Raw genomic sequence first — 461,373 nt, forward strand, 5'->3', positions numbered from 1 at the left:
ATTAAAAATGCGTTAAAAAAACGCAAAAAAATGGAGGAAACTATATGAAAAAACTAATTTCCATGTTATTGTCCCTTGTTTTAGTAATGGGGCTATTTACAGGTTGTGGAACTGATACTAGTTCTGTTGAAAGCGGAAATGCAGAACCAAGCACAGAGTTGAATATTTATATGTGGCAGCAATATATATCCGATGATTTGATAGCTGAATTTGAGGAAGAAAACAACGCAAAGGTAAATCTGTCATATATGAGTGATAACGCTGATGCAATTACCAAACTTACAGCAGGTGGAGGACAGGAGTATGACCTTATAATGACATGTGATGCTTATATGGAATCTCTTGTAGAAGGTGAATATATTGAGAAGATAAACTTTGAGAATATACCAAATGCATCAAATATTAATGAGTCATATTGGACTGCTAAAGAATATTGTGTACCTTATCTTATGAACTATATTTATGTAGTTTATAACAAGGATACAAGTCCTGTTGAAATTAAAAGTTACAATGATCTTATAAATCCTGCATTAAAGGGACAAATAGCTACAATAGATGGAGCTAGAAACCTGTTTCCTATAGCATTGGTTGCTCTTGGATATGATCCAAATTCAACAAATGAAAATGAAATAGCTGAAGCATATGAGTGGCTTGTAAAGTATAACGAAAATGTAGTAGCATATGGAAATGCTGAGCAAAACCTTACAAATGGAACTGCATCTGTTGCATTTACATATGATGGAAATGCTTCTTGGGCTATGGCAGAGCTTGGAGAAAAAAATAATCTTGTAATTGCTGATTTTGAAGAAGATTCAGTACAGCTAGGTTTTGACCTTTATGTAATACCAAAGGGCGCTAAGCATGTAGACCTTGCAGAAAAATTCCTTAACTATATCACTGATCCTCAAGTTATGGCAGAAAATCTTGTAGAATATCCATATTCTTGTCCAAATGATGCAGCAGTGGAAGCAGCTTCAGATGCTTACAAAAATGACCCTGCAAGAGATTTTGATTACAAGGAAAATGTGTTTTTCCAAAAGGATGTAGGGGAAGCTATTACAATATACAATGATTATTATCAAAAATTAAAGGTTGGAGAATGAAAAAGTTATTTAGGAGAACAAAATAAATGTTAAAATTTGATGAGCAGAAGCAATTGGACAGCGTAAACGGAGCGTTGGCGCTTAGAGGTGAAATAGAATCTGTTGTAGATAGTATATGTAAAAAAGGATATAAAAATATTTGCTGGCTTGGTATAGGTGGTACATATGCATCTTGTCTACAGGCTGAAGTGCATATGAAGGAAAGGTCAGCAATAAATTTCTTTGTTGAAAATGCAGCAGAATACATTCTTACCGGAAACAAAAAAGTAGGAGAAGGCACAATAGTAGTGATATCTTCTGTTACAGGAAGTACAACAGAAATGGTTGATGGAGTAAAAAAAGCTCAGGAAGCTGGCGCCAAAGTAATTGGTTTTGTTGATTACCCGGACACAAAACTGGCTAAAATGGTAGACTATCTTATTTCATATCCCCAAAATGAGCAGCTTAAACTTTTCATGGTAGCTGACAGATTTATGTATAATGCAAGAGAATTTGATGAGTATTATGAGCTTTATTCTGAGCTTGATGAACATCTTGCTCGTGGACTTGTAGAGGTTGAAAAAGCATCTGATGAACTTGGTGAAAGCATAGCAAGAAAGCATATGAACGACAGTATACATTATTTTGTTGGAGCAGGAAATCAATATGGTGCAACATACTCCTATGCAATGTGTTACTGGGAAGAACAACATTGGATAAGGACAAAATCTATTCACAGTGCAGAATTTTTTCACGGGATGTTTGAAATTATAGACCGAGATACTGCAGTTACAGTATTTATTGGAGAAGATTCTCAAAGGGCACTTAGTGAAAGAGTTGCAAGGTTTTTGCCAAGAATATGTGCAAACTATAATATAATTGATACAAAAGATTATAAACTGAAGGGGATAAGTGAAAAGTTCAGAGGACATCTTTCTCATCTTTTAATGAGAGTAATAACTTCAAGGATAGATGTTCACTTAGAAAAACTAAACTGTCATCCTATGGAAATAAGGCGATATTATAGACAGCTTGATTATTAATAGCTGGCTAATATGTAAGATGCAGGCTGCTTTTAAATTCTGAGGCAGTCTGTTTTACATAAAAATGAAGGGAGTCTTTATGAAGGTTGGAATGTTTACGTCTGGATATCAGCGTAGTGATATGGAGGATATCTTTAGTGATGCTAAAAGATTTGGATATGATTATATTGAGCTATGGGGAGGACGTCCTCATGCATATGCATATGACCTTAAGAGAGGACAAATAGATAGTTTGTTGAATCTTAGAGACAAATATGAAATTCCTATAAAAGTGTACACACCGGAGCACAATGCATACCCATATAATTATATGGTTGGTGATGAATATCAAAGAAAAGATTCTATAGAATATCTTAAAACAGCAATTGACATGGGGAAGGTCCTTGGAGCTGAGTATACTGTAATATCAGCTGGTCATGCCGGATACGAAGCCACTAGGAAAGAAATATGGGAAAGATTGTGCAAGAGTATAAGAGAGCTAGTGGATTATGCGGAGAAAAAGGAGCATGTACTTCTTATTGAAGCTCTTACTTTATATGAATCTAATGTATGCACTACAGCCAATGATCTTTGTGATATAATTGAATACATTGATTCTCCATATTTTGGAGCAATGTGTGATATTGTTCCTCCTTATGTGCAACATGAAAGTATAATGAGTTATTTTAAGAAACTTGGGGAAAATCTTAAGCATCTACATATAGTAGATAGTGATGGAAGTAGCGACACTCATATTCTGCCAGGAGATGGAAACATTCCTCTTGAGGAGCTTATAAAGGAAATATCAGATTTTGGGTATAACGAAGGTGCAACTATAGAGCTTGTTACAGCATATATTAATGAGCCATCACTTTATGCAAGAAAAGCAATAGACAGATTTAAGAAAATAACAGAGCAATGAGGATATTATGGATAAGAAAATAAGGATAGCTGCAGTTGGTGATAACTGCATAGATTATTATGACATTACAGGTGAAGCTTTTCCAGGTGGAAATCCGGTTAACGTAGCTGTGTATATCAAAAGGATGAATGGGGATTCATCATATACAGGTGTTGTGGGCACAGATGATTATGGAAAATTTATGATTGAATCTTTAAATAATAAGGGAGTAGATACATCGCATATAAAAATACTAGAGGGTAAGACTGCAGTTACACATGTTGAAATTAACAATGGTGATAGAATCTTAGGTGATTATGAAGAAGGTGTCATGGCAGATTTCAAACTTACAAAAGAGGATATAGATTTTTTGTGCAGCCATGATCTCGTTGTAACTGGGATATGGGGAATGATAGAAGATGAATTGTATAAAATTAAAGAAAGAGATGTGAATATTGCTTTTGATTTTGCAGATAAGCATAATCATGAGATAACTTATAAGGCTTTACCATACGTAGATTACGCATTTTTCTCCTGTGACAACAAAAGTGATGCAGAATTGCATGGATTTATGAAATTCATCAAATCTAAAGGCCCAAGTGTGGTAGTTGTTACTAGAGGGGAAAAAGGTAGTATTGCTTATGATGGCAATGAGTTTACTAAGTTTGGAATAATTGAGTGCGAAGTAATAGATAGCATGGGAGCAGGAGACAGTTATATAGCTGGATTTCTTATGGGCATACTTGAAAGAAAGCCAATTGTAGAGTGTATGAGAAAAGGTGCACTGAGCAGCAGTGAAACAATAGGATATTATGGTGCTTGGTAAATGAGAAACTAATCGAAAGCTAGTAGCTGAAAAATCCATTGTAGAGGACGCATTATATGCGTACCGCGGTATGCATACAATGCATACCTTACAATTAATGTTGATCTGAAAATGAATTAAAAAAACAGACTAATAATGTAATTAATAGTAAGTCAATATATAAAGAACAAGAACTCTTCATTGTGTAATGATGAGTTTTTTGTTTTGCTATTTTTTCTTTTAAGATACTAAAAGATATATATCAGATTATGTTAAAATTTTACTTTTTATTTACTGACAGTATATTTATTTTTTATTTTAGTGATGCATACTTGTTTTAGAAATAAAATACAAAACAGGAGAGGAATTTATGAACTTTAAAAAGAAATTAATTGTGATTGCTATGTTAACTTTAATTATGTCAGCTTTTTTATTCGGTTGTAATGCAGTTGCTTCTGGTAATGGTGTAAAGGAAACTAATGATTGGCCTGAAAAGTTAGTATTTGCCTATTTACCTAATGAAGAGTCTGCTGATGACAACAGAAAAGGTGCAAGAAAAATGTTGATGGAAGACATGACAGAATATCTAGGTATCTCTGTGGAGGTAATAATATGCGATGATTACAATGCAGTTATTGAAACAATGAGGAATGGAAATGCTCAAATTGCTTCATTTGGCCCCTTTTCTTATATAATTGCAAATGAAAGAAGCAATGCAGAAGCGATAGTTGTAACAGCGAAGGATGAAACTGATGCTTTTTACAACAGTTTATTGATTACTCATAAGGATACAGGTATTAAGACAATGGAAGATATAAGAGGAAAATCAATGTCATTTGTTGACCCTGCGTCAACATCAGGAAATCTAGTTCCTAGAGCAACAATTGTTAGAATTCTTGGAGTTAGTCCTGAGGATATTGATACTAAAGTATTTTCAAGCGTCCAATATGCTGGTAACCATCAAAATTCATTTATGGCGGCTGCAAATAAATCTGTCGAAGTTGCTGCAGTACAAATTAGCACTTATGAAAAAGCTATAAAGGAAGGATTAGTAAAAAAAGAAGATATACATGTTATTTTTCAATCGGATCCAATTCCATCATCACCGATTGCTATTCATGGAGCTCTTCCAAAAGACTTAAAATTAAAACTTACAGAATTTTTTACAACTTATGAAAATGCTGAATATTTCACATTGAGCGGTTCAGAAGGGAAAAAGTTTATAGCTATTGAAGATTCTAAGTATGATGGCATTAGGGATATAGCTGAATCAATGAATTTATCACCTGAAGAATTACTGAAATAATATGAAAATTTGCTGTATTGTGACTCTTTGCTTTGTAAAATTATATAATTATTAAATAAATGAAAGGGGAAATAACAATGAATAAAATTCTTAGCGTAAATAATGTAAAGAAAGTATATGGAAATGATACTCAAGCTCTGAAAGGAGTTTCATTTGATATTTATGAAGGTGAATTTGTAGTTATTATTGGCCTATCAGGTTCAGGTAAATCTACATTGCTCAGATGTATTAATAGATTGATTGCTCAATCAGAAGGAAGTATTGAATTTAAAGGTATAAAATTGGAAAGCTCCAATAAAAAGGAACTAAGAAATGTGAGACGTGAGATAGGAATGATATTTCAACATTATAATTTAATTGACAGGCTCACTGTAATGCAGAATGTTCTCCACGGAAGATTAGGTTATATGAATAATTTTTGTGGTATATTTGACCTTTACAGTCAAGAGGATAGAATCAGGACACTGGAAATATTAAAAAGGGTAGGTCTAGAAAATGAAGTGTTAAAAAGATCAGATCAGCTTAGTGGAGGACAAAAACAAAGGGTTGCTATTTCTAGGGCTATGGCACAAAATCCTTCTCTAATGCTTGCAGATGAACCTATCGCAAGTCTAGATCCTATATCTTCAGGTGTTGTAATGGATTATTTGCATAACATTTGTACAGAAGATGGAATATCGGCTATTGTTAGTCTTCATCAGGTAGATTTTGCATTGAAATATGCTACAAGAATTATTGGAATTAGAGAAGGTCTGATTGTATATGACGGAAAACCAGAAAATTTATCTGAAGAAATGATTAATGAAATTTATAAAAAGAATGGAAGTCAAAGTTTTGCCGATGATAAGGATGAACCTGTATATAAGAATGCAATTGCAGTTTAAAAAGAAAAGGAGAGTTTTTTAATGCAATTTCAATTAAAACATACTAAAGAGCTTATACCTCTAAAAAAAGATAGTAATTTACGTACATGGTTATTTTGGATTGTTATAATTTTTATTACTCTTGCAACAGGATATACAACTGAATTTGATGTAAGAAAGGCAATTTTAGCCATGCCGGGAATATTCAGTTTTATCGCCGAGGATTTTTTACCTCCCGATATAACAGTTGTTCCAAAATTTATGGAATCCTTAATGGATACATTTTATATGGCATTCATTTCAACAACAACGGGGGCGGTTATAAGTGTGGTTTTAGCATTGTTGTGTGCATCTCCCACTTCACCATACAGGGTAGTTGAGTTTACTATAAGAATAATTGCTTCGGCTCTTAGAAATATCCCATCTCTGGCATGGACAATCATGTTAGTTCCTGCTTTTGGAATAGGAAAAACTGTAGGTTTGATGGCGCTTCTGATTGGAGCTATAGGAAGTATGACAAGATTTTTTACAGAAACTATTGAAGAGATAGATATGGGAAACATAGAAGCAATACGCTCTGTAGGTGGTTCTTATTGGCAGGTTTTAAAATGCGGTGTTTTACCTCAATGTTATCCTGGACTTATTGCATGGACATTATACAATTTTGAATTAGGCATACGTGCTTCAACAATTATCGGAATGGTTGGCGGAGGAGGTATAGGATTTTATATTCAGTCCACCATCAAGTTGTTTCAATATGATCAGGCTATGATGGCTGTACTTGTTGTAGCTATTGTTGTATTAATTGTAGAAGCTGCATCAAAAAAGATAAGGGAGCTAATAATGTGATTAAAAATACTGTAACTAAAAATATAGATATTACATCAAAGAAACAAAAGAATTTTTTAAGAATAACAATTCTAATTGTATTTATTATATATGTAATAAGTATAGTAAACCTTGATTTAAAATTAAACCTTGGACTTGAATATTTCTTAAAAGCTGTTGATATTATGTTTAGAATGATTCATTTTGATTTAAGTGAATGGAACGATGTTATATCAGCTGCATTAACTTCTTTATCTGTAGCAGTATTGGCAACTATTATTTCAGCTGTATTTGCCTTCTTTATGAGTTTCATTGCTGCTAGCAATGTTTCAAATAGTTTCGTTTCAAAAGTATGCAAAGGAGTGGCAGCATGGATAAGGGCTGTTCCTACTATAATATGGACATTGATATTTGTAGCTTATTTAGGTCTTGGACCATTTCCTGGTGTCTTAGGACTCAGTCTTCATAGTTTTGCATATTTGTTAAAGGCGTTTTCTCAATCTATCGAAGAAGTTAAAAAAGAAAATATTGAAGCTCTGCGGGCAACAGGTGCATCATGGGTTCTCGTTATGACAAAAGCAATTTTGCCTTCTATTGTGACATCTCTTATTTCATGGATTGCACTTAGATTTGAAATCAATGTGGCAGAATCCTCTATTCTAGGTTTTGTAGGAGCAGGAGGTATTGGTCATGAGGTAAGTTCAAATATGAGGGGATTTCAATTTGAAAAGGCAGGATTTGTAGTATTGGTTGTTTTTCTTATGAGTTTTGGAATTGAAATGATTTTCCATAGGTTCAAGCTAAATGTTGATAAGAATCAATTTAAATAATAAAGTAAAAAAGAGGTAATTATGAACAAAAGTATAATGTTTAAAATATTAGCCAAAAGTTCAAGAAAAGAAATTATTGAATTATCAGAAAATATTCAAAGAAATCATGAGGTTTTAGTAATAAAGGAACCAGCAAAGACTTTAGTAATGGTTAAGATGCATGAGCCTGTAGCAAATTCTAAATTTTATTTAGGTGAAGTTATAGCGTGTGAATCATTGGTCAAAATAGATGGTAAGTCAGGAATGGCAGTTACGGCAGGAGATGATTTTGACAAGGTACTGGCCATGGCGATAATTGATGCTGCATATAATGCTAAGGTTCCTGAAATAGACTGGCTTACGGAAAAATTAAATGAGATGAATAAAATAATTGATGATAAAGAAAAAAGAGAGTCAGCAATACATCTTAAAACTAAAGTTAATTTTAGAAATATGGGGGGTAATGATTATGGTACAAAATAGCATTACTTTTGATTATGTGCATGACTGCCAGGAAACATTTAGACTTATGCTTCATGCAATATCTAATCCAGGAGAAATAGTGAATATTAAAAATCATTCGGATAAATTAAAGGATGATTTTAGTCACATGCTATTACTGGCGGTTACATTGCTTGATAAGGAAACTAGTTATTGTGTTTTAGATAATGAAGAGCTGGACAAGTTGATAGCTCAATTGACTTATGCGTATTATAAAGATGAAAATGCTGATTATATATTTGTTAGTGAAAAATATTCTTATGAAAAAATGATTGATATTTTAATAAAGTCATCTCCGGGTACATTAGTTAATCCTCATGCAAATACTACATTGATAATATGTGATGATATGCTGGGAAATCCGATTTCATTATGTCTTGAGGGGCCTGGAATTAAAGATTCAAAAACAATTGAAGTATCTGATTATATTAAGCAATGGATTTCAACAAGGGATTTAATGGAATATGAATATCCTCTAGGCGTTGATTTATTCTTTATAACCAAGGAAGGTGAATTATTGTCAATACCAAGAAAAGTTAAAATGAAAGGGTGATGTAAAATGGCATATGTAGCAGTCGCAGGCGGACAAGAAGCAATAGAAGAGTCAATTAAACTTCTTAAATATTATCGAACAGAAGGAAATAACGAGTTAGAAATAGATACCATAAAAGATAAAATGAAACTATTAGTAGATAGGGTGATGTCTGAAGCTGGTTTTTATGCTCCTGATTATGCTGCGTTGGCTTTAAAGCAATGTGAAGGAAGTTTAGAGGAAGCGGTATTTTTAATAAGGGCATATAGATCAACGTTGAGCAGAAACTATTATTCAAACACGGTATATACTGAAAACATGAGAATAATTAGAAGAATCAGTGCTGCATTTAAGGATATACCTGGGGGACAAATTTTAGGACCAACTTATGATTATACTCACAGATTATTGAATTTTGACATAATTAATGAAACAAAAGAAGAAAAGGAACAATTGCGAAAAAGTTATGATGATGTTGAATATGAAGATATAACATTTACCAGGGTTTCTGATTTACTTAGAAATGAGAATTTATTGGAAGATACAGAAGATATTTTAAGTAAACCCTTTGATGTTACGTTGAACAATCTTACTTTTCCTGCACCAAGAAGTGCAATCCTGCAAACTATGGCTCGTGCTGATACCGGTTATATATCAGGATTAGCTTATAGCTCATTGAGAGGCTTTGGGTCGGTTCATCCTACAGTAGGTGAATTAAGAACAGGCTGGGTTTCTGTTGAAGTGCCATATATGCTGTCTGAAGGTGAAAGCATTTATGTCGGAGAGATATTAGTAACAGAAGTTGAATCCTTTGTATCTGCTTCTAAAAAGACTAATAATGAACATGATGAAATAAAAGTTGGCATTGGATATGGATGTGTGTTTGGAAGAAATGAAACAAAAGCAATATCAATGTCTATTCTTGACAGAGCTTTAAAGATTGAGGGAGATTCTCCGGTCAATGATGAAGAATTTGTTTTACTTCATGGTGACAGTTTAGAAATGAATGGCTTTTTATCACATCTAAAGCTTCCGCATTATGTAACATTTCAATCTAAACTGGATCAATTAAGAAAAAAGAAAGGGGAATAATAATGACAGAGTATAATCAACATTATAATTTTGCTTTTCTTGATGAAAATTCGAAAAGGGAAATTAGAAGAGCGGTTTTAAAGGCGGTTTCAATACCAGGTTATCAAGTACCCTTTGGATCAAGAGAGTTGCCGATAGGACGAGGTTGGGGTACAGGGGGATTGCAAATTACACTTTCATTAATAGGAAGAACTGACTGTTTAAAAGTTATAGATCAAGGCAGTGACGATAGTGTTAATGCTGTAAGTATTAAAAAATTAGTGGCTATCACAACTGGTGTTGAAACAACTACTGACAGTGAATATGCAACACTTATTCAATCAAGACATAGGATACCTGAAGAAAGATTAAGAAATAATCAAATTATGATTTTACAAGTACCTAATCCTGAACCATTAAGAAGTGTTTCTCCTAGCAATAAAATAAGTAAGAAATTACATTCAGAAGCAGAATATTCAGGCATATGGTTAAATTTTTATGAAGAAATTTTAAAGTACGGACATACAGTAACAGGTGCTGATCACCCGGTTATGGTATCTGGAAGATACGTCATGAATCCAAGTCCTATTCCAAGGTTTGATAATCCTAAGATTCATCAGTCAGATTGTCTTATACTGTTTGGAGCAGGAAGAGAAAAAAGAATTTATGCGGTGCCACCATATACTAACACATCATCTCTTGCGTTTGAAGATTATCCATTTGAAATTGAAAATGTAGAAGGTAGGTCGTGTAAATTTTGTAATGCCACAGGTGTTTATTTTGATGAGGTATTTGACAGTGAAACTAATGAACATTATTTTCAGTGTTCAGATTCCGGCTATTGCAATAAAAGACGCAATAAAAAGGAGGATGTTTAGTTGAATAATCCTAAGGAAATATTAAAAGTAAAAGATTTGGAAGTTAAATTTGGAGATGGATGTGTTTATTGTTTAAACGGAGGTGTTTTGGATAAAGGGCATTGTCCTCATTGCCATACTGTATGGGCATTAAATAAGGTGTCCTTTGATTTGTATGAAGGGGAGATACTGGGAATTGTAGGTGAATCAGGTTCTGGAAAAAGCACATTGCTTAGAGCTGTGTATTTTGACAGAAAGATAAACGGAGGAGAAGCATATATATCAGATTATGGTAATGGAAAAGTAAATATATTTGATATTTCTAGTCAGAAAAAAAGGTACATTAGAAATAGTTTAATGGGTATGGTTTATCAAAACCCTATAATGGGACTTAGAATGAATTTTTCAAACGGAGGCAATATATCTGAAAAGTTAATTGCTGCAGGAAGTAGGAAAGCAGATTCTATGACTAAACGAGCTAAATATTTATTAAGTCATGTAGAAGTTCCTGTAAGTAGGATTAAGGAAGAGCCAAGGAACTTTTCAGGAGGTATGCAACAAAGGGTTCAAATATCAAAAGCTCTTGCAAATAACCCACCTATATTGTTATTAGACGAAGTCACAACAGGACTGGATCTTAGCGTTCAGGCAAGGGTTTTAGACTTGATTAAAGGAATACAACAAGAACTTGGTATAGCAATGATTGTTGTAAGTCATGATTTATCTGTTATAAGAATGATGGCAGACAGAACATTAGTAATGTTAGAGGGAAGAATTATTGAAGAGGGTTTAACTGATCAAATACTTGAAGATCCAGCTGAAGAATTTACTCAGACACTTGTTCATTCACTTTTATAGATGGGAGAATTTTATGAAAAAACAGTTACAATATATACTAAATGTAAATATTATTGCACCTGAAACAGTATTAAATAATTATGGAATTATTATTAAAGATGATCGAATTTTAGAGGTGTTGCCAATGGATAATTTGGTAGTTTCTGAAATTAACAACAATAGTAATATTTATTATGGTGAAGGAGCTTACGTTTCGGCGGGGTTTATTGATATTCATTCTGACAATATTGAAACAGTGGTTCAACCAAGACCTACAAGTGTAATAGATTTTAGATTAGCTTTAAGTGAACATGAGAAACAACTTGTAAATCAGGGTATTACTACTATGTATCATTCATTGTCTTTTTTAAGGGCTGAGGGAGCTACAATGAGAGACAAAGAAGTCAGGAAGCCAAAAAAAATGAGAGAGATGGCAGAATTGATTAAAACACTTCATGAGGAAAATCATCTAATACGCCACAGATTTCATTGTAGATATGATATAAGAAACTGTGAGGGATATGATACGTTAATGGACTATATTGATAATGACTATGTTCATTTGCTTTCTTTTATAGATCATACGCCGGGGCAAGGACAGTATAGGAACTTGATAGGTTATAGGGAAAACCTATTGAATCACCAGCCAAATTTGGGAGAAAAACAAATAGATTCTTTGATTGAGAAAAGGATGGCTGTACCAAAGTTAAGTCAAGATAAAATTGAAAAAACAGCAACCCTTGCATATAATAAAGGAATTCCAATAGCTTCACATGATGATGATAGTGAAGCCAAAGTAGAATTTGTCAATTCTATATTGAAAGCTTATATTAGTGAATTCCCTGTTGAATTAAGCATTGCTAGAAAAGCAAAAGAAGAAGGTATGTATATTGTTGTGGGAGCTCCAAATGTCTTGATAGGCAAATCACATTCAGGAAATTTAACTGCTATTGAAGCAATTTTGGATGGCTCTGCAGATATTATGGTCTCTGACTATTATCCATCTGCAATGCTTCATGCTGTATTTAAGCTTTATTTACAGTATAATGTACCTCTTTGGAAAAGTATGAACATGGTTACTTTAAATCCTTCTAAGGCGGTAGGTATTGACAAGGATTTTGGTTCTGTTGAAAAGGGTAAAAAGGCGGATTTATTACTAATTAAATTAATAGATGAAAAACCTGCAATTACAAAGGTGTTTGTAGATGGACAATTAGTTTCTGAATTGAATTACAGGAGGTTAAAATATGCTTAAAGTAAATAAGTTAACAAAAGAGTTCAAAATGCATATTAGGGACGGCCTTGTTATTGAAGGATTCAATGATGTGACATTTACAGCACATGAAGGTAAACTGTTGGCTATAACAGGTGCTAGTGGTATTGGAAAGTCAACTCTTATTAAATGTATTTATAGAACATATAGACCTACTCAAGGTTCAGTTATTTATACAAAGAGTGATGGAACTGAGGTTAATTTGGCAAAGGCTGATGATCAGACTATATTAAAGCTAAGAAAGTCTGAAATAGGATATATTTCACAATTCTTAAATGTTATTCCTAGAGTTTCTGCACTGGATATTTTGACTAGTAGACTTTCTTCTAAATTATTTATAGAAACAGAAGCAAGAAGAATGGCTGAGTACTATCTGACAAAAGTAGGAATAAGCAAGACACTTTGGAATATGTACCCATCAACTTTTAGTGGTGGTGAAAAACAAAGGCTTAATATCCTTTTGGCTCTTGCAGCTAAACCTAAATTATTATTGTTAGATGAACCAACAGCATCCTTAGATATTAATTCTAAGGAAATTATTTTTGAGCTTATCTCAGATGCGAAAAAATCAGGAACAATAATGATTGGTGTTTTTCATGACAAGGATGCTATAAAAGCTTTGGCAGATAGCAGGTTTGACATGCTTGAGAATAAATTAGTTGCAGTTTCATAATAGTGATGAATGAAGGTGATTATATGAAAGTAGATTTGCATATTCACACAAATATATCAGACAGTGATTATTCAATAGAAGAAACTATTCGTATTGCCAAAGAAAATAAATTGAAATATATTGGTATAGTGAATCATGATACAGTAAAAGGATTAAAAGAAGCTATAGAAATAGGCAAGAAAAAGGAAGTTTGTATAATTCCAGGAATAGAAATTTCCGCGTATGACTTTAAAAGAAATAAAAAGGTTCATATATTAGGTTATAACTTTAATTTAAAGGCCGAAAATATTAAAGCATTGTGTAATCCGATAATTGAACGAAGAAATATCAACAGCATACGACAAATCAATATTTTAAGGAAAAATAATTATGATATAAGTATTGAAGAAGTACAGGATAAAGCAAAGTTCAGTACGTGTATATACAAACAACATATTATGGCAGTACTGATGGACAAAGGATACTGTTCTGAAATTTATTCTAATTTATATTGTAAGCTGTTTAAAAATGGTGGTATATGTTCAGGTGACATCGAATATGTTGATGCCTTTAAGGCTGTCGAAGCTATTAAAAATGATGAAGGCAAGGCAATTCTTGCTCATCCAGGACAACTAGATTCATATGAAATAATGGATGAACTGTGGAAGAGAGGTTTAGATGGTATAGAGCTGTATCACGAGGATCATAGTGCTGAAGATCTTATTAAAATACTAGAATATTCAGTAAATCACTCGGTTATATTAACTGGAGGAAGTGATTTTCACGGTACATATAGCGAAAATCATTCTTGTATAGGTAATATTACAGTTCCAGTCAACTTTGTGAGTCAGTTATTATAACCGGTAATTCAAATCTATTAGAAATTTTAGAAAGCATATCATTGAACTAGTAGTCACATTATGATATAATTACATACTAGAAAAGTATTTATGGAAGTAATTACAATGTAGGGGACGCATTGTATGCGTACCGCGAGATGCATACAATGTATCCCCTACATTTATTTTAAATTATGAACTGATATAGTAAGAGGCTGTTGTTAGGATATAGATTTTTGATGATAGAGAGATAAAAAAAGGAGATTAAATTAATGGCATATTTATTAAAACCATTTAACAATGGAAAAATTAATTTAAAAAACAGGCTGGTAATGCCGCCAATGGCTACTGCAAAGGCATACAATGATGGAAGGATTAGCCAAGACATACTAAATTATTATGATGAAAAATCAAAGGGTGGATACATTTCATTGATTATAATTGAACATAGCTTTATTTCAGAAGATGGCAAAGCATCCCTAAATCAGCTTTCTATTGCTGATGACAGTTTAATTAATGATTTAAAAAAGTTATCTAAAATTATACATAAGAATGGTTCTAAAGCAGTAATGCAAATTAATCATGCTGGAAGTTTAGCAAGAAATGAGGTCAACGAAAACCCTGTCGGACCGTCAGCAATATTAAATCCGAGAAAGTTGACAGGTATAATGCCAAGAGAACTTACAAAAGATGAAATTAAAGAGATTATCAATAGTTTTAAAAAGTCTGCAAGTCGTGTAAAAGAAGCCGGCTTTGATGGTGTAGAGATACATTCAGCTCATAGTTATCTTTTGAATCAGTTCATATCTCCTATGACAAACAAGAGAAATGATGAATATGGTGGCAATATACAAGGAAGAATTAAAATTCATTTAGAAGTTATTAAGGCAGTAAGAGAGGCTGTTGGAGAAGAGTTTCCTGTAGTGATTCGTCTTGGTGCTACAGATGACAATACTGTAGGATTAACATTGGATGATGCTGTTGAAGCCGCACTTAGTTTTGAAAAAGCTGGAGTGGATATGGTTGACATTTCAGGTGGAATGTGTGGTTATATACTTCAAAACAGCAATGAACAAGGATATTTTTCAACTCAATCTTATGAGATTAAGAAAGCCGTTAAAATTCCTGTAATATTAACAGGGGGAGTAACAGACCCTGTTAGTGCAGAAAGACTGCTTGAGGATGAAAAGGCAGATTTTATTGGTGTAGGCAGGGCTATATTGAAAGATTCTCTTTGGGCAAAAAATGCAGTAGAAAAATTACGAAATTAATGCTTTTCTGAATTTGGTTAGGAGCAATATGATGAAAGAAGACATATTTTTCAATGAAAACATGCCATTTTTTGTTAAGATACAGGCGATAAAAAGATATCCAATACATTGGCATGAAGATGTTACGGAAATATTGATTCCAATTAAAGGTACCATAAACGTTGTAGCAAATCATGAACGAGTATTAGTAAAAGAAAATGATTTTATTTTTATAAACAACAATTCTTTTCATTCTATACAAAGTAAAGAAGAAGCAATAGTTGCCAGTATTCATATAGACTTAAATTTTTTTGAAACAAAATATGAATTTATTAAATACATGTATTTCAGAAACAACATGTATTCTAAATACTATGCAAAAATTGAAAGTGACAATTTTGATTTTAGCAAAAAAGCTTCTAAAAAAATGTTTATGAATAAACTTATAGGAGTAATAATAGATACTGTTTCTAATAATGAATCATTAGCTAAAATTTCATATTTTTATATAGAGCAAATAGTTGAATCAATGGTAAAAGACTTCAACTGGCTTCAATTTCTTAAATCAGATAAAATTAAAAAAGAAAACCTTGATAGGTATTACAGGATTGTTAGATTCATTAGAGATAATATTAACAAAAAAATTTCGCTAAATGACATTATATCAATGGAATACATATCGAAAAACTATTTTTCTCATTTTTGGAAGGACCTTTGCGATTTTAGCTTTAGTGAAAGAGTAAATTTTGAGAAGGTTTTTGAATCTGAATTTATGTTACTTACCACAGACATGAACATCGCTTCCATTGCAGAAGAACTTAATTTTTCAGACGCAAAATATTACTACAATCATTTTAAAAAATGGTATGGTTGTACTCCATTAATGCACAGAAGGCGTTGTTTTTCTTATATGAAATCGGATATGGAATATTATAAACTGCCAAATGATAGGGCAGCTGAGCTTATTGTCGATTATATAAATTATCATTCTTTGTCATCATACGAAGATTTATCTAGATTTAGCTATGATAAATATACAATAATTGAAAGAATATTCTCATTAGATATAGATTTTTTCTCTAATGAAAATATGAGCATAGTATTAGACCTGTTTAAATATGTAAGAGTAGAAAATGATAATATAAAAATAAATTGGTATATTATATTTCAAACTATATTGATTTCTTATGCCAAAAATTTAGACATGACAGTAAAAATAGATTTTACTTATACAGATGAAATAGACTTTTTATCCGTAATAAGTGAATTTTTTAAGTTCAGTTTGTTTCATTTTGATAAAAGCATAATTAATAAGTGGGATTACTTCATTAAATATGATGAAAGTATTACTACAGATTATATTAAGAATATAAAGACAATAATTAAGAGCAACGTTGACAAGGCAACATTTAAATATTATTTTGAAATTTAATGCTAAAGATGTTGCAATTATAGATTTGTTGTATTAATAGATGTAGATAAAAAAACAGTATTCGACTTGTCGAATACTGTTTTTAAAATCACGTTGTATTTTCACCAAAAAGAGAAAATACACAAAATTATTACATGGCGTACTATTTTGACAACAATGATTCTGCTGCACTGTAACCAGCGAATCTTCCTGAATTTACAGACCAACCTAACATGCATCCAGGCATTGCTTCAATACCGTTTGCTCCGCCAACAACTTCTCCTGCTGCAAATAAGTTTGGAATAATTCCATCTGAATTACTTTTAACTTCTAAATCAGTATTTACATCAACACCACCAAGTGTAGTAGCAAAACGTAATCTTTGTTCTACTATATAGAATTTACTGTCTGTATCCAAAGTAAATAATTCTTCTCTACCAAATTCTGCATCTTCGCCAGCTTCAACCATTCCATTCCAATTAGAAACTGTATCTGCTAACACTGCTGAGTCAATACCTGCAAGCTCAGCTGCTTCCTCTAAAGTTCCACGAGTAAATATTGGTTTCCCACCTTCTTTACTAAACCATTCTTCCTGCTCTTCATAAGTTACGCGACCTGCAGGAGAAGGATAATCATTAACAAGTTCACTCCACATATCAAATGCCGTTTGATCCATTACCAAATATATCATTTGATCTGTTTGGGGAATCGTAGCTTTCTTAATAGAAACAAAATCTAAATTTTCATCCACAACACGCTGACCTTCTTTATTAACATAAATAGCACCTGTATTATTTGTAGTTGTTAAACAAGATGTAGGGTCAGCTCGTCCAGCATTTGTGCCTTCCATTGATATACCTTGCGGATACATTTTAGCATAATCCATAAGTACTAATTTAGCGCCAATTGCTTCTGCCATTTTGTGGCCATCTCCTGTAGATGAAGCAACACCGTAAAATACCGCATTAGCTATGTCATCAGTTAACATATCTAAATTATTTCCAAAGCCACCTGAAGCAAGAATAGTCTTTTTAGCTTTAATTGTTATTTCATTTCCATGCTTATCTTCAGCCTTAACTCCAGCTACAGCATCATCATCCATGATGAATTCAGTAGCTTTTGTTTCTAACAAAAGATTACCGCCAGCTTTTTCAAATTCATCTGCTAAAGTATTAGTTAACCCTGTAGAACCACCTTCTACAATAAAAAATCTTTGTACTGTATGTTCTGGAAAATCACTTGGGTATCTGTCATATATTGGCACATTTAGATCATTGATTAACCAATCCAAAGTTTCACCCATATTGTTAGCCATTAATCTTACTAACTCAGGATTATTTGTGTTTTCTCCACCTCTCATAATATCTTTATATATTAAATCTGGTGAATCACCTGTTAATCCAAGAGATTTTTGAAGTTCAGAGCCACCACCAACAAAACCACCAGCTTGAGCTGTAGCCCCTCCAACAAATGGCATCTTTTCTATAACAATAATATCCTTGATACCTTTTTCTTGTGCTGCATTAGCTGCAGTTAAACCAGCTCCACCAGCTCCAATAACAAGTATATCGGTTTCGTATTCAGTTTGAACTTCAACATTGCTAACTTCTACTTTTGCTAAATCATTAATAGTCAATCCGCTTGTTTCTAACGCAAGAGCTGCTGCTTCTAATACTGCGTCACTTGTTATCGTTGCGCCTGTGAATGCATCGACTTGAATAGAATTTTTATCCACAATATCTTTTGCTATGCTTTCTAGTGCTTTTCCACCTATAGCAGGAGTTTCTTTTTCACCTTCAGCTTTTACATTGATGATTTTATCACCATCTATGGTGAGAGTTACTTTTACTTCACCACCGAAACCTTTAGCTGTTCCTGTAAAGTCTCCAGAAATGCCACTGTCAACAGTAGAATCTACTGGCTGGTCAGCAGGGCTACTCTGACAAGCTGTTAACATAATTGTTAAAATAACAACAATCATAGTCAGAATTGAACGTCTTTTTTGATTCATAACCTTTTCTCCTTTTGTGTAAGTACGTAAATTTTTTAGTCAAAATTTGTACCCATATTTTTTTATGTACCATAACATACCGTAGTATGTTATGTGGTATGTTATACATTATAGTAACAATTTAATTGTTTGTCAAGTAACAAACAATTAAACTTTACAAACTTGACTTTGATATTTAATAGCGGTATTATTATTAGTATAAAATAAAAATAGAGGTAAAAAAATGGCAATAAGTATAACAGATCAGGAAAACAAATCAGCACAAACAAGACAAATGTTGTTGGATTCTGCTATAATGCTTTTCACAAAATACGGTGTTAAAAAGGTTACCATAGATGATATATGTAATAATTGCAATTTAACCAAAGGTTCATTTTATTACCATTTTCCAACTAAGGACCATATTGTAACCTTATCAATTAATTCTGGATTAGATATATATATTAAAAATAACTATTCAATCAATAATAGTTTAAATTTGAGTCAACAAATAACAAATTTAAATGTATGTGCTTTTAAGTACTTTAAAAGCATAGGAAAGGAAATGGCAAGAGCGTCATATGTAAGTATGATTAATTCTTCTGTAGAAGTCCGAATTCAAGGTCGTGTATATGTAGATTATTTAACTTACATCATTACAAAAGCCAATGAAGCAAACGCGTTTTTAACTAATTTCACTTTTAAGGAAGCATATATGCATTCAATTTCAGTTTTTACCGGAATAATAATGAAATGGAGCACTAGCATTGATGCATCTTATGATGATATAAATTGGGAGAATTTAATAAAGGAACAGTTTAAAATAATGTTTAAATAACCATTTACATCATTATTCTTAACGTTAATTTAAGAGTAACGTTGACAAGGCAACATTTAAATATTATTTTGAAATTTAATGCTAAAGATGTGCTTACAGCTTCTTGCACTTCAACATTTATGTCAATTGAATTACGCATATGTTAATTATATAATTAACAACAGGCGAAAAATTACATAAATAGCGAGACAGAACTAATAAACTTTTGAAAGAGGTGCAAATATGAGCAGTACAGTTATGAAGGGTTGGGAATTTAGAAAAACACACGAACCGCTAACTTTAGTGGAAAAAGAAATACCAAAAGCAAAACCAGGATATGTTGTTATTGAAGTTAAAAGTTGTGGACTTTGTCACACTGATGTATCCACTATTGACGATCCTGGTTGGATGAACATCCTTGGGAAGATTCCATGTATTTTAGGTCATGAAATCTCTGGTGTTATTATTGAAGTTGGTGAAGGTGTTAAAGGATATAAAATAGGAGACCGTGTAGCGATTTGTCCGATGGCTGGCAAGGATGGTACAGGAGCTGGAAATGGAAGAGATGGTGGTTATGCAACTCATACTACTGCACCGGTTGAAATGTTAATACCTATTCCAGTTGAAGTAGATTTTATGCAAGCTGCAGCAGCTACTGATGCAGGAATGACATCTTATCACGCTGTTGTAGGTCGTGGTGGAGTTAAAGAAGGTACAAAAGTTGGTATAATAGGTATTGGCGGACTAGGAAGTGTTGGCTCTGCAATTGCAGTCCAAAAAGGTGCTGAAGTTTATGTTGCTTCCAGAAAAGCTTCAGCTCGTGAAGGTGCTTTAAAGAACGGTGCGTATAAGGCAGCTGAAAATATTTTAGATTTTAAAGACGAAGGACTTGAGGTAATAGTAGATTTTGCCGGTTCTGGGAAAACAACTGCTGAAGCTCTTGAAGCTGTTGCCCCAGGAGGAAAAGTTGTAATAGTTGGCATGAATAGTTTAGAAAGCACTGTAAATACTGGAAGCATGATTCTTAAAGAATTGGATCTTGTCGGGTCTGTTGGAGGAAGTGCACAAGACATTAGCGATGTTATTGAAATGATGAGACAGGGTAAGTTAAAAATAGATGTTGTTGAGACTACTTTGGACAAGGTACCAGAAGGACTTGAGCTTTTAAGAGATGGAAAAGTTTCCGGTCGACTTATTATGAATAACTAAACTGATAGTGAGTGCGTGCCTAGCATGTTTTATTGTATATATTCTAATTTTAAACACACAAATATGATGAAATTATATTTGTGTGTTTTTTAGTTAATTATTATATATCTAAATCTTGTAAAAGGCTCGGCTAATGTCGAGCTATAATATTGTAATTTTTAGCAACCAAAAAATACAATTTTTGTTTACTTTGGCATTAATTTATGTTATTATGTTACAATTCGTTGAAAAGTGTAATTATAATATATTAAATCATAACGGAGGAATTTTATGCAAAAAAAATCTAATATCTTTATATCACGAATTTCTTTTTTATTGTTATTATTTATACTAGCAATCAATTTAGTCGGATGTACAAGCTTGGAAGAAAAAGCCACAAAGGCATCTGCTTTAGTTGATGAAGAAGAATATGATGAAGCTATAAAGCTCTATAATGAAATATTAGAGAAAGAGCCTAATGATTCTAACACATATCTTGAACTTGTTAAAATTTATAGAATTCTTGATGAAAGGGAGCTTGAAAGACAAGTTTTGGAAGATGGAATAGAAATGGTAGAAGATAAATTATCATTACAATTTGCTCTTGCTGATTTCTATATAGATGATGTAGATTATGAAAACGGTGAAAAAATATTATTGGAAATACTTGAAAATAATAAAACTAATCGTAGAGCTTACGAAGCATTGCTTGATATTTACAATAATAACCAGCAGAATGAAAAAATAATGGATATTTATAAAGATAAAATGGATGTAATTAATAGTAAAAGGGCAACTATATTTGCTATTAATAGCGCTATGAACATGGGAGATATTGAACAAGCTAAAGTATGGCTTAATAGTATTGATGTTGATAAAATAAATGAACCTCAAGCGTTGGAAAGTTTAACAGAGACTTACCTAAGATTAGGTGATAAGGATAATGCTATATTAGCAGCTAATAGAGGTATGGATAGTGGCAATCCATCGTTATTCCATGGATATGTTTTTGGTTTAACTAACGAAAGATTGAATTTGATTTCCATGGAAAAATGCGATGTAAATGGAGATGGGATAGATGAAAATATAATATTAATGGCAGATGGAGGTCAAGGGAATTACTCAGAAATAATAGAATTATTCATTCAGAATAGTACTAATGGAGAAATAATAGATGTTATTTCATTATCAGATATATTTACAGGTTATGTAAGTGGAGTTAGTCTTACTGATATAAACAACGATGGTATATTAGATATTTTGGGTAGTATTCATAGTGGAGGTTCAAGTGGTATGCAAGTTCACTATGGCTATAGCTTTAAGGATAACAATAAAGTTAATCTCTTAGAAGGTTTTAATTATAGTACAGATTTTATGTTCATGGATGGGTTTAAGGCAGAAGTGTTTTCTGATGAATTAGAGAAGTCATTTATGGTAGAATTCGACAAAGAACGTAGAGATATGTATATAGAAATAGGATGTTATGGTGAAAATGGCATTATGTTAGAGAGGGACTATGGTTATTTTAATGGTGACGTTTTAGAAGCTGTATATGTCGAATCTTTAAATCAATATGGCTTAAAGCACAGTACATATGTTGTTGGACCTGCATCTAACAGTGATACAGTTGCAACAGTTGAAACGGTGTATATAATGAAGGATCAAAAATGGACAGCTTATGAATTAAATGTACTTAGTAACGATGATAGCAAGGTTAACTCTGTTCCTTATAATGCCGATAGACACGAATCCATTATAACAAAGGATTTAAAAAGACTAGATAAATATTTTGAAATGACTATTGATGAAGTAATTAGTGAGTATGGTGAACCAAAAGAGACAGGGTTTTTAGATGGTGGAGAATACTTTGCCTATGACGATATTGCATTTTTTAGAGCTCCGTTTTCTGAAGATGAAAACAAAGTATCGGCTTTAGCATTTCTTCAAGGAGCTAAAATATTCGGCTTAGAAATGTTTCCAAATAAGCAAGACATTATAGATGTATTAGGTGATGATGGTTTAATAGAAGGGGAATTCGATTCGTTATATTATTCAATAGGAGGATATGAGTTGTATTTTTCACCTTCTATTGATGGTCTGTATAGCGTTATTATAAAATAAATAAGCTATTGCTTAAAACAAAAACTGTAGGGTCGCATTGAATGCGATCCGTGATATGAATTAAATACATACCCTACAAATTATGACAAATTTTTAAGTTTCCCCATTTTTTCAAGACCATGATTAAAATAAAAGAATGAAAATAATATTAGTTATCCACAATTTAAAAAAAAAAATAAAATGTTAAACACAGATTTGTTGATTTTACAATAAAAAATGCAAAAATGCTCACCTATATGTTATAATTAATGTGCAACCAAAAACTAAACAAAGGAGCATTCTTGCATGATTAATTATAACAGATTAGCTTATGAATTAAAACGGGATATTTCAAATTTTTCAAATAAAATTTCTACTGGTTTAAAACGTCCTAAAATAAAGTTCTTAACACAGATGATTTACGGTTTACTCGAAGGAAATAAAACTCATTTAAGTGAAATTGCACGTTCTTTAAAAGAATCTATAACTCTTAAAAAAACTATTGAACGTTTGTCAAGAAATCTTCATGATTTTGATGATGGTGATCAGGTTATGGAAAATTATGTTGATATAGTTAAACAAAATATTAAAGATGATTATTCTGTAATTGTCGTTGATAATTCAGACATAGCAAAACCATGCAGTAAAAAGTTAGAAGCTTTAGCTGACGTACGTGACGGTAGTACCGGTAAAATAGTAAAGGGGTACCAAACAATCGAAGCTGCTGTATTAACTTCTAATAGAAAAATGCCTCTTCCCGTTTATGAAAAAGTATTTTCAGCAGAAGAAAAGGGATTTATCAGTGAAACTCATGAAAATATTAAATGTTTAAAGTCACTTAGCGAAAATTTTGGAAACAAATGCATAAGGACATTAGATAGAGGCTTTGATGCAAATGAATATTTTAGATATTTTATTAAGAATAAAGAACGTTTTGTAATACGTATAAAAATGAATCGTAATGTTATCTATAATGATAAAACTCAAAATGTTCTTGATGTAGTTAGTAAGTATAAAGGTAATTATTGTTTAAAATTCAAGGGAAAAAATAAAAAAAATATTGACTGTAAAATTAGTTATATCCCTGTTAGTTTATGCGAATTTCCAAAACAAGAATTAACCTTAATAGTAGTTTACGGTTTTGGACAGATTCCTATGATGTTACTTACAAATTTAAAATCATCTGAAAAGAAAAAGATATCGCTTATAGTAACTAAAGTGTATTTAACGAGATGGCGTATTGAAGAATATTTTAAGTTCAAAAAACAGCAGTTTGATTTTGAAGATATTAGAGTTTGGTCTTTAAAATCTATACGTAATTTTAATCTATTTGCAACTATTACTGTTGGGTACATTGGTATAATGACATCTGAAAAAGCTGATAGTATATTTTTTAAAGAACTTAAGGAATGTTCAAAGAGAATTTATGACATTCCTAAGTTTATTTACTATGCCATTGGCTATGCTATAGAAAGTATTTTAGTTAAAACTAAAGTTGGAATTCAAAGCTTTATACCTAAAAACATTAAATCACAACAATTTGATATCTTCAACTACTTTAAATTAGTGGCTTCATAAGTTTTTAAAAATTGAAAATGGGGAAACTTAAAGACAAATTATATTGATATAATTTTCTGTTTTTGATATAATATTCTTTGTAATAAAATCGTAATAAAAATTTAATATATTGTTAAGGGGCAAAAGATGATCGAAAACCAAAATAACGTACAATGCTATGAAGACGAAATTGACTTAAGAGAAGTTATTATGGCTTTGTGGAAGAGAAAAAAGATGATAATATGCTTGACATTGGTTGCTGCAATAATAGCCGGCATGTTCAGCATGTTTGTTTTAACACCTGTCTTTAATACTAAGTTAAGTATAGTTATAAGTATGCCTGAAAAATATAATACTAGATATGGCGCATATACTTTGCCTATATCAACAAATCAGCAATACATAAATCTTATAAAAAGTAATGATGTTTTAATTAACACAATTAATGATATGGGATATAATCAAGAAGAAGTAAGGATAGAAAGTTTACAAAAGAGAATTTCAGTTTCAGAAAGTGATACGAAGACAGGCAATATAAATACTTATGAAGTTACTGTTTCAGCAGATAATCCTGAGGAATCATTGGAATTAGCACAAACATTATACAGCAATTATTTGAATTTTATGGATGCTATGACTAAAGAAAGAGCTGTTAATTATTATATAAGTTTATTTAATGTTGAGTTAAAATCTTTAGAAAATTCTTTAGATAAAATAAAAGAAACATTGAGAAGAAATGAAGAGCTATTGATTCAAACATCACAGTTTATAAATACTGGACAAGCTAATATAGAAATTCAAACTCAATTAAACAGTGGCAGCGACTATGTTGTACCTGTTGATACTGTAAATCCTAATTATATAAAAATTGAAAATGATATTATTGGAAATAAGCAATCTATTAATAATATTGAAAATTCGATTAATAAGTATAATAAATATTTAAAAGAGCTTGATGATGAAATGGTAGCAATTAATAAATATTATAGGACAGGTGAAGCAGAGAGGTTAGAATCAAGTGTTATTGGATTAGTTGAAAATTATATTTATTTACCATCACCACCTGTAGCACCTACTCAAAAGACAAGCCCGAGTAATGCTTTAAATACTGTTATCGGTGCAGTTCTTGGTGGTATGTTAGCTGTTATGGTTGCTTTGTTTCAGGAATATTGGTTTAAAGAATCAAAACAATAATATGAAAATTGTATTTAATAACTAACAAAATTGGGATGAGCCTTTCATTATAAGGTTCATCCCATATTAATTTATAATACAATTTATAGTTTTAGATTATGAAAAGAATTGAAACACCTATAACTGATATTATGGCACCTATCATCTCTTTAGGCGATACCTTCTCTTTTAAAATAAATATAGATAATGGAATAATTAGTACGGGAACTATTGATGTTATGGTGGAAGATATACCGGTTGTAGTATTTTGAATAGCTAAAAGGTTGAAAGATACCCCTAAAAATGGACCAAATAATGACCCTATCAGTAAATACTTTATTACATCCTTAGTTTTGATTGCTTCTTTTAACTTGTCCCATTTTTTCCAGAAAAAGAATACAATTGTAAAGCCTATAATACCGGATAATATACGTATTTGAGTAGCTGCAAAAGGGTCATAGTCTCCCATGCCTATTTTACTGAATATCAATCCAAATGATTGACCAAGGGCACCTATAAAAGCATATGTTAGTCCTTTGATTGATTTAGAGAACTTAAAATTGTTGTTTTCGGGATTTTTCACTAACACTACAACAAAAATACCTATAATTGTTACCAACATCCCTAAAAACCCTGATAATGATATCATTTCTTTCATTGTTATAAAACCCAACAATGCTGTAACTGGAGGAACCAGTGCCATAATAAGCATGGATATTCGAGAACCAATTTCTAAATATGCTTGAAATAGGAATAAATCTCCTACAACAAAACCTATAAGGCCTGAAATACTTAACCATATCCATGTATCTATAGTTGCATCTACTGGTAGAAACATACCTCTTGAAAAGGTAGTAAACAAGCTTATAAAAACGAATGCTATAACTAATCTAATATAATTTACAGATAAAGAACCTATTTTTTTACCTGCTAATTCAAAACAAACAGCAGTAATTGTCCAAAAAACTGCTGTTATAAGCGCATAAATTTCACCTAAATGTGATTGAATCATTTTATCCTCCATACTGGGCATGTCAATACTTTCACCAATAAGTTTATTATACTAAATTAGTAAAAATAATGCAATGTAGAAAAAATTTTAAGTTTCCCCATTTTCAATTTTTAAAAACTTATGAAGCCACTAATTTAAAGTAGTTGAAGATATCAAATTGTTGTGATTTAATGTTTTTAGGTATAAAGCTTTGAATTCCAACTTTAGTTTTAACTAAAATGCTTTCTATAGCATAGCCAATGGCATAGTAAATAAACTTAGGAATGTCATAAATTCTCTTTGAACATTCCTTAAGTTCTTTAAAAAATATACTATCAGCTTTTTCAGATGTCATTATACCAATGTACCCAACAGTAATAGTTGCAAATAGATTAAAATTACGTATAGATTTTAAAGACCAAACTCTAATATCTTCAAAATCAAACTGCTGTTTTTTGAACTTAAAATATTCTTCAATACGCCATCTCGTTAAATACACTTTAGTTACTATAAGCGATATCTTTTTCTTTTCAGATGATTTTAAATTTGTAAGTAACATCATAGGAATCTGTCCAAAACCGTAAACTACTATTAAGGTTAATTCTTGTTTTGGAAATTCGCATAAACTAACAGGGATATAACTAATTTTACAGTCAATATTTTTTTTATTTTTTCCCTTGAATTTTAAACAATAATTACCTTTATACTTACTAACTACATCAAGAACATTTTGAGTTTTATCATTATAGATAACATTACGATTCATTTTTATACGTATTACAAAACGTTCTTTATTCTTAATAAAATATCTAAAATATTCATTTGCATCAAAGCCTCTATCTAATGTCCTTATGCATTTGTTTCCAAAATTTTCGCTAAGTGACTTTAAACATTTAATATTTTCATGAGTTTCACTGATAAATCCCTTTTCTTCTGCTGAAAATACTTTTTCATAAACGGGAAGAGGCATTTTTCTATTAGAAGTTAATACAGCAGCTTCGATTGTTTGGTACCCCTTTACTATTTTACCGGTACTACCGTCACGTACGTCAGCTAAAGCTTCTAACTTTTTACTGCATGGTTTTGCTATGTCTGAATTATCAACGACAATCACAGAATAATCATCTTTAATATTTTGTTTAACTATATCAACATAATTTTCCATAACCTGATCACCATCATCAAAATCATGAAGATTTCTTGACAAACGTTCAATAGTTTTTTTAAGAGTTATAGATTCTTTTAAAGAACGTGCAATTTCACTTAAATGAGTTTTATTTCCTTCGAGTAAACCGTAAATCATCTGTGTTAAGAACTTTATTTTAGGACGTTTTAAACCAGTAGAAATTTTATTTGAAAAATTTGAAATATCCCGTTTTAATTCATAAGCTAATCTGTTATAATTAATCATGCAAGAATGCTCCTTTGTTTAGTTTTTGGTTGCACATTAATTATAACATATAGGTGAGCATTTTTGCATTTTTTATTGTAAAATCAACAAATCTGTGTTTAACATTTTATTTTTTTTCTTAAATTGTGGATAACTAATATTATTTTCATTCTTTTATTTTAATCATGGTCTTGAAAAAATGGGGAAACTTAAAAGAAAAAATATATTTACTAAAAAAAATGTAGGGGACGCATTGGGTACTGTGAATCGTGAATGTTGATATAAACAAAAATTATTTTCATTGATTAATTTTTGTTAAACGATTGACAATCATTGAATTTTATTATATTATTATTTTAATTGAATAACAATCTTCAGGGCAGGGTGTGATTCCCTACCGGTGGTAAAGCCCACGAGCCGTAAGGTTGATTCGGTGAAACTCCGAAGCCGACAGTATAGTCTGGATGAAAGAAGATAAATCAGTATACGCAATTATATGCGTTTTGTTGCACTATCGCTCTGAAATGAATTATCATTTCAGAGTTTTTATTTTACGGTGTATTGTATTATTATTTGACTAAAAATGCCTTGAATTTTGAATTCAAGGTATTTTTCTTTTTATGGAGGTGTTTATGGAAGATACAAAATATATGCATTTAGCTTTGCAGTTAGCAAAAAAAGGGTACGGTTATGTAAACCCTAATCCTATGGTTGGCGCTGTACTGGTAAAGAATGGACGTATTATAGGTCAGGGTTATCATGAAAAATATGGGGGACACCATGCAGAATTAAATGCTATAGAAAGTTGCTCAGAATCACCGATAGGTTCTACTCTTTATGTTACTTTGGAGCCCTGTTGTCATATTGGGAAAAATCCTCCATGTACAGATGCGATTTTGAAAAGCGGAATAGAGAAAGTAGTAATTGGCAGTGGGGACCCAAATCCATTAGTTGCCGGCAAGGGGATTGAGTTGCTTTGCAAAAAGGGAGTTAAAGTAGTTGAAGGCGTGCTAAAAGCCGAATGTGATAAATTGAATGAAGTGTTTTTCCACTATATACAAACAGGAAATCCTTTTGTGGTGATGAAATATGCTATGACATTGGATGGAAAAACTGCTGCATATACGGGAAAATCTAAGTGGATTACCGGAGAGATTGCACGCCATAGAGTACATCAAGACCGACATCGTTACAGCGCTATAATGACAGGCATAGGAACTGTATTGGCTGACAATTCTCTTCTAACTTGCCGCATTGAAAATGGTAGAAATCCTATTCGTATCATTTGCGATACTCATTTGCGTACACAATTGGATTTTAAAGTAGTAACTACAGCAAAAGATGTTCCCACTATAATTGCCACTTCTTGTGATGATTTAGAGAAACATAAGCCTTATCAGGATGCAGGTTGTTGTATCATGCATATTTCACAAAAGGATGGTCACTTGGATTTAGGAGAGTTGATGAAAAAGTTAGGTGAAAAAAAGATTGACAGTATTTTGTTGGAGGGTGGTAGCACTTTGAATTGGTCTGCGTTGCAAGCAGGGATTGTAAAAAAGGTTCAAGCTTACATTGCACCTAAAATTCTTGGTGGTATTAATAGCAAAACACCAGTTGCAGGAATGGGAGTTGAAAGTCCTAATGAAGCTTTTTTCTTAACAAATAGTATTATCACGAATTTAGGTGAGGATATTTTAATAGAAAGTGAGGTGGCAAGAAATGTTCACTGGAATTATTGAAGAAGTAGGAATGATAAAGGAAGTGAAAAAAGGTGTTAACTCATATGCTCTTAATATACAAGGAGATATAATATTTGATAATCTTCGTGTAGGGGATAGTGTTGCAGTAAATGGTGTATGTCTAACTGTTTCAAATCTTTTACCGAAAACTTTCGCAGCAGATATAATGCATGAAACATTAAATCGTTCTTCTCTTGGAAGCTTAAAATCAGGGTCATTTGTTAACTTGGAACGAGCTATGTCAGCAATGGGACGTTTTGGTGGTCATATGGTTTCAGGGCATATTGACGGTCTGGGTAGGATTATATCAATTAAAAGAGATGACAATGCCATTTGGTATACAATTGCTGCTGAGGAGAAGATTTTACGTTATATAATTGAAAAGGGCTCTATTGCGGTAGATGGCATAAGCTTAACAGTAGCCACAGTTACATCGTCAGATTTTAGTTTTTCAGCAATTCCACATACGGTAAAGGCTACAATTCTTACTAATAAAAAGGTAGGAAGTTTTGTAAATTTGGAAAATGACTTGGTTGGAAAGTATATAGAGAAATTTTTGGGGATATCTTCAGCTGATACACCGTCAAAGGGTATTACAAAAGAATTTTTAGGTAAATTTGGATATTAGGAGGAATAAAATGTTTCAATATAACACTATTGAAGAGGCTTTAGATTCTCTTCGAAAAGGAGAAATTATTCTCGTGACAGATGATGAAAACAGAGAAAATGAGGGAGATTTCATTTGTGCTGCAGAATATGCTACTACGGAAAAAATTAATTTTATGGCAACTTATGGTAAAGGGTTGGTTTGTATGCCAATGAGTGAAGAAATATGTAAGCAATTGCATTTTCCTCAGATGGTGACGGAAAATACAGATAATCATGCAACAGCATTTACTGTATCGGTGGATCATGTGAGCACTACCACAGGTATATCTGCAGCAGAACGTTCTGTTACTGCAATGAAGTGTGTGGATGAAAATGCAAGACCGGAAGACTTTCGCCGACCAGGACATATGTTTCCTCTTCTTTCGAAAAAAAACGGAGTTTTGGAGCGAAACGGCCATACAGAAGCTACAGTAGATTTGATGAAACTAGCTGGATTGAAGGAATGTGGAATTTGTTGTGAAATAATGCGTGAGGACGGTGCGATGATGCGTATGTTGGAGCTCATTGAACTTGCAAAAAAATGGGACATTAAATTTATTACAATTTCTGCATTGCAGGAATATCGCAAGAAAAAGGAACGACTGATAGATTTGACTTCTATCAGCGAAATGCCTACAAAGTATGGTAATTTTAAGGCTTATTGTTATGTAAATAAACTTAATGGTGAACATCATGTTGCTCTTGTAAAAGGTGATGTGGGTGATGGGAAAGACCTGTTGTGTCGTGTTCATTCTGAATGTTTGACTGGTGATGCTTTCGGCTCTGTACGTTGTGACTGTGGAGAGCAGCTATCATCTGCTATGAAGCAGATTGAAAAGAAAGGCCGAGGAATACTTCTATATATGCGACAGGAAGGTCGCGGAATCGGTTTAGTAAATAAACTACGAGCATATAAATTTCAAGATGAAGGTATGGATACATTGGAAGCAAATATTGCTCTCGGTTTTGATGGAGATTTAAGAGAGTATTATATAGGAGCTCAGATTCTTCGGGATTTGGGGGTTAAAACATTACGACTTCTCACAAATAATCCGGATAAAGTATATGGTTTGTCAGGATTCGGCATGGAAATTATTGAAAGAGTTCCTATACAAATGCCTGCAAATGACCATGATTTGTTTTATTTGAAAACTAAGCAGAAAAAAATGGGTCATATATTGAATTATTAATAATAAAGGAGAGAATTATAATGAAAATTTATGAAGGTAATTTAGTATCAAAGAATATTAAAGTAGGTATTGTTGCTGCTCGTTTTAACGAATTTATCACGTCAAAGCTACTGAGTGGTGCCTTGGATTGTTTAAAACGACATGAAGTTTACGATGATGACATTGAAATTGCTTGGGTTCCTGGTGCGTTTGAAATTCCTCTCGTTGCCTCTAAGATGGCATCTTGTGGAAAGTATGATGCTGTGATTTGCCTTGGCGCAGTAATAAGAGGAAGTACAACTCACTATGATTATGTGTGTAGTGAAGTATCTAAGGGAATTGCTCATGTAGCTCTTAATAGCGGTATTCCGGTTATGTTTGGCGTACTTACTACAGAGAATATTGAGCAGGCAATTGAACGTGCTGGCTCAAAGGTAGGGAATAAGGGCTATGATAGTGCTGCAAGTGCCATAGAAATGGTCAATCTTATACGCAAAATACAGGTGTAAAATGAATTTGATTTTTGATTATGACGGTACCATTCATAATAGTATTACAATATATCGTCCAGCATTTGAGCGGGCTTATGAGTACTTAACTTCACTAGGTCTTGCAAAAGAGCGAAGTTGGAATGAGCTAGAAATAGCTCGCTGGTTGGGTTACAGTAGCAAAGAAATGTGGGATATTTTTATGCCTAGTTTGTCGAAATATCATAAGGAAAAATGTAGTCAAATAATTGGAGAAACAATGTTGAAACTTATAGATGAGGGTAGGGCTCAGCTTTACACCCACTCAACAGAGGTATTGCAACAATTAAAACAATCTGGTTACCGTCTTGTTTTTCTCAGTAACTGTAAACGAAGTTATATGAATGCCCATATGAAGTATTTTGATTTAGAGAAATATTTCTCTTCCTTTTATTGTACAGAAGATTTCGACTTTAAACCTAAGTATATTATTTTTGATAAAATTAAGAAAGACCATGATGGTGAATTTATTGTAATTGGAGACCGTTATCAGGATATGGAAATTGCACTAAAGCACAATCTTAAAGCGATTGGATGCATATATGGATATGGAAATTCGCAAGAGCTTGCATTTGCAGATATGCTTGTATCTGAAGTAAAGGAAATATTAGCATTGCTGTAGTCCGAGCATTTCTTTAATAACGGAATAAAAAACTGCATATTATAGGATGCAGTTTTTTATAATAGTTTAATTTTTATATCATTATTAATTATTATTTTATATCATTGTGATATTCTTGCAAAGATTTTTTATTGTGAATTGACTTGCCATTTTGTATAAATGCAGCTATTCCTTTAGCGCTGGCTAATGCTGCTGTCATTGTTGTTATATAATGAATATTGTTTTTAATAGCTATTTTTCTAATAAAAGAATCATCGAATTCGCTTAATTTTGTCAGAGGTGTGTTGATGATGATGTCAATTTCTTTTTTGGCAATTCCATCGGCTATATTAGGTCTTCCTTCTGTTATTTTCTTAATTAGTTCACAATCGATTTTATTTTCTTTTAAGAATTTTCGTGTTCCTACGGTAGCTTTTATTTTAAAACCAATTCTGGAAAATTCCCTTGCAGCTTCTAAAACGTCCTCTTTGTCTGTATCATTCACGCTTATTAATACAGTTCCTGATGAAGGAAGAGGTGTGTTTGCTGCCTCCTGTGCTTTATAATAGGCTAATTCGTAAGAATCCTCCATACCTAATACTTCTCCTGTTGAACGCATTTCAGGTCCTAATATTGGATCAACTTCAGGAAACATATTGAATGGAAGTACTGCTTCTTTTACTCCGTAATGAGGGATTTTTTTATTGACTAATTTGCTCATGTCAAACTTCTTTCCTTTATAATTTGCCATTATTATTTCTGTAGCAATTCTAACCATTGGAATATTGCATACCTTTGATACTAAAGGCACTGTCCTGGATGCTCTGGGATTTGCTTCAAGTACATATACTTTATCGTCAGCTATCGCATATTGCATGTTCATGAGTCCTATTACGTTCATTTCTTTTGAAATTTTCTTTGTATAATCAATTATGGTGTCAATATGTTTTTTAGAAATACCAACAGGAGGAATTACACAGGCTGAATCTCCTGAATGTGTACCTGCATATTCAATATGTTCCATAACTGTAGGTACGAATGTGTCATTTCCGTCAGATATTGCATCTGCCTCTGTTTCTATAGCATGACCTAAGAATTTGTCTATTAATATTGGTCTGTCTGGAGTTACACCAACTGCTGCGCTCATATATTTTTTCAGCATATTATCATCATGCACTATCTCCATTCCTCTTCCGCCTAAAACATATGATGGTCTAACCATTAAAGGATAACCTATTTTGTCTGCAATTTTAATTGCATCATCAACAGTAACAGCCATTCCTGATTCTGGCATTGGAATATTTAATTTATTCATTATATGATCGAAACGGTCTCTATCTTCTGCAAGGTCTATAGTGTCTTGAGAAGTGCCAAGAATTCTTACTCCTGATTTTTCTAACTCTCTTGCAATATTTAAAGGAGTCTGACCGCCAAACTGAACTATGACACCTAATGGTTTTTCTTTTTCATAAATACTTAGTACATCTTCAACTGTTAATGGCTCAAAATACAATTTGTCTGATGTATCATAATCAGTAGATACTGTTTCAGGATTGCAGTTAACCATGACTGTTTCATATCCTAAATCCTTTAGTGCAAAGGCAGTATGTACACAGCAATAATCAAATTCAATTCCTTGTCCAATTCTGTTGGGTCCGCCTCCTAAAATCATAACCTTAGGTTTGCTACTGACTGTAGTTTTATCTAAAGCATTGTATGTTGAAAAATAATATGATGCATTTACTACGCCACTTACAGGAACAGCTTCCCATCCTTCCACAATTCCCAATTTAGTTCTTTGTTTTCGAATTTCGGTTTCAGATTTGTTTAACAATTGTGCAAGATAAAGGTCTGCAAATCCATCCTTTTTTGCTGTAATCAATAATTCGTCTGGCAATTTTTTATTTTTATATTTTAATATTTCTTCTTCTAATAAAACTAATTCTTTCATTTGTTCAATGAAATATGGTTTTATATATGTTATTTTGTGTAATTGTTCTATATCTGCACCTTTTCTTAGTGCTTCATACATAATGAATTGACGCTCGCTTGTGGGTTCTGTCAGCATTGAAAGAAGTTCGTCCAAAGAATAATTATTGAAATCTTTTGCGAATCCCAATCCATAGCGATCTATTTCCAATGAGCGGATTGCTTTTTGTATTGCTTCTTTGTAATTCTTGCCTATACTCATTACTTCACCAACTGCACGCATTTGAGTTCCTAATTTATCCTGTGATCCATGGAATTTTTCAAATGCCCAACGAGCAAATTTAATTACAACATAGTCACCAGTCGGCGTATATTTATCTAATGTTCCTTCTTTCCAATATGGTATTTCATCAAGAGTGAGTCCAGCAGCAAGCATTGCTGAAATTAATGCGATGGGAAAACCTGTGGCCTTTGATGCTAGTGCTGATGAGCGTGATGTACGAGGGTTTATTTCAATTATAACTATTCTACCAGTTTTAGGGTCATGTGCAAATTGAACGTTGGTTCCACCAATAACTTCAATAGCCTCTACAACTGAATATGCATATTTTTGAAGTTTTTCTTGAAGTTCATTGCTAATTGTAAGCATTGGTGCTGAACAGAATGAATCTCCTGTATGCACTCCAACTGCATCTATATTTTCTATAAAACATACTGTAATCATTTGATTTTTGCTGTCTCTGACAACTTCGAGTTCAAGCTCTTCCCAGCCTAAAACGGATTCTTCTACAAGAACTTGACCTACCATGCTGGCAGCAATTCCACGGTTTGCTATTGTTCTGAGTTCATCAACATTGTAAACAAGTCCTCCACCAGTGCCACCCATTGTATAAGCAGGTCTGATAACAACTGGATACCCAAGTTCCTGTGCTATTTTTTCGGCTTCTGCAACACTGTATGCAGCGTGGCTTCTGGGCATTTCAATACCTAATTTATCCATTGTTTCTTTAAATTCAATTCGGTCTTCACCACGTTCAATAGCATCTATCTGAACACCTATTACTTTAACTTTAAATTCATCAAGAATTCCGCTTTTACTAAGTTCGGAACAAAGATTTAATGCAGTTTGTCCACCTAAATTAGGCAATACCGCATCTGGTCTTTCTTTTTTGATTATTTCAGTTAAACTTTTTACATTCAATGGTTCTATGTAAGTTGAATCGGCTATACCTGCATCAGTCATTATAGTGGCAGGATTAGAGTTAACCAGAACAATTTCATAACCTAATTTTCTTAATGCTTTGCAGGCTTGGGTTCCAGAGTAATCAAATTCACATGCTTGACCTATGATGATGGGACCAGATCCGATTATTAGGATTTTATTAATGTCAGTTCGTTTAGGCATATTATAATATCTCCTTGTAAATAAATATTTTAGTTTCGTAATAAATATTATTTGAAACTTATTAATAATGTTTGAATTCCAATGCTTTTAAAAATAGCTCCTAGTAATATTTTTATTATTATACATTTTGATTTACTAAAAGTCAATATGTAATTTTGATATTTATAAAAAAATCGCTTAATAATGTTTAAATGTAGGGTATGCATTGCATGCATACCGCGGGACGCATGCAATGCGTCCCCTACAATACAAAAAGGGAATTAAATCGAACAAATGTTTGACAACTCTTTTTCTTTGTTATATAATTAGTTATCTTAAAAAATTTGGTGAGATTATGGATGATAATATATTTGAAAAGCTTAGAATTTTATCTGATGCGGCAAAGTATGATGTTTCATGTGTTTCAAGTGGTGTTGAAAGAAAGAATAATTCTGTGGGTGGAGTAGGAAACTCTTCTGCTGCAGGAATATGCCATTCATGGTCGACGGATGGCAGGTGTATTTCCCTTCTTAAAATTTTACTTTCAAATGATTGTATTTATGACTGTAAATATTGTTTGAATAAAGTAACTAATCCTACTAAGAGGGCAACATTTACTCCAGAAGAGGTGGCAGAACTCACTATACAGTTTTATAGAAGAAATTATATAGAAGGGTTATTTTTAAGCTCAGCAGTAGTAAAAAGTCCTGACCATACTATGGAAAATATTTATAGAGTCCTTGAGCTGTTAAGATATAAGTATAATTTTTGGGGATATGTTCATGTAAAGGTAATTCCAGGAGCAAATTCTCTTTTAATTCAAAAGACAGGTATGTTAGCAGACAGGGTAAGTGTTAATATTGAGCTTCCTACTAAAGAAAGTCTGCAAATATTAGCACCTCAAAAAAAGGTAGCAAATATTTTACAGCCGATGTCATTAATACATAATGAAATTTCAAGGACTATTGAGGATAAAAATTATTTTAAAAATGTTCAGAGATTTGTTCCGGGAGGACAGTCAACGCAAATGATAATCGGAGCCACTTCGGATAGCGATAAAACTATACTTAATGTATCTCAAAATTTATATGACAAATTTAGAATGAAAAGAGTGTTTTTTTCTGCATATATTCCTGTTATGTCATCACCGAATTTGCCTGCAGTAAGCACCATGCCTCCTCTTTTAAGGGAACATAGGCTGTATCAGGCAGACTGGCTTATGCGCTTTTATTATTTTAACTCTGAAGAGTTGTTTACCGAAATAGAGCCAAATCTTGATTTGGAATTCGACCCTAAAATGATGTATGCATTGAGGCATTTAGATAGATTTCCCATAGAAATCAACAAAGCTTCTTATGAGGAATTATTAAGAGTTCCTGGGCTTGGAGTAACTAGCGCACAGAGAATAATTAGAGAAAGAAAGAATGCTGAATTATCATATGATTCTCTTAAAAAAATAAGAACAGTTTTAAAAAGAGCAAAATATTTCATAACTGTAAAGGGAAAATACTACGGTAATGTTAAACTTGAACCTGATGCTATAAAAGATGAAATAAGAATGAAGGAAGTACAAAAGCAAATAAGTATTTTTGAATTGTTATAAGAGGTAAATATGGATTATTTATATGATGGTACTTTTGAAGGTTTAATGACAAGCGTTTTTTATCATTACAAAAAAGAAAAAGCAAATGGAATATATGAATTGGATAGTTATCAGCAGTCAATTGTATTTCAGTCAGAAATAGTGAAAACAGATGTAACGAAGGCAAAAATTGTTTCTGATGCAATTAATAAATTGATTTCTAGGGAAGCTTATATTCATATTTATTATTGTTATCTTTCAAATACTGTTGACAAAAATAATATAATTTTAGATTTTTTAATATTTGCATTTAAATATGGTAAAAGAACTATGAACTTCTATACTCATGAAAAAGTCCTTCCAATTAATGAAATATACACAAAGGTTGCTAAGGAAGTACATAGAGTGCTTGGAATACTCAGATTTTCAGATATAGGAGGAGTTTTGTATGCTAAATATTCTCCTGATAATGACATAAGTATTTTAATAGCAGATCATTTTGCAGACAGATATAAGTATGAAAGGTTTATTATATTTGATGAAAAAAGAAATAAAGTAGTAGTTTATGCGGATGATAAGTGGGAAATTAAAGAAAATGTCAAAATTGACAATATTGAATTTTCATTAGATGAAAAAATGATACATAAATTGTGGAAACAATATTTTACTGATTTGGCAATCAAAGAAAGAGAAAATATTAACCTCCAGTTTCAATTTGTGCCAGCAAGATATAGAAAAAATATGGCTGAATTCAATTAATCGAGGGGATATTTCATCTGATGTTTTTTGTTGTTTTCATTGACAGATGATAATAAATAAGTATATTATTAATTGTCTTAAATATGGAATAAAATTGTATTATAATAATCGAGGTATATATGGAAAATAACTGGAAAAACAACACTATTCTTTTTATATTAAGTCAGACATTATCATTGTTTGGTTCTGCGTTGGTTCAATATGCGATAATGTGGCACATTACATTAGAGACTCAGTCAGGAGTTATGATGACTGTATATATTATATGCGGATTTTTGCCAACTTTTTTTCTTTCACCATTTGCAGGTGTGTGGGCTGACCGTTACGACAGGAAGAAAATTATCATTTTGGCAGACTCGTTGATTGCAATCACAACATTAATTTTGGCAATAACTTTCTATAGTGGTTATAATTCAATGTGGATGCTCTTTGCTGCTGCTACAATCCGTTCTCTAGGTGGAGGTATTCAATCTCCTGCAGTTAATGCAATTATTCCGCAGATAGTTCCCATGGAAAAGCTTACTAAAGTAAATGCAACAAATAGTAGTATACAGTCAATGGTATCATTATTGTCACCGATGCTAAGCGGTGCACTGTTATCAGTGACTACTATTGAAGTAATATTCATGATAGATGTTGTTACTGCATTTATAGCTGTAGTGATATTGCTTTTATTTTTAAGGGTTCCATTACATGCTAAAGCTTTAGAAAAACAAGATATTAGCTATTTCGCCGATATGAAGGAAGGCTTAATTTATATTAATAAACATAGCTTTTTAAAAACAATGTTTTTTTTCCTGGCAATTTTTTATATTTTGGCTGCACCATCTGCGTTTTTAACACCTTTACAGGTAACTCGAAGTTTTGGTGATGATGTATGGCGGTTGACTGCAATTGAAATCACATTTTCAATAGGAATGATGTTTGGAGGACTTATTATGGCTACCTGGGGTGGATTTAGAAACAAGATTCATTCAATGAGCATTTCGGTTTTTGTCATGGGAATAAGTGCTATAGCATTAGGGTTAGTTCCTAACTTTTGGTTATTCATAATTTTTATGGGTACATTTGGAATAGCAATGCCTATATTTAATACACCGGCAATGGTACTATTTCAGGAAAAGGTTGAAGGTGATTTTTTAGGAAGGGTATTCAGTGTTTTAGGAATGATAACAAGTGTTATGATGCCTTTGGGAATGCTTGTGTTCGGTCCGATGGCTGATTACATTAGAATCGAATGGCTGATGATTGGAACTGGTACCTTAATAGTAATATTGACTTTTTTTATGAGAGTTAACAAGATTCTTATTGAAGCAGGTAAACCTGTAGAAAAAAATGAATGAGGTACGAAGAGGACGGATTATTTTAAAATAAACCATAATAGTTTTAAAATATCCATCCCTAAAGTTTTTCAACTCCAAGGCTCTTATAGTTAAAAGTACCAAAGTGGAGAAGTATAATACTCGGTCTTTGATGGAGTTCTTATATATTCACGTATAGGAGTTGGAGATGTAATTAGGTTCATTTCGACATTGTATATAGTCTTAATTTCTTCATAAATAGGTATGTTTACTATGGTAATACTATAGTATCCAAAAACATCTATAAGTGCAAAGTATCGATTATTAGGCCATTCAATTAATGGTAATTCTAATATAGGAATTGTACCATTTTCATCTGTAGAATATCTTTCAATTAATTGCGAGATACCCTTTTCAGCATAATTACCCGATATAGTTAATATAAACACTTCAATATCTACATCCTTTATAGGCATACCAGTTTGAGCATCTATAACCGTTATTTCTAAATATCCTGCTCTTTCGTTAGAATAATCATTTTTATCAAATTTATTTATATTCATACACTTAAATTTATAAGGATTTGAATAATATTTCATTAACTAAAATACCCCCTTCATTATTAAAATAAAATGCAATATGTTATATTATATGTAATAATGTCTTTAAGTTGCCTGCGAATTGACTTAGTAGGGTAAAAGGATTCAACCTGTAACTTCTCCATCTCCATAATTGTTCTTCGGTAAATGCTGGAGTACAACCTGCAGTAGGTGTTTTAGTAGCTTCAGTTAATTCAGCAAGAACGTTATCACCTTCATGAAATTGTTTTTCAATGCAATCTTGTGCTGAAAATTCAAGAAAAAGGCTATTGACTGTATAGCCAATAGCCTAATCTCTCAACTTTTTATTTTTAAGTTGGATTATAATATTAATATTTGCAATTATTTACTGTAGTGAAAATTCCACGGCATTTTGTGCTGCTATTTTGCCCCATACAACACATATTGTGTTAGCCAATCCACCTACTGATGCTGCACCTCCAATGTTTGCTCCTCCTACTAGCTCGCCGCATTGGTAAAGTCCAGAAATAGGTTGATTATCCTCGTTAAGTATTTGAGCTTTGTCATTCATTTTTGGGCCACCTTTAGTTAACAATACATAAGGAACGGTTTTAACTGCATAGTATGGTCCAGTTTCAAGTTTTTCAAGATAATTTTCTCTTCCAAAATCTTTATCTTCACCAGCTTCTGCGAATCCATTATATTTTTCGATTGTTTCTGCAAGGATTGATGGATTAATACCAGCTTTTTCACCTAACTCTTCAATTGTATCTGCTTTAAATACTACTTCACCTTTTTCTAGTTCTTCTTCAAATCTTGTCCATCCTTCATCTGATTGAGAATTCACTGTAAGGATTGGTTCATTTGCTTGTTTCATAGTTTCATCAAATACTATATAAACTATGTTATCAGGTGCAGTAGCCCATGTATTTTGTATAGGACCAGGCGTGCTATCTATTTCATCAATCATCCTAGCTCCATCTTTATTAACCCAAATAGCTCCTGGATATTTAGAGGTATTAGCAGTTATGCTTAATTTGAATCCTGTATCTGATACTGGCACACCGCCTGCATATGCAGGAAGGTATTCCATATTTGAGAATACAGCTCCAGCTTTTTCGGCAAAATCATATCCTGATCCTGTAGCATGTGCAGGTGCCATTGAAAGTACATTTTTAAAGTTATAGCGGTTTATCCATTCTTCATTATGTGCATAACCACCTGTTGCTAGTATAGTTGATTTAGCATTATAAGTAACATCTTCGCCATCTTTTGATTTTGCTATAACACCAGTTACTGCTCCATCTTCAATAACTATGTCTTTAACTTCTGTTTCCATTAGAAGTATTATATTTCCATCTTCTATATGTTTTTCAAGTAGGGGTTTCACTGTTTCTAAATATACAGTTCCTTTTTCTACTCTATGTTCACGTGGAATTCCAAAAGCTTCATAAGTTGCTGGCTGCTTAGGTAATCTATCACCAAAATCAGCTCCTAGTGAATCCATCCAATCTACAGCAGCAGCAGAACTTTCAACATGTTTTTTAGTTAATTCTGGAATGAAAATATCTCCACCTAAACGTTCGATATCCTCATAGAAAAGTTCAGGAGTATCTTCTACATCTGCATCTTTTTGCATCTTTGTTCCAGCTCCAGAAAGGGTTCCTCCTGCATAATTTATTGATCCGCCAATTATACTGTTTTGCTCGAAAATTATAACTTTTGCTCCGAGGTCAGCAGCTTCTATAGCAGCATTTACGCCTGCAAAACCAGCACCTACAACCAATACATCAGGGTCTGTAAATGCCATTTCTTCATTTTCTTCAATAGCGACTTTTTCTCCTGATGCTTCAGCGAGTGCAGTTTTTACTGCTTCTAAAATAGCATTGGATGTCATTGTTGCACCAGATATTACGTCAACTTCTATTGACTGTGCTTCAATTATTTTCTCTGGAAGGTCATTAATAGCAGGGTCTGAAATTCCAGCAGTTTCCTCATGTTCAGTTACAGTAACTTCTTTAATATTGTTTTCATCTACTGTGATAGAAACAACTACATCACCATTTATCCCCTTACCAATACCTGTATAAGTACCAGGTGTATACTTGCCTGCTTCAACTTCTTGTTTAACATCTTGCTCTCCTTGACACCCTACAAACATAAATGTCATAGAAAGTACTAATAGTAATGCTAATGAGCGTTTAAATAAGTTTGTTTTTTTCATAAATCGTCACGTCCTCCTCTTGGTTTAAATGTTAATAATAGTAAAATACATTTACTATTTCCAATATTGTATTATAATAACCAATAAGTCGTCAATGTTAATTTTTTACCAATATACTCCTTTTAATATTAGAGTTGAACATACATGATATCTTATATGGTATTAATTTGGTTAAATCCAATTTCTCTGGAGAAAGATTCTATAAAGAAATTCATTTTTTCGTTTATCCATTTTTCTTCGACGATTATTTTAATATTTATTTTATTAAATTTCATATTTCTATATAAAAAAGATATGAAGTCTGTTGATTTGGAATCCAGAAAGTGAAAATTCCAAATTCTAATTATTATATCTGTTTTCATGTATACATCAAGAATTTGTGTAACATTGTTAAATAAATAATAGTCTATAGTACTTGAACTCTTTACTGATGAAACTAAATCATCATATTCCAATTTTCTTGAAGTATCGTAATTCTCAAAATATTCTTGTACTTCATCTAATATTTCAAATATACCTTCGTAATTTATTCTTTTGCCAGGGCTTTGGCAAATATCAATATGATATTCTTTATCTGTTTTTGTTTGTTTTGCAATTTCCTGGTGAAATTTCTTTAGACAAATTGAATCAGCTGATATGAAAAAGGTGATTTTCTTTTTTTTAGATTCTTTTGAAGTTTTTTTAGTGTTTTTCTCTGGTATATATGTGTTTTCAACTTCTTCTTTGAATTCATCTTTCAAAATATGATGATAAAATTCTTGTATTTTATCGCTAGGGCTAATGTTTAATTCTTTTCTCAGTAAAAGCTTCAGTTTTCTGTATGTATTAACAGCAGCAACCTTATTACCTGACTGGTATTGGAACTTAATAATAGCATAATAGACAGATTCATTAAGTGGGTCAATTTTGATGAGCTTGTTTAATTGGTTTATTGATTCTCGAATTTGATTATTGTCTGAATATACTTTAGCTAAATCCATTTGCACTTCAAAATATAATCTTTGAAGTTTTTCTTTCATATTAAATACCCAATCGTTAAACTCAAGATTATCATAAATATAGAAGTCTTTTAAAAAATCTCCTTCATAAGTGTTTGATATTTCCATTAATATATCTAGAGAGGTATTTTTTTCAATTCTATAAGTTTCGGTTAATCTTTGCCATTCTCTTAGGTCAATATGTACATTTTTTTCTTCGATTTCAATAACATTTTTTCCACGAGAATGAATGATGATATCATTCTCATGTTCATGAAAAATTTTTCTTAAATGCCAAATTGTGTAGCGAAGATTACTGTATGCAGATTCTCTTTTATAATTATCCCAAAACATATTAGCAAGCATATCTCTATTAAATATATATTGATTGTTTGCCAATATATAGCAAATTAATCCTTTATCTTTTAATGAAAATTTATGTGTTATATCAACATCATTGCTTATTATTTTATATGTTCCAAGAAATTTAAATTCAATCATACTTTAATCCTCCAAGAGAATTATACAATATTTTTCCTGATTTCATTGTTAGAAGAATTTTTATATCTTTCAAGTATTCCTTTTTTGTTATTATTGGGTCAGAAGAAAGTACTACTATATCTGCTAATTTGCTTTTTTCTAAAGTTCCTTTAATATTTTCTTGGAAAATTCCATAAGCTCCATTTATTGTATACATTTTAAGTGCTTCATAGGTAGAAATTCTTGAATTTTCGTTAATATGATTTGTAGCAGCATGTACACCAAGCATTGTATCGATTGGGAGAACATCACTGTCTGAACAACCCGCAACAGTAATATCTTTATCTATAATATTTTTAAATGGATTTGTTAATCTTGTTCTTTCATAACCTATACGTTTATCGTACATATCATCTTTTCCTCGAAAATAAAGTTCATATGTTGGATGCATTGCTAATACAAGATTTAATTCTTTAGCTCTCAGTATTTGTTTTTCGGTAGGTAGTTCAAAATGTTCTATACGATGTCTTTGATTACTTGTATTATTCTCTTTTATTGCTTGTTCATAGCAATCTAAAAGCATATCTATTGCTCTTGGACCTACTGCATGTATTGCAATTTGTAGTCGCAGATTGTCAGATTGGGATATAAATTCAAATAATTCATCACGGTTAAAAAATAAAAACCCAGTTGAATTTTTGTTATCGCTATATGGTTCATATAAGGCTGCATTTTGTGAGCGAAATGAGCCATCTAAAAAAATATCTCCACCTATTCTAGGTAAGCCTGCACTTAATACTTTAGATGTATTTGTAGTTGAATAAAATAATTCAATATCAATAGGAAATATATTTTTATTATTTAAAATGAATTCTGCATGATTATTATGAAATAAGGAGCCTCCTTCTACAGTAATAGCTGTTGTTATGCCTTGCTTTACAATTTGAGACATTGTTTTATCTAAATTATCTAGATAAATTTTATCGCTTATCATTTCAAACATTTTTTTTCTTGCTATATAGCTTCCTCTATTGCTTATTTTTCCAGTAAATCTATTTTCTGAATCTTTTTCGAAAGAGTTAGTAGTGAATGGAATGTTAAATAAATGCATTGCATAAGAATTCACAATAACAGTATGAAATTCTATACTGCTAAGGATTACAGGAATATTAGGAGCCACGAGGTCTATTTCTCTTCGTGTAGGAAATCTTTTTTCTTTTAACGTAAAATTTGAAATTCCCTTACCATAGATTAATGGCATATTGCCCATGTTATTTTTTTTAGCTTCAATTAAATCTAATATTTCAGAAATAGATTTTGCTTCAAAACAGTTTATGGCTATGTTGCTTAGAATGGTTGATACTAAATGAATGTGAGAATCGAAAAAACCGGGGAGTACTGTTTTTTTATCAAGATTAATTAGTTCTGTATTAGAAGATCTTATTTCTAATATCTCGCAGTTTTTTCCTACAGCAACAATTTTATCATCAGATATCGCTATAGCTTCAGCCCTTTCAGATTCTTTTCTCATAGTTATAATATTTCCATTATATAAGATTTTATCTATGTTCAAAATTAGCCTCCTTGTTTTATATCATAACTTATTATACAACAAAGTTAATTAAAATAGATATAAAAAATGCTATTTAAACGATTTTCAAACGATTTATATAATCTTTATCAAACGGATAGTTGATATAATGTCAATAATACTATCACTTAAGTGAATGAAAGTCTTGGAGGTGTAATATTGAAAGAAAGTAATAACATAATAGATATGCTAAAATTTTTTGTTTCTATTCAAAGTGACACTCACACAGAAATGGAAATTGATATGGAAAATTCAATTTGTAATTTCATCTCTAGCATACCATATTTTGATACAACTGGAAACTACGGTATAGAAATGATTCCATCGGATGATTTAGGACGGAGTAATGTATGGGCACTAAAAAAGGGTAAAAGTGACAAAACTATTATTTTATTAAATCATCATGATGTAGTAGATGTAAATGATTATGGAAGTTTAAAGAACATAGCACATAATACAGAAAGCATTGAAAAAGAATTAAAAAAGATAAAATTAAATAAAGAAATTACGGATGATTTATTTTCGCAGGAATGGATATTTGGTCGTGGAACAGCAGATATGAAGGCTGGAATGTGTATTCAGCTTAAAATACTTGAGGATTTTTCTAAAGATACTAAATGTGATGCAAGTATATTATTCTTATCTGTACCTGATGAAGAAACGATTTCCGCAGGAATGCGCCATGCAAGTATATTACTCAAAAAATTAGAGAAAAAATTCCAACTAAAATACTCATTGATAATTAATTCTGAACCTCATAGTAGAGATGATAAAAATATACCTGTAATCTACGAAGGTTCAGTCGGTAAAACAATGATTACTGTTTATGTAAAAGGTATTAAAAGTCATATTGGAGAAATTTTTAATGGCTTTAATCCTAGTTTAATTCTTTCTAAAATAATAAACAATACAGAAATAAACAGTGAATTATGTGATAGAGACTTAGGGGAAATAGCGCCACCGCCTTCTTGGGGTTTTGCAAGGGATTTTAAGGAGTGTTATGATGCCTCAATACCAGAATCTGCAGGTGGATTTTTAAGTTTTCTAACATTAACCAAAACACCTAAAGATATTCTATCGATAATGAAGAAGATATGTGTTGATTCATTAATTGAATCTTTAGAAAATTATAATAAAAACGCAAATATCTATTATGGAGATTCTGAGCATAGGCTTTCCTTTCCTATAAATGTAAAGCTTTACGATGAATTTTTATTGGATGCTATTAAAAACAACAAAGATGAAGTTGAAAATGTACTTGAAAAAACTTATACAAGAATTACAGATAGTATAAAAAAAGGAAAAATATCTATGCCTGAAAGCAATTTTGAAATAATAAAAGAAGTTATGAAACTAACACAATATAGTGGTCCAGTTGTTGTAATTGCAATTTCACCGCCATATTATCCTCACATATCAAATAACAAATTTGAACATTTAGATTCAAAGCTTAGAGAAATATCAAAAAGCTTAAATGAAATTAATTTGTCCCTATATGGAAATAAGATTCATAAAAAGCATTACTTTATGGGGATTTCAGATTTAAGTTACACTTCGTTGCAAAACTATGAGGCAACAGTGCCTTATATTAAAAGTAATATGCCACTTTGGAGAGATGAATTATATTCAATACCATTTGAGACAATTAAATCTTTATCAATTCCAGTTGTAAATATTGGACCTTGGGGTAAGGATTTACATAAATTTACAGAGAGAGTATACATCAAAGATTTAGTTACAAACACATATACATTGATTAGTGAATTTATCAAGAAATTATATTCATAAATCTATAATAAAAAAGGAGGAATTTATGAAGGATGTAATTGTAAATTTTATTAACACTGCTACTGGAATGCTTTGGGGACCTTTTATGCTAATACTTTTACTTGGAGGCGGTATTTTTCTTTCGTTCAGATTAAAGTTTTTGCAAGTCACACATTTTAGTTATATTTGGTCACAGACATTAGGTTCGCTGTTTAATAAGAAAAATGATTCTGAAGAAGAGGATATGGAAGGTAGTCTCACGCCGTTTCAGGCAATGACTACAGCGCTGGCTTCTACTGTTGGTGCAGCAAATATTGTAGGTGTACCTGTAGCAATTTATTTTGGAGGACCAGGGGCTGTATTTTGGATGTGGATTACTGCAATTTTAGGAATGATCACTATGTATGCTGAAGTAGTGCTTGGTATTATATTTAGAGAAAAAAATTCTAAGGGTGATTATGTAGGTGGACCTATGTATTATCTTAAAAATGGTTTGAAGTCTAAATTTCTTGGTAATACTTATGCTTTTTTATTCATGTTTACGATTGTATCAGGAATCATGGTTCAGGCAAATTCAGCTGCCGGCTCTGCAGCATCTTTAGGGTTAGATAAAAATATTTCAGGTATTATTATTACCGTAATTGTTGGTTTGATTGTTGTAGGGGGTGTTTCTAGAATTGGTAAAATATCTGAAAAATTCGTACCGTTTATGGCTTCTCTTTATATGATAGGTTGCTTGATTATAATAATTGCTAACATTACATCAATTCCTTCTGTATTACTTGAAATCGTTAAGGGTTCTTTTGCACCTCGTGCAGCAATTGGTGGGTTTGCAGGTAGTACAATAGCTTTGGCGATGAGATGGGGTATAGCAAGAGGTGCTTATTCCAATGAAGCAGGAATGGGAAGTGCTCCTATTGCACATTCAGCTGCTAAAACAGACCATGCAGTTCGTCAAGGATTCTGGGGAATGATTACTGTATTTGTAGATACAATTTTGATTTGTACTATGACTGCATTGGTTATTTTAAGCACAGATATATGGAAGGCTCCTAATATTGAAGCTTCAGCAATGTCTGCCCAAGCATTTAATAATTTTTATGGACCAATTGGTGGAATATTAGTTAGTTTTTCAATTCTCTTGTTTGTTATATCCACTATTTATGTCATTCTATTTTATGGGGAAAAGCTGGCAGAATATCTTTTTGGTAAGAACTTTTCACTTGTTATGCGATACGTTTATCTTGGTGCATGCTTTGCAGGGGCAATTGGTGGATTGCAGTTTCTGTGGATTTTTCTAGACTTTTTGTTTGGATTATCGGTTATACCAAATATGATTGGTGTAATTGGGTTATCGGGGGTTGTAGTTGCGAAAACAAAAGAATTTTTCACATCAGAAGATTATTACTTAAAAGATATAAATAGAAACATGAACACTTTATCTAAAAAGTAGAACAATCAAAAAGAGTTGCTGACTGTGAGTAGTTAGCAACTCTTTTGGTTTGTTTTTTATTAGAATCTTAATTTTTTTATAGACATCTACTTTTATAATAGACATATAAACTTGACTTTATACATTAACAAGAATAATATTTAGATACTTATATAAAATTTTAAGGAGGACTTTAATGGATAATTTTAGAGAGATTAAGCCAGAGTATTTGGATAAGAATGTTTTTCATTTAATAAATGATGAATGGATGCTGATTACAGCTGAAAAAGATAATAAGGTTAATACTATGACTGCATCATGGGGTGGGTTCGGTATCATGTGGAACAAAAAAGTTACTAATATAGTAGTGAGACCTCAAAGATATACAAAAGAATTTATTGACAGTTCAGAAACCTATTCATTATGTTTTTTTGATAAAGAATATAAAAAAACTATGGCGTATCTAGGTTCAGTTTCAGGAAGAGATGAAGAAAAAATAGAAAAAAGTAATTTGACAGTAAATTACATTGATGACACTCCATATTTTAAAGAAGCTAACATGGTTATTATCTGTAAGAAATTGTACGCTCAGAAAATGAAACCAGAATGTTTTATAATGACAGAATTAGATAATATAAATTATCCAATTAAAGATTATCATACTTTGTATATTTCCGAAATAGATAAAATTTATGTAAAAGAAGAAAACAATTAAAACAATAATAGTACTAATACCTGTTTTAGCAAGCATTACAATACTTTGTAGAAACATGTATCATTATTCATAAACCGTTATATAATAAATGAAGCCATATATGGGATAATGCAAGCCTCTAGTAAATTTGATAAAAAGGTGGCAATCATATTTATTCTTCATAATATATTGTAAAATATAAAGTTTGAAGGAGGATATGATGTATACAAGAATGGATTTTGTCCGTCAATCATTAGAATTGCATCTTTTTTTTGCAAGAATTATGAAGGAACACTCGTTTTTTCTGGAAGTATCATTTACACCAAGAGATAGCGGGTATGTACAAAAGGCAGACGAGTTAAGAAGGGAATTTGACAGATTTTTAGGTGAGGTTGTATCGCTTTCCAATGGTGTTGTCAGTAAAGGTGTGCTTCAATCAGGTGAGGTTATTACCCCATATACACAAAATGCGGAAATAGCGACCTCATATTTTACAGGAATAAGAATTCCTACTGAACTTACACAAATGGAGGCTAATTTAATGGGTGATGACATGATTAATGTCAATCCTATGATGGAAGAACAGGTGTTTTTATTGAATCAAAGAGCCATAGGCTTAGTAACCGAATTAATACAGTTCAAATCTAATATATTAAGTAATGTTTTATCTTGTAAGATGTTTACTGTAAATTATCCATTATTAATAGATCATATTATGCGAGAAGCAAGGTTATACTTAGCTACGATTCAAAGACTTCAAAATAGAGAAATGGTTAATATGCATCAAGAGGCAGTTCAACAAGAAATATTCTGGAACAAAATAATGGCGGAACATGCTAAGTTTATCAGAGGACTTCTTGACCCTAGCGAAGATCAGCTATTTGAAGCAGCTAATAATTTTGGTAAAGAGTTTGATGAACTTACAAGAGAGGCGCTAATGGCTATGAATTCAAATATGCCATTGAAGCGAGTTACTGAAGATAGCCTTGCGGCAACTCAGGCAATTAGAGATTTCAAGGTCCAAGGAACACAAGGAATACTTGATTGCCAGATAAAGTCAGTCATCATTCCGCTGCTGGGTGACCATACAATCCGTGAAGCAAATCACTTTTTAAGATTATTGAATATGTTTAATAATTAATTAGAATATTATCATATGGCTCGACTTTGAAAGACGCGGGGACGTTTCCTGTGTCTTTAATTAATAGACTACATTTCACAATGTAATTTTGTTTTTCCAGTTAGTTACACTAAAATCAATATGCTGTAGGAATAACTTTTACCTCCTTAAACTTTACTGAGGATAAGCCGTTATCTTATGCATATGCCTATGAATGCACTTGTAATAAAAGAAAAAATCTTTAATTTTTTAAATCTCAGCCTGTTATAGCAATTCAATCCTTATTGAAAATGGTAAAATTTTGTAGTATACTACCATTAAAAAAACGTGCGAAAGTACGTCCCTGGAATTACTATAATTTATTGTTTAAAGGAGGACAAAATGAAATACACAGTAGATAAATCTGTTTTTGAATTAAATCCTGATATGAAATTTGGGATATTAATAGGAAATAATATTAAAAATTCAAAAACTACACTAGAGGATGAAGAAAGATTAAGAAAAGCAGAGATTAAAATGAGAGATGAAATAAAGGTGGAGGAGATAAGGAATTTGCGCAATGTGTCATTATACAGAGAAGTCATGCGAAAATCCGGTATCAATCCAAATAAGTATCCTCCTTCTGTAGAAGCTATGTTTAAAAGAATAATAAAAGGTGGACAACTGCCTGTTATTAACTCTTTGGTTGATTTGTGTAATGCTATATCAATAGAAAGAGGAATTTCACTTGGAGGACATGATTTAATAGATATTAATGAGGATTTGGAAGTTCGCTACAGCAAAAAAAGAGATGTTTTTTTGCCATTCGGCTCAGAAAATTACGAAGAAGTCCAAGAAGGGGAACTTATATTTACAAGCGGTAATATAGTACAAACATTGAAATGGGTTTGGAGACAAAGCGAATTGGGCAAGGTTACTTTAGACAGCAGCGATGTATTTTTCCAGCTCGTTGGATTTGGGTATGAGCAATGCTCTTCTTTATATGAAGCAATGAACGATATAGAAGATTTGATAAAAAACAGGTTCCAAGGAAGTTGCAGGAGATACTTGGTAGATATTAATAATCCGTCTATTGAGTTTTAAGGTCACTTCAGTCCATCCCCGAAAATATACTGAGAAGTTATAGGTGAGTCGGTATGAAAAAAGATAATGATATTTTTAATTTATTTGAAGACACGGGGAATTATCAAAAATGAGGAGAAAAAAATGAGATATACATTTATTTGTTATTCAAAATGAGGTACATGCAAAAAAGCTAAGTTATGGCTAAAAGATAATAATATTGAATTTGATGAAAGACCTATAAAGGAAGAAAATCCAACTGAAAATGAATTGAAGGGTTGGATAAAAAAAAGTAGTTATCCCATAAAGAAGTTTTTTAATACAAGTGGAGTTTTGTATAAAGATTTAAAGCTTAAAGAAAAACTTGGCGAAATGTCAGAAGAAGAAAAAATTAAGTTGTTATCAACTGATGGCATGCTTGTTAAAAGACCTTTAATTGTAGGTGAAGATGTTATATTGGTTGGATTTAAAGAGAATGAGTGGAAAGAAAAATTATTATAGATGGGCAGATAAAAGGAGAATATTATATGGCTAATGTAATTATTAACAAAGAAACATGTATTGGATGTGGAATGTGCGTTAAGGATTGCTCGAGAAAAGCAATTGAGTTGGTAAATAAAAAAGCACAAGTTGATTTAGATTTATGTAATGAATGTGGTCATTGTGTGGCGATATGTCCGCAAGCTTCAATTTCAATGCCGAAGTACGATAAGTATGAAATAATAGAAGTAGATGAGGATAGATTAAATTTAGATCCTGATGATTTTTTATATTTTCAAAAATGCAGGAGAAGTATACGTCAATTTAAAAATAAGGATATAGAAACTGATAAATTAAATAAAATAATAGAAGCTGGTCGTTATTCTCCTACAGCTAGCAATAGGCAATTGAATCGTTATATAGTAGTTAGAGAGAAAATAGATGAAGTTAGGGATTTGGCTATAAGGACTTTATATGATGCAGCAAATGATCCTAATTTTGACACTAAAGGCGGACCTGATTATAGAAATTCATGGATACAGATGTATAATAATTATAAAGAAAAGAATATTGACAGCCTATTTTTTAACGCTCCTGAAATTATAGTTATTGTAAGTGAAGATAAGGCAGGATTTGCTGAAGTTAATGGCGGAATTGCAGCTTCAAGAATGGAATTGCAGGCTAATTCTTTAGGATTAGGAGTTTGTTATATTGGATTTTTAGGAAGAGCCGTTAAATTCAACAATAAAATCAAAGAATTAATAGGCATGAAAGATAATGAGGAATTTATACTTTCATTTGTTATTGGCTATCCTAATGTAAAATACAAAAGAAGTGTAAATAGAACGCCATCTGATGTAAGGTTTATTTAATAAAAAGGTGAGAAAAATGAGCAGTCCTTGGGAAAGAATTCCTCTAGATGATTATGAGAATCACATGAAATTATCGACGGTACAGCAATTACAGAAATTAAATGAAATTATGAAATCGCAGATAGATAAATACAATATTGAAACAGTTGCCATTTTAGGGGTAGCAGGTGGAAATGGGTTAGAGCATATTGATTGTTCAAAGATTAAGGTTGTTTATGGTATTGATATAAATCAAGATTATTTAGATGTCTGCAAGGAAAAATATAAGAATTTAGACGATTATCTTGTGCTTAAAAAATTAGATTTAGCAGATATAGCAAATGATCTACCAGTGGCAGATATTATAATAGCAAACTTGTTTATTGAATATATTGGCATTGATATGTTTATAAAACAATTGTCAAAAAAAGTTCCACCATTTGTATCTTGTGTAATTCAAAAAAATCTTGATATTAATTTTGTATCAGATTCACCATATACAGAAGTATTTGAAGAAATTTCATTATTGCATAGAAATATAGATAAAAATTCCCTTGTTAATGCTATGAGTACAATAGGTTACAGCTTGATTATTTTTGAGGAACATTTATTACCGAATATGAAAGAATTTATTAGATTGGATTTTACCAATAACAAGATTGTGGTGCGGCATAGCAATGTCGTATAATTTAACAGGTGGAAATCCTGTCTGGTAAGGTTTAAGCTGAACTGCCAGTAGCGAGTCATGGATATATATTAGTAATAATATGTGTTAAGCGTTGACAGTCAGGCTGTAGGGCTGAAAGTGATTGAGCCTCGAAATTGTTTGTAAATCCAAGTGCTCATGCTGTCGCAGTAGCAGAAAGCAATATACTGGCATGCGTTAATAAGCAAGTATACCAGTAACTTGGCGGGGTCTTTAAAGCCAGTCATGCAGTACAATGATTATACGGTAACTATGGAGACCCTATTACCTCTCGTTAGAGTATGAGACATCAACTATAAAATGAAGATAATCAAATGGGTAATAGGGAGTCGGATAGGTGCATATTACCTGAGAATATGAGTAATGTCATTGGAGGAAAGGCACCTACATAATATAACTCTCTGTAAGGAAACATTATCTATACACAGGGATAGGAGAAATAATGGAAACAAAATTACAAAGAATAGCCGAAATGTCAAGAAAAGACGCAAAGATTGAATTTACATCATTATATCATCTACTTAACAAAGAACTGTTGTTTCAATGTCACAAAGAATTAGACAAAAATAAAGCAGTAGGGATAGACGGTATAAGCAAAAAGATATATGGAGAAAATCTAAATCAAAACTTGATTAAATTAGTGGAAAGATTAAAGAAAAAATCATATAAACCACAGCCATCTCTAAGAATACAAATTCCTAAAGATAATGGTAAAACAAGACCTTTAGGAATAGCTGTATATGAAGATAAAATTGTTCAGCTTGCACTAAAGAAGATTGTTGAAGCAATATATGAACCAAGGTTATTAGACTGTATGTATGGATTTCGTCCGAACAGGAGCTGTCACGATGCAATAAAAGCTTTAAATATAGCTATAGAGAAAAGGAAAACAAATTGGATATTAGATGCTGATATAAAGGGCTTTTTCGACCATTTAGACCATGAATGGGTAATGAAAGTAATAGGAGTGCATATAAAAGACCCTAACATTAATAAGCTTATAAACAAATTTCTTAAAGCGGGAATTGTAGAAAACAATGTGTACTACGATACGGATGAAGGTGCAGCCCAAGGTTCTAATCTAAGTCCAACAATAGCAAATATATATATGCATTATATGTTGGCATTGTGGTTTGAAAGGGTAGTTAAACCATTATGTGAAGGAGACTGTTCAATAACAATATATGCCGATGATTTCGTAGCATGTTTTCAGTACAAAAACGAAGCAGAAATGGTTCATAAATTAATACAGGAAAGAATGAAACTATTTAAACTGTAGCTTGAGCCAAACAAAACAAGGTTAATTGAGTTTGGCAGTTTTGCTGAAATAAACTGTTATAGACGAAATAAAAGTAAACCAGAGACATTTGATTTCTTGGGCTTTACTCATTATTGTAGTAAAAGCCGAGGAGGGCGATTCAGGGTTAAAAGAAAGACCAGTAAAAAGAAGTTTAAAATAAAAGTAAGTAATTTCAAGAAATGGATTATTGAAAACAGAATCTTACCGCTAAAAGAGATAATTGAGAAAGTTAATTTAAAGTTAAAAGGACACTATCATTATTATGGAATTACAGATAATACAAAAATGATTAGAAGGTACTACTATGAAGTCGAGAAACTCTTATACAAATGGCTAAATAGAAGAAGCCAACGTAATAGTTACAATTATGATAAATTTAAAATGATGCTTAGATATTATCCATTAGAACAACCAAAGATTTTTGTAAGTGTCTATGACATATGACGTGAAATATATTATGAGGAGCCGTGTGCAGTAACTCTGCAAGCACGGTTCTGGGAGGAGCATGCACCGTGAGGTGCATGTTTATTCGACAGGACAGAATGAAAATAGTTTGTTTGGGAGACAATTTAGATAGTTTAACATATGGTTATATGATAAGAAGGTCTAAGATATGGACTAATTTATAACTGAGAGCGTATCAGCAAATCCAGGCAAATATTGAAATATTCGACAAAGTAATTACGGGATTTCATGAAAAAACCCTTGGACTAAAGTTCAAGGGTTTTTATGATTAAGTGAATTCTCAAAATGTAAAATGAAAGACTGTCTCTAAAATTAATTGTATGTATTGCTTAACATCTTCTGAATCTAAAATTGGAATTTTCCAATAATTTATATAATCTTTAGGAACTATCAAAGATATAATTGCAGCTGTATTAGGCACAATACCTGCTGACCTGACCACATCATTAAGCTCATTTGACATAAAGCTAATACCTCCGGCATCTTCGCTTATTAATTTAGCAATATCAGCAATTATTGATACCTTGTCTGTGGATGTTTCAGCAGTCATCAGACTTTCTCCAAGTTTAACTATAATTTCTGCAAAATTAACCGTTGCTTTTTTTAGTTGTCCTTTTACTATGGGCATAGAATCAGTTTTAATAATATAGGGAATATCATATTTAACAGCTGTATTTACCAATGCTTTAGCAACTACAATATTATCAATTCCTTCTTGTGCGCGAAATAAATATGTATTGCTAATAATATTTTTTGATAAATCAGGTATATATGCCTTACTTTCAACTATCATATTAGGGACTAAATCTATTCCCAATGATTTCATAATATCTGCCTTATCTCCAATTGCTGTATTTCCTTCATTATCTTCATTAGGACCGATTCCGCCTTCTGAACCGTTAACATTTAAAAGCAATGAAACGGGAATACCGTTAATATCAACAACAGTACCAGCCATCTTATCTATGCAGCCTTCATATTTATGAGAAGTTACATAAACTTTATCAGGAGATTTTTTATAAAATGAATCCATTACAGCTAAAGCTATAGCTCCTTGAAGTGCAACAGGTGTCTCCATTACACCTTGTCCATACATTCTGCCGAATGTTTTAATAGCAACAGATTGTGTATAAATACCATCTTCATTTACAGCTCTATTTAACAACTCAATTTCATAAGGAGTTAAGCCGCGTCGTGAATAAGATTTACCTATTCCGCCTTCATAAGTTTCGACAGTTATGACACCTGTTACACAGTCACCTGATACACTTTTTATTTTGGTATCAGTTTTAAGAGCGTGATTCATAATGGCTGCGACAACTGCAAAACCGGCTGAATCATCTTGAACAAAGGAGCTGTGGCTGTGAACATGTCCTACACCTACATGACCTAATACAGCTATAACACCATGATTTTTATTTGAGATAGAAATAGTATAATTTTTCATAATATTACTCCAATAATTTACTATGCTTCATAAACCTTTTTACCATCTAAATATGTTGCAACTACTTTTGTTTCGAGAATTTCTTCGTCATTTTGCAAGTTAAATAAATCTTTGTTAAGTACTATGAAATCTGCTAGTTTATCAACTGATATTGAGCCTTTGATTTTTTCTTCCCTTGAAGCATATGCTCCTTCGATTGTATATGCTTTTATTGCTTCATTCATACTTATTTTTTCTTCAGGAAGATATATCTTTTTATCATCATTAGTTATATTCTTTCTAGCAACAGCAGAATAAATATTAGGCATTGTATTAAAAGTTTCTACAGGACAATCTGTGCCGAAAGAAGCGTGAATACCCTTATCAATCATGGTTTTCCATGCATATGATGTTTCAGCAAGTTCATTTCCAACTCTTTCTCTTACTATATTCATGTCATAATCTATGAAAATTGGTTGAATAAGTGCTAATACATTAAGTTCTTTTAATCTATCTAATAACTTTTCATCAGTTATTTGACAGTGAACAATACCATGTCGAGGATTATGCTTTGGTGCCATTTTCTGTGCGTATTCTATTGAATTAAGTGACATTTCAATTGCTTTGTCACCAATTCCATGTATTGCCACAGGACAATCATTTTTATGAGCAAGAAGTACCAACTCATTTAATTCATCCTGTGTAAATGTTTCAATGCCTTTTGTTGAAGGGTCGTCGTTATAAGGTTTTCTTAAAGCTGCTGTTCTAGCTCCTAAGGAACCATCGCTTAGAAGTTTAATACAATTTACACGATACTTATCATTACCACATCCGAATTTGTATCCTTCATCAAAAAATTTCTGAATCTCTGATGTTTTTTGCAACAAACACTGTTCACCAATTCGTATGTTTAAATTATCTGACTCATTTAGCTCGCGAAATGCCTTGAATAAAGTATTATAATCGCTGTTTTGAATATATCCTATGTCATCTGATTGTACAGATGTCAAGCCCTGTGACAAAGCCTTATATTGAGCATCATAAATTATATTTTTAAGTACATCTAAGTTTAATGTAGAAATATTAGCTTTAATAGTATCTAATAAATTTTCCTTGATTACACCGTTTGGTTCACCATTAGGCAATGTTTCAGCAAGATTTCCGTACTTTGCAGCTGTTTCTTTATTAAGACCTACTAATTTTAGAGCTGCTGAGTTTAAAACTCCAATGTGAAAACAAGCACGCATTATTAATGTGGGAATATTACCTGTTATGTCATCTAAGTCAAATTTATTAGGGAATCTTTTTTCATCAGTAAAATAATCATGATTCCAGCCTTCGCCTTCAATCCAGGATTTATCATCAGATTCACGCTTTGACAAGCTCTCCTTAAGACGCTTTTTAATTTCTGCAATACTTTTTGTACCGACTAAATTTACACTTCTCATGCTTTTTGCGAAATGAATGAAATGCATATGAGAATCATTAAACCCAGGTAATACTAAATGTCCTTTTAAATCAACTTCGTTATAATTGCTGTTAATTTGTTTTAAATAATTCTTTGCTTCTAATTCAGCTCCAACATAAATAAATTTATTATCATTAACTATAAAAGCATCTGCTGTAGAAACATTTTCATCCATTGTATGAATTTTTCCGTTTTTATATAAAGTTTTCAAAATCTCCTCCTAATATATTTAAATTATTCTGCTGTTTCTTTCTTTAGTTTTTTATCAAAGTATAAGTAAACAAAACAGCCGATGGCAGGAACAACAAGGCCTATCAATGCAGTAATAGGGTCTTCAATTAATGTGTTAAGCATTAAGCCTATAAAAATTAAAACTGTGATAATTACTGTTGTAGGGTATCCCCAAATTTTATAAGGTTTATCCAATTTAGGATACTTTTTGCGATAAATAATAACGGCAGCAATAACCAATACATTAAATAGCATACCTGAGAATACAACCATTGAAGTTAGCTGGTCGAGGTTTCTGAACAATACCAGTGCAATAGATATGATACACTGACTGATAATTGATATATGAGGAACTTTATAAACAGGATGAGTTTTTCCATAACTTTTAAAGAAATGACCTTCCTTTGCCATAGCATAGTAATTTCTTGGGAAAGCAAGAATCATACCGTTCAATGAACCAAACATTGATATTAACATTCCCGCTAAAACTATTGTGCCGCCAATATTGCCAAAAATTCGTTTAGCAACTTCGGTTCCCAAATAGTAATTGCCGTCATTAATCATTGTTACAATTTCATTATGGGGTATAACTTTAAAAATTGCAAAATTAAATAAAGCATAGATTAATGTGATTGCAGTTATTGTAATAATAATTGCAAGGGGTAAATTTTTCTTAGGGTTTTTTATTTCTTCTGCAACATTATTTAAGTTAGTCCAACCTTCGTATGCCCATAGAGTTGCAACAGTTGCAAATGCTATCATTCCTATTATTTCTGAAAGACCTACATTGCTTCCATCAGCTGGAGCTAAGCTTAAATCAGGTGTTTGACTTCCAAATGCAAAGGCACCAATCATTATAATAGCAATAGGTATTAGCTTAGCCACCATCGATATATTCTGCAATATAGAAGCTTTTTTTACACCAAAGTAATTATAGATAGATAAACCAATAATTAATCCAATAGCAATAATTTTTATTGCAATGTCACTTAAACCAACAAAAGCTCTCAGCGCAGTAGGCAAAGCAATAGCCACTGCAGCAATTGAACCTGCACCGCTTATTAGCCAGCTTGTAAATCCGAATAAAAAGCCTGCTATTGGATGATATGCTTCATTTAAATAGACTACCATACCTCCTGCTACAGGTCTTGAAGCACCTAATTCGGCAAAACAAAGACCACCAAGCAAGGAAACGATTCCTCCGATAATCCAACACAATAGTGATAGTCCCATGCTCATACCGGTTCTCATCAATACATAGGATCCAAGATAAAATATTCCTGAACCTATCATGATGCCACCAATAATGCTTGCACCACCGAACACGCCAATTTCTTGCTTAAATTCAGACTTGTTCGGCTCAGTTGTACTAGTTTCGTTTTTTCTCATTTTTCATTTCTCCTTCATTATAGATTGATATTTTAAATAACAAAATAAGTTTAAGCAAATTTTATGCCAATAATATTTAAAGTTTAAATGATTAGAAAGGCTTAAGTTTAAATCAACTATTTTTGTATTCGAAGATTAATAAGACAAAAGAATAAATAATCCTTATATAATCCTATTAAATAAATTATTAGCCTATTAATTTATTAAAAATATGTTATAATAGGACGTGTTAATTCATATTAGTAATCTTTGGAGGACAGAATTTTTATGAAGACAGTATTAATGATTTACAATAACAGGGAAAATTGGACTGTAATTGAGTATTTAAAAGGCTGTATAGAATCTATTTTTGAAAATTATGTACAGGTTAACAATGTGTTTTTAAATGAACTTGGTGAATATGAAAAGATTGTAGGCGATATATATTTGGCTTTATATGAACAAATGGTATATCCTCTAAAAAAACATATTACTAATTTTAACAATGTTATTGTTATGACCAGGGGCATTAATAAGAAATATGTTAACGAAATTCGAAAGATGCCATGTAATACAGATATTTTGGTAATAAATGATTCATATGAAAGCACCATACAAACAACAAATACTTTTTATGAGCTTGGCATAAGTAATATTAATTTTATACCATATGAAAAAAGGTTAGATGTGAACAATTATTATAATAAAATTGATATTGCTGTTACAACAGGTGAAGTTGACTTGGTCCCAAAGTATATAAAAAAAACCATTAATATAGGATATCGGGAAATTGGCTGTGACACTATTATTAAGATAATGCAGAAACTGAGTTTGAGTCATAAACTAATAAACAGAAATATAATTAAGAATTTGAACGATATTGTTGAGCCGAATTTTAATTTTAAAAGAAATTATCTAAATAGCTATTTAAAAGGTGAAATGCTAAATGAAATGATTTCCAATTCATACGAAGGTATTATGTTGACAGACAATAATTATAATTTAGTTTATTCTAATAATAAATTGAATAATATTTTTAGTATTGAAGATAACTCTAATGATAAGAGTATAAAAAATTTTATGGATCATGAAATTTATAATTTAATAACAGGAGGTGAGTTTAAAAGTAAACTTATCAAAATAAATGAAGAAAACTATACAATTGAGAAGTCTCACGTTATGCTTATGAATCAAACCATAGGATATAATTTTATATTAAGAAATGAAAAGGATATAAGAAATTTAGAAATTGAATTAAATAACAATCTAATTAAAAAGGGCTTTTTTGCAAAATACAAATTTGAAGAAATAGTTTATAAATCAGACGTAATGATGCAATGCATCAGTATTTCAAAAAAAGCAGCTCTTTCTGATTATACCATAAATATTCATGGAGAAAGCGGCACTGGAAAGGAATTGATAGCCCAATCAATACATAATTTTTCAAATAGAAAAGCAATGCCATTCGTAGCAATCAATTGTGCTTCATTGCCTGAGTCCCTTTTAGAAAGTCAATTGTTTGGCTATGAAAGAGGAGCATTTACAGGAGCGAGTAAAAACGGGAAAGTAGGATTATTTGAACAGGCCGATACAGGAACTTTGTTTTTAGATGAAATAGGGGATATATCTCAAAATGTTCAAAGTCGGCTACTAAGAGCAATTCAGGAAAAGCAGATAATGCGCATAGGCAGTGATAGATTTATTAATATTGATGTAAGAATTATTGTAGCAACAAATAAAAATTTAGAAGAAGAAGTACGTAAAGGAAAATTCAGAAGTGATTTGTTTTACAGACTTAATGTGATTTCAATTGAAATACCTCCTCTTAGAGAACGAAAAAATGATATATTGCTACTTTTAAAAAAATTCTTAGGAACATCATATTTCAACGTGACAGACGAAGAAAAAAACGCAATTTTAGAATATAGTTGGCCAGGTAATGTAAGGGAATTGGAAAGTGCTGCAAGTTATTATATGACCCTAAATGAATTTCCTAAATGTATTTTTAAGACACAAAACAATAAATTAAAAAGTGATAATTTAAAAGACAATGAATTAGAAATATTAAAAATCATAAATGATAATACTAGTAGTTTTCATGGAATAGGAAGAACAAGCATTATATACGAATTAAAACAAAATAACATAAATATAAGTGATGTTAAAGTAAGAGCCATTTTGAAATCTTTAAACAAAAAAGGATATATAGAAACACTAAAAGGAAGATCCGGCAATAGAATTATGCAGCAAGGTAAAGATTATTTAATTTTTGGAACAAAAATTGCAAAAGAATAATTAATAAATTCATACTATTAGGAGGAAAAAATGGCTAAATTATCAGAAAAAGTAATTAAAACAATTGAAAATGAAATGAAATATTGGAGAATACCCGGTGTGTCCATAGCAGTTATAAAACATGGAAAATTGTGGGATTCGATGGGATTTGGATATCGAAATTTTGAAGAGAAGTTACAAGTAACTGCTGATACGCAGTTTGGAATTGCATCATGTTCAAAATCTATGACATCAGCACTTATTGCAATTCTTGTTGATAAAGGAATTCTAAAATATGATGAACCAGTAACAACGTATGCGCCTAAGCTTGTAATGTATGATCCTGAAGCAAAGTCAATGAATTTGAGGGATATTCTTTCACACAAAACAGGATTCGGAGCTCATGATGCTATTTGGCCAGGTGAAAGAAGCAGGGATGAGTTGGCAGTAAGTCTCAGATTCATTAAGCCATGCTCGAATTTCAGAGGTAAAGCAATTTACAGCAATGTTATGTATGCAATGGCAGGTTATGTTGCTGAATGTGCAACAGGAGAAACTTGGGAAAATTTATTGCAAAAATATATATTTAATTCCCTTAACATGAAGCGTACAAATTGTTCGGTTGATATTATGAAAAGAGATTTAAATTATTCTATACCTTATCGATACCGTAACGGCAAGGTAAATCCTCTAAAAATGTGGAATGTTGACTTGGCAGGTCCTGCAGCATCAGTTAATTCAACAGCAAATGACATGGCAAAGTGGCTTATGATGCAAATTAAAGGGGGAAAAGCAGAGGATGGCACTGCTTTAATTCAGACGGAGACATTTAAAGAAATGCATTCTGTTCAATCTCAATTTGAAGACTCAATTGGAATGGGAGAGGGTTTTTTCGAGTGCAATGATTATTCAATGGGATGGAAAAGAGGAAAATATAAAGATCATGCATTTTATAAGCATACTGGAAAGATAGAAGGATACAGCTCGATACAGGCATTTTTGCCAGAGGATGAAGTAGGAGTTGTAATACTTACAAATTTTCATTCACCGACAGTGCCATTCATGTATGGTGTATTATATACAATACTGGACGAGGTTTTAGGAGAAGAGTCTGAAAATTGGATTAAAAAATTCCATGGAGAAGAATTACCTAAAGAAGAAGAATATCTTGATTGTGACCTTAATTATATAAAGGAAGAACAAGTTTTTGGAACTCATCTATCTCTTTTGTTAAACGAGTATGTAGGCATATATTATGATAATGGGTATGGCAAAGTTAACATAGTTTTGGAAGATAATGTTCTTTACATGAGATACAGAGACATGAATCTTCCACTGAAGCATTATCATTATGATGTTTTTTATGTAGATGATATTTTAGCAGATACTATGACCATTACAGCGCCTGTAAGCTTTATAATAAAAAATGGAAAAGTAGAAGCGATAGCTGTTCGATTTGAGCCTATGGTACCTGATATAGTTTTCAATAGACGATAGATATTCTAAGAACAGTTAAAGTGAAAGGCTCCTCAAAGTAGGCTATATTTTCAAGGTATTTGTTTTTTATGTGTTGCAATTATTACCGTTAGATATGTACATAGTAGCCGCTGCCGCTAACGGCAGCTGACTATTTTTATGAGCTTCAAACCTAATTTATATTTGCCGTATTTATTTTTTTCTACATAATTTCTCGCATATAGTGAAGATAAGATTCTATGTACTGTTGTTTTGTGCAAATTAGTTTTTTCCGATATTTCAGAAACGACCTATTCCATTTTGTTGTGTAGATAGAAGTTCGATTATATCCAGAGTTCTTTCAATAACTTGGATACTGTTATTGTTATCTTTTATAACCATATTTCACAACTCCTCATTAATCGTCATATTTAGACTAAGTAAGCATTTTTTTATGTAATAAGCAATAATTTGTGGGTATTCAGGAAAAATTATGAACTTTACTATTTCAGGAAGTTCCTGGCAAATTTTATATTGGACAACACTATGGTGTGTGATATACTAATCTTATAGATTCTAAAGATAAAGAGTTTTTTATTAGATTGGATTTTACCAATAACAAGATTGTGAGGACAGAATGAAAATAGTTTGTTTGGGAGATAGTTTAACATATGGTTATATGATAAGAAGGTCTAAGATATGGACTAATTTATCACAGGATAAAACAGGGTTTGAAATTATCAACGAAGGAATATCTGGCGACACTTCTGGTGGGATGTTATGCAGAATCAAGCATTCAGTTTATGATAAAAATCCACAAGTAGTATTTATTATGGGAGGAATTAATGATTTAATAGCAGGAGCTGATTTGGGAGTTGTGACATCTAATATTATGTCTATGACACATCAGTCTTTAGCGAAAGCTATTTTACCAATCATAGGAATTCCACCAAAAATTAATATCGATAATATTCAAAAAAACTGGGCAGAATTTACAGATTTTAATAAGATAGCAGAAGAACATAATAAATATCATGATTGGGTTTTGGAATTCTGTAAATGTTTTAAAGTTAAATATATAGATTTTTACACAGAATTTGAAAAGGAAGCAGGAACTAATTTTAAGAATTTATTTTTGGATGGTCTTCATCCAAATGAGGAAGGCCATGAAATTATGGCGGAAATATTTTGTCGTCATATAACAGAGGAGTAATTGCACTCAGACATTTATTATAAATGATAAAAATTATAACTAGAGCACAATCAATAGAGTTTTTTTAAAAAGGTGTTAACTAATAGCAAAAAAGAAAATGAGCATTGAATGTGTCTTGCACTTCAATGCTCATTTTTAGTTATACGGTTTGGCACCAATATATACGTAATATAATTATTACATTTATTACATAATTAATCAAGAGGTAAATTTAATTGGTACCTGGTACAACTTAACTTTAATACACTAATAGAATAGAAATATTAGGGGATGAAAGATGGAAAACAACAATAAAAAGCTAGCAGCAATAGGTGTTCATTAGGAATCACTAAATATCTTGCAATTAACCAAAATTTGCCGTATTATCAAATATATAAACGAGAATGGAGTGGTGTGGTGAAATTATTAATTCATGATTTAAGGGAAGAAGATTCAAAAGAATTGATTGGTAGTAATGAAGATGTAAAAGTTATTTATGATAATAATACAATTCATAGTTGCATAGGGTGCTTTGGTTGCTGGATAAAGACGCCTGGTGAATGTGTTATTGATGATGATTACAATAATATGGGTGAATATCTGTCAAAATGCAATGAAGTGATTATAATTAGTAAATGTTTTTATGGAGGATATAGTCCTTTCATTAAAAATATCATGGATAGGAGCATTTCTTATGTGCATCCGTATTTTGAAGCAAGAAATAACGAACTGCACCATAGACGAAGATATGATAATCATTTTGATTTGAGTGTATATTTTTATGGCGAGAATATTACAGAAAAAGAAAAAGCAACAGCAGAAAAATTAGTTAAAGCAAATGCAGTAAATCTTATGTGCAATATCAAAGATGTAGTATTTTTAAAAGATATTAATTCTATCAAAGAATTAGAAGGAGTGACATTATGAAAATAGCTCTAATAAACGGAAGTCCAAAATTTAAACATAGTGCATCTGGAATTATTCTAAATTCAATAAAACCAAAATTGCAAGATAATAATATTATAGAAGAATATAATTTTAGAACAAATGAAATAAACAATGACGACTTAGAGCAGATATCAAAATGTAATGTAATTCTTTTTACTTTTCCTTTATATGTTGATGGAATACCTTCTCATTTATTAAGATGTTTATATCAAATGGAAAAATATTTTAGTTCTAATAAAAACAATGATATATATGTATATACTATTGTTAATATTGGATTTTATGAAGGAAAACAAGCTGCTATTGCAATAGAAATGATGAAAAATTGGGCTGAAAAAGCAAAATTAAAATGGAGTCAGGGAATTGGTATTGGTGGCGGAGGAATGATGTCAATGATTAGTAATTCAACTGACATCAAAGGAACTATGAAAGATGTACATATTGCATTGACACATTTAGCAAAAAATGTCTTAGCATGTAAAACGGCAGATGAAATATATACTTCGCCCGGGATACCAAGAATAGTATATAAAATTGGCGGTGAAATTGGCTGGCGTAAATCTGTTAAAAAGAAAGGTTTAAAAACGAAGGATTTATTTATAAAGAAATAGGAATTGCATATATTTTCTTTCTTATTTTTTATAAAAATTATAATTAAATTAATTGGAGGTATCATGAAATTTAAAAGTCCTTTATTGGTTGTAACTAACATTGAAAAATCAAAAGAATTCTATAAAGATGTTTTAGGATTAAAGGTTGTTATGGATTTTGGAGCTAATGTTACATTAACTGGTGGTGTTGCTCTGCAGACGATAGACAGCTGGAAGAATTTTATTCAGAAGGACAATGAAATTGTTTTTAGCGGAAATGACACTGAATTATATTTTGAAGAAGATGATTTTGATAACTTTATTGAAAAATTAAATAATCTTAAATTTATTGAATATGTGCATCCTGTTATAGAACATAGTTGGGGACAAAGAGTAGTTCGTTTCTATGATTTGGACAAACATATTATAGAAGTTGGGGAAAATTTGGATGCAGTGTGCAAGCGGTTTTTAAAGAGTGGACTTACAGCAGAAGAAACAGCTAAGAGAATGGATGTTCCTATTGACTTTGTTGAAGAAAGCATCGTAAAAAAATAATCATATACATAAATATATATGATAAATAATTTGATAAAGTTTTCAAAGATGATGGTGGCTTAATACATTTTACGACAAAGTTTATATAATTATTGTTATAAAATTGCATTAAAAAGCATGTAAAGGGGAGTAGATATGGAAAATATAATTAAAACTGCCAATGTAGCAATGTATTTCAAGAAAATTGTTTCATTACTGCTTGCATTGTTATTTATAACCTCATCATTATTAACACCATTTAACTTAGTGTATGCCGATGACAATGGTGAATTGATTATTAAGTCAATGACTCATTCGAAAGCTAAAAATATTGTAATTGATGGAACCAAGGTAAAAATAACACTACCATATGGATATGAAGCTGAAAGTGTTGAATTAAAAGACATTAAATATACGAATGACTCAAAATTCAAGTTAGTTGAATTGTCATTTCCATCAGACTCCGGCTCTAAAGCTTTAGTTGACGGACCATCTGTGATAATGGATGTTTCTTATTCTTATGTTGACAGAGCAGATGCAAAAAGATACAACACCCAGTATTATATTTATGTTAAAAGAGGAAGTGCACCTACTTTTTCCGGAAACATATCTAAGACAATAAACATTCCAAAGAAAATTGTCTTTGATGATGTAGATTTTACAAACATATATAAAACTAATGATGGAAAAGATATAGGATGGATTTCCATAGGCAAAGCATCAAATAGTTCTTTGGGAACTTTAATATTTGGAGGAAATAATTATACATCAAATACTAAAATAAGCATTCGTGATATTGATTTAGGCAAATTAGTTTTTGAACCATTGTTAAAGGGAACAACAGAATATACTGTTACAGCTTATGACAAGGATGAAAGAAAATATGGCAGTGTAAAATTAAGTATTAAAATTGATACTCCTGGAGCAGAAGTTACTAAATATAGTTTAGTACAGGATGAATTGTTTGAATTTAATTTAAATGATTTTGTAAATGCTTGTACAAAAACAGTAGGTGGAAAATTGGATTATATTATTTTCCCAAACATTCCTTCATCCTCAACAGGCAAACTTTATATAGATTATACATCGCCTGATATTTATGGTACTTTGATTGTTGCCGGAAAAGGTTACAATAAAACAAATATTCCTAAAATGTCCTTTGTCCCATATTCTAATTATTACGGAACATTCAGTATTGCATATGAGGGTTATAATGAGGCTGGAAATCTATTTACCGGCAAAATTGAAATAACGTATACTCAAAAACCAATAGATGCAGATTTGATAAAATATTCTACTTATGAAAATGTTCCTGTAAATTTTATTTCAGATAATTTTGCTTTAGAATGCAAAGAAACTACATGGAAAACTTTGGATTATGTTAAATTTAAGCTTCCGTCCAAATCAAGGGGAAGACTTTATATAAACTATGGTTCTTCTTCAGAATCAAGGGTTTCTGAATCTACTAAATATTACAGAAGGGATTTAGATAAAATTACTTTTGTTCCATATACAGATTATAGAGGTACCATAACAATTTCTTATGTTGGTTATAATGACGATGGGAAGTCATATACAGGAGAGGTTGAAATAAATGTAACTAGGCTTGTTACAGATGCTGATGATATTAATTATGAAACCGGGTCATATACTCCTTTGAATTTTGATGCAGATGATTTTGTCGATGAATGCTGGGAACATACGAGAAATGATCTTAATTATATCAAGTTTGCAATCCCTTCTTCTACATATGGAGTAATGTATGAAAATTATTCATCAGATACAAGATACAGTTCAAAAGTAACCAGTAGTGCAAAATATTATGAACGTGACTTAGATGATATCACATTTGTTCCGAATACGGATTACGAAGGTACATTTAAAATATTATATACAGGTTATAACAGTAGGGATAAGTTCTATACAGGTGCAGTTGAAATTACCGTTGACGAAGAAATTCCGGTTGCAAGTGCAATTAAAATTTCCACAAAAGAAGATACAAATATTACTTTTGACGATGAAGATTTTAATAAAGCAAGCAAAAATGCAACTGGCAAAAAATTAGACTATGTTAGGTTTTCTTTGCCTTCTACTAAAAATGGCAAATTATATTATAAATATATAACAGCAAATAAATATGACTCAGCAGTAGCCACAAGAACAAAATATTATTATGACCGTAAACCTTATTTAATGAATGTAACATTTGTACCTTATAGGGATTATCATGGTACTGTTAACATTGATTATACCGGTTATAACGTTTATGGTGATTCATTTACAGGAACTGTGAAGCTAAAAGTTATATCAATGCCTGAAACAGAAGGCTCATTGTATTTCAAGGACGTAACTAAGGATTATGCTTGGGCAGCTTCTCAAATTGATTATTTATTCGAACAAAGCATAGTAAATGGTACCGGAAATAGTAATTACAGACCTGAACAAAATATGACTAGGGGAGATTTTATGTTGATGTTGTACAGAGCATTGGATTTAAGTGCTAATACTAGAGGCAACTTTAGTGACGTACCTAAAGACAGCTACTATTATAAAGCAATAGCAACTGCAAAGTCCCTAGGCATCGCTAAAGGTTATGACAATTTATTCATGCCTAAGGAGGGAATAACAAGGGAAGATGCAATGGTTCTTGTAGATAGAGCATTGAAAACTCAAGGTAAAAAATTATCTACAGGAAAAGACGGCGACCTAAAAGCTTTTAAAGACAGAAATTCAGTATCAGATTATGCTGTTACTTCAGTTGCAACATTGGTTAAGGCAGGTATAATACAAGGAAATAATTCGAATCTTAACCCTGAATCATACATTTCAAGATCTGAAATGGCAGTAATACTATACAGAGTATTAGAACTATAAACCAACCAAATGGAGACTGTCCTTTTTCGGCCGAATTCGACTAATCGGGGACAGCTCTTTTTTATTGGTTATTATTTGAAGTATTTCTATATAGATGATATAATTTTAAAAAATATGATAAAAATATCAATAAAAGTTACTTAATTGAAGTGCAGAAAATGTGCCTTCATGGAAAAGTCACTGAATATTTTTATCATTTCGTTGGGGAGATTGTAATGGATAAATATGAAAGGCTATTCGATTCAAAGCCAGATAATAACAGAATTCGAAAGGAATTAGATACATATGAAGTTTTACAAAAATTAGAAATACCATTTTTAGGTATAGACCACGAAGAAGCAATGACAATGGAGGATTTGCAAGCGGTGGAAAAGGCACTAGATGTAAAGGTGAGTAAAAACCTGTTACTTTGCAATGCACAAAAAACAAAATTTTATATGCTTATAATGCCAGCAGATAAAAAATTTCTTACTAAAAATTTATCTAAGCAAGTAAATAGCTCCAGACTTTCCTTCGCAGATAGCGTATATATGGAGCGATTTTTGAATATAACACCGGGTTCACTAAGTATATTTGGATTGATGTATGATATGGACAATAATGTTCAATTAGTAATAGACAAGACTGTTTTAGAAGATGAATATTTTGCATGTCATCCATGCATTAATACATCCACATTAAAAATCAAAACATCAGATATAATGAATATATTTCTTCCTTTAACTAATCACGAACCAATAATAGTAGAACTATAATGATGGATGTCCACGTTTTACTCAACTTGATGAAGAAGGAAAAATTATATAAAGGAGAAGTAATGAAATTTCTGAAACCAATTACAGATGTAATTAAAATGAGAACATCCTGCAGGACATACGATACGCGGGGTATTGAAGAAGAGATTATTCAAAAATTAAATAAGTATATTGAAGAAATTAATTTAGAATCAAAAGACAAGGCTAGATTTATAATAATAAATTTAATAATTCAACTCAAAAACTCGGTACATATGGAGTTATTTCTGGGGTAAATTCGTTTATTGTGGGAATTATTAATAATGATAATCAGGATGTAGTTGCATTTGGGTATTTGTTTGAGAAGATAATTTTATTTGCAACTGATTTAGGTATTCAGACTTGTTGGTTAGGTGGCACATTTAAACGAGAAGATTTTTTATTGCGTATAAATCTACAAGATAATGAATATATCACTATAGTCTCACCTGTTGGCTACAAGAAAGGTAAACTTAGAATCTTTGAATCTGCAATGAGGTCAGTCGTTGGTGCTAACAATAGAAAACCATGGAGAATTATAAGAGATGATAATTTATATCATTTTTATCTTTGTAGAACAAAGGGTTATGGAGTAGCCAATTATGATATACAAAAAAATGATATTGGGATTGCAATGTGTCATTTTGAGCTTACTGCTAATGAGTTGGGGTTAGATGGAAATTGGCAGGAAATAAAAAATATTAATTTACCAGATGAATGGGAATATGTTATTACCTGGTCTGCAATAATGTAAATATTACGAATGGTCTTTGAGTGCTAAAATATATTGATGAGTAAGATTTCAGGTAAGGTATGATATTGACGAAGCTAATCCTTGGGTTAATAAATCTCAAGGATTTGTTGTTTTAAAATTATTAATTGAATAAGATTGTAATATTTGGTAATATAAGTATATTGAATTGAAATTAGGAGCGGTATGAATGAAAAAATATTCTATAGAGGTTGCAGGAGTAAAAAGAGAACTTCCTATTATTCGAATTAATGACAAGTTAAGTATAGCTAGCTTTGTTATAATAGGAGATACAGAAATTATATGTGCTTGTGCAAAGGAAATTGTCAAAATAATGCCTGATGTTGATATTTTAATAACTGCAGAGGCAAAAGGAATTTCATTGACATTTGAAATGTCAAGATTATTAAATATGAAAAAATATATAGTTGCTCGTAAAAGCATAAAACCATATATGGAGTCGCCAATTATTGATGAAGTAGTATCAATAACCACACAAAAGAAACAAGTATTAGTACTAGATAAAAAAGATGCTTTAGAGTTGAAAGGTAAAAGGGTAGCAATTATAGATGATGTTATAAGTACAGGCGAATCCTTATTAGCGATTGAAAGATTGGTTAAAGCCGCAGGGGGAATTGTTACTGCAAAGGCTGCAATACTTGCAGAAGGAAAAGCATCTAAGCGAAATGATATAATATTTTTAGAATCTTTGCCAATTTTTGAAGAATGAAGAATTAAGTGAAGTATGTAAACAATTTGATTAAATTGTTTACAATTTCTTTATACTTAAATAAAAGAAAGTAGCTGTTAACAAAAATGAAAAAAAATCCGCGAAAGGAGCAGCATATAGAAGTCCTTCTAAGCCCCATAATTTTGGGAATATTATAATTGCTGGTATTAATAGAATCAATTGTCTTGTTAGTGTTAAAAACATAGAGGACTTTGGTCTACCTATTGCCTGAAAAAAGTTTGCAGCAATAATTTGAAAGCCTACAACTGGGAAGCATAAGAACCAAGCAAATATTGCCGAGCGTCCGAATTTAATTAAATCCAGGTCTCTATTAAACAATGAAATTAACTGAACAGGGAACAATCTGGTAATTAAAAATCCAAAAGTTACAACTATGGTTGCAGCTTTTATGGCTAATTTTATTGCTTCCTTAACTCTATCATATTTTTGGGCTCCGTAATTAAAGCTTACAATCGGCTGAACACCTTGATTCAAGCCAATAATAGGCATAATAAGCAATGTTTGTATGCTGTTTATTACGCCCATTCCTGAAACGGCTATATCTCCGCCATATATAAATAAGCTTTTATTCAATGTCGCATTTAAAAGACTTGATGCTAATTGTAGCAAAAACCCTGGGAGTCCCAATACAGTAATTTTGCTTACTAAATTGAACTTAAGCTTCATGTATTTAGGTTTTAATTTATTTCTGCTTTGTTTACCAATGAAATATGAAACAACCCATAAAAATGAAAGTAGTTGTGAAATAATAGTTGCTAATGCAGCTCCTTTCATACCCATTCTAAAACCATAAATAAATACAGGGTCTAAAATAATATTAGTTCCTGCTCCTAAAAACATTGTGTACATTGCTAATTTTGGATTTCCATCAGCACGTATTAAATGATTCATACCGATGCTGACAATATGGAAGGGTGCTCCTAAACTAATAATCCTCATGTATTCCATTGAATAGGGAAGAATTGCTTCGCTGGCTCCAAATAAAAGAAGTATAGGTTTTAAATTTATCTGCACTATTGCCATGAGTAAAAATCCGGTTGAAATAAGCATTACAAAGGTATTGCCAAGAGTATTTTCAGCTTCTTCATAATTTTTTCTTCCTAAATTCATAGAGAAGTTGGTGGCACCTCCGACACCGAATAAAACTCCCATTGCTAGAAATATTATCATAATTGGAAAACCTATAGTTATTCCTGCTATTCCGTCAGTACCAAGTTCGGGGCTATTTCCTATAAATATTCTATCAACAACATTATATAAAGCATTAATCATCATGCCAACTATTGCAGGCACAGAAAATTTAATTAAAAGCTTTGAAATTTTTTCTTCTCCCAATGGATTGATGTAGTTCAATTTAGTCCTCCGTTTATGTAAATAATAACCACATTATACTATAAAATCTGACATATTAAAACAGGCAATTTAATTTTTAATTTCACCTACAACAAGACTGACCTTTTTCGAACAGTACTGTTTGAAAAAGGTCAGTCTTTGGTTTAAATGTTTCGTTTGTAAATTTTTTTTAAATATTACAGTAGTACAACAGCCATGAAGGTCGCAGCTAAAGTAACAATTAAAGGTATTAATACACTACATGCTAATACATGTTTATAAGCACTTTTATGGTTAAGACCAAGTACTGCAAACATTAAGAACAATCCTGGTGAATGAGGTAGTGTATCTAATGCTCCTGCTGAGAGACTTGTCAGTCTGTGAAGTACTTCGAAATTTGCACCAGAGTTTAGGAAAACCTCTGATAATGAACTGTACATAATTTTAAGACCACCTGACGAAGAACCTGTAACTGCAGAAACAACCATGGTAGCTACTATACCTTGTACATATGTATTAAGGTTGAGACTTAATACCCATTCTACAATCTTAACATATGCAACAGAGTTTTGAACAACAGTACCAAATGCAACAACGCCAGCTAAGCCGCCAATGCCACTAATACCACCTTCTAATCCTTTTGTTATGAGTGCTTTTATGTCCTTATCTTTAAACCTGTCAATATTTATTATAAAAGTAAGAAAAGCACCTATTAGCATGGCAAGAGTAGCAAGCATGGTTGAGTTCTTAACAAAACGACTTCCTATTATAATAATAAGTACGAGAGAAATCATAGGAATAAATGATTTCCATATAGATGGTAATAAATTTCGATCCTTAATCTCGTATTTATTAGAATCTCCTGATAAAGCAAATTCAGGAGATGACCAATGCTCTCCATTTTTTCTTGCTTTTTTTTCTGAATAGTTCATATAAAGCATAGCTAATGAAAATAAAGCTAACGTACAGATAATTCCCATAATAGGTGCAGCTGTGAGAGTTGTACCAAGATATTGAGTTGGTATTACATTTGTTAGAGCAGTTGATCCTGGCATAGTAGTCATTGTATAAGTAGCTGAACCTGTAATCAAACAAGCCATAGTTAGGTGACGTGGTATATCAGCTTCTTTGAACAATAAAAACATAATAGGAGCAACAGCGTAAACTACAACAAATAAGCTAACACCTCCATAGGTAAGTGCACTTATTATTAATGTACATACTAGAAGAACTTTCTTTTTACCAAACCAATCGATAAACTGGTAACCGATAGAAGTAGCACAACCAGAAACATTCATTAACTCTGCATATAAACTAGAACTAGCAAATAGTAAAAAATAACTTAAGTAAGCTCCAGTGTAACCTTGCATATAGTGAGTGGCAAAGCCTTCCCACACATCGATTCCATTAGAAATTATTACAACAAGTGAAGCAAGCAAAGTAAGGGGCAATGCTCCAAGACCTTTATACGCACCTATAATTAGAACAACTACAGATAGAATAAGGCCAATAACAGCAATAGTATTCATATATTTTCTCCTTTTTTTTGAATGATATTTTTAACTTCTCTTGTTAATTTAAAATTTAGGTATTTCGAAGAATCTAAGATTTTCCATACTTAATGGAAGTTCCTTGTTTTCTATTCCTTTAATTACTTTTACTACAATATCATTGAAAGGGGTTGGTATTCCAAGTTTTTTGCCTTGCTCAACAACAAATCCGTTTATCATATCAACTTCAGTCTTTTTCCCTTTCTCTAAATCTTGTAGCATGCTAGCTTTAGCTGTTCTTTTGTCTGCGTAGAATTTTTTGAAGCATTCTTGTGATTTTATAAAATCTTCCTCAGTATTAACTATACCAAAATCTCTCATATCCATACCCATTGAAGGTTCGAATTTAATACTTGACTTATCACAGATTTCTACTATTTCTTTTGCAATATAGCTTAAACAAGCACTTGCTTTTGGATTGTCAAGCACATCTCCAAAAATTGAACCTGTAACTGCTGACATTCCGCTCATACAACTGTTATAAATTAATTTAGACCAACGTGCACCCATTAAATTTTCTACTATGGTTACGGGACCCATATGCTCAAGTACTTTAGATACCTTTTTTATTCTGTCCGTTATTTTTCCATCAATTTCTCCAATATCAAATAATATATCTCCACAAGAAACATTTTGAGTAACTTCAGAAACACCAGGACCTACAAAAGTAGCTCCCCACAGGACTGTTCCACCAACAGTTCTGTTACCACCAATATAATCGGACACGCTATATTCTGGAACTCCATTTTGTAATGTACAAACTACGCTGTCATCTTTAAGAAATTCTTTAAGATGTGGAAGTGATTCAGCATTTGATGTCTGTTTTGTAAATAAGTATACTATATCATATTTTCCTTCCATTTGATTAGGTGTTATGGCTTTTACTGGAACAGTGAGCTTTTCACAACCAACAATTTGTGCTCCATTTTTATTCAGTGCATTAACATGATCAACATAACTGTCAATCAAATCAACTTCCTGTCCATTTTTTGTTAAGAATGCGCCTAAAACAGTTCCCATAGCGCCGCAACCGTAAATTGCTACTTTCATTATTAAATACCTCCAATATAATTTAATTTAATTCACGATATATTAAAAAGCAATTAACATGCCAAATTAAAAAAGTTGACTATTAGCTAAGCTTATAATTTTTTCAGCAAAAAAGTGTAGATAATTTAATCTATTTAATCTACAAAATTGATTAAATTATCTACAGTATCATAATGTTTTGAAAAGAACAAATCATTAATTGTTGTGAATCTGCAAGTTAACAAATCTGGCATAAATATTGCTTAAGTATAAATATAGACTTTAAAAAAGTTATAAATATTGAAATATTGGAGGAAAACATAATGAGTGATTTGCGTAACAAAAGAGTTATATCTGTAGCTATTACAGGTTCTTGGCCAACTAGAAAGGAGAATCCTAATTTATCAATTACACCACAGGAAATTGCAGATGATGTTTATGAATCATGGAAGGCTGGTGCAGCAATAGCACATATACATGTAAGAAATGACGATGGAACACCTTCTACAGATTTTAATAAATATAAGGAAACAGTGGAGTTAATAAGAGCAAAAAAAGACTGTGACATTTGCATAAATATAACAAGTTCAGGCAGTGTAGGTTTTGAAGATGATGAAAGAATGTACCCTCTTCAGCAGCTACTTCCAGAAATGGCTTCTTATGATTGTGGTACATTAAATTGGCAGCACAGGACAATATTTGAAAACAGTCCACAATTTTTAGAAAAACTAGGTTTAACATTACAAGAACATAAAATTAAACCTGAAATAGAAATTTTTCACGCAGGAATGGTTTATGAAGCATTATATTATTTAAAAAAAGGCATATTAAAAGCTCCACTTCATTTTCAATTTGTACTTGGATGTCCGGGAGGAATGACTAGTACTATAGAGAATCTTGTTTATTTAAAAAGTATAATACCAGAAGGTTCAACGTGGGCAGCTTGTGGTATAGCAAGCGGTCACATGCCAATAATGATGACTACTATTGCAATGGGGGGACATCTTCGTGTAGGAATGGAAGACAATGTAATGTATCATAAAGGCGTTCCAGCAAAATCAAACGCACAATTTGTTGCTAGAGCAAAAAGATTGCTTGAAGAAGCAGGGCTTGAAGCAGCAACGCCTGATGAAGCAAGAGAAATTTTAGGCCTTGTAAGGAAAGTTTACTAATAAATGATAGAGGTAAATAATTATGGTTGGATTAAAAATAGATGATTTGATAGTGGGGCAAAAAGCATTATATTCAAAGACAATTACAGAAACAGATGTATATTTATTTGCAGGAATAAGCGGCGATATAAATCCTGCTCATGTTAATAATGAATATGCTAAAGACACATTTTTTAAGGAAAGAATTGCTCATGGAATATTATCAGCATCCTTAATATCTGCTGTTATAGGCATGCAATTACCGGGTCCAGGAACAATATATGTATCACAAACACTAAAGTTTTTGTCACCAGTGCATTTTGGAGATACTATATCGGCAAGTGTTGAAGTGAAAGAGATATTAAAAGATAAAAATAGAGTTTTATTAAATACAAGTTGTAAAAATCAAAATAATGTTGAAGTTTTAGTCGGAGAAGCTATAGTTCTACCTCCAAAGTAACAAATTTTCCAAAATAAAATGACAAAAATATAAAAATTAGTCAAATTAATGTTTTATCAAAATATTTATAATACTGACCTCTAAGCTGACATTTTCGCAGATTGGAGGTTTATTATCTATACAAGCAATATAGATAATAAAAAAATGATATATAAAAAGAATGCAAAATGTGTTATAATTATTCTGCTACCAATTGATAAGGAGTATATTATGAGATATAACAAGAAGTTGCCATATTACGCTATAAAATCAATGTATTATACCATTGTCACAGATGAAAAAGGTTTGATAATGTTTTTAAGCAAAAATTATCAAGAACTATTAAACTTAGAGGAGGATGATTTCCTCGGAAAACATGTACAAGACATCATAGATAACTCAGAAATTCCTCGTGTTCTAAGAACCAAGAAAGAAGAGATTGGTAAATTGTTCACGATGAAAAATGGTGAAACTGTAGTATGCAATAGAATTCCAATTTTTGAAAATGATATACTTTTGGGAGTAATCAGTTCAGCAACATTCTATAATTTAAATGAAGTATCTAAATTGCATAAACAAATAGAAAATCTCAATAAGGAAAATATGGAGTATAAGAAAAAGTTATGTGAATTATACTCTAAACAAAAATTTTCTATAGATCAGGTAATTGGAAATTCTGCTAAGATTATGGATGTTAAAAGAACTGTTCAAAGATTTGCGAATTCAAATTTAACAGTTTTAATTACAGGCGAAACAGGTACTGGAAAGGAAGTATTTGCAAATGCCATTCATAAATTGAGTAGCAGAAGAAATGAAAATTTTGTAAAAATAAATTGTGCCGCTATTCCTAAAGATCTTCTTGAATCAGAGCTGTTTGGTTATGAACCGGGCTCATTTTCAGGGGCTAATAAAAATGGCAAGATGGGTAAATTTGAACTAGCTAAAAACGGTACGCTATTGTTAGATGAAATTGGTGAAATGCCACTTGCATTGCAATCAAAGCTTTTGAGAGTATTGCAGGAAGGTGAGATAGAAAGAATAGGTGGATTAAAAACTATTAAACTTGATGTGCGAGTTATTTGTAGTACTAATCAAAATATAGAGGAACAAGTTGAAAAGGGATTGTTTAGAAGAGACTTGTATTATAGAATAAATGTAATAGAAATTAAACTACCGCCATTAAGAGAACGTTTGGCAGATATTCAATTACTTAGTAAATTCTTTATAGAAAAAATAAATAATTCTTATGGATTAGGTATAACAGAAATAAAAAAAGATGTTTATGCACTTTTTAATGAATATGAATGGGTAGGAAATGTCAGAGAATTACAACATGTGTTAGAGCGCGCTTGTATTATGGCAGGAACAGGGCCATTAGAACTAGAACATTTTGATTTCTTATTATCTAAAATATATAAAAAATATGAAACTGAAGAGGAGCAATTAGCAAATAAAAGTGTATCTTTAAATAGTATTACTTCAGAGGTAGAAAAAGAAAACATTATCAAAGCACTAGTAGAAACAAATGGAAATAAAACATCTGCAGCTAAACTTTTAAATATAGACCGAAGCAGTTTGTATAATAAATTAAAAAAATACAGTATTGATTTTTAATTTGCGAACAAAAAATATTATATGTATTCTTATGGCGAACCATTACAATTCAGGCTTTAGTTGCCCTTTCTAAGTTATAAAGCCAGATATCAAGATTTATTATGCTTGAAATTACAAAATAGATATGTTACAATTCTATCTGTTAATTATTTAATTAACATACATTATATTTTGCATAATAATTTGAGAGGAAGGTATTTATGACATCATTATTAAAGTTATCACCAGTATTCCTAATGGCTGGATTAATGATAGCAAGCAACTTGGGAACGTTAGGACTTGATATTTTACAAATAGCACCGATTTCTGTTGTTTATGCAGCAATTATTGCTGCTATAACAGAAAAGATCAAATTTAATGATCTAGTTGATTCTGCAGTTAACAATGTAAAAGAAATGCAATTAGTATTTTTTATCTTAATGTTAGCTTATGCTATGGCAGAAGCTTTTATGTCAACAGGTGTAGGAGCTGCAATAATCAATTTAGCTTTAGGACTTGGAATATCTGCAAAAACGGTTGCAGTAACGGCTTTTATTATTGCTTCAATTCTTTCGGTTGCAACAGGAACTTCTTGGGGTACTTTTGCAGCTTGCGCTCCGATTTTTTTATGGCTAAATCATATAGTAGGTGGAAGCCCTGTTATTACAGTTTGTGCTATAGCTGCAGGAGCTTGTTTTGGAGATAATATTGGTTTAATATCTGACACTACTGTTGTTAGTTCAGGAATACAAGGTGTACAAGTAATAGATAGAATTAGAACTCAAGGTCCATGGGCACTTATATGTTTGGTTATTGCTGCAATATGCTTTTTATTAGTAAGCTTAGGTTTTCCAGCTGATGTTGGTAATGCAACTGATGCAATTAATGAGATTCCTCAGGAAGTTTTTGATAATTTGTTAGTAGAAAGACCTTCAGCAGTTGAATTGTTAAATCAGGTAAAAAGCGGAGTACCTATTTTTATGGTAATCCCTTTACTATTAGTATTAATTACTGCTATAAAGGGTATTCCAACTTTAGCTTGTTTAGGAGTTGGTCTTATTTCCTCATTGCTATTTGGTTTATTTGCAGGTACAGTTACATCAATTCGTGAATTTTTAGATTATATGATGACTGGTTTTGCAGATGCAGGATCATGGGTAATAGTTATGATGATGTGGGTAGGTGCTTTCGGAGGTATTATGTCAAAAATGCACGCCTTTAAACCATTGTCAGACTTTATAGCGAAAACTGCTAGAAATGTAAGACAATTAATGTTTGCAAATGGTATCTTATCAATAGTAGGAAATGCCGCATTAGCAGATGAGATGGCTCAAATTGTTACAATAGGTCCAATAATAAAAGACCTAACTGATGAAAATGTTGAAGCTAGTGAAGAAGATATGTATAAGTTGAGGTTGAGAAATGCAACTTTTTCAGATGCATTAGGTGTTTTTGGTTCTCAACTTATTCCGTGGCATGTATATATTGGATTTTATGTAGGAATAGCAAATGCTGTGTATCCATTATATAATTTTGTTACTTTTGATATTATTAAATATAATTTTATGGCTATAATAGCTGTAGTTTCAATTTTAATATTGACACTTACTGGATGGGACAGATTTATTCCATTATTTAAATTACCATCAGAACCTAATGTAACTTTGAAAAAAAGGGCATAGTTAAAGAACTTCACTGTCCCCAAAAAAAATGTTTTAAATTTTTTGGGGACTTTTTAATTCTAATAATGATATTTCTGTTTCTTTATCAAATATGTGTATTTTTTCAGGATTGAATGTGATTTTTAGGTTATCATTCATAGAGGAACTAGCCTCTGAATTAAATCTGGCAATAATTTTCTGATTACTATAGTCCATATATGCATAAATTTCTGAACCCATATGCTCATAGACCTCAACTGTTGTATTCAGAACGTCACTTCGGGTGCTATCGTCTTTAACTTCAATGATATTTTCAGAACGTATTCCCAGAACTATCTTTTTTCCAATATATTCATCTAAAATATTACTTTTGTATTTTACCTCAGATAATGCAAACCTACTATTATCAACCAGTGCATAATATCCTGTTTCATTTTTTTCTAATATAGCATCAATAAAGTTCATTTGAGGGGTACCAATAAAGCCTGCTACAAACATGTTACATGGAGATTCATATAGCTCTTGTGGTTTGCCTATTTGATGAATACTACCATCTTTCATTACAACAATTCTGTCAGCCATAGTCATGGCTTCTGTCTGATCATGGGTTACATAGACAAAGGTAGTTCCTACTTTTTTGTGAAGTTTTGCAATTTCAGTTCTTGTAGAAGCACGTAGTTTCGCATCAAGATTTGATAAAGGTTCATCTAATAGAAAAGCTTTTGGTTCCCGTACCATTGCGCGACCCAAGGCTACACGTTGTCTTTGACCGCCAGATAAAGCTTTTGGTTTTCTATTAAGCAAATGTTCAATTTCAAGTAATTTCGCTGTTTCCTTAACTTTTTTATCAATAACATTTTTAGGTTCTTTTCTTAAAGATAAAGAAAAAGCTAAATTTTTATAAATTGTCATATGTGGATATAAAGCATAATTTTGAAAAACCATAGCTATATCTCTATCCTTGGGAGCAATATCATTAATCAACTGTCCATCTATATATAATTCACCGTTAGTAACTTCTTCTAGACCTGCAATCATTCTTAGCACCGTTGATTTACCGCATCCTGATGGTCCAACCAAAACCATAAATTCCTTGTCTTCAATTTCTAGATTAAAGTTATTGACAGCTATAACACCTCCAGGATAAATTTTTTTGATATCTTTTAAAATAATGCCGCTCATAATCATTCCTCCTGAATTTACATAATAAATAGTATTTCATTAATTTCTTTTAACTGATTTGCTAAAATATAATTGGTTTTCAGTTTAATATTATTTAAATAAACTTCCTTGTATACGCATTCCTTGCCATTGTTTTCAATTTTAATAATAAGTTTTTTTCCTCTAAAGATTTTTTCGATTTTAACATTTTTCCAATGGCTGGGAATTGAAGGTTCTATCAGTAATCCATTAATATCAGGACGTAAGCCTAAGATTCCTTCTAAGCAGCCTACCATTACAGTAGAGGCTGTACCTGTTAGCCAGTGAACATGTGAGCGTCCCTCAAATGGACTTTCAACGCTTTCTGTAAATTGACCATATACATAAGGTTCCATTTCTCTTATTTCTGCTATATCATTTTGATAAGCTGGAGAGCTTTCTTTATAATATTCAAAAGCTCTATTTCCATGACCAGCCAACGCTTCAGCAAGTATTAGCCATCCTTGAGGCTGTAAAAATATGCTTCCATTTTCTTTTGTTGAAGGATTATATACAATTGACAATGCTCCTGGGAAACCATGTTTTTTGTATGGAGGAGTCATAAGTTTTGCACCAAAAGGAGTATTAAGATTCGTATAAACATTATCCAATATTATTTTTGTCTTGTTTTTGTCTGCTAAACCTGAGATTACAGCCCAACTTTGCGGGTTAAGCCACATACTTGCTTCCTTATTATTTTTGGAGCCTATCCTTAAATTGTTTTCGGTGATTCCCCTGATATATCTATCTTCTTCAAAACAAAGGTTATCAATTTTACTTGATAAATTTATCTTTTGCTCTGATAAATATTTGGCATAAATATAATCCCTTTTTATATTAGCAAATTCCTTTATTATATTTAATGCATAGAACAATTGCATAGATACAAAGGTGGATTCTCCGTTTTCTCCTAATCTTAGACAGTCATTCCAATCAGCATATAATCCAGCAGGAAGGCCATTTGTTCCTAATCTGTTCATGGAAAAATCAATTGCCTTTTTTAGATGGTTATAAACTGTGTCTTCTCCTTTGTTTGCATAAGGAACAATCTCATCTAAAAATTTCAAATCACCTGTTTCAGCAATGAATTTTCTAACAGTGGGAAATAGCCACAACGCATCATCAGCTCGGTAAGAGAAATTATCAGGAGTATCTTCATAACCGGGAGCATGATTGTATTTTACAAGTGGAAGACATCCACCGTTATCAACCTGAGCTGAAATCATAAATATAAGCTGCTTTTTTGCCATTTTAGGTGCGAGGTGAATGACTCCTTGAATATCTTGAACTGTATCTCTGTATCCAAATCCATTTCTGTGGCCACAATAAATGAATGATGCTGCTCTTGACCATGTAAAGGTAATGAGACATTGATATGCATTCCATATATTAATCATGTTGTTGAAATTTTCGTCAGGAGTTTCAACCTTGAATCTTTTTAGTATATTATGCCAATACTTTTTGATTTCTTTTAGGTCAATATCTTTCTGTAATGCAAAATTATTATATTTTGAAATAATTATATCAGCTTCATTTTCATTTTGCATTCCCAATATGAATAGAATTTCCTTTTCTTCCCCTGGATTGAGGTGTAATTGTGTATGTAGAGCGCCACAACTGTTTATATTGTAATTTAGTGTATTTTCACATTTCCCCTCAACTACAGACTTAGGATTTGAATATGAGCCGTAATTGCCAATAAAACTTCTTTTGTCACCAGTATAAGATACTACAGGTGAACCAACAAGACTAAAGGATTTAAACTGACAACCCTTTGAATTTTCATTTATTGATTGCACAATTTTATTTGTTTTAAAATATGTTTTTGAAATAAATTGAGAATATTGAAGATTTACACTATCCTGCTCATAATCACTGTCATTGGTAAACTCTGCATATCCAAATATTGAAATATTCTTTTCTTTAGTTGTAATATTTTTAATTCTGTGTTTCCAAATTTCATAGTTTTGATTTAAAGGAACAAAGTAAGTGGTTTCAGAGAGGATACCTTGATACTCAGATTCTATTGAAGTATAGCCTAATCCATGTCTGCAGCAACTTTTATATCCTTCGTTTTTTCCTACGGGTTGCCAACTTGCTGACCAATAATCACCTGTAGAATCTTCTCGCATATAAATATATCTTCCTGGTTTATCGTCGTTATTAAATCTATATCGTAGGATACGTCCTTTTGCTCCACTTTTTGCAAAACTATAGCCTCCGGCATTATTGGAGATAATTGCACCATATAGGGGAGAGCCTAGATAATTTACCCAAGGTTTTGGCGTATCTGGCCTTGTAATAACATATTCTTTGTTTTCTTTGTCAAAGTATCCGTATTTCATAAATTATCATTCCTTTACACTTCCAACAGCTACACCTCGAACAATGTACTTGGAAAGGATTATATATATTATGATTATTGGTATAATAGCTAGAAAAACCAACATATATACCTGACCCATATCAAATTTCAGATAGTCTGCACTTCTGAGTTGAGCAACAAGTATGGGTAGTGTTTTATTTTCTGCAGATCTTATTATCAGTGATGGGATAAAATAATTATTCCAAGCACTGACAAAGGTAAATATTGCTTGTACAGCAATGGCTGGCTTCATTATCGGTATTACAATCTGATTAAAAGTTCTGAATTCACTTGCACCATCCATTCTGGCCGCCTCTACAACAGCTTTTGGAAGATTGCTTTGCATATAAGATAACATAAAATAAAATACAATAGGGGAGGCAACAGAAGGTAAAAACAATGGTATTAGTGAATCCATAAGATTTAATTTTCCCATCCATCGTACAAATCCTAATGCATATACTTGAGGTGGTATCATCATTATCATCATAATAAAGGTAAAAGCAAGTTTTTTGTATTTAAAATCATAGGTATGAATACTAAAGGCTGTTAACACAGAAAAATATGTAGCTAACGCTGCAGTAGCAGCTGAAACTATTAAGCTGTTTATAATACCTTTAATAACGGGTAAATCCTTATTATTCAATACATTATTTAGATTTGCTTTAAAATTACCGCCTAATAAAAAAGAAAAACCCTTTTGTATTTGAGAATGCACCCTTGTTGAATTTACTATTAATAAATAAAATGAAAAGAGACACAGGATGGAAAGTAAAATCAATATAGTGTAGCATACAATTTTGTTTAATTTTTGAATTGACATTATTTTGCACCCCCTTTTGTTTTGATGCTTGTATTACTAAGATTAGAATCCTTTTCTGTAAGATTATTATAGATGATAACGCTTAATATGGCTGTTACTATAAACAAAATAACAGATAAAGCACCTGCCATACCATAATTTTTACTAAAAAGATGTTTATTCAAAAACATAATCATGGTCATTGATGTCCTGTTCGGTCCACCACTTCCGTTAGTCAAAATTTGAGGAACATCAAACATTTGAATGCCACCTATTAATGATGTAAGGAATACATAGACTAATATTGGTTTTATTGATGGAATAGTGACATGCCAGAAGGTTTGCCAAGCGTTGGCACCATCAATTTGAGCTGCTTCAAATATGGAAGAATCAATTCCCATTATACCAGCCATCAATAAAATCGTAGTATTACCAAACCACATAAGAAAATTCATTAATGCAATAAGGCCTCTAGTTCCTTTAATTTCTAACATAAAACTATAAGGCTCATAGCCAAGTGCAATTAATAGATTATTAATAGGTCCAATATCTGAAAATAATGCCCAAAATAACATTGCAAAAGCAGCAGCCATAATTAAATTTGGCATATATATAACAGTTTTAAAAAAACTTGTAAATTTCAATTTCAATCTCATATTTGTAAACCATATAGCTAAGGTCATAGATACTACAATCTGTGGAATGAATCCTATTATCCAAATAAAGAGAGTGTTAAAGGCGTATTTTGGCAAATCTGATTCGAAAAGAATTGATTTATAATTTTCTAGACCTATAAAACTTGGCCCGATTTGTTTGAGTCCACTCATATAATTTTCAAAAAAACTATAGTAAATGGTTGAAACGATAGGAACTAATGAGAAAACAATATATATGGTAAAAAAAGGTATTAAAAAAATATAACCCCATTTTGCATAACTTATTGATTTGTTATTTTTCTTTGTTAAGGTCTTCATATATATAACCTCCATATTATTAAAGGGGAGTGATAAACCACATCCCCTTTATTTAATACTACTCAGGTCTTTTTAATTCAGGATATTTTTCTATAACTGCAGTATAGAAGTTGTCAAGTGCAGTGTCATAATCAACAGTGTCATTGAAATAATCTCTGAAGGCAGTTTGAATTTCTTCGTTCATTCCTTGATCATAAGGTGAAATATTGCTCATATCTATACCTTTGGCAGATTCTGCAAATAGATTAATATGGTTTTGTCCGCCAAGAAATGCTGATGCAAAACTATCATCTGTTGCAAGTGCTTCCATTGCTTCAATATTATTTGTGAAATCCTGTGTATCTTTAGTAATAGTAGTTAATGTATCTTTATCACATGTCATTGTTTTCATTATTTCCTTAACTAAATCCAAATTATCTGATCCTGCTGCTGCACATAGCCAGCTACCGCCCCAGTAATAGTTTTGTGGACCATAACATACTGCATAATCACCAAATATACCGTTACCAGTTGTTGCTGCTTCAAATGCTGCTGGATCTCCTGTTGCAGAAACACCTTCAGGAAGAGGTGTGTCCAATGCATTACCTAGCAATGTAAAGTTTATTCCCCATGTAGAGTAGAAGAAACCAAAAACTTTTCCTGCAGGGCCTTGATCAGATGCCCATTGATCATCCCATAATGATGTTTTGTTATTATATCCTTTATCTGTGAATGATTTTGTTTGTTCAATCCAATTTAATATATTATCATCAATTATAATAGTATTATCGCTGTCTACCCATGGTGCGGACACGTTGTTTGAGAAGGTACGATAAGAATCATCGAAACCTGAAAGCATTTTATATCCTTTTGCAGAAGACATTTCAGCTATATTATAAAACTCATCCCATGTAGATAATGCTTCTTGAACTTCAGTAGGGTCATCAGTGCCCAATACATCCTTTGCAATGGATCTTCTGTATGCAAATAAACCAGGTGTTGCTTGCCAAGAGGTGGCTTTGATTGAACCGTTGCTGTCAGTTACAATCTCTTGAGTATATTTGTATTGTCCTGATATATCCTCAGATGTTAATCCTACATCATTTACAATATCAAGGGTATAATCAGTGTCAACATATTTTAAAGCATAATCTGCTTCAATTAAAAATAAATCAATTTTCTCATCATCTGATGCATTTTCTTGACTAAGCAAAGCTTCATCAAGTGCATTTTGGTAAGCGTTATCATCGTTAGGTACTATAGTGAATTTTACCTCAACACCTTCAGGAACTAATCCTTTTCCTTCAAAATATGTCTCAAATAAGCCTTGGAATTCATTGTTCCAACCCCAAATATTTAACACTTTTCCTGCTTCTGTTTCAACCTCAGGTTCAGCTTCAGGTTCTGATTCTGGCACTTCTTCAGTTGAATCCTCAGGTTCAGGTTCGGTTACAACTTCATTGCTTTCACAAGCAATAAGTGAAAGTGTCATAATAAGTACAAGAGTTAAAGCAATAATACTTTTAAATTTTTTCACAATTTCCTCCTTATTTTTTTATTGCTCACAATTTAAATATAAGCAAAATATTTAGAAATCGATTTTTTTAATCGATTTTCCAGTCAATAATTCTCCTTCAATCCAAATTTGCTTAGGAATGTATGTCTTTTTTTCTGTAATTGCCATGACTATATTATTTGCTGCTTCTTTTCCTAATGCTTCTGTATTTTGTTTGAAGGTGCAAAGTTTTGGCCTCAATACTTGCGAAAGATAAATTCCATCATATCCAGCAACGCTTATATCATCAGGTATTTTTAGACCTTGCTTTTCAATTTCATTCATGCCTCCTATAAATGAAAAGTCATCAGGATACATAATACAACTAGGAGGGTCTGAAAGTTGTAAGAGTTCCCTTGTTGCTAGCCCGCTTGATTTTGGATCATGATATCTTGCTTCTTTTATGTAATTGTTAGGAATTTCAAGTCCCATCTCCTTACAAGTTTTATAGAAACCGGAAAGACGTCTTTGGGTTACAGAGGTATTTTCGCCATGAATATAGGCGATTTTTCGGTGTCCATTATCATATATATATTTTACTAAATCTGTTACACCGCTAATATTATCTGACAGTATGGCAGTGCAATCATTAAAGATATGGTCAATAGTTACAGTAGGAATTTCGCTTTGGATAAGTTCTACTACTTCTGGATCATTAAAATCGACACAAGCGATAACAACACCATCACAGTTGCGGTATTTACAGTGATTATAATAACTCATATGCATTTTTCCAATGTTTCGGCTTATAAAAGTAATGTCATATCCCAAATGTTCTGCTTCATCTTTAACGCTGTTCAAAACAGCTGAAAAATATTCATGAGCAAGACCGCTTTGCATTTCATCGATAAACAATACTCCAATATTATTAGAGTGATTTGTTTTAAGTAGTCTAGCAGCAGCATTTGGAAAATAGCCCATTTCATTAGCTACTTTTCTAATGAAAGAAGATGTATTTTCGCCAATTTCTGATGAGCCGTTTAAAGCTTTACTTACTGTAGAAGTGGAATATCCACTTTTTTTTGAAATATCTTTAATGGTTACCAACTTTTCGCTCCTTATATCCAATAACTTTTTACGAAAACGATTACATTGTCTTTAACACATTATAAGACTAAAAATTGACTATGTCAATCATTGATTTTTCTAATATTATACAATTTTTAGTCAAAATATTAGAATTTCCATTGATTTTTATTAGAAAATGGATTAAAATAGTAAATAGTTACGAAAACGTTATAGTTCGGAGGCAAGAAAATGAAATATGGTTATTTTGATGACACTAAAAAGGAATACGTTATCACAACACCTATGACACCTCTTCCATGGATTAATTATTTAGGAAGCCAGAATTTTTTTGGTTTAATTTCTAATACTCTAGGAGGATACTGCTTTTATGGAGATGCAAGGCTGCAACGTTTGACGCGTTTTCGCTATAATAATGTCCCAGCTGATATTGGTGGGAGGTATTATTATATAAAAGAAGAAAATAAAGCAGCTTGGAATCCAGGCTTTCTTCCTTGCAGAACTCCTCTTGATAAATATGTCTGCCGTCATGGGCTTGGATATACGATTATTGAAAGCGAAAAAGAAGGTATTAAAAGTAAATTGACGTGCTTTGTTCCCTTAGGTGAAAATTGTGAAATACATAGTATGACGTTAACTAATAAGTCTTTATTACACAAAAAAGTTAAACTTCATAGCTTTGTAGAGTGGTGCTTATGGGATGCAGTAGATGATAGTCAAAACTTTCAGCGTAATTTAAATATTGGCGAAGTAGAAGTAGATGGTGAAGTGATTTATCATAAAAGTGAGTATAGGGAACGGAGAAATCATTATGCATATTTTGGAGTAAATAAGGAAGTGTCTGGATTTGACACTAGCAGAGATTATTTCCTAGGCAATTTAAGAGGATTTGATAATCCTATAGTGGTTGAAGAAGGTAACAGTAAAAATTCTATAGCACATGGTTGGCATCCTATCGGAAGCCATCAGATTAATATATTACTAGAACCTGGAGAAAGAAAGAATTTAATATTTGTTTTGGGCTATGCACAGAATGGTTGGGATAATAAATGGGAAGGTAAAAATATCATTAATAAAACTGAAGCTAAAAGGGTATTAGAAAAATTCAAAACAGAATATTCAATTAATAGTGAATTAGTTAAACTAAAAGGATATTGGGATAAGCTTCTTTCCAGATTTCAGATTGAAAGCTCTAATGAAAAAATTAATAGGATGGTAAATATATGGAATCAATATCAATGCATGGTCACATTTAATTTAAGCAGAAGTGCAAGTTATTTTGAAAGTGGCACTGGAAGAGGAATGGGTTTTAGAGACAGTTGCCAAGATATATTAGGTTTTGTTCACATGATACCAGAAAGAGCTCGTGAGAGAATTCTGGATATTGCTTCAATTCAATTTGAAGATGGAAGTACATATCATCAATATCAGCCACTTACCAAGTTGGGAAATAATAATATAGGCTCAGGATTTAATGATGATCCTCTATGGTTGATTGCTTGTACTGTTGCTTATATAAAAGAAACAGGGGACAGTGATATACTAAATGAAATGGTTCCCTTTGATAATAAATTAGGCAGTGAAAAATCATTGTTTGTTCATTTGAGAAGAAGTATTCAATACACAATTAAACATTTAGGACCTCATGGTCTTCCTCTAATAGGAAGGGCCGATTGGAATGACTGTCTTAATTTAAATACTTTCTCCATTGAACCGGGAGAAAGTTTCCAAACAACTTCAAACCATGAAAGTAATATTGCAGAAAGTGTTTTTATTGCAGGAATGTTTGTTAAGTATGGCAAAGAATACGCAGAGTTATGCAGGCTCTTTGGAGATTCAGAAGAAGCTTTAGAAATAATTGACTATGTTAAGTCTATGGAAGAGTCAATTTACAAGAGTGGTTGGGACGAAAATTGGTTTTTAAGAGCATATGATGCCTTTGGTGAAAAGGTAGGCAGTAAAGAGTGTAACGAGGGCAAAATATATATAGAGCCACAGGGAATGTGTGTAATGGCTGGAATAGGTATTGAAAATGGATATGCTGAAAAAGCTCTTAATTCAGTTCGAGATATTCTACTTAATGATTTCGGTGTTGAATTACTTTATCCCTGCTATACAAAATATCATAAGGAACTTGGCGAAATCACTAGTTATCCGCCAGGATATAAGGAAAATGGTTCGGTTTTCTGCCATAATAATCCTTGGATAAGTATAGCGGAAACAATACTTGGGAGAGGTAATAATGCATTTGATATCTATCGTCGAATATGTCCTTCATATACTGAAAATTTTAGCGAAATACACAAAACTGAACCTTATGTATACAGCCAAACTATCGGAGGACGGGGAGGATTTTCATTGGGTGAGGCAAAAAACAGCTGGCTTACAGGGACTGCTGCATGGTCTTTTGTAAACATTAGTCAGGCTATACTCGGCATATATCCTGATTATGATGGACTTATGATAAAACCTTGTCTTCCTGATGAAATTAAATCATATAAAATCCAAAGGTTATTCAGAGGTTGTATGTATATTATTGATGTGGAAAATGCATGTACGGGTAATACTGAAATAATAATAGATGGTAAGAGTATTAAAGGAAATTTAATTCCCACACAATACTACAAAAAAACATGCAATGTAATAGTAAGAATATAATTTGAATAGATAGAAAGAAGGTGTGAAATTCTTATGAAATATTTAATAGGAATTGATGCAGGTGGTACTAAAACTGAGATTATAGCATATGGATTGGATTATAATCCTATTTACAGAAAGATAGGAGGATTTGGTAATCCTGCAGTAAATTTAGATAAAACCTTAAAAACTATTGTAACATTAATAGATGACTGTACCAGTGAATTTGGTAGAAATAATTGTCAGCTCATCGTTATTGGTATGGCGGCTGTTGAAACAGGTAATTATGTAAAGAAAATTAAAAAGGAAGTTGAAAGTATTTTTACTATTGAAACAATAGTGTTAAACGATGCTGAATTAGCATGTAAAGCATATTTAGGGAGTAAAGATGGAATGCTTGTTATAGCAGGTACAGGATCATCTTGTTTTGTTCAGAAATCTGGGGAAGGTGAAATTGTAGGAGGATGGAGCCATATATTAGGCGATGAAGGTAGTGGATATTATACTGTAATAGAGGTTTTTAAGAACATAGTAAATAAGTATGACAGAAATATTTCTTATGATAGTTTAAGCAAAGCTATGCTTGAAAAAATAGGAGGATCTTCGCGCTCGGATATAATGAATTTTATATATAGTAATGAAAAAAACACAATAGCAGGAATGTTCCCAATAATTGTAGATTTTTCATTAAAAGGAGATTTATACGCAATCAATTTACTTGAGAATGCCGGAAAGTATCTTGCAGATTTGACTTGCGTTGCATACAGGAAGAAGGATTTTAGAGGAAAAGTAACCATTGGAATAAAAGGTGGGGTTTTTCAACATAGCACCTACATGGTTTCTGCATATATGAATGAAATTCAGAAACATTTATGTAATTTTGATATTATAAATGAAGATATTTCTGCAACAAAAGGTGTATGTGAAATTTATGATGAGTTTCAAAAATAATATCAGAATAAAATGAAGCTGTCTCTTATAGAATGTATTTCTATTTTGAGACAGCTTAAGTTTTATTTAAGTTTAGTTCCACATTCTGTACAAAAATCCATATCTTCAGAGACTTCAGTCTGACAATTAGGACATGTGGCTTTATCTTGCGTGTCTTGCTGCTCATCTTCAATTTGTGAGCATTGTATATTTTCTTTTAAACTAGAACCACATTCTGTGCAAAAATCCATTTCTTCAGATATTTCAGTTTGACAATTAGGACATTTCGGCGTATTTAATGTTTTAGATTTTTGTTCTTCTATATAACCTTTTACGTTAGTTCCACATTTGCTACAGAAAGAAGATTCGTTTGACAATTCTTCACCACAGTTGGGACATGGAATTATACCCTTTATTTCAATGATTTGTGCCTCATATGCTTCGATTTTTTCGTAAGAATCATCTACTTCATTACAAAAAGGCAATAGATTTTGTAGAGCAGTATCCTTATATTCATTATAATAAATTTTGCCAATTTGCAAATGAATTTCTTCTATTTTTTTTTGTTCTGAATTAATTAAAGAATTAAGTTTAGCAGTTTCTGTTAAATCTTTAGTTTTTTTAGCAACATCTTTACTTGTACTAGTTATAGTTTTACTTATTTTATCAAAAATAGCCATTTTACACCTTCCCTATAATGTTATAATGATTAGTTATTAATATAAATTTTATTATAATTGTTTAGTTTTGTCAATATATAGAATAAATAATATAAATTTATAGAATATTGACAATAATGGTGCTACATGCTAAAATTTAATGGATTTTACTAAGACAAAGGAGAGGATCATAATGAGTGGGGAAAAAAGTAAAAAAGAATTAAAATGTAGTAACTGCAATGCAGAAATAAAAGAGACCATAAAATTTTGCAGTAAGTGTGGTTCTAAAAACGAATTTTACAAAGAAAAAGAAATTGAAGAAAAAACTGAATCTGCAAAAAAGAAAGTTAAGATTCCGAAATTTGTTATTATAATTGCTATAATAGCATTTATCGGATTATTTTCTTTTAATGTACTTGCTAAAACAATATTTCCTGATAAGTATGCAAAAAGTGCAATTATAAATTCTTATCAAGCTATAAGTAATGACAGTAAAGAATACAATGAAATTCCTGGAATCGTTTCTTTATTATTAAATGGTGACAATGCATCAGAAAAGGAATTATCGTTAAATATTACTGATTTTTCAGATGATTATGTTAGCAGTATGTTATCGGGATATGGAGTTAAATTTAACTTACAAAATGACATGAAAGAAAATATTATGAATCTTAGCATGAATATTTCAGAAGATGAGTTTGATATTTTAAAGGTTGATTTTAATGCTTCGAAAGATGGTTATATTATTAATTTGCCTTCATTGCATGATAATCCAATTGGAGTTGATTCCAATGCTGAAATTAATTATGATGATGTGGATAGTTATTATTATTATATAAGAGTTGGTAGTATTTTACAATCTAAAATGTTAAAAGCATCAATAGAAAGTAAGTCAGTTATTGAAGATACATATAAGAAATTTTCAAAAGATGTTATAAACTTATTAAATTTTGAGAAATCAAAAAATTCTAATTCTTCAAATGATACTTTTACTGCTACTATAAAAGGTGATGATTTATATGATGCATTCAGTAATAGAGCTGTAGTACTTCTTGATGATGAAAATATAAAAAACTTAATAACTTATTCTATATATTTAGATGAAATGTATTATTTAACTTTTGAAGAAGCTGAAGAAAATGCACAACTGATAATTGATGAATATAAAGAAGTGTTAAATAATTCTGGAAATTCAGATAATTACGTTGAAATTAATGATATAGATGTTACTATATCTGTTAATGACGGAAAAAAAGTTGAAAAAATGCTTATAGAATCAACATTATCAAATCCATATGAAACTATTGGAATAAATTTAACGAGTCAATATGGTTATGAAAAGGATTATGTCAACTCAGATTATAATTTGAAATTATCCTCAAATAATGAGATTATCATGATTAGTTATGATATAAATAATTCAAATGATGGAAAAATAAATAAAAGGAATACCAATTTCAGAGTTGTTGAATCTCAGGATAGACAAATTACAGTTGGCTTAAATGAAGAATATGATAAATCCACAAAAGAATACATTGGAGCTATTAAATTTACACCATATTACGAAGATGAAGGATTTAACATTAAATTGCGAGGAAATTACAATGGCAAGGATACTCTAAATTTTGATAATTTAAGCTTTGGTTTTTATAACTATGATTTTTACGAAATTAATCTCGCAGGATATTTAAAAAGTAAAGATATAAAATCAGTTGACAAAGTCAAATATAATAATGTTGAATATCTAAATGAAATGAGCGACATGGATATAGAATATTTATTTGATGAATTTGAAACAAAGTTAGAATTTATATTTGGTAACCTTTATTATGGTTTTTAAGTAATAATTTATGATAAATTAATAGGATGATGGGTAGGATGATATTTTGTTAGAAGTTAAAAATATATGCAAGAAATATGGGAAAGTAGAAATATTAAGAGATGTAAATTTTACACTTACACCTAGCGAATGTATTTGTATAGTCGGTTCAAATGGCTCAGGAAAGTCTACACTTTTATCTATTATAGCAGGAGCAATTGACCCGGATAAAGGTAATATAATAAATACTGAACATAATCGGATAGGATATGTTCCTCAAGATAATATACTGTTTGAAGAACTTACTGTTATGGACAACTTGAAATTTTGGTATGCCGCATATGGGTTAGATAATAAATTGATTTTTACAGAAGATTCAATTGAAAGTATGTTAGATTTAAAAGGGTTCTCATGTAAGAAAGTTAACATATTGTCTGGAGGTATGAAAAAAAGAGTAAGCTTAGCAATATCATTATGCCATCATCCAAATTATTTGGTTTTAGATGAACCATGTAATAGTTTAGATATTATATATAGAAATGAAATAATAGATTATTTAAAGTTACTAAAATCAATCGGGATTGGTATTATAATAAGTACTCACAGCTCTACTGAAATAGAAGCTCTTTGTGATAAGCTGTTGGTTTTAAAAAGTGGTTGTGCTTCTCTTTATGAGGAGCCAAAACAACTATTTCAAAATAATACAGCAAACATTGAACATTTACTTGTAGAGTTAATAAAAAAATAAGGTAGGATGGAGAAATTATGAAATTTATAATTACATCAGTGTACCTTGATATTAAGGGTTTTTATTATAAGTATATAAAAGCCTTGTTTTTTTTGATTGTATTTTCAATGATAATCGGTATTTATATTATGAATTCATCAAAAATACAAGAACCTAATTATAAGAAAATTAATGTTGTTGTTGTAAATGAAGATACAAATCCTATGACTGAAATTTTGTTAGGTTACATTATTTCAGACAATACATTTTCTAAGAATTTTGATTTTTCATATGATACAATTGAAACAGCAAAAATCAAGCTAAAAGAATCTATATATGATGCAATTATTATTATTCCTGATAATTTTTTAAATAATATAATATACGGTAAGAATGACCCATTTACTGCTTATATAGGTAGGCTTTCCTCATTGGAAGCAGCAGCTTTTGAAGAGATATTAAAGGGTGCCGCCAAATACATATCTTCATCGCAAGTAGGAATATATGCAACATTGAATTATATTAGAAATGAAAAAAGTGTTTCGGATGAAATATATAATAAGGGCCTTACAGGAATTAATATGTATTTTTACAAGGTTGTTCTTGGCCGGAAGGCGCTTCTTGACGTACATAATGTTTCGCCTTCAGGAATACATTCTTTACAGGAATATTATCTTTTATCATTTATAGTAATGCAGATGTTACTTTATTCCGTTTTGCATGTTTCCAACATACATGAAATGTTGAAGCAATCAATGGTCCTTAAGATAAAAAGTAGTAAATTGTCTTATAAGAAGATTATTTTAGCTAAGATATTATATATTCTTTTGATAAATTTAGTTTTGTTTTTTTTGATATTCGCTGTTATAGCAGTTATTAGTAACGGTACATTTAGTTTTAGTTTTAATTTAGAAGATTTTTTATTACTACTGAATTGTAATATGATAATTTCTTTATTTTCTCTTATGTGTAGTTTGTTTTTTACAGAAAAAAATTCATGTTATATGTTTATTTTAGTAGTTACTTTAATAATGACTTTTATATCAGGGGGATTTATACCGTCTGCATTTTTGCCTGAATTATTTGATAAATTAAAGTTTTTTACTTTAAATCATTATTGTGTATGGTTATTATCGGGCATTTTACCATTAAATACTATGGCAGAAATATTAATTTTATCTGTTATGTTACCGATATTTATGATGGCAATAGTAATTAAAAGCTCCAAAAAGTTGTTTGAGTAATGTAGGAGGATATATATTTGAATTTTTTTATTACCGCCATTTACACATTTATTAAGCAGATACTATCTTCTAAACGCTATATTATTGCTATAACTATCATACCTTTTATTATTTTGTTATTATGCAGCTTGATACCGGAAAATGATTATAATAATATTAATGTTGGCATTGCTTATAGCAATAAATCTTCGGTATCAAATAGAATAATTAAAATTATCGGACAAGATAATAATATTAAATATTGTTTTTATGATTTAAATAGTATAAATGAGTTGGAAAGAGATGTTGCTTCGAATAAATTACATTTAGGTTATGTTATACCAAGTGATATAGATGAAAAATTGCAATCACGAAACTTTAAAAAAATTATAGTTAAAATGGAATCTTCAGCTTCTTATTTAAGTGCAATAATAGATGAAGTTATTTGTTCTACATTAATACAGGTTATTACACCTTATTATGCAGATAATTTTTTATTTGAGAGTAATTTAATTTCATATGATGATGAAACAAGAAATTATTTAATAGAAAGTACGTCGAATTATTTAAAAGACGGAGATATAATGGAATTTGAATTATTTTCAAATAAAGGGAGCCGATATTCAATTAAAAGTAATCCTGAAAATACTAAAATAGTTTTTGCTTGTTTAGCATTATCACTATGTATGATGTCTAGTAATTTGTTAATTTATACTTTTAATTTTAATAGAAATAATAAACTTTTTAATTTTTATAAATCAACTAAAAGAAGTATTTATAGAATAAAGTTGTACTATATAATAGCTTTGTCAATTATAAGCATATTGTACATATTTGTTTCATTATTTATTTTGTTATGTTTTATAGATATAAATGAATTTTCATTATATTCAATTTTAATAATGTTTTTGTCAATTATCATATTTATTGGAGGACTATGCAGTTTTACTTCAAAGTTTAACTATATACGAAAAATAATTCATATTATTTTACCTTTGATATTATTTGGTAATTTTATTTTTTCTGGATTCTTATTTAATACAGAATATTTAGGAGGTAATATAGATAAATTATCATATCTTTTTCCTTCTAAGTATTTTTTGACAGGACTTTATAAGTTAAATATAAATCCACTTTCAATGGAGTCCTTAATTAATCCTGTTATATTAATTTTAGCGGGAGTATCAATGTTTTTTATATAAATAAATTCGCGAGAGGATTATATGAATGAAAATAAAAAAGATAATATTTAAAAAAATAATATTACTATTAGTAACATTTATAATGATTAGTACTACATTTGCAGTTAATATGAATGCTGAAGAAAGAATTTCTATTAAACCTAAGATGGGAAAAGAATATTTAAATGTTTTAAATGATATAGTAGAAGAGTATGGAATATGCAAAGAAACCACTGCTGGTGAAAATGATTGTTCAGGACTTGCATATGCAGAACTAATAGATTTTAATGCAGATGGTAATCATGAATTGTACCTTTTTTATATTGATTATAGTTCTGATTATGGACGAACAAAGTGTATAGAGGAATTATGGTATTTTGATGGAACTAATGCTGTAAAATCATTTGAAATGGAACATGAATCTAATGGTGCTCATGAACAAAGTAGTGAAGGTAGAACTTTTAGTCAAGGAAATGATGGTAAGGTATATTTAATCGAAGATGGCGGCTATATGACTGGAGCAGGCGAATATGGGACAGATGAATATTATTATATAAGTGTTTCAGAGTTTGATGGTACAAGCATAAAGGAAAAAGCAACTCTTAAGGAACTTGTTGGTTATGGAAAGCGCATAGGAGATTCATGGGAATTAGATGACAAAGTTTACTATGAATATGAGTTAATGAAAGAAGGAGAATTGATAACAGATATTATTGAAGTTGAAGGAGCAAGTGCTGATGAAGGAAATGCTGATTTAAATAGTGTTTATCCTAAAACTGTACTTGATTTTAAAAATATATTTTCAGAAAAAAGAGATGTAATTCATGCAGGTTCGTATATCTATCTTAGTTGGGAAATAAACGATGTAGAAGGCTTAATGGATAGTCTTGATAATATTGGACCTAAATATAATTATACAAATGTTACTGATGACTTTACACAAGATGAAGTTGAAAAAATCGCAAAACTAATAGCAGAAAGCTTAGGGGGAAAAATAACATCAATTTATAAGTTGTCAGATGGAGTATACTATGTTGTTATTACTTTATCTGATGGAAATAACAAGGGCGCTGTTGTAAAAGAAATAAGGTCAGAAAATGAAAGAACTTTTAAGGTTGATAAACCTTTAAATGAAGTAATGACTAATGAAGCACTTGATGATTATGTTAAAGAAATGAATTCAAATCCTAATGTTTCCATAGATTATAGCGAAACTTCGGATTTTACAGATACAGCAGAATACACACAGTATTTGAATAAGGTTATTGACAATGTGGACGGCCTTACGGTAAATGATGTAGGAAAATCTGAAATAGCTACATTTATAGAAAATGCAGTAACTAATGTTTCAAAGAATATAGTAAATTCAAAGGAAAATAAAATAATAATTACTGACAAAGACATTGAAAATTCAGTTTCTTCTGCAAATAAAGCTAAAACTGAGTTTGAAAAAAATCTTTCAAATAAAAATATAAGTCTAAATAAGGATTTGAAAATAATTATAAGAATAGATGGAACAGGAATTGATTATGGTAAGCCACTTCAAATTATATTAGATAAGAGTGTTATGGAAAAATTGGACAATGTTGACTCTATAAAAATTTTGTTAGGAAATAACAGTCATGGTATAAATATAACATCAGAAAATTTAAAATCCTTAATAGAGCAATATGGCTCAGTAAATATTCAGATTGAAAACATAGAGAATAATAAATATAACATAACATTTGCAGATGAAAAGGGGATAATCGTTGAAAAATTGTATTCTGCGATAGGCTTTTTCCTTCCTGCTCAAAGTGAAATAGCAACTGTGCTCGTAAGTTATAACGGAGGAAATGACAACTGGGGAGGACAATATGATAAAGCTAACAGTGCAATAGAATTTTCAACTAAATATTCTGGAAAATATGAAATATTAGAAAATGATATAAAAATAAATGATATAGATAATTTAAATGACAATCAAAAACAAGCTATAATGTTTATGGTATCAAAAGGATATTTTGACTTAGATAATAATTTGTTTAAGCCAATTGATAGTCTAACAAGATATGATTTTACGGAAGCCCTTGTAAGAATGTTCTTTGCATTAGACAGAGATGTTGATACAAGTTTTATAGATGTAAACAAGGACAGTAGATATTATGCTATGGTAGCATCAGCAGAAAAAGATAAAATTGTTGAGGGATATGATGATGGTACATTTAGAGGAGACTTGAATATTTCTAAGGAAGAAGTAATTGCATTATGTGCAAGGACCTTGGCTGAAAAAAAAGGTTATACATATCCAGAAAATTTAGATAATTATATTAACTTTATTGATAAGGATCAAATAAGCGATTGGGCTAAAAAGGACATTGCTTTGGCAGTACGCGAAGGTTTAATAGATGGAATAGGAACACTAAATCCTAAAGAAAACATACAAAGGTCAGATAGTACAGAGATGCTTTATAATTTGTTTATGCTTTTATATGAGACAGCACCATCAGAATTCGTAATAAGTGAATCAAAAGAGTCAAAAGAGTCAGAAGAATTAGAAGAATCGAAAGATGATAGTTTTGGAAGTGCTGTTCCTGTTGCAGCAGCAACTGTAGCTTTAGCAGCTATAGGTATTGGGATGGCTGTGCATATTAAGCGCAAAAAAAGCAAGTAATTAAAACATTAAACTAAGTACAATAAAATAAGCAAAATTAAGAGTAGGAATTAAAACCTACTCTTTTATCTATCATTTAATTCCGCATAATTAAGTATATCTCTGCAAAAATATATTACTAATGATGAAATAAATATATTCCATATAAAAGTAATAAATAACCCTACAATAATAGGTGGTAATATAGAAATTGAAGAAGACGTAATAACACCAATTACTATTCCAGGAGCAGCTAGTAAAATCATTATTAAAATATACAAAAACATAATAATAACTTTATTGAAAAGGGATCCTAACAGTCTTTGTGTCAATATATTTCCCGACATAAATAATATTCCAAAGCCTATTCTGGCAAATATACATCCTATTACTTCTATTGGAGATAAACCAAGTATCATTCCTATAGCAATAAATAAAATAGTAGCTTCTATAGTTATCTTCAATATATTTTCTAAGGATATTTTTATTAACTTTAAAAATGGTTTTATAGGTATCATATATACATAATGCATTCTAAGTTCTCGAATCCATCTTCCATTTGACAAAGAAAATATTTGCATATAAGTTACAAATATAAATATAGACAATATACTGTATTCAGAAAACATGTTGTTAGTAATTAATGCATATACAATACATATGACTATAAACATTAATGATGTTTTATCTATTAAAAGTAGACCAGAACGTCTGTTTTCAAGCAAATGCTTATACAAAAAAACATTAGCTCCCTTCCCTTTATTTATACCTAATTTACCTATTTTTATATTCTTCCTTGTATCTAATACATTACCTTCTTTTTTAGCTATTATTGCACTATGTGATACTTCTGTGGCTAGTAAAACATCTTCATAAAAATCAGAACGAGTTTTTGTAATTAAATATACAATTATAAAAATATAAAGCAAAGTTAAGCTAAAACCAATTAATATATAATAATAATTGGTTTTAAGAATACCTATTACAGCCATTCTAATCCACCCTATAATTGGTATAAAGTTTATCCAGAATGAATTTATAGCTTCAACAGCTGTATTAAGCATATCTTGAGAATTACTTATAGTTTTATAAAACACATAAAATATTACTAAAGAAGTTATTCCTATTAATGATAATTTTATTTTCCTTTTAAGATTTTCATCATTACTTGATAATGAATATATAACCATAGCACTAAGTTGAGAACAAAACATAATAAAACAATAACCAAGTAAAATTCCTAGAAGTCCCCCAAAGGAAAGACCATAAGTACTATTTAGCCATGCATATTGAAAAATCAGAAAAAATCCAACAAATAAAGATGTACTCATTTGTTTTATGAGACCATAAATCAAAATTTTCTTATTTGATATAGGTGTTGAAAATAAAATGCTTACGTCTGCCATAGAATAAAAACTTGCTCCTGATGATAAGCCATTCATACATGTAGCAATAAAAACATAAGAGTATAAAGCAAATACAATTCCATATAATTCTTCGATATTCCTTGTAGTATGAGATGGTAATTTATCATTAAAGGATGCTGAAAATATAACCAATACAATTAAAGCAATAAATATAATTACTGAAATTAATTTTGCTGGATTTTTTAAAAGTTCCTTTAAAAAGTTTTTAAAAGTAGTAAACAGAAGATATTTTAATCCTTTCATTGACTATCACCTTTCTTTTCAGTAATTTCAAAGAAAAGTTCCTCTAAACTTTTTTCATTGTCTTCTACTGTGTTATTGTGCTTAATTGCTTCAATTGAGCCATTCATCATAATGTATGCAATATCCCAATAGTTTTCTACACTGTTAAGCATATGTGTGCTTATTAAAATTGAAGTGCCTTCGTCTTTTAATTCTACAAACATTTTTTTTAATTCTTTAATTGCATGAGGGTCAAGACCAACCATTGGTTCATCAAATATAATAACTTTAGGTTTAGGAAGAATGGCACAGCAAATACTTAACTTTTGCTGCATACCTTTTGATAATTCTTTACCTAATTTGTTTTTTTTATCCATAAGTTCAAATCTTTTTAGTAATTCATCAGCATAATCATTCCAATTCTCTAAACCATATGCTCTAGCAATAAATTCTAGATGTTCACCAACAGTTAATAAATTATAAACAGCAGGCATTTCAGGTATATAACCTAATAGTTTTTTAGCTTGGATAGATTTATTGTTATAGTTACATATGTCTATACCACCTTTAAATCTTAAAAGTCCTGCTATACATTTTATAATAGTTGATTTACCAGCACCATTAGGTCCTAGAAGAACTGCTATCTGTCCATCACTAATACTAAAGCTTATATTATTGTTAGCAATAACCTTACCATATTTTTTAGTTACATTATATACATTAAACATATTTTTTCCTTTCTAATTGAATCTATTTAATAATACTTGCAACTACACTTATTACTTTATATACAGTTTTAAATTATAACATGTAGATTTATTGTAATCAAGGCATTTTCTTTGACATGGTTTTCAGATTTTATGTAGAATTAATAAATTAAGGACCTTTTAGAAATATTGAGGTTTCTAAAAGGTCCTTTCTCAAGTTAAATTTAGATAGTTGACAATAATGGAAAATTTTTAAGAGGCTAGCTTTTCCTTTTCAAGAGACAGAATTTTAACTGGGCAGTTTTCAACACAGGTATTACATTTAATGCAATTTACGTTGTCAAATTGATTTTTATCAGAAAACTCTAAATATGGAGTCAACTGAAATGGACAAACTTTAGAGCACTTACCACAATTAAGACACTTATCTTTATTAGATATTGTTACTTTTTTTTCTGTTTTTTTAGCAACACCTAAAAATTTGCCAAAAGCATGCGAAATTTTTTGCATTGTGCCCATAGGACAAAATTGGCACCAGGTTCTGGAATTTACAAATATAGCTAAGGCTCCTCCTACAATTAAAACCATTAGATAAGTATTTGAGAACAAAGCCCCAACTTTATCAAAAATATCATAAGTTCCCCAATGTTGAGATATTGTTATAATTTTTCTTATAAAATTGAACATAAAAAATAGAAAAAATGCAATGATGAATGTTTTTGATTTTATAAAATCAGGGATTTTTTTATTTGCACTAATAGGCAAAATAATTTTATCAAACAAACTCCCGTGAGGACATATGTTGCCACACCAGTATCTTCCTCCAAAGAATGATGTTGCGATTAAACCTGCCATGATAAATACAACTATTAATCCTAACTTAGGTTCCCATAAACCACCTATAGCCACAAGAACAGTAATAATCCATCCGTATTGCCTAAATGTATTAAATATTCTATTTGTTTTAATATAATAATTTTTTTTATTTTTCATAAAACCTCCATGTAATTAGCAATCGAATATTGATTATATATCTTTTAAAAAATTTTTCAGTGACTAAATTACATAATCGAACAAGTTAAATTTATCATGCATTTTTTTACTCATCATTGACATTACTTTTTCTCCTAAACATTAATGAACAATAGTATATGTTATTGTTATATAATTTATTATCGAATATTTTTGAATATTTTTGAGTATTTTTGAGTAATTTTGAATACTTGTAATTATTTGTAAATAGTTGAAATGAGTAGCATTTATGATATAATAATATTTATATATTTCAATAATAAATAATATATTCCTAAAAAACACCTTAAAAAGGAGTTGGGTATAATGAATTTAATATCTAATATTATAATAAATATTTATTCTATTGCTATATTGACTAGTATTGGATTTTATTCTTCAAAACGTAATGAAAATGAAGATGAAAATTTACAGTATAAGCTTTATATGCTGATGTTATATATTACTATTATATTATTAATAGTAGATATACTTAGTAGGCTTGATGGCGATGCTGTAGCTATATATCCAGTTCTTAATAGCATTGGAAACTTTGTGATGTTTATGGTTAACCCTATTTTACCTTCACTTTGGTTATTATATGTCCATTATGAAGTGTTTCAAGAAGTTGAAAAAACAAAAGAGATATTTTATATGTTGATACCTATAAATGCGGTACATATCTTTATGGTAGTTGTAGCTCAATTTCATGGGTGGTTTTATTTTATCGATGAAGATAATATTTTTCATAGAGGTCAATTTTATCTTATAGCAGCAGTAATTTTAATTAGTTTAGTTATTGTTACATTTGCAATAATTGTAATAAATCAAAAAAGAATAGAGAAAAAACATTATTTCTCTCTTATATTTTTTGCAATACCTCCATTTATATCTATCATTTTGCAAATTGCTTTTTATGAAGTATCTTTAATGCTTAACAGTGTTGCGTTATCTTTATTGATAGTATTTTTATATATACAAAATGATAGTGTTTTTATTGATGGCTTGACAGGCATATATAATCGTAAAAAACTTGAAATTTACTTGAAAGAAAAAATTAACAACAGTAGTGAAAATAAAACTTTTTCAGCTATTATGTTTGATTTAGATAATTTCAAATATATTAATGATACCTATGGTCATGATATAGGAGATAATGCATTGCAAAGTTTTGCAACTGTTCTTAGGAATAGTTTAAGAACAAATGATTTTATAGCACGATTTGGAGGAGATGAGTTTGTTGTTATATTAGATATATCAAATATAATTGAATTAGAGGAGGTTGTTAACAGAATTAATAGTGATATAGAAAAGTTTAATGATAATAATGGACGGCCATATAATATATATTTTAGTATGGGTTATGTCGTTTATGATTACAATTCTCATATGAAAGTGAAAGATTTTCTAATACAAATTGATTCTTTAATGTATGCAGATAAAAAGGGTAGTAAAAAAATAAACTAACATCCGCAGGACGCATGCAATGCGCCCCTACATAGATAGTAACTGAATTTTATATATTAAACAAGTTGTTGATTTCTTCTTTTGAAAGGGAATTAATTAAAATTTCTCCTTTTTTGATAACAGAATCTGCTAAGTTTTTTTTGCTTTGCTGAAGTTTTTCTATTTTTTCTTCTATTGTATCTTTTGCAATAAGCTTAAATACCTGTACTTTATTATTTTGACCTATGCGGTGAGTTCTATCAGTTGCTTGGTTTTGAGCGCTTATATTCCACCATGGGTCAAAGTGTATTACAATATCAGCACCTGTTAAATTAAGTCCTGTTCCTCCTGCCTTTAATGAAATCAGGAATACAGGTATATTGTCTTTGTTAAAACTATTTGCCATCTCTAGCCTTTTTATGCTTTTAGTTGTTCCAGTAAGCATGTAATAATCTATAAAATTTGATTTCAATTGATGTTCAATTATATTGAGCATAGATGTAAATTGCGAAAATATTAATACTTTATGTCCGTTTTCTATGCAATTTGTTAAAATTTCCATACATAAATCAAGCTTAGCACTGCCACCTTTGTAGTTATCAAAGTAAAGTGAAGGATCGCAACATATTTGTCTAAGCCTTGTGAGCATTGATAAAATTTTTATTTGGCTTTTGTCATAACCATTCTCTTTTATTTCGTTATTAAACTCTTCATTAAGTTTCATAAGCTCAGCAAAATATAGCTTCCTTTGAGTTGTTCCCATTTGTGCGTAAGAAATAGTTTCAATTTTGTCTGGAAGTTCTTTTAAAACATCTTTTTTTAACCTTCTCAATATGAAGGGCTGTATTTGTTTGTTAAGTCTTTCAAGAATATTTTTATCTTCATTCTTAACTATTGGTGTTTCGTATCTTTCTTTAAATTTTTTATATGTTAGTAAAAATCCTGGTATTATAAAATCAAATATTGACCATAAATCAGCTAAAGAATTTTCTATTGGAGTACCTGTTAAAGCAAATCTCATATCGCTTTTTATAAGTTTGACAGCTTTTGAATTCTGTGTGGTAGAATTTTTTATATATTGTGCTTCATCTAATATGCAATATTTAAATTCAATATTTTGATATAATTCTATATCACGTTTAACTAAATCATACGAAGTGAAAATCAGCTCATAATCATTTATATTTGAAATGAGTTTTTGTCTCCCTATGGCAGTTCCTGTAATTATTAGTGTAGTAATATCCGGTGAAAATTTTTCTAGTTCACTTTTCCAGTTATAAACTAAAGATGTAGGGCAAATTACAATTGAAGGTTTTAAATTATTATTTCTTTCTGATAATAATAGACTGATAATTTGAAGTGTTTTACCTAATCCCATATCATCTGCTAAAATACCACCTAATGAATATTGGGATAAAGTTTTCAGCCATTTGTAACCTGCTACTTGATAATTACGCAGTATAGGTTTTAATGTTTCTGGTAATTCAAATTCGGACTCATCAGAATCATTGATGTTGTGTATCATTTCCTTAAAGGATTGTTGTTTTTTAGCATTTATCCATGTGCTGTTTTTTAATAGGTTATTAAGATACAAGGCTCGATATTTAGGTATTTCAATATGTCCTAATTCAAGGTCCTTATTTGAAATATCCAAATCTTCAACTAATTTATCTATCGTATTGAAATATTCATTTTCAAGATTTAGGAAAGATCCATCTTTTAATCTAAAATATTTTTTCTTTCTTTTATATGATAATAATATATCTTTAAGTTCAGTAGGATCAAATTCTAATTTATCAATATTTAATTCAATTAAGTTGCCTTTTAGTTTTACGCCCATTGACATTGTTTTAGGATATCTTATATTTATTTTCTTAAAATTATCACTAACATTAACTTCACAAAGGGAAGTAAGGTTATTAACTGCAGATATTAAAAATTCATAAATTTTATTCTCATCGGTCATTGTATAATTTGCTCTTGTTTTTGTAAATCCAACATTTTCAACAGCATTAATTATTTTAGCTTCTTCTAAGAGATTTCTAACTGTTGTATTATCGTTTGTTGATTTTATAAAAGGATTAATTTTTATATCTTTATAGTTAAAAATAACATCAGCAAAAATATGACCTTTGTTGTTGCAATCTAGATATATACTTGGTGATAATGGTAGAACATTAAATTTTTCTGATATTTCCATATCAGTTTTAACTAAAGCATATTTAGATATTTGGGGTAGTACTGCAGAACAAAATTTCCCCATATAATCCTTTGTTAACAATATTGTTTTAGATGGCTGCTTCATAATTATGTTTACAGCTGGTAGAATTGAATTTTCAAATTCTTTAGAACATCTATAAAGTTTGTCTTCAGCAATTATATACTTATAATTGCTTGAACTGGACATAAAAGAGATATATAAATTTGTTGAAAGAGAATATTGTTCATTTTCTTCGTTGATGTAAAATTCTACTTTTGGGTCCTCGTTTACAAATGAGATTTCTTTAAATTCATATTTATAGCCACGGCATTCAACAGTCTGATTTTCAAATAAGTCAAAAAAATTATCAATTGTAAAAGGTAATATTTTAAATGCACGTCCAGTTGTATTGTATGTATTATACATATTGGAAGTTTTTGATATAACTTGCATATAAACATCAGCTTCATTTCTTAAAAAAAGAGCTAAGGGTTGTGATGCTTCTTCAAATCCCTTTATTTCATGATTAAACTCTAAACTTTTACCATATGATATAAAGTTAGTGTTTTTTATATTATTTGCTAATTCATATGCATCTTTCACTACATAGTCTCTTATATCTCCAATGGTAAATTCTATACCGATGGTATCTTTATCAATTATATTTATTATAGGTTTAAGAACTACTGAACCGTTTTTTTCCTCTATTTTAACACTTTCTTTAATTCTGTTTTCGAAAATATCTATTAAGTTTATAAGTGGATAATTGTGATTAATTGCTTTATTTTTATTATCATTAAAAACGACATTATTAAAAGATACAATTTTTGAATTATAGTTGTAATATATTTTTAGCATAGTAGCTACAATATGTTTACAACCACCGATATTATCAATAAATGCAGGACAATTACAATTAAATTTAACGATTTCTCCTTCGTTATCTATATGAACTGATGTATTATAATTTTTACCGAAATTTCCTTCGACATTTGCCGAGTATTTATTTTCGAAACCTACGGTTTCTTCATTATAGATTCTTTCAAGACTTAATTTTACTACATGATTATCTTCGTAATATCTAAGTCCTCTATTGTATGTTATTTGATTTTCAGTACAGTTTTTTATGTCATCTATATTAAAATTAATTTTTTTCATCACTATCTCCAACTTTTTTCATTTGCTTAATTGATTATTATATCTCATTTGAATAAATTTTAAAATAGCAAATAAAATAAAAAAGAAAAAAATTCTTTAATTAATATTACTTGTAATATTGCAATAATTATTATAATATTTATATTAGGATTATATAAAAAAATCAAACTATAGGAAAGACATTATGTTAAATGAGATTTTGGATTTTTTATCAATAGAATTTACTGTTTTATTAACAGCTACATTACCTGTAATAGAACTTAGAGGAGCTATTCCAGTAGGTATATCTTTGGGGCTATCTCCTATACATGCAACGTTTATTAGTTTTATTGGGAGCATGCTACCCGTACCTTTTATATTGTTTTCAATTCGTCCAATATTTAATTATTTAAAGAAAACTAAATTGTTTAAAAAGTTAGTATATAAGATTACTGATAAGTCTTTTAAAAAAAGTGGTAAAATTAAAAAGTATGGCGTATGGGGTTTGCTTATCTTTGTAGCGATACCTTTACCAGGGACAGGCGTATGGAGTGGTAGCTTGGCTGCGGCATTACTTAATCTTAGATTTAAGTGGGCGTTTCCTGCTATTTTTGTTGGAAATTTAATCGCTGGAATTCTTATAATGGGTATTAGCTATGGAGTATTTAGTGTATTTATATAAAATTTACTCTTTGTCTTCTTTTTTAATTAGTACTCCAGGTTTAATTATTGAAGAACCATACTTTTTACGTATATTATGAATTGTATTTTCTAAGTTATCAATTTTATCTATAGTACTTTTTTCATCATTACTTATTTCAGGTAGCTTAAATATAGATATTTGGTCAGCATTATCATTGTAAAATCCGCTTAAACTTATTCCAAGTAGTCGTATTGGCTCATTATTCCAGTTGTTTTGAAGGAGCTTTACACCAGTAGAATAAATTTCTTTAACTAAGCAGGTTGATGGTATAGTCATTTGTCGGGTCATACTTTTAAAGTTAGCATATTTAATACTAATTTGAATTGTATGACCTTTCTTTTTATATTTTCTTGCAGTCATACCAACTTCATCTGAAAGTTTCATTAAAACAACCTTTGCATATTCTATGTCTGTAATATCTTGAGGTAATGTAACAGATCTACCGATTGATTTCATATCACTTTCAGTATAAGGTGTTAAGGGTGAATTATCTATACCATTTGCAAGTGAAAAAAGTTCAGCTCCTATTTTTCCAAATTTTTTTTGCAGGTGTATTTTGTCAAATATAGCTAAGTCCCCAATTGTTATAATTCCCATATTTTGAAGTTTTTGTGATGTTTGTTTTCCAACACCATACATATATTGAACTGGTAGTGGCCACATCTTTTGATTAATATCCTTATTCCATAGTTCTGTTATACCTAATGGTTTTTTCATTTCTGAAGCCATTTTTGATAAAAATTTATTTTCTGATATACCAATAGAGCACCATAGGCCTAGTTCTTTTTTTATTTGTTCCATTATTTTTGTTGCAGACTCTAAAGGCTTGCCAAAGATTCCTTCGCAACCTGTCATGTCTAGCCAAGCTTCATCTATGCTGTTCTGTTCAATTACCGGCGTATATGAAGATAAAATGTTCATAACTTCTTTGGACTTTTGTTCATAGAAATGGTGATCAGGTGGAACAACAATTAAGTTTGGACATAGTTTTAATGCTTTTCGAAGAACCATAGTCGTCTTAATACCATATTTTCTTGCTTCATAATTTGCTGTCAATATAATACCTGAACGATTTTTGGGATCGCCTGCAACGGCTGCTGGTTTACCAATAATTTCGGGATATCGAGTACTTTCGCAGCTTATAAAAAAAGCATTCATATCAACTAGGAAGATTACTCTTTCCATTTTTCACACCTACCTATTATTGAATAAGTTTATTTTAACATAAGTATAGCCTTTTTTCATTCTATATTCAAGGTTTCTAATTTAATTTTGAAAACTTCCCATTTGAAATATTAATAATATGATATATAATAATTGTATAGATAACATATTTTACACTGTAGGGGACGCATTGCATGCGTCCCGCTGTATGATGTATACACTACATGCAACCTATGACAAAAGAAGGGCTTGTCATAGGTTGGTATAATATAAAAATAAGAAAATTTAATAAAATATAAATTGAAAATAATAGGGGGAGTGAGTTATGCCACACATTTATTATGCTGCATATAATGAAGATCTTATATCACTTACTAATGAAGTGTTTAAAGATTTAGGTAAAGATGTTGGAGTTTTAGTCTATGATCCTCAAAATCCTCAAAGTTTAATTGAAACTGGTGTTAAAGTAGTGTTAGCACGTGGAGGTACTGCGAATAGGATTAGGAACACACTAGATATTCCAGTCGTTGAGATACCTATTCCATTTGATGATATGATAAAGATTCTGTTAGAAGCTAGTAAAATGGGAAAAAACATTGGAGTGGTAGGATATAATAATTTATTAAGTGGATTAGAATTACTAAATCCATTACTTAACATTAATATAAAGCAAGTATTTGCTAATAATCCTGAAGAAATGATAAGTAAAATGATTCAGCTAAAAGAAGAGGGCATAGAAGTAATAGTTGGTGGTACGTTTCAAACCAATGTAGCTAAAAAACTAAATATAAAAAATGTCCGAATTGATTTTAGTCCGAAGGCGCTAGAATATGCATATAATGAAGCTGAATCTATACTTGAAATGATACTTTTAAACAATAGAAAGAATGAAGAATTAAAAGCTATATTAGATACTACTAAGGAAGGTTATATAGCTATTGATAAAAAAGGAGTTATTACATTAATAAATCAAACTTCGTTAAATTTAATTTCGAATGGCGTAACTCCGCTTATAGGAGCTCCTTTAATAGAAGTTTTTCCTGAGCTGGAGGGTCTTTTAGACATAGTTAAGACAGGTAAGGAATCTTTGCAAGACATTATTCGTATAGGTAGAACTGATGTTCTGTGTAATATGATTCCATTAAAACATGGTTGCAATGAAGTTATAGGTGCAATTGCAACATTTAATGATGTAAATACGATAACTAAAGGTGAGAGAAAGATAAGAAATAAAATATTAAATAAAGGGTTTTATGCAACTTATAAATTTAAAGATATTAAATGTGCAAGTAAATCAATTGAGAAGTGCATTTCTAATGCTAAAAAATTCGCTACTAATGATTCAACAGTATTAATACTAGGCGAAACAGGAGTTGGAAAAGAATTATTTGCTCAAAGTATACATAATGATAGTTCTAGAAAACAAGGACCTTTTGTAGCGATTAATTGTGCATCCCTTCCTGAAAATATTCTCGAAAGTGAATTGTTTGGTTATGAAGAAGGCGCCTTTACTGGTGCTAAGAAAAATGGTAAGGAAGGTTTATTTGAATTAGCTCATAATGGTACTATATTTTTAGATGAAATAAGTGAAATGCCTTTAAGTTTACAGGCTAGGTTTTTGAGAGTTTTACAGGAAAGGAAGGTTATGAGATTAGGAAGTGATCAGATTATTCCTATTAACGTTAGAGTTATTTCTGCAACAAATAAAGATATTAAAAAACTTGTTTCTGATAAAAAGTTTAGAGATGATTTATTCTACAGATTGAATGTTTTGACTTTGAATATTCCACCACTAAGAGATAGAAAAGATGACATAAATGAACTGATAAATGATTTTTGCAAAGTTTATGCTAAAAATAGAAATATTAATATTCAAAAAGATGCTTTTGATGTTTTAAAAGATTACAAATGGCCGGGTAATGTAAGACAATTGAAAAATTTCATTGAAAAATTAAGCATTATAAGTAATTTTGATGTAATTAATGCAAAAATCGTAAAAGATATGATAAGAAACAATGAACCTGAGTTTGAAACAACTGATTATAATAAAAAAGTTATTAAGATACCTATAACGAAGGAAGAAGTTTATGAAGCCTTAAGGTTATCCAATGGAAGTAAAATAGAAGCTGCTAATTTACTTGGAGTTCACAGAAGTACACTTTGGAGACTAATGAAAAAATATAATTTATATTAGTATATACATGTTGCGTAAACGTCTCTTGTGTTTCAAACGAAACATAAGATACGTTTATTTTAAATTGGAAGAATGAATCTATACTTATGAAAAATCTTTTATATAAGTTGATTTTAATAGAAAATGCATCTTATAAAAATAATATGTTTCTTGGCACCATAATTGCAAATATTATATATAACAAGAAGGGAGGAATCAAATGATTGACTTAAGAAGTGATACATTAACTATACCAGACGATGAAATGTTAAAAACTATTTTAACTGCCAAGTTTGGTGATGATGGAAGAATTAATGAAGATGGAAGGGGTGAGGATTTAACTGTTAATGAACTTGAGGATTTGGCCGCATTGTTAACAGAAAAAGATGAAGGTGTACTTTTTTCTTCAGGCACTTTAGCGAATACTACTGCTATATTAACTTATTGTAATCCAGGAGATAAAGTACTAGTAGATGAAATATTACACATTTACAAAAGTGAAAAAGTAGTTTTTGAAAAAAGTGTTGGACAGTTGATGCCAGTTTTTTACAGGTTAAATGAGAAATATAAACCTGATATGCTACATTTGAGGCAGCTTATGAAAAAAAACGACATTAAACTATTATGTATTGAAAATACTCACAATTTCTCTGGTGGTGTATGCTTAGATGTTAAGGATTTAAAAGAAATTTATAATTTGGCTAAAGAATTCAATATTCATGTTCATATGGATGGAGCCAGATTGTTTAATGCTACAACCAGTCTTGATGTTGAGGCTAAAGATTTATGTAAATATGTTGATTCTATAATGTTTTGTATTTCAAAAGGTCTTGGGGCTCCATTAGGATCTCTTCTATGTGGAAATAAAGATTTTATAAAAAAAGCTAGACAGAAGAGAAGGCTTTTAGGTGGAAACATGAGACAAGCAGGGGTGATTGCTGCTCCAGGATTATATGCTTTAAATCATAATGTTGAAAAGTTAAAAATAGACAATGAAAATGCTAAATATGTTTCAGATAATATAAGAAATTTAAAGAAAACAAAAGTTCAAGATATGGTACAAAGTAATATTGTTATGTTAGATATAAGTAAGACAGGATTATCTACTGAAGAGTATTGCGATAAAGCTAAAAAATATGGTTTATGGATAAGACCAGTATTGGATAATAAAGTTCGTATGGTGTTTTATAATGGAATTAATCGGGAAGATGCTGATGAAGTTATAAGTATTATTAGGAAGATAGATAATTCTTTATAATTATAATTAGGAAAAAAGAAGTTAATCATCTATATAGGTGGTGAGTTTCGATTAAGTGTTACATGTAGTGGGGATATCCCATTGAAAAAATATATAGAAAGGTAGTGATTTTGTGAAGATTTTTGGCAAAAAGATTGGCTTAACTTCTCAAGTTTTTTTAGCAATGATATTAGGTGCAATATTTGGACTCGTTATCGGAGAACCAATGACTAAAGTTGGGTTTATCGGTACAATATGGCTAAATATGATTAAAATGATAGTAATTCCTATGGTCATAGTAACAATAGTTACAGGAATTATTTCGCAAAAGGATGTTAAATCTTTAGGACGTATTAGTGTCAGAATAATGTCTTATTATATTATAACTACATTAATTGCTGCTGCTATAGGTATAATAGTTGCAACAATAGTTAAGCCTGGTAATATTGCTAGCTTTACTGGTTTAGCTTCAAAGGAAATTGGAACTGGTACTGATGTAACTATAGGGGACTTTTTTACAAGTATGTTTTCTTCTAATATGTTTAATACATTTTCAGAAGGTAATATATTACAAACACTTATAATTGCAATATTGATAGGTGTTGCTATATTAAGAATGAAAACAGAAAGTTTGAAAACTACAATAATAAATGGATTCAATGCGTTAAGCGAAATGGTATTTTCTCTAATAGGTATGATTATGATAGTTTCTCCTATAGGTGTGTTTTTTCTTATGGCAGATTCTTTTGCTACATATGGAGCAGGTATATTTACTAGTATGGCAACATTGGCAGGTACTTATTATCTAGCTTGTATTATGCAGATATTATTAGTTTATGGTGGTGTATTATGGTTTAAAGCTGGCATAAATCCGATTAAATTTATTAAAGATAGTGCAGAATTATGGGTTTATACGATATCTACCTGTAGTAGTGTAGCTTCCATTCCAGTTAATATAAAAGTTGCAAAAGAAAAATTTGGTGTTCCTGAAAGTATTTCTGGATTTACAGTTCCCTTAGGCTCTCAGATGAACTACGATGGAAGTGTTTTACTATATGGAGTTGTAATTGTATTTATAAGTCAGGTAGTTGGTGTTCCTTTAAGTGTTGGTATTATGCTTAAGATTATTCTATTATCTGCTATTTTTTCAACTGGTGGTGGAGGAATACCTGGAAGCGGTATTGTTAAATTGCTGGTTATGGTTGAAGCGTTTGGACTGCCAACAGAGATTGTAGGAATCATTGCTGCTTTCTACAGATTGTTCGATATGGGTACAACTACAAATAATTGCTTAGGAGACTTAGCAGGAACAATCTTTGTTTCAAAACTAGAAGAAAAATCAGCTAAGAAGGCTACTAATTAATGGATTTTAAATAGGATAGTTAATAGTTATATTGTAAAAAATGAAAACGCATAGATACACTGCGTTTTCATTTTTTATTGAAATTTCATTGTGTATGTATCATATGTTACGTGATTTCAAAAAAATATGTGTTATTATATTTGAAAAAGGAATGTATATGATGTAAAATCGTAAGTATAACAATTAGGAGGATTAATTTATGTCTACAACTATTGCGTTATATGTTATTTCTATTTCAGCACTAGTTATTTCATTTATTAAAAGTAAAGAAAAAACAAAACTAGCATTGAAAAAAGCATGGAAATCATTTGAAAATATATTGCCACAGTTTCTTTCAATATTAGTTATTATAGGGATTATGTTAGCTATATTGACTCCTGAACAAATTTCTCATTTGATAGGAAATGAATCTGGTTGGATAGGTGTCTTGATTTCTTCTGTTATAGGTTCAATAACGCTTATTCCTGGATTTGTAGCATTTCCTTTGGCAGCTGCATTGTTGAAGAGTGGAGCAGGGTATATGCAAATTGCAGCGTTCATTTCAACGCTTATGATGGTAGGAATAGTTACTATACCAGTGGAGACTAAGTTCTTTGGTAAGAAAGCTACTATTATAAGAAACATTGAAGCATTTGTATTTTCTTTATTAGTAGCATTTTTAATGGGGGTATTCATGTAATGGATAAAATTAAGAAAACTATAAAACGGTACAAAATTTTCATTTTACTTGCAGTTATTAATATTTTAGTACTTATATTTATTCCTGAATTAGGCAAAAAATCGCTGCAAATAACTATGAGTAACGCTCTTGAAATGCTCTCGATTTTACCACCGATTTTTATATTACTTGGACTTTTAGATGTATGGGTTAAAAGAGAGACGATGGTTAAATACATGGGGGAGAGTTCTGGGTTAGTCGGTATTTTACTTGCTTTTTTATTAGGTTCTGCAGCTGCAGGACCATTGTACGCTGCATTTCCAGTAGCAGTTGTACTTCTAAAAAAAGGTAGCAAACTTTCAAATGTTTTAATTATGATTGGTGCATGGTCAACAACTAAGATACCTTTACTATTATTTGAAGCATCATCTATGGGAATAAAATTTATGGTATTGAGGTTAGTTCTTGATTTATTTGGAATTGCAGTTATTGCTTATTCAACAGAAAAGTTGTTATCAAAAGAAGATAAAAAAGAAATATATGCTAATGCATCTTTGATGAAATAACATTTGTATTTTGTTAGATAATATTAAGTTATAAAATAAAAAATCGGGAATTTTCCCGATTTTTTATTTGCGCTGTAGCTATTCTAGTTACGTTAGTTTTTTAGAAAATTTGTGGAATTTTAATTAGATATTTTATTTTTAAAAATAGTGTAGAAGTATGAAGTATCTACGCTATTATTATTTTATTAAAGATATTTTATATACAATTGGCACCTTGATTGCGTTAAATTAATATGAATAATTTCGATGAATTATTCATATTACATAAGAAGACTAGTTATGAAAGAAGTTGCAAGATAATAAGGAGGATGCAAATGAACAAGGTAATTATTTAAGGTTAATGGAATCACAATAAAAAAATAAGTGGAGGATTAAAATGTTAGAAAATAAAGTATGTATTGTAACAGGAGCAGCAAGTGGTATAGGTTTAGCAATAGCAGAAACTTTTATAAACAATAGAGCAAAAGTAGTAATGGCTGATATTAATGAAGTAAAATTAAAAGAAGAAGCTAAAGGAATTGGTGCAATATATTTCGTGACTGATTTAAGTAAGCAGGAATATTGTAAAAATTTAGTTGATTATACAGTAGAAAAATATTCAAAGGTTGATATTTTAGTAAATGTTGCTGGAATTCAAACTGTGTGTCCAATTGAAGATTTCCCTGAAGATAAATGGAAATTCATGATGGATTTAATGTTAACGGCTCCCTTCTTATTAACAAAATATGTTTGGCCATATATGAAGGAACAAGGTTGGGGAAGAATAATTAACATGGGCTCAATCCACGGTTTGATAGCTTCTGAATATAAAGTGGCTTATATTTCAGCAAAACACGGTCTTGGCGGCTTAACTAAATCATCAGCAGTAGAAGGCGGAAAATATGGTATTACTTGCAATATGATTTGTCCATCATATGTTAGAACTCCATTGGTTGATAAACAAATTGCAGATCAGGCTAAAACTCACGGAATACCTGAAGACAAAGTTGTTTCAGACATTATGCTTACAAAAGCATTTGTTAAGAAATTATTAGAACCTAAGGATATTGGAGATGTTGCTAAATTCTTATGTTCTGAAACAGGAGATTGTATTACCGGTTCAATGTTTACAATTGACTGTGGTTGGACTGCATCTTAAGGTTATAAGGGAGTGTATCATATCTGCACTCCTAATATAAAAATAATAAATGGGGGTATTATATGTTTGGTATTATATTAGGATTAGTATTATTAATGTTTTTAGCTTACAAAGGGTATTCTATTTTATGGGTTGCACCAGTATGTGCTTTAGTTGTTGGTTTAACAGGAGGACTTGATTTACTTGATATGTACAAAGAAACTTATATGACTGGTCTTGCAGGATATGTAAAATCTTGGTTTCCGGTATTTATGTTTGGTGCAATATTTGGACATTTGATGGATTACACAGGTGCAGCAAAATCTATAGCACACTGGTTAACAAAAACATTAGGACCTAAAAGAGCAATAATGGGTGTTGTAGTTGGTTGCGGAGTATTGACATATGGAGGAATAAGTTTGTTCGTTGTTGTATTTGCTATGTATCCTTTAGGACTTGAATTATTTAGAGAAGCAAACATTACAAGAAAATTACTTCCAGGCGCAATAGCTCTAGGCTCATTTACATTTACTATGACCGCCATTCCTGGAACACCACAAATTCAAAATATTATTCCTACTAATTATTATGGAACTACTCCTACAGCAGCACCAATAATGGGTATTGTTGCTGCTGCATTAATGTTTGTATTAGGTCTTTTATGGCTTCAGTATAGAGAAAGAAAATTCACAGCTGCTGGGGATGTATTTACTGAACCTAAGAGCAAGGAAATTGTAGATGTTGATTACAGTAGTTTACCAAATCCATTTTTATCATTTTTACCTTTAATAACTGTTATAGTAACAATGAACTTCTTTGGTTGGGATATAATTCTTGCGTTGTTAAGCGGTGTTATTCTTTCAATGCTGATAAGTTTTAATAAATATAGGGGATTTACTAAATCAATAAGCAATGGTGCAATTGGTTCAATAACAGCAATTCTTAATACAGCAGCTGCCGTTGGTTTTGGCACGGTAGTTAAAGCAGTTCCTGGGTTTGCGACACTTACAGGAGTTCTTTTGAATGTTCCAGGCACTCCTCTAATATCTGAAGCACTAGCAGTTAACTTGCTTGCAGGTGCTACGGGGTCAGCATCAGGTGGTATGAGTATTGCTCTTGAAGCGTTAGGAGAAAAATACTTGGCTATCGCAGTTGAAACAGGAATTAGTCCTGAAGCATTTCACAGGGTTGCATCTTTAGCATCAGGCGGACTTGATACTTTGCCTCACAATGGAGCTGTTCTAACATTATTAGCGGTAACAGGAATGACTCACAAGGATGCTTATATTGATATTTGTATGACTTCGCTTATACTTCCTTTTATTTCTGCTATACCAGCTATATTATTAGGAAGTTTAGGTGTTTACTAAAATCAATCAATATATTAAAATAAAGATGTAGTCGAGCTACATCTTTATTCTTTATAATATTTTGTTATTTTAATCAATAGGAGGGAAAAATGAAATTAGAGGACATTAAGAAAATCGGGGTTGCCGGAGGCGGTACAATGGGTTCTGGGATAGCACAAATATTTGCTCAAAATGGTTATGAAGTTATTGTAACTGACATTGCGGAAAAGTTTTTGGAAAACACAAAAAGAATAATATTATTAAACCAAAAAACTTTGATTAAAGAAGGTTTGTTAACAGAAGAGCAAGCAAAAGAATCGTTAAAAAACATTTCATTTTCAACAGATAAAAGTGTTTTTAAGGATGCTGACTTAATTGTCGAAGCAATTGTTGAAAAAATGGACATTAAACAAGATTACTGGAAAGAAGTTGAAGGAATAGCTCCAGAATACTGCATATTTGCTACAAATACTTCAGGATTAAGCATCAATGGAATATGTTCAAAGTTAAACAACAAAAAAAGATTTATAGGAATGCATTGGTGGAATCCTCCTCATATAATTCCATTAATCGAGCTTATAAAAAATGACGAAACTTCTGATGAGACGGTTCAGGTTTTAAAAGAATTAGTTGATAAAATAGGTAAAGAATCAGTTGTTGTTTTAAAAGATGTCAATGGATTCATTGGAAATAGAATTCAATTTGCAGTTTACAGAGAAGCTTTAAAAATAGTTGAAGATGGCGTTGCAACAGTAGAAGATGTAGATAAGGCTATGAAATATGGCCCAGGATTTAGATATCCTGTGCTTGGCCCTTTTGAAACAGCTGACTTAGGAGGACTTGATACATTCTATTATATTTCGTCTTATCTTTTTAATGAATTAAGTGATGTTAAACAACCTACAAAACTCCAGCAAGAGTTTATGGACAATAATAATCTTGGTGTAAAAACCAGCAAAGGTTGGTATGATTACTCTGACGGCAAGGGAGAGGAAGCCATGGCAAGAAGAGACAAAAATTTCTTTAAAATGTTAAAGAATATTCACAATAAATAAATATGTCTCGCGGTATGCATACAATGCATACCCTACATGTAAAGTAAAATATTCTAGTTAGAGATATTAAGTTATAAAATAAAAAAATCGGGAATATTCCCGATTTTTTATTTACGCTGTAGCTATATTAATTAATATAATTAATTATATTCTAGTTACGTTAGTTGCTTGGTCGCCTTTTGCACCTTGAGTTATATCAAAGTTAACTTCTTGACCTTCTTCTAATGATTTAAATCCATCTCCTTGAATAGATGAAAAATGTACAAATACATCATTTCCATCATCTCTAGTAATAAATCCAAATCCTTTTTCTGCGTTAAACCATTTAACTGTACCTTTATTCATGAGGTACCTCCTAATTATTATTCATATTCCATTGTAAAATGAAAATTCACATATTTTTACAAATTATATACATTTATATACATATAATTTCTAAAAATATGTGAAATCAATAAATACATCTGTAATACTTGATTAATATAACATACATATTTAGTTTAGTCAATACATATTTTTTAAATTTACCTTTTTTCAAAATTATAATTTATAATGAAAAAAGTTATCCATAACAAAGTAAAAATGCTTTGTTATGGATAACTTGTATTTTTATTTATTAACCTTATCGTAAATATTAACAACAGCCGAAGTTCCTATTCCTGCTACAGTACTTTCTATTATTGCACTTGTTGTAATCAGGAAAATAGCAAATGCAGTAAAGGTTGTCCCAATTCCAAAATCAGTGCTAATATTTACTATTTCATCACTGTATACAATGTAAAGCATTAAAATTACTAGACCCGTGTTTGTCAAGGCTCCTGATATTCCTGCAATAATCAAATTGATAGATTTTGATTTAATTATTTTTCTAAGAAAAATATAAACATAATAAGGTACTATACCAATAAAAATTCTCGGCAGAATTGCAACTAATGGATTTAAAAATAGATAATCTAAAGGTGATGCTGGAGCAAGCAAAGCACGAAACAAAGTAGCAGTTCCTGATAATGCCCCCATTAAAGCTCCTAATTTTGGTCCATATATAATACTTGTTATTATTGTTGGTAAAAAAATCAAAAGAGCCATAGATGCAGATGTTGTCGGAATTGCCGTCAAGGCAACGAAAACAATAGTGAGTGACAGCATAACTCCTAAAAAAGTGAGTTTGCGTGTTTTGAAACTTGTATTATTCATTTTTATCCTCCTGTTCTCGTTCTATAAATAGATACAAGACAAATTTTAAAATATTATAACACAATTTTTTAATAATAAAAAATTATTTAAAAAATTTTACATAAATTTTACTTTGCGCAATCTTTCTTTAGTTCGTCTAGTAACCTGACTTCTATAAAGGCCTAGATAAGGGTGGATTTTTATTTTATTATAGTTTTTTAAAAAAAATATCAAAAAAGTATTGACAAGGCTCCATTAATTTCCTATACTGTAATACGTAACTGGTTACGTATGGAGGAAATCATGAATGATAAAGAAAAAAAGTATATTTTTGCTTCGCTTTTTGTAATAGCTAATAGATTGCAAGTATTGGGAGATAAACTTGATCCTAATTTAACTGTAAAACAATGGCTTTTAATAGCTTGTATTTCAAAGTGTGGTACTGCTCCAACTATAAGTGAAGTTGCCAACACTATAGGAAACTCTAGGCAAAATGTTAAAAAAATGGCAGTTATACTTAAAAGAGAAGGCTTTTTAGATTTAAAAAAAGATTCTAAAGATGCAAGAATTTTAAGGATTTGTCTTACAGATAAATGTCAAAAATATTTTAAGAAACGGGAAGGTACAGATGCTGAATTTATAGAACAATTATTTGAAGGTTTCGATACAAACTTAATTATAGAAGTTTATAAAGGCATTGCTAAGTTAGACAAAAATATTGAGGAAATGGAGAAAAAGTATGGAGAAGAACAAAGGAGTTAAGAAAATTATGTCAAGTATTTTATTAGTTATATTTATATTAATAGCAATAATTATTATATTTTTTAAAATGCCTTATTCAAAAACTAAATCAGAATTTAATAATGTAATAAATAGTGAAATATCAAAAATTGACAAAACAACAAATGTTTTTACTGAAGAAGATATAAAGGATTTACCTTTACCTGTTCAGAAGTATTTTAGATACTGTGGATATTTAGGTACACCCAAAATGTCCTATATGAAAGCAACATTTAACAATGTGGATTTTAAGATGTCTGCTGAAAAAACTATAAAAATTGATTATATTCAGTATAATTTTGTAGATAAACCTAACCGATTTGCTTTTATTGATTCTTCAATTTATGGAATACCTTTTGAAGGGTTTGATTCTTATAATAATGGTATTGGAAGTATGAAGGGTACTATTGCTAAAATAATTCCATTATTCGATCAGAGAGGTGAAACGATGGATAGCGCTTGTTTAGTAACTTTTTTAGCAGAGTGTCTATTTGTTCCGAATTCAGCTCTACAAGATTATATAAAATGGGAAACAATAGATAATACCCATGCAAAAGCAACTATAACTTATGACGGGGCATCAGCAAGTGGCGTTTTTACTTTTGACGAAAATGGAGCAATGATGTCTTTTGTAACAAGCGATAGAGTGGCTACTGATATGGATGGTTCAACCAGAGAAGCGGAATGGTCAGCAATTATTAATGAATACCATAAAGTTAATGGATTTTTACAGCCAAAGGTTGTACAGTCAATTTGGCATTATCCAGAAGGAGACAGTATTTATTTTAATGAAAATAAATCTAGTTTATCTATTGAACTGAATTAAAAGGTTCTAGCAAGTCATAATATAACTATTATCTACAATTGTTCATAATTACATATAATATACATATAATCTATTAATATATACAAAGGGGAAGATTTTATGTTTAATGAATTTATGGACATTCAAATTTTATCTACTTTTGCAGGACTTACTGGTTCGGTTATGATAATAGTACAGTTTACTAAATCTTTAGTTAAGAATAAATTTGAAGATTATATTGTTAGACTTTATAGTTTTGTGATAGCACTAATTCTTACCTTTGTTTTTGCTAGTAAGGGGTATCGAATAGAAGATATTATTGTAACAATAATAAACGCAATTATGATAACTATGACTAGTATGGGAGGATATGAATTGATAACCGACCCTAAAGCAAGAAAAACATGTAATAAGAAATAATGTTCATTATTATCAAAAGAACAGAAAATTTAAGTTTTCTGTTCTTTTTTTATGCAGTAAATGCATCGAATGAATAAATATACTTAAATTTAGCAATCTCAATATTTGGATATAAAGAAAAGACACATATTATGAAAAAAATGTATTGACATAATGTTTTGTCGAATGTATAATACACAATAAAATATGTATAAATAATAATTTTGCATATTTAGAATTATAATTATAATATTTTAGGAGGAAGAGGATTTATGGAAAAAACAAAGAAGAAAATTAAAATCCCACATACTTATGTAATTTTATTTTCATTAATTATTTTAACTGCTATATTTACTTATGTTATACCAGCAGGTCAATATGAAAGAGTTGAACTTGGAGAAAGAACTGTTGTAGATCCAGATTCATTTTCATATGTTGATTCTAATCCTGCAAAATTATTTGATGTTTTTAAAGCTGTTCCAAAAGGATTAGGAGCTTCTCAAAGTATAGTATTCTTTATTTTTATTGTAGGAGGTTCTTTTAACATTATAACTCAAACAGGGGCTATTGAAGCAGCTATTACTAAAATAGCATTTAAACTTAAAGGTAAAGAGAAATTGCTTATTCCTATAATTGTGATAGTATTTTCAGTAGGGGGAGGTACCATCGGAATGGCAGAAGAAGCAGTAGTTTTCGTACCGATAGGTATTGCCCTTGCAAGAGCATTAGGATATGATGCTATAGTAGGTATGGCAATGGTATCTCTAGGAGCTGCTGCTGGATTTACATCTGGCTTTATGAATCCTTTTACAGTCGGCGTTGCTCAAGGTATTGCAGAATTACCTCCATTTTCTGGTATAGTTTTAAGAATTGTTATTTGGGTTTTCTCTGTAATGCTTGTAACATTTTATATTTTTAAATATGGTGGCAAAGTAAAATCAGATCCTACTAAAAGTTTAGTTTATGAGTTAGAACTACAAGAAAAGCATAAAGCCTTAGATTTAGAAAATGTTAAAGAAATGACTAGAAAACACGTAGGTGTAATGTTGGTATTTTTAGCTGGCATAATTTTATTGGTTTATGGAGTATTTACATATGGGTGGTATATGACTGAAATTGCTGCTTTATTTTTAGCTATGGGAATTATTGCTGGGTTAGTAGGGGGAATGGATGTAGATGAAATTGCAAAACAATTTATTGCCGGGGCAAAGGAATTAACAACTGGGGCATTGGTCGTAGGTGTAGCTAGAGGAATGCTTGTTATTATGGAAAGCGGACTCATTCTTGATACTATAGTTCATGCATTAGCTGGAATAATAACTTCTTTACCAAAAGCAATAAGCGCAGTTGCAATGTTTGTAGTACAATCAGTAATTAACTTTTTCATACCATCTGGTTCTGGACAGGCAGCCACTACTATGCCAATTATGACTCCACTTGCAGATGTTATTGGTGTAACAAGGCAAACTGGAGTTTTAGCTTATCATCTAGGTGATGGTATATCTAATTCGGTTATACCTACATCCGCAACTCTTTTAGCTAATTTATCTATTGCTAAAATTAAGTATGAAGACTGGGTAAAGTTTGTTTGGAAACTTATGGTTTTATGGTCAGTAATAGCTGCAGCATTCATGATAATTGCAACATTGATTAATTATGGTCCATACTAAGAAGTGTATTTAAGTTTAGCAGTTTAATTATAAATAATAAAATAGCAGTTAACTTATTTTGCTAGATGTGATATCATAATTAATAATGCAAGGTGAATTGGAGGATAATGATGAAAGAAAAAGTATTGGATTTAATTGACAAGTTGGAACCAGAGTTGAATGATTTAAGTTTGGAAATTTATAATAATCCTGAACTAGGTTATGAAGAGTTTAAAGCTTGTAAGTTACATACAGAAATATTAAGAAAGTATGGATTTACTATATATGATAATTTTTCAGGTGTTAAAACTGGATTTAAAGCTGAATATAAAAGTTTAAAAGATGGGTTAACTGTTGCTTACATGGCCGAATACGATGCATTACCTGGTATAGGACATGGATGTGGACATAATTTATTAGGTGCTGTTAGTACTGGTGCAGGAATTGTTTTAAAACAAATAATTGATGAAATTGGTGGAAAGGTAATTGTTTTTGGTACTCCAGCAGAAGAAACAAGTGGAGCAAAGGTAATATATGTAGAAAATCAGGAGTTTGATGATGTTGATATTGCAATGATGGCGCACCCTGGAAATGAATATACAAAAAGCGGTACTTCTTTGGCTTTAGAGCCTATTCAATTTGAATTTTTTGGGAAAACCTCTCATGCTGCTGCTTCACCTGAAAAAGGAATAAATGCATTAGATGCTGCTATATCGACATTTAATAGTATAAATGCTTTAAGAGAACATATTAGAAGTGATTCTAGAGTTCATGGTGTAATTATTGAGGGTGGAAAGGCTGCAAATGTTGTTCCTGATTACACAAAAGTTCAATTTTATGTTCGTTCTACTACTAAAACATATAATGAGGAGTTATTAGAAAAGATTAAAAACTGTGCAAAAGGTGCAGCATTAGTGACTGGATGCGAACTTAAGATAACAAAATATGAATTTAACTATGATAATATGGTTACTAATGAAATTTTGTCAAACTTATTTAATGAAAAAATCTTTGAGATAGCAAATATAACAATGAGTGAGCCTAGTAAAAATACTGGTTCAATAGATGCAGGACAGGTAAGTCAAATATGTCCAACTATTCATCCGTATTTTGATATAACTAATGACAAAAACATAGTTGCTCATACTAGAGAAATGGCTAAATCTACATTAACTGATTATGCAAAAAAACAAATGAAAAATACGATAGCAGCTTTAGTATTAACAGCTGCTGAAGTTATACAAAATGATAAATTGTTTGAAGAAATGAAATTGGAATTTGAAAATACTGAAAAATAGATTATAAATATAAAAACCATATTTCAAACATGTAAAGAAATTATTTGAATTATATCTGTCATTTATGAAAATATTCAAACTGAGCATTTACAGAATGTCAGAAAAGCATACAATATTTATATAATAGTAAATATTGGAGGTTAGTAATGCAAACTGGCAAGAATAATTACACAATTTATAAACTTACTGTTATTGGTTTAATGTCAGCTATGGTTTTTGTAGCAACTAATTTTAGAATTGAAATTCCTACACCGTTAGGTAAAACAATGCTTCATTTAGGAAATGTTATGTGTTTATTAAGTGGTTTACTTTTTGGGAGTACAATAGGCGGATTATCTGCAGGTTTTGGTTCAGCCATTTTTGATTTGTTTGATCCAGCATTTGCACCTGAGTTTTGGATAACTTTCATTTTGAAATTTGCCATGGGATATATAGCAGGCAAAATTTCTCATATTAATGGATATAATGGAGAAAATAAAAAGGCAAATTTAGTTGCAGCTATATTAGGCGCAGCAATGTATGTATTATTGTATATATCAAAAACAATAATTTTGCAGTTTATAGTGTTGCAAAGTAGATGGGAGGCAGTGGCTGCAGTTGCAGGAACTAAATTTATTGTTTCATCTACTAATGCAATTATAGCTGTGGTAGCCTCTATATTATTAACATTTAGTTTAAGGGGGCCTTTAAAATCGGCTGGTATATATAATAAGTTGAATAAATAGAATTTACTTTAAGTGACAAAAAAGTTATTAATAATAAAAAGTCTTGAACAAATTTTCATTTGCCCAAGACTTTTTTTAATTATAGTTAATTAATTTTATAAAAATTATTTATTTTTTCTGCATCTTCTTCTATCTTCGTCTTCTTCAAGTAATTCTTCTAAACACTCGAACACATCATCACAGTCAAATCTTCTTCTGCGACGACAATTTCCGTTATTTTCTTCAAGAGCATCTTCAAGCAATTCTTCTAAGCACTCGAACACATCATCACAGTCAAACCTTCTTCTGCGACGACAATCTCTGTCAAAGCCACCATTTGGGCTTACAGAGTTATCGCAATGATGATGTTTGTTATTTTCTTCTTCAAGAGCATCTTCAAGTAATTCTAATAAACATTCAAAGACAAAATCACAATCGAATCTTCTTCTACCTCTTTCACCTTCAACGTTATTACATCTTCTTCGGTTTGCACCAGCTACATTATTTGATCTATTAACCATTAATAACACCTTTTTATAGTAAATTTTTTGAGGCCAAGCTCATTATCATCATATTCAACTAGTAAAGAAGTGTTACAACATGTCTAAATTTTTTTATTAAATATAGTTATAATGAACAAACAATAATAATTGATTATTTTGTTTTGTATATTGAAATGATCCATCCGATAGATAATCCAATTACCATTGGAATTATCCAACCCATTCCTAAATTAAAAAATGGCAGATAATTATTATAAAATTCTAATATATTATTGATAAACGTCTGATTCTTTATTATATCAGGCATAGCATTTAAAGCATCGGCGATACTTACAAATAATGTACAAAGTGTTGTAAACAAATATACAATTTGTTTGTCTTTGAATAATGGAGATAATATTCCTAATATAATTAGAGCTATTGCTAAAGGATATAAAAACATTAATACTGGGATTGATAAAGCAATTATTTGTGTCAATCCTATATTTGCTACAAAACAAGCAATGAGGGTGAAAATTATTACAAAGGATTTATAATTCAAGAAATTAGGAAACATATCATTAAATGTTTCCGAGCAAGCAGTAATTAATCCTATTGCAGTTTTTAGACAGGCAACAGTTACTATAATAGCCAGTAAGATACTTCCAAAGGAACCGAAATAGTAATTTGCAATTTGAGCTAATGCAATTCCACCATTATCTGATACTTCAAATAACGAAACACTTGTTGCTCCAAGGTAAGATAAGCTACTATAGATTAAACCCATTAGCAAAATACTAACAAGTCCTGATTTTATTGTATTTATAGCTATGTTTTTAGGGTCATTTACTCCTAATTCTTTTATTGTTTGCACTACAATAATACCAAATGCTAAGGATGCCAAAGCATCCATTGTGTTATAGCCTTCTGTAAACCCCTTGAAAAAGGGAGCTGTTTTATACATTCCATTAATGGCAGCATCTGAAATACTACCCATAGGTTTTGAAATACCAGCTATAACTAAAACAGCTAAAAAAATTAAAAAGATTGGATTTAAAATTTTGCCAACCCATACTAAAATTTTGCTAGGTTTCATTGAAAAGAACAATGCGGCTAAGAAAAATATAATTGTAAATATTGCTAAACCTAAAGCATGGTATTCTGTAGAAATGTAAGGTGCAAAACTTATTTCAAATGGCACAGTTCCAGTTCTTGGTAGAGCGAAAAAGGGTCCAATTGTTAAGTATAATAAAATAGTCATAATATATCCATATATAGGATGTACTCTACTTGATAAATCAAATAAACCATTACTTCTTGAAATGCCTATTGCTACAACTCCTAAAAAAGGCAAGCCTATTGCTGTTATCAAAAATCCTACTGTAGCTATAATCATATTACTTCCAGCTTCCTGTCCCATATGTACAGGAAAAATCAAATTTCCGGCTCCGAAGAATAGTCCAAATAACATTGAGCCAATTAAAATATTTGATGTTAAATTTAAGCGCTTATCCATACTTTTCTCCTTTATAAGCAAAAATAAAGCTCCTGAGTATCTTGTCATAGAGATTTACTCAGAAACTATACAATTTTAACATGAAAAATTTTATTGTGCAAGCTTGTAAATTTTAATAATTTTAAAGTAGGAGCATTGGAGAATATCTCCAATGCTTCTGATGCTTCAAATGCATTTAGTGTTTTTCTGGAATAATAATGTATTCAGTATAAGGTTCTCCTGTTACAATAGGAGTAAGTTTTACGTTAAAGGTAGTAGTTATATTAGGGAAAATTTCCATATTAATTACAACAATTGGATAATATCCTATAGCTTCCACCCTCATATGGTATTCGTCTCGATTTTCCTCTTCATTACCAAATTCATGTATTACAGGTAATTCTATAGGAGGTACCTTACCATTTTCATCTGTTGTATAACTTACAATAAGATTTTCCTCTGCGGCTTCATTATATATACCTCTAACACTATAAAGGTATATACTTACTTTAGCATTATTAATTGGAATAGAGTTATTATCTGAAAATACCCCGATGTCTAAAAAACCTGTAATTTTATTATTGTCATCAACTTCATTTAATTCTAATTTACTAATTAAAATGTTCTTAACTTTATAAGGCTTTCTTGCATCTATCATAATTATAACATCCTTTCGTATGTTCTATTTAATATAATATATGCAAAAAACACTTGATTGCAATCATAGACTTATCTTATATCTCTTAGATGAATTTAAATGATATATTTAAGCAAAATATTAGATAAATCTGTTATTAGTAGGTTTAGAAATATTTTTGAGTGCTACTTCGGCATTATCTTGTAATTTTGGCTCAACTGAAATGTCTCCTAATGAAACCATACCTACAAGCTTATTGTTTTTAACAATCGGTAGTCTTCTTATTTGATTTTCGCTCATGATTCTTACTGCTTCATGAGCATCCATATTGGGATTTCCTACGATAGGATTAGGTGTCATAATATCTTTAACACTTTTATGTCCGGTATTTTGTCCTGAAGCTACGGATCTCAAAATAATATCTCTATCTGTAACAATGCCAATTACCTCTTGGTGTTCACATACAGGTAATGAACCAACATTATATTGCTTCATTTGTTGCGCAGCTCTTTCAATAGGATCGCTAGAATTTAAATAAGCTATACTATTTGACGTCATTATATCTTGTATTTTCAAAAAAATCACCTCCATGTATATACTAACCAATGAAAGCCATTTTTATTACTTATATAAGTTATTGACAATAAAAAAAACTGGATGTATAATACATGTATACAACTGTTTTTATATTATATAAAAATATAAGGAGAATGAATCTTGGAGAAAAATAAGGTAGTTAGAAGTCGTAGAAAAAACTTGGCTCAATATGCTTATAAAGAAATAAGAAACAGAATTTATTTCAATCAGATAAAGCCTGGGGAACTTATTAAGGAAAATAACTTAGCAGAAGAACTAGGTATTAGCAGAACTCCAGTTAGAGAAGCAATAAAAATGCTAGCTAGCGAAGATTTAATTGAAGTTAGGGAAGGTGTTGGAACTTTTGTTAAGATACTTTCGTTTAAGGACATAAGGGATATATTTGAAGTTAGAAAAGCATTAGAGGCAATTGCAGTGAAGTCTGCTATAAATAGAATTACAGAAAGTGACTTAAAAGGGTTAGAAGACGATTTTAATCGAATATCTATGGAATTAGAAAAAGGTAAATTGACGAGAGAAGAATTTACAGATGTGGATATGAAGGTTCATGAATTAATATTTAATAGATGTGAAAATTCCTTTGCAAGAGGAATATTTGAAGATATAAAATTAAAAATAAAACAATACCAATTTTTGTCATATGAATCACTAAATAACAGCAATGAAAGCATATTGCAACATTTGGAGATAATTAATCTTTTAAGAAAAAAAGACTTAAATAGCTTAATTACAACATTAAATAATCATATTGATTGGTCTTTAAAATGTTTTTTAATGTATGATTGATTAAGTATTCAACTGATCATGAAAATATTTTCATTGACAAGTTTAATTTTTGATGTATAATAGATGTATACATGTAGTATATATCTATTATACTTGTAGGAGGATATCGATGCCAATTTTGTTAGAAGAAGACATGAAAATCAAATTACCTCAAATGTTTAAAGTAAAACAGTCCTTTGAAAATAAAAAGATTGAAAACATTGAGGAAAAGGTAAAAGCAGAAATACATAAGGAAGTTATAAAAAATAAGATTTACCCAGGCCAAAAAATAGCAGTAGCAGTTGGAAGTAGAGGAATTAAGAATTTATTTTTGATTGTGAAAACGATTATAAATGAATTGAAAACATTTGGCGCATGTCCATATATAGTTTCTGCCATGGGAAGTCATGGTAATGGATCTGAAGAAGGTCAAAAGGAAGTTTTGGAGGGTTATGGAATTACAAAGGAAAAATTAGGTGTTGAAATTATCACAACAGTCGATGTTGTGAAATTAGGTCAAACTTCGAAAGGCTTAGATGTATATTTTGATAAAGCTGCTTATAAGGCAGATTTAGTCATACCTGTCAATAGGGTGAAGTTACATACTGATTTTGTAGGTGATTTGCAAAGTGGATTGTGTAAGATGATGGTAATTGGTCTTGGTAATCATGTAGGTTGTTCTTCTATTCATGAAGAGAATCCAGACTTTTTTGCTAGTATTTTAGAAGAGGCAGCAAATATAATAATTTCTAAAGCTAATATTGGATTTGGTGTAGCTATTTTAGAGAATGCATATGATGAAACTTTAATGATTGAGTCAGTGCCTAGTGAAAACATGATTAAGAGAGAGAAAGAGCTAGTAAAAATAGCTAAGGATAATATGCCAACCTTAATGATACCTGATATTGATGTTTTAGTTGTTGAAGAAATCGGAAAAGATATTTCAGGGGCTGGATACGATCCAAATATTTTGGGCAGAAGTTCAGTTCTGAAAAAGTATGTTTTAAAAGTTCCTCAAATTAAGAAAATGGTATTGCTAGATATTACTCAGGAATCTCATGGTAATGGAATAGGAGTGGGACTTTTTGACATAATTATTAAAAATGTTTTTGAAAAACTCGACTTACCATCAATGTATGCAAATGCAATTGCTTGTAAATGTATTGACGATATAAAAATTCCACTTATAGCAGATTCAGAGGATGAAGCAATAAAGATAGCTATAAAAACATGTAGAGATATTAATAAAGAAAAACTTAAAATTGTAAAGATAAAAAATACATTATCCTTAGAATATATATATGTATCTGAAACTTTAATAGATTATGTAAAAAGTAATAAAAAATTATGCTTAGTAGAGTAGTGAATGAAATTCTTTTATATAATGAATCATGAAAATGTTTTAATTAATGATTAAAGTACTTATTTAAGTTGATAAACAATTATATTTATATTTTTTTATAAATAGTTAAATATATACAAGTAAAAGGAGGAAAACAAGTGATATTAACACAAGAGCAGCAGGACATGCTAGATGGCAAGTATGGAGAAGGTACAGCCTTTGCAATGAAAATTCAAGTAGCCATTGGAGAGTCTTTTGATGCAAAAAGGATGGTGCCAATAACTAGAGCACATGTTGCATTAAGCAACCAGGAAGCTGATTTGTGGTTTGCAGAGAAATTATTAAAAGCAGGAGCAAAATGTAGGATTGCCCCTACTGTAAATCCTGGATTTTGTTTATCGTTTTTTAAGAACAAAAGCATGGTTTCTAAAGAAGATGCAGATTTAATGCAGAGAACTCATAATGCATACAAAGGATTAGGTGCAGTATTAAGTTATAATTGTACACCTTACATTGATACTAATGTACCTAATTATGGTGAAGTAATTGCATTCTCTGAATCTAGTGCAACTCCATATGTAAATTCAGTTTGGGGTGCAAGAAGTAACAGGGAAGGCGCAAACAGCGCACTTTGTGCAGCTATTACTGGATATGTACCTGAATATGGATTATTGTTTGATGAAAATAGAAAAGGTAATATATTAGTAGAAGTTAAAGCAGATATGAAAACACCTTATGACTATCATTTGCTTGGAATGCTTGGTAAGAAAATTGGAAATGGAATTCCAGTTTTTACAGGATTGCCGAAACATATTTCAAAAGAATCTTTAAGAAATCTTGGAGCTCAATTAAATACATCTGGAGCATATGGAATGTTTCACATAGTTGGATTTACTCCTGAAGCACCAACTATTGATGCTGCTTTTGGTGGGGTAAAACCTGATAGAAAAGTTGTTATAACTAATGATGATTTAACTGAAATATTAGATGAAATATCTTTAAAAGGAAATAGAAATATTGACTTTGCTATGTTTGGATGTCCTCATTTTACTTTGGAAGAAGTTAAGTATATAGCAGAAAAAATAAAAGGCAAGAAACTAAAGAAGGAAATGTGGATACTTACATCAAGTCATGTAAAGGAAATGGCTGTTAGAATGGGATTTGATGATATTATTTTAGAATCTGGAGGATTTATTGTTCCAGATACTTGTCCAGATCAACCATGTTGGAGTCATTTGAAAGGAAAGGTTGGAATAACTGAATCACCAAAATGTGCTTATTACCCCCAGAGAAGAGGAATACATTTTGTTATTAGAGATTTGGAAACTTGCATTAATGCCGCATTGACTGGAGAGGTGAAGTAATGGATAAGAAGAAATTTAGTTGTCATAAAATATCAGAAGGAGTTGCTGAAGCAGAAGCAATAATATCTAAGGATGATATTATGTTCTATTTAATCGAACCGGAAACTGGTAAAATAATCGAACCAGCCCATGATATAGAAGGAAAGTCAATGGCTAAAAAAACATTGATTTTTCCAAGTGGAAAGGGAAGCTCGGTTGTACAAGCTGATGGATTATATCAGCTAAATCAAAGAGGAAATGCACCAAAAGCGATGATAATACAATACCCTGAGACAGTTCTTGTTTCAAGTGCTATAATTATGGAAATTCCAATGGTGGATAAGGTAGACCCAGAATTTTATGAAGTTGTAAAAGATGGTGACCTAGTAAGAGTTGACGCAGATAATGGTATTGTAGAAATTTTAAATTAATTAGGAGGTAAGAAATGAAAAAGTATTTAAGTTTAGTTTTAATAGTTGTGTTAATGTTTACAGTGGCAGTTGGATGTTCTAACACGGAATCTGCTGGTGGTAATGAAAACCCTGGTGAAGAAACACAAAATGAAAAAGTTGAAAGTATAACTTTACAAGTTGGACATGTTGAACCTGAAGACAGATCTACTCATCAAGCATTGTTAGAATTTAAAAAAGAAGTTGAAACTAATTCAAATGGTAGTATTAAAATTGAAATCCATCCAAATGGAGCATTAGGTGGAGATGTTCAATTAACTGAATCAGTAGCAATGGGTACTTTAGATATGGCCTTGCCTGCTACATCTGTATTAGTTACATACTCACCAGAGTTCGGTATATTGGATATGCCTTACTTGTTTAGCAATACTGACAACGCTTTTGCAGCAATGGATGGACAAGTTGGAGATCATTTTAACAGTTTGTTAGAACCAGTAGGAATAAAAAATTTAGGATATTCATTTAATGGACTTAGAAGTATAACAAACAGTGTAAGACCTATAAATGAACCGGCAGATTTAGATGGATTAAAGGTTAGAGTTATGGAAAGTCCTGTATTTATTGATTTCTTTGAGACATTGGGAGCTAATGCAACTCCTATGAGCTTTAATGAATTATTTACTGGATTACAACAAAAAACAGTAGAAGCACAGGAAAATCCACCTTCATTAATATTTTCTAATAAATTTTATGAAGTTCAAGATTACTTAAGTTTAACTGAACATGTTAATAACTTCCTAGCTTTTATAATGAATAAAGGTACATTTGATTCGCTTAGTACTGAACAACAAGAAATAATCACTACAGCAGCAAACAATTATGTAAATTTACAAAGAGATATGGAACTTAGCGATACGAGTAAATATGTAGATTTATTAGGTACAGAAGGTGGATTAGAGGTAAATGAAATAACTGATGAAAATAAACAAAAATTCAGAGATGCTTTAGAGCCTATGTATGAAAAATATAGAGGAGAATTTGGTCAAGATTTATTTGACATGGCTGAACAATACAACAAATAATGTTTTATATTACATGGGACAAATTTATATTTGTCCCAAGCCATATAGAAAGAAGAGATAGTATATGAATAAAATAATAAAAATATATGATAAATTCGAAGAATACTTGTTGGTTGGCAGTCTGGTATTTAACGTAATTATAGTATTTGCACAAGTTATAATGAGGTCTGTATTTAATTATTCACTATCGTGGACAGAAGAATTTTCTAGGTACATATTCATATGGCAAACCTGGTTAGGTACAAGTACTGCTTTAAAATACAATGAACATATTAAGGTAGAATTAATTTACACTTATATTAAAAATGAAAAAGTTAAAAAAGCGATAAAAATCATAGCTTATTTAATATGGTTTGCATTTAGTTTATTCTTAGCATACAATGGATTGAAGTTAAGTCAATCTATGATTAGCAGAAATGCATTATCGTCTGGTATGAGAATACCATTAGCTTTTGTTTATGTGTCACTTCCTATAAGTTCATTACTTATTTGCTTAAGATTAATACCTAAAATTATTAGTGATTTTAGAAATATGAATAATGAAGTAGCAGAAGGAGGTAATACAGAATGGAAGCAGTAACTTTATTTGGTATATTCTTTGTTTTGCTATTTTTGTCAGTTCCAATAGGTTATGCAATTGGAATATCAACTTTACTTTCTTTGATGATATATTCCGACATACCTCTGTTAATGATTTCTCAGAATTCTATAGCTGGGGTAGATAGTTTTCCATTATTAGCTATTCCATTTTTCATGCTTGCTGGAAATTTAATGAGTAGTGGTGGTATTGCAAAACGATTGGTAAATTTCTTTGAAAGCTGCATCGGACATAAAACTGGTGGATTAGGAATGGTTACCGTTGTAGTGTGTATGTTTTTTGCTGCAATTTCAGGCTCTGCAGTTGCAACTGTTTCAGCAGTTGGAGCATTCATGATACCTGAAATGGTAAACCATGGATATAATAAATCATTTAGTACTGCATTAACTGCTGCAGCTGGAACGATTGGAGTAATTATTCCTCCAAGTATTCCCTTTGTAATATATGGAGTAGTATCAGGGACTTCAATTACTGATATGTTTACTGCTGGTTTTTTGCCTGGCATTATGATGGGAGCAGCATTAATGTTAATGACTTATATTGTATCAAAAAAGAATGGATATAGAGGAAAGAAAGTTAAATCTACGTGGAATGAAAGATGGGTAGCTTTTAAAGATGCATTTTGGGCTATTTTGTCTCCAGTAATTATACTAGGCGGTATTTATTCTGGTTTCTTTACTCCAACTGAGGCAGCTGTAATATCCGTAGTATATTCATTTATTGTAGGGGTTTTTGTATACAAGGAGTTAGATTTAAAGGGCTCATATAAATCATTCAAAGATGCAATAGTAGTTAATGGTGCTACAACTTTTATGGTAGGTCTTTCAACAGCATTTGCTGCGTACTTGACTATGGAACAAATTCCAGCAATGATTGCTAATGCCATAATAGGTATTACAGATAATGGTATAATAATATTATTGTTAATAAACTTATTCCTATTACTTGTAGGTATGTTTATTGATAATATACCAGCTACAATAATTTTGAGTCCAATATTATTGCCTGTAGTTACATCTTTAGGTATGTCCCCTGTAACATTTGGTATTATGCTTACTATGAATTTGGCTATAGGATTCTGTACACCACCTTATGGAATAAATTTATTTGTTGCATCAGCTATATCAAAGATATCAATGGAAGATATATCGAAACAAATAATAAGAATGATAGGCGCATTGATATTAGTTTTATTGGTAGTAACATTTGTACCATTTTTCACAACAATGTTTTTATAATATCATAAAATTATGAAGCTCTCAGATTGCTGACAAAATAGAAAATTTACCTTGTCAGTAAATTGAGAGTTTTTTTAATTTCCATTGCAAAGAACAAATATAATGCTATAATTGTTATAAGTAAATAATGGAGGTATTAGTTTGATAGAATTATTAGACATTTATTGGACTTTTTTTAAAATAAGTTCAGTTACATTTGGCGGAGGAATGGCTATGCTTCCAATTCTTCAAAAAGACATAGTGCAAACTAAATCCTGGGTTACGGATGAAGAAATTATAGATTTTTATGCATTAAGTCAAGGATTGCCAGGTATAATTGCCATAAACGTATCATCATTTATTGGTTATAGGAAAAAGGGTATTCAAGGGGAAGTAGCTGCAGCACTAGGAATTATTTCACCATGTATCATAATAATTACAATTTTAGCATCCTTTATTACTAATTTTAAAGATGTAGAAATAGTAAGGCATGCTTTTGCTGGAATTACAATTGGTGTATCTGCATTAATTTTTAATGCAGTAGTAAATTTGTGGAAAAAAAGTATTGTAGATAAAATTTGTATTGTTTTATTTTTTATAACATTTACTCTTATGTTATTATTTGATATATCGCCAATTATTCTGGTAGTGTTAAGTGCAATAACTGGAATATTAGTAAATAAAATGAGGATAAAAGAATGATATACTTAAAATTATTTTATGAATTTTTTATGATTGGTTTGTTTACAGTAGGCGGAGGTTTAGCAACTATACCTTATTTGAAAGATTTAGCTGAAAGAACTGGTTGGTTTGAAGTATCATTTATAACTGATATGATTGCAATATCTGAATCAACACCAGGTCCTATAGGTATAAATATGGCAACTTATGTTGGGTATGAAGTTGCAGGTGCGTTAGGAGGAATAATAGCATCTATTTCTGAAATAATTCCTTGTATTATAATAGTAGCATTAGTATCTAGATTTTTACATAGTTTTAAGAATAATAAAAACATTAATTATGCCTTTTATGGCATAAGACCGTCTGTCACAGCATTAATTGCTGTAGCTGGGTTAGAAGTTCTTTATATTGCAATAGTAAAAACTGATTTAATTGCTAATAGTTTAATTGGATTAATTGCTAGCATAGATTTAATTAAAGTATTATTATTTGTAGTTGTTTTCTATCTTATAAGGAAATCTAATAAACATCCAGTTTTTTATATTGTTATTTCTGGGTTAGTTGGAATAACCTTACGATTTAATTGAGGAAATGCATTGGGTGCACTGGGGACTGTCCCCAGTGCACCCAATGCATTAAATATACATTATTTTATAATTGTTCATTTAGTAAATTTCTGATATAATATAAATCGATACGAATTTAATATTTATTATGAGGAGCAAATATGAACGAAAATCAAAATAATGTACAATATTATGAAGATGAAATAGATTTAAGAGAACTCATCATGGCTTTATGGAAAAGAAAAAAAATGATAATTAGTTTTACTTTGATAGTTGCGATATTGGCTGGTATGTTTAGTATGTTTGTATTATCGCCAGTTTATAATACAAAGCTAGATGTAGTAATTAGTATGCCAGAATCTTATCACACAAGATATGGAGAATATAAATTGCCAATAACTACAAATGAGCAATATATTAATTTGTTTATAAGTAATGATGTTCTTTTAAATACAATTAAGGACATGGGATATGAAGAAGTTTCAATGGAGAGTTTGAAGAAAAGAATTTCTATTGGCAATATGGAAACTAAGGCTGGTTTAGTGCAAAATAGCTTTGAAATATCTGTATCAGCAGATAATCCAGAAGAATCACTAGAATTAGCTCAAACATTATTCGATAATTATTTAGAATTTATGGATGTAATGACTAAAGAGAGAGCAATTAGTTATTATTATAATCATTTTATTGTTGAATTGAATACATTGGAAGATTCTTTGGATATTGCAAAAGAAACCTTAATTAGAAATGAAGAATTATTAGCTCAAACACCTAAGTTAATCAATCAAGGAGAAGCTAGCTTAGAGATACAGACAAAATTAACAAATGAAAGTGATTATGTAATTCCAGTTAATACGGTGAATCCAAATTATATTAAAATAGAAAATGATATTGTTGGAAATAAGCAAGCTATTAATGGCATTGAAAATTCTATGCGAATGTATAATCAATATTTAGATGAACTTAATAAAGAACAAGAAATAATAACTGAATATTATGAATCAGGACGAGCTGGCAAACTTGAATCTAGTACAATCAGCGTTGTAAAAACAAGTATATATTTACCATCTCCACCAATTGCACCTTCACAGAAGACAAGCCCAAGTAATTCAATGAATATAGTTATTGGTGCGGTTCTAGGAGGAATGATTGGGGTAATGGTTGCATTAGTTAAGGAATATTGGTTTAAAAATTAAGGAAAAATCCTGGGATGAAAATTATATCCCAGGATTTTTTAAATTATACATTAATATGAATATTTGTCAAGGGTATAAAAGAAAAATGTGGAATTTTCTGCAAAGCAATATTGCATAATGCAGTGATTTTGACAGTTTTGTTTATTTATGATATAATTCAATAATAATGTAAATAAGTGCATAATATTTAGTAAAATTAAGGCTAAATATATTAATTCTATAATATTTTTAATGAGTGTTTATTTATGTAAAAGGGGGAGTAAGATGAAAGAAAATAAGAATATTAAGATAGGTATTGGTTTTGCAACTGGAAGAAAGAGTTTTAAAAAGGTTCTTAGAACATACATATACAGTTGGAATGAATCTGGTTTAGTTGAAAATAACAATTTAAGTTTAAACCTTTTTGTTGCCTATGACCTTACGTACAACAAAACAAAAGTTACTGATTATACTAGTTTGCGTCCAGATATAATGGAACAAATTGATAGTAGTGAGTTTATTGGAAATTCAGTTATTAAAGAAGAAATCGATTATTTAGAAAATGAAAATATAATTAGTAATGGTGAAGCTTCTTTAATTTTTGGAAAAGGATATGCAGCTAAACGTAATGCTATACTATATTATGCAATTAAAAAGAATATGGATTACTTGATTTTTTTTGATGACGATGAGTATCCTATGGCAGTTACTAATACTAAGAATACTGCAATTTGGGGTGGTCAGCAGGTTCTCTCAACTCATTTAAGATATATTAATCAAGCGGATATAACTCACGGGAATCATTGTGGTTATATATCACCTATTCCACATATTAAGTTTAATGAAACAATGACAGAAAACGATTTTCGATTATTTATCGAAGCTATCAGTAATGATATAATAAACTGGGATAATATAATGAAAGTTATGGATAATGGTGGGGTAACATACGCTGATACTAAAATTTTAACAAGCAAGATTGCCATAAAAGTTCCAGAAATAAATCAAGCAAAATTCATTTCTGGTGCAAATTTATGTATTAATTTAAAGGATCCAAGTAGAGTTTTTCCTTTTTATAATCCTCCAGGGGCAAGAGGTGAGGATACATTTTTAAGTACTTGCTTGAGCGAAAGAAAAGTTCTCCGAGTACCATGTTATACGTTTCATGATGGTTTCTCTACTTATAATAGGTTGTTAGATGGTGTGTTACCTACAAGACTGAAGTTTGTTGAGGCTAACAATGATAAAATAATTACTCGATTTTATAAAGCTTGCATAGGATGGATTCGATATAAGCCACTATTGCTTTATATAACACAACGTGAAAATTATGAAGATTTAATTATAGAAATGCGAGAAAATTTAAAAATTACTTTACCTAAAATTTGTGATTATTTTCAACATTCTGAATTTATGAAGGTTTTAGATGAATTAGAAAAATACAATAGGAATGTTAAAAAACATTATAGTACCTTTAAAGAAACTCAATTAGTTTGGGAAAAAATAATGAATTTCTATTCAAAAGATGGAAGGTAAGTATTTTTTCATATAATTATATTGTAATATTATGAAAAAATTATATGGTATAATATAGTCATAAGCAAAAGAAGTATTGGCTTAAGGCGTGGGGCAAATTTAATTGAGGAGTGTAAAAATGGCAAGAAGAAATAATCTATTTAAATGGCGGTATATAATATCATTTATGATGGTATTGTTATTACCTTTGTTGGTTACGCCAGATGTATTGGCAAACAGTTCTATTAAATTAATGGTAGATGGAGAGGACATTATTGCTACTCCAGAACCATTCATTCAAAATGATAGAACTTTAGTACCTATTCGTATTATTTCAGAAGAATTAGGTGCGCAAGTTAATTGGGATAATGATGATAGAACTGTCGAAATTATTAAAGATGACATGTCGGTGTTGTTGAGAATTGACAGTTATTTAATAGAGTACAATACGAATAATGAGAAAATATATAATTTAAGTGATGTTCCTGCTCAGATTATTGATGAACGTACATTCGTGCCTTTGAGAGTTGTTAGTAATGCATTAGGAGTAGGGATAGAATGGGATGATTTATCAAGAATGGTTTATATTGATTCTACTAAAAGTTCTAATATAGAAAATTTTTTTGACATACAAATTTCATCTGTAAACTCTGGACAAGTTATTAATGGTACTATAAATTTGAAATCAGTAATGTCAAATATAGAAAAAGCATCAGAAATAAAATACATATTGCTTAATAGAGATACTGCTAAAGGCTTTGTTATAGCTAGAGGAACTGATTTAGAAGCATCTTTTAAATGGAATCCAAGTATAGAGGATAATGGACAGAAGATACTTGTGGCTGCAATTTATGGCAGTAATGGAACGTTGTTGGCTGGTGATGCTATACCAGTAGAAGTAAACATAATTCCAAAAGTATATTTAAATGGAATGTACGAAAATCAGATAATAAAAAATTCAACTGAAATTAGTGCTAATTTGAACTTTACTCCTGCTTATGTAAAATATGAGATGATTCATAGCAGTACTGGCGATGTATATATATCACCTAAATGGGATCCTGAAGGTTCTTTTACAATGATTCCTGTAATGGAGGATAATGGTTATTTAGCTATTAAGGTAATAGCTTACGATATTAATGATAATTCTTATCCCAGTGATGCTGTAACTGTTAATGTTAATGTTTCTCCTCAAGTATCATTGAGAGGAGTTTCTAATTGGCAATCTATTGATGGACCTATAACTTTGCGTGCTTCAACAAACTTTAATGTAAGTGAAACTGAATATATAATGAGGGATACAATAACAGGTTCAGAAATTACATTATCCAAAGAAGGCTTTGGAAGCTACACATTGTTTCCTGGTCCTGATATGGCTGGGAAAAAGGAACTTTACGTAAAAGTAAAGGATACTATGGGACAAACATATACTAGTGCTCCTGTTTATGTTAATGTGTCTGGAACTCCTAAACTTTTGCTCAAGGGAATAGGACCTAATCAGGTTGTTACTGGAGATTTTGAACTTAATGTTTTAAGTAATGTTACGTTAGATAGTTTAAAATATACTATGGTTAACACAGTAACTGGAGTAGAAAGGGATATTGATAATGGGTATACACCTAGTCAAGGAGATACTGGAACATGGAAAATTAAAGCGGAAGGTATTTATAATTCGAATAAAAAAATAGAATCAGAATATGTTCAATTCACTATATATCAAAATAAAATATATGGACCTTTGCCAATAATAGAAAAAAATAAATTTATTGATATGGCTTCTGAATTAGCTAAAGATACATATGAAGATACAGGTATGTCTGCTGCTTTACAGACAGCTCAGGCAATACTTGAGACAGGATGGGGACAAAGTGTTCCAGTAGATAAGTATTCGGGACAATTTTCTTATAATTTATTCGGAATTAAGGGATCTGGTTCTGCAGGGTCAGTTATTTCTAATACATGGGAAGAATACAATGGTGTAGCTTATAGAGTTGATGATTATTTTAGAGCTTATAATAATATTAACGAAAGTTGGGATGACCATAATAAGTTGCTTCTTACAGCTGATAGATATAGTATCTATAGAGATGTTATGTATGATAGCAGTAAAGGTGCTTGGGCTTTAAGAAGAGCAGGATATGCTACAGATTCGCAATATCCAATTAAACTAATCGATATAATTAATCGTTATAATCTAAAAGCTTTAGACGAAATAGGGATATAAAAGTGTTCTAATTAAGTTAGCCTCCTAACATTTTAGGAGGTTACTTTTTTCTTGCATATTCTTTTGAGTTAGTATAGAATATACATGAAAACGTTTTTAATGAATAAATATGTAATAATAATATAAGGAGGATTTTAATGGATAAGGAGAAATTAAGCAAGATGGGTTTTTCGACAAGAGCGGTTCATGCTGGTTATCAAAAAAATGAATATGGTGCTTTAGCTACTCCAATTTATCAAACATCAACTTTTATATTTGATTCTGCAGAACAAGGGGGTAAAAGGTTCGCATTAGAAGAAGATGGCTATATTTATACAAGGCTTGGCAATCCAACTAATACTCAAGTTGAAAATAAACTTGCAAATTTAGAAAATGCGGAAGCTGCAGTATCAATGGGTTCAGGTATGGGAGCAATTACTTCTGTTCTTTGGGCAGCTTTAAAAAGTGGGGATCATGTATTGGCAGCAAAAACATTATATGGATGCACTTTTGCTTTTTTAAATCACGGATTATCAAGATTTGGAGTTGAAACTTCATTTATTGATATGTCTGATCCTGAAAATGTAAGAAGAGCTATAAGGCCAAATACAAAAGTTATTTATTTAGAAAGTCCTGCGAATCCAAATATGCTTATTTCTGACATTGAAGAAATTTCTAAAATAGCACATGAATTAGAGGGCTGTATTGTTGTAGTAGATAATACTTATTGTACACCTTATATTCAAAGGCCGCTGGAATTAGGTGCAGATGTAGTAGTTCATTCTGCCACTAAATATTTAAACGGTCATGGTGATGTTATAGCAGGATTTGCTGCTGGTAAACAGGAGTTTATAAATGAAGTTAGACTTGTTGGAATTAAAGATATGACAGGTTCTGTTCTTAGTCCATTTGATGCATATTTAATAAATAGAGGAATGAAAACATTAGAAATAAGGATAAAGAAACATTGCTCGAATGCTCAGAAGGTTGCACAGTTCCTAGAAGAACACCCTGCTATAGATAATGTTAGTTATCCAGGATTAAAGAGTTTTCCACAATATGATTTGGCTAAAAAGCAAATGAAGTTGCCTGGAGCTATGATTGCCTTTGAGGTTAAGGGGGGACTTAAAGCAGGTAGAACCTTGATGAATACAGTTGAATTGTGTGCTTTGGCAGTAAGTTTAGGAGATACTGAAACGTTAATTCAGCATCCTGCTTCGATGACACATTCACCATATACTCCTGAAGAAAGAGCTTTATCTGGTATTTCGGAAGGGTTAGTAAGATTGTCAATTGGATTAGAAGATGTCGAAGATATAATAGAAGATTTAAAACAGGCATTAGATAAACTGATATAACTTCTTTTCAATATTCTGTAGGGGACGCATTGTATGCGTCCCGCGGTTTGCATACAATGCAAACCCTACAAGTGAAATCGAAGTAGATTCATTATTCGTTTCCAACGTAGGCGACACAAGACCTTATTTACATGCTTTTTATGGCGGTAGTTAGCTCATGGATTGATTCTGTCAATTCAGATAGTTTTTTTTCAATTCTCACTAAAAGGTATACTGCCACTACAATTGGAAATCCAAAATTTCCTATAAGTGTTAATATTTCATCCATTTCTTTCACCTCCATGAGTCACATTCATAAATTTCCTTAATTTTTTTATAGCTATATATTTTGAACTGATAGCTGTTCTATAAGCTATATTTAATTTATTTGAAATTTGTTTCATACTTAATTTTTCGTTGTAATATAAATTAAGTATAGTTTGCTCCTTTATAGATAATTTCGCTATTTCTTGTGATAGTTCTTTCTTTTCCTCATGTTCGATTATATCTTTAAGTAAATCGTATTGACTATCAATAATATCTTCATATTCGATATTCATATCTTCCATTGTATTATTTAAGCTGATTGTTTTTCTAAGATTTTTAGTATTTCTAAAATAATTTTTATAAAAGTAGTCAATATTAGATTTTACATGTCTTAGAAAGTGTACTTGGCGATTTTCATCATAACTCTTAAGTGACTGCAATATTACAATATACCCTTCTTGAGTTAAATCTTCTATATTGTTATCTGATTCTTGATAATACTTGTATATATTTTTATAAATAAGTGGATGTAATTTTAATAGCAAAGTTTCCTGACAATTCATGTCCCCATTTAATGCTTCTTGAATAATATAGTTAATATCAGAGTCCATTATATCATCTCCTTACTGACAAATGTTTGCTAGTAATTGAATTATATATTAATAAAAAAATTTAGTAAAATCAGGAGTATAATATAATTGAAGAAGGAATCTGATAAGTTTTCAACATTTTAATTTTATTGAAATTTAAATATAAAAATGTTTTAAGGAAAGTGTATTATATGAAAAAGTTATTGAAATCTAACAAAATTGATGCTATGCTGCCAATTTACCTGGATGATTTAGGAAATTGCACGGAAATTATTACTTCTGCAGAATCTTTTATCAAAACTGTAACAATTGAAACGTGCGTAAAGAATTTGGCAGATTATTATAATATAAGCTTGTTTCACAATAGAATAAACTATGGAGCTGAACTTGGCATTACTAACAAAGTTCCAGTTGTAATAAATGACGAATTGATATACATTTATATCAATGTTCGTAAACCTTTACTTGATCATGATGCTGCGTACGGTTTTATAGATGTTAATTCAATAGAAGAGGAATTTAAAGAAAACGGCAAAGCCGCTATTCTAATGAAATCTGGTAGGGTAATACAAACACGGCAAAGCATTCAGTCTCTAAAAAGAGCAATGCTAAATGCTAGACTGGCTAAAGATATTTATAAAGAAAGACATCATAAGTAATTTTAAAAAATGTTGATGAGGATTTGTGCAACGCACAAATTCTCACTTTAACTTTGTTTACTATTGTTCGTTAATGTTTAAGCACTACTAAAACACTGGTTATATTTAAATTAAGTCAAACATATAATTAATAAACTAGCTCTATGTGAGCTTGATTAAGTTTAGGGGGATTTTTTATGGATGAAAAAACTGTACAAAGCATACTGCTAGAAAATAAAGAAACACTTAATGTAACAGGTGTAGAGAATGTGGATAACTTTAATGATGAAGTTGTAGTGTTGATTACCTTGAAAGGCAAGTTAACAATTAAGGGGGAGAAACTTAACATAAGTAAGCTTAATGTAGATGAAGGCAAGCTTATTGTTAAAGGAACTATTAACTCATTGATTTATTCTGATTATGAAGGTCAAAAAGAAAAAGTAAGCTTAGTTAAAAAATTGTTTAGGTAATATTATTATGGATTTTTTACCTTATTCTCAAGAATATATGCTTATAGTATCTGTAATGGGTGGAATGTTTCTTGGATTCATTTGGGATATATACAGGCTTATTAGGTATTATGTAAAACTTGGTTCTATAGGCACAGCAGTTGGTGATCTTGTTTATTGGATAATTAGTATTTATATAAGCATTAAGTTAATATTTGATATTAGCTATGGAAATGTTAGATTTTTTATATTAATGGGATTTTTATTAGGTGCGCTTTTATATTTTTATGGCATAAGCAATTATATCCTAAAGCTCTTTATATTAATAATTGATATACTCTTAAGGTATATTAAAAGAATTATTTCTTTTATGGTCTATCCATTGAAATTTGTTGTAAAAAAAATAAAAGCAGTTTTATATCCTATAAAATTAAAAATTAAAAAAATAATAGATAAAACTAAGCGAAGATATAAATTTTTTAAGTTTAAGCTAAAAAAGGTTTCCAGAAATAGAAAATTGTTATATAATAGAAGGAAACATACTAAAAGGATAAACAAAAGAAAAAGAAAGGAGCAAAAGCGAAGTGAAAGAAGATCAAAAAAAAATAATAGAGTTGAAAAGAAAAATAAATCATGATGATTTTCGAAGACAAGAAAGAGAAATAAAAGAACAAAAAAAATATAAAAAGCTTGAGACTCCTAAAAAAAAGAAAAAAAAATTTAATTTAGTTAATGTTATTTTTACTATTTTTGTTTTATATTTTGCATATACAGCTTTTAATCAATATAAACTAATAGATGAATTAGATGGACAAATTGCTGAAAAAAATTCAATTAAATCTGAAACGATAAATAGCATTGAAGAATTAAAGGAAGATGTTGAAAAAATAAATAATGATGAAAAGCTATTGGAGTTAGTAGAAAAAATAGCTAGAGATCAGTATAAAATGGTAAAACCTAACGAAATTATCTATATAGACAAAAATAAAAATGATAATAAATTTATTAAAGGTATCGGTTTTGGAGGAGATATGATAGATGAATAATTTGAATTATCATATTTAATTTTTCAGTGTTTTTTATTTAAAATCATATTTTGACAGTATTTTACAAATCCTTCTGCTATTATAAAGAGTATTAATAGTAGGGGTGGGATATTATGTTAGATAAAGCAAAAGAAAAAACATTTAAAAAAGAATTTATACACATTAAAGAAAATTGGTTAATATTTTTAGTGTGTTTTTTTATTTCAAGATATAGTATAATTGAAGAAATTTTTCCTTTCGCAATTATAGTTTTAAGTACCTATTGTTATAACAGAGGACCGTCAATATCCATGTTATTGGTAATGCTTCTAGCAATATTTAGTATTCAATTAAATTTTGTTTATAGTGTAATATTAATTGCTATTTATTTGTTTTTTTATAGTTTTAGAAATGAAGAACAAAAATCGGTTTTATTAATTTCTGTTTATGGAGCTGCTGTTTTATTTTTTTCAAAAACTGCAATTCTTGTTTTTGGAGAATTTAACATAAATAGCTTTATGCTTAATATTTTTGAAGCATTATTTATTTTTAGCAGTATAGCATTGATAAATGATGGTATTAAGATTATTAAAGAAAAAAAATATATTAATAGAAAAAAAAGCATAACTAAATCTAAAGATGAAAGTTCTGAGTTAAACAGAATACCTAAATCTATAATGGAAGCAGCTTCTACTTCAGTTTCAAATGACAAGCCTTTTTTAATGAAACAAAGAAGAAGTAGAAGTAGTAATAAGAAAAAAAAGTTTAATTTATTTTCGGATAAAGCTAAAAATAAAATAAAGGAACAATTGTTATGGCAAAATATGAATCTTAAGTTCTTTGAAGTAATGTCAGGAAATGGAGATTCTATTATATTAAGTTTGACTGTAAAAACTGAGAAAACACCGGAAGAAACAGAAGCGGCTATTGTCCTTATAGTTAGAAATTTAAGCGGTATAAAAGTTAAGTGTGTCGAAAGAGTTATAGCATCTCCAAATTATTATGTGCTTAAATTTAAAAATATTAAAAGAGTAAAAATTAGAACTTATAATGCTACTGCAATAAAGGATGGAAGTCCTGTATCAGGTGATTCATTTGCATATGAAGGAAGAAGCGATAAATATTATACTGTTCTTTGCGACGGCATTGGTTCAGGGCAAGAAGCCTTTGATGAAAGTAATGTTGCAGTAGATTTATTATCAAGTTTTATAAATGCTGATTTTTCCGAAGAACAAGTAATAAAAACATTGAATTCTATTTTAATGCTTAAATTTGAGGATGAAAGATACGTAACGTTTGATTTAAATATTATAGATTATAGTAAAAAGGAAATTCGACTTTACAAAGCTGGAGCAGCACCAACATATATTTTAAGTGGTGGAACAGTAGATAAAATAGTTGGCAAGAGCTTACCGATGGGTATACTAGAAAACTTTGATTATAATGTTTTTAAAAGAGTTATTAGAAAGGGCGATATTATTGTAATGATATCTGATGGTATTGTCGACTCCGTAAATATGGATGTTAAAAAGTCCTTAGAAAAATATTTAGAGATTATAATGGATAAAGATCCTCAAACAATTGCAAATTCAATATTAAGTTATGCATTAAGAGGTAGAAAAGAAGTTATGGATGATATGACAGTTTTAGTTACAATAATAGATTAAATATAAATAATAGTGAAGAATCTCTTGAGTATTGAAATCATGAGATTCTTCAATTGAATTTAAGAATTACAATAAAGCTTAGTTTAGGCGATGCCTAAATTTTTTTATTTAATTTGTGAAATTTATTTTTAAAATATCTATTTTGTGGTATAATTTAAGGTATGTAAACATTAATGAGGAATATTATGTATAATTTAGTTAAAAGAAATATATTGGATAAAAATCTAATAAAGAATGGTGATAATATTTTAATAGGCTTATCAGGCGGGCCTGATTCTATTTTTTTGTTTCATAATTTAAGGTTATTAAAGGAAACATTAAGTTTTAATTTATATGCTTCACATATAAATCATATGTATCGTGGACAAGATGCTCAGCATGATGAGGATTTTGTTAGGTCTTTATGTAGTTCCTATGGTATTAAGCTGTTTGTAAAGAGAAAAAATGCTTCGGATTATGCTAATGAACTCAAAGTTACAGAAGAAGAAGCTGGTAGAATACTGAGGTATAACTTTTTTAGGGAAAATTTAAATGAAATAGGTGGAGGAAAAATAGCTGTAGCTCATAATCTTAATGACCAAGCAGAAACTGTTTTGCAACGAATCATAAGAGGAAGCGGAATCGATGGGTTAAGTGCTATGTCATTTATTAAAGATGATTTAATCAGACCAATATTAAATGTTCAAAGATATGAAATAGAAAAATACTTGTATGATAATAACTATGAATTTTGCATAGATAAAACAAATAGTCAGGATATTTACGGAAGAAATAAGATTAGATTAAACTTAATACCTTATCTTGAAAAGGACTTTAATCCCAATATTCAGAATACATTATATAGAATGTCTGAAGTAATGAAAAGGGACAGTAAAATAATCTCAAAGTATATTAATTCTAAGTATAAAGATTCTTTATTAGAAGTGGATAATAATAAAGTTGTTTTAGATTTTGAGAAATTAAAAAGTATGGAAGATTATGAAACAGGAAGAATTATTAGGCAAGGGATAGAGGAATTAAAGGGAAATACTAATAATATTGAAATGAAGCATATTGAATATATTAATGAATTTATAAAAAATGGGAAGACAGGAAAAACAATAAATTTAACAGAAGGGTTTACAATTAGTATAAGCTATGGTAAATTTATTGTTAGGAAAATTGTTGAAAATACTTCTAGCTTTATATATAATATTATAACGGATGAACCTATATTTATTAAAGAGGTAGGTAAGACTATATTACTTAAAGTATTGGAATATGAAGAGTTTAATCCTAAAGATAATTTAGGTATAAGTCTTGATTATGGTCTTATTGAAGGAAAATTAAAAGTAAGAAATAGGAGACATGGAGATAGTATTGTTCCTTGTGGCATGAAAGGTAGCAAAAAGATAAAGGATATATTTATTGATATGAAAGTTCCTACTTTTGAAAGAGACAAAAAGTTAATAATAGCTGATGACTGTAATATATTATGGTTGGAAGGTTTTAGAATTCATAACAGATATAAAGTTTCATCTTCAACAAAAAAAATATTAAACATAACTGTATGGGAGGACAAAAATGAACAAGGATATTAAAGAAATACTTATTGATGAAGATATATTACAATCTAAAGTCAGAGAACTTGGAATGAAAATAACAGAAGATTATAGAGGTAAGGACTTGCATTTGATATGTGTTTTAAAAGGTGCTGTTATTTTTTTAAGTGATTTGATGAAAAGAATTGAGCTACCTTTAGATATAGATTTTATGGCTATTTCAAGTTATGGTTCAGGGACTAAGTCCTCTGGAGTAGTAAGAATCTTAAAGGATTTAGATGCTGGAATAGAAGGGAAAGATGTATTAATAGTTGAAGATATAATTGATTCAGGATTGACTTTGTCATATTTAATGGAAAATTTAAAGGCTAGAGGTCCTAAATCAGTTGAAATATGTACTATTTTAGATAAACCAAGTAGAAGGACTATCGATTTAAATATTAAATATACTGGCTTCCAAGTTCCAGATGAATTTGTAGTTGGTTATGGTCTGGATTATGATGAAAAGTACAGAAATCTGCCTTATATAGCAGTATTAAAAGAAGAAATTTATAGTAATTAAGAATTTGTATTGTAGAATTAACTATAGTAATTAAAATAAAATTATGATACAATTTATTATCAAAACGCACAGTCTTATGGACTGAGAGGAGGCTGTAATTGAAAGGTTTTATGAGAAGCATCGCTATGTATATAGTTATTTTTATTGTTATTATTCTGTTGGCTCAAAATATGATAGATCCATCATCAGAAGACAATAAAATATCATATAGCGAGCTAATAGTTCAAATACAAAATAACAATATTAAGTCACTGTCATTTACTGAAAGTGACGTAAAGGGAGTATTTAAAGATGATTCATCTTTTACTTCGTATGTACCTACTATTTTCTTGTTTTCTTCAAGTTTCTATGATAATTATCTTATGGAAAAGGTTGAAACTGGTGAGATAGTTATTGAAGGGGAGCCTGTACCGGCTACACCTTTCTGGGTTCAAATATTACCTACTGTAGGGATGCTTGTTCTTTTGGGAGTTTTATGGTTTGTTTTCATGAAACAATCTCAAGGCGGAGGTGCTGGTAAAGCCATGTCCTTTGGAAAGAGTAAAGCAAAGTTGCATAAGGAAGAGGACCCTAGTAAAAAAATTACTTTTGATGATGTTGCAGGTTTAGATGAAGAAAAAGAAGAATTAAGTGAAATTGTTGATTTTTTAAAAACCCCATCAAAATTTGTGAATCTTGGAGCGCGTATACCTAAAGGTGTTTTACTTGTAGGACCTCCTGGAACTGGTAAAACATATTTATCAAAATCTGTATCTGGAGAAGCTGGAGTACCTTTTTTTAGCATAAGTGGTTCTGATTTTGTAGAAATGTTTGTTGGTGTTGGAGCATCAAGGGTTAGAGATTTATTCGAGCAAGCTAAAAAAAATGCACCATGTATAGTATTTATAGATGAAATTGATGCTGTTGGTAGAAGAAGAGGCGCTGGAATGGGTGGCGGAAATGACGAAAGAGAACAGACATTAAATCAATTATTGGTTGAAATGGATGGATTCTCAGGTAATGAAGGAATTATTATTATTGCTGCAACGAACAGACCTGATATTCTAGACCCAGCATTAATGAGACCAGGTAGATTTGACAGACAAGTTCATGTTGGATTGCCAGATGTAAGAGCTAGGGAAGAAATTTTGAAAATTCATGTTAAAAAGAAGCCTTTAGCTGAAGACATCGATTTAGAAATAGTTGCAAAGCGTACACCTGGTTTTACACCTGCAGATTTAGAAAATGCTATGAATGAAGCAGCTTTGTTAACTGCAAGGCAAAATAAAGAATTGATAACTATGGATATTATTGAAGAGGCTATTACAAAGGTAATAGCAGGTCCAGAGAAAAGAAGTAAAGTAATAAGTGAGAATGAAAAGAAATTGACAGCATACCATGAGGCTGGTCATGCAGTTGTTGCTAGATTGTCATCTAAGAAAGATCCTGTTCATATGATTACAATAATACCTAGAGGTGGTGCTGGAGGATTTACTATGTACCTTCCGGAAGAGGATAAATCATATGCTTCAAAGGCAGACATGGAAGACAATATTGTTCGCTTATTAGGAGGAAGAGTAGCAGAAAAATTGGCACTTGATGATATTTCAACAGGAGCATCTAACGATATAGAAAGAGCAACTAAAATTGCTCGGGCTATGGTTACTACTTATGGTATGAGTGATAAACTTGGTCCAATGGCTTATGGAACAAATGATGATGAAGTATTTTTAGGCAGAGATTTTAATAAAATTAGGAATTACAGTGAAGAAGTTGCTGCAAAGATAGACGACGAAATGCGAACGATTATAGATACTGCATATCTGAAGACAGAAAAGTTATTAAGTGAAAATATGGAAAAATTAGAAAGGGTTGCACAAGCTCTTCTTGAAAAAGAAACAATAACGGGGAAAGAATTCGAAACATTGTTTGAAGGAGTTTAATTTAATACAATTTTAACAGTAAGGGCGAGATCATAATCTCGCCCTTTGTTTTTTAAAATAACAGTTAGCATCTAATAGGTTCTTCAGTATCTGTTGCTACTATAACACAATGTCTATGTCCATCGTTGCAAGATGTAGGATCTTTTATTAAGTGAATGTGTTCACCAAAACCTGATTGTATAGCTGGACCAGTTTTTCCACAAAACTTGTGACAATGGCAATCATCAATGCTAGTTTTAAATTCTACTTCATGAATGTGACTATCTCTGCAAGGAATCGCCCTACCTGTTGTAGTTTCAAAACAATGGGTGTGTCTGTCGCGGCCTCTACCTGCTGGTGAAACTAAACCTTCTACATCATGTACATGTTGTTTTGAATAATCAGATTGTATATTGTTATCATTGCTATAACTCATTTCGCATGCTCCTTTAATTTCATGTTTACCACCTTTATTAGTGGCATTTTGATTAACTTATAATGGTTGTACTAAATATTTCTATAATATAATATGTACAAATTACTCATATGTGATTGAAATATATAGTGCAAATTAACAAAAAATGGATTTGAGCTATGACAGCACATAAAAATAATTTTTATTTGTAAGGATTTTAAATAGTTTAAATAAATATAATAAAACATTGTCAATGTTGAAATATTAATGAATTTTTTAATTGCTAGGATGCGTGGATGATTTTATGTTGCAATTTTTAATGCAAGTTTAAAAAAAGGGAAATCTTTTTGACGGAATATCTTGCAAATTTAATTAATTTGGATTATATTAATTAAAGAATATACTTGTTAAAGCTCAATAAATGGAGGTAAGCATGTTGGAAAAAGAAAAACTTTCTCAGTTAAAAACAGCAAGAGAAGATTGGGAAGAAAAGGTATTAAACAAATCACTTAGTAAAAAACCAGAAAGCAAGGCTGAGTTTAAAACTGGCTCAGGAGATAATGTAGAAAGACTTTATACTCCGGAAGATATAACAGATATTGATTATGAAAATGAAATTGGTTATCCTGGTCAATATCCATTTACCAGAGGTTATCAGCCTACTATGTACAGAGGTAAAAATTGGACTATGAGGATGTATGCAGGGTTTGCTACTGCAGAAAAATCAAATGAAAGATACAAATATCTAGTTGATCAAGGTTCAACTGGTTTATCTGTAGCTTTTGATTTACCTACTCAAATTGGTTATGATTCAGATCATTCGTTATCACAAGGTGAAGTTGGTAAGGTTGGTGTTGCCATAGATTCATTAAAAGATATGGAAATACTTTTTGATGGGATTCCTTTGGATAAAGTTAGTACATCTATGACTATAAATGCACCTGCTGCAGTTCTTTTAGCTATGTATATAGCAGTTGCAGAAAAACAGGGTGTAACTCCAGATAAATTAAGAGGTACAATTCAAAATGATATATTAAAAGAATACATAGCAAGGGGAACATATATATTCCCTACAGAACCATCAATGAGATTAATTACTAATATATTTGAATATTGCTCTAAAGAAGTTCCAAAATGGAATACAATTAGTATATCAGGATATCACATTAGAGAAGCAGGCTCAACTGCTGCACAAGAAGTAGGTTTTACTTTAGCTGATGGTATTGCATATGTTGAAGCTGCAATTAAAGCAGGGCTTGATGTTGACACTTTTGCGCCTAGATTATCATTCTTCTTTAATGCACATAATGACTTACTTGAAGAGGTAGCTAAATTTAGAGCTGCAAGAAGACTATGGGCAAAAATAATGAAAGATAGATTTAAAGCAAAAAATGAAAAATCAATGATGTTAAAGTTCCATACTCAGACAGCTGGTTGTACTCTTACAGCTCAACAGCCTGATAATAATATTATAAGAGTTGCAATGCAGGCTCTAGCAGCAGTTTTAGGAGGTACTCAATCCTTGCATACAAATTCTAGAGATGAAGCATTAGCTCTTCCAGCTGAGTCTTCAGTAACAATTGCATTGAGAACACAACAAATAATTGCAAATGAAACAGGTGTTACTAATACTGTAGACCCATTAGCTGGTTCTTATTATATTGAAGCTAAAACTAAAGAAATAGAAGAAAAAGCTATGGAATATATAAGTAAGATAGACGATTTAGGAGGAGCACCTAGGGCAATCGACCTTGGTTTCATCCAAAAAGAAATAACTGATTCTGCTTATCAATATCAAATGGAAATAGAATCTGAAGATAGAATAGTGGTTGGAGTTAATAAATTCCAAGTAAAAGAAGATTCTCCTAAAGGTTTGTTAAAAGTTGATCCAATTGTAGGAGAAATGCAGAAAAAGAAAATTGAAGATGTTAAAGCAGCAAGAAACAATGATGCAGTAAAAGAAAAACTTGAAGCATTGAGAAAAGCTTGTGAAGGTACTGAAAATGTAATGCCATTTATTTTATCAGCAGTTAGAGAATATGCTACTCTTGGTGAAATATGTGGAGTTATGAGAGAAGTTTTTGGAGAATATGAGCAGGCAGTACTGCTTTAATGTATAGGAGGATGAAAGATGAGTAAACAAATCAGAGTTTTAGTAGCTAAACCAGGTCTTGATGGACATGATAGAGGAGCAAAGTTAATTGCACGAGCTTTAAGAGATGCTGGAATGGAAGTTATATATACAGGTTTAAGACAAACACCTGAACAAATAGTTGCAGCAGCTATTCAAGAAGATGTTAATGTAATAGGAATGAGTATATTGTCTGGAGCACATAATCATTTATTCCCAAAAGTTGTTGAGCTTTTAAAAGAACAAGGAGTTAATGATATTTTAGTAGTTGGAGGCGGTGTAATTCCTGATGATGATATACCAGGATTAAAAGATGCTGGTATTGCAGAAATATTTACTCCAGGAACAACTACTACAAAGATGATAGAATACATTAAAAGTAACGTTAAATGATAAATACAATGAATATAACATATTAAAATGTAGGGGACGCATTGTATGCGTCCCGCAGTTTGCAATAATGCTAATTCTACGTTTAAGGTGGTGACAAATTGGAATTTAAGGAATTAATACAGCAAATGCTTACTGGAAATAAGAGAGCATGTGCTCGACTTATAACTGCAGTTGAAAACAATCATGAAGAAGCGGAAAAAATTATAAGAGATATACATCAATATACAGGGAATGCACATATTATAGGTATTACAGGACCTCCTGGTGCAGGTAAGAGCACACTAACTGATAAAATGGTGAAAGCTTTACTTAAAGAGGGCAAAAAGGTTGGTATTATTGCTGTAGATCCTACTAGTCCTTATTCTGGTGGTTCAATACTAGGTGATAGAATTCGTATGCAGGATTTAGCTCTTAATCCAAATGTTTTTATTAGAAGCATGGGTACTAGAGGGTACCTTGGAGGACTATCGAAGTATACTAAGAATGCAGTCAAAATACTTGATGCTGCAGGGTATGATTATATTATTATTGAAACAGTTGGTGTTGGTCAATCTGAAGTTGATATAGTAAAAACAGCTGATACAATATTAATGGTTATGGTGCCTGGCCTAGGAGACGATATTCAGTCTATAAAAGCAGGAATCATGGAGATAGGAGATATTTTTGTTATAAATAAAAGCGATTTATTTGGAGCTGATCGTACTGCTACTGAAATAAGTATGATGCTTGACTTAAATCAAAATATTGAACGCAGACCTCCTATTGTTATGGTTACAGCTGTAAAAAATGAAGGTATTGATAAGCTAATTGAGGAAACTAATGAACATATAAATTATTTGAAGGAAAGCGGTAAGTTTTTTGAAAGACGAAGAAATAATCTTAAAATAGAAATTGTTGAATTAATTGAAACTGAGTTAAGAAAAATAGTTATTTCACATACTGATAGTGAAAACAAGTTAGATAGTAAGGTAATAGAAATATTAAACAAAGAGAAAAATGTATATGACGTAAGAGATGAATTTTTAGAGTCGATTGCAAAAAAGTAGGAGGTAATTAAATGGTAAAAAAAGTTGATCATATAGGGATAGCTGTTAAAAATTTGGATGAAACGTTGAAATTCTATGAAGAAATACTTGGGCTCAAAGCAGCAGGTAAAGAAGTTGTTGATGAGCAAAAAGTTACAGTAGCCTTTTTACCTATTGGAGATACTGAAGTTGAACTTTTAGAATCAACTACTGAAGATGGAGCCATTGCAAAATTTATAGCAAAAAATGGTGAAGGTGTTCAGCATATAGCATATAAAGTAGACAATATAGAAGAAGCTATTGCTGAGATGAAGAAAAAGGGAATTAGAATGATTGATGAAAAACCAAGATATGGTGCTGGAGGAGCAAAAATAGCTTTCTGTCATCCAAAAAGCACATATGGAGTTTTGTTGGAACTATGTCAAAGAGATTAAATAATTGAATATTAAAAGGACGGCAATGCCGTCCTTTTTTTATTTTTAATATTAATTCATGCATACTAAAGTAGATTGTAAATTCCTAAAGTTTTTAAATTTCTTAGTTTTTGTTTCATAATATCATCTAAATCTAATTCTAAAGCATTACACATAGAAGCTAGATAAAACAATACATCTCCTATTTCTTCTTCTATTTTATCTTGGCACTTAGGGCACAGTTCACCTTCAATATGGGTTTTTAAATTTTCTTGATTTTCTTCTAATGTCAAATTATCTAAAAAAACTTGTTGAGATGCGTTGATTTCTATACAGCCACAATGGGTTACTGATTTAAAAACTGCTCTGTTTAACATAGAAACTTGTTCATCAAGTTTTGTAACAATATCTAAAATACTTTTATTTCTTAATTGTAAATTATCTGCGTGTTTTTGAAATTCTGCACAATCACATGACATTTTATCCACTCCTTATATTTAAATATGTCTTAGTGTCTTATATTAATTATACTTATAGACAAGCTTAAATGTCAAATACTTATTTTGAATAATCTCAAATTTAAAACATACTATTGTATGATTAGCATAAAATTAAAATATAAGAATAGAATATAGAGAGTATATATAGTAGGGGGATGTTTATGAAAAGAATTATATCAATTGTTGCGATTATTGTATTTATAGCTGCTCTTTTGTTTTTTTTCAGATACTTCAGAGGGAAGGGTGCGGAAAATGTGAGTTTTGATAAAATAGAACCAGACAGTATACCAGCACAGATAAGTGAAGTTTTGCCTAATTACAGGATGAAGGAAAAAGCTTTAGTATGTAGAATAAATGATGATATTTATGTAGTAGTAACTAGAGGAGAAAAAAATACGGCTGGTTATGATGTTGAAATTGATAGGTTAACTTTAAGTGAAGAAAATGGTGAAAAAATTTTGACTGTTTACGCAGAGTACATTGACCCTAAACCTGGTGATGTTACAGCACAAATTTTGACTTATCCTTTTACTGTTGTAAAAACAGAAATGACAGAATTACCTCAAAAAGTAGTTTTAGAAAAGGAATATGCGCATTAGTATTAAATTAATAAGCTATTGTTATATAACAGATGAGTTATTGAACTTGAATTTCTCATCTGTTGTCTTTTTTGTATGAAAAAGTTATGTTATATACAAATTTTATCAAATAAAAGCAGTTCGCTTCTTTATTCATTTCTTACACTGATACATATCTTAATTTCTCATTATTTCTATTATTTTTTTAATATTCCAAAAAAAAACATTTCATTTTCAACAAAAATAAAGTAGAATATAAAAGTAAAGGTAGATTATTTGTCAAAATATGTTATAATATATTATAGTAATTTTAGAGGTGTAGATGTGATTGAATTTAACAATGTAATAAAAACTTACAAGAAAGATTTCACGGCAGTTAAAAATATAAACTTATCTATAGCACAGGGAGAATTTTTATTTATTATAGGTAAGAGTGGTGCTGGTAAAAGTACATTAATAAAGCTTTTATTGAAAGAAATAAACCCAACTGAGGGAGTTATTAAGTATAATAATCAGAATATTACTAAAATTAGAAAGAGAAATATTTCTGAATATAGGCGAAAAATTGGATTTATATTTCAAGATTATAGATTGCTTCCGAAATTAACAGTATATGAAAACATTGCATTTGCAATGGAGATGATATGTTGTAATTCTAAAAATATAAGAAGAGAGGTTCCTTTGGTTTTAAGTATGGTTGGTCTTAGTGATAAGGCAAAATCATATCCAGATGAATTATCAGGAGGGGAACAACAAAGGGTTGCTATTGCTCGAGCAGTTATTAATAAACCTGAAACCATAATAGCAGATGAGCCCACAGGAAATCTTGACGATGATACATCCAAGGAAATTATGAAGATTTTAACCGAAATTAATAAAAGAGGAACTACTATCATTATGGCAACTCACGATAGAGATATAGTTAAAAAATATCAAAGAAGAGTAGTTGAGTTAAAAAATGGGGTTATAATCAAAGACATCAAAGCAGGGGGGTATGCAGATGAACCTAAAGAAGCTTAACTATATTTTTAAACAATCATTTAAAAGTATTTGGAGAAATCGTATGATGGGACTAGCTGCTGTTAGTTCAGTTGCGGCAGTTTTAATAATACTAGGATTTATATTAATTATAGTATTGAATATAAATAATGTAGCATTAATAACTAAAGAAACGTTTGATGAGATAGCTGTTTATATAGATGAAGATGTATCAGAAAGTAAAATTAAACAAATGGGTAAAGATTTTAAGGAGATAGATGGTGTTCTAGGTGTAGCATTCCAAACGAAAGATTATGCACTTGAACAATTAAAAGAGAATTGGGGAGAAGATTCATATCTATTAGAAGGTTTAAGAAAAAATCCATTACCTAATACTTACATAGTTCAGCTTGATGATGTCAAATATTCTGATTATGTAATTGCACAAATTGAAACTTTTGACGGGGTTGAAGAAGTACAATTTTATGAGGATGCAGTAAATAGTTTAATAGTTCTAGCTGAATTTATTAAGAAAGTTGGGACAAGTTTAATTATTATATTAATGCTTATAAGTGTATTTATTATTTCGAATACAATTAAGATTACTGTTTTAAATAGACGTAAAGAAATAGAGTTAATGCAGTATATTGGAGCAACTAATGGCTATGTAAGAGGACCTTTTATGATTGAAGGAATTATGCTTGGCGTAATTGGGTCAATTGTAGCTATTATGCTTATAATGGTTGGATATAATTATTTAATAAATTATTTGGCTGGTAGATATATTGCACTAATATCAGGCATGTCTGGTTATTTGGTGGGGGTAGAGATGATACTTAACGATCTTATAATAATATTTTTAACTATTGGCATTGGAATAGGAATATTAGGAAGTCTAATTTCATTAAAAAAATTCTTAAGTGTATAGGAGTATGAGAGTATGTTTAAAAAAACCTTTATATTATCATTATGTTTAATAATGGTACTAAGTATTTTTCCTTTAGGTGTTGGGGGGAGCATTGCTGATTTACAGCAAAAGCAAAAACAACTTGAAAGTCAAATTCAGGAGTATCGTAAACAGGCGGATGCTTTAAAAAATGAAAAGAAAAATATTGAGGCAGAGATAAATGCACTTGATTATGAATTAAATGCTCTTAGTTTGGAAGTTGATGCTTGCAACCTTCAGAAGCAAGAAATTAACATGAAAATAGCAGAAACAGAACAAGAAATAAAAAAGTTAAATAATGAAATTGAAGAAAATAATGAGGCGTTAGAAGAACGATTGAGGGTTATGTATAAGCAAGGAACAGCTGGATATTTAGAGGTTATTTTACATTCGGAAAATTTAATTGATGCTTTAACTCGTATTGATATGGTTCAATTAATAATTCAAAGTGATGTAGAATTATTAAAGGAGATTGAAGAACAAAAATTAGAAGTAGAGGATTTGAATTTAAGCCTAGAAACTGAAAGGCTTGAGTTGACAGCAGTAATAAATAATTTGAATGAAAAAAAAGACCAGGTATTAGTTGCTTCTCGCTCAAAAGTAACTTATATGAGAAGTTTGGAAGATAACATAGCAGAAATACAAAGACAAGAAGCTGAAATGGAAGCTCAATCGCAACAAATTGAAAGAGACATAATTGCTGCACAACGTGCTGTTGAATATGCTGGAGGAGAAATGGCTTGGCCAGTACCAGGACAGTATAGAATCACATCACATTTCGGAGGTAGGGCAGATCCTATAACTGGTGTATGGTCAAGTCACGGTGGTACAGATATAGCTGCTCCTTATGGAACTCCAATTGTAGCCGCCAATAGTGGAGTTGTACTGATAGCAGGATGGAATAATTCATATGGTAATTATGTAGTAATTGACCATGGTGGTGGAATTTCTACTCTTTATGGACATTCTTCAAAATTATTAGTTAGTAGTGGACAAGCAGTTGTTAGAGGTGAAACTATAGCTTTAATAGGTTCAACTGGATATTCGACAGGCAATCACTTGCACTTTGAAGTAAGAATTAATGGAGTTAGAACTCAACCAATGGATTATCTTAAATAGGTAGTAAATTCTTTGAGTTACGCCTTCGAAATGATAAAAAGACTAAGGACAGCTTCGACATCCTTAGTCTTTTTTTATCATAAAGCATATTAAAGGAAGTTGTTAATTTACATGGTTAAGGCTGATTTCTTATTGTTTTCTTCTAATATTTTATCTAACTGTTCTGCATTCATTGTTTCATATTTTAATAAGTATTCAGATACTTTCTGTACATTGCTTTCATTTTCTTTAATTATTTTAAGAGCCCTATCATAAGCATCCTTAGCCATTTCGGAAGCTTCATCTTTTATACTGTCTAAGTAATACTTGAATAGTCTTTCATCGATACTGGTATTTCTATTGTTTCTTCCCATACCATAACTACAGATTATTTCATAAATAATATTTGTTGATTCTTTTAAGTCATTAGATGCACCTGTTGAAACTTCTCCCATAAAAATTTCTTCGGAGGCTCTTCCTGCTAGTAATACAGTAATTTTATCAAATAGTTCATTTTTAGTGTAAAGATACTTATCTTCTGTTGGGAACTTTAATACATATCCTAAAGCCTTATCTCTTGGAATAATAGATATTTTTTGTATTTTATCTATATTCAAAGTTTTTGCTGTGATTGCATGACCAGCTTCATGGTAGGCGACAATCTTTTTTTCCTTTTCTGAGATTGTTGAATTCTTTATTTCTAATCCTGCAACAGTTTTCTCTATGGCATATTCAAAATTATTACTATTAATTTTTTTGTTTTTATCTTTAATAGCTTTCAAAGCAGCTTCATTAGCAATATTTGCAAGCTGTGCACCAGAGAAACCATGGGTTTTAGTAGCAATTTCACTTAATTGTACTTTTTTATCAAGAGGTTTATTTTTAGTGTGAACTTCTAATATTTTTAATCTAGAATTATAATTTGGATTTCCAACATATATTTTCCTATCAAAACGCCCAGGTCTTAATAGGGCTTCATCTAATAAATCAAGCCTATTAGTTGCAGCTACAACTATTACATTGCTGGTATTATTAAAACCATCCAGTTCAATTAGAAGTTGGTTCAAGGTTTGATCTTTTTCATTATTGCTTTCAGAATTACGCTTAGATCCGAGGGCATCTATTTCATCGATAAATATTATACTAGGAGCTTCTTTGCGAGCACGATCGAAAATCATTCTCACTCTTTTTGCACCGACTCCAACATATTTTTCTACAAATTCTGAACCGCTTGAATAAATAAAGGTAGCTTTAGCTTCGCCAGCTATTGCTTTAGCTATAAGGGTTTTGCCTGTGCCAGGAGGACCGTAAAGTAGGATACCACGTGGCACCTTTGCATCCATAAGTGTGTATTTAGCTTCATTATTTAAGAAGTCAATAACGTCAGTTAAGTCATCCTTTATTTCATCTAATCCAGCTACATCTTCAAAGCTTATTTGTATTTTAGGTTCTTCAGGTTTTTTTTTGTCAAAATAAGTCGTAGATGATACTGATTCTTGAGATTCTATTTTGTCTTCATTTTTTTTGTTAGTATTAAGTAAACTTCTAATTAAGTAAACTGTATAAATTATAATTGGCATATAAAAAATTATTGACAATGAATAATTATTTGATATCATTAAAATAACAATGTTATATACTATAAAGATAATTGTTAGATAATTGTTTTTGATTTTCATTTTATCTCCTCGTATCATATAATGTAATATGCTCCTTTTTATTAAGTCATAGTTTATCTTTACCATTACGTAAAAAGTTATAACAATAAAAAATAATTAAGTGTTATTAAAAATTTATAGTTATAAAAAATATTTGTTGACAATTATAATAATGTTGTATATACTATTGTAGTACTCAAGAAGAAGTAACCGCTTCTCACCTTACGGCGTCTTTATTGTTAAATAAAGAATTGTTAGTTGGGTTAAGAAACAATTATTTGCGATGTTAGGATAGCGGTGAAATGGCTATCTTTTTTATTTTAATTTAGAATATAATATAAGTATTAAAGAAGTCTTGAAGAATATTATTAATATTTTTAGGAGGTGTAAATTATTAAAGAACTTCAAATTAACGAGCAAATTCGTGATAAGGAAGTAAGGGTCATTGATTCAGACGGAAGCCAATTAGGTATTATTAGCACTAAAGAGGCTATGCAAATTGCGGAAAGCAAAAAGTTGGACTTAGTAAATGTATCGCCAACAGCAAAACCACCAGTATGCAGGATTATGAATTATGGTAAGTACAAATATGCTCAAGCAAAAAAAGAAAAAGAATCAAAGAAGAAACAAAAAGTCATTAATGTAAAAGAAATCAGAATGACTCCCAATATAGAAGATCATGACTTAAGTGTTAAAGCAAAAAATGCATCTAAGTTCTTACGGGATGGTGACAGAGTTAAAGTTGCTGTGCGATTTAGAGGAAGAGAGTTAGGTCATACTCAAGTTGGACGTGAAGTACTATTGAAATTTGCTGAAATGATAGCAGATTGTTCAACAATAGAAAAGCAACCAAAAATGGAAGGAAGAAACATGACTATGTTTCTAACACCAAAGAAATAACATTTGAAGGAGGAACTGTTATGCCAAAATTAAAAACTAACAGATCAGCTGCTAAAAGATTTAAAAAAACTGGAAGCGGAAAAATTAAAAGAGCAAAGCAAGGAAGCAACCATTTCACTGGTAAAAAAGCTTCTAAATCAATAAGAAATTTAAGAAAAAGCACATTGGTATCTGATGCTGATTTAGGAAGAATTAGCAAATTATTACCATATTAAAATAGCACAATAAGGAGGAAGTAAGAGATGGCTAGAGTAAAAAGAGCTGTAAATGCAAAGAAAAATCATAAAAAAGTATTGAAACTTGCCAAAGGTTATTACGGAGCTAAGAGCAAATTATATAGAACAGCAAATCAAGCAGTAATGAAATCATTACAATATGCATATGTAGGAAGAAAGTTAAGAAAAAGAGAATTTAGACAATTGTGGATTGCTAGAATAAATGCTGCAGCAAGACAAAATGGAATGTCTTACAGTAGATTTATTAATGCTCTAAAAGTTAATGGTATTGATATTAACAGAAAGATGCTTTCTGAAATGGCAATTTATGATCCAGCTGGATTTACAAATTTAGTTGAACAAGTAAAATCAAATTAATTAATTATTTAGACTGTAAATAGCAGTCTATTTTTTTATTATATAGGAAAGTTCTCCTTTCCTATGTAATAAAAAACGAGGAAGGACGGAACGTCCTTGCCGTTAAGGGGGGTGCTCAGTAAAAATGCTTTAATAAAGCATTTTTACGCCGAAGGGGGACATAGGTCCCCCTAGCGGCGTTGCGAAGCAAATCTTTTTATTCATTATTAATTAAATATTGTTTGGATTTTAATATGATGATATAATATATATTAAATTTACTTAATATGTCATTGTATATAAGAGAGGGTATTATGGAAGATTTAAATAGAAGGAAGAATTTTGAACAAAAAAATCCTCATATTATATTTATAATAGGATTTGTAACTGTAATTTTAATCGGTTCAATGCTTTTAAGCTTACCAATAGCAACTCAAAGTGGCGTAAGTATTGGATTTATTGATGCTCTATTTACATCTACATCTGCAACATGTGTTACTGGATTGGCAGTAGTGAATACAGCACAACATTGGTCGGTCTTTGGAAAGATTATTATTATAATTTTAATTCAAATTGGTGGATTAGGTGTTATGACTATGGCTACTTTGATATCATTTTTTCTTGGTAAAAAAATAACATTAAAGACGAGAATTCTTATTATGGAAGAGAGAAATGTAGATGAGTTACATGGAGTTGTGAAGCTAACTAAGAACATTTTAGTTTATACCTTTGGATTAGAATTATTAGGTGCTATTTTACTTTCTTTTGTATTTATAAAGGACTATGGGGTAGCGAAGGGCATAGGATTTTCTATATTTCATTCTATATCATCATTTTGTAATGCTGGTTTTGATTTATTTGGGAACAGTTTGATAGATTATGTAGATAATGCATTTGTTAATTTTGTAATATGTTTTTTAATTATAATAGGTGGATTAGGTTTTTTTGTATTTATGGATATTTATAAAAACAAAGGATTAAAAAAATTAACCCTTCATTCAAAGCTAGTATTAATAATAACGGTTATATTGTTAATAGGAGGAGCACTTCTAGTGTTCTTTTTAGAGTATGACAATTCGGAAACTATGAGCAATTTAAGTTTTTTAGGTAAAATACAAGCCTCTTTGTTTCAGTCAATTACTACAAGGACAGCGGGATTTAATACTATTGAAATTAGTGATTTAAGGATGCCTAGTATAGTTATTTTTATATTTTTAATGTTTATTGGTGGCTCACCTGCTTCAACTGCTGGTGGTATAAAAACAACAACCATTGGTGTCGTTTTTATAGCTATATACAATTTGGTTAAAGGTAATAAAAGTGTTGAAATTTTTGAAAAAAAAATCACTGGTAAAACCATATTAAAGGCAGTATCAGTTATAGGTTTAGCATCTATGTTAATTTTTGTTGTTACAGTTATACTGACGATAACTGAAGCGGATAAAGGATTTGATTTTTTAGATATATTTTTTGAAGTTGTATCTGCTTCTGCAACTGTAGGATTAACGAGAGGTTTGACAGCAGAATTAAGTTTTTTTGGTAGAGTTCTATTAACAATTGTAATGTTCGTTGGTAGGGTAGGCTCACTGACTGTCGTATATGCTTTTTTAAAAGAAGATAAAAAAGTAGGCAGTTATTCCTATCCAGAGGGAAAGATAATTATTGGATAAGGGAGGTATTATGATGAAAGAAATAATAGTAATTGGATGTGGCAGATTCGGTACTTCGGTAGCTAAAACGCTAAATGACCTTGGTCACGATGTTATGATAGTAGATAATGATGCTGAAACAGTGGAAGAACTTTCGGAATTTGTCACCCATGCAATTCAGATTGACGCAACTGATGAGTCAGCTTATAATGCTTTAGGATTAAAAAATTTTGATGTTGCTGTCATTGCAATTGGTTCTAATCTTGAAGCATCAATAATGGCAACATTAATGGCAAAAGAAAAGGGAGTACCTTTTGTTATAGCTAAGGCAAAAAACGAAACTCATGCAATGTTACTTAAAAAAATTGGAGCAGATAATATAGTTTTCCCAGAAAGAGATATGGGTATAAGAATTGCTAACAATTTAACTACACCAAATATACTAGAGGCGATAAGATTGTCATCTGAATATAGTATAATTGAAACGGTAGCTTTAGAAGAATGGGTAGATAATACAATAGAAGATTTGAAATTTTCGAAGGTACATAAAGTAAATATAATAGCAATAAGAAGCGGTGAAGAAATTTACATATCTCCACCTCCTGACAGTGTTATAAAAAAGGGTGATATATTAGTTGTGTTAGGGGACAACAAGAGTTTGAAAAAATTCAATGGAAAGGAATAGGGAAGTGCTATGCATTTCTGATTAATATGGAAATTATTAAAAGTAAAGATAATAGTAAAATTAAATATATCCGTTCCTTAAGTATAAAAAAAAATAGAGAAGCTGAGAGTTCATTTATTGTCGAAGGTATAAAATTTATAAAAGAAGCTATAAACGAGTGCTCAGAAGTAAGATTTGTCTTATTAAATGAAAATTCATCTGAAAAAGAAGAGATAAAGAATCTTTTAAATATGTTAATAAAACAAAAAATAGAATATTTTTTTTGTGAAGATAATATATTTAGTGGTATTTCAGAAACTATTAATTCACAAGGAATATTGGCTGTAGTAAGAAAAAACAAATACACCAAGAAAGAGATTTTAGATAATTGTAAATTTGTTATAATGTGTGACCGCATACAAGATCCGGGGAATTTAGGAACTATTATAAGAACTGCAGATGCCTTTGGGCCTACAGCTATAATATTAAATAAAGGCTGTGTTGATGCATACAATCCAAAAGTTGTTAGAGCAACAGCTGGTGCTATGTTTAGAGTACCTATAATATATATTGAAAGTGACATAGAAATAATTAGTTATATGAAACATGAAGGGTTTAAGATAATTTCCACAGTTGTTGACTCAGCTTATTCCTTTGAAAGTATCGATAATTCTGATAAAATATGTATAGTAATTGGTAATGAAGGGCAGGGTATTTCTCAGGAAATAATAGATGAATCCAATATTTGTATTTCAATAAAAATGACTGGAAGATCTGAATCTCTAAATGCTTCAATTGCAGCAGGAATCTCTATTTATGAAATAAGAAAAAAACTATTGTAAGTTTGTTGTATTTTTGATATAATCAAAATAATTTATTAAACATTTCATGTAGAATATTATGAGGCAATTATTTATGATGTAACTAAAATATAAAATAATATCAAATTTAATAATAATGCAATGAAAAAGCAAAGTAGACATAAGAGTATGTTTTTAAGAGAAAAATCATCTTGGCTGAAAATGGTTTTAAATAATTATGTTGAAATTTCACTTTTGAGCTTACAGAATGAAATTAGTAGTTCTGTACGGATAGACCGTTATAAAAATTCAAGGCATTCAAATAATATAACTATGTAATTTTTGAAGGCAAACAAGAGTGGTACCGCGGACTTCGCCTCTTTAGAGGCGAGGTCCTTTGTTATTATATGATTTATTGAAAGGAGTATATATATGAAAGAACAACTTTTAAAGTTAAAGACAGAAGCATTAAATCAATTAAAAGAATGTATTGAAAATGCTGATATTGAAAAAATAAGGGTTCAATATTTAGGGAAAAAAGGTGAATTGACTCAAATACTAAGATCAATGGGTAGTTTATCTGAAGAAGAAAGACCTGAAATGGGGAAGTTAGCAAATGAAGTAAGAGCTATAATTGAAAATGAAATAAAAGAAATAAAAGGTAAATTAGATACAAAAGTAGCAGAAGCTAAATTGAAATCTGAGTCATTGGATATTACAATGCCTGGCATTTTACCTGAAATTGGAAGAAGACATCCTCTAATGCAAGTCAAAGAAGAACTTGAAAGTTTATTTATGCGTATGGGATATGATGTAGTTGATGGACCTGAAATAGAAACAGTAAGCAATAATTTCGATGATTTAAATGCACCTTATGACCATCCATCAAGAGATAAATCCGATACTTTTTATATCTCAGAGGATTTAGTATTAAGAACTCATACTTCACCAGTTGAAATAAGAGCAATGAAGGAAGGAAAATTACCTATTAGAATGGTTTCTACAGGAAGAACTTTTCGTTTTGATGATGTTGATGATACACATTCACCGATGTTTCATCAAATGGAATGCTTAGTTGTTGATAAAGGTGTAACGATGGCTAATTTAAAGGATTCTATAGATCAATTTGTAAAAGAATTATTTGGAAGTGAAATGAAAACTCGGTTTAGACCCCATAACTTTCCATTTACTGAACCGAGTGCAGAGGTTGATGTATCATGTCCAATATGTATGGGTAAGGGTTGTCCTGCCTGCAATGGAACAGGTTGGAGCATGGAATTGCTTGGTTGTGGTATGACACATCCAAATGTACTTCGAAACTGTGGCATAGATCCAGAAGTTTATTCAGGATATGCATTTGGCATGGGGATTGATAGAGTGGCTATGGTAAAATACGGGATACCTAATATTAGACTGTTATTTGAAAATGATGTAAGATTTTTAAAACAATTTTAAGGAGGCGTGTAGAATGTTAGTACCTATTAAATGGATGAGTCAATATGTTGATATAAATACTGATAATAAAACTTTAGCAGATAAATTAACACTTACGGGGTCTCATGTTGACGCTGTTATAGATTATGAAAAGAAAGTAGAGAATGTTGTTACAGGTAAAATTTTAGAGATAGTAAAACATCCTAATGCGGATAAGCTAGTAGTCACTAAAATAGATATAAATGAAGGAGAGCCTGTACAAATAATTACGGGAGCAAATAATATTAATGAAGGTGATGTCGTTCCAGTATGTTTAGAAGGCGCTGTTCTTCCAAATGGACTAAAAATAAAGAAAACTAAATTTAGAGGACTTCCTTCTTATGGAATGATGTGCTCATATGAAGAGCTAGGTTTTGATGATAAAGTTATTCCAAAGGAATTCAAAGATGGAATTGCTATTCTTCCTGCAAATACTGAACTGGGAGTTGATATTAAGGATGCATTATCATTAAACGGAAGTGCATTAGAGGTTGAAGTAACATTTAACAGACCTGATTGTTTGAATATAGTTGGAATGGCTAGAGAAACGGCAGCGACTTTGGGAACTAAGTTTAAATTTCCTAAAATAGAAATAAAAAATGAAGTGGATAAAATAACAGATTATTTAGATGATGTTGTGATAGAAGATGAAAATTTATGCAGTCGTTTTTATGCAAAAGTAATTAAAGACATAAAAATTGGGCCTTCTCCACTTTGGATGCAAAGGACGTTGATGGATGCTGGTATGAGGCCGATTAATAATATAGTAGATGTAACAAACTATGTAATGTTAGAATTAGGGCAGCCTCTTCATGCTTATAATTTAGAATCGTTGAAAGGTAGAAAATTAGTTGCAAGAAGAGCTAAAAAAGATGAAAAAATAGTTACTATAGACCAAGTTGAAAGAAGTTTAGAAAGTGAAATGCTAGTTATTGCAGATGCTGAAAAACCTGCTTGTATTGCTGGTGTTATGGGTGGATTACATTCTGAAATTAATGATGATACTAAAATTATGGTTTTGGAAAGTGCTAATTTTAATCCGAATTCTGTGAGAGGAACATCTAAAAAACTGGGTATGCGTTCAGAAGCTTCTGCTAGAAATGAAAAGCCAATGGGTTATGTTATGGTTGAAATAGCGAGTAAAAGAGCTTGTCAGCTAATTGAAATGATAGGGGCTGGTACAGTTGTAAGTGGATATTTAGAGGCAGGAAAAAGTGAATATGTGTCTCCTATTGTAACACTTCGCCCATATAGGGTAACTGAACTTCTTGGTGTTGAAATACCAGTAGAAGATATGCTTAAATCTCTTAATATTCTTGAAATAGAAAGCACCTATGATAAAGAAAAAATTAGTTGTAAAATTCCATATTTTAGAACTGACATAGAACAAGAAGCTGATTTAATAGAAGAAGTTGGTAGAATGTATGGTTTGGAAAACATTGAGTCTAAACCTCTACAAGGAAATATCAGAGTAGGTAAAAAGTCAGAAAAGAGATTGTTAGAAGACGAAATTAAAAATATATTATGTGGGATGGGATTAAATGAAATAACGACTTATTCTTTTATTAGCCCTAAGGCATATGATAATATATGTGTTCCGGAAAATAGTGAATTAAGAAATTATATAAAATTATTAAATCCGTTGGGAGAAGATTATAGCTCAATGAGATCTACCTTAATTCCTAATATGATGGATGTTATTCAAAGAAATATAAATAGAGGTGCAGATGAAGCCAAACTATTTGAAATTGGAAGTACCTTTATACCTAAACAAATTCCAGTTGTTGATCAACCTATAGAAAAAACAAAAATTTGCATAGGAATGTATGGAAAGCTTGATTTCTTTAATTTAAAAGGAGTTATCGAAGGAATTTTGTCAAGATTTGGAATATCGGTGAAACTAAAGTTTGTTAAAGATAATTCGACATTTCATCCAGGCAGAACAGCAGATATGTTTGTTAATGGCGAAAGTATTGGAATTTATGGTGAGATAAACCCTAAAGTAACAAATAATTATGGATTAGACAATAAGGTTTATATTGCAGAAATTGATATCGATAAAATTTTGGTAAATAAAAATACTGAATGGAAATACGAGACTCTACCTAAATATCCTTCAATGGTAAGGGATATTGCTGTTAAGGTAAAAGATGATGTGTTAGCAGGTGATATGGAAGAAACTATTAAGTCAGTAAATCCATATCTTATTGAAAATGTTAAGTTGTTTGATGTATATAAAGGTGAACATATCGAGATAGGTTTTAAAAGTACAGCATTTTCAGTAACTTATAGAAATAAAGAACGTACTTTGAAGGAAAAAGAAGTTGAAAAGGTACATCAGAAAATTTTAGAAGAATTAGAGAAAAAATTTGAAGCTACACTTAGATAAAATTGAAGCTCATAAAAAAATCAGTTAGATAACTTGTCTAACTGATTTTTTAATTACTTAGTTGTTTTTAAGTTTTTTCTAAGAAAATAAAATAATACTATACCTAAAATAATGGATATTACACTTACGAGTTGTGCTACACGCATATTTAAAAACATTAAACTGTCAGTTCTTAAACCTTCAACAAAGAATCGAGCCATTGAGTATAATATTAGATAAAGAGCAAAAGCTTCTCCTTCAGTTTTTCTCTTTTTCTTTCTATACCATATTAGAAAAATAAATATAGAAAAATCTAATAGGGATTCATATAAAAATGTTGGGTGGACTTTCTGTCCATCTACAATTATTCCCCAAGGCAAATCTGTAGGTCCTCCATGGGCTTCCTGATTAATAAAATTACCCCATCTTCCTATTGCCTGACCAAGGGAAACGCTAGGTATTACTATATCGAGCAACTGAAAAATATTAATTTTTCGAACTTTACAAAATATATAACCAACTATAACACCTAATATTAAAGCTCCATGAATTGCCAAGCCGCCATTTCTAATGTTTATAATTTGATTTAAATTTTGACTATAATAATCCCAAGAAAAAATCACATAATAAGCTCTAGCACCGACTATGGCAGTTGGAATTGCAATTAGTAAGAAATCTAATAAATTTTCTTCTTTAAATCCTACTCTTTTTGCTTCTCTTAGTGCCAATAAAACACCTATAAGTACTCCAAGTGATATTAATACTCCATACCACATTATATCTACTCCAAATATACTAAATGCCACTGGATCCATTTTTTCCTCCTAATTTTATATACTATAGATATCCTGCATACTATACGTATTCATTGTTTTTTATTATATATTTGTATTACCTATTCGTCAATAGAATAAAAATATAATGTAATTCTGCTTTGTTTCAATTGATTGTTTTATTGTGGTGATAAGTGGGAAATAAAAAATAATTTTAAAATTTAAAAATAATAGTGGCATTTATAACCCATTATGTGGTATAATATGCCCAGTAGGTGGTAGATTATGTTTACTGGTGAATATATACATTCATTTGATGAGAAGGGAAGAGTTATAATTCCTTCTAAATTTAGAAATGAACTAGGAGAAAATTTCTATATTGGTAAAGGTTTGGATAAATGTTTATTCGTTTATCCTATTGAAACATGGACAGAATTTGTTGGTAAACTCAAAAATTTATCTACTTTTAATAAACAGGAACGATTTTTTTTAAGAAGATTTGTTTCTGGATTTAGTGAATGTAGTTTTGATAAACAGGGTAGAATATTAGTGCCGCCATCTCTACGAGAATTTAGCGGATTAAATAACGAAGCTACTATAATAGGGGTTATAGATAGAATTGAAATTTGGAATAAAGACAGTTGGACTGAATACTCCAACGATGACGAATTTGATTTTGACAGCATTTCGGAAAAAATGTCAGAATTGGGGATAGGTTTATAAAGGAGGAGTGACATGAATTATAACCACACATCGGTTCTGTTAAAGGAATCTATTGATGGATTGAACATAAAAAAAGATGGAATTTATGTCGACGCAACTTTAGGCGGGGGAGGACATACTTGCGAAATACTTAAAAGAGCTATAGATGGAAAAGTAATTGGTATAGATCAAGATGATTATGCAATAGACAGGGCAAGAGAAAGGCTGAAAGAATTTGATAACTTTACAGCTGTAAATAGTAATTTTAAAAATATTGATAAAGTATTAAATGAATTAAATATAGATAAAATAGATGGAATAATTTTTGACTTAGGTGTTTCATCATTTCAATTAGATATACCAGAAAGAGGATTTAGTTATAATAATGATATGCCTCTTGACATGAGAATGGACAAAAGTCAAACAACAACTGCAAGACATATAGTAAATGGATATGATGAGGAAGAATTAACTCGTATCCTTAAGGACTATGGTGAAGAAAATTGGGCAGCAAGAATAGCTAAGTTTATTGTACAAGAAAGAGAAATTGAATTTATTGAAACAACAGGTCAACTTGTAAGTATAATAAAAAAGGCTATACCTAAACAAGTTAGACAAGAAGGGTCTCATCCGGCAAAAAGAACATTTCAGGCTATACGAATAGAAGTCAATAAAGAATTGGAAATACTTGAAACTACAATTAAAAGTGCAGTGGACAGATTGAAACATAAAGGAAGAATTTGTGTTATAACATTTCATTCCTTAGAGGATAGAATTATTAAGAATACATATGTGAATTTGAATAAGGACTGCATTTGTCCGCCAGAATTTCCACAGTGTATATGTGATCACAGACGCAAATTAAAAATAATTACAAAAAAACCAATAGTTGCATCTGATGAGGAACTAAATGAAAATCGCAGGGCACGAAGTGCAAAGCTAAGAATAGGTGAAAGGGTGTAGATTTAATGTCAGCTTTAAGAAAAGAATCAATAGAATTTGATTATGGACAAGAAATTCTAGAATCTCCAAAGAAAAAGCGTATAAAAAAGAAAAAAAATAATAGAATTGTTATAGATAGTTTTAAAAATTCAGCTATGCTAGCAGTAGCTTTTCTATTGGGAATTTTATTGGTATACAATTATGCCATCATAACTGATAAGAAAATGGAGTTATATACTATTAATCAAGAAATTTCAGAGCTTAATAATAGTATAGACGAATATAATATTGCTTTGGAGAGTATCAAGAACACAAATAATATTGAAGAATTGGCAAAAACCTATTTAGGGATGAATTACCCAAGCAGAAAGCAGACTGTGTTTATAGATTTTGCATATGGTGAATCTAACATTGCAGAAGATGAAGCTGATTTATTGACAGAAGATGAAAATCTATTATATGGATTTATTGACAAGGTTATTGGTTTCATTAGGTAAGGAGGTTTCCATATGAAAAGACGTGTAAAAAGCAGTACTAACCTTCAAAACAAAAGAAGAATGTTGGTATTTTTGCTTTGTTTTTTTTTAGTTACAGTTGCATTGATTATAAGGCTAGGATATGTACAACTCATTAAAGGTGAAGAATATAAAAAGGCTGCTATGGAGAATTGGGCTAGAGATATTACCATAAATGCTAAACGTGGTACAATATATGATGCAAGAGGTAAGAAACTGGCAACTAGCGTAAGTTCAAATTCAGTGACATGTATTCCTGCAGATGTAAAAAAGGGAGCAAAATCAGCTTTAACTGAATCTACAGCTGAAGTTGATGACGGATTTCTTACATCGATACTAAAGAAAATAAATACGTCGTTTTTTACTGAAGATACATCAGCAAATCAAATTCCTGTTAATACTAAAACCCCAGAAGAAACAGCTGAAATTTTATCTAACATATTAGAAATGAATTATGAAGAAATTTTAGAAAAAATTACTTCTAATTCTTCATATGTAGTTTTAAAAAGATGGATAACTGATGAACAGGCGCAGCAAATTAGAGAGTCTGAATTAAGCGGAATTAATATAATTGATGATAATAAGCGAATATATCCTTATGGTAATTTTGCACCGTATATATTAGGTTTTACTAATTTTGATCAAAAAGGATCTTATGGAGTAGAAGCTACATATAATGACTATTTAACCGGAATACCTGGTAGAATGGTTGTTAACACAGATTCTTATGGTAGAGAGTTACCTTTTGGCTATAATCAGTATTATGAATCTGAGGATGGTTTAGGTGTTGTACTTACAGTTGATGAAGTTATACAACATTATGCTGAATCTGCTGCAGAAAGGGTTAAATCTGATTATAATGCAAAAAGAGCAACAATTCTAGTAATGGATCCAAATAATGGAGATATCTTAGCAATGGCAAGTAAGCCAGATTATGATCCTAATATTCCTAAAGAACCTATTGATGAAGTAGTGAAACAGGAATGGGAAACTATGTCTGATGAAGAATTACCAGAAGCTTGGTTTGACATGTGGAGAAATCCAGCAGTCAATGATATATATGAGCCTGGTTCAACGTTTAAATTAGTAACTACTGCTATAGCATTAGAAGAAAATACAGCATCGTTAGATTCTACATATTTTTGTGATGGGTATGTTCGTCAAATACCAAATGAAAATATTAAATGTTGGAGATATTATAATCCTCACGGACAACAGACGCTTTCAGAAGCAATTCAAAATTCGTGTAATGATGCCTTGGCTGAGATAGGATTAGATATTGGAAAAGATTTATTTTATAAATATTTAAAATCATTTGGTTTTGAAGAGCAATCAGGTATAAGATTAAACGGAGAAGCACTTGGATTAGTAAAAGAGCCTGAATATATGAAAGACGTTGATGTGGTTACTCAAGCTTTTGGTCAAGGTATAGCTATAACACCAATTCAACTTGCAACTGCAGTATGTGCCATTGCTAATGGTGGAGAGTTAATGGAGCCGAGAATTGTTAAGCAACTTATTGATGAGGAAGGAAATTTAATAGAAAATTTCGAATCCAAAGTAAGAAGAAAAGTAATATCTGAAAAAACATCAAAGATGATGCTTCAAATAATGAGAGATACAGCAGAGGCTGGTTCTAAACAAGCATATAGACCTGGTTATAGAATTGGCGGTAAAACAGGTACTGCTCAAAAAGTAATTGATGGACGTTATGTTGATGGTAAATTTATATCATCGTTTGTTGGAGTTGCACCTGTAGATGATCCAAAGGCAGTTGTTCTTGTTATGGTTGATGAACCTGATAGAAGTATTGGATATTACGGTAGTGTAGTTGCAGGTCCTGTTGCTGGCGATTTACTAGAAAATATAATGAAGTATTATGATGTTGAGCCTGTTTATACGGAGGAAGAACTTGGTAATGTTGAAGCACAAACGGTTGTTGTACCTAATTTATTAGGACTTACAATTGCGGAGGCATCAAATAAGTTAATAAGTGTTGGTTTGCAAAGCAATGTTACTATTGAAGTAGAAGCTGACAGAATAGTTAAGTCCCAATTTCCGAAGGCAGGGGAAAAAATTCTGAAAAATTCTGTTGTAACTTTGATTTTAAGTGAGTAAGGGAACGCTATTAATGCGTTCCATACTTTTATATTGTAGTTACAATTTAAATATGATAAAATTGCGATAATAACATAAACTTTAAAGGGGAGCACTACTATGGATATTAAAGTTTTACTTAACCAACTAGATTATATAAATTATACAGGAAAAAACGATGTTAATATTAAAGGGATCACATATGATTCGAGAAAAGCAGAGCAAGGCGATGTTTTTGTTGCGATTCATGGCTATACTGCTAATGGTCATAAATTCATATGTGATGCATTGAAAAATGGTGCATCTTTAGTCATATGCGAATACATACCTGATAATGTTATAGAACAAGGTAACTTTCTTATAGTAAAATCGCCTAGAGAATCAATGGCAATAGTTGCAGATGTAATATATAACAGACCATCTGAAAAGGTAAATATAACTGGCGTAACAGGTACAAATGGTAAAACGAGCACGACATATTTATTAAAAGGGATTTATGATTTTCTTGGAGAAAAATCTGGTATAATCGGTACAATGGGTACTTTAGTTGATGATGAGAAAATTAAAACAAATAATACAACACCTGAAGCGTCAGATGTACAATTTTATTTGAGTAGAATGGTTGAAAGTTCGGTTACACATTGCTTCATGGAAGTTTCTTCTCATGCTCTTGAATTGAATAGAATTGATAATGTTTCAATTGATGTTGGGATATTTACTAATCTTACTAGGGATCATCTTGACTTTCACAAAACAATGGAGAATTATTATCAAGCCAAGAAAAAGTTGTTTTATAAAACTAACATTAATAATATTATTAATGTTGATGATTCATATGGAAATAGACTTTATAAGGAACTTATTTCTGAAGGTGTAAAAGCAATATCAATTGGCATTGATAATCCTGCAGATATAAAGGCTTCTAATCTTGTAACAACTATGAATGGAACAAGTTTTGATTTGAATATTCAAGGTATTGACAAAAAGGCTCATGTAAATACTCCAGGGAAATTTAGTGTACTCAATTCTTTAGGAGCTTTTGGCGCTGCATACGCATTAGGAGAGAAAATTGATGATATTATAAATGCATTAGATAAAATTAAAGGAGTAACAGGTCGATTTGAAATTTTAGAAAATAAATTAGATTGTATAATAATTTTAGACTTTGCACATACACCTGATGGGTTACAGAAAGTAATGGACACTATAAATGAATTTGCAGAAGGCAGAAAAATTGTTTTGTTTGGTGCTGGTGGTGAGAGAGATTTATCAAGGAGAGCTCCGATGGGAGAAATCGCTGGTAAATATTGTGATTTAAGTATATTAACTTCAGATAATCCAAGATTTGAAGATCCATATGACATATGTTCAGAAATCGCTAAAGGTGTTGAAAAGTACGATGGAAAATTTAAAATTATAATTGAAAGGGAAGAAGCTATTTATTATGCTATTGACAACTCGCAGAGCAAAGATGTAATATTGTTAGCGGGTAAATCGACAGAACCTTATCAAGATATGGGAGTAGAGAAAGTTCCCTATGATGAAACAACAATTGCCAAGAGAGCAATAAAAGACATTGAAAGAAAACGTGGAGTAAGGAATTAAGGAGATATAAAAATGCAGGGTAACGAACAGATAATCAGAGTAATAATTGTATCTTTCCTAATAGCTTTATTTTTAGGGCCAGTTATTATACCAATTTTAAGGCGTTTAAAAGTAGGACAAAGCATCCGAGAGGAAGGGCCTAAGTCACACTATAGCAAGTCGGGTACACCTACTATGGGAGGTGTCATTATTATCCTTGCGATATTAATATCAATAGGAACAAGTGGCTATTATAAACAAGAAATTTTTGCTGTAATGTTTTTTATTATGGGATTTGGTCTAATTGGTTTTATTGATGATTATATAAAAATTGTATTAAAAAGAAACTTAGGATTGAGAGCATATCAGAAAATTTTAGGTCAAATATTTTTTGCTTTTTTGTTAGCTTATTATAGTAAAAATTATAGTATAAATGGAACAGAACTATTAATACCGTTTACCAATGTAGAAATTGATTTAGGACCTTTGTATATACCTTTTATTGTATTTGTAGTTTTAGGTACAGTTAATGCAGTTAATTTAACTGATGGATTAGATGGCTTAAATACGGGTATTACTCTAATAGTTATGGCAGCATTTAGTTTAATAGCAAATAGTCTTAGTCTTAGATATGTTGACCCTATATATCATGGCATATCTATAATTAGTGCAGCTGTGTCTGGAGCATGTCTTGGTTTTCTAAAACACAATGCTCACCCTGCAAAAGTATTTATGGGAGACACAGGTTCTTTAGCATTGGGAGGGGCAGTTTCAGCAGTTGCAGTATTAACTAATTTAGTTCTTCTAATTCCAATTATAGGAGGCATATATTTTGCCGAAGCATTATCTGTAATAATACAGGTTTTACATTATAAGAGAACTCATAGAAGAATCTTTAAGATGGCGCCTATTCATCATCACTTTGAAATGAGTGGTTGGAAGGAAACAAAAGTAGTTGGAGCTTTTTGGATTATAACAGTAATATTGGCTTTCATAGGAATTTATTCAATATAAAAACATAAAATAAAAATAAGGTAGCTTTTTAGAAATGAGGTTAATGTGATGTTTAATAATAAAAAAATCCTCGTAATAGGACTTGGTGTTTCAGGAATATCTTGCGTAAAGGGATTAAGTACTCTTGGGGCAGAAATTTATGTATATGATGAATCACCAAAGGAAAAGAATATAAACAAGTTAAAGGAACTAGAGAAAATCAAAGCAACATATTATTTTGGTAGCCATCGTGATAATATTAATTTTGATTTAATTGATTTGGCTATAAAAAGCCCTGGTATTAAATATGAAACATCTATTATTAAAAAACTTTTACATATGAATATAAAAGTAATAAGTGATTTAGAAGCTGCATATTTAATAACTAAAGCTACGATAATTTCTATAACAGGTACAAATGGTAAAACTACAACTACTACACTAATTGGTGAAATAGTCAAGAAAGGTGGCATTAGCTGTAAACTTACTGGTAATATAGGCTCTGGAATATTTAATGATGCATTAAACTCGACTGAGGAAGAGGTTCTTGTTGCAGAAGTTAGTAGTTTTCAGTTAGCAGGTACGAATGAATATAAACCTCATATTAGTGTAACTACAAATATTACTCCAGATCATTTGGATTATCATCAAACAATGGATAATTATATAGAAGCAAAATTCAAAAATGTTTGCAATCAAGGAAAAGATGATTATGCAATATTAAACTATGAAGATAGAATTATAAGAGAATACAGTAATAAAATTAATGCTAAGAAAATATTTTTTAGTACTGAAAGAATTTTAGATGAAGGTATATTTATTGATGAGGGCAAAGTTTTTTATAAAGATAAATTAAATACTAAATTTGTTTTTAATGTAGCCGATATATTTATACCTGGAAAGCATAATGTAGAAAACGCCTTAGCAGCTACTGGCGCTGCATTAGCATTGAAAATAGAACCAGAAATAATTGCTAAAGTATTAGAGGAATTCAAAGGTGTTGAACATCGTTTAGAATTTTGTGGAGAATATAATGGTGTTAAATTTTATAATGATTCTAAAGGAACTAATCCTGATGCATCTATTAAAGCTGTAGAAGGTATTGAAAAACCTATAATATTAATAGCTGGAGGCTATGATAAAAAATCAACATATGATGATTTTATAAAATCTTTCGATGAAAAGGTAAAAGCTTTAATACTATTAGGTCAAACAGCAGACGATATCGAGAGATGTGCAAAAAAATATGATTTTCATAATATTTATAAAGTACTAAATATGGATGAAGCAGTAAAAAAATCTTTTGAATTAAGCGGTATTGGAGATAATGTTGTTCTTTCACCTGCTTGTGCAAGTTGGGGAATGTATCCTAACTATGAAGTAAGAGGGAAAGATTTTAAGGAAAGGGTAAAATATTATGGAGGAATCAATACGCAAAGTTAAGAAAAAAACCATCGATTGGTTACTAGTTTTTGTAATATTAATATTAGTACTTTTCGGTTTTTTAATGGTTTACAGTTCTAGTTATCCAGATGGTTATTATAAATTTGATGGAGATCCTTTTTATTTCCTTAGAAAACAGGTTTTTGCAGCTATAATAGGGTTCGCTGGGATGATATTCATTACATATATACCATTCAAAGTGTATGCAAAACTTAATAAAATTATATTGATGACATGTATTGGATTTGCTTTATTAACTGTTATTATTGGAGTAGCATCTAATGGAGCTCAAAGGTGGATAAGTATTGCTGGTATAAATTTTCAGCCATCTGAAATAATTAAAATTGGTGGAGTTTTATATATGGCTGACTATTTTGATAGAAATAGAAAAAACATAGGATCTTTTTCAAAAGGTTTTATTCCATCGATGCTTGGGATATTATTATTCTGCGGTCTAATTGCAATACAGGATGACTTAAGCACTGCAATTATATTAGGAGGAACTCTTCTTGTAATGTTTTTTTGTGCAGGTGCTAAAATATCACATTTAACATTATTAGTTTTATGTGGTATTGGAGGAGTGGTGCTTTTGATTGCAATGCAACCGTATAGGATAAATAGAATTATAGTGTTTTTTGATCCTTTTAAATATATTCAGGATGAAGGTTGGCAAATAGTTCAGTCTCTTTTCGCATTAGGAACTGGAGGTCTTTTTGGAATGGGTATAGGTAAAAGTAGACAAAAGTTTTTTTATTTACCAGAGCCATATAATGATTTTATATTTTCTATTATAGGTGAAGAATTAGGATTTATTGGATGTGTCGGAGTTATATTAGCTTTTGTAATATTTGCATGGAGAGGTCTTAGAATTTCTATGAATACAGAAAACTTTTTCGGAAGTCAAGTTGCATTAGGTATGACATCTTTGGTCTTAGTCCAATTTATGATACATATCGCTGTAACTACATCCTCTATGCCACCAACTGGAAGGGCTCTGCCTTTTATTAGTGCTGGAGGTTCTTCGTTGATGTTTTTACTGTTTTCCATGGGTATTTTATTAAATATTTCAAAACATTCAAATACATACAGAAATTGACATATTATAATATTGTCTCCAAAGTAATAGTCGAAATTATTGGGCAAAGAGAGATTTTTGGTAATAAATTCAGAATGACATAGTTTAAATTATATATTGACTAAGGAATGGGATAAATTAATGAGAGTATTGATTACAGGAGGAGGAACTGGTGGACATATAAATCCAGCTTTGGCAATAGCACAGAAAGTCAGGTCTGCAGATTCTTCAAATAAAGTTTTATATGTAGGAACTAAAAATGGTTTGGAAAGTGATTTAGTTCCAAAAGAAGGTTTTGAATTTAAAGGTGTTACGGCTAGGTATTTAAGACGAAAAATCAGCTTTGAAAATGTTAAGACCTTGTTTGCTTCATTAAAGGGTGTTATAGAAGCAGGTAAAATAATTAAAGAATTTAAGCCTGATATTGTAATAGGAACTGGCGGTTATGTATGTGGTCCAGTTGTCCTTGCTGCTTCTTTAAAAAATGTACCCACAATGCTACATGAGCAAAATGTGTTTCCTGGTATAACTAATAAAATGTTATCTAAGTTTGTTGATGTTATTGGAATTAGTTTTAAAGAAGCTGAAAAATATTTTCCAGATGGTGTTAAAGGTAAACTTGTTTTAGTTGGAAATCCTGTCAGAAAGGAAATTTTGACTACTGATAGGAGAAAGTCAAGAACTAAGTATAATTTAAAGCTAGACGATATTTTTATATATTCTTTTGGTGGTAGTGGTGGCCAGATAAGTTTAAACGAAGCTATAATAGATGTAATAAAAAAAATTAATGGGAACAGTAATATTAAAATTCTACATGTAACAGGCAAAAGATTATATAATGATTTTATTGAGCAAATTGAAAAAATAGATATTAATACTTGCGAGAATATTGATATTAGAGATTATATGTATGAAGCGCCAACTGCCCTAGCTGCATCTGATATTGTTATTGGTAGCGCCGGGGCAATAACAATTGCTGAAATTACTGCATTGGGAGTTCCTTCTATCTTAATACCTAAAACTTATACTGCTGAAAATCATCAAGAATTTAATGCTAGAGCTCTAGAAAAGGAAGGTGCTGCCAAAGTAATATTAGAAAAAGATTTAAATGGCGAGGAGCTCATAAAAGCAATTTACGATATTATTAATGATAAAAATACTTTAAAAACAATGTCTTTAAATTCTAAAAAACTTGGTTCTGTTAATGTAGAGGATAAAATTTACGAAATAATGAAGAGTATTCTTAACTATAGCCAGAAGTAACAAGTAAAATTATTTTGCATAACATATATTATGTTATTAACTTGTTGCGGAGGGATAAAAATGGAAAGCTTTATTATAGAAGGAAGAAAAAACTTAGAAGGTATAGTAGATATAGGTGGATCTAAAAATGCAGCTCTTCCGATTTTAGCAAGTACGGTAATTAGCGGCAGAGAATATATTATTGAAAATATACCTGATATTGAAGATGTAAGAGATATGTTTGAAATACTTACAATTATGGGTTGTAAAATTCAATTTGATAATGGCATTGCTTTAATAGACACAAGGAATATTACTACTCATGCTGTACCGGAAAAGCAAGTAAGAAAAATAAGGTCTTCTATAATTTTAATGGGAGCAGTCCTTCTAAGAACAGGCAAAGTGGAAATCACTTATCCTGGAGGCTGTGAAATTGGTTTAAGACCAATAGACTTACACCTTAAAGGTTTAAAGAAGTTAGGTGTTGAATTGTTAGAAAAAAATGGTCTTTTAGTAGGATCTGTAAAGGAACCATTAGGTTGTGAAATTCAATTAGATTATCCAAGTGTAGGGGCAACAGAAAATATTATGTTGTTTGCTGTTGGCATATCAGGGAAAACAGTTATTTATAATTCAGCAAAAGAGCCTGAAATTGTTGACTTGCAGAATTTTTTAAATGCTTGTGGTTATTCAGTGAGTGGAGCTGGTACTGGTACAATTACTATTGAAGGAAATACTAATCAAGTTACAGAAACTGTAGAATATAAGATAATTTCTGATCGTATTGAGGCAGGAACATATTTAAGTGCAGCAGCATCAATGAAGAGTAAAATTTACATAAGGAATATTGAAAAAACTCATTTTAAATCTATAACATCAGTATATGAAGATGCAGGTTGTGAAATACGAGAAACTCATGGAACTATAGTTGTTAGTAATAATAGTCGCTTAAATGCAATAGAAAAAGTTACAACTCAACCATATCCAGGATTTCCTACAGATATGCAGGCACAATTTATGGCTTCAATGTCTGTAGCTAATGGAACGACAATTATTGAGGAAACTGTATTTGATAGCAGATTTAAGCATGTGCCAGAATTGCAAAAAATGGGTGCTGATATTACTACAGTAGGTAGGGTAGCTGTTATTGATGGAGTACCAAGGCTTCATGGTGCTGAAGTATATGCTAAGGATTTAAGAGGTGGTGCAGCATTAGTTATAGCAGCTTTAGGAGCAGAAGGAATTACAAAGGTTAATAATATATATCATCTAAATAGAGGATATGAGAAATTTATGGAAAAGTTAAGAAATTTAGGGGTAATTATAACTACGATAGATTGAAATACGAATAAATTTATTTATGCAGGAATTTAGAATTGAAGTTAACTAAGGAATAATTATGGCTAAGCAAAGAAAAAAACAAATGAGAAAACGTAGTAGAAAAAAGAGAAAAGTTAGTAAACTATTTATCAGTACAGCAGCTTTTTTTACGGCTGCTGTAGTTGTAGTTTATTGTATTTATTATGTTTACTTTAAAACGCCATATTTAGATTTAATTGCAATTGACATTATTGGGAATGAATTCTATGATAATGAATATTTAAAAAAAATTTCAGGCATAGAGATTGGAGAAAAAATATTTAGCATTGATAGAAGTTCGATAAAAGAGATTCTTGAAAAAGAAATTTACATAAAGGAAGCTAGAGTTTTGTATGAACTTCCTAATAGAGTTTATATAGAAGTTGATGAGAGGAAAGAAAAATACCAGATAGCTTATAATAATGAATTTATTTGTTTGGATGATAATGGAATAGTATTAAACAAATATAGTGAAAAAAGTGATTTATTAACTATTGAAAGTTTAACGGATGTAATATACAATATAGGTGATAGAATAGAGTTTAAAGGGATTGATGATATAAATGCTGTGTTTGATGCTTTAGAATACTGTAAAACGGAATTTGGAAGCGAAACAGTGACAAAAATAACGGTGGCAGAAGAAAACAGTGTAATAATAGACACTGAATATGATACTAAAATTAGAATAAACTTAAAAAACGATTTAAAATATCAAATTAACTTTGCGATGGAAATTATTAATGATAGATTAAATAATAATTTAACTGTTGCTTCAGATTTAATAGATTTTACTAAGGGGGATAGTCCTGTGTATATTGAGGATTTTCAAATGGAGGATAATATATGAAAAAACCGTGGGACAAGGCAATTTTATTTGCTATAAGTTTAGCATTAGGTTTAATACTTATGATGCAGTTTGAAACAAAACAAAATGTATTGGGAAATAATACAACAGATGAAAAAACTGTTGAATTAAATAATGAATTAACAAAATTGACTATTATAAAGAATGAATTAAGTGAGGAAATTGAAAAATTAAAAGAAGAAGCTAAAATAAATGAAGCAGTTTCAATGGATAGAGAAAGTGAAATTAATAGATTACAAGAAGAAATAGATAAGCAAAAAATTTTATCAGGATATTATGATGTAAAAGGGCCGGGAGTTATCATAAAAATTAATTCTGAGCCAAATTCATTTGTTAATTTAGCTTCGAGCCATCAATATATATTAGCTCTTATAAGTTATTTGAATAATGCTGGTGTTGAGGCCATATCAATTAATGGGCAAAGATATACAAATTATACTGAAATTATTCCTGTTTTAGACCATATAAATGTAAATGGAGTAGCAATGGTTCTTCCTTTAGAAATTAAAGCAATAGGATATCATAAAACAATTGAAGCGTCATTGAATTTTGTTGGAGGCATTGTTTCGCAAATGAGTCAAGTTGGATATACAATTGAAACAGAATATGTTGATGAAGTTTTGATAAATCGCTATGATGGAGAAAAAGAATTTAAATATGTTGTACCAATACCACCAGAAGAATTTGAATAGACTAGAAAATGATGCTGAAATAAAGAATCAATCTTTGATTGGAGGTTTTTAATTGAAAGATAAATCTATTAATTTAATATTATTTATACTTACATTAATAGCTACAGCAGGGATAATAATAGGAGTAGATACTGACATAGATGAAAATTCTATTTATTCTTTAAAACATATCAATAGTTATGAACAAAATATTAATGATTTAAGGCTTCTAGTAGATAATTTAGAAGGAGATTTAATTGTGCAAAAAGAATCTCTAAGTTATTATAATAATCCTAATTATATTGACGATATTAATAATATGAATAGCTTTTTGGAGGAACTTAGATTATATAATGGATTTACTGATGTGCGAGGACCAGGAATTTATTTAAGAGTATCTGATAGCACAAGTGATGATGTTGACATGGATATTATGGATAAAATAGTACATGATGTAGATATAACTGTTTTGTTAAATGATTTAAAAAGTGCTGGAGTAGAAGCAATAGAGGTTAATGGTAAAAGAATAATTAATAAATCTGAGGTAGTGTGTGCAGGACCTCTTTTAAAAATAAATGGTGATGGAGTGCCTGCTCCATTTATTATTAGAGCCATTGGTGATATGGATGAATTATATAAAGCAGTTACTGAAAAAGGTACATACGCATATGATTTAAAAAATAAATATGGAATGGAAGTAGCTGTAATGAAAAGTTACAATGTATCGATACCTAAATTTTATGAAAACAATTATAATGTAGAATATGCACAAATAGTTGAAAGATAAGGGGAGAAAAGTATGTTATATGTAGTAGCAGGTTTAATATTGGGAATTTTAGCAGGATTTAATTTAGATTTTGTATATAATCCTGAATATGTAGTATATATATCACTTGCAATTTTAGCTATAATAAACACTATCTTTAATATTTTGTCAGAAAATATAAAAGGACAACTAAGTAATTTTAAAAGCTGCTTATTTTTGATTTCAGATTTATTATTTGCTCTTTTTTTAGGATTTGTTGGTGAGCAACTAGGATTACCTATTTATTTAGCCGCTGTTTTTGCTTTTGGTAATAATATTTATAAAAATATAAGGGTTATAATAGACTTTTTCCTTGAAAAATTTAATAAAAACAGGTAAACTATATAAAAAAAAGTATGAAAGTTTTCTAAATTGTGATATAATGTCAATCAGAATGTTAGTATGAAAATTACTCTTGGTAGGAGGTTAATATATGTTTGAATTTGAAGAACCATCAGAAAGACTAGCTAATATTAAGGTAATCGGTGTTGGTGGTGGTGGAAATAATGCTGTAAATAGAATGATAGATGCTGGTGTTAGAGGCGTTACTTTTGTAAGTGTCAATACGGACAAGCAAGCATTGTATACATCAAAAGCGGAAATAAAGTTTCAAATAGGAGAAAAGTTAACAAACGGTCTAGGTGCCGGTTCTAAACCTGAAATAGGAGAAAAAGCAGCTGAAGAAAATAAAGCTGATATTGCAGAATTAGTAACAGGTGCAGATATGGTTTTTATAACTGCAGGAATGGGTGGCGGTACTGGTACTGGTGCAGCTCCATATATTGCTGATATAGCTAGATCACAAGGAATTCTTACAGTTGCAGTTGTAACAAAGCCTTTTATGTTTGAAGGAAGAAATAGAATGCGTAATGCTGAGCTTGGGTTAAAAAAATTAAAGGAGAATATTGATACTTTAGTTGTTATTCCAAATGACAAATTATTGGAAATTGCTGATAAAAAAACAACAATGCTTGAAGCTTTTTCATTAGCGGATGACGTTTTAAGACAAGGTATTCAGGGTATTTCTGATTTAATTGCTATTCCAGCTATAATGAATTTGGACTTTGCTGATGTTGAGACAATCATGTCTGGACAAGGATTGGCACATATGGGAATAGGACAGGCCACAGGTGAAAATCGTGCTATTAATGCTGTAAAACAGGCTATTCAAAGTCCTTTGCTAGAAACATCTATAAATGGTGCAAGAGGGGTATTATTAAATATAACTGGTGGCACCAATATGGGTATACATGAAGTTAATGAATCTGCAAGACTTATAGAAGAAGCAGCTGATCCTGAAGCAAATATTATTTTTGGTGCAAATATTGATGAAACAATTGGTGATTCAATTAAAATTACGGTTATAGCAACTGGATTTGGAGAAAACCAGGAAAAAGAAAATTCAAATAAAAGTAAATCTGATTTAGCAAAAGACAAAACTAAAAATGTTAAAGCTGATAAAACTGATAAAGCAGGCAAACCAGGAAACAATACAGAAAATGACAACCCATTTGATTTTAAAATACCTGATTTTTTAAATAAAAAACCTAGATAAGAGTATTATAAATAGGGGGTTTGGTAGAATGCTAAACCCTTTTTGTATTGGATTGAAATATACTGGCTAAAATTAGCAATAATTAATTACTGATTTGTATATTGCTTTATTAGTATTAATATGATATCCTTTGTAAGTTGTTTTAGATTAAACGGAAAAAAATGTACCTTAGGTACTGATAATATAAAATTAATTATAGTAAGGATGAAGACATGATAACTGTAACAAATTTAAGTCTCCAATTTGGTGGGAGCAAATTATTTGATGATGTTAATCTAAAGTTTGTTCCTGGTAATTGTTATGGAGTAATAGGAGCAAATGGAGCAGGAAAATCAACTTTCCTTAAAATTTTATCAGGAGAAGTTGATCATACTACAGGTGAAATATCAATTCCCTCCCAAATAAGAATGTCAGTTTTAAAACAGGACCATTTTAAATATGATGAATATGAAGTAATGGAAACTGTTATAATGGGTAACAAAAGGCTTTATGAAATAATGAAAGAAAAGGATGCACTATATGCAAAAGAGGACTTCTCAGATGAGGATGGTGTAAAAGCATCTGAATTAGAAGGAGAATTTGCAGAAATGAATGGTTGGGAAGCTGAAACAGAAGTTTCACAATTGTTGCAAGGATTAGGAATTGGATCTGAAATTCATAATTCTTTAATGAGAGAGTTAAATGGTGGAGAGAAGGTTAAAGTAATGCTTGCGCAGGCATTATTTGGTCAACCTGGTATAATACTTCTTGACGAGCCTACAAACAATCTTGACATTGAATCTGTTAGGTGGCTTGAAGACTTTTTGCTAAGTTTTGAAGGTACAGTGATAGTAGTATCGCATGATAGACATTTTTTAAATACAGTGTGTACGCATATTGTCGATATTGATTATAAAAAAATAAAAATGTATGTTGGAAATTACGATTTTTGGTACGAATCAAGTCAACTTATGCAACAGCTTATGAAAGACCAAAACAGGAAAAGAGAAGATAAAATTAAGGACTTGCAGAACTTTATACAAAGATTTTCAGCTAACAAATCAAAATCTAAACAAGCTACTTCAAGAAGAAAACTTCTTGATAAATTGTCAATTGAAGAAATGCCTGCATCATCGAGGAGATATCCTTTTGTTAAGTTTACTCCAGATAGAGAAGTTGGTAATGAAATATTAACAGTAGAAGGATTGTCTAAAAAAATTGATGGGATAGATATACTAAAAAATATATCATTTAGAGTAAATAAGAAAGATAAAATAGCATTTATCGGAGAGAATGAACTTGCTCAAACTACTTTATTTAAAATATTAGTAGGAGAAATTGAACCAGATTCTGGAACGATTAAATGGGGGCAGACAACAACTCAATCGTATTTTCCTAAAGATAATTCAAAGTTCTTTGATGTCAGCAATTTTAACCTTCTTGACTGGATGAGACAGTTTTCGGAAGATCAATCGGAAAGTTTTTTACGAGGATTTTTAGGAAGAATGCTTTTTTCAGGTGATGATGTTTTAAAGTATGCTAAGGTGTTATCAGGAGGAGAAAGAGTAAGATGTATGCTTTCCAGAATGATGCTTTCTGGATCCAATGTACTTATTCTTGATCAACCTACAAATCATTTAGATCTTGAATCAATAACTGCGTTAAATAATGGTTTAATTGATTTTAAAGAAATTGTATTATTTGCATCACATGATCATCAATTCACTCAAACTATTGCAAATAGAATTATAGAACTTACTGATGATGGGATGATTGATAGGCAAATGACATATGATGAATATTTAGAAAGAAAGCAGAACTAGAAGAGGTGATGTAATGATTAAAAAGTGTGCTCAGCAAATGAGCTTTGAAGACTTTAAGGATGCTATAAGCCCAGAAATGCTTAATGAATTGACAAAAATGAATATATCATATAATAGAGCATACAGTCTCTTTCAAAACATACTCAAAGAAACCCAGATTGATGAAAATGATGATATTGGAACAATGGAGAGTATTGTAAGAAATATTATTTTAGATTATAATGATGATGTATTAGCTAATTAAAGCTAATACATCTTCTTTATATTATCTGAACAAACTTTATGGAGTATATATCACATACTAATAAATCGTTAGATTGCACCATTTCTAGAACTATGTAATCATTTCCAGTTTCTTTAAGGATTCCTTCTTTTGAAACTAAAGTATTATCTCCTACTAAAAAATCTACTTTAACAAATCTTTTTATAGATTTAGATAGATAATTTTGTAGATAATTCGACTTGTCATCAATTTCGTTTATTTCATTCTCTTCAAAAGATTTAAACTTTAAAACTTTCATATTATCACATCCATTATTAATATTATATTTTAAATTTACATACATTATATTATTAGAAATATGTTGAAATTGTTACTATAAAATGAGGTATTTATAAATTTTACTATTTGACAAAATGGACCTTTTGTGTTATAGTATTACTGTATTACAGATGTATTTATAAATTTCACATGTTTCTAGAGATTATATGTACTGTTTTGTATGTAATCTGTAGAAATATGTGAATTTTTTTATCTACAATGCAATATAAATAATAATTAGGAGGTACTCATGAATAAGGGTACAGTTAAATGGTTTAATTCAGAAAAAGGATTTGGATTTATTACAAAGGAAGATGGAGATGATGTATTCGTACATTTCTCAGCTATAAATGGAAATGGATTCAAAGCTTTAGAAGAAGGTCAACAAGTTAGCTTTGATATTACACAAGGTGCAAAAGGCGATCAAGCTACTAACGTAACTAGAATATAAAACCACATGAAAGACTGGAAATTATTCCGGTCTTTATTTTTTTATTATATAGGAAAGTTCTTCTTTCCTATAAAGTTTCAAATCTTGATTTACAGTATCTAGACTATATGTTATAATAAAAAACAATTATCTTTAAAATATTTAAAAGTACAGACTGTTAACTATAATGGTTAACATGTCTTTATTAAGTATAAGGCTTGGTATTATAATGGATTTTAAACAATGGTTCGAAGAAAAGTCAATGATTATAAATAATAGCTTGAATGAAATCTTTAAAACAGAAGAGAATCCTCAAATGATAGTATATGAAGCTATGAATTATAGCTTATTATCAGGAGGTAAAAGGTTGCGTCCAGTGCTTTTATTAGGAGCATATGAAATATTCAATGAGGAAATTAAATTAGCAATGCCCTTTGCCTGCGCTATGGAAATGATACATACATACTCTTTAATACACGATGATTTACCAGCTATGGATAATGATGATTATAGAAGAGGAAGATTATCAAATCATAAAGTGTTTGGTGACGCTACTGCTATATTGGCAGGAGATGCATTATTAAATAAAGCTTTCGAAATAGGACTTCAAGCTTCAATAGAATCTAATTTGAACATAAAACAGGCAGCAAATGCCCTTTCTATTATTGCAAATTCTTCTGGTACTGAAGGAATGATTGGGGGGCAGATAGTTGATATGTTTGGTCATGATGAAATTTTAAATATTGAGGATTTAAAATATATGTATGCCCTAAAAACTGGTGCTATTATTAAAAGTAGTGTCGTTGCAGGAGCTATTCTAGGTGGTGCAGATAATGATGAGGTATTGGCACTAGAAAAATATGCAGAAAATATAGGGATAGCTTTTCAAATAGTAGATGATATATTAGATGTGACAGGAACACAAGAGAAAATAGGCAAAGCAGTTGGCAGTGATAAAGCTAATAATAAGATTACTTATTTATCATTTGCAACTATTGATAAAGCAAAAGAACATGTTTATAAGTATACTGAAGAAGCAATAAATAGTTTATCAGTATTTGGTGAAAATGGAAGGTATTTAAAAGAACTTGCAAAATACCTCACAAAAAGAGAATATTAAAACTTATGCTGAACGAAAGAATAAGTGTAAAATTGTAAAGGTGACATATCATGATGATATGTCACCTTGTTTTTATTATATAGGAAAGTTCTCCTTTCCTATATAACAAAAAACGAGGATTGCAAAGGACGGAACGTCCTTGCCGTTAAGGGGGGTGCTCAGTAAAAATGCTTTAATAAAGCATTTTTACGCCGAAGGGGGACATAGGTCCCCCTAGCGGGTGTTGCGAAGCAACTCTTTTTATAATTATTTTACAGTGGATAGAAGGTTTATTATTTCATTTACATTTCCTGCACCCATTGTAATTATAGTGTCTTCTTTAGAAACTATTGTATCTAATATAGTCACAGCACTTACAAAATTTTCGGCGTAATAACTTATAGTTGAATTTTCATTTACTTTTTTTAATAAGTCTATGGATTGTATTTCACCAGTGTTTTTTTCTCTAGCAGCATATATGTCAAGTAAAATTACATAGTCTGATAATTTTAAAGCTTCTGCAAATTCATTAAGCAATAATTTTGTCCGAGAATATGTATGAGGTTGAAAAATAGTAATGACTTTTCCTTTAGAATAAGATTTTGCAGTCTCTAAAGTAGCTTTCATTTCAGAAGGATGATGTGCATAGTCATCTATTATTGTTGCACCTTTGTAGTTTCCTTTATATTCATATCTTCGATGAGTTCCTACGAATTTCTCAAGTCCTTTTTTTATGCTATTCAAGTCAACATTTAACATGATACATGCTGCAGCTGCAGCTACAGAATTTAAAATGTTATGCTCTCCAAAAATATTTAAATTAATTTGTGCAATTTCATTTCTTTTATGCATTAAGCTATATGAAGGTGTTGGATAACTTTTGATATTTGCAGGATAAAAATCAGCTTTTTCGCTTTTTCCAAAGGTAACAATTCTGCTTTTAATATTTTTAAATAAATTTGCATGTTCTACATTTATTACTAGATGTCCATTACGAGGGAGGTTTTGGGCATATTCTACAAAAGCACTTTCTATATCTCTTAAATCTCTAAAATAATCTAAGTGATCCGCATCGATATTTAATATTATTTCCATAGTAGGATTAAATTTTAAAAAGTTTCTTTTGTATTCACAAGCTTCAGTCAATAACATATTGTACGATCCATGCTTGAAATTACCATCAATTAAATCCATTTCTCCGCCTAAAAATATTGTAGGATCTAATTCAGTTTCCAATAATATGGAAGAAAGCATTCCAGTTGTTGTTGTTTTGCCATGTGTTCCAGAAACACAAATAGAATTATTATAGTTTTTCATTATAAAACCCAAAAATTCTGCTCTATCCATGATATGTAAATTTAATTCTTTAGATCTTAATAACTCAGGATTATCATCGGAAATAGCAGAAGTATATACAACTAAATCAATGTCTTCAGTTATATTTTCTTTTTTGTGAGATGAGTTAATTTTTGCACCCATTTTTATTAATTTATCAATAATGTGAGAATTGTTTTTGTCTGATCCAGATACTTTACAGCCTTCATCTAGCATGACAATTGCTAAAGCACTCATGCTAATTCCACCTATTCCAATAAAATATATATTAGTAAAATTTTTTTCCATGTAAAACTCCTTGAATATTTTAAAAATTTTCATACTATAATATATTATTAATATTATTCATATGAGTCTATAATTAATACAAAAATAATTATTTCGATATTATACGCACATTAAAATATTATAACATGTAAGGAAGTGGAGTTCAATTATTTTTTAAAGTATCACTAAACTGATTAAATTTTCTTGATTTTTACAATTCATATATGTATAATTAAAAACGACAGATATGCTGTGAATGAGGGATTATGGTAATAATAAATTTAATTAAGGATAAACGATGAAAATACATATAAATAATTTAAAAGACACTGAGAAGATAGGGAAAATTATAAGTAACATTTTAGAAGAAGGTACTGTTATATGTCTTGATGGAGATTTAGGTGCAGGCAAAACAACTTTAACACAGTTTATAGCAAAGGAATTTGGTGTTAATGGTTATATAACAAGTCCAACTTTTACTATAATAAAAGAATATAATGGAAGATTACCACTATATCATATGGATGTTTATAGAATAGGTTCAGAAGTTGAAATGTATGATTTAGGTTATGATGAATACATATATTCTAATGGAGTTACAATTATTGAATGGTCTATAAATATAAAAAACATGCTTCCGGAAAATAGAATTAATATTGAAATACAAAGAATTGATGAAAAATCCAGAATGTTTAATATTACTGGAAAAGGAACTACATATGAAAGATTAACAGAGGAGCTAATAAACTATGAAAGTACTTGCAATTGAATCAGCTTCAGTCATAGCATCATGTGCAATTTCTGAAGATGATACTATACTAGGTGAATTTACATTAGGTCATAAAAAAACTCATTCAGAAAAGCTAATGCCATTAATAGAAGAACTATTTGATGAACTGGAGATGAAGATTCAGGATATTAATATGATAGCTATTTCTGAAGGCCCTGGTTCTTATACTGGATTAAGAATTGGTGGAGCAATTGCAAAAAGTCTAGCCTATGCTGTTGATATTCCTATTGTAAACATACCGTCTATGATGTCTTTAGCGGCAAATATCTATAATACAGATAAATTAATTGTACCTATAATGGACGCAAAAGCTGGTAGAATATATACAGGTATATACAAATGGAACAATGAAAAATTATTTCCTGTTAAAAAACAATTTCCTTGTAATATTGATGAGTTAATTGAAAAATTAAATGATATTAATGAACCTGTATTATTTAATGGTGATGGTTCAATTAATTATAGAAAAACTATAGAAGAAAAGTTAAAAATCAAGCCTATTTTTTCACCTTATCAATATAATTATCTTAAGGCATCAACATTGACAATGTTAGGTTATGAAATGGCTAAGAAGGGTCAAACTATAAATCCATCACAATTTGTACCACAATATTTAAGATTATCTCAGGCGGAAAGGAATATAAAGTCTGAATAATATATAAGTATAAGATATTAGTGGGGGAGTTAGGTGTTAGATGGAAATTATTATTAGAAGTGTAAAACATAATGATTTAGATGAAATTATAAATATTGAAAAAAAATGTTTTTCATTACCTTGGTTGAAGAATTCCTTTGAAAAAGAATTATTAAATCAACTTGCATATTATGAATGTGCTGAATTAAACGGTAAAGTTATTGGGTATATGGGAATGTGGAAGGTAATTGACGAAGGTCATATTACAAATGTTGCAGTATTGCCTGAGTATAGAAATATGGGTGTAGCTTCACTTTTGATTGAAAAAATGATACAGGTATGTATATGTAGTGAAATAAATACCATGACTTTGGAAGTAAGGGAATCTAATAAAACTGCAATAAAGTTATATGAAAAATATGGATTTGAGGCAGTTGGAATTAGACCAAAATATTATCAAAAACCATTAGAAAATGCAGTTATTATGTGGAAAAAAATTGAATAATAATAGCACGTATAATGGCATTTACATTGCATGAGGAGACAAAATGAAAAGAAGAGACAAACACAAAAGAAAAAGACTTTTTATAATAGTAACAGCATTATTATTGTTTTTATTTATAACGATGTTGTTGAATATTGGAAAGTCAAAAAATGGTATCGAAGAAAATGATGTTGATGATAAGGAGACAAATAATGAAATAAACGAATCAGAAAATAAAGAAAGTATTTCAGAAATAAGAGTATCACCTGAAAGCTACAGAGCTTTTTCTGGAGAATCAATAAGTACAAATAACTTTAATGTTGAAATAGTATATTCATCAGGAAAGGTTGAAAGTATTAAAGATTATAATATTTCAACTGAAAGTCAAAAATTGACAATACAAGAAAATGAAATTAATGTTTCTGAAGAAGCTTTGACAGCTGATAAAGAATTATTGAAAATAGGCTATGATAATTTTGAAAAGGACATTATTATTAATATATTTAATAGGTTAGAGGATAATATTGATGAAAATGACTATGTAACTAATCCTAGTGCTTGCGATGTTTTAGTTAATAAAAGTAGAAATTTATCAAGTGATTATATTCCAGAAGATTTAGAAGTTTTGGATGATGTTCCAACTATACTACAAAATCCTGAAGTAAATCAACTTAGAAGTGTAGCTCATGAAGCTTTAAGGGAATTGTTTAAAGCTGCAAAAAAAGAGAAATCATATTTGTTATATGCACGCTCTGGTTATAGGTCATATAATACCCAAGATGCATTATATAATGCTTATATTTCTAATCATGGACAAGAAGCTGCAGATAAATATAGCGCTAGACCTGGTCAAAGTGAACATCAAACTGGACTTGCAATGGATATAACTTGTGGAGCGATGAATTATCAGCTGGATGATAGTTTTGGAGAAACTGAAGAAGGTAAGTGGGTATCGGAAAATGCTCATAGATTTGGATTTATCATTAGATATCCAAAAGGTAAAGAAAGTATCACAGGCTATTCCTATGAACCATGGCATTTAAGATATGTAGGAGAGTCCTTGGCACAGGAAATATACGAAACAGGCTTAACTTTGGAAGAATATTTCTTATCTATGGAAGAGTAATAAAGAAAAATTAGTGAGATTTTGATAGTAAAAGCAGGACGCAAATTTGCTTCCTGCTTTTATATTTTTTTGAAATTATTATACGAAATAAAAGTATCCTAATACCAATATTCCTAGAACAATTCTGTAATAGCCAAATGATTTAAAATCGTTCTTTCTAATGTAGTCTAATAAAAATTTGATTGCAAATATTGATACTATATATGCAATTAAGGAACCTACTCCGAGTACTAACCATTCAAAACTAGAGAAATTAAATCCTGCTTTTAACAGTTTTAATGCGCTTGCTCCCAACATTGTGGGAACTGCCATAAAAAAAGAAAATTCTGTTGCTATATATCTTGATGTTCCTAGTAATATTGCACCAATTATAGTTGAACCTGAGCGTGAAGTTCCAGGTATTAATGCTAAACATTGAAAGATTCCTATTGCAAAAGCTAATTGATATGTAATTGATTTAAAATCTTTTACTTTAGAAGATTTTCTCCCACCTTCGATAAAAATCATAATTACGCCATATATAATCAATGCTATGGCAACAGTTATTGGATTAAAAAACAATTCGTCAATTTTATCTTCGAAAAGCACTCCTACTATACCAGAGGGGATAATTGCTATAATAACTTTTATCCAGAGGGAAATTGTATCTTTTTTTTGGGTTAGTGTTTTTTTTGTTGAAAATGGGTTAAGTTTATTAAAATATAATGTAACTACTGCTAATATAGAACCAAATTGAATAACAACTAAAAAAGTATTAACGAAAACATCTGAAAAATTCAAACTAATAAATTCATCAACTAATATCATATGTCCTGTACTACTTATTGGTAGCCATTCTGTTATTCCTTGTACTATACCTAGTAAAATAGCCTTTAATATTTCTATCAATATAAATACCTCCAAACAAATAATACTTAGTATAACAATAATACTATGTATATTCAATAGTTAAAAATATATTTTCAACAAAAGAGAATCAGTGTAATAAAAAGAGTTGCTTCGCAACGCCGCTAGGGGGACCTATGTCCCCCTTCGGCGTAAAAATGCTTTAATAAAGCATTTTTACTGAGCACCCCCCTTAACGGCAAGGACGTTCCGTCCTTTGCAATCTTCGTTTTTTATTATATAGGAAAGGAGAACTTTCCTATATAATAAAAAAGGGGCGTTTTTAAGCGCCCACATAATTATATAGAATAGTTTATTTATCTATTGTAACAATTCATACACATCATTTGCATATTGAACTGGATCTTCAATTGTCAATCCTTCTATAAGCAATGCTTGATTATACAATACATTTGCTAATTTTTTAAGTTTTTCTTTATCGTTGTCAAAATCATTTTTTATTGTATTAAACATATTGTGATTAGTATTAATTTCAAGTATTTTTTCAGCATGAATATTTCCTGGATTGTCAGGCATAGTTTTTAATACCTTTTCCATTTCTATTGATAATTCACCTTCGCTCGCAAGACAAACAGGATGATTTTTTAATCTTTTAGAAGCTTTAACTTCTTTAACTTTGCCATCTAGAGCCTCTTTCATAAAGTTAAATATGTCTTTGTTTTTCTCTTTTACTTCATCATTTTCATTTTCATCAGGCTTTATATCTAAATCTGCACTTGATATATTTTTAAATTCCTTTTCTTTATATTTCATTAGTACTTTAATAGCAAATTCATCTATTTCATCAGTGCAATAAAGAATCTCATATCCTTTGTCAGCAACAACTTCTGCTTGAGGAAGTTTAGATATCTTATCTACAGTTTCACCAGTTGCATAATAAATATTTTTTTGTTCTTCCTTCATTCGTGAAACATATTCATTTAAAGTAACTAATTTTTTCTCAGTAGATGAATAGAATAATAATAAGTCTTCTAATAATTCTTTATGAGTACCCCAGTCGCTATAAACGCCATATTTTAATGTTCTTCCAAAATTATTAAAGAAAATTTCATATTTATCTCTATCTTCTTTTTGCATAGCTAAAAGTTCATTTTTGATTTTTTCTTGAATTTTCTTAGCAATAAATTGAAGCTGTCTATCATGTTGTAAAAGTTCTCTTGAAATATTTAATGAGAGGTCTGCAGAATCCACTAAACCTTGTACAAAACCAAAATAATCAGGAAGAAGGTCACTACATTTATTCATGATTAGTACACCGTTTGAATAAAGCTCAAGACCTTTATCAAAATCCTTTGTATAAAAATCAAATGGAACATTTGCAGGTATATATAAAATAGCATTGTAACTTGTTATACCTTCTACACTAACATGTATATATTTAAGCGGTTTTTCATAACCAAAATGTTTATCCATGTAGAAATTTTCATAATCTTCGTCCTTTAATTCACTTTTATTTCTTCTCCATATTGGAACCATGCTGTTTAATGTTTCATCTTCAAAATAATCTTCATATTCTTTTTCTTTGCCTTCTTCATCAGTTCCTTCTTTTACTTTACTTTTTTTGACCATCATTTTTATTGGATATTTAATAAAGTCAGAATATTTTTTAACCAGTGATTTGATATTATAAGGATCTAAAAATTCGTCATAATTTTCATCTTCTGTATTAGGTTTAATAACTAGGGTAATTTCAGTTCCAACAGTATCTTTTTCGCAAGGGGTAATACTATAACCGTCAGCACCGCTTGATTTCCATTTGTATGCTTCATCTGAACCTAATACCTTACTTTTAACTGTAACAGAATCAGCAACCATAAATGCAGAATAGAAACCTACTCCGAATTGTCCTATTATGTCAACTCCATCTTTATGTTCATTATTTTCCTTAAAATCAAAAGATCCACTTTTTGCAATAGTTCCTAAATTAGATTCTAAATCTTCTTTTGACATTCCTATACCTGTATCACTTATAGTAAGTGTTCTTTCTTCATCATTAATGGAAAGTCTTATGTAAAAATCATCTTTATTAAAAATAATATTGTTATCAGTTAGTGATTTGTAATAACATTTGTCGATTGCATCACTTGAGTTTGAAATAAGTTCTCTTAAAAATATTTCCTTGTGTGTATAAATAGAGTTAATCATTAAATCTAATAGTCTTTTTGATTCAGCTTTAAATTGTTTTTTTGCCATTTCATCTATTCCTTTCTAAGTTTAAGATAATAATTTATTTTAATTGCTTTCTTATAATTTAAAAACGAAAGCTTGTTAGCACTCTTGATTAATGAGTGCTAACTATATTTTAACAAATCATATTTTTTTGTCAATAGTTTTTAGAAAAAATGTATATAGTTCAGCACTGTTTTACATAATTAGTTGTCATATAGTCTGCAAACATTGTTAATGGTAGTTAAACTGTTCCATGCTTCTATATTTACCATACCAGTTACTGGCAGATTATTAGATTTTTGAAATTCCTTAACTGCAGCTTCAGTTTCACGGTCATATTTACCTGTAATTGAAACAGGGGGAAAGTTTTTATATTTATTATGGAAGTTATTAAGGATTAATTGTAAAAAATATACAACGGTTTCTTCATCTCCATATTTAAGTTCTTTAATTTTACTTGGAAAGCATGCAACTTGGTTTGGAGTTTGACAGCATTGTTTATGCATCTTTACTATTGAATTCCAAGTATTATAATCTACAGTTCCTGTTACCGGAAGGTTAGAATATTCCTGAAAAGCTATAACAGCTTCCTTTGTTCTAGCATCATATGTTCCAGAAGGAAGTATTCTAGGAATTTCTGGATGTTCTTTCGATATATCAATTAAATATAATTGAAGTTCTAATACAGGGTTTTCCCTTTTGTCTATATCTAAAATGTTTTTAGTCATTTTAACCTCCTAATTTTATTTTGATTAATAATAATTTATTATCTTATATAACTCCTGAATATTGTCCTGGAGTTCTTACACCGCTAAATCTTTGACTTCGGTATATATCTTCGAGCATAGACCAAGTATTTTCATCTACTATACCGGTTGGTTCTAAACCAACTAAATTTTGAAATTCAGTTACAGCAGCTGCTGTTGCTTCATCATATACACCATTAATTTCAACTGGTGGTATTTGAGGAACTGCTATGGAAATATATAACAACATTTCTTGGATAATTACTACACCAGCGTATTGTCCTTCAATACCTTCGTAATATTCGATGCCGGGGTACCTTAATCTAGGTAAAAAAACAGCTTCTGGAGGAATGGTTTCTAATATACCAAGAACAGTACTAAATAAAATATCCCACGTTTCTTGGTTTACAATTCCTGTTTCCGGTAAATTCATAGTTTTTTGAAATTCTATAACACCAGTTCTTGTATCGGAATCAAACATGCCGGTAATAGGTACAGCAGGGATTGTATCATAATATGCTGATAATACATTTAGAAAGTATTGTAAAATTGGAACTCCAGGTCTTGTATCACCTTCGTAAATTATTTGGGAATAAATATCTTCTAATTCACTTATTAGTAATCCTTCTGAAGATAATTCACCTAACTTGGTAACAGCAATATATATACGTCTAATTGCATACCATGTTCCTTGACCGACAATACCAGTAACTGGTAGATTGAATACACTTTGAAATTCTCGAACTGCAGCCTCTGTTGATTCATTAAATTCACCATTCAAAGGACTAATTCGAGGTATTCCGGGATAATTATTAGAAATTCTATCTAAGGAATGTTGAAATCTATAAACATTAATTCCTGAATCTCCAAGCTTTAATGGTTCTCCTGGATAAGTGTTTTGTATATCACTAAATGGAGCATCTGTTATAATTTCAATATCGTCTCCATAATAATATCTCAATATTTCAATGGGAGTATAACCTTCATTCGCTAAATCTACAGTTCCCCATTGATACATACCGTCACATTGTGAAATACGACCGTCGCAAAATTGTGCATAAATAGGTTGAATTTCTCCGCTTCTAACTATGTATTGATTAAAAATATCATCAACAATATTAGATATACTGTCAAAAAAACCTCTATTATGGACATATGCTTGATCGTAAACAGTTGAATTTGTAATATTAAAGTTATACCCTCTACTTCTATACCATTCAGTGAAAATTCTATTTAAAGCAACTGAAACAATAGCATGAATGTTTGCTCTTATTGCATTTTCTGGCCATGTTGGATATAGTTCACTGGAGCCAACATTTTTTATATAATCTATAAAAGGAACGGTAACATTTTCTGCATCCTCATCAGGGGCTCCTAAGTGAACAGTTATTTCTGTAGGAATAGTAATGAAATCTTCTGGAAGTATTGTACCAGGTAACATTATCTCTGATGATTTTATATCAGAGTCATACTTTTCATTTTCGTTTATCATATTTACCCCCCTAACTTATTATATCACCTGAAAATTGGCCATTGTTTCTGTATTCACCGAATCTTAAATTACGATAATTTTCAACAAGTTTGTTCCATGTATATTCATTTACTATACCAGTAGGATCTATACCAAAATAATTTTGAAATTCAATTATAGCATTTTCTGTAGCAGGGCCATAAATTCCATCTGGGTCAACTGTTGGCAGTTCCGTTAAAATAGTGGATATATACGATAGTATTTGTTGAATTATATATACATTTGGACCTTCTGAACCTCTTTCTAAAACTATTCCTGGAAATATTAAAGATGGTAATGCAATTGCAGAAGGAGGAAGTGTATTTAAAACACCTATTACACTGTTATACATTACGTTATATGTTTCTTCATCAATTAAACCAGTTTGCGGTATGCCCATAGTTTTTTGAAGTTCTAGCAAAGCAGTTCTAGTTTGGATTCCCAGTATGCCATCAATGTCAACAGGTGGAACTGTATTGTAGTATGCTGATAAAACATTAAGAAAATATTGAACAAGCTGTACACGAGGTACTACTTCACCTGTTTCTTCAGTTATATCAGTTGGTATCTCACTTATTGAAATTCCTTGGGAAGTTAGTTCAGCTAAATTTGTAACAGCTGTATGTATATTTCTTATTTTATACCAAGTACTTTTATCAACTATACCAGTAGTTGGCAAGTCGAATATTAATTGAAAAGTTTCTACTGCATTTATCATAGAAGGTCCATAGACAGCATCTACAGGAACTTTGGGTATTGCAGGAAAATTTGTTGATATAGTGTTAAGTAGAATTTGTAATAGTTGTATATATTGTCCGGAATCTCCATATTGTAATGGAGTTCCTGGGAATGTTTCTATCGGGTCACCTACTGTTGTATCTGTAACTAACGTAACATCATCTCCATAGTAATACTTTATTATATCAATAGGCGTATATCCTTGACTTGCCAATTCTACAGTTCCCCATTGATACATACCATTACACTGTGATATACGACCATCACAGAATTGAGCATACAGTGGCGACAATGAACCGCTTCTAACAATATATTCATCAAAAATGTTATTAACAATATTATCTATACGATCAAATATACCTCGGTTTTTAACAAAGTATTGATCATATTGAGTTGAATTTGTTATATCAAAATTATATCCTCTGGCTTTATACCATTCAGTGAATATTCTATTTAATGCTATTGATATAATTGCATGAATATTTGCCCTTAGGGCTACTTCTGGCCAAGTAGGATATAATTCGCTGGATGCGACGTTTTTTATATAATCAATAAAACTAACAGTTACATTTTCTGCATTTTCATCTGGTGCACCTAAATGTACGGTAATTGAGTTTGGTATTACAACAGTAGTAAGACCAGGAATTTGTATACTCATCTCTTAACCTCCTTAATCGTTAGAAATGTCAATTGGACTTGGTGGTATTATAAATGTTTGGTCAGGTCTTACCCCTGTTTCTCCGGGGATAACAGGGATTAAATCAATTTTATAGCTAGTTGTAATACCTGGAAATATTCGAACTTCTAATATATTTACTATATAGTAGTTTTCGGCTTGAATTCTCATATTGTAAGTTGTAAAATAATATCTAGAACTTTCAAAAGGATTTACCCTTGAATAATAAACAGGCAATTCTATTTTGGGAATTCGACCACTTTCGTCTGATACTAGGTTTGTTATTACTATTTCTTCACCTTCATCATCGTTGACATAAACTATTACAACTGCATTGGCTACAGGTAAAGCTCCTAATGCTGTAAAAACACCAACTGATATGTATCCTGTTTCACCAGTATCTATTATTAGATCCTCTGGGGTAGGAATTTCATCCGGTGGAGTTTCTTCGATTGTTGTTTCAGGAGGTGCTTCTGGGATTTCCATAGCTTTTACAAAAATATTCTTAGTTAGATAAGGCATATAATTATTATTTATCATTATAAGTATTCACACCTTTCAATTAAAATAGATACATATAATATTCAATATATGCAAATAGAAAGATTTTGCTTACTTGATAATTGTTATTGTGTCTAAAAAAACAGAAAATGCAAGACAGAAGAAAAAGATATCTTGCAGTATTGAAATTGCCTTGATTTACTAATTAATTCAAAACTAATAATTAAAGGTGTTTTTAAATTTTAGGATAAAATAATTCTGCAAAAGAATATTAATGTCTTGCAATTTAATAAAAAGTGTTGACTTTACCGACGAAATTGATTATTTTATATATATCATCAAAAATATGAAAAAGTGAAATTTTAAATAGGAGGTAACAAAATTGCCAAATGACAGACTCATTGAGCTTAAGGAATTAAGTGAAAAGGTAAAACTAGGCGGCGGGCAAAAGGCAATAGATAAACAACATAATAACGGAAAGCTTACTGCAAGAGAAAGAGTATTAAAGCTTTTAGATGAAGGAAGCTTTGTAGAGATTGACGCATTTGTGGAACATAGATGTGTTAACTTTGGCATGGAGAAGAAAAAAATTCCTGGGGAAGGTGTTGTTACAGGTTATGGCACTATTGACGGAAGATTAATTTACATATATGCCCAGGATTTTACTGTAATAGGTGGATCCTTAGGAGAAATGCATGCTGCTAAAATTGTTAAAGTACAGCAAATGGCATTAAAGACTGGAGTGCCGCTTATTGGAATTAATGATTCTGGTGGAGCTAGAATTCAAGAAGGTGTTGATGCATTATCTGGTTATGGTAAAATATTTTATAATAATACGATTGCATCTGGAGTCATTCCACAAATATCAATAATATTAGGACCTTGTGCTGGAGGTGCAGTATATTCACCAGCTATAACTGATTTTATTTATATGGTTAAAAACACTAGTAAAATGTTTATAACAGGTCCAAACGTTATTGAAACAGTTACAGGGGAAAAGGTATCTGCTGAAAAACTTGGCGGTGCAATGACTCATAATAGTGTAAGTGGTGTTGCTCATTTCGTAAATGATTCAGAGGAAGAATGTCTTAATCATGTAAGAAAATTAATTAGCTTCTTACCTCAAAATAATTTAGAAACTGCTCCTGAAATATCAAATCAAGATGATTTGAATAGAATTGATGAAGCTTTAAATGATATTGTACCAGCTAATCCAAATAAAGCATATGATATGAAGGATATAATTTATTCATTATCTGATAACAAAGAATTTTTAGAGTATCAGCCTTTATATGCTAAAAATATAGTTACTGGTTTCATGAGATTAAATGGAAAAAGTATAGGCGTTATAGCTAGTCAGCCTAAGGTGTTGGCAGGTTGTCTTGATATTAATGCTTCAGATAAATCGGCTAGATTTATAAGAACTTGTGACGCATTTAATATTCCTTTGTTAACATTAATGGATGTACCAGGATTTTTACCAGGAACACATCAAGAATATGGTGGAATCATTAGACATGGTGCTAAAATGTTATATGCTTATTCAGAAGCAACAGTACCTAAGGTTACAGTAATTACAAGAAAAGCTTATGGTGGTTCATATATAGCTATGTGTAATAAAGAATTAGGAGCAGATATGGTTTTAGCATGGCCTACAGCTGAAATTGCTGTAATGGGTCCTGATGGAGCAGCTAATATTATATTTAAAAAAGAAATAGAAGCAGCAGATGACCAAAATGCTAAACGTAAAGAAAAAATAGATGAATATAGAAATACAGTTGCAAATCCTTATATAGCATCATCTAGAGGGTATGTAGATAGTGTTATAGAACCTGCAGAAACTAGAAAAAGAATAATAAGTGCCTTCGATATGTTATCAGGAAAAAGAGAATTAAGGCCAGAGAAAAAACATGGTAATATTCCTCTATAAAGGAGTGGAAAAATGGGTTTATTCAGTAATTTGTTTAGAAAAAATAAAAGTACAAGTGAATTAGTAGAAAATAATTCTTCATTGCAAATTGAAGATGAAGATGAAGTAACAGCAGTAATTGCTGCTGTGTTAGCATCAATGGATGAAGAAGAAACAGTTGCGGCAATTACTGCAGCAATAGCATGTATGCTAGGAACTAGTACAAGTAATTTTGTTGTTAGGAATATTAAAAGAACGCCTTGTTTGGACTCTATATGGGCACATACAGGCAGAATGAAATTAATGAGATAAAAATTGGAGGATAATAATGAAAAAATTTAATGTAACAGTAAACGGAAAATCATATGCAGTTGAAGTTGAAGAAGTTGGAGCTAATCAAGGTGCATTTACTTATACACCTGCACCAGCAGCAGCACCTGCACCAGCAGCAGCACCTGCACCAACAGCAGCACCAGCACCAACAGCAGCACCAGCAGCACCAGCACCTGCAGCTTCAGCAGGACCAGTATCAGGTGAAGTTATGGAAGCACCAATGCCTGGAACAATATTTGATATTAAAGTTACTGAAGGTCAATCGGTTAAAGCTGGAGATATTATATTAATATTAGAAGCTATGAAAATGGAAAATGAAATTGTTGCTCCGACAGATGGAACAATTACTAAAATACATACAAGTAAGGGTGCAGCTGTAAGTACAGGAGATCCACTTGTAGTAATAGGATAATAAGTTAAATTTTCTTAACTCTTCTTGTTAAAAGAAGAGTTTTTTTTATTTGTAAAATGTGTTATAATGCTTAAATAATTATATAATAAAATAAATTGCTTTATTATTTTCTAGGATTATGCACTAGAATAGTTATGATATAGAGGAGTCAAAAAATGATAAGTAACGAAGATATAATCAAATTGCAGCTTGTTAAAGGAATGGGAAGAAAAACATTAAGTAAGATATTAAATTATATTGATATTAAAGATATTGAATTAAATAATTTTTTTGAAATAATAAAATATATTGAAAAATTAGGTGTTAAAAATACTAAGATGGATTTAGAAAAGATTGAAGAAGAAGCTGAAGTGATTATTAACTTGTGTAGGAAACATAAAATTAAAATAATTAGTATATTTGATGAAGAATATCCGGACAAGCTACGTATCATAGAAGACAAACCTATAATTTTATATGTAGATGGTAATGAAAAATTATTGAAACATTCAAATAGTATTGCAATTGTAGGAACAAGAAAACCATCAGAAAAAGGTTATGAAATAAGTTCAATATTTGCAGAGCGTTTAGCTGAAGAACATTGTTGCGTGGTTAGTGGTTTTGCCTCAGGTTGTGATGAAGCTGCTCATAAAGGATGTTTGGCAGCAAAGGGAGCAACAATTGCAGTTATTCCATCAGGGCATCGAACAATTCCAAAGGGAAATAATTTAATGTATAATATGATATTAATAAATGGCGGTGCTGTGATATCAGAACTTCCACCAAATGCAAAACCAGAAAAGCATACTTTTATAGATAGAAATAGAATAATAGCAGCCTTGTCAGACGGTGTTATAGTTATAGAAGGTGGTAAAGGTGGAGGAACTAGCCATACTGTTAAATTTGCTATTAATTATGATAAACCTGTTGCTTACACAACTAATATTCCAGCTATATATGATGTAGAAAAAAACTTAATAGAAAATGAAATAGTAATTATTGATAATTTTGAGAAATTGGTAAATTTTAAAAATAAATCTTTTGAAAAAGTGCTTGACAAAGCATTATAGTGGTAGTATAATCAATCTTGCTGTTGAACATTAACAGTTTGACTTGCGGATGTGGCGGAATTGGCAGACGCACTAGACTTAGGATCTAGCGCCTTCGGCGTGGGGGTTCGAGTCCCTTCATCCGCACCAATAAAAAAATAAGGGTTGCAATTAGCAATCCTTATTTTTTTATCTAATATTTACCTCTTTATCTAATATCAAATTACAATTATAATAGTCTGAGTAACATAAAAGAATTATATTTTATGTTGACAATATACATATGGGAGAAAAATATGAAGAGGACAAAGTTTATTGGTGTTTTGCTTATTGTTATAATGATTATGGTAGTTAGCGGTAACAACCCGTTATATAGTACAAATGCAGAAGAAATCAATGAAAGTGAAATGCGAGGAATTTGGATTTCCAGTGTTTGGGGGTTGGATTATCCTAGCGTTGCAACGACAGATGAAGATAGATTAAAAAGAGAAGCAGTTGAAATGTTAAATAATATTGAGGATATGGGATTTAATACAGTATTTTTACAAGTTAGGCCAAGTGCGGATTCTTTATATCCTTCTGAAATATTTCCTTGGTCGAGGTTTTTAACAGGAAATCAAGGACAAGCACCGGAAAATAATTTTGATGTACTTCAATTTTTTATTGATGAAGCACATAGTAGAAATATAGAGTTACATGCTTGGATAAATCCATTTAGAATTACAGCGCATGTTTCACATAATGATAATTTATCTAATAGTAATCCAGCTGTTATATATCCAGAAATAGTTGTAAGGTATAAAGATGGAAAGTTATACTTTAATCCGGGGGAACCAAAAGCGCGTGAATTAATAATAGATGGAATTGAAGAAATATTGGACAATTATAATGTGGACGGAATACATTTTGATGATTATTTTTACCCAGGTAAGGATTTTGATGATTATAAAACATATAAGAAATATGGACGAGACTTTTCCGATATAAATGATTGGAGAAGAAATAATATTAATATTTTAATAGAGGAAGTAAACAATGTAGTACATAATAAAGATTCAAATTTAAAGTTTGGTGTAAGTCCAGGTGGAATATGGGCAAATCAGAAAACATCCAAAAATGGAAGTATCACTGATGGCTATGAAACTTTTACAAATAATTTTGCTGATTCTAGACTATGGGTTAAGGAAAGATATATTGATTACATAATGCCGCAAATCTACTGGAATATTGGATATAGAATTGCTGATTATGATATATTAACATCTTGGTGGAGCGATGTAGTAAAAGATACAAATGTAAAGCTTTATATAGGACAAGCTGCTTATAGATGTGTTGGAACAGATTCGAATAGTGTATGGTATAAGGGAGAAGAAATTAAAAAACAGGTTGAATATAATAGAGCAAGTGACTATGTTGATGGGTATTGTATGTTTAGATACAATTCGTTTATGGAAAATCAAGATTTATATAATATTATCAAAGATTTAAATGTTGAAAAACAAAATAATATTTTCAAAGATATAAGTGGACATCCATTAGAAAAATATATTAACTATCTGGCATCTAAAAATATTATAATGGGATATGAAGGCTATTTTAGACCTAATGATAGTATAAAAAGAGCTGATTTTGTTTTAATGCTTTTGCGAATGTTTGAATTTAATAATTTAGAAATAACTGATAACTTTGCTGATGTGTCAGAGAATGCATATTATTCTAAGGGAATTGCTACAGCAAAAGAACTTGGATTAATCAACGGTGTAGGAAATGATATGTTTGCTCCTGAAAATGAAATTACAAGACAGGATATATTTGTAATGACTTATAGGGCGTTAGATGTGTTGGATATGATTCATGGTAATGATAGTGATAATGGCTTATTAAAGGAATATAAAGATTATAAAAATATATCAGAATATTCTCTTGAAGCTATTTCATACTTTACACAAAATGAAATATTATCAGGGGATAATGGCAATATTAAACCTATTGATATGTCAAATAGAGCTGAGACGGCAACTTTTTTGGCAAAATTATTACAATCAGGTATGATGGGAGATAAATAGAGAATGTTTAAACATTCTCTATTTATCTATAATGATAACAAAAGTTATAATTTTTAATAGTATATATTAAAAATATAATAAGAAGAGGTTTTGAAAATTGAAAAAGATAGTTGAAACACAAAGATTGATAATTAGGGAAATCATACCAAAAGATATTGAATATATTTATAAAATAGAAAGCAATAGAGATATTATTAAATATATTCCAAATAGTAGATTAATGACATTTAATGAATGTAAACGTCAAATTAAAAGAAATATAAAAAAATATAAAACCAGTAAAATTGGTAGTTGGGCAGTTGTATTGAAGAGTAACAATGAAGTTATAGGTATTACCCAATTAACGAAATCAAAAATTATAAAAGGAATAGAACTAGGTACTAAAATATTACCAGAATATTGGGGGATGGGTTATGCAACAGAGTTGAGCGAAGCAATAATACAATATGGATTATATCAATTAAATTTAAAAGATATAATAGCTGTTACAGATGATAATAATGTTGGAGCAAAAAAATCTCTAGAGAATATAGGTATGAGATTAATAGAAAAGAAATATAAAAACAGAACCAAATTGGCTTATTATTGTGCAAATAAAGATTATATTGATAGCATTATTTTTAATCAATCTGAAGAAATCCAAGAGATTGCTAGAAAATGTAAATAAAAAAGAGAAAAAAGGGATTGACAACTGTGAATACATGAGCTATAATACAAAAGCACTTTGGGAAAAGAACTAAAAGAAGTGTAGAGAGTAAGTAAAAAAAAGAAAAAAAGTAGTTGACAAATGTCTAGAAAATATGATAGACTTAAGAAGTTACTCTCACAAGAGGAACAAAAAAATAATTTAAAAAATGCTTGACAAACAATAGTAAGCATGATAAACTAGTAAAGCTTTCGAAATAGAAAGCGACGAACATTGACAATAAAACAGCATAAGAAACCTATGAGTTTAAAGTAAATTTGAACAAAGTAAAAAGTAATGAAAGATAGATAATGCTATGCGTTATCTTGAGTATGACCTAACCCAATTTTTCACGACCGAAAGGGAGTAAGAAAATCGATGGTAGGTTAACCGCAATGAATTCCAAATTTATGCGACGCAAGGAGCAAATAAATTTGTGAATGAAACTGCGACAGGAGATATTAAACGAGAGTTTGATCCTGGCTCAGGACGAACGCTGGCGGCGTGCTTAACACATGCAAGTCGAACGAAGCATATTTATATGCTTAGTGGCGGACGGGTGAGTAACGCGTGAACAATCTACCCTGTACAAAGGAATAGCCTCGGGAAACCGGGATTAAAACCATATAACACTTTAGAATCGCATGATACAGAAGTCAAAACGTTAGTGGTATAGGATGAGTTCGCGTCTGATTAGCTAGTTGGTAAGGTAATGGCTTACCAAGGCGACGATCAGTAGCCGGCCTGAGAGGGTGAACGGCCACACTGGAACTGAGACACGGTCCAGACTCCTACGGGAGGCAGCAGTGGGGAATATTGCACAATGGGGGAAACCCTGATGCAGCGACGCCGCGTGAGTGAAGAAGGTTTTCGGATCGTAAAACTCTGTCCTTGGTGAAGAAAAAAATGACGGTAGCCAAGGAGGAAGCCCCGGCTAACTACGTGCCAGCAGCCGCGGTAATACGTAGGGGGCGAGCGTTGTCCGGATTTACTGGGCGTAAAGGGTGAGTAGGCGGTTATATATGTCAGGTGTAAAAGGCTATGGCTTAACTATAGTAAGCACTTGAAACTGTATGACTTGAGTGCAGGAGAGGTAAGTGGAATTCCTAGTGTAGCGGTGAAATGCGTAGATATTAGGAGGAACACCAGTGGCGAAGGCGACTTACTGGACTGTAACTGACGCTGAGTCACGAAAGCGTGGGTAGCAAACAGGATTAGATACCCTGGTAGTCCACGCTGTAAACGATGAGTGCTAGGTGTTGGGTAGCGATATTCAGTGCCGAAGTAAACACAATAAGCACTCCGCCTGGGGAGTACGGTCGCAAGACTAAAACTCAAAGGAATTGACGGGGACCCGCACAAGCAGCGGAGCATGTGGTTTAATTCGAAGCAACGCGAAGAACCTTACCAAGGCTTGACATCCCCTTGACCGGCACAGAGATGTGCCCTCTCCTTCGGGAGCAAGGGTGACAGGTGGTGCATGGTTGTCGTCAGCTCGTGTCGTGAGATGTTGGGTTAAGTCCCGCAACGAGCGCAACCCTTATCCTTAGTTGCCATCATTTAAGGTGGGCACTCTAAGGAGACTGCCGATGATAAATCGGAGGAAGGTGGGGATGACGTCAAATCATCATGCCCCTTATGTCTTGGGCTACACACGTGCTACAATGGTCGGAACAAAGGGAAGCGAAGGAGTGATCTGGAGCAAATCCTCATAAACCGATCCCAGTTCGGATTGTAGGCTGCAACTCGCCTACATGAAGTTGGAGTTGCTAGTAATCGCGAATCAGAACGTCGCGGTGAATGCGTTCCCGGGTCTTGTACACACCGCCCGTCACACCATGGAAGTTGGTAATACCCGAAGTCGCTGAGCTAACTGTAAAGAGGCAGGCGCCGAAGGTAGGATCAATGACTGGGGTGAAGTCGTAACAAGGTAGCCGTATCGGAAGGTGCGGCTGGATCACCTCCTTTCTAAGGAGAACTAAAGGACTTATGCTGTTTTATTGCCGTTCAAACAATAGTTTGAACGGTGTAAACCTAATGTAGGGTATGCATTGCATGCATACCGAGACCTACAAAGGTTGACATAAAGGGATGAACCTTGAAAATTGCATAGGAAAATAAAGAGAACGACATTAATTGATAAAAAGTAAGAATACCGTCGCAAGTATTCTGAAAAATAAAATTAACAATAAACCGAGAGAAACAAACAAATGTAGGGGACGCATTGTATGCGTACCGTATAATATATAATATATTATGAAGAAATAATATATGACTAATCTGGTCAAGATATAAAGGGCGTAAGGCGGATGCCTTGGCACTAGGAGCCGAAGAAGGACGTGGCAAACTACGAAATGCTGCGAGGAGACGTAAGCAGTCAACGATACGCAGATATCCGAATGAGGAAACTCACATAAGGTAAACCTTATGTATTATACAGTAAATACATAGCTGTATGAGGGGAACGAGGGGAACTGAAACATCTAAGTACCCTTAGGAAGAGAAAATAAATAATGATTCCGTAAGTAGCGGCGAGCGAACGCGGAAGAGCCCAAACCATACAGTAATGTATGGGGTTGCGGACATATCAAAGAGACGGATAACGGTAGCTGAAAATAGCTGGAAAGCTAACCCAAAGAAAGTGATAGGCTTGTAAGCGAAACTGTTAGAAGCAAGGATATGATCCAGAGTACCACGGGACACGAGAAATCCTGTGGGAAGCAGGGAGGACCACCTCCCAAGGCTAAATACTACCTAGTGACCGATAGAGAATAGTACCGTGAGGGAAAGGTGAAAAGAACCCCGGGAGGGGAGTGAAAAAGAACCTGAAACCTTATGCCTATAAGCAGTGGAAGCACAAAAGTGTGACCGCGTACTTTTTGTAGAACGGGCCAACGAGTTACAATGTGCAGCAAGGTTAATAACTGAGAGGTTAGGAGCCGAAGGGAAACCGAGTCTGAAAAGGGCGAGAGTTGTATGTTGTAGACCCGAAACCGGGTGACCTATCCATGTGCAGGTTGAAGCTAGAGTAAAATCTGGTGGAGGACCGAACCCATTAGCGTTTAAAAGCTACGGGATGACGTGTGGATAGCGGTGAAATTCCAATCGAACCCGGAGATAGCTGGTTCTCCTCGAAATAGCTTTAGGGCTAGCCTCAAGAAATAGTATCGTGGGGGTAGAGCACTGAATGGTCTAGGGGCGTTATACGTTACCAAAACCTATCAAACTCCGAATACCATAGATACAAGCTTGGGAGTCAGACTACGTGAGATAAGTTTCGTAGTCGAAAGGGAAAGAGCCCAGATCACCAACTAAGGTCCCAAAATATAGATTAAGTGGAAAAGGATGTAATACTACACAGACAACCAGGATGTTGGCTTAGAAGCAGCCATTCATTAAAAGAGTGCGTAATAGCTCACTGGTCAAGTGGTGTTGCGCCGAAAATGTCCGGGGCTAAAATCTATTACCGAAGTTGTGGGATGTCGCTAATTTCTTTATATGTTCAATAAAAAAGTAACTGAGGACATTTAATTTCGAAATCTAACATTAATATAAAAAACAAAATAGAGATTTCGAATAAATATCCACCGGGGATAAAACCGATGATAAATCGGGAATAAACCGATAGTAAATCGGGAATAAAATGAAATCAAAAGATTTCGAATAACCACAGGGGCTAAAAAAACAAGATTGAGTGTATAAAGAAATTAGTGACATCGGTAGAGGAGCATTCTATACGGGTTGAAGTTCCATCGAAAGAGGATATGGACTGTATAGAAGAGAGAATGTTGGCATGAGTAGCGAAAGGTGAGTGAGAATCTCACCCATCGAAAGCCTAAGGATTCCTGAGGAAGGCTCGTCCACTCAGGGTAAGTCGGGACCTAAGCCGAGGCCAAAAGGCGTAGGCGATGGACAACTGGTTGAAATTCCAGTACCACCCAAATGCGTTTGAGAAATGGGGTGACACAGAAGGATAAGCTAGCGCACAGATGGAAAAGTGCGTCTAAGTAAGTAGGAAGATATTGTAGGCAAATCCGCAGTATCAATTCTGAGATACGAATGGGAGCGAAAATAAGTAGTGAAGTAGCTGAGTCCACACTGTCAAGAAAAGCCTCTATCGAGTATAAGGGTGCCCGTACCGTAAACCGACACAGGTAGGCAAGGAGAGAATCCAAAGATGAGCGGAAGAACTATTGTTAAGGAACTAGGCAAAATGACCCCGTAACTTCGGGAGAAGGGGTGCCCTTCAGTGTGAAGTTTGAACAAACAGAGCACAGAAGGGCCACAGAAACCAGGCCCAAGCGACTGTTTACCAAAAACACAGGTCTCTGCTAAATCGAAAGATGAAGTATAGGGGCTGACACCTGCCCGGTGCTGGAAGGTTAAGGGGAGAAGTTATCTTCGGAGAAGCTTTGAACTTAAGCCCCAGTAAACGGCGGCCGTAACTATAACGGTCCTAAGGTAGCGAAATTCCTTGTCGGGTAAGTTCCGACCCGCACGAAAGGTGTAACGATTTGGGCACTGTCTCAACAATAGATCCGGTGAAATTGTAGTACTCGTGAAGATGCGAGTTACCCGCGACAGGACGGAAAGACCCCATGGAGCTTTACTGCAGGCTGACATTGGAATTCGGTAGCAATTGTACAGGATAGGTGGGAGACTAGGAAACGAGCACGCCAGTGTTCGTGGAGTCAACGTTGGGATACCACTCTATTGTTACTGAATTTCTAACATGATACCGTGAGCCGGTATATGGACACTGTCAGTTGGGCAGTTTGACTGGGGCGGTCGCCTCCGAAAGAGTAACGGAGGCGCTCAAAGGTTCCCTCAGCACGGTCGGAAATCGTGCGAAGAGTGTAAAGGCAGAAGGGAGCTTGACTGCGAGATAGACATATCGAGCAGGAACGAAAGTTGGACTTAGTGATCCGGTGGCACCGAGTGGAAAGGCCATCGCTTAACGGATAAAAGCTACCCTGGGGATAACAGGCTTATCTCCCCCAAGAGTCCACATCGACGGGGAGGTTTGGCACCTCGATGTCGGCTCGTCTCATCCTGGGGCTGAAGCAGGTCCCAAGGGTTGGGCTGTTCGCCCATTAAAGAGGCACGCGAGCTGGGTTCAGAACGTCGTGAGACAGTTCGGTCCCTATCCGTCGTGGGCGTAAGAAATTTGAAGGGAGCTGTTCCTAGTACGAGAGGACCGGAATGGACAGACCGCTGGTGTATCAGTTGTTCCGCCAGGAGCATGGCTGAGTAGCTAAGTCTGGAAAAGATAAGCGCTGAAGGCATCTAAGCGCGAAACAGACCCTAAGATAAGATTTCTCATTACGCAAGTAAGTAAGACCCCTGATAGACTAACAGGTAGATAGGTTACAGGTGAAAGTGCAGCAATGTATTAAGCTGAGTAATACTAATAGGTCGAGGTCTTGACCTTAATATAAATAATGTCGAATCATGTTTTCCTATGTAATTTTGTATGCCCTAACCCCATTTTTCAGATGGTTTTTCTGTAAAAATGGTTGGTAGGTCAACCGCAACGAATTCCCAATTTATGCGACGTAAGGAGCAGAGAAATTGCTGAATGAGACTGCGCTTGTTGTTAGGGCATGGCTTATTAAAAAGTCGGTTCAAAACCTATAAATGAATCTGGTGACAATAGCGAAGAGGACACACCCGTTCCCATCTCGAACACGGAAGTTAAGCTCTTCAGCGCTGATGATACTTGGTGGGTAACTGCCTGGGAAAGTAGGACGTCGCCGGGTTCGAGGTTGTTCCGAGGTAGCTCAATGGTGGAGCAACCGGCTGTTAACCGGTAGGTCGTGGGTTCGAGCCCCACCCTCGGAGCCAAATATGTGTTTATTAAATAATTTTAAATTATTTTGATAATAGGGCCATTTGCATAAGTGTTTGGCATTAATTATCGTCGCGGGATAGAGCAGTTGGTAGCTCGTCGGGCTCATAACCCGGAGGTCGTTGGTTCGAATCCAGCTCCCGCTACCATAACATAATTTTAAGGCCCTATGGTCAAGCGGTTAAGACATCGCCCTTTCACGGCGGTAACCCGGGTTCGAATCCCGGTAGGGTCACCATTATATATGGGAGCATAGCTCAGTTGGGAGAGCATCTGCCTTACAAGCAGGGGGTCATAGGTTCGAGCCCTATTGTTCCCACCATATAGAAGAAAGGGTACACACCTCTAATATAAAGATAGTCTTTGTAGCCTGAGGAATGTCCCCAATCTAAAATAATTGTGGCCTGGTAGTTCAGTTGGTTAGAATGCCAGCCTGTCACGCTGGAGGTCGAGGGTTCGAGCCCCTTCCAGGTCGCCACATGCTGGTGTAGCTCAATTGGTAGAGCAACTGACTTGTAATCAGTAGGTTAGGGGTTCAAGTCCTCCCACCAGCTCCATATGGAAGAGTTCCCGAGAGGCTAAAGGGGACGGACTGTAAATCCGTTGGCACTGCCTTCATTGGTTCGAATCCAATCTCTTCCACCAGATATGGCCTAGCCCAATTTCTTCTACCGAAAGGAAGAAGAAATTGATGGTAGGTCAATTACAATTATTGCTAAAATTAATACGTAGTTGTATATGCGGAAATGGCTCAGTGGTAGAGCATCGCCTTGCCAAGGCGAGGGTCGCGAGTTCGAATCTCGTTTTCCGCTCCATATGCGGGTGTAGCTCAGTGGTAGAGCCCCAGCCTTCCAAGCTGGTTGCGAGGGTTCGATCCCCTTCACCCGCTCCAATGATAATTATTATTATGGTGGATATGGCCTAGTCGGTTAGGGCGCCAGATTGTGGCTCTGGAGGTCGTGGGTTCGAATCCCACTATTCACCCCATTAATCTAAAATCGAGGCGCTATAGCCAAGTGGTAAGGCATGGGTCTGCAACACCCTGATCTCCAGTTCAAATCTGGATGGCGCCTCCAAAAAACTTGCACCGTTAGCTCAGTTGGATAGAGTGTTCGGCTACGAACCGAAAGGTCGTGGGTTCGAATCCCTCACGGTGCACCAATAGCAAATGAAAAAGAGATTAGTACTTACTTTAAAAGTTAAGTACTTATTTTTATTTGTTAAAGATATTGTATAATACTAGTGATACAATAGTATTGTACACAAGTGTTTAGTAGATTAGCTTTTATTTAAGTTTCCCCATTTTCAATTTTTAAAAACTTATGAAGCCACTAATTTAAAGTAGTTGAAGATATCAAATTGTTGTGATTTAATGTTTTTAGGTATAAAGCTTTGAATTCCAACTTTAGTTTTAACTAAAATACTTTCTATAGCATAGCCAATGGCATAGTAAATAAACTTAGGAATGTCATAAATTCTCTTTGAACATTCCTTAAGTTCTTTAAAAAATATACTATCAGCTTTTTCAGATGTCATTATACCAATGTACCCAACAGTAATAGTTGCAAATAGATTAAAATTACGTATAGATTTTAAAGACCAAACTCTAATATCTTCAAAATCAAACTGCTGTTTTTTGAACTTAAAATATTCTTCAATACGCCATCTCGTTAAATACACTTTAGTTACTATAAGCGATATCTTTTTCTTTTCAGATGATTTTAAATTTGTAAGTAACATCATAGGAATCTGTCCAAAACCGTAAACTACTATTAAGGTTAATTCTTGTTTTGGAAATTCGCATAAACTAACAGGGATATAACTAATTTTACAGTCAATATTTTTTTTATTTTTTCCCTTGAATTTTAAACAATAATTACCTTTATACTTACTAACTACATCAAGAACATTTTGAGTTTTATCATTATAGATAACATTACGATTCATTTTTATACGTATTACAAAACGTTCTTTATTCTTAATAAAATATCTAAAATATTCATTTGCATCAAAGCCTCTATCTAATGTCCTTATGCATTTGTTTCCAAAATTTTCGCTAAGTGACTTTAAACATTTAATATTTTCATGAGTTTCACTGATAAATCCCTTTTCTTCTGCTGAAAATACTTTTTCATAAACGGGAAGAGGCATTTTTCTATTAGAAGTTAATACAGCAGCTTCGATTGTTTGGTACCCCTTTACTATTTTACCGGTACTACCGTCACGTACGTCAGCTAAAGCTTCTAACTTTTTACTGCATGGTTTTGCTATGTCTGAATTATCAACGACAATTACAGAATAATCATCTTTAATATTTTGTTTAACTATATCAACATAATTTTCCATAACCTGATCACCATCATCAAAATCATGAAGATTTCTTGACAAACGTTCAATAGTTTTTTTAAGAGTTATAGATTCTTTTAAAGAACGTGCAATTTCACTTAAATGAGTTTTATTTCCTTCGAGTAAACCGTAAATCATCTGTGTTAAGAACTTTATTTTAGGACGTTTTAAACCAGTAGAAATTTTATTTGAAAAATTTGAAATATCCCGTTTTAATTCATAAGCTAATCTGTTATAATTAATCATGCAAGAATGCTCCTTTGTTTAGTTTTTGGTTGCACATTAATTATAACATATAGGTGAGCATTTTTGCATTTTTTATTGTAAAATCAACAAATCTGTGTTTAACATTTTATTTTTTTTCTTAAATTGTGGATAACTAATATTATTTTCATTCTTTTATTTTAATCATGGTCTTGAAAAAATGGGGAAACTTAAAAGCTTTTAGTCTTGATAATATTGAGGGTTAAGTTTATAATATAGTTGTAATTAAAATAGTGGAGGAATTATGAATTGGATAGAAGTTTCAATATATACTACGACAAATGGAATAGAAATGATTAATGGTGCACTTATAAATTTAGGGATAAATGATGCGATAATTGAAGATCCTAGCGTTTTTCAAGATTTTTTACATAACGATACATTAAACTGGGATTATTATGATGAAGATTTGGCTAAGTTGCAGGATATAGAAAGTTGCATTAAAGTATATGTGGCAGAAAATAGTCAAGGACAACAGCAGCTTAAGAAAATTAATAATATTATAGAAAATATAAAAAATGATAAGATAGATTTAAATTTAGGAAGGCTTGATATTGAATTACGAGTTTTAAATGATGAAGATTGGGCTAATAACTGGAAGCAGTATTTTAAGCCTTTTATTGTTTCAAATAAAATAATTATAAAGCCAACGTGGGAAGATTATAAGGAATCAATTGAGGGGAAAATAGTTTTAGAAATTGATCCAGGAATGAGTTTTGGTACAGGACAACATCATACAACTCGCCTATGTATTGAACAAATTGTAAAACATCTTAAAGAAAGTATGGATGTTTTAGATATGGGCTGTGGAAGTGGTATATTGTCTATTGCAAGCATATTGCTAGGAGCTAATAGTTGTGTTGGAGTTGACATTGATGAAAATGCAATTCGAATAGCAAAAGAAAATGCAGCATTAAATAATATTTATGAAGAAAAATTTAGAGTTTTATGTGGTGACATTACTGTTGATGAAGACTTACAGGATGCAATAGGTGAAAATAAGTTTGACATGATAGCAGTAAATATTATAGCTCAAATAATAATGGGAATGAGTTGGACGTTTCCTAAGTTTTTAAAAAAGGGTGGATTAGTAATAGCTTCTGGAATAATCAAGGAATATTTACAGGATATTATAGATAATTTTGAAGGACTTGGATTTGAAGTTTTAGAAATAAACGAAAGTGAAGAATGGGTTTCTGTAACGGCTATAAAGAAATAAATAATAGATAGGTTTGTAATTAATTGTTAGAAGGGGATTTTAATGTTTAGATATTTTTGTGCAGAAAGCAATATAGAAGATAATAAAGTTAAAGTAATAAGTGGAGATGCTAGACATTTAAAGACTATATTACGTGCTCAATTAGGAGATATAATATCTGTTATTACTGAAAGTCATGAATATAGAGCTGAAATTATAAATATTAGTAACGATGAGGTAATTTGTTTTTTAAAGGAAAAAGTAGAAACTAATAATGAAACAAATGTAAATATAACTTTATGTCAAGGAATTCCGAAACAAACTAAAATGGAAACTATTATTCAACAAAATGTTGAGTTAGGTGTAAAGAGATTTATACCTTTAATAACTGAGAGAACAGTTGTTAAAATAAATGATAAAGACAGAGAATTAAAAAAACTAGAACGTTGGAGAAAAATTGCAAAAGAATCTGCAAAACAAAGTAAAAGAAATATTGTACCTCAGGTTGAAAATATTGTTACATTAAAAGATTTTGTTAAAAGTATAAAAAATGAAAATTCTCAAATTATCGTACCATATGAACTTGAAAATGGGAAGACACTTAGCAATGTATTAAAAGAGCAAAAAAATAATTACTATATAGTAATAGGACCAGAGGGTGGTTTTGATATCAAAGAGATTGAAATGTTAGAAGAGATAGGGGGTCAAGTAGTAACTCTTGGTAAGAGAATATTAAGAACTGAAACTGCTGGAGTAGTTACTTCTGCTGTTGTTTTATATGAATGTAACGAAATGATATAATTTTCAAATTAATTAATAAAAATTAAGTAATAGTTCTTATTTTTAACTCATAATATGTCTTGAAGTGACGAAAAGTTTACATTTCATAGAATTAATATACATTTAGCAGATAACTTAATAGAGACAAATCGAGATAAATAAGTTATAATATAAAGAATAAAATAAATAAAAAGGAGGAAATATGAAAAAGCTACAATTAACAACTAAAATTTTTATAGGTTTAGCATTAGGTATTTTGGTAGGTCTTATGTTGCAATCTTCACCAAATATAGCTAATAGTTTTATTAAACCTTTCGGAACTTTATTTTTAAATCTTATTAAATTAGTAATCGTACCTTTAGTATTTTCATCATTAGTAGTAGGAACTTGTAGTTTAGATGACGTTAGAAAGTTAGGTAGAATTGGCGGGAAAACGGTAGCATACTACATGTTGACAACTGCTTTTGCAGTAACAATAGGACTTATATTAGCTAACATAACAAATGTAGGTGGTGGATTTAGTATTCCAGTAGATGCTTCAGTAGAAATAAATGAAGCACCAAATGTAATAGAAACTCTTTTGAATATTATACCATCTAATCCTCTAAAGGCATTAGTTGATGGCAACATGTTGCAGATTATAGCATTTGCAATTATTATAGGAATAGGTATAGTAAGCATTGGAGAAAAGGGAAAAATTCTTTTTAACTTCTTTGATTCTTTTGCTGAAGTTATGTATAAGATAATTGGTGCAATAATGAAGTTTGCTCCGATAGGTGTTTTTGCTCTTATTACTCCTGTTGTTGCTGAAAACGGACCTTCTGTATTACTTCCATTATTAAAATTAATATTAGTTGTATATGCAGGTTGTATACTACATGCTACGGTAACTTATTCATCAACAATTAAAATTTTTGCTAAAGAGAGTCCACTTAAATTTTTTAAAGGGATAGCACCAGCAACGATTTTTTCATTTACTACAGCAAGTAGTGCTGGTACACTTCCAATAACAATGAAACGTTCAGAAGAAAATTTAGGTGTACCAAAATCAATAAGTAGTTTTGTTTTACCACTAGGAGCTACTATAAACATGGATGGAACAGCTATATATCAAGGTATCTGCGCAATATTTATCGCTCAAGTATATGGCTTGGATTTATCTTTAGGAGCTCAACTTACTGTTATTTTAACAGCAACGTTGGCTTCAATAGGTACGGCTGGTGTTCCAGGAGCCGGCATGATTATGTTAGGTATGGTTTTGCAATCTGTAGGTTTACCAATGGAAGGTATAGCTCTAATAGCTGGAGTTGACAGAATACTTGATATGGCAAGAACTAGTGTTAATGTTACAGGAGATGCATCATGTGCTTTAATCGTAGCAGCAACTGAAGGTGAATTAGATAGAGAAGTATATAATTCAACTACAAAGGCAATTAACTAATTTTAGTCATTTTATTTGTATAAAAGAATAAATGATGATATAATTGGAGCTGATTATCAGCTCCTTATTTATTTGATGTATCATATATGTATGTTTTAACTCAGATTAATTAAAAATAATAAAATAGAGGTATTATGAAAAAATTAGGTATTTATATACATATACCATTTTGTAAAAGTAAATGTAATTATTGCGATTTTTATTCAATAAGTTGGAATAAAGAAGCAGAAAAAAGGTATATAGAGGCTGTTATTAATGAAATAAGAATATATAACGAATCACTAGAAACAAATTATGTTGTTGATACAATTTATTTTGGGGGGGGTACTCCAACAATTATTAGTCCTTTAAGTTTAAGTAAAATATTGGACGAAATAAAAAGAGTGTTTAAAGTTGAGAAAAATTCTGAAATTAGTATAGAAGCTAATCCTAATACTTTATTATCAAATAATTTATCATTTTATCGTAATATAGGGATTAACAGACTTAGTATTGGTGTTCAATCTTTGAATGATGATTTATTATATAAAATAGGAAGGATTCATAACAGTAAGGAAGCGCTTGATTCTATTGATAGAGCAATAATAAATGGTTTTAGTAATATAAATGTAGATGTAATGTTTAATATACCTGGACAAACAGTAAAAAATATTGAAAATACTTTAAGTGAAATTATTAAACATAATATAAATCATATATCATTTTATTCCTTGAAATTAGAAAAAGGAACTCCTTTGTTTGTAATGGAAAAAAAGAATAAACTTATTATGCCAGAAGAAGATGTTGAAAGAGAAATGTATTATTGTGGCAGAAATGTAATGGAAAATAATAATTTATTTCAATATGAAATTTCTAACTTTGCTAAAAAGAATTACGAATGTAAACATAATTTAAAATATTGGAATCAAGAAGAGTACATAGGACTAGGACCTTCAGCTCATTCATTTTTAAATATGAATCGTTATAGCAATTCAGCAGATTTAAACAACTATTGCTTGAATTTAGTAAAGAAAACTTTCGAAAGAAATATTCATGAGATTCTTAATTATGAAGATATGAAATTTGAATATATTATGCTTCAGTTAAGGTTAAATAAAGGGTTAAGTATATGTGATTTTAATAAAAAATTTTTGATAGATTTTAATACTGCTTATTCAAGTCAAATAGAATACTTAATAAAAAATAATCTCCTTGAATATAAGGGTGATAATATAAGACTGACAAAAAAGGGAATGGATATTTCCAATTATGTATTCACGCAATTCATGTAGAGATTCTTATAAATAGCAATACATATCAAAAATATTTATAAATTTTAATTTTAGTATTGACAAAATTTAAGTAAAGTAGTATCTTATATTCATAGGATTAGCACTCAATTGATGAGAGTGCTAACAACGAGGTGATTAATATGTCTTTGGATAAAAGAAAAGTAAAAATTCTTAAAGCTATTATTTCAAGTTATATAGATAATGCGGAAGCAGTAGGATCAAGGACAATATCAAAAAAATATGAACTTGGCGTTAGCCCGGCTACAATTAGAAATGAAATGTCTGATTTAGAAGAAATGGGTTTCTTGATGCAACCTCATACTTCATCAGGTAGAATACCAACTGACAAAGCATATAGGTACTATGTAGATGATTTGTGGAAGATGGTTAAGGCTTCTTCGAATAATACTAATTTAGATGAACTTAGAAAAATAATAGAAGAAGAGGCCAATGAACTGGATTCAGTATTTAAAAATTCAGTGAGAATACTTTCTCAATTTACAAAATACACTTCATTTCTTGTTTCACCACAGTTAAGGAAATCAACAATAAAAAGAATACAACTTGTTCCTGTAACTGAAACAAAAGTATTATTGTTACTTATATTAGAAAGCAACATAATAAAACAGGTTATGCTAAAATTGAAAAGTCCGATTCCTATTGATCAAATTGATAAGATATCGAATACCCTTTCAGAACAATTATTTGGATATAAATTAGAAGATGTTAATTCAGATTTAAAGGAAAGCCTAATAAAATATCTTTACAGTTTGAGAGATAATTTTGGGGAGTCATTGTTAGATGTTTTACCATTTTTAATTAATCAGGTAGAAAAACTTGAAGATATAAGTGTTTATTCAGATGGTATATCAAATATTTTGAATTTACCAGAATACAATGATTTAGACAAAGCAAGAGAGTTTATTACATTTGCTGAGAATAAACACAGTGTAGCTAAGTTGTTTCAAAGTGTTGGAGAAAATGATTTGGCAATATGTATAGGTCAGGAAAATTTATATGAAGAGTTAAGGGATTGTAGTTTAATAACTGCGACATATAAGTTCAATGGTAGGATTATTGGAAAAATAGGAGTTGTTGGACCTACAAGAATGGATTATCAAAGAGTAATTTCTACAGTTAAATCAATTTCTGAAGTAATAAATGGAATTATAGATCAAAACTTAACAGATGATAATAAGGAGTGAAGAAATGGCTAGAAAAGCAAAAAAGAATAATGAAGAGCAATTAAAAGAGGATATTAATACGGAAACTGAAGAAGAAACTGATAATAGTGAAAAGGTAAAGTCTGATGAATTAGATAAAGAATCAGTTTCTGAAGAAACAGAGAATGATAATCAAGAAGAAAATCAAAATAACACAGAAGAGGAAGAAAAACTGCAGAATAAAATATTAAGACTTCAAGCTGATTTTTTAAATTATAAAACTAGAACTGAAAAAGAAAAGACTAGTACTTATGGTAATGCTATTGCTGATACAATTTGTGCATTGTTACCAGTTTTAGATAATTTAGAAAGAGCTTTAGAAGCAGAAAAAACAGAAGGTAATTCCTTTAAAGAGGGAGTTGAGATGATATATAATCAACTTATAGGAATACTTGAAAAAAAAGGTTTAAAAGAAATAGAGGCTTTACATAAACCTTTTGACCCTAATATTCATTATGGAGTTGCTTTCGAAGAATGTGATGATGTAGAAGACGATACAGTAATTGAAGTTTTACAAAAAGGATTTACTGTTAATGATAAAGTAATAAGACCATCAATGGTTAAAATTTGTAAAAAATAACACGATTTTGGGTTAAGTAAATAGTTAGAAAAAAATAGTAATATATAAAATATAAATTTTTTTAAATTATATGGAGGAAAAAATGAGCAAAGTAATAGGAATTGACTTAGGAACAACAAATTCTTGTGTATCTGTTATGGAAGGCGGAGAAGCCGTTGTTATAACAAATGTTGAAGGAAAAAGAACAACACCTTCAGTAGTAGCATTTACAAAAGAAGGAGAAAGATTAGTTGGAGAAACAGCTAAAAGACAGGCGGTTACTAATCCTGATAAAACTATAGCATCAATTAAAAGAGAAATGGGTTCAGACTATAAGGAAACTATAGATGGCAAAGCATACTCACCTCAAGAAATATCAGCTTTTATTCTTCAAAAATTAAAAGCAGATGCTGAAAGTTATTTAGGAGAAACTGTTACAGATGCAGTTATTACTGTACCTGCATATTTCTCTGACAGCCAAAGACAGGCGACAAAAGATGCAGGAAAAATAGCTGGTTTAGACGTTAAAAGAATAATTAATGAACCTACTGCAGCTGCATTGGCATATGGTGTAGATAAGGAAAATGTAACACAAACAATCATGGTATATGACCTTGGAGGAGGAACTTTTGACGTTTCCATACTTGAAATTGGAGATGGCGTTTTTGAAGTTAAAGCTACAAGTGGAAACAACAGACTAGGTGGAGATGACTTTGATAAAGTTATTATTGATTATATGGCAGAACAATTCCAAAAAGAAAATGGAATTGATTTAAGAAAAGATAAAATGGCATTGCAAAGATTAAAAGAAGCAGCAGAAAATGCTAAAAAAGAATTATCAAGTGCAATGACTTCTAATATTAATTTACCTTTTATTACTGCAACTCAAGAAGGTCCAAAACATATGAACATGGATCTTACAAGATCAAAATTTAATGAATTAACATCATTCTTAGTAGAAAAAACTATTGAACCTGTTAAAAAGGCAATGTCTGATGCAAAGTTATCAGCAAATCAAATTGACAAAGTATTATTAGTAGGTGGTTCTACTAGAATTCCTGCAGTTCAAGATGCAGTAAAAAGATTGACAGGTAAAGATCCTCATAAAGGAATTAACCCTGATGAGTGTGTAGCTTTAGGAGCTGCAATACAAGGTGGAGTATTAACAGGAGAATTTGGAAATGACATATTGTTAGTTGATGTTACTCCATTATCTTTAGGTATTGAAACATTAGGTAGCGTATTTACTAAGTTAATAGATAGAAATACTAGAATACCAACTAAAAAAAGTCAAGTATTTTCAACAGCAGCAGATAATCAGCCGGCAGTTGATATTCATGTATTACAAGGTGAAAGACAAATGGCTGCAGACAATATTTCATTAGGTCGTTTTCAATTAACAGGTATAATGCCTGCACCAAGAGGAGTTCCACAAATTGAAGTTACATTTGATATAGATGCGAATGGTATAGTTAATGTAAGTGCTAAGGACCTTGGAACAGGTAAAGAGCAAAAAATAACAATTACTGCATCAACTAAAATGTCAGAAGAAGATATAGAAAAGAAAGTTAAAGAAGCTGAGCAATATGCTGAAGAAGATAAAAAGAGAAAAGAAGAAATTGAAGTGAAAAATAATGCAGATAGCCTAGTATATCAAACAGAAAAGACTATAAAGGACTTAGAAGGTAAAATTTCTCCAGAAGAAAAGGCTGCAGCTCAATCAGTTGTTGACGAACTTAAGAAAGCTATTGAAAGTAATGATACGGCACAAATGAAAGATAAAACAGAAAAGTTAACTGAAGAGTTTAATAAACTTGCTCAAAAACTCTATGCGCAGACTGGTGCTCAGCAAGAACAAGGAGATCCTAATTTTGATCAAGGAGCTTCTGAGTCTGACGATAATGTTGTTGACGCAGATTTCGAAGAAATTAATGAAGATGACGATGATAAATAGTCTGTAACATAAATTAATAGAAATGAGCTAAATCCATTAAGGGATTTAGCTTAGTTCATTTTCAGGATTGAAATGGAGAGGAGAATGTATGGCAAAAAGAGATTACTATGAGATTCTAGGCATTAGCAAAGACGCAGATGATAAGGAAATTAAATCAGCCTTTAGAAAGCTTGCAAAGAAATATCATCCCGACTTGAATCCAGATAATAAAGAAGCAGAAACAAATTTTAAAGAAATAAATGAAGCCTATGAAGTTCTCAGCGATCCCAATAAAAAGGCAAAATACGATCAATTTGGCCATGCTGCCTTCGACCAAAGTCAGGGATTTGGCGGTGGTGCAGATTTTAATGACTTTGGCGATATATTTGGTGACATATTTGGAGACTTTTTCGGAGGTGGCTTCGGCGGCAGTTCTAGAGCACAAAGAACTGGTCCTAGAGCAGGTTCTGATTTGAAAATTAAACTAGATATAACCTTTGAAGAAGCAGCTTTTGGTACTAAAAAGGATATAAAAATTAATCGTATAGAAAAATGTCATGTATGCGATGGCTCAGGAGCAAAAAAAGGTACAAGTAAAAAGACATGTCCAACTTGTCATGGTGCAGGGCATGTAAAAACAGTACAAAGAACACCATTTGGGCAATTTGCAAGTACAAAAACTTGTACAACATGTAACGGTATTGGAGAAGTAGTAGAGGAACCGTGTACAGCATGTGGCGGATCAGGTAAAGAAAGAAAATCAAGGAAGCTTTCAATTAATATTCCTGCAGGGGTAGATACTAATTCTGTTATACCTCTTAGAGGCGAAGGTAACCATGGTGAACGTGGTGGTCCAGCTGGTGATTTGTATGTATATCTTAATGTTAAAGAGCATGAATTGTTCGAAAGGGATGGCTATGATGTTTGGTGTGAAATACCAATATCATTTACAAAGGCTGCCTTGGGAGGCAATATAGAAGTCCCTACCTTAGAGGGTAAGGTAAAATATGATATACCAGAAGGAATGCAACCAGGAACGGTATTTAGATTAAAAAATAAGGGTATTAAAAATTTGCGAGGTTCTAGTAAGGGCGATCAATACGTTAGAGTAAAGATTACTGTTCCTAAGAAACTTACAGATAAGCAAAAGGAATTATTGAAAGAATTTGCTAAAGAATATGGAGAAGATGCTGATAAGGATGACAAAAAAGGGTTCTTTGGAAAAATGAAGGATGCATTTAAGGATTAAGTAAATTCAGATTCAATAAATTGACAAATTCAATTATCAGTGTTAAAATAAACTTGTCACGGGGCAAAGTGACAAGAGGAAAGGCAAAAAATTGGAGGAAGAATTATGAAATCATTGATTAGACTTAGAATGAGTGCCCATGATGCACATTATGGGGGAGAATTAGTAGATGGAGCAAGAATGCTTGGTCTATTTGGAGATGTAGCAACAGAACTTTTGATATTGAATGATGGAGATGAAGGCTTATTTGTTGCTTATGACGATGTAGAGTTTCTTGCACCTGTTTTCGCAGGAGATTATATCGAAGCAGAAGGAGAAATAACTTCAGTTGGTAATTCATCAAGAAAGATGAAATTTGAAGCTAGAAAAGTAATTGCTCCAAGAAAAGATATAAATGATTCTGCTTGTGATGTATTAGATGAACCAATTATTGTATGTAGAGCAACTGGTACATGTGTTGTACCAAAAGATAAACAAAGAAAAAAATAAGTATAAAGCTAAAAGGCGGTTAAATACCGTCTTTTTTTTATTTTTAAAATATTATTTGAAAGAACTATTGACAAAAATATATATTATAATATAATAATATACAAAATATTACAATTATAGAATAAAATACTATTACTAGAATTAAGAGGTAAAAATGAAAAACTTCAATAAAAATATTAGACTTGGAGATATTCTAGTTTATAACAATGAAATAACACAAGAACAACTTAAGGATGCATTAAATTTTCAAAAAGCTTCAAAAAAGAAACTTAGAGATATATTAGTTGAAAAAAACTATACTTCAGATATTGGCATATTAAATGTATTATCAAAATATTTGGGAATTAAAATAGTAAATTTAGACGAATATGAAATTAATATTGAAGCAATTAAATATATTTCAGAAAATTTAGCAAAGAGAACTAATTCAATTCCTATAAATATGTATGAAGACAAAATTCTAATTGCTATGAACGACCCTTTCAATATTATAAGCATAGAAGATATTAAGTTAGAATCTAGGAAAAATGTAGAAATAGTTCTTGCAACTAAAATTCAAATCAATAATGCCATAGAACAATACATGAGCAGATGCAGTGCAGAGAAGGCAGTCGAAGATTATTATAAGGAAAATTTTCTAAGTGGTAACCTTAAAGTATTAGAAGAAATTGATGATAAAAATGTAATAAACTCACCAGTTGTAAGGTTAATAAACTCATTAATAAGACAAGCTTTAAAAATGGATTCTAGTGATATACATATAGAACCACTTAAAGATAGAATCAGAGTTAGATTTAGAATAGATGGTGAATTGCAGGAAATCATTAGTTCTTCAAAGCAAACACAATCTGCAATTTCAACAAGAATAAAAATAATAGCAGGTATGAATATAGCTGAAAACAGATTACCTCAAGATGGTAGAATAGAGATAGAAATTGATGATTTTACAATTGATTTAAGAATTTCAGTATTCCCTACAGTTTATGGAGAAAAAATAGTTATGCGTATTTTGAATAGGGATAATTTCTTAAAATCAAAAGAAGAACTTGGTTTTACAAATTATGATATAAATATTTTTGAATCTATTATTAAGTTTTCAAATGGAGTGATATTGATTGTAGGCCCTACAGGCAGTGGTAAAACAACAACTCTTTATTCAATTCTTAATGATCTTAATAATATAAATAAGAACATAATAACAATTGAAGACCCTGTTGAATATAAATTGGAAGGTGTTAATCAAGTTCAGGTTAATGCAAAGGTTGGTTTGAATTTTGCCAGTGGTTTACGTTCGATTCTTAGGCAAGATCCAGATATTATTATGATAGGTGAGATAAGAGATGAGGAATCTGCAGAAATTGCTATTAGATCGGCTATAACTGGACATCTAGTAGTTTCTACGTTGCATACAAACGATGCTCCTTCTACAATCATTAGACTCCAAGATATGGGGATAAAATCTTATTTGTTAAATGCAGCACTTAAAGGTGTAGTTGCACAAAGATTAGTAAAGAAGATTTGTACAAGTTGTAAATATAAATATATAGCAAATAATTATGAAAAGGAATTATTAGAAATAAACGGTAAAATGGTATTATGGAAGGGAAAAGGTTGTCCCAAGTGCCATAATACTGGATATTTTGGCAGAATTGCAATATATGAAATAATGAAAGTAGATGAGTCGATTAGGAATGTAATTTCTACAGGAAATAATATAGATGATATTGAGAAAATAGCTAAAGCAAACGGAATGATAACTTTAAAAGATAATTGTAAGAAATTAGTTGTGTCAGGAATAACAACAGTTGATGAATATTCACAGGTTTTGTTTAAATTATAGTAGGAAGGTATAAATGATTTCATATAAGTGTAATGTTATTGATAGGTTTGGAAAAAAGCAAAAATTAAAGCAATATGCGGATTCTAAAGAAGAATTAGTATATATTTTGAAGAAGAATAATTATATTATTATTGAAATAAAAAAAATAGACAATCAGTTGGCTAATAGGCTTTCTAAAAAAATCAAATCAAAAGATTTGGCAGTATTTTGTAAACAATTACATTCTATGTTAAAGGCAGGTATAACAGTTACAAATAGCTTAAAAATTTTAAAAATTCAAACTAATAACAAGAAGTTTAGAATAGTAATTGAGAAAATATATAAGGATTTGTTGAAAGGAAAGAATTTATCAAAGGCATTTTTAATTTATAACGAGGCTTTACCAGATTTATTAATAAGTATGATTAAAGTAGGAGAATTAAGTGGAAATTTAGATAATATTATGGGGAGCCTTTCGAATTATTATGAAAAGGAAAATAAGATAGAGAATAAAATTAATTCAGCTATGATATATCCTGCTGTGCTAGCGTTTGTGTCTATTGTTGTAGTAATGTTTTTATTAACTTCAGTAATGCCTAATTTCATAGAAATGTATTTAAGTTCTGGAGTACCTCTTCCTACAATAACTAAAATTCTTATAAATGTAAGCGAGTTTATAAAAAATAGTTGGCAAATAATATTATATTTTATAATAATATTTGTATTTGTGATTTCTGTTTTAAAGAAGAGGAAAGATGTAAAATTTACGATAGATTATATTAAACTGAAGGTTCCTGTCTATAGGAATTTACAATTAAAAATAGCTACATTTAGGTTTACTAGAACGTTAGCAACTTTATTAAGGTGTGGTGTACCGATGTTGGAAGCTTTAGATACAATTTCGTTAGTTATAGAGAACAGTTACATAGGTAGCAAGATATTAAAAATGAAAGAAGATATTAAGCAAGGGGTATCTCTTTCTAACCAAATGAAAAAACAAAATATTTTTCCTTCAATGGTGCATCAAATGATAAGAATAGGTGAAGATTCTGGAACCATTGAGGAAATGTTGGATAAAACTGCTGACTTTTATGATGAAGAGGTAGAAATAGCAGTGCAACGTCTAACAATATTAATAGAACCATTAATGATAATCATTATGTCGATAATTATAGGGTTTATAGTTTTAGCAATGGCAATACCAATGTTTGAAATGATGCAGACAGTTCAGTATTAGCATCAGGGGGATAGTAAGTTTAAATAAATATAAAAGGGAGCAATAAATTGTTTAACGTAATAGCTAAGTTAAAAGATAGTAGAGGGTTTACCTTAATAGAACTTATAGCAACTTTAGCAATAGTAGGAATAATTTCTGCAATAGCCATTCAAAATTTTTTTCAAATACAAGAAAAAGCAAAAAGTGATGCTGATCAAGCAACAATAAATATGATTGGAAAGGCAGCAGAATTATATTTTATACAAAATCCTGATAATAAGCATGATATTAATACTGCTGATGATTTAGTAACAGAAAATTATCTTGAAAATATTGATTTTCAAACAATTACGTATGGAGCGAATGATGGTAAGGATTTAAAAATTAACTATATTGATACTAAAGTAATAATTACTTTTGGTTCTGAACTGGCTAATGAAGTATATCCATTTAACAAATTTAAAAATAAATATGATGAATCAGGAGATTGAATATGATAGTTATTTTAAATGGTGTACTATATGTTTTAGTGCTAATGAAGCTAGGTATTTTCATTGATTCAATTATGTATTGCGCTATAATTAGCTTATTAATCGAAATTAGTATTATTGATTTAAGACACAAATTAATACCTGATAAGTTGAATATCATCGTATTAGTGTTTGGATTATTTTTCTTATTACATGACAAAACAATGATAGTTAATAGATTAATAGGATTTGGAATAGGTTTTGGATTATTTTTATTCATTGCCGTTTTAACAAATTCAATGGGTGGTGGTGATATAAAACTTATGGCTTCACTTGGACTAATATTTGGTATAAATGGAATTGTATTTATAATTTTATTTTCCTTTATTTTGGGTGCAATAATTTCAACGATACTTTTAATTTTGCAAATAAAAAAATTAAAAGATGAAATACCTTTTGCACCATTTATATCTTTTTCAGCTTTAATATATATACTTTTATGGAAGTAAATAATATGTTATTTAAATTATTAATAGTATAGATTAGATTATATATACAAAGATTGTAAATGTTATGAATAATAAGTAGTTATAAGGAGTAAAGAATGGCGAGAATACTATCTATTGAGTTTGATAATGTAAATTTAAGGATTATTGAAGGTAAACGTAAGGGTAGTACTTTGAATATTTTAAACTCTATAATAGTAAAAGTTCCTTTATATAGCATTGATGATGGATATATTAATGATGATGATAAAATTAAATCAGTAATAAAACAAGTTATAAAAGAACATAAAATGAAGTTTACAAAATGTATATTTGCCATTAATACTAGTAGTCTATTAGTGAGGAAATTAGAGCTACCGGATCTTAAAAAAAACAAAGAAGTAATGTCTATGATTAAAATAGACCTTGAACAACAGCTTTCTATAGATTTATCTCAATACGAGATTATATTTAAAAAATCTAAAAAATACATTATAGATGGTTTGAAAAAAATCACATATATTGTTTATTGTATCCCTTCTAAAATGTATTTACAATATAACGAACTAGCAGAAGAGCTCAAATTACCTTTGATTAGTATGGATGTATCATCTAATTACCTTGAACTTGTTTTTCTTAATAATTTGACTATTAATAACAATATTGCAAATCCAAAGAATAGTGTTGGATTTATAAATCTTGGGAAAAACGCAATTTCCTTTAGCATTATAAAAAATAATATTAATATTTTTACAAAAACATATCATTGCTTAGATAACAAATTAGAAGGAGTAGCAGAAACTCCGATATTATATGAAACAAGTAAAGATATCTTGAAATATGAGTTTAATCAATATATGGAAGAAATCAGCAAATATATCAGATATTATTATTCAATTAATAATTATAATCAAATTGATAAAATATATCTTTTTGGTAGTTATTCAATGGATGTTTCTGAAGAATTTTTTGATAGTATAGATATACCAGTAGAATTAGTTACTAATATTTCTAACGTGTATTTATTAGAAGAAACAGAAGATAACAATAAAAGTTTATTGTCTAATGAATATCTACATGGAATAGTATCCCTTTTTAGCGATAAAACTCATTTAGACTTCCATACTAAAAGGCGGAGGCAAATTAAATTTAAATTCATCTTAAGCATTAATATATTAATATTAATTACAATATTAATATTAAATATTTCTTTCAAAGGAATATTTAATTATTTTAAAAATGCTGAATTTAAAAGAGAAATACAAACTATGTGTTTGTTTATAAATGAGAATAATAAAATCAATAACGAAATTGAGGAAATTAAGAATAGTATTGAACGTATGAAATTATATAAAAATGAAGTTAAAAAATTAAATGAAATCGTCAGAAAGAATGATAATATAAATTCTCAAATGTTTACAGAATTAGCTTCTGTAATACCCTATGGTACTCAGGTTAAGTCAGTCATTGTAGTTAATAAAAACATACAAATTCAATGCTTTTCTAGTTCTCTTGATGAATTGTCCCTATTATTAAAAGGTATTAGAAATATTGATTTTATTGTAGATGTAAATGTACCTAATATTGATGTCAAATTACAACAACAAGGTGTTGATATAAAATACTTTTATTATATAATTTGTAATATTGAGGATGTGGTTCAAAATTAATCTAAGTAGTACTATAAAAGTTATGATTTTAATAATAGTCGCTCTTATAATAATAATTATAGTTACTGAATTAATGTTATTTAAAAGTAATACAAATTATATTCAAGAAGAATATAGTATTGTGAGATTAAAATATGAAAATATTTTAGAAAATTTAAAGTTGAAAAATTATTATGAAAGAAGGGAAAAAGAATTAATTAGTGATATAAAATGTTTGAAAGTATTATCAAGTATTAATCAAGAAGATGTGATAAATATATTAAATGAACACTTATCTTTATGTGATATAAAGGTAGAGAATATTAATTTTAATGAAGTAATAGATAACAATGAAGAAATAAATGAAGAATTAGTTACAATAATAAATGTGAAAATGGAATTCAAATCTACGTATAATAATTTTTTATTGTTACTGGATTCTCTTCAAAATAATGAAATTGATTTTGCAATTATAAGTGCTAGCATCTTTTTTTCTGAAAATGAAGTAGTTGATGGAATCATTGAAATGAATTTCTATGGAATTTTAATGTCTATTGATTGATAATAGAGGGTAAAGTTTTGATTAGGAATAATATTATTAACGATAAAGGTTTGACTTTAGTAGAAATTATAATATCTATTGCAGTTTTAGGCATAGTAATTTGTCCTTTAATGTCTATGTTTTTATTTGCTATGAAAATAAATAATAAAAGTGATTTTGAATATAAAACCTTAAGTCAAGCTCAATATTATATGGAAGAAATTAAAGCAATGGAATATATCGATACAATAAAATATCCATATAATAATATAAAAGGTATATATGAAAGAGAAATTGAACAAGATGATGAAACATTTGGGGTTATAATAAAAATTACTCCTGATAGTAATGGACTTTTATATAAGATTGAGATACTAATTATGGATGAAGGAGAAATTGTTAATTACTTAGAAGGAACGAAAATCATATATTAAAAAGTGATTTGAGAGTTGTTTAGGTAATTATTGATTTTGGGGTTAGATATGATTAAAAATGATAAGGGCTCCACTTTGATTTTATTAGTTATAATAATTTCATTAATATCAGTCACAGGACTATCCATTATGAGTGTAACGATGACTCAATATGAAATTAGAAAATCCAACTCAGAAATCAAGCGAACATTTTACATGTCAGAAAATGGCTTGAATTACGCCTATGTTGATATTTATTATTTAATAGAAACGACAATAGAGGAATCAGAAAAAACAGCTGATGATTTTATTAATGAAAATCCTTCTAACCAAATAGAAGGTGAAAATATATTTTATAATAATTTTAAAAAAAATATTATAAATAAAATTGTAAAAAAGAATTATAATTATCCGAATACTTATATTGAAGTAACGAATAAGGATATATTAGCTTTTGATAATAATAGACTCTTGGTAAAGGTGAGTTCGAAATACATTTCAGGTAGGGGAATTGAAAAAATAATATCTGCAGATTTTATTATAGTTGTGCCAAGTTTTTATGAAGTTAAATCTAATGACCTTAAATTATTGGATTTGTTAAGTATAGACAACTGGCAAATATGTAAATAAGGAATTTACTATGATTACAAAAGAAAAAGGGTTTACATTAATTGAAATAATTATAGCTTTAGGATTGCTTAGTATTATTATATGTTTATCAATTAATTTTTTAATATTTAATTTTACAAATTATAGAAAAATAAGTAATGATGCAGAGATTCGATTTCAAGCTTACTATATCTTGAATTTTATGAACAATAAGATTTTAGAATCATCATATTTAGAATTAGCACAGAACGGTACTGTGAAAATAAACAACATTTCTGGAGAACAAATTGTTACAAGGTTGTCATTTCGTTATGGTGACGATAATAATGAATGTTATATCTTTGAATATCGTAATAATAAATTATTTTATGGTAAAGGAGATGCTTTTAGTTCAGCTAATTCGGAATTAGGTACATATATAAAAGAGGTAAGGGTAAGACCTATTCCAGAAAATATGACCTTAAGTGAAGCTAGAGCAATAATAATTAAAATCAATTTTATAAAGGATGAACAAAAATATGAGTCAGAACAATTGATTTGTATGAGAAATAGATAATTAGTGTTACATTTTATAATATACATTTACTAGAAATAAATAGATTGACAAACGCTTAATAAATTTATAAAATAGGTATTGGGATATGAATGATAATGGTTTTACTCTTATTGAAGTAATTTTGGTAATCTCTATTTTATCTATTATAATGACTATAGCAATTCCAATGGTTGATATGGATTTAGGTTATATGGATAAGATGGCAGCTGAATTTATAGCAGATGTTAGATTTGTACAAATGGAGACTATGAAATACCCTGAAGCTGGTTACCAAATTGATATTAATAAAAACAAAGGAGAATATTACATAAGAAAGAAATTAATCTTAGTAAAAAAAATATGTTTTACTGAAAGATATAAAATTAACTATAACAATAAATCACCCTTTGGTTTTACTTATGGAGGAACACCTATAAATGCAGGTACCTTTACTATTCTTGATACAAAGACAAATGAGAGCAAAAAAGTTACAATAGTCCCTACAACAGGTAGAACAATTATTAAAGAATAAGCAGCATTCAGCTGGTTATAATATACACTAAGGAGGAGACAGATCAGTATGATTTCAGCAAATGATTTTAAAAAGGGTATAACCATTTCATGGAACAATGGTTTATGGCAAATTGTAGATTTCCAGCATGTTAAACCAGGAAAAGGAGCTGCTTTTGTTAGATCTAAATTAAAAAACATTATAACAGGAGCGATTAGGGAAGAAACATTTAACCCTACTGAAAAATTTCCAAAAGCGCATATTGAAACAAAGGATATGCAATATTTATATAACGATGGTGAATTGTACTATTTCATGGATTTAGAAACTTTTGAACAAATTCCGTTAAATAAAGAACAGGTTGCTGACGCTATCATATATTTAAAAGAAAATGAAATAGCAACAATGAGATTTTATGAAGGCAAGCCATTTGAAGTAGCAGCTCCAAACTTTGTTGAGTTGGAAATTGTTGAAACTGAACCTGGATTTAAAGGTGATACTGCAACTGGTGCTAATAAGCCTGCTACAACTGAAACTGGTGCAGTAATTACGGTACCACTTTTTGTTGAAATAGGAGATAAAGTGAAGATAGACACCAGAACAGGTGAATATCTATCAAGAGTATAGGAGGAATATCATGGATTTTTTGTATGAAAAAATTTCTTATTTAAGAGGTTTAGCTGATGGATTGGATGTTAAAGATGATACCAAAGAAGGTAAATTGTTTAATGCTTTATTAGAGGTTGTTGAAGAGATAGCAGATGGAATGAGCGATATAGTTGAAGAACAAGAAGAAATGAATGAGTTCTTGGACTTAGTTGATGAAGATTTAACAACAGTAGAAGAAGAATTATTCGGAGATATAGAAATCGAAGAAGAAGATGATTTTGACTATGATTATGATGTAGACGATTATGATTTTGATTTTGATGACGAAGAGTATTATGATGAAGATGATAGTGAATGTCTTTGTGGCTGTGAAGACGATGATGAAGAATAATTTTTAGAAAGAGCATTTCCTAGAGGGATGCTTTTTTTTTATATAGGAAAGTTCTCCTTTCCTATATAATAAAAAACGAGGATTGCAAAGGACGGAACGTCCTTGCCGTTAAGGGGGGGTGCTCAGTAAAAATGCTTTAATAAAGCATTTTTACGCCGAAGGGGGACATAGGTCCCCCTAGCGGGTGTTGCGAAGCAACTCTTTTTATATTAGTTCTTGACCTTAGCATGATACTATAGTTTATACTATAGTAGAGAGGTGAGGAAGATGGGAAGGAAATATTTCAAGTATGTAATACCATCTGTATTAGCAATGTGGATATTTTCCGTTTACACAATGATTAGTGGAGTAATTGTTGCAAAAGGAGTAAATGAATTAGCGCTTGCTGCTTTAAATATTAGTATACCTTATGTTTATGCAGCTTTTGCCGTATCTCTTTTATTTGCCGTAGGGACATCTACAATTGCTTCAATAAACCTAGGAAATAAGGAAACAAAAAAAGCTAGTGAAATATTTACAATGAGTTTAGTAATTATTATTATAATTAGCATTGTAGTTACAGTGATTGTTTTAATTAATCTTGATAGAATAGCATATTTTTTGGGAGCTACAACAAGAACAATATCATATGTAATTGAATATTTACGAATTGTATCATTTTTCACTGTATTTATTATGGTGTCATACTATTTTGAAGTATTAGTTAAAACTGACGGAAGTCCAAGACTTGCAACTATAGGAGTTTGTATTTCTGCGGTAACTAATATATTAATTGTTTATATATTAGTAATTAAATACAATGTTGGTATCAAAGGGGCGGCTTTTGCCACTGGCTTTTCACATATATTTGCAACTATTGCATATGTGTGGCATTTTAGTAGGAAAGATTCTAAATTAAAATTTGTATTATTTAAATTTGATATTTCATTAATTGGGAAAGTTATTCCAATAGGTCTGTCGGATTTTGTAACAGAATTTTCTGCAGGTTTTATAACTTTCGTTTTTAATAGGACTATTTTATTAAATATAGGGGATATTGGTATTATAACATATACTGTAATAATGTATATTAGCAATATAGTAATTATGACCATGATGGGAATTTCTCAGGGCACTCAACCTTTAGTAAGTTATTATTATGGCAGGGATGATAAAAAAACATATACATTTCTTCTAAAGACTGCAGTTAAAACAGTTGCAATAATTTCGATAGGTGTATATGTTATGTGTATGATTTTTGCTGAACAAATTAATGAAATATTTATTAGTAAGGAAGATTCAGCTTTGTTCTTATATTCAATTAAATCCTTCAGAACGTACATTCTTTCATATTTAGTACTTGGATTTAATATAGTTTTTATTGGATTTTACGCAGCTATAGAAAAACCATTATATTCAATGATTATTTCAACGGGAAGAGGATTAGTTGTTATTGTAGCTTCTCTATATTTTATGTCTAGTATATTTGGTGAAAGTGGAATTTGGATATCTTCATTTATATCAGAAACAATATGTTTAATAATTGCAACAATTATTTTCTTTAGATTTTTCTTTGAGGATTTATTTGTTAAATCTCATATCAAAAATAGTAATTGGATATGAGATTGAGTAATAATCTAAGGCCAGATATCATCTGGATTCACTCCAAATATTTGAACTACTTCAAATAAATCACTGTTTGCAATGTCTTTTGGTGTAACTAACCAATTTTTATCAGAGTCTATATCATAACCAAACTGCATAAATGGGTACCATACTAAATGGGAACACTGGGTTCCTTTAATAATTTCAGGTTTCGGGTTTTTGCTGCTAGTCAATCCAATTGTTAAACTATAAGGGATGTTATTTAAATTGTTTACAGCGAAATCCGCTATTTTATCTAAGGAATCTTGATGAGTATCCTTTAATTTTAACATTATAAAGGAAGGATACATTCGCCATTTATTTATATTTTGAAATTGTGAGTTACTACCAAGTATAATGGCTTCCAGAGTTTTTCCTTTTTCTGAATCTGTTATTATTGCAGCATGACCGTGACGCCATCCAAGAGAATGTGTTGCCTTGGTTACTAATACATAGCCGTTTTTATAGGGTGCTAAATTAAAGTTATATGTTTTTTCCCCTTTATCATCAATAAAAGATTCTTGACTTGTAATTATTCCTATTTTTTCACAGTATACATTACTTTCTTTAAAAAAGTTATCTTGAAATTGTAGTATTTCTGAAATACCACTTTCCTTATTTTTAAGGAGTTCATCAATAGCAACCTTTCCAAGCCCTGTTTGATAAAACAGAATTTTATAATCTTCATCAGACAATTCTTCTTTTGTAAGTATAGTATATATTTCTTTTTTATTATAATCTGGCCTAACATAACCAATGGGTTCTATAATAAATTCCATTACATTTATGACTAATAAAATAAAAATTATAATATAAATAATGTAAAATAGTTTTTTCTTCTTTGTTAAACTAAGGTTTGAATTTGTCATTTAAAATCCTCTTTTGCTCAAAATAGTTATGGAATTTCTAGAATTATGTTATTAACATATTATATAGGTGTTTCGTAAAATTATCAAGATATAACTTTTATAAACAAAGGTCTCAACTTATGTATTTTATATAATAAATATCTAACTTCAACCTTTTAAAATTATAATAATTATGTTAAAATATAAGAGACAAAAAGATATCTTCTACTCAATAGACAGAGGGTATTAATTTAGCTTTTCGCGGAGAGGGCATATTCCTCATTTCGTTGAAATAGAATGATGTTTAAAGTATAATAATATTGGAGGAATATTATGAACAAGTATAATAAAAAAGCTAACAATATTGTAAGGATTATATGTCTAATACTAGCTATAGGAATGGTCGCTACCACATTTTTAAGCTTGCTTACGTATTTCTAAAAAGGAGTAACTAATGAAGAAAATTGTAGATAAAATAAATAAAAAAGAACTTGAATATAGTGAAGAAGAAAGACCACTATATCATTTAAATTGTGCAGAAATATTATTAATGGCTGCAAATGAAAAGTACAACCTTGGTATAGAGCAAAATACTATTAAGGCTATATGTCCTTTTGGAGGTGGTATTCAATCTGAAAAAACTTGTGGAGCTCTACTTGGAGCTGTTGCTGCTTTAGGTGTGTTATATGCAGAAGAATTACCAACAACAAATGAAAAAATGAAAGAAATGACTAAGAAATTAGTAGAAGAATTTGAAAATGAATTTGGATCGTTGAATTGCGATTACATCAAGGAACATCATAGAAGTGAAGCTGAAAAATGTAATCCTGTAAAATTAAGAGCTGCAGAGGTTTTTGATAAAGTTATAAATGAAGATTAATCTTAACGGGTGTAATATGGAATATTTTGAATACTTTAAAAAAGCTTATAATGTTGAATTGAATAAACAACAAAGATATGCTGTTTCTTTTGACCAGGGCAATGCCCTGGTTTTATCTACTGCAGGCTCAGGTAAAACTACAGTTATAATATCAAGAGCTGGAAGATTGTTGTATGAAAGGAAATGCAATAAAAAAATATTGACTATAACATTTTCTAAAATGGCAGCATCAGATATGAAAAATAGATTTCAATTATACTTTGGTGACAAGTATAAATATCAAACAGAATTTTCAACTATTCATGCGTTTGCTTATAAAATCGTAAAAGAATTTTATAGAAGTAAAGGAATTGAATTTAATTTACTAACTAATAATTATCAAATATTAGGTGAAATACTTAAATCTCATTATTCCAAATCATATTTTAATTATATTAGTGATGAAGAAATTGAAACTTTAGCTTCTTCAATTGGATATATAAATAATATGATGTTGAAACCATCAGAATATAAAGACTATGGTATCGATATAAAAGAATTTGATCTAATATACAACAAATATCGTAATTATAAATCACAAAACAAACTAATTGATTTTGATGATATGTTATTGTATGCATATAAAATACTTTTTAAATCTAATTTAATCAGAGATAAGATTAAAAATACATATCAATATATACAAATAGACGAAATGCAGGATACTTCTAAAATACAACATGAAATAATAAAATTAATATCCGGTAATAATTTATTTATGGTAGGAGATGACGATCAATCAATTTATTCCTTTAGAGGTAGTTATCCTGACTTTATGTTTCAATTTAAAGATATTTATAAAGAAGGTAAAATTTTTTATTTAGATAATAACTTCAGAAGTGATAAGAATATAGTTAATGGTGCGAAAAATTTTATTCAAGGAAATAAAAACAGATATTCTAAAGCTATTACTACAGAAAATCCTCAAGAAAAAGAAATTAATATTTCCAAGGTTCAAAGTAGAAGAGAACAGTCAAAATACATAGTTAATGATATATTAAACATAAAAGGTAAAGCTTCAATAGGTATTCTATATAGATACAATATGTCAGCAATGATATTAGCTAATAGTCTTTATGAAAACAATTTAAGTTTTTATATTAAAGAAGATAAAACTAAGTTTTTTAATAGTGTTGTTTTGCAAGATATATTGGCGTTTCTAAACTTATCTTTAGATCCTACAGATAGAGAGGCTTTTGCAAGAATTTATTATAAAAGTTACACATATTTTACTAAAAGTATGTGTAAAAGGGTTCTGGAAAATCCTAATTTTGATATGACTGTATTTGATATTTTAAATAATATAAGAGGGTTAGATTATTATGTTTATGATAGGATAGATACTTTTAGAAGAGATATAAACTATATAAACAAGTTAAAACCAAAAGATATAATAAGATTTATAAAGTTAGACTTGGAATATATGAATTATATAGAAAGAATGCAGGAAGAAGGACGTAACAATATGTCTAATTCGTTGCATATACTAGAAATATTAGACGAAATAGGCTCGAATTGTGATAACATAAAAGAGTTTATTAATAAAATATATAAATTACAGGAAATAATAAAAAATGCTTCTATAAACAAAGAATCAAATATTACATTAACAACAATTCATAGTGCGAAGGGCTTAGAATATGATTATGTATATATGATTGATAATATAGATGGAGAATTCCCTTTAGATAGAAAAAATATGTCCCATAAAGAATATGAAAAGTTTTTAGAAGAAGAAAGGCGTATATTTTACGTAGGTATGACTAGGGCAAAAAAGGTTTTAAAGATTTTAGTGCCAGGTGTTCCTTCATTATTTGTAAATGAACTTATTAATTCTAATAAAAAAAACAACATTAGAGATAGGAATATTCATGTAGGAAAACAGGTTAGTCATAATAAGTTTGGAAATGGAGTAGTTATTGATATAAACGATAATATAGTTTATATTAAATTTAACAATGAAAAAATTAAAAGTTTCGATTTGAGTTTATCATTAGAAAATAATATATTAGAGTTGCTTTAATATGACAAGAATATATATTGTGCTTAATTAAAGCTAACTATATCATGGAAAGGAATGGAAAACAATGTATACACAACCACTATATCGACCTCCAAGTGAGGCTAGAAGTTTAATAATTCAAATTACAGAAGGTTGTTCTCACAATAAATGCAGATTTTGCTATATGTATAAATGTAAGGACTTTAGATTAAAATCCAAAGAAGAAATAACAGAACATATTGAATGGTTAAAGACTTATTATAAAGATCCTGAAAGGATTTTTCTAGCAGATGGAAATGTACTGTGTTTAAAAACAGAAAAACTACTTAATATTCTTAAAAAAATTAAAGATGAATTTCCAACGGCAAAGAGGATTAGTTCTTATTCAGGACCTAAAGATATCGTAAGAAAATCAGAGGAAGAATTAAAAACTATTAGAGAAGCAGGTTTAGAACTTCTATATATGGGAGTTGAAAGTGGATCAAATAAAGTACTATCAATGATGAATAAAGGTGTTAATCAGCAAGAAATGATTGAAGCAGGTCAGAAAGCAGTAAAATCAGGATTTAAATTATCTTGTATGATAATATCAGGGTTAGGTGGAGTTGAGCTTATGGAAGAACATGCTATTGAATCTGCAAAGGTCATATCTGCTATTAATCCTCATTATTTTTCATTACTTAGATTAGTTGTAGAAAAAGGGACTGAGTTAGAAGAAGATTTAAAACAAGGTAAATTTCATTTATTGACTCCCCTACAAGTTTTAGACGAAAATATAATTATGTTGGAAAATATGGAATTGACGAATTGTATATTTAGGGCAAATCATGTATCTAATCATGTTAATCAAGCAGGAACATTAAATCAGGATAAGGATAAATTAGTTACAAAATTGAAAAAATTAAGAGATAGTGATGATTTTACTCCTAATACTTTTGATGTATTATAATAATGTTTTAAAAATTAAATTCTAATTTCATTGGTGTCAGTTAATTAGGTATATCAAATAATGTTTAACCTTGAAAAATATGGGTAAAAATAAAATATATTTAGGATAAGAATTACTAGGAGGAATTATGAAATCTTTAAAATTAAAGGACAATATCTATTATATAGGAAGTCAAGACCCTGAACTTGAAGTGTTTGACATTATAATGCGTACTGAATTTGGAACGTCGTATAATTCATATTTAGTGAAAGGAAGCGAAAAAACGGCTTTAATTGAAACTGTTAAGTTTAAGTTTTTTGACGAATATATTGGAAAACTAAAAGAATTAGATATTAATGTTAATGATATAGACTATATAATCTTAAACCACACAGAACCCGATCATTCTGGTTCAATAGAAAAAATATTAGGAATGAATCCAAATATACAATTAGTTGGTTCTAAAACTGCAATTGAATTTATGAAACATATTGCAAATAGAGAATTCAACTCATTAGTTGTAAAGGATGGAGATGAATTGTCTTTAGGAGATAAGAATTTTAAGTTTTTTGATGCAAAATTTCTTCATTGGCCAGATACAATGTTTTCTTATATAGAGGAAGATAAATTATTATTTTCGTGCGATGCCTTTGGTGCACATTATTCTATAGATACTGTTTTACTAAGTACTGTTATGAATAAGGAAGATTATATGAAGGCATTTAAATACTATTTTGATAATATTCTTGCGCCGTTTAAAAAATTCTTTATAGAAGCTATAAATAAGATAGAAGGTTTGCAAATAGAAATGGTATGTACAGGACACGGACCTGTACTTGATGAAAATCCTTGGGAAATTATAAATTTATCTAAAGAATTATCAACTGAAAATGAATCAGATAGTAAATTAGTTGTAATACCCTATGTATCTGCTTATGGATATACTAAGGAATTAGCAGAAGAAATAGCAAAGGGTGTTATGACAAATAACATAAAAGTTGAAATTTACGATATGGTCACTGAAAAGAAAGATAAAGTTCTTGAACGAACATATTGCTCAGATGGATTATTATTTGGAACTCCTACTATGGTAGGTGAAGCTTTAGAACCGATATGGGAACTTTTAATTAGCATGTATCCTCCTGTATATAAGAATAAAATTGCATCAGCGTTTGGTTCATATGGATGGAGTGGCGAAGGTGTTCCCCATATAATGGAAAGACTAAAGCAAATAAGAATGAAAATTTTTGGGAATGGTATAAAGGTAAGATTTAAACCATCAGATGAACAGTTAAAAGAAGTTTATGAATTTGGTGTTGAATTTGGAAAAGCTGTTTTATCTGGTAAAGTTCCGGCTGTTGATAAATAGTAACTCATACTAAATTGGAGGGTTTGACATATGAATAATTGCCAATACATAGATAAAAAAGAAAAGTATATTATTATTGGATGTAGCGGAGCAGGAATGGGAGCTGCCGTTGAAATTAGAAAAAGAGATAAAGAAAGTGATATTATAATTATTTCTAAAGAAGATGTTAAAGGATACTATAGACCTCGGTTGTCAAAAATTCTCAGTGATAGTAACATAACAATACAGTCTATCTCAATTAAGAAGGATGAATGGTATGAGAAAAACAATATAAAAGTAATGCTTAATAGAGAAGTTGAAAAAATAGAGCCAAAAAATAAAAAAGTAGTTTTTACTGATGGTGATAATATAGAATATACAAAGCTAATAATTGCTTCTGGGGCAGAAGTGTTTATACCTCCTATTGTAGGTAGTAATAAGAAAGGCGTATTTACACTTAGATATGCAAAGGACGTAAAAAACATAAAAGAATACGCAAATGGAAAGAAAACAGCTGCTGTTATAGGTGGAGGAATTCTAGGGCTAGAAATGGCTGACGGGTTAAATAAACTAGGACTTAAAGTAACTGTATTAGAAATGTCTGACAGAATATTGTCTAGACAGCTTGATGCGGATGCATCAAACATATTAGAAGAAAAAATTGATGAAGCAGGAGTTAGATTTAGAACGAATTCGGCCACTAAAGAAATAAAGGGCGATGATAAAGTATCTGGAATACTACTAAATGATGGAGAAACAATTGAAACAGAAATAGTCATTATATCAACAGGAGTAAGAGCTAATAGTAAAATAGCTGAAGGCTCAGGAATAGAAATTAATAAGGCTATTGTAGTAAATGAAAAGATGGAAACTACATTTTCAAATATATATGCTTGTGGTGATTGTGCAGAGTATAATGGTATAAATTATGCTTTATGGAGTGAGGCTTTAGAACAGGGCAAGGCTGCTGGAATAAATGCAACAGGAGATAAATATATATATGAGCAAATAATACCTTCAACAACTATGAATGCATTTAATACAAGTGTATTTTCAATAGGAGATATAGGAACTAATAACAACAAAGATTACGATGAATTTGAAATAAATAATGACAAAGGCTATAAAAAAATGTACTTTTTGGATGGAGCTTTATCTGGGGGAATATTAATAGGAGACACTTCTAAGTCACTGGAATTAAAACGTGGGTTTGAAAAAAGTAAAACTTTAAAGGAAATGATAGAAATATTTAAAGCATAATTTTAATAAGTACATATATATCAATACGAAACTTTATTCATTAATAGTTTCGTATTTTTTTATTTTTGAAGACATGTTATGACAAAATATTTTCTATTAGTACTCTATAATGAATATTGTTACTGATTAAAAACGATTGTGGGATATAGATGGAATATTATATTGAATATATCTTTGCCGAGAATTTCTTAATTGATTTTATACTATTATATATAACTGGAAAACTAATTAAAAGAAAAATAGTATATAAAAGATTAATTGTTGCTTCTATACTAGGGGCAATTTACGTAATACTTACAGCATTTATTGGCAAAGAATTTATGACATACTTCATAGTTAAATTTAGTGTATCGATTTTGATGATTATGGTAGCGTATGATTCCAAAAGCTTGATTACAAATATAAAGGTAATAATATGCTTTTATATTGTTACTATTATTATGGTTGGAATTATTACTTCTTTATATTATCTTACTTTTGATAGACTTACTGTAAATATTATTATTCTATCAATGTTTACTGGTTATGTAGCTTTAAGGATTTTTTTTAGTGAAATTAAAAGTAGAATGAATAAAAGCAATTATATGCGTAAAGTAACAATAAAGTTAAACAATAAAATAAAAACTTTGACTGCTTTTATTGATACAGGAAATGAACTTGTTGATCCAATTACTGGTAAACCCGTAATTATAGTTAATATTGAATGCTTAAGTGAAATGTTAGGAGAAGAAGTAAAAAAAGAGATTTTAGATTTTTATAATGATAGTGAAAAAAATTATCGAAATCTTTTTTTAGAAAAAAATAGTAAACTCAGAATTAGAGTTGTGAAGTACAATACTATTAGTAGTGAAAAAGAACAAATGGTATGTGTTGTGCCAGATGATATTACAATCTTAAGTAATGATAAAAATATCATAAATGCAGATGCTATCATTGGTATTTATCCACAAAAGATAAGTAAGAATGAAGATTATGAAGCGCTGCTGTTTAAAAAATTACTGGATTGGGAGAGTGATGCTGTAAATGAAAAGGCAATTTTATTTTAATATTTTTTTAAGAAAACTAATTAATTATGTAATAGATAAGGTAGAAATTGCAAAGGATATATTTTATATAGGAGGAAGTGATACACTTCCGCCGCCTTTATCACATGAAGAAGAAAAAGAAATATTAAGTAAGTTAAAAGACTCGGATGAAGCTAAAAACACACTTATAGAACATAATCTGAGACTTGTCGTTTATTTGGCAAAAAAATTTGAGTCTACAGGTATTAATGTTGAAGATTTAATATCAATAGGTACAATTGGATTGATTAAGGCTGTAAACACTTTTAAGGTAGAAAAAAATATTAAACTTGCTACCTATGCTTCAAAATGCATTGAAAATGAAATTTTAATGTATTTAAGACGTGTAGGAAAAGCTAAAACAGAAATTTCATTGGATGAACCTTTGAATATTGACTGGGATGGTAATGAACTTCTTTTATCGGATATTTTAGGGACAGAAGAGGATATTGTTTTTAGAGATATGGAAAATGAAGTTGATTTAAATTTACTTAAGGATTCAATAAAAAAATTAAATAAAAGAGAATATATGATAATGAAATTAAGGTTTGGATTAAATAATTCTAGGAGTTTTACACAAAAGGAAGTTGCTGATATGCTTGGAATTTCCCAATCATATATATCACGTCTTGAAAAAAAGATACTGAATAGGCTGAAAAAGGAAATAAGTAAAGCAGTATAAAAAGTATATGCAGGGAAATAATCATATAAGGGGGATAATATATTAAAGGGGAAAAACGACGATGATAAACAAAGTAGTAATATGTGGCGTTAATACTTCTCAGTTGCCAACAATTAAACCTTCGGATATGAGGGATATGATTAAGAAAATTCAAGAAGGCGATAACGAGCTGAGGGAAGAGTTTATTAATGGTAATTTAAGGCTTGTTTTAAGCGTAATTCAAAGGTTTAATAATAAAAATGAGCCTGTAGACGATTTGTTTCAAATTGGTTGCGTCGGTTTAATAAAGGCTATTGATAATTTTGATTTGTCACTAGATGTAAGATTCTCTACATATGCTGTGCCAATGATAATAGGTGAAATTAGACGTTATTTAAGAGATAATAATTCTATTAGGGTTTCAAGATCAATGAAAGACACAGCGTATAAAGCGTTACAAGTAAGAGAAAGACTTACTACAGTAAATTCCCAGGAACCAACAATTACAGAGATAGCTGCTGAAATTGGTGTTGATAAGGAAGAAATTATATTTGCATTAGAATCTATACAAGAACCAGTTTCATTGTTTGAACCAATTTACAATGATGGCGGGGATGCTTTATATGTAGTAGATCAAGTCAAAGATGAGAAAAATACTGATGAAAAGTGGGTTGAAAAAATAACTTTGGAGGATAGTATAAGTAATCTTTCGGATAGAGAAAAGCAAATTGTTGATATGCGATTTTATAAGGGAAAAACTCAAATGGAAGTAGCTGAAGAAATTGGAATATCACAAGCGCAAGTTTCAAGATTAGAAAAATCTGCACTAACTCAACTAAAAAAGGGTTTTAAAAATTAATCAGATTGTCATAATTATGATATATAGTACATATTGTATATTAATATATCTTAATTGTGACTTTTTAATTGGGGGAATGCTAATTGACCAGTTATTGGGAACTACTTGATAAAGAGGTTATAAACATAAAAAATGGTGAGGTAATGGGTAGATTCGACGATGTGGAAATTGATACTCAAAAAGGCAGTATATCAGCATTTTATATAGAGGAAGCAAGTAAATTTATGGGATTTCTAGGTAAATCCACATCAAAAAGAGTTAAATGGGATGAGATAATTAGAATAGGGATTGATGTTGTTATAGTAAATGTAAATGATGATATTAATAATAGGGCTATAAAGGAAATGCTGGACTAAAACGAACTTATGGCTCGTTTTGTCCATTCTTCTGCTTCTAAGATTGTTTCTATTGTTTCTATTTTTTTTGGATTGTGCTTTTGCATAATCCTTTCATTTATGTCTCCAATATCTAAAAAACTTATTTTTCTATTTAAAAATAAATTAACTAAAGCTTCATTTGCAGCATTAAGAACTGTTGGCATTGTACCGCCTATATCTAGTGCATCAAAAGCAAGTCTGAGGCATTTAAATACTTCTAGATTTGCTTTTTCAAAGGTTAACTGCCCAATTTCTAATAAGGATAAGCTTTTAAAACTATTTTTTATTCTATCAGGATAAAACAAGGCAAATTGTATAGGTACTTTCATGTCAGGCATACCTAACTGGGTTATTGTGGAATGATCCCAGTATTCTATTCCTGAATGAACAATGCTTTGAGGATGTACTACAACTTCAATTTGCTTTGGTTTTACATCAAACAAGTATTTAGCTTCAATAACTTCTAAGCCTTTATTCATTAATGTTGCAGAATCTATGGTTATTTTTTTCCCCATAGACCAATTAGGGTGATTTAAAGCATCTTCTAAAGTTACATTTTTTAAGTATTCTATACTTCTTCCTCTGAAAGGTCCTCCAGAAGCTGTCAAGATAATTTTATTTATAGTTTTTTTATGATTAGACATTAAACATTGAAATATGGCGCTATGTTCGCTATCAATGGGAAGAATTTGAGAGTTGTATTTTTTAGCTAAATTAATTATATATTTTCCTCCCGTAACTAATGTTTCCTTATTAGCCAATGCAATAGTTTTACTTTTTTTAATAGCTGCTACGGTAGGTTTTAATCCTATCATTCCGGATATTGCAGTTACAATAATTTCGCTTTTGTAATATATTGCAGATTCTATAAGTCCATTCATACCATGGATAATTTCTGTTTTGATATTTGAGGGAAGTCTCTTTTTTAATTTTAATGCATTTTCTTCTTTCATAACACAACATAGCTCAGGTGAAAATTCTAGTATTTGTTTTTCTAGTAAATCAATGTTGTTATTTCCAGTTATCGCACATACATTTAACTTTTCTTTGTGTTCTCTAACTACATCAAGAGTTTGGGTACCTATTGAGCCTGTTGAACCTAAAATACTAATGTGTTTCATGATTCCTCCGTTGAGAATTACTATATTGAATAAAAAATTTGAATAAGTTCATTTAATTCTAAACTATTTTTCAGAATTGTTTACAACGATCTATTTTATTCTATCATAAATTAACTGAATCTTGCAAAGAAGAATTTGTTATCGATAGATTTTATTTTATTAAAGATATTTTGTGCTTTTTCTAATGTTATTTCTTTTGTTATTCCACCCTGAGCTGAAGAAATTTTAAAGGTATTTTCTAAAATATCTAATAATAATTCTGTAACTTTTTTATTTGTATATCGAACATAGTACTTTCCTTTTATGAGTTGAGGATTGCAGATTAATTTTCTTTCAAAATTACTACAGTTTATTAAATCTTTCTTTGTATAAATATCTAGAATATCTTGTACAATTGCATTACCTGTAGGAAGCTTTCCTGCCCCTTGACCATAGAATTTAAGTACACCTATTGTTTCACCAACAAGAGTTCCTATATTGAAGTTATCATTTATATTTGCTTCAATAGTATTGTTTTTAAATAATACAGGTTCAACACTGGAACAGTACTCGTTCTTCCTTTTTATAGTTAATGCTAATAATTTTAGTATTAATTTTTTTTCTTTAAAGTAGTTAATGTCAGATTTTGTTATATTTCTAATACCATGGGTTGGTATGTTTTCTTCATCTACAATGCTTTGGAATGCTATAGATGAAGTAATTGCAAGTTTTCGTTGTATATCAATACCATCTATATCTGCAGAAGGATCTGCTTCAGCATAACCTTTTTTTTGAGCTATTGTTAATATATCATTAAAATCATATGATTTATCATACATATTGTAAAGTATAAAATTAGAAGTTCCGTTAAATATACCAGATACTTCAGATATTTCATCAATTCTTTTTACACGTTTTAAAGAATCTAGCCAAGGAATACCTCCGCATACACTTGCCTCGTATAAAAATGCTACATTATTTCTTTTTGCTGCTTCAGTAAATTCATTGAGATACTTAGATACTACAGCTTTATTTGCTGTAACAACGTGTTTTCCGGAATTTAATGATTTTAATATGTATTCATAAGCTGGTTGTATGCCACCCATAACTTCTACTATTAAATCTATGTTATCGTCTTCAAATATATCATCAGGATTTATTGTCATTTGATTTAATTTGATTTTATTTTTGTTTCTAATTAAAATTTTGCTTATTACAATTTCCTTTTCTTGAAAGTTCTTATTTTGTGATATTATTTCATATATTCCGGACCCTACTGTTCCGAAACCTAACAATCCTATTTTCATATATACTCCTTCTGTCAAATTAATACTTGCAATTATACTATATAAGAGATTAGAATGCAACATCAAAATGTTTTTTATAAAAAAACACTTGTAATAATTTTGAGAACAGTATATTATATATAACGTAGGAAAAAACGCCTTCACTTCATTTGGAGGAGATATAGGCGCAATGTATTAAAGATAACTTGACTTGGAGGAATAGAGATGCTGATGAGTTATGAAAGTACTAGGAATTCAAATTTAAAGGTAACTGCTTCAGAAGCTGTATTAAATGGTATTGCCCATGATGGTGGATTATTTGTTATGAGAAATTTAAAGGATAAAAAAATAGATATAGAAAAGTTACTATATAAAAGCTACGCAGAAATTTCACGAAAAGTGTTAAAATTAATGCTTGATGATTTTCCAGAAGAAAAAATCAATGATTGTATATCAAAAGCTTATACTAAAAAATTCAGTACAGAAGAAATAACGCCTGTTGTAAAGGTAGGAGGGTGTTATATTACTGAATTGTTTCATGGTCCTACTTCCGCTTTTAAAGATGTAGCACTTTCAATTTTACCGCATTTAATAACAGCGTCTTATGAGATGAATGATAGACAGGATGAAGTAATAATACTTACTGCAACCTCAGGAGATACAGGGAAGGCTGCCTTAGAGGGATTCAAGGATATAAAAGGTACAAAAATAATAGTTTTTTATCCTGAAAACGGAGTTAGTCAAGTTCAGAAAGCTCAAATGGTTACACAGGAAGGATCAAATACGCATGTATGCGCTATAAAAGGAAATTTTGATGACGCTCAATCTGGAGTAAAAAAATTATTTACTGATAAAAATTTGATTGAAAATTTGATGGAATACAATAAGGTTTTTTCTTCAGCAAATTCTATAAATATTGGGAGACTTATACCCCAAATAGTATATTATTTTTACACATATGTTAAATTAATAGAAAAAGATATAATTAAGTTAAAAGATAAAATTAATTTTTCAGTTCCTACAGGAAATTTTGGAAATATTTTAGCTGGTTATTATGCTAAACAAATGGGGTTGCCAATTAACAAGCTTATATGTGCCTCAAATGAAAATAATGTATTATTTGATTTTATTAATACGGGAATTTATGATAGAAACAGACAGTTTTATAAAACAATTTCTCCATCTATGGATATAATTGTATCTAGTAATTTAGAAAGATTATTATATTTCTTATATGATAAAGACAATAATGAAGTGAAGAAGTTAATGGATGATCTTAGTTTAAAGGGTAGATATGAAGTTAATGAAAAAGTAAAAAATAAAATTTCTTCAGAATTCTATGGAGGATGTGTTTTTGCTAAAGATACAGAAACTACAATTAAAGAAGTATTTGAAAAATATGGTTATTTACTAGATACACATACGGCTGTAGCATATAAAACTCTTGAAGATTATAAAGATGAAACTGGTGATAATACTATTAGTGTAGTTTTATCTACAGCAAGTCCTTTTAAATTTTCTAGAAGTGTTTACAAAGCTTTATTTGATACTGAAGAGCAACAAGAACTTGAAATAATGTACGAGCTTTCTAAGAAAACAGGAATAGAAATACCTACTAACTTACAAGGACTAGAGAACAAGCCAGTGATACATAACAAGGTATGCGAAATTGATAAAATGGAGGAATATGTAAGAACAATAGTAAAACAATAACAATTATTAATATGAAATAGGTTTATAAAAATATAATAAAATGACAGAAGAATGGAGAAGTTAAAATGGTTAAAGTAACGGTGCCTGCTTCTACTGCTAATTTAGGACCAGGTTTTGATACCTTAGGTATTGCTTTGAATTTATATAATACATATATTTTTGAAGAGAAAGAAAGAGGATTAATAATTGAAGGATGCCTTGACGTATATAAAAATAAAGATAATCTAGTATATAAAGCATTTATGTATACAGCTAAAGAAATTGGCTATGAAATAAAGGGAATAAAAATTACTATGAATACAAATATACCCCTTTCTAGAGGACTTGGTAGTAGCTCAGCTTGTATTGTTGGAGGAGTATTTGGAGCAAATGCCTTACTTAAGGGTAATTTAAGTAAGGATGAATTATTTAAAATTGCAGTTAAAATAGAAGGACATCCAGATAATATTGCTCCTGCTGTATATGGAGGATTGACTGCATCTATGATGGATGACGGGATACCATATTGTATTAAATACAATATTAATGAAAAATTGATGTTTTGTGCATTAATACCTGATTTTGAAACGCCTACAGTTGAATCTAGAAAACTTCTTCCCAAAGAGGTAGATTTCAGAGATGCAATATTCAATTTATCAAGAGTTGCAGTTTTATTAAAGGCATTAGAAGAAGCAAATATGCAATTAATAAATAAATCATTAAAGGATAAATTGCACCAAAGGTATAGACAAAAATTAATTAATGAATTTGATGAAGTAGAAAAAATTTGTATAGATAATGGGTCAATTGCATTTTTTGTTAGTGGCTCAGGACCAACATTAATGAACATTATTATAAATATTGATTTTGCAAATAATATAAAAAATAATATAATAAATTTAAAAGATAATTGGAGAATTAAAATTTTACAATCTGATAAAATCGGTGTTACCGTAATATAAGAAGAGAGGTGGCATAATGCTAAAAAAATATCTAATAGTAAGTAAAAAAATATTGCCGGAGGTGTATGATAAGGTAATTGAAGCTCGAAACTTAATTAATAGTGGAAGTGTAAAAGGTATAAGTGAAGCTGTAAAAAGGGTTGGCATTAGCAGAAGTACATATTATAAGTATAAGGATTATGTATTTTCTCCTGATGAAAACTCAATTGGTAGAAAAGCAGTAGTTTCAATGATGTTAAGGCATGAAAAGGGAGTTCTTTCTAATGTTTTAAATTGTTTATCTGGTTCAAAAGTAAGCATATTGACTATTAATCAAAGTATTCCAATTAACGGCAAGGCTTCGGTTAATGTTTCTTTAGATATATCTGACATTGTACAATCTATTGATGAAATGATTGCAGAATTGAAAAAAATAAAGGGAGTAAGCTCAGTTAAGTTGTTATCAATTGAGTAGTGGTAAGAATGTATGGGTTAGTATTAGAAGGGGGAGGAGCCAGAGGTGCCTATCATGTAGGAGCGTATAAAGCTTTAAAGGAATTAAATATTGAAATAGGTGGTATTTCTGGCACTTCTATTGGTGCTTTAAATGGTGCTTTAATGGTTCAAGGTGATGATAAAATTTTAGAAGATATTTGGTATAAAACAAATTCTTCTGATTTATTTGATATTGACGAGAGTGCCATCATTAATCTAAAAACTTTTAATTTGCAAGAAATAAATCTCCCCTATTTATTAAATATTTCTAAAGAAATTTTAAACAATAGAGGGTTGGATACTTCGAAAATCAGAGCCCTTTTGGAAACTTATATTAATGAAGATAAAATTAGAATATCTGATAAAGATTTTGGTATAGTAACATACAATTTAACTGATAAAAAACCAATGGAGCTTTTAAAGGAAGAGATACCTTATGGCAGACTTATTGATTTTTTAATAGCAAGTGCTAATTTACCAGCATTTAAAATAGAAGAAATGGACGGAAAAAAATATTTAGACGGTGGATTTTACGACAATCTACCAATTGGTGTACTTGCAAAAAAAGGATATACAGATTTTATAGCAGTAAGAACTTTAGCAATAGGCATTGTAAAAAAGGTAAAGTTAAAGAATATTAAAGTAACATATATACAGCCTGTGGAAAGCCTTGGAGGTGTAATAGGAGCATTAGACTTCAATAGGGAACGGTCCGAAGAATTTATTAATTTAGGCTATTATGATACTATGAAAGTATTTAAAAAACTTAAGGGTTATAAATATTATTGTTATCCTTATAAAGGAAATTTTATAGAATTCATGTCAGAGTTTATTATACTTAAAAAAGGTAGAATTAGAAATATTGGCATAATATTGGGTTATGAGGACTTACCAGTAGAAAGAATGTTATTTGAGAAAATAATGCCTAGATTAGAAAATATCCTTGAAATGAAAGAAAACAATGATTATCAAGATATTATAATCAGATTAGTAGAACAAATTGCTGATAAATATGAAGATATTGAAAGATTTAAAATCTATAATATGTTAGAGTTTCTTAATCTAGTAGTTTGTAAGTTCAAAGAATGTCCTTTGAAGTATACAAAAAATGTGCCAGCATTTATAAAACATAATAAAATATTGTCATTAGCAGTTAAGGAAAGTTTGATAATTGAAATTTTTGCAAAACTATTTATATGACAACTTGTAAGGTTTTTAATTATTATAATACGCTAGCTAAGATCTCTAATTTCAAGTGTATGAGATGCTTAGCTAGCGTTCAGGCTGAAATAAAGAAATTGTTCATATTCTTTATTTATTAATTTAAGAAATAATCAATTATACCATCTGCAATCTTTTGTACCATTAGGTTTTGAAAACTTGCGTCGTGAATATTCATTTCTTCTTTAGGATTTGACATAAAACCAATTTCTATTAGAGCGGCAGGGGTGTTAGTTTCTCTCAACACTTCATAATTTCTATCTAATATACCATCTCTATATACACCATTAATCGTTACAGCGTTTAAATAAATTGATTCTGCTAAATCGTACCCATGTTTTGTATCTTTGTAATTTATAGTATTATAATACGTTGATAAACCAAAGTAATCACTGTTTCCCAGCGAGTTATGATGAATTGACAGTAATATATCTGCATTAAGATTATCTGCCATTTTACCTCTCGCTGTGTTGTTAATATAGGTATCATCATTTCGCGTCATATAAACTGTCGCACCAAGTTTTTCTAATTTATCTTTAAGCTTATAAGCCACAGTTAAATTTATATGTTTTTCATATTTCCCTGTGAAACTAATAGCACCAGGATCTTTTCCTCCGTGGCCAGGGTCGAGTAAAATTTTTTTGCCTCGTAAAGGATTAATTGTTTTCAAATAATCATTGCTGCACCAACCAACTTGTCCATTATCATAAAGAACTTTATCCCATCCGTTTTCTGTTGCAATAACTTTAACAGAAGAGTTTGTTTTTATTGTAGTTATTTTTTCATTATCTGATGATGGTCCCGTTCTTAAATTCAAGTTATCAGAAGTAAGTTTATACCCATAATGACCTTCTGAGTAATAATTCAAATCATAGGTAGTAAGCCACCCTGCAACATAACCAGTTTGTTTATTTGGTAGTTCTACTTTTAACCAGCCATTACTTTCACCTAAAACAATATAGGAATCATTTTTATTTCCTTGTACAATTATATTACTATTAGTAGAAGCATCATCTCTAATATTTATCATATCATGTAAGAGATACACTTCTTCTAGCTCCTTAGAAACAATATTTGTTAACCAACTAGCTACATAATATTCTGAACCATTATATTCAATAATATGCCAGCTATGGTAAGTATCAATATATTTTGCCTTTTCATTTGGCAATAATTGTCCTACAATTTTAGAACCGGTTGTAGGAGATGTACGAATATTGATTCTGTAATTAGAATAGTTCACAACATATCTTGAAGCAGGGACATTAATAAAATATTTTTCTATCCAGCCATTTTTTCCATCTTCGGTTTTAACTTTATACCAATCATTATTTTCTTCTATTATTTTAACTTTGGTATTCAATTTTAAAATATCATTTACTGAAGAAGTATAATTAGGCTCGTTATAAATACCTATATTAGAAATATTGGTGTAACCTGTAATAGTTTCGCCATATGTAACAGTTATAGTAAAAGTTAAAATAAGAAACAGCAATATTAAAAATTTTTTCATATTTCATCTCCCTCGTATAAGAACTATGTACTTTGTAAATTACAGAAATTATAACATAAATAGACAAAAAAACCATTACAAATACATTACATAGTTAGAAAATGAGAATAAATTAAACAGCTAAAAAGTAACACAATATTAAATTTGAACAAAAATAACTTGATACAATATGTTCATTATTATATAATGTTATAACAAAAGAGAAAAAATAGGAGAATAGCAGAGAATTAATTAGTGAGCAATAGAATACAATAGAAAAAACAAATGAAATAGAAATATGTAATACATAATTTATAGTAAGTAAATTGTTAATAATTGTAATCAATCGTTAAAATAAATAATTGTTATAGGAGGATTTAATGAAACTTTATAATACATTATCAAGATCCATAGAAGATTTTCAACCGATAGATAATAATTTAGTTAAAATGTACACTTGTGGTCCTACGGTTTATAACTATGCCCACTTAGGAAATTTAAGAATGTATATACATGAAGATGTTTTGGAAAAAGCTCTAAGATATATTGGATATAATGTAAAAAGGGTAATGAATATTACAGATGTTGGACACTTGGAATCAGATGCAGATGAAGGTGAAGACAAAATGTTGAAAGGAGCTAAAAGAGAAAACAAAACTGTTTGGGAACTAGCTCAATATTATGCAGATGCTTTTTTTTCTGACATAGAAAAATTAAATATTAAAAAAGCTGATGTAGTTGCTAAGGCAACAGATTATATTAATAATTATATAGGATTTATTGAGGGGTTGGAGAATAAAGGTTTTACATACATAGCTAATGGAAATGTGTATTTTGATATAACCAAAGTAGAAAATTATACTAAGCTTTCTGGAATGGATTTAGATCAATTAAGAACTGCTTCTAGAGATGATGTTTCTATAGATGTACATAAAAAGAATCCTCAGGACTTCGTTCTTTGGTTTACTAAATCTAAATTTGAAAATCAAGCAATGAAATGGGATTCACCATGGGGAGTTGGTTATCCTGGCTGGCATATAGAATGTTCAGTAATAAGTCTTATAAATTTAGGGGAACAAATGGATATACATTGTGGAGGTGTAGATCATATACCAGTTCATCATACTAATGAAATAGCTCAAACAGAAAGTTATACAGGTAAAGATTGGGTTAAATATTGGTGGCATGGTGAATTTCTAATAGACAATGAAGGGAAAATGAGTAAATCAAGTGGAGAATTCCTTACGTTATCTCTGTTGGAGAAAAAAGGATTTAATCCTCTTTCATATAGATATTTTGTTTTAAATTCTCATTATAGAAAACAACTTGCGTTTTCCTTTGATTCACTTAAATCTTCTGAAAATGCATATTTAAAATTAAGAAATAGAATAAAAATTATAAAGAAAAATAAAAGAGAAGACGAATTAGTAAATGATGGTGTAAATAAATATAAAAAAGAGTTTAAAAGTTGTATTGAAGATGATTTAAATACAGCAAATGGTATTACTGTTTTATATAATATGTTGAAGGATGATGATTTAAATAACAATGAAAAATTATTTCTTATTGAAGATTTTGATCAAGTTTTATCCTTAGATTTGTTGAAGAATGAAGATGAATCAGAATATATTAATGAAGATGAAGTAAAACGTATAGAAGAAATGATACAAAAAAGAACAGAAGCAAAGAAAAACAAAAACTATCAACTTGCTGATTCTATTAGAGCGGCTTTGCTAGAAAAAGGTGTTATTTTGGAAGATACAAGACAAGGTGTTAATTGGAAAAGGGTAAGGTAATGGGAAAAACTAATAATGAAATAATGAGAAAAATGAATTCCATTGTGTCATATAAGAATTTCATGCATTCACCTGCACAACTTGCTTATGCAGGTGATGCTGTTTATGAGCTACTTGTGAGAAGTTATATTGTTGATAATTATGAATGTAGTGTAAATAAAATGCATAGAATTGCAGTAAAGTTTGTTAAGGCAAAGGCTCAAGCCAATATAATTAAGGAGTTAGATTATATATTAACTGATGAAGAAAGGAAAGTTGTTAAAAGAGGAAGGAATTCAAAAGTTACTTCTTCTCCTAAAAACGTTGATTTCATGGATTATAGATATGCAACAGGATTTGAAGCATTGTTTGGTTACTTATATTTAAATCATGAAATTGATAGATTACTAGAATTGTTTAATAAAACGATAGAAATATTAAAGAAGGAAGATAAAGATGAGGATAATAGAGGGAAGAAATCCAGTGATTGAAGCTTTAAAAAGCGATTCTCAAATTGATAAAATTTTAATCAATAGAGAAACTTTGGGTTCTGTGACGAGGATACTTCAATTAGCAAAGGAAAAGAATATAACAGTTAAATACGTAAATAAAATTGCTCTTGATAAATTAAGTGAAAACGGAAGGCATCAAGGAGTTATAGCTGAGGCGATGGAATATGAATATAAGGAAATTGACGATGTTTTGGAATATGCATTAAAAAAAGGAGAAAAACCATTTATTGTAATTCTTGATGAAATAACAGATGTTCATAATTTAGGCGCAATCATAAGAAGTGCAGAATGTTTAGGAGTGCATGGCATTATAATTCCAAAACGAAGAGCTGCACAGGTCAATGGAATTGTTGCAAAATCTTCTGCTGGAGCTATTGAATATTTACCAGTTGTTAGAGTTAATAATATAAGTAAAACTTTAGATGAATTAAAAGATAAAGGACTGTGGATTTTTGGCGCAGATATGGATGCAAAAAAATATATTTATGATGAAAAATATGATGTTCCTATAGGCTTAGTAATAGGAAGTGAAGGAAAAGGTATAGGTAGGTTAGTTAAAGAAAAATGTGATATTTTAATAAAGATTCCAATGAACGGAAATGTTAATTCGTTAAATGCTTCTTGCGCTACTTCTATAATTATTTATGAAGTTATTAAGCAAAGAGGAATTTAAAATGGCACGAATGAAAAAGGAGTATTTATTTATTGATGGATATAATATTATTAATCAATGGTCATATTATAGGGATGTAGCTAAAAATATTGAAAATAGCAGGAATAAGCTTATTGAATTATTAATTGAATATCAAGCATATAAGGGTATAAAGGTGGTTGTCGTATTTGATGCACATCTTGTAAAGGGAAGTTTGGAAAAAATAGAAAAATATGCTGGCATTGAAGTTGTATATACTAAAGAAAACGAAACAGCAGATAGCTATATAGAAAAACAGCTTGATAAAATTGGAAGATATGAACGTGTACAAGTAGCTACTTCTGACAATTCAATACAACAAATAGTTTTAGCCAGAGGTGGTACACGAATTTCTGCTAAAGAAATGTTGTTAGAGTTAGAAAATACAAAATTAGATATTAGGACAAAAACAGAACAAACTCGACAGAAAGGAACAAATGTTGACCAAGTCTTAGATTCTGAAACGTTGAAAAAGCTTGAAAAATTAAGAAAAAGCATATGACTGGTTGACGAATTATATCTATCTAATTTATAATTTTAATATTAACTTAATGGGGGAAATATGGTAAGTTCAATTGGGTTATTCAACGATTTTATCTATGAAAGTGAAAAATATGAGGGGCTTTCTGATAAAGAACTTATTCAAAAAATTAGGAATTGCGATAACAAAGCAGAAAGATATTTATGCAAACGATATGCGTTTATTGTAAAAAAAATAGTTAGTTCGTTTTTCATTATGGGGGGAAGTGTAGACGATTTATTTCAGGAAGCTATGATTGGCTTTCTAAAAGCCGTGAATAGTTATAATATAGAATATGATTGTAACTTCAGAAGCTTTGCTGAACTATGTATTCGCAGACAAATTGTTTCTGCTATAAGAAAAACTAAAAATAATGATTTATTAAACAGATGTATTTCAATTTATGATACAATAAATTCGGAAGATGGGGAAATCGTTTTTGACAAATTGCAGGATAAGGATAGTCTTAATCCAGAAGATGTTTTTATAAGTAAAGAAGAAATTTCCACATATCAAACATTTACAACAGAAATTTTATCAAATTTAGAAAAATCAGTACTAAGGGAATTCGGAAAAGGTAAAACATATGAAGAAATAGCTTTAACATTACATAGAGATATTAAATCAATTGATAATGCTTTACAGAGAATTAAGAAAAAAATAAGAAATAATAAAGAGAAATTCTCAAAAGATAAATAGATGTTGTTTTTAAAATTAGTAAAAAAATATTGACAATGTTTTCACTATGTTGTATAATAATCTATGAAACGAAACAATATTTTTATAATTTAATATTAAGACTGCTTAATTTGCGATAATGTTGTGAAAGTATGTAAAGCAATATTATAAAACAAATTTAAACCAGCGAATATGTCTATTTGAATAGATGTGTTTATGCTGGTTTTTTTATTGTAGAATTCAACTTAGCGTCTAAATAATTTTTATTATTTCGGTTTTTAGCGTTTATAACGCTAATAATATAAAATAAGGAGGAATATATGGAAAAGAAAAAATTTGAACTTAAGTTGTATCACAAAATTTTTATCGGCCTAATATTAGGTGTAATCGTAGGAATCATTTTTAGTAATATGGGTGGCCCTGACAATCCAACCATAGCAAAGATTTTAGAAGTATGTGTTTTCGTTGGTAATTTATTTTTAAGGTTGATTAAAATGGGTATTGTTCCGTTAGTATTTTTCTCTATAACTAGTGGAGTAATCAGTTTAGGTGACATTAAAAGACTTGCTAATACTGGAGTGAGAACAATTTTACTATTCTTAGGGACTTCAGCAGGTGCAGTAACAATTGGTTTAATAATTGCTAATATTATAAAACCAGGTTCAGCAATGGATTTAGGAAGTGTTGCAGCTGATAGTATTGAGATGAAAGAACTACCTGGTTTTCTTGATTCTGTATTAGATTTCTTCCCAGAAAATCCTATAGCTTCCATGGCTAATGGAACTATGCTTCATATTATTTCATTCTCTATATTTGTAGGTATAGCACTTATTATGGTTGGAGAAAGAGCAAAGCCTGTAACTGATTTTATTGAAATTTGTTCAGAAACAATGTTTAAAATAATAGACATAGTTGTAAAGTTTACACCTTATGGGGTTTTTGGATTAATGGCAAATGCAACAGCACAATTTGGTGTTGAAATCTTTGGACCTATACTTAAGTTTATAATTGCAGATTATTTATCAGCAATAACATTTACTATTGTTGTTTTATGGGTTATATGTTTAGGCCTAATTGTGAAAGTCAATCCAATTAAATTCTTTAAAAAAGCATTTGAACCATGGTTAATTGCATTTAGTACATGTACATCTTCTGCAGCGTTACCAGTAGCTATGAAACTTTCTAAAGATGTTGGTATACCAGAAGAAAATTCAAGTTTTGTACTACCATTAGGTGCAACAATGAACATGAATGGTACTTGTATTTATTTTGGAATTATAGTTGTTTTTGCAAGTCAGCTTTATGGTATGGATTTAAGCATTGCAACACAAATTATGTTAGTATTCCAAGCTACATTATTAGCAGTAGGTTGTGCTGCTGTTCCGTCTATAGGACTGGTTATCAGTATAACTTTATTAGAAAGTATGGGACTACCATTAGAGGCAATTGCCTTAGTTGCTGGTATTTATCGTATAGTTGATCAGATTCATACAGCTACAAACTCTCATGGAGATTTAATCGTTGCAGCAGTTGTATCTAAACTAGAAGGTACATTTGACTATGAAAGATTTAATACAGAAAAAGTTGATATAACAAAAGCGTAATTAAAATCAGGAGGTATAATAATGAGTTTAAACAAAGCACCAAAAAATGAAGTGTTTTATCGTAATCAAAATTGGAATTATCCAAAAGTAGTAAAGGGAGAAGGAGTTTTCCTTTATGGAGAGAATGGTAAGAAATATTTAGATGCATGTTCAGGTTCTGCAGTTGCTAATATTGGTCATGGAAACAAAGAAGTTGCAGAATATACAAAAGAGCAAATGGAAAAAGTTGCATTTACTCATTTGTCAAGATGGACTGTTGATACTATAGAGGACTGTGCGCATAAATTAGCTCAATGGACTCCTGGCGATTTAAATCATGTATACTTTGTATCAGGTGGTTCAGAAGCAACAGAGACTGCACTTAAGCTTGCAAGACAATATTTTGTTGAAAGAGATGGAAAATCAAGTAAATGGAAAGTAATTTCAAAATGGAATTCATTCCATGGTAATACAATTGGTTCATTATCTATGACTGGAATAACAGGTAGGAAGAAAATTTATGATCCAATATTAGTGCAATTCCCTAAAATTCCGCAATTCTATCATTATAGAAACATGTGGGGTTGTGATACTTTAGAAGAGACAAGTATTAAATGTGCTCAAGCTTTAGAAACAGAAATACTAAGACAAGGTCCTGAAAATGTTATGGCATTTATCAGTGAACCTGTAGTTGGTTCAGCTGCACCTGGTGTACATCCAACACCTATATACTTTGAAATGGTAAGAGAAATTTGTAATAGATATGATGTGTTATGGATTGATGATGAAGTTATGGCTGGTTGTGGAAGAACAGGAAAGAAAATGGCTATAGAACATTATGGCAATGTAGTACCAGATATTATTTGTACTGCTAAAGGAATGAGCTGTGGTTATACACCTATTGGAACAGCAACTGTTAGCGATGAAATTCATAATACAATTATGGTTAACGGTTCTGGTAGCTTCCATCATGGACATACATATGCTGGTAATCCATTGTCAGCGGGTATTGCTTGGAAGGTTATGAGTATCATTGAAAGAGAAGGATATGTTGAAAATAGTGCTAAACAAGGTCAATACCTAATGGAAAAAATGCAAGATTTATACAAATATCCTATAGTAGGAGACATCAGAGGTAAAGGCTTAATGATTGGTGTAGAATTTGTTAAAGATAAAGCTACTAAAGAGCCGTTTGATGCAAAAGAAAAAGTAAATAGCAAGATTACTAACTATTGTCTTGACGCTGGCATTGTACCATATCCTGGTGGTGGCTCAGTAGATGGAGTAAGAGGTGATCATGTTTTAATAGCTCCACCAATCAATATAGCAAAAGAAGAAGTTGATATATTATTTGAAGGACTTGAAACAGCTATTAAGAAAACATGTGATGAAATATTATAATATATATGTTTATGGAGGTGGCTTATGGAAAAGCTAATATTAACAATCGCACCAACTGGGAATGTCCCAACTAAGGAAAATAACCCAAATGCACCATTAACTGTTGATGAAATAGTTGCGGATATAAAGAAATGTAAGGACCTTGGAGCTGCAGTTGCGCACATACATGTAAGAGATGAAAACCTTAAGCCTACAAGTGACAGAAAATTATTTAAAGAAGTATTAAATAAACTTGATGAGGATAAAGTTGACATAATCAAACAAGTATCTACAGGTGCTAGAGGTGGGGAAAATACCATAGCATGGAGAAGTCAAATGCTTGATTTACCAAATGCTGATATGGCTAGTTTGTCTACTGGGTCTTCAAACTTCCCTAGTGCTGTAAATGCTAATTCGCTTGAATTAGTTGAAGCATTAGCAAAGAAGATGTTAGATAATAATATTAAACCAGAAATTGAAGTATTTGATACTGCAATGCTATTCCAAGCATTATTTTATCAAAAAAAGGGCATTTTAAAAGGGCCACTTCACTTTAATTTTGTTTTAGATGTTAAGGGTTCAATGCCAGCAACGCCTAAAAATTTAATGTTCTTAGTTGATAATCTTCCAAAAGATGCTACATGGAATATATCTGGTATTGGCAACTCTCAAGTTCAAATGATAACTATGGCAATAGCAATGGGTGGTCATGTAAGAACAGGACTTGAAGATGTTTTGAAATACAATAAAACTACTTTAGCAACAAATGAAATGTTATTGCAAAGAGTAATAAATATAGCTAACGCAGTAGGAAGAGAAATAGCAACTGCTGATGAAGCAAGGAAAATTTTAAATTTAAATTAAAGATATCGTAAAAAAAGAGAAACAGGGATGCAATAGCTATTGTACCCCTGTTTTTTTATATAAATCTTGACATAGGCTTTTAAAAAATATATATTATTATTATTGATTTGGACATTATATTTATGGGAGGTTTCTATGAGAGAAGGATATAAGACTAATTATAATGATAACACTGTATATTTTATATCATATGCTAGACTTCCAGAAAACATACCTGCAGCGTTATTTAATGGATATGTAGGATTAGGTTTAGTAATAAATTATGAAACTGGAATAATAGAAGACAATAGCTGTACTTTAGTTACAAAAGAAGCGAAAAAGTTTTTAAATGACTTAATAATAGGATATAATATTTATGAAAATGATGGAGTTGAACCTTTGATTAATGAAATCAAATCTAGATTTCATGGAGCTTCACAGAAAAGTTTATGCGCAATACTAAGAGACGGATATAAAAAATTCTGTAAGTGGAAAATAGAAAATCACATTAAGTGATAATAAAAAGAATAAGGCGGAGTTATGACTCCGCCTGAAAAGTTAGAAGCTTATATTATTTGATGCAATTTGCTATTGACAATAAATTTTGTTAATAGTAAAATAGTATTGAAAAATGCCTGTGTAGCTCAGGAGGTAGAGCACTTGCATGGTAAGTAAGAGGTCACCGGTTCAAATCCGGTCGTAGGCTCCAATGAAAAATCCTAGGAGGAAATAAAAATGGCAAAGCAAAAATTTGAAAGAAACAAACCCCATGTTAACGTAGGAACAATAGGCCACGTTGACCATGGTAAAACAACACTAACAGCAGCAATAACAATAACATTAAATAAGAGAAACGGAACTGGAGAAGCAGTAGCATTTGACAATATAGATAAAGCTCCAGAAGAAAGAGAAAGAGGAATCACAATATCAACATCACACGTTGAGTATGAAACAGCAAATAGACACTATGCACACGTTGATTGTCCAGGCCATGCTGACTATGTAAAGAATATGATTACAGGAGCAGCACAGATGGATGGAGGAATCTTAGTAGTATCAGCAGCAGATGGACCAATGCCTCAAACAAGAGAGCATATCTTACTAGCAAGACAGGTTGGAGTACCATCATTAGTAGTATTTTTAAACAAAGCAGATATGGTAGATGATCCAGAATTAATCGAATTAGTAGAGATGGAAGTTAGAGAACTTTTATCAGAATATGAATTTGATGGAGATAATACACCAATTATAGTAGGCTCAGCATTAAAAGCATTAGAAGATCCAGATAGTGAATGGGGAGACAAAATAGTAGAATTAATGCAGGCAGTAGATGATACAGTACCTACACCAGAAAGAGACCAAGACAAACCATTCTTGATGCCAGTAGAAGATGTATTCTCAATCACAGGAAGAGGCACAGTTGCAACAGGAAGAGTTGAAAGAGGAATATTAAAGGTACAAGATAAAGTACAAATTGTTGGATTAAATGATGAACCAACAGAAACAGTATGTACAGGAGTAGAAATGTTCAAGAAATTATTGGATCAAGCAGAAGCAGGAGACAATATAGGAGCATTACTAAGAGGAGTGCAAAGAAGTGACATCCAAAGAGGTCAAGTATTAGCAAAACCAGGAACAATAACTCCACATACAAAGTTCAATGCAGAAGTATATGTATTAACAAAAGAAGAAGGTGGAAGACATACACCATTCTTTAATGGATATAGACCACAGTTTTATTTTAGAACAACAGATATAACAGGACAAATAGACTTAGAAGAAGGCGTAGAAATGTGTATGCCAGGAGATAACGCAACATTTGTAGTAGAATTAATCCATCCAATAGCAATAGAAGAAGGATTAAGATTTGCTATTAGAGAAGGCGGAAGAACAGTTGGTTCTGGAGTTGTTACTAAAATTATTCAATAATAATTGCTAAGTACAGTCTTTGTTATAAAGCATCAATTTATGCAAAAAAACTATTGACAAGTTTTATTAAATATTGTAGAATAAGTTGCTGATAAATTTTTATTAAGCTTTTGCTTTTGGCAGAAGCTTTTTTTAATGATTAACATATGTTTAATAAAAATTTAAGATAATCACATAATAAAAATATTGACAGGTCAACAGTTTTATGATATCTTAAATTGGATAATGAGTCTTATTGTGTAAATAAGGACCTTGGAGGTGTGAAAAAATGAGAGTTGCAGTTAAATTAGCTTGTACAGAATGCAAACAAAGAAACTATGACACTACGAAAAACAAAAGAGAAAATCCTGAAAGAATAGAGTTAAACAAGTATTGCAAATTCTGTAGAAAGCATACTCTTCATAAAGAAACAAAATAACCATATTGAGGTGTTAGTAAATGTCAAATAGAGAAAATGAAAAACCAAAATTTACAACTCGAGTAAAGAGCTATTTCAGGGGTGTAAAATCAGAGTTAAGAAAAGTAAATTGGCCTACAAAGAAAGAATTGACAAACTATACAGTAGTAGTTCTTGTGACAACTTTGGCTATGACTTTAGTAATTTGGGGACTAGATCTTGTATTTGAAAATTTAGTTGCATTAATTGTTTAAAAAGGAGCTAAGCAGGTATGAAACAAGAATCACAAGGATCAAGATGGTATGTCGTTCATACATATTCGGGACATGAAAATAAAGTAAAAGCGAATATTGAAAAGCTTGTTGAAAACAGAGAAATGCAGGATATAATTTTTGAAGTTAGAGTGCCTGTAGAAGAAGTATCCGAAGTTAAAAATGGCAAAAAGAAAATTAAAGAAAGAAAAATGTTCCCTAGTTATGTAATAATTAAAATGATTATGACCGATGAATCTTGGTATCTTGTAAGAAACACAAGGGGTGTTACAGGTTTTGTAGGTCCGGGGTCTAAACCGGTTCCATTGACTGATGAAGAAGTAAAGGCACTTGGAGTTATAGAAAGACTTCCTGTTATAGAATTAAATGCAGGAGATACTATAAAAGTTAAAGAAGGTCCTTTTGAAGAATTTATAGGTACTGTAGAAAGCATTAGTCAAGAAAAAAGAAAAATTAAAGCTTTTGTATCAATGTTTGGAAGAGAGACTCTTATCGAACTTGATTATGATCAGATTGAGAAAGTATAAAAACTTTTCAATAAATAAGATGATACCGTCGTTTTACGATTAAGGAGGTGCAACGATATGGCTAAAAAGGTAACAGCTATAGTTAAACTGCAGATTCCAGCAGGAAAGGCTACTCCAGCTCCACCAGTTGGTACAGCATTAGGACCTCACGGTGTGAATATAATGGGATTTTGTAAAGAATTTAATGCTAAAACAGCAGATCAAGCAGGTATGATAATACCAGTTGTATTAACTGTTTATCAAGATAGATCTTTTACATTCATCACAAAAACTCCGCCAGTAGCAGTTCTAATTAAAAAAGCAGTTGGTATCGAAAGTGGTTCCGGCGAACCAAATAAAAAGAAGGTAGCAAATTTGTCTAAAGAAAAATGTGAAGAAATTGCTAATATAAAAATGCCGGATTTAAATGCTAATACTATTGAAGCTGCTATGAAATTAGTAGCAGGTACTGCAAGAAGTATGGGCGTAACAGTTGAGGAATAATTTTTAGGCAAAGCAGTGGGAGGCTAAATGGCTGATTGACCACAAAGGAGGTAAACTAAATGCCAAAAAGAGGTAAAAAATATCAAGACAGTATTAAGACAGTTGAAAAATTAAAGTTATATGACTTAGAAGAAGCTGTAGAAGTAATGTTAGGTACAGCAAAAGCTAATTTTGATGAGACTATTGAGGCTCATATAAGATTAGGAGTAGATTCTAGACATGCAGACCAACAAGTAAGAGGCGCTGTAGTTCTACCACACGGAACAGGAAAAACTGTACGTGTATTAGTATTTGCAAAAGGCGATAAAGCTAAGGAAGCTGAAGAAGCTGGAGCAGATTACGTAGGTGAAGCTGATTTAGCTGATAAAATACAAAAAGAGAATTGGTTTGATTTTGATGTAGTTATAGCTACTCCTGATATGATGGGTGTAGTTGGTAAACTTGGTAGAGTATTAGGACCTAAAGGGTTAATGCCAAATCCAAAATCAGGAACAGTAACTTTTGATGTTGCAAAGGCTATTCAGGAGATTAAAGCAGGTAAAGTTGAATATAGACTTGATAAAACAAACATTATTCACGTTCCTGTTGGAAAAAAATCTTTCGGTACAGAAAAATTAGTTGATAATTTAAAGACTATTATGGATGCAATTGTAAAGGCAAAACCAGCCGCTGCTAAAGGTAAATACTTGAGAAGTGTTGCAATAGCTAGCACGATGGGTCCTGGAGTTAAAATTAATCCAACAAAGTTAATGGATTAATAATTAATCATTTAATCTGTATTGACAAAAAATGGAACTATTGATATAATTCAAGCGACAATTAAATAGATACCGCAGACCGTTGGTGCTCAAAGAGTTTAAATATCCAACCGAGGTGAGATATAAATTAATTTCTCTTCGTCTGCGGAGAGATTTTTTGTATGCCCTAACCCAATTATTTCGAGCGATAGCGAAGAAAGAATTGTTGGTAGGTCAACCGCAACGAATTCCCAATTTTTGCGAACGATAGTGAGCAAAAAAATTGGTGAATGAGACTGCGATATCCCTAACCCTATTTTTACGAGCGTTAGCGAAGAAAAAATAGCGGTAGGTCAACCGCAACGAATTCCCAATTTTTGCGAACGATAGTGAGCAAAAAAATTGGTGAATGAGACTGCGATATCCCTAACCCAATTATTTCGAGCGATAGCGAAGAAAGAATTGTTGGTAGGTCAAAATTAGATCCCTAACCGGATAAATGTATGCCGCTTATAAGGAGGTGTAAACGGATATGAATCAATCAGTATTAGAACAAAAAAAGCAAGTTGTTAATGATATTACAGATAAGTTAAATAAGGCTAAATCTATTGTATTAGTAGAATACAAGGGGTTATCAGTTGAAAAGGCTACTGAATTAAGAGATAAGTGCAGAGAAGCAGGCGTTGAATATAAAGTATACAAAAATACTATGATGCGTTTTGCGTTTAAGGAATTAGGTTATGAAGATTTCAATGTAAACTTAGAAGGACCTAATGCAATAGCTTTATCTTATGAAGATGAAGTATCTGCAGCTAAAGTAACAAATGATTTTGCTAAAACAAGTGATGCTATAAAAATAAAAGCTGGTATTGCTGATGGTAAGTTAATGGATGCTGATGAAGTTAAAACTTTAGCTAATGTTCCATCAAGAGAAATTCTTATTGCTCAGTTGGCAGGTGTATTACAAGGAAATATTAGAAATCTTGCATATATACTTGATCAAGTTGGCAAAAAAAATGAAGAAGTAGCAAACTAATTATAAAATATAGGAGGTAATTAAAATGGCAAGTGAAAAAATAACAAAATTTGTTGAAGAAATAAAAGAACTTACAGTTTTAGAATTAAATGAATTAGTAAAAGCAATTGAAGAGGAATTTGGAGTATCAGCAGCGGCTCCAGTAGCAATAGCAGGTGGAGCTGCAGCAGGTGGAGCAGCTCCTGCTGAAGAAGCAAAATCAGAATTTGATGTAGTATTAACATCTGCTGGATCTTCAAAAATTAAAGTTATAAAAGTAGTAAGAGAATTAACTGGTCTTGGTTTAAAGGAAGCTAAAGAAGCAGTTGATGGAGCACCTACTACATTAAAAACTGGTATAGCAAAAGATGAAGCTGACAAGATGAAAGAAGCATTAGAAGCAGAAGGCGCATCAGTAGAAGTTAAATAACATTCATATCAAAAATTAAAAAGACTTTACAATTTAGTAAAGTCTTTTTACTCATTTCTTAAATTGAATTTTACAATTAATATGATTAGAGTATAATTTTCTTATAATTGTAAATAATAGTGCATGGTTTTATTCTTTTCACAGATATATTAATCAAGATAATATAAATAAATTTAATTTAATAAATAACAAAAAATATATTGACATAAAATTTATGTAATGTTATTATTATATAATGCAATAAATATTGAATGTTGGCATAGAATTTGTATGTCAGAAAAATAATTATTAACTAAGGGGTGAAAAAATGCCGCATCCTGTGAAAATAGGTAATAGAGTTAGGATGTCCTACTCTAGAATTAATGAAGTTTTAGAACTACCAGATCTTATTGAAGTACAGAAAAAGTCTTACGAATGGTTTCTTAATGAGGGGCTAAGAGAAGTTTTTGATGATATTTCTCCTATTGAGGACTATACAGGGAATTTGATTCTGGAATTTGTTGATCATTCATTATTTGGTGATCCAAAATTTAGCCAACTTGAATGTAAGGAAAGAGACGCCACTTATTCAGTTCCTTTAAAACTTAAGGTAAGATTAATTAACAAAGAAACTGGAGAGATTAAGGAACAAGAAGCATTTATGGGTGATTTCCCATTGATGACTGAAAAAGGCACATTTATTATTAATGGTGCAGAACGTGTTATAGTAAGTCAGTTGGTGCGTTCACCAGGCGTTTATTTCAATATGGCGAGGGATAAAATTGGTAAGGAGTTATATTCAGCTACAGTAATTCCAAATAGAGGTGCATGGCTTGAATATGAAACTGATTCCAATGATATTGTCTATGTAAGAGTTGACCGAACAAGGAAACTTCCTATTACTGTGCTTGTTAGAGCGATGGGTCTTTCCACGAATTCTCAGATAATCGAAAATATTGGTGAAACAGAACAACTTTTGAAATCTTTTGAAAAGGACAACACTACAAATACTGATGAAGCTCTCATTGAAATTTATAAAAGATTAAGACCTGGAGAGCCTCCTACTATAGATAGTGCAACCTCTTTAATTAATTCTTTATTTTTTGACCCAAAAAGGTATGATTTAGCTAAGGTTGGACGTTATAAATTTAATAAAAAGCTAAGTCTTGAAAATAGAATAATTGGCAAAAGATCAGCTGAAAATGTTGTAGATAAAGAAACTGGCGAAATATTGATACATAAAGACGAAGTTATTGATAAAAAGACAATAGAGAAGTTAGAATTAGCAGGTATCTTTTCTATTGATATATATAATAATGAGGATAGTATTACAAGAGTTCTGAGCAATAAATTTGTTGATCCATCTATATTTGGACTAGATTTAGATTTTGAAAAACTTGGTTTGAAGGAACGGGTTTATTATCCTTCAATGAAACAAATATTAGATGAAAACAATTCTATTGATGAAATAGAAAGAGCAATAGCTGATAATGTAAAGAAACTTTCTCCAAGACATATAATTATAGATGATATGATGGCATCGGTAAATTATCAATTTGGATTATTTAAGGGAGTAGGAAATACTGACGACATTGACCATCTTGGTAACAGAAGAATAAGATCTGTGGGCGAACTTTTACAAAATCAAGTAAGAGTTGGTTTATCAAGAATGGAAAGAGTAGTTAGAGAAAGAATGACTATTCAAGATGTAGATGTAGTAACACCACAAGTGTTGATTAATATTAGACCTGTATCTGCTGCTATAAAAGAATTTTTTGGAAGCAGTCAGCTTTCTCAGTTTATGGATCAAACTAATCCATTAGCTGAACTTACTCATAAAAGAAGAATGTCAGCTCTTGGGCCAGGTGGTTTAAGTAGAGATAGAGCAAGTTTTGAAGTAAGGGACGTGCATCATTCTCATTATGGAAGAATGTGCCCTATTGAAACACCTGAAGGTCCTAATATAGGACTGATAAATTCTTTAGCTACTTATGCGAGAATAAATGATTATGGTTTCTTAGAGTCACCATATCAAAGAGTTGATAAAGAAACTGGACAGGTAACAAATATAATTGATTATATTACTGCAGATGTAGAGGATACTAAGATAATTGCTCAGTCTAATGAACCTTTGAATGAAGATGGAACCTTTGTTAATAGTCGTGTTGTGGCTAGAGGTATTGACGGTATAAATGAAATAGTATCAAAGGATCAAGTTGATTATATGGAGGTTTCTCCTAAACAAGTTATTTCTGTAGGAACAGGCATGATTCCTTTCCTTGAAAACGATGATGCTAATCGTGCTTTAATGGGTGCTAACATGCAAAGACAGGCTGTTCCTCTTATGATAACAGAGGCTCCTATTATTGGAACTGGATTAGAATACAAAGCTGCAAAGGACTCTGGTGTAGTAATAGTTTCAGAACACGATGGAACTGCTATATCTGTATCTGCATCAGAAATTATGATTAGAAGAAAAGATAATGGAATGATTGACAAATATCCTTTGTTAAAGTTTAAGCGTTCAAATCAAGGGACTTGTGTTAATCAAAGACCTATAATAAATAATGGTGATGAAATAAAAAGAGGGCAAATTATAGCTGATGGTCCTTCAACTGAAAATGGAGATATTGCAATAGGAAAAAATCTTCTTATTGGATTTATGACATGGGAAGGATACAACTATGAAGACGCTATATTGTTAAATGAAAAACTAGTAATGGATGATGTTTTGACATCAATTCATATAGAAGAATATGAATCTGAGGCAAGGGATACAAAACTCGGTCCTGAAGAAATTACTAGAGACATACCAAATGTAGGAGATGATTCTCTAAAAGATTTGGACGAGAGAGGTATTATCAGAATTGGTGCTGAGGTTGAATCAGGAGATATTCTTGTAGGTAAAGTAACTCCTAAAGGAGAAACTGAACTTACAGCAGAGGAAAGACTTCTTAGAGCTATATTCGGAGAAAAGGCAAGAGAGGTTAGAGATACATCTCTTAAAGTACCACATGGGGAAGCTGGTATTATAGTAGATGTTAAAGTATTTACGAGAGAAAATGGAGATGAATTAAGTCCAGGAGTAAGTAAACTTGTAAGAGTTTATATTGCCACTAAACGAAAGATTAATGTTGGTGATAAAATGTGCGGTCGTCATGGTAATAAAGGTGTTGTATCTCGAATATTACCAGAAGAGGATATGCCATATCTTCCTGATGGAACTCCATTACAAGTAGTTTTAAATCCTCTTGGAGTGCCTTCTCGTATGAATATTGGTCAGGTTCTAGAAGTTCATTTAGGGTTTGCAGCAAAGAAACTTGGATGGAATGTAGCAACTCCAGTATTTGATGGTGCTTCTGAAGATGATATCTGGGATGCTCTTGAATTAGCTGGATATCCTAGGAGTGGTAAAATAGATTTAAGAGATGGACGATCAGGTGAGTTTTTTGATGGTCCAGTAACTGTTGGATATATGTATATGCTGAAGTTGCATCACCTTGTAGCTGATAAAATACATGCTCGTTCAACTGGACCGTATTCTCTAGTAACTCAACAGCCATTAGGCGGAAAGGCTCAGTTTGGTGGCCAAAGATTCGGTGAAATGGAGGTTTGGGCTCTAGAGGCTTATGGAGCGGCTCATACTTTGCAGGAAATATTGACGGTTAAATCAGACGATGTTACTGGTAGAGTTAAAACATATGAAGCAATAGTTAAGGGTGAAAATATTCCTGAGCCAGGTATTCCTGAATCCTTTAAGGTTTTAGTAAAAGAATTACAGAGTTTGTCTCTTGATATTAAGATTATTACCAGCGATCAAGATGAAGTTGAAATAGTTGATTCTATGGATAATGATGATGAAGATCTTCCAGTTGAAAGTGAAGATTTAAAGGAAATGCATTATGAAGAATCAGAAGGTATGACTGAAATAGATGTAACTGAAGATTCTGAAAATGTAGTAGAAGAAACAAGCGGAATTGAAGACATTATTGATATTACTGATGTTGATGAAATGGATATAGATAATGATGATTTATACAACGATGATGATGAGTAATAATGAGAATCAATTGAAAAATTATAAAGAAGGGAGCGAACTCCTTGGTAGATTATAATAATTTTGAATCGATAAGAATAGGATTATCTTCTCCTGATAAAATAAGATCATGGTCAAGAGGAGAAGTTAAAAAACCAGAAACAATTAACTACCGTACACTGAAACCTGAAAAGGATGGTCTTTTCTGTGAAAAGATATTTGGACCTACTAAAGATTGGGAATGTCATTGCGGAAAATACAAGAGAGTTAGATATAAGGGAGTAGTTTGTGATCGTTGCGGCGTTGAAGTAACAAAAGCAAAAGTAAGAAGAGAAAGAATGGGTCATATTGAGTTAGCTGCGCCAGTTTCTCATATTTGGTATTTTAAGGGAATACCTTCGAGACTTGGTTTAATGCTTGATATGTCGCCAAGAGCTTTAGAGAAGGTGTTATACTTTGCTCAGTATGTTGTTACAGAAGCAGGAAATACTTCTTTATCTGAAAAGCAGTTATTGACTGAAATGGAGTACAGAGAATATAAAGATCATTATAAGAATGCCTTTAAGGCTGAAATGGGTGCAGAAGCAATTAAAAAACTTTTGCAAAAAATTGATCTTGAAAAAGAATCTGTGGAGTTAAAAAGTCAACTAAAGGACAGCAAAGGTCAAAAGAAGGTTCGAATAACTCGTAGACTTGAAGTAGTCGAGGCTTTTAGAGTATCAGGAAATAAACCTGAGTGGATGATTCTTGAAGCAGTACCAGTTATTCCTCCTGAATTAAGACCAATGGTTCAATTAGATGGTGGACGTTTTGCAACTTCTGATTTAAATGATTTATACAGAAGAGTAATTAATAGAAATAATAGATTAAAAAGGTTACTCGATTTAGGAGCGCCGGATATAATTGTAAGAAACGAAAAAAGAATGTTACAAGAGGCCGTTGATGCTTTAATCGATAATGGTAGACGGGGAAGACCTGTTACTGGACCGGGTAATAGACCATTAAAATCATTATCTGATATGTTAAAGGGTAAGCAAGGTCGTTTTAGACAGAACCTACTCGGAAAAAGAGTTGACTATTCTGGTCGTTCAGTTATTGTTGTTGGACCAGAACTTAAATTTAATCAATGTGGTTTGCCTAAAAAGATGGCTTTGGAACTTTTTAAACCTTTTGTAATGAAGAAATTAGTTGAAAGTGGAGTAGCCCATAATATAAAGAGTGCTAAGAAAAAAGTTGAAAAGGTTGATAATGCTGTATGGGATGTTTTAGATGAAATAATTAAGGATCACACTGTAATGTTAAACCGTGCGCCTACATTGCATAGACTCGGTATTCAATCTTTTGAGCCAGTATTAGTTGAAGGTAAGGCAATTAAATTGCATCCATTAGTTTGTACTGCGTACAATGCAGACTTTGATGGAGACCAAATGGCAGTTCATGTTCCTTTGTCAGTTGAAGCACAGGCAGAATCAAGATTTTTGATGATGTCAGTAAATAATATATTGGCACCTAAGGATGGAAGACCAATTACAACTCCTACTCAAGACATGGTACTTGGTAGTTATTATATGACCCTTGAAATTGAAGGTTCCAAGGGCGAAGGTATGATATTTAAAGATTTTGATGAAATGATTATGGCATATTTCAACAAAATAGTTGACTTGCATGCAAGAGTCAAGGTAAAAAAAGTTGTTGACGGCAGCATAAAACTAGTTGAAAGTACAGTGGGAAGATTTATATTAAATGAAGATATTCCACAAGACTTGGGTTTTGTTAATAGAGAAAAAGATAAATTCTCTCTTGAAATAGATATGACTGTTACAAAAAAACATTTAGAAGAAATAATCTATAGATGTTTCAGAAAACATGGTAATGCTGAAACGGCAGATGTTTTGGATAGTATAAAATCAAAAGGATATAAATTTTCAACTATTGGAGCAATTACTATAAGTGTTAGTGATATAACAGTTCCTGATGAAAAGAGAATTCTTTTGGAAAAAGCAGAAAAACAAGTCCTTGAATATGAGAAAAAGTATAGAAGAGGATTGATGACAGATGAAGAAAGATATGAGAATGTTATAAAAATATGGAATCAAACTACAGAAGATGTTACGGAAGCTCTTATGAATAATCTAGATGAGTTAAACAGCATTTATATAATGTCTGTATCTGGTGCCCGTGGAGGTCGTAATCAAATTAAGCAGCTTGCTGGTATGCGTGGACTTATGGCTAGTGCTTCTGGTAAAACAGTTGAAGTTCCAGTTAAATCAAATTTCCGTGAAGGACTTACAGTTCTTGAGTTCTTCTTATCTGCTACAGGTGCTCGTAAAGGTTTAACGGATACTGCTTTAAGAACTGCAGATTCAGGCTATTTAACAAGAAGGCTTGTTGATGTAAGTCAGGATGTTATAATCAGAGAATTAGACTGTGGAACAACTGATGGAATAGATGTTGAGTCTTTTGTAGATGGAAAAGAAGTAATTGAAGAATTAAGTGAAAGATGCGCAGATAGATATTCTTCGAAAGATATAACACACCCTAAAACAGGGGAAATTATGGTTAGGACTGGGGAACTTATAACAGAAGAAATGTCCAAAAAAATTCAGGAATCTGGTATTAAATCTGTAAAGGTAAGATCAGTTTTAACTTGTAAAACAAAACATGGTGTTTGTGCTAAATGTTATGGAACTAACTTGGCTACTGGAAAACTTGTGCATGTAGGAGGAGCTGTAGGTATTATAGCAGCTCAGTCTATTGGGGAACCTGGTACACAGTTAACAATGCGTACATTCCATACTGGAGGTATAGCTGCAGCTGCAGATATTACACAAGGTTTGCCGCGTATAGAAGAATTATTTGAAGCAAGAAAACCTAAAGGTCAAGCTATTATTTCAGAACTATCTGGAAGAGTAACTATAACTGAAAAAGCTCATAAGAGAGAAGCAACTATAACAAATAATGCAGAAGTTGAAAGTAAAACATACCTTATTCCTTATGGATCTAAGTTGTTAGTTACAGAGGGAGATGAAATAGAAGCAGGTGATAAAATTACTGATGGTTCTATTAATCCTCATGATATATTAAAGATTAAAGGTATAAAGGCGTTGCACTCATATATTTTGATGGAAGTGCAAAGAGTTTATAGAATGCAAGGTGTTGATATTAGCGATAAGCACGTAGAAGTTATTATCAGACAGATGTTAAATAAGATTAGAATTGAAGAATCTGGAGATACTACATTGTTACCAGGAAGTCTTGTTTCTATAGATGAATTTAATCAACAAAATGAAGAAGCTATTAAAGAAGGTAAAGAGCCAGCTAATGGAGAAGTTGCATTATTGGGTATAACAAAATCATCATTGGCAACAGATTCATTCTTAGCGTCAGCATCATTCCAAGAAACTACAAGAGTTTTAACGGATGCAGCTACTAAGGGAAAAGTTGATAATTTAATAGGGCTTAAAGAGAATGTTATAATTGGTAAACTTATACCTGCTGGAACTGGAATGAAAAAATATAGAAATATAGGTATTACAATCCCTGATAGTATTAAAAAAGAAGAAGATTTAGTTATGGAAGAGTAATAAATTTAGGGAAGGGCAAAGTACCTTCCCTTATCATTTTTAAGAAATAAAAAAAATAATTTGACATCTAAAATGTAAGATGGTAAAATACTTTAGTGTTTTAAACCTCAAATAAATTAATGTGACAAAGTTCTTTTAAATAAAAGTATTAATTTGTCTTAGTTAATATCTTTGAAAGGTGATAAAATGATTAATAAAGAAAAAAAAATAGTAATAGGCAAAAAGCAGACTATGAGATCAATATCTAAGGATGAAGTTGAAAAGGTACTTGTTTCAAAGGATGCTGATTTGCATGTAACTCAACCTATCGTAGATGTTTGCAATAATCAAGGAATCGAAATTGAGTATTTCGATACTATGAAAGAATTGGGAACAGCTTGCGGTATTGATGTAAACGCAGCGGCGGCTGCCGTTTTAAAATAGATAATAAAAGAAGGAGGTGCAAAGATGCCTACTATTAACCAGTTAGTGAGAAAAGGAAGAAAACAGGTAACATATAAGTCCAATTCTCCAGCATTGAATGTAAGTTATAACACACTTCAAAAGAAAATGAATGAAGTAAATTCTCCACAAAAAAGAGGAGTATGTACATCAGTAAAAACTGTAACACCTAAAAAACCTAACTCAGCTCTTAGAAAAATTGCAAGAGTTAAATTAACAACAGGTGTAGAAGTTAGTGCATATATTCCAGGAGAAGGTCACAACTTACAAGAACATAGTGTTGTTCTTATAAGAGGTGGTAGAGTTAAAGACTTACCAGGGGTTAGATATCATATTATTAGAGGTACCCTTGATACAGCTGGTGTTAGCAAGAGAAAACAAGCTAGGTCTAAATATGGAGCCAAATTGGAAAAGAAAAAATAATTAGATGATTCCGGCACACTATGCAGATTATGATGTGTATAGCGCCATAATATATATATACAATATCTTACTTTTCACTATTTCGTGAATTGTCAGAAGTTGTTACATTTGTGTTTACAGTTATCTTGTATTTTATGATTTTTTAATGAAATGCTCAGAAATTGTTACAGAAATGAATGCATTTTGTGCACAACGGCATTTATTATTGTCGAGTACCTATGAATTAAATTTATTATTAAGGAGGGAAGTATAGTGCCAAGAAAAGGTCACATACCTAAAAGAGCAGTAATGGAAGATCCTATTTATAAGGATAAAGTAGTTACTAAGTTGATTAATCAACTAATGTACGATGGTAAAAAAGGCGTAGCCCAAACCATTGTATATGATGCATTTGATATGATAAAAGAGAAAACAGGTGAAGATCCTTTAGAGATTTTTACTAAAGCTATGAATAATATTATGCCAGTTCTTGAAGTAAAAGCAAGAAGAGTTGGTGGTGCAACTTATCAAGTACCAATAGAAGTAAGACCAGAGAGAAGACAAACTTTAGGGTTAAGATGGTTAGTAAGTTATTCTCGTAAAAGAGGAGAAAGAACTATGCGTGAAAGGTTAGCAAAAGAAATAATGGATGCTGCCAATAACGTAGGAGCAAGTGTTAAGAAAAGAGAAGACACACATAAAATGGCAGACGCTAATAAAGCATTTGCACACTTTAGATGGTAATCTAAGTAGTAAAGTTTTATTTGCAGCTTGAAGGAGGGAAATTAATGAGAGAATATCCTTTAGACAAAACGAGGAATATTGGAATAATGGCGCATATTGATGCAGGGAAAACTACATGCACCGAAAGAATCCTGTTCTATACTGGCAAAATTCATAAAGTAGGAGAAACTCATGAAGGTGCAGCTCAAATGGACTGGATGGAGCAAGAGCAGGAAAGAGGAATTACAATAACTTCAGCTGCTACTACTTGTAAATGGAATGATGTAAGAATAAACATTATCGATACACCTGGTCACGTAGATTTCACTGTTGAAGTTGAAAGGTCATTAAGAGTGTTAGATGGTGCTGTAGCAATATTTGACGCAAAGATGGGGGTTGAGCCTCAATCAGAAACTGTTTGGAGACAGGCAGATAAATATAATGTACCAAGAATATGTTTTATTAATAAAATGGATAAATTAGGAGCAAATTTCTTTTATTCAGTAAGCACAATGGTAGATAGACTAAAAGCAAATGCTGTACCAATTCAGATTCCTATAGGAACTGAAGAAAATTTTCACATTATTATAGATTTAGTTGAAATGAAAGCTGTAAGATATAATAATGAAGAAGGAACAGCTATAGAAGTTATTGAAATACCAGAAGATTATATGGAACAAGCGAATGAATATAGAGACAAACTTTTAGAATCAGTATCTGATTTTGACGAAAATATAATGGAAAAATATTTAAATGGTGAAGAAATTGCAGTTGATGAATTAAAAGCAGCTATAAGAAAAGAAACTATCAACAATGAAATAGTTCCAGTTCTATGTGGCTCAGCTTATAAGCACAAAGGCGTAAAACTGTTGTTAGATGCAGTTATTAATTATTTACCAAATCCAATAGAAGTTCCTCAAATGAAAGGTTTTGATCCGAAAACAAATGAAGAAATAGTAAGAGAAGTTTCAGATGATGCTCCATTAGCAGCATTAGCATTTAAAATAATGGTTGATCCATTTGTAGGTAAACTTACTTTCTTTAGAGTTTATTCAGGTACATTAGTTTCAGGAAGTTATGTATTAAACTCTACTAAGAATAAGAAGGAAAGAATCGGAAGATTACTTCAAATGCATGCTAATAAGCGTGAAGAAATCAAAGAATCTTATACAGGGGATATAGATGCAGCAGTTGGCTTAAAGCAAACTACAACAGGAGATACTTTGTGTGATGCAGATCACCCTATATTACTTGAATCTATGGAATTCCCAGAACCTGTTATTGAAGTAGCTATTGAACCGAAAACTAAAGCAGGACAGGAAAAAATGGGTATCGGTCTTCAGAAACTAGCAGAAGAGGATCCAACATTTAAAACATATACTAACCCTGATACAGGACAGACAATTATTGCAGGTATGGGCGAACTTCATTTGGAAATAATTGTAGATAGACTTTTGAGAGAATTCAAAGTTGAAGCAAATGTAGGTAAGCCTCAAGTTTCTTACAAGGAAACAATTACAAGTACTGCAGATGTTGATTGCAAGTATGCTAGACAATCTGGTGGTAAAGGACAATATGGTCATGTTAAAATTACCATTGAGCCTCAAGAATCAGGTGAAGGTTTTACTTTTGTTAATGCAATCACAGGTGGAGTAATACCAAGAGAATATATACCAGCAGTTGAAGCCGGTATAAAAGGAGCAGCTGAAAATGGTATAGTTGCTGGATATCCAGTTATTGACTTTAAAATAACATTATATGATGGTTCATATCATGAAGTTGACTCAAGTGAAATGGCATTTAAAATTGCTGGTTCTATGGCTTTTAAACAAGCTATGGAAAAAGCATCACCAGCTTTACTAGAACCTTATATGAAAGTCGAAATAACAACACCAGAAGAATATTTAGGTGATGTTATGGGAGATGTTAATTCAAGAAGAGGTAGAATAGAAGGCTTTAGTGATAGAAATGGTGTAAAGGTTGTTGATTCATTTGTACCATTATCTGAAATGTTTGGATATGCTACTACATTGAGATCAATGACTCAAGGTAGAGCAAGTTATGCAATGGAATTCCATCACTATGAAAAAGTGCCTAATAGCGTAGCTGAAAAATTAGTTAAATAAAAATGGGAGGAAATAAAAATGGCAAAGCAAAAATTTGAAAGAAACAAACCCCATGTTAACGTAGGAACAATAGGCCACGTTGACCATGGTAAAACAACACTAACAGCAGCAATAACAATAACATTAAATAAGAGAAACGGAACTGGAGAAGCAGTAGCATTTGACAATATAGATAAAGCTCCAGAAGAAAGAGAAAGAGGAATCACAATATCAACATCACACGTTGAGTATGAAACAGCAAATAGACACTATGCACACGTTGATTGTCCAGGCCATGCTGACTATGTAAAGAATATGATTACAGGAGCAGCACAGATGGATGGAGGAATCTTAGTAGTATCAGCAGCAGATGGACCAATGCCTCAAACAAGAGAGCATATCTTACTAGCAAGACAGGTTGGAGTACCATCATTAGTAGTATTTTTAAACAAAGCAGATATGGTAGATGATCCAGAATTAATCGAATTAGTAGAGATGGAAGTTAGAGAACTTTTATCAGAATATGAATTTGACGGAGATAACACACCAATTATAGTAGGCTCAGCATTAAAAGCATTAGAAGATTCAGATAGTGAATGGGGAGACAAAATATTAGAATTAATGCAGGCAGTAGATGATACAGTACCTACACCAGAAAGAGACCAAGACAAACCATTCTTGATGCCAGTAGAAGATGTATTCTCAATCACAGGAAGAGGCACAGTTGCAACAGGAAGAGTTGAAAGAGGAATATTAAAGGTACAAGATAAAGTACAAATTGTTGGATTAAATGATGAACCAACAGAAACAGTATGTACAGGAGTAGAAATGTTCAAGAAATTATTGGATCAAGCAGAAGCAGGAGACAATATAGGAGCATTACTAAGAGGAGTGCAAAGAAGTGACATCCAAAGAGGTCAAGTATTAGCAAAACCAGGAACAATAACTCCACATACAAAGTTCAATGCAGAAGTATATGTATTAACAAAAGAAGAAGGTGGAAGACATACACCATTCTTTAATGGATATAGACCACAGTTTTATTTTAGAACAACAGATATAACAGGACAAATAGACTTAGAAGAAGGCGTAGAAATGTGTATGCCAGGAGATAACGCAACATTTGTAGTAGAATTAATCCATCCAATAGCAATAGAAGAAGGATTAAGATTTGCTATTAGAGAAGGCGGAAGAACAGTTGGTTCTGGAGTTGTTACTAAAATTATTCAATAATAATTAAAGAACAATTGATATTAATAACTTCATTTTAGAAGTTATAACTATAAAAAGTCGTAAGGTTTAATATAATCTTACGATTTTTTTATTATATAGGAACGTCCTTGCGAATGTATATTAGTATTAATTATTATATATGATTAATTATTGTCATAGATTATTAAAGTAGTTTTATGTGTAGAAAAATGTATTTAAATATTTCATATTAAATGTTATAATAACTAAGATATATTAAAATAAAGGTTGGATGGTAATATGGATTATAAAAATATAATGAAATTAATATCAGAAAATATTTATAGTGGTATATTTATAGTTGATAAAAAAGGTATTGTTATTTTTTATAATAAGTCAGCCAATGATCTAGCAGGAGTAAATATAGAAAATGCAATAGGTAAGCATATTCTGGAGATTTTTCCTAAATTGACAAATGAGACAAGCACTATTATTAGGGCTTTAACTACTGGACGTGGAATTAAAAATTATATTCAAAATTATTATAATTATCAGAGTAAACAAGTAACTATATTATCCACTACTATTCCATATTATGAAAACGGTCAACTTGAAGGTGCTATTGAAATATTTTCAGATGTTGACAAATATACGAATATTAGTCGAAATGGTTATAATATATCAAATGAGGTACAATTAGTAGAAAAAGCAAACTATACATTGGATAATATAATTGGAAATAGTTCTGAGATAAATAAAATCAAAAATAAAATTCTTAAAATAGCAAATAGCAAGTCTCCAGTTTTAGTTTATGGTGAAACAGGTACAGGCAAAGAACTGTTAGTTCAGAGTATTCACAATGAAAGTTATAGAAGAGACATGCCATTTATAGCCCAAAATTGTGCTGCAATACCAGAAACTCTTCTGGAAAGTATTTTATTTGGTACAACTCTAGGAAGTTTTACAGGGGCAAAAAACTCAAAAGGGTTAATCGAAGCGGCAAATGGTGGTACATTGTTTTTAGATGAAATAAATTCTATGGATATAACTCTTCAAGCTAAACTTTTAAGATTCCTAGAAGAAGGAAATATAAGAAGAATTGGTGAAAACAAATTGAGAAAGGTTGATGTACGTGTTATAGCAGCTTTAAATGAAAATCCTAATGATGCAATAACATCAGGTAAAATAAGGAAAGATTTATTTTTCAGGTTAAATGTTATAAACTTTAGTTTACCTCCTTTAAGAAATAATAAAGAAGATATAATAGAACTTTCAAATTATTTTATATATGAGTTAAATCAAGAGTTAAGAAAGAATATAATTGGTTTTTCTGAAGAAGTTTTAGATTTCTTTTATTATTATGATTGGCCAGGGAATACTAGGGAACTTAAACATGTTATTGAACATGCTATGAATATTACTGAAAAAAGTATTTTAACTGTGAAGGATTTACCAGAGTACTTAATAAAAAGCAATGAAGTTAAAGAATATCCTAACTTGGTAATTAAACATAGTAATCAATCTTTAAATGAACAATTAAAACAATTTGAGAAACGAATAATTTGTCAAGCTTTAACAGAAAATAATCATAATATAACAAGGACATCTAAGAAACTTGATATACCAAGGCAAACTTTATATTATAAAATGGATAAACTAGGGATAAAGGTTGACAAAATTCTGGACAACTAAAGTATAGAATAAAGTAATTGCATAATCAATTACTTTTGATTGTTATAGAAGCTTTAAAAATAGCGAGTATTGTATAAAAAGAATGTTTTACAGGAAATCATATGAACTAAATGTAACAAGTGTTAAGATTGCGAAACAATTAAAAAAAACACTTGATTTATGTGTATTTTTGGTATATTATAATCAAGCTTGCCACATGCGATGACGCAAAAGGTTGCTGATTTTTCAGGGAATTTTTGCAGAGTATGTCCTGTTAGAAAACAGGGCGACCGGTATTGCTTTTAAAAAAAATAAGAAACACCCGGCTGGGTGTATCGAGCAATCCCGAGTTGTATGGTTGACATACGAAAAAGGAGGTAAAAAAATGGCAAACACACAAAAAATAAGAATCAGGTTAAAAGCTTATGATCATCAATTAATCGATCAATCTGCACAAAAAATTGTAGAAACAGCAAAGACAACTGGTGCTACAGTTGCTGGACCAATTCCACTGCCTACGGAAAAACAGGTAATTACTATACTTAGAGCTGTACACAAGTACAAAGATTCCAGAGAGCAGTTTGAGCAAAGAACTCACAAAAGATTAATTGACATAACTAACCCTACTCCAAAAACTGTAGATTCATTAATGAAGCTTAATTTGCCAGCAGGAGTAGATATTGAAATTAAATTGTAACGAGGATACATCGTTGAAACGATGTGATGAAATTGCAAGGCAATTTCTTCGATGTTTTAATAGCAAGTAGAGAAAAAATATAATATACACTCTGCTTAGGATGATTACTCAAAGAGTAATCCGCTGTAAGAAAATAGGAGGTGTAAGAATGAAAGCAATTCTTGGTAAAAAAGTCGGAATGACACAAGTATTTACAGAACAAGGTAATGTAGTCCCTGTAACAGTAGTTGAATCTGGCGAAATGGTTGTTGTGCAAAAGAAGACTGTTGAAAAAGATGGATATAATGCTATTCAAGTTGGATTTGGAAACATAAAACCTATAAATGTTACTAAACCTATAAAGGGTCATTTTGAAAAATCTAAAGTAGAACCTAAGAAATACTTAAGAGAATTTAAGGTTGATAACATTGATGACTATGAAGTTGGTCAAAAAATTGGTGTTGAAATATTTGAAGCTGGAGAGTTAGTAGACGTAATTGGAATTTCTAAAGGTAAAGGCTTTGCCGGCAGTATTAAAAGACATGGACATCACAGAGGACCTATGAGTCATGGTTCTAAATTTCACAGATTAAGAGGTTCTTTAGGAGCTTCTGCTTATCCAGCAAAAGTTGTTAAAGGAACTAAAGCTCATGGACATATGGGTCATGAGAGAGTAACAGTATTAAACCTTGAAGTAATTAAAGTAGATACAGATAAGAATGCTATTTTATTAAAAGGTGCAATACCAGGACCTAAAAAAGGTTTGGTAAGCATAAGAGAAGCAATCAGATTTAAGAAATAATTAAAGGGAAAGGAGGATTAAAGATGCCAAAGGTAGCTCTTTATGATAAAACAGGTAGCCAAATAGGTGATATGGATTTAAATGATAACATATTTGGAGTTGAAGTTAATACACATGTGATGTATGAAGCTGTAAAGAATTATTTAGCTAATCAAAGACAGGGAACTCAATCAGCTAAAACAAGAGCTGAAGTTAGAGGCGGTGGTAGAAAGCCTTGGAGACAAAAAGGAACAGGTCGAGCAAGACAAGGTAGTATTAGATCACCACAATGGAAAGGCGGCGGAGTTGTATTTGCTCCTAAACCAAGAGATTATAGCTACAAACTTCCTAAGAAAATTAAAAGATTGGCTCTTAAATCAGCATTAAGTTCTAAGGTTGTAGATAAAGAAATAATTGTTGTTGAAAGTTTGGAACTAGAACAAGCAAAAACAAAAGAAATGGTTAAGGTATTAAAAAATCTTAACTCTGGTAAAAAAACATTAATAGTTATTCCTGATAGAGATGAAGCTGTTGTAAGATCAGCTGCAAATATTCATGGAGTGAAAACAGCTTATGTAAATACAATTAATGTTTATGACATTTTAAACTGTGATACTTTCTTAATAACAAAGGATGCAGTTAATAAAGTGGAGGAGGTGTACGCATAATGCGCGATCCACACGATGTAATAATAAGACCAATAGTAACAGAAGCCAGCATGGATGCAATGGCAGATAAGAAGTATACTTTTGTTGTTGATAAAAGGTCTAATAAAACAGAAATTAAAAATGCAGTGGAACAGGTTTTTGGCGTTAAAGTTGCGCAAGTTAACACTATGAATATGCTCGGAAAGAAAAAAAGAATGGGCGCTAATATAGGTAAAAGAGCTGATTGGAAAAAAGCTATAGTGACTTTGACTGAAGATAGTAAAACAATAGAATATTTTGAAGGAATTTAAAGATAGAAAATTGAAAAAAAGGAGGAAAATCTCATGGGTATTAGAAAATACAGACCAACCTCTCCAGCGTTGAGACAGATGACTGTGTCAACATTTGAAGAAATTACAACTAATGAGCCAGAGAAATCTCTTTTAGCTCCTTTGAAAAGCAAAGCAGGAAGAAATGCTTATGGCAGAATAACAGTACGTCATAAAGGTGGCGGAGAAAAGAGAAAATATAGAATCATAGATTTTAAAAGAAACAAAGATGGAGTACCGGGAAAGGTTGCAACGATTGAGTATGATCCAAATAGAAGCGCAAATATAGCACTTATAAATTATGTTGATGGTGAAAAAAGATACATTATTGCTCCTCATAAGTTAACAGTAGGAGATATGATAGTTTCAGGACCGGATGCAGATATAAAAGTAGGAAATGCACTTCCTGTAAGAAATATACCTGTAGGAACAATGATTCATAACATTGAGCTTAAACCTGGTAAAGGTGGCCAAATGGTAAGATCAGCAGGAAACGCTGCTCAGCTTATGGCTAAGGAAGGTAAATATGCTCAAGTAAGATTACCTAGTGGTGAAGTAAGAATGATAAGCATGGATTGCAGAGCAACAATCGGTCAAGTAGGTAATTTGGATTATGAAAATATATCTATAGGTAAAGCTGGTAGGAAAAGACACATGGGAATCAGACCTACAGTAAGAGGTAGTGTAATGAATCCTAACGATCACCCTCACGGTGGTGGAGAAGGAAGGGCTCCTATAGGAAGACCTTCACCAGTAACTCCTTGGGGAAAACCAGCACTTGGATACAAAACTCGTAAGAAAAATAAGAAATCTGATAAGATGATTGTAAAGAGAAGAAACGTAAAATAATTTGGTTTTTTTGAAAGGAGGAAATAGTGAATGGGTAGATCATTAAAGAAGGGGCCTTATTGTGAGCCAAGTCTTCTGAAAAAGATCGTGGATATGAATGAAGCTAATAGTAAAAAGGTTTTAAAAACTTGGTCAAGAAGATCAACAATATTCCCCGAAATGGTAGGCCACACATTAGCTATACATGATGGCAGAAAGCACGTTCCTGTATATATAACAGAAGATATGGTTGGACACAAATTAGGTGAATTTGCTCCAACAAGAACTTATAGAGGACACGATAAGACTGATAAATCTTCAAGAGTTAAGTAATGAAGGGAGGTAGCTAAAATGGAAGCTAGGGCAGTTGCTAAATATATAAGAGTATCACCTAGAAAAATGAGATTCGTATGTGATATGGTAAGAGGTAAAAATGTTGATGAAGCATTAACTATTTTAAAATTCCATCAAAGCAAAGGAGCTAGAATTTTAGAAAAGGTAGTTAAATCAGCTACAGCTAATGCAGAAAACAACTTTGAACTAGATAGAGATAAATTATATGTTTCACAAGCTTATGCTAATCAAGGACCAACTTTAAAAAGATGGAGACCTAGAGCAAAAGGTTCAGCATATAAAATCTTGAAAAGAAGCAGCCACGTAGGTGCAGTAGTTAAAGAAAGAGAATAGCAAAGGAGGTAGAAAATGGGTCAGAAGGTAAATCCTCATGGACTTAGAGTTGGCGTTATTAAGGATTGGGACTCTAAGTGGTATGCAGACAAAAAGAATTTTAGTTTAAATTTGTCTGAAGACTATAAAATCCGTGAATATATAAAAGAAACATTTTTCCAAGCAGGAATTGCAAAAATAGAAATCGAAAGATTTGCCAGCAGAATTAAGGTAAGTGTGTTTACTGCTAAACCAGGTATGATTATAGGAAAAGGCGGATCTGGAGTTGAACAATTAAAAAAACATGTTGAAGAGTTAACTGGTAAAACAGTTATAATAAATGTTGAAGAAGTAAAGGTTCCTGAATTGAATGGTCAATTGGTTGCAGAAAATATAGCTAGTCAGTTAGAAAAGCGTATTTCATTCAGAAGAGCAATGAAGCAATCAATGCAAAGAACAATGAAAATGGGAGCTGTAGGAATTAAAACATCAGCATCAGGAAGATTAAATGGTGCAGATATGGCTAGGACAGAAGGTTATAATGATGGTAAAATCCCTCTTCATACTTTAAGAGCCGATATTAGTTATGGCTTTGCAGAAGCTAATACTACTTTTGGAAAAGTTGGTATTAAAGTTTGGATATGTAGAGGAGAAATATTGAAAAAATCAGGTTCTTTATTATCTGACAACCAAGAACCAACAAAGGCACCAAGAGATAGTAGAGATAATAGAAAAAAAAGAAGACCAAATAACAACTTTAAAAGAGATAAAAAGTAATAAGTCCTGAAGGAAGGAGGAAGATTAATATGTTAATGCCTAAAAGAGTAAAACGCCGTAAGGTTCAAAGAGGAAGAATGACAGGAGTAGCAACAAGAGGTAATACTGTTACTTATGGCGAATATGGGCTTCAAGCACAAGAACCAGCTTGGATAACATCAAATCAAATTGAAGCTGCCAGAAGAGCAATGACAAGATATGTTAAAAGAGGCGGTCAAATTTGGATTAAAATATTCCCAGATAAACCAGTAACAAAAAAACCAGCCGAAACTCGTATGGGTAAGGGAAAGGGATCGCCTGAATACTGGGTAGCAGTCGTAAAACCAGGCAGAGTATTATTCGAAATGTCAGGGGTTTCTGAAGAAGTTGCGAGAGAAGCAATGAGACTTGCCATGCATAAATTGCCTATTAAGTGCAAATTTATCACCAAAGACCAGGCAGTAGAAAAGGATGGTGAAGCAAATGAAAGCTAAAGATTTAAGAAATAAATCAGTTGATGAGTTGAACAAATCAGTTTTAGATTTAAAAACAGAACTTTTTAATCTAAGATTTCAACTTGCAACAGGTGAGCTTGATAATCCAATGAGAATTAATAAAGTAAAGAAAGATATTGCACGTGTAAAAACAGTTCTAAGAGAACGTGAGTTAAACATAAATGCAGAGTAGTATGAAAGGAGGATATTAACTTTGGAAAGAGGCAACAGAAAAGTAATAGTAGGAAAAGTAGTTAGCGATAAAATGGATAAGACTATAGTAGTTGCTACCGAAAGGCTTGTAGCACATCCTCTTTATAAGAAACAAATAAAAACGACCAATAAATATAAAGCACATGATGAAAACAACCAATGCAAAATTGGCGATACAGTAAAAATAATGGAGACTAGACCATTATCTAAAGATAAAAGATGGAGATTGGTTGAAATACTTGAGGAAGCTAAATAACCCTAAGACAATTGAAGGGAGGTTTTGAAGGATATGATACAAACAGAATCAAGGTTAAGAGTAGCAGATAATTCTGGAGCTAAGGAAGTCCTTGTAATAAAAGTATTAGGCGGTTCTGGGAGAAAATACGGAAACGTTGGAGATATAATTGTATGTGCGGTTAAAACTGCAACACCTGGTGGAGTTGTTAAGAAAGGTGATGTTGTTAAAGCAGTAATTGTAAGAACTAAGTTTGGCGTTAGAAGAAATGATGGCACATATATTAAGTTTGATGAGAATGCTGCTGTAATTATTAAGGATGATAAAACACCTGTAGGAACTCGTATATTTGGTCCTATAACAAGAGAGTTGAGAGATGGAAAGTTTATGAAAATAATCTCACTAGCACCGGAAGTACTTTAATGGGAGGTGTATAAGAATGCACGTTAAGAAAGGCGATAAAGTAGTAGTTATAGCAGGTAGTGATAAAGGTAAAACAGGAAAAATACTTTCTAGTTTACCAAAGCTAAATAGAGTAATCGTTGAAGGCGTGAATATGGTTACTAAGCATCAAAAAGCTACTAGAGAGATGCAACAAGCAGGAATATTGCATCGTGAAGGCGCTATAGATGCTTCAAATGTTATGATATACTGCGACAAATGCAAATCAGGCGTTAGAACTGAAATTAAAATAAATAATGGTAAAAAAGTTAGAGCATGTAAGAAGTGCGGTCAATTGTTTGAATAATGCTCGAAGGGAGGTACGAACTATATGGCTAGACTAAAAGAGACATATAAAGATCAAGTAGTGCCGGCGCTTATGGAAAAGTTCCAATATGAAAGCATTATGCAGGCACCTAAAATAGAAAAGATAGTAATAAATATGGGCGTTGGTGAGGCTAAAGAAAATCAAAAGTTTTTAGACAACGCTGTAGAAGAAATGACAATTATTGCAGGACAAAAACCTGTTGTTACAAAAGCCAGAAAATCAATATCTAACTTTAAACTTAGAGAAGGTATGGCAGTAGGATGTAAGGTAACCTTAAGAGGAAACCACATGTACGAATTCTTTGATAAGTTGGTTAATGTTGCTTTACCAAGAGTTAGAGACTTTAGAGGAGTTTCAAAAACAGCTTTTGATGGCAGGGGAAACTATGCTTTAGGAATAAAGGAACAGTTGATTTTTCCTGAAATAAATTATGATAAAATCGATAAAATAAGAGGTATGGATGTAATTATAACAACAACAGCTAATACTGACGAAGAAGCTCGTGAGCTTTTGAAATTATTAGGAATGCCTTTTAGTAAGTAAGGGAGGATTAAAAATGGCAAAAACATCTCTAAAAGTAAAACAACAGAGAAAACAAAAGTATTCAACTAGAGAATACTCAAGATGCAAAATTTGTGGAAGACCTCATGCTTATTTAAGGAAATTCGGTATATGCCGTATATGCTTTAGAGAACTGGCTTATAAAGGTCAAATACCTGGGGTTAAAAAGGCTAGTTGGTAAAATTTTAAAAATGGAAGGAGGTTACTTGCATGGTAATGACAGATCCTATCGCAGATATGTTAACTAGAATAAGAAATGCAAATCATTCAAAACACGAATTTGTAGATATACCAGCTTCTAAGATAAAGAAAGAGATAGCAAATATCTTAGTAGAAGAAGGTTATATAAAGGGCTTTGATGTTATAGATGATGGAAAGCAAGGCGTTGTAAGAGTAGAGCTTAAATATCAGCAAAATAAAGAAAGAGTTATAACTGGAATTAAGAGAATATCTAAACCTGGTCTTAGAGTTTATGTTGGAAAAAATGAAACTCCAAAAGTATTAGGTGGATTAGGAATAGCTATACTTTCCACATCACAAGGAATTGTAACAGATAAAAAAGCAAGAACACAGGGAGTTGGCGGAGAAGTAATCTGCTACGTATGGTAATAATGACGAATAGGAGGTGCTAAGATGTCAAGAATAGGTGTAAAACCTGTAAATATACCTGCTAATGTTGAAGTGAAAATTGATAAAAACAATTACGCAGTTGTTAAAGGACCGAAAGGACAGCTTGAACAACAGTTACCAAAGTCAATGATAATAGAAGTTCAAGGAACAGAAATCATTGTTTCAAGACCATCAGAAGTTAAAGAACATAAATCACTTCATGGTTTAACAAGAACTCTCATTAATAACATGGTAATAGGTGTAAATGAAGGATATCAAAAAACACTTGAGATTGTAGGTGTTGGATATAGGGCACAAAAACAAGGAAATAAATTATTATTAAATTTAGGTTTTTCTCATCCTGTTGAAATGGAAGATCCAAAAGGAATTGAAACAACAGTTGAGGGAACAAATAAGATAACAATTAAGGGAATAGATAAACAACAAGTAGGTAATTATGCAGCAGTAATTAGAGATTGGAGAAGACCTGAACCTTATAAAGGAAAAGGAATCAAATATTCTGATGAAGTTGTAAGACGTAAAGCAGGTAAAACTGGTAAATAATTAAGAAAGGAGTGAGTATTAGTGCTTAATAAAAAAGATAAAAATCAAACTAGATTAAAAAGACACTATAGAATGAGAAAAAATATCGTAGGAACTCCTGATAGACCAAGATTAAATGTTTATAGAAGCTCTAAGCACATATACGCTCAAGTAATTGATGACGCTACAGGAATAACTCTTGTTTCAGCATCGACACAAGAAAAAGAGTTGAAAGATAAAGTGGCTGAGCTTACTAAATCTGATGCAGCTAAATTAATTGGCAAGACAGTAGGAGAAAGAGCGAAGGAAAAAGGTATAGATACAGTTATTTTTGATAGAGGCGGTTATTTATATCACGGCAGGGTTAAATTACTTGCTGATGGAGCAAGAGAAAGCGGACTTGAATTTTAATAAGGAGGTTAGTCATGGAGCGTGGACGTATAGATGCAAGCCAACTGGATTTGAAAGAAAAAGTTATTAGCATCAACCGTGTTACTAAAGTTGTAAAAGGTGGTAGAAACTTTAGATTTAGTGTGTTGGTTGTTGTTGGTGATGAAAATGGCCATGTAGGAATTGGTATGGCAAAGGCTATAGAAATTCCTGATGCTATTAAAAAGGCAATCCAAGATGCTAAAAAAAGAATGATTGAAGTACCACTGATTAACACAACAGTACCACATGAAATAATTGGCAGATATGGTGCAGGCAGAGTTCTTGTAAAACCAGCAAAAGAAGGTACTGGTATTATAGCTGGTGGTCCTGTTCGTTCAGTATTAGAACTTGCAGGAATTAAAGACATAAGAACTAAATCATTGGGTTCAAATAACCCTAGAAATGTTGTTAATGCAACAATTGAAGCCTTAAGATCCCTTAAAAAACCTGAGGATGTAGCTAGAGTTAGAGGGAAATCAGTGGAAGAAATTTTAGGTTAAGAGGTGAAAATTATGGCAACAATTAAAATAAAACAAATAAGAAGCATAATTTCAAAAACACCAAATCAAATAAAGAATATTAAAGCTTTAGGTTTGAAAAGAATAGGCCATGTTGTAGAAAAAGAAGATTCTCCTCAAATTAGAGGAATGATTAGAAAAGTTGAACACATGGTTGAGGTAATAGAAGAATAAAACTATAAGGAGGTGTAATAGATGAAACTTCATGAATTAAAGCCTAATCCTGGTAGTGTAAAAAATAGAAAAAGATTAGGAAGAGGAACAGCAACTGGACAGGGAAAAACTGCTGGTAGAGGAATGAACGGACAAAAATCTCGTTCAGGCGGCGGAGTAAGACCTGGTTTTGAAGGTGGACAAATGCCTCTTTACAGGAGACTTCCAAAGAGAGGATTTACAAATATTTTTGGAACTCATTATTCTGAAATTAATGTTGAAACATTAAACAAGTTTGAGGATGGTACTGAGATTACTCCTGAAATTCTTAAATCAGAAGGTATAATTAAAAAACAACTTGACGGCGTTAAAGTTTTGGGCAACGGTGAACTTGCTAAAAAGCTTACAGTAAAAGCTCATAAATTCAGCAAATCTGCAGTAGAAAAGATTGAAGCTGCCGGTGGAAAAGTTGAGGTGATTTAAGTTGTTTGAAACTTTAAAAAATGCATGGAAGATACCTGATTTAAGAAAAAAAATAATATTCACACTTATGATGATGTTAGTTTACAGACTGGGTGCTGTTATACCTGTACCAGGTATTGACAGAAGTGTAATTGACTCAATGTTCTCTGGCGGTACAGGTGGATTGTTAGATTTCTTTGACTTAATGTCAGGGGGAGCTTTTAAAGATTTTACTATATTTGCATTGAACATTTATCCATATATCACTTCATCAATTATACTTCAGCTTTTGTCGATTGCAATTCCAAAACTTGAAGAAATATTTAAGCGTGAAGATGGAAAGAAAAAAATGGCTCAATGGACTAGATATATTACAGTTGTCTTAGCATTGATTCAAGCTACAGCTTATAGTGTTGGATTTTTTAATTCAGCTATAATAGATCAAAGCTTTTTATCAATTATGACTGTTATAATTGTACTTACAGCAGGAACAGCATTTTTGATGTGGCTAGGTGAGTTAATAACTGAAAAAGGTGTCGGTAACGGTATATCATTAATTATATTTACTGGTATAATCTCAAGATACCCAGTTGATGTAGGAACTGTAGTTTATAAATTAGGAGCTGGATCGGTTAATATTATAGAAGTATTACTTTTCTTAGTATTTGCATTTGTAATAGTTGTTGGAGTTATCGCAATTCAACAAGGTGAAAGAAAAGTTCCAGTGCAGTATGCAAAAAGAGTTGTAGGAAGAAAAATGTACGGTGGACAAAGCACACATATTCCAATGAAGGTGTTAATGGCTGGAGTTATGCCAGTAATATTCTCATCAACCTTGTTAGCAATTCCACAAACATTAGCTTTCTTTTTTCCAGGCATGGCTGAGGGTGTACAAAAGTACTTTTCAGTAGCAGGAAGCCCGGGAGTATATATTTATACAATATTAAATATTTTATTGATAATATTCTTCACATATTTCTACACAGCGGTACAATTCAATCCTTTTGAGTATTCGAATACGCTGAAAGAAAATGGTGGTTTCATACCTGGAATAAGACCAGGAAGGTCAACAGCAGAATATTTAAATAAAGTATTAAACAGAATAACAATAGCAGGAGCTATAGCACTTGCAGTAATAGCGACAATACCAACCTTGATATTTTCATTTACGAATTTACAGATTAACTTTGGCGGAACGTCACTGTTGATTGTAGTAGGTGTTGCTCTTGAAACAATGAAGCAGATAGAAGCTCAAATGTTGATGAGACACTATAAAGGATTCTTGAAATAAAGGGAGGTAGAAAATGAGAACAATTTTGTTGGGACCACCAGGAGCTGGTAAGGGAACTCAAGCAGAAACAATTGTAAATGAATTTTCAATACCACATATATCAACAGGTGATATATTTAGACAAAATATTAAAGAGGGAACAACTCTTGGTAAAAAAGCAAAAGAGTATATGGATTTAGGTTTATTAGTTCCTGATGAATTGACTGTTGAGTTAGTGAAAGATAGATTGCTAAAGGATGACTGTAGAAATGGATTTTTGTTAGACGGTTTTCCAAGAACGATAGTTCAAGCAGATGCTCTTGAAGAAGCTTTAAATAGTATGAATCAAAAACTAGATTATGTTATTAATATTGAAGTTAATGCAAATCTTCTAGTTGAAAGAGCTGTTGGAAGAAGGATATGTAAAGATTGCGGTCAAACATATCATATGACATTTAATAAACCAATAAAAGATGGAATTTGCGATAAATGTAGCGGTGAATTACTACAAAGAAAAGACGATACTGAAGAAACTGTTACAAAACGAATTAATGTTTATAAGGAACAAACGGAGCCTCTTATTAAATATTATACTCAAAAAGGTATAATTGTTAATATAGATGGAGAAAAACCAATTTCTGAGGTTGGCGAGGAAATAGTTGCAAAATTGAGGGGCAAATAGTATGATTATCCTCAAGACTAAAAGAGAAATAGAAATTATGAAAAAAGCCGGAAGTTTAGTTGCACAGTCACATGAACTTGTTAGAAGGCATATTAAACCAGGCGTAACAACAATGGAGCTTGATCAACTTGTTGAAAATTTTTTAAGGTCAAAAAATGCTATACCAACATTTAAAGGTTATGGTGGGTTTCCCTTTTCAATATGTGCTTCTGTAAATGAAGAAGTAGTACATGGATTTCCAAGTGATAGGAAACTCGTTGAGGGAGATATCATTAGCATCGATATTGGTGCTACTTTCGAAGGATATGTCGGAGATAGTGCAAAAACATTCTTTGTAGGAAATGTTGATGATGAAAAAAGACAATTAGTCGAGGTTACGAGACAATGTTTTTATGAAGGAATTAAATTTGCTAAAAAGTCTTTTAGGCTGTCTGATATATCACATGCCATACAAGAGTATGCAGAAAGTGCAGGGTTTTCAGTTGTAAGAGATTATGTAGGTCATGGAGTTGGGAAGGAAATGCATGAATCACCGCAAATTCCTAACTTTGGAAAACCTGGTAAAGGACCGCGGCTGCAAGAAGGAATGGTCCTTGCAATTGAACCGATGATTAATGCAGGAACGTATAACGTAAAAGTAATTGACAACAATTGGACTGTAGTAACTGTAGATGGTAGGCCATCAGCTCACTATGAACATACAATAGCAATAACAGATGGTGAACCAGAACTTTTAACTGTATTATAGGGGTGATTTTTTGGAATTAACAACAGATTTAAAAATAGGTCAGGTAGTCAAATCCAAGGCAGGAAGAGACAAGGGTAGAGTTTTCGTAATTTGCGAAAAAGTTGATGAAAGTTATGTATTAGTATGTGATGGAGATCTTAGAAAATTAAAATCACCAAAAAAGAAAAAAATAAAACATTTAGTTATTTATAATACAGTATTGACAGAATTTGCTGAGAAATTACAAAATAACAAAAATCTAAATGATGCATTTATAAGAAGTATTCTTATTACTTATAATAATAATGCATCTAAAGAATGGAGGTTGAGTGATCAATGTCCAAGAAAGATGTAATAGAAGTCGAAGGAAAAGTCCTAGAAGCACTGCCTAACGCTATGTTCAAAGTAGAGCTTCAAAATGGGCATCAGATTTTAGCGCATATTTCTGGAAAACTGAGGATGAATTATATCAGGATTTTACCGGGAGATACAGTAGCAGTTGAATTATCACCGTATGATTTGACTAGAGGAAGAATAACCTGGAGGAAAAAGTAAGGAGGGATTACGATGAAAGTAAGACCATCAGTTAAACCTATCTGCGAGAAATGTAAGATTATCAAAAGAAAAGGTAAAGTAATGGTAATCTGTGAAAATCCTAAACATAAGCAGAAACAAGGTTAATCTAGAATAGAAAATGTTGAAATAAATTAAGTAACTACTATGGTAGGAGGTGTAAGCTTAATGGCCAGAATAGCTGGTGTTGATTTACCAAGAGATAAAAGAGTTGAAGTAGGTTTGACTTATATATTTGGTATTGGTAGACCAACTTCTAATAAAATACTCAAAGCTGCAGGGATTAGTCCTGACACTAGAGTAAAAGATTTAACAGAAGACGAAGTATCAAAATTAAGAACTGAAATAGATAAGCACCCTGTTGAAGGTGACTTAAGAAGAGAAGTAGCGTTAAATATTAAAAGATTGAAAGAAATTAACTGCTACAGAGGATTGAGACACAAAAGAGGATTGCCTGTCAGAGGACAAAATACAAAGAATAATGCAAGAACAAGAAAAGGTCCTAAGAGAGTTTCAGGAAAAAAATCTAAGTAAAAGGAGGGACTTAAGTGGCAGCTAAAAAACAACAAAAAACTAGAGTAAGAAGAAAAGAACGTAAAAACATTGAAAAAGGCCAGGCACATATTAAGTCTACTTTTAACAATACACTTGTAACTTTGACTGACTTGCAAGGAAATGCTATTGCATGGGCTAGTTCAGGACAATTAGGATTCAAAGGATCAAGAAAATCTACTCCATATGCTGCTTCAATGGTTGCTGAAGAAGCAGCTAAAAGAGCTATGGAACATGGCTTGAAAACAGTAGAAGTATATGTTAAGGGACCAGGCTCAGGACGAGAAGCAGCTATAAGATCTTTACAAGCAGCTGGACTTGAAGTTAATTTAATAAAAGATGTTACTCCAATACCACATAACGGTTGTAGACCACCAAAACGTAGAAGAGTATAATAGAAATGAGGTGAAATGATGGCAAGATATACTGGACCTGTATGTAGAATTTGCAGAAGAGAAGGTTTAAAGTTATATTTGAAAGGTGATAGATGCTATACTGATAAATGTTCAATAGGCAGAAGAAATTATGCACCTGGACAACATGGACAAAGCAATAAAAAACTTACAAACCATGGAATGCAATTAAGAGAAAAACAAAAAGTTAGAAAATATTATGGTGTTTTAGAAGGCCAATTTAGCGAATATTATAATATGGCTAATAAAATGTCAGGTAAATCAGGTGAAAACCTACTTAAAATTTTAGAGCTAAGATTAGACAATATTATATATAGATTAGGTTTTGCAAGTTCAAGACCTGAAGCAAGACAATTGGTAGTTCATGGTCATTTTACTATTAATGGTAAAAAGGCTGATATTCCATCTATGATTCTTAAAGTTGGTGATGTTATTCAAGTAAAAGAAAAGAGCCAAAGTTCAGCAAAGTTTAAAGCTTTTGTAGAAAACCACAAAGGAACTGCGCCACAATGGCTTCAGGTAGAACCTGATAATTTTACTGGTAGAATAGTTGCTGAACCAGCAAAAGAAGATATAGAAATACCAATAGCAGAACATCTAATTGTTGAGTGGTACTCTAAATAATAGCTATTAAGAATTATTACCCTCGGCAAAAAAACAGATCTAAGGAGGGTTTGGGATGATAGAAATTGAAAAACCTAACATTACGTTAAATGAAAAAAATGATGAAAACACTTATGGAAAAATAGTAGTTGAACCACTTGAAAGAGGTTATGGAACAACACTTGGAAATTCACTCAGAAGAATACTTCTTTCATCATTGCCAGGAGCAGCTGTTACCTCTATAAACATTCAAGGTGTGTTGCATGAATTTTCAACTATACCTGGAGTTAGAGAAGATGTAACAGAAATAATTCTTAATATTAAGAATCTTGCTGCTAAAATGAATGTGCAGGGGCCTGTTCAACTATTAATAGATGCAAAAGGCCCTAAGGTAGTTACAGCAGGAGATATAATAACAGGTGGGGATGTTGAAATTATTAATGAAGACCTGCATATTGCTACTTTGGAAGAAGGTTCCGAACTCATAATAGAAATGGAAATGGAACAGGGAAGAGGCTATGCAGTAGCTGAAAGAAATAAAAAGGAAAACCAATCTATTGGAGTAATTCCTATTGATTCAATATTTACACCTGTTAAAAAGGTCAATTTCTCAGTTGAAGACACAAGAGTTGGTAATAGAACTGACTTTGACAAATTAACCATTGAAATATGGACTGATGGAACTATAGAACCTGAAGAAGCAGTTTCCCTAGGTGCGAAAATATTAAATGAACATCTAAACTTGTTTATATCATTAACAGAGCATCTTAATGAAGTAGAAATAATGATTGAAAAAGAAGAAGATGAAAAAGAGAAAGTTTTAGAAATGACTATAGAGGAACTTGATTTATCAGTTAGATCTTACAATTGTTTAAAGAGAGCTGGAATAAATACTGTTGAGGAGCTTACATACAAAACAGAGGAAGATATGATGAAAGTAAGAAACCTTGGCAAGAAATCTTTAGATGAAGTTGCAAAGAAACTTGAGGAATTAGGGTTATCTCTAAGAAAAAATGATAATTAGCAGTAAAAGGAGGACTAAGCATGGGTAGTCACAGAAAACTTGGTTTCAAGACTGACCATAGAGTAGCTATGTTGAGAAACATGTCTGCAGACCTAATTAATAATGGCAGAATTGTTACAACAGTAACAAGAGCTAAAGAAGTAAGAAGAGTTGCAGAAAAAATGATTACTCTTGGTAAAAGAGGAGACCTACATGCAAGACGTCAAGCATTAGCGTATATGTATGACAAAAATGCCGTATATAAGCTATTTGAAGAAGTTGCTCCTAACTACAAGGATAGAAATGGTGGATACACAAGAATTCTAAAATTGGGACCTCGCAAAGGCGATGGAGCAGAAATGGCTATAATTGAATTGGTATAAATATATTTAAACATAAATGGGTTAAGATTATTCTTAATCCTTTTTGTTTTATATCACCATATAAATTTTGTGTTGTAAAACTTCATGAATAATGGTATTATCATAATTGGCAGGAAATCAATGTATTACATAATAATATAAAATTATAATAAAGGTGTTATAATGGAAGATATAATTAATATAGAAAATGTTAAATATAAATATAACAAAGAAGATGTTGTATATGCTGTAGATGGAGTTTGTTTGAAAGTTAAAAAAGGTGAGTTTACTGCAATTATAGGTCATAATGGTTCTGGTAAATCAACATTGGCTAAACTTATTAACTCCATATTGCTTCCTACAGAAGGTAAAATATATGTTAAAGGTATGGATACCTCAGATGAAAGTAAATTATGGGATATAAGGCAAACTGCAGGGATGGTTTTTCAAAACCCTGATAATCAGTTAGTTGCAACTATAGTCGAAGAAGATATAGCTTTTGGTCCTGAAAATCAAGGAGTAGAGTCATCAGAAATCAGACGCAGAGTAGATGATGCTCTTAACGCAGTGGGAATGTATGAGTTTAGAAAAAGACCTCCACATTTATTATCAGGAGGTCAAAAACAAAGAGTTGCAATTGCAGGTATATTAGCATTGAACTCAGATTGTATAATTTTAGATGAGCCAACAGCTATGCTTGATCCATCAGGCAGAGCTGAGGTAATGGATACTTTAAAAAAGCTAAATGAACAAGGAAAAACAATACTTTTAATAACACATTATATGGATGAGGCAGTAGAAGCTGATAGAGTAGTTATAATGGATAAGGGTAATATAAAACTAGATGGTACACCTAAAGAAGTTTTTAGAAATATTAGTGAAATAAAAAAATTCGGGTTAGATGTACCTCAAGTTACTGAACTTGCTCAAGAATTAAGTAAAGAAGGGCTTAATATACCTTCTGATATAGTTAGTATAGAGGAACTGGTGGATTTATTATGTCAATAAAAGCAGAAAATATTAAATATGTATATAGTGAGGGAACACCTTTTAGAACATTAGCTTTAGATAATGTTAACTTAGAGATAACAGAAGGAGATTTTTTAGGAATTATTGGACATACAGGTTCTGGGAAATCAACTCTTATACAGTTGTTTAACGGATTGGAAAAGGCAACTGAAGGAAGAATGTTAGTTAATGGTACAGTAATAGGTGAAGATAAGAAAAAACTAAGTTTTATACGTCAAATAGTAGGGCTTGTTTTTCAATACCCAGAATATCAGCTTTTTGAAGAAACTGTAGAAAAAGATGTTGCCTTTGGACCAATGAATCTTAATTTATCACAGAATGAAATTGATATGAGGGTAAAGGAAGCTTTAGAGTTAGTAGGGTTTAATTATGAAAAAATAAAGAATGCTTCTCCTTTTGACTTATCTGGAGGACAAAAAAGAAGAGTTGCAATTGCTGGTGTATTAGCAATGAAACCTCAATATTTGATATTAGATGAACCTACTGCAGGGTTAGATCCTGCTGGTAGGAATGAAATATTTGCTCAAATTAAAAAACTCCATGAAAAAGCTAATGTTACTGTAGTATTAGTTTCTCATAGCATGGAGGATATTGCAAAACTTGTAAAAAATGTTGTAGTTTTATACAAGGGCAAAATTCATATGCAAGGTACACCAAAAGAAATTTATTCTAGGTCAGAAGAACTTAAAAGAATAGGTCTTGGGGTTCCCCAGATTGCACAAATTGTAAATGAACTTAGAAAAAGGGGATTCAATATAAAGGCTGACATTCTTTCTATAGATGAAGCAAAGACAGAAATATTAAAGGAAATAAGGAGAAAAAGAAATGTTTAAAAATTTAACAATAGGGCAGCATTATCCCGTTGAATCCCCTGTGCATAACCTTGACCCAAGGGCTAAAATTATTATGACATTCATATTTATAATATCCTTATTTCTAATAGATAGCTTTACTACTTACTTATTTGTTATAGTATTTTTAGCTATAGCAATTAGTATTTCAAAAGTACCTATCAAATTTGTAATAAAAGGGTTAAGACCTATTTTGTTGATAATCGTAATTACCTTTATTATAAATTTGTTAATGACTCCAGGTAAAATAATATATGAATTTGGCTTTATAAAAATTACAGAAGAAGGTCTTAGGCAAGCAGGTTTCATGGCTATAAGACTTACGCTTCTTATTATGGGAACTTCTCTTCTTACACTTACTACATCACCAATTATATTGACTGATGGTATTGAGAGTTTATTAAGTCCTTTTAAGAGATTTGGATTACCAGCTCATGAGTTGGCAATGATGATGACTATAGCCCTTAGATTTATACCAACATTAATGGAAGAAACAGAGAAAATTATGAAGGCACAAAAATCTAGAGGTGCTGATTTCGAAAGCGGTAATATTATTAATAGAGCAAAAAATCTTGTTCCATTATTAGTTCCTTTGTTCATAAGTGCCTTTAGACGAGCCGATGAACTTGCAATGGCAATGGAAGCTAGATGTTATAGAGGTGGGGAAAATAGAACCCGCATGAGACAGTTAAAGATAGGAAAGGCAGATGTTGTTGCATCTTTTATTTTTGGAATTTATCTTGCAACAATAATCGTATCAAGAGTATGGTAAGAAATTTTAAATTAACTATTGCTTATGAAGGCACAAACTATCATGGATGGCAGAGCCAATTAAATAAGCCTACAATACAAAAAACTATAGAAGAGGCAATTAGCGTCGTGACTAAACAAAAAATTGATTTAATAGGCTCTGGTCGTACGGATAAAGGTGTTCATGCTCTAGGTCAGGTGGCAAACTTTATTGCGGATACAAATATTGAGGATAATAAAGTTAAAATCGCTATAAATTCTAATTTACCTAAAGATATAAGAATTGTACAATCAGAGGAGGTCTCATTAGACTTTCATTCTAGGTTTGATGCTCACAATAAAACTTATATATATAACATTTATAACGATAGGGTTAGTAGTCCTTTTTATTCTAATTATTCATACTTTGTTCCATATGTTCTTGATTTCAAAATAATGGAAAAAGCTTCTAGGATTTTTGTTGGAACTCATGATTTTAAAGGATTCATGGCTACAGGTTCAGATGTTAAAACTACAGTTAGAACTATTTATAAAGCAAATATTGAAAGAGAAGGTAAAATTTTAAGATTTTATATTACTGGAAATGGATTTCTTTATAATATGGTAAGAATAATGGTTGGAACACTTATTGATATTGGTAAAGGGAAAAAAGAAATAGAGTGTATTGAAAAAGCATTCAATGAAAAAGACAGATCAATTCTTGGACAGACAGCAAGACCAGAGGGATTGTTCTTAAAAGAAGTAAGTTATTAAAATTGCAAAAAACACTTGACTTTTTAACGTAAGTACTATAAAATTATTGAGAATGATATGAAGAGAAAAACCGGTCCAATGCCCCGGAGTTAGGTTTTTTCTATAGATTATGAAAATTATGAAATATGCAGTAGAATTATAGGAGGGTAATACAATGAAAAGCTTCTTAGCTAAACCTAATGAAGTTCAAAGGGCATGGTATGTCATTGACGCAGAAGGTAAAACCTTAGGAAGACTTGCAACAGAAGTTGCTAAGCTTTTAAGAGGAAAACATAAAGCAATTTATACACCACATGTTGATACAGGAGACTATGTAATAGTCGTTAATGCTGATAAAGTTGTTTTAACAGGAAAAAAGTTAGATCAAAAATTCTATAGACATCACTCGCAATATCCAGGTGGTTTAAAGGAAACTCCTTATAGAAACTTGTTCCAAACTAAACCAACTCAACCAGTTTATCTAGCAGTTAAAGGAATGCTTCCTAAAAACAGTTTGGGAAGACAAATGTTAAAGAAACTAAAGGTTTATGCAGGACCAGAACACAACAATCAGGCTCAAAAGCCTCAAGTATACGAGTTTTAATAAAGGAGGACAATTAGATGGATGTACAATACAGAGGTACTGGAAGAAGAAAAAAAGCAATTGCAAGAGTTAGATTAGTTCCAGGTACTGGTAAAATAAATGTAAATAAAAGAGATTTAGATGATTATTTAATATATGAAACTTTAAGAGTTATAGTTAAAGAACCTTTAATGATAACTGATACACTTGGTCAATATGATGTATTAGTAAATGTTAAAGGTGGAGGATATACAGGTCAAGCAGGAGCAATTAGACATGGTATATCAAGAGCTTTATTAGAAGTTGATGCAGAACTTAGACCAATTCTTAAAAAAGCTGGATTCTTAACAAGAGATTCAAGAATGAAAGAAAGAAAGAAATACGGTCTTAAAAAAGCTAGAAAAGCATCTCAGTTCAGTAAGAGATAATAATTTAAATAAGATAAAGACTTTTTGTAAAGACTTTTCGGGAAAAACTTTCCCGAAAAGTCTGAAAAGTCAAAGTGTTTTCTTGGCACCCACTTAAAAAATCAAGTTTTTTTTAGTGACTCCGAGAATACTATTCGAAAGGAGTTTTTTTATTGTGAAAAAAAATAAAATACAATTTATAACACGTACTGCTCTTATAGCAGCATTATATGCAGCATTAACATATGCATTTGCATGGTTGGGCTATGAACAGGTACAATTTAGAGTATCAGAAATACTAGTACTGTTTGCTTTTATAGAACCAAAATATGGACTTGGGTTGATATTGGGATGTGTGTTGGCAAATCTACCTAGCCCTTTGGGATTAATTGACATTGTAGTAGGTTCATTCGCAACTTTAATGGCAATTATGTTTATTGTATCAGTAAGAAAGTTGTTGGGATATAATAAAAAAGCACTTATAATTGCGAGCTTAGGGCCTGTAATATCAAACGCTATATTGGTAGGTCTAGAGTTAACTTATGTATTTAATACCCCATTTTTGTGGAATGCATTTTATGTAGCGGTAGGCGAGTTAGTAGTAGTAACAATTATGGGCACAGTAATTGTTAACTCAATTATGAAAAAAGATATTTTAGTTGAAAAGATAATTATGAATTAACTTAATAAAATATTTATAAAAAACTTAGAGGAAGTTCTAAGTTTTTTATCTTTCAATCTATAATTATATTATGAAGAGTGTTAATATTAATAAAAATAGAATTCAAAAATATTGATTTTTTTGTCGAAAAGAGTTATAATTACATAGCTTTACAAAATTTTGACAATATTACTATTGAAATTAACAAGAGATTACTTAATTTTTTATAAAAAGGATGTGATGAAAATGGCTATCATTGACAGAGTTAAATTTGATGGATTAAGTAGAGAATGGTTGGTTTATCGTTATCCTGGCGAATCATTTGTAACTGGAACACAACTTATAGTTGGAGAAGGACAGGTTGCTGTATTTGTTAAAGGTGGACAAGCCCTTGATTATTTCACTGCAGGCACTCATACTTTATCGACTAATAACATTCCATTATTACAGGCATTTATTAATATACCATTCGGAGGCAAAACTCCTTTTACTGCAGAGGTTTATTTTATAAATAAAACAGCAAAATTGGATATTAACTGGGGAACAGCTGATCCAATTCAATTGATTGATCCAAAGTATAACATAAAATTAAGGGTTAGAGCATTTGGACAATTTGGTATGAAAGTAGATGATTATAGAGTATTTTTGACTGAATTAATTGGATCATTAAATCCTTTAGAAGTAGTAAGTTATGACAAAATGATTAATTATTTTAAAGGATTATTGGTTATGAAAACTAAAGCCCTTATTGCAAAAAATATTATTAATAATAAAATCTCAGCACTTGAAATATCAGCTTCAATAGATGATATATCAGGTTATTGTAAATCCGACATACGCGATGAATTTAGCAGATTTGGATTAAATGTTGTTAATTTCTATATTAAATCTATTAATTTTCCTGATGAAGATTTTGCTGTAATAAATAAGATATTACAAGATAAAGCTGCTTTTGATATTATAGGTGATCAAAGATATATTACTAAGAGGTCATTTGATACTATTGAAACTGCGGCAGGTAACGAAAGCGGATTAACTGGAGCCTTTGTTGGAGCGGGAATGGGATTAGGTTTGGGAGCAAATGTAGGCAACAACTTTGCAGGAGTAGGATCAGTAATAAATACAGAAGCTGCTCAATCCTCTATAAAAAAATGCACTTGTGGGAGTGAATTTTCAGAAGGTACAGTCTTTTGTTCACAATGCGGAAAAAGATTAGTTCCTGAAAAAATCAAATGTAGCGATTGTGGATCACTATTAGATGTAGGTTCTAAGTTTTGCACTAATTGTGGTTTATCTTTAATTAAAAAAATAATATGTCCTGAGTGTGAGTCAGAAAATGAAAATAGCGCTAAGTTCTGTCATACATGTGGAAAAAGGTTGGGGGAATAATATATGGAAAACAATAAAATGTTATCATGGATATTTAAAGGTTTTTCATTGTTGATTATTGATGTTGTAACTATAAAGATAGTATTTTCTATATGGGCAATATTAAATATATCTGTATTTCCTATGGCAATATGTTTTATATTTTTATCCCTAATAATACTTAATATTGTTATAGCTTTGTCAAGTCGAATAATTGAAACCTACGGAATGAGTTTATTCATTACTACGTTGAGTTCATCTGTAATTTATTATTTATTTTCTATGGTTTTTACTGGAATAGTATATATTACGATTACTTCTAAATGGTATTTTATAGTGATGATGTTAGTAACATTGTTTTTTTTCTTACTAAATGTTGGATATTTAAATATTAGGAATAATAATAAAGAAAAAGAATATATGACTGATATTAAATTATTAATGATACATACGAATAAATCCTTAGAGCAAAATAAAGATATCATAGAAGAAAATGAGTATAATAATCTAAAAAATTCAATTGAGAGAACATTTGAAAGAATAAATTCAAGCACTCCCTTTGGAAGGATATCTGAAATAAATACGATAAAAAAAGAAAATGAAATTATATATAATATCGAAGAAGTTAATTCTTTGTTAACAGATAGTTCCAACGTAAAAGATTTTAATAGTATTAAAAAGATGTTTGATAATATATATAACATGGTTTATGAAAGAGAAAAATTAATAATAAAATAAAAATTAAAAGAGGTGTTTTTATGGAAGAGGTAATAGTTAAGAATTGCTCTCAATGTGGTGCTCCATTAGATGTTAATTTGGAAGCATGCAAATATTGTGGTGAACCGGTTCCTGTTCAACTGAAAAAGAACCAACAACAGCAATTTCAAGAACCACCAATAAATCAGCAATCATCAGAATATCAGCAACCACCAGTATATCAGCAATCATATTTTAATCCAAATGTAAAGTCGAAAAGTAAAGTTACCGCAGGTGTGTTAGCTATTCTACTTGGAGGATTAGGTGTTCATAAGTTTTACTTAGGTAAAATAGGTTTAGGAATATTATACATATTGTTTTGTTGGACATATGTTCCTGCATTAATAGGTTTAATAGAGGGAATAATTTATTTAACATCTTCTGAGGAAAAATTTTATTATAAGTATGTATTGAAGAATAAGTAAGAACTAGTTGTAGGGGATGCATTTTATGCATCCCCTTTATGTCATTGCTATGAACAAACTGTGTATTCAATGTCATTCTATAGTCATCTGGGAGATCCTTCAACTTCGTTCAGGATAAGCGAATGACCTACCATCAATTTCTTTCTCCCTACTTTGTGCCGAATAGTCTGTCTCCTGCGTCTCCTAGTCCTGGTACAATATAGCCTATGTCATTATATTTTTCATCTATAGAAGCAGTATAAATTTCTACATCTGGATGAGCTTTAGTTACAACATCTAATCCTTCAGGAGCAGCTACTAAATGTATTGACTTTATTTTTTTAGCTCCGTGTTTTTTAAGAAGACTTATAGCACCCATCATAGAACCGCCTGTTGAAAGCATTGGCTCAGTAATGATTACTATTCTGTTTCCAATATCCTGTGGTAATTTGCAGTAATATTCTACTGGTTGTAAAGTTTCTTCGTTTCTGTATAAACCTATATGCCCTATTTTAGCATTTGGGATTAAGTCAAGCATACCATCTACCATTCCAAGACCTGCTCTTAGAACTGGTACGATAGCTATGTCTTCTCCAGCTAATACTTTTCCTTTGGTTTTAATAATAGGTGTTTCAATATCAATATCCCTAAGTGGAAGGTTTCTTGTTACTTCATAACACATTAACATTGCGATTTCCCTTACTAGTTCTCTAAAATCCTTAGAAGATGTGTTCTTATCTCTCAGCATTGTTAATTTGTGCTGAATCAATGGGTGTGATACTACTGTTACTTTATTCATTTAAAACTCCTTTATGTAGAATAATATTTATTTATATAGTTTTGTTGTATAGATTGTAAACTTGTAATATAATTATTATATATATGAGTCTCTTTGTCAATAATATATTTTTAATTAATATTAAGGGGTTATTTATGATTATAGGAAACGGTGTTGATATAACAGAAGTTGATAGAATAAAAAAAAATCTTGATAATAAAAGATTCTTGTTTAAAATATATTCAGAAAGTGAAATAACTTATTTAAAGAATAGAAAGTTTAATTCTCAAACTGCAGCAGGTATGTTTGCTGCTAAGGAAGCTGTTTCAAAATGTCTTGGTACTGGTTTTACTAATTTTGGGCCTAAAGATATAGAAATATTGAAGGATGATAAGGGTAAACCATATGTAAATCTAAGAAATAATGCTAGAGAAAGAGCAACCCAACTAGAATTAACTAATATCCAGTTGTCAATATCGCATACTAAGGATTATGCCATTGCTTTTTGCATTGTAGAAAAATAAAACTATTATAATTATGCCTATATATAAAAAGAAGTCATATATTGTTATATTTCAACATATATGTATTATATAACAATATCAGGGAGCAGGTTATATATAATGGGCAAATATTCTATTCTGTTAGTTATAATTTTAATAATATCAACTTTATGTAGTTGTGCAAAAGTAGATGAACCTTTTATAATTCCTGTTAATTATACAGGGGTGGCCTTAATAAAGGTACATACAGATAAAAGTGAAAATACATATAAAACAAATATAATATGCAGGGATGGAAACTATAGCTTTTCATTTGATGATGGTTCCGTTAGTTGGAATGTTGCTATATTTAATGACAACAGATGTATACTAAATAATGAAAATTTTCCTGAAAGTAGTGTTACATTAGAAAACTTTAATTTATCCGATTTAATAATTGCTGATTTTGATTTTAGCAAATTTAACAGTTCAATGGAGCCTATACCTGAAGAGTTAATCTATTGGGACGGTACCTACAAACATGTATTGAACTTTAGTAAAGAGAACTTGCTTCCAAAAACAATTTTAATTTATAAAAACGATAATTTGGTAAAAACTATTTTGTATGAAGAAATAATTATAGAATGAACATATTGCACATCTAGACAAAAGTTACCATATATCTTTTGAATAGTATGTGGTAAAATTATATATAAATATGTTAAATTGACCGTCCTAGGGAGAATTGAATCTCTCTTAAATGAGTCTTAGTTTATGCGAGGTGTAAAATTTGGCTGATAATAAGAAAATTTTAATTTCAATACCAGAAAATCTGTTAAAAGAATTGGATAATGCAGTGAAGACAGAATGTACTAATAGGAGTGACTTTATAAGGAAATCTATAAGGTTTTATTTAATTGAAAAAAGAAAACTAGAAATTAGAAATAAGATGAAAACAGGTTATTTAGAAATGAGCAGCATAAATAAAAGTATTACAGAGGAATACTCAGAAGGGGACTATGAGGATTTTTTAAGTTACGAAACAAAATTATTAGGAAGTGAATAGCTTGATTGTAAAAAGGGGAGATGTGTACTATGCCGATTTAAGTCCTGTAATTGGGTCAGAACAAGGGGGAGTTAGACCGGTCTTAGTAGTGCAAAATGATATCGGAAATAGATATAGTCCTACAGTTATCGTATCTGCAATAACTTCTCAAATTAACAAAGCAAAGCTACCTACTCATATAGAGATTAGTTCAGAGGACTTTAGCTTGCCTAAAGATTCAGTAGTTTTGCTAGAACAGATACGTACTATAGATAAAAAACGATTAAAAGAAAAAATTGGAAGATTCAGTAAGAACTTAATGGCTGAAGTAGATGATTGTCTTAAAATTAGCCTTGGGCTTATTGATTTTTGAAAACAAATTTGTAGGGGACGCATTGTATGCGTCCCGTGGTTTGCATTCAATGCAAATCCTACAATGTTAGGTGTTATAAGCAAGGTTTGTTAAACAAGTTTCGCATTAATAAAGTTCGTACTTCACCAATCATATATAATGAGCCTACAAATGCAATTATCTCGTCTTTGTCAATATCATTTATAATGTTTAATATATCTTTATAATTCTGCACAGGGGATACATTAATATCAGAATGTATTTTTATTAAATCAGCTAATTCAAAAGCGCTCATTGCCCTTGGATTATTAGGAGTTAAAGTATACATCTTCTTACTTAAAGGTAAAAGTAAAGGGAATATATCATTTGGATTTTTATCTTTAAGCATTCCATAAAACAATATAATTTTCTTATCATTAAAATATTCTTTGATTGCTTTAGAAAAATATTCTATACCGTTATAATTATGACCACCATCCAAAATTATAACTGGATGATTACTTAATATTTCAAATCTTCCAGGAAATCTGCAGCTTGCAAATCCTTTTTGAATATTTTCACTAGTTATATCATAACCATTATTTTTTATAACTTCCAGAGCATTCAGTGCAGTTAAAGCATTGTATAATTGGTGTTCTCCTAATAAATTAATTTTCAACTCTGGAATTTTAAAGGTGCTTGTTTTAAAATACTCAAACCATTGGCCAGTTAAATCTCCCTTAGTTTTTTTTATATCATCACTATTAACCTCATATATATTTGCATTCCTTTCTAATGCAACTTTTTTTAGCACATTAATAATATTTTTCTCTTGGGGGTATATTACAACGTTAGAATTATCTTTTATTATACCAGATTTTTCAAAGGCAATTTCTTCAAGGGTATTTCCTAAGTATTGCATATGGTCAAAACCAATAGAAGTAATAATTGAAACTAATGTATTCCTTACGACATTAGTTGCATCAAACCTTCCTCCTAATCCTACTTCTAAAATTAGAAAATCAATTTTCTGTTCTTCAAAATATTTAAAGCCAATAGCGGTAACAACTTCAAATTCAGTAGGATGGTTATAGCCTTCTGATATCATTATATCTATTTTTTCTTTTACTAATGTAGTAATTTTAGCTAGAGACTCTTTGTTAATGTGTTTTTTATTGATTTGAATTCTTTCAGTAAATTCTTCAAGGTAAGGACTAATGAAAAGCCCAGTTTTATATCCAGCTTCCATTAGCACATCATGCAACATATTGCTTGTAGAACCCTTTCCATTCGTTCCAGCCACGTGTATTATTTTATAACTATTTTGTGGATTCCCTAAAAGCTCTGTAAGTTTTGTAATATTGTTTAAACCTAACTTCGATCCGAATTTATATGTTGAGTGTATAAAATCTATCGCTTCTTTGTAATTCATAATTTACCTCACATTTTATTATTGATTATTTAATATTAGTATAATTGTAAATAAATTTCAATTGTTTTTAAATATTTTTAGGTATAAAGAAAAAGTTGTAAAATAAAAAGTATTATGATAAAATCTTTATAGAAAAGGATATTAGAAATATTGCATTCTAGGAGGATACATGACAAAAAAATTATTATACATATTAATAGTATTAATAATGATATTTTTTTTAGGCTCTTGTCAAAATAAAGAGGAACCTGAAGATGTTGAACATGAAGTTTCTGAAAAAAGTGAAATATACCCATTAAGAATAATAGATGACTATGGTGTTGAAATTAATATTGAATCAACGCCTAAAAAGATAGCATCAGGCGCCCCGTCTACTACTGAAATTATATATGCTTTAGATAAAGAAGAATTGTTAGTAGGAGTAACATCTTATTGTAATTATCCTAGTGAAGTGTCTGAGAAAGAAATTATAGGCGATTATAATGGACCAAATATTGAAAAGTTAATTGAGTATGGAGTAGAACTTTATATAACAGATTGGATAGATGAAGAAATTAGAGGACAATTAAATGCTGCAGGCATAAAAACAGTTGTTATATATCCATCAACTTATGAAGCCATTTATGAAAGAATTGAGTTGTTAGGTAGTATACTGGACTCAAAAGATAAAGCTGATGAGTTAGTAGCAAATATAAAGGATAAGACAGCAGAAATCCTTGAAAAGGTAAAGGGAGAAGAAGGTAAAAGGGTATTTTTTGAAAATTGGCATGACCCTTTAGGGACAGTAGGACAAGGAAGTTTTATTGATGAAATGATTACAATGAGTGGTGGAGAAAATATTTCAGGAGATATGCAATCAAGTTATGGAGAGTTCAGCTCAGAACTGCTTATAGAAAGAAATCCAGAAGTATATTTAACTACAGATGATGGCTTTAAAACAATTGATGATATTAAAGAAAGACCAGGATATAACGAAATAGAAGCAATAAAGAATGATAGAATTTATTTTCTTGATCCTGATATAACATCAAGACCAGGTCCAAGAATTGTAATTGCTTTAGAAAGCATAGCAAAGGCAATATATCCTGATAAATTCGATTAACAAATATTGTAAAGCACAGGAAACTGTGCTTTCTTTTAGGATAGGGAGTAAAATGAAAAATAAAAAAATAATTTATATTATTGCAATTATAATTTTATTTATTATACTTATAATCTGTAGCTGTGTTGGAGCTGCAAATATATCATTTTTTGATGCGATTAAGATAATTTTTAAAAGAATTCCATTTTCAAATGTAGATTCATCTTCTATACCAGTTTCTTCTGATACAATTATTTGGCAAATTAGATTTCCAAGAGTATTAGTTGGAGCGTTAGTTGGAGGAGCATTATCTGTGTCAGGGGCAACCTACCAAGGTCTTTTGAAAAACCCAATGGCTGATCCATATGTAATAGGCGTATCATCAGGGGCTGCTCTAGGAGCTTCTATTGGTATTGTTAGTAAAATATCTTTTAACTTATTAGGCTTATCTTTCACTTCAATAATGGCTTTTATTTGTGCCATAGGAGTAGTGTTAACTGTTTATAATATTGCAAAAGTAGGGAAAAAGGTACCTATGACTACGTTGCTTTTAAGTGGTATAGCAATTGGCCAATTTTTGACTGCAATTACTTCTCTTGTAATGATTTTCTCAGAGAATGATATGCAACGAATTATGCTTTGGACTATGGGTTCTCTGTCAGGAAAAGGATGGGAGCAATTTAATACTGTTGCTATTTATATAATAATCGGAGCATTTATAATATATTATTATGCAAAGGACTTAAATTTATTTCTCTTAGGAGAGGATACGGCAAATAATTTAGGAGTCGATGTAGAAAGGACAAAGGGAATCTTACTTATAGTAAGTGCTATAATTACAGCATTGGCAGTATCAGTATCTGGTATTATAGGGTTTGTTGGATTAATAGTACCTCATATAATAAGAATTATATTAGGACCTAATCATAAAACTTTAATACCAATGTCCTTTATAGCAGGTGCTATTCTTATGGTAATATGTGACACTATAGCAAGAAGTTTGATGCCTCAAGAAATTCCTGTAGGCATTATAACAGCAATTTTTGGCGGACCCTTTTTCATATATTTACTAAGAAAAAATAAGAAAGAATATGTGTAGAAGAGGATGGCTATGAATTACAATATAATTGAAATAAAGAATATGAAAATTAAATACGGGGATTATGAAGTTATAAGAGATATAAGTTTTAATATTAAAAAGGGAGAATTTGTAAGTTTAATAGGTCCTAATGGTGCTGGTAAGTCAACGGTATTAAAAGGAATTAATAAAAATATTGATTTAAGTAGCGGCGAGATTTTCCTTAAAGGTATTAGCTTAAAGGATATTACCTTTAAGGAAAAAGCAAAAATAATTGGGTTTGTGCCTCAGGAATTTAATATTTCCTTTGACTTTACAGTCTTTGATATTGTTAGTATGGGAAGAAATCCATATCACAAGCGTTTTGGGAAAGTAAATTATAAAGAGCATTTAATTGTTGAAGATGCTTTGAAAAAAACAAACACATTTATATATAAAGATAAGAATTTTAATAATTTAAGTGGCGGTGAAAAGCAAAGGGTTATAATGGCAAGAGCATTAGCTCAGGAACCTGAAATTTTGATATTAGATGAAGCAACCTCTAACTTGGATTTGCATCATCAACTGGATATTTTAGAATTAGTTCATTGGCTTAATAGAGAAGAAGGTATAACTGTTATATCGGTGATGCATGATTTAAATTTAGCTGCTCGATTTAGTGATAGATTGATTTTAATAGACGGTGGTCAAATTATAAAAGAAGGTACCCCTGATGAGGTTCTTCAGGAAGATGTTATGAACAATGTTTATGATATGGAAATAGTTATTCGTAACAATAAGCTATTATCTTCAAAGGAAATTGTACCACTTAGAGTACGAAGGGCTAAAGAGGATAAGAAAATATTTGTTCATGTAATTTGTGGTGGAGGAACAGGTGAATATATCATCCAAAAATTGTATTCAGAGAGATATAAAATAAGTGCAGGCATCCTTAATGAAGGAGACTCTGATTTAGAACTATGTAGGAATTTAAATATAAGTTTTGTTAAGGAAAATCCATTCTCTGTCTTTTCAGACGAAAGTAAAATTAAAATGATGGAATATATAAATCAATCAGATGTAATTATAATAACGGATGTTGCAATAGGCTGGGGAAATTTTGATAATATAAAATTGATAGAAAATATTAAAAATAAGCGTATTATTATACTTCACAGTACTAACAGGGATTTTGTTAAGGGTGAATATGAAAAAATCATTGATAAATTTAAAAAATATGATAATGTATCATATGTAATGAATTTGAAGGAATTATTTGAAAGGATAGATAAATGAAAAGTTATTACAAAATAAGTGAAATTTCAATCCTATACAATATCGGAAAGGATTCTTTGAGATACTACGAGGAAATTGGAATTTTAAGTCCTGAACGAGATAATAATGGATATAGACTATATAGCATACAAGATATATGGAAACTAAATGTTATTAAAGATTTGAGAAATTTAAATTTTCCTATGGACGTTATTAAGGATTATTTAGAGAATAAGACCTTAGAGAATACTTTAGATATATTAAATGAAGAAATAGTATTAATTAATAAAAAACTAGAACAATTAAATGTTCAAAAAGATGCTATAAGAGATAGAATAAAGTCTATTGTGGAAGATGCGGCTGTTGAAAATTTAGAAGAAATAGAAATAAAAGAAATAGACGAGAGAAAAGTTATTGTACTTAATGATACTTTTACTAGAGATGAAGAGGCTGACTTCTTGATTAAGAAACTTCACAGAAAACACGAAGATAAACTTTATTTATTAGGCAATAATTATGTTGGAATAACAATGAATTTAGATAAAATAAAAGAGCAAAATTACCATTCATATACTTCGGTTTTTTTTGTACTTGATAAAGATGATAAAGATTATGATAGAGTTATTCCAGGTGGAAAGTATATAACTTTATCTTATAAAGGCAGTTATGAAAAAACAAAAAAATTCTTACCTATGATGATGGAGTTTGCTAAAAAAAATAACTTAATGATTAAGTCGGATCCAATAGAATTATATAAAATAGATATTCATGAAACAAGTATAGTAAAGGAATTTTTAACAGAACTTCAAATGCAAGTAGAATAATTAATTTTTTAGGAGAAGATTAGATTTTGTATACAGAAAGGGAGTACATATGATTGATATAAAAAAGCTGGACAGAGAGCTTTTAAAGGTTGAAAAACCAGCAAGATATGTTGGTAGTGAACTAAATTCTGTCGTTAAAAATAAGGAAGACGTAAATATAAGATTTGCATTTGCTTTCCCAGATGTTTATGAGGTAGGAATGTCTCATACAGGAATGCATATATTATATCATTTGTTAAATAGTATAGATAATGTATGGTGCGAGAGAGTATTTGCACCTTGGACGGATATGGAACAATTGATGAAGCATAACAATGTTCCTTTATATGGACTAGAAAGTAAAGATGAGTTAAAAGATTTTGACTTTATAGGATTTACACTGCAGTATGAAATGAGTTATACTAATGTATTAAATATGTTGGATTTAGCAAATTTGCCTTTAAAATCCAAGGATAGGGGTAATGATATGCCCCTAGTTATTGCTGGAGGTCCATGTTCATATAACCCAGAACCTTTATATGAAATTATTGATTTATTTACAATAGGTGAAACAGAAGAGGTTTTGCCAATATTAATGAAACTTTACGAAGAAGAAAAAGAAAAAGGATTTGATAAATTATCATTTCTTGAATCAGCAGCTAAGATTGATGGAATATATGTACCACAATTTTACGAAGAAGTATATAATGCCGATGGTACTATTAAAGAAAGAAAAATATTAAATGAAAATGCTAAAGAAACAATAACTAAAACAATTATAAAAGATTTAGATAAAAGTTTTTATCCAGAAAAAAGTATTTTACCATATATTGATGTTGTACATGATAGAGTTGTTCTTGAAATTTTCAGAGGGTGCACGAGAGGATGTCGTTTTTGTCAAGCAGGAATGGTTTATAGACCTGTTAGAGAAAAGAAGGCTGATACTCTTGTTAAACAAGCAGAAAATCTTATTTCATCTACAGGCCATGATGAAATATCTTTAACATCTTTAAGCTCTGGAGATTATTCTTGTTTACCTGATTTAACTATTCAATTGTTAGATAAGTATGAGAATCAAAATACAAGTATTTCTTTACCTTCTTTAAGACTTGATTCAATGACTTTTGATATTATTGAAAGAATACAAGAAGTACGTAAGTCAGGATTAACCTTTGCTCCAGAAGCAGGAACTCAACGTATGAGAGATGTGATAAATAAAAATTTGACAGAAGAACAAATTCTTGGCCCAGTTGAAACAGCATTTAATCTTGGTTGGTCTACAGTTAAATTATATTTTATGATTGGATTGCCAGGTGAAAGTATGGAGGACGTTCTTGGAATAAAGGACCTTGCATATAAGGTAAAAGATAAATTTTTCAAAAGGCCAAAAGAAGATATTAAGGGAAATTTGAAAATCAATGTAAGTGCTTCTTGTTTTGTTCCTAAACCTTTTACTCCATTTCAGTGGGTAGAACAAAATGGTATAGAGGAATTTTACGATAAAGCTAAATCATTACAAAGAGAAATCAAAGATAAAAAAATATCTTTTAGTTACCATGAACCTAAATTAAGTTATCTTGAGGCGGTTTTTGCAAGAGGAGATAGAAGGCTTAGCCAAGTATTAATTAAAGCTTGGGAAAAAGGATGTAGATTTGATGGTTGGTATGATATGTTTGACTTTAACAAATGGATGGAATCATTTGAAGAATTATATGTAGATCCTGATTTCTATGGTAAAAGGCAAAGAGATGTTAAAGAAGTTCTTCCATGGGATTTTATTGATATCGGAGTATCAAAGGATTATTTAATTAGAGAATATGAGAAATCTATGGAATCAGCTACTACTCCTGACTGTAGACAACAGTGTTTTAATTGTGGTGTAAATAATAAATTATTGGGAGGTCCTTGTCCTCATGTGCAAAATAATAAGCAAATACAGTAAAACTGGAAATTTAAAATATATATCACATTTAGATGTTTTAAGATTTATTCAAAGGTCTGTAAAAAGAGCCGGAATACCTGCTAAGTATAGTGAAGGTTACAATCCACATATGAAAACAGCCTTTGGCTTTCCATTGTCCTTAGGAACTGAAAGTATAGGTGAATATTTTGAATTAGATTTAAATGAAAAGGTAGAAATAAATGATTATATAAGCAGAATGAATTTCGTTTTACCAAAAGAAATGCAAATAATTAGTGCAAGTTATACAGATGAAACTAAATCTTTAATGTCTCGTTGTGCTTATGCAGAATATATTTTTAATATAGAATTTGAAACTGTTGATTTTGATAAATTAAATAACCTATTTCAAGAGATGATTGAAATAGGGGTAGTATATAACAGGCAAAAGAAAAATAAAAAAAATAAAATAGTAAATAAGGAAATCAACTCAAAAGAACTTATTAAATATATAAATTTAAAGAAAAAAAGTGAAAATAAAGCGATGATTGAGGCTGTTTTTCTTACAACTGAAAATGGTAGTATGAAAACTGAAGAATTTATTAAACTTATTGAAGAAAGAAACTTTAAAATAAATTATTATACTATTATGAAAATAGATGCATTAGATAATAAAATGAAACCAATATTAAAACAATAGTGAACAATTTATAGGAAGTGGGTACTATGAAGCAAATATTAATTAAAAATTCTATATTTTTCAATCAGGTTGCTATTGTAGAAAATGGTAAACTTCTTGATTTTTTTTATGAAGAAAACGATAAGGAAAGTTTATTAGGAAATATATACAAGGGTAAGGTTATGGATATATTACAAGGTATGGAAGCTATATTTGTTGATATAGGCCTCGATAAAAATGCTTACTTATATAAAAATGATCTTTTGTCAGATAAGTTTCTCATAGAAAGAGAAATTCGTAAAAAGGATACTAAAGAACTAGATAAAATTATTAAAAAGGGTGAAGAAATTCTAGTTCAGATAAACAGAGAACCTATGGGAGAGAAAAATATATCTGTAACAACTGATATTTCTTTGACGGGAAAATATATTGCTTTATTACCTCAAAGTAAAAAAGTTAATATTTCTAGTAAAATAAGAAAATTGGAAGAACGTAAAAGATTAGGGCAAATTGGTAAAGATATAATGACAGAGAATAACGGAATGATTATTAGAACTTATTCTGAAAATTGTTCTTCTGATGATATAGAAAAAGAATATAAAGTACTTTCATCTATGTATAAAAAAATTGAACAGGAATACAAATATTCATATGCACCTAAATTACTTTTTCAAAGTAATTCTCTTATTGAAAGAGTGTTTTATGACTATATTGATTCAACAGTAGATGAAATATATGTAGAAGATAAAAGTAATAAAATAAAATTACATGAAATAATGAAAAATTATGATACAGACGAATTTAAAAATATAACAATTAAAGAATCAAGTAATGTATTTGATTTGTTTAGCATTGAAAAACAAATTGATATTCTTTTTAATAGAAAAATTGAACTTGATAATGGTGGGTCTATTTTTATTGATGTTACTGAAGCTTTGACTGTTATAGATGTTAATAGTGGTAAGTATATTGGAAATAAAAATTTAGAAGAAACAGCACTTTCTTTAAATTTGGTTGCTTTAGATGAAATTGCTAGACAAATAAAACTTCGTAATATAAGCGGCATAATCTTAATAGATTTTATAGATTTGAGAAAAAAGGAACATGTTGATTTAATATTGAATAAAGCTAAAACTATATTTAACAAGGAAAAGACTAAAGTCAATGTAGTTGGAATGACAAAACTAAATCTTATGGAAATAACAAGAAAAAAAAATAAAGAAAATTTCTTTAATTTAATGACTAAAGAATGTGAGCACTGTAGTGGTGGAGGAAGAATATCATCGAATATTCACGTTTTTTTAAAACTAGAAAATATAGTAAGAAAAATTAGGAATAATACATCTTGTGAAGCCGTTATTTTAAAAGTAGGTAGCATACTTTATAATGAAATGACCAAGGAATTTTATGAAATTATAAATAAAATTGAAAATAAATATAAAATAAACATATACTTTGAGGAAGATAAAAGTATCTTAACTGAAGATATTGTAGTTGGAAAAATGGGCAAAATTGAATATATTAAATCTCAAAAATAGGTTGACAAACTTATCTTTGTTTGATACAATTTATTTCTGTAATAGCCGCACGGATCAGGTTAAAACTTAGGTACCTGCAATGGCGAGACTGGGAAGAGGAGGTAATAGTATGTACGCAATAATCGAAACTGGTGGAAAACAATATAGAGTTCAAGAAGGCGACGTTGTAAGAGTTGAAAAACTTGAAATCGCTGATGGAGAAACAGTAAAATTTGATAAAGTTTTACTAGTAGCTAATGATGGGAAAGTAAATGTTGGTAAGCCATATGTAGATGGAGCAGTAGTTGAGGCTGTAGTTGAAAAACAAGGTAAGGCTAAAAAAATTATTGTTTTCAAATACAAAGCAAAAAAAGACTACAGAAAGAAACAAGGTCATCGTCAACCATTTACACAAATTAAAGTTGAAAAAATAGTTGGATAATAATATGATAGTAATAACTATGCAAGAAACCATTAATTCATATAATGGTTTTATAGTTGAAGGTCATTCAGATTACGGTGAAACAGGTTCAGATATTGTATGTGCAGCTATATCGATATTATCATATACTGTCTTAAATTCTATGAACTTAGTTGCAGGAATTTCTTCTGAAGACATTTTACATGAAGTTGATGAGGAAACAGGTTTTTTAAAAGTTAAGACTTTGAAAAGTAATGATATAACAGATTCATTATATAGAAGTTTTATAGTAGGTATACAGTTGTTATTAGATAATTACGAAGAATATATTACACTTAAATTTGAGGAGGTGTAAACATGTTATTAAAATTGAATTTGCAGTTATTTGCACATAAAAAGGGTGTTGGTAGCTCTAAAAACGGTCGTGATAGTAATGCTAAAAGACTTGGAGTAAAAAGAACTGATGGACAGTTTGTTTTGGCTGGTAATATTCTTGTTAGACAAAGAGGTACTAAATTACATCCTGGTATGAATGTAGGAATTGGAAGTGATGATACATTATTTGCTAAAGTAAACGGGAAAGTTAAGTTTGAAAGAAAAGACAAAGCAAGAAAGCAAGTTAGTGTATATCCTTGTGAATTAGATGCATAATAAAAATGACCTACCTGTTAAGGTAGGTTTTTTGATTAATTAAGAAGGTTGGGATAAAATGTTTATAGACATAGCTAAAGTCAGTGTAAAAGCCGGTAAAGGCGGAAATGGTAGTGTAGCATTTAGACGTGAAAAATATGAACCCATGGGGGGACCTGCTGGAGGAGATGGTGGAGATGGTGGTAGTATTATATTAGTCGCAGATGAAGGATTGAGAACTTTAATGGACTTTAGATATAAAAGACGCTACCAAGCTGAAAAAGGTGGAGATGGCAGAAACAAAAAGCAGTTTGGGTCAGATGGTAAAGACTTAGTATTAAAGGTTCCTATTGGAACATTAGTAAAAGATGAAGAAACGGATATTGTTCTAGCAGATTTAAAAGAAAATGGTCAAAGATACATATGTGCCAAAGGGGGCAGAGGTGGTAGAGGTAATACCAAATTCAAAAATTCTATTAGAAGAACACCACGATTTGCAGAACCAGGTACAAAAGGTGAGGAAAGAGAAATAGTACTAGAACTTAAACTGATTGCAGATATTGGATTAATAGGATTTCCTAATGTTGGGAAATCTACAATTCTGGCATCCATAACTAGTGCAAAGCCTAAAATTGCGAATTATCATTTTACAACTTTGAAACCTAATTTAGGGGTTGTAAGTATAGGAGAAGGTCATAGTTATGTTATTGCAGATATACCTGGACTTATAGAAGGTGCTGCAGGTGGAGCAGGCTTAGGGCTAGAATTTTTAAGGCATGTTGAAAGAACTAAACTTTTGTTACATGTAATAGATACTTCTGGTCAGGAAGGCAGAGACCCAATTTTAGATTTTCACAAAATTAATGAAGAATTGAAACAATATAGCGAAAAATTATCAGAAAAAAAACAAATTATTGTATTAAATAAAATGGATATACCTGAAGCACATGAGAATTTAAGTAAAATTAAGTCTGAATTTGAAAGTAAATATGAAATTCTTGAAGTTTCAGCAGCAACAGGTGAAGGACTTGATGTATTAAAGAAAAAGGCATATGAAAGATTGCTAGAAGTAGAAGAAGAAGTAGTATTTGTTGATGAAAATTTAGTAGAAAGATACTATGATAGAAAAGAAAGAGATACCATTGTAGTTTCAAAGGAAGATGATTACTATCTGGCAGAAGGAGAGTTCCTAGAAAGATTAGTTGATTCAACTAACTTTGATGATTTCGAATCATTTAGTAATTTTCAAAAAGTACTTATTGACAAAGGTGTAATAGATAGATTAAGAGAAATAGGAGCAAAAGAAGGAGATCTCGTTAGTGTTTGCGGGGTTGAATTTGATTTTATTGATTAATCAGATAGGAGGACAAATGCTAACAGGAAAACAAAGAAGTTACTTAAAAGCATTAGCAAATAAAATAGATCCTATAATGCAAATAGGTAAAGGCGGAATCACAGAAAATGTAATTAAACAGATTGATGATGCTTTAGAAGCTAGAGAATTAATAAAAATAAAAGTTTTAAATAATAGTTCGCTAGAGGCAAAAGATATTGCAAATGAAGTTGCAGAAGAAGTTAAAGCTGAATTTGTACAAAGTATAGGCAATAAATTTGTGATTTATAGAGAATCAGAAGACAAATTAATAAATATGCCAAAGTAATAAAGTTATGAATAAGGAGACATTTTACGTCTCCTTTGTCATGATTTAACCGCCTAAAGTGACATCTTGATTATTATACCACTTCATTGCATTATGAAATTGTTCAGGTCTAAAATCAGGCCACATGTCATCAATAGTATATATATCTGAATAAACTGATTGAATAGGAAGAAAGCCAGAAAGTCTTTTTCTGCCTCCCCATCTTAGTATAAGGTCTATACGGGAAATGTCCTTGGAATGAAGTCCATCCATTATACTTTTTCTATTTTTTATTTTAGTATTTAAATTTGCTATATCCCAATCCCAACCATAATTAACTAAAAAATTAACTTTTGTTCCACCATTACCTATATTAGTTCTATTAGTATATTTCAATAATTCTTTTGGAAAGATTGTTGAATTTGTATTCCCAATAACTAATAATGACACATTTTCCTTTGCAATTAAATTAACAGCATCAACGCAAGCTTTTACAAAGGCATCAATTTGCTTTCTAGGTCTTTTACCGTTGTCTGTTGTAAAACCATAGTATGTAATTTCTCTTATTCCATATTCCTGAACTAACTTTAATGCTTGTAGTCCGGGGTCGAGACCGTATTCATATCCTTTTTGTTTTTCAAAGCCTTTATTTTGCGCCCAACGTCTATTTCCATCAGGAATTAGTCCTATATGATTTGGAATTCTCAAATTACCACTACCTCTCTATACTAGATAATGGTATTGTTTACAAAATATAATCATTTATACATTATAAAGAACTAATGTTAAGAGAATAAAAGTAAACTTAAAGCCATTACAATCATACCTGATATAAGCCCATATATTGCAATATGATGCTCACCATATTTTTCAGCTGTTGGAAGCAATTCATCTAAAGATATAAATACCATTATACCAGCAACTGAAGCAAATATAATTCCAAACAAAGCATCATTTAAGAAACTCCTTAATAATAAAAATCCAATAATTGCACCTGCTGGTTCAGACAAACCTGAAAGGAATGAGTATGCAAACCCTTTAGCCCTACTTCCAGTAGCATAGTATATTGGAACAGATACTGCTATTCCTTCTGGGATATTATGTATTGCAATAGCTAATGTAATACTGATACCTAATGTAGGATCTTGTAGGGCACTCGTGAATGTTGCTAATCCTTCTGGAAAGTTATGTATTGCAATTGCTAGTGCTGAAAATTTCCCCATCCTCATTAGTTGATTTTCTTGGGTATTTTTTTCTATATCTTTTATATTTGTTTCCGCATTTAGTTCATGAGGATTATCTTCTTCAGGTATTAATTTATCTATTAATGCAACAATGGCCATGCCTGTAAAAAAAGCAATAGTAGTAATCCAGTAACCCTTTGTCGAACCGTAAGCCAATTCTAATGAAGCTCTAGCCTTTACAAATATTTCTATCATAGATACATAAATCATAACACCAGCAGAAAATCCTAATGAAGCTGATAGAAATTTATGATTTGTCTTTTTTGTAAAAAAGGCGAAAACACTTCCTAAACCTGTAGATAAACCAGCAATTAGTGTAAGTCCAAAAGCAAATAAGATGTCATTTGTTGTATAATCCATTTAGATACACTCCTTGTGAGAAAAATTCTATTTGTAAATTTTATTCCTAATTATAATATAACTGTTTAAAATAAGCAACTATCAAAAAAATGAAATTATGATTTTCTAAATATATAAGAATATACATAAAAATTATAAAATTGAGAATACTGGTAATAAATATAAATGTAATTGGGGTGAAATGTTATGAGTGATTTTGAAAAAATTCAAAATATGTATGATAATGGGTTTAGATGTATTCGATATGATGATACTAAAGATGGTGAAATGAGTATATATTTCAAAAACTTTGAAAGTGAAGAATCAGAAGCAATGCGCGTAAAAGGATTTGAAGAAAAGATGAAAATTAAAAGTTTTATAAATAATAATTCTATGAAATAATATATGTATAAGAGGACACAATGTTCTCTTTTTTGTTGTTTGGCAATATATCTTACTTGTAATCATTCTTGTACTAATGTATAATAAAATGAAGAAAAAGTATCTCCAATTAGTCATATGCGTAATAGGTTTATAGGGAGATATTTAATATTCAATAGGAGGCGTAAAATGAACTTAGCTGATAAAATATTTATAGATAATTGTAAGGATATTTTGCAAAATGGTGTTTGGGATAAGGACTATAATGTAAGACCTAGATGGGAGGATGGAACACCTGCATATACAATTAAAAAATTTGGAATAATTAATAGATATGATTTGACTGAAAGTTTTCCAATTTTAACTTTAAGGAAAACAAACTTTAAAGCTGCTGTTGATGAAATGCTTTGGATATGGCAAAAAAAATCAAATAATGTAAATGACTTAAATAGTCATATTTGGGATTCCTGGGCTGATGAAACAGGTTCAATCGGAAAGGCATATGGTTATCAATTAGGGCAAAAACATAAATACAAGGAAGGCGAATTTGATCAAGTTGACAGAGTAATTTATGATTTAAAAAATAATCCTGCAAGTAGGCGAATATTGACTAATATATACAACTTTGATGATCTTCATGAAATGCATTTATATCCTTGTGCTTATAGTATGACATTTAATGTTTCTGGAAATAAATTAAATGCTATATTGAATCAAAGATCTCAAGATATGCTTGCTGCAAATAATTGGAATGTAGTGCAGTACTCTATTTTAATACATATGATGGCTCAAATTAGTGGTTTGGAAGCTGGAGAATTAGTACATGTTATTTCAGATGCACATATATATGATAGACATATACCAATTATTGAAGAGGTTATAACAAAGGAATCTCATGATTCTCCAAAGTTAGATATAGATAATAGCATAACTGATTTTTATGACTTTACTGTTGATAGTTTTAAATTAATAGATTATAAATATAATCAATTTAAGGTTAAAGTTCCAATAGCTGTATAGGAGGTGAAATATGAAACTTATAGTTGCAGTCGCTAAAAACTGGGGAATCGGTTATGAAGGCGATTTACTTTTTAATTTACCACAAGACATGGAATTTTTCAAAGAAACTACAAAAAACAAGGTTGTTGTTATGGGAAGGCGAACATTGATGTCATTACCAGGAGGGAAACCACTTAAAAATAGAACTAATATAGTTTTAACCTCTAATAAAAAATTTAAAGCTGATGGTTGTATAGTTTGTAATTCATTTAAAGAGTTATTTGAAGAATTGAAAAAATATAGTAATGATGAAGTATTTATAATAGGTGGAGGTAAAATATATAATGATTTATATTCATATTGTACTGAAGCTTATATTACAAAAGTAGATGCAATAACAAATGCGGATACGTACTTACATAATTTTGATGAGGATGTTAACTGGGAGTTAAGCTTTGCATCCGAATTACATGATTACAATGGAATGAAATTTACATTCAACACATATAAAAATAGCAATGTATGTTATCCAGAGATATAACGAAATTTAATTGATTTCTTCTTGTTATCATGTACAAGTGAGTTTTGTGAATCAATGATAAAAAGGGTATTATTATCTTAAATTACTAAGAAATAATACCCTTTTATTTTATACTAAATTTTATTGTTTAAAGCTGCCTGAGCTGCAGCTAATCTTGCAACTGGAACCCTAAATGGTGAACATGATACATAGTCTAAACCTGTTTTATGGAAAAATTCAATTGATGCAGGATCTCCTCCATGTTCTCCACATACTCCCATATGGAGATGAGATTTAGCTTTTTTTCCAAGTGTAACTGCCATATCTACCAATTTACCTACACCTGCTTGATCGATGCTTTGGAATGGATCTTGTTCAAGGATACCAACTTCTCTATAAGCTGATATAAATTTACCAGCATCATCTCTTGAGTATCCAAAAGTCATTTGTGTTAAGTCGTTAGTACCAAAGGAGTAAAAATCTGCTACTTCTGCTATTTCATCTGCTGTTACACAAGCTCTAGGAATTTCTATCATTGTACCAATTAGATATTCAAGTTTAGAATTTTTTTCTTCTTTTACTTTTTCTGCAGTTTCCATTATTAACTTTCTAAGTATATTAAGCTCTTCTTTCTTTCCTACTAGAGGAACCATTATTTCTGGAACTATAGTTATGTTTTCTTCTTTAGATACTTCTATAGCTGCTTCTATAATTGCTCTGGCTTGCATTCTAGCGATTTCTGGATAAGTAATAGCTAGACGACAACCTCTATGTCCAAGCATTGGATTGAACTCATGTAAACTATGGATTAAATCCTTTAGTTTTGATATTGGTATATTCATATCTTTAGAAAGTTCTGCTATGTCTTCTTCATTAGTTGGAATAAATTCATGTAATGGTGGATCTAAAAGTCTTATAGTAACAGGTCTTGGTCCCATAATTTTAAATATTTCCTTAAAATCATTTTTCTGCATTGGCAATATTTCTTCTAAGGCTTTTTCTCTTTGTACTATACTATCTGATACAATCATTTTTCTAACAGAGAAGATACGACTTTCCTTGAAAAACATATGCTCTGTTCTACATAGACCGATGCCTTCAGCTCCAAATTTAACAGCTGTTTCTGAGTCTTTAGGAGTATCAGCATTTGTTCTGATTCCAAGTTTTCTGAATTCATCTGCCCATTTCATCAATTTGCCAAAATTGCCTGATAGGCTTGGCTCAACTGTGTTTATACTTCCTTTGTATATATTTCCGGTACTTCCGTCAAGAGAAATATAATCTCCTTCTTTTAATATATCATCTCCCACGGACATTATTTTTTTAACTTCATCTACGTAAATTGTTTCACAACCAGCTACACAACATTTACCCATGCCTCTAGCAACAACAGCTGCATGGGAAGTCATTCCACCTCTTGAGGTTAATATGCCTCGAGCCTTATTCATACCTTCGATATCTTCAGGCGAAGTTTCTTTTCTAACAAGAATAGTTGCTTCTCCCTTTTCAGAAGCAGCTACGGCATCTTCTGCTGTAAAAAATATTTTTCCAGTTGCAGCTCCTGGAGATGCTGGTAGACCATTTGCTATTGGAGCAGATTTTTTAATTTCAATAGGATCAAATCGTGGGTGTAAAAGTTGATCAAGAGATTTAGGATCCACTCTCATAACAGCTTCTTCTTTAGATATAAGTCCTTCTTCAACCATTTCAACTGCAACTCTTAATGATGATTCTGCAGTTCTTTTCCCTGTTCTAGTTTGTAATAAATAAAGTTTTCCCTGTTCTATAGTAAATTCTATATCTTGCATATCTCTATAGTGCTGTTCTAAATTATTAGCTGATTCGATGAATTGATCATATATTTCGGGCATTACATCATTCAATTTATCAATCGTTAATGGAGTTCTTATACCAGCTACAACATCTTCACCTTGAGCATTAATTAAGAACTCGCCAAATACCCTATTTTCGCCTGTTGACGGGTTACGAGTAAAGGCAACACCTGTCCCAGAAGTGTCTCCCATGTTTCCAAATACCATAGATTGAACATTAACAGCTGTTCCAATGTCATGAGAAATATCATAAAGATTTCTGTAAGTAATAGCACGAGCATTGTTCCAAGATCTGAAAACTGCTTCTACAGCCATTAAAAGTTGTTTCTCTGGCTCTAGAGGGAAGTCTGATTTAGTTTCTAATTTATAAATATTCTTGAATTCTTCTACTAAAATTTTCAAATCATCAGTAGTTAATTCTGTATCATATTTATAACCATTTTTTTCTTTTAAGTCATCAAGAGCATAATCAAATTTATACTTAGGTATACCCAAAACAACATCACTGAACATTTGAATAAACCTTCTATAACTATCATAGGCGAAACGGCTGTTACCTGTTTTTTTAGTTATTCCTTCTACAGTATTATCATTCAGCCCTAAATTTAAAATAGTATCCATCATTCCTGGCATTGATATAGCAGCCCCTGAACGAACTGAAACTAATAAAGGATTTTCCACATCACCAAATTTTTTTTCAGTTTGTTTTTCTAACATTTTCAAATTATCCTTAATTTGGCTAATTATTTCATCTGTTAATTTTTTTCCTTGTTTATAAAATTCAGTACAAGCTTCTGTTGTAACTGTTAACCCTGGAGGTACCGGTAGCCCAATATTAGTCATTTCAGATAAATTAGCACCTTTTCCTCCTAATAGATTTTTTTGCGAAGCACTTCCTTCTTTAAATAAGTAAACCCATTTTTTGTTCATTTTTGTCCTCCTATTATTTATGTATGTTTTTTGATATAATTGATGTAATTATGCTTGCAGTTTCTTCGATAGCTTTAGTTGAAACATTTATCACTGGGCATCGAAGTTTTGCAAAAATCTCATGTGCGAAATCTAATTCAGTTAATATTCTATCCATATTTGCGTATGTAGAATAAGATTTTAATCCTAACTCCTTTAATCTTTCAAGGCGGATAGTGTTAAGAGTTTGGGGGTCATTAGTAAGTCCAATAATTTTTTTTGATGAAATTTCAAATAGTTCTTTTGGAGCCTCAACTTCTGGTACTAATGGGATATTAGCTACCTTATAATTCCTATAAGCAAGATACATGCTTAGAGGTGTTTTTGAAGTTCTAGAAATCCCCAATAATACAATATCTGCTTTTAATATGCCCCTAGGATCTTTTCCATCATCATATTTAACGGCAAATTCAACTGCTTGAACTTTTTCAAAATATTCATCGTCCATTTTTCTATTAAGACCAATTTCTCTTTTAGGTTCTAGCCCGGATAATTGCGATAATTCTTTAATTATTGGACCTAGAGCATCTATAGCAGGAATATTTTTTTTTGCTGCTTCATTAGCCAAATATTCACGGCTTTCTGATTTTACTAGGGTATAGATAATTAAGTTTTTGTGTTCAGATGCATTTTTTATTATATTGTCAATTTGATAATTTTCTGAAATAAATGGATATCTGTGGATTTCACCTATTAATTGAGGTTTGAATTGAATACTTGCTGCTTTTGCAAGAAGCTCAGCAGTTTCTCCAATTGAATCCGACAATACATGGATATGTATTTTTTCAATCAATATAATCACTCCTAATTTTTAAATAGTGTAACACAATTAATAATATTGCTTATATATTATAATATATTTAAGGAGATGTACAGAAATATTTTTTAAATTTTCAAAAAATATAAAAGTAATTAATTTTGACATATGTATTTAAACAATATATAATTGTAAATACAAAATTTAGTTATATATAATAGCATATAGTATGAGAGGGATAATGGAATATTTAGAGAAAATAAAATCACCAAATGATTTAAGAAGATTAAATACAAATGAATTGAATATATTATGTAAAGAAATAAGAAGTTTTTTAATAGAGAGTGTTTCGAAAACAGGAGGACATATTGCATCTAATTTAGGAGTAGTGGAGCTGACGGTGGCATTACATTATGGATTCAATACTCCAAATGATAAAATTATTTGGGATGTTGGACATCAATCTTATATACATAAAATTTTAACTGGAAGAAAAAGTAAAATGAAAACTTTAAGACAATTAAATGGTTTAAGTGGTTTTCCAAAAAGATCTGAGAGCATATATGATGTTTTTGATACTGGCCATAGTAGTACTTCAATTTCAGCAGCTATCGGTATTGCTAGAGCGAGGGATTTAAAAAAAGAATCGTACGAAGTAGTTTCAGTTATAGGTGATGGAGCATTAACAGGAGGAATGGCTTTTGAAGCATTAAATGATATTGGTAGAAGTAATACGAAGTTAATTGTAGTACTAAATGATAATGAGATGTCAATTTCTCCTAATGTAGGTGGAGTATCTCATTATTTAAGTAAATTAAGAACAGAGCCAAAGTATTTATCAACTAAAAGAGATGTTGAAAAGTTACTAGATAGTATGCCGATTGGTGGAAAAGGATTGAAGAAATTGTTAAAGAGAGCAAAAGATGGAATTAAACAAATGGTAATCACTGGAATGCTCTTTGAAGAAATTGGGTTAACATATATGGGTCCAATTGATGGTCATAATATGAATGAACTATTAGAAACATTTAATACTTCTAAAAATATTGATGGACCATTATTAATACATGTAATTACAAAAAAAGGTAAAGGATATAAATTTGCTGAATATAATCCAGATAAGTATCATAGTGTTTCACCTTTTGATATAAGTACAGGACAAAGTTTAAATAAATCATCACTCCCAACATATTCAGATGTATTTGGTAGAAAACTTTGCGAAATAGCTGAAAAAAATGATAGCACAATTGCAATAACAGCGGCTATGACTGATGGAACTGGGTTAACTGAGTTTTCAAAGAAATTCCCGAATAGAATTTTTGATGTAGGTATTGCAGAACAACATGCAATAACAATGGCTGCTGGTTTAGCTGCAAATGGAATGATTCCAGTTGTAGCATTGTATTCATCTTTTTTACAAAGAGCTTTCGATCAAGTGATACATGATGTTGCATTGCAAAATTTACATGTTGTAATTGCTATAGACAGAGCGGGACTAGTAGGAAATGATGGAGAAACTCATCAGGGTATTTTTGACACGGCGTTTTTATACCAAATACCTAATATGATAGTTATGACTCCTGCTGATAATACTGAACTTGAAAATATGCTGGAGTTTGCAATTAATAATTACAATGGGCCAATAGCATTACGATATCCTAGAGGATATAGTAAAATCAATATAAAAGGTAGTGAAACTAAAATAGAATTAGGCAAAGGTGTAATAGTTGAGGAAGGTAGTGATATTTCAATTATTACATGTGGCAAGATGGTTAATACAGCTGTAGAAGTCAGTAAAATATTAAAGGAAAAAGGGATAAAACCAGAGATAATCAATTTAAGATTTATTAAACCATTAGACACAAATTTAATATTAACTTCAGTAAGTAAAACTAATTTAGCTGTTATAATTGATGAAGCACCATTTAGCGGGTCTATTTCAATGTATATTAAACCTTTATTGTCAAATCCAGAAGAAGTTATAATAAAAACTTTACCTGATGAATTTATAAAACAAGGTTCAATTGATGAGTTGCTAAAACAAAATATGCTTGATGCTGAAAGTATAGCTAAAGATATAATAGATTTTTTAAGTAAGAAACCTTTACTATAAAAGTATAAGGAGAAGTATGTATAATTTTGATGAAGTTATAGACATAAAAAAAATAGTTTTTAAAAAAGTTCTGTTCAAATATAGCAGGATTTTTTTATTAAGAAGTTTAGATACAATTTGATAAATTTTTATAAAAAATTAAAAATATGTATTAAAATATGTTATTTACTATTGATATTTTAAGGATTCTATTTTAATATAAATATATATAAATAATAACTTAATAATAATTTATTATATTATGGTTAATTATATTTCAAATTGTTTAATATTGTGCAATAAAATCAAAATAAAAAGGGGATTTGATTTATGAATAAAGTAGATATAACTATTAATGATAAAAAATATGGTGTAACAACAGATGAAAGTCCCGAATATGTTAAAAAAATTGAAACAATTCTAAATGAGCAAATAAGTTTAATAACTAATTCTAAAAAAAAATTCAATGAAATAGATAAATTAATTTTATCTTCATTTGTTATTATTGATAAATATGTGAAATTAACTGATGAAGTTACTGAATACAAAAATGAGACATATAAGGAAATACAAAGTTTAAATGAAGATAAGAATAAGGCTGTTTTAGAAAAGAAAGAAATTCAAGAGAAATTAAATGAAATAAATTCAGAAAAAGAAAGATATAGAGAAAAACTTTTAGTTAGAGATAATGATAGAGACTATCTTAACACTCAAATAGTTAAGCTTCAAGAAAAAATTGACGAACAAGACCAGCAGCTTTTAAAAAGTGAAATATTAATTAATGAATTAAAAAATAAAAATGAAGAACTTGATGAAATATGTGATAATCTTACTAAAGAAAGAGAAAATTTCACAAAAGAAATAAGTTTTATGAATAATACAAAAAGCAGCTTAAATGGTAGAATTTCTAAATTGCAGCTAAAACTTAATGAAAGAGAAGAACATGTAGGACAGTTAGAAAAGACAATTAAAGAACTAAAGAAAGTTAGTGAAGATAAACAACAGCAATTAGATAATTACAATGAAGAACAACATAGAATCAACTTACTAATAGAATCTAAACAAAAAGATATTGAATCATTAAACAATAAAATAAATTCGATGCAAATTAAATTGAATGAGAAAGATGAAATATTAATAGGAAAGGATAAATTGATAAAAGATCTAAAAGATAGTAATGAAGAGATTAAGAATAAATATGAAAATATCAATGAAGAAAAAGAAAAATATCTTGAAGAACTTTTAATGATGAACAGTGATAAAGAAAGTATGATTAATAATTTAAATGAATTACAAGATAAGTTAAATAGAAGGGAAACTGAAAATTTTCAAAATCAATTGGAAATAAACAAACTAAAGAAAGAAAATAATGAATTATTGGAGATTCTTGATAGAGAAACTTCTGTTTAATTGTACACATCTAATAAATTGAACGCTTATTGCGTTCTTTTTTAAAAGAAAATAGGAGAAAATATGGAAAGAAAAGTAGAACTTTTAGCTCCTGCAGGCAGTATTGAATCTTTTTATGCAGCAGTAAACAGTGGAGCAGATTCTGTATATCTTGGCGGTAAAAATTTTAATGCTAGATATAATTCACAAAATTTTAATGATGAAGAAATGAAACATATTATACAATATGCACACAATAAAAATGTAAAAGTGTATGTTACCTTAAATATTATTTTAAAAGATTCAGAAATAGCAAAGGTATTAAATTATGCTGTATACTTGTATGAAAATGATGTAGATGCAGTTATTGTACAAGATTTAGGTTTGTTATATTTAATTAATAAACATATTCCTCATTTACCTGTTAATATTAGCACTCAATCTGTAGTATATGATGAATTTGGTGTTAAATTTTTCGAAAAATATAATGTAGATAAAGTTATAATGGCAAGAGAACTGTCTCTTAAACAACTTAAGGAAATTGCAAAAAATACTGATGCTAGTTTAGAAGTGTTCATACATGGAGCTTTATGTGCGTGTTATTCAGGTCAATGCTATATGAGTAGTTTTTTAGGAGGTAGAAGCGGCAATAGAGGTAAATGTGCACAGCCTTGTAGATTAAACTATAGCTTTTACGATAAGGAAAATAAAACTATTGAATCAGATTATGAAGCAATTCCTGTTTTGAGTATGAAAGATTTTATTGGAGGAGAAACTGTAGTTGAATTAATAGAAGCAGGTATCACTACATTTAAAATAGAAGGAAGAATGAAAGGACCTGAGTATACATCTTCAGTTGTTGAATACTATAGAAAAATAATTGACAACTGTATTTCAGGAGATAAAATTAAAAAAGATGAAGTTATTGAATTAGAAAAAAGAGCAATATCTACATTTAGTAGAGGATATACTAATGGGTATCTGATGCCTAGTATAAAAGATGATATGTTTGCTAGAACCAGTTCTGGCATTAAAGGTGATAATATAGATATAATAGTTGATGAAGTTAAGGACAAAACTAAGGAGTTTTCTTTTTATAGAAGAAGAAAAATAGATTTTAAAATAAATCTTAAAATTGGCGAAAGAGCTATATTAACTGCATATGACGACAGTAATACTGTAACAGTATATAGTGAAGATGTTTGTGAATTAAGCTTAAAAAACCCAGCGACAGATATACTTATTAGGGAACAACTTGGCAAGCTGGGAAATACTATTTATAATCTAGGAAATATAGAGATAGTTAAGGATGACAATGTATTTATAAAGAAAAGTACGTTGAATCATATGAGACGAGAATCAACAGAAGAACTTTATAGTAAAAAGGCAGTTGTTTATAATAGGCAATTAATGGGCGAAATATCTAATGAAGATATATTTGATTTTAATAAAAATATTAGAAAGAAAAAACCAACTATAAGTTTAAAAATAAATAGTAATGAAGAATTTCATATAATTGATAAAATTAAAATGAAAAGAGTATATTTTCCTTATGATTTAGACTTAGATGCTATTAAAAAGCTTGATGGTATTGAAAAATATTTATGGATTCCTAACATAGTCTCAAAAAATCAATATAATATTTTTAAAGAAAAAATAAATTATTATGAAGAAATATTTGATGGTGTTTGTGTTAATAACATAGGAAGTTTATATTTTTTTAAAGAATATAGTAATCTAAAAATACACTGTGGTTCATTTTTCAATATAATTAACTCTTTTTCGGCACAACTTATAAAAGAAATTGGGATTGAGAGTTTTTCATATTCCTTTGAAGCTAATATTAAAGATATTGGTAGTATTAAGAATAACATAGATATAGAATCAGAGATAGTAGTCTATGCTTATGTTCAATTAATGGTTATGAAAAATTGTCCAATGTCAATTGTGAGGAATTGTAAAAATTCAGAAGATTGTAATACATGTAATTATAACACTAAATATGCTTTAAAGGATAGAAAAGGTGTTTATTTTAATATTGAAAGGAAAAATCGCTTAACCAATATATATAACAGTGTACCTCTTACATTAATTGATAAAACTTATGATTTTGTTAGAATGGGAATAAAGTATTTTTATGTTGATACAAAATGGGAGGACAATATCGAAGACATAATTGATGCTTTATATTGTGAAATAAATGGTATACAAACAGAAAAAGTTTTAAATGAAAATAAATTTACTCGAGGTCATTATTTAAAGAATATATTGTAACATAGATGAACGTGTATTTACGTAGCTATGGCATCTTGTTCAGAAAGAAAGTTCAAGATGATTATTGAGAGGAAGAAGTTATATGAGAGAAAAGTCAAAAGAAGTATTAGAATTTAATAAAATTATTGATAGAGTTGCAGAACTTGCAGAGACAAACCTAGGGAAAGATGAAGTGCGTAAACTTGATATTACCTTTGATTTAGAAGATGCAAAATATAAACAAAATCAAACATATCAAGCTTTTTCAATAATTGTAGAAAAAGGGGAACCTCCTTTTGGGGGAATTTCTGATATTGGGGAGTACGTTAAAAGAGGTGCAATAGGAGGCATTATATCTATGAAGGGCCTTATTGGATGTGCAGATACACTTAGGGCAGCAAGATTATTAAAGAACTATGTACTTCTAAATAATGACGAAAAAAACAATTATGATATATTAGATAATCTTTGCCAAAATATATATACTGATAAGAGTATAGAGGATAGAATATATGAAGTGATTATAAGTGATGATGAAATCTCTGATGATGCAAGTTCTGAGCTTAAAAGAGTTAGAAGAGAAATTAAAATTAAAAATTCAGCAATAAAAAATAAAATAAACACAATAGTAAGTTCTCAGAGTATGCAAAAATATCTTCAAGAAGGTATTGTTACAATGCGTAATGATAGATATGTAATACCTGTTCGTAAAGAATACAGATCTATGGTAAAGGGTATTATTCATGACCAGTCTTCTACAGGATCTACATTGTTTATTGAGCCTTTAGCTGTAGTAGAAATGACTAATGATATTTCAAATTTAAAGATAGAAGAAAAAAAAGAAATAGAACGTATTTTACTAGAATTAAGTGGTATTGTAGGTAGTATAGAAGATGAAATGATTAATAATCAGGGAATTTTAACAGAACTAGACTGTATTTTTGCTAAAGGGAAATATGCTATAAGTATAAATGGAATTGAGCCTAAAATTAATAATAGAGGATTCATTCGAATTAAAAAAGGCAGACATCCATTAATAGACCCAAATGTAGTAGTACCTATTGATATTTGGATTGGAAAAGATTTTACGACGCTTATAATTACAGGACCTAATACAGGAGGAAAAACTGTTTCTTTAAAGACTTTAGGATTATTTTCTCTTATGGGAATGGCTGGACTTCATTTACCTGCTGAATATGGTACTGAAATTTCATTATTTAGTTCAATATATGCGGATATAGGTGATGAGCAAAGTATTGAGCAAAGTTTGAGTACATTTTCATCACATATGACTAATATCGTTAAGATTATGAATGAAGTAGATGATAATTCCTTAGTACTTTTTGACGAACTTGGAGCAGGTACAGATCCTACTGAAGGTGCAGCTTTAGCAATTTCAATACTTGATACGTTACATGATAGAAAAATAATTACAGCAGCTACTACACATTACAGTGAGTTAAAGCTTTATGCTTTGACAACAGACGGTGTTAACAATGGTAGTGTTGAGTTTAATATTGAAACACTAAGTCCAACATACAAGCTATTAATTGGAGTACCAGGGAAATCAAATGCTTTTGAAATTTCTAAGAAACTTGGATTGAATGATTCAATAATATTAAAGGCAAAAAAGACAATAGAAAAAGATAAAGTAGAATTTGAAGATGCATTGAAGGAAATTGAGGAAAATAGAAAATATATAGAAAACAAAAAAGCTGAAATAAATAGATTAGATGCGGAAAGTCAGAAAAAGCACAGTGATTATATTGCTAAGGAAAGAAAAGCACTAGAAAAGAGCGAAAAACTTATAAATGAAGCAAATTATGAAGCAAGAAAAATTGTTGAGCAAACTAAAAAAGAAACATTAGCAATAATTAAAGAATTAAAAAAACTAAATATAGAAATGGATAGGGATAAAAACAGGAGAGTAAATGAAATAAGACAAAATATTAATGACAAAAGTAAGGAGTTAGAGGAAAATCCATATTCTGAACAAATATATAATGAAGAAGCATATGATGTGACTACACCTTTGAAAAAGGGTGATGCAGTTTTAGTTAGAAACTTAAATCAAAAGGGTCATATTTTATCTGATGTAGATGATTCTAAAGCAGTAATGGTACAGGTAGGATTAATCAAAACAAAAGTTAAAAAAACAGATTTAATTAAAATTAAATCTGATGAAGAAGAACAGGAAAAAGCTAATACTTCGAGAATGATAAAATTAAAAACTTCATCCATAAACCCTGTTGTTGATGTGAGAGGATTCAACCTTGAAGAAGCTTTAATGGAAATTGATAAATATTTAGATGATGCATTTATGGCAAATTTAAATGAGATTCAAATAATTCACGGAAAAGGTATGGGTATTTTAAGAGAAGGAATAACTAAATTTCTAAAAAAACACAAGCATGTTAAAAATTCTCGCTTAGGAAATTTCAATGAGGGTGGTGATGGTGTTACAATTGTAACATTTAGATAATAAAGGTAACAAAAGATAAGTAGGAGGTAGTATGGAAAGAGAAATAGTTAGATTAGATATGAATAGAGATTTTGAAGCCTTTGAAGAGTTATCAGTAATTTCCTTTGGAGAAGGTACTAACAGTAAACGAAAAATGTACGAATGGCTTTTTGATAAAAATCCATATAACAAATCAGGAAATATGATGTACTTGTTAAAAGAAGGAGGCAAAGTTATAGGATGTGATGGGTTGTTACCAAATGAACTTTATGTAAATGGTAAAACGGTATTAGCTGCACATTCTGTAAAATCAATGACGCACCCTGATTACAAAAAACAAGGAATATTCAGAATGATGACTCAAAATTCTTGCGAAAGAGGAAAACAAGATGGTGTTGACGTTGTAATAGGTTTGGCAAATGATCAGTCCTATCCAGCTTATCAAAAATTTGGATGGCCAACACTTTTTGAAAAGGAAGTGTATGTCAAACCAATTTTGATAAATAATATTTTAAAAAGAAGAATTAAGATAGGATTTTTATCTTCTGTTGGGAATTCTATTTACACAGCATATATGAAAAATAAACTTAAGGTACAAATGGATAAAGAAATAAGCTTTGAAATTTTAAATACTGTTCCTAAAAATATTCAAAAGTGTTGGGATACATATAAAAGTAAATATAACGTATTGTTAGTGAGAGATTATAAATATTTAAATTATAGATATAATGAAAGACCAGACGTAAAATACATAACTATACTTGCTAAAATAAAGAATGAAATAATAGGATTTGCTATACTTCATAATTCTGTAGCTAATGGATCTAAAATGACTTCATGTGTTGAATTCTTTACAGATCCAACTAATGCAAGATATATTAAATCATTGGCAAATGTTATATCTAAATATTGTTATGACAATGGTATTGAATATGTTGTTGTAGGAACGGGATTACATGGTAAATTTAAGAATGTACTGCTTAGTAATGGCTTTATGATAACAAGGAAACCTCCAAAAAACAATATGATGATTGCTAATATATTATCTGATAAATTGACTATGAATGAAATAAATGGTCATGAGAAGTGGCACATAACTCAAGGCGATGGGGAAACAGAACTTGACTTGTAACAGCAATAAGTAATTTGAGTTATCAATGGCTGTATTGACATTGAAAATTGACTGTGATATTATTACTAGAAAATATTACATAAATGACGAGGGAACATAATAATGGAGGAAAAAATATGGACTTTAAAAATAAAGTAGTAGAGATAATCACATCTATAGATAATGAAATGAATGTTGATGAAGCTCTTCAAATAATTGAAATCCCACCTAATTCAGATATGGGTGATTATGCGGTTCCATGCTTTAAATTTGCAAAGAAATTTAGAAAGGCTCCTGCCGCTATTGCTACTGAAGTTGTTGAAAAAATAGGCAATATAGAAGGTTTTGAAAAAATTGAAACTGCAGGACCATATGTTAATTTTTTTGTTGATAAAACGCATTTTGCAGAAAAAGTATTAAAAGAAGCTTTTACTGAAAAGTATGGATACGGAAGTACAAATGTTGGGCAAGGAAGAACGGTTATTGTTGAATTTTCATCGCCTAATATAGCAAAACCCTTTCATATAGGACATATTCGTTCAACATTAATCGGAAATTCTATTAATAATATTTATAAATATATGGGTTATAAAACTTTTGCAATAAATCATTTAGGTGATTATGGAACTCAATTTGGTATGCTTATTTCAGCATATAAAAAATGGGGTACACCAGAAATTGTAGAGGCTATCGAAAAAGATCCTATACCAGAACTTTTAAAATTATATGTAAGATATAATCAAGAAATAGAATCTCATCCTGAATATCAAGAAGAGGCAAGATATTGGTTTAAAGAATTAGAAAATGGAAACGAAGAGGCTCATGAGTTATGGTCTTGGTTTAGAGAGGTGAGTTTAAAGGAATTTAATAGAGTTTATGATATGTTTGGAATAAAATATGATTCATTTGCAGGTGAAAGTTTTTATTCAGATAAAATGCCTTTGGTAATAGATGAACTAGAAGACAAAGGACTTCTAAAAGATTCAGAAGGTGCAAGAATTGTTGAACTTCAAGAATATGGATTAACAGATGCATTAATTCAAAAAAGTGATGGTTCTACATTGTATGTAACAAGAGATATTGCTGCTGCAAAATATAGAAAGGAAACATATGACTTTTATAAAAATATATATGTAGTAGGTGCTCCTCAAAAACTTCATTTTGATCAATGGAGAAAAATAATTGATTTAATGGGTTATGACTGGGCATATGATTGCGTTCATGTCATGTTTGGTACAGTTAGTCTTGAAGGTGGAGCACTTGCAACACGTAAAGGGAGAGTCGTTTTTTTAGAGGATGTATTGAAAAAGGCAATAGAAAAAACAACAGAAATAATCAATGATAGAAATCCAAACCTAGAAAATAAGGAAGAGGTAGCTAAGCAAGTAGGAATAGGTGCTGTGATTTTTCAAGAACTGTTCAATAACAGAATAAAGGATTATGTATTTTCTTGGGATAAAACTTTGAGTTTTGAAGGTGAAACAGGTCCATATGTACAATATACTTATGCAAGAACTTGTAGTTTGCTCAGGAAATCTAATATTGAAATTGATGATAATATAGATTTCTCTATTTTGACTGATAAAAGTGCATTTAATGTTCTAAAAAAACTAGAGGGCTTTAAATCAGCTACTTTAGTGGCTCATGATAAATATGAACCTTTTTATATAACAAGATATATTGTAGGGTTAGCACAAGAATTCAATAGATTTTATCATGACTGTCCAATTATAGTTGATGATGAAAAAGTTAAAAAAGCAAGGCTCTTATTAACACAAATTGTAAATATAGTATTGAAAACAGGTATGGATCTTCTCGGTATGAAGGCACCTGAAAAAATGTAAATAATTGATATTAGTAATAAGGAACGCATTTTATGCGTTCCTTATTTGATGCAATATTAATTTGGTGGTTTATTCTATAAAAATAGTCCAAGCTGCCAGAAATGGACACATTTCATCAAAACATACTTTTTTTCACTGTTGAAATAATTAGAAATAAAATTTATAGTTAATTATCAAACATTAAAGGGTGATGAAATGAAAAGTAAAAAAAACTTGTCAATATTATTTATTATTTGTATTGTATCATATTTTATGATGATTAATATGAGTTTAACTGCTGATGCGGAAGATTTGACTAAGTACTATAGCTCCTCGAAGAAAACAATTGAAAAGAATTTTATTATTTATGAGTTAAGAGATTTATTTATACAAGAAAAAATTTTGATACAATATATAGAAGATCTTACTAAACTTCCATATGATGAAAGCGCATTTATGATTAAAGAATGCAGGTCAAAAAATATGGATCCGTTTATTGTACTAGGTGTTATTAAAAGTGAAAGTGATTTTAATCCTTTTGCTGTGGGACAAGCAGGAGAGAGAGGTTTAGGTCAGCTTATGGGAAATACTGCTAAGCCGGTTGCAGAAAATATAGGATATATCTATAATCCAGAAAATCTATTTGATATTAGATATAATTTAAAAATTACAATAACACAACTTTCTTATTTAAATAACCTGTATAATAAAGATGTACATAAAACTTTAACGGCCTATAATAGAGGGCAAAAGGGATTACAAGAATATATGGATAGCGGTAAGTCTGAATATGAAAATCTAGCGATAAGTGAGTATTCAGCTAAAGTTTTAAAATTTGCAAATGAATATAAAGAAGAGTTTGAAAATTTAAGTAATTAAATGTATAATGGAATCACAGAGTTAATCTGTAGATTCTATTTTTTTATGGATATATTTATTAATAATAAGAGGTGCTTATGCTATCGAAAATATACAACTTACTAAATTATTGCTATGAGGATAGCATGTTATACCAGTTTGCAAGTTTAGAATTTCAATTATTTTTATTATCTACAAAATCATTGATTCCTTATGAGGATAGAATAGGATGTATGTTTGATACTAATCGTTACAAAAAAGAATTAGAAGTGTTTGCTTATTATAAAAATGGTAAGAATGATATTATTGATTGTTATATAAAAAATAAAAGACCAACATTAAAAGAAGATGAATTACTTGAATATAAACTGCTTCCTATAATTATAGCGAATACTAATTGGAATACATTAGAAGATGAAGTTATGAAATTAACTTTGATGTATACATATAATAAACATTCCATTATTAATTCTATAATATTATCATCCGTTATTTTTAATTATATGAATTTAGACAATTTGAATATAGATATCTTAAAAAATGCTTCTAAGGAAAGATTAATAGAATTTTCACTAGTGGAATGTTTGAAGAAGTACAATATTCAAATAGATAAAAAATTAATAATAGAATTTGAACAGGAGCGAATTAACATAATAGGTGGAGAAAATATCATTGAAAGATTATCCAAATTAAAATCTGCAGAACATATATATAATAATAGGAAGGGTATGAAAAAAGTTTACAAAGAGAACGAATTAATATTAAAAAATTTTACTTCATATATATTTAAACTTAGAAAGGGTATTATAAACCCTGAAAAGCTTATTATAAATAATAATAACAATATACGTGATTTAAAAGAACTTCTTAGGAATAATGAATTTAATCATCCTTTCCTAGGCAAATGTAAGATAATTAAAAGAAATGATAAAGAAATAATATTTAGAAATAAATTAGGATTATTAAAGGTGAATATATGAAAACACTACTTGTAACATTAGATTCTAAATTTATACATACAAATCTTGCTGTAAGGTATTTGAAAAATTTTTGTAAGGATAATAATTTTGATATTGAAATTAAAGAATTTACAATAAATCAAAACCAAGAATATATTTTAAGACAAATATTAGATGTTAAAGCAGATATAATTTGTTTTTCATGTTATATTTGGAATATTGAATACATTAAAGAGATAGCTAATATAATAAAGGAAGCAAATGTTAATGTAAAAATATTATTTGGAGGTCCAGAAGTATCTTTTGAGATTGAAAATCTAATGGAAAATGAAATATATATTGATTATGTTATTTATGGTGAAGGTGAAATAACGTTTAATGAATTTTTAAAAGAAATTAGATTAAGTAATCCTAACTTTGACAAGATAAATGGATTAGCATATAGAGATGATGGTCGTATTATTGTTAATAATTGTAGAAATCTTATTTCAAATCTTGACATAGTAAAATATCCTTATGAAGAAGATGAACAATTTGAAAACAAAATAATTTATTATGAATCATCTAGAGGGTGTCCTTTCAACTGTAGTTTTTGTATGTCTTCAATAGATAAAACAATTAGAAATTTCTCTTTAAACAGAGTAAAAAGAGATTTAAAAAAACTCTTAAAAACTAAAGCAAGACAAATTAAATTTGTAGATAGAACTTTTAATACTGATTATAAACGTTCAATAGAAATTATGAAGTTTATTGTAGAGAATAATCATAATAATATGAGGATACATTTTGAAATTACAGCGGATATTATTAATGAAGAATTTTTGCTTTATATTAGTACTTTGCCTGTTAATATGTTTCAATTTGAAATAGGAGTACAGTCCTTAAACGAGGAAACTCTAAGAGAAATTAATAGACATATGAATATAGAAAAACTATATCATGTAATTAACAGTATTAGAATTAACAAAAACATTCACGTTCACCTTGATTTAATAGCGGGGTTGCCATATGAAAATTATGAAACATTTAAGGAGTCTTTTGACGGAATATACAAACTTAATGCTGAAAAAATTCAACTTGGATTTTTAAAAGTACTAAAAGGTACTAAAATTTATATGGATAAAGTATATCATAATATAAAATATAGAAAAAAAGCGCCTTATGAAGTTATATGTACAAAATATATTACTTTAAACGAAATTTTAAAACTTAAAAGTATTGAAGAGCTTGTAGATAAATATTATAATGAAAAATATTTTGAATATTCAATTAATTATATTTTGGAAAACATATATAAAGAATCATCTTTTGAATTTTATGAAGACTTCAGCGAATACTGGCAACAAAATGATTTATATAAAGTATCCCATAGCAGAAAAAGGCTATACAAAATATTATATGAATTCATTAAATATAGAGATAAACTTACTGAAAAGTTTATTTCTGCTCTAAGATATGATTATGTTTTTAATAATCAATATGAGGAATTGCCTAGTTATTTAAATAAGGAATATGAAGAAAGGTATAAATATATAAAGAGATTAATAGCTAATGATGATGAATTTAGAAATCAATTTTTTGAAGATATGAGTAAAGAAGATAAATTAATTAATAGATTCAGAATTGTGGATATAGAAAAAGATGCAACATTATTTATATATAAAAATAAAGAAAATATATTTAACAGGTGTGAAACATTAAAAATAAACAATTGGATTAAGGAGTATGAAAATGAATAAGAGGGATACGTATTTTATAGATTATTTTGAAAAGAAAAAAAATGATATATCTTTTATAACTTTGAAAAAAGGTGCAGTAATTAAATTCAAGGATAAAGAATATATGACTGAAAAGGAATTGCCTGTGCCTATTAGAATTCAAAAATTAGTACAAGATATAAAGCATCAAGATGAAAGAGATGGAATTACTATTAATAATATTATAGATGGAATAATTTATATAATAGGTACAGATAAAAACTTTAAATATATTAAAGAATATGACGAAATGCTAAACAAACTTCAATTTGATATAAAACCATATATAATATTATGTATTAATAAATTCAATGAAAAGCAAAACGATGAGGGAGTTATTTACGGAAAAGCATTGATTAATGTACATGAAGATGAAAAAAGCTGTTTTGTATATGCTTCTGTTTTAGAAAAGAAAGGCTATGAGCAAAATAATAAAAGTGATACAAATAATAGTCAATACTTTTTAGAAGAAGCGTATAAATATTTTGAAAAGTCATTGGATTATAATGATAAATTTTCTTTAGCGTATTATAAGTTAGGTTATTATTGTAAGCTAAAACAACAATACGTAAAAGCTGAGCTTTTTTGGAATAAACATCAAGAAATAGAAGATGATGCAATAAGGATTGATGAAATTAGAAATGAATTGATTCAACTAAAACCTTTTGTTAATTTCGAGAATGGGTACAATTTAGTATTAAATGAAAGGCCAGAGGAAGGACTAGATTTATTACTTCCTTTAGTAAAAGAATTCAGTAGTTGGTGGAATCTTTTGTTTTTTATTGGACTTGCCTATAGAATTTTAGGAGAATTTGAGATAGCTGAAACTTACTTTGAAAATGTATTAAAAATTAATAATGCTCAGAAAGATGCTTTGAATGAATTAGGTATGTGTAAAATCAGTAGAGGAAAATATGTTGAAGCTACAGAGTTATTTACTAGAGTTTTAAATTTAGAACCTGGAAATTGTGAGATATTTTGTAATAGAGCAGCAGCTTATCTTTACAATGGACAAATAAACAAAGCAAAGGAAGATATACTAATTGCATTGAAAATAAATCCAAATGATGAAATAGCATTAAGTATAAAAAAAGAAATAGACAAAATCAGTTAAGTTTGGAGGCTATATGAAAAAACTCCTAAGTATAATGTTCATAATTTTATTAATTACAGTTAGTATAACAATTTTGTTTTATTCATTTCTAGAGAAACCAGTATTTAACAACTCAAATACATTAAAACTTTATTTTGATGGCGTTAAGGATGAAGAATATAAACATATATATACAAAGGATCAAATATACATATCAGCAGAATATCTTATGGATAATGCTTTATTAGATTATTATTGGGATATAGATTATAATAAAATTTCCATATTCAATAACTATAATTACGATAAAATAAATTATAATGAGAATAAAGCATTTTATAATAAGCAACCATATGAAATTGAAGATGTTTTATTAATAAAAGACAATGAATTATATTTTAATAGTTATTTTTTAAAGGAAAGATATATTGAAAGAATTTATATTGATACATTGAATTTGAAGATTATAATTGAAAAAGATATAAGAGAGTATAAAACGGTAAAAGATACAAAGATTAGAGATAATTCATCTGTGTTTTCAAAAAATCTTAAAAAAATAGATAAGGGAGAAAAAATCTTTATATATAATAATGAAAAAAGAGGTTGGCTGTTAGCAAGAACAAATGACAATATTATAGGGTTTGTTAAAGCTACCGACATTATACCCATGTCAAAGGTTCAATTTAATAATTATCCTAAAGCAAATGAAAAAAAGGATATAAAATTAGCATGGGATCTAATATCAAGACCTATATATGATTTTGAACCATTTTATATTCCAGATAGTATTAATATAATTGCACCAACTTGGTATGAGCTTTTTTATGAAGATGATTTATTTATCGATTTATCTAATACAGAATATATTCAGTATGTGAAAAATTCTGGCAAAGAAATATGGGCAGTTTTTAATAATGGATTTGATCCTAAATTAACTAATGAGATGCTTAATAATGGTTTAAAGCGTAGCAATATAGTTGATAAAATAATAGATATAACAGTTGATAATAATTTTGATGGAATAAATATAGACTTTGAAAATATTTATATAGAAGATAAAGATGTTTTCTCAGCATTTATAAAAGAATTGTATTGCAAAGCAAAAGCTAATAATATTATTATGTCTGTTGATGTTACCATCTTATCAAATTCTGAAAATTGGTCTTTATGTTTTGATAGAAACGTTATATCAGATTATGCTGATTATATAATACTTATGGCATATGACGAAAATGTATCTGGTAAAGCTGGTTCAGTATCATCACTACCATGGGTAGAATATGGAGTTTCTAATTTATTAGAATATGCATCATCAAAAAAAGTTGTACTAGGTGTACCTTTCTATACAAGACTTTGGGAGGAATACGAAGAAAAATCAGTGGAGAAAGTAAAATCAACTGCTTTAAAGATTGAATCAGCTGAAAAGGTAATTGATGAACTGGAAATTGAATTGAAGTATATAGAAGAATATGGACAAAACTATGGTGAAAAAGAAATTAACGGAATAACGTATAAGATATGGCATGAAGATAAAATGTCTTTAATAAAAAGACTTCATATCGCTAAAAACTATAATTTATCTGGAATTGCTGTTTGGACTTTAAATTATGGAACAGAAGAAATGTGGGAAGTGCTTAAGTAGGGGACGCATTGTATGCGTCCCGATATAAAAGCATTGTATAGGTTCTGCAGTATGTTAAGGTAATTCCTACAATGTAAAGCATTATTGTCATAGCGCAGGATTCACATAGAATATTTCAGAATAGATTCAAAAAATAAAAGTTTGATAAAGTTATAAAAGGGGATTGACAAAGATAATTAGTTGAGCTATAATACAAAAGCACTTTGCGAATTGAGTAAAAATATTGCAAAGAAAGAGTAAAAAAACTATTAAAGAAACTGTTGACAATTAGCGTTAGTTATGTTAGACTAACAAAGTTGTTTCAAGTGCTCTGAACACTGTAAGTAGTAAGGAGTCGAGAAAAAAATAAATAAAAAAGTGCTTGACAAACTTCGACAAGCATGATAAACTAGTAAAGCTTTCTTCAAAGAAAGCGACGAACATTGACAATAAAACAGCATAAGAAACCTATGAGTTTAAAGTAAATTTGAACAAAGTAAAAAGTAATGAAAGATAGATAATGCTATGCGTTATCTTGGGTATGACCTAACCCAATTTTTCACGACCGAAAGGGAGTAAGAAAATCGATGGTAGGTCAACCGCAATGAATTCCAAATTTATGCGACGCAAGGAGCAAATAAATTTGTGAATGAAACTGCGACAGGAGATATTAAACGAGAGTTTGATCCTGGCTCAGGACGAACGCTGGCGGCGTGCTTAACACATGCAAGTCGAACGAGATTTACATTTCCACCAAGCATTGAACGAAGAAGCCCAAGCACGAATGTGCTTCACGCTTTATTAAGCTTGCTAACACAAATAGCAAGAACATAGATTTATCAACTTGATAAAGTATGAATAAAGAGTGAAGAACTGAATGTGCTTCACGCTTTATTAAGCTTGCTAACACAGTAAAAAAGATATCCTACTACAAAAGTAGAAAAGAAACTAAGTGTTAGTGAAGCTAAAAGAGTGCTTCAAGCTTAAACAAGCTTGATAACACACTAAGATAAAATAAATTTAGTGTTTGGTGGAGATGTAAATCTAGTGGCGGACGGGTGAGTAACGCGTGAACAATCTACCCTGTACAAAGGAATAGCCTCGGGAAACCGGGATTAAAACCATATAACACTTTAGAATCGCATGATACAGAAGTCAAAATGAATAGTGGTATAGGATGAGTTCGCGTCTGATTAGCTAGTTGGTAAGGTAATGGCTTACCAAGGCGACGATCAGTAGCCGGCCTGAGAGGGTGAACGGCCACACTGGAACTGAGACACGGTCCAGACTCCTACGGGAGGCAGCAGTGGGGAATATTGCACAATGGGGGAAACCCTGATGCAGCGACGCCGCGTGAGTGAAGAAGGTTTTCGGATCGTAAAACTCTGTCCTTGGTGAAGAAAAAAATGACGGTAGCCAAGGAGGAAGCCCCGGCTAACTACGTGCCAGCAGCCGCGGTAATACGTAGGGGGCGAGCGTTGTCCGGATTTACTGGGCGTAAAGGGTGAGTAGGCGGTTATATATGTCAGGTGTAAAAGGCTATGGCTTAACTATAGTAAGCACTTGAAACTGTATGACTTGAGTGCAGGAGAGGTAAGTGGAATTCCTAGTGTAGCGGTGAAATGCGTAGATATTAGGAGGAACACCAGTGGCGAAGGCGACTTACTGGACTGTAACTGACGCTGAGTCACGAAAGCGTGGGTAGCAAACAGGATTAGATACCCTGGTAGTCCACGCTGTAAACGATGAGTGCTAGGTGTTGGGTAGCGATATTCAGTGCCGAAGTAAACACAATAAGCACTCCGCCTGGGGAGTACGGTCGCAAGACTAAAACTCAAAGGAATTGACGGGGACCCGCACAAGCAGCGGAGCATGTGGTTTAATTCGAAGCAACGCGAAGAACCTTACCAAGGCTTGACATCCCCTTGACCGGCACAGAGATGTGCCCTCTCCTTCGGGAGCAAGGGTGACAGGTGGTGCATGGTTGTCGTCAGCTCGTGTCGTGAGATGTTGGGTTAAGTCCCGCAACGAGCGCAACCCTTATCCTTAGTTGCCATCATTTAAGGTGGGCACTCTAAGGAGACTGCCGATGATAAATCGGAGGAAGGTGGGGATGACGTCAAATCATCATGCCCCTTATGTCTTGGGCTACACACGTGCTACAATGGTCGGAACAAAGGGAAGCGAAGGAGTAATCTGGAGCAAATCCTCATAAACCGATCCCAGTTCGGATTGTAGGCTGCAACTCGCCTACATGAAGTTGGAGTTGCTAGTAATCGCGAATCAGAACGTCGCGGTGAATGCGTTCCCGGGTCTTGTACACACCGCCCGTCACACCATGGAAGTTGGTAATACCCGAAGTCGCTGAGCTAACTGTAAAGAGGCAGGCGCCGAAGGTAGGATCAATGACTGGGGTGAAGTCGTAACAAGGTAGCCGTATCGGAAGGTGCGGCTGGATCACCTCCTTTCTAAGGAGAACTAAAGGACTTATGCTGTTTTATTGCTTGCCCTAACCCGATGAATTCGAGCGAAAGCGAAGAACGAATCGAAGGTAGGTCAGCCGCAACGAGTACCAAATTTTCACGAACGAAAGTGAGTGAACAAATTTGTGTTACGAGACTGCGCTTGCTCTATAACTTATGGCAAGACTGTTTGAGCTAACAGTATAAACAGGCTTTTTTTAAACTAAATAATAAAGTGGGGGTATAGCTCAGTTGGGAGAGCACCTGCCTTGCAAGCAGGGGGTCAGGAGTTCGAATCTCCTTATCTCCACCAAAAATGCAACTCTGTTGCATTGAGCAATGATATTGAACCTTGAAAATTGCATAGGAAAATAAAAGAGAAGATGTCCTAACCCAATTTTTTCGACCGACAGGGAGAAAAAAATTGATGGTAGGCCATTCGCAACGAATTCCCAAATTTTGCGACGTAAGGAGCAGAAAATTTGGTGAATGAGACTGCGCGACATTAATTGATAAAAAGTAAGAATACCGTCGCAAGTATTCTGAAAAATAAAATTAACAATAAACCGAGAGAAACAAACAAATGTAGGGGACGCATTGTATGCGTACCGTATAATATATAATATATTATGAAGAAATAATATATGACTAGAATGGTCAAGATATAAAGGGCGTAAGGCGGATGCCTTGGCACTAGGAGCCGAAGAAGGACGTGGCAAACTACGAAATGCTGCGAGGAGACGTAAGCAGTCAACGATACGCAGATATCCGAATGAGGAAACTCACATAAGGTAAACCTTATGTATCATACAGTAAATACATAGCTGTATGAGGGGAACGAGGGGAACTGAAACATCTAAGTACCCTTAGGAAGAGAAAATAAATAATGATTCCGTAAGTAGCGGCGAGCGAACGCGGAAGAGCCCAAACCATACAGTAATGTATGGGGTTGCGGACATATCAAAGAGACGGATAACGGTAGCTGAAAATAGCTGGAAAGCTAACCCAAAGAAAGTGATAGGCTTGTAAGCGAAACTGTTAGAAGCAAGGATATGATCCAGAGTACCACGGGACACGAGAAATCCTGTGGGAAGCAGGGAGGACCACCTCCCAAGGCTAAATACTACCTAGTGACCGATAGAGAATAGTACCGTGAGGGAAAGGTGAAAAGAACCCCGGGAGGGGAGTGAAAAAGAACCTGAAACCTTATGCCTATAAGCAGTGGAAGCACAAAAGTGTGACCGCGTACTTTTTGTAGAACGGGCCAACGAGTTACAATGTGCAGCAAGGTTAATAACTGAGAGGTTAGGAGCCGAAGGGAAACCGAGTCTGAAAAGGGCGAGAGTTGTATGTTGTAGACCCGAAACCGGGTGACCTATCCATGTGCAGGTTGAAGCTAGAGTAAAATCTGGTGGAGGACCGAACCCATTAGCGTTTAAAAGCTACGGGATGACGTGTGGATAGCGGTGAAATTCCAATCGAACCCGGAGATAGCTGGTTCTCCTCGAAATAGCTTTAGGGCTAGCCTCAAGAAATAGTATCGTGGGGGTAGAGCACTGAATGGTCTAGGGGCGTTATACGTTACCAAAACCTATCAAACTCCGAATACCATAGATACAAGCTTGGGAGTCAGACTACGTGAGATAAGTTTCGTAGTCGAAAGGGAAAGAGCCCAGATCACCAACTAAGGTCCCAAAATATAGATTAAGTGGAAAAGGATGTAATACTACACAGACAACCAGGATGTTGGCTTAGAAGCAGCCATTCATTAAAAGAGTGCGTAATAGCTCACTGGTCAAGTGGTGTTGCGCCGAAAATGTCCGGGGCTAAAATCTATTACCGAAGTTGTGGGATGTCGTAAATCTCTTCATGAGTTCAATGAAACAAAGAATCAGGACAATTAAGTTCGAAATCTAACCTTTATAAATATTAATAAAAAGGAAAAGAGAGATTTCGAATAAAAACTACCGGAGATAAAATTAAAATCGAGAGATTTCGAAAAACATACACCGGGGCTAAAATAAACTTGATATTGAGAACATGGAGAGATTTATGACATCGGTAGAGGAGCATTCTATACGGGTTGAAGTTCCATCGAAAGAGGATATGGACTGTATAGAAGAGAGAATGTTGGCATGAGTAGCGAAAGGTGAGTGAGAATCTCACCCATCGAAAGCCTAAGGATTCCTGAGGAAGGCTCGTCCACTCAGGGTAAGTCGGGACCTAAGCCGAGGCCAAAAGGCGTAGGCGATGGACAACTGGTTGAAATTCCAGTACCACCCAAATGCGTTTGAGAAATGGGGTGACACAGAAGGATAAGCTAGCGCACAGATGGAAAAGTGCGTCTAAGTAAGTAGGAAGATATTGTAGGCAAATCCGCAGTATCAATTCTGAGATACGAATGGGAGCGAAAATAAGTAGTGAAGTAGCTGAGTCCACACTGTCAAGAAAAGCCTCTATCGAGTATAAGGGTGCCCGTACCGTAAACCGACACAGGTAGGCAAGGAGAGAATCCAAAGATGAGCGGAAGAACTATTGTTAAGGAACTAGGCAAAATGACCCCGTAACTTCGGGAGAAGGGGTGCCCTTCAGTGTGAAGTTTGAACAAACAGAGCACAGAAGGGCCACAGAAACCAGGCCCAAGCGACTGTTTACCAAAAACACAGGTCTCTGCTAAATCGAAAGATGAAGTATAGGGGCTGACACCTGCCCGGTGCTGGAAGGTTAAGGGGAGAAGTTATCTTCGGAGAAGCTTTGAACTTAAGCCCCAGTAAACGGCGGCCGTAACTATAACGGTCCTAAGGTAGCGAAATTCCTTGTCGGGTAAGTTCCGACCCGCACGAAAGGTGTAACGATTTGGGCACTGTCTCAACAATAGATCCGGTGAAATTGTAGTACTCGTGAAGATGCGAGTTACCCGCGACAGGACGGAAAGACCCCATGGAGCTTTACTGCAGGCTGACATTGGAATTCGGTAGCAATTGTACAGGATAGGTGGGAGACTAGGAAACGAGCACGCCAGTGTTCGTGGAGTCAACGTTGGGATACCACTCTATTGTTACTGAATTTCTAACATGATACCGTGAGCCGGTATATGGACACTGTCAGTTGGGCAGTTTGACTGGGGCGGTCGCCTCCGAAAGAGTAACGGAGGCGCTCAAAGGTTCCCTCAGCACGGTCGGAAATCGTGCGAAGAGTGTAAAGGCAGAAGGGAGCTTGACTGCGAGATAGACATATCGAGCAGGAACGAAAGTTGGACTTAGTGATCCGGTGGCACCGAGTGGAAAGGCCATCGCTTAACGGATAAAAGCTACCCTGGGGATAACAGGCTTATCTCCCCCAAGAGTCCACATCGACGGGGAGGTTTGGCACCTCGATGTCGGCTCGTCTCATCCTGGGGCTGAAGCAGGTCCCAAGGGTTGGGCTGTTCGCCCATTAAAGAGGCACGCGAGCTGGGTTCAGAACGTCGTGAGACAGTTCGGTCCCTATCCGTCGTGGGCGTAAGAAATTTGAAGGGAGCTGTTCCTAGTACGAGAGGACCGGAATGGACAGACCGCTGGTGTATCAGTTGTTCCGCCAGGAGCATGGCTGAGTAGCTAAGTCTGGAAAAGATAAGCGCTGAAGGCATCTAAGCGCGAAACAGACCCTAAGATAAGATTTCTCATTACGCAAGTAAGTAAGACCCCTGATAGACTAACAGGTAGATAGGTTACAGGTGAAAGTGCAGCAATGTATTAAGCTGAGTAATACTAATAGGTCGAGGTCTTGACCTTAATATAAATAATGTCGAATCATGTTTTCCTATGTAATTTTGTATGCCCTAACCCCATTTTTCAGATGGTTTTTCTGTAAAAATGGTTGGTAGGTCAACCGCAACGAATTCCCAATTTATGCGACGTAAGGAGCAGAGAAATTGGTGAATGAGACTGCGCTTGTTGTTAGGGCATGGCTTATTAAAAAGTCGGTTCAAAACCTATAAATGAATCTGGTGACAATAGCGAAGAGGACACACCCGTTCCCATCTCGAACACGGAAGTTAAGCTCTTCAGCGCTGATGATACTTGGTGGGTAACTGCCTGGGAAAGTAGGACGTCGCCAGGTTCATTCATAGAAAAATTGGTGAATGAGACAGCGCTTGTTCCGAGGTAGCTCAATGGTGGAGCAACCGGCTGTTAACCGGTAGGTCGTGGGTTCGAGCCCCACCCTCGGAGCCATAAACAAGATGTAAATAATATTTCTAAATTATGCCGAAGTGGCGGAATTGGCAGACGCACAGGACTTAAAATCCTGCGATCCACAAAATCGTACCGGTTCGAGTCCGGTCTTCGGCACCATTTATCGCGGGATAGAGCAGTTGGTAGCTCGTCGGGCTCATAACCCGGAGGCCGTTGGTTCAAGTCCAGCTCCCGCTACCAAATATGCGGTTTACACTGCAAAAAAACATGGCGGCGTAGCTCAGTTGGCTAGAGCATGCGGTTCATACCCGCAGTGTCAGCGGTTCAAATCCGTTCGCCGCTACCAAGATGCCCTAACCCAATTTATTCGACCGTAAGGGAGAAAGAAATTGTTGGTAGGTCATTCGCACCGAATTCCCAATTTCTGCGACATAAGGAGCAAAGAAAATGGTGAATGAGACTGCAAGATGCCCTAACCCAATTTATTCGACCGCAAGGGAGAAAGAAATTGTTGGTAGGTCATTCGCAACGAATTCCCAATTTCTGCGACGTAAGGAGCAAAGAAAATGGTGAATGAGACTGCAAGATGCCCTAACCCAATTTATTCGACCGTAAGGGAGAAAGAAATTGTTGGTAGGTCATTCGCAACGAATTCCCAATTTCTGCGACGTAAGGAGCAAAGAAAATGGTGAATGAGACTGCGAGATTAAGGCCCTATGGTCAAGCGGTTAAGACATCGCCCTTTCACGGCGGTAACCCGGGTTCGAATCCCGGTAGGGTCACCATTATATGTGGGAGCATAGCTCAGTTGGGAGAGCATCTGCCTTACAAGCAGGGGGTCATAGGTTCGAGCCCTATTGTTCCCACCATATAGAAGAAAGGGTACCACCTCTAATATAAAGATAGTCTTTGTAGCCTGAGGAATGTCCCCAATCTAAAATAATTGCGGCCTGGTAGTTCAGTTGGTTAGAATGCCAGCCTGTCACGCTGGAGGTCGAGGGTTCGAGCCCCTTCCAGGTCGCCACATGCTGGTGTAGCTCAATTGGTAGAGCAACTGACTTGTAATCAGTAGGTTAGGGGTTCAAGTCCTCCCACCAGCTCCAAGATGCACTCATAGCTCAGTCGGATAGAGCAACGGACTTCTAATCCGTGTGCCGGGGGTTCGAATCCTCCTGGGTGCACCATAATTATTGCAACGACTCATTAGCTCAGCTGGTAGAGCACCTGACTCTTAATCAGGGTGTCCAGGGTTCGAGTCCCTGATGGGTCACCAGAAGAGAGTGTATATGATCCATTAGCTCAGCAGGCAGAGCACTTGACTTTTAATCAAGGTGTCCGGCGTTCGAATCGCCGATGGATCACCAATATAATGGAGAGGTATCGAAGTGGTCATAACGAGGCGGTCTTGAAAACCGTTTGGGTGTAAGCCCGCGTGGGTTCGAATCCCACCCTCTCCGCCATATTTAGCGGGGCGTAGCGCAGTTTGGTAGCGCATCTGGTTTGGGACCAGAGGGCCGCGGGTTCAAATCCTGCCGCCCCGACCATATTTTAATAGGGGCTTATAGCTCAGGTGGTTAGAGCGCACGCCTGATAAGCGTGAGGTCGATGGTTCGAGTCCATCTAAGCCCACCACTAGAAATTAATTTTCTAGGGCCTTTAGCTCAGTTGGTTAGAGCGCCCGGCTCATAACCGGTAGGTCCAAGGTTCGAATCCTTGAAGGCCCACTGCATGCCCAGATAGCTCAGTCGGTAGAGCAGAAGACTGAAAATCTTCGTGTCCGTGGTTCGATTCCGCGTTTGGGCACCATTTTTTTTAATATAATACATATTAAGAGAGATTAAGTGTATAATATGTATTATGGAATTAATAAAATGACATTAAAAAGTTATTGACAATTGCAAATGATTGTGATAGACTATCTAAGCTATTCAAAATTGTGTAGAAATACCACATAAAAAATAGTTAAAAAATGTAGTTGACAATATCGTAATTTTGTGATAATATGTTCAAGCTGTCTCAAAAATATTGACAGTAAAATAAATAAAAAAAGTGCTTGACAATGAACAGTGAGCATGATAAACTAGTAAAGCTTTCCTCAAAGAAAGCGACGAACATTGACAATAAAACAGCATAAGAAACCTATGAGTTTAAAGTAAATTTGAACAAAGTAAAAAGTAATGAAAGATAGATAATGCTATGCGTTATCTTGAGTATGACCTAACCCAATTTTTCACGACCGAAAGGGAGTAAGAAAATTGATAGTAGGTCAACCGCAATGAATTCCAAATTTATGCGACGCAAGGAGCAAATAAATTTGTGAATGAAACTGCGACAGGAGATATTAAACGAGAGTTTGATCCTGGCTCAGGACGAACGCTGGCGGCGTGCTTAACACATGCAAGTCGAACGAGATTTACATTTCCACCAAGCATTGAACGAAGAAGCCCAAGCACGAATGTGCTTCACGCTTTATTAAGCTTGCTAACACAAATAGCAAGAACAAAGATTTATCAACTTGATAAAGTATGAATAAAGAGTGAAGAACTGAATGTGCTTCACGCTTTATTAAGCTTGCTAACACAGTAAAAAAGATATCCTACTACAAAAGTAGAAAAGAAACTAAGTGTTAGTGAAGCTAAAAGAGTGCTTCACGCTTAAACAAGCTTGATAACACACCAAGATAAAATAAATTTAGTGTTTGGTGGAGATGTAAATCTAGTGGCGGACGGGTGAGTAACGCGTGAACAATCTACCCTGTACAAAGGAATAGCCTCGGGAAACCGGGATTAAAACCATATAACACTTTAGAATCGCATGATTCAGAAGTCAAAACGTTAGTGGTATAGGATGAGTTCGCGTCTGATTAGCTAGTTGGTAAGGTAACGGCTTACCAAGGCGACGATCAGTAGCCGGCCTGAGAGGGTGAACGGCCACACTGGAACTGAGACACGGTCCAGACTCCTACGGGAGGCAGCAGTGGGGAATATTGCACAATGGGGGAAACCCTGATGCAGCGACGCCGCGTGAGTGAAGAAGGTTTTCGGATCGTAAAACTCTGTCCTTGGTGAAGAAAAAAATGACGGTAGCCAAGGAGGAAGCCCCGGCTAACTACGTGCCAGCAGCCGCGGTAATACGTAGGGGGCGAGCGTTGTCCGGATTTACTGGGCGTAAAGGGTGAGTAGGCGGTTATATATGTCAGGTGTAAAAGGCTATGGCTTAACTATAGTAAGCACTTGAAACTGTATGACTTGAGTGCAGGAGAGGTAAGTGGAATTCCTAGTGTAGCGGTGAAATGCGTAGATATTAGGAGGAACACCAGTGGCGAAGGCGACTTACTGGACTGTAACTGACGCTGAGTCACGAAAGCGTGGGTAGCAAACAGGATTAGATACCCTGGTAGTCCACGCTGTAAACGATGAGTGCTAGGTGTTGGGTAGCGATATTCAGTGCCGAAGTAAACACAATAAGCACTCCGCCTGGGGAGTACGGTCGCAAGACTAAAACTCAAAGGAATTGACGGGGACCCGCACAAGCAGCGGAGCATGTGGTTTAATTCGAAGCAACGCGAAGAACCTTACCAAGGCTTGACATCCCCTTGACCGGCACAGAGATGTGCCCTCTCCTTCGGGAGCAAGGGTGACAGGTGGTGCATGGTTGTCGTCAGCTCGTGTCGTGAGATGTTGGGTTAAGTCCCGCAACGAGCGCAACCCTTATCCTTAGTTGCCATCATTTAAGGTGGGCACTCTAAGGAGACTGCCGATGATAAATCGGAGGAAGGTGGGGATGACGTCAAATCATCATGCCCCTTATGTCTTGGGCTACACACGTGCTACAATGGTCGGAACAAAGGGAAGCGAAGGAGTGATCTGGAGCAAATCCTCATAAACCGATCCCAGTTCGGATTGTAGGCTGCAACTCGCCTACATGAAGTTGGAGTTGCTAGTAATCGCGAATCAGAACGTCGCGGTGAATGCGTTCCCGGGTCTTGTACACACCGCCCGTCACACCATGGAAGTTGGTAATACCCGAAGTCGCTGAGCTAACTGTAAAGAGGCAGGCGCCGAAGGTAGGATCAATGACTGGGGTGAAGTCGTAACAAGGTAGCCGTATCGGAAGGTGCGGCTGGATCACCTCCTTTCTAAGGAGAACTAAAGGACTTATGCTGTTTTATTGCCGTTCAAACAATAGTTTGAACGGTGTAAACCCTAATGTAGGGTATGCATTGCATGCATACCGAGACCTACAAAGGTTGACATAAAGGGATGAACCTTGAAAATTGCATAGGAAAATAAAAGAGAAGATGTCCTAACCCAATTTTTTCGACCGACAGGGAGAAAAAAATTGATGGTAGGCCATTCGCAACGAATTCCCAAATTTTGCGACGTAAGGAGCAGAAAATTTGGTGAATGAGACTGCGCGACATTAATTGATAAAAAGTAAGAATACCGTCGCAAGTATTCTGAAAAATAAAATTAACAATAAAAATGTAGGGGACGCATTGTATGTGTACCGTATAATATATAATATATTATGAAGAAATAATATATGACTAGAATGGTCAAGATATAAAGGGCGTAAGGCGGATGCCTTGGCACTAGGAGCCGAAGAAGGACGTGGCAAACTACGAAATGCTGCGAGGAGACGTAAGCAGTCAACGATACGCAGATATCCGAATGAGGAAACTCACATAAGGTAAACCTTATGTATCATACAGTAAATACATAGCTGTATGAGGGGAACGAGGGGAACTGAAACATCTAAGTACCCTTAGGAAGAGAAAATAAATAATGATTCCGTAAGTAGCGGCGAGCGAACGCGGAAGAGCCCAAACCATACAGTAATGTATGGGGTTGCGGACATATCAAAGAGACGGATAACGGTAGCTGAAAATAGCTGGAAAGCTAACCCAAAGAAAGTGATAGGCTTGTAAGCGAAACTGTTAGAAGCAAGGATATGATCCAGAGTACCACGGGACACGAGAAATCCTGTGGGAAGCAGGGAGGACCACCTCCCAAGGCTAAATACTACCTAGTGACCGATAGAGAATAGTACCGTGAGGGAAAGGTGAAAAGAACCCCGGGAGGGGAGTGAAAAAGAACCTGAAACCTTATGCCTATAAGCAGTGGAAGCACAAAAGTGTGACCGCGTACTTTTTGTAGAACGGGCCAACGAGTTACAATGTGCAGCAAGGTTAATAACTGAGAGGTTAGGAGCCGAAGGGAAACCGAGTCTGAAAAGGGCGAGAGTTGTATGTTGTAGACCCGAAACCGGGTGACCTATCCATGTGCAGGTTGAAGCTAGAGTAAAATCTGGTGGAGGACCGAACCCATTAGCGTTTAAAAGCTACGGGATGACGTGTGGATAGCGGTGAAATTCCAATCGAACCCGGAGATAGCTGGTTCTCCTCGAAATAGCTTTAGGGCTAGCCTCAAGAAATAGTATCGTGGGGGTAGAGCACTGAATGGTCTAGGGGCGTTATACGTTACCAAAACCTATCAAACTCCGAATACCATAGATACAAGCTTGGGAGTCAGACTACGTGAGATAAGTTTCGTAGTCGAAAGGGAAAGAGCCCAGATCACCAACTAAGGTCCCAAAATATAGATTAAGTGGAAAAGGATGTAATACTACACAGACAACCAGGATGTTGGCTTAGAAGCAGCCATTCATTAAAAGAGTGCGTAATAGCTCACTGGTCAAGTGGTGTTGCGCCGAAAATGTCCGGGGCTAAAATCTATTACCGAAGTTGTGGGATGTCGTAAATCTCTTCATGAGTTCAATGAAACAAAGAATCAGGACAATTAAGTTCGAAATCTAACCTTTATAAATATTAATAAAAAGGAAAAGAGAGATTTCGAATAAAAACTACCGGAGATAAAATTAAAATCGAGAGATTTCGAAAAACATACACCGGGGCTAAAATAAACTTGATATTGAGAACATGGAGAGATTTATGACATCGGTAGAGGAGCATTCTATACGGGTTGAAGTTCCATCGAAAGAGGATATGGACTGTATAGAAGAGAGAATGTTGGCATGAGTAGCGAAAGGTGAGTGAGAATCTCACCCATCGAAAGCCTAAGGATTCCTGAGGAAGGCTCGTCCACTCAGGGTAAGTCGGGACCTAAGCCGAGGCCAAAAGGCGTAGGCGATGGACAACTGGTTGAAATTCCAGTACCACCCAAATGCGTTTGAGAAATGGGGTGACACAGAAGGATAAGCTAGCGCACAGATGGAAAAGTGCGTCTAAGTAAGTAGGAAGATATTGTAGGCAAATCCGCAGTATCAATTCTGAGATACGAATGGGAGCGAAAATAAGTAGTGAAGTAGCTGAGTCCACACTGTCAAGAAAAGCCTCTATCGAGTATAAGGGTGCCCGTACCGTAAACCGACACAGGTAGGCAAGGAGAGAATCCAAAGATGAGCGGAAGAACTATTGTTAAGGAACTAGGCAAAATGACCCCGTAACTTCGGGAGAAGGGGTGCCCTTCAGTGTGAAGTTTGAACAAACAGAGCACAGAAGGGCCACAGAAACCAGGCCCAAGCGACTGTTTACCAAAAACACAGGTCTCTGCTAAATCGAAAGATGAAGTATAGGGGCTGACACCTGCCCGGTGCTGGAAGGTTAAGGGGAGAAGTTATCTTCGGAGAAGCTTTGAACTTAAGCCCCAGTAAACGGCGGCCGTAACTATAACGGTCCTAAGGTAGCGAAATTCCTTGTCGGGTAAGTTCCGACCCGCACGAAAGGTGTAACGATTTGGGCACTGTCTCAACAATAGATCCGGTGAAATTGTAGTACTCGTGAAGATGCGAGTTACCCGCGACAGGACGGAAAGACCCCATGGAGCTTTACTGCAGGCTGACATTGGAATTCGGTAGCAATTGTACAGGATAGGTGGGAGACTAGGAAACGAGCACGCCAGTGTTCGTGGAGTCAACGTTGGGATACCACTCTATTGTTACTGAATTTCTAACATGATACCGTGAGCCGGTATATGGACACTGTCAGTTGGGCAGTTTGACTGGGGCGGTCGCCTCCGAAAGAGTAACGGAGGCGCTCAAAGGTTCCCTCAGCACGGTCGGAAATCGTGCGAAGAGTGTAAAGGCAGAAGGGAGCTTGACTGCGAGATAGACATATCGAGCAGGAACGAAAGTTGGACTTAGTGATCCGGTGGCACCGAGTGGAAAGGCCATCGCTTAACGGATAAAAGCTACCCTGGGGATAACAGGCTTATCTCCCCCAAGAGTCCACATCGACGGGGAGGTTTGGCACCTCGATGTCGGCTCGTCTCATCCTGGGGCTGAAGCAGGTCCCAAGGGTTGGGCTGTTCGCCCATTAAAGAGGCACGCGAGCTGGGTTCAGAACGTCGTGAGACAGTTCGGTCCCTATCCGTCGTGGGCGTAAGAAATTTGAAGGGAGCTGTTCCTAGTACGAGAGGACCGGAATGGACAGACCGCTGGTGTATCAGTTGTTCCGCCAGGAGCATGGCTGAGTAGCTAAGTCTGGAAAAGATAAGCGCTGAAGGCATCTAAGCGCGAAACAGACCCTAAGATAAGATTTCTCATTACGCAAGTAAGTAAGACCCCTGATAGACTAACAGGTAGATAGGTTACAGGTGAAAGTGCAGCAATGTATTAAGCTGAGTAATACTAATAGGTCGAGGTCTTGACCTTAATATAAATAATGTCGAATCATGTTTTCCTATGTAATTTTGTATGCCCTAACCCCATTTTTCAGATGGTTTTTCTGTAAAAATGGTTGGTAGGTCAACCGCAACGAATTCCCAATTTATGCGACGTAAGGAGCAGAGAAATTGCTGAATGAGACTGCGCTTGTTGTTAGGGCATGGCTTATTAAAAAGTCGGTTCAAAACCTATAAACGAATCTGGTGACAATAGCGAAGAGGACACACCCGTTCCCATCTCGAACACGGAAGTTAAGCTCTTCAGCGCTGATGATACTTGGTGGGTAACTGCCTGGGAAAGTAGGACGTCGCCAGGTATAACCTAACCCAATTTATTCGACCGCAAGGGAGAAAGAAATTGTTGGTAGGTTAACCGCAACGAATTCCCAATTTATGCGACGTAAGGAGCAGAGAAATTGGTGAATGAGACAGCGCTTGTTCCGAGGTAGCTCAATGGTGGAGCAACCGGCTGTTAACCGGTAGGTCGTGGGTTCGAGCCCCACCCTCGGAGCCATAAACAAGATGTAAATAATATTTCTAAATTATGCCGAAGTGGCGGAATTGGCAGACGCACAGGACTTAAAATCCTGCGATCCACAAAATCGTACCGGTTCGAGTCCGGTCTTCGGCACCATTTATCGCGGGATAGAGCAGTTGGTAGCTCGTCGGGCTCATAACCCGGAGGCCGTTGGTTCAAGTCCAGCTCCCGCTACCAAATATGCGGTTTACACTGCAAAAAAACATGGCGGCGTAGCTCAGTTGGCTAGAGCATGCGGTTCATACCCGCAGTGTCAGCGGTTCAAATCCGTTCGCCGCTACCAAGATGCCCTAACCCAATTTATTCGACCGCAAGGGAGAAAGAAATTGTTGGTAGGTCATTCGCAACGAATTCCCAATTTCTGCGACGTAAGGAGCAAAGAAAATGGTGAATGAGACTGCAAGATGCCCTAACCCAATTTATTCGACCGCAAGGGAGAAAGAAATTGTTGGTAGGTCATTCGCAACGAATTCCCAATTTCTGCGACGTAAGGAGCAAAGAAAATGGTGAATGAGACTGCAAGATGCCCTAACCCAATTTATTCGACCGTAAGGGAGAAAGAAATTGTTGGTAGGTCATTCGCACCGAATTCCCAATTTCTGCGACATAAGGAGCAAAGAAAATGGTGAATGAGACTGCGAGATTAAGGCCCTATGGTCAAGCGGTTAAGACATCGCCCTTTCACGGCGGTAACCCGGGTTCGAATCCCGGTAGGGTCACCATTATATGTGGGAGCATAGCTCAGTTGGGAGAGCATCTGCCTTACAAGCAGGGGGTCATAGGTTCGAGCCCTATTGTTCCCACCATATAGAAGAAAGGGTACCACCTCTAATATAAAGATAGTCTTTGTAGCCTGAGGAATGTCCCCAATCTAAAATAATTGCGGCCTGGTAGTTCAGTTGGTTAGAATGCCAGCCTGTCACGCTGGAGGTCGAGGGTTCGAGCCCCTTCCAGGTCGCCACATGCTGGTGTAGCTCAATTGGTAGAGCAACTGACTTGTAATCAGTAGGTTAGGGGTTCAAGTCCTCCCACCAGCTCCATATGGAAGAGTTCCCGAGAGGCTAAAGGGGACGGACTGTAAATCCGTTGGCACTGCCTTCATTGGTTCGAATCCAATCTCTTCCACCAAATATGACTAGCCCAATTTCTTCTACCGTAAGGAAGAAGAAATTGATGGTGAGTCAATAAAGTCAAATTTGCACAAGTTGAATGAAATTAACAAATTTCATACATGAAACTGTATATGCGGAAATGGCTCAGTGGTAGAGCATCGCCTTGCCAAGGCGAGGGTCGCGAGTTCGAATCTCGTTTTCCGCTCCATATGCGGGTGTAGCTCAGTGGTAGAGCCCCAGCCTTCCAAGCTGGTTGCGAGGGTTCGATCCCCTTCACCCGCTCCAATAATTACATTGCGCACTCATAGCTCAGTAGGATAGAGCAACGGACTTCTAATCCGTGTGCCGGGGGTTCGAATCCTCCTGGGTGCACCATTATTGGGGTATCGCCAAGCGGTAAGGCACCAGACTCTGACTCTGGCATTCGTGGGTTCAAATCCTTCTACCCCAGCCATATAGTAGTCATTAATTAATTTAAAATTCATTGGGATGTCGCCAAGTGGTAAGGCACTAGACTTTGACTCTAGCATTCGTAGGTTCGAATCCTGCCATCCCAGCCATTTAATTTTTAGTATTTTGATCCATTAGCTCAGCAGGCAGAGCACTTGACTTTTAATCAAGGTGTCCGGCGTTCGAATCGCCGATGGATCACTAATGGAGAGGTATCGAAGTGGTCATAACGAGGCGGTCTTGAAAACCGTTTGGGTGTAAGCCCGCGTGGGTTCGAATCCCACCCTCTCCGCCATTTTGGAGAAGTACTCAAGTGGCCGAAGAGGCTCCCCTGCTAAGGGAGTAGGTCTGATAAGGACGCGAGGGTTCAAATCCCTCCTTCTCCGTCATTTTAATCTTTAGGGCAACTCTATAGGAGTGTAGTTAACAGATAGAATGTCACTTTCTAAATATGTTTATTATGCATGAAAAATAGGGGATTGGTCAAGTGGCATGACAGTGGTCTCCAAAACCATTAGTGGGGGTTCGATTCCCTCATCCCCTGCCATTTTAGCAGGTGTAATTTATTAGCGGGGCGTAGCGCAGTTTGGTAGCGCATCTGGTTTGGGACCAGAGGGCCGCGGGTTCAAATCCTGCCGCCCCGACCATATTTAATAGGGGCTTATAGCTCAGGTGGTTAGAGCGCACGCCTGATAAGCGTGAGGTCGATGGTTCGAGTCCATCTAAGCCCACCACTAGAAATTAATTTTCTAGGGCCTTTAGCTCAGTTGGTTAGAGCGCCCGGCTCATAACCGGTAGGTCCAAGGTTCGAATCCTTGAAGGCCCACTGCATGCCCAGATAGCTCAGTCGGTAGAGCAGAAGACTGAAAATCTTCGTGTCCGTGGTTCGATTCCGCGTTTGGGCACCATACTAAAAAACTTATATTCTTTGAATATAAGTTTTTTTATTATATAGGAAAGTTCTCCTTTCCTATATAATAAAAAACGAGGATTGCAAAGGACGGAACGTCCTTGCCGTTAAGGGGGGTGCTCAGTAAAAATGCTTTAATAAAGCATTTTTACGCCGAAGGGGGACATAGGTCCCCCTAGCGGCGTTGCGAAGCAACTCTTTTTATATCCTTAGATTACATACATTATAGAAAATTATATTGATTAAATAAAATTAGAATAATGAATCAAGAATTTTTTTTGTGATATTTATTATATTTTGAGTATAGAATTTATCATTGATTTTTATTGGTATGAGATTATTTTTTATTCCTTTTATAGCAGTATATGTATTTATGTTAAAATCATTATTATCTATATAATAAAATTCCTTGACTTTCTCATCTTTGTAAAAGCCTACCGATATTTGAATATCTAATATCTGATCTTGTGAGTTCAATTTTAAATCAAAATTCAAAGAAGGATGTATATAATCAGCTTTAAATTTAGATATTATATAGAATTTGCCATACAATGTATTTTTTTTAATACTAAAATCTGTATAATTGATTTTCACAATTAAACCATTATAAAATAATGTTTCATCATATAAGCTAAATATATTATTAAATAACATACTGAGATTGTAAACATCTTTATAATTATGCTGAAGTATTAAAAAAGAAAATTCTTTTTTAGGATCTATTTTATACGCTTCATATAAAACTGTTACATCTTGTCCAGAAATGGCATCCTCTCTTTTTATATTAAAATATCTTTCTACAGTTTTTAACTTAAGATTTTCTATTTGAATTTTATTTCTAACATGACGCATATCATTATATAAATCAATTTTAATATATTTATTAAAATCAAAAGTGATTTCATTTTGTAAGTATTTGCCAATTAAAAAGGGAATATCAAAGCTGTTTCCATTATAAGTAATAACAAAATTTTTGTCATTTATTAAATCTTTTAAATATTTAAGTATTTCTTTTTCATCAGTTTTGTTTTCACAGAATAGTTGATATATTTTAAAATTATTATCAATGTATAACATTACCGTTATTGAAATTATCATTGAAAATTTGCGAGAAAGTCCTGTTGTTTCAATATCTAAAAAAAAAGAATCTTTAAGTAATTTATTTATATAAAGATTATCAGATAAGTTGTTGTTTATCTTGTTACAATTTACTATCATTTTTCCTCCAATCTACAATAAATTATAACGAATCAAATGAGATTCCCGCTATCTTATAAAATTATTTTGACTAATTACTAAAATATGGTAATATAAGATAAGATCAAATTTGTGGTGATAATTATGTATATTGTAGTTTCTATTTTTTTAATATATGCTTTAGGTATTATTGCCTTTGAATTAAATATATATTTTCATTTATTCTTAGCTGTTTTTGTTATTCTTTTATATAAGTCCTTACTAAATAAAAAATATATATACAACATTGTTATTATAACTTTTTTAGCATTATCATTCTTTACATGTTATTATAATGCAAATTCAAATTTAACACAATATATTAATGAAGATATTGAGGTAATTGCAGAAATTAAAACTAAGAACAAGATAAATCCAAATTCAAGATATTATAGCTTAAATGCATCGGTTATTAAAATAAAGGGTAACAAGATGAATTATAAGGAGAATACAATAATTTATATCAATAAAGATATTGATGTAAAAGAAAATAGTATAATTAAATTTAATGGAAGAGTAACTGATCCAAGTACTAGTAACAATCATATGCTTTTTAATTATAAAAATTATCTTAGGTCCATGAAAATACAAGCAACAATTTTTGCTAATAGTGATATTACAGTTTTAGAAGAAAAATATTCATTTTTAAATAATATTTCAAATAATTTTAGAGATTATACTACAAATTTATTATTTAATAGATTAAATAATAAAAATGCAGAGATAATATTGTCTGTAATTTTGGGAGATATTAATTATTTGGATGAAGATTTTTATAATAATGTCAAATCAATAGGACTGGCTCATATATTTGCAGTATCTGGTACGCATATAGGATTACTATATGCATTTTTTCTATATATTTTTAGATTAATTGGTTTTAATATAAGGATCAGTTGGTTATTAACATGGTCCTTAATGTGGTTTTACGGCTTTTTAATAGGATTTCCTCTTTCAGTTATAAGAACTTTAATCATGTTTACTTTTTTGTTTGGTTCAGAAATTTTATATCGAAAGTATAATTCATTAAATTCTATAGCAATGGCTGCATTAATTATGACTATTTATAATCCATTTTGGATTTTTGAAGCAGGATTTTTATTATCATTTTCGTCAGCTTTAAGTTTCATTATATATGGTAAATATATTCTTAGATATATGAAAACAAAAAAAACTATTTTAAAGTACATAAATAGGTTCATGTTTCTATATATTTTTACTTTACCAGTAGTAGCTTATTTTTTTAATTATATTCCTTTATTAGGGATATTTTATAATTTGCTTCTATTACCGTTATTTATGGTAATGCTAATAAAAAGTTTTGTATTAATAATTTTAAATGGCATAGTACCATACTTTATGATAATTCCATTTAAAGTCTTTGATTATTTTTTGTATAGTTTTCGGTATATGATTAATTTAACTAACAAAATTCCGTTTAACGGTATTTCGATACCTACATTACCTATTCCTCTCGTTATATTTTTTTACATTTTTATATTTTTTATGTTATACTTATATAACAATAAAAATAGCAATTGTAGAAAGTATTTTTTTACTTCTTTTTTCTTATTTTACTTCTTTACATATATAGTAGTTCCTATGTTTGATAGCAGTATATATTTTAATTTTATAGATGTGGGACAAGGTTTGTTTTCTACTATATCTTATAAAAATTACAATTTTATAATTGATTGTGGTAGTACTAGTAATAAGGATATAGGAAGGTACACAGTTATACCTTATTTGACTAAAAATGGAGTAAACTCAATTGATTGTGTTTTTATTAGTCATTGGGATATGGACCATTATTCAGGGTTAATTGATTTACTTGAAAGTGACATTGGAGTAGATAAAATATTTTCAACAGAAAGTAATAAGGATATTAATGCAAATATTAAAATTTTAAAAAAAGATGACAATTTAATCATTGATGACAAAGTTAAAATTAAAGTAATATGGCCTATAGAAAATTATGTTGCTAATAGCAGAAATAATACATCAATGGTTATACTTTTTAGATATTATGATAAAAACATATTGATTACTGGTGATATTGAATCTGAGGTTGAATATATGATTCTAAATGATTTAGAACAGTCCGATATAATGACAATACCTCATCATGGAAGTAAAACTTCTTCTACGAAGGATTTAATTGATGCTGTAAGACCTAAATTTGCTGTAGTGAGTTATGGTAAGAATAATTATGGAATACCTTCTGAAGAAGCATTAAAAAGATATAAAGAAGTTAATAGTATAATATTATCTACTTTTGAACATGGAGAAATTAATTTTATTTTAAATAAAGACAAAATATATTATAGTACATATAGTGGAGAAAAATCAGATAATTATTATGAACTTTATTTTATTTGGATAATACCTAAAGTCATTTTATTTATTTTACTATTAACTTGGATAATTGGATATAAGAAAGAGGAGTATTATGAGTTACAAAATTATTTTAGATTTAATCAATAAAAGTAAAATGCCTAATTGCGTTCTAATATACGGAATTGAAGAATTCTTGATAGATAAAATTGTGAAACTAACAAAGAAAATGTATATTGATGAGAACTATGAAGATATGAATTATGAAGAATTTGAAAATTTAGAAAACAATTTTGATAGTTTTAAACAATTCGTATCAACTTTTCCTTTTATGACAAATAAGAAACTATGTATTATAAAAAATTCATCGTTTTTAACTTCAACAGGAAGTCTGAATAAGAAGGAAGAGGAAATAACTTTAGATTTTATTGATAAAGGATATGATTCATATATTATAATTTTTCTTATTAAGGGTGGTAAGCCGGATTTAAGAAAAAAAGCAGTCAAGAAGTTAAAAAATGGGAATTGTATTTTTGAAATAAATAAACTTAATGAGGCAGAATTATCTAAATATATATTAGAAGAGTTTAAAAGAAATAAAATTGATATTAGTTTATCTGATGCAGATTACATTGCAAATAATTCAGGCTATTTAGAGTATGAAAGTAATATAAGTTTATATGAAATAAATAATGAAGTTAACAAGCTTTTATCTTATTCAATGGAAAGTAAAAGGATACAAAGAGAAGATATAGATAATTTAATGGTTAAATCAATTGAAAGTAATATTTTTAAACTTGTAGACAATATTTGTGAAGGTAATAAAGATAAGGGATTCGAGGTATTAGAGGAAATGCTTCTAAATAATACTTCAGAGCAATATATAATACATATGATTGTAAGGCAATATAGAATGATTTATCAATATGTATTGTTAAAAACTAAAAATTATAACTTTAATGAAATAATGAAAAAAATGAAAATTAAAAAATTTGTTGCATCAAAATTAGAAAAACAATCTAAAAAACTTACTTTAAATCAAATAGAAAAATATATGGTAAAATTCATAGAAATAGATAGAAAAATAAAGGTAGGAGAAATTGATAAAAGAATAGGTATAGAATTAATAACTAATGGTATAATTAAATAACTAATCAGTTATTAATGAAGAAATAAAAAAAGACCAAGATTCGGTCTTTTTTTTATTTTCAGAGATTCATCAACTAACACCACATTTTAGACTATGAGGTTAGTTGATGAATCTTACTGTTAGTTTCAGAGGTGGGAATCCCACCAACTGAATTTGTTATACTAAATTAAGCAATTTTGTTTAATCTTTGCGTTAATCTACTTACTTTTCTTGAAGCTGCATTTTTATGAATTGTATTTTTAGCAGCGGCTTGATAAAGTTTTTTCTCGCATATTGTTAAGTATTCTTTAGCTTGCTCATAATTTCCATCAGATACTGCTGCTTCAAATTTCTTAATATATGTTTTGATTTCAGACTTTCTGCTTCTGTTTACTTCAGTTTTTTTATTTATTACTAATATTCTTTTCTTAGCAGACTTAATATTTGCCAAAATCTTCACCTCCTTAGAACGATTAATATTTTAACACATTATTTTTATAAAGTGATAATATTTTAGACAGCAAATCAATTATACAGGTAAATTAAACAAAAATCAATAGTAAAGAATAAAAAAATAAAAAAATTAAATAATAAACCTATTATGCAAGTAATATGTATTTAAAACAAAAAATATAAGAGTTGTATTTATAAAATATTATTGTAAGTAAATGGAGGTTAAAATGTATAGAACAGATTTAGCTTATGAAGCAAATGAATCATTAGCACAAAAAGTTCAAGGAATTAAATTAGAAACAAGAAATTATGAACATGGAGAAGTTGTAGAACTGGAAATTATTGATGAGGATGCAGAAAAGGCTATAGGTAAGAAAATGGGTAAGTATGTTACATATGAAACCAAAAGCTTAAAGGATTTAAATAAGAATTCAAGGAATGAAGTTATTGAAATTTTAGCTAAAAGCATTAAGGATATGGTAAATATAAAACATGAAAATGTTTTAGTAGTAGGGTTAGGAAATAGAAATATTACAGCAGATGCACTAGGGCCAAGAACAACAGATAAAATAAAGGTTACAAGACAGTATTTTAAGGCATATAATAAAGAATTTGATGATGATTTCAACGAAGTTTCTATTTTGGAGCCTGGAGTATTAGGAACCACTGGTATTGAAACTATCAATACTATAGTGGGTGTTGTTGAAAAAATAAAACCTACTGTGATTATAATTATAGATGCTCTTGCATCACGTAAAATGAGAAGACTTTGTTCAGTAGTACAAATAACAGATGCTGGAATCGAGCCGGGATCTGGAATAGGTAATATGCAAGGCTCATTAAATAAAGATACTGTAGGAACAAAAGTTATTGCAATAGGTATTCCAACAGTTGTAGATACTGCAACTATAGTCAATGATACAATAGAAATGATGGAAGAAACATTGAAAGATAAAACAGATGATGTAGGTCAAATTATGGGAATTTTAAGTGACTTAGAATATAATGAAAAACATATGTTTATTAAAGAAATTTTAAGCCCGATGTATGGAGAATCTATAGTTACACCAAGTGGTGTTGATGAGTTAATAGATAATTTATCAGATCTTCTTTCTGAATCCATTAATAGGGCTGTCCATCCGGGTTACGAACTGAAATCGTAATATAATTGTAAAAATTAACAGTGTTATTCCGGAAACAATACACATATACATTAATATATTACTTTTGAGAAAATATGTGGAGTTGAAATTATGAGAAGACGTAGAAGGAATAACAGTGGAACAAAATTTTATATGGCAATGTCTATTTTATGCTTAACTGTACTTTTTGCAGGATATAGCTATGTGTACAACTTATCCGAGGCTAGAAAGACAGGAAAAGAAGTTACAACCATATCCATTAATTATGAAGGAGAGGGGGATGAAGATAAGGAGAATGTTATTACTAAAATAATGTCATATTTCAATATCTTGTTAGAAGAAACATTTAAAGAAACAGATGATGCTATTATGATAGAAAATCATGATGCAAAATCAAAAGAGATTTTCAAAACTGTTGACAGAGATAATAATTCAGAAGGTGATTTAAAAATATACGAAGAAGAATATGATTATAGCGACTTAGCAGAGACTGAAGTATATTTGGCTAATAATCGTAAAGAAAATTTTTTCAAGGTCATAGAATCACCTTCTTCACGAAGCAGCGTTCCAAGGGATATGTCAATTGACGCTGCTTCTATTAATGATAATTTTAATATTGTATTATATCATACTCATGGAACTGAATCTTATTTGCCTTATAATGAATTTAATTATCATACTAAGGATGAAAATTATAATGTGGTTGGTATAGGCAGTAGGGTTGTAGATAATCTTAGAAGTTATGGGTTAAATGTAATGCATTTAAAGGAATATAATGATTATCCTGATTATAATAAGTCATATGCTAATTCGAATAGTGCTGTGAAGGAAGTTCTTTCAAATAGCAAAAAAAATATAATTATTGATTTACATAGAGACGGAGCTGATGAAAATTCAAGTTATGAAGATTTTTTATCAAGAGTAAAAACAATTGATATAAATGGAAAAAAAGCAGCTACATGTACGTTAGTTGTAGGAACTAAAAATGGGAATGTCGAAGAATTGAAAAATACAGCTCAAATAGTATTCGATACAGCAAATGACATGTATCCAGGGCTTTTTAGAGATATTGTAATTAGAGAAGGTGCTTATTTTAATCAATATCTTTCTGATTTCGCTATGCTTCTAGAAGTAGGCTGTACATTAAATAATATAGAGGAGGTACAATACACTTCAGAATTACTTTCTGCAATATTATGTAAATCTATCGAGAAAATTAATAAATAATCCTTTTACTATTAAACAATATTTGATATAATACCCTATGATTAGTATTGTTAGGGAGGTTAAAATAACTTGGAAAGAAAAAAATACATAAGAAACTTTTCGATAATCGCTCATATAGATCATGGAAAATCGACTTTAGCAGATAGACTAATAGAAAATACAGGACTTCTTACACATCGTGAGATGCAGCAACAGGTATTAGACAATATGGATTTGGAGCGTGAAAGAGGAATAACAATAAAGCTTCAATCTATAAGTTTATTATATAAAGCACGAGATGGACATAATTATACTTTGAATTTAATAGATACTCCAGGTCATGTGGATTTTAATTACGAAGTTTCCAGAAGTTTAGCAGCATGTGAAGGTGCTGTTTTAGTTGTAGATGCAGCTCAGGGAATAGAGGCTCAAACTCTTGCTAATGTATATTTAGCATTAGATCAGAATCTTGAGATAGTTCCTGTAATAAATAAAATTGATTTACCAAGTGCGAGACCTGATGAAATAAAACAAGAAATTGAAGATGTAATTGGTTTAGACAGCGAAAATATACCATTAATATCTGCAAAGGATAATTTAAATATAGACCATGTATTAGAAGCAATAGTAAAACTTGTACCACCACCGTCAGGAGATGAAAATGCACCATTGAAAGCTCTTGTTTTTGATTCATATTATGATAGCTACAGAGGAGTAGTAGCTTTTATAAGAATTAAGGAAGGACAAGTGAAAAAAGGTGATAAAATAAAGATGATGGCCACAGGAAAAACCTTTGATGTAACAGAAGTTGGGATAGTTTCTCCCACAAAAAAGCCAGTATCTGCACTTTATTCAGGTGATGTGGGATATTTGTGTGCAAGTATGAAAGAGGTTAGAAGCTGTCAAGTTGGAGATACTATAACAAATTTATCTAATCCTGCTAAAGAACCATTACCAGGATATAAGAAGGTTACTTCAATGGTATATTGCGGTGTTTATCCTGCAGAAGGAGAAGATTTTAATAGTGTCAGGGACGCTTTAGAAAAACTTCAGGTAAATGACGCTTCTCTTACATTTGAACCTGAAACATCAGTTGCCCTAGGATTTGGATTTAGATGCGGATTCTTGGGTCTTTTACATATGGAAATAATTCAGGAAAGATTAGAAAGGGAATTTGACTTAAATATAATTGCTACAACTCCAAGTGTAATTTATAAGATATATAAAACTGATAATGAAATGATGATTTTGCAAAATCCAACTAATATGCCTTTAGTTCAAGAAATTGAATATATGGAGGAACCAGTTGTCGATGCATCGATAATGACCCCATCTGATTACGTTGGGGCAATAATGGAACTTTGTCAAAATCGTCGAGGAACCATGGTTAATATGGAGTACTTAGAAGCAACTAGGGTTATATTACATTATAAAATGCCATTAAATGAAGTTATTTATGATTTCTTTGATGCATTAAAATCTAAAACAAGAGGATATGCATCCTTAGATTATGAATTAAGTGGTTATCAGCGTTCCGAACTTGTTAAATTGGATATATTAATTAATGGTGAATTAGTTGATGCCTTTTCCATAATAGTACATGAAGAAAAAGCTTATGAAAGAGGTAGAAGTATTGTAGAAAAACTAAAAGATGTCATACCAAGACATTTATTTGCTGTTCCAATACAAGCTACTATAGGTAATAAAATAATTGCAAGAGAGACTGTTAAAGCTCTTAGAAAAGATGTATTAGCTAAATGTTATGGTGGAGATATTTCAAGAAAGAAAAAATTACTGGAAAAGCAAAAAGAAGGAAAAAAACGCATGAGACAAATAGGTAATGTAGAAGTGCCACAGGAGGCATTTTTAGCAGTACTAAAATTTAATGAAGATTAGAAAATTAAAAGAGGTGAAAAAGTGAAAAAAGGAACAATTATATTAATAGCAGTTATAGTTATAATAGGAATTTTCATTATATCTATATTTTCAAGCTACAATACATTGGTAGCTTTAGATGAAGGTGTAAATACACAATGGGCAAATGTAGAAAGTAAATTACAACGAAGATTTGATTTAATTCCAAACTTAGTTGAGTCTGTAAAGGGTGCAATGGCTCAAGAACAAGAGGTTTTTACAGCAATAGCTGATGCAAGAGCAAAACTTGCAGGTGCAACAAGCACATCAGAAAGTGTTGAAGCATCTAATCAATTAGAAAGTGCATTAAGTAGATTGTTAGTTGTAGTTGAAAATTATCCCGAACTAAAATCTAATCAAAATGTTACTGGATTAATGGATGAATTAGCAGGTACGGAAAATAGAATATCTACAGAAAGAGATAGATATAATGAAATAGTGGGGGAATACAATTCAACAATAAGAAGTTTTCCCAAAAACATTTTGGCTGGCATGTTCGGGTTTGATGAAAGACCATTTTTTGAAGCAACAGAAGGTGCAGAAGTGGCCCCAGAAGTAAATTTTGATTAAATTTGGAAGTGAGGCAAAAATGAAGAAAACAATGCTGCCAATTATATTATTCATTATGATTGTATTGACAAATATAAGTGCTTATGGGCAAGATATAATTCCAGAGCATACAACTGAATTCTATGTTAATGATTTTGGTGATGTAATAGACGAATTAGTTGAAGAAAAAATTATTAATGTAAATAGAAATTATGAAAATACAGAGGAGAAACCTCAAATAGTCATAGCAACAATACCTAATTTGGCAGGAATGGATGAAAATTTATACGCAGTCAAACTTTTTGAAAAATGGAAAATAGGTAATAAAGGATTTGACAATGGTATTCTTGTTCTTCTTTCAATAGAGGAAAGAAGAATTAAAATTGAAGTAGGATATGGATTAGAAGGTGCAATAACAGATGCAGAAGCAGGTAGAATACTAGATACCTCGTTGAATATGCTTTCAGAAGGTAATTATTCAGAGGGATTAGAAAATATTTTTTTTCAAATTGCTATAAAAGTTAATGAAGAATATGGTTATGATGATGAAGAAATATTTAGTGGTATAGATGTAAATATTCAAGAAAACACAAATAATTCTGCTTCAGGAAGAAGCATTGTCAGAATTGTAGTAATGATTATTCTGTTAATTATTATAAATGGTGGTTTTGGAGGACCTGGTCGAAGAAAAGGACGAAGAAACATAATTCCATTTATTTTACCAAGACTTGGTGGATTCGGTAGTGGTGGTTTTGGAGGCGGAAGCTTTGGAGGCGGTGGTCGTTCAGGCGGAGCCGGAGCCGGAAGAGGCTTCTAATAAATTATTTGCAGAAATGAATGATTTAGTATTGAAAAAAGGATTTATACTTTAAGCAGTATAAATCCTTTTTATATTTGATATTATAGGAGTTTTGTATACGTTTTTTCAAAAATCTCATAAAAGTAAAAATAGTTTTCAACCGTTGATTTTAAATTCTGCAATTTTTGATTAAGATATTTTTCCTGAAAATATAATTTCTTCAGTTTCTGCATTTGTAATTAATAAACCTTTATCTTCCCAATGTGAAGATCCAAGATATCCGATTCTAGTATCCCATGCATCATCATATTCATCCTTTGTTACCTTTTCACCATCTACATAGTATTCAATTTCCGAAGTAATCATTTTGAATCCTTCTTGAGAATCATAATCATAGCCATATTCATATTCATTATAGTCATCGTCTTCAAAGTCATCAAAATCGTCATAATCAAAGACATCATATCCAATGTCAGAGTACAAGTATCCATAATTAATTAAATTATAAAGGCATTCATACATTTCTTCTATATTTTTTTCATATATGTAAGAGTCACCTAATCTTACAAAAAAATCAATAAATTCTTGGTTTTTAACTTCATATGTTACTTTATCCTTAGTAAAAAGCATTTCTTTCCAGTCTCCGCTTTCATTTGTTATAATTACTTTCATACTTCAAACCCCCTTGTTATCATAAACATTGTTTGTAAAATATATTAAGTCCTTTTAAAATTTATAATATGTTTTTAAAAATTATTTAAAATTAAATTGATAAACAAAACAGAATTGTTAATCTCATAAAAAAAATGTCGCTATGTGTATGCGGTATTCGTACCACTGACAAACCCTATTTTTGCCATTCTGAGTGACATTATCTCTTCTTGTTCAAAATTTGATTTGCTTGTTAACACCCGAAAAACATTGTATAATAAATATAAAAACTTAGGCTGTATGGTCGCACATGAAAACATTTTACTTCTTAAAAACAAGGGGAAGGTGGGAATATGATTTTTATGTTACTGGGAGACGAAGAAAAAGGTTCTAAGCTTGAACGTCTTTATGATAAATATAGGGACATGATGTTTTATGTTGCCTATAATGTTCTCCATGATGGATTTTTGGCAGAAGATGCCGTTCATCAATCATTTGTGCAGGTTTATAATCACCTACATAAAATAGATGAAAACAATTGTCGGAAAACAAGAAACTTATTTGTTACTATATGTAAGAATGTTTCGATAAATATGTACAATCAAAGAAAAAAACAGACAACAGATGAAATTAATGAAAATATAACATCAGATGATATAAGCATAACAGAAATTGTTATTAGCAACGAAAGCTATGAACGGTTGAACAAGATTATTGAGGAGTTAAAACCCATTTATCAGGAGGCTATTTTTCTCAAATACTCACATGGTTTTTCCGTGGCGGAAATAGCGGAAATGAAAAATATCAAGCCTGATACCGTGCAGAAAAGAATTGAGAGAGCAAAAAAACAGCTTTTAATATTATTGAATAAAGAAGGTGAGCTGAATGGATAAAAAAGTATATGTGACTGATAAGACTATGGATGCGATGCTTCAGGCAGCAGCTTCTGATATCGAAGATAAGGCAGTGGACATCTTACTGGATGGATATGAAGGTCAAAATCATAAGTTTTCAGAAAAACACAGAGAAGATATGCAAAAACTGTTTAAAAAAGAACGGAAATTCCAGTCTGCTCGCAGAATAAGAACCTATTCAAAACGTGCCGCAGTGATTTTCATTGCTGTTATTGCTATAAGCGCAATAACGATAAGCAGCGTAAGTGCATGGAGAGTTAGATTTATGAATTTTATCCTGGAAAGGACACAATACGATACAAATATTAAATTTACAGATGATGCTTCAAAAGCAGAAAACTATAAATTCGGTGAGATTAAACTGGAATATGTCCCGGAAGGCTTTAAGCTTGAAAAATATGATACTATGAAAAATCATATATACCTGGTATTCAGAAAAGATAAGGAATATTTTAATTTTAGTACAATGGATATTGGAGGCTCATTATCAATTGATACGGAAGACGCTGTTGTAACGGAATTTACGATAAATGGAAGAAAAGCCCTCTACAGTAAGAATGACAATATTAGGATTCTTGTCTGGAATGATGACAAAACCGCATATATCCTGACAGGAAACATAAGCGAAAGCGAATTTTTAAAAATAGCAGAGAATACAAAAAAATAAAATTTATAAATTTTACGGTTTTTTAACAAATTTTTATCTGAAAAGCTGTCGGAAAATCCTCTTTAATTTTGTCATTATTAATGAGACTAAATTTAAGGAGGGTTTTTTAATGAAAAAGAAAGTGATGTCGGTTTTAGCTCTTGTTTTTATTGTATTTTTAATACAAACAAATGTATATGCCGAAACTGTTGATTCTAAAAATAGTTCGGAAATAACACCGAATTATGTTGCAATTGTATTATGTTATAATAATTTAACCTTGAATTCCGGAGGTAAATTGAGCTGTGAAGGAAGAACAAATGTACAAATGGGATACACCGCAGAAGTAAAAATGGAATTACAGAAGCTATCCGAAGACTGGACAACCATCAAAACATGGGAAGATACCAGTGATGATGAGGAAATGTATTTATACAAGGATTGGTATGTTGAAAAAGGTTCCTACCGCCTGAAAACAACCCATACCGCACTGGACAGCTCCGGCGATGTTATTGAAACTGTTACAAAGTATAGCGAAACGGTTGATTATTGAAATTAAAGCTACTTGATTATAAAATCGGCATCTTGTGAAAATAGGCTACATTATAACAATTTTTAAGCATAAAGAAATAAAATAATGCTATGGTGCAATTAACCAGAAAGGAGTTGAATAATATGAAACATATAAGGTCACCAAATAAATAAAAGCCTTTCCTATACTCATCTTATTAATAGCAGCCAAGCTTGAAAAGAGTATTTAAGAAAGAGCCTATATAAATTATATACCATTAAAAGGATATTTACAATATTCTTTTATAAGAAGTTTAAAAACAACCAAAAACCAAAATTTAAAAACAGGAGGAAAAAATGTTTAAATTAAAAAAAGTATATTCATTAATTTTAATCATAATGTTAACTTTATCTGCGAATACACTGGCATTTGCGGCAAATATCACATCAAATTCTTTAGACTATATTGATATAAATGAAGATGATTATAAAGAAGCTAATGAGGCATTAATCAAAAAAGGAAATGCCTTAACGAGGTTGAGATCTTCAAAAACGTTAAGTTTAACACATTACTATCAGGATGACGACCGTTGGGGAGATGACATAATGGAGACTTGCGGCTCAACCATTGCCTCAGCAGGATGCTGCCTTACAAGTTTTACAATGATACAAAGATATTTAGGAGGTTCAGACGATCCGGGAGAAGTCAATGAAGCATTAGGAGATTATGCATGTCCGTTTTATTATTATCAGGCTGCAGATGAATATGATTACACTGTACAATACTTTTCCAGCTCCACTCAAACAGATAGTGACGCCATAGATTTTATAGCGGGCTCCATAGATGAAGATAATCCCGTTCTTGTAGGGATGGTACACAGTTCAGGCGAGACACACTTTGTTGCGGCTAACGGATATAACGGCGATACAATTTATATAAAAGACCCATCATCATATTATGACCGTTCGACCTTGGATGAATATTTAGACAACAATTGGACTGTTAACAGGCTTTGTGTTTATGTTGATTAGTTGAGTGCATTATTGTGCTATTTAGCTACAATATAGTTAAGGCCGCTATATGTGATAGCGTCCTATTTTGGAGGAGTATATGAAAAAAAGGTTATATAATTTAATTTTTATTATAACAATATTATGTTCTTTAACAGGCTGCCCGGAAAATTCCGAAAACGCAGGTGTAAAACTGAATGCGGCAACAGATGTAATAAATGAAATTCTTCCCATGTATGTTGAAGCAAATAAAATTCTTAACGGCTATATTGAAACAGAAGGTAAAGTAGTAGAAGATGAGAGTGGGAAAGCATATAAAAAAGTTGTCAGCGATAAATATAAGTCGGTAGACGATATTAAAAACTTGTTAAATTCTGTGTTTGCTGCCGAGTATATAGATAAAAAATATAATAAGATTTTTGAAAGAGATTACCCTGCTTTTAAAGAGATAGAAGGACAGCTATATGTAGCGGTAATGTCGGGAATGATAAAGCCACTTTCAAGCAATCCGATAGAAGAAATCAACAATATTGAAAAAGATTCTTTTTCCGTAGTTGTAAAATTTGGCGGAGGAGAAAGTGGTCCGGAATCAAAAAGTACCTTTTATTTTATAAATCAGAATAACAAGTGGCTAATAAACAACATTGAAAATTATAATGAACCTATAAATTAAGGCAAAAAACATTTATTTTTAAGTTAGATTTTTCCGATTCACGTGCAGGGTATGTTTTAGGACCAGTGAAAAAGTTAAACTTTCGACTCTGTTACTTCTGAGGTATAGCCGTGAAATACAGGGAATGGTCACAGGGGACGAGGTTGCGCAAATATGCAACCTTTTTCACCCATAAATTTTAGTTTATACAAATTTTAGATTGATTTTATTAAAATCAAAAACAAACGCAAAATTAATGAGTTAAAGAAGGTCATAAGTTCCTTAACTCCTTTTATATTTATTACTCTCTTTAAATTGTAAATTAAAAAGTGTATAAAGGACTCAGCCTTTACGCTTTCATTATCTCTAATAAGGAAGTATGTATAGCCTAATGCTCTTTTTATAGTTCCAAATGGATGTTCAACTATTTGTTGCCTAAGTTTATAAATGTCTTTGTTTTCATCCATTGTTTCACTTACTTTTTCATATATATCATTTTTTTCACTTCTTTTAATAATTCTACCATTAGCATTTGTAGTGCATTGGTCTTTTTGCAAACATTCCATACATGCAGTTTTATTTTTGTATGCGTATTCATTGGAAGTTTTTTTACTTATATTTTTTAATATTTTGTTTTCAGGACATATGTATATATCATTGTCCCTATCATATATAAAGTTATCTATTATATATTTTTTATTTCCTGTTTTGGTACTATAGGTAATATTTCAGATTCTAAACATTTTTTTAAATCTTCATATTGTTAATGTTCAAAATTTGATTTTCTTGTTAATACCAAAAAAACATTATATAATAAATATAAAGAGTTAGGCTGTACAGTAACACATGAAAGTATTTTATTTCTTAAAAACAAGGGGCAGATGGAAATATGATTCTTATGTTAATGTTAGATGAAGAAAAATGTAAAGAGCTTACTATAAATGGAAGAGAAGCCCTCTACAGTGAGAGTGACAATATTAGGATTCTTGTCTGGAATTATGATGAAATGGCATATATCTTGACAGGAAACATCAGCGAAAGCGAGCTTGTGAAAATAGCGAAGAGTGTAAAAAAATAAAATTTTACAATTTTTTAACAAATTTTTATCTGAAAAGCTGTCGGAAAATCCTCTTTAATTTTGTTATTATTAATGAAAACAATCTACGATAAATCCAGGCAGAATGGTGGTAGTTTTTCAAGCAAGATATACTTTGGTGATTTTTATGGGGACACCAACGGAGACCTGAGAGTTAAATTATATGAATATACAATCGGAAAGCAGCAGCTTATTCCGTTGCTTGAAGATGCCCAGAACCCAATGGTTTATAACGAGGAGATTGCATCTTTCAGGAAGAACAGTGAAGGTAAATTCAAAGATATCGTTTCAGTAGATAATAATTTAATATTGAAGAATACTAAGCATCTTAAACAAATTACGGCAAATGGAAACGGATTTTTTTGCATTGAAAACAATTCTACCAATGACAAAACAAAAATCACAACCTTTCAGATTACGGATATGTTAAAAAATAAGCCTGTTTTATCAACAGATTCTTCTATTGCCAATCTTGATTCCAATAGCCGGTTTGTGACATGGAGAAATTATTACGAGGAAAAACCATATATGTACGACACCGATAAAGAACAATTATTATTGTTCAGCGATATTCCTGCGGGTATAAATAATTTTTTCTTTTCAGGTAAATTAGGATTATTGATGAATACTACTGCTGATGGCAGCAAAAGCAGGGTATTTATGTTTGTACCGTAATGACGAAACTTGAATAAATTTGGAATCCGGATCACCCCATAGGAGGTTAAGATTATGAAAAAGAAATGGACAATTTTAATTTCGCTTGTAATTCTTGTTATAGCTGTTTTGGCAGTGCAGATTCTTTCAAACTCAGGCAGCAATGACAAATCAACAATTGCGATTCCTAAAAATGCTGTTGTTTATACAGATGAAGAGTCCGTTGCCATGCTTAGAGATGAGGGACAGTATGCTATGACTGATTTAGTCCGACAGGAAGTTTATCTGGTTGACGGAGAATTAAATGCTGATTTTTGGTTTGATGAGGGTGTAAAACAAAACCAGATTGACAGTGCGCGGAGCTTTGTCATTACCAGATTTGTGCTCAGAAGCGGAGAAGGAGCTTTCTTGGGTGCCGGACCTTATATAGATATCATAAAAAATAAAGAAATAACCTGGGAAACCGTAAGCTGCAGGATATATGCAGGAGATGAGCAGGCATCATACGAAGTCTACAATGATAAAGGTCAATTAATTAATCCGTAGTACAAGAAAATCCGGCTTAGCTGCGAGGCTAAGGCCGGATTTTTTATGCAGATATGCTATATTGAAATTAATAATATGCCGGTAATTTCATTACTGTATAATAATTTGATTGTTATGCTGCAGTTCAATAATGTTAGTTGTTGTGGTAGCCTGAGATTTTTTAAAGAGACTTGTTATATTGAAGTTATCCCAAAAGTGCATTGGAACAAATATTCTTGGTTTAATTACTTCTATAAAATATTGTCCGCCGCAAAAATAATTTTCTTTAAGTCTTCCGTCAACAGGGAAAAAGGCAATATCAATAGCGACGTCTTTGATTAAAATGTCTTTAATTATACCTTTAAAGGCAGTTTCCATTTCCTTTTCTTCCTCGGGGGTGTCATCCGACCATTTCCACCAGTTCAGATCTCCTGCGTGAAATATTGTGTGCCCATCTATTTCTACTAAAAAGCTTACCCCTTTATCAGTGGAACCAAAGGTAGATATTTTCAGGTTGTTTATTTCCGTTATTTCATCTTTTCCTACGGTATATATGTTTTTTACTTCGGTGTAAAGCTTAATATCATTGCTTAATATATAATATGTTTCTTTTTTATAACTGCTCCATGAGAGAATCGATCTGTTAAAATGATCATGATGGCTGTGCGATGAAAAAACGTACAGATGCTTATTGCTTTTAAATATATCTTTAAGAACTTCTTTGAAATTAAAATCATCTTCAGGCGTTCTCTTATCATCAAAATAGTCAAATATTAAAAATGAGTTTTCTGTTTCTACTACAAAACAGCTGTGATAAATATAATATGCTTTCATTTATTTTCTCCGCTATAGTTTTTACAATATAATACCATAAAAAGATATAGTTTAAAACATCTGAAAAGAGAATAAAACAATGTAAGTAGTTAAAAATAATTTATGAGATAAGGAAAAAATATATAAAAAATAATATTAATAAAAATTTACAAAAATTATTTGTAATTATTAGGTATGCATAGTATAATGAGAAGTTAATAAAAATAGAACGAGGATGATAAAATTAATGAGAATTGAAAATGTAAATTTGAATGACAACATTCAAAGAGCCTTAGATGAAATGGGATTTGAAGAAGGAACCCAAATTCAAAAAGAGGCAATACCAGTAATACTAGAAGGAAAAGATATAATTGGGCAATCAAATACTGGAACCGGTAAAACTGCAGCCTTCGGAATACCTATTTTAGAGAAAATAGACATTGATATAAGATTTCCACAAGCTTTAGTACTTTTGCCTACAAGAGAATTAGCTGTACAGGTAGCTAATGAATTCAGGAAAATTGGAAAATATATGGATGGTGTAAAAACAGTAACTGTGTACGGTGGAGCAGATATTAGAGATCAAATAAAGAAATTAAAGGCAGGAGCTCAAATAATAGTAGGAACTCCTGGTAGGGTTATAGATTTAATTGATAGACGTGTTATTAAGCTAGGTGAGTTAAAGATTACAGTATTAGATGAAGCTGATGAAATGTTAAAGATGGGCTTTAGAGAAGATATAGAACTTATATTAAGTAAGGTGGATCATACAACACAAACACTTTTATTTTCTGCGACTATTCCAAAAGATATGACTAAATTAATTAAGAAGTTTCAGAATAATCCTGTAAATATTTCGGTTTTAAGAGAAGGAATAACAGCTAAAGAAGTAAAGCAAAGTTATTTTTTAGTAAAGCATTCGGATAAAATAGAAGCTCTTACAAGAATTATAGAAACTTATACTCCTAAGCTGACATTGGTATTTTGTAATACAAAAAGAGCTGTAGATGAATTATATGATACTTTAACAGTTAAGGGCTATAACTGTGATAAAATTCATGGAGATATAAAGCAGTCTCAAAGAATAGATACATTAAATAGATTTAATAATGGGTTAGTTGATATTTTAATAGCTACAGATGTTGCAGCAAGAGGTTTAGATATAAAAGAAGTTGAAGCAGTAATTAACTTTGAAGTACCGATTAAAGAAGATTATTATGTACATCGTATAGGTAGAACAGGAAGAGCAGGAAGAGAAGGTTCATCTTTCACCCTAGCATCAGCAAAAGAAATAAAAAAAATTGAAAATATCGAAAAATATACAAAAAAATCTATTAGAAAAAGAAGTGTTCCTACAGTTGATAAAGTTAATGAAGTTAAGCAAGATAAATTTATCAGAGGAATAGTTGATGTTATTGAAAAAGGTGATTTAGGAGAAAATCGTGAGCTAGCAGTTAAACTTATAGAAAAAGGATATGATATAGAAACCTTAATTGCAGCTATGATTAAAAAACTTGTTAAGTTCGATAAATCAGATGATAGAGACTTAAATGATTTAATACCTGAAAGAAGAAAGTCTTTAAGAAAAGGCCAGCGAAATTTGGGTAGAACTGTTAGATTTCATGTTAGCGTCGGGAAAAATCAAGGAATTAGACCTGGAGATATTTTAGGTGCAGTGGCTGGAGAGTGTAACATTCCAGGAACGGATATTGGTGAAATTGAAGTTTTAAAAAATTACTCATTTTTTAATGTTGCTGAAGAGCACCGTGATCGAATTGTTAATGGCATGCAAGGTTCTCAGATAAAAGGAAAAGATGTAATTGTTGAACTTTCAAAGGAAAAGAAATCAAAAAAATCTAGAGAAAAATATTATGATAACGATAAAAAGAACAACAGAAAAAAGCAGTTCAGAAAAAAATAATAAAAAGATATTGACAAAGATAAGAATTGAGTAATATAATATTAAAAATAAGTAACTATGATGGAAACAGTAGAATAGATACAATATCTCAGAGAGGAATGTCTTTGGCTGTGAGCATTCTGATATATGACTGTTTGAAAACTACTCCGGAGTTAAACCTGATCGTCTAACGACCTAAGGGTTTGGTATGGATGCCTTAAATCCTTTGAGAAGCAAATAAGGTGGAACCACGAATTGAAATCTCGTCCTTAAACATTAGTTTAAGAACGAGATTTTTGTGTTTTTCTGAAAGATTGCGGTTAATCAACTGCAACGATTATGATTCGCATTTACATTAGAATATCAAATTATTTGGAGGCTATTATGATTAAACTAACACTGCCTGATGGAAGTATCAGGGAATATGAAAGCGGTATAAAGGCTTTAGATGTAGCAAAAAGTATAAGTGAAGGATTAGGAAGAATTGTTGTTGGTGCAAGTTTTAACGGTACAACTATAGGTCTTTTAAATGAAATTAACGAAGATGGAAATATTAGATTTCTAAAGTTTGAAGATAAGGAAGGAAAGTCAGTCTTCTGGCATACTTCATCTCATATAATGGCTCATGCTATAAAAAAAATATGGCCTGAAGCTAAATTAGCTATTGGTCCTGCAATAGAAAATGGATTTTATTATGATATTGACATGGAGCATAGACTAGTTGAAGAAGATTTTGAGAAAATTGAAGCAGAAATGAAAAAAATTGTTAAGGAAGGATTACAACTTGAAAGATTTGAACTTCCAAGGGAAGAAGCAATTAAACTTATGGAAGAAAAAAATGAATCTTATAAGGTTGAATTAATCCAAGATTTACCTGAAGATTCTATAATATCATTTTATAAACAAGGAGACTTTGTTGATTTATGCGCAGGGCCTCACCTTGACACTACAAAAAAACCAAAAGCAATTAAATTATTAAGTATAGCTGGAGCATACTGGAGAGGAAATGAAAACAATAAGATGCTTCAAAGAATTTACGGTATTACATTTCCTAAGGCTAAAGAATTGGAAGAATATATTAATTTGTTAGAAGAAGCAAAAAAGCGTGACCATAGGAAGCTTGGTAAAGAGTTAGAACTATTTTTTATGTCTGAAGAAGGACCAGGATTTCCTTTCTTCCTACCTAAAGGTGTAGAAGTTAAAAATGAATTAATGAAATATTGGAGGGAAATTCATAAAAAAGCTGGTTATGTAGAAATTGAATCACCAATAATATTAAACAGACATTTATGGGAAACATCCGGTCATTGGTATAACTATAAAGAAAATATGTATACTGTTTTAATAGATGAAGAGGATTATGCTATAAAACCTATGAATTGCCCTGGAGGAATATTAGTATATAAAAATAAAATGCATTCTTATAAGGATTTTCCTTTAAGGTTAGCGGAAGTTGGTAGAGTTCATAGACATGAATTATCTGGAGCTTTACATGGACTAATGCGTGTAAGAGCATTTACTCAGGATGATTCTCATATATTTATGCTTCCTGAGCAAATAAAAGATGAAATAAAAGGCGTTGCAAAACTAATTGACGAAATGTATTCAACATTTGGATTTAATTATCATGTTGAACTTTCAACAAGGCCAGAGAAGTTTATGGGAGAAATTAAGGATTGGGATATGGCTGAAGCATCTTTAAAAGCAGCATTAGAAGAAATAAATGTAGATTTTGTAATAAATGAAGGCGATGGAGCTTTCTATGGACCTAAAATAGATTTTCATTTAACAGATTGTATAGGAAGAACATGGCAGTGTGGAACTATACAATTAGACTATCAAGAGCCACAGCGTTTTGAGCTTGAATATATTGGTGCAGATGGACAAAAACATCAACCAATAATGATTCATAGAGTTGCATTTGGAAGCATTGAAAGATTCTTTGGTATTCTTATAGAGCAATATGCAGGTGCATTTCCTACTTGGCTTGCTCCTGTACAGGTAAAAGTATTGCCAATTTCTGATAAATTTAATGATTATGCAGAAAAAGTTAAATCAGAGTTAGAAGCAATGAATATTAGAGTTGAAATAGATGACAGAGCAGAAAAAATAGGTTATAAAATAAGAGAAGCTCAAATGGAAAAAATACCATACATGTTTATAGTAGGAGAAAAAGAAGCTGATAATAATACTGTATCAGTTAGGGAAAGACAAAAAGGTGATATTGGAACTATGGGTATTAAAGAAATTTCAGATGTTATAATAAATAAGGTTAAAATAAGAGAAAATGACTCACCTCAGTTGATATAAGTAAATAATAATTAGGAGGCCATGATGAGTAAAGCATATTCAGGAGATATTCAATATCATATTAATATGAAAGAAGGAGATGTGGGCAAATACGTTATTTTGCCTGGAGACCCAAAAAGGTGTAAGAAAATTGCAGAACATTTTGATAATCCTATATTAGTTTCTGATCACAGAGAGTATGTAACATATACAGGTTATATTGACGGCGAAAAAGTAAGTGTAACATCAACAGGAATAGGTGGACCTTCTGCAGCAATAGCCTTAGAAGAACTTTCTAATATTGGAGCAGATACTTTTATACGAGTAGGAACAAGTGGTGGAATGAAAATTGATGTTAAGGGTGGAGATATAGTGATTGCTTCAGGGGCAATTCGTATGGATGGGACAGCCAGAGAATATGCACCTGTCGAATTTCCAGCAGTAGCTAATTATGAGATAATGAATGCTTTAGTAAAAGCATCTAAAAAATTAGGTAAAAGAACTCACGTAGGAGTTGTACAGTGCAAAGACTCTTATTATGGACAACATGAACCAGAAACAAAACCGGTAGGATATGAACTAATTAACAAATGGGATGCATGGTTAAAGTTAGGAACTTTAGTCTCAGAAATGGAATCAGCGACATTGTTTATTGTAGGAGCATATCGGAAAGTTCGTGTTGGCTCAGTTTTAAATGTTGTTGCTAATCAGGAAAGGCGAAAATTGGGTATGGATGATCCTATGAATCATGATACTGAAGGTGGAATAAAGGTTGCTATTGAAGCAATTAGGAATTTAATAAAAGAAGACAAGAATAAAATTTAAAATTATGAGACTAAGCTGTAGGGGACGCATTTCATGCGTCCCGCGGTTTGCATGCAATGCAAACCCTACAGTGGATTTAGAGTTATAAAAAAGTCGTATTTTATACGACTTTAAGTTATTCTAAAATTGCAAACTCATATTCTTGAGATTTTAAGTAATCTATTATACTAGGAAGAGCCTCAACTGTAGTTTGTTTAGTAGCTGAGTCATGAAGTAGTAATATAACATGATTTTTCCCTTTAATTGTAGCTTTTAATATTTTTAGTTGTTCCTCAGGTAATAAATTTATTCTTTCTCCATCTCCAGTAATTACATTCCAATCGATACTAATGTAACCTTCTTCATATAAAATATCTTTATATTTGCTTTTATAATCTTCGAAAGAGCCTCCAGGGAATCTAAATAATCTTGTTTTGTATTCTTCACCTAAGATTTCCTTTAAAATATTTTCTGTCAGTATTAATTCATTTTTAAATTCTTCTTTATTTGCAAATAGTTTTTTATAATTATGTGAATAAGAATGAATTCCAATAGAATTTCCTCTACTAACAATATCTTTCAATATGTTACCATTTTTATCACAAAGAACTCCGAGAACAAAAAATGTGGCTTTGATATTGTACTCATCAAGAATATCAAGGATAAGAGGAGTTACATTTTTTGATGGACCATCATCAAAGGTTAGAAAAGCTATTTTCCTCTCTTTGTAATCAGTGACTTTATCAATAGGAATACTTAAAAATTTTTCTTCATTATTATTTTTTGAGGTGTCTTCATGGATTTGGTTAATATTGAAATCAACCTTAGGCATTTTGATAATTCGCATGTCATCTATATTTGCTTTTATGTCTTTAGTAGAGTAATATATGTTTGACTTTATAGTATGATTAGTTTCTATTGAGGATTTATTATTTAAATTATCATTATCACTTGCAATAACAATTGGCCTTAAACTATATGTGCTAATTATTGAAAATAAAATAATAAACATAGTTAAAACAATTTTTCCACGTTTAGTAAGTCTGTAACCATGCATTCTATCACCTTCACTGATTATGAATTTGTTTTATCATTGTTTAAAAACTGCATTATATTATTAATTTTGTCAATTTCATATTTAACCATAAAGTTTTGCTCATTATGTAAGTTTTTCATATTTTCGATAGCTATTTTATAATTATTTATTTTTTTATTAAGAATTTCAATTTCATTTTCGAATTTTGTTATCATATCAGTAGAATCATTGGTAAATAATTGAGAAAATTCATTTAAACATTTTAATTTGTCATTTCCATCTTTAACCAAGTTTTCAACTTTGACATTTGAAGATATGATAATGTTTAAAATGGATTGTCTTTTTACTTCTGCAGGCAAATAATCTGGTAATGCTTTTTGGAAACTTTCTACAATAGACAATGAATTTATCCCTTGAGAATCTATATCATAATTTTTATATATTTCTTCGATTTGCAATAATTTCTTATTTTTAACTTTAGCTATAGGATCATCAGATTCACTTATAAAGTTAATTTCTTCTTTTGATTCAACCTTGCTTTTAGTAGTAACTTTATCTAGTTCAGTATTTAACTTCTTTTCAGCATCATTAACAATTTCTTCATCAACAATATCATCGACTTTCTCAACAAGTCCGAATTTCTCAAGAATAGATTTCTTCTCCATAGCGATTATCTCTCCCTTAAATTATATAAAGTAAGTCAAGTTTTATTCAAATTATCAATCTATATTACCACGAATGTCTCAATTTGTCAATAAATATGATAATTTGTCAAATTTGGAATTCATATCTGTTTATTTGCTGTTTAATACTAAAGTTTATTTCAAATTTGTGTTATAAAAAATATTCTAAATTCTAATCTTGTTTTAATATTAAACTAAATCAGGATTAATTTTTAAAGGGTATATTATATCTAATAGATAAATAATTTTAATTGGAGGAAGAGATGAAAATTACATTAGAACAAATTGATGAGTTGAGGAGTAGAGTTAATGTAAGTTATGAAGAAGCAAAAAAAGCTTTGGAAAAAAATGATGGAGACTTAATTAAATCAATAATTGAACTTGAAAAGAAAAAAGGTAAAAAAAATAATAATAAGGAAGGCGTTACAGGTTTTGCGAACAAACTTTTGGAACTTAAATTATTAGTAAAAAACAAAAATGGTAATACATTAGTTAATCTTCCACTTGTAATTATATTGTTAACATTCATAATGGCCTTTTGGATTGTAATATTTGGGCTGCTATTGGCAGTAGCCACATCATGTAAAATTAAAATTTATAGAGATAAGAATTCAATAAATGTTAGCGGTTTAAAGAAAAATATGCAAGAAACAGTAGAAAAGATTAAAGAAAAATCAGAAATTATCATTGATAACGAAGATGATTTAGATTCTAATAATGATTCAAATGTCAATAATGACTCTGATGAAAATGAAATAATTATAGAATAGTATAAAAGTATCAGGGAACTAACCTGATACTTTTATTAATATGTTATTAATTGATATTTTTGTTTATTAATAGTATAATAATAAAAAATCCTCAGGGAGTTAATTATGGATAAGAAGAAAATTTTAATTGTGGAAGATGAACATAAAATAGCACGATTTTTAGAATTGGAGTTTAATTATGAAGGTTACGATGTAGAAATTGCTAATAATGGTAGAGAAGGATTAGAAAAAGGTAAAGAAAGTGATATAGATTTAATTATACTAGATTTAATGCTTCCTAGATTAAGTGGTATAGAAGTATGCAGGAGAATAAGACAGACATCAGATGTTCCTATAATTATGCTTACAGCTAAAGATGATATATCAGACAAAGTTACTGGTCTTGATATTGGAGCGGATGATTATATGACAAAACCCTTTGCAGTAGAGGAACTATTGGCCCGTATGAGAGTCTTGCTTAAAAGAAAATATATAAAAAGAAATAATGATGATGAAGATATTTTAAAAATAGATAAGTTAAAACTTTTTAAAAATAGTTATAAAGTTGAATATAATAATATTAATATAGAATTAACGAAGAAGGAATTTGAACTTTTAGAATATATGATGTTAAATAAAAATATTGTTTTAACTAGGGAAAAAATTCTTGATAAGGTTTGGGGATATGATTATTTTGGTGATACAAATATAATTGATGTTTATATAAGGTATTTAAGAAGTAAAATAGATCAAAAATACAAGATTAGTCTTATTGAGACAGTCAGAGGTGTAGGCTACATAATAAGAGATTGAAGGATAGTATGAAAAAAGTTAAAAAGAAAAATAATATTTTAAAATTGATTAAGATATTAATGAAGACATTAATAAGTATAATTCTTTATCCAATTAAACTATTTGTTAAATTCATATTTGGCCTATTGAAAAGGCTTAAGTTTTCTATAGCCTTTAAAATATCTACCACTTATTTCATTCTTTATATTGTTGTTATACTAATAGTAGCTTTTATAACTTCTAATGGATATTTTATTTTTGAGATGAATAAATTTAATGATGAAATAATTATTGAAGACATTACTAAATTACAAGATTATTACCCAGATAAGAAAAAAGTTGAAAATATGCTTGTAAAAGGGAAATTGAAATCGGTTAGTATGTATGACAGAAATTTAAATTTAATTTATTCTACAGATAAAGAAACAAGGTATTCTGACAATATTATTGTAATTTTAGAAAATTTAATTTATAATAAAGAATACGTTTTTTCTTCACCTATAGAAATCGAAAACTCGCGATATTATATTAATTTCCACTACTCTGTTGAAGACTTAATATATGATGCAATACGTATAAATGCTCTAGTCTTAATATCAGGTGCATTTGGGTTAATTTTGTTTTTACCTATTGTTTCAAGAACAAGCTATAAACTAATTGGTCCAATAAAGAATATGACAGAAATAACAAAAACTATAACAGTTAATAATATTAATACTCGATTGGACATTAAAGGAACACAAGATGAATTAAAAGATTTATCTCAAACGTTTAATGAAATGATGGATAGAATTGAGGATGGATATAAATCCCAACAACAATTTGTTTCAGATGCTTCTCATGAATTAAGAACTCCCATAGCTGTAATTAAAGGATATGTAAATATGCTGGACCGTTGGGGGAAAAATGATAAGGATGTATTAGAAGAATCCATCGGTGCTATTAAAAATGAAACTGAAAATATGCAGGATCTAATAGAAAAGCTTTTATTTATTGCGAGAAGTGATAAACAAACTCTTACATATACTAAAGAAGATTTTAAAATAAGTGAAATTCTTTTAGAAATTGAAAAAGAAACGAAAATGATAGATAACAAACATAAATTTTATTTTAAATTTTATAATGATGCTAGTATATACGCTGATAAAAACAGAATTAAGCAGGCTGTTAGGATATTTATAGATAATGCTATGAAGTTTACTCCCGAAAAGGGATATATCATGGTATCAGGTTATACCCAAAATGATTATTATATAATAAAAGTAGAAGATACAGGAATTGGTATAGAAAAAAAAGATTTAAGTAAAATTTTTGACAGGCTGTATCGTGCAGAACAATCTAGAAGCAAAGAAGTAGGAGGACATGGATTAGGTCTTTCAATTGCTAAAATAATTATATTAGGTCATAAAGGAAAAATCAAAGTAAAGAGTACTGTAGGAAAAGGATCTGAATTTTCTATTATGATACCATATTTAGAGAAAAATTCACTACAAATTTAAATGTCATCATTTATCTTCAATAATCGACAAAACCTTTCAAAACAAGTCAGAGAAAATTAACTTATATAGAAGTATAATAGCTTGTACATTATATAGAAAGGATTGAGTTTATTGTGAATATAGAATTTATTGAGATAGGACATGAATTGTTTATTAAGCTTAATGGTGATTTAGATCATCACAGTTCGGAATCCATAAGAGACATAATTGATGAAAAGATTAAAGATGAAAAATATAAAAAGATAGTAATAGATTTAAAAAAGCTAGATTTTATTGACAGCTCAGGTATTGGGTTTGTAATAGGCCGTTATAAAGTAATAAGGAAGCGTAATGGAGTAATAGAAATTATAAATGCTAGCAAAAAGGTAAGAAAAATACTTGATATGAGCGGCATTGGAAAAATAATAAATATAAAATAGGGGGACAAAATGCATAATAACTATGTATATATTAAAATACCAAGCCTTTCAACAAATGAATCCTTTGCCAGAGCGGCAGTTGCAGCATTCTGTTCAAGTTTAGATCCAACAATTGAAGAATTATCAGACATCAAAACGGCTGTATCAGAAGCAGTTACAAATGCAATTATTCATGGCTATGAAGATGCTGTTGGGAATGTAGAAATCCAATGTAGAATAAAGGGGCAGATGGTAGAAATAATAGTTGAAGACTTTGGGTTAGGTATCGTAAATGTAGACATGGCCAGAGAACCGTTGTATACAACCAAGCCAGAACTAGAACGTTCAGGTATGGGTTTCGCTGTGATGGAGACATTTATGGACGAGCTGGTAGTATTATCTGAAAAAGATGTTGGAACTAAAGTTATAATGAGAAAAACAATTGGTTCTAAAAAGTAGTACTAAATGTAAAGTTTAAATATTTAAATAATAGTAATATATTAATTAAAATTAAATGATTTTATAAAAAGTTGAATTTAAAGGATTTGTTTAATATGATATTAAATATAATAAGAAATATTTTACATAATTTTTAAAAAAAGGCACATTTAGTGCTTTTTTTTTGTATTCAAAATATTTTTTTGTAAATAATAGTTATGAGGTGATTAGTTTGAAAAAAAAGATTTTTTTATTAGTAATAATTTTAGCCATAAGCTTAACCGCAATAGTTTTTGGAAATAGTATCGATAAATCCCTAAAAGAAATTCCTGAAAGTGCCATATTATTATAGTGGAGGAAATATATGAAATATAATAAGAATAATTATAAGGAGTTAGTAGATGAATTTACTCCCAAGAATAATATGATTAGAAATTGTATTATGGCATTTATTTTTGGAGGTGCAATATGTACTTTAGGAGAAATATTTAAAAATTTATATATGTCAGGGCTAAGTATACCAGAGGAAGAAGCTAGTTCAATATCATTAGTTACATTAATAGGACTATCAGCTTTATTAACAGGACTTGGATGGTATGATAATTTAGGTAAAATTGGTGGAGCAGGAACTGTTGTTCCAATAACAGGTTTTGCAAATTCTGTAGTTTCACCAGCACTTGAATATAAAAAAGAAGGATTTGTTCTTGGAACAGCATCAAATATATTTAAACTAGCAGGTCCTGTTTTAGTATATGGATATTTTGCATCCTTTATAGCAGGTTTATTAAGCCTAGTATTAAAATAATTAACATGTATAATAATTTGTAATAAGAGAGGGATTTAACTTGAAAAAATTAGGTAAACAAACATTTCATATGAAAGATAATGTATTTATTAGAGATGTATACACAATAGTAGGCTCAAAAGAAGGAGAAGGGCCATTAAAAAATAACTTTGATATGATTATTGAAGATAGTTTATGGGGAGAAGATAGCTGGGAAAAAAGCGAACTTAAATTTCAAAAAACAGCAGCAGAAAAATTATTAAATAAAAATCATATGCAAAGCAAAATTGATCTTTTAATATCAGGAGATTTATTAAATCAAATAACATCTTCCTCCTTTTCTGCAAGAGACTTACAAATTCCTTATATAGGAGTTTATGGAGCATGTTCAACTATGGCTTTGACAATGGGACTAGGTGCTATGCTCATAGATGGAGGCTTTGCAAATAATATACTATGTGTAACTTCTAGTCATTTTTGTAGCGCAGAAAGACAGTATCGCTTACCTCTTGAAATGGGAGGACAAAGGCATATGTCAGCACAATGGACTGTTACAGGTTCAGGAGCAGTATTACTATCTAATATTGGTACAGGTCCGACAATTAAGAATGTAACCTTTGGTAAAATCGAGGACTTGGGAATAAAAGATGCTAATAACATGGGAGCAGCGATGGCACCAGCTGCATATAGTTCTTTAAAGCAACATATTATTGATACTGGTATTGATTATGATTTAATTGTAACGGGAGATTTAGGTACAGTAGGCAAAGGAATAGTAAATAAAATGTTCAATGAAGATAAAATGAGTATTGAGAAAAAATATGATGACTGCGGTACTATAATTTATGACTTAGAAAAACAAGATGTTCATGCTGGTGGGAGTGGCTGTGGGTGTTCAGCAGTTGTATTTGGTGCTTTTTTATACAAAAAGCTATTAAAAAAAGAAATTAAAAATCTTCTGTTTACTTCAACAGGAGCACTTCACTCTCCTACAGCAACATTACAGGGAGAAAGTATACCTGGTATAGCCCATTGTATAGGAATTGAAGGATAAAGGAGAATATTATGAATTATGTAATGAGCTTTATTGTTGGCGGAATCATTTGTATGATTTGTCAGATATTTATAGACGTTTTTAAGAAAAACAATGCTTACTTATTAGTTATGTTAGTTGTTATAGGTGCTATTTTAGGGTTTTTAGGAATATATGACAAAATTATAGAGGTTGGATATTCTGGAGCTTCTATTCCATTATTAGGATTTGGAAATTCACTTGCAAAGGGAGCTATGGAAGAGGCTTCTAGCAAAGGTTTTATGGGTGCTTTAAGCGGAGGAGTAATTAAAACTGCACCGGGCGTAGCTGCGGCACTGTTATTTGGCTACATAGTTGCAGTAGTTTTCAATCCTAAAAATAAATCGTAATATTTAATTAGTTTTGAATTTTGTGTAATTATATTTTATCTATATAATAAGGAGTTTAACATATTAGTTAAACTCCTTATATTTGTACTATTATGTTTTTAATTTGTTATTGAATCTAAAATTGAATCAATTATATCTTCTACTTCTTCATCTGAATTATCAATGTTATTATCATTTAAATCACCATGATTATCATGACCATTGTTATCATTGTTATCATTGTTATTGTTATTACCATCGTTTCCGTTGTTTTCATTGTTAGAATCATCATCATGGTTATCGTCACCATTGAGCCATTGATCATAATGCCATTTTGTATGATAGTAACATGTTTGAGTAGGTATTTGATATTGATAATCTTCAGTTAAATAACCAGAAGAACCTAGTTTTTCTATTTCTATTCCTAGAACATGAGTTAATTGATTGTTTTCATCAAAAGTAGCTTGCCCAGAATAAATTTGTTTCAATTCATCTGCTGAAAAAATTATTCTATCTTCAAGTATTTGCTTATATAATTTTTTAGCATCATAATTTTGTGTCTTTGCATCTGGATCATAAAGTGGATCTCTTGTAACAAAGACTTTTTCTTCAATTAAGTTTCCAGGACAGTATTGAGATGCTAACAAATTAGAGCTTGTGCAAACTGGAATTTTTACATGTGTATCACAAGTTGTCGTTGGTTGAGTTCCAGGAATAAAGTATTCTGTTATAACCTGACTTCCACGTTGATCTTGAGAACAAAGTTCTGTAGGCAATTTACCAGATTGACTACAAACTTTTACTGGTATTAAATTTGGATTTAACTCAAATTTAGCAGGCGATAAACCCTGGTGAATAGGAGTCATAATTCCGCTCCATAATCTTGCAGTAACACCACTATCACCTGAAAGCTTCATTTGAACATTATCATTTCCAACCCAAACTCCACCTACATAATAAGGTGAAAATCCTACAAACCAAAAGTCACCATTTGCTTGTGTTGTTCCAGTTTTGCCTGCTACATCAATACCCAACTCTGCTGGTAGTTTAGCTCTATATGACAGACCTGGATTGACAGTAGTTCTCAAAATATCTTTCATCAAAGAAGCAACTTCAGGGCTAACTACAACATGTGTTTCAGGTACTTTATCAAGTATAGTTTCGCCTTTCGTATTTACAACTTTAGTATATGCAAAAGGTTCAATATAAACACCATCATTAGCAATAGCACCATAGGCAGCAGTCATATCCAGAGGCGAAAATCCTTTAGTTAAACCACCTAAAGCAAGTGATGCTAAATTAACATCATTATAGGCGTTATTTTCACCTGGAGTAATAAAAGTATCATTTTCAGGGTTTAGTGCATTTATCAACCCTAGTTTTGTTAATGAATCTATAGCTGCATCTGTACCAATAGTTTCTAACATTTTAACTGCGTTTGTGTTGATAGATTGCTCAATTGATTTTCGAAGAGTTGTTTTACCCCAATATTTTATATTTCTGTGTTCATACCAGTTTTTTGGCCATCTATCACCTTTTTCATTATATCTAGGCAAATCATCTAGTATATATGCTGCTGAGTAGCCTAAGTCTAGAGCAGGAAGATACACTGAAAGTGGTTTAATTGTTGAACCTGGCTGTCTTGCAGCATCAGAAGCACGATTGAAAGTTTTGCTTCCCTCAACATTTCTTCCGCCAATCATAGCTTTTATTTTACCTGTTTTGTAATCTAAAATTACTGTTGCAGACTGAGGCTGAACAATTCCTGTATCTTGATAGAAGAAATAACCTTCGGGTATTCTCAATATATTATCTTCACCTACTGAAAACATTTCAGGGTTCTTTTCTAAGTAACTTTTAGGAATTGAGAAAACTCCCTTAGTACCTTTTTGTTCAAGTATTTCAAAATTATTGCCTATATTTAAGGCTCCTATATTATGAGATACAAAGTTAAACTTTTCATCTACAGTATAACAATTAACAATATCTATTGATGTAGAATAAAGGTCAAATTTTTTGGAATTTATAATTAAGTTACCTGTTTCATCGTAATAGTATTCATCTGGATTTAAATATATACTATTATTAGAATCCAGAATATTATCTTTTGCAAAATAAATAAGCTGACCATTTTCGTTTAGAATATTTAGCGCGGAATCAAGAGTACCAGTACCTGAGCCTCCTAACCACTTGAAGTATCTCCAATCCTGAGCAATTGGTTTATCACCAGAAGGCTCAGCTCCAAGTAGCAACACAGCGAAATTATTATAGGATTCTTCAAGGGATTTTTGCATATTAACATCAATTGTTGTAGTTATTGTCAAACCGCCTCTGTAAATGTAGCTTTCTGCTTCTTCATAGGATAAGTCTTGCGTAATCATCAAATCTTCAATGACCTTTTCTTTTACATAATCCATTGGAGTTGACGAAATTCCTTCGATTTTTGTCTGTCCAGGATTTAATGCAATACGCATATCCTCTGACATTGCATTATCATATTCTTCTTGATTTATAAATCCTAGATCAAGCATTCTATTTAATATGACATGTTGTCTATCAATAGCATTTTGGTTATAAACGCATGCATATTGAACAGAACCAATAAATACATATCCAACAATATCATCTTCTGGAATATCATTAGTATCTTCTAAATTATATCGATTAAATGGTGCATAAGAAACTGTACTTTTTGCAGAACCAGCTAAAAGAGCGCTTTCAGCTAGTGTAAGATCCTTAGCGTCTTTAGAAAAATAAGTATATGCTGCAGTTTCAACTCCATAAGAACTTTGGCCTAAAGGTATAGTATTTAAATAATACTCAAGTATTTGATCTTTAGAAAGCTTTCTTTCCATCTGAATTGATAAATATGCTTCCTTAATTTTTCGTTCCAATGATTTTTCATTTGTAAGGTAAAGATTCTTAACTAACTGTTGTGTGATTGTGCTAGCACCTTGTGCTGTTGGGTCACCTACTTTAACATTATGTAATAGAGAGCCTAAAATTCTTCGTACATCAATACCTGGATGATCCTCAAATCGATGATCTTCGATTGCTATAAAAGCATTTTGCAAATATTCTGGTATTTCTTCTAATGGAATTATTTCCCTGTTTTCATTTGGATCATGTATTTGCTCTATTATAGATCCATTTTCATCTACAATTACTGAACTTTCTGTTAATGTTGTGAGTACATTAGTAGTATCAATTTCAGGGGCACTTTTCATTATGCCAATGACCATACCAGCAACTGCTCCACCTGCAATGATTATAGCTGTTAATATTAATAATAATGATACTCTTAATATCACATTTTTTTTCTTTTTTCTTTTTTTCTTTTTAGATTTTTTTACTACATTATTTTCTACTATTTCAATATCTTTTTCATTATTTTTCTTATTTTCTTTTGACATATTAACCTCCGTATAACTACGTAATTAGTATATCACAAAATATACTAATGTTGTCAAAGTTTTTAATTTTCATCATATTATATAATAGAAGGGAGGGGAAATCAATAGGTGAAAAAATACAAGAGAACTTATATTCAAATAATTGCCATGTTTTTAGTAATTTTTTCTATAATTTCATATTATTATATAGAAGTAAGTATTAAACCTACTTTAAAATCAATATGTGAAGTAAACGCTAAAGTTATTGCTACACAAATAATTAACAGTACAGTAAGAGAAGAAATAGAAAAAGATGAATTAAAAGAACAAATTTTAATACCAACTTATGACAATGATGGAAAAATAAATATGATTCGCACAGATGCATTGGTAATGAATAAAATATCTTCCAATATTGCCAAGAGTGTTCAGGATAAAATTGTTAATCTTGAGAATCAATCTTTTAAAATTCCACTTTTTTCAGCACTAGACAATCAGCTTCTTTCAAATAGAGGTCCTGATTTAAAATTTACAATATTTCATCAAGGTAGTGTTATAGTAGACTTTATTACTGAGTTTGAAGAATCAGGAATAAATCAAACCAGATATAAAATTTATATTACTGTTAGTGTTGATATGAGAATTATAAGTCCTGCTACAACAAGTAGTATTACAGTGAGCAATAATTTATTAATTGCTGAAATTGTAATAGTTGGAGAAGTTCCAGATTCGTATATGAGTTTTCCTTCATTAAGGGAGGCAAATTAAGTAAAAATAAAAAATATGTACATAATAATATTAAATGTGGTAAAATATGATTAACGTAAAAATGATTCCATATATTAAGAATATATATGGAATTATTAAAATTAGAAACTATAAACATAAACATATGTATATATGGAGGTAACATGGGAGAAAAAGAAAGATGTTTATTAATTGCTGTGCAATTGCAAAATACTGAAGAAAATGATATGGATGAACTAGAGCAGCTAGTTGAAGCTGCAGGAGGTGAAGTTATATCAAGTGTAATACAAAATAGACATGGTATAGATAATAAGTATTATGTCGGTCAAGGAAAAATAGAAGAAATAGCTGCTTATGTTAAAGAGCTTGATATAGATACAGTAATTATTAATGATGAATTAACTGGGTCTCAAATAAGAAATATTGAAGAAGTTATAGATGTTAAGATAATAGATAGAACAAACTTAATACTTGATATTTTTGCTAAGAGAGCATTGACTAAAGAAGGTCAATTACAAGTAGCATTAGCTCAATTAAAATATAGTTTACCTAGACTTATCGGTCTGAATAAGAATCTATCAAGATTGGGAGGCGGAATTGGTACTAGAGGACCTGGCGAGCAAAAGTTAGAATTGGATAGAAGACGTATAAAAGATAAAATTAATGATATTCAGAGCCAGTTAGAAGAATTAAGTAAAGCTAGGGAAACTAAAAGAAAAAAACGAATGAAGGATGAAGTACCAGTTATATCAATAGTAGGCTATACTAATGCAGGTAAATCAACACTTATGAATGCTTTGTTAGAAAGCGAATGGTGTGATGACGAACTTGAAAATAAAAAAGTTTTTTCTCATGACATGCTTTTTGCTACTTTAGATACAGAGTTGAGGAGAGTTAGATTACCAGGTGGAAAACTATCAATTTTTTCAGATACAGTAGGATTTATCAAGAAACTTCCAACTCAAATAATAGAAGCCTTTAAGGGTACATTAGAAGAAATTAAATTTGCAGATTTAATAATACATTTAATAGATATTAATGACGAAAATCTAGTGGAACATAAAGAAACAACTATAAACTTAATTGAAAAGATTACTAATAAAGAAATACCTATATTGACAGTTTATAATAAGGTAGATAAAATTATGAATGAAAAGATAACTACTATATCAAATAGTGATATTATATATATTTCTGCATTAAATAAATATAATTTAGATATGTTGTTAGATACAGTTGATTATAAAGTAAATGGTAAAAAACTAAAATGCAAATTAAAAATACCTAATACTGATTTAAAAGAATACTATTATTTATATGAAAATAGAAATACTGATTCTACTGAATTTGATGGAGATGGCGTAAATTTTAATGTTTTTTTATATGAAAGTGAATTGAAAAAATACCAAAAATATATAATAGGTGAATTAAATGATGAGTAATTATAAATCAATACATCAATATGGTAGAGATGAAATAATTATAAATAAGTCAAAATTTATTGGAACGGCAATACCTATAAATTCAGAAGAAGAAGCATTAGAATTTATTAATGAAATTAAAAAAGAATATAAGGATGCTACTCATAATGTATATGCTTATACTTTAGAAGAAAACATGAATATTCAAAGATTTTCTGATGATGGAGAACCTTCCGGAACTGCAGGAATGCCCGCTTTAAATGTTATAACGCAAGAGAACTTAAGAAATGTAGTAGTTGTTGTTACAAGATATTTTGGAGGCGTAATGCTAGGAGCTGGAGGATTAATACGCGCTTATACAAAAGGTGCTAAAATTGCCTTGAATAGTGGTATAATAGTTGATAAAAATTTATTTTACGAAGTATCTTTTAAAATTGACTATACATTACTTGGGAAAATAGATAATGAATTAACTACAAATAATTTTTTAATTATAGATAAAATATATGAAGAATCTGTTATTTTAAAATTAATAGTAAAAGATGATGATATCGTAAGATTAAAAAATCTGTTAATGGAACTTACAAGTGGACAGGCAGAGATTAATATTGGAAAGGCAGACTATTTTTCAATTAAAGATGGCAAAGTTTTAAAATAAAGTAAAAAAAATATGATTTGTAAAGTTAAAAATTATATGATAAAATATCTCGGTTATTAACTGTAAGGAGGCAAATATGTCTGGACATTCAAAATGGTCAAATATAAAAAATCGAAAAGGTAAACAAGATGCTTTAAAAGGTAAAATTTTTACAAAGTTAGCAAGAGCCATAACTGTTGCAGTAAGAGAGGGTGGCGCTGATTCAGATTATAATTCATCATTAGCAACAGCAATAGAAAAAGCAAAGGCACAAAATATGCCTAATGACAATATAGACAGAGCAATTAAAGCAGGTATGGGTGCAGCTGAAGGACAGCACTTTGATACTATTACTTACGAAGGTTATGGTCCAAGTGGAACAGCTTTCATGGTTCAATGCTTAACAGACAACAAAAATAGGACAGCAGCAGACGTTAGACATTATTTTTCAAAGTATAACGGAAACTTAGGAACAACTGGTTGTGTTGGCTATTTATTCGATAGAAAAGGTGTTATATCTATTGATAAAGATGATAAAACTGATGAAGAAACTGTTATGATGGCAGCCTTAGAAGCTGGTGCGGAAGATTTTGAGGTAGAAGATGATAGCTACGAAATTACTACAGTTCCTGAAGAATTTATATCAGTTTTAAACAGTTTAAAAGAAGCAGGATATGATAATATTAAAGGTGATATAATGTTTCTTCCTCAAACAACTGTAAAAGTAGAAGATGAAGAAAACTTAAAAATGCTAGATAAATTAATTGAAGCATTAGAAGATAATGACGATGTTCAGGAAATTTATCACAACTGGGACGAACCAGAAGAAGATGAAGAAGAATAGAGATTAAATTATTATATGCCTCCACTATGAATTGTGTGTTTACACTATATATGTGGAGGTATTTTTATGAAATTGAAAGAAAAGATGTATTTTGTCAGAATTTGTTTGCTATTTAGTAACCAAGTTTTTTATGAAACATAATATATATCAATACCTTTTATAGTTTGTATTAAAGGAGCATGATTAATATTATGATAAAACAAATATTGCAACAAGCATGTGAAAATATAGCTGATTACACTGAAACGAGTATACCTGTTACAGTTGAACTAGATTTAGTAAACTCGATTTTAACACCTGGACCAGGTGAGTTTCAAAGATTTTGTTATATTGTAACTCAAGTAGAAGAACCAATTGCTTTAAGTCATTGGCTGTTAGGTATATGTCCTGATATAACTGAGGAAGATCTTGGAGAAGTTACTGTATTTATTAATAACGTAGAACAAGATGTAGTTATAGGGGAAAATGTTCAGATTAGAACAGAAGAAAATCCAGACCCGCCTACAGGTTGTGTAGGTTTAAAATTTGATTTTGCTTTAGAAGAAGAAAATGATGTTATGACGGTATGTTTTGAGTTAACTACAACATATCAAATTGGTCCAAATAATGTATGTCTATCTGGCGGAGGAGAAACAGAAACCGGATTAAATGTATGTGGTCCTGTATGTGGTACTGTTGAACTATGCGAAACTACAGTTTTTCAAACAATAGGAACTTGCGTTCCAGTAACGGTTACTCCATTTGCAGAAGTAGGCGATATCGACGTTACTTGTCTAGGAGATGCAACTGTATCTAATACACCTTGTATAGACACAGGTGTTACTTCTTGTACTTTCTATGTATCGCAAAATCTCTGTGTGGAAGTTCCAGTATCTTTTGGGGCGTTAGGAGAACCTGGTGAAACAATAGTTACCTGTGGAGAACCTAACCAAGAGGGTTGTGTAATCAATGGTAATGATGAAGAATCTACTACTGAGCTAAAAAGTAGATTACAACCAAAAATAAAAATCAACAGAATCTAATTTTACGTTATTAAGGGACTGTTATTATAGACAGCCCCTTAAATATCTATAATTGTTATTAGGAGGATGTTAAAATGTTTAGAGATAAATTTCAAAATGAAGATATAGATAAGTGTAATCCATCATGTGAGAAAGAATCTTGTGAAACAGATGTTTTTCAAGAAATGGATGTTTGTGTGCCTATTTCAATCGAACCTTATGTAGATTTAGGTGAAGCTGAAGTGGAATGTATTGAAGATCCTTATATAGATTCTTTACATTTTTGTAAGTGTAATAAAAATGAAACTTGTAAATTTACTATATATCAAAAAATTTGTGTAATGATACCAGTTGAATTTAAGGCAATTGCAAGAAGTGGATCAACTTCTGTTATTTGTGGAGATATATCAGATGAAGATTGTCCTACACATATTTGTGATGAAGAAGGTTATTTTTATATTAAAGGGAAGATGGTAGAGTAGTTTACTAAGTAGAAATTGTTCCTGCCTCGTTGAAACGGTGTGTTATAACGAGGCAATAAATTATAATATTGTATGTTCAAGAAATATTTTAACTCCAATTATAATTAATATTGTACCACCAAGGATTTCTGCTTTTTGTTTAAATTTTTCACCAAATCTTTTGCCAAGATTTGAGCCTATTACTGAATTAAAAAATGTTATAATACCGATTGACAAGGCAGCAATAATAATATCAACTTTCATTATGGAAAAACTTATACCTACTGCTAAGGCATCTATACTTGTTGCAATAGCTTGTAATATTAAAGTTTTAAAAGTTAGTATTTTGGTACTTGTTAGGCATGCTTCTGGGTACTTAAGCTCTTTTATTGCTTCACATATCATTTTTCCGCCAATTATTCCTAATAATATAAGTGCAATCCAATGATCTAAAAAGGTTATAAAATCACTGAAGGTTGAACCAATTTGATAACCGATAATTGGCATTAAGGCTTGAAAAAAACCAAAAATAAAAGCAGTCACTAAAACCTGTTTTTTCTGAATATTGTTGTAACACATACCATTAGTTATTGATACTGCACATGCATCCATTGATAAGCCTAAAGACGTAAAAAGCAATGTAATTAAACCCATTATGCCTCCAATAATTAAGACTCATAATTGAATGAGTCTGTTTTTTTAATGTAGTAGTATTTTATAGTTTATATGATTTACTAGTCTACAACTATTTATATTTATTTGTAATTTTAGAAAAATTATATCATGCAAAAGTATTTATTTCAATATTATTATGTGGAATTTTGCAAATTCATGTAGACTATGTTATTTCATGCTTATATTAATTTTCAAATATTTTTTTAGCTATATTTACTGCTTCTCTAGCATCCTTAGAATAATAGTCAGCTCCAATTTTAGAAGCGTAATCAGGAGTCAGCACTGCACCTCCTACCATAATTTTTATTTGTGGTGAGTTTTCCTTTATAGCTTTTATGGTGTATTCCATATTTTTAACTGTAGTAGTCATTAGAGCACTTAAACCTACTAAATGTATGTTTTCATTATGGATAGTTTCAACGATTTTTTCTATATCGACATCCTTGCCTAAATCTATAATTTTGTAACCGTAATTTTCAAGGATAAGTTTTACTATATTTTTTCCTATATCATGTATATCTCCCTTTACAGTCGCCAGCAATATCTTTTTATTATCAACAAAGTCATTACCTTCATTTGCTAATTTTTCTTTAATAGATTCAAATACTACTTTTGAGGTCTCGGCACTTCTAATTAGCTGTGGTAGAAAAATTTCCTGTTGTTCATATTTTCCACCCACGATATCTAAGGCAGGTATCATGTATTTATTTATTATTTCAATAGAATTATATTTCTTAAGAAGTTCGAGAGAAACTTTTTTCGCCTCATCTTTTAGACCTCTAATAATTATTTCCTTTAAGTCACTGTTAGAAGTAACAAAAGTGTTTTCAGTAGTTACATTGCCGTAAGTTCGTATATAATCTTTGCTGTCAATATCTTGATTAGCCAATACTTTATAGGACCTAATAACATCTAATAAAGCTTCATTAGTGGAATCCGTAATAGGAGCATCTAAACCAAGACTTAAAGCCATTGCCAAGTAAGTGGTATTTAATAATTTCCTGTTAGGCAAACCAAAAGATACATTGCTGGTTCCTAATACTATTTTTACATTATATTTCTTTTTTATTAAGGGAATTGCTTTAAGGGTTTCCATTACATTTTCTTGTTCTGCAGAAGCAGTTAGCACAAGAGGATCTATAAGTATATTTTCTTCTGATATACCATAAGATTTAGCTGTATTAATAATATTTGATGCTATTTCCAATCTTTTTTTAGCTGTCTTTGGTATGCCTTCCTCATTTAGTGTTAAAGCCACTACTAAGGTGCCATATTTTTTTACAATAGGAAGTATTTGTTCAAGACTTTCTTTTTTCCCGTTAACAGAATTTATTATTGGTTTTCCGTTATATATTCTTGCGGCAGTTTCAATAACCTCAACATTAGAGCTGTCAATTTGCAGAGGCAGAGATACAACGCTTTGTACTTCAGATATTACTTTTTTCATCATTTCTTTTTCGTCAATATCAGGAAGACCTACGTTTATATCCAATATATCAGATCCAGTATCCTGTTGCGCTATGGCTTCTCTAATAACATAATCCAAATTGTTTTCTCTTAAAGCTTCTTTTAATCTTTTTTTTCCTGTAGGGTTTATTCTTTCACCAATTATCTTAACTTCATCTCCTAAAAAAACTGTTTTTGAAGATGAAGTAGTGGTTGTAAAATGTTTTTTTGTAAGTTCTAATGGCTTCAATTCATCTAGTGTAGCAATTATACTTTTGATATATTCAGGAGTAGTGCCACAACATCCACCAAATATTGATACACCTTTATTAGCCATTTTATTTATTTCATGACTGTATTCTTCAGGGCTTATATCATAATATGTAATATTGTTATTATATTTAGGGAGACCTGCATTTGCTTGCACCATTATTGGAGTAGAGCTGTATTTTATCAGTTCATCAACTATAGACTGCAGTTGTTTAGGCCCTAGAGAACAGTTAACTCCAATAACATCAACTCCTAAACCCTCAGCAACTGAAACAAAAGCAGCTATATCTGTACCTGTAAAAGTACGTCCATTATCCTGAAAAGACATGGTACAAAAAACAGGAAGGTTTGAATTTTCCTTAGCTGCTAGGACTGCGGCTTTTAGCTCATATAAATCGGTCATGGTTTCTATAAGAATTATATCAGCTCTAGCTTTTACTCCAGCTATTACTTGCTCTTTGAATATGTCGTAAGCATCTTCAAAGCTAAGTGTACCTAAAGGGGACAGAAGAGTTCCTGTGGGGCCTATATCTAATGCTACATACTTATTTTCAAGTCCATCTATTGATTTTTTTGCTACTTCAATGCCAGCAATTATTATTTCTTCAACTGTATATGATGAATTATTCAATTTCAGCTTATTGGCACCGAATGTATTTGCAGATATAATATTTGCACCAGCATTTAAATACTCTTTGTGAATATTATATATAACTTCAGGTTTTAATATGTTTAATTCTTCTGGTAGTTCGCCTATATTCAAACCTGATTTTTGAAGCATGGTACCCATTGCTCCATCAAAGTATAGAAATTTTTCCTTTAATTTATTTATCATAAGAATTCTCTCCTTTCTTAGTAAAACTACAATTGTTATAAAGATTACAATTTAAGCAAGATTTATTATTCGTTTCATTTCCTTTGTTAAAACCAATAAAAGCCGTCACCGATTTTCTTGGAACTAATATTGATGAATCTAAAGATGATAGACCTATATATTTCTGTGCATTTAAGGCATTTAATATTTCTTTTTGATGAGAAATAGGCACATCTCCATAACCTGGACTGTATCTAAAGGTAGTATTATAGTCTTCTTGCGCTGCAATCTCCATTATTTCAGATTCTACATAGTCACAAAGGGCCTCAATGTAAGCTGATGCGCATGCATCAAATATAACAGCCTTGGTTAAATTAGTCGAGTTGAAATATTTAATTCTTTTTTCAACTTCAAATCCAATAGTTGCGGCAATGACAGCTGATTTTTTACAGTCTTTAAATAGTTTAGCTAGGTCATTTGACGTTATTTTTATAAAATTTTCAAAGTTAATAATATTATTTTCATTTTTAACTTCAAAGATTCTATACACATATTTAAACTCGCATATATTTTGTAATTCGATTATAGATTCATTAAGTAATTTATAAGTTTCTACATCAACGTTATTGTTTCTATATCCTAAGTATCTTAAAGCTTCATTTATGTTTATTTTGATAAGGTTACTATTGATATGATTTACTTTCATTTGTTAGTACACTCCTAATAGCAGAAATACTGCCTAAAATCTTTTTAGCGGTGGAAGGTTTATTCATTGTATAAATATGGATGCCATCAACACCCCAGGATAATAGGTCTATTATCTGACCTATTGCATAGGACATTCCTGCTTCTTTTAAAGCTTCAGGATTGTTTGCATATTTATCTAATATCCTTCTGAATTTTTCAGGAATTGTATTACCTGTAAGATTTACTATAGTGTTAATTTGATTTTTATTAAGTAAGGGCATAATTCCGGTAATTATAGGTAAATCAATGCCCTTCTTATGTGCTTTATCATAAAAATTATAAAATGCTTCATTATCAAAAAACATTTGAGTTACCAAGAAATCAGCACCTGCATCCATTTTTCTTTTTAGAAATTTAATATCAGCATCTAAATCTTTTGCATCTGGATGCTTTTCAGGATAGCATGCAGCTCCAACACACAAATTTGAATTTCTTTTGAAATATTTTATCAGTTCCACTGAATTTTTAAATCCATTGGTTGGAAAATTATCTGATACAGAGTCTTTTGGATAATCTCCCCTTAAAGCCAAAACATTTTGTACATTATTTTCATTTAGGGAAGTTAATATATTATATATTTCATTTTTTGCTGAAGAAATGCAAGTAACATGAGCAATAGATGTTAAATTGTACTTGTTTTGTATATATGAAGAAATTTCAACTGTTTTGTCTTTTGTACTTCCACCTGCTCCATAGGTAACACTCATAAAATCAGGTTCTAACTTATATAGTTCGTCGATTGAATCATATATTGTATTAACCGGATAATTTGCTTTTGGTGGAAATATTTCAAAGGATATCAAAGGTTTTTTTTCAGTAAAGTTATCTACTATTTTCATTTAATCCTCCTAAAATAAAAAATCTCTCCCGACATTGGGAAAGATATTATCCATATGCATTCTCATCTGCCGGTTAAAAACCGCTGGAATTAGCACCGTATACATAGATTGGTTGCCGGACTTCATAGGGCCAGATCCCTCCGTCGCTCTTGATGAATTTATTTAATTTTCAATTAGTATATAACTAATAATATCTATATGTCAAGTAAATATTTTATTTGATATTGTAAAAGGAGGAAAGTTTTACAATTAGCTCTTGCAATTAATTTTTTGTTTTGATATAATTAAACACAAAGTTAATATAATACTGTGATTGGAAGCAGTAGGTTTGTTCACAATTTAAGAGAGCCGTCGGACGGTGTGAGACGGTATTGTAAAAGCTGAACTCGTCCATGAGTATTTGAAGCGAAATAAAGTAGTTTCAAACGGTTATACCGTTATAATATTTAAGTGAGGCTTAATGTCTAATTTGGGTGGTACCGCGGAATCTTCGTCCCAGCAGGGATGAAGATTTTTTGTATTCACTAACACAATTAAATAATAATTAAGAAAATAGATTAATATGGAGGCTAAACATGAAAACATATAATCCGCAAGTTATTGAAAAAAAGTGGCAGGAAATATGGGATAAAAATGAAACTTTTAAAGCGAAAGACAATAAAGAGCAAAAGAAATTTTACGGTCTTGTGGAATTTCCATATCCATCGGGAGTAGGATTGCATGTAGGACACATACGTGCATATACTTCTCTTGAAGTAATATCAAGAAAAAGAAGATTAGAAGGATACAATGTATTGTTTCCTATTGGATGGGATGCCTTTGGGTTACCTACAGAAAATTATGCAATTCAAACTGGAATACATCCTAGAGAAGTAACAGACAGAAATATTAAGGTGTTTACTCAACAATTAAAGACAGCAGGATATTCCTTTGACTGGTCAAGAACTGTAGATACTACAAATCCAGATTATTTCAAATGGACTCAATGGATTTTTGTTCAATTGTTTAAGCATGGATTGGCTTATAAAGATAAAACTTATGTAAATTTCTGCAATAGCTGTAAAGTTGTACTTGCAAATGAAGAATCACAAAATGGAGTTTGTGATAGATGTGGTAGTGATGTTATACAACTAGAGAAAGATGTTTGGTTTTTGAAAATAAGAGAATATGCTGATAAACTTTTGGATGGGTTAAACGAAGTTGACTTTTTGCCAAGAATTAAACTTGAGCAAGAAAATTGGATTGGTAGATCATATGGAGCAGAAGTTGATTTTAAAATTAAGGATATAGATGAATCATTGAGAGTATTTACAACAAGACCTGATACGTTATATGGAGTTACATTTATGGTTATAGCTCCAGAACATCCATTATTAAATAAATATGCTTCAAAAATCACAAATATGGATGAAATACATGAATATCAGGAAGAATCTAAAAAGAAAACTGAATTTGAAAGAGTTCAACTTGCTAAAGATAAAACAGGTGTTGAAATAAAAGGTTTGACAGCAATCAATCCTGTTTCTGGAGAAAAAATTCCAGTGTGGGTTGCTGATTATGTTATGATGGGTTATGGAACAGGAGCTATAATGGCTGTTCCAGGACATGATACAAGAGACTGGGAATTTGCTAAGAAATTTAATATACCTATAGTTGAAGTTATAGCAGGTGGAAATATAGAAGAAGAGGCATTTACTGATGTTGAAGATGGAGTTATGGTCAATTCTGGAGTTTTAAATGGATTGCGAGTAAAGGATGCCATTGATAAAATTATAGAATATCTTAAAGAAAAAAATTTAGGTGAAAGAAAAACGAATTATAAAATGAAAGATTGGGCATTTAATAGACAAAGATATTGGGGAGAACCAATTCCAATTATTCATTGTCATAAATGTGGCATGGTACCAGTTCCAGAAGAACAATTACCAGTGAAATTACCAGATGTTGAAAACTATCAACCTACTGAAACTGGAGAATCACCACTTGCGAATATAGAAGAATGGGTTAATGTTAAATGTCCAGTATGTGGTGAAGATGCAAAAAGAGAAACTGATACAATGCCACAATGGGCAGGATCATCTTGGTATTTCTTAAGATATATGGATACCCAAAATAATGAAGCTATTGCGTCTAAAGATAACTTTGATTATTGGGGACCTATTGATTGGTATAATGGAGGCATGGAGCATGTTACAAGGCATTTAATTTATTCTAGATTCTGGCATAGATTCCTTTATGATATTGGTGTAGTTCCATTTAAAGAACCATATGCAAAAAGAACAGCTCAAGGTTTGATTCTTGGTTCTGATGGAGAGAAAATGTCTAAATCAAGAGGAAATGTTGTAAATCCTAATGAAATTGTAGATGAAATGGGAGCGGACACTCTTAGAACATATACTATGTTTATTGGTGATTATGAAAAGTATGCAATATGGTCTGATAGTAGTGTTAAAGGTTGTAAGAGATTTTTAGATAGGGTTTGGAAACTTCAAGAATTAGTTACTGATGAAACATCATACTCTAAGAAACATGTTACATTAATGCATAAGACTATAAAAAAGGTTAGTGAAGATTTTGAATCTATGAAATTCAACACTGCAATTGCAGCTATGATGAGCTTTGTTAATGAAATTAATAGTGATAATTATATTACAAAAGATGAACTAAAGGACTTTATTATTTTGTTAAATCCAGTAGCCCCTCATATTACAGAAGAAATTTGGGAAAACCAAGGATTTAACGGTATGCTTAATGAAGCCAATTGGCCTAACTGGGACGAAGAAAAGACAGTTGATGACGTAATTGAACTTCCTGTACAAGTAAATGGTAAAGTAAGAGGAAAAATAGTTTTATCTAGAGATGTAGATGTAAATACTGCTAGACAAATAGCAAAAAAAGATGAAAATATAAATAAATATTTAGAAGGAAAAACTATAATTAAAGAAATATATGTACCAGGTAAAATATTTAATATAGTTGTTAAATAATATAACGAATCATTAGGACGTATTTAGGAATTTCGACATAAATTAAACTACTATAAGGAGCAATTGTGAAAAATATAGAGAAGATAAATTTTGATTCAAAAAGTAAATTTTACAATTATTTAAATTTAAAACTAACAGGCTTAATATGTGAAGAGCCAGATTGGCTTGCTAACCTTTCTAATGCATCAGCTTTATTATGGATGATGATGGAGAATATTAATTGGGCAGGATTTTATTTGTATAAAAATGATGAATTAGTTCTTGGGCCCTTTCAAGGTAAACCAGCATGCACACATATTGAAATAGGTAAAGGAGTATGTGGAACTGCAGCTAAAACTAGAGAAATTCAATTGGTTAAAAATATACATGAATTTCCAGGACACATAGCTTGCGACTCTGCTTCTAAATCTGAAATTGTTTTACCAATTGTAAAAAATGATAATTTGATTTGTGTTCTAGATATTGATAGTCCTATAATTAACAGATTTGATGATGAAGACAAATTATATCTAGAAAAATTTGCAGGGATATTGTTAAAATATATAAAATTCCCTCAAAAATTCATTTAATATTAAAGCTGAACATTTGAATCCCCTTTTCATATAATAATCATAACGGAAAGGGGTGTATTTATGTATAATTTTAATTACAATTACGAATATCCAAATTTAAATTATAATATAAAAACCATTAATAATTGTAAATGTACAAAATCTTATTTTAGAATTTTTAATTCAATTTTTGACTCGCCTAATTTAGATGTTTATGTTAATGAAATGATAATGGCATCAAATTTAAAATACGGTGAATTTACAAAACATGTCTTATTTGCACCAGGAAATTATCGTGTTACATTATATCCATCAGGCAGTCAAAATGGTGCAATTTTTGAGGGGGATATAGTCATTGACAGAAATTTGACATATACTGGTGCATTATCTGGTTACATATCTGATTTATCAGAAATAAGTATATATATGATACCAGAAGCTAAAGAGACTGCAGATATGAAACAAATGTCTTCCTTGAGATTAATTAATTTAGGATTAGATTCACCATCGCTTGAATTAGTTGTAGAAGATGGAACAATTTTATTTTCAAATTTAAATTATGGTGATATTTCAAGTAATATCGCAATTCCATCTACAAGATATACATTACATTTAAGAGCTAATAGTAAAAATGAAAATATTTTAACTGCACCTAATGTTGATTTCGCTCCTAAGATGCATTACACTTTATTTGTTATAGGAAACTATGGTGAAAATCCCAAAATGGAATTGATTATTCCTGAAGATGGTGTTAATTATTTGGATATATGTTAGTGAATATCAATAGATATAACGAAGAGAAAAAATGTTAATTAATGTAACCCCATATGGAAAGTAAGGGGTTATTTTTTATAAACTTTAAATATTGAATATTTGAATATATTGATATTGTTAGAGTCTTTTCTATGTGATATAATACGAATAGTTATTTAAGAATATAAAAACAGAGGTGTAAATTGAAAACAATAGGAATTATAGGAGGTATGGGTCCTTTAGCAACAGTTCATTTATATGAGCGAATTGTTTTTAGAACTAAAGCAAGCAAAGATCAAGAACATATACATGTGCTTATAGACAGTAATACAAACATACCTGATAGAACAAAGGCAATTCTTGGACAAGGTTTAGATCCTACAGTAGAACTATTAAAATCAGCAAAAAATTTAGAAAGCATAGGGGCGGATTTTTTAATAATGCCTTGTAATACAGCTCATTATTTTATAGATGAAGTATCTAAAGATATTAGTATTCCATTTATAAATATGTTAGATGAAACAGTTAAATATACGTATAATAAATATGGGAAAGATACTGTTGTTGGAATTTTGGCTACAGATGGAACTATAAAGTCTAAAATATATGAAGATTATTATTCAAAAGTAGGAATAAAGACTGTAATACCACAAAAAAATCAAGATAGAATTATGAAATTTATATATGATGTAATTAAAAGGGGAAATTTTGAATTAGGTACAGACATTTTTTTTGAAGTAGTAAATGAACTTAAAGAATTAGGAGCAAATGCTTTTTTATTAGGGTGTACAGAGTTGTCTTCTGCACAATATTTATTTAAATTTGAAGGTGATTATATTAATCCTATGGAGGTGTTGGCAGAAAAATCAATAATTTTTGCTGGTGGAATTTTAAATTAATTTTATAGGATGTAATCTAAAAAGATTACTAAAAATAATACATATTTTATGACGAATATCATTATATGTTTGTAATAATTATAATTTTGAGAAGTGAAAGAGGAGAAAATATGAGAGCTTTAACATCTAAGCAAGCTGATTTAATGTTATTTTTTGTTGCATTTTTTTGGGGTACAGGATTTGCTGTTACTAAAATAGCCTTAGATATATATTCAACAGTACAACTTTTGTTTATTAGGTTTATAATAGCAAGTATAGTATCATTAATTATTTTTAATAAAAATATAAGAAATATGAATAGGTCTGATTTAAAGTCAGGAGTAATAATGGGAGTGTTTTTAGCAGCTGGGTATATTTTTCAGACTTTTGGTTTAGAGGGAACAACTGCAGGAAATTCAGCGTTTTTAACGGGTACAAATGTAGTTATGGTTCCTTTCTTTTATTGGATTATTACAAAGAAAAAGCCAGTGTTTAATAATTTAATAGCTGCAATTTTAATGTTTATAGGAATTATTCTTTTAACAGTAGATTTTAAAAATTTTGGAAAATTCAATTTATCAGATATGTTAACATTTTTTTGTGCCATATCTTTTGCATGGCATGTAGTAGTAACCGGTATATTTGCATCAGACAAAAATCCTTATACAATTTCAACAATTCAAATGACAACATGTGCAGTGATTTTTCTTATTATGATGATTTTAGAAGGTAAACCTATAACATATAACTTCAAAGGAGCATTGAGTATGGGATATTTAAGTTTAATAACTACAATGCTTTGTTTTATGATGCAGACAATTGGACAAAAATATACTTCAACAACTCACGCTGCTATTGTACTTAGTTTAGAATCAGTTATAGGAAGTATTTTTGGCGTTTTATTTCTTAAAGAAAATTATACGATTATTACAATACTAGCCTTTGTGATTATCTTTATTTCTATATTATTTGCTGAGGTAGGATATGATTGGTTATTTAGAACTAAAAAAAACAGATTACCTGATAAAAAATGATTCATTAAGTATTAAAGTTAACAAAACTGGAAAGTTAATTTTAATAATCTTGTAATAAGAAAGTATTTATTATATAATTTTATAAAAACTACCAACGGAGAATATATGGTGAAAAAATATAAAAGAAATCAAAGAATAGGTGCGTTAATGAAAATATTTGCTGAAAAACCAAATTATGTGTTCTCATATAATTATTTTTCAGAAATTTTCAATGCAGCTAAATCAACGATTAGTGAAGATATATCAATAGTAAAAAAACTTGTAGAAGAACTTGATTTCGGAAAAATAGAAACAATTGCAGGAGCTTCTGGTGGAGTAATTTATATTCCAGTATTAGGAGAAAAAGAAAAGAATTCTATTTTATCAGATCTTTGTAATCTCTTTGCTCAAAAGAATAGAATTATTGCCGGCGGATTTATATATTTAACAGACTTATTTAATAATCCAAGTGTAGTTTCGAATATAGCAAAAATAATTTCATCAGAATTTAGTCAAGAAGATATTGATCATATAGTTACAGTTGAAACCAAAGGTATTCCTGTTGCCGTAATGACAGCTAAATACCTTAATGTGCCAGTTGCAGTAATCAGACGTAATAATAAAGTTACAGAAGGAGCTACTGTAAGTATAAACTATGTTTCGGGTTCATCTAACAATATTCAAACTATGTCTTTATCACGTCGATCCTTAAATGAAAATGCTAAAGTTCTAATAGTAGATGATTTTATGAAAGGTGGAGGTACTGCTAAAGGCATGGCTGACATGATGAGGGAATTTAATGTGCAAGTAGTTGGAACAGCTGTTGTAATAGAAACAAAGAAACCTGATAAAAAATTAGTTGATAATTATTTGTCACTTTTAGTTCTTAATAATATTAACGAAAAGGATGGAACTATTGAAATTGAGCCAAATTGGAATTTGTTAAAATAATTTCATATTTTTATGAAAATGTTTTTTGCAATTATTTGGTAAATGTAGTATAATATAATGAATTGGACATATCTTTTTTGGGGGAAGGTGGTGACAACATGAAAATATCAGATGTTAGAGTAAGAAAAATAAATTCAGAGGGTAAAATGAAGGCAATCGTTTCTGTAACCTTTGATGATTGTTTTGTAGTTCATGATATAAAAATCATAGAAGGACAAAATGGATTATTCATTGCAATGCCAAGCAGAAAAATGCCAGATGGTGAGTTTAAGGATATAGCTCATCCAATTAATTCTGAAACAAGAAATATTGTTGCAGAAGCTGTATTTAGAGCATATGAAGAAAAGCGCTCAGAAGAAAGTGAAGAAGAAGTGGCTCTTCTGTAGCGCAATGTTGATGATTATTTAATCAACTATTTTTGGGGTCTTTATCAAAGACCCTTTTATTTTGCTATGGTAAAGTGATTGAAACTTTTTTTGACTTAATGTATAATATGATATATAATATCAAAATATTACATAAAAATGAGGAGAAATATAATATGAATATGTCAATTATTTTGGCAGCTGGTGAAGGTACTAGAATGAAGTCAGATATCCCCAAGACATTGCATAAAATTTGTGGAAAAGAAATGATTAATTATATTGTTGAAGCTGCTCAAAATTCAGGGATAGATAAAAATGTAGTTGTTTTAGGACATTGTAAAGAAACTATAGAAAAACATATAAAACAATTTGGAGTTATAACGGTAGAACAACCTATTGGTAAAGATGCTCCCTATGGGACAGGATATGCGGTAATGGCAGCACAGGAAAGAATAAATGATGATGACACAGTTTTAATATTATGTGCAGATGGTCCTTTGATAACAAAGGAAACAATAATGAATTTTATGGATTATCATAAGAATAATAGTTATATAGCTTCTGTACTGACAGCTTCACTTAACAATCCTAAAGGATATGGAAGAATAATAAGGAACGAAGATATGTCAATTAGGAATATAATAGAAGAGAAAGAAGCTTCAAATGAAATTAAAAAAATCAAGGAAATAAATACCGGTATATATTGTTTTAATGGTAAAATGTTAAAAGAATCACTTAAGAAAATAGATACTAACAACTCACAAAATGAGTATTATTTAACTGATACGGTTAAAATATTAAGTAAAGAAGGCTATAAGATAGGTGGTTGGGTAATAGAGGACGAGTCAGATGTAAAAGCAGTTAACGATAGAATTCAACTTGCGGAAGTAAATAAGATTATGCAACAAAGAATTAACAAGAGACATATGTTGGAAGGTGTTACAATTATAAACCCTGATAATACATATATTGAGAATAGCGTTTCAATAGGGTATGATACAGTTATATATCCAGGAACAATAATAGAAAAAGGAACTTCTATAGGTAATCATTGTACGATAGGACCAAATACTAGAATAATTGATTCCATAATAAAAGATAATGTAACAATAGATAGTTCTAAGGTTATTGAATCATATATTGATGATGAATCGAAAATTGGACCTTTTGCGTATTTAAGACCAGGTAGTAAATTAGGGAAAAATGTAAAAATAGGCGATTTTGTAGAAGTTAAACAATCTTCTATTGGAGATAATTCAAAATCTTCTCATTTATCCTACATAGGAGATGCAGAAGTTGGTAAGAATGTCAATGTTGGATGTGGAGTTGTTTTTGTAAATTATGATGGAAAAACAAAACATAAAACTACAGTAGGAGATGGAGCTTTTATTGGGAGTAATTCTAATTTAGTAGCGCCTGTTAAGGTTGAAGAATGTGGATATGTAGCCTGTGGTTCAACTATTACTAATGATGTAGAAAAAGATGATTTAGCAATTGCTCGAGCTCGACAGGTAAATAAAAAAGGATTAGGTAAAAATAGATATTAAAGAGGTAAATATGTACATTATTGCAGGACTTGGCAATCCAGGTAAGGAATATTCAGGAACTAGACATAATGTTGGATTTGACACAATTGATAGTCTGGCAGATGAGTTAAACATAAATTTAAATAAGCTTAAATTTAACTCCCTTTATGGTGAAATTAATATAAAGGGAGAAAAAGTAATGCTTGTGAAACCTGTGACATATATGAACAGAAGTGGACTTGCTATAGCAGAAATTGTTAGGTTTTACAAAGTTCCAATTGAAAATTTAATAGTAATTTATGATGATATAGATATACCATTAGGAACATTGCGTATACGTCCTCATGGAAGTTCTGGAACTCATAATGGTATGAAGTCAATAATTAGCTTAATAGGAAGTGACAAGTTTCCTCGTATAAGAATTGGAATAGGAAGAAATCCAGATATGGATTTAGCAGATTATGTATTGCAAAAATTCAGTCTTAAAGAAAGAGAAGTAATAAATCCTATTATTGATGCTGCAGGAAAAGGAGTAGTTGAAATTGTTGAAAACAGTTTAGATTATGCAATGCAAAAGTATAATGTTAAAACAGTTGAATAACAATAAATAAAATAGTTAAGTATTAAAAAGTATTATTATATATTCAGATATGCAAAATGAAGAATGCAGAATTAAAGGAAAAAAGATGGATAAAGTTTTATTAACTCAATTTCAAAAAACAAAGAAATTTAATTTAATTTCTGAGAATATAAAAAAAGGCAAGCGCCAGCTTCTTCAAGGTGTTAATGAAGAAGGTCTGGCTTATTTATCATGTAATTTATTAGATAATGATGTTAGCAAAATATTGATATTAACAAGTGATGAAGCTAAGTCTAAAAAATATGAAGAAAATATTAAATCTTATACTAAAAATGTTGATAGACTTCAACCAAAAGAATTTATATTATACAATGTTGATGCATTAAGCAAGGATATAGACCATAAAAGGGTTAATATTTTTGATAAGGTTATTAATTCGAAAAAAGTAATAATTACAGCTTCAATCAGTTCTATTTTATCTAGAGTTGTATCTAAAGATAGATTTAAGAAAAACATAGTAGAATTAAAATATGGTAAGAGCTATGAATTAAGCATTCTTAAAACACAATTGGCCCATCTAAAATATGAAAGAGTCGATGCTGTTGAAGGTATCGGACAATATTCCGTTCGTGGTGGAATAGTTGATGTATTCTCACCTTCGGAAACAAATCCATATAGAATAGAATTTTTTGATGATGAAGTTGATTCAATAAGACTAGTAGATTTAAAAACACAACGCTCAGTAAAAAATCTTAAATCTGCCAGAATAGTCCCTTGTAGTGATATAATTTTTGAAAAAGATGAAATTCATAAAATTTTAGTTGAGTTAGATAAGGATTTCAATAAACAGATGGGCAAAATTTCTAGTATGCCAAATTCTAAAGAATCTGTGAAAACTCTTAACAACTTATACAATAGTTACAAAGAAAAACTAAATGAAGGTTTGAGTGTTGAAAATGCCGATCTTTTAGTTCCATTTATTAAGAAAGAATTTGCAAATGTTTTAGATTACTTTGATGAAGACTTTCTTCTTTTAATAGACGAACCAGAAAGAATATTTGAAGAGATTAAAACATTAAATGAAAGTTTTGATATAAAATACAGGGAGCTATTTGAGAAGGGTGAAATATTTGTTAAACAAAGTAAGGTTTATTTTAGTGAACAAGAAATTAAGTCTATAATAGCAGAAAAAAATTATATATCTGTTAATGGAAAACTGAATAAAAATATTGAGACAGATGAATCGGTACAATTGTTTTTTAAAGAAGCTCCTTTTTATTATGGAAAACTTGACGACTTATCAAAAGATTTAAATAGGTTAAAATATAAAGGATATAAAATCACTGTAGTATTAAGTAGTAGGGAAGGTTGTTTAAAACTTCATAATTTGCTAAACGATTATGAATGCAGCACAATATTATCAGAAAATAAAGATATTGTTGTAGAAAGCGGACAAGTGATAATAGTACCTGGAGATTTAAAAAAGGGTTTTGAATTCTTTGAAAATAAAATACTTATTCTAACTGAAAATGAAATATTCGGAACATTAAGAAAAAAGAAACGAAAAACTAAAAAACGCAAAGGTAAGAAAATCGATGTTTTTGCCGACTTAAAAGTTGGGGATTATGTAGTACACGAACATCATGGTATAGGTAAGTATGTAGGTATTGAAAAAATAGAAGTGCAAAATATTAAAAAAGATTACTTATGTATTAAATATAAGGGTGAGGATAAACTGTATGTTCCTGTTGATCAGATGTCTCTTATACAAAAATACATTGGCGCAGACTCTGAGAAGCCTAAGCTTAATAAGATGGGCGGAACAGAATGGATAAAGACTAAAGAACGTTCAAAAGCTGCTATAGAAAATATGGCTGGTGAATTAGTCAAATTATATGCTCAGAGAAAAGTAGTAAAGGGATATGCATTTACATCAGATGCAGAGTGGCAAAAAGAATTTGAATATAAATTCCCTTTTGAAGAAACTAATGATCAATTACGTTGTATTAAAGAAATAAAAAAAGATATGGAAAAACCCGTATGCATGGATAGACTTCTTTGTGGAGATGTTGGATTTGGTAAGACAGAAGTTGCAATGAGAGCTGCTTTCAAAGCTGTCATGGATTCGAAGCAGGTAGTCATACTTGTACCTACAACAATTTTAGCACAACAGCATTATACAAATCTTATAGACAGGTTTAGAGGTTATCCAATTAAAATTGAAATGTTGAGTAGATTTAGAACTCCTTATCAGCAAAATAAAATAATTAATGATTTAAATAAAGGACTATTAGATATTGTTGTTGGAACACATAAATTATTGGCAAAAGATTTAAAATTCAAAGACTTAGGCCTTTTAATAATAGATGAAGAGCAAAGATTTGGTGTAAAACATAAAGAAACCATTAAAAAACTAAAAACGAATATAGACGTATTAACTTTATCAGCTACACCAATACCTAGAACTCTTCATATGTCAATGATAGGTGTCAGAGACATGAGCGTTATAACAGAACCACCAGGCGATAGATTTCCTATACAAACTTATGTAATAGAATATAACGAAGGCATAATAAAAGATTCGATTGAAAAGGAGTTGTCTAGGGGAGGTCAGGTATATTATGTTCACAATAGAGTTGTAGATATAGATAGCGTTGCATCAAAACTGCAAAATCTGTTACCAGAAGCACGAATAGCTGTAGCTCATGGACAAATGAGTGAAAGACATTTAGAAAATGTAATGTTGAATTTCGTAGAGAAGGAATATGATATTCTTGTATGTACAACAATTATTGAAACAGGTATGGATATTCCAAATGTTAATACTTTAATAATTGATAATGCAGATCATCTTGGGCTGTCTCAATTATATCAACTACGTGGAAGAATAGGTAGATCAAATAAAATATCCTATGCATATTTAACTTATGAAAAGGATAAAATGCTCTCTGAAGTTGCTGATAAACGACTTAAAGCTATAAGAGAGTTCACTGAATTCGGCTCAGGCTTTAAGATTGCTATGAAGGATTTAGAAATAAGAGGATGTGGAAATATACTTGGAGCAGAGCAACATGGTCATATGCTTGCTATTGGATATGACTTATATGTTAAATTCTTAGAAAAAGCAGTAAAAGAGATTCAAGGATCAAATAATGTAAATGATGAAGATTTCGAAACAGGCGTTGAGTTAAGTGTAGATGGATATATACCATCTACATATATAGAAAATGAAGAGCAAAAAATAGAAATATATAAAAAAATAGCTGTAGCAGCAAACAAAGAAGATATTTTAGATATAACAGAAGAAATAATCGATAGATTTGGTAATTCACCAAAACAAGTGGATAATTTACTTGAAATATCATATATAAAGTCACTTTGTAAAAGAATTCGCGTCAAATCGATTACACAAATTGGAAATAAAGTTAATATTGAACTTAATACAAAAGATGATTTGAATCAGGAAATGATAAACTTTTTAATTGACAATTATAAAAATAAAATTAAATTTGATGTTTCAAAAGAGCCTATAATAAAATATCATTTAGATTCTTTAGAACAAAAATATATACTTATGGATTTAAAACAATTTTTTGAAAAACTAAATAATTATAAGACAGAGTTGAAGAAACCTGTCAAGGAGGAGAAATATGTCTAAAATAAGAAGAATTATAAGCTTAGTAGTAGTAGCAAGTATGGCTTTAGGAGCAACAGCTTGTTCAAGTACAAACAATGAAAATGGTAATATTAATGAAGAAGAAATTGCAGCAAAAGTAAATGACCAAGTAATTACTCAAAAAGAATTTGATACTGCTGTTGAGTATTATAAAGAGTATGTTGAATACAATAGCGGTGAAGGTGCATGGGATACTGAAGTACAAGAAGGAGTTACTTTAGGAGATTTTTACAGTGATTATATAATTGAAAATTTAATAAGTACTTTATTGTTAGTAGATGCATCTGAAAAAGAAGGTATAACTGTTAGTGATGAAGAATTACAAACACAATTTGAAAATTATAAGGCTAATTTCGCTTCCGAAGAAGAATACAATACTTATTTAGAAACTAGTGATATGACAGAAGAATATTTATTAGATGAATTGAAAAAAGAACAAATGATTACTAAGTATTTAGAAGTAAAAATAGAAAATTTAGAGCCAACAGATAAAGAGCTAAGTGTTATATTTGATGATTTAAAATTAGGTGAAAAAGTAAGAGCAAGTCATATTCTTGTAGAAACTGAAGAAGAAGCAAATACTGTATTAGATAGATTAGATGGTGGAGAAATCTTTGAAGACCTAGCCAAAGAAATATCAGTAGACGGTAGTGCGGCAAATGGTGGAGATTTGGATTACTTTGCATATACAGACATGGTTCAACCCTTTTCAGATAAAGCCTTTTCTATGGAAATAGGGGATGTTAGTGAGCCTGTTAAATCAGAATTTGGATATCATATAATAAAATTAACAGATAAAACAAAAGATGAAACAGTTACTTTAGAAAGTCAAAAAAGCTTATTGACAGAATATTATAAATCATTTAAATATGAAGAACTTTTAGAGAAATTAAAAGATGAAGCAATTATAGAGATAAAATAAGTGAATAAATAAATTTTAAAAATAGTAAAATATTGTTGCTATTGGTAAAATTGTAGTATATAATAATAATGATATTTCCATTAATATCCTATAACATTTAAGGATAAATTCTATTAAAGTGCAAATAATAGAAAATATAAAAAGAAATGTCATATAAAGATAAAATTATGCAATTGGAGGAACGATAGTAATGAAAGCAACAGGAATAGTCAGAAGAATAGATGATTTAGGTAGAGTTGTTATCCCAAAAGAAATTAGAAGAACTTTGAGAATAAGAGAAGGTGATCCTCTAGAAATCTTTACTGATAGAGAGGGTGAGATAATATTAAAAAAATATTCACCAATTGGTGAGTTAACTGAATTCGCAGGACTTTATGTAGATTCACTTTTTGAAACAACTAGACATATTGCAATAATTACTGATAGGGATGGAGTAATAGCTGTATCAGGTAATTCAAAAAAGGATTATTCTGAAAAAAGGTTAAGTCCTGAATTGGAAAAAATTATTGAAAGTAGAGAAATGTATGTAGCTTCAGGAGATACAAAACCAGTAAGAGTTACTGCTAATGAATTTAATCCAGATAATTATACTAGTCAAGTAATTGTCCCAATATTAGCAAATGGAGATCCAATTGGATCAGTATTGTTATTATCTAAGGAAAAGTCTTCTAAAATGGGTGAAATTGAAGAAAAACTTGTTAAGACAGCAAGTGTATTTTTATCAAGACAAATGGAAAGCTAATATATTGTAATAAAAAAAGATGATTTCTTTAAGAAGAATTCATCTTTTTTTAATGATAGATTTTTTATTATTTATAGGTTTATTTTTTATACATTAATTTAAATTTTTTAGATAAACTTATGGATATTATGGTATAATGATAATAATTATTATGAGAAGTGAGGAGATTATATGAATATAAGATTTTTAGGTGCAGTTAAAGGTGTAACAGGCTCGAGTCATTTGATAAAATTTAAGGACAAGCTTATAATGCTAGATTGTGGTATGTTCCAAGGAAAAGATGAAGACTTAAATTATGAAGAGCTAGATGTAAATCCTGCTGATATTGATTATTTATTTTTAAGTCATAGTCATATTGATCATAGTGGGCGTATTCCATTGCTTGTTAAAAAAGGTTTTAAAGGAACTATATATTGTTCTAAGCCAACCTATGATTTATGTGAAATAATGTTAATAGATAGCGCTCATATTCAGGAAACTGAAGCAGAATGGAAAAACAGAAAAGCAAAACGTTCAGGAAAACCTTTAGTAGAACCTATGTATACTCAAGATGATGCGCAATCCAGTTTTAAATTCTTTAATCCTGTTTTATATGAACAAATTATTAAAATAGATGATTATATAACTGTTAAATTTAACGATGCTGGTCATATTTTAGGTTCATCAATAATAGAAATGTGGTTTAAAGAAGATAATGAAAATATTAAGATGGTATATTCCGGTGATATTGGTATGAATGAAAAGCCAATACTAAAAGATCCTACAAGTATTGAAAGTGCAGATTATATTATAATGGAATCTACTTATGGAAACAGATTACATGAGAGTATAGAAAAAAGAACAGAAGAATTAATTAATATGATTTTAAAAACAATAAGAAGAGGAGGTACTGTTGTTATACCTTCCTTTGCAGTAGGAAGAACTCAAGAGATAATTTATGAATTAAATAAATATTACGATAGTAAATTAAGTTCTAAAAGTTCTGAAATTAACGAGCTTAAAAAAATACCTGTATATATTGACAGTCCCTTAGCCACAAAGGCAACTGAAGTATTTAAACGAAATGCTCATGTTTTTGATAAAGAAGCTACAAAATATTTAATGAGTGGAGATAATCCATTAGAATTTGAAAATCTTCATTTTACTCAAAGTGCAGAAGAATCAAAGCAATTAAATTTTTCAGATGAGCCTAAAATAATCATTTCTGCAAGTGGAATGTGTGATGCAGGTAGAATTAAGCATCATTTAAAACATAATCTTTGGAAAAAGGAAAGTAGTGTTATCTTTGTTGGTTATCAAGCAGAAGGAACATTAGGTAGAAGAATTGTTGATGGTGTGAAAGACGTTAAATTATTTGGTGAGCAAATTCATATAAATGCAGAAATTTTTAATATTGAAGGTTTTTCTGGGCACGCAGATAAAAATGGATTATTGAATTGGCTAAAGAATTTTAAAGAAAAACCAAAGAAAGTTTTTATAGTACATGGAGAGCCAGAATCTAAAACTGAGTTTGCAGAGGAAGTAGAAAAAACTTTAGGCTTTGATTGTATTATTCCTAAATATAATATTAGTTATGAAATAAAAACTAAAACAAAAATAGAAGAAATACCTGTAAAGAATGAAGAACCTTCTGAAAGACCAATAATAGAGTTAGATGAATCACATATTAAAGAACTAAAGAAAGATATACAAAATCTAAAAAAACTATTTGAAAATGCTTTGAATTTAACGGAAGGTTATTTAACTGAAGATGAGATTAAAATTGATAAATATAAAAAAATAAACAACAATATATTAGACTTAGAAAATGAGATTATGAATTTAACAATATTAAGTGGAAAATAAATAAGAAAGGAAGATAGTATGGTCTATAAAATATTAGCAATAAATCCTGGCTCTACATCAACAAAAATAGCATTATATGAAGATGAAAAGGAAGTATTTATAAAGACTTTGGATCATCCCACAGATTTAATTGATAAGTATGACAGGGTTGAAGATCAATTTCATATGAGAAAAGAAATGGTAATGACATGCTTAAAAGAGAATGGATATAATGTAAAGGAATTATCAGCTGTTGCTGCTAGAGGAGGAATGTTGCCTCCTGTAAAATCTGGAGCGTATATTATTAATGAAACTATGTTAGATACTTTGACAAATAGTCCAGTGATGGAGCATGCATCAAACATGGCTGCGCCAATTGCTTATGATATAGCAAAAGAAGCAGGAGTAAATTCTTATATATATGATTCTGTAATGGTTGATGAATTTCCTGATATAGCACGAATTTCTGGTATGCCGGATTTACCAAGAACAAGTTCAAGTCATGTTTTAAATACGAGGGCCATGGCAATAAAGGTAGCGAAAAAATATAATAAAAAGTATCAAGATATGAATTTTATAGTTGTTCATTTAGGAGGTGGAATATCTCTTAATGTTCATGAAAAGGGACGAATTGTTGATTTAGTTTCAGATGATGAAGGACCTTTTTCGCCAGAAAGGTCTGGAAGGGTTCCTTGCAGGGAATTGATTAATTTATGTTATTCAGGAAAATATGATAAAAAAACTATGCAAAGAAAATTAAGAGGAAATGGTGGGTTAAGAGGCTATCTTAATACAGTGGATGCTAGAGAAGTTGAAAAAATGATTGAAAATGGAAATGAAGAAGCCAAAACAATCTATGAAGCCATGGCTTATCAAGTATCTAAAGGTGTAGGAGAACTTTCGACTGTATTGAAAGGTAATATTGATGCGATTATTATTACTGGAGGCATTGCATATTCAAAAATGTTTACATCATGGATTAAAGAACGGATATCATTCATAGCACCAGTAGAAATTATTCCTGGTGAAAATGAAATGGAATCATTAGCTTATGGTATTTTAAGAGTATTAAGAGGTGAAGAAAAAGCAAGAGAATATGTTTAGTAAAGGCATCGTAACTTTATAATAATAAATTGAGCTTACCTAAATTAATAGGTAAGCTTTTTTACGCCGAAGGGAAACATAGGTCACCCTAGCGGCGTTGCGAAGCAACTCTTTTTAAAAAAACATTTATCGAACTATTACGTATATTTTAATAGCATTGTTCGTAATAATACGAAAATAATATTAAAATTTTTATAAATTCGTAAAGAAATATCATTGACAAAAGTTTTATATTTTGCTATTATTAAATTACATTCAAATGAATTAAAATTCCCAAAAAGGAAGGTCTAATATGAATTTCAATGTTAAGAGAGTTTTTGTAGAAAAAAGAAATGGATTTAATACAGAAGCTTTAAATCTTTTTTACAACTTTAAGGAAAATCTTAATCTAAGTAGTTTGAAAAATATTAGAATTCTAAATAGATATGATGTATCTAATATTAACGATGAAGATTTTCAAAAAGCTGTTAATTTAGTTTTTTCTGAACCAAATCAAGATTTAGTTTTTTTAGAGGATGTTGACATATTAAATTATAGAGTATTTGCAATTGAATATTTACCAGGACAGTATGATCAAAGAGCTGACTCAGCAGCTCAATGTATACAAATAATTACTGGTAAGGAAAAACCTTTAGTAAGGTTTGCAAGAGTTATAGTTCTGGAAGGAGAACTAACAGATATAGAATTTGAAAAAGTTAAAAAGTACTATATTAATCCAGTTGATTCAAGGGAAGCTAATTTAACAAAACCAGAAACATTAGCTGAAATTTATTTTGAAGCTGAAAGTGTTGATATTATAAGTAATTTTGTAAACAAATCTGAAGATGAAATAGAAAAGTTTCGTAATAATATGGGGCTTGCTATGAGTATTGAGGATTTGCTTTTTTGTCAGGAGTATTTTAAATATACTGAAAAAAGAAATCCAACAATTACAGAAATAAAAGTGATAGATACTTATTGGTCCGATCACTGTAGGCATACAACTTTTTCTACTGTTATTGAAAATATTGATTTTGGAAAAGGTATAATTTCAGAAGAAATTAAAAATACTTTTGATAAATATCTTGAAAGTAGAAATTTTGTGTATAATGATAAACAGAAGGATATTTGTTTAATGGATTTAGCTACTATTGGTGCAAAAGAATTAAGAAAGCAAGGACTTCTTGATGATTTAGAAATATCCGATGAAATCAATGCCTGTAGTATAGTTATCAAAGTTGAAATAGATGGTAAAGATGAAGAATGGCTTTTAATGTTTAAAAATGAAACTCATAATCATCCAACTGAAATTGAACCTTTTGGTGGTGCTGCTACATGTCTTGGAGGTGCAATAAGAGATCCTTTATCTGGACGGTCTTACGTTTATCAGGCAATGAGGGTTACAGGTAGTGGAGATCCTAGACAAAGTATAGAAGATACATTAACAGGTAAACTTCCTCAAAGAAAAATTTCTACAGAAGCAACAGAAGGCTATAGTTCTTATGGCAATCAAATAGGTCTTTCGACGGGACATGTACTAGAAATTTATCATAGTGATTTCATTGCGAAACGAATGGAAATTGGTGCAGTAATAGGAGCTGCTCCAAAGGATAATGTAGTGAGAGGAAATCCTGAAAAAGGTGATGTTGTAATACTTTTAGGCGGGAGAACTGGAAGAGATGGCTGTGGTGGAGCAACAGGTTCATCTAAGGAGCATACAGAAGAATCAATTAATTTATGTGGTTCTGAAGTTCAAAAGGGAAATGCGCCTACAGAGAGAAAAATACAAAGACTATTTAGAAACCCAAGCGTTAGTAAATTAATAAAGAGATGTAATGATTTTGGCGCAGGAGGAGTTTCAGTTGCAATAGGAGAACTTGCAGATGGTTTAATTATAAATTTAGATTTAGTTCCAAAAAAATATAAGGGATTAGACGGAACTGAACTTGCCATATCAGAATCTCAAGAAAGAATGGCAGTTGTTGTTAAAAAAGAAGATATTAAAATATTTAATGAATTAGCTCATAAGGAGAACCTTGAATCAACAGCTGTTGCTGAGGTGACTGATGACAGAAGACTTGTAATGAACTGGAAGGGACATACAATATTAAATATTAGCAGAGATTTTTTAGATACTAATGGTAAAAAGCAATACATTAATGCATTAATAAAAGAACCTCTAGTAAAAGAAATAAATATTATTAATAATTTTAAAAGTGATAATTTAAAGGAAATGTGGCTAGAAAATTTAAAAGATTTAAATGTAGCATGTCAGAAAGGAATGGTAGAAAGGTTTGATTCTACTATAGGAGCAGGAACAGTGTTAATGCCTTTTGGAGGGAAAAATCAATTAACTCCTTCTGAGGGGATGGTAGCTAAAATTCCTGTTCAAAGAGGAACGACAAATACATGTTCATTAATGGCACATGGCTATGATCCATTTCTTTCTAAGATTAGTCCTTATCATGGTGCCATGTATGCAGTTATTCATTCAGTTGCCAAAATTGTATCAATGGGTGGAAATTATAAAAATATTAGATTAACCTTTCAAGAGTACTTTGAAAAATTAAACAAGGATCCTGAAAAATGGGGGAAACCATTAAGCGCTTTATTAGGAGCTTTTAAGGCACAACATGAAATGAAAATTCCAGCTATAGGTGGTAAAGATAGTATGTCAGGTACATTCAAAGATTTAAATGTACCACCGACTTTAGTTAGTTTTGCAGTTACCACATCTAAAGTCAAAAATATAATATCACCAGAATTTAAAAAAATTAATAGCAAAGTTGTTTTAGTAAATATTAAAAAAGATAAATTTAATTTACCAGATTTTGATGATTTAAAAAGAAAATATGAATCCATATATGAGGCTGTATCTTTAAGAAAAATATTGAGTGCACATACAGTTGGATATGGAGGTACTGCTGCTGCAATAAGTAAAATGACTTTTGGGAATGATATTGGTTTCAGAACAAAAGAAGGTTTGTTAGTTGATTCAAAAGGATATTTTTCACCTAATTATGGAGATATAATACTTGAATTAGAACAAAATATAGATATAGATTTAGAATGTATAGAATTAGGATACACTACTAGTGAAAAAAATGTTGTCGTAAATAGTTCTTTTATAATAACGATAGACGAAATGAAAAAGTCATGGATAGAACCATTAAATGATATTTATCCTATTAAAAAAGATTTATCAGAAACAATAGAAAAATATTACCATACTGGAGGTATTAAACTAAAATCTACATTAAATATTGCAAAACCTAAGGTGCTTATTCCAACATTTCCTGGAACAAACTGTGAATATGATACTAAAAGAGCTTTCGAAAGAGCTGGTGCTAATGCAGAAATTTATGTATTTAGAAATCTAAGTGCTTTTGATATAGAAGAATCGATTAGAGAAATGAATAATTTAATAAGACAGTCACAGATAATTGCGTTTCCGGGAGGATTTAGTTCGGGAGATGAACCCGAAGGATCAGGTAAATTTATATCAGCAGTTTTTCGAAATGAATTGCTAAAGGAAGCGGTTATGGATTTATTAAGAAACAGAGATGGATTAATAATTGGAATTTGCAACGGTTTCCAAGCTTTAATTAAACTTGGTCTTGTGCCATTTGGAGAAATTGTAGATATGAAAGATGGGTATCCTACTCTAACTTACAATAAAATAGGTAGACATATTTCTACTTTTGCTAGAACCAAGGTAGTGTCCAATTTGTCTCCATGGTTAAAAGGTTGTAATATAGGCGATACGCATAATATACCTATATCACATGGAGAAGGAAGATTTGTTGCAAGTGAATACTGGATTAAAAAATTGAAGGAAAATGGACAAATTGCTACTCAATATGTTGATTTCGATGGTAATCCATCCTATGATGGACTATTCAACCCAAACGGATCGACATACGCAGTAGAATGTATTACAAGTCCCGATGGAAGAGTTTTAGGAAAAATGGGACATTCTGAAAGACTTGATAAGGATATATATGTAAATATTCCAGGAAATAAGGACCAACTAATATTTGAGTCAGGCGTTAATTATTATAAGTAGGAGGATATATGAAAGTAGCTATTATTATGGGAAGTGATTCAGACTTTCCGGTTGTTGAAAAAGGATATAACATATTAAAAGATTTTGGAGTAGCAGTTGATGTAAGAGTTATTTCGGCTCATAGGACACCTGAGGTTGCTTTTGATTTTGCAAAACAAGCTGAAGAGAATGGTTATGAAGTTATAATAGGCGCAGCAGGTAAGGCAGCTCATTTGCCTGGAGTTTTAGCAGGATGCACATCATTACCTGTAATTGGGCTTCCAATCAAATCATCAGAGTTAGATGGAATAGATGCATTACTAGCTATAGTTCAGATGCCACCAGGAGTTCCTGTTGCTACAGTTGCAATAAATGGTGCAGATAATGCAGCATTACTTGCTATTCAAATATTATCAGTAAAATATGAAGATTTGAGAATTAAATTCAAAGATTATAAAAATAAAATGGCTCAAAAAGTTATAGATAAAAATATAAAACTAAATGAAAAATTAAGTTGTAAATAATAGGAGGTTGAAATGAAAAAAACAGAAATGTTATATGAAGGTAAAGCAAAAAAAGTATATAAAACTGATGATGAAAAGAAATATATTGTTGAATATAAAGACGATGCTACAGCATTTAACGGTGAAAAAAAGGGTACAATAGTTGGTAAGGGTGTAGTTAATAATAAGATGTCAGCAGCTCTTTTCGCTATTCTAGAAGAAGAAGGTATACCAACTCATCAAGTTGAACTTTTAAGTGACAGAGAATCTTTGGTTAAGGCAGTTAAAATTTTACCAATTGAAGTTATTGTAAGAAATGTTGCTGCCGGTTCATTAGCTAAAAGATTAGGATTAGAAGAAGGAACTCCTATGAAGAAAACTATACTTGAATTCTGTTATAAAAATGATGCTCTCGGAGATCCAATGATAAATGATTATCATATAGCAGCTATGAATTTCGCAACAGATGAACAATTAGATACTGTTAAAAAGTATGCAATAAAAATAAATGATATATTGAAAAAATTCTTTATTGAAAGAAATATTAAGTTAATCGATTTTAAATTGGAATTTGGGATATATGATGGAATAGTTATACTTGCTGATGAAATATCACCTGATACATGTAGGTTATGGGACGGTAATAGTAATAAAAAACTTGATAAAGATAGATTTAGAAGAGATTTAGGTGGAGTAGAAGAAGTTTATCAGGAAGTATTGAATAGAATCAGCAAAAAATAAGGAGATACTAATGTACGATAAATTATTTGAAGATGACAAGATGCACGAAGAATGTGGTATTGTAGGAGTTTTTTCACAAAACCCTGACATTACTTCACAATTGGTATATTACGGTTTATTTGCTTTACAGCATAGAGGTCAAGAAAGTGCCGGCATAGCTATTAATACAGGTGGAAAAATTGAATATCATAAGGATATGGGACTAGTTTCTGATGTTCTAAAAAAAGATGTTATAGATAGATTATCTGGTGGTATTTCAATAGGACATGTTAGGTATTCAACGTCTGGTGGCAGCGAAAAAGAAAATGCTCAACCATTAGTAGTAAGGTATAAAAAGGGAAAATTAGCTTTTGCACATAATGGAAATCTAGTAAATGCAGATTCTATGAGAGAAATTTTAGAAGATGATGGAGTAATTTTTCAGACATCAATTGATACTGAAGTTGTTGCCAATATGGTTGCAAGAAATTCTAATGGAAATATAGTGAAATCTATAAAAAATGTTATGGAAATTATAAAAGGAGCTTTTGCTTTTGTAGTAATGACTGAAAAGGAACTTATAGGAGTAAGAGATCATTTTGGTTTAAGGCCTTTATGTTTAGGTAAAAGACTAGATGGTTATTTACTTGCATCAGAAAGTTGTGCAATAAATGCAATGGGTGGAGAGTTTATAAGAGATATTGAGCCAGGTGAAATAGTTATTATAAATGAAAATGGTGTTGAAAGTATTAAAAGTAAAAAATATGCTCAAAGAAAATCATGTATGTTTGAATATGTATATTTTGCTAGACCTGATAGTAATATTGACGGTATAAATGTATATCAAGCAAGATATAATGCTGGTAAAATGTTAGCTAAGGAAGCACCTGTTAAAGCTGATTTAGTATTTTCAGTACCAGATTCCGGTACACCTGCTGCTATAGGTTATTCACAAGAACTTGGCATACCATTTGGTCTTGGATTAATTAAAAATCGATATGCAAAACGTACTTTTATAGAGCCTAATCAAGAGTTAAGGGAACAAGGAGTAAAAACTAAGTTAAGTGTTTTAAATGAAATTGTTAAGGAAAAAATTGTTGTAATTATTGATGATAGTATTGTTAGGGGAACTACTACCAGACAAATAGTACAAATGGTCAAAGATTCTGGAGCAAAAGAAGTACATGTTAGAATTGCCTCACCTCCTGTTACTCATTCATGTTTTTTTGGAATAGATACTCCCTTTAGACAATATTTAATTGGGGCAACTAAAACTATTGAAGAAATAAAGGACTTTATTAAAGCTGATAGTATACATTATTTAAGTTTAGACGGTCTTGTTAATTCAACTAATTCTAATCAAGGTTTTTGCTTAGCTTGTTTAAATGGGGATTATCCAATGGAAGTACCAAAATTTGAATAAAAAGGAGTAATTATGTCTGATAAATTAACTTATAAAGATTCTGGTGTTGATATACATGCAGGTTATAAAACAGTAAATTTAATAAAAAATTATGTTAAAAACACTCATACTAAAGGGGTAATTTCAGATATTGGTGGTTTTGGAGGACTCTTTGCTATTGATAAAAATGAATATGAAGAACCTGTATTAGTATCTGGAACAGATGGTGTAGGTACAAAGTTAATGATAGCATTTAAAACTGATGTTCATGATACAATAGGAGAAGATGCTGTTGCTATGTGTGTTAATGATGTAATATGTCAAGGAGCAAAACCTCTTTTCTTTTTAGATTATATAGCAACTGGAAGATTAGACCCAGAAAAAGCTTCAAATATAGTAAAAGGTGTTGCAAATGGTTGTATAAAGGCAGGAGCGGCTTTAATTGGAGGGGAAACTGCCGAAATGCCAGGTCTTTATAGTGAAGGTGAGTATGATATAGCAGGTTTTTGTGTTGGGATAGTAGATAAGAAGAAAATAATTGATGGTTCGAGAATCACGGAAGGTGATATACTTATAGGAATTCCTTCAAGTGGTATTCATAGTAATGGATATTCTTTAGTTAGAAAAGTATTTTTTGATTATAAAAATTTTAATGTAAATCAATATATAAATGAGCTAAAAAGTACATTAGGAGAAGCATTGTTAAAACCTACAAGAATATATACAAAATTGATTATAAACTTAGTATCTAAGTTTGACATTAAAGGTATGTCTAATATAACAGGGGGAGGTTTCTATGAAAACATACCTCGAATGTTTCCAAAAGGTATATCAGCTAATATAAATACTAAAAATATTGATGTTTTGCCAATATTTAAACTTATACAAAAAGAAGGTAATATAGATATAGATGAAATGTATTCAACATTTAATATGGGAATAGGAATTGTAGTAGCAGTAAGTTCAAATATAGCAGAAAATGTAATGAAATATCTAGAAGGTATGGGAGAAAAGCCAGTAATAATTGGGAGCACAGTTAAAAGAGAAGGTAGGCTGAAGATATGTCACGAACAAAAATAGGAGTATTGATTTCAGGCTCTGGAACAAATTTACAGTCTATAATTAATAATATTACAACTGGTAATATAAATGGAGAAATTACAGTTGTAATTTCCAACAAAAAGGAAGCCTACGGACTAGAAAGAGCAAGACAGCATAATATTGATGCTGTTTTTGTCAATCAAAAAGATTTTGAAAACTTAGAACAATTTAACGATGTATTAATTGAAAAGTTAGAAAATCATGGAGTAGAACTTGTCATATTAGCAGGATATCTTAAGATTTTATCTAAAAAATTTATAAGTCTTTATAAAAATAGAATAATAAACATACATCCATCATTAATACCGTCTTTTTGCGGTAAGGGATATTATGGAATTAAAGTACATGAAGCTGCAATTAATTATGGGGTAAAGGTTAGTGGTGCAACTGTTCACTTTGTAGATGAGGAAGCGGATAATGGACCAATTATAATGCAGGAAAGTGTTCATCTTGATTATGAAGATACTGCAGAAACACTACAAAATAAAATTCTTAAAATAGAACATAAAATTTTACCTTTAGCAGTTAAATATTATTGTGAAGGTAAATTAAAAGTAGTAGGTAGAAAGGTTATAATAGTTGAAAATGAAGAATTAAAAAATAATAAGTAAAGGAGTTAAATGTGATGAGAGCTTTAATAAGTGTATCAGATAAAACTGGTATTGTAGAATTTGCAAAAAAACTTATAGAATTAGGTGTTGAGATTATTTCGACTGGAGGAACTAAAAAGGTATTAGAAGATGCAGATGTAAAAGTTTCAGGAATATCAGATATAACAGGATTTCCTGAATGTTTAGATGGAAGGGTTAAAACGTTGCATCCTAACATACATGCAGGACTGTTAGCAATGCGTTCAAATTCAGAACACATGCAACAACTAAAAGATTTAAATATAGAAACTATAGATATAGTTGTAGTTAATTTGTATCCATTTAAAGAAACAATTTTAAAGGATTCTGTTACAAGAGAAATAGCTATAGAGAACATAGATATTGGTGGTCCAACAATGCTTAGAGCTGCTGCAAAAAATTATCAAGATGTGGCAGTAGTCGTAGACCCTAAAGATTATAGTGTTATAGTAGAAGAATTAGAGCATAGCAAAGAAGTCTCGTTAGGCACAAAATTTTCCTTATGTTTAAAGGTGTTTGAGCATACATCACATTATGATACATTAATAGCTAATTATATTAAGAAAGAAAATAATGACAATAATTTACCTGAAACATTTACTATGACATATGAAAAAGTACAAGATATGAGATATGGCGAAAATCCTCATCAAAAAGCTGCTTTTTATAAAGAAGTTATTCGAGATAAGGGTCTTCTTACATCAGCAGAACAGTTACATGGTAAAGAATTGTCTTTTAATAATATTAATGATACTAATGGTGCACTAGAATTATTGAAAGAATTTGAAGAACCAACTGTTGTAGCTTGTAAACATTCGAATCCTTGCGGTGTAGGAACTGCAGATAATATATATGGTGCATATATAAAAGCTTATCAAGCTGATCCTACATCAATATATGGCGGTATTGTTGTATCTAATAGAGAAATAGACGAAAAAACAGCAGAAGAAATAAATAAAATATTTTTAGAAATTGTAGTTGCACCTTCTTATTCTGCTAAAGCTATTGAAATTCTAAAATCAAAGAAAAATATTAGAATTTTGAAATTAAGAAATATTATGCAAAAACAAGATGAAAATGATTATGATTTGAAAAAAGTAGCTGGAGGAATTTTAGTACAAACTATAGATAATAAGCTTTTAGAAGAAGATAATCAATTAAAAAAAGTAACAAAACGAGAACCTTCTGAACAAGAAATGAAAGATTTAATAATGGCTTGGAAAATTGTAAAACATACGAAATCTAATGCAATAACAATTGTAAAAAATGGACAGTCCATTGGTATAGGACCTGGTCAAGTTAATCGAATTTGGTCATGCAAACAAGCAATTGAACATGCTGAAGAGTTTTTAGGTAAAGACAGTCTTAAGGGAGCTTGCCTTGGCTCAGATGCTTATTTTCCATTTTCAGATAGTGTAGAAACTGCAGCAGAGGCAGGTGTAACAGCTATTATTCAACCAGGAGGATCAATTAGAGATAAGGATTCAATAGAAGCATGTGATAAGTATAATATATCTATGCTATTTACTAATATGAGACATTTTAAACACTAAACTTAATTAATAATAGAGGAGATTAAAAGGAGGGTTTCATGAAAATTCTTGTTGTTGGAAGTGGAGCTAGGGAACATGCAATTTGCTGGAAACTTAATCAAAGTAATAAAGTTTCTAAAATATATTGTGCACCAGGAAATGCAGGAATATCAGAAATAGCTGAAATAGTTAATATAAAAGTGAATAATTTAGGTGAGTTAACTAGATTTTCTGTTGATAACAAAATTGACTTAGTTGTTATTGGACCTGAAGGTCCTTTGGTAGATGGACTAGTGGATATCCTTGAAGAAAAGGGCATAAGAGCTTTTGGTCCAAATAAGAAGGGTGCTAGATTAGAAGGAAGCAAATCATATTCTAAGAACTTTATGCAAAAATATGATATACCTACAGCTAAATACGAAGTATATAGTGATTTAAATGAAGCTTTAGAGGGCTTGAAAAATTTTGAAGAACAAGTAGTTGTAAAAGCAGACGGTCTTGCAGCAGGAAAAGGAGTTTTAATATGTCAGAATAAAGATGAAGCAACATCAGCTATTAAGAGTATTCTGACTGATAAACAGTTTGGAGAAGCAGGCAGTACTATAGTAATAGAGGAATATCTTAATGGAATGGAAACATCTTTATTATGCTTTGTTGATGGGAAAAATATAATTCCTATGGAAAGTGCCAGAGACTATAAAAAAGCTTATGATGAAGATAAAGGCTTAAATACTGGCGGTATGGGATGCTTTTCACCAAATCCTATTTATACAGAAAATTTAAATAATTATATAAAAGAAAATATATTAGATAAAACTTTAGAAGGATTTTATACAGAAGGCATAGATTTCAAGGGTGTTTTATTTATAGGTCTTATGATTCAAGGTGAAAAGGCAAAGGTATTAGAATACAATACAAGATTTGGAGATCCGGAAACAGAAGTAGTATTACCTAGATTAAAGTCAGATCTAGTAGATATAATGGAAAAATGCATAGATGGAAATCTTTCAGACTCTGATTTAAAGTGGAGTAAAGAAAAAAGTGCAACAGTAATTTTAGCATCAGGAGGTTATCCAGAAAATTATGAAAAAGGCAAAGAAATTATTGGTCTTAATTTAGTCGATGATGATATTATATTATTTCATGGTGGAACTAAGTTTTCGAATGATGATAAAATTATAACTGACGGAGGTAGAGTGTTGGCAGTTACCGCTCTTGGAAAAACACTTATCGAAGCAAGACAAAAGGTTTATGAAAACATTAATAAAATTAATTACGAAAAAATGCAGTATAGAAAAGATATTGCAAAAATAATTTAATCATTATGAATATGCAATTGAATATATTATATATAAGTTTAAAAATATAGGAGGGACTTATGCATATTCATGTAGTACAAAGGGGAGAAGTGCTTTGGCAAATTGCCAATTACTATCAGAGTAATTTAGATGACATAATAGAAGTAAATAATATTACAAATCCAGATTTACTATTAATAGGTCAATCACTATTAATACCGTCGGGAGATACAGTATATACTGTTAGAACTGGGGATACAATGTGGCAAATTGCACAAAATTATGGTGTTCCTGTTCAAGAACTTTTATGGGAAAATCGCATTATTAATCCAAATCAAATTTACCCTGGTCAAATTATAAATATTCCAGGAAAACAAAAACCAACGATAGAAGTAAATGCCTTTACTTATATTTTGGGGATGGATGCAGTTCCAATAGTAGAGGAAGTAGGAGAACACTTAACATATTTAACTCCTTTCGCATACTTGGTAAATGAAGACGGTAGTTTAGAACCTATTGATGATGAACCAGCTATTGGTGCTGCAATTTCTAAAGGTGTAGTACCTATGATGTCTATAGTAAATTTTACGTATAATTTATCTGGAGAAGTTTTAGCTAATATTATATTAAACAATACATCCACAATGTCAATTTTACAAGATAATATTATTGAAATAATGAAAGAAAAAGGATATAGGATTTTAAACATTGACTTTGAATATATATATCCTGAAGATAGAGAAGCTTATAATCGTTTTTTAGAAAATACTGCTAATAGATTACATGAAGAAGGTTTTTTTATTTCTACATCATTAGCTCCAAAAGTAAGTTCAGATCAAAGGGGACTTCTATATGAAGCTCATGACTATGAAGCACATGGAAGGATTGCCGATTTTGTTATATTAATGACTTATGAATGGGGTTGGCGGGGAGGTCAACCTAGATCAATCTCTCCAATAAATGAAATTGAAAGAGTTTTAGATTATGCTGTAACGGTAATACCTAGAAACAAAATATTAATGGGATTTCAGATTTATGCTCGAGACTGGCGTATTCCGCATATAGAAGGACAAGAAGCTGAAACATTTAGTAATCAGGAAGCTATAGAGTTAGCATTAAGGTATGGAGTTCCTATTCAATACGATTATCTAGGGCAATCACCATTTTATAGATATACCGATGAAGAAGGTAATGCCCATGAAGTATGGTTTGAAGATGCAAGAAGTGCACAAGCAAAATTTGATACTGTTAAGGAATATAATTTAAGAGGTATAAGCTATTGGGGCTTAGGATATCCATTTCCTCAAAACTGGGCATTGCTAGAAGATAATTTTAATATACAAAAATACTAAAATTAATTAACTCGTAATTTTGAAGAGTATTGTTGTAAAATTTATTAAATAATAGTATAATGATTTAAAATATTTTATAACAGGTGGACATGTTGAAAAGTATATTTATTTATGAAACTAAAATTGGTAGAATTGCTATTGCAGAAGAAAATAATGCAATAACAGAAGTTTTATTCTATAATGAAGAAAAGGAAATAAATTGTCAAAAGAATTTAAAAGAAACTCATCTTATAAAAGAAGGATATAATCAAATACAAGAATATTTGAGTGGTAAAAGAAAAATATTCAATCTTCCCCTTGCTTTAAAAGGTACTGAATTTCAATTAAAGGTATGGAATGCTTTAAAAACAATACCTTATGGTGAAACTAGAAGTTATAAGGATATTGCAATATTAATTAATAGAGAAAAAGCTGCAAGGGCAGTTGGAATGGCGAATAATAGAAATCCAATTTCAATAATTATACCATGCCATCGTGTAATAGGATCTAATGGTAAGTTAGTAGGATATGGTGGAGGATTGAATATTAAAGAATATTTATTAAAACTTGAAACTAGCTTACATTAATATTCTTTTTCTTAAGAAAAGGCAATTTAATTATATTAACTAATGGTACTAAGTAAATGTATGCAGCATAGGGTATACTTTGTGGACCTACGGATAGAGTGGCAAGTGGCACTCCTACGGCTATGCTCCAAGGGATAAGTACTGCAATTAGTATAACAGTATTTTCTATGTCAATAGCAATATCTTTATTTGAAAAACCATTATCTTCATATATTTTATGCATTAATTGATATGTTAGTAAAACAGGTAGGGTTTGATTACATCCAAATATACTCGTAATAATGCTTGTTATTGTTGTTGTAAGATAAACTCCAATTTTGTCGCTCAGTTTCTCTAATGCATTTTGAATATCTTTAAGCATATTTGTTTCCTCAAATATACCAGAATATGAAGATGCTAGTAAAATTATAATAGAAGCATTGAGCATTGATATAATTCCTCCATCAGAAATTATATTAGCTAAAATACTATCACCATCTAAATTAAAACCAAATATCATATCCTTCAAAACTTTAGCAAATGGAAATCCTTGCAAAAACACAGATATTACAATACCCATAATAATACTAAATATCATAGAAGTTTTTACATTAACTTTAAAGACTGCTAAAATAAAAATAATTAAAGCTGGCAATATAGTAATAATATTTAATTTGTAATAATTAGGTAAATCAATTAATAATGAATTATCAACTGTATTAATTGGATTTCGCAAAGATATAAATAAATAAAATAACACTGCTAAAGTAAAGGGTATAAATCCTGTTACTAACATTCTTTTCACATTATCATATAAGTTTGTTTTTGTTATAGCTGCCACAAGATTTGCGCTAGAAGATGTTGGAGAACATCTATCACCAAAAAAAGCACCAGAAATAATTGCACCTGCCACTGCATTTACGTTAACTCCTCCTCCTCTAGCTAATACAATGAGAACAACGCCAATAGTACCTGCTGTTCCAAAACTTGTTCCTATGGAAAATGATACTAAACAAGTTAATAGAAATGCAATTAATATAAAATAATCAGGATTAATGAAGCTTGTACCATAATAAACTAAGAAAGGTATTGTACCGGATGCTCTCCATACTGAAGTCAACATACCTATTAAAGTAAAAAATGGTATTAGAATTATCGATTTTTTCATTCCTTTTACTAGCATAATTAAAATGCTTTTTATATCAAAACCTCTGTGATAGGCTGTTAAAGAAAAGACAATTACACCAACCAATAATGGTAAAATTATTGTAATTTTTTTTATAATACTAATAACAAGTGAAGATGTAAAAACTAAAAGTGCTACTAAAAAATCCATAAGTTACTCCTTTGCAGGTTATTATTGTCGATTTAAACATTATACAATTATTTATTTCTAAATACAATATAAATATAATAAAGAAGTTATTGCTTATTATTATAGAAGAATTATTTTATTGCCTTTTTACAAAAATTGTTATATAATAGGTTTAGGAAAACGATATTATTTGTAGGAGGTTAATTATGTTAAAACATAGAATAATTGAAGGTATGTCAACTACATATGAAAAGATTATAACACCAGCTGATTCGTATATATCTAATTCAGTAACTATTGACAATCTTATGTCAACTCCTGCTTTACTTGCGACAATTATTGAAATTTCATGGAAAATGCTCGACCCTTTAATTCCAGATGGATATTTAACTGTTGTAAGAAATATTGAACTTAATCATTACTATCCAACATTAATAGGTGAAAAGGTATCAATTACAATTTCGGTTGAAAAAATTGATAACAATAGGATATATTTAGTATTTTCTGGCATAGATAACATAGGTGAATTTTGTAAAGGTAAGTATGAAAAAGCTATTATAAAAAATGATAAATTAATAGAAGCAGCTGTAAAGAGAGCAAAGATATAGATTGATAAAACACAGATGACGAATTCTTGATAGTTTACTCAAAAGAATTCGTCATTATTTTTATGTAGATATTTCTAATTAAATTTTAAGTAAATTAAAAATAGAATATGATATAATGAAAATATATATTGTATTGGGGAGATAAATGAAAAATATAATTAATAATCACTTAAAAAAAATTGATAAACAAGAACAGAAAATATTAAATAAAAAGGGAAAAAATAAAATACAAGAAAAAATAAATCCATTAGTAGAAAAGATGGAATCTAAAGTTCCTGAAGCCCTAAAAGAAACTTTAAAATTTACGTTTTATAAGGCATTTCAGCTTGTTTTTGAAAGGGGCACTAAGTATATTGAAAAAATGTATAATAAAGAGAAAATACAGTTAGATCATAATATGAAAGACTTTTTAATAAATCAAAAAGTAAATAGAAAGTCAATTAGAGCCATGGATAAGCATTCTAAGAAGAGTAATGTTATTAACGCATCAATATCTACTATAGAAGGTGCTGGATTAGGCCTTATTGGAATGGGTTTACCAGATATTCCATTATTTACTGCGATGATACTAAAAACCATATATGAGATAGCCTTAAGCTATGGATTTGTATATGAATTGCATGATGAAAAAATATATGTCCTTCGATTGATACGAGGTGCATTAACTAAAGGAGTTATACAAAGTAATCATAATGCACTAGTCGACGAAACTGCTAAATACATAGATAATCACATTAAACTAGATTTTGATTTAAACAAAGAAATTGAAAAAACTTCTGAAGTACTATCTGAAGCCATGATAACTTCAAAATTTGTTCAAGGTATACCAGTTGTAGGCGTAGTTGGTAGCATAACGAATTTTGTTGTAATAAAAAAAATTAGTAAATATAGTTCAATTAAATATAAAAAAAGATACTTAAATAAGAAAATGTGATATAAGTATTGCAATTATTTGTTATTGATGGTTTAGATACTCTTTTTATAGGGTATATAAAAATAAAATAATTCAAAGTTGGAGGAAGCTAAATGGTAAATGTAAATGATTATAAGGTATCCTTGGAAAAGTTAAGAAATAATTGTAACTGTGATGAAGAACTTGAATTTGTAAATAAATTACAGGATATATATCAATTAAAAGGAGTAATTGGACAGGAAAGGGCTGTAAAATCAATGGATTTTGGTTTATCCATGAAGGCTAAGGGATATAATATATTTGTAGTAGGACCTCAAGGAACAGGTAAGAGCACTTATACTAAGACAGTTGTCTCAAAAAAAGCTGCCCAAAAGTCGGTTCCTGAAGATTGGTGCTATATTAATAATTTTAATGAAAAGGAAAAACCGCTTGCTGTTTCTTTGGAAGCAGGACAAGGTAAAATTTTTCAAAAAGATATGGAAAAACTTATATCAAATTTGACAATAGAAATCAAAAGGGCTTTTGAAGACAAGGAGTATGAAAATAAAAAGGATTTAATACTGCAGGAATTTAATAAGAAAATGAATTCTTTTATGCAGGATATTGAAAAAGTATCCATTGAAGCTGGGTTTAATGTAGAACAATCACAACAGAGAATTATTCTAATTCCTATAAAAGATGGTAAAGCTATGGAACCAGAAGAATATAACAGTCTTCCAGATGGAGAAAGGGAAAAAATTGAAAAAAAAAGAAATGAACTTGGCAAAATAATAGAAGAGAAATTACGTGAAGTAAAGTCTTTGCAAAGGGAAATAGATGATGAAGGAGTGGAACTTCAAAAACAAACAGCATTTCTCGTGGCAAAACCATTTATAAATAAATTAAAAAATAAATATAATAAAATTCCTAAAATAATTGAATATCTTGATATGGTGCTAAAAGATGTATCAGAAAATTACTTAATATTTAAAAGTATTGGTGATATATCAAATAATGGTAATGTTTCAATTATCAAAAATGAAATGATGGAAGATGAAGATAATGAATCGTTAGAAAATATAATTTCTATGCCGAAGGATATGATGGATCCGTTTATAAGATATAAGGTGAATTTATTTGTTAATAACGAAAATAGAAAAGGGGCACCTGTTGTAATCGAAAGTAATCCATATTATTACAATCTTTTTGGTAAAATTGAATATAAAACAAATAGTCAATCTATGGCTACAACAACAGATTTTACAATGATTAAGGCGGGTGCAATTCAAAGGGCAAATGGAGGATATTTAATCCTTCAAGCTAAGGATTTATTTATGGATCAATTTTCATGGGATGCCTTAAAAAAAGCTTTGAAATATAACTATTCAGTTGTAGAAAATATTGGAGAACAGAATCGCTTTGTTCCAACTGTTACATTAAAACCAGAGTCTATTCCTCTTAATGTAAAAATAATACTAATTGGAAGTCCTGAATATTATTATATCCTTTCAACTGATGAAGACTTTAGAAAACAATTTAAGGTAAAGGTAGATTTTGATACTGAAATGATAAGAAATCAAGAAAATATACAAAATTATGTATATTTTGTTAATTCTTTATGTCAACAAGAAAATTTGATATCTTTTAATAAATCTGCCTTAGCAAAAGTGGTAGAATTTGGCTCCAGACTTGCAGATAATCAGAATAAACTATCCACTCAGTTTAACAGTGTTAGTGAAATAGTTTATGAATCTTCAGCTATAGCAGAAGAGGAAAGAGTAGATTTTGTAGATGAAATTCATGTTGAAGAAGCAATTAAAAATAAAAAATATAGATTAAATATGTTAGAGGAAAAGCTACAAGAGCAAATTTTAGATAAAAAGGTATTAATAGATACAGAAGGATCAGTAGTAGGACAGGTAAATGGATTATCTGTTATGCAAATAACAGGTTATTCCTTCGGCATGCCTTCTAGAATAACTGCAAGAACATATATGGGAAAAGAAGGTGTAATAAATATTGAGAGAGAAACAGAGATGAGTGGAAATATTCATTCTAAGGGGGTTCTTACTCTTAATGGATATTTAGGTGGAAAACTTGCTCAGGAAAAGCCATTAGGATTAACTGCTCAGGTTACCTTTGAACAGCTTTATGGCGGAGTGGAAGGAGATAGTGCATCTAGTGCAGAATTGTATGCTATATTATCTAGCTTATCAGGAGTTCCTTTAAAGCAAAGTTTGGCTGTTACAGGTTCAGTAAATCAGATGGGTGAAATACAACCCATTGGTGGAGTCAATGAGAAAATAGAAGGATTCTTTGATATTTGCAAAGCTATGGGTTTGAACAAAGAACAAGGAGTAATAATTCCTAAGAGCAATATAGACAATTTAATGCTAAAAGATGAGGTTATAGAAGCAGTAAAAAATAATTTGTTTAATATCTTTGCAGTAAAAACAATAGAAGAAGGTATTAGTATATTAAGTGGTATTTCTGCAGGAGAAGTAGATGAATATGGGAATTATCCTGAAGGAAGTATATTTTATTTAGCAGATCATAAACTCCATGATTATACAAAGGGATTAGAACTAGCTGAAGAAGTATAATAATAGTACAGATTAGATAAAATTATAATTATTGAAATAGTATTACAATTATGGTAGTATATTCAAGGATATAACATTTTATAAAAAAACGATATTAGTTATGAGGAGATTATTATGAAAAAGAAATATGTATCATTAGTGTTAGTTGCTTTAATGTTAATTACTGCTTTAACTGGTTGTGGTCCAAATGACTTAGGTTATTTAAATTTATCAGGGGAGATATCTAAGTTAACACAATATAATTTTATTAATAATACACAAATTGAAATTTCAAAAGAGTTAGCAGACGAGGATTTTAATATAGATTTGAACATAGAAGGTGAAATTAATATAGACGATGTTGAATCTGCGTACATGAACTTAGATGTTCTTATGAAAATTAATGACATAGAAATAGAAAAACCTATAAATTTAGTTTTAACTGATAATAAATTACTTGTATCTAAAAATGCTTTATTAGAATTTGTGGCTATTGAACAATTAAAAGCTACAGAAGTAGATAAAAAAATTGTTGAACAACTTTATTACAACGATTTAAAGGATGTTGAATACATTATATTAGTTGATTTAACCGAAACATATCCAAATACAATGTATCTTGGAGAAAAAAATGAGAAATTATATGATGATGCAATTGATTATCTCACAAAAGCGTTTGAAGGTTTTGACTCAAATCTTATATCAAAAACATCAAAAGGCTTTGTAGTAGAAATGAATTCAAAAAATACATTAGCCTTTATTGAAAACTTAATTAATTATATTAAAGATAACAAAGAATTAGTGTTTGACGAAACTATCAATTACTTAGAAAAATATTATAGCAATATTGAGATAGATGATTTATCAGATACTGATAAAGAAATTATGTTTGAAGAATTAAAATCAAGCAGACAGGATTTCTATGATGCTATAGATGAAGCTGCTATGTTTTTAAATTCAGGCGAATTAGATATATATATAGATATGTTAGAAGATAGTGTAATTAAAGAAGAAATATATAAAGAAAAAGATTCATATAAGGATATAACAGAAGTAAAGATAGTATATGATGGTATAGAGATGATTAACATCAATTCTAATACATCAATTGTTCCAACAAAAATAGAAAAAGTTTCATTAGAAGGAAAAACAATAGAAGTAGTTGAGTTAGAAAATCTTTATAACAAAACTGAAAATTATATTAACCCAGTACAAAAGATGCAATTAGAATGGTATGAAGACAGTTACTTTGTTCAAGTTGAAAGTGCTAGATTAGAAGGAAATATAGATAATGATTATAAAGATTTTGCAAATATTGATAATAGCATTTATTTACCATTGAGATTTATATCTGAATCTTTTGGAGAAGAAGTAGATTGGGATAACGAAAACAAAAAGGCATATATAATAAGAGATGAAGAAAAAATTGAAATGACTGGAGTTATTATTGATTCTAACACCATGGTTAAAGTAAGAGATTTTGAGAAACTTGGGTATAAAGTAGATTATATTCAAGAAGATGGTAAGTCAATTGCTACTATTACAAAAAATTAAATCAATCTTTTCATATATAATAAACTAAGTAAATACACTTCAAAAAATTTTAGCATATTTAGTGTTGAAAAGAAGATACTATTTATGAGGTGATATTATGGCAAAAGCAGGTATGAGAAGACCAAATCCAAGAGAACCGCATGGTACAGAAAGCAATCATAAAATGCATCTATCCAAAAATGATGTTCCGCCTGTACCAGAAATACAAGGTAAAGCAAAGTATGGTAATAAAAAGGCAAAACCTATTATTATAAATAAAATTCATCATAAAGAATTAGAGTGAAAAATTTTAAATTAATGAATATTTAAATTAAAATTGATTATAATATTATTACGATGACAAATCCATTTAGGTGAATTAAGTATTATTTTGAGTAGATGAAAGTAACCTAAAATTATGGATTTGTCATCTTTTTTAACTGTAATTGTATAGATAATATTAAGTTTAAACGATATAATTAGGGGTATATATTTTATATTAAAATAAAAATGTTAATAGTAATAAGAAGAAATTTTATAAAAATTTATTTCTAAATGAGAGGAGGAGTTAATAATGAAGGCTTTCGTTGACAGAGATACTTGTATTGGATGTGGTGTTTGTGTAGCACTTTGCCCAGATGTTTTTGAATTAGATGATGAAAATATATCTGTTGTAATATCAGATCCAGTGCCTACAGAATTTGAATCTTGTGCTGAAGAATCCAAACAAGAATGTCCAGTAGGTGCTATAACAGTTGAATAGATAATAAAATATAACTTATAGGAGAATTACAATGTCTGAAGAATATGTAAGTAATGATAATGAAGTTCTTTTTTTATCTAATTTAAACAGTATTGAAGCAGATATTATTATTTCAAAACTAAAATCATTTGATATACCAGTTTTAAAAAAGGCAAAAGGCTCAGGTGGTATTATGGAAATATACTTTGGAGCAAATAATTTTGGCATAGACTTGTATGTCCCTTCGAGTATGCTTCAAATAGCTGAAGAGTTGATTTTAGAAAATAACACTGATGATGAAACTGATTTATAAATAACTACTTAACGTTAAAAAGCGGTTTTGTATAATACAAAACCGCTTTTTAACGTTAAGTAGTTTTTAAAATAATAAATTTTAAAAATATCTCTATGTGTTTTGATTGTTAAATTGGAATAAACTTGGTATAATAACATCTAATATAACTATTTTATTTAGATAAAAAGTATGTTTAAATATGGAGGAATTAAAATGGCAGAATTAAAATATGAAATTACACAAGAAATAATAGTCATATCAGAGTCTTCACAAGGTTGGACTAAGGAGTTGAATTTAGTAAGTTGGAACGAAAGAGAACCGAAGTATGATATAAGAGAATGGTCGCCTGAACATGATAAAATGGGCAAAGGTATTACCTTTACTAAAGAAGAGATGAAAAAGTTAAGAGACGCATTAAATGATTTAGATTTTTAAGTAAAAAACGAGGATTGCAAAGGACGGAACGTCCTTGCCGTTAAGGGGGGTGCTCAGTAAAAATGCTTTATTAAAGCATTTTTACGCCGAAGGGGGACATAGGTCCCCCTAGCGGGTGTTGCGAAGCAACTCTTTTTAGATGTTATGATATATATAAAATAATGAAGAATAAATTTATAGTATAAATTAGGGGACAACTATGGAAAATTTAGACTTTAAAATTGAACAATGGAAAAATCTACTGCTAGACTTGGGAAAAAGCAATAGGTTAATTAACTTTAGGACGACAAAAAAATCAAACATAGAAATTAAATTACCGAAATTAAATGAATTATATAGTGCTATTGTAAAAGAAGAAAAATTACTAAAATTTGATTATTCTATTAATTCAATAAATCAAAAGTCATCTATCATAAATGGTGATTTAAAAACGAATAGGTCTTTAAATGAAAAAAATAATATTTTAAAATCATTGAGGTCTAAAGCTAAGTTATCAATTGAAGAACAAGGAATAAACACTTTATATCTTGCTTTTGGAATGCTTAAATGGATTGATAGAGAAAATATAAAGGAGGTAATTCATTCTCCTCTTATTCTTGTACCTGTTAAATTAACTTTACCTTCTATTAATCATCCATATGAAATAAGCTTACATGATGACGAAATAGTTTTGAATCCTAGCTTAGCTTATAAATTAGAAAGTGATTTTGGCATAAAGTTGCCAGAATTCAATGAACATGATGATGAGATAATAGTATTTCTAGATAAAATTAAAAGCATAATTCAGATACATAATTGGGAAATTGTTGAAGAAGTTCAATTGACTTTATTATCATTTCTTAAAATTAATATGTATAAAGATTTAGATAGAAATAAAGAAAGAATTATAAATCATCCTGTAATAAAAGCAATAGCTGGTGATTATAAAGAAATTAGTCAGGTTCCAGCAGAATTAAATAATTATAATCATGATAAAAATACAAGTCCTTTAGATACTTATCAAGTTTTAGATGCAGATGCAAGTCAACAAGATGCTATTTTGCTGTCTAAAAAAGGGTATAGTTTTGTATTGCAAGGTCCACCTGGTACGGGAAAAAGTCAAACAATAGCCAATATTATCTCTGAAGGTATAGCAGATAGAAAAAAGATTCTTTTTGTTTCTGAAAAGATGGCTGCTTTAGAAGTGGTGAAGAAAAGGCTTAGCGAGGCAGATTTAGATGATTTTTGCTTAACTTTACATAGTCACAGGGCAAATAAGAGGGAAGTTTTAAAAGAACTAGATAGAATTCTAAAATTAACTGTGGAAAATATCAGAGATGATATTTTATACGATTTATCTGACTTAGATAAAAAAATCAAGGAGTTAAATGAATATCAAGAACAGTTACACACAAAGGTTATGCCATTAGATGTAACTATTTATGAAATCAATGGTAAGCTTGCTAAATTAGAAGGTATTAAGGATGTTGTATTCACTATTGATAATGTTGAAAATATAGATGCAGATAAGCTTAATTCTTATAAATATCTTATTAATCAATATTCTAAAGCAGTTGGTAAGAATAATAATGATATTATTTCTAATCCATGGAGTAGCTCGAATATAAAGACTCTTACATATGATTTAAGAAATAAAATAGAAATAACTATAAAAAGTCTTTTACCTAAATTAAGAAAGTTTATAGATTTATATGAGAAAACAGTTGATTTTACAGGTGCTAAATTTAACTACAGCATAAATAATTTGCAAGTATTATATGATGTTTTAAACTTTTGCATTGAACTTCCACCAATACCAATTCATTGGCTAGAAGCTGAAATCGATGAATTAAGGTCTATGTCAAATAAATTTGTATTTAAGCGCAAACAGTATTTTGACTTAAAAAACCAGTTGAAAAAAATATATAACGAAGATATTTTTGCCATTTCTTCTAACGATATTATTAATATTTTTGAAAATGAGTTTACAGAAATAAAAAAACATATTAATACAAAGAGATATGAAACACAAAAAGATATTATAATAAATGCTAGTTTGATAGATTCAGAGTGTAAGGAAATAAAAAATACTTTAAAAGATAGTTTTGATAAGGGTAGTATTATTACACAAAAATTGGGATTATCTAATTTAGAAACCATTAATTCGCTTTTATGGTTGGATGATTTAGCTAGATACATTTTAAAAAAAACAAATCCTACAGATAAATGGTTTAATGAGGTACAACTAAACGATACATTAATTTTATTGGAAGATGCTAAAGAACATCAATTGATTATTAAAAATAATATTTCAGCAATAATAGAAAATTATGATAAGAAAATAGTAAATTTGAATTATGATGATTACATAGATAAGCTAACAAAAAGTTATACAAAAACATTAAATATTATAGCAAAAAATAACAATATAAAAGATATCGGTTTAATTGACAGGCGTTCTATTTTAAATTTTAGCCAAAATGAGGTGCCTAAATTAGAAAGATGTAAAAATATAATTGAATTAGCATATAAAGCAGCTGAAAGACTTTCTGTTATAATAGAGGTAAAAGATTTAGAAACTTTTGATGAACTAATATCATTAAGTAAATTAATTAATATTATAAATCGAAATCCTCAGCCTACAATATCTTGGTTTGATATCAATATGGATTCTGTAATAGATAAAATAATTTCTGATTTAGAAGAAAGACAAGTGGAAATAAAAGAATTAACTGAAGTGATAATTTCTAAGTTTAGCAATGATATATTTAACATAGATTATAAAGGAATATTATCTAGATTTAACACAGAATATACTAGCTTTTTCAAAAAAATAAAAGGTAGTTATAAAGCTGATAGAAAAATTATCTTAAGTTGCTACAGAAATCAAAAAGATAAATTAGAAGATAATGATATAATAAAACTTCTAAATAATATTGCAATAGTTAAAGAAGGTGAGCAATGGTTAAGTGATAATCATAATTTAGCTAAAGAATTGTTAGGAGATTTATATCAAGAAAAATATACAGATTGGGAGTTAGTTCGTTTAAATAGGGCAAACTTTAAATCTATAAGATCATATTTTGGTAATTTTCAGATTTCAGATAAATTGAAAAAGGTATTGTTAAATTGCAATTTATCTGATACAAACGCAGAAATTAGAAATTTAAATGAATCTATACTAAAAAATGCTATTACAGAAATAGAAAATATCACCAATATAAATATTGTTAGTTCTCATCCTGTTGAAATAATAAAATATATTGATTTATTATGTAAGGAAGTACAAATAATTAAAAATGATTATGAAAAAATTTATGACTATAAATTAAGTAAAGACGAGCATCTAACTATAAAGAATATTATTGATTTACTTTATAATGTTAGGGACATTAATATTTGTAGGAATTGGTTTCAAGAGAAGAGTTATTTACTTGAAAGTTATTTAGGGGCAAATTTTATTGGAGAAAATACGGATTTTAAAATAATCAGTAATTCTATAACTATTACTAATAATATAAAACTGTTATTAAGCAATGAAGTTCCAAAAAAATTTATATCATTATTAATATCTAATGAATATCCATATGAAGATTTAATTTCTTTTCAATGGAGTATAAAAAAATTAAAGGATAGCAGTGTTTTTGATAGAATTTATTCAATATTAAACAAAAAAAATATTAAGGAAATAAAAGAAGAAAAAATTTCTTTGTTGATTAATTCAATTGATCTAATTATGAATTCTGTCAGTTTATTACAAGCAACATATACGAATTTAGAAAGTTATAGCAAAGAAAATTTACAGTATGAAATAATAATGTCTGATATCATTTCTTTAAATAAAATTCAAAGAATAGAAGAACAGTTTATTAAGCATGAAGTAGAATTAAAAGAAAAATATTCATTTTATTATAATGGTGTTGGTACTGATTGGGAAAGAATAAATATTAATTTAAATCTTGTTAAAGAACTTAAAGAACTTTGTAATGAGTTTTCCTTATCAAAACAGTTTATTACATCAGTGTGCACTAATGAAACTTTTGTTATAAAATGTAAAACTTTTGTTGAAAATTTAGCAAATGCTAAAAAGGAAATTAATGAAGAATGTTGTGAATTTTTTAATTTATTTGAAAACCAAGAGGAATTATATAATTTGAATATTTATAAACTTCTTAGTAAAATTGAAGGATGCACAAATTTGATTCTATTAGAGGAATGGATTAGTTTTCAAAATATTAGAAATAAATGTAAAGATAATGATTTATCAGATTTTATTGATAAGATAGAAAATATAGAATGCGAATCAAGTGAAATTTTAAATATCTTTTTGAAAAGATTCTATAATTTGTGGCAAGACGTAAACTTAACTAAATTTCCAGCTGTTTTAAATTTTATAGGCAAAAATCATCAAGTACTAATAAAAGAATTCAATACACTAGATAAAAAACAGCTTAGGTTAGCACAGTTTAGAATAAGAGAAAAAATAATAGCAAAATTACCCGATATAAACGTGACGACATCTGCTATTGAAGAAATAGGCATTTTAAAACGTGAAATAAATAAGCAGCGAAAAATTAAGCCGTTAAGGAAGTTATTAAGTGATATACCTAATTTAATTACAACTTTAAAACCATGTTTATTAATGTCTCCTCTTTCTGTAAGTTTATATTTGCAAGCTGAAGAATACAATTTTGATATTATTATTTTTGATGAAGCATCCCAAATTCATACAGAAGACGCAATTGGTGCAATTATGAGAGGTAAACAAGTTATAATTGCTGGAGATAGATTTCAATTACCACCTATGAGTTTTTTTACAGCAAACTTATCTGACACTAATAACACAGATGACGATAATGATTTTTATGATTCTATATTAGAAGAAGCAATTAATGCTTTACCGGAAAGAACGCTTAAATGGCATTATAGAAGTAGATATGAAGATTTGATAGCATTTTCAAATAAAAATATTTATATGAATAATTTGGTAACATTTCCATCTAATAGAGGGAAATTGTCACATTGTGGAGTTGAATACATTTATGTTGAAGAGGGGATATATACTAGAGGAGGTAGAAAAAATAATATAAAAGAAGCAAAACGTGTAGCAGAACTAATATTTGAACATTTTGATAAATTTCCAAATAGATCTCTTGGTGTTGTTACTTTTAGTGAAACGCAACAAAACGCTATAGAAAAAGAAATTAGACAAAGAAGACTTTCAAATCCATATTATGAGAAATTTTTTATAGAAAATATTGAAGAAGAATTTTTTATTAAAAATCTTGAAAATGTTCAAGGAGATGAAAGAGACACAATTATTTTCAGTATTGGATATGGAAAGGATACAAATGGTGTAATGCATATGAATTTTGGGCCTTTAGGTCGAAAAGGTGGATATCGCAGATTGAATGTTGCAATTACACGTGCTAAATACAATTTGAAACTTGTTGGTTCCATTAAACCAACTGATATAGATTTAGATAAAACTAATTCTGAAGGTGTTAGAATGTTAAAATATTATATTGAATATGCATTAAAAACATCTAGTAACCATCAAAACGATCTGATATTGTGTAATACAGCTAATATTGATTCATCTTTTGAAGAAGTTGTCTATGGATTTTTGGTTGATAATGGTTATATAGTAAAAACAAAAGTTGGATGTTCTGGATATAGAATGGATATGGCTGTTGAACATCCTTTTAAAAAAGGGTTATTTGTTTTGGGAATTGAGTGTGATGGTGATACATATCATAATACTAGAACTGTTAGAGAACGTGAAAGGTTAAGACGGTCAATTCTAGAAGATATGGGATGGACAATTTATAGAATATGGTCTACTGATTGGATAAAGAACCCAAAATTTGAAGGCGATAAACTTTTAAATACAATAGATAAAGCTATATCTAACACAATACTATAGCTTTATAATAAAAATATACAGCATGAGGTTAGAATGGAAAAATATAAAGAAATTGAAAGAAGCATTATAAAAAAATACAGAAAAAAAATCTGGTCAAGATTTACGTTAGCAATAAAGGAATACAAGCTTATAAAAGAAGGAGACAAAATTGCTGTTTGTATATCAGGTGGTAAAGACTCAATGTTAATGGCTAAATGTATCCAGCATTTACAAAAGTATACAAAGATTCCATTCAAAGCAGAATACATTGTTATGGATCCTGGTTATAATTTATTAAATCGACAACGAATAATAGATAATGCAGAGAAAATGAATATTCCCATTAAAATATATGATTCTGAGATATTTGAAGTTGTGGAGGTAGCAGGAGGAGGAACTCCTTGCTATTTATGTGCAAGAATGAGAAGAGGATATTTATATAGATTTGCTAAGGAGTTGGGATGTAATAAAATTGCATTAGGACACCATTTAGACGATGTAATTGAGACAACATTAATGAGCATGTTGTATGCAGGTGAATTTAAAACCATGATGCCTAAGTTGCACAGCGCTAATTTTGAAGGAATGGAGCTTATTAGACCAATGTATAAAATTCGAGAAGAAGATATTATTGCATGGAGCAAATATAATAGTCTTGAATTTATTCAATGTGCTTGTAAAATTACAGATAGCATTTCACAAGGAAATGGTGGCTCTAAACGGAATGAAATGAAATCTCTAGTTAAATATATGAGAAAGATTAATTCTAATTTTGATTATAATATTTTTAATAGTATTCATAACGTAAACTTAGATACAGTTATAGGATATCGTAAAGATAAAATAAGACATAGTTTTTTGGACAACTATGATAAAGAATCAACTTCGTCTTGACTAGACTTTATAACAAAGGAGAATTAGTTTGGAGAGAAAAATTGGTATTATTGCAAACGATATTGGGTTAAAGGAAAATATTGAAGAATTATATGAAGATGATATTAAAAATGGTAAAATAATAATTGAGCTTTTAGATTCTGACAAAATGGAAGAACAGGGAAAATTACTTGAAAAGAAAGGCGTCAGAGCTATTATTGCCCGAAGTGGGGGATATCGTTATACTATTGGAAATGTAAATGTTCCTGTTGTTAATTTGAAAATTTCTACTTTAGACATTCTTCATTCAATTAAAACAGCCAGAAAAATTGGAAAAGACATTGTTCTAATTATTTCTGATTTAGAGAATTTTGATTATGAAGAATGGGAGGATATGATTTATTCTAAATTAATCATTGAAAAGTTTATTTATAAGGAAGAAATCGAAACAATAGTTAGTAAATATGCTTCCAAACAATCAAAAGTAGTAATTGTAGGTGGCGGGATTCCTTGTAAAATAGCTAAAAAATATAATTTAGATTTTGTTCATATTGGTGCTAGTGATGAGTCTATTCATGATGCAATAACTGGAGCATGGGAATTAGTTGACAGTTTGTATGAACAAAAATATAAAAATGAAATATTAAATACTACATTAGATGGCGTTCATGATGCTGTTGTTGCATTAGATAAAGATGGGAAGATAATTTTATATAATGAAAGAGCACAAGAATTGTTAAAAAAGGACAGAGAAACAGTACTAAATAAAAAACTCCTTGATATTTTTCCGGAGCTTAATTTTATGTTAGAAGGGTTTAATAATCAAACTTTTAATCATAATGAAATAGTACATTTAGATAAAATTGTTATTACTGCTAACACTTCTCTTTTGAAAGTTGACGATCAAGTAATAGGTGTACTTTGTTCTTTTCAAGATATAACGAAACTACAAAAATTGGAAAAAAAGATAAGATATGAATTGAACAAAAAAGGACTAGTAGCAAGATATAAATTTGAAGATATAATAGTCCATGATCAAGTTATGAAAGATACTTTGGCTAAAGCTGTTAAAATAGGAGTGTCAGATAGCACATCTGTCATCTATGGAGAAAGTGGAACAGGAAAAGAAATGATAGCACAAAGTATTCATAATATTAGCAATAGAAGTAGAGAACCCTTTGTTGCAGTAAATTGTGCTGCTTTAACCGAAAATTTACTTGAAAGTGAACTTTTTGGTTACGAAGAGGGAGCTTTTACAGGTGCGCGAAAAGGTGGTAAACCAGGTTTATTTGAACTAGCTCACGGTGGTACGATATTCTTAGATGAAATTAATAGCGTATCGTTAAATCTTCAAGCAAAGCTTTTACGTGTATTAGAGGAAAAAGAAGTGATGCGTATAGGATCAGATTATGTTATTCCTTTAGACGTTCGAATACTTGCTGCTGCAAATGAAGGATTGAAGGACAAAATTAAGGAAGGTAGCTTTAGACGTGATTTATTTTATCGTTTAAGTATTCTGGAACTTCATATTCCGCCTTTAAGAAAAAGAAAAAAGGATATTATACCGATTTTTAAATATTATTTGTCGCGATTCTCTAATACTACAGAAATTTTAGAAATAAGTGAAGAGCTTGAACATAAACTAACAAATTATTCATGGCCTGGAAATGTTAGAGAATTGAGAAATCTGGCTCAAAGATTTATAATATTTGGTGAAGTTGAATTTGGTGAAAAAATAATAAAAGAAGTAAGTGATGATAAAATTACAGAAGACGACAATGATAATAGTAGTCTTATTAATTGCAATAATAAATTAAATTTAAAAGAAATAAACAGATTTGTTGAGGTGAAAGTTATCGATATTCTTGAAAATCAAGGTATGTCTAAAAATGATATAGCAAAGGTATTGGGTATAAGCAGATCATCCCTGTGGAATAAAATGAATAACAGTGACGTGTCCAAAAAATGAAATTTATGTTCAGAATTTTGAACATTTTATTAGTGATTTAATAGCCATATTTTAAATAATGGCTATTTTTTAACGATAAAGTTTTGGCATAGTTATTGCTATATATATTAATGTAGATTTGCGTAAAAATGTATTTTAAGGAGTATGCATATGGACTTGAAAAATTTTAATGATTTAATTACTAAAGTTAAGGATAACGATAACATAAAAAAGGTAGCAGTAGTAGCTGCACAGGATGAACATACCTTAGAGGCTGTTTTTAGAGCGAGGAGGGATCATATAGTTAAACCTGTTTTAATAGGAGACAAACCTAAGATAAAGGATGTTCTTAAAAGTCTAAATGTTGAATTTGATGAAGATGAAATAATTCATGTAAGTAGTGATTTTGAAGCTGCAGAGAAAGCGGTTGAGTTTATAAATGAAAATAAGGCAGATTTTATAATGAAAGGTAAACTTCAAACTGCAGATTTGTTAAAAGCGGTTGTAAATAAAGAAAAAGGGCTTAGAACAGGAAAAGTAATGTCACATGTTGCAATTTTGGAGGTTCCTTCATATCACAAGCTTATTTCTGTTACAGATGGTGGTATGATGATGTATCCTAGTGTTGAAGAAAAAAAAGAAATTATCGAAAATGTAGTTGATGTTTTTCGTAAGTTAGGTTATAAATGTCCATTGATTGCAGTTATGACTGCCGTTGAAACTGTAAATCCTAAAATGCCTGAAACAGTAGATGCAGACATTCTTAAGAAAATGAATCAATCAGGAAAAATTAAGGATTGTATAGTTGAAGGACCTGTATCTTATGATTTGATTATGAATAAAGAATCTGCTGCTATTAAAGGATACAATAGCCCTATAACAGGAAATGTAGATATATTAATTTCACCAAATATTACTACAGGAAACTTATTAAGTAAAGCTTTAATAGAATCAGCAGGAGCAAAAATGGCAGGTATGATTGTAGGAGCAAAAGTTCCTATTGTATTGACATCGAGAGGGTCAACTTCAGAAGAAAAATACTTATCATTAGTTTTATCAGCATCAGCTGCAAAATAAATTTAAATAATTGAAGGAGTGAAGGTATGAAAAAGTTATTAACAGGTAATGAAGCAATAGCTCGAGGTGCCTATGAAGCAGGTGTAAGATTTGCTGCTGCTTACCCAGGAACACCAAGCACTGAAATACTTGAAAATATTGGGGAATTTAAAGACGAAATTATTGCTGAATGGGCACCTAATGAAAAAGTTGCTTTAGAATCTGCAATTGGTGCATCTATAGCAGGAGGAAGGTCAATAGCTGCAATGAAGCATGTTGGCGTAAATGTTGCTGCAGATCCTTTGTTTACATTTGCATATACAGGAGTAAATGGTGGCTTGGTTTTAGTTTCAGCAGATGAACCGGGACAACATTCTTCACAAAATGAACAGGATAATCGTAATTACGCAAAATTTGCTAAAATTCCAATGTTTGAACCATCAGATAGTCAAGAATCAAAGGATATGGTAAAAGCTGCTTTTGATTTAAGTGAAACATATGATGCTCCTGTGTTATTAAGAACAACAACAAGAGTATGCCATTCTAAAGGTATCGTAGAATGCCAAGATAGAGATGAAAAAGAAATAATTAAATATAAAAAAACAGCTAATAAATTTGTTACTGTTCCAGCAGTTTCGAGAGGTCTTAGAGTAAAAGTAGAAGAAAGACAAAAGAAATTGTTAGATTTTTCAAATACTACTAAATGGAATAGCATCCAGTGGAATGATACAAAAGTTGGAGTAATTGCTTCTGGAATGTCTTATAGTTATGCCAAGGAAGTATTTGGAGATACAGTATCATATCTTAAACTCGGATTTACAAATCCATTGCCTATAGAAAAAATTAAAGAATTTTGTTCAAAAGTTGAAAAAGTTTATGTTATAGAAGAAAATGATCCTTATATTGAAGAACAAGTAAGAATTTTAGGATTCGATTGTTATGGAAAAAATTTATTCCCAGCTTATGGCGAGATGCTTCCAGAGGTTTTAAGAAAAGCAGTATATGGAGAAACAAAACCAACAGTTGAGTATGAAGAAAAAGAAATAGTAGGAAGACCTCCAACACTTTGTGCTGGATGTCCTCATAGAGGGTTCTATTATGAGTTAGGAAAGAGAAAAAATGTAATGATGTCAGGTGATATAGGATGTTACTCTCTTGCCTTTGCAGAACCATATAATGCACAAGATCAGATTATATGTATGGGTGCAAGTATTAGTATGGGACATGGGGCACAAAAAATATTTAATTCTATAAAAGATAATAAAATGAGAGTAGTTGCTACCTTAGGTGATTCTACATTCTTCCATACTGGAATTAATTCTCTAATTGATGTTATTTACAACAATAGCAATACGGTTAATGTAATACTTGACAACCGTATAACTGGAATGACTGGACATCAGGAAAATCCAGGCTCTGGTTATACATTACAGGGAGATAAAACAGCTGTATTAGATATAGAGGCAATAGTTAAAGCTATAGGCTTTAAGAATATAGTGGTAATAAATCCTAAT

Annotated in this window: 415 protein-coding genes, 53 tRNA genes, 9 rRNA genes, 2 pseudogenes, 2 riboswitches and 3 other annotated features (2 of these 484 running past the window's edge); of the genes and pseudogenes, 408 read left to right on the forward strand and 71 right to left on the reverse strand. The window is 30.8% G+C overall.

All coding sequences use genetic code 11. The annotated features are described in order from the left end of the window. The 19 genes from U8307_RS11190 to U8307_RS11280 form a co-directional block, all read left to right on the forward strand. Positions 1-48 carry the end of an ABC transporter permease gene (locus tag U8307_RS11190; RefSeq protein ID WP_326907912.1) on the forward strand. The gene continues 780 nt to the left of window position 1, outside the view, so the window shows 48 of its 828 coding nt (coding positions 781-828); its start codon lies off the left edge, out of view; its stop codon occupies positions 46-48. Further along, positions 45-1,103 carry a polyamine ABC transporter substrate-binding protein gene (locus U8307_RS11195; RefSeq protein ID WP_326907913.1) on the forward strand — a complete coding sequence of 353 codons (1,059 nt, stop codon included), beginning with the start codon at positions 45-47 and terminating at the stop codon, positions 1,101-1,103. Before U8307_RS11190 ends, U8307_RS11195 begins: the two co-directional genes overlap by 4 nt. A 26-nt stretch (positions 1,104-1,129) precedes the next feature. After that, on the forward strand, positions 1,130-2,125 hold the full coding sequence (locus U8307_RS11200; protein ID WP_326907915.1) for an SIS domain-containing protein: 996 nt from the start codon (positions 1,130-1,132) through the stop codon (positions 2,123-2,125). A 79-nt stretch (positions 2,126-2,204) separates the two neighbouring features. Beyond that, positions 2,205-3,026: a fructoselysine 3-epimerase gene (gene frlC / locus U8307_RS11205; protein ID WP_326907917.1), complete on the forward strand. Its 822-nt coding sequence runs from the start codon at positions 2,205-2,207 to the stop codon at positions 3,024-3,026. Positions 3,027-3,033: 7 nt separating this feature from the next. After that, positions 3,034-3,831 (forward strand): fructoselysine 6-kinase, encoded by a 798-nt coding sequence (frlD, locus tag U8307_RS11210; protein WP_326907918.1) that lies wholly within the window; start codon positions 3,034-3,036, stop codon positions 3,829-3,831. 349 nt (positions 3,832-4,180) lie between these two features. Next, positions 4,181-5,116: a phosphate/phosphite/phosphonate ABC transporter substrate-binding protein gene (gene phnD, locus U8307_RS11215; RefSeq protein ID WP_326907920.1), complete on the forward strand. Its 936-nt coding sequence runs from the start codon at positions 4,181-4,183 to the stop codon at positions 5,114-5,116. 77 nt (positions 5,117-5,193) lie between these two features. After that, positions 5,194-6,000, forward strand: a complete 807-nt coding sequence (gene phnC, locus U8307_RS11220; protein ID WP_326907922.1) for a phosphonate ABC transporter ATP-binding protein — start codon at positions 5,194-5,196, stop codon at positions 5,998-6,000. A 21-nt stretch (positions 6,001-6,021) separates the two neighbouring features. Then, positions 6,022-6,828: a phosphonate ABC transporter, permease protein PhnE gene (gene phnE / locus U8307_RS11225; RefSeq protein WP_326907924.1), complete on the forward strand. Its 807-nt coding sequence runs from the start codon at positions 6,022-6,024 to the stop codon at positions 6,826-6,828. After that, positions 6,825-7,637, forward strand: coding sequence for a phosphonate ABC transporter, permease protein PhnE (gene phnE, locus U8307_RS11230; protein WP_326907927.1), 813 nt, complete (start codon positions 6,825-6,827; stop codon positions 7,635-7,637). Before phnE (U8307_RS11225) ends, phnE (U8307_RS11230) begins: the two co-directional genes overlap by 4 nt. A 21-nt stretch (positions 7,638-7,658) precedes the next feature. Next, positions 7,659-8,099: a phosphonate C-P lyase system protein PhnG gene (locus U8307_RS11235; protein ID WP_326907928.1), complete on the forward strand. Its 441-nt coding sequence runs from the start codon at positions 7,659-7,661 to the stop codon at positions 8,097-8,099. Continuing rightward, positions 8,086-8,670 (forward strand): phosphonate C-P lyase system protein PhnH, encoded by a 585-nt coding sequence (phnH, locus tag U8307_RS11240; RefSeq protein WP_326907930.1) that lies wholly within the window; start codon positions 8,086-8,088, stop codon positions 8,668-8,670. The genes U8307_RS11235 and phnH overlap by 14 nt, the downstream gene beginning before the upstream one ends. Before the next feature lie 6 nt (positions 8,671-8,676). Then, positions 8,677-9,741, forward strand: coding sequence for a carbon-phosphorus lyase complex subunit PhnI (locus U8307_RS11245; protein WP_326907932.1), 1,065 nt, complete (start codon positions 8,677-8,679; stop codon positions 9,739-9,741). Positions 9,742-9,743: 2 nt separating this feature from the next. Further along, positions 9,744-10,598 (forward strand): alpha-D-ribose 1-methylphosphonate 5-phosphate C-P-lyase PhnJ, encoded by an 855-nt coding sequence (locus U8307_RS11250; RefSeq protein WP_326907934.1) that lies wholly within the window; start codon positions 9,744-9,746, stop codon positions 10,596-10,598. Next, positions 10,599-11,435, forward strand: coding sequence for an ATP-binding cassette domain-containing protein (locus U8307_RS11255; RefSeq protein WP_326907936.1), 837 nt, complete (start codon positions 10,599-10,601; stop codon positions 11,433-11,435). It abuts the gene before it with no gap. A gap of 13 nt (positions 11,436-11,448) precedes the next feature. Then, entirely contained in the window at positions 11,449-12,669 is a 1,221-nt protein-coding gene (locus U8307_RS11260; protein WP_326907938.1) for an alpha-D-ribose 1-methylphosphonate 5-triphosphate diphosphatase, read from the forward strand. After that, on the forward strand, positions 12,662-13,360 hold the full coding sequence (locus tag U8307_RS11265; RefSeq protein WP_326907940.1) for a phosphonate C-P lyase system protein PhnL: 699 nt from the start codon (positions 12,662-12,664) through the stop codon (positions 13,358-13,360). The genes U8307_RS11260 and U8307_RS11265 overlap by 8 nt, the downstream gene beginning before the upstream one ends. Before the next feature lie 23 nt (positions 13,361-13,383). Then, positions 13,384-14,199: a PHP domain-containing protein gene (locus U8307_RS11270; RefSeq protein WP_326907942.1), complete on the forward strand. Its 816-nt coding sequence runs from the start codon at positions 13,384-13,386 to the stop codon at positions 14,197-14,199. A gap of 251 nt (positions 14,200-14,450) precedes the next feature. Next, a complete protein-coding gene (locus U8307_RS11275; protein ID WP_326907944.1) occupies positions 14,451-15,449 on the forward strand; it encodes an NADH:flavin oxidoreductase in 999 nt (332 codons plus the stop codon). Between the two features lie 31 nt (positions 15,450-15,480). Further along, the gene (locus U8307_RS11280) at positions 15,481-16,860 is read left to right on the forward strand and encodes an AraC family transcriptional regulator (protein WP_326907946.1); all 1,380 of its coding nucleotides are present in this window, start codon (positions 15,481-15,483) and stop codon (positions 16,858-16,860) included. A gap of 142 nt (positions 16,861-17,002) precedes the next feature. Here the strand turns inward: U8307_RS11280 and U8307_RS11285 are convergent, their stop codons facing one another. Further along, a complete protein-coding gene (locus U8307_RS11285; RefSeq protein WP_326907948.1) occupies positions 17,003-18,850 on the reverse strand; it encodes an FAD-dependent oxidoreductase in 1,848 nt (615 codons plus the stop codon). Positions 18,851-19,073: 223 nt separating this feature from the next. On the opposite strand from U8307_RS11285, the gene U8307_RS11290 reads away from it, so the two are divergent. From U8307_RS11290 to U8307_RS11310, 5 genes are all read left to right on the forward strand, one after another. Continuing rightward, positions 19,074-19,667 (forward strand): TetR/AcrR family transcriptional regulator, encoded by a 594-nt coding sequence (locus tag U8307_RS11290; protein WP_326907951.1) that lies wholly within the window; start codon positions 19,074-19,076, stop codon positions 19,665-19,667. Positions 19,668-19,889: 222 nt separating this feature from the next. Beyond that, positions 19,890-20,855 (forward strand): zinc-binding dehydrogenase, encoded by a 966-nt coding sequence (locus U8307_RS11295; RefSeq protein WP_326907953.1) that lies wholly within the window; start codon positions 19,890-19,892, stop codon positions 20,853-20,855. A 270-nt stretch (positions 20,856-21,125) separates the two neighbouring features. Further along, a complete protein-coding gene (locus tag U8307_RS11300) occupies positions 21,126-22,955 on the forward strand; it encodes a hypothetical protein (protein ID WP_326907955.1) in 1,830 nt (609 codons plus the stop codon). A gap of 285 nt (positions 22,956-23,240) precedes the next feature. Beyond that, entirely contained in the window at positions 23,241-24,512 is a 1,272-nt protein-coding gene (locus U8307_RS11305) for a transposase (protein ID WP_326907343.1), read from the forward strand. 126 nt (positions 24,513-24,638) lie between these two features. Beyond that, the gene (locus U8307_RS11310; RefSeq protein ID WP_326907956.1) at positions 24,639-25,685 is read left to right on the forward strand and encodes a Wzz/FepE/Etk N-terminal domain-containing protein; all 1,047 of its coding nucleotides are present in this window, start codon (positions 24,639-24,641) and stop codon (positions 25,683-25,685) included. 91 nt (positions 25,686-25,776) lie between these two features. Here the strand turns inward: U8307_RS11310 and U8307_RS11315 are convergent, their stop codons facing one another. Together U8307_RS11315 and U8307_RS11320 are read right to left on the reverse strand one after the other, a co-directional pair. After that, positions 25,777-26,676: a DMT family transporter gene (locus tag U8307_RS11315; RefSeq protein ID WP_326907958.1), complete on the reverse strand. Its 900-nt coding sequence runs from the start codon at positions 26,674-26,676 to the stop codon at positions 25,777-25,779. Between the two features lie 118 nt (positions 26,677-26,794). Next, a complete protein-coding gene (locus tag U8307_RS11320; RefSeq protein ID WP_326907343.1) occupies positions 26,795-28,066 on the reverse strand; it encodes a transposase in 1,272 nt (423 codons plus the stop codon). A 345-nt stretch (positions 28,067-28,411) separates the two neighbouring features. Continuing rightward, a riboswitch (FMN riboswitch) is annotated at positions 28,412-28,525 on the forward strand. Positions 28,526-28,677: 152 nt separating this feature from the next. On the opposite strand from U8307_RS11320, the gene ribD reads away from it, so the two are divergent. The 5 genes from ribD to U8307_RS11345 are packed head-to-tail and all read left to right on the forward strand — an operon-like array spanning position 28,678 to position 32,750. Beyond that, positions 28,678-29,784 carry a bifunctional diaminohydroxyphosphoribosylaminopyrimidine deaminase/5-amino-6-(5-phosphoribosylamino)uracil reductase RibD gene (gene ribD / locus U8307_RS11325; RefSeq protein WP_326911594.1) on the forward strand — a complete coding sequence of 369 codons (1,107 nt, stop codon included), beginning with the start codon at positions 28,678-28,680 and terminating at the stop codon, positions 29,782-29,784. Continuing rightward, positions 29,765-30,412: a riboflavin synthase gene (locus tag U8307_RS11330; protein ID WP_326907959.1), complete on the forward strand. Its 648-nt coding sequence runs from the start codon at positions 29,765-29,767 to the stop codon at positions 30,410-30,412. The genes ribD and U8307_RS11330 overlap by 20 nt, the downstream gene beginning before the upstream one ends. Positions 30,413-30,422: 10 nt before the next feature. Continuing rightward, positions 30,423-31,622 (forward strand): bifunctional 3,4-dihydroxy-2-butanone-4-phosphate synthase/GTP cyclohydrolase II, encoded by a 1,200-nt coding sequence (locus U8307_RS11335; protein WP_326907960.1) that lies wholly within the window; start codon positions 30,423-30,425, stop codon positions 31,620-31,622. Positions 31,623-31,642: 20 nt separating this feature from the next. Continuing rightward, positions 31,643-32,110 (forward strand): 6,7-dimethyl-8-ribityllumazine synthase, encoded by a 468-nt coding sequence (gene ribH, locus U8307_RS11340; protein WP_326907962.1) that lies wholly within the window; start codon positions 31,643-31,645, stop codon positions 32,108-32,110. 1 nt (position 32,111) lies between these two features. Then, entirely contained in the window at positions 32,112-32,750 is a 639-nt protein-coding gene (locus U8307_RS11345; protein ID WP_326907963.1) for an HAD family hydrolase, read from the forward strand. Positions 32,751-32,841: 91 nt separating this feature from the next. On the opposite strand, the gene carB is transcribed toward U8307_RS11345, so the two are convergent. Beyond that, a complete protein-coding gene (gene carB / locus U8307_RS11350) occupies positions 32,842-36,063 on the reverse strand; it encodes a carbamoyl-phosphate synthase large subunit (RefSeq protein ID WP_326907965.1) in 3,222 nt (1,073 codons plus the stop codon). A 334-nt stretch (positions 36,064-36,397) separates the two neighbouring features. On the opposite strand from carB, the gene U8307_RS11355 reads away from it, so the two are divergent. The 3 genes from U8307_RS11355 (at position 36,398) to U8307_RS11365 (ending at position 39,726) form a co-directional block, all read left to right on the forward strand. Further along, on the forward strand, positions 36,398-37,645 hold the full coding sequence (locus tag U8307_RS11355) for a putative DNA modification/repair radical SAM protein (protein ID WP_326907967.1): 1,248 nt from the start codon (positions 36,398-36,400) through the stop codon (positions 37,643-37,645). A gap of 9 nt (positions 37,646-37,654) precedes the next feature. After that, positions 37,655-38,383: a TIGR03915 family putative DNA repair protein gene (locus U8307_RS11360; RefSeq protein WP_326907969.1), complete on the forward strand. Its 729-nt coding sequence runs from the start codon at positions 37,655-37,657 to the stop codon at positions 38,381-38,383. 119 nt (positions 38,384-38,502) lie between these two features. Further along, on the forward strand, positions 38,503-39,726 hold the full coding sequence (locus U8307_RS11365; protein WP_326907971.1) for an MFS transporter: 1,224 nt from the start codon (positions 38,503-38,505) through the stop codon (positions 39,724-39,726). An 89-nt stretch (positions 39,727-39,815) separates the two neighbouring features. Here the strand turns inward: U8307_RS11365 and U8307_RS11370 are convergent, their stop codons facing one another. The 4 genes from U8307_RS11370 to U8307_RS11385 all read right to left on the reverse strand — a co-directional run bounded on the left by U8307_RS11370 (position 39,816) and on the right by U8307_RS11385 (position 45,498). After that, entirely contained in the window at positions 39,816-40,283 is a 468-nt protein-coding gene (locus tag U8307_RS11370) for a hypothetical protein (RefSeq protein ID WP_326907973.1), read from the reverse strand. 346 nt (positions 40,284-40,629) lie between these two features. After that, positions 40,630-42,468, reverse strand: a complete 1,839-nt coding sequence (locus tag U8307_RS11375) for an FAD-dependent oxidoreductase (protein WP_326907975.1) — start codon at positions 42,466-42,468, stop codon at positions 40,630-40,632. Between the two features lie 152 nt (positions 42,469-42,620). Further along, positions 42,621-43,946, reverse strand: a complete 1,326-nt coding sequence (locus U8307_RS11380; RefSeq protein ID WP_326907977.1) for an AfsR/SARP family transcriptional regulator — start codon at positions 43,944-43,946, stop codon at positions 42,621-42,623. Then, positions 43,939-45,498, reverse strand: a complete 1,560-nt coding sequence (locus U8307_RS11385) for an amidohydrolase (protein ID WP_326907979.1) — start codon at positions 45,496-45,498, stop codon at positions 43,939-43,941. Before U8307_RS11385 ends, U8307_RS11380 begins: the two co-directional genes overlap by 8 nt. Positions 45,499-45,675: 177 nt before the next feature. Between U8307_RS11385 and U8307_RS11390 the strand changes: the two genes are divergently transcribed. From U8307_RS11390 to ltrA, 9 genes and pseudogenes are all read left to right on the forward strand, one after another. Next, complete coding sequence (locus U8307_RS11390; RefSeq protein WP_326907981.1) at positions 45,676-47,304, forward strand: M20/M25/M40 family metallo-hydrolase; 1,629 nt, start codon at positions 45,676-45,678, stop codon at positions 47,302-47,304. A gap of 25 nt (positions 47,305-47,329) precedes the next feature. Next, positions 47,330-48,736, forward strand: coding sequence for an alanine/glycine:cation symporter family protein (locus tag U8307_RS11395; protein WP_326907983.1), 1,407 nt, complete (start codon positions 47,330-47,332; stop codon positions 48,734-48,736). Between the two features lie 175 nt (positions 48,737-48,911). Further along, complete coding sequence (locus tag U8307_RS11400; RefSeq protein WP_326907984.1) at positions 48,912-49,430, forward strand: flavin reductase; 519 nt, start codon at positions 48,912-48,914, stop codon at positions 49,428-49,430. 199 nt (positions 49,431-49,629) lie between these two features. Next, on the forward strand, positions 49,630-50,550 hold the full coding sequence (locus tag U8307_RS11405; RefSeq protein WP_326907986.1) for a DUF2935 domain-containing protein: 921 nt from the start codon (positions 49,630-49,632) through the stop codon (positions 50,548-50,550). A 360-nt stretch (positions 50,551-50,910) separates the two neighbouring features. Further along, positions 50,911-51,612, forward strand: a complete 702-nt coding sequence (locus U8307_RS11410; RefSeq protein WP_326907988.1) for a B3/B4 domain-containing protein — start codon at positions 50,911-50,913, stop codon at positions 51,610-51,612. A gap of 123 nt (positions 51,613-51,735) precedes the next feature. Beyond that, positions 51,736-52,092: an arsenate reductase family protein gene (locus U8307_RS11415; RefSeq protein ID WP_326907990.1), complete on the forward strand. Its 357-nt coding sequence runs from the start codon at positions 51,736-51,738 to the stop codon at positions 52,090-52,092. 26 nt (positions 52,093-52,118) lie between these two features. Beyond that, positions 52,119-52,943, forward strand: a complete 825-nt coding sequence (locus tag U8307_RS11420) for a nitroreductase family protein (protein ID WP_326907992.1) — start codon at positions 52,119-52,121, stop codon at positions 52,941-52,943. Positions 52,944-52,959: 16 nt separating this feature from the next. After that, on the forward strand, positions 52,960-53,610 hold the full coding sequence (locus U8307_RS11425; protein WP_326907994.1) for a methyltransferase type 11: 651 nt from the start codon (positions 52,960-52,962) through the stop codon (positions 53,608-53,610). 460 nt (positions 53,611-54,070) lie between these two features. Then, a pseudogene (ltrA, locus tag U8307_RS11430) lies at positions 54,071-55,372 on the forward strand (group II intron reverse transcriptase/maturase). A 301-nt stretch (positions 55,373-55,673) separates the two neighbouring features. On the opposite strand, the gene U8307_RS11435 reads toward ltrA, so the two are convergent. Genes U8307_RS11435 through U8307_RS11445 form a run of 3 tightly spaced genes read right to left on the reverse strand, consistent with a single transcriptional unit; the run spans position 55,674 to position 59,907 of the window. Continuing rightward, a complete protein-coding gene (locus U8307_RS11435) occupies positions 55,674-56,840 on the reverse strand; it encodes a hypothetical protein (protein WP_326907996.1) in 1,167 nt (388 codons plus the stop codon). A 20-nt stretch (positions 56,841-56,860) separates the two neighbouring features. Beyond that, the gene (locus U8307_RS11440; RefSeq protein WP_326907998.1) at positions 56,861-58,498 is read right to left on the reverse strand and encodes an amidohydrolase; all 1,638 of its coding nucleotides are present in this window, start codon (positions 58,496-58,498) and stop codon (positions 56,861-56,863) included. 23 nt (positions 58,499-58,521) lie between these two features. Further along, positions 58,522-59,907 (reverse strand): APC family permease, encoded by a 1,386-nt coding sequence (locus U8307_RS11445; protein WP_326907999.1) that lies wholly within the window; start codon positions 59,905-59,907, stop codon positions 58,522-58,524. 267 nt (positions 59,908-60,174) lie between these two features. Between U8307_RS11445 and U8307_RS11450 the strand changes: the two genes are divergently transcribed. Together U8307_RS11450 and U8307_RS11455 are read left to right on the forward strand one after the other, a co-directional pair. Continuing rightward, the gene (locus tag U8307_RS11450) at positions 60,175-62,181 is read left to right on the forward strand and encodes a sigma-54 interaction domain-containing protein (protein ID WP_326908000.1); all 2,007 of its coding nucleotides are present in this window, start codon (positions 60,175-60,177) and stop codon (positions 62,179-62,181) included. Between the two features lie 30 nt (positions 62,182-62,211). Then, positions 62,212-63,657, forward strand: coding sequence for a serine hydrolase (locus tag U8307_RS11455; protein ID WP_326908002.1), 1,446 nt, complete (start codon positions 62,212-62,214; stop codon positions 63,655-63,657). A 116-nt stretch (positions 63,658-63,773) separates the two neighbouring features. Here the strand turns inward: U8307_RS11455 and U8307_RS14625 are convergent, their stop codons facing one another. Next, entirely contained in the window at positions 63,774-63,896 is a 123-nt protein-coding gene (locus U8307_RS14625) for a hypothetical protein (protein WP_442985522.1), read from the reverse strand. A 356-nt stretch (positions 63,897-64,252) separates the two neighbouring features. Here U8307_RS14625 and U8307_RS11460 point away from each other — a divergent pair, with 356 nt between their 5' ends. From U8307_RS11460 to U8307_RS11500, 9 genes are all read left to right on the forward strand, one after another. Continuing rightward, positions 64,253-64,828, forward strand: a complete 576-nt coding sequence (locus U8307_RS11460) for a GDSL-type esterase/lipase family protein (protein WP_326908004.1) — start codon at positions 64,253-64,255, stop codon at positions 64,826-64,828. Positions 64,829-65,224: 396 nt separating this feature from the next. Next, positions 65,225-65,734 (forward strand): flavodoxin family protein, encoded by a 510-nt coding sequence (locus tag U8307_RS11465; protein WP_326908006.1) that lies wholly within the window; start codon positions 65,225-65,227, stop codon positions 65,732-65,734. Continuing rightward, on the forward strand, positions 65,731-66,366 hold the full coding sequence (locus U8307_RS11470; protein ID WP_326908008.1) for a hypothetical protein: 636 nt from the start codon (positions 65,731-65,733) through the stop codon (positions 66,364-66,366). Before U8307_RS11465 ends, U8307_RS11470 begins: the two co-directional genes overlap by 4 nt. A 63-nt stretch (positions 66,367-66,429) precedes the next feature. Further along, positions 66,430-66,900: a VOC family protein gene (locus U8307_RS11475; protein ID WP_326908009.1), complete on the forward strand. Its 471-nt coding sequence runs from the start codon at positions 66,430-66,432 to the stop codon at positions 66,898-66,900. 135 nt (positions 66,901-67,035) lie between these two features. Further along, positions 67,036-69,753, forward strand: a complete 2,718-nt coding sequence (locus U8307_RS11480; RefSeq protein WP_326908011.1) for an S-layer homology domain-containing protein — start codon at positions 67,036-67,038, stop codon at positions 69,751-69,753. A 215-nt stretch (positions 69,754-69,968) separates the two neighbouring features. Continuing rightward, positions 69,969-70,508: a prolyl-tRNA synthetase associated domain-containing protein gene (locus tag U8307_RS11485; RefSeq protein WP_326908014.1), complete on the forward strand. Its 540-nt coding sequence runs from the start codon at positions 69,969-69,971 to the stop codon at positions 70,506-70,508. A gap of 62 nt (positions 70,509-70,570) precedes the next feature. After that, entirely contained in the window at positions 70,571-70,783 is a 213-nt protein-coding gene (locus U8307_RS11490; RefSeq protein ID WP_326908016.1) for a nitroreductase family protein, read from the forward strand. An 11-nt stretch (positions 70,784-70,794) separates the two neighbouring features. Next, entirely contained in the window at positions 70,795-71,280 is a 486-nt protein-coding gene (locus U8307_RS11495; protein WP_326908018.1) for a nitroreductase family protein, read from the forward strand. A 187-nt stretch (positions 71,281-71,467) separates the two neighbouring features. Continuing rightward, positions 71,468-72,007, forward strand: a complete 540-nt coding sequence (locus tag U8307_RS11500; protein ID WP_326908021.1) for a phosphoribosyltransferase family protein — start codon at positions 71,468-71,470, stop codon at positions 72,005-72,007. Between the two features lie 39 nt (positions 72,008-72,046). Here the strand turns inward: U8307_RS11500 and U8307_RS11505 are convergent, their stop codons facing one another. The 3 genes from U8307_RS11505 to U8307_RS11515 all read right to left on the reverse strand — a co-directional run bounded on the left by U8307_RS11505 (position 72,047) and on the right by U8307_RS11515 (position 75,960). After that, positions 72,047-73,381, reverse strand: coding sequence for an MATE family efflux transporter (locus U8307_RS11505; RefSeq protein ID WP_326908023.1), 1,335 nt, complete (start codon positions 73,379-73,381; stop codon positions 72,047-72,049). Between the two features lie 176 nt (positions 73,382-73,557). Next, entirely contained in the window at positions 73,558-74,889 is a 1,332-nt protein-coding gene (locus U8307_RS11510; RefSeq protein WP_326908024.1) for a GntP family permease, read from the reverse strand. Positions 74,890-74,937: 48 nt separating this feature from the next. Continuing rightward, entirely contained in the window at positions 74,938-75,960 is a 1,023-nt protein-coding gene (locus U8307_RS11515) for a ketopantoate reductase family protein (protein WP_326908025.1), read from the reverse strand. Between the two features lie 302 nt (positions 75,961-76,262). On the opposite strand from U8307_RS11515, the gene U8307_RS11520 reads away from it, so the two are divergent. The 4 genes from U8307_RS11520 (at position 76,263) to U8307_RS11535 (ending at position 80,804) form a co-directional block, all read left to right on the forward strand. Then, positions 76,263-77,111, forward strand: coding sequence for a 3-keto-5-aminohexanoate cleavage protein (locus tag U8307_RS11520; protein ID WP_326908026.1), 849 nt, complete (start codon positions 76,263-76,265; stop codon positions 77,109-77,111). A 22-nt stretch (positions 77,112-77,133) separates the two neighbouring features. Then, complete coding sequence (locus U8307_RS11525) at positions 77,134-77,550, forward strand: MaoC family dehydratase (RefSeq protein WP_326908028.1); 417 nt, start codon at positions 77,134-77,136, stop codon at positions 77,548-77,550. 210 nt (positions 77,551-77,760) lie between these two features. After that, positions 77,761-79,143, forward strand: coding sequence for a sigma-54 interaction domain-containing protein (locus tag U8307_RS11530; RefSeq protein ID WP_326908030.1), 1,383 nt, complete (start codon positions 77,761-77,763; stop codon positions 79,141-79,143). Between the two features lie 200 nt (positions 79,144-79,343). Then, positions 79,344-80,804 (forward strand): Na+/H+ antiporter NhaC family protein, encoded by a 1,461-nt coding sequence (locus U8307_RS11535; RefSeq protein ID WP_326908032.1) that lies wholly within the window; start codon positions 79,344-79,346, stop codon positions 80,802-80,804. 33 nt (positions 80,805-80,837) lie between these two features. Here U8307_RS11535 and U8307_RS11540 read toward each other — a convergent pair whose 3' ends face one another. Genes U8307_RS11540 through U8307_RS11565 form a run of 6 tightly spaced genes read right to left on the reverse strand, consistent with a single transcriptional unit; the run spans position 80,838 to position 88,705 of the window. Then, positions 80,838-81,965 (reverse strand): ABC transporter ATP-binding protein, encoded by a 1,128-nt coding sequence (locus tag U8307_RS11540; protein WP_326908034.1) that lies wholly within the window; start codon positions 81,963-81,965, stop codon positions 80,838-80,840. A gap of 17 nt (positions 81,966-81,982) precedes the next feature. Then, positions 81,983-84,328, reverse strand: a complete 2,346-nt coding sequence (locus U8307_RS11545) for a GH36-type glycosyl hydrolase domain-containing protein (protein ID WP_326908036.1) — start codon at positions 84,326-84,328, stop codon at positions 81,983-81,985. Positions 84,329-84,334: 6 nt separating this feature from the next. After that, positions 84,335-85,171, reverse strand: a complete 837-nt coding sequence (locus U8307_RS11550) for a carbohydrate ABC transporter permease (RefSeq protein WP_326908038.1) — start codon at positions 85,169-85,171, stop codon at positions 84,335-84,337. Further along, a complete protein-coding gene (locus tag U8307_RS11555; protein ID WP_326908040.1) occupies positions 85,171-86,124 on the reverse strand; it encodes a carbohydrate ABC transporter permease in 954 nt (317 codons plus the stop codon). Before U8307_RS11555 ends, U8307_RS11550 begins: the two co-directional genes overlap by 1 nt. Positions 86,125-86,182: 58 nt before the next feature. After that, positions 86,183-87,640, reverse strand: coding sequence for a carbohydrate ABC transporter substrate-binding protein (locus U8307_RS11560; RefSeq protein WP_442985523.1), 1,458 nt, complete (start codon positions 87,638-87,640; stop codon positions 86,183-86,185). 51 nt (positions 87,641-87,691) lie between these two features. Next, complete coding sequence (locus U8307_RS11565) at positions 87,692-88,705, reverse strand: LacI family DNA-binding transcriptional regulator (protein WP_326908042.1); 1,014 nt, start codon at positions 88,703-88,705, stop codon at positions 87,692-87,694. A gap of 210 nt (positions 88,706-88,915) precedes the next feature. On the opposite strand from U8307_RS11565, the gene U8307_RS11570 reads away from it, so the two are divergent. Further along, positions 88,916-91,342 (forward strand): GH36-type glycosyl hydrolase domain-containing protein, encoded by a 2,427-nt coding sequence (locus U8307_RS11570; protein WP_326908044.1) that lies wholly within the window; start codon positions 88,916-88,918, stop codon positions 91,340-91,342. A 33-nt stretch (positions 91,343-91,375) separates the two neighbouring features. After that, positions 91,376-92,272 carry a BadF/BadG/BcrA/BcrD ATPase family protein gene (locus tag U8307_RS11575; RefSeq protein ID WP_326908046.1) on the forward strand — a complete coding sequence of 299 codons (897 nt, stop codon included), beginning with the start codon at positions 91,376-91,378 and terminating at the stop codon, positions 92,270-92,272. A 62-nt stretch (positions 92,273-92,334) separates the two neighbouring features. Here U8307_RS11575 and U8307_RS11580 read toward each other — a convergent pair whose 3' ends face one another. Further along, on the reverse strand, positions 92,335-92,931 hold the full coding sequence (locus U8307_RS11580) for a zinc ribbon domain-containing protein (RefSeq protein ID WP_326908048.1): 597 nt from the start codon (positions 92,929-92,931) through the stop codon (positions 92,335-92,337). Positions 92,932-93,103: 172 nt separating this feature from the next. Between U8307_RS11580 and U8307_RS11585 the strand changes: the two genes are divergently transcribed. The 5 genes from U8307_RS11585 to U8307_RS11605 are packed head-to-tail and all read left to right on the forward strand — an operon-like array spanning position 93,104 to position 100,513. Beyond that, the gene (locus U8307_RS11585; RefSeq protein WP_326908050.1) at positions 93,104-94,750 is read left to right on the forward strand and encodes a zinc ribbon domain-containing protein; all 1,647 of its coding nucleotides are present in this window, start codon (positions 93,104-93,106) and stop codon (positions 94,748-94,750) included. Positions 94,751-94,796: 46 nt separating this feature from the next. Further along, a complete protein-coding gene (locus tag U8307_RS11590; RefSeq protein ID WP_326908052.1) occupies positions 94,797-95,477 on the forward strand; it encodes an ABC transporter ATP-binding protein in 681 nt (226 codons plus the stop codon). Positions 95,478-95,494: 17 nt separating this feature from the next. Next, positions 95,495-96,700 carry an ABC transporter permease gene (locus tag U8307_RS11595; protein ID WP_326908054.1) on the forward strand — a complete coding sequence of 402 codons (1,206 nt, stop codon included), beginning with the start codon at positions 95,495-95,497 and terminating at the stop codon, positions 96,698-96,700. Between the two features lie 17 nt (positions 96,701-96,717). Next, entirely contained in the window at positions 96,718-97,881 is a 1,164-nt protein-coding gene (locus U8307_RS11600) for an ABC transporter permease (RefSeq protein ID WP_326908057.1), read from the forward strand. Positions 97,882-97,906: 25 nt separating this feature from the next. After that, positions 97,907-100,513 carry an S-layer homology domain-containing protein gene (locus tag U8307_RS11605; RefSeq protein ID WP_326908059.1) on the forward strand — a complete coding sequence of 869 codons (2,607 nt, stop codon included), beginning with the start codon at positions 97,907-97,909 and terminating at the stop codon, positions 100,511-100,513. A 65-nt stretch (positions 100,514-100,578) separates the two neighbouring features. Here U8307_RS11605 and U8307_RS11610 read toward each other — a convergent pair whose 3' ends face one another. The 3 genes from U8307_RS11610 to U8307_RS11620 form a co-directional block, all read right to left on the reverse strand. Beyond that, complete coding sequence (locus U8307_RS11610; RefSeq protein ID WP_326908061.1) at positions 100,579-102,162, reverse strand: putative ABC exporter domain-containing protein; 1,584 nt, start codon at positions 102,160-102,162, stop codon at positions 100,579-100,581. Continuing rightward, the gene (locus U8307_RS11615; RefSeq protein WP_326908063.1) at positions 102,159-102,869 is read right to left on the reverse strand and encodes an ABC transporter ATP-binding protein; all 711 of its coding nucleotides are present in this window, start codon (positions 102,867-102,869) and stop codon (positions 102,159-102,161) included. Before U8307_RS11615 ends, U8307_RS11610 begins: the two co-directional genes overlap by 4 nt. A 231-nt stretch (positions 102,870-103,100) precedes the next feature. Further along, on the reverse strand, positions 103,101-103,841 hold the full coding sequence (locus tag U8307_RS11620; protein ID WP_326908065.1) for a 4Fe-4S binding protein: 741 nt from the start codon (positions 103,839-103,841) through the stop codon (positions 103,101-103,103). A gap of 345 nt (positions 103,842-104,186) precedes the next feature. On the opposite strand from U8307_RS11620, the gene U8307_RS11625 reads away from it, so the two are divergent. Continuing rightward, on the forward strand, positions 104,187-105,326 hold the full coding sequence (locus U8307_RS11625) for a GGDEF domain-containing protein (RefSeq protein ID WP_326908067.1): 1,140 nt from the start codon (positions 104,187-104,189) through the stop codon (positions 105,324-105,326). 49 nt (positions 105,327-105,375) lie between these two features. Here the strand turns inward: U8307_RS11625 and U8307_RS11630 are convergent, their stop codons facing one another. Then, entirely contained in the window at positions 105,376-108,663 is a 3,288-nt protein-coding gene (locus U8307_RS11630) for a DEAD/DEAH box helicase (RefSeq protein ID WP_326908069.1), read from the reverse strand. A 184-nt stretch (positions 108,664-108,847) separates the two neighbouring features. Here U8307_RS11630 and U8307_RS11635 point away from each other — a divergent pair, with 184 nt between their 5' ends. Beyond that, on the forward strand, positions 108,848-109,324 hold the full coding sequence (locus tag U8307_RS11635) for a COG2426 family protein (RefSeq protein WP_326908071.1): 477 nt from the start codon (positions 108,848-108,850) through the stop codon (positions 109,322-109,324). Positions 109,325-109,327: 3 nt separating this feature from the next. Here U8307_RS11635 and U8307_RS11640 read toward each other — a convergent pair whose 3' ends face one another. After that, positions 109,328-110,530 carry a DNA polymerase IV gene (locus U8307_RS11640; RefSeq protein WP_326908073.1) on the reverse strand — a complete coding sequence of 401 codons (1,203 nt, stop codon included), beginning with the start codon at positions 110,528-110,530 and terminating at the stop codon, positions 109,328-109,330. Positions 110,531-110,834: 304 nt separating this feature from the next. Here U8307_RS11640 and U8307_RS11645 point away from each other — a divergent pair, with 304 nt between their 5' ends. From U8307_RS11645 to U8307_RS11680, 8 genes are all read left to right on the forward strand, one after another. Then, positions 110,835-112,703: a sigma 54-interacting transcriptional regulator gene (locus U8307_RS11645; RefSeq protein WP_326908075.1), complete on the forward strand. Its 1,869-nt coding sequence runs from the start codon at positions 110,835-110,837 to the stop codon at positions 112,701-112,703. A 199-nt stretch (positions 112,704-112,902) separates the two neighbouring features. Further along, positions 112,903-113,940, forward strand: a complete 1,038-nt coding sequence (locus tag U8307_RS11650; protein WP_326908078.1) for a threonine aldolase family protein — start codon at positions 112,903-112,905, stop codon at positions 113,938-113,940. A gap of 112 nt (positions 113,941-114,052) precedes the next feature. Beyond that, the gene (locus U8307_RS11655; protein ID WP_326908080.1) at positions 114,053-115,282 is read left to right on the forward strand and encodes a dicarboxylate/amino acid:cation symporter; all 1,230 of its coding nucleotides are present in this window, start codon (positions 114,053-114,055) and stop codon (positions 115,280-115,282) included. 199 nt (positions 115,283-115,481) lie between these two features. Then, positions 115,482-115,961, forward strand: a complete 480-nt coding sequence (locus tag U8307_RS11660) for a permease (RefSeq protein ID WP_326908081.1) — start codon at positions 115,482-115,484, stop codon at positions 115,959-115,961. Positions 115,962-115,969: 8 nt separating this feature from the next. Continuing rightward, the gene (locus U8307_RS11665) at positions 115,970-116,506 is read left to right on the forward strand and encodes a permease (protein WP_326911598.1); all 537 of its coding nucleotides are present in this window, start codon (positions 115,970-115,972) and stop codon (positions 116,504-116,506) included. A 376-nt stretch (positions 116,507-116,882) separates the two neighbouring features. Next, positions 116,883-117,644, forward strand: a complete 762-nt coding sequence (locus U8307_RS11670) for a 3-hydroxybutyrate dehydrogenase (RefSeq protein ID WP_326908083.1) — start codon at positions 116,883-116,885, stop codon at positions 117,642-117,644. Positions 117,645-117,706: 62 nt separating this feature from the next. After that, positions 117,707-118,993 carry a GntP family permease gene (locus U8307_RS11675; protein ID WP_326908084.1) on the forward strand — a complete coding sequence of 429 codons (1,287 nt, stop codon included), beginning with the start codon at positions 117,707-117,709 and terminating at the stop codon, positions 118,991-118,993. Positions 118,994-119,082: 89 nt separating this feature from the next. Then, the gene (locus tag U8307_RS11680) at positions 119,083-120,027 is read left to right on the forward strand and encodes a 3-hydroxyacyl-CoA dehydrogenase family protein (protein WP_326908086.1); all 945 of its coding nucleotides are present in this window, start codon (positions 119,083-119,085) and stop codon (positions 120,025-120,027) included. A 144-nt stretch (positions 120,028-120,171) separates the two neighbouring features. On the opposite strand, the gene U8307_RS11685 is transcribed toward U8307_RS11680, so the two are convergent. Beyond that, the gene (locus tag U8307_RS11685; protein WP_326908087.1) at positions 120,172-120,372 is read right to left on the reverse strand and encodes a cold-shock protein; all 201 of its coding nucleotides are present in this window, start codon (positions 120,370-120,372) and stop codon (positions 120,172-120,174) included. Positions 120,373-120,636: 264 nt separating this feature from the next. Then, entirely contained in the window at positions 120,637-121,221 is a 585-nt protein-coding gene (locus U8307_RS11690) for an ECF transporter S component (RefSeq protein ID WP_326908088.1), read from the reverse strand. Positions 121,222-121,503: 282 nt separating this feature from the next. Here U8307_RS11690 and U8307_RS11695 point away from each other — a divergent pair, with 282 nt between their 5' ends. From U8307_RS11695 to U8307_RS11720, 6 genes are all read left to right on the forward strand, one after another. Further along, positions 121,504-121,962: a MarR family winged helix-turn-helix transcriptional regulator gene (locus U8307_RS11695; RefSeq protein ID WP_326908090.1), complete on the forward strand. Its 459-nt coding sequence runs from the start codon at positions 121,504-121,506 to the stop codon at positions 121,960-121,962. Continuing rightward, the gene (locus U8307_RS11700) at positions 121,940-122,806 is read left to right on the forward strand and encodes a DUF6544 family protein (RefSeq protein ID WP_326908092.1); all 867 of its coding nucleotides are present in this window, start codon (positions 121,940-121,942) and stop codon (positions 122,804-122,806) included. The genes U8307_RS11695 and U8307_RS11700 overlap by 23 nt, the downstream gene beginning before the upstream one ends. A gap of 99 nt (positions 122,807-122,905) precedes the next feature. Beyond that, positions 122,906-123,205, forward strand: coding sequence for a hypothetical protein (locus tag U8307_RS11705; protein WP_326908094.1), 300 nt, complete (start codon positions 122,906-122,908; stop codon positions 123,203-123,205). 251 nt (positions 123,206-123,456) lie between these two features. Continuing rightward, entirely contained in the window at positions 123,457-124,854 is a 1,398-nt protein-coding gene (locus U8307_RS11710; protein ID WP_326908095.1) for a YfcC family protein, read from the forward strand. 110 nt (positions 124,855-124,964) lie between these two features. Continuing rightward, positions 124,965-126,131 carry a M20 family metallopeptidase gene (locus tag U8307_RS11715; RefSeq protein WP_326908096.1) on the forward strand — a complete coding sequence of 389 codons (1,167 nt, stop codon included), beginning with the start codon at positions 124,965-124,967 and terminating at the stop codon, positions 126,129-126,131. 146 nt (positions 126,132-126,277) lie between these two features. Next, the gene (locus U8307_RS11720) at positions 126,278-126,856 is read left to right on the forward strand and encodes an ECF transporter S component (RefSeq protein ID WP_326908098.1); all 579 of its coding nucleotides are present in this window, start codon (positions 126,278-126,280) and stop codon (positions 126,854-126,856) included. Between the two features lie 104 nt (positions 126,857-126,960). On the opposite strand, the gene U8307_RS11725 is transcribed toward U8307_RS11720, so the two are convergent. From U8307_RS11725 to U8307_RS11740, 4 genes are all read right to left on the reverse strand, one after another. Next, the gene (locus U8307_RS11725; protein WP_326908100.1) at positions 126,961-127,356 is read right to left on the reverse strand and encodes a hypothetical protein; all 396 of its coding nucleotides are present in this window, start codon (positions 127,354-127,356) and stop codon (positions 126,961-126,963) included. Positions 127,357-127,489: 133 nt separating this feature from the next. Further along, positions 127,490-128,833: a branched-chain amino acid transport system II carrier protein gene (brnQ, locus tag U8307_RS11730; protein WP_326908102.1), complete on the reverse strand. Its 1,344-nt coding sequence runs from the start codon at positions 128,831-128,833 to the stop codon at positions 127,490-127,492. Positions 128,834-129,008: 175 nt separating this feature from the next. Then, a complete protein-coding gene (locus U8307_RS11735; RefSeq protein ID WP_326908104.1) occupies positions 129,009-129,470 on the reverse strand; it encodes a hypothetical protein in 462 nt (153 codons plus the stop codon). 120 nt (positions 129,471-129,590) lie between these two features. Further along, positions 129,591-130,025: a CBS domain-containing protein gene (locus U8307_RS11740; protein WP_326908106.1), complete on the reverse strand. Its 435-nt coding sequence runs from the start codon at positions 130,023-130,025 to the stop codon at positions 129,591-129,593. Between the two features lie 141 nt (positions 130,026-130,166). Here U8307_RS11740 and U8307_RS11745 point away from each other — a divergent pair, with 141 nt between their 5' ends. From U8307_RS11745 to megL, 13 genes are all read left to right on the forward strand, one after another. Then, entirely contained in the window at positions 130,167-130,832 is a 666-nt protein-coding gene (locus tag U8307_RS11745; protein ID WP_326908108.1) for a GntR family transcriptional regulator, read from the forward strand. 109 nt (positions 130,833-130,941) lie between these two features. Beyond that, the gene (locus U8307_RS11750; protein WP_326908110.1) at positions 130,942-132,174 is read left to right on the forward strand and encodes a lactate racemase domain-containing protein; all 1,233 of its coding nucleotides are present in this window, start codon (positions 130,942-130,944) and stop codon (positions 132,172-132,174) included. Between the two features lie 137 nt (positions 132,175-132,311). Then, positions 132,312-133,517 carry an aconitase X catalytic domain-containing protein gene (locus U8307_RS11755; RefSeq protein WP_326908111.1) on the forward strand — a complete coding sequence of 402 codons (1,206 nt, stop codon included), beginning with the start codon at positions 132,312-132,314 and terminating at the stop codon, positions 133,515-133,517. Beyond that, positions 133,517-133,927, forward strand: a complete 411-nt coding sequence (locus U8307_RS11760; RefSeq protein ID WP_326908113.1) for an aconitase X swivel domain-containing protein — start codon at positions 133,517-133,519, stop codon at positions 133,925-133,927. The genes U8307_RS11755 and U8307_RS11760 overlap by 1 nt, the downstream gene beginning before the upstream one ends. A 14-nt stretch (positions 133,928-133,941) precedes the next feature. Further along, positions 133,942-134,988 (forward strand): TRAP transporter substrate-binding protein, encoded by a 1,047-nt coding sequence (locus U8307_RS11765; RefSeq protein ID WP_326908115.1) that lies wholly within the window; start codon positions 133,942-133,944, stop codon positions 134,986-134,988. Positions 134,989-135,052: 64 nt separating this feature from the next. Next, positions 135,053-135,568 carry a TRAP transporter small permease gene (locus U8307_RS11770; RefSeq protein WP_326908117.1) on the forward strand — a complete coding sequence of 172 codons (516 nt, stop codon included), beginning with the start codon at positions 135,053-135,055 and terminating at the stop codon, positions 135,566-135,568. Further along, the gene (locus tag U8307_RS11775; RefSeq protein WP_326908120.1) at positions 135,556-136,824 is read left to right on the forward strand and encodes a TRAP transporter large permease; all 1,269 of its coding nucleotides are present in this window, start codon (positions 135,556-135,558) and stop codon (positions 136,822-136,824) included. Before U8307_RS11770 ends, U8307_RS11775 begins: the two co-directional genes overlap by 13 nt. A gap of 141 nt (positions 136,825-136,965) precedes the next feature. Continuing rightward, a complete protein-coding gene (locus U8307_RS11780) occupies positions 136,966-137,505 on the forward strand; it encodes a chromate transporter (protein ID WP_326908122.1) in 540 nt (179 codons plus the stop codon). Then, positions 137,502-138,071 carry a chromate transporter gene (locus tag U8307_RS11785; RefSeq protein WP_326908125.1) on the forward strand — a complete coding sequence of 190 codons (570 nt, stop codon included), beginning with the start codon at positions 137,502-137,504 and terminating at the stop codon, positions 138,069-138,071. Before U8307_RS11780 ends, U8307_RS11785 begins: the two co-directional genes overlap by 4 nt. 140 nt (positions 138,072-138,211) lie before the next feature. Continuing rightward, positions 138,212-139,246 (forward strand): Wzz/FepE/Etk N-terminal domain-containing protein, encoded by a 1,035-nt coding sequence (locus U8307_RS11790; RefSeq protein ID WP_326908128.1) that lies wholly within the window; start codon positions 138,212-138,214, stop codon positions 139,244-139,246. Between the two features lie 264 nt (positions 139,247-139,510). Beyond that, a complete protein-coding gene (locus U8307_RS11795) occupies positions 139,511-140,761 on the forward strand; it encodes a hypothetical protein (protein ID WP_326908130.1) in 1,251 nt (416 codons plus the stop codon). 118 nt (positions 140,762-140,879) lie between these two features. Next, the gene (locus U8307_RS11800) at positions 140,880-142,964 is read left to right on the forward strand and encodes a stalk domain-containing protein (RefSeq protein ID WP_326908132.1); all 2,085 of its coding nucleotides are present in this window, start codon (positions 140,880-140,882) and stop codon (positions 142,962-142,964) included. A 137-nt stretch (positions 142,965-143,101) separates the two neighbouring features. Next, the gene (gene megL / locus U8307_RS11805; RefSeq protein ID WP_326908134.1) at positions 143,102-144,301 is read left to right on the forward strand and encodes a methionine gamma-lyase; all 1,200 of its coding nucleotides are present in this window, start codon (positions 143,102-143,104) and stop codon (positions 144,299-144,301) included. A gap of 127 nt (positions 144,302-144,428) precedes the next feature. On the opposite strand, the gene U8307_RS11810 is transcribed toward megL, so the two are convergent. Further along, on the reverse strand, positions 144,429-144,569 hold the full coding sequence (locus tag U8307_RS11810) for a YvrJ family protein (protein WP_326908136.1): 141 nt from the start codon (positions 144,567-144,569) through the stop codon (positions 144,429-144,431). Next, a complete protein-coding gene (locus U8307_RS11815; protein ID WP_326908138.1) occupies positions 144,562-145,158 on the reverse strand; it encodes an RNA polymerase sigma factor in 597 nt (198 codons plus the stop codon). The genes U8307_RS11810 and U8307_RS11815 overlap by 8 nt, the downstream gene beginning before the upstream one ends. A 170-nt stretch (positions 145,159-145,328) precedes the next feature. Here U8307_RS11815 and U8307_RS11820 point away from each other — a divergent pair, with 170 nt between their 5' ends. The 8 genes from U8307_RS11820 (at position 145,329) to ftsH (ending at position 152,941) form a co-directional block, all read left to right on the forward strand. Beyond that, complete coding sequence (locus tag U8307_RS11820) at positions 145,329-145,796, forward strand: hypothetical protein (RefSeq protein ID WP_326908140.1); 468 nt, start codon at positions 145,329-145,331, stop codon at positions 145,794-145,796. A gap of 176 nt (positions 145,797-145,972) precedes the next feature. Continuing rightward, positions 145,973-146,245: a sporulation protein YabP gene (yabP, locus tag U8307_RS11825; protein WP_326908142.1), complete on the forward strand. Its 273-nt coding sequence runs from the start codon at positions 145,973-145,975 to the stop codon at positions 146,243-146,245. A 7-nt stretch (positions 146,246-146,252) separates the two neighbouring features. Continuing rightward, positions 146,253-146,861: a spore cortex biosynthesis protein YabQ gene (yabQ, locus tag U8307_RS11830; RefSeq protein WP_326908144.1), complete on the forward strand. Its 609-nt coding sequence runs from the start codon at positions 146,253-146,255 to the stop codon at positions 146,859-146,861. After that, positions 146,809-147,270: an FtsB family cell division protein gene (locus U8307_RS11835; protein WP_326908146.1), complete on the forward strand. Its 462-nt coding sequence runs from the start codon at positions 146,809-146,811 to the stop codon at positions 147,268-147,270. The genes yabQ and U8307_RS11835 overlap by 53 nt, the downstream gene beginning before the upstream one ends. A 113-nt stretch (positions 147,271-147,383) precedes the next feature. Further along, positions 147,384-148,916 (forward strand): SpoIIE family protein phosphatase, encoded by a 1,533-nt coding sequence (locus tag U8307_RS11840; protein WP_326908148.1) that lies wholly within the window; start codon positions 147,384-147,386, stop codon positions 148,914-148,916. A 185-nt stretch (positions 148,917-149,101) separates the two neighbouring features. Then, the gene (tilS, locus tag U8307_RS11845; RefSeq protein WP_326908150.1) at positions 149,102-150,496 is read left to right on the forward strand and encodes a tRNA lysidine(34) synthetase TilS; all 1,395 of its coding nucleotides are present in this window, start codon (positions 149,102-149,104) and stop codon (positions 150,494-150,496) included. Next, a complete protein-coding gene (hpt, locus tag U8307_RS11850; protein ID WP_326908152.1) occupies positions 150,480-151,019 on the forward strand; it encodes a hypoxanthine phosphoribosyltransferase in 540 nt (179 codons plus the stop codon). Before tilS ends, hpt begins: the two co-directional genes overlap by 17 nt. Positions 151,020-151,129: 110 nt before the next feature. Beyond that, positions 151,130-152,941: an ATP-dependent zinc metalloprotease FtsH gene (ftsH, locus tag U8307_RS11855; protein ID WP_326911600.1), complete on the forward strand. Its 1,812-nt coding sequence runs from the start codon at positions 151,130-151,132 to the stop codon at positions 152,939-152,941. Between the two features lie 64 nt (positions 152,942-153,005). Here the strand turns inward: ftsH and U8307_RS11860 are convergent, their stop codons facing one another. Next, complete coding sequence (locus tag U8307_RS11860) at positions 153,006-153,356, reverse strand: YmaF family protein (RefSeq protein ID WP_326908154.1); 351 nt, start codon at positions 153,354-153,356, stop codon at positions 153,006-153,008. 412 nt (positions 153,357-153,768) lie between these two features. Between U8307_RS11860 and U8307_RS11865 the strand changes: the two genes are divergently transcribed. The 4 genes from U8307_RS11865 (at position 153,769) to mce (ending at position 157,318) form a co-directional block, all read left to right on the forward strand. Beyond that, positions 153,769-155,448, forward strand: coding sequence for an acyl-CoA mutase large subunit family protein (locus U8307_RS11865; RefSeq protein WP_326908156.1), 1,680 nt, complete (start codon positions 153,769-153,771; stop codon positions 155,446-155,448). A gap of 18 nt (positions 155,449-155,466) precedes the next feature. Next, positions 155,467-155,859 carry a cobalamin B12-binding domain-containing protein gene (locus U8307_RS11870; RefSeq protein ID WP_326908158.1) on the forward strand — a complete coding sequence of 131 codons (393 nt, stop codon included), beginning with the start codon at positions 155,467-155,469 and terminating at the stop codon, positions 155,857-155,859. Positions 155,860-155,984: 125 nt separating this feature from the next. Continuing rightward, positions 155,985-156,905 carry a methylmalonyl Co-A mutase-associated GTPase MeaB gene (meaB, locus tag U8307_RS11875; protein WP_326911602.1) on the forward strand — a complete coding sequence of 307 codons (921 nt, stop codon included), beginning with the start codon at positions 155,985-155,987 and terminating at the stop codon, positions 156,903-156,905. An 11-nt stretch (positions 156,906-156,916) separates the two neighbouring features. After that, positions 156,917-157,318, forward strand: coding sequence for a methylmalonyl-CoA epimerase (gene mce, locus U8307_RS11880; protein WP_326908160.1), 402 nt, complete (start codon positions 156,917-156,919; stop codon positions 157,316-157,318). 65 nt (positions 157,319-157,383) lie between these two features. On the opposite strand, the gene U8307_RS11885 is transcribed toward mce, so the two are convergent. After that, a complete protein-coding gene (locus U8307_RS11885; protein ID WP_326908162.1) occupies positions 157,384-157,776 on the reverse strand; it encodes a MazG nucleotide pyrophosphohydrolase domain-containing protein in 393 nt (130 codons plus the stop codon). Between the two features lie 182 nt (positions 157,777-157,958). On the opposite strand from U8307_RS11885, the gene U8307_RS11890 reads away from it, so the two are divergent. From U8307_RS11890 to U8307_RS11905, 4 genes are all read left to right on the forward strand, one after another. Continuing rightward, positions 157,959-158,396: a protease complex subunit PrcB family protein gene (locus U8307_RS11890; RefSeq protein ID WP_326908164.1), complete on the forward strand. Its 438-nt coding sequence runs from the start codon at positions 157,959-157,961 to the stop codon at positions 158,394-158,396. Between the two features lie 303 nt (positions 158,397-158,699). Then, positions 158,700-159,395, forward strand: coding sequence for a cell division ATP-binding protein FtsE (ftsE, locus tag U8307_RS11895; RefSeq protein ID WP_326911603.1), 696 nt, complete (start codon positions 158,700-158,702; stop codon positions 159,393-159,395). Further along, positions 159,376-160,281: a permease-like cell division protein FtsX gene (gene ftsX / locus U8307_RS11900; protein WP_326908166.1), complete on the forward strand. Its 906-nt coding sequence runs from the start codon at positions 159,376-159,378 to the stop codon at positions 160,279-160,281. The genes ftsE and ftsX overlap by 20 nt, the downstream gene beginning before the upstream one ends. Before the next feature lie 12 nt (positions 160,282-160,293). Further along, complete coding sequence (locus U8307_RS11905; protein WP_326908167.1) at positions 160,294-161,418, forward strand: murein hydrolase activator EnvC family protein; 1,125 nt, start codon at positions 160,294-160,296, stop codon at positions 161,416-161,418. A gap of 107 nt (positions 161,419-161,525) precedes the next feature. Here the strand turns inward: U8307_RS11905 and U8307_RS11910 are convergent, their stop codons facing one another. Next, positions 161,526-163,076, reverse strand: coding sequence for an ATP-dependent metallopeptidase FtsH/Yme1/Tma family protein (locus U8307_RS11910; RefSeq protein WP_326908169.1), 1,551 nt, complete (start codon positions 163,074-163,076; stop codon positions 161,526-161,528). Between the two features lie 369 nt (positions 163,077-163,445). Here U8307_RS11910 and infC point away from each other — a divergent pair, with 369 nt between their 5' ends. The 8 genes from infC (at position 163,446) to pheT (ending at position 171,502) form a co-directional block, all read left to right on the forward strand. Then, on the forward strand, positions 163,446-163,955 hold the full coding sequence (infC, locus tag U8307_RS11915; protein WP_442985549.1) for a translation initiation factor IF-3: 510 nt from the start codon (positions 163,446-163,448) through the stop codon (positions 163,953-163,955). A 20-nt stretch (positions 163,956-163,975) separates the two neighbouring features. Continuing rightward, positions 163,976-164,170, forward strand: coding sequence for a 50S ribosomal protein L35 (rpmI, locus tag U8307_RS11920; protein ID WP_326908171.1), 195 nt, complete (start codon positions 163,976-163,978; stop codon positions 164,168-164,170). A 27-nt stretch (positions 164,171-164,197) separates the two neighbouring features. Continuing rightward, entirely contained in the window at positions 164,198-164,548 is a 351-nt protein-coding gene (gene rplT / locus U8307_RS11925) for a 50S ribosomal protein L20 (protein WP_326908173.1), read from the forward strand. 293 nt (positions 164,549-164,841) lie between these two features. Continuing rightward, positions 164,842-166,197 carry a TrkH family potassium uptake protein gene (locus U8307_RS11930; RefSeq protein ID WP_326908175.1) on the forward strand — a complete coding sequence of 452 codons (1,356 nt, stop codon included), beginning with the start codon at positions 164,842-164,844 and terminating at the stop codon, positions 166,195-166,197. A 13-nt stretch (positions 166,198-166,210) separates the two neighbouring features. Further along, the gene (locus U8307_RS11935) at positions 166,211-166,861 is read left to right on the forward strand and encodes a potassium channel family protein (RefSeq protein WP_326911606.1); all 651 of its coding nucleotides are present in this window, start codon (positions 166,211-166,213) and stop codon (positions 166,859-166,861) included. Between the two features lie 26 nt (positions 166,862-166,887). Next, positions 166,888-167,682 carry a TrmH family RNA methyltransferase gene (locus U8307_RS11940; protein WP_326908177.1) on the forward strand — a complete coding sequence of 265 codons (795 nt, stop codon included), beginning with the start codon at positions 166,888-166,890 and terminating at the stop codon, positions 167,680-167,682. Between the two features lie 111 nt (positions 167,683-167,793). Next, positions 167,794-168,024, forward strand: a binding site (T-box leader). A 48-nt stretch (positions 168,025-168,072) separates the two neighbouring features. Then, positions 168,073-169,095, forward strand: a complete 1,023-nt coding sequence (gene pheS / locus U8307_RS11945; protein WP_326908179.1) for a phenylalanine--tRNA ligase subunit alpha — start codon at positions 168,073-168,075, stop codon at positions 169,093-169,095. Between the two features lie 13 nt (positions 169,096-169,108). After that, positions 169,109-171,502: a phenylalanine--tRNA ligase subunit beta gene (gene pheT / locus U8307_RS11950; RefSeq protein WP_326908181.1), complete on the forward strand. Its 2,394-nt coding sequence runs from the start codon at positions 169,109-169,111 to the stop codon at positions 171,500-171,502. 53 nt (positions 171,503-171,555) lie between these two features. Here pheT and lgt read toward each other — a convergent pair whose 3' ends face one another. Beyond that, entirely contained in the window at positions 171,556-172,296 is a 741-nt protein-coding gene (gene lgt / locus U8307_RS11955) for a prolipoprotein diacylglyceryl transferase (RefSeq protein WP_326908183.1), read from the reverse strand. Positions 172,297-172,539: 243 nt separating this feature from the next. Between lgt and mraZ the strand changes: the two genes are divergently transcribed. The 17 genes from mraZ to U8307_RS12040 all read left to right on the forward strand — a co-directional run bounded on the left by mraZ (position 172,540) and on the right by U8307_RS12040 (position 190,148). Continuing rightward, positions 172,540-172,977, forward strand: coding sequence for a division/cell wall cluster transcriptional repressor MraZ (mraZ, locus tag U8307_RS11960; RefSeq protein WP_326908185.1), 438 nt, complete (start codon positions 172,540-172,542; stop codon positions 172,975-172,977). Positions 172,978-172,989: 12 nt separating this feature from the next. Beyond that, the gene (gene rsmH / locus U8307_RS11965) at positions 172,990-173,919 is read left to right on the forward strand and encodes a 16S rRNA (cytosine(1402)-N(4))-methyltransferase RsmH (protein WP_326908187.1); all 930 of its coding nucleotides are present in this window, start codon (positions 172,990-172,992) and stop codon (positions 173,917-173,919) included. A gap of 5 nt (positions 173,920-173,924) precedes the next feature. Further along, positions 173,925-174,395, forward strand: coding sequence for a hypothetical protein (locus U8307_RS11970; RefSeq protein WP_326908190.1), 471 nt, complete (start codon positions 173,925-173,927; stop codon positions 174,393-174,395). Between the two features lie 12 nt (positions 174,396-174,407). Further along, a complete protein-coding gene (locus U8307_RS11975; protein WP_326908192.1) occupies positions 174,408-176,531 on the forward strand; it encodes a penicillin-binding transpeptidase domain-containing protein in 2,124 nt (707 codons plus the stop codon). A 99-nt stretch (positions 176,532-176,630) separates the two neighbouring features. Continuing rightward, complete coding sequence (locus U8307_RS11980) at positions 176,631-178,115, forward strand: UDP-N-acetylmuramoyl-L-alanyl-D-glutamate--2,6-diaminopimelate ligase (protein WP_326908194.1); 1,485 nt, start codon at positions 176,631-176,633, stop codon at positions 178,113-178,115. Between the two features lie 12 nt (positions 178,116-178,127). Continuing rightward, complete coding sequence (gene mraY / locus U8307_RS11985; protein WP_326908196.1) at positions 178,128-179,108, forward strand: phospho-N-acetylmuramoyl-pentapeptide-transferase; 981 nt, start codon at positions 178,128-178,130, stop codon at positions 179,106-179,108. Positions 179,109-179,156: 48 nt separating this feature from the next. Then, positions 179,157-180,530, forward strand: a complete 1,374-nt coding sequence (murD, locus tag U8307_RS11990) for a UDP-N-acetylmuramoyl-L-alanine--D-glutamate ligase (RefSeq protein WP_326908198.1) — start codon at positions 179,157-179,159, stop codon at positions 180,528-180,530. Continuing rightward, on the forward strand, positions 180,505-181,626 hold the full coding sequence (gene ftsW, locus U8307_RS11995) for a putative lipid II flippase FtsW (protein ID WP_326908201.1): 1,122 nt from the start codon (positions 180,505-180,507) through the stop codon (positions 181,624-181,626). Before murD ends, ftsW begins: the two co-directional genes overlap by 26 nt. 120 nt (positions 181,627-181,746) lie before the next feature. Further along, a complete protein-coding gene (gene murG / locus U8307_RS12000) occupies positions 181,747-182,868 on the forward strand; it encodes an undecaprenyldiphospho-muramoylpentapeptide beta-N-acetylglucosaminyltransferase (RefSeq protein WP_326908203.1) in 1,122 nt (373 codons plus the stop codon). Between the two features lie 60 nt (positions 182,869-182,928). After that, positions 182,929-184,188, forward strand: coding sequence for a UDP-N-acetylglucosamine 1-carboxyvinyltransferase (gene murA, locus U8307_RS12005; RefSeq protein WP_326908205.1), 1,260 nt, complete (start codon positions 182,929-182,931; stop codon positions 184,186-184,188). 58 nt (positions 184,189-184,246) lie between these two features. After that, complete coding sequence (locus U8307_RS12010; RefSeq protein WP_326908207.1) at positions 184,247-185,053, forward strand: cell division protein FtsQ/DivIB; 807 nt, start codon at positions 184,247-184,249, stop codon at positions 185,051-185,053. Next, positions 185,050-185,763, forward strand: a complete 714-nt coding sequence (locus U8307_RS12015; protein ID WP_326908209.1) for a DUF881 domain-containing protein — start codon at positions 185,050-185,052, stop codon at positions 185,761-185,763. The genes U8307_RS12010 and U8307_RS12015 overlap by 4 nt, the downstream gene beginning before the upstream one ends. Positions 185,764-185,815: 52 nt before the next feature. After that, a complete protein-coding gene (locus U8307_RS12020) occupies positions 185,816-186,529 on the forward strand; it encodes a DUF881 domain-containing protein (RefSeq protein ID WP_326908211.1) in 714 nt (237 codons plus the stop codon). 12 nt (positions 186,530-186,541) lie between these two features. Then, a complete protein-coding gene (locus U8307_RS12025; RefSeq protein ID WP_326908213.1) occupies positions 186,542-186,886 on the forward strand; it encodes a DUF1290 domain-containing protein in 345 nt (114 codons plus the stop codon). A 94-nt stretch (positions 186,887-186,980) separates the two neighbouring features. Next, on the forward strand, positions 186,981-188,102 hold the full coding sequence (ftsZ, locus tag U8307_RS12030) for a cell division protein FtsZ (protein WP_326908215.1): 1,122 nt from the start codon (positions 186,981-186,983) through the stop codon (positions 188,100-188,102). A gap of 212 nt (positions 188,103-188,314) precedes the next feature. After that, positions 188,315-189,904 carry an ABC-F family ATP-binding cassette domain-containing protein gene (locus U8307_RS12035; RefSeq protein WP_326908217.1) on the forward strand — a complete coding sequence of 530 codons (1,590 nt, stop codon included), beginning with the start codon at positions 188,315-188,317 and terminating at the stop codon, positions 189,902-189,904. Between the two features lie 13 nt (positions 189,905-189,917). Further along, positions 189,918-190,148 carry a hypothetical protein gene (locus U8307_RS12040; protein ID WP_326908219.1) on the forward strand — a complete coding sequence of 77 codons (231 nt, stop codon included), beginning with the start codon at positions 189,918-189,920 and terminating at the stop codon, positions 190,146-190,148. A 16-nt stretch (positions 190,149-190,164) separates the two neighbouring features. Here U8307_RS12040 and U8307_RS12045 read toward each other — a convergent pair whose 3' ends face one another. Next, entirely contained in the window at positions 190,165-190,425 is a 261-nt protein-coding gene (locus U8307_RS12045) for a hypothetical protein (protein WP_326908220.1), read from the reverse strand. Positions 190,426-190,695: 270 nt separating this feature from the next. On the opposite strand from U8307_RS12045, the gene U8307_RS12050 reads away from it, so the two are divergent. Further along, complete coding sequence (locus U8307_RS12050) at positions 190,696-190,896, forward strand: cold-shock protein (protein ID WP_326908222.1); 201 nt, start codon at positions 190,696-190,698, stop codon at positions 190,894-190,896. A gap of 175 nt (positions 190,897-191,071) precedes the next feature. Next, a complete protein-coding gene (locus U8307_RS12055) occupies positions 191,072-191,995 on the forward strand; it encodes a polyprenyl synthetase family protein (RefSeq protein WP_326908224.1) in 924 nt (307 codons plus the stop codon). 246 nt (positions 191,996-192,241) lie between these two features. Here U8307_RS12055 and murC read toward each other — a convergent pair whose 3' ends face one another. Further along, positions 192,242-193,597 (reverse strand): UDP-N-acetylmuramate--L-alanine ligase, encoded by a 1,356-nt coding sequence (gene murC, locus U8307_RS12060; protein ID WP_326908226.1) that lies wholly within the window; start codon positions 193,595-193,597, stop codon positions 192,242-192,244. A gap of 277 nt (positions 193,598-193,874) precedes the next feature. Here murC and tsaE point away from each other — a divergent pair, with 277 nt between their 5' ends. The 4 genes and pseudogenes from tsaE to U8307_RS14630 all read left to right on the forward strand — a co-directional run. Continuing rightward, a complete protein-coding gene (gene tsaE / locus U8307_RS12065; RefSeq protein WP_326908228.1) occupies positions 193,875-194,345 on the forward strand; it encodes a tRNA (adenosine(37)-N6)-threonylcarbamoyltransferase complex ATPase subunit type 1 TsaE in 471 nt (156 codons plus the stop codon). Continuing rightward, positions 194,326-195,021 carry a tRNA (adenosine(37)-N6)-threonylcarbamoyltransferase complex dimerization subunit type 1 TsaB gene (tsaB, locus tag U8307_RS12070; RefSeq protein WP_326908230.1) on the forward strand — a complete coding sequence of 232 codons (696 nt, stop codon included), beginning with the start codon at positions 194,326-194,328 and terminating at the stop codon, positions 195,019-195,021. Before tsaE ends, tsaB begins: the two co-directional genes overlap by 20 nt. 40 nt (positions 195,022-195,061) lie before the next feature. Then, positions 195,062-195,505, forward strand: coding sequence for a ribosomal protein S18-alanine N-acetyltransferase (gene rimI, locus U8307_RS12075; RefSeq protein WP_326908232.1), 444 nt, complete (start codon positions 195,062-195,064; stop codon positions 195,503-195,505). A 547-nt stretch (positions 195,506-196,052) separates the two neighbouring features. Further along, positions 196,053-196,610: pseudogene (locus U8307_RS14630) on the forward strand (M15 family metallopeptidase); the annotation flags it as partial. A 78-nt stretch (positions 196,611-196,688) separates the two neighbouring features. On the opposite strand, the gene U8307_RS12085 reads toward U8307_RS14630, so the two are convergent. The 6 genes from U8307_RS12085 to U8307_RS12110 form a co-directional block, all read right to left on the reverse strand. Next, positions 196,689-197,498, reverse strand: a complete 810-nt coding sequence (locus U8307_RS12085) for an undecaprenyl-diphosphate phosphatase (RefSeq protein ID WP_326908236.1) — start codon at positions 197,496-197,498, stop codon at positions 196,689-196,691. Positions 197,499-197,816: 318 nt separating this feature from the next. Beyond that, the gene (gene htpG, locus U8307_RS12090) at positions 197,817-199,709 is read right to left on the reverse strand and encodes a molecular chaperone HtpG (protein WP_326908237.1); all 1,893 of its coding nucleotides are present in this window, start codon (positions 199,707-199,709) and stop codon (positions 197,817-197,819) included. Between the two features lie 179 nt (positions 199,710-199,888). Then, positions 199,889-200,413 carry a peptidoglycan-binding domain-containing protein gene (locus tag U8307_RS12095; RefSeq protein ID WP_326908239.1) on the reverse strand — a complete coding sequence of 175 codons (525 nt, stop codon included), beginning with the start codon at positions 200,411-200,413 and terminating at the stop codon, positions 199,889-199,891. Between the two features lie 43 nt (positions 200,414-200,456). Beyond that, a complete protein-coding gene (locus U8307_RS12100) occupies positions 200,457-201,923 on the reverse strand; it encodes a peptidoglycan-binding protein (RefSeq protein ID WP_326908241.1) in 1,467 nt (488 codons plus the stop codon). Between the two features lie 10 nt (positions 201,924-201,933). Next, positions 201,934-203,337 (reverse strand): peptidoglycan-binding protein, encoded by a 1,404-nt coding sequence (locus U8307_RS12105; protein WP_326908243.1) that lies wholly within the window; start codon positions 203,335-203,337, stop codon positions 201,934-201,936. A gap of 12 nt (positions 203,338-203,349) precedes the next feature. Beyond that, a complete protein-coding gene (locus U8307_RS12110) occupies positions 203,350-203,895 on the reverse strand; it encodes a hypothetical protein (RefSeq protein WP_326908245.1) in 546 nt (181 codons plus the stop codon). A gap of 343 nt (positions 203,896-204,238) precedes the next feature. Between U8307_RS12110 and U8307_RS12115 the strand changes: the two genes are divergently transcribed. The 22 genes from U8307_RS12115 to U8307_RS12220 all read left to right on the forward strand — a co-directional run bounded on the left by U8307_RS12115 (position 204,239) and on the right by U8307_RS12220 (position 217,298). Then, complete coding sequence (locus U8307_RS12115) at positions 204,239-205,786, forward strand: acyl-CoA carboxylase subunit beta (protein ID WP_326908247.1); 1,548 nt, start codon at positions 204,239-204,241, stop codon at positions 205,784-205,786. A 12-nt stretch (positions 205,787-205,798) separates the two neighbouring features. After that, entirely contained in the window at positions 205,799-206,077 is a 279-nt protein-coding gene (locus tag U8307_RS12120; protein WP_326908249.1) for a sodium pump decarboxylase subunit gamma, read from the forward strand. Positions 206,078-206,093: 16 nt separating this feature from the next. After that, positions 206,094-206,510, forward strand: coding sequence for a biotin/lipoyl-containing protein (locus U8307_RS12125; RefSeq protein WP_326908251.1), 417 nt, complete (start codon positions 206,094-206,096; stop codon positions 206,508-206,510). A 155-nt stretch (positions 206,511-206,665) separates the two neighbouring features. Beyond that, entirely contained in the window at positions 206,666-207,559 is an 894-nt protein-coding gene (locus U8307_RS12130) for a DNA-processing protein DprA (RefSeq protein WP_326908254.1), read from the forward strand. A 45-nt stretch (positions 207,560-207,604) separates the two neighbouring features. Continuing rightward, positions 207,605-207,688: transfer RNA gene (locus U8307_RS12135), tRNA-Leu, on the forward strand. A gap of 146 nt (positions 207,689-207,834) precedes the next feature. Beyond that, on the forward strand, positions 207,835-209,604 hold the full coding sequence (locus U8307_RS12140) for a family 10 glycosylhydrolase (protein ID WP_326908256.1): 1,770 nt from the start codon (positions 207,835-207,837) through the stop codon (positions 209,602-209,604). A gap of 97 nt (positions 209,605-209,701) precedes the next feature. Further along, positions 209,702-210,271, forward strand: a complete 570-nt coding sequence (locus U8307_RS12145) for a GNAT family N-acetyltransferase (RefSeq protein WP_326908258.1) — start codon at positions 209,702-209,704, stop codon at positions 210,269-210,271. A gap of 479 nt (positions 210,272-210,750) precedes the next feature. Next, positions 210,751-212,257 (forward strand): 16S ribosomal RNA (locus U8307_RS12150). Positions 212,258-212,571: 314 nt separating this feature from the next. Continuing rightward, a 23S ribosomal RNA gene (locus U8307_RS12155) occupies positions 212,572-215,720 on the forward strand. A 211-nt stretch (positions 215,721-215,931) separates the two neighbouring features. Further along, positions 215,932-216,048: ribosomal RNA gene (rrf, locus tag U8307_RS12160) — 5S ribosomal RNA — on the forward strand. Together the 16S, 23S and 5S rRNA genes with 12 tRNA genes alongside form the textbook arrangement of a ribosomal RNA operon. A 10-nt stretch (positions 216,049-216,058) precedes the next feature. Beyond that, positions 216,059-216,133 (forward strand) — tRNA-Asn (locus tag U8307_RS12165). Between the two features lie 77 nt (positions 216,134-216,210). Next, positions 216,211-216,286, forward strand: a tRNA-Met gene (locus U8307_RS12170). Positions 216,287-216,300: 14 nt separating this feature from the next. Next, positions 216,301-216,375: transfer RNA gene (locus tag U8307_RS12175), tRNA-Glu, on the forward strand. Between the two features lie 8 nt (positions 216,376-216,383). After that, positions 216,384-216,459 (forward strand) — tRNA-Val (locus U8307_RS12180). 79 nt (positions 216,460-216,538) lie between these two features. After that, positions 216,539-216,615: transfer RNA gene (locus U8307_RS12185), tRNA-Asp, on the forward strand. Positions 216,616-216,618: 3 nt separating this feature from the next. Continuing rightward, positions 216,619-216,694, forward strand: a tRNA-Thr gene (locus tag U8307_RS12190). A 3-nt stretch (positions 216,695-216,697) separates the two neighbouring features. Further along, positions 216,698-216,782: transfer RNA gene (locus tag U8307_RS12195), tRNA-Tyr, on the forward strand. Positions 216,783-216,877: 95 nt separating this feature from the next. After that, positions 216,878-216,952, forward strand: a tRNA-Gly gene (locus U8307_RS12200). Positions 216,953-216,955: 3 nt separating this feature from the next. Beyond that, a tRNA-Gly gene (locus U8307_RS12205) sits at positions 216,956-217,029 on the forward strand. Between the two features lie 18 nt (positions 217,030-217,047). After that, positions 217,048-217,124: transfer RNA gene (locus U8307_RS12210), tRNA-His, on the forward strand. A gap of 15 nt (positions 217,125-217,139) precedes the next feature. Beyond that, positions 217,140-217,213, forward strand: a tRNA-Cys gene (locus U8307_RS12215). Positions 217,214-217,221: 8 nt separating this feature from the next. Further along, positions 217,222-217,298 (forward strand) — tRNA-Arg (locus U8307_RS12220). 159 nt (positions 217,299-217,457) lie between these two features. Here the strand turns inward: U8307_RS12220 and U8307_RS12225 are convergent. Then, the gene (locus tag U8307_RS12225; protein WP_326907343.1) at positions 217,458-218,729 is read right to left on the reverse strand and encodes a transposase; all 1,272 of its coding nucleotides are present in this window, start codon (positions 218,727-218,729) and stop codon (positions 217,458-217,460) included. A gap of 262 nt (positions 218,730-218,991) precedes the next feature. Here U8307_RS12225 and prmA point away from each other — a divergent pair, with 262 nt between their 5' ends. From prmA to U8307_RS12335, 22 genes are all read left to right on the forward strand, one after another. Continuing rightward, on the forward strand, positions 218,992-219,966 hold the full coding sequence (prmA, locus tag U8307_RS12230) for a 50S ribosomal protein L11 methyltransferase (protein ID WP_326908260.1): 975 nt from the start codon (positions 218,992-218,994) through the stop codon (positions 219,964-219,966). A 42-nt stretch (positions 219,967-220,008) separates the two neighbouring features. Then, positions 220,009-220,746, forward strand: coding sequence for an RsmE family RNA methyltransferase (locus U8307_RS12235; protein WP_326908261.1), 738 nt, complete (start codon positions 220,009-220,011; stop codon positions 220,744-220,746). A gap of 181 nt (positions 220,747-220,927) precedes the next feature. Then, the gene (locus U8307_RS12240) at positions 220,928-222,166 is read left to right on the forward strand and encodes a dicarboxylate/amino acid:cation symporter (protein ID WP_326908262.1); all 1,239 of its coding nucleotides are present in this window, start codon (positions 220,928-220,930) and stop codon (positions 222,164-222,166) included. A 134-nt stretch (positions 222,167-222,300) separates the two neighbouring features. Then, a complete protein-coding gene (hemW, locus tag U8307_RS12245) occupies positions 222,301-223,437 on the forward strand; it encodes a radical SAM family heme chaperone HemW (RefSeq protein WP_326908263.1) in 1,137 nt (378 codons plus the stop codon). Between the two features lie 140 nt (positions 223,438-223,577). Further along, entirely contained in the window at positions 223,578-224,642 is a 1,065-nt protein-coding gene (gene hrcA / locus U8307_RS12250; RefSeq protein ID WP_326908264.1) for a heat-inducible transcriptional repressor HrcA, read from the forward strand. Between the two features lie 4 nt (positions 224,643-224,646). Beyond that, positions 224,647-225,240 carry a nucleotide exchange factor GrpE gene (gene grpE, locus U8307_RS12255; RefSeq protein ID WP_326908265.1) on the forward strand — a complete coding sequence of 198 codons (594 nt, stop codon included), beginning with the start codon at positions 224,647-224,649 and terminating at the stop codon, positions 225,238-225,240. Positions 225,241-225,322: 82 nt separating this feature from the next. Beyond that, positions 225,323-227,173 (forward strand): molecular chaperone DnaK, encoded by a 1,851-nt coding sequence (gene dnaK / locus U8307_RS12260; protein ID WP_326908267.1) that lies wholly within the window; start codon positions 225,323-225,325, stop codon positions 227,171-227,173. Between the two features lie 88 nt (positions 227,174-227,261). Continuing rightward, positions 227,262-228,401 (forward strand): molecular chaperone DnaJ, encoded by a 1,140-nt coding sequence (dnaJ, locus tag U8307_RS12265; RefSeq protein ID WP_326908269.1) that lies wholly within the window; start codon positions 227,262-227,264, stop codon positions 228,399-228,401. A 105-nt stretch (positions 228,402-228,506) separates the two neighbouring features. Next, positions 228,507-228,890 carry a hotdog fold domain-containing protein gene (locus tag U8307_RS12270; RefSeq protein WP_326908270.1) on the forward strand — a complete coding sequence of 128 codons (384 nt, stop codon included), beginning with the start codon at positions 228,507-228,509 and terminating at the stop codon, positions 228,888-228,890. 154 nt (positions 228,891-229,044) lie between these two features. Beyond that, positions 229,045-230,730 (forward strand): GspE/PulE family protein, encoded by a 1,686-nt coding sequence (locus tag U8307_RS12275; protein WP_326908272.1) that lies wholly within the window; start codon positions 229,045-229,047, stop codon positions 230,728-230,730. A 13-nt stretch (positions 230,731-230,743) separates the two neighbouring features. Further along, entirely contained in the window at positions 230,744-231,946 is a 1,203-nt protein-coding gene (locus tag U8307_RS12280) for a type II secretion system F family protein (protein WP_326908273.1), read from the forward strand. Between the two features lie 47 nt (positions 231,947-231,993). Continuing rightward, the gene (locus U8307_RS12285; RefSeq protein WP_326908275.1) at positions 231,994-232,416 is read left to right on the forward strand and encodes a competence type IV pilus major pilin ComGC; all 423 of its coding nucleotides are present in this window, start codon (positions 231,994-231,996) and stop codon (positions 232,414-232,416) included. A gap of 2 nt (positions 232,417-232,418) precedes the next feature. Further along, positions 232,419-232,904, forward strand: coding sequence for a prepilin peptidase (locus tag U8307_RS12290; protein WP_326908277.1), 486 nt, complete (start codon positions 232,419-232,421; stop codon positions 232,902-232,904). A 95-nt stretch (positions 232,905-232,999) separates the two neighbouring features. After that, positions 233,000-234,550, forward strand: a complete 1,551-nt coding sequence (pilM, locus tag U8307_RS12295) for a type IV pilus biogenesis protein PilM (protein ID WP_326908278.1) — start codon at positions 233,000-233,002, stop codon at positions 234,548-234,550. Between the two features lie 22 nt (positions 234,551-234,572). Then, on the forward strand, positions 234,573-235,091 hold the full coding sequence (locus U8307_RS12300) for a hypothetical protein (protein WP_326908280.1): 519 nt from the start codon (positions 234,573-234,575) through the stop codon (positions 235,089-235,091). A gap of 17 nt (positions 235,092-235,108) precedes the next feature. After that, positions 235,109-235,504: a prepilin-type N-terminal cleavage/methylation domain-containing protein gene (locus tag U8307_RS12305; RefSeq protein ID WP_326908282.1), complete on the forward strand. Its 396-nt coding sequence runs from the start codon at positions 235,109-235,111 to the stop codon at positions 235,502-235,504. Positions 235,505-235,552: 48 nt separating this feature from the next. Further along, the gene (locus tag U8307_RS12310) at positions 235,553-236,113 is read left to right on the forward strand and encodes a hypothetical protein (protein ID WP_326908284.1); all 561 of its coding nucleotides are present in this window, start codon (positions 235,553-235,555) and stop codon (positions 236,111-236,113) included. A 10-nt stretch (positions 236,114-236,123) separates the two neighbouring features. Next, positions 236,124-236,648, forward strand: coding sequence for a PilW family protein (locus tag U8307_RS12315; protein WP_326908286.1), 525 nt, complete (start codon positions 236,124-236,126; stop codon positions 236,646-236,648). 85 nt (positions 236,649-236,733) lie between these two features. Then, complete coding sequence (locus U8307_RS12320) at positions 236,734-237,159, forward strand: prepilin-type N-terminal cleavage/methylation domain-containing protein (protein WP_326908288.1); 426 nt, start codon at positions 236,734-236,736, stop codon at positions 237,157-237,159. Between the two features lie 48 nt (positions 237,160-237,207). Continuing rightward, a complete protein-coding gene (gene efp / locus U8307_RS12325) occupies positions 237,208-237,765 on the forward strand; it encodes an elongation factor P (RefSeq protein WP_326908290.1) in 558 nt (185 codons plus the stop codon). A 10-nt stretch (positions 237,766-237,775) separates the two neighbouring features. Next, positions 237,776-238,138, forward strand: a complete 363-nt coding sequence (locus tag U8307_RS12330; protein ID WP_326908292.1) for a CD1247 N-terminal domain-containing protein — start codon at positions 237,776-237,778, stop codon at positions 238,136-238,138. A 267-nt stretch (positions 238,139-238,405) separates the two neighbouring features. Next, on the forward strand, positions 238,406-239,740 hold the full coding sequence (locus U8307_RS12335; RefSeq protein ID WP_326908294.1) for an MATE family efflux transporter: 1,335 nt from the start codon (positions 238,406-238,408) through the stop codon (positions 239,738-239,740). Between the two features lie 14 nt (positions 239,741-239,754). Here the strand turns inward: U8307_RS12335 and U8307_RS12340 are convergent, their stop codons facing one another. Then, positions 239,755-240,630 (reverse strand): hypothetical protein, encoded by an 876-nt coding sequence (locus U8307_RS12340; protein WP_326908296.1) that lies wholly within the window; start codon positions 240,628-240,630, stop codon positions 239,755-239,757. Positions 240,631-241,063: 433 nt separating this feature from the next. Between U8307_RS12340 and U8307_RS12345 the strand changes: the two genes are divergently transcribed. From U8307_RS12345 to U8307_RS12385, 9 genes are all read left to right on the forward strand, one after another. Next, the gene (locus tag U8307_RS12345) at positions 241,064-241,489 is read left to right on the forward strand and encodes a C-GCAxxG-C-C family protein (RefSeq protein WP_326908298.1); all 426 of its coding nucleotides are present in this window, start codon (positions 241,064-241,066) and stop codon (positions 241,487-241,489) included. A gap of 16 nt (positions 241,490-241,505) precedes the next feature. After that, positions 241,506-243,551 (forward strand): ATP-dependent helicase, encoded by a 2,046-nt coding sequence (locus U8307_RS12350; protein WP_326908300.1) that lies wholly within the window; start codon positions 241,506-241,508, stop codon positions 243,549-243,551. A gap of 64 nt (positions 243,552-243,615) precedes the next feature. Next, on the forward strand, positions 243,616-244,479 hold the full coding sequence (locus U8307_RS12355) for a radical SAM protein (RefSeq protein WP_326908302.1): 864 nt from the start codon (positions 243,616-243,618) through the stop codon (positions 244,477-244,479). A 127-nt stretch (positions 244,480-244,606) separates the two neighbouring features. After that, on the forward strand, positions 244,607-245,827 hold the full coding sequence (locus U8307_RS12360) for an FprA family A-type flavoprotein (protein WP_326908304.1): 1,221 nt from the start codon (positions 244,607-244,609) through the stop codon (positions 245,825-245,827). A 30-nt stretch (positions 245,828-245,857) separates the two neighbouring features. Beyond that, the gene (locus U8307_RS12365; RefSeq protein ID WP_326908306.1) at positions 245,858-247,066 is read left to right on the forward strand and encodes an NAD(P)/FAD-dependent oxidoreductase; all 1,209 of its coding nucleotides are present in this window, start codon (positions 245,858-245,860) and stop codon (positions 247,064-247,066) included. Between the two features lie 149 nt (positions 247,067-247,215). Next, entirely contained in the window at positions 247,216-248,112 is an 897-nt protein-coding gene (locus U8307_RS12370; RefSeq protein ID WP_326908308.1) for a sigma-E processing peptidase SpoIIGA, read from the forward strand. After that, positions 248,090-248,812 (forward strand): RNA polymerase sporulation sigma factor SigE, encoded by a 723-nt coding sequence (gene sigE, locus U8307_RS12375; protein ID WP_326908310.1) that lies wholly within the window; start codon positions 248,090-248,092, stop codon positions 248,810-248,812. Before U8307_RS12370 ends, sigE begins: the two co-directional genes overlap by 23 nt. A gap of 61 nt (positions 248,813-248,873) precedes the next feature. Continuing rightward, the gene (gene sigG, locus U8307_RS12380) at positions 248,874-249,650 is read left to right on the forward strand and encodes an RNA polymerase sporulation sigma factor SigG (protein ID WP_326908312.1); all 777 of its coding nucleotides are present in this window, start codon (positions 248,874-248,876) and stop codon (positions 249,648-249,650) included. A gap of 83 nt (positions 249,651-249,733) precedes the next feature. Next, positions 249,734-250,006, forward strand: coding sequence for a YlmC/YmxH family sporulation protein (locus tag U8307_RS12385; protein WP_326908314.1), 273 nt, complete (start codon positions 249,734-249,736; stop codon positions 250,004-250,006). Here U8307_RS12385 and U8307_RS12390 read toward each other — a convergent pair. Both U8307_RS12390 and U8307_RS12395 read right to left on the reverse strand, forming a co-directional pair. Further along, positions 250,003-251,151: a 1-deoxy-D-xylulose-5-phosphate reductoisomerase gene (locus U8307_RS12390; protein WP_326911608.1), complete on the reverse strand. Its 1,149-nt coding sequence runs from the start codon at positions 251,149-251,151 to the stop codon at positions 250,003-250,005. The two genes, U8307_RS12385 and U8307_RS12390, sit on opposite strands and share 4 nt — an antisense overlap. Before the next feature lie 107 nt (positions 251,152-251,258). Beyond that, positions 251,259-252,434 carry a homoserine dehydrogenase gene (locus tag U8307_RS12395; RefSeq protein WP_326908316.1) on the reverse strand — a complete coding sequence of 392 codons (1,176 nt, stop codon included), beginning with the start codon at positions 252,432-252,434 and terminating at the stop codon, positions 251,259-251,261. Positions 252,435-252,644: 210 nt separating this feature from the next. Here U8307_RS12395 and thrC point away from each other — a divergent pair, with 210 nt between their 5' ends. The 4 genes from thrC to U8307_RS12415 all read left to right on the forward strand — a co-directional run bounded on the left by thrC (position 252,645) and on the right by U8307_RS12415 (position 256,741). After that, on the forward strand, positions 252,645-254,126 hold the full coding sequence (gene thrC, locus U8307_RS12400) for a threonine synthase (RefSeq protein WP_326911610.1): 1,482 nt from the start codon (positions 252,645-252,647) through the stop codon (positions 254,124-254,126). Positions 254,127-254,191: 65 nt separating this feature from the next. Continuing rightward, positions 254,192-255,067, forward strand: coding sequence for a homoserine kinase (gene thrB / locus U8307_RS12405; protein ID WP_326908318.1), 876 nt, complete (start codon positions 254,192-254,194; stop codon positions 255,065-255,067). A gap of 16 nt (positions 255,068-255,083) precedes the next feature. Next, on the forward strand, positions 255,084-255,521 hold the full coding sequence (locus U8307_RS12410; RefSeq protein ID WP_326908320.1) for an ACT domain-containing protein: 438 nt from the start codon (positions 255,084-255,086) through the stop codon (positions 255,519-255,521). Positions 255,522-255,529: 8 nt separating this feature from the next. Continuing rightward, positions 255,530-256,741, forward strand: coding sequence for a patatin-like phospholipase family protein (locus U8307_RS12415; protein ID WP_326908322.1), 1,212 nt, complete (start codon positions 255,530-255,532; stop codon positions 256,739-256,741). Positions 256,742-256,859: 118 nt separating this feature from the next. Here the strand turns inward: U8307_RS12415 and U8307_RS12420 are convergent, their stop codons facing one another. Beyond that, complete coding sequence (locus U8307_RS12420; RefSeq protein ID WP_326908324.1) at positions 256,860-258,275, reverse strand: N-acetylmuramoyl-L-alanine amidase; 1,416 nt, start codon at positions 258,273-258,275, stop codon at positions 256,860-256,862. A 359-nt stretch (positions 258,276-258,634) separates the two neighbouring features. Here U8307_RS12420 and cysS point away from each other — a divergent pair, with 359 nt between their 5' ends. The 68 genes from cysS to U8307_RS12760 all read left to right on the forward strand — a co-directional run bounded on the left by cysS (position 258,635) and on the right by U8307_RS12760 (position 309,577). Continuing rightward, positions 258,635-260,050 carry a cysteine--tRNA ligase gene (cysS, locus tag U8307_RS12425; RefSeq protein WP_326908326.1) on the forward strand — a complete coding sequence of 472 codons (1,416 nt, stop codon included), beginning with the start codon at positions 258,635-258,637 and terminating at the stop codon, positions 260,048-260,050. Beyond that, the gene (locus U8307_RS12430) at positions 260,050-260,520 is read left to right on the forward strand and encodes a Mini-ribonuclease 3 (protein ID WP_326908328.1); all 471 of its coding nucleotides are present in this window, start codon (positions 260,050-260,052) and stop codon (positions 260,518-260,520) included. The genes cysS and U8307_RS12430 overlap by 1 nt, the downstream gene beginning before the upstream one ends. After that, positions 260,486-261,214, forward strand: a complete 729-nt coding sequence (gene rlmB, locus U8307_RS12435) for a 23S rRNA (guanosine(2251)-2'-O)-methyltransferase RlmB (protein ID WP_326908330.1) — start codon at positions 260,486-260,488, stop codon at positions 261,212-261,214. The genes U8307_RS12430 and rlmB overlap by 35 nt, the downstream gene beginning before the upstream one ends. A 1-nt stretch (position 261,215) precedes the next feature. Then, positions 261,216-261,734 (forward strand): NYN domain-containing protein, encoded by a 519-nt coding sequence (locus tag U8307_RS12440; RefSeq protein WP_326908332.1) that lies wholly within the window; start codon positions 261,216-261,218, stop codon positions 261,732-261,734. A 60-nt stretch (positions 261,735-261,794) separates the two neighbouring features. After that, positions 261,795-262,451 (forward strand): sigma-70 family RNA polymerase sigma factor, encoded by a 657-nt coding sequence (locus U8307_RS12445; RefSeq protein WP_326908334.1) that lies wholly within the window; start codon positions 261,795-261,797, stop codon positions 262,449-262,451. 299 nt (positions 262,452-262,750) lie between these two features. Then, positions 262,751-264,034: a dicarboxylate/amino acid:cation symporter gene (locus U8307_RS12450; RefSeq protein WP_326908336.1), complete on the forward strand. Its 1,284-nt coding sequence runs from the start codon at positions 262,751-262,753 to the stop codon at positions 264,032-264,034. Between the two features lie 21 nt (positions 264,035-264,055). After that, positions 264,056-265,414 (forward strand): aspartate aminotransferase family protein, encoded by a 1,359-nt coding sequence (locus U8307_RS12455; protein WP_326908338.1) that lies wholly within the window; start codon positions 264,056-264,058, stop codon positions 265,412-265,414. A gap of 24 nt (positions 265,415-265,438) precedes the next feature. Beyond that, a complete protein-coding gene (locus tag U8307_RS12460) occupies positions 265,439-266,257 on the forward strand; it encodes a 3-keto-5-aminohexanoate cleavage protein (RefSeq protein ID WP_326908340.1) in 819 nt (272 codons plus the stop codon). A 135-nt stretch (positions 266,258-266,392) separates the two neighbouring features. Then, positions 266,393-266,752: a DUF3870 domain-containing protein gene (locus U8307_RS12465; protein ID WP_326908342.1), complete on the forward strand. Its 360-nt coding sequence runs from the start codon at positions 266,393-266,395 to the stop codon at positions 266,750-266,752. A 117-nt stretch (positions 266,753-266,869) separates the two neighbouring features. Beyond that, positions 266,870-266,945 (forward strand) — tRNA-Thr (locus U8307_RS12470). Between the two features lie 26 nt (positions 266,946-266,971). Further along, complete coding sequence (gene tuf / locus U8307_RS12475) at positions 266,972-268,165, forward strand: elongation factor Tu (RefSeq protein ID WP_326908344.1); 1,194 nt, start codon at positions 266,972-266,974, stop codon at positions 268,163-268,165. A gap of 268 nt (positions 268,166-268,433) precedes the next feature. Next, positions 268,434-268,583, forward strand: coding sequence for a 50S ribosomal protein L33 (gene rpmG, locus U8307_RS12480; protein ID WP_326908346.1), 150 nt, complete (start codon positions 268,434-268,436; stop codon positions 268,581-268,583). 20 nt (positions 268,584-268,603) lie between these two features. Continuing rightward, on the forward strand, positions 268,604-268,816 hold the full coding sequence (secE, locus tag U8307_RS12485; RefSeq protein ID WP_326908348.1) for a preprotein translocase subunit SecE: 213 nt from the start codon (positions 268,604-268,606) through the stop codon (positions 268,814-268,816). Between the two features lie 17 nt (positions 268,817-268,833). Further along, on the forward strand, positions 268,834-269,361 hold the full coding sequence (gene nusG / locus U8307_RS12490; RefSeq protein ID WP_326908350.1) for a transcription termination/antitermination protein NusG: 528 nt from the start codon (positions 268,834-268,836) through the stop codon (positions 269,359-269,361). A 57-nt stretch (positions 269,362-269,418) separates the two neighbouring features. Further along, a complete protein-coding gene (rplK, locus tag U8307_RS12495; RefSeq protein ID WP_326908352.1) occupies positions 269,419-269,844 on the forward strand; it encodes a 50S ribosomal protein L11 in 426 nt (141 codons plus the stop codon). Between the two features lie 59 nt (positions 269,845-269,903). Then, positions 269,904-270,602 (forward strand): 50S ribosomal protein L1, encoded by a 699-nt coding sequence (gene rplA / locus U8307_RS12500; RefSeq protein WP_326908355.1) that lies wholly within the window; start codon positions 269,904-269,906, stop codon positions 270,600-270,602. A gap of 54 nt (positions 270,603-270,656) precedes the next feature. Further along, positions 270,657-270,771, forward strand: a sequence feature (ribosomal protein L10 leader region). A 342-nt stretch (positions 270,772-271,113) separates the two neighbouring features. After that, positions 271,114-271,617, forward strand: a complete 504-nt coding sequence (gene rplJ / locus U8307_RS12505; RefSeq protein ID WP_326908357.1) for a 50S ribosomal protein L10 — start codon at positions 271,114-271,116, stop codon at positions 271,615-271,617. A 25-nt stretch (positions 271,618-271,642) separates the two neighbouring features. Further along, positions 271,643-272,026: a 50S ribosomal protein L7/L12 gene (gene rplL, locus U8307_RS12510; RefSeq protein WP_326908359.1), complete on the forward strand. Its 384-nt coding sequence runs from the start codon at positions 271,643-271,645 to the stop codon at positions 272,024-272,026. A gap of 307 nt (positions 272,027-272,333) precedes the next feature. Beyond that, complete coding sequence (gene rpoB, locus U8307_RS12515) at positions 272,334-276,062, forward strand: DNA-directed RNA polymerase subunit beta (RefSeq protein ID WP_326908361.1); 3,729 nt, start codon at positions 272,334-272,336, stop codon at positions 276,060-276,062. A 44-nt stretch (positions 276,063-276,106) separates the two neighbouring features. Next, the gene (rpoC, locus tag U8307_RS12520; protein WP_326908363.1) at positions 276,107-279,625 is read left to right on the forward strand and encodes a DNA-directed RNA polymerase subunit beta'; all 3,519 of its coding nucleotides are present in this window, start codon (positions 276,107-276,109) and stop codon (positions 279,623-279,625) included. Positions 279,626-279,811: 186 nt separating this feature from the next. Continuing rightward, complete coding sequence (locus U8307_RS12525; RefSeq protein ID WP_326908364.1) at positions 279,812-280,048, forward strand: ribosomal L7Ae/L30e/S12e/Gadd45 family protein; 237 nt, start codon at positions 279,812-279,814, stop codon at positions 280,046-280,048. 24 nt (positions 280,049-280,072) lie between these two features. Continuing rightward, positions 280,073-280,489: a 30S ribosomal protein S12 gene (gene rpsL, locus U8307_RS12530; protein ID WP_326908365.1), complete on the forward strand. Its 417-nt coding sequence runs from the start codon at positions 280,073-280,075 to the stop codon at positions 280,487-280,489. Positions 280,490-280,741: 252 nt separating this feature from the next. Beyond that, positions 280,742-281,212, forward strand: coding sequence for a 30S ribosomal protein S7 (rpsG, locus tag U8307_RS12535; protein WP_326908366.1), 471 nt, complete (start codon positions 280,742-280,744; stop codon positions 281,210-281,212). 44 nt (positions 281,213-281,256) lie between these two features. Further along, complete coding sequence (gene fusA, locus U8307_RS12540) at positions 281,257-283,317, forward strand: elongation factor G (protein ID WP_326908368.1); 2,061 nt, start codon at positions 281,257-281,259, stop codon at positions 283,315-283,317. Between the two features lie 18 nt (positions 283,318-283,335). Next, the gene (tuf, locus tag U8307_RS12545; protein WP_326908370.1) at positions 283,336-284,529 is read left to right on the forward strand and encodes an elongation factor Tu; all 1,194 of its coding nucleotides are present in this window, start codon (positions 283,336-283,338) and stop codon (positions 284,527-284,529) included. 258 nt (positions 284,530-284,787) lie between these two features. Beyond that, positions 284,788-286,179, forward strand: a complete 1,392-nt coding sequence (locus tag U8307_RS12550; protein WP_326908371.1) for a sigma-54 interaction domain-containing protein — start codon at positions 284,788-284,790, stop codon at positions 286,177-286,179. Positions 286,180-286,543: 364 nt separating this feature from the next. Then, complete coding sequence (gene rpsJ, locus U8307_RS12555) at positions 286,544-286,855, forward strand: 30S ribosomal protein S10 (protein WP_326908373.1); 312 nt, start codon at positions 286,544-286,546, stop codon at positions 286,853-286,855. 148 nt (positions 286,856-287,003) lie between these two features. Then, positions 287,004-287,636 carry a 50S ribosomal protein L3 gene (gene rplC, locus U8307_RS12560; RefSeq protein ID WP_326908375.1) on the forward strand — a complete coding sequence of 211 codons (633 nt, stop codon included), beginning with the start codon at positions 287,004-287,006 and terminating at the stop codon, positions 287,634-287,636. Positions 287,637-287,659: 23 nt separating this feature from the next. Then, a complete protein-coding gene (gene rplD / locus U8307_RS12565) occupies positions 287,660-288,283 on the forward strand; it encodes a 50S ribosomal protein L4 (RefSeq protein ID WP_326908377.1) in 624 nt (207 codons plus the stop codon). Further along, complete coding sequence (gene rplW / locus U8307_RS12570; protein WP_326908379.1) at positions 288,283-288,573, forward strand: 50S ribosomal protein L23; 291 nt, start codon at positions 288,283-288,285, stop codon at positions 288,571-288,573. Before rplD ends, rplW begins: the two co-directional genes overlap by 1 nt. Positions 288,574-288,606: 33 nt before the next feature. Then, on the forward strand, positions 288,607-289,440 hold the full coding sequence (rplB, locus tag U8307_RS12575; RefSeq protein ID WP_326908381.1) for a 50S ribosomal protein L2: 834 nt from the start codon (positions 288,607-288,609) through the stop codon (positions 289,438-289,440). 30 nt (positions 289,441-289,470) lie between these two features. Then, the gene (rpsS, locus tag U8307_RS12580) at positions 289,471-289,752 is read left to right on the forward strand and encodes a 30S ribosomal protein S19 (protein WP_326908383.1); all 282 of its coding nucleotides are present in this window, start codon (positions 289,471-289,473) and stop codon (positions 289,750-289,752) included. Between the two features lie 18 nt (positions 289,753-289,770). Continuing rightward, positions 289,771-290,106 carry a 50S ribosomal protein L22 gene (gene rplV / locus U8307_RS12585; RefSeq protein ID WP_326908386.1) on the forward strand — a complete coding sequence of 112 codons (336 nt, stop codon included), beginning with the start codon at positions 289,771-289,773 and terminating at the stop codon, positions 290,104-290,106. A gap of 15 nt (positions 290,107-290,121) precedes the next feature. Then, on the forward strand, positions 290,122-290,862 hold the full coding sequence (gene rpsC / locus U8307_RS12590; protein WP_326908388.1) for a 30S ribosomal protein S3: 741 nt from the start codon (positions 290,122-290,124) through the stop codon (positions 290,860-290,862). A gap of 29 nt (positions 290,863-290,891) precedes the next feature. Next, on the forward strand, positions 290,892-291,335 hold the full coding sequence (rplP, locus tag U8307_RS12595) for a 50S ribosomal protein L16 (protein WP_326908390.1): 444 nt from the start codon (positions 290,892-290,894) through the stop codon (positions 291,333-291,335). Continuing rightward, positions 291,325-291,528: a 50S ribosomal protein L29 gene (rpmC, locus tag U8307_RS12600; RefSeq protein ID WP_326908392.1), complete on the forward strand. Its 204-nt coding sequence runs from the start codon at positions 291,325-291,327 to the stop codon at positions 291,526-291,528. Before rplP ends, rpmC begins: the two co-directional genes overlap by 11 nt. A 21-nt stretch (positions 291,529-291,549) precedes the next feature. Beyond that, on the forward strand, positions 291,550-291,804 hold the full coding sequence (rpsQ, locus tag U8307_RS12605) for a 30S ribosomal protein S17 (protein WP_326908394.1): 255 nt from the start codon (positions 291,550-291,552) through the stop codon (positions 291,802-291,804). A 33-nt stretch (positions 291,805-291,837) separates the two neighbouring features. Next, entirely contained in the window at positions 291,838-292,206 is a 369-nt protein-coding gene (rplN, locus tag U8307_RS12610; protein ID WP_326908396.1) for a 50S ribosomal protein L14, read from the forward strand. Between the two features lie 16 nt (positions 292,207-292,222). Next, complete coding sequence (gene rplX, locus U8307_RS12615; protein ID WP_326908399.1) at positions 292,223-292,531, forward strand: 50S ribosomal protein L24; 309 nt, start codon at positions 292,223-292,225, stop codon at positions 292,529-292,531. Between the two features lie 24 nt (positions 292,532-292,555). Beyond that, a complete protein-coding gene (gene rplE, locus U8307_RS12620) occupies positions 292,556-293,095 on the forward strand; it encodes a 50S ribosomal protein L5 (RefSeq protein ID WP_326908401.1) in 540 nt (179 codons plus the stop codon). 13 nt (positions 293,096-293,108) lie between these two features. After that, positions 293,109-293,294: a type Z 30S ribosomal protein S14 gene (locus U8307_RS12625; RefSeq protein ID WP_326908403.1), complete on the forward strand. Its 186-nt coding sequence runs from the start codon at positions 293,109-293,111 to the stop codon at positions 293,292-293,294. 29 nt (positions 293,295-293,323) lie between these two features. After that, positions 293,324-293,722, forward strand: coding sequence for a 30S ribosomal protein S8 (gene rpsH / locus U8307_RS12630; protein ID WP_326908405.1), 399 nt, complete (start codon positions 293,324-293,326; stop codon positions 293,720-293,722). A 24-nt stretch (positions 293,723-293,746) separates the two neighbouring features. Beyond that, positions 293,747-294,286, forward strand: coding sequence for a 50S ribosomal protein L6 (rplF, locus tag U8307_RS12635; protein WP_326908407.1), 540 nt, complete (start codon positions 293,747-293,749; stop codon positions 294,284-294,286). Positions 294,287-294,307: 21 nt separating this feature from the next. Continuing rightward, entirely contained in the window at positions 294,308-294,676 is a 369-nt protein-coding gene (gene rplR / locus U8307_RS12640; protein ID WP_326908410.1) for a 50S ribosomal protein L18, read from the forward strand. 14 nt (positions 294,677-294,690) lie between these two features. Further along, on the forward strand, positions 294,691-295,197 hold the full coding sequence (gene rpsE / locus U8307_RS12645; RefSeq protein ID WP_326908412.1) for a 30S ribosomal protein S5: 507 nt from the start codon (positions 294,691-294,693) through the stop codon (positions 295,195-295,197). Positions 295,198-295,209: 12 nt separating this feature from the next. Continuing rightward, positions 295,210-295,389: a 50S ribosomal protein L30 gene (gene rpmD, locus U8307_RS12650; RefSeq protein WP_326908414.1), complete on the forward strand. Its 180-nt coding sequence runs from the start codon at positions 295,210-295,212 to the stop codon at positions 295,387-295,389. 21 nt (positions 295,390-295,410) lie between these two features. Continuing rightward, positions 295,411-295,851, forward strand: coding sequence for a 50S ribosomal protein L15 (gene rplO / locus U8307_RS12655; RefSeq protein ID WP_326908417.1), 441 nt, complete (start codon positions 295,411-295,413; stop codon positions 295,849-295,851). Between the two features lies 1 nt (position 295,852). Next, positions 295,853-297,121 carry a preprotein translocase subunit SecY gene (secY, locus tag U8307_RS12660; RefSeq protein WP_326908418.1) on the forward strand — a complete coding sequence of 423 codons (1,269 nt, stop codon included), beginning with the start codon at positions 295,853-295,855 and terminating at the stop codon, positions 297,119-297,121. Positions 297,122-297,134: 13 nt separating this feature from the next. Then, on the forward strand, positions 297,135-297,782 hold the full coding sequence (locus U8307_RS12665) for an adenylate kinase (RefSeq protein WP_326908419.1): 648 nt from the start codon (positions 297,135-297,137) through the stop codon (positions 297,780-297,782). Between the two features lies 1 nt (position 297,783). After that, positions 297,784-298,530, forward strand: a complete 747-nt coding sequence (map, locus tag U8307_RS12670) for a type I methionyl aminopeptidase (RefSeq protein ID WP_326908421.1) — start codon at positions 297,784-297,786, stop codon at positions 298,528-298,530. A 10-nt stretch (positions 298,531-298,540) separates the two neighbouring features. After that, a complete protein-coding gene (locus U8307_RS12675) occupies positions 298,541-298,864 on the forward strand; it encodes a KOW domain-containing RNA-binding protein (RefSeq protein WP_326908423.1) in 324 nt (107 codons plus the stop codon). Further along, complete coding sequence (infA, locus tag U8307_RS12680; RefSeq protein WP_326908425.1) at positions 298,846-299,064, forward strand: translation initiation factor IF-1; 219 nt, start codon at positions 298,846-298,848, stop codon at positions 299,062-299,064. Before U8307_RS12675 ends, infA begins: the two co-directional genes overlap by 19 nt. A gap of 12 nt (positions 299,065-299,076) precedes the next feature. Beyond that, the gene (gene rpmJ / locus U8307_RS12685; RefSeq protein ID WP_008516283.1) at positions 299,077-299,190 is read left to right on the forward strand and encodes a 50S ribosomal protein L36; all 114 of its coding nucleotides are present in this window, start codon (positions 299,077-299,079) and stop codon (positions 299,188-299,190) included. A 60-nt stretch (positions 299,191-299,250) separates the two neighbouring features. Beyond that, positions 299,251-299,616: a 30S ribosomal protein S13 gene (gene rpsM, locus U8307_RS12690; RefSeq protein WP_326908433.1), complete on the forward strand. Its 366-nt coding sequence runs from the start codon at positions 299,251-299,253 to the stop codon at positions 299,614-299,616. A 14-nt stretch (positions 299,617-299,630) separates the two neighbouring features. After that, positions 299,631-300,029 carry a 30S ribosomal protein S11 gene (rpsK, locus tag U8307_RS12695; RefSeq protein WP_326908436.1) on the forward strand — a complete coding sequence of 133 codons (399 nt, stop codon included), beginning with the start codon at positions 299,631-299,633 and terminating at the stop codon, positions 300,027-300,029. Between the two features lie 18 nt (positions 300,030-300,047). Continuing rightward, the gene (gene rpsD / locus U8307_RS12700; protein ID WP_326911612.1) at positions 300,048-300,671 is read left to right on the forward strand and encodes a 30S ribosomal protein S4; all 624 of its coding nucleotides are present in this window, start codon (positions 300,048-300,050) and stop codon (positions 300,669-300,671) included. Positions 300,672-300,726: 55 nt separating this feature from the next. Further along, positions 300,727-301,674: a DNA-directed RNA polymerase subunit alpha gene (locus tag U8307_RS12705; protein WP_326908438.1), complete on the forward strand. Its 948-nt coding sequence runs from the start codon at positions 300,727-300,729 to the stop codon at positions 301,672-301,674. Positions 301,675-301,694: 20 nt separating this feature from the next. After that, positions 301,695-302,036: a 50S ribosomal protein L17 gene (rplQ, locus tag U8307_RS12710; RefSeq protein WP_326908440.1), complete on the forward strand. Its 342-nt coding sequence runs from the start codon at positions 301,695-301,697 to the stop codon at positions 302,034-302,036. Between the two features lie 159 nt (positions 302,037-302,195). Beyond that, the gene (locus U8307_RS12715; RefSeq protein ID WP_442985550.1) at positions 302,196-303,023 is read left to right on the forward strand and encodes an energy-coupling factor transporter ATPase; all 828 of its coding nucleotides are present in this window, start codon (positions 302,196-302,198) and stop codon (positions 303,021-303,023) included. Then, the gene (locus U8307_RS12720) at positions 303,014-303,877 is read left to right on the forward strand and encodes an energy-coupling factor transporter ATPase (protein ID WP_326908443.1); all 864 of its coding nucleotides are present in this window, start codon (positions 303,014-303,016) and stop codon (positions 303,875-303,877) included. The genes U8307_RS12715 and U8307_RS12720 overlap by 10 nt, the downstream gene beginning before the upstream one ends. Then, positions 303,870-304,667, forward strand: coding sequence for an energy-coupling factor transporter transmembrane component T family protein (locus U8307_RS12725; protein WP_326908445.1), 798 nt, complete (start codon positions 303,870-303,872; stop codon positions 304,665-304,667). Before U8307_RS12720 ends, U8307_RS12725 begins: the two co-directional genes overlap by 8 nt. Continuing rightward, entirely contained in the window at positions 304,661-305,398 is a 738-nt protein-coding gene (gene truA / locus U8307_RS12730; RefSeq protein ID WP_326908446.1) for a tRNA pseudouridine(38-40) synthase TruA, read from the forward strand. Before U8307_RS12725 ends, truA begins: the two co-directional genes overlap by 7 nt. Before the next feature lie 154 nt (positions 305,399-305,552). After that, positions 305,553-305,981, forward strand: coding sequence for a 50S ribosomal protein L13 (rplM, locus tag U8307_RS12735; protein ID WP_326908448.1), 429 nt, complete (start codon positions 305,553-305,555; stop codon positions 305,979-305,981). A gap of 17 nt (positions 305,982-305,998) precedes the next feature. Further along, positions 305,999-306,388 (forward strand): 30S ribosomal protein S9, encoded by a 390-nt coding sequence (rpsI, locus tag U8307_RS12740; RefSeq protein ID WP_326908449.1) that lies wholly within the window; start codon positions 305,999-306,001, stop codon positions 306,386-306,388. Positions 306,389-306,542: 154 nt separating this feature from the next. Further along, positions 306,543-307,049: a QueT transporter family protein gene (locus U8307_RS12745; protein WP_326908450.1), complete on the forward strand. Its 507-nt coding sequence runs from the start codon at positions 306,543-306,545 to the stop codon at positions 307,047-307,049. A 225-nt stretch (positions 307,050-307,274) separates the two neighbouring features. Then, positions 307,275-308,417 carry an SPFH domain-containing protein gene (locus U8307_RS12750; RefSeq protein WP_326908452.1) on the forward strand — a complete coding sequence of 381 codons (1,143 nt, stop codon included), beginning with the start codon at positions 307,275-307,277 and terminating at the stop codon, positions 308,415-308,417. A 3-nt stretch (positions 308,418-308,420) separates the two neighbouring features. Further along, positions 308,421-309,134 carry a hypothetical protein gene (locus U8307_RS12755; RefSeq protein ID WP_326908454.1) on the forward strand — a complete coding sequence of 238 codons (714 nt, stop codon included), beginning with the start codon at positions 308,421-308,423 and terminating at the stop codon, positions 309,132-309,134. Positions 309,135-309,154: 20 nt separating this feature from the next. After that, positions 309,155-309,577, forward strand: coding sequence for a TM2 domain-containing protein (locus U8307_RS12760; RefSeq protein WP_326908457.1), 423 nt, complete (start codon positions 309,155-309,157; stop codon positions 309,575-309,577). A gap of 148 nt (positions 309,578-309,725) precedes the next feature. Here U8307_RS12760 and upp read toward each other — a convergent pair whose 3' ends face one another. After that, entirely contained in the window at positions 309,726-310,355 is a 630-nt protein-coding gene (upp, locus tag U8307_RS12765) for a uracil phosphoribosyltransferase (protein WP_326908459.1), read from the reverse strand. Positions 310,356-310,489: 134 nt separating this feature from the next. Between upp and acpS the strand changes: the two genes are divergently transcribed. From acpS to U8307_RS12785, 4 genes are all read left to right on the forward strand, one after another. Further along, entirely contained in the window at positions 310,490-310,858 is a 369-nt protein-coding gene (gene acpS, locus U8307_RS12770) for a holo-ACP synthase (RefSeq protein ID WP_326908461.1), read from the forward strand. Positions 310,859-310,957: 99 nt separating this feature from the next. Beyond that, positions 310,958-311,464 carry a hypothetical protein gene (locus tag U8307_RS12775; protein ID WP_326908462.1) on the forward strand — a complete coding sequence of 169 codons (507 nt, stop codon included), beginning with the start codon at positions 310,958-310,960 and terminating at the stop codon, positions 311,462-311,464. A gap of 142 nt (positions 311,465-311,606) precedes the next feature. Further along, a complete protein-coding gene (locus U8307_RS12780) occupies positions 311,607-311,882 on the forward strand; it encodes a CopG family ribbon-helix-helix protein (protein WP_326908464.1) in 276 nt (91 codons plus the stop codon). A 1-nt stretch (position 311,883) separates the two neighbouring features. Continuing rightward, the gene (locus U8307_RS12785; protein WP_326908466.1) at positions 311,884-312,234 is read left to right on the forward strand and encodes a type II toxin-antitoxin system PemK/MazF family toxin; all 351 of its coding nucleotides are present in this window, start codon (positions 311,884-311,886) and stop codon (positions 312,232-312,234) included. Between the two features lie 73 nt (positions 312,235-312,307). Here U8307_RS12785 and U8307_RS12790 read toward each other — a convergent pair whose 3' ends face one another. Beyond that, positions 312,308-313,624, reverse strand: coding sequence for a bifunctional folylpolyglutamate synthase/dihydrofolate synthase (locus tag U8307_RS12790; protein WP_326908468.1), 1,317 nt, complete (start codon positions 313,622-313,624; stop codon positions 312,308-312,310). Between the two features lie 169 nt (positions 313,625-313,793). Between U8307_RS12790 and U8307_RS12795 the strand changes: the two genes are divergently transcribed. The 12 genes from U8307_RS12795 to yhbY all read left to right on the forward strand — a co-directional run bounded on the left by U8307_RS12795 (position 313,794) and on the right by yhbY (position 324,648). Then, positions 313,794-314,726: an ABC transporter substrate-binding protein gene (locus tag U8307_RS12795; protein WP_326908470.1), complete on the forward strand. Its 933-nt coding sequence runs from the start codon at positions 313,794-313,796 to the stop codon at positions 314,724-314,726. A gap of 52 nt (positions 314,727-314,778) precedes the next feature. After that, the gene (locus U8307_RS12800; protein ID WP_326908472.1) at positions 314,779-315,804 is read left to right on the forward strand and encodes a FecCD family ABC transporter permease; all 1,026 of its coding nucleotides are present in this window, start codon (positions 314,779-314,781) and stop codon (positions 315,802-315,804) included. Positions 315,805-315,816: 12 nt separating this feature from the next. Continuing rightward, positions 315,817-317,058 (forward strand): ABC transporter ATP-binding protein, encoded by a 1,242-nt coding sequence (locus tag U8307_RS12805; RefSeq protein WP_326908474.1) that lies wholly within the window; start codon positions 315,817-315,819, stop codon positions 317,056-317,058. Then, positions 317,055-317,861 (forward strand): MerR family transcriptional regulator, encoded by an 807-nt coding sequence (locus tag U8307_RS12810; protein ID WP_326908475.1) that lies wholly within the window; start codon positions 317,055-317,057, stop codon positions 317,859-317,861. Before U8307_RS12805 ends, U8307_RS12810 begins: the two co-directional genes overlap by 4 nt. 49 nt (positions 317,862-317,910) lie before the next feature. Beyond that, positions 317,911-319,782 carry a TIGR03960 family B12-binding radical SAM protein gene (locus U8307_RS12815; RefSeq protein WP_326908476.1) on the forward strand — a complete coding sequence of 624 codons (1,872 nt, stop codon included), beginning with the start codon at positions 317,911-317,913 and terminating at the stop codon, positions 319,780-319,782. Next, a complete protein-coding gene (locus U8307_RS12820) occupies positions 319,754-320,440 on the forward strand; it encodes a TIGR03936 family radical SAM-associated protein (RefSeq protein ID WP_326908478.1) in 687 nt (228 codons plus the stop codon). The genes U8307_RS12815 and U8307_RS12820 overlap by 29 nt, the downstream gene beginning before the upstream one ends. 26 nt (positions 320,441-320,466) lie before the next feature. After that, positions 320,467-321,957, forward strand: coding sequence for an Rne/Rng family ribonuclease (locus U8307_RS12825; RefSeq protein WP_326908479.1), 1,491 nt, complete (start codon positions 320,467-320,469; stop codon positions 321,955-321,957). Positions 321,958-322,066: 109 nt separating this feature from the next. Further along, complete coding sequence (gene rplU, locus U8307_RS12830; RefSeq protein ID WP_326908481.1) at positions 322,067-322,378, forward strand: 50S ribosomal protein L21; 312 nt, start codon at positions 322,067-322,069, stop codon at positions 322,376-322,378. A gap of 4 nt (positions 322,379-322,382) precedes the next feature. After that, entirely contained in the window at positions 322,383-322,712 is a 330-nt protein-coding gene (locus tag U8307_RS12835) for a ribosomal-processing cysteine protease Prp (protein WP_326908483.1), read from the forward strand. Between the two features lie 2 nt (positions 322,713-322,714). Then, the gene (gene rpmA / locus U8307_RS12840; RefSeq protein WP_326908486.1) at positions 322,715-323,008 is read left to right on the forward strand and encodes a 50S ribosomal protein L27; all 294 of its coding nucleotides are present in this window, start codon (positions 322,715-322,717) and stop codon (positions 323,006-323,008) included. 58 nt (positions 323,009-323,066) lie between these two features. Next, positions 323,067-324,341: a GTPase ObgE gene (obgE, locus tag U8307_RS12845; RefSeq protein ID WP_326908487.1), complete on the forward strand. Its 1,275-nt coding sequence runs from the start codon at positions 323,067-323,069 to the stop codon at positions 324,339-324,341. Positions 324,342-324,357: 16 nt separating this feature from the next. Beyond that, positions 324,358-324,648, forward strand: a complete 291-nt coding sequence (gene yhbY / locus U8307_RS12850; RefSeq protein ID WP_326908489.1) for a ribosome assembly RNA-binding protein YhbY — start codon at positions 324,358-324,360, stop codon at positions 324,646-324,648. A gap of 45 nt (positions 324,649-324,693) precedes the next feature. On the opposite strand, the gene uppS is transcribed toward yhbY, so the two are convergent. Together uppS and zupT are read right to left on the reverse strand one after the other, a co-directional pair. Continuing rightward, the gene (gene uppS / locus U8307_RS12855) at positions 324,694-325,335 is read right to left on the reverse strand and encodes a polyprenyl diphosphate synthase (RefSeq protein WP_326908491.1); all 642 of its coding nucleotides are present in this window, start codon (positions 325,333-325,335) and stop codon (positions 324,694-324,696) included. Between the two features lie 77 nt (positions 325,336-325,412). Continuing rightward, the gene (zupT, locus tag U8307_RS12860) at positions 325,413-326,231 is read right to left on the reverse strand and encodes a zinc transporter ZupT (protein ID WP_326908493.1); all 819 of its coding nucleotides are present in this window, start codon (positions 326,229-326,231) and stop codon (positions 325,413-325,415) included. 186 nt (positions 326,232-326,417) lie between these two features. Between zupT and U8307_RS12865 the strand changes: the two genes are divergently transcribed. The 3 genes from U8307_RS12865 (at position 326,418) to U8307_RS12875 (ending at position 328,131) form a co-directional block, all read left to right on the forward strand. Further along, complete coding sequence (locus U8307_RS12865; protein ID WP_326908495.1) at positions 326,418-326,612, forward strand: hypothetical protein; 195 nt, start codon at positions 326,418-326,420, stop codon at positions 326,610-326,612. Positions 326,613-326,780: 168 nt separating this feature from the next. Next, on the forward strand, positions 326,781-327,611 hold the full coding sequence (gene thyA / locus U8307_RS12870) for a thymidylate synthase (protein WP_326908497.1): 831 nt from the start codon (positions 326,781-326,783) through the stop codon (positions 327,609-327,611). A gap of 10 nt (positions 327,612-327,621) precedes the next feature. Then, a complete protein-coding gene (locus tag U8307_RS12875) occupies positions 327,622-328,131 on the forward strand; it encodes a dihydrofolate reductase (protein ID WP_326908499.1) in 510 nt (169 codons plus the stop codon). Positions 328,132-328,244: 113 nt separating this feature from the next. Here U8307_RS12875 and ppdK read toward each other — a convergent pair whose 3' ends face one another. Both ppdK and U8307_RS12885 read right to left on the reverse strand, forming a co-directional pair. Next, positions 328,245-330,872, reverse strand: coding sequence for a pyruvate, phosphate dikinase (gene ppdK / locus U8307_RS12880; RefSeq protein WP_326908501.1), 2,628 nt, complete (start codon positions 330,870-330,872; stop codon positions 328,245-328,247). Between the two features lie 13 nt (positions 330,873-330,885). Further along, positions 330,886-331,701 carry a pyruvate, water dikinase regulatory protein gene (locus U8307_RS12885; protein WP_326911614.1) on the reverse strand — a complete coding sequence of 272 codons (816 nt, stop codon included), beginning with the start codon at positions 331,699-331,701 and terminating at the stop codon, positions 330,886-330,888. Between the two features lie 208 nt (positions 331,702-331,909). On the opposite strand from U8307_RS12885, the gene dxs reads away from it, so the two are divergent. The 56 genes from dxs (at position 331,910) to U8307_RS13165 (ending at position 366,415) form a co-directional block, all read left to right on the forward strand. Further along, positions 331,910-333,781 carry a 1-deoxy-D-xylulose-5-phosphate synthase gene (gene dxs, locus U8307_RS12890; RefSeq protein WP_326908503.1) on the forward strand — a complete coding sequence of 624 codons (1,872 nt, stop codon included), beginning with the start codon at positions 331,910-331,912 and terminating at the stop codon, positions 333,779-333,781. A gap of 309 nt (positions 333,782-334,090) precedes the next feature. Then, a complete protein-coding gene (zapA, locus tag U8307_RS12895; RefSeq protein WP_326908505.1) occupies positions 334,091-335,170 on the forward strand; it encodes a cell division protein ZapA in 1,080 nt (359 codons plus the stop codon). Positions 335,171-335,233: 63 nt separating this feature from the next. Continuing rightward, positions 335,234-337,423: a U32 family peptidase gene (locus U8307_RS12900; RefSeq protein ID WP_326908507.1), complete on the forward strand. Its 2,190-nt coding sequence runs from the start codon at positions 335,234-335,236 to the stop codon at positions 337,421-337,423. Positions 337,424-337,505: 82 nt separating this feature from the next. Continuing rightward, the gene (locus U8307_RS12905) at positions 337,506-339,884 is read left to right on the forward strand and encodes an endonuclease MutS2 (protein ID WP_326908509.1); all 2,379 of its coding nucleotides are present in this window, start codon (positions 337,506-337,508) and stop codon (positions 339,882-339,884) included. 31 nt (positions 339,885-339,915) lie between these two features. Beyond that, positions 339,916-340,995 (forward strand): GNAT family N-acetyltransferase, encoded by a 1,080-nt coding sequence (locus U8307_RS12910; protein WP_326908511.1) that lies wholly within the window; start codon positions 339,916-339,918, stop codon positions 340,993-340,995. Positions 340,996-341,111: 116 nt separating this feature from the next. After that, complete coding sequence (gene argS / locus U8307_RS12915; RefSeq protein WP_326908513.1) at positions 341,112-342,818, forward strand: arginine--tRNA ligase; 1,707 nt, start codon at positions 341,112-341,114, stop codon at positions 342,816-342,818. Between the two features lie 195 nt (positions 342,819-343,013). Then, positions 343,014-343,676, forward strand: a complete 663-nt coding sequence (locus U8307_RS12920) for a lytic transglycosylase domain-containing protein (protein ID WP_326908515.1) — start codon at positions 343,014-343,016, stop codon at positions 343,674-343,676. Positions 343,677-343,801: 125 nt separating this feature from the next. Beyond that, complete coding sequence (locus U8307_RS12925; RefSeq protein WP_326908517.1) at positions 343,802-344,635, forward strand: hypothetical protein; 834 nt, start codon at positions 343,802-343,804, stop codon at positions 344,633-344,635. After that, the gene (locus U8307_RS12930) at positions 344,632-346,353 is read left to right on the forward strand and encodes a B12-binding domain-containing radical SAM protein (protein ID WP_326908519.1); all 1,722 of its coding nucleotides are present in this window, start codon (positions 344,632-344,634) and stop codon (positions 346,351-346,353) included. Before U8307_RS12925 ends, U8307_RS12930 begins: the two co-directional genes overlap by 4 nt. Beyond that, on the forward strand, positions 346,346-347,485 hold the full coding sequence (locus U8307_RS12935; RefSeq protein ID WP_326908520.1) for a tetratricopeptide repeat protein: 1,140 nt from the start codon (positions 346,346-346,348) through the stop codon (positions 347,483-347,485). The genes U8307_RS12930 and U8307_RS12935 overlap by 8 nt, the downstream gene beginning before the upstream one ends. A 13-nt stretch (positions 347,486-347,498) precedes the next feature. Continuing rightward, positions 347,499-349,106 carry a glycosyl hydrolase family 18 protein gene (locus U8307_RS12940; RefSeq protein WP_326908522.1) on the forward strand — a complete coding sequence of 536 codons (1,608 nt, stop codon included), beginning with the start codon at positions 347,499-347,501 and terminating at the stop codon, positions 349,104-349,106. A 649-nt stretch (positions 349,107-349,755) separates the two neighbouring features. Beyond that, positions 349,756-351,553, forward strand: a 16S ribosomal RNA gene (locus U8307_RS12945). A 231-nt stretch (positions 351,554-351,784) separates the two neighbouring features. Continuing rightward, a tRNA-Ala gene (locus U8307_RS12950) sits at positions 351,785-351,860 on the forward strand. Positions 351,861-352,202: 342 nt separating this feature from the next. Next, positions 352,203-355,320: ribosomal RNA gene (locus U8307_RS12955) — 23S ribosomal RNA — on the forward strand. 211 nt (positions 355,321-355,531) lie between these two features. After that, a 5S ribosomal RNA gene (gene rrf / locus U8307_RS12960) occupies positions 355,532-355,648 on the forward strand. 38 nt (positions 355,649-355,686) lie between these two features. Next, positions 355,687-355,761 (forward strand) — tRNA-Asn (locus U8307_RS12965). Between the two features lie 32 nt (positions 355,762-355,793). Continuing rightward, positions 355,794-355,881 (forward strand) — tRNA-Leu (locus U8307_RS12970). A gap of 5 nt (positions 355,882-355,886) precedes the next feature. Next, positions 355,887-355,962, forward strand: a tRNA-Met gene (locus tag U8307_RS12975). Between the two features lie 29 nt (positions 355,963-355,991). Further along, positions 355,992-356,068, forward strand: a tRNA-Met gene (locus U8307_RS12980). Positions 356,069-356,432: 364 nt separating this feature from the next. After that, positions 356,433-356,507, forward strand: a tRNA-Glu gene (locus U8307_RS12985). Positions 356,508-356,515: 8 nt separating this feature from the next. Then, positions 356,516-356,591: transfer RNA gene (locus U8307_RS12990), tRNA-Val, on the forward strand. 78 nt (positions 356,592-356,669) lie between these two features. Next, positions 356,670-356,746 (forward strand) — tRNA-Asp (locus U8307_RS12995). A 3-nt stretch (positions 356,747-356,749) separates the two neighbouring features. Then, positions 356,750-356,825 (forward strand) — tRNA-Thr (locus U8307_RS13000). Between the two features lie 4 nt (positions 356,826-356,829). Then, positions 356,830-356,906, forward strand: a tRNA-Arg gene (locus U8307_RS13005). Between the two features lie 13 nt (positions 356,907-356,919). After that, positions 356,920-356,995, forward strand: a tRNA-Lys gene (locus U8307_RS13010). 15 nt (positions 356,996-357,010) lie between these two features. Beyond that, a tRNA-Lys gene (locus U8307_RS13015) sits at positions 357,011-357,086 on the forward strand. 7 nt (positions 357,087-357,093) lie between these two features. Continuing rightward, a tRNA-Ser gene (locus tag U8307_RS13020) sits at positions 357,094-357,182 on the forward strand. A gap of 7 nt (positions 357,183-357,189) precedes the next feature. Next, a tRNA-Pro gene (locus U8307_RS13025) sits at positions 357,190-357,266 on the forward strand. An 11-nt stretch (positions 357,267-357,277) separates the two neighbouring features. Continuing rightward, positions 357,278-357,354, forward strand: a tRNA-Ile gene (locus U8307_RS13030). Positions 357,355-357,372: 18 nt separating this feature from the next. After that, positions 357,373-357,446 (forward strand) — tRNA-Ile (locus tag U8307_RS13035). 6 nt (positions 357,447-357,452) lie between these two features. Beyond that, a tRNA-Phe gene (locus U8307_RS13040) sits at positions 357,453-357,528 on the forward strand. A 535-nt stretch (positions 357,529-358,063) separates the two neighbouring features. Next, positions 358,064-359,860 (forward strand): 16S ribosomal RNA (locus U8307_RS13045). Positions 359,861-360,278: 418 nt separating this feature from the next. Then, positions 360,279-363,396, forward strand: a 23S ribosomal RNA gene (locus U8307_RS13050). 211 nt (positions 363,397-363,607) lie between these two features. After that, positions 363,608-363,724: ribosomal RNA gene (gene rrf, locus U8307_RS13055) — 5S ribosomal RNA — on the forward strand. A 122-nt stretch (positions 363,725-363,846) separates the two neighbouring features. Further along, positions 363,847-363,921, forward strand: a tRNA-Asn gene (locus U8307_RS13060). 32 nt (positions 363,922-363,953) lie between these two features. Further along, a tRNA-Leu gene (locus U8307_RS13065) sits at positions 363,954-364,041 on the forward strand. 5 nt (positions 364,042-364,046) lie between these two features. Beyond that, a tRNA-Met gene (locus U8307_RS13070) sits at positions 364,047-364,122 on the forward strand. 29 nt (positions 364,123-364,151) lie between these two features. Continuing rightward, positions 364,152-364,228: transfer RNA gene (locus U8307_RS13075), tRNA-Met, on the forward strand. A 364-nt stretch (positions 364,229-364,592) separates the two neighbouring features. Then, positions 364,593-364,667 (forward strand) — tRNA-Glu (locus U8307_RS13080). A gap of 8 nt (positions 364,668-364,675) precedes the next feature. After that, positions 364,676-364,751, forward strand: a tRNA-Val gene (locus U8307_RS13085). A gap of 78 nt (positions 364,752-364,829) precedes the next feature. Next, a tRNA-Asp gene (locus tag U8307_RS13090) sits at positions 364,830-364,906 on the forward strand. A gap of 3 nt (positions 364,907-364,909) precedes the next feature. Continuing rightward, positions 364,910-364,985: transfer RNA gene (locus tag U8307_RS13095), tRNA-Thr, on the forward strand. A 3-nt stretch (positions 364,986-364,988) separates the two neighbouring features. Next, positions 364,989-365,073 (forward strand) — tRNA-Tyr (locus U8307_RS13100). 117 nt (positions 365,074-365,190) lie between these two features. Continuing rightward, a tRNA-Gly gene (locus U8307_RS13105) sits at positions 365,191-365,265 on the forward strand. 3 nt (positions 365,266-365,268) lie between these two features. Beyond that, positions 365,269-365,342 (forward strand) — tRNA-Gly (locus tag U8307_RS13110). Between the two features lie 13 nt (positions 365,343-365,355). Then, positions 365,356-365,432: transfer RNA gene (locus U8307_RS13115), tRNA-Arg, on the forward strand. Between the two features lie 4 nt (positions 365,433-365,436). Further along, positions 365,437-365,511: transfer RNA gene (locus tag U8307_RS13120), tRNA-Gln, on the forward strand. 31 nt (positions 365,512-365,542) lie between these two features. Beyond that, positions 365,543-365,617: transfer RNA gene (locus U8307_RS13125), tRNA-Gln, on the forward strand. A gap of 18 nt (positions 365,618-365,635) precedes the next feature. Further along, positions 365,636-365,708 (forward strand) — tRNA-Lys (locus tag U8307_RS13130). 5 nt (positions 365,709-365,713) lie between these two features. Continuing rightward, positions 365,714-365,802, forward strand: a tRNA-Ser gene (locus U8307_RS13135). Between the two features lie 4 nt (positions 365,803-365,806). Next, positions 365,807-365,893, forward strand: a tRNA-Ser gene (locus U8307_RS13140). Positions 365,894-365,980: 87 nt separating this feature from the next. Then, positions 365,981-366,054 (forward strand) — tRNA-Trp (locus U8307_RS13145). 23 nt (positions 366,055-366,077) lie between these two features. Next, positions 366,078-366,154 (forward strand) — tRNA-Pro (locus U8307_RS13150). 10 nt (positions 366,155-366,164) lie between these two features. Continuing rightward, positions 366,165-366,241, forward strand: a tRNA-Ile gene (locus U8307_RS13155). A gap of 18 nt (positions 366,242-366,259) precedes the next feature. Then, a tRNA-Ile gene (locus tag U8307_RS13160) sits at positions 366,260-366,333 on the forward strand. 6 nt (positions 366,334-366,339) lie between these two features. Further along, a tRNA-Phe gene (locus tag U8307_RS13165) sits at positions 366,340-366,415 on the forward strand. Positions 366,416-366,669: 254 nt separating this feature from the next. On the opposite strand, the gene U8307_RS13170 is transcribed toward U8307_RS13165, so the two are convergent. Next, a complete protein-coding gene (locus U8307_RS13170) occupies positions 366,670-367,635 on the reverse strand; it encodes a ribonuclease H-like domain-containing protein (protein WP_326908524.1) in 966 nt (321 codons plus the stop codon). Between the two features lie 123 nt (positions 367,636-367,758). Here U8307_RS13170 and U8307_RS13175 point away from each other — a divergent pair, with 123 nt between their 5' ends. After that, positions 367,759-370,137, forward strand: a complete 2,379-nt coding sequence (locus U8307_RS13175) for a DNA internalization-related competence protein ComEC/Rec2 (RefSeq protein WP_326908526.1) — start codon at positions 367,759-367,761, stop codon at positions 370,135-370,137. After that, positions 370,103-371,137 (forward strand): DNA polymerase III subunit delta, encoded by a 1,035-nt coding sequence (holA, locus tag U8307_RS13180; RefSeq protein WP_326908528.1) that lies wholly within the window; start codon positions 370,103-370,105, stop codon positions 371,135-371,137. The genes U8307_RS13175 and holA overlap by 35 nt, the downstream gene beginning before the upstream one ends. A 166-nt stretch (positions 371,138-371,303) precedes the next feature. Here holA and rpsT read toward each other — a convergent pair whose 3' ends face one another. After that, on the reverse strand, positions 371,304-371,567 hold the full coding sequence (gene rpsT, locus U8307_RS13185) for a 30S ribosomal protein S20 (protein WP_326908530.1): 264 nt from the start codon (positions 371,565-371,567) through the stop codon (positions 371,304-371,306). 229 nt (positions 371,568-371,796) lie between these two features. Here rpsT and gpr point away from each other — a divergent pair, with 229 nt between their 5' ends. The 5 genes from gpr to U8307_RS13210 all read left to right on the forward strand — a co-directional run bounded on the left by gpr (position 371,797) and on the right by U8307_RS13210 (position 377,197). Then, entirely contained in the window at positions 371,797-372,732 is a 936-nt protein-coding gene (gene gpr, locus U8307_RS13190; protein WP_326908532.1) for a GPR endopeptidase, read from the forward strand. A gap of 90 nt (positions 372,733-372,822) precedes the next feature. Beyond that, positions 372,823-373,938 carry a stage II sporulation protein P gene (spoIIP, locus tag U8307_RS13195; protein ID WP_326908534.1) on the forward strand — a complete coding sequence of 372 codons (1,116 nt, stop codon included), beginning with the start codon at positions 372,823-372,825 and terminating at the stop codon, positions 373,936-373,938. Between the two features lie 69 nt (positions 373,939-374,007). After that, positions 374,008-375,813, forward strand: coding sequence for a translation elongation factor 4 (gene lepA / locus U8307_RS13200; RefSeq protein ID WP_326908536.1), 1,806 nt, complete (start codon positions 374,008-374,010; stop codon positions 375,811-375,813). Between the two features lie 21 nt (positions 375,814-375,834). After that, positions 375,835-376,401, forward strand: coding sequence for a LemA family protein (locus U8307_RS13205; RefSeq protein ID WP_326908538.1), 567 nt, complete (start codon positions 375,835-375,837; stop codon positions 376,399-376,401). Between the two features lie 19 nt (positions 376,402-376,420). Further along, positions 376,421-377,197, forward strand: a complete 777-nt coding sequence (locus U8307_RS13210; RefSeq protein ID WP_326908540.1) for a TPM domain-containing protein — start codon at positions 376,421-376,423, stop codon at positions 377,195-377,197. A gap of 171 nt (positions 377,198-377,368) precedes the next feature. Here the strand turns inward: U8307_RS13210 and U8307_RS13215 are convergent, their stop codons facing one another. Then, positions 377,369-377,851, reverse strand: a complete 483-nt coding sequence (locus tag U8307_RS13215; RefSeq protein WP_326908541.1) for a hypothetical protein — start codon at positions 377,849-377,851, stop codon at positions 377,369-377,371. A gap of 332 nt (positions 377,852-378,183) precedes the next feature. On the opposite strand from U8307_RS13215, the gene U8307_RS13220 reads away from it, so the two are divergent. The 5 genes from U8307_RS13220 (at position 378,184) to U8307_RS13240 (ending at position 381,584) form a co-directional block, all read left to right on the forward strand. After that, positions 378,184-378,723, forward strand: a complete 540-nt coding sequence (locus tag U8307_RS13220) for an RNA polymerase sigma factor (protein WP_326908542.1) — start codon at positions 378,184-378,186, stop codon at positions 378,721-378,723. Further along, complete coding sequence (locus U8307_RS13225; protein ID WP_326908543.1) at positions 378,716-379,411, forward strand: DUF4367 domain-containing protein; 696 nt, start codon at positions 378,716-378,718, stop codon at positions 379,409-379,411. Before U8307_RS13220 ends, U8307_RS13225 begins: the two co-directional genes overlap by 8 nt. Before the next feature lie 109 nt (positions 379,412-379,520). Further along, positions 379,521-379,943, forward strand: coding sequence for a hypothetical protein (locus U8307_RS13230; protein WP_326908545.1), 423 nt, complete (start codon positions 379,521-379,523; stop codon positions 379,941-379,943). A gap of 314 nt (positions 379,944-380,257) precedes the next feature. Beyond that, the gene (locus U8307_RS13235; protein WP_326908546.1) at positions 380,258-380,932 is read left to right on the forward strand and encodes a C39 family peptidase; all 675 of its coding nucleotides are present in this window, start codon (positions 380,258-380,260) and stop codon (positions 380,930-380,932) included. A 79-nt stretch (positions 380,933-381,011) separates the two neighbouring features. Next, a complete protein-coding gene (locus U8307_RS13240; protein WP_326908548.1) occupies positions 381,012-381,584 on the forward strand; it encodes a DL-endopeptidase inhibitor IseA family protein in 573 nt (190 codons plus the stop codon). Positions 381,585-381,778: 194 nt separating this feature from the next. On the opposite strand, the gene U8307_RS13245 is transcribed toward U8307_RS13240, so the two are convergent. Next, positions 381,779-382,288, reverse strand: coding sequence for a transposase (locus U8307_RS13245; protein WP_326911616.1), 510 nt, complete (start codon positions 382,286-382,288; stop codon positions 381,779-381,781). A gap of 173 nt (positions 382,289-382,461) precedes the next feature. Between U8307_RS13245 and U8307_RS13250 the strand changes: the two genes are divergently transcribed. From U8307_RS13250 to U8307_RS13260, 3 genes are all read left to right on the forward strand, one after another. Next, a complete protein-coding gene (locus U8307_RS13250; RefSeq protein ID WP_326908550.1) occupies positions 382,462-382,641 on the forward strand; it encodes a DUF4367 domain-containing protein in 180 nt (59 codons plus the stop codon). 72 nt (positions 382,642-382,713) lie between these two features. After that, positions 382,714-383,334: a hypothetical protein gene (locus U8307_RS13255; RefSeq protein WP_326908552.1), complete on the forward strand. Its 621-nt coding sequence runs from the start codon at positions 382,714-382,716 to the stop codon at positions 383,332-383,334. A gap of 54 nt (positions 383,335-383,388) precedes the next feature. Further along, complete coding sequence (locus U8307_RS13260) at positions 383,389-383,859, forward strand: hypothetical protein (RefSeq protein WP_326908554.1); 471 nt, start codon at positions 383,389-383,391, stop codon at positions 383,857-383,859. A gap of 90 nt (positions 383,860-383,949) precedes the next feature. Here the strand turns inward: U8307_RS13260 and U8307_RS13265 are convergent, their stop codons facing one another. Then, positions 383,950-384,672 carry an MBL fold metallo-hydrolase gene (locus U8307_RS13265; RefSeq protein WP_326908556.1) on the reverse strand — a complete coding sequence of 241 codons (723 nt, stop codon included), beginning with the start codon at positions 384,670-384,672 and terminating at the stop codon, positions 383,950-383,952. A gap of 226 nt (positions 384,673-384,898) precedes the next feature. On the opposite strand from U8307_RS13265, the gene U8307_RS13270 reads away from it, so the two are divergent. The 3 genes from U8307_RS13270 (at position 384,899) to udp (ending at position 389,665) form a co-directional block, all read left to right on the forward strand. Next, positions 384,899-386,572 (forward strand): DEAD/DEAH box helicase, encoded by a 1,674-nt coding sequence (locus tag U8307_RS13270; protein WP_326908558.1) that lies wholly within the window; start codon positions 384,899-384,901, stop codon positions 386,570-386,572. A 363-nt stretch (positions 386,573-386,935) separates the two neighbouring features. Next, the gene (thrS, locus tag U8307_RS13275) at positions 386,936-388,861 is read left to right on the forward strand and encodes a threonine--tRNA ligase (RefSeq protein ID WP_326908560.1); all 1,926 of its coding nucleotides are present in this window, start codon (positions 386,936-386,938) and stop codon (positions 388,859-388,861) included. A 24-nt stretch (positions 388,862-388,885) separates the two neighbouring features. Beyond that, complete coding sequence (gene udp / locus U8307_RS13280; RefSeq protein ID WP_326908562.1) at positions 388,886-389,665, forward strand: uridine phosphorylase; 780 nt, start codon at positions 388,886-388,888, stop codon at positions 389,663-389,665. 115 nt (positions 389,666-389,780) lie between these two features. On the opposite strand, the gene U8307_RS13285 is transcribed toward udp, so the two are convergent. Continuing rightward, the gene (locus tag U8307_RS13285; RefSeq protein WP_326908564.1) at positions 389,781-390,701 is read right to left on the reverse strand and encodes a polysaccharide deacetylase family protein; all 921 of its coding nucleotides are present in this window, start codon (positions 390,699-390,701) and stop codon (positions 389,781-389,783) included. A gap of 17 nt (positions 390,702-390,718) precedes the next feature. Further along, entirely contained in the window at positions 390,719-391,345 is a 627-nt protein-coding gene (locus U8307_RS13290; protein WP_326908566.1) for a hypothetical protein, read from the reverse strand. Positions 391,346-391,626: 281 nt separating this feature from the next. Between U8307_RS13290 and U8307_RS13295 the strand changes: the two genes are divergently transcribed. The 8 genes from U8307_RS13295 to U8307_RS13330 all read left to right on the forward strand — a co-directional run bounded on the left by U8307_RS13295 (position 391,627) and on the right by U8307_RS13330 (position 397,445). Then, the gene (locus U8307_RS13295) at positions 391,627-392,133 is read left to right on the forward strand and encodes a DUF4342 domain-containing protein (protein ID WP_326908567.1); all 507 of its coding nucleotides are present in this window, start codon (positions 391,627-391,629) and stop codon (positions 392,131-392,133) included. Between the two features lie 105 nt (positions 392,134-392,238). Continuing rightward, positions 392,239-392,925, forward strand: a complete 687-nt coding sequence (locus U8307_RS13300; RefSeq protein WP_326908569.1) for a response regulator transcription factor — start codon at positions 392,239-392,241, stop codon at positions 392,923-392,925. 8 nt (positions 392,926-392,933) lie between these two features. Continuing rightward, positions 392,934-394,403 (forward strand): sensor histidine kinase, encoded by a 1,470-nt coding sequence (locus tag U8307_RS13305; RefSeq protein WP_326908571.1) that lies wholly within the window; start codon positions 392,934-392,936, stop codon positions 394,401-394,403. A gap of 113 nt (positions 394,404-394,516) precedes the next feature. After that, entirely contained in the window at positions 394,517-394,822 is a 306-nt protein-coding gene (locus U8307_RS13310; protein ID WP_326908573.1) for an STAS domain-containing protein, read from the forward strand. A 9-nt stretch (positions 394,823-394,831) separates the two neighbouring features. Beyond that, the gene (spoIIAB, locus tag U8307_RS13315; RefSeq protein WP_326908575.1) at positions 394,832-395,260 is read left to right on the forward strand and encodes an anti-sigma F factor; all 429 of its coding nucleotides are present in this window, start codon (positions 394,832-394,834) and stop codon (positions 395,258-395,260) included. 343 nt (positions 395,261-395,603) lie between these two features. Continuing rightward, the gene (gene spoVAC / locus U8307_RS13320) at positions 395,604-396,044 is read left to right on the forward strand and encodes a stage V sporulation protein AC (RefSeq protein WP_326908577.1); all 441 of its coding nucleotides are present in this window, start codon (positions 395,604-395,606) and stop codon (positions 396,042-396,044) included. A gap of 40 nt (positions 396,045-396,084) precedes the next feature. Next, the gene (gene spoVAD, locus U8307_RS13325; protein ID WP_326908579.1) at positions 396,085-397,077 is read left to right on the forward strand and encodes a stage V sporulation protein AD; all 993 of its coding nucleotides are present in this window, start codon (positions 396,085-396,087) and stop codon (positions 397,075-397,077) included. Between the two features lie 11 nt (positions 397,078-397,088). Then, on the forward strand, positions 397,089-397,445 hold the full coding sequence (locus U8307_RS13330; protein ID WP_326908580.1) for a SpoVA/SpoVAEb family sporulation membrane protein: 357 nt from the start codon (positions 397,089-397,091) through the stop codon (positions 397,443-397,445). A gap of 98 nt (positions 397,446-397,543) precedes the next feature. Here the strand turns inward: U8307_RS13330 and U8307_RS13335 are convergent, their stop codons facing one another. Then, positions 397,544-400,837 (reverse strand): transglycosylase domain-containing protein, encoded by a 3,294-nt coding sequence (locus U8307_RS13335; protein WP_326908581.1) that lies wholly within the window; start codon positions 400,835-400,837, stop codon positions 397,544-397,546. A gap of 108 nt (positions 400,838-400,945) precedes the next feature. Here U8307_RS13335 and yunB point away from each other — a divergent pair, with 108 nt between their 5' ends. The 6 genes from yunB (at position 400,946) to U8307_RS13365 (ending at position 405,948) form a co-directional block, all read left to right on the forward strand. Beyond that, complete coding sequence (gene yunB, locus U8307_RS13340; RefSeq protein WP_326908582.1) at positions 400,946-401,584, forward strand: sporulation protein YunB; 639 nt, start codon at positions 400,946-400,948, stop codon at positions 401,582-401,584. Positions 401,585-401,727: 143 nt separating this feature from the next. After that, positions 401,728-403,005, forward strand: coding sequence for a GTPase HflX (gene hflX, locus U8307_RS13345; RefSeq protein ID WP_326908584.1), 1,278 nt, complete (start codon positions 401,728-401,730; stop codon positions 403,003-403,005). Next, positions 402,998-403,642: a YigZ family protein gene (locus U8307_RS13350; protein ID WP_326908585.1), complete on the forward strand. Its 645-nt coding sequence runs from the start codon at positions 402,998-403,000 to the stop codon at positions 403,640-403,642. The genes hflX and U8307_RS13350 overlap by 8 nt, the downstream gene beginning before the upstream one ends. Positions 403,643-403,718: 76 nt before the next feature. Further along, on the forward strand, positions 403,719-404,465 hold the full coding sequence (locus tag U8307_RS13355) for a YebC/PmpR family DNA-binding transcriptional regulator (protein ID WP_326908587.1): 747 nt from the start codon (positions 403,719-403,721) through the stop codon (positions 404,463-404,465). 191 nt (positions 404,466-404,656) lie between these two features. Further along, complete coding sequence (locus U8307_RS13360; RefSeq protein ID WP_326908589.1) at positions 404,657-405,487, forward strand: hypothetical protein; 831 nt, start codon at positions 404,657-404,659, stop codon at positions 405,485-405,487. 74 nt (positions 405,488-405,561) lie between these two features. Beyond that, positions 405,562-405,948: a hypothetical protein gene (locus U8307_RS13365; protein WP_326908591.1), complete on the forward strand. Its 387-nt coding sequence runs from the start codon at positions 405,562-405,564 to the stop codon at positions 405,946-405,948. Between the two features lie 60 nt (positions 405,949-406,008). Here U8307_RS13365 and U8307_RS13370 read toward each other — a convergent pair whose 3' ends face one another. The 4 genes from U8307_RS13370 to metF form a co-directional block, all read right to left on the reverse strand. Then, on the reverse strand, positions 406,009-406,581 hold the full coding sequence (locus U8307_RS13370) for a manganese efflux pump MntP (protein WP_326908593.1): 573 nt from the start codon (positions 406,579-406,581) through the stop codon (positions 406,009-406,011). 205 nt (positions 406,582-406,786) lie between these two features. After that, positions 406,787-409,153, reverse strand: coding sequence for a homocysteine S-methyltransferase family protein (locus U8307_RS13375; protein ID WP_442985524.1), 2,367 nt, complete (start codon positions 409,151-409,153; stop codon positions 406,787-406,789). Continuing rightward, on the reverse strand, positions 409,143-409,838 hold the full coding sequence (locus U8307_RS13380) for a vitamin B12 dependent-methionine synthase activation domain-containing protein (protein ID WP_326908595.1): 696 nt from the start codon (positions 409,836-409,838) through the stop codon (positions 409,143-409,145). Before U8307_RS13380 ends, U8307_RS13375 begins: the two co-directional genes overlap by 11 nt. After that, positions 409,816-410,718, reverse strand: coding sequence for a methylenetetrahydrofolate reductase [NAD(P)H] (metF, locus tag U8307_RS13385; RefSeq protein ID WP_326908597.1), 903 nt, complete (start codon positions 410,716-410,718; stop codon positions 409,816-409,818). The genes U8307_RS13380 and metF overlap by 23 nt, the downstream gene beginning before the upstream one ends. Positions 410,719-410,777: 59 nt before the next feature. Beyond that, positions 410,778-410,877: riboswitch (SAM riboswitch) on the reverse strand. A gap of 141 nt (positions 410,878-411,018) precedes the next feature. Beyond that, positions 411,019-411,219, forward strand: a binding site (T-box leader). 74 nt (positions 411,220-411,293) lie between these two features. Between metF and leuS the strand changes: the two genes are divergently transcribed. From leuS to U8307_RS13505, 24 genes are all read left to right on the forward strand, one after another. After that, positions 411,294-413,705 carry a leucine--tRNA ligase gene (gene leuS / locus U8307_RS13390; protein WP_326908599.1) on the forward strand — a complete coding sequence of 804 codons (2,412 nt, stop codon included), beginning with the start codon at positions 411,294-411,296 and terminating at the stop codon, positions 413,703-413,705. A 65-nt stretch (positions 413,706-413,770) separates the two neighbouring features. Beyond that, on the forward strand, positions 413,771-414,274 hold the full coding sequence (locus U8307_RS13395; RefSeq protein ID WP_326908600.1) for a GAF domain-containing protein: 504 nt from the start codon (positions 413,771-413,773) through the stop codon (positions 414,272-414,274). Between the two features lie 63 nt (positions 414,275-414,337). After that, on the forward strand, positions 414,338-415,030 hold the full coding sequence (locus U8307_RS13400; protein ID WP_326908601.1) for a DUF4397 domain-containing protein: 693 nt from the start codon (positions 414,338-414,340) through the stop codon (positions 415,028-415,030). A 182-nt stretch (positions 415,031-415,212) separates the two neighbouring features. Then, complete coding sequence (locus U8307_RS13405; RefSeq protein ID WP_326908603.1) at positions 415,213-415,908, forward strand: aspartate/glutamate racemase family protein; 696 nt, start codon at positions 415,213-415,215, stop codon at positions 415,906-415,908. Between the two features lie 110 nt (positions 415,909-416,018). Beyond that, the gene (locus U8307_RS13410) at positions 416,019-416,921 is read left to right on the forward strand and encodes a DMT family transporter (protein ID WP_326908605.1); all 903 of its coding nucleotides are present in this window, start codon (positions 416,019-416,021) and stop codon (positions 416,919-416,921) included. Between the two features lie 105 nt (positions 416,922-417,026). Then, positions 417,027-417,851: a pur operon repressor gene (gene purR / locus U8307_RS13415; RefSeq protein WP_326908607.1), complete on the forward strand. Its 825-nt coding sequence runs from the start codon at positions 417,027-417,029 to the stop codon at positions 417,849-417,851. 98 nt (positions 417,852-417,949) lie between these two features. Then, a complete protein-coding gene (gene spoVG / locus U8307_RS13420) occupies positions 417,950-418,237 on the forward strand; it encodes a septation regulator SpoVG (protein WP_326908608.1) in 288 nt (95 codons plus the stop codon). Positions 418,238-418,392: 155 nt separating this feature from the next. Continuing rightward, on the forward strand, positions 418,393-419,763 hold the full coding sequence (gene glmU / locus U8307_RS13425; protein WP_326908610.1) for a bifunctional UDP-N-acetylglucosamine diphosphorylase/glucosamine-1-phosphate N-acetyltransferase GlmU: 1,371 nt from the start codon (positions 418,393-418,395) through the stop codon (positions 419,761-419,763). Positions 419,764-419,773: 10 nt separating this feature from the next. Beyond that, positions 419,774-420,343: an aminoacyl-tRNA hydrolase gene (pth, locus tag U8307_RS13430; protein WP_326908612.1), complete on the forward strand. Its 570-nt coding sequence runs from the start codon at positions 419,774-419,776 to the stop codon at positions 420,341-420,343. An 85-nt stretch (positions 420,344-420,428) separates the two neighbouring features. Continuing rightward, positions 420,429-423,980: a transcription-repair coupling factor gene (gene mfd / locus U8307_RS13435; RefSeq protein ID WP_326908614.1), complete on the forward strand. Its 3,552-nt coding sequence runs from the start codon at positions 420,429-420,431 to the stop codon at positions 423,978-423,980. After that, entirely contained in the window at positions 423,973-424,920 is a 948-nt protein-coding gene (locus U8307_RS13440; RefSeq protein ID WP_326908616.1) for a peptidylprolyl isomerase, read from the forward strand. The genes mfd and U8307_RS13440 overlap by 8 nt, the downstream gene beginning before the upstream one ends. 190 nt (positions 424,921-425,110) lie before the next feature. After that, positions 425,111-425,662: a stage V sporulation protein T gene (gene spoVT / locus U8307_RS13445; protein WP_326908618.1), complete on the forward strand. Its 552-nt coding sequence runs from the start codon at positions 425,111-425,113 to the stop codon at positions 425,660-425,662. A 171-nt stretch (positions 425,663-425,833) separates the two neighbouring features. Then, positions 425,834-427,507 (forward strand): MBL fold metallo-hydrolase, encoded by a 1,674-nt coding sequence (locus tag U8307_RS13450; protein WP_326908620.1) that lies wholly within the window; start codon positions 425,834-425,836, stop codon positions 427,505-427,507. Positions 427,508-427,525: 18 nt separating this feature from the next. Then, on the forward strand, positions 427,526-428,590 hold the full coding sequence (gene buk / locus U8307_RS13455) for a butyrate kinase (RefSeq protein ID WP_326908622.1): 1,065 nt from the start codon (positions 427,526-427,528) through the stop codon (positions 428,588-428,590). 292 nt (positions 428,591-428,882) lie between these two features. After that, positions 428,883-432,635 (forward strand): phosphoribosylformylglycinamidine synthase, encoded by a 3,753-nt coding sequence (locus tag U8307_RS13460; RefSeq protein ID WP_326908624.1) that lies wholly within the window; start codon positions 428,883-428,885, stop codon positions 432,633-432,635. A gap of 8 nt (positions 432,636-432,643) precedes the next feature. Beyond that, on the forward strand, positions 432,644-433,138 hold the full coding sequence (gene purE / locus U8307_RS13465) for a 5-(carboxyamino)imidazole ribonucleotide mutase (RefSeq protein WP_326908626.1): 495 nt from the start codon (positions 432,644-432,646) through the stop codon (positions 433,136-433,138). A 12-nt stretch (positions 433,139-433,150) separates the two neighbouring features. Continuing rightward, a complete protein-coding gene (gene purC / locus U8307_RS13470; RefSeq protein ID WP_326908628.1) occupies positions 433,151-433,858 on the forward strand; it encodes a phosphoribosylaminoimidazolesuccinocarboxamide synthase in 708 nt (235 codons plus the stop codon). A 10-nt stretch (positions 433,859-433,868) separates the two neighbouring features. Continuing rightward, positions 433,869-435,260, forward strand: a complete 1,392-nt coding sequence (purF, locus tag U8307_RS13475) for an amidophosphoribosyltransferase (RefSeq protein WP_326908631.1) — start codon at positions 433,869-433,871, stop codon at positions 435,258-435,260. A 12-nt stretch (positions 435,261-435,272) separates the two neighbouring features. Next, positions 435,273-436,319: a phosphoribosylformylglycinamidine cyclo-ligase gene (gene purM, locus U8307_RS13480; RefSeq protein ID WP_326908633.1), complete on the forward strand. Its 1,047-nt coding sequence runs from the start codon at positions 435,273-435,275 to the stop codon at positions 436,317-436,319. Beyond that, a complete protein-coding gene (gene purN, locus U8307_RS13485) occupies positions 436,301-436,951 on the forward strand; it encodes a phosphoribosylglycinamide formyltransferase (protein ID WP_326908635.1) in 651 nt (216 codons plus the stop codon). The genes purM and purN overlap by 19 nt, the downstream gene beginning before the upstream one ends. A 14-nt stretch (positions 436,952-436,965) precedes the next feature. Then, entirely contained in the window at positions 436,966-438,522 is a 1,557-nt protein-coding gene (gene purH, locus U8307_RS13490) for a bifunctional phosphoribosylaminoimidazolecarboxamide formyltransferase/IMP cyclohydrolase (protein ID WP_326908638.1), read from the forward strand. Between the two features lie 38 nt (positions 438,523-438,560). Continuing rightward, entirely contained in the window at positions 438,561-439,820 is a 1,260-nt protein-coding gene (gene purD / locus U8307_RS13495; protein ID WP_326908640.1) for a phosphoribosylamine--glycine ligase, read from the forward strand. A gap of 59 nt (positions 439,821-439,879) precedes the next feature. Continuing rightward, positions 439,880-441,151 (forward strand): LysM peptidoglycan-binding domain-containing protein, encoded by a 1,272-nt coding sequence (locus U8307_RS13500; protein WP_326908642.1) that lies wholly within the window; start codon positions 439,880-439,882, stop codon positions 441,149-441,151. Positions 441,152-441,243: 92 nt separating this feature from the next. Then, the gene (locus U8307_RS13505) at positions 441,244-441,717 is read left to right on the forward strand and encodes a methylated-DNA--[protein]-cysteine S-methyltransferase (protein WP_326908644.1); all 474 of its coding nucleotides are present in this window, start codon (positions 441,244-441,246) and stop codon (positions 441,715-441,717) included. Here U8307_RS13505 and U8307_RS13510 read toward each other — a convergent pair. Continuing rightward, entirely contained in the window at positions 441,704-443,032 is a 1,329-nt protein-coding gene (locus U8307_RS13510) for a Na+/H+ antiporter NhaC family protein (protein ID WP_326908646.1), read from the reverse strand. The genes U8307_RS13505 and U8307_RS13510 overlap by 14 nt on opposite strands. A 185-nt stretch (positions 443,033-443,217) precedes the next feature. Here U8307_RS13510 and U8307_RS13515 point away from each other — a divergent pair, with 185 nt between their 5' ends. The 13 genes from U8307_RS13515 to iorA all read left to right on the forward strand — a co-directional run. Beyond that, positions 443,218-443,619: a thioesterase family protein gene (locus U8307_RS13515; RefSeq protein ID WP_326908648.1), complete on the forward strand. Its 402-nt coding sequence runs from the start codon at positions 443,218-443,220 to the stop codon at positions 443,617-443,619. 145 nt (positions 443,620-443,764) lie between these two features. Beyond that, on the forward strand, positions 443,765-444,553 hold the full coding sequence (locus U8307_RS13520) for an EcsC family protein (protein ID WP_326908650.1): 789 nt from the start codon (positions 443,765-443,767) through the stop codon (positions 444,551-444,553). A gap of 92 nt (positions 444,554-444,645) precedes the next feature. Then, positions 444,646-447,114, forward strand: coding sequence for a Lon protease family protein (locus U8307_RS13525; RefSeq protein WP_326908651.1), 2,469 nt, complete (start codon positions 444,646-444,648; stop codon positions 447,112-447,114). Positions 447,115-447,228: 114 nt separating this feature from the next. Further along, entirely contained in the window at positions 447,229-448,647 is a 1,419-nt protein-coding gene (locus tag U8307_RS13530) for a copper amine oxidase N-terminal domain-containing protein (protein ID WP_326908653.1), read from the forward strand. Positions 448,648-448,744: 97 nt separating this feature from the next. Further along, entirely contained in the window at positions 448,745-448,930 is a 186-nt protein-coding gene (locus tag U8307_RS13535; protein WP_326908655.1) for a hypothetical protein, read from the forward strand. Positions 448,931-449,200: 270 nt separating this feature from the next. Next, positions 449,201-449,389: a ferredoxin gene (locus U8307_RS13540; RefSeq protein WP_326908657.1), complete on the forward strand. Its 189-nt coding sequence runs from the start codon at positions 449,201-449,203 to the stop codon at positions 449,387-449,389. 31 nt (positions 449,390-449,420) lie between these two features. Continuing rightward, positions 449,421-449,681: a hypothetical protein gene (locus U8307_RS13545; protein WP_326908659.1), complete on the forward strand. Its 261-nt coding sequence runs from the start codon at positions 449,421-449,423 to the stop codon at positions 449,679-449,681. A gap of 195 nt (positions 449,682-449,876) precedes the next feature. Next, positions 449,877-450,098 carry a YdbC family protein gene (locus U8307_RS13550; RefSeq protein ID WP_326908660.1) on the forward strand — a complete coding sequence of 74 codons (222 nt, stop codon included), beginning with the start codon at positions 449,877-449,879 and terminating at the stop codon, positions 450,096-450,098. 199 nt (positions 450,099-450,297) lie between these two features. Continuing rightward, entirely contained in the window at positions 450,298-456,003 is a 5,706-nt protein-coding gene (locus U8307_RS13555) for a DUF4011 domain-containing protein (RefSeq protein ID WP_326908663.1), read from the forward strand. Positions 456,004-456,036: 33 nt separating this feature from the next. Then, a complete protein-coding gene (locus tag U8307_RS13560; protein WP_326908666.1) occupies positions 456,037-456,876 on the forward strand; it encodes a tRNA 2-thiocytidine biosynthesis TtcA family protein in 840 nt (279 codons plus the stop codon). A gap of 28 nt (positions 456,877-456,904) precedes the next feature. Further along, positions 456,905-458,824 carry a sigma 54-interacting transcriptional regulator gene (locus U8307_RS13565; protein WP_326908668.1) on the forward strand — a complete coding sequence of 640 codons (1,920 nt, stop codon included), beginning with the start codon at positions 456,905-456,907 and terminating at the stop codon, positions 458,822-458,824. A gap of 150 nt (positions 458,825-458,974) precedes the next feature. After that, positions 458,975-459,880, forward strand: a complete 906-nt coding sequence (locus U8307_RS13570; RefSeq protein ID WP_326908670.1) for a bifunctional enoyl-CoA hydratase/phosphate acetyltransferase — start codon at positions 458,975-458,977, stop codon at positions 459,878-459,880. Positions 459,881-459,906: 26 nt separating this feature from the next. Continuing rightward, a protein-coding gene (gene iorA, locus U8307_RS13575) for an indolepyruvate ferredoxin oxidoreductase subunit alpha (protein ID WP_326908672.1) crosses the window boundary here: on the forward strand, positions 459,907-461,373 show its 5' portion. The gene runs 318 nt beyond the window's last position; 1,467 of the gene's 1,785 nt are visible here — the first part of the coding sequence; it begins with the start codon at positions 459,907-459,909; its stop codon lies beyond the right edge, outside the window.

It is taken from the genome of Sedimentibacter sp. MB31-C6 (assembly GCF_035934735.1).
Classification (GTDB): Bacteria; Bacillota; Clostridia; order Tissierellales; family Sedimentibacteraceae; genus Sedimentibacter.

What these genes read in the sequence shown, in the direction of transcription:
- U8307_RS12925 (WP_326908517.1), top strand. Translation starts at nt 343,802, where the DNA reads ATGTTATACCAGTTTGCAAGTTTAGAATTTCAATTATTTTTATTATCT.
- U8307_RS13525 (WP_326908651.1), top strand. Translation starts at nt 444,646, where the DNA reads ATGGTAAATGTAAATGATTATAAGGTATCCTTGGAAAAGTTAAGAAAT.
- yabQ (WP_326908144.1), top strand. Translation starts at nt 146,253, where the DNA reads ATGGATTTTTTACCTTATTCTCAAGAATATATGCTTATAGTATCTGTA.
- U8307_RS12010 (WP_326908207.1), top strand. Translation starts at nt 184,247, where the DNA reads ATGGCTAAGCAAAGAAAAAAACAAATGAGAAAACGTAGTAGAAAAAAG.
- prmA (WP_326908260.1), top strand. Translation starts at nt 218,992, where the DNA reads ATGAATTGGATAGAAGTTTCAATATATACTACGACAAATGGAATAGAA.
- U8307_RS11610 (WP_326908061.1), bottom strand. Translation starts at nt 102,162, where the DNA reads ATGAAAGGATTAAAATATCTTCTGTTTACTACTTTTAAAAACTTTTTA.
- ftsX (WP_326908166.1), top strand. Translation starts at nt 159,376, where the DNA reads ATGAACCTAAAGAAGCTTAACTATATTTTTAAACAATCATTTAAAAGT.
- cysS (WP_326908326.1), top strand. Translation starts at nt 258,635, where the DNA reads ATGAAACTTTATAATACATTATCAAGATCCATAGAAGATTTTCAACCG.
- ftsH (WP_326911600.1), top strand. Translation starts at nt 151,130, where the DNA reads ATGAGAAGCATCGCTATGTATATAGTTATTTTTATTGTTATTATTCTG.
- U8307_RS12015 (WP_326908209.1), top strand. Translation starts at nt 185,050, where the DNA reads ATGAAAAAACCGTGGGACAAGGCAATTTTATTTGCTATAAGTTTAGCA.
- udp (WP_326908562.1), top strand. Translation starts at nt 388,886, where the DNA reads ATGAGTAAAGCATATTCAGGAGATATTCAATATCATATTAATATGAAA.
- ppdK (WP_326908501.1), bottom strand. Translation starts at nt 330,872, where the DNA reads ATGAACAAAAAATGGGTTTACTTATTTAAAGAAGGAAGTGCTTCGCAA.
- U8307_RS11580 (WP_326908048.1), bottom strand. Translation starts at nt 92,931, where the DNA reads ATGGCTATTTTTGATAAAATAAGTAAAACTATAACTAGTACAAGTAAA.
- U8307_RS13360 (WP_326908589.1), top strand. Translation starts at nt 404,657, where the DNA reads ATGATAAAACAAATATTGCAACAAGCATGTGAAAATATAGCTGATTAC.
- U8307_RS11760 (WP_326908113.1), top strand. Translation starts at nt 133,517, where the DNA reads ATGGATAAGAAGAAATTTAGTTGTCATAAAATATCAGAAGGAGTTGCT.
- U8307_RS13540 (WP_326908657.1), top strand. Translation starts at nt 449,201, where the DNA reads ATGAAGGCTTTCGTTGACAGAGATACTTGTATTGGATGTGGTGTTTGT.
- U8307_RS13260 (WP_326908554.1), top strand. Translation starts at nt 383,389, where the DNA reads ATGAAAAAGAAATGGACAATTTTAATTTCGCTTGTAATTCTTGTTATA.
- U8307_RS12795 (WP_326908470.1), top strand. Translation starts at nt 313,794, where the DNA reads ATGACAAAAAAATTATTATACATATTAATAGTATTAATAATGATATTT.
- U8307_RS13370 (WP_326908593.1), bottom strand. Translation starts at nt 406,581, where the DNA reads ATGGGTTTAATTACATTGCTTTTTACGTCTTTAGGCTTATCAATGGAT.
- U8307_RS13400 (WP_326908601.1), top strand. Translation starts at nt 414,338, where the DNA reads ATGTATAATTTTAATTACAATTACGAATATCCAAATTTAAATTATAAT.
- rpsI (WP_326908449.1), top strand. Translation starts at nt 305,999, where the DNA reads ATGGATGTACAATACAGAGGTACTGGAAGAAGAAAAAAAGCAATTGCA.
- U8307_RS11345 (WP_326907963.1), top strand. Translation starts at nt 32,112, where the DNA reads ATGAATTTGATTTTTGATTATGACGGTACCATTCATAATAGTATTACA.
- U8307_RS13535 (WP_326908655.1), top strand. Translation starts at nt 448,745, where the DNA reads ATGGCAAAAGCAGGTATGAGAAGACCAAATCCAAGAGAACCGCATGGT.
- U8307_RS11575 (WP_326908046.1), top strand. Translation starts at nt 91,376, where the DNA reads ATGAAATATTTAATAGGAATTGATGCAGGTGGTACTAAAACTGAGATT.
- U8307_RS12050 (WP_326908222.1), top strand. Translation starts at nt 190,696, where the DNA reads ATGAATAAGGGTACAGTTAAATGGTTTAATTCAGAAAAAGGATTTGGA.
- U8307_RS12045 (WP_326908220.1), bottom strand. Translation starts at nt 190,425, where the DNA reads ATGAAAGTTTTAAAGTTTAAATCTTTTGAAGAGAATGAAATAAACGAA.
- U8307_RS11725 (WP_326908100.1), bottom strand. Translation starts at nt 127,356, where the DNA reads ATGGTTAATAGATCAAATAATGTAGCTGGTGCAAACCGAAGAAGATGT.
- U8307_RS11930 (WP_326908175.1), top strand. Translation starts at nt 164,842, where the DNA reads ATGGAAGATTTAAATAGAAGGAAGAATTTTGAACAAAAAAATCCTCAT.
- U8307_RS12240 (WP_326908262.1), top strand. Translation starts at nt 220,928, where the DNA reads ATGAAAAAGCTACAATTAACAACTAAAATTTTTATAGGTTTAGCATTA.
- U8307_RS11435 (WP_326907996.1), bottom strand. Translation starts at nt 56,840, where the DNA reads ATGAAAAATTATACTATTTCTATCTCAAATAAAAATCATGGTGTTATA.
- pth (WP_326908612.1), top strand. Translation starts at nt 419,774, where the DNA reads ATGTACATTATTGCAGGACTTGGCAATCCAGGTAAGGAATATTCAGGA.
- U8307_RS11570 (WP_326908044.1), top strand. Translation starts at nt 88,916, where the DNA reads ATGAAATATGGTTATTTTGATGACACTAAAAAGGAATACGTTATCACA.
- rplE (WP_326908401.1), top strand. Translation starts at nt 292,556, where the DNA reads ATGGCTAGACTAAAAGAGACATATAAAGATCAAGTAGTGCCGGCGCTT.
- U8307_RS12705 (WP_326908438.1), top strand. Translation starts at nt 300,727, where the DNA reads ATGATAGAAATTGAAAAACCTAACATTACGTTAAATGAAAAAAATGAT.
- rplC (WP_326908375.1), top strand. Translation starts at nt 287,004, where the DNA reads ATGAAAGCAATTCTTGGTAAAAAAGTCGGAATGACACAAGTATTTACA.
- U8307_RS12835 (WP_326908483.1), top strand. Translation starts at nt 322,383, where the DNA reads ATGATAGTAATAACTATGCAAGAAACCATTAATTCATATAATGGTTTT.
- U8307_RS11375 (WP_326907975.1), bottom strand. Translation starts at nt 42,468, where the DNA reads ATGAAAAAAACAAACTTATTTAAACGCTCATTAGCATTACTATTAGTA.
- brnQ (WP_326908102.1), bottom strand. Translation starts at nt 128,833, where the DNA reads ATGGATAAGCGCTTAAATTTAACATCAAATATTTTAATTGGCTCAATG.
- U8307_RS11625 (WP_326908067.1), top strand. Translation starts at nt 104,187, where the DNA reads ATGAATTTAATATCTAATATTATAATAAATATTTATTCTATTGCTATA.
- thyA (WP_326908497.1), top strand. Translation starts at nt 326,781, where the DNA reads ATGAACTTAGCTGATAAAATATTTATAGATAATTGTAAGGATATTTTG.
- U8307_RS11270 (WP_326907942.1), top strand. Translation starts at nt 13,384, where the DNA reads ATGAAAGTAGATTTGCATATTCACACAAATATATCAGACAGTGATTAT.
- acpS (WP_326908461.1), top strand. Translation starts at nt 310,490, where the DNA reads ATGATTATAGGAAACGGTGTTGATATAACAGAAGTTGATAGAATAAAA.
- rpsS (WP_326908383.1), top strand. Translation starts at nt 289,471, where the DNA reads ATGGGTAGATCATTAAAGAAGGGGCCTTATTGTGAGCCAAGTCTTCTG.
- U8307_RS13225 (WP_326908543.1), top strand. Translation starts at nt 378,716, where the DNA reads ATGGATAAAAAAGTATATGTGACTGATAAGACTATGGATGCGATGCTT.
- U8307_RS12310 (WP_326908284.1), top strand. Translation starts at nt 235,553, where the DNA reads ATGATTAAAAATGATAAGGGCTCCACTTTGATTTTATTAGTTATAATA.
- rplW (WP_326908379.1), top strand. Translation starts at nt 288,283, where the DNA reads ATGCGCGATCCACACGATGTAATAATAAGACCAATAGTAACAGAAGCC.
- rpsH (WP_326908405.1), top strand. Translation starts at nt 293,324, where the DNA reads ATGGTAATGACAGATCCTATCGCAGATATGTTAACTAGAATAAGAAAT.
- U8307_RS11810 (WP_326908136.1), bottom strand. Translation starts at nt 144,569, where the DNA reads ATGGATGAAATATTAACACTTATAGGAAATTTTGGATTTCCAATTGTA.
- U8307_RS11635 (WP_326908071.1), top strand. Translation starts at nt 108,848, where the DNA reads ATGTTAAATGAGATTTTGGATTTTTTATCAATAGAATTTACTGTTTTA.
- argS (WP_326908513.1), top strand. Translation starts at nt 341,112, where the DNA reads ATGGACTTTAAAAATAAAGTAGTAGAGATAATCACATCTATAGATAAT.
- U8307_RS11540 (WP_326908034.1), bottom strand. Translation starts at nt 81,965, where the DNA reads ATGAGCGGCATTATTTTAAAAGATATCAAAAAAATTTATCCTGGAGGT.
- U8307_RS11525 (WP_326908028.1), top strand. Translation starts at nt 77,134, where the DNA reads ATGGTTGGATTAAAAATAGATGATTTGATAGTGGGGCAAAAAGCATTA.
- U8307_RS11860 (WP_326908154.1), bottom strand. Translation starts at nt 153,356, where the DNA reads ATGAGTTATAGCAATGATAACAATATACAATCTGATTATTCAAAACAA.
- rpsD (WP_326911612.1), top strand. Translation starts at nt 300,048, where the DNA reads ATGGCAAGATATACTGGACCTGTATGTAGAATTTGCAGAAGAGAAGGT.
- U8307_RS11260 (WP_326907938.1), top strand. Translation starts at nt 11,449, where the DNA reads ATGAAAAAACAGTTACAATATATACTAAATGTAAATATTATTGCACCT.
- U8307_RS11795 (WP_326908130.1), top strand. Translation starts at nt 139,511, where the DNA reads ATGAAAGAAAATAAGAATATTAAGATAGGTATTGGTTTTGCAACTGGA.
- U8307_RS11355 (WP_326907967.1), top strand. Translation starts at nt 36,398, where the DNA reads ATGGATGATAATATATTTGAAAAGCTTAGAATTTTATCTGATGCGGCA.
- U8307_RS13440 (WP_326908616.1), top strand. Translation starts at nt 423,973, where the DNA reads ATGTCTAAAATAAGAAGAATTATAAGCTTAGTAGTAGTAGCAAGTATG.
- U8307_RS11790 (WP_326908128.1), top strand. Translation starts at nt 138,212, where the DNA reads ATGAACGAAAATCAAAATAATGTACAATATTATGAAGATGAAATAGAT.
- hemW (WP_326908263.1), top strand. Translation starts at nt 222,301, where the DNA reads ATGAAAAAATTAGGTATTTATATACATATACCATTTTGTAAAAGTAAA.
- U8307_RS11785 (WP_326908125.1), top strand. Translation starts at nt 137,502, where the DNA reads ATGATATACTTAAAATTATTTTATGAATTTTTTATGATTGGTTTGTTT.
- glmU (WP_326908610.1), top strand. Translation starts at nt 418,393, where the DNA reads ATGAATATGTCAATTATTTTGGCAGCTGGTGAAGGTACTAGAATGAAG.
- U8307_RS11410 (WP_326907988.1), top strand. Translation starts at nt 50,911, where the DNA reads ATGAAATACACAGTAGATAAATCTGTTTTTGAATTAAATCCTGATATG.
- U8307_RS11490 (WP_326908016.1), top strand. Translation starts at nt 70,571, where the DNA reads ATGAAATTTCTGAAACCAATTACAGATGTAATTAAAATGAGAACATCC.
- zapA (WP_326908505.1), top strand. Translation starts at nt 334,091, where the DNA reads ATGAATAAAGTAGATATAACTATTAATGATAAAAAATATGGTGTAACA.
- U8307_RS11370 (WP_326907973.1), bottom strand. Translation starts at nt 40,283, where the DNA reads ATGAAATATTATTCAAATCCTTATAAATTTAAGTGTATGAATATAAAT.
- U8307_RS12335 (WP_326908294.1), top strand. Translation starts at nt 238,406, where the DNA reads ATGGGAAGGAAATATTTCAAGTATGTAATACCATCTGTATTAGCAATG.
- U8307_RS11335 (WP_326907960.1), top strand. Translation starts at nt 30,423, where the DNA reads ATGTTTCAATATAACACTATTGAAGAGGCTTTAGATTCTCTTCGAAAA.
- U8307_RS12430 (WP_326908328.1), top strand. Translation starts at nt 260,050, where the DNA reads ATGGGAAAAACTAATAATGAAATAATGAGAAAAATGAATTCCATTGTG.
- U8307_RS11750 (WP_326908110.1), top strand. Translation starts at nt 130,942, where the DNA reads ATGCCAATTTTGTTAGAAGAAGACATGAAAATCAAATTACCTCAAATG.
- purR (WP_326908607.1), top strand. Translation starts at nt 417,027, where the DNA reads ATGGTGAAAAAATATAAAAGAAATCAAAGAATAGGTGCGTTAATGAAA.
- U8307_RS11970 (WP_326908190.1), top strand. Translation starts at nt 173,925, where the DNA reads ATGTCAGCTTTAAGAAAAGAATCAATAGAATTTGATTATGGACAAGAA.
- U8307_RS11250 (WP_326907934.1), top strand. Translation starts at nt 9,744, where the DNA reads ATGACAGAGTATAATCAACATTATAATTTTGCTTTTCTTGATGAAAAT.
- ftsZ (WP_326908215.1), top strand. Translation starts at nt 186,981, where the DNA reads ATGTTTGAATTTGAAGAACCATCAGAAAGACTAGCTAATATTAAGGTA.
- purF (WP_326908631.1), top strand. Translation starts at nt 433,869, where the DNA reads ATGTACGATAAATTATTTGAAGATGACAAGATGCACGAAGAATGTGGT.
- rplN (WP_326908396.1), top strand. Translation starts at nt 291,838, where the DNA reads ATGATACAAACAGAATCAAGGTTAAGAGTAGCAGATAATTCTGGAGCT.
- U8307_RS11630 (WP_326908069.1), bottom strand. Translation starts at nt 108,663, where the DNA reads ATGAAAAAAATTAATTTTAATATAGATGACATAAAAAACTGTACTGAA.
- U8307_RS11405 (WP_326907986.1), top strand. Translation starts at nt 49,630, where the DNA reads ATGTATACAAGAATGGATTTTGTCCGTCAATCATTAGAATTGCATCTT.
- U8307_RS12275 (WP_326908272.1), top strand. Translation starts at nt 229,045, where the DNA reads ATGAAAAACTTCAATAAAAATATTAGACTTGGAGATATTCTAGTTTAT.
- rsmH (WP_326908187.1), top strand. Translation starts at nt 172,990, where the DNA reads ATGAATTATAACCACACATCGGTTCTGTTAAAGGAATCTATTGATGGA.
- purD (WP_326908640.1), top strand. Translation starts at nt 438,561, where the DNA reads ATGAAAATTCTTGTTGTTGGAAGTGGAGCTAGGGAACATGCAATTTGC.
- U8307_RS12750 (WP_326908452.1), top strand. Translation starts at nt 307,275, where the DNA reads ATGGCTATCATTGACAGAGTTAAATTTGATGGATTAAGTAGAGAATGG.
- U8307_RS12910 (WP_326908511.1), top strand. Translation starts at nt 339,916, where the DNA reads ATGGAAAGAGAAATAGTTAGATTAGATATGAATAGAGATTTTGAAGCC.
- U8307_RS12340 (WP_326908296.1), bottom strand. Translation starts at nt 240,630, where the DNA reads ATGACAAATTCAAACCTTAGTTTAACAAAGAAGAAAAAACTATTTTAC.
- purN (WP_326908635.1), top strand. Translation starts at nt 436,301, where the DNA reads ATGTCACGAACAAAAATAGGAGTATTGATTTCAGGCTCTGGAACAAAT.
- U8307_RS12725 (WP_326908445.1), top strand. Translation starts at nt 303,870, where the DNA reads ATGTTTAAAAATTTAACAATAGGGCAGCATTATCCCGTTGAATCCCCT.
- U8307_RS12625 (WP_326908403.1), top strand. Translation starts at nt 293,109, where the DNA reads ATGGCAAAAACATCTCTAAAAGTAAAACAACAGAGAAAACAAAAGTAT.
- U8307_RS11500 (WP_326908021.1), top strand. Translation starts at nt 71,468, where the DNA reads ATGAAAAAATATTCTATAGAGGTTGCAGGAGTAAAAAGAGAACTTCCT.
- yhbY (WP_326908489.1), top strand. Translation starts at nt 324,358, where the DNA reads ATGCTAACAGGAAAACAAAGAAGTTACTTAAAAGCATTAGCAAATAAA.
- U8307_RS11360 (WP_326907969.1), top strand. Translation starts at nt 37,655, where the DNA reads ATGGATTATTTATATGATGGTACTTTTGAAGGTTTAATGACAAGCGTT.
- U8307_RS12525 (WP_326908364.1), top strand. Translation starts at nt 279,812, where the DNA reads ATGATTAATAAAGAAAAAAAAATAGTAATAGGCAAAAAGCAGACTATG.
- U8307_RS13300 (WP_326908569.1), top strand. Translation starts at nt 392,239, where the DNA reads ATGGATAAGAAGAAAATTTTAATTGTGGAAGATGAACATAAAATAGCA.
- purH (WP_326908638.1), top strand. Translation starts at nt 436,966, where the DNA reads ATGAGAGCTTTAATAAGTGTATCAGATAAAACTGGTATTGTAGAATTT.
- mfd (WP_326908614.1), top strand. Translation starts at nt 420,429, where the DNA reads ATGGATAAAGTTTTATTAACTCAATTTCAAAAAACAAAGAAATTTAAT.
- U8307_RS13255 (WP_326908552.1), top strand. Translation starts at nt 382,714, where the DNA reads ATGAAAACAATCTACGATAAATCCAGGCAGAATGGTGGTAGTTTTTCA.
- U8307_RS11865 (WP_326908156.1), top strand. Translation starts at nt 153,769, where the DNA reads ATGTTGGAAAAAGAAAAACTTTCTCAGTTAAAAACAGCAAGAGAAGAT.
- U8307_RS11940 (WP_326908177.1), top strand. Translation starts at nt 166,888, where the DNA reads ATGGAAATTATTAAAAGTAAAGATAATAGTAAAATTAAATATATCCGT.
- rpmI (WP_326908171.1), top strand. Translation starts at nt 163,976, where the DNA reads ATGCCAAAATTAAAAACTAACAGATCAGCTGCTAAAAGATTTAAAAAA.
- frlC (WP_326907917.1), top strand. Translation starts at nt 2,205, where the DNA reads ATGAAGGTTGGAATGTTTACGTCTGGATATCAGCGTAGTGATATGGAG.
- U8307_RS11705 (WP_326908094.1), top strand. Translation starts at nt 122,906, where the DNA reads ATGTTTAATGAATTTATGGACATTCAAATTTTATCTACTTTTGCAGGA.
- leuS (WP_326908599.1), top strand. Translation starts at nt 411,294, where the DNA reads ATGAAAACATATAATCCGCAAGTTATTGAAAAAAAGTGGCAGGAAATA.
- U8307_RS12420 (WP_326908324.1), bottom strand. Translation starts at nt 258,275, where the DNA reads ATGAAAAAATTTTTAATATTGCTGTTTCTTATTTTAACTTTTACTATA.
- U8307_RS13375 (WP_442985524.1), bottom strand. Translation starts at nt 409,153, where the DNA reads ATGATAAATAAATTAAAGGAAAAATTTCTATACTTTGATGGAGCAATG.
- U8307_RS12365 (WP_326908306.1), top strand. Translation starts at nt 245,858, where the DNA reads ATGAATAATTGCCAATACATAGATAAAAAAGAAAAGTATATTATTATT.
- rplQ (WP_326908440.1), top strand. Translation starts at nt 301,695, where the DNA reads ATGGGTAGTCACAGAAAACTTGGTTTCAAGACTGACCATAGAGTAGCT.
- U8307_RS11485 (WP_326908014.1), top strand. Translation starts at nt 69,969, where the DNA reads ATGGATAAATATGAAAGGCTATTCGATTCAAAGCCAGATAATAACAGA.
- U8307_RS12755 (WP_326908454.1), top strand. Translation starts at nt 308,421, where the DNA reads ATGGAAAACAATAAAATGTTATCATGGATATTTAAAGGTTTTTCATTG.
- map (WP_326908421.1), top strand. Translation starts at nt 297,784, where the DNA reads ATGATTATCCTCAAGACTAAAAGAGAAATAGAAATTATGAAAAAAGCC.
- pheS (WP_326908179.1), top strand. Translation starts at nt 168,073, where the DNA reads ATGAAAGAACAACTTTTAAAGTTAAAGACAGAAGCATTAAATCAATTA.
- U8307_RS12355 (WP_326908302.1), top strand. Translation starts at nt 243,616, where the DNA reads ATGTATACACAACCACTATATCGACCTCCAAGTGAGGCTAGAAGTTTA.
- spoIIP (WP_326908534.1), top strand. Translation starts at nt 372,823, where the DNA reads ATGAGAAGACGTAGAAGGAATAACAGTGGAACAAAATTTTATATGGCA.
- U8307_RS12805 (WP_326908474.1), top strand. Translation starts at nt 315,817, where the DNA reads ATGAATTACAATATAATTGAAATAAAGAATATGAAAATTAAATACGGG.
- U8307_RS13295 (WP_326908567.1), top strand. Translation starts at nt 391,627, where the DNA reads ATGAAAATTACATTAGAACAAATTGATGAGTTGAGGAGTAGAGTTAAT.
- rpmA (WP_326908486.1), top strand. Translation starts at nt 322,715, where the DNA reads ATGTTATTAAAATTGAATTTGCAGTTATTTGCACATAAAAAGGGTGTT.
- U8307_RS13530 (WP_326908653.1), top strand. Translation starts at nt 447,229, where the DNA reads ATGAAAAAGAAATATGTATCATTAGTGTTAGTTGCTTTAATGTTAATT.
- U8307_RS11510 (WP_326908024.1), bottom strand. Translation starts at nt 74,889, where the DNA reads ATGAATACTATTGCTGTTATTGGCCTTATTCTATCTGTAGTTGTTCTA.
- U8307_RS13450 (WP_326908620.1), top strand. Translation starts at nt 425,834, where the DNA reads ATGAATATAAGATTTTTAGGTGCAGTTAAAGGTGTAACAGGCTCGAGT.
- infA (WP_326908425.1), top strand. Translation starts at nt 298,846, where the DNA reads ATGTCCAAGAAAGATGTAATAGAAGTCGAAGGAAAAGTCCTAGAAGCA.
- U8307_RS11870 (WP_326908158.1), top strand. Translation starts at nt 155,467, where the DNA reads ATGAGTAAACAAATCAGAGTTTTAGTAGCTAAACCAGGTCTTGATGGA.
- U8307_RS13285 (WP_326908564.1), bottom strand. Translation starts at nt 390,701, where the DNA reads ATGCATGGTTACAGACTTACTAAACGTGGAAAAATTGTTTTAACTATG.
- rpmJ (WP_008516283.1), top strand. Translation starts at nt 299,077, where the DNA reads ATGAAAGTAAGACCATCAGTTAAACCTATCTGCGAGAAATGTAAGATT.
- U8307_RS11420 (WP_326907992.1), top strand. Translation starts at nt 52,119, where the DNA reads ATGGCTAATGTAATTATTAACAAAGAAACATGTATTGGATGTGGAATG.
- rplB (WP_326908381.1), top strand. Translation starts at nt 288,607, where the DNA reads ATGGGTATTAGAAAATACAGACCAACCTCTCCAGCGTTGAGACAGATG.
- tuf (WP_326908344.1), top strand. Translation starts at nt 266,972, where the DNA reads ATGGCAAAGCAAAAATTTGAAAGAAACAAACCCCATGTTAACGTAGGA.
- U8307_RS11310 (WP_326907956.1), top strand. Translation starts at nt 24,639, where the DNA reads ATGATCGAAAACCAAAATAACGTACAATGCTATGAAGACGAAATTGAC.
- U8307_RS13460 (WP_326908624.1), top strand. Translation starts at nt 428,883, where the DNA reads ATGAATTTCAATGTTAAGAGAGTTTTTGTAGAAAAAAGAAATGGATTT.
- U8307_RS13230 (WP_326908545.1), top strand. Translation starts at nt 379,521, where the DNA reads ATGAAAAAGAAAGTGATGTCGGTTTTAGCTCTTGTTTTTATTGTATTT.
- thrB (WP_326908318.1), top strand. Translation starts at nt 254,192, where the DNA reads ATGGTTAAAGTAACGGTGCCTGCTTCTACTGCTAATTTAGGACCAGGT.
- grpE (WP_326908265.1), top strand. Translation starts at nt 224,647, where the DNA reads ATGGCTAGAAAAGCAAAAAAGAATAATGAAGAGCAATTAAAAGAGGAT.
- rpmG (WP_326908346.1), top strand. Translation starts at nt 268,434, where the DNA reads ATGAGAGTTGCAGTTAAATTAGCTTGTACAGAATGCAAACAAAGAAAC.
- thrS (WP_326908560.1), top strand. Translation starts at nt 386,936, where the DNA reads ATGATTAAACTAACACTGCCTGATGGAAGTATCAGGGAATATGAAAGC.
- gpr (WP_326908532.1), top strand. Translation starts at nt 371,797, where the DNA reads ATGTATAGAACAGATTTAGCTTATGAAGCAAATGAATCATTAGCACAA.
- U8307_RS11585 (WP_326908050.1), top strand. Translation starts at nt 93,104, where the DNA reads ATGAGTGGGGAAAAAAGTAAAAAAGAATTAAAATGTAGTAACTGCAAT.
- metF (WP_326908597.1), bottom strand. Translation starts at nt 410,718, where the DNA reads ATGAAAATAGTAGATAACTTTACTGAAAAAAAACCTTTGATATCCTTT.
- U8307_RS12875 (WP_326908499.1), top strand. Translation starts at nt 327,622, where the DNA reads ATGAAACTTATAGTTGCAGTCGCTAAAAACTGGGGAATCGGTTATGAA.
- sigE (WP_326908310.1), top strand. Translation starts at nt 248,090, where the DNA reads ATGAAAAGGCAATTTTATTTTAATATTTTTTTAAGAAAACTAATTAAT.
- U8307_RS12025 (WP_326908213.1), top strand. Translation starts at nt 186,542, where the DNA reads ATGTTATATGTAGTAGCAGGTTTAATATTGGGAATTTTAGCAGGATTT.
- U8307_RS11315 (WP_326907958.1), bottom strand. Translation starts at nt 26,676, where the DNA reads ATGATTCAATCACATTTAGGTGAAATTTATGCGCTTATAACAGCAGTT.
- U8307_RS12935 (WP_326908520.1), top strand. Translation starts at nt 346,346, where the DNA reads ATGAATAAGAGGGATACGTATTTTATAGATTATTTTGAAAAGAAAAAA.
- U8307_RS13560 (WP_326908666.1), top strand. Translation starts at nt 456,037, where the DNA reads ATGGAAAAATATAAAGAAATTGAAAGAAGCATTATAAAAAAATACAGA.
- rplO (WP_326908417.1), top strand. Translation starts at nt 295,411, where the DNA reads ATGAAACTTCATGAATTAAAGCCTAATCCTGGTAGTGTAAAAAATAGA.
- U8307_RS13380 (WP_326908595.1), bottom strand. Translation starts at nt 409,838, where the DNA reads ATGAAAGTAAATCATATCAATAGTAACCTTATCAAAATAAACATAAAT.
- U8307_RS11615 (WP_326908063.1), bottom strand. Translation starts at nt 102,869, where the DNA reads ATGTTTAATGTATATAATGTAACTAAAAAATATGGTAAGGTTATTGCT.
- rplA (WP_326908355.1), top strand. Translation starts at nt 269,904, where the DNA reads ATGCCAAAAAGAGGTAAAAAATATCAAGACAGTATTAAGACAGTTGAA.
- nusG (WP_326908350.1), top strand. Translation starts at nt 268,834, where the DNA reads ATGAAACAAGAATCACAAGGATCAAGATGGTATGTCGTTCATACATAT.
- U8307_RS13220 (WP_326908542.1), top strand. Translation starts at nt 378,184, where the DNA reads ATGATTTTTATGTTACTGGGAGACGAAGAAAAAGGTTCTAAGCTTGAA.
- U8307_RS11195 (WP_326907913.1), top strand. Translation starts at nt 45, where the DNA reads ATGAAAAAACTAATTTCCATGTTATTGTCCCTTGTTTTAGTAATGGGG.
- U8307_RS11840 (WP_326908148.1), top strand. Translation starts at nt 147,384, where the DNA reads ATGTTAGATAAAGCAAAAGAAAAAACATTTAAAAAAGAATTTATACAC.
- U8307_RS12415 (WP_326908322.1), top strand. Translation starts at nt 255,530, where the DNA reads ATGTATGGGTTAGTATTAGAAGGGGGAGGAGCCAGAGGTGCCTATCAT.
- efp (WP_326908290.1), top strand. Translation starts at nt 237,208, where the DNA reads ATGATTTCAGCAAATGATTTTAAAAAGGGTATAACCATTTCATGGAAC.
- U8307_RS12280 (WP_326908273.1), top strand. Translation starts at nt 230,744, where the DNA reads ATGATTTCATATAAGTGTAATGTTATTGATAGGTTTGGAAAAAAGCAA.
- U8307_RS13545 (WP_326908659.1), top strand. Translation starts at nt 449,421, where the DNA reads ATGTCTGAAGAATATGTAAGTAATGATAATGAAGTTCTTTTTTTATCT.
- U8307_RS12345 (WP_326908298.1), top strand. Translation starts at nt 241,064, where the DNA reads ATGAAGAAAATTGTAGATAAAATAAATAAAAAAGAACTTGAATATAGT.
- U8307_RS11455 (WP_326908002.1), top strand. Translation starts at nt 62,212, where the DNA reads ATGGCTAAATTATCAGAAAAAGTAATTAAAACAATTGAAAATGAAATG.
- U8307_RS11520 (WP_326908026.1), top strand. Translation starts at nt 76,263, where the DNA reads ATGAGTGATTTGCGTAACAAAAGAGTTATATCTGTAGCTATTACAGGT.
- U8307_RS11305 (WP_326907343.1), top strand. Translation starts at nt 23,241, where the DNA reads ATGATTAATTATAACAGATTAGCTTATGAATTAAAACGGGATATTTCA.
- pilM (WP_326908278.1), top strand. Translation starts at nt 233,000, where the DNA reads ATGGCGAGAATACTATCTATTGAGTTTGATAATGTAAATTTAAGGATT.
- rplK (WP_326908352.1), top strand. Translation starts at nt 269,419, where the DNA reads ATGGCTAAAAAGGTAACAGCTATAGTTAAACTGCAGATTCCAGCAGGA.
- U8307_RS11975 (WP_326908192.1), top strand. Translation starts at nt 174,408, where the DNA reads ATGAAAAGACGTGTAAAAAGCAGTACTAACCTTCAAAACAAAAGAAGA.
- U8307_RS11280 (WP_326907946.1), top strand. Translation starts at nt 15,481, where the DNA reads ATGAAAGAAGACATATTTTTCAATGAAAACATGCCATTTTTTGTTAAG.
- U8307_RS11910 (WP_326908169.1), bottom strand. Translation starts at nt 163,076, where the DNA reads ATGAAAATCAAAAACAATTATCTAACAATTATCTTTATAGTATATAAC.
- mce (WP_326908160.1), top strand. Translation starts at nt 156,917, where the DNA reads ATGGTAAAAAAAGTTGATCATATAGGGATAGCTGTTAAAAATTTGGAT.
- U8307_RS13335 (WP_326908581.1), bottom strand. Translation starts at nt 400,837, where the DNA reads ATGTCAAAAGAAAATAAGAAAAATAATGAAAAAGATATTGAAATAGTA.
- truA (WP_326908446.1), top strand. Translation starts at nt 304,661, where the DNA reads ATGGTAAGAAATTTTAAATTAACTATTGCTTATGAAGGCACAAACTAT.
- lgt (WP_326908183.1), bottom strand. Translation starts at nt 172,296, where the DNA reads ATGGATCCAGTGGCATTTAGTATATTTGGAGTAGATATAATGTGGTAT.
- U8307_RS11265 (WP_326907940.1), top strand. Translation starts at nt 12,662, where the DNA reads ATGCTTAAAGTAAATAAGTTAACAAAAGAGTTCAAAATGCATATTAGG.
- U8307_RS12140 (WP_326908256.1), top strand. Translation starts at nt 207,835, where the DNA reads ATGAAGAGGACAAAGTTTATTGGTGTTTTGCTTATTGTTATAATGATT.
- U8307_RS13235 (WP_326908546.1), top strand. Translation starts at nt 380,258, where the DNA reads ATGTTTAAATTAAAAAAAGTATATTCATTAATTTTAATCATAATGTTA.
- murC (WP_326908226.1), bottom strand. Translation starts at nt 193,597, where the DNA reads ATGGAAAAAAATTTTACTAATATATATTTTATTGGAATAGGTGGAATT.
- buk (WP_326908622.1), top strand. Translation starts at nt 427,526, where the DNA reads ATGGTCTATAAAATATTAGCAATAAATCCTGGCTCTACATCAACAAAA.
- U8307_RS12370 (WP_326908308.1), top strand. Translation starts at nt 247,216, where the DNA reads ATGGAATATTATATTGAATATATCTTTGCCGAGAATTTCTTAATTGAT.
- rpsE (WP_326908412.1), top strand. Translation starts at nt 294,691, where the DNA reads ATGGAGCGTGGACGTATAGATGCAAGCCAACTGGATTTGAAAGAAAAA.
- U8307_RS11330 (WP_326907959.1), top strand. Translation starts at nt 29,765, where the DNA reads ATGTTCACTGGAATTATTGAAGAAGTAGGAATGATAAAGGAAGTGAAA.
- U8307_RS12315 (WP_326908286.1), top strand. Translation starts at nt 236,124, where the DNA reads ATGATTACAAAAGAAAAAGGGTTTACATTAATTGAAATAATTATAGCT.
- U8307_RS13365 (WP_326908591.1), top strand. Translation starts at nt 405,562, where the DNA reads ATGTTTAGAGATAAATTTCAAAATGAAGATATAGATAAGTGTAATCCA.
- U8307_RS11320 (WP_326907343.1), bottom strand. Translation starts at nt 28,066, where the DNA reads ATGATTAATTATAACAGATTAGCTTATGAATTAAAACGGGATATTTCA.
- U8307_RS11535 (WP_326908032.1), top strand. Translation starts at nt 79,344, where the DNA reads ATGACATCATTATTAAAGTTATCACCAGTATTCCTAATGGCTGGATTA.
- rplT (WP_326908173.1), top strand. Translation starts at nt 164,198, where the DNA reads ATGGCTAGAGTAAAAAGAGCTGTAAATGCAAAGAAAAATCATAAAAAA.
- hpt (WP_326908152.1), top strand. Translation starts at nt 150,480, where the DNA reads ATGAACAAGGATATTAAAGAAATACTTATTGATGAAGATATATTACAA.
- U8307_RS11605 (WP_326908059.1), top strand. Translation starts at nt 97,907, where the DNA reads ATGAAAATAAAAAAGATAATATTTAAAAAAATAATATTACTATTAGTA.
- rpmD (WP_326908414.1), top strand. Translation starts at nt 295,210, where the DNA reads ATGGCAACAATTAAAATAAAACAAATAAGAAGCATAATTTCAAAAACA.
- U8307_RS11680 (WP_326908086.1), top strand. Translation starts at nt 119,083, where the DNA reads ATGAAATTAGAGGACATTAAGAAAATCGGGGTTGCCGGAGGCGGTACA.
- U8307_RS12445 (WP_326908334.1), top strand. Translation starts at nt 261,795, where the DNA reads ATGGTAAGTTCAATTGGGTTATTCAACGATTTTATCTATGAAAGTGAA.
- U8307_RS11935 (WP_326911606.1), top strand. Translation starts at nt 166,211, where the DNA reads ATGAAAGAAATAATAGTAATTGGATGTGGCAGATTCGGTACTTCGGTA.
- U8307_RS11545 (WP_326908036.1), bottom strand. Translation starts at nt 84,328, where the DNA reads ATGAAATACGGATACTTTGACAAAGAAAACAAAGAATATGTTATTACA.
- U8307_RS13355 (WP_326908587.1), top strand. Translation starts at nt 403,719, where the DNA reads ATGTCTGGACATTCAAAATGGTCAAATATAAAAAATCGAAAAGGTAAA.
- purC (WP_326908628.1), top strand. Translation starts at nt 433,151, where the DNA reads ATGAAAAAAACAGAAATGTTATATGAAGGTAAAGCAAAAAAAGTATAT.
- U8307_RS11460 (WP_326908004.1), top strand. Translation starts at nt 64,253, where the DNA reads ATGAAAATAGTTTGTTTGGGAGATAGTTTAACATATGGTTATATGATA.
- U8307_RS11820 (WP_326908140.1), top strand. Translation starts at nt 145,329, where the DNA reads ATGAAAAAGTTATTGAAATCTAACAAAATTGATGCTATGCTGCCAATT.
- U8307_RS12450 (WP_326908336.1), top strand. Translation starts at nt 262,751, where the DNA reads ATGGAAAAGAAAAAATTTGAACTTAAGTTGTATCACAAAATTTTTATC.
- zupT (WP_326908493.1), bottom strand. Translation starts at nt 326,231, where the DNA reads ATGGATTATACAACAAATGACATCTTATTTGCTTTTGGACTTACACTA.
- U8307_RS12120 (WP_326908249.1), top strand. Translation starts at nt 205,799, where the DNA reads ATGGGTTTATTCAGTAATTTGTTTAGAAAAAATAAAAGTACAAGTGAA.
- phnD (WP_326907920.1), top strand. Translation starts at nt 4,181, where the DNA reads ATGAACTTTAAAAAGAAATTAATTGTGATTGCTATGTTAACTTTAATT.
- U8307_RS12360 (WP_326908304.1), top strand. Translation starts at nt 244,607, where the DNA reads ATGAAATCTTTAAAATTAAAGGACAATATCTATTATATAGGAAGTCAA.
- U8307_RS13270 (WP_326908558.1), top strand. Translation starts at nt 384,899, where the DNA reads ATGAGAATTGAAAATGTAAATTTGAATGACAACATTCAAAGAGCCTTA.
- U8307_RS11770 (WP_326908117.1), top strand. Translation starts at nt 135,053, where the DNA reads ATGAATAAAATAATAAAAATATATGATAAATTCGAAGAATACTTGTTG.
- phnH (WP_326907930.1), top strand. Translation starts at nt 8,086, where the DNA reads ATGGTACAAAATAGCATTACTTTTGATTATGTGCATGACTGCCAGGAA.
- U8307_RS12460 (WP_326908340.1), top strand. Translation starts at nt 265,439, where the DNA reads ATGGAAAAGCTAATATTAACAATCGCACCAACTGGGAATGTCCCAACT.
- U8307_RS13265 (WP_326908556.1), bottom strand. Translation starts at nt 384,672, where the DNA reads ATGAAAGCATATTATATTTATCACAGCTGTTTTGTAGTAGAAACAGAA.
- U8307_RS11695 (WP_326908090.1), top strand. Translation starts at nt 121,504, where the DNA reads ATGAATGATAAAGAAAAAAAGTATATTTTTGCTTCGCTTTTTGTAATA.
- hflX (WP_326908584.1), top strand. Translation starts at nt 401,728, where the DNA reads ATGGGAGAAAAAGAAAGATGTTTATTAATTGCTGTGCAATTGCAAAAT.
- spoVAC (WP_326908577.1), top strand. Translation starts at nt 395,604, where the DNA reads ATGAAATATAATAAGAATAATTATAAGGAGTTAGTAGATGAATTTACT.
- U8307_RS12820 (WP_326908478.1), top strand. Translation starts at nt 319,754, where the DNA reads ATGTGCAAAATAATAAGCAAATACAGTAAAACTGGAAATTTAAAATAT.
- U8307_RS11425 (WP_326907994.1), top strand. Translation starts at nt 52,960, where the DNA reads ATGAGCAGTCCTTGGGAAAGAATTCCTCTAGATGATTATGAGAATCAC.
- U8307_RS11720 (WP_326908098.1), top strand. Translation starts at nt 126,278, where the DNA reads ATGCAAACTGGCAAGAATAATTACACAATTTATAAACTTACTGTTATT.
- U8307_RS13210 (WP_326908540.1), top strand. Translation starts at nt 376,421, where the DNA reads ATGAAGAAAACAATGCTGCCAATTATATTATTCATTATGATTGTATTG.
- U8307_RS13240 (WP_326908548.1), top strand. Translation starts at nt 381,012, where the DNA reads ATGAAAAAAAGGTTATATAATTTAATTTTTATTATAACAATATTATGT.
- U8307_RS13555 (WP_326908663.1), top strand. Translation starts at nt 450,298, where the DNA reads ATGGAAAATTTAGACTTTAAAATTGAACAATGGAAAAATCTACTGCTA.
- rplM (WP_326908448.1), top strand. Translation starts at nt 305,553, where the DNA reads ATGAAAAGCTTCTTAGCTAAACCTAATGAAGTTCAAAGGGCATGGTAT.
- thrC (WP_326911610.1), top strand. Translation starts at nt 252,645, where the DNA reads ATGAGTTATGAAAGTACTAGGAATTCAAATTTAAAGGTAACTGCTTCA.
- U8307_RS13570 (WP_326908670.1), top strand. Translation starts at nt 458,975, where the DNA reads ATGGACTTGAAAAATTTTAATGATTTAATTACTAAAGTTAAGGATAAC.
- sigG (WP_326908312.1), top strand. Translation starts at nt 248,874, where the DNA reads ATGATAAACAAAGTAGTAATATGTGGCGTTAATACTTCTCAGTTGCCA.
- U8307_RS12440 (WP_326908332.1), top strand. Translation starts at nt 261,216, where the DNA reads ATGGCACGAATGAAAAAGGAGTATTTATTTATTGATGGATATAATATT.
- U8307_RS12290 (WP_326908277.1), top strand. Translation starts at nt 232,419, where the DNA reads ATGATAGTTATTTTAAATGGTGTACTATATGTTTTAGTGCTAATGAAG.
- hrcA (WP_326908264.1), top strand. Translation starts at nt 223,578, where the DNA reads ATGTCTTTGGATAAAAGAAAAGTAAAAATTCTTAAAGCTATTATTTCA.
- U8307_RS13290 (WP_326908566.1), bottom strand. Translation starts at nt 391,345, where the DNA reads ATGGAGAAGAAATCTATTCTTGAGAAATTCGGACTTGTTGAGAAAGTC.
- U8307_RS12465 (WP_326908342.1), top strand. Translation starts at nt 266,393, where the DNA reads ATGAGAGAAGGATATAAGACTAATTATAATGATAACACTGTATATTTT.
- U8307_RS13410 (WP_326908605.1), top strand. Translation starts at nt 416,019, where the DNA reads ATGAGAGCTTTAACATCTAAGCAAGCTGATTTAATGTTATTTTTTGTT.
- U8307_RS11365 (WP_326907971.1), top strand. Translation starts at nt 38,503, where the DNA reads ATGGAAAATAACTGGAAAAACAACACTATTCTTTTTATATTAAGTCAG.
- U8307_RS12665 (WP_326908419.1), top strand. Translation starts at nt 297,135, where the DNA reads ATGAGAACAATTTTGTTGGGACCACCAGGAGCTGGTAAGGGAACTCAA.
- U8307_RS11670 (WP_326908083.1), top strand. Translation starts at nt 116,883, where the DNA reads ATGTTAGAAAATAAAGTATGTATTGTAACAGGAGCAGCAAGTGGTATA.
- U8307_RS11445 (WP_326907999.1), bottom strand. Translation starts at nt 59,907, where the DNA reads ATGAGAAAAAACGAAACTAGTACAACTGAGCCGAACAAGTCTGAATTT.
- U8307_RS11300 (WP_326907955.1), top strand. Translation starts at nt 21,126, where the DNA reads ATGCAAAAAAAATCTAATATCTTTATATCACGAATTTCTTTTTTATTG.
- U8307_RS13520 (WP_326908650.1), top strand. Translation starts at nt 443,765, where the DNA reads ATGAAAAATATAATTAATAATCACTTAAAAAAAATTGATAAACAAGAA.
- U8307_RS11555 (WP_326908040.1), bottom strand. Translation starts at nt 86,124, where the DNA reads ATGAAGACCTTAACAAAGAAAAATAACAAATCAATAAGTTATGCAAAA.
- murD (WP_326908198.1), top strand. Translation starts at nt 179,157, where the DNA reads ATGTTTAATAATAAAAAAATCCTCGTAATAGGACTTGGTGTTTCAGGA.
- ribD (WP_326911594.1), top strand. Translation starts at nt 28,678, where the DNA reads ATGGAAGATACAAAATATATGCATTTAGCTTTGCAGTTAGCAAAAAAA.
- rplF (WP_326908407.1), top strand. Translation starts at nt 293,747, where the DNA reads ATGTCAAGAATAGGTGTAAAACCTGTAAATATACCTGCTAATGTTGAA.
- U8307_RS11890 (WP_326908164.1), top strand. Translation starts at nt 157,959, where the DNA reads ATGAAAAGAATTATATCAATTGTTGCGATTATTGTATTTATAGCTGCT.
- U8307_RS12225 (WP_326907343.1), bottom strand. Translation starts at nt 218,729, where the DNA reads ATGATTAATTATAACAGATTAGCTTATGAATTAAAACGGGATATTTCA.
- megL (WP_326908134.1), top strand. Translation starts at nt 143,102, where the DNA reads ATGGATAAGGAGAAATTAAGCAAGATGGGTTTTTCGACAAGAGCGGTT.
- U8307_RS12905 (WP_326908509.1), top strand. Translation starts at nt 337,506, where the DNA reads ATGAGAGAAAAGTCAAAAGAAGTATTAGAATTTAATAAAATTATTGAT.
- rplJ (WP_326908357.1), top strand. Translation starts at nt 271,114, where the DNA reads ATGAATCAATCAGTATTAGAACAAAAAAAGCAAGTTGTTAATGATATT.
- U8307_RS11620 (WP_326908065.1), bottom strand. Translation starts at nt 103,841, where the DNA reads ATGAAAAATAAAAAAAATTATTATATTAAAACAAATAGAATATTTAAT.
- U8307_RS11905 (WP_326908167.1), top strand. Translation starts at nt 160,294, where the DNA reads ATGTTTAAAAAAACCTTTATATTATCATTATGTTTAATAATGGTACTA.
- rplV (WP_326908386.1), top strand. Translation starts at nt 289,771, where the DNA reads ATGGAAGCTAGGGCAGTTGCTAAATATATAAGAGTATCACCTAGAAAA.
- U8307_RS13250 (WP_326908550.1), top strand. Translation starts at nt 382,462, where the DNA reads ATGTTAATGTTAGATGAAGAAAAATGTAAAGAGCTTACTATAAATGGA.
- U8307_RS12865 (WP_326908495.1), top strand. Translation starts at nt 326,418, where the DNA reads ATGAGTGATTTTGAAAAAATTCAAAATATGTATGATAATGGGTTTAGA.
- U8307_RS11530 (WP_326908030.1), top strand. Translation starts at nt 77,761, where the DNA reads ATGAGATATAACAAGAAGTTGCCATATTACGCTATAAAATCAATGTAT.
- phnE (WP_326907924.1), top strand. Translation starts at nt 6,022, where the DNA reads ATGCAATTTCAATTAAAACATACTAAAGAGCTTATACCTCTAAAAAAA.
- spoVT (WP_326908618.1), top strand. Translation starts at nt 425,111, where the DNA reads ATGAAAGCAACAGGAATAGTCAGAAGAATAGATGATTTAGGTAGAGTT.
- U8307_RS12040 (WP_326908219.1), top strand. Translation starts at nt 189,918, where the DNA reads ATGATTAAAAAGTGTGCTCAGCAAATGAGCTTTGAAGACTTTAAGGAT.
- U8307_RS12410 (WP_326908320.1), top strand. Translation starts at nt 255,084, where the DNA reads ATGCTAAAAAAATATCTAATAGTAAGTAAAAAAATATTGCCGGAGGTG.
- tuf (WP_326908370.1), top strand. Translation starts at nt 283,336, where the DNA reads ATGGCAAAGCAAAAATTTGAAAGAAACAAACCCCATGTTAACGTAGGA.
- U8307_RS11775 (WP_326908120.1), top strand. Translation starts at nt 135,556, where the DNA reads ATGGAAGCAGTAACTTTATTTGGTATATTCTTTGTTTTGCTATTTTTG.
- upp (WP_326908459.1), bottom strand. Translation starts at nt 310,355, where the DNA reads ATGAATAAAGTAACAGTAGTATCACACCCATTGATTCAGCACAAATTA.
- rpoB (WP_326908361.1), top strand. Translation starts at nt 272,334, where the DNA reads ATGCCGCATCCTGTGAAAATAGGTAATAGAGTTAGGATGTCCTACTCT.
- U8307_RS12760 (WP_326908457.1), top strand. Translation starts at nt 309,155, where the DNA reads ATGGAAGAGGTAATAGTTAAGAATTGCTCTCAATGTGGTGCTCCATTA.
- rpsL (WP_326908365.1), top strand. Translation starts at nt 280,073, where the DNA reads ATGCCTACTATTAACCAGTTAGTGAGAAAAGGAAGAAAACAGGTAACA.
- dxs (WP_326908503.1), top strand. Translation starts at nt 331,910, where the DNA reads ATGGAATATTTAGAGAAAATAAAATCACCAAATGATTTAAGAAGATTA.
- dnaK (WP_326908267.1), top strand. Translation starts at nt 225,323, where the DNA reads ATGAGCAAAGTAATAGGAATTGACTTAGGAACAACAAATTCTTGTGTA.
- rpmC (WP_326908392.1), top strand. Translation starts at nt 291,325, where the DNA reads ATGAAAGCTAAAGATTTAAGAAATAAATCAGTTGATGAGTTGAACAAA.
- U8307_RS11400 (WP_326907984.1), top strand. Translation starts at nt 48,912, where the DNA reads ATGGATAATTTTAGAGAGATTAAGCCAGAGTATTTGGATAAGAATGTT.
- U8307_RS12130 (WP_326908254.1), top strand. Translation starts at nt 206,666, where the DNA reads ATGATAAGTAACGAAGATATAATCAAATTGCAGCTTGTTAAAGGAATG.
- U8307_RS11700 (WP_326908092.1), top strand. Translation starts at nt 121,940, where the DNA reads ATGGAGAAGAACAAAGGAGTTAAGAAAATTATGTCAAGTATTTTATTA.
- U8307_RS11885 (WP_326908162.1), bottom strand. Translation starts at nt 157,776, where the DNA reads ATGTCATGTGATTGTGCAGAATTTCAAAAACACGCAGATAATTTACAA.
- rimI (WP_326908232.1), top strand. Translation starts at nt 195,062, where the DNA reads ATGGAAATTATTATTAGAAGTGTAAAACATAATGATTTAGATGAAATT.
- U8307_RS11675 (WP_326908084.1), top strand. Translation starts at nt 117,707, where the DNA reads ATGTTTGGTATTATATTAGGATTAGTATTATTAATGTTTTTAGCTTAC.
- U8307_RS12100 (WP_326908241.1), bottom strand. Translation starts at nt 201,923, where the DNA reads ATGATAAACGAAAATGAAAAGTATGACTCTGATATAAAATCATCAGAG.
- U8307_RS12810 (WP_326908475.1), top strand. Translation starts at nt 317,055, where the DNA reads ATGAAAAGTTATTACAAAATAAGTGAAATTTCAATCCTATACAATATC.
- U8307_RS12930 (WP_326908519.1), top strand. Translation starts at nt 344,632, where the DNA reads ATGAAAACACTACTTGTAACATTAGATTCTAAATTTATACATACAAAT.
- U8307_RS12940 (WP_326908522.1), top strand. Translation starts at nt 347,499, where the DNA reads ATGAAAAAACTCCTAAGTATAATGTTCATAATTTTATTAATTACAGTT.
- U8307_RS12300 (WP_326908280.1), top strand. Translation starts at nt 234,573, where the DNA reads ATGATTTTAATAATAGTCGCTCTTATAATAATAATTATAGTTACTGAA.
- obgE (WP_326908487.1), top strand. Translation starts at nt 323,067, where the DNA reads ATGTTTATAGACATAGCTAAAGTCAGTGTAAAAGCCGGTAAAGGCGGA.
- U8307_RS13170 (WP_326908524.1), bottom strand. Translation starts at nt 367,635, where the DNA reads ATGATAGTAAATTGTAACAAGATAAACAACAACTTATCTGATAATCTT.
- mraZ (WP_326908185.1), top strand. Translation starts at nt 172,540, where the DNA reads ATGTTTACTGGTGAATATATACATTCATTTGATGAGAAGGGAAGAGTT.
- tsaB (WP_326908230.1), top strand. Translation starts at nt 194,326, where the DNA reads ATGAAAGTACTTGCAATTGAATCAGCTTCAGTCATAGCATCATGTGCA.
- rpsJ (WP_326908373.1), top strand. Translation starts at nt 286,544, where the DNA reads ATGGCAAACACACAAAAAATAAGAATCAGGTTAAAAGCTTATGATCAT.
- rpsC (WP_326908388.1), top strand. Translation starts at nt 290,122, where the DNA reads ATGGGTCAGAAGGTAAATCCTCATGGACTTAGAGTTGGCGTTATTAAG.
- U8307_RS11650 (WP_326908078.1), top strand. Translation starts at nt 112,903, where the DNA reads ATGATTGACTTAAGAAGTGATACATTAACTATACCAGACGATGAAATG.
- U8307_RS12235 (WP_326908261.1), top strand. Translation starts at nt 220,009, where the DNA reads ATGTTTAGATATTTTTGTGCAGAAAGCAATATAGAAGATAATAAAGTT.
- U8307_RS12125 (WP_326908251.1), top strand. Translation starts at nt 206,094, where the DNA reads ATGAAAAAATTTAATGTAACAGTAAACGGAAAATCATATGCAGTTGAA.
- U8307_RS11640 (WP_326908073.1), bottom strand. Translation starts at nt 110,530, where the DNA reads ATGGAAAGAGTAATCTTCCTAGTTGATATGAATGCTTTTTTTATAAGC.
- tilS (WP_326908150.1), top strand. Translation starts at nt 149,102, where the DNA reads ATGTATAATTTAGTTAAAAGAAATATATTGGATAAAAATCTAATAAAG.
- U8307_RS11715 (WP_326908096.1), top strand. Translation starts at nt 124,965, where the DNA reads ATGAAAGAAAAAGTATTGGATTTAATTGACAAGTTGGAACCAGAGTTG.
- U8307_RS11815 (WP_326908138.1), bottom strand. Translation starts at nt 145,158, where the DNA reads ATGGACTCTGATATTAACTATATTATTCAAGAAGCATTAAATGGGGAC.
- holA (WP_326908528.1), top strand. Translation starts at nt 370,103, where the DNA reads ATGAGTTACAAAATTATTTTAGATTTAATCAATAAAAGTAAAATGCCT.
- U8307_RS11395 (WP_326907983.1), top strand. Translation starts at nt 47,330, where the DNA reads ATGAAGGATGTAATTGTAAATTTTATTAACACTGCTACTGGAATGCTT.
- yabP (WP_326908142.1), top strand. Translation starts at nt 145,973, where the DNA reads ATGGATGAAAAAACTGTACAAAGCATACTGCTAGAAAATAAAGAAACA.
- rplX (WP_326908399.1), top strand. Translation starts at nt 292,223, where the DNA reads ATGCACGTTAAGAAAGGCGATAAAGTAGTAGTTATAGCAGGTAGTGAT.
- U8307_RS11710 (WP_326908095.1), top strand. Translation starts at nt 123,457, where the DNA reads ATGGAAAAAACAAAGAAGAAAATTAAAATCCCACATACTTATGTAATT.
- U8307_RS12920 (WP_326908515.1), top strand. Translation starts at nt 343,014, where the DNA reads ATGAAAAGTAAAAAAAACTTGTCAATATTATTTATTATTTGTATTGTA.
- U8307_RS12550 (WP_326908371.1), top strand. Translation starts at nt 284,788, where the DNA reads ATGGATTATAAAAATATAATGAAATTAATATCAGAAAATATTTATAGT.
- U8307_RS12055 (WP_326908224.1), top strand. Translation starts at nt 191,072, where the DNA reads ATGTCTTTATTAAGTATAAGGCTTGGTATTATAATGGATTTTAAACAA.
- U8307_RS13515 (WP_326908648.1), top strand. Translation starts at nt 443,218, where the DNA reads ATGTTAAAACATAGAATAATTGAAGGTATGTCAACTACATATGAAAAG.
- U8307_RS11765 (WP_326908115.1), top strand. Translation starts at nt 133,942, where the DNA reads ATGAAAAAGTATTTAAGTTTAGTTTTAATAGTTGTGTTAATGTTTACA.
- U8307_RS11550 (WP_326908038.1), bottom strand. Translation starts at nt 85,171, where the DNA reads ATGTCAATTCAAAAATTAAACAAAATTGTATGCTACACTATATTGATT.
- U8307_RS12815 (WP_326908476.1), top strand. Translation starts at nt 317,911, where the DNA reads ATGATTGATATAAAAAAGCTGGACAGAGAGCTTTTAAAGGTTGAAAAA.
- U8307_RS12900 (WP_326908507.1), top strand. Translation starts at nt 335,234, where the DNA reads ATGGAAAGAAAAGTAGAACTTTTAGCTCCTGCAGGCAGTATTGAATCT.
- U8307_RS13330 (WP_326908580.1), top strand. Translation starts at nt 397,089, where the DNA reads ATGAATTATGTAATGAGCTTTATTGTTGGCGGAATCATTTGTATGATT.
- htpG (WP_326908237.1), bottom strand. Translation starts at nt 199,709, where the DNA reads ATGGCAAAAAAACAATTTAAAGCTGAATCAAAAAGACTATTAGATTTA.
- purE (WP_326908626.1), top strand. Translation starts at nt 432,644, where the DNA reads ATGAAAGTAGCTATTATTATGGGAAGTGATTCAGACTTTCCGGTTGTT.
- U8307_RS11470 (WP_326908008.1), top strand. Translation starts at nt 65,731, where the DNA reads ATGAAAATAGCTCTAATAAACGGAAGTCCAAAATTTAAACATAGTGCA.
- U8307_RS11235 (WP_326907928.1), top strand. Translation starts at nt 7,659, where the DNA reads ATGAACAAAAGTATAATGTTTAAAATATTAGCCAAAAGTTCAAGAAAA.
- U8307_RS12035 (WP_326908217.1), top strand. Translation starts at nt 188,315, where the DNA reads ATGATAACTGTAACAAATTTAAGTCTCCAATTTGGTGGGAGCAAATTA.
- U8307_RS11735 (WP_326908104.1), bottom strand. Translation starts at nt 129,470, where the DNA reads ATGATAGATGCAAGAAAGCCTTATAAAGTTAAGAACATTTTAATTAGT.
- U8307_RS11645 (WP_326908075.1), top strand. Translation starts at nt 110,835, where the DNA reads ATGCCACACATTTATTATGCTGCATATAATGAAGATCTTATATCACTT.
- spoVG (WP_326908608.1), top strand. Translation starts at nt 417,950, where the DNA reads ATGAAAATATCAGATGTTAGAGTAAGAAAAATAAATTCAGAGGGTAAA.
- murG (WP_326908203.1), top strand. Translation starts at nt 181,747, where the DNA reads ATGAGAGTATTGATTACAGGAGGAGGAACTGGTGGACATATAAATCCA.
- mraY (WP_326908196.1), top strand. Translation starts at nt 178,128, where the DNA reads ATGCAGGGTAACGAACAGATAATCAGAGTAATAATTGTATCTTTCCTA.
- rplU (WP_326908481.1), top strand. Translation starts at nt 322,067, where the DNA reads ATGTACGCAATAATCGAAACTGGTGGAAAACAATATAGAGTTCAAGAA.
- rlmB (WP_326908330.1), top strand. Translation starts at nt 260,486, where the DNA reads ATGAGGATAATAGAGGGAAGAAATCCAGTGATTGAAGCTTTAAAAAGC.
- U8307_RS13215 (WP_326908541.1), bottom strand. Translation starts at nt 377,851, where the DNA reads ATGAAAGTAATTATAACAAATGAAAGCGGAGACTGGAAAGAAATGCTT.
- U8307_RS11475 (WP_326908009.1), top strand. Translation starts at nt 66,430, where the DNA reads ATGAAATTTAAAAGTCCTTTATTGGTTGTAACTAACATTGAAAAATCA.
- U8307_RS11690 (WP_326908088.1), bottom strand. Translation starts at nt 121,221, where the DNA reads ATGAATAATACAAGTTTCAAAACACGCAAACTCACTTTTTTAGGAGTT.
- dnaJ (WP_326908269.1), top strand. Translation starts at nt 227,262, where the DNA reads ATGGCAAAAAGAGATTACTATGAGATTCTAGGCATTAGCAAAGACGCA.
- U8307_RS13510 (WP_326908646.1), bottom strand. Translation starts at nt 443,032, where the DNA reads ATGGATTTTTTAGTAGCACTTTTAGTTTTTACATCTTCACTTGTTATT.
- U8307_RS12095 (WP_326908239.1), bottom strand. Translation starts at nt 200,413, where the DNA reads ATGACTAAAAACATTTTAGATATAGACAAAAGGGAAAACCCTGTATTA.
- U8307_RS12105 (WP_326908243.1), bottom strand. Translation starts at nt 203,337, where the DNA reads ATGAGTATACAAATTCCTGGTCTTACTACTGTTGTAATACCAAACTCA.
- pheT (WP_326908181.1), top strand. Translation starts at nt 169,109, where the DNA reads ATGTTAGTACCTATTAAATGGATGAGTCAATATGTTGATATAAATACT.
- secE (WP_326908348.1), top strand. Translation starts at nt 268,604, where the DNA reads ATGTCAAATAGAGAAAATGAAAAACCAAAATTTACAACTCGAGTAAAG.
- U8307_RS11685 (WP_326908087.1), bottom strand. Translation starts at nt 120,372, where the DNA reads ATGAATAAAGGTACAGTTAAATGGTTTAACGCAGAAAAAGGATTTGGA.
- U8307_RS11595 (WP_326908054.1), top strand. Translation starts at nt 95,495, where the DNA reads ATGAAATTTATAATTACATCAGTGTACCTTGATATTAAGGGTTTTTAT.
- U8307_RS12790 (WP_326908468.1), bottom strand. Translation starts at nt 313,624, where the DNA reads ATGAATTACAAAGAAGCGATAGATTTTATACACTCAACATATAAATTC.
- rplL (WP_326908359.1), top strand. Translation starts at nt 271,643, where the DNA reads ATGGCAAGTGAAAAAATAACAAAATTTGTTGAAGAAATAAAAGAACTT.
- U8307_RS11275 (WP_326907944.1), top strand. Translation starts at nt 14,451, where the DNA reads ATGGCATATTTATTAAAACCATTTAACAATGGAAAAATTAATTTAAAA.
- U8307_RS11295 (WP_326907953.1), top strand. Translation starts at nt 19,890, where the DNA reads ATGAGCAGTACAGTTATGAAGGGTTGGGAATTTAGAAAAACACACGAA.
- U8307_RS12775 (WP_326908462.1), top strand. Translation starts at nt 310,958, where the DNA reads ATGGGCAAATATTCTATTCTGTTAGTTATAATTTTAATAATATCAACT.
- purM (WP_326908633.1), top strand. Translation starts at nt 435,273, where the DNA reads ATGTCTGATAAATTAACTTATAAAGATTCTGGTGTTGATATACATGCA.
- U8307_RS13175 (WP_326908526.1), top strand. Translation starts at nt 367,759, where the DNA reads ATGTATATTGTAGTTTCTATTTTTTTAATATATGCTTTAGGTATTATT.
- U8307_RS11285 (WP_326907948.1), bottom strand. Translation starts at nt 18,850, where the DNA reads ATGAATCAAAAAAGACGTTCAATTCTGACTATGATTGTTGTTATTTTA.
- U8307_RS12110 (WP_326908245.1), bottom strand. Translation starts at nt 203,895, where the DNA reads ATGATAAATAATAATTATATGCCTTATCTAACTAAGAATATTTTTGTA.
- U8307_RS12395 (WP_326908316.1), bottom strand. Translation starts at nt 252,434, where the DNA reads ATGAAAATAGGATTGTTAGGTTTCGGAACAGTAGGGTCCGGAATATAT.
- U8307_RS11480 (WP_326908011.1), top strand. Translation starts at nt 67,036, where the DNA reads ATGGAAAATATAATTAAAACTGCCAATGTAGCAATGTATTTCAAGAAA.
- frlD (WP_326907918.1), top strand. Translation starts at nt 3,034, where the DNA reads ATGGATAAGAAAATAAGGATAGCTGCAGTTGGTGATAACTGCATAGAT.
- U8307_RS13500 (WP_326908642.1), top strand. Translation starts at nt 439,880, where the DNA reads ATGCATATTCATGTAGTACAAAGGGGAGAAGTGCTTTGGCAAATTGCC.
- U8307_RS12330 (WP_326908292.1), top strand. Translation starts at nt 237,776, where the DNA reads ATGGATTTTTTGTATGAAAAAATTTCTTATTTAAGAGGTTTAGCTGAT.
- U8307_RS12270 (WP_326908270.1), top strand. Translation starts at nt 228,507, where the DNA reads ATGAAATCATTGATTAGACTTAGAATGAGTGCCCATGATGCACATTAT.
- U8307_RS11245 (WP_326907932.1), top strand. Translation starts at nt 8,677, where the DNA reads ATGGCATATGTAGCAGTCGCAGGCGGACAAGAAGCAATAGAAGAGTCA.
- ribH (WP_326907962.1), top strand. Translation starts at nt 31,643, where the DNA reads ATGAAAATTTATGAAGGTAATTTAGTATCAAAGAATATTAAAGTAGGT.
- U8307_RS11660 (WP_326908081.1), top strand. Translation starts at nt 115,482, where the DNA reads ATGTCTACAACTATTGCGTTATATGTTATTTCTATTTCAGCACTAGTT.
- meaB (WP_326911602.1), top strand. Translation starts at nt 155,985, where the DNA reads ATGCTTACTGGAAATAAGAGAGCATGTGCTCGACTTATAACTGCAGTT.
- ftsW (WP_326908201.1), top strand. Translation starts at nt 180,505, where the DNA reads ATGGAGGAATCAATACGCAAAGTTAAGAAAAAAACCATCGATTGGTTA.
- U8307_RS12350 (WP_326908300.1), top strand. Translation starts at nt 241,506, where the DNA reads ATGGAATATTTTGAATACTTTAAAAAAGCTTATAATGTTGAATTGAAT.
- rplP (WP_326908390.1), top strand. Translation starts at nt 290,892, where the DNA reads ATGTTAATGCCTAAAAGAGTAAAACGCCGTAAGGTTCAAAGAGGAAGA.
- U8307_RS11515 (WP_326908025.1), bottom strand. Translation starts at nt 75,960, where the DNA reads ATGAAAGTAGCAATTTACGGTTGCGGCGCTATGGGAACTGTTTTAGGC.
- U8307_RS12720 (WP_326908443.1), top strand. Translation starts at nt 303,014, where the DNA reads ATGTCAATAAAAGCAGAAAATATTAAATATGTATATAGTGAGGGAACA.
- fusA (WP_326908368.1), top strand. Translation starts at nt 281,257, where the DNA reads ATGAGAGAATATCCTTTAGACAAAACGAGGAATATTGGAATAATGGCG.
- U8307_RS11200 (WP_326907915.1), top strand. Translation starts at nt 1,130, where the DNA reads ATGTTAAAATTTGATGAGCAGAAGCAATTGGACAGCGTAAACGGAGCG.
- U8307_RS13550 (WP_326908660.1), top strand. Translation starts at nt 449,877, where the DNA reads ATGGCAGAATTAAAATATGAAATTACACAAGAAATAATAGTCATATCA.
- U8307_RS11980 (WP_326908194.1), top strand. Translation starts at nt 176,631, where the DNA reads ATGGATATTAAAGTTTTACTTAACCAACTAGATTATATAAATTATACA.
- spoIIAB (WP_326908575.1), top strand. Translation starts at nt 394,832, where the DNA reads ATGCATAATAACTATGTATATATTAAAATACCAAGCCTTTCAACAAAT.
- U8307_RS12455 (WP_326908338.1), top strand. Translation starts at nt 264,056, where the DNA reads ATGAGTTTAAACAAAGCACCAAAAAATGAAGTGTTTTATCGTAATCAA.
- U8307_RS12800 (WP_326908472.1), top strand. Translation starts at nt 314,779, where the DNA reads ATGAAAAATAAAAAAATAATTTATATTATTGCAATTATAATTTTATTT.
- murA (WP_326908205.1), top strand. Translation starts at nt 182,929, where the DNA reads ATGGAAAGCTTTATTATAGAAGGAAGAAAAAACTTAGAAGGTATAGTA.
- U8307_RS13350 (WP_326908585.1), top strand. Translation starts at nt 402,998, where the DNA reads ATGAGTAATTATAAATCAATACATCAATATGGTAGAGATGAAATAATT.
- U8307_RS11800 (WP_326908132.1), top strand. Translation starts at nt 140,880, where the DNA reads ATGGCAAGAAGAAATAATCTATTTAAATGGCGGTATATAATATCATTT.
- U8307_RS11450 (WP_326908000.1), top strand. Translation starts at nt 60,175, where the DNA reads ATGAAGACAGTATTAATGATTTACAATAACAGGGAAAATTGGACTGTA.
- tsaE (WP_326908228.1), top strand. Translation starts at nt 193,875, where the DNA reads ATGAAAATACATATAAATAATTTAAAAGACACTGAGAAGATAGGGAAA.
- rpsM (WP_326908433.1), top strand. Translation starts at nt 299,251, where the DNA reads ATGGCCAGAATAGCTGGTGTTGATTTACCAAGAGATAAAAGAGTTGAA.
- rplD (WP_326908377.1), top strand. Translation starts at nt 287,660, where the DNA reads ATGCCAAAGGTAGCTCTTTATGATAAAACAGGTAGCCAAATAGGTGAT.
- U8307_RS12320 (WP_326908288.1), top strand. Translation starts at nt 236,734, where the DNA reads ATGAATGATAATGGTTTTACTCTTATTGAAGTAATTTTGGTAATCTCT.
- carB (WP_326907965.1), bottom strand. Translation starts at nt 36,063, where the DNA reads ATGCCTAAACGAACTGACATTAATAAAATCCTAATAATCGGATCTGGT.
- U8307_RS12825 (WP_326908479.1), top strand. Translation starts at nt 320,467, where the DNA reads ATGAAGCAAATATTAATTAAAAATTCTATATTTTTCAATCAGGTTGCT.
- U8307_RS13305 (WP_326908571.1), top strand. Translation starts at nt 392,934, where the DNA reads ATGAAAAAAGTTAAAAAGAAAAATAATATTTTAAAATTGATTAAGATA.
- U8307_RS11290 (WP_326907951.1), top strand. Translation starts at nt 19,074, where the DNA reads ATGGCAATAAGTATAACAGATCAGGAAAACAAATCAGCACAAACAAGA.
- phnC (WP_326907922.1), top strand. Translation starts at nt 5,194, where the DNA reads ATGAATAAAATTCTTAGCGTAAATAATGTAAAGAAAGTATATGGAAAT.
- U8307_RS11380 (WP_326907977.1), bottom strand. Translation starts at nt 43,946, where the DNA reads ATGATTGAATTTAAATTTCTTGGAACATATAAAATAATAAGCAATGAT.